Here is a 441,837-nt window from a genome sequence, read left to right as displayed (position 1 = left end):
TTTTAAAACTTTTCTCCTCTTTTAATCTTGTCGCTTTGAATGAACTTATCAAAAACTATTACCGTTTTTGCGGCTGCAAACATACAACCTCTTTTTTAATTCTAAACAACTTTTTGAAACTTTTTTTTCAGATTTTTAAAAACCTCTGAATTCTTTAGGCTTGTAATAAATTTTCAGAGGTCTAAATAGCCCATTCTGAGAAGATAATGTAGATTCTAATTCTTTATTAGCTATATATCACAATACAAATTAAATGATAAGGCTTTTTAAATCATTAGTTCTCTCCTTAGTTATTAAGTTTAGATAATATAAACAAACACATCTTTTTCTTTAGTAACAATATAAAACAGCCACAAACAAAAAAGCATCCCAATTTTCTATAAAGAAAAAAGGAAAGCTTTCCATTGGTTTAACTACTTAAACCTACAGTAAACACTACGCTTACTGAACAACACAACTTCTTTTTATTGCCAAAAAAAGCCTTAACTTGAATTAAGGCTTTTCGCAATTTTTGCGGTCTGGACGGGACTCGAACCCGCGACCTTCGCCGTGACAGGGCGACATTCTAACCAACTGAACTACCAGACCGTTGCGCTATTGCGGATGCAAATATACAAGCCTTTTTCTATTTGCCAAATATTTTTTTAATTTTTTTTGAAAAAATATTCATTTGAACTTTTGACGCTCTATCATATAAGTACCCAGAATAGCATTAAAACCTTTATTTATATTGGCTTCAACGTATTTTATTTTGTATTGTGAACATTTTAGCTTTAAAGCTTTAAAATATTTATTTACTGCTTCATGGTAACTTTTACGAACATTATCTGCATATAAATTTACATGATCGCCTGTTTCTATATCTATAAATTGTTTAGGCTTATTATCAAAATTAAACTGCAATTCCTTTTCTGCATCAAAAACATGAAACAATACTACCTCGTGCTTATTATATTTTAAATGTTGTAAAGCTTCAAATAATCTATTTTCATTTGTTTGAAACATATCGGTAAACAAAAAAATAAGTGACCGCCTGTGTATTTTCTCTGCTATTTCATGAAGATACTTATATGTTTCGGTTATTTTATGTTTTTCTTTTGTTAAAATAGCTTCATTTAAATGATTTAATAGCATTTGATGATGACGTTCGCTACCCTTTTCGGGCGCATAATAATCATACCTATCACTATATATACTGAGACCAACTGCATCTCGTTGCTTTTTTAAAATTTGCATTAAAGCTGCAGATGCTAATACAGAAAAGCCTAGTTTATTAAAATTATCTATCTTTTGAATATCGACTTTTGGATAATGCATTGAGCTACTATTATCTATAATGATATGACAACGTAAGTTAGTTTCATCGTCGTAACGTTTGGTATACAGTTTATCGGTTTTTGCATAAAGTTTCCAATCGATATGGCGTGTACTTTCGCCCTGATTATAAATTTTATGTTCTGCAAATTCTGCTGAAAACCCATGAAACGGACTTTTATGCATACCGGAAATAAACCCCTCTACCACTTGTTTTGCAAGTAACTCAAGATTTGTAAAACCTTCGGATTTATTAAGTTCGTTTTGTAGGTTCAAGTAATAAAATTTATATTATACCATCAACAATTCCGTAAGCCAAAGATTCTTCGGCACCCATCCAATGGTCTCTATTAAAATCTTTCATTACTTTATCGTAATCTTGCCCACAATTTTCGGCTAAAATTTTTGCGCTAAGTTCTTTAGTTTTAATAATTTCTTGTGCCGTAATTTCAATATCGCTTGCTTGCCCGCGAGCACCACCACTTGGTTGGTGAATCATAACACGTGCATGTGGTTGTATAAAACGTTTACCTTTAGTGCCTACAGACAATAAAATAGATCCCATTGAAGCTGCCAAGCCTGTACATACTGTGGATACATCGCTGTTTAAGGATTTTATACAGTCGTACATAGCAAAACCTGATGTTACATAACCTCCAGGGCTATTTATGTATAATGTAATATCTTTTGTTTCGAGAGCATCTAAATACAGTAACCTATCTATTACATGTTTTGCTGATTTATCGTCTACTTGCCCCCACAAAAACACTTTGCGGTCTTCTAACAACTTGCTATCTATAGCATCTTGTACTTTTATTGGTTTACTCATTTTATTTTTTAATTTTTACTAAAATAAAAAAGGTTTACCATAATAGTAAACCTTTTTTATTTTCTTTTTTGATGTTTTATTATAATAACGAATCAATAGCTTCGGTGTAAGCATTTTTTGGAGCAACACCAACTTGTCTACCAACAACTTCACCGTTTTGAAAAACCAAAACTGTAGGTATGTTACGTACACCATATTTTGCAGCAAATTCTTGGTTTGCATCTACGTCTACTTTACCAACAACGGCTTTACCTTCATATTCTCCACTAATTTCTTCAATAATTGGTCCTACCATTCTACATGGTCCGCACCAAGCAGCCCAAAAGTCAACTAACACAGGTTTATCACTTTTTAAAACTGTATCTTCAAAGGTTGCATCTGTAATTTCTAATGCCATAATATATTTTTTTAATGTTTTTAATCTTTTTATTAATACAAAATTAGTCATTTTTTTTTCTAAAGCTTACAAACTAACTATTTGTTTTGTTTATAACTTAATTGTTTCGAGCTATTTTATGTAAAATTTGTAAGTATGAACTACGATTTTCTTTATATTCCTTATAATATTTTCTTAGGTAAATCATAAAATAATTAAACTAGATAAATCAAATTTCTGGCAATTAACCTATTAACAATATTTAGTCTTAGAAATGTTATCTCTAAGCTTGTAAAATTAATTGTTTTTAAGGGATAGAAAAACAAACGCAATACAGGCACTTTTTTTATAAGCTCGTAAATTAAACAACAAATAACAATATTTGAAAAGAATAGTAAAGCATGAAACCAAGGGTTATAAACTTCTAGATTAAAATAAAAACGAAATAAATCAATAAAAAACATATGAAATGCTAATATAAAAAAGCTCGCTTTAGAGCAATACATTAACAAAGAACTTATAAATTTTATCTTTTCAATATATGTACAGATATGAATAATTCCTAAAACCCCTATTAAAGAAACAACTAACATGTAATGATAGTTGTATTTAAAGTTTAGCAGGTTTATTTTAAAATGGAGAATATTAAAATAATTAGTGTATGTAACAATAATTATAAAAATCACAAATAACAATAAAAACTCTTTTCTGTAAAAAAATTTATCACTATTAAAATTCGATTCACTTATTTTTTTTAATGCATAGCCAATAAATAAGTAAGTTATAAATATGGGGACATGACTAATAAATTTAATCTTTAAATAGTTTAATAAAAACAAGGTAATTAAAATACAAAATAAAGAAATATGTTTAAACCTATTTTTTTTTGTAATTATAGTAATTACTCCTCTTAAAACTAATAAACTTAAAAATAAAGGAATTATAAACCATAATGAATAATTTACAACACCCAAATACCCAAAAGTTATGAAGCGCTCATTGAAATATTTAAACAAATCATAGATGGAAACAATACTAGCCGATGACCAATAATGAATAGTATGCATAATAAGTAAAACTGACGCGAAACCAAATAAAGGTTTTATTAGACTATCTGTTTTTGAATAAAAGAAATTTTTAAGACTTTTTTGCTCTGAAAACAAATAACCTGAAACAAAAATGAATAAAGGCATTTTAAATAGCATCACTGAACTATTAAAACTGTTTAAGCTAGGATAAATCTCTTTATTAGAAAAAAAAGGATAATGACTAATAGTCATAAAAATTATACTAACACCTTTTGCTATATCAAAAATTTTTATGCGATTTCTCTGATCTTTCATAAATGGTGTAATATTCATTATATACGAATAAAAACATCAGTTTAGATTAAACAGAATTTCACACAATAAGTTAACTCTTATAATACAGTTAAAAATTTTATTTTAATTAATTTAAATTTACTAATGGGATATCAAGAATATCAAAAACACTAATTCAACTTAAACTTAACATCCAAGGTTTGTAATTCATTTAATAACTCTTGGCTTACTTTTACTTTTTGCCTTCTACTAGGCATAGAGAGTTTAATTTTTTCTTTAGCATCGTAAACCAAAAATGTTAGCGCCTGATTTCCTGGGTGTAAATGAAACAATTCTTTCAAAGCTGTTATTTTTTGTTCTTTTAGGTCATTAATATCTAATTGTAATGATAGTTTTTTAGCATACTGCTCCATAACATCTTGTAGCAACTGAAAACTATTAAATTGAATACGTGGATCGCTCTTTTTACCAGTATCCTTGTTTGTCCAACCTTCACGAACAAATGCTTTTACAAACACAAAATTATTGATCATTAAAAAATGCCTGAATTTTAAATAATCTTCCCCAAAAATTCTGAATTCAAAACTATCGGTATAATCTTCAATAGTAAACATACCCCAGCCTTTACCTTGTTTACTAACCCGGTGTTGCACATCGGTAACCACACCACCAAAAACGAGTTCGCGGTTTACGTATGGCTCTAGATTATTAAACAGGCCTACTGTGGCATTGCAAAAGGTTTTCATTTCGGTTTTAAAATCATCCAATGGATGACCAGAAATATAAATACCTACCACTTCGCGCTCTTTCGATAGCTTTTCCATAGTTCCCCAATCTTCGCACGGTGGAATGGTTGGTTCGGCAATTTGTACTTCACTAGCTTCCCCAAACAAGCTTACTTGGGCAGAGTTTTCGTTTTCCTTATGTTTTTGAGCGTACTTAATAACCATTTCTAAAAAGGTTAAATCGCCTTCTTTATGAAAATATTGAGCTCTATGAGTATCGGTAAAACAATCGAAACCACCCGCATAGGCTAAATTTTCAAAAGCTTTTTTATTTGCAGCTCGTAAATCTATACGTTTTGCTAAATCGAATATGGATTTATATGGTCCATCTTCTTTTCGGTTATCAACAATTGTCATTACCGCACCATGGCCAACTCCTTTTATGGCTCCCATACCAAAACGAACCGCTCCATCGTTATTTACCGAGAATTTGTAATAACTTTCATTAACACTTGGCCCAAGTACTTCCAACTTCATACGCTTACATTCCTCCATAAAGAAGGTGATGGTTTTGATATCGTTCATGTTGTTAGATAGCACTGCTGCCATATATTCTGCAGGGTAATGTGCTTTTAAATACGCTGTTTGATAAGCTATCCATGCATAACATGTGGAGTGCGATTTATTGAAGGCATAACTAGCAAAGGCTTCCCAGTCCTTCCAGACTTTTTCAAGAATTTTTGCATCATGACCATTAGCTTTTGCTTGCTCAATAAACTTAGGTTTCATTTTATCGAGTACCGCAATTTGTTTTTTACCCATGGCTTTACGCAAAATATCTGCTTCACCTTTGGTAAAATCGGCTAATTTTTGCGAGAGTAACATTACCTGCTCTTGGTAAACTGTAATACCATAAGTCTCCTTTAAGTATTCTTCCATTGCTGGTAAATCGTACTCAATTTCTTCATCACCATGCTTACGCCTAACAAAACTTGGAATATATTCCATTGGACCTGGACGATACAATGCGTTCATGGCAATTAAATCTTCAAACACCGTCGGTTTTAAATCTCTAAGGTGTTTTTGCATGCCAGGAGATTCGTACTGGAACACACCAACGGTTTCTCCTCGCTGGAACAACTCGTATGTTTTTTCATCATCCAGAGGAAAACTTTCTGGATCAAGATCTACGTTGTGTTTTGCCTTTACTATTTTAACTGTATCTTTTATTAAGGTTAATGTTTTTAACCCTAAAAAGTCCATTTTAAGTAAGCCTGCCGATTCTACTACGGAGTTGTCAAACTGAGTTACATATAAATCAGAATCTTTTGCCACCGAAACCGGAACGAATTTAGTAATATCATCTGGGGTAATAATTACACCACAAGCATGTATACCAGTATTTCGCACAGAACCTTCAAGCATTCTGGCCGTATTAACTGTTTCTGCTTCAAGATCGCTACCTTCTGAGATGTTTAAAAGTTCGTTTACTTTTTCAAGTTCTTCAGCTCTAAATTTACCTGCTAATGCTTTTTCATCTAAACCAAAAATTTTATTTAGTTTAGACATATTGGGTATTAACTTAGCTATCCTATCTGCATCAAACAATGGTAAATCGAGCACGCGAGCAGTATCTCGAATACTAGACTTTGCTGCCATAGTACCATAAGTAATAATTTGCGCTACTTGGTTTGCGCCGTATTTTTCGATTACATAATCCATAACACGACTTCGGCCTTCATCGTCAAAATCAATATCGATATCGGGCATACTAATACGATCTGGATTTAAAAAACGCTCAAAAAGTAAATCGTATTTCATGGGGTCTATGTTAGTAATCCATAAACAGTAGGCTGCTACCGAACCTGCTGCCGAACCACGCCCAGGACCTACAGACACATCCATTTTTCGAGCTTCGCGAATAAAATCTTCAACAATTAAGAAATATCCTGGATAACCCGTATTTTCAATTACACTTAACTCGAAATCTAGTCGTTCGGTTACCTCTGCCGTAAGTGGTTCTCCATAGCGTTTTTTAGCTCCTTCGTAAACTAAGTGACGTAAATAGGCATTTTCACCACGTTTTCCTCCATCAATTAAATCTTCTTCATGTTTAAACTGATCGGGAATATCGAAAGCAGGTAAAAGAACATCACGAGCTAACTGAAAGGCTTCAATTTTATTTGAAATTTCTTCGGTATTTGCAATAGCATCTGGTAAATCTTTAAAAAGTGCCTTCATCTCATCGGAAGACTTAAAATAATATTCCTGATTTGGCAATCCGTAACGATACCCTCGCCCGCGACCAATTGGTGTGGCTTGCTTTTCGCCATCTTTTACACACAACAAAATATCATGCGCATTCGCATCGGTTTGTTTTTGATAATAGGTATTATTTGTTGCAACTAGCTTTACATTGTGTTTTCTAGCCAGATTAACCAAAGTTGTGTTTACTCGATTTTCGTCTTCTTGATTATGGCGCATCAATTCAACATACAAATCATCACCAAATTCTTCTTTCCACCACAATAAAGCTTCTTCTGCTTGATTCTCACCAATATTCAATACTTTACTTGGCACTTCTCCGTAAAGGTTACCTGTTAGAACAATAATGTCTTCTTTATATTGCTGTATTAATTTTTTATCGATACGTGGCACATAATAAAACCCATTTACAAAGGCATGCGATGATAACTTTGCTAAATTGTGGTACCCATTTTTATTTTTTGCAATTAATACAATTTGGTAACCGTTGTCTTTACGCGACTTATCTAAATGGTTTTCGCATACAAAAAACTCGCAACCAATAATAGGCTTGATAAGTTTTTTATCTGTGGTTTCTCCATTTTCTTCAGCTGCTTCAATTGCGGCTTTAATACTGCTGTTTTGCTTATTAACAGCGTTTATAAAATGAAAAGCTCCCATCATGTTTCCATGATCTGTAAGAGCTACGGCTGGCATGTTGTGCGAAGCTGCAGCTGAAACTAAATCTGGAATACTAATAGTAGATTGAAGAACAGAAAATTGAGAATGGTTATGAAGATGGACAAAATCGACTTCCTTTAATTCGGAAATATTTTGTTTGATTTCTTCAGAAGAAATTTGAGACCCTTCACTTTTTTGAAGCTTAGCTCTTATTTTAGCACTTTCTTTTTTAAGATTAATGTGCTTTAAACCGATAAGTTGAATTTCTTGCGGATTGGCTTCCTTGAAATTTTTAAAATAATCGGGTTCTACATCCAGTTGTTCTTTAGTGTACTCTTCTAAACGTATAAGTTCTAAAAAACAGCGGGTTGTAGCCTCAACATCGGCGGTTGCATTATGAGCTTCTGCAAAAGGCTCGTTAAATAAAAACTCGTGTAACTCGGTTAATGTTGGTAATTTAAATTTTCCGCCACGGCCACCTGGTATTTTACAGAGTTGAGCAGTGTGCTCTGTACAAGTATCTAAAACCGGTAGTTCTTGTAATGGGTTTGTAACGTCTTCACGCACAAATTCTGCTCCCATTATGTTTAAATCGAACTTTACATTTTGCCCTACTACAAATTTTGTTTTGCTTAAGGCTATATTAAATTTTTCTAAAACCTCAGCAAGTGGCACACCTTGTTCTGCTGCTAATTCGGTAGAAATACCATGAATCTTTTCAGCATCATACGGAATATTAAAACCATCGGGTTGTACTAAATAATCTTGACTTTCGATACAATTACCCATAGCATCGTGCAATTGCCATGCGATTTGTATACATCTTGGCCAGTTGTCTACATCTGTTATTGGCGCATCCCAACGTTTTGGTAATCCGGTAGTTTCGGTATCGAAAATTAAGTACATTCCTTAAAATTTATAAATTGATTTGTAAAGCTGATGCTTGAAAAAACGAGTTTATAAAAATACGCAGAATTTCGGCTTTCTCAACAGTAACTTGTTATGAGTTTTAAACAATAAAAAAACGCAACTCAAAATGCATTGAGCTGCGCTTTTTCAAACTAACTAACCAACCAAATAGTTTTATGAAACTAATTCTTCGTGTACTTTTTCGCTATTTATAGCTGCCTGTATTGCGTTTTTTTGATTGAATAACATCGCATCAATACTAGGCGGTAAGGTTCTGTCTTTTAAAACCTCATTATATTCTTTTAAACTGGCTTCTTCGCCACGAATGGCTTCTTCTAAAATAGATTCTTCATCATTTGTAGAGAATAACGATTTTAAACTCATCCAGTTTCGATGCATAGTACCTTTAAAACTTCCCGAATCTTTTGGCTCTTCACCATAATTTAAAATTTCGGTTCGTATTTGTTTAGCAAATTCGCTACGTTCTGAAGCTCGTCTTCTAAAAAATATTTTTAAATTGGTACTATCTACATTGTTAGCAGCATTTAAATACCCTTTTTCGGCATCATAATTTTTAACTAACAATTCATTTAACTTATTAGAAATTTCTTCTGTGTACTTCATAATTCTTTTCATTCATTTAAATTTCTTGTGTTACATTTTAAATAAGAATATGAACTTCTTATTTACTTTACTTCTTAATTGAACACAATTAAATTGAGAAGTAAAAAATTTAATTTTTACAACCTTTAAACAAGGCCTTTATTATTAAACTCAATGTAAAGATACCCAACATAACCGCAGATGTCAAGCTATTTAACAGGGTTTATAATTACATTAAGAGCACCTTAACATGTTCATTATTAAATACATTAAAATCATAAAAACCTTAACAGTTATATTAAATTTAATAATGAGAGTTAATTGTTTTTATATAGCTAAACACTTGAATATTAAAATAATTGAAGTATATTTGCGCCCTCATTAATAACCCGAGGTCGAGAACCTCAATTAATTAATTATTATGCCTGTAAAAATTAGATTACAAAGACACGGTAAAAAAGGAAAACCTTATTACTGGATTGTTGCTGCAGATGCACGCGCAAAAAGAGATGGTAAATACCTTGAAAAATTAGGTGCTTACAACCCTAACACAAACCCTGCAACTGTAGAGTTAAATGTTGATGGTGCTGTAAAGTGGTTACAAAATGGTGCTCAACCAACAGATACTGCTAAAGCTATATTATCGTACAAAGGTGCGTTACTTAAAAAGCATTTAGCTGGTGGTGTTGCAAAAGGCGCTTTAACTGAAGAGCAAGCTGAAGAAAAATTTAACGCTTGGTTACAAGAAAAAGAAGCTAAAGTACAAGCTAAAACAGACGGCTTAAGTGAAGCTGAAGCTAAAGCTAAAGCTGAAGCTCTTGCAGCTGAAAAAGCTGTTAACGAAGCTAGAATTGCTGCTGCTGCTCCTGTTGTTGAAGAGGAAGCAACAGAAGAAGCTGCTGAAGCTGAAGCTACAAACGAAGAAGAATAAAAAACTATTTTTTTATACTTTAAACTCCGGTACAATGTATCGGAGTTTTTTTATTCCGACGAAAGTGGGATTATTAACCAAAAATAAGTTTCTCAAATAAAAGATTTCTGCTTGCGCGGAAATAGAAAAAGAATACCTTTTCTATGAAAAAAGAAGATTGCTTTTACTTAGGAAAAATTGTAAAAAAATACAGTTTTAAAGGTGAGGTTTTAGCCAAACTTGATACCGATGAACCTGAAATTTACGAAAACCTAGACGCTATTTTTTTAGAATTAAAAAATAATTTAATTCCTTTTTTTGTTGAACGTTCGCAATTACATAAATCTGAATTACTACGACTTAAGTTTGAAGATGTAGAATCTGAGGCTGATGCTGACTCTATTTTAAAATGTGACCTGTATTTACCGCTAGATTTATTACCTAAGCTGGACGATGATAAGTTTTACTTCCATGAAATTATTGGTTTTACTGTAATCGACTCTAATTTTGGTGATGTTGGTATAATTAAATCTATAAACGATACAACTGCCCAAGCACTTTTTGAAATAGACCGTGACGGTAAAGAAATTCTTATTCCAATGAACGATGAATTTATAGTAAAAGTTGATAAAAAACAAAAAACCATCGAGGTTAATACTCCTGATGGCTTAATAGATTTATATTTATAACAAATTACTTAATAAAACTAAACTGCTACTTTGTTTCTTAAACATGAGTCTTTATAAACATTAATAGCATAAAGCGTCATTACTAAGTTTTCTTTTTGAATTTTTAGGGTATGCTCTAATTCATCAGATAAATCTAACTTATTTATTACCGCTTGGTATCTCTCTATATCTATCATTTGAATTTTTCCAATTTCTGTAAATGTAAAAACATCGTCGTGTGATGATTTTATACTTTTAAGAATTTCATTTAATCCATATCCAACCATTAAAGGTGTAGATACCTGTGGGTATTCTGGTATTCCTCCTTCATTTCTAATAGCTGAATCTAATGCCTTAATAAATTGGGCTCTATCATTACTAATTAGTCTTAAAAACTTTGAAACAGATTCGCTTTCAATATTTTCAGATAAATTAATAAATGCTTTTTCCGTGTTAAAATTTAAAGTTAGCAATTTGTTTAAGTATGCTACATTTTCTGGAGAATTCTTCATAATAAAGCAGGTTTAAGATTGATTATAACATTTAGTTACCTAATTTGGCTTAAACGAATTTATACAAAACTTTAAAACCTGTACAGAATTTTTAGAAAAAACTGACAAAATTTAACTATAAAAGGTATAAAAAATCGATGAAATGCAATTTTTGTAGAAAAATACTACTAAATAAGCTGATTTCTGGCAAATAAATCTTTATGTACCTCAATACCGTATAAAGAATGTATTATGGCATCTTTTTGTTTTCTTAAAGAATTTTCAATTTGTTCTGGAAAATCAAAATTATTTAAAATTTTCTGATACTTTTCAATATCAGTGACCTGCATTTTACCTATTTCATTTAAAATTTTAAGTTTATTACTTTTTAAAACAGTTTTGTTAAATGAAGCTGTGATAATATTACTTTTAATAAGAGAAGTATCTGGATAAGTTGGTATCCCTCCAATTTGCCTAATGGCAGAATCTATTTTTTTTATAAATTGTTTACGCTCGTAACCCGAAACACGTAAAAAATTCTTGATAACTGTGTTTTCAACATTATCAATAACTTCTATAAAAGCTTGTTCAGCTTTATAATTAATGTTTAATAATCGGTTTAATTGCTTATTAATCTGCTCTTTACTCTTCATTGTTTAGTTATATTCGAAATGAAAAACATTTCTGGGTATTTAAAGGAGAACTCTAATTTAATAAAAAACTAATTACTGTATGCCCTTAATCACAAAAACATGAGGAAATACAATATACTAAACAATCCTAATCTACATAAACATAAAATATTTATTGAAGAGCGTAGGTGTTAAGCTACAAATGCAGCTTCTCGCTTTAAAACACGCATTGTAGACTGTACATTATCGCGTTGTTTTACTAATAATTTACAAAGTTTTAATGGTAAATGTGGTTGCATTAAAACATCGTTATAATTATCTATAGTTTCTTGTTTTAGGTTAAATACCTCATCTAATAAATCTAATTCATTGTCAGAAAAAACAAGATTTCTAACTTTCATTTTAGTTTTATAAAAACGTTTACTTTGAATTGATTTTGGCTCTGGAGTTTCGCCTAAATTTTCTATTTCTAATTTAATTAACTCACTAAATTCATGGCGTTCTAAAGCACGCTCTTTAAAAAAGTTTTTTAAAGAAACATCTGACACTTTTTCTTCAACTTCACTATAAATCTCCTCAACTTCATTATTTAATGATAATAAATTATTAAGTTTTTCCATTATTTTTTGCACGTATCTTTTCATAACCTATTTTATTAAATTTGTAATATTTCATATACGACTAGATAACTTGTTTTAGACTTTATAATTATATTTTTTAACACTTTTTAGCAGTTTTAACCTATTTTTACGAAAAAATGATGGCAAATACCCCATTTGTATTTAAACAGTTTACAGTAAATCAAAACCAATGTGCCATGAAAATTGGTACCGATGGTGTTTTACTTGGCGCATGGACTTCTATTGCAAAAAAACCTTTTTCAATTTTAGATATTGGTGCAGGAACAGGCATATTAGCCTTAATGCTTGCACAGCGCAGTAATGCCGAAGTTATTGATGCTCTTGAAATTGATGATGCTGCTTACGAACAATGTGTGGATAATTTTGAACAATCGCCTTGGGGAGATCGTTTGTTTTGTTACCATGCATCTATAGAAGAATTTGCTGATGAAATTGAAGATAAATATGATTTAATTGTTTGTAACCCTCCTTTTTATGCTGAAGATTATAAAACAGATAACAAGCAACGTGATTTAGCACGCTTTCAAGACGCTATGCCATTTCAACATTTATTAGAATGTGTAGCAATTTTACTTGATAAAAAAGGAAGCTTTACTGTTATAATTCCTTACAGTGAAGAAGACAAGTTTATTGAATTGGCTTTAAAGCACAAATTATTTGCGAATACTGTTTTACACGTAAAAGGGAATTTAAATACTCCTAAAAAACGAAGTTTAATTGAGTTTTCATTTGAAAACAAACAATTACAAACAGAAACGTTAGTAATAGAAAACGAAAGACACAACTACACCACCGAATACATAAACCTAACTAAAGATTTTTACTTAAAAATGTAATATTCTAAATATTATTGAAGCACAACCTAAATGATTCGGCGTTACTTTTTGTATATTTTAATTCAATTAATATAAAACCATACCATTGATATAACACATGAAACCCGATATTTTTGAAGCACCCGATTATTATAATTTAGATGAATTATTAAACGAAGAACATAAATTAGTTAGAAATTCAACCAGAAGTTGGGTAAAACGTGAAGTGTCTCCAATTATAAACGAGTATGCGCAAAAAGCAGAATTTCCTAAGCAAATAATTAAAGGTTTAGCCAATATAGGCGCTTTTGGAGCATATATTCCCCAAGAATATGGCGGAGCAGGTTTAGACCAAATTAGTTATGGCTTAATTATGCAAGAAATAGAGCGCGGCGATTCTGGTATACGATCAACTGCATCGGTACAATCATCTTTAGTTATGTACCCTATCTGGAAATATGGTAATGAAGCGCAACGTAAAAAATACTTACCTAAACTTGCTAGTGGCGAATGGATGGGCTGTTTTGGTTTAACCGAGCCCGATTATGGCAGTAACCCAAGCGGGATGGTTACTAATTTTAAAGATAAAGGCGACCATTACTTATTAAATGGCGCTAAAATGTGGATTAGCAATGCACCTTTTGCTCAAGTAGCTGTGGTTTGGGCTAAAAATGAAACGGGAAGAGTTCACGGACTAATTGTTGAACGCGGCATGGTAGGGTTTTCAACACCCGAAACACACAATAAATGGTCATTGCGTGCTAGTGCAACTGGAGAGCTTATTTTCGAAAACGTAAAAGTCCCTAAAGACAATTTGTTACCAAACAAATCGGGTTTAGGCGCACCACTAGGCTGCTTAGATTCTGCTAGGTATGGCATTGCTTGGGGTGCTATTGGTGCCGCTATGGATTGCTACGACACCGCACTTCGATACAGTAAAGAACGTATACAATTTGGTAAACCTATTGGCAAGTTTCAACTACAGCAAAAAAAGTTAGCAGAAATGATTACCGAAATTACCAAAGCACAACTTTTAACATGGCGTTTGGGTGTTTTACGGAACCAGGACAAAGCAACCTCTGCTCAAATATCTATGGCTAAACGCAATAATGTAGATATGGCGTTAAACATAGCCAGAGAAGCGCGCCAAATGTTAGGGGCCATGGGAATATCTGGAGAGTACAGTATTATGAGACATATGATGAATTTAGAAAGTGTAATTACCTACGAAGGCACACACGATATTCATTTGCTTATTACCGGTTTAGATATTACAGGTTATAATGCATTTAAATAATTGACTACTTAAAAAACATTATTATATATTTAATAAAACCTTTGTATGAAATTTGTTTACACCTTAATTTACTTGGTTTCACTTTATGGTTTTAGTCAAACGCCAGCAGAACAATTCCATAATAAATCGCAAGAAGACATCAGATTAACTAAAGTCTCAGCAAGTAAAAGCACAAATCAAAAATCATATAAAATATTAGCTTTAGGAGACAGTTACACCATAGGTGAAAGTGTTTGCAATACTTGTAGGTTCCCCGAACAGCTAAAGGATAGTTTAAACACTAGTTTTAGAGCCCAAAACCCTATAAAACTAAAAGTTATAGCTACAACTGGCTGGACAACAACTAATTTAATTAATGGAATTACTGAACAAAATTTAGAAAATAATTTTGATTTAGTAACATTACTTATTGGAGTAAATAATCAATACCAAAATCTAAATTTTTCAATTTATGAAAAAGAATTTCCAGAACTAGTAAAAACAGCTATTAAACATGGTAAGGGCAACAAGGCAAACCTTATTGTAATTTCTATTCCAGATTATGCACATACACCCTTTGGTAAAGGCAATAAAATTATTTCTGAAGCTATAGATAAATATAATGCCTTTGCAGAACAATATTGTATTTTAAACAATATTACTTTTATTAATATTACAGACATTACACGCAAAGGCTTAAACAACACAGAACTTGTAGCATCAGACAAACTTCATCCTTCAACTAAAGCATATACACAATTTGTAAAACGCCTTTTACCTTGGGCTAAAAAAAAGCTTGAAAACTAAACTTTTAACTCAAACGTTTTATTAAAAAAATACATGTTTAACTGATTTTCGTCAGCTTTTTTCAGCGATACTAAATATAAATTTGTTTCAAGGATTTCCAGAAAACGGAAATAATAACTACTAAAGAAACAAATTATGGAAGACACACGAAAAGACATTGTTCAATTTATAAATTTACAATTAGCAACTTTAGGTCAACCCATTTATAAAGACAAACCAGGTAGTAAAGAAGTGCTTTGCGATCCAGATTTTGAAAAAACAACAAGGCCGTTAATAATGAGCCTTAGAGAAAAATCAAGGTTATTAGCAGAACACCTTTCGCCTGCAGATTCGCGTATTCAAAGTTTTATAGACGATTATTTAAAAGATACTGGCTTTAAAAAGTCATATAAACTACCAAATAACACTCTAATTTTATCTAAAAAAGGACAGGCAAGAGAAGCCAGTTTACCTCCAGACGGAAACTCATTTGAGAGTAATTTAGTTACATCTAAACGTTTAAAGCAAGGCGTGTTAAATAATCCTTTACACGACAAACGTACTACTAAAGGCACATTTCATATAGTTGAAGGACCTCTTCCTGTACCTTTAGATAAAAAAGAAGTACCAAAAATTGTTTTTGCTCACTTTTTAAACGAAGCATTTAAACCATCAGACGAGTTAAACACTTTGCCGTTTACTTCCAACCAAGAAAACCAAGCTAAAACAATGGTTTCAATGTTACTTCGTCCTGTAGTTTGCCCAGAAGTAAAAGGTGTTATTGCAGAAAAATCTTTAGAAGTTCGTTTTTATGCGCCAGGTTCTTTAGTTAGTAATTTAGATTTTGTTGAAAATATTTTTGGCAACGCAGGCAATCCAAATTTAGCACATAATGATGCTGCTCTAGATCCGGAGCATTGGACAGGACACACCGGTTGTATAATTCTAGCTCCACAATTATTAAAACTTAAGAAAAAAGATGTTGGTTTACCACATTTTGATGATGCTACCGAGCGCCAGAAAAAAGATGGCATGTGCTGGAAAAACGAAAACGAACTTTACAACGATGGTGGTGCTTTTAAAATTACCTGTAGAGACGATCGCGGTGTTGTAGTTACCATTATTGCAGACAATTATTATGGATATTCTAAAAAAGAAATTAAAACACAAATTAGTTATTCTGCCAATCTATTTGGTTTAGCCGAAGAAGAACATGCAGGTGGAGCCATTGCTTATGCCAGACGTGTTATGGGAGATACAGTAAACTGTTCAGACTACCAAAAATATTATGGATTAGATCAAACTTTTGAGGATGTTAAAACCTTACTAGCAGATAGAATTGAAGTAAAACCAGAAAATTATGCTGTAGATAAAAATTACCCAAATATTATTTACATTCCTGAAGCTTCATATTTCGATACTAATAAAAATTGTATTACCTGGATGCATAATGGTAAAGAGCAAAAATTAACCTTGTCTCCTTTTAAAACCTATATTCATCCGTCAGGAAATAAATTACGATTAGAAGAGCACAAATCAATCAATTTGTGGCGCATGGTTGAAACTTATCCAGAGGGTGTATTTTGCCATAAACCGTGTACGGTGTCTGGTGGCGGTAAATCAGAAATTTCAAAATCTATGCAAAACGCTATTACTTATAGCCGTTTTAATATCCATGATATTGAAGAAGATTTTAAAAAAGCCGATGAAATTATTGAATTTGATTACTCAACACGCTGGAAAGTTAAAGACCCTAACAGACCTAAATCTAGATCTTTATTAAGCGAAGATAGAACTTTAGGCTCTGTTGTAAAACTGCTAACACCTTCAGAAGAAAACTCAGATGAGTTTAATGCATTCTTAAAAAGTATTCCTGTTCATGTACGCACATTAGTATTATTTGTAAAACGCCTTTTTAGACAAGCACATGGTGGCAACCTTAACTGGAAAGACATGATGTCTGTTGAAATAATTAACGGTGTAAAAGGCACATCATTACTTTACAACAACACACCTGTAGTTGGTAGTTATGTACGTATAGGTTTTAATCAAGAAGGTAGTTGGATGCTTAATAAATTACGCTCAGATTTTGCAGCGAGCGAAAAAATTCAAACAGAAGACGATATTACTGCATCTATAACATTTCCTAAAAATCAGTTTAAAAATTTAAATGAAGAATATGGCAACCAAAGTGTAAAAATAGCTACTAACTGTGAGGCTCATTTATTTCAACGCCCAGACGAAGCCATTGTACGTGGTTACGATAAAGGTGCAGAGTTAGACATTGTTACAAACGGAAGGTTTTTAACCAACTACGAAATGCTAACCAAAGCAGACGCTATTGAAATTTATGAAGACACCATAAACTACGACAAATACACGCAGCCAGTAAAAGATTTTATAAAAGAAATAATTGATTCTGAAGATGAGGACACCCAATTTGTACTACCATCACATCCAAGAATTGTAGATGGAGAGCCCACTAAAAACCCACGTTATTTAGAACCAAACAAATTTTATAATGAAACGGAAGCCTCTTACATTTCAGATGTTGGGGTTCGGTTAAAACGAAAAATAAAACCTGAAAACCCTGTAATTCATGCTGTAAATGCTGTATTACCCGGTAGAAGAAATAATCCAGCCGATAGAGATGCCGGAATAAGACCTTTGGCGGTATATAACCCAATACACTATCAAGAAACACCAGAATTATTCATGGATTTTGTTTGTAGTTTAACAGGTAAATCTCCATCTACAACTGGAGCTGGATCTGAAGGTGCTTTAACAAAAGCACCATTTAATATGCTAACACCAACAACCGATTTAAATAATGCTTTATTATCTCATATTTTAACCGAATCTAACGGATTTAGCACAGCCGCTGGTTATATTGGTGTAGAAAATAAAATAGATCATGATGTTAGTCTTCTAATTCCAGAAATTTGGGCTAGAATGGCTCCAGAAGATCGAGACCCTAAAAACCTAATTACCTATGGCGCTTTAGAAAAATTAGAAGATTTTGAACACAATGGAGAAAAGATTTTGGCAAGCCGTTTGGGGTATAGAATTACAAAAAAATTCGCTTTAAGATGTTTAAATAGAATTTTTGATGAACCCACTGCTGTTTTTAACGAAAAAATGCTTAAACCAGAATTACAAAATTTAGAAGATTACGTTGATGGTATAAATAACATTGTTGAAGCACAACAAAAAGTAGCATTAAATTACTTTGAAGACGGTAGTGTAAATGCCGCTATTCCTCCATTAAAAATCTTACTTAATATTATGGCATACGGTCATTATGAAGGCAAAGCAATAAGCGATACTGAATTACGTAAATTCTTCACAAGAGATTATGTAATTAATAGCAACTGGTATAAAGAACGTTTAGTATTAAAACAACAAAAAGACATAGCTTACTATAGTAAAGAAATAGAATATTTAGAAGCGTTTGTAAACAACCCTATTAACAGTCTTTTAGTTGAAGAAATGCAACTTACAGAACGTTTAAAAACTACTAAAAACTTGTACAATAAAGTAAAATCGCCTGAATATTTAGAAGAATTAGTAGGTACAATTGGAGCTGACCCTTTATATTATAATAATTAAGATTAATAGCTTTCTTAAAGGCCCACATAAAGTTACATTTGTTCTTATGTGGGCTTTTTTATGCTCTGCATTAACCATTTTTTATCCAAAAACATAAAAAAAGTATTAAGAAAAGAAACGCTTTTTTTACATTTACTACATGCTTTCATCCAAAAAAAGATTAGATAACGCTTATAAAAATGCTAAAGTTGTAGAGTTCGACGACACTAGTAAATTTATTCTTTTTAGTGATTGCCACCGTGGCGACAATAGTTTTGCAGACGATTTTGCTAACAACCGCAACATTTATTTTCATGCTCTAAAATATTATTACGCCGAAGGCTTTAATTATTGCGAACTTGGTGATGGGGACGAGCTATGGGAAAACCTCTCTTTCAGTTCCATTTTAAACGCTCATAAAAATGTGTATATGCTTATGAAACAATTTCATGAAGAGCAAAAATTACACATGATTTGGGGTAATCATGATATGGTGTACCGAAATGAAAACTATGTAAAAAAGAATTTATCTACTTTTTTCGATCCTAAAATTGGTGAAGATGTTCCTCTTTTTAAAGATTTAAAATATAACGAAGCTATTATTTTAAAACATTGCAGAACGGGACAAGAACTTTTTTTAACCCACGGTCATCAAGCCGATTGGTGGAATTTTTTATTCTGGAAATGGAGCCGATTTTTAGTACGTATTTTATGGAAGCCATTAAACGTTATGGGAATTGCAGACCCAACAAGTCCGGCAAAAAACTACACAGAGCTTATAAAGGTTGAAAAACGAACCAAAAAATGGATTGCAGCCAACAACAATTTACTCACTATTGTTGGCCATACACACAGACCACGATTTCCTGAACCTGGTGATATCGCTTTTTTTAATGATGGTAGCTGCGTACACCCTAGAAGCATTACAGGTATTGAAATTGAAAACGGCAAAATTTCACTTATAAAATGGCAAATTGCCACTAAAGACGATGGCACTTTACAAATAGTTCGTGTTTTATTAGAAGGACCAAGAAAGTTAGAAGATTATAAAACTGATTAACTTAAATGCTTCAAAAACATTATCAAGGTTTTTTAAATACGCCTACACTTTGGGAAGGCAACACTATTTTTAATTTAAAACAGTTTAATATTGCCCAAAACGCTTCAAAAATAAATACCTACATAAATAATAATCTCCGTTTAGGAAAATATGTTGAACGTCTTGTATCGTTTCAATTAAATCAGGAACAAAGCATATCGATTTTAGCTGAAAATATTCAAATTCAAAACGATAAACTTACTTTAGGCGAACTAGATTGCTTGTTACTAAAAAACAAAAAGCCAATTCATTTAGAAATTATCTATAAATTTTATTTGTATGATGCTTCTGTTGGTAACAGCGAAATTCATCATTTTATTGGGCCTAATAGAAAAGATTCTCTAATTGAAAAACTAGATAAACTAAAAAATAAACAGCTTCCTTTACTGTATTCATTACATTGTCAACCTTATTTAAATAGTTTGGGTTTAAATAGTAAAGACATAGAACAGCAAGTTTATTTTAAAGCACAATTATTTATACCGTTTAATAAAAACGTCAATTTAAAAACTTTAAATAACGCTTGTATTGTTGGGTATTATGTTTCAATATTAGATTTGAAAAACTTCACAGATTGTAAATTTTACATACCAAATAAAAAAGACTGGTTAGTTATACCTGAACCTCATGTATATTGGACCAATTTTGATGTATTTGAAGCTTTAACTGAAAATTATTTTATCGAAAAATTCTCCACTATGTTTTGGATGAAGCAGCTTAATGGCGAAATAAAAAAAATGTTCCTAGTTTGGTGGACAAGCTAGGAACATTTTTAAAAACTCCGAATTAAATTCGGAATTACAAATACTTTTACTCTGTAGGAATACGCTCGTCAATCATTTTTAACGGCATACCTTCCATTAAATCGAAAAGGTCTATAATTGCTCTAAAGCTATCTTCTTCTTCAGATTGCTCTGAAACAAACCATTGCATGAAAACTTCGGTTATAAAATCGTTTTTCTCTCTTGCTGTTTTAAATATTTTGAAGATAGATTCTGTAACACTAATTTCGTGCTCTAAACCTGTTTCGTAAATAGAACGCAAACTTTCAAATTCGTTATTAACTCCTGTTACGTTTGGTGAAATAGCCGCACCACCATTGTCGTTAACAAATTTAAAAATTTTCATAGCGTGCTCTCTTTCTTCTTCAGCTTGCTTGTAAAAAAAAGCTTTACTGTTTAAAAGTTCACGTTGGTCGCACCAAGAAGCCATTGCTAAATAAGCAGCCGATGCTTTCATTTCCATTCCTATTTGATTATTTAACATATCCATTACCTCTGGGTGAATAGACATTTGTTTTCTTACTGCTGTGTTCATACCTAATTATTTTAATACAAAGTTAAAATAAATTGAAGGACTTAGTAAGTATAAATAAAATTTATACAAAGTCTAAATAAATATAAATTTAAACTAATATAGAGGCCGGAGCGTGAAAAAACAATTCTAATTCTTCTTTTAAATGAAGTAATTCTGGAATTTCTAAATAAAGTAAGTGTTGTTTATCTGCAACAAACAACAACACAAAGTTTTCGTTGTTAACAATTCTTTCTAAGGATGAAAACTGAGTTAAATCATTAATGTTACGTCTTAATTCAAGAATTTGAGGAAAACTTAAATTAATATTATTAATTGGCGTTGTTAAAACGTACTTACAGAAGGTAAGCGCCTTAATTTCGTAACTATATTTTATATCAATTTCCATAAGATGACGGCAAATATAGTTATTTTATTTAGAATAAATAAAAACAATTTAACTTTCTGGTGCCAGTTCTACTTCTAAACCTTCCATTTCTGGTGTTATTTGTATTTGGCAACCTAAACGGCTGTTGTCTTGCACATCGAAAGCTTCAGAAAGCATAGCTTCTTCATCGTCTCCCATTTCAGGTAATTCTGTATCGCTAAGCACATAACATTGACAAGACGCACACATAGCCATACCGCCACAAACACCAATGGTTCCTTCTGGTGCCAACTCGTAAGATCGTACCACTTCCATTAAGTTCATTGCCATATCTGTTGGTGCTACAATATCGTGGGTAACGCCATCTCTATCTGTTATTTTAATATTTACGTCGCTCATTTTAAAATGTGTTGTTATGTTATGTAAACAGCATGTTGTGTGCCACAAATTTAAAGTTTGAAATTAAACTTATATCAGTTTTACCTATAATTTTACAGGTTTTTATAAAAAAAATAAAGAATCCTTAAAAAACTAAGTTTTAAGAATTCTCATTTTTATTCAATTAAGCGTTTTCCTTATAATTTATTAGCAAATACTGTGTTTTACTTTAAACCTCAATATTTATTACTTCTTCTATTTGTGGCGCATACTTTTTAATGGTCATTTCTACACCAGATTTTAGCGTCATTTGGTTAACACTACAACCTACACAAGCACCTTGTAATTGTACCTTAACTAACTTATCATCTTCTATAGATAATAATGAAATATCGCCACCATCGCTTTGTAAAAACGGACGAATTTCTTCCAAGGCCTTTTCAACGTTTATTTTTAATTCTTCTGTTGTCATATCTTATTTTTTTACAGCCGAACAACCTGCCATGGTTGTTATTTTAATAGCTTCAGTTGGTGGTAAATTATCGTTTCGTTTTACAACTTCTTGTACAACTTCTTTTGTTAAACTTTCAAAAGCATTTTCAAGAGGTGTTGCTGTTTGCAATGCTGCTGGACGACCAACATCTCCCGCCTCGCGTATGCTTTGTACCAAAGGTAATTGACCTAAAAATGGTACTTTTAAATCTTCGGCTAAATTTTTAGCGCCTTCTTTACCAAAAATATAATACTTGTTATCTGGTAACTCGGCAGGTGTAAAATACGCCATATTTTCAATAATTCCTAAAACAGGAACTTGTATACTTTCTTGTTGAAACATAGCTACTCCTTTTTTTGCATCGGCTAAAGCTATGTTTTGAGGTGTACTAACAACAACCGCGCCAGTAATTGGTAACGACTGCATAATACTTAAATGAATATCGCCTGTTCCTGGAGGTAAATCTATTAAAAGAAAATCTATTTCTCCCCAATGTGCATCAAAAATCATTTGGTTTAATGCTTTTGCTGCCATTGGTCCTCGCCAAACTACAGCTTGGTTGGGCTGCGTAAAAAACCCAATAGAAAGTACTTTTACACCGTAATTTTCAATAGGTTTCATTTTAGACTTGCCATCTACGTTTACTGCTAAAGGTTTTTCTTCTGCTACATCAAACATAATTGGAATTGATGGCCCATAAATATCGGCATCTAAAACCCCAACTTTAAAACCCATTTTTGCTAAACTAACCGCTAAATTTGCTGTTACTGTAGATTTACCTACACCACCTTTACCAGATGCCACGGCTACTATATTTTGAATACCAGGAATTGGATTTCCTTTTATAACATTTGCCTTAGGTTTTTCTGGGGCTTCAACCTTTATGTTTACTTTTATTTTGGCTTTTTCGTAAACTTGTTCGTGTATCGTTTTTAAAATATCTACTTCGGTGCGCTTTTTAGCTTGTAAACTTGGGTTTTTAATAGTAATATCTACTATAACCTCATCACCAAAAGTTACAATATTTTTAACAGCTCCGCTTTCTAGCATATTTTGTCCTTCACCTGGTACAGTAATGGTTTCTAAAGCTTTAAGTATATCGTTTTTATTAAGTTTCATTCGTTTTGTTAAGCATCAATTTAGTATGCAAATATACATATTTAAGATTGAAGGTTGAAGTTGATTTAACAAGTTTTATTGATGCTACTATTGGTCCGAATTATAAGACTTTAATTCGTTTGAAGGATCCCAAAAAACCTTTTTTAAATCTTGAATCTGGTTGTTTATAACCACAACTCCTTCGCTTTCTAGAAGTTGCTGCATAAGATTGGTGCCCTCAAAGTGTTGCTTTCCGGTTAGCAAACCATTTCTGTTTACTACGCGATGTGCAGGAACATCTTTACCTGTTGAGCCATTCATGGCATACCCAACCATTCTTGCGCTTCGGGCTGCCCCTAAATATTTCGCTATAGCACCATAACTGGTAACTCTGCCATGAGGTATTTGCTTTGAAACTTGGTAAACCTTTTCGAAAAAATTAAGGGTTTCTGGCTTCATTACTACATTTTTTTTATAATGTTAATTAGGGTGATAATGGCAATTATAGCTGTAACACCTCCTATTATGTAGTTCATGTTTTTTTGAGAAGTAAACTTTTTTTCACTTATTTTATCGAAAAAAGTCATGTACAAATAAAGCACAATAAACGACCCAGATGCGGTACCTAAAACATAAGCTATAATACTTGACGGATTAAAATCCAACCAACCAAATGAAGCTAAAGTTATAGTCATGTATGCTTGAAATGGTATAGGAAACACATTTAATGCCGACATTAATATGCCTTGAAAAAACCTACTCTGTTTACTTTTTGTTTTAGGTTTCTTTCCTGGTTTTTTAGGCTGAGACTTTGCTATTAGAAAGAAATATAGAGATATTAATATAAAAATACCGCAAGCTACTTTTTGTAGCACGCTAATAACCTCGGGGTGCATTTTTAAATAACGTGCAAAAATAGCTGCAATATAAGTTTGCAAAAGCACAACTATAATTGCACCTAAAGAAAACATCAGTCCTCTTGTTATGCCCTCTTTAAGCCTAATTTTAGCTGCTGTAATATTTAGCATTCCAGGAGGCAAAACTGCAATCATAGATGCTAATAAACCTAGTAAAAAAACAAGCGTAACATTCACAATTATTTTATTTTAAAAGCTATATAGGTTATAGGTTTTGCTAATTGCAAATATTGCGATTCGTAAAAGGTTTGAATTGCTGTTACATCTTCAGGGCTTCCTTCTTGTTTATAAACGTTGTGGTTAGCATAAAGCACTTCGTGTCCTGCTCCATGTAGTAAACCAAGCGTGTAACCATGCATAAATTCGCTATCGGTTTTTAAATTTACTACACCATCGGTTTTTAAAACCTTTTTGTATCGTTTTAAAAATTCAGCATTTGTCATCCTATGTTTGGTACGCTTATATTTTATTTGTGGATCTGGAAAAGTAATCCAAATTTCATCTACTTCGTTTTCCGCGAAAGCGTACTCTATTAATTCTATTTGTGTGCGTAAAAAAGCAACATTGTTTATACCTTCTTCTACTGCTGTTTTAGCTCCACGCCAAAAACGGGCGCCTTTAATATCTATACCAATAAAATTTTTATTTGGATATTTTTTTGCCAAAGCCACAGAGTATTCACCTTTACCACAACCTAACTCTAAAACTATAGGGTTGTTGTTATTAAATTGGTTTTTACTCCAATTACCTTTTAAACTAAATTCAGCTTTAACCAGATCGTCTCTAGTTGGTTGTATTACGTTATTAAAGGTTTCGTTTTCCCTAAATCGTTTAAGTTTATTTTTACTTCCCACTTAACTAATTTTTATAATCTGGTATTTAATATTCTGCAAAAGTACGGCAGAGTGCTTCTATTTTAAAATTTTGCTTAACAATTAATTAGTATTTAAACCTGTTTAATAAAATTAAGGAAATATTTAAACGATACAATAAGCTTAATTTTACTTTTTAAAGTTTACCCAAAGTAACTATTTTAGTACTTTAAGGTAAATTACAATGGTTATGAAGAAAAGAATTTTAGTAACCCCTTTAAATTGGGGTTTAGGTCATGCTACACGTTGTATACCTATTATTAATGCCTTAATTGCTGAAGGTTTTCAACCTATTATTGCAAGTGATGGTGTTGCGCTTGCTTTATTACAAAAGGAGTTTCCGGAGCTTGAAACTATAGAATTACCATCTTATAAAGTTACTTATGCTAAAAAAGGAAAATATTTTAAACTAAAAATTTTAAAAAACTCGCCAAAACTTTTAAAAGCTATAAAGGCAGAAAAAAAAGCTATAAAGAATATTATTGAAGATTATAAAATTGATGGTTTAATTTCTGATAACAGGCTAGGTGTAAGAAGCAAAAAAATACCGTCAATATTTATTACACACCAATTAAATGTTTTAAGTGGAAACACCACATGGATAAGCACTAAAATTCATCAAAAAATAATAAAAAAGTTTGATGTATGTTGGATTCCAGATACAGATGATTCTGAAATTAATTTAAGTGGAAAGTTAGGCCATGTAAAATCGTTTGAGGTAGACACAAAATATATTGGCCCGTTAAGTAGATTTACAAAATGTGAAACTACAATAAAAAACGATGTTATGGTTTTAATTTCAGGACCAGAGCCACAACGTACTTTACTTGAAGAAAAATTATTAGATACACTAAAAGGCTATAATGGTAAGGTTGTTTTTGTAAAAGGTAAAATGGAAAATAAACAAACGATTGAAACTTTAAATAACATTACGGTATATAATTTTATGACATCTAAACTGCTAGAACAAACCATTAATGAAAGTAAATTAATAATTTCACGATCTGGTTACACTACTGTTATGGATTTGGCAAAACTTAACAAAAAAGCCTTTTTTATACCTACTCCAGGACAATTTGAACAAGTTTACCTAGCTAATAGATTAACCGAATTAGGTTTAGTACCAAGTTGTGATCAAGACGACTTTACACTAAAACAATTAGAACAAATAAACGATTTTAAAGGCCTAAATGCTTTTGATTTTAACGTTGATTTTAAGGAGTTGTTTCAGCCTTTTCGAGGGTAAAAGAAAATTCGCTACCAACATTAAATTCGCTTTCTACGTAAATTTTTTCGTCGTGCGCCTCTATAATATGCTTAACAATAGATAAACCTAAACCAGAACCTCCTTCTTTTCGTGAGCCACTTTTATCTACTCTAAAAAATCGTTCAAAAAGTCTTGGTATATTTTCAGATGAAATACCTTCTCCATTATCTGTTACCCTAACAATTACTTTATTTTTAATAAGATTTTCTACACTAATTTCGGTAGTTCCTTTTTCTCTTCCGTATTTAATGGAATTTACTACTAAGTTTACCAATACTTGCTGAATACGTTCTTTGTCTGCTTTAACAATAATTGATGTTTTATATTCTAAATCGAAGGTTAATGTAATTTTTTTCTTGGCAGCCTTCATTTCAAGCATTTCAAAAACACTTTTGGCAAGCTCAATAATATCAAATGCTTCTGTTTGCAGGCTTAAATCACCAACTTCAAGTTTGGTAATCATATCTAAATCTTTTACAATATAACCCAAACGCTCAATACCTTTACTTGCTCGCTCTAAGTATTTTTTTCTTATTACTTTATCGTCCATGGCGCCATCTAGCAATGTTAAGATATAGCCTTGAACAGTAAATAATGGTGTTTTTAATTCGTGAGAAATATTACCTAAAAATTCTTTTCGGTATTCTTCTCGAACTTTTAAGGTTTCAATTTCAATTTTTTTATCTTTTGCAAACTTGTCAATTTCCTCGGTTAAAGTTCTCATGTCTGTAGTTATGGCCCCTTTTCTAAGCGTTGTAGACTCTAAAAGTGTAAGATCATCATATATTTTTTTTACTCGTTTATAAATAAATCGTTCTACCCTAAACTGAATTATTATAAAACAACTTATATATACTATTACTGCAAAAGCCAATGGTAAATACCATTTTAACTCGTAAAACAACAATAAAAAAACACTCGCTAAGAGTGTTGTTAATACAGTTACATATAACGAGGTATACAAAGCAAACCTGTATGATTTTTTAAATTTTGTTCGCATTAATCTACAAACTTATAGCCAACTCCTTTTATGGTTTTAAAACTTTTATCTCCTAATTTTTCTCTTAGTTTTCTAATATGCACATCTATGGTTCTACCTCCTACTACTACTTCGTTACCCCAAACAGTATCTAAAATTTCATCACGTTTAAACACTTTTCCTGGTTTAGATGCCAACAAAGATAACAATTCAAATTCCTTTCTTGGTAAAACAATTTCTTTACCTTTTGATGTAATTTTGTATTCATCTCGGTTTATAACCAAACTTCCTACTTTTACAGTATTTGATACCTCTTCATCTTTATAGCGACGCAATAAGGCTTTTACTTTACTAACTAAAACTTTGGGTTTAATTGGTTTTGTTATATAATCGTCTGCACCCGCTTCAAAACCAGCAACTTGCGAGTAATCTTCTCCTCTTGCGGTTAAAAAAGTAATAATTGAATTTTTTAAATCTGGTATTTTTCTAATCATCTCGCAGGCTTCAATACCATCCATTTCTGGCATCATAACATCGAGAATTATTAATTGAGGAAGTTCTTTTTTTGCTTTTTTTACGCCTTCGCTTCCGTTTTCGGCAGTGATAACTTGGTAACCTTCACTAGACAAATTATAACCTACAATTTCTAGAATGTCTGGCTCGTCATCTACAAGCAAAATTTTAATATCCTGTTTTTTCATTATTTAAGAGCAACTAATATTGTGTAAGCAAATATAAAACTAATAACATAATTTTATTAAAAGTACAGATTTAATAACATTAAGGTAACAATTTGCTTAAGGTAAATTAGCGTTTCGACGTATGAATCAAATCTTTAACAGTTTTTTGGCATCACTTTTGTAAGAAATTATTATTTTTACCAAATCTTAAATCGACCTATGCAAAAAAATTACTTCTACATTTTATTATTGGTTTTTACCTTTGGTGTAACTCAAATTTCTGTTGCTCAAGATGATAATAAATTAGCATCTGTAACAACTCAAAATATTGAGGATTTGTCTATTTACCCAAACCCCGTTAGAAGTAGCAATGCTTACATTACAATAAGCACTAAATATAATTTTAATAAAAGGGTAGAGTTTTACAATGTATTAGGCAAACGTGTTTTTGCTGTAGTATTAACAGGTAAAGAATTAAATATTTCCAATTTAAAAAAAGGTGTGTATATTGTTAAAATCACCGAAGGAAATGTTAGCGAAACTCGCAAATTAGTAATAAAGTAAACCCAATATTATAATATCGTTAAATAAACAGCCACATGGCTGTTTTTTTTGGTTTATAGTGAGCACAATTAGTAAATTTAGAACTTAAACTTTTATTAACTAATACTTTTTTTATGAAAAAATTTTACTCTCTATTCCTTATTTTTTTAATGGCTAATTTGTCTTTTGGGCAAGACTTAATTATTACAGGTGCTTTTGATGGCCCTCTTTCTGGAGGCGTTCCAAAAGCTGTAGAAATTTATGTAATAAATGATATTGCCGATTTGTCTGCTTACGGTTTTGGTTCTGCAAATAATGGAGGCGGAACAGATGGTGAAGAATTCACATTTTCTGGTAGTGCTACAGCTGGTGATTTTTTATATTTAGCTACTGAAGTCGATGGTTTTACTGCATATTTTGGATTTGCACCAGATTTTACAAGTGGTTCCGCTTCAATTAATGGTGATGATGCCTTAGAGCTATTTTACAACGGAACAGCTTATGACGTTTTTGGTGATATTAATACCGATGGAACTGGCGAAGCTTGGGACTACTTAGATGGATGGGCTTACAGAGTTTCTGACTCTAGCCCCTCAACAACCTTTACTTTAGCAGATTGGACGTTTAGCGGAGCAGATGCTGTTGATGGTTGTACAACTAACGCTTCATGTGGCTCACAATTTCCTTTAGGAACATTTACTTTTTCTACGTTATCAACAAAACAAAACCAAATTGAAGGATTTACAGCTTACCCTAACCCAACAAGCTTAGGTTATGTAAACATTACAAGTAAAAGTACTTCTGTAATGGATGTTGCTGTTTTTGATTTATTAGGAAAACAAGTTTTAAGCAATAAAGTAACCAGTAACAAACTAAACGTTTCTGGCTTAAATAGTGGTATTTATGTTATGAAAGTAACACAAAATGATGCTGTTTCAACCCAAAAACTAGTTATAAAATAATTTTTATTAATACATAACTTTTAAAGCGTTACCATTGGTAGCGCTTTTTTATTTTATATACTTTTGCAGTGTTGAAAAACAACTTATGATTAATCCAGAAGACATTTTTAAAATAAACTCTAAAGAAGCTTTTGAAAGCATGGCTTTGCAGGTTTTTAAATTTCAGTTTGAAAATAATAGAGTTTATCGCTCATTCTGCGATTTATTGTACAAACACCCAAGCAGCGTAAAAACCGTAACAGAAATACCATTTTTGCCAATTCAGTTTTTTAAAACTCACGAAATATTAAGTGAAAAAAAAAATATTGAAGCTACATTTACAAGCTCTGGCACTACAGGCAGTAATACAAGTAAACATTTAGTAACTAACTTAAACATTTACGAACAAAGTTTTATTAAAGGTTTCAAACACTTTTATGGTAATATCGAAGATTATGTTGTTTTAGGGTTATTACCATCATATTTAGAGCGCGAAGGCTCCTCGCTAATTTATATGGTAGACCATATGATTAAAACCTCTAAGCATAAAGAAAGCGGATTTTATTTAAATAACCTATCTGAACTTAAAAACACCTTAATTAAACTAAATTCTGAAAACAAAAAAGTCCTTCTTATAGGCGTGTCGTTTGCATTATTAGATCTAGTTGAAACTCATAAATTCAACCTAAAAAATACCATAATAATGGAAACTGGCGGCATGAAAGGTAGACGCAAAGAACTTATTCGTACTGAACTACATAATATATTAAAAAAAGGTTTTGGTGTAAACCATATACATAGCGAATATGGCATGACCGAACTATTGAGTCAAGCTTACTCGAAAGGAAACGGTGTTTTTAGCTGCCCACCTTGGATGCAAATAATAACTCGCGACCCAGAAGATGCATTAACCATTCAAACCGCGGGAAAAACAGGAGGTATAAATGTAATAGATTTAGCAAATATTAATTCTTGTGCCTTTATTGCAACCCAAGATTTAGGTCGTGTTAAACAAAATGGTGAAATTGATATTATAGGACGCTTTGACAACTCTGATATTCGTGGTTGTAATCTTATGGTTTTATAATAAATAGCGTAAGCTTTTACTACTAATTAAGACTTACTAAAAAAACAATTATTTATGAAATGGTTTTTAGTAATGTGCTTTTTAAGTTTATATTCGCTACAAGCACAACAAATAGATTACAATTTAAAAAAAGGATATATTGCCGAAGGGTACGATGTAGTTTCTTATTTTAAAAACAATCCTCAAGAAGGTAAAACAGAATACACAACAACTTTTAATGGAGTTAAATTTAAGTTTTCTAGCAAAGAAAATTTAAACACATTTAAAAATAACCCTGAAAGTTATGTGCCTAAATATGGTGGCTACTGTGCCTATGCTATTGCCGAAAAAGGAGATAAAGTAGGTATAGACCCTGAAACTTATCAAATTACAAACGGTAAACTGTATTTATTTTATAATTCCTGGGGAATAAATACTTTAAAATCTTGGAAAAAATTAAACATTGATAACCAAATAAAACAAGCCGATAAAAACTGGGAAAAAATAAAATTTAAAAAAAATTAATTTTTTTGTAAGTAATAAAACTTAACGCCGACTTAAGCCTTGTAAAGAAAAAGAAAGATTATTATAATTTGTTAATTAGTAAAGTAAAGCCCGATTTAAAATCGGGCTTTACTATTTAATACAATTTGGGTTTTATAACATTAGCAGTTCGCTACAAACAACCTCTGTAATGTAGCGTTTATTACCTTGTTTATCGTCGTAACTTCTAGATGTTAATTTACCCTCTATAGCTACTTCTTTACCTTTGGTTAAATATTTTTCAACAATTTGTGCAGTTTTGCCCCAAGCAACCACATTATGCCATTGCGTGTCGGTTATTTTTTCACCTTTATTATTGGTGTAACTATCGTTTGTGGCTATATTAAATTTAGCCAATGTTTTACCCGATTCAAGGTTAATAATTTCTGGATTGTTTCCTAAGTTACCAATCAACTGTACTTTGTTTCTAAGCGTGTTCATAATTTTAATTTTTAATCGTAAAACAGTTAATACTAAATCGAGAATAACAATACGTTAATGTTATAACTCGACACTGCAAAAGTGCAACACACTTAAAATTTTAAACGGTTTTTAAATAATTGTGTTCGTTTGTAATTGTTTGTAGTCGTTTACAAAACTTTACTTATCTGGTTTTAAAGCTATTTTAAAATATAATTTTACTGAATTTTCTTATATTTACTGATGTAATTAGTTGTATACCATACAAAAAAACATGTCAGAAACAAAACTATCAAGAGGCTCAATTTGGGCAAAATGGGATTTACAAGTACAACCAGTATCTAACAATTGGCTTGGTAAGAATGATGCTGCAACATTAGAAAAAATAAAGAAAAGTACCCAAGAATACTTAAAAACAGCAGAAGAAAAAAATATTGAGGTAATTGGAATTACTGACCATAATTGTGGTTTAGCAATTGATTACGCTATCAATAATAATAAAAATATTAAAGTATTACCTGGAGTAGAATTAGATACAAGAGAGGGTTGGCATTTGTTGGTTATCTTCAATGAAAACTATAAAGAAAAAATAGGCTTAGAGAAATGGAGTGAAGCAGTCGAATATTTCCTTGCCAAAAACTGTAAAATTGATAGACCTTTTTTCAATTCAGACAATACACATAAAAAAATTAATTGCACAACAAAAGAATTAATATCTGACATTTGGAACTGTGATATTGGAATAGTTGTTTTTGCTCACTGTATGTCAAATAGTGGTTTTTTCAAAAAATCTGATGTACAAGGGAGAAAAGAAATTATTGATTATTTAATAAATGGAAATATTTATTTTTCTTTCGAAATAAAAGAAAAATATGAGCAAATTGAAGAAATTCAAAATAAGATTAAAGGCTGGTATCCAAAAAATCATCCTGAAATACCTATTCTAAGTTCATCTGATGCACACAAAGCTAGTGATGTAGGTTCTACATATTCTTTCATAAAAGCAAATAAAAATTATGAAGGATTAAAACAAGTATTATTTGAACCTAAAGATAGATTATTCATTGGTGAAGAATTAAATGACAACAAAACCGATTATTCTGTTATCGATACAGTAAAATTCATCGATGATAATTTTTTACCTCACGAAATTAAACTTAATCAAAATCTTGTTACTATTATTGGTGGAAAATCAACTGGGAAATCGCTTTTACTTAGAAGTATTGCAGAAACAATTGACCCAAAAGAAGTCATTGATAGACATAAAGAAGTTAGTTTAGATGTTTATTCTAAAAAAATTAAAGGCTTTGAAGTAAAATGGCGTGACGGTCAAATAAGTAAATTAAACAATATAGACAATCCATCAAAAAAAATAATCTATATACCGCAATCTTATTTAAATAGACTAGTCGAAAAAAACGAAGAACAAACTTCAATTGACGATATAATTAAAAATGTATTAATTCAAGATGTCGATATTAAAAATGCATTTGAAAACTTACAATCAAAAAACAATTCCTTAAATTCTAAAGTTGCAAAAAACATTGAAGACTTAGAGCAGCTATATGCTAATTTTATAGAGTTAAATAAATCTATTAAGAATATAGGCGATAAAAAAGGGATTGAAAGTGAAATCAAAAAAATTGAAAATTCTATTGCTGACTTGAAAAATAAATCAGGTTTAGACTCTTCAGAAATAGCTAAATATAATGATTTAATAAAAATTAAAGATAAACTTGCAAAAAGACAAGAACAAATAAATACTGATTTAGAATCTTTAAATTTATTAAAATCCGAGAATACAGAAATTATAAACAAACCTTTATTTAGTAATGTTTCAGAAAAAACAAAAGAGGAGTTAAATATAGAATTTGAAAAAATTCAAAAAGTTTTTATTGATGATTGGTTATCATTTATTGACAATAAAATAACTGTATTAAATGAAGAAATAAACGAAATAGCTCTAGTCCTTTCTAAAACAGATAACGATTTAAAACCCTATTCTGGAAAACTAAATAACTCAAAGATTTTGACCAATTTAGAATTAAGTTTAGAAAAAGAGAAGAATAAACTAAATAAAATTTTAATTGAGCAACAGAAATTAGAGGATTTAAAAAAAGAAATTCTATTAATAATTGATAACCTTTCGGATTTTACGAAAAGTTTCTATAATAATTTATTCGATGCTAAATCAATAATTATGAAACAGAAATTAATTAAAGATGAAATGGATTTTGAAATAGATATACTTTTTAAAGAAAAAGCTTTTCATAATCAATTCGTTCTAGAAGTTTTTAATGGTGTTAAATTATCAACTTACGTAAAAAGTAATAGTCTAAATATTGATAACTATACAGTTAAAAATATTGAGCAGTTTAAAGCTGACATTAAAACACTAATACTAGACTTTTTGTATAAAAAAATAGAAACTGTCAAAAGATATGATAGTCTTTCATCAGCTTTAAAAGTATTATTAAAAAACTGGTTTGTTTTTGATTTCAAATTGACTAGCGAAGGTGATAGATTTAATGAAATGTCAGCTGGAAAAAAAGCTTTTATATTACTAAAATTATTAATTGACTTAGATAAATCAAGTAAATATCCAATATTACTAGACCAACCTGAAGACGATTGGGATAATCGTTCATTGTATAGTCAATTACGAAAGTTTATAAAAGAAAAAAAGAAAGAACGTCAAATTATTATTGTAACTCATAATCCAAATTTAGTTGTTGGTACAGACTCGGAACAAGTAATTATCGCCAATCAAAAAGGAAACTCTACACCAAACAACATATATCATTTTGAGTATACATCTGGAGCATTAGAAGATACCTCTATCAGACTTCAAGATAACGCAATCCCTATATTAAATAGACAGGGAATAAAAGAGCACGTTTGTGATATCTTGGAAGGTGGTGAAGTTGCTTTCAAGAAAAGAGAACAAAAATATGCAATAAGTACGGTACACGACAATGTATAAAAAATAGCAAACACATCAACCTGTATAAGTAATTACATCTTCTTGCTTACTACTAAAAATAAAAAAGCATTGTAACGAGTAAAAAACAAGAACAAAATATTTTATTATGCCTGTTTTTTTCTTCTCTTATTTTTAAAAAAACCCTCTTTTTTTAATTCTGCTATTTCCTGTTCGTTAAAATGTTCTAATATTAGGCTCATTTTTTTCTTATCTCTTTTTCTAACATACACCCAACCGTATAGTTTGTTTCCCATGTATTTTCTGTAGTGAAACCATTTTCCATCCGGATTATTTTCTTCATCATACCTAAATGCTTTCCACCTATTAATTTTGTCAAGAGCAGTTTCAGGAACATCCCATCTTCTTACAACACCAAATTTTTGTTGCCAAACATTGTTTAACTTCTCAATAGTTTCTTCTTTTAAAATATCTTTTTTTGGTAAAATATAGACATTAAACCTAGTCATATATCTTTGCTTAATTGGTTTTTTATCTTTTAATAATTGCAATGTGAATTTTTCTAGGTAATGCTCAGGGTCTTTACTATGCATTTTAAAATCTACCCCTAATCGTTTTATTTTTTTATGCAATTCTGGGTTATTTTTTCTTTTAGCATGGGTTAAAAAACCACCTAGATTTTTGTTTTTATACTTAAATCTATGGTTTACTTGAATTTTCACACCTTCATCAATAGCTTCTTTAAGTAATTTAAGCCATTCGTTCTCTTTTATTTTATTTTTAGATTCCATAATTGAAAGATATAGATAATTTTATAATGTTTCTAAAATTTTACCAAAAAAACACAACATTATATAAACCCAATTAAAAACTGTTTTTAATTATAATAACAATTTTAAACCGAAAATGATTAACTTTAATTCTATAGCCTTTGTTATGCTAGCTTTAAAACTTTTCGAAAAGAAAAATTTAGTGCCACACATTTTTCTTCTAAATTATCTGTTTATCAAAATGCTTAAAAATTATAGTCTTAACTTATTACAAGAATTTGAAAACCTCTCTAAATTTGAATTTTAAGTATAAAACTTTACATTGTAATTAAAACCCCATTACAGTAAACTGGTTTAAAGGTAATTTACTTTGCCATTTTGATAGACAAAAATTTAAATAAAATAATTGACAAAGGAGAACTGAATAAACTAACATTTAAAATAAAAAATATGGAATGGATTTACAGCATTAAGGACCCTATTTTAGAAACTATATTAGGAAGTCTTTTAATTTTTATTGTTATAATTTTAGTTACCAGAATTATTGGCCTAAGGTCATTTGCAAAATTTACTGCCTTCGATTTTGCTTTTACAGTAGCTATAGGTAGTATAATATCTTCTATTTTAACTTCAAGCACAAGCCTTGTACATGGTGCAGTAGCTATAGTGAGTTTACTTGTAATTACTTTTATATCTTCATATTTACAAAGAGCATTAAAATTTTATAGCAATTTAATCTCCAATGACCCTTTATTATTAATGGATAATGATAAAATTTTGCACGATAATTTAAAATATGCCCGCATTGAAAAAAAACAATTAATAGCTAAATTAAGAGAGGCTAATGTTCTTGATTACAACCAAGTTAGAGCTGTTGTTTTAGAGTCTACTGGGGATATCTCTGTATTGCATACATCCAATAAATCGGAAGCTTTAAATGATGTTATACTGGAAGGTGTTAGAAAAAAGCCTTAATTTTAAATACAATACTTTTTTACAAGAATTTATTGAACTTGTTTCAAATAATTATTAAGCACATTGTTATTGATAAAACATTCCTGTTATTTAGTAATTAGCAAACATTGAATCCAAGATCTAAGTAAATATGTCAAGAATATTAAGAGAAATTATAGTACAACCTTCATTAGAAAAAGTATGAAAAAATTAAAAATTTGGACAATGATTTTACATTCATTAATTGTCATCATTCATAAAAATACAATCTCTATAATGCTATTTATCGAATTTTTTACTCTAGATAGATGGTTAAACAGTAATGGTTTTTCAGATTCTTTTTCCAAACTTATATTAATTGCTTCAATAACCTCAGTTATTGGAAATTTACTAATTATTATAAGTTTACTAGTAAAAAAAGTGATTACTAAAAATCTTATCGGCATCTTAGGAATAATTTTACTGTATGTTTCATTCAGATATTTAACATATCCTAGTTTGAATTATACTGATTTTCACAAATGGGCATTTTGGTCAGGAATTCCATTCACTATTGCTTCCATATTTTTATTTCACGAACAATATATCGAACTGAAAACTAGATTTAAAAGTAAACCTGAAATTTAAATAATAAGAGAGAAAATAAACGATTTGCTAACACGGTGTATAAAACATAGCTAGTAAGTGTGCTAAACCTAAAGGTCTGGGCTTATTTAGAAATACTGCCAAATTTTTAATTTGGCTTTTAAAAAGAGAAAAAATAAAAACAAAATATAAAAATTCGGCTCTGTGTTAATCCGAAAAGTTAGTGTCTTTTTGCACGCTACGTTTCATACACAACCACGTTGTACACAATTATGAAAAAACAAATCCTTACATACTTTTTAGTTTCAATTTCTGTATTTAGTTGTAAAAAAGATATAGCCGAATTTGAACCTACGAATCCTTTTGAAAAGGTTGTTCTTATCGAAAATCAAACGTTTGATTTAGACACAATAAGCGTCAAAGAAATTATTGGAGAAAAAGGAACGAAAATCTACTTCAATCGGGAAGATTTTGATATTGAAGATAGTGATAAAGTGACTTTAGAACTGAAAGAATATTACAGTCGATTAGAATTAATTTCAGACAACTTAAACACAATAACTGATAAAAATGAACTTTTGGAATCTAACGGAGTTGTATCCATAAAATTTAAAATTGGAGATAAAGAAATAAAACTTAAAGACGGAAAAAAATTAAAGCTAAAGTTTGCACAACAGTTCAGAATAGGAGACAGAATATTTAATGGAGTTTTAGATTCAATAAATCAAATAAGTTGGATACAAAATTCCGAAACCAAAGTTTCACAAACTGCTCTTAATAGTGTCGCAACTCGTAGATTTGGAGTAATGATGTTTAAAGAAAAACTTGTTTCAATTGATTCTGTTGATTACTACAACAGGCAATTAGAACAAATTCAAAATGATTTAATTGAGGACATTGAAAAAATTGGATATTATCCTCTTGTGTTAGTGGACAATTACGATTGGATAAACGTTGACAAAATTTTAGAAGTTAATTCTCGAATCACTTTTGAGCTCAATCTTAACAAATCTGATTTGGAACAAATTTCAGTATTTTTTATTTATAGCAACCTGAATTCATTTATATCAGAATATCGTAAATATTGTGACTTAAAGTTTATAGATATTCCTATAAAAAACGAATCATCAATGATTATAGTAGGCAAAAAAGAGAAAGAGTTGTTTGCTGACAAAAGGATTTTAACTGAACAATCAACAGGTAGGATAAATATCAACCTTAAGAAAATTGATTCAACCGAATTAAAAGAATTATTAATAAAATAACTGTTTACAACAATGCCTATAAGCAATTGCGTGTTATCGCCTACTTCTGAAAATCCTCGCGGATTTTCAGTTTGGTGTGTACTTGCAAAGTTAAGTGCTAAACCACGCAACTACTCGTAGCCGAGACCGTTATCATATCAATTTTATTACATTCAATCTATATTTTTAATTATATTTAGGTTTCATAAAATTATAATAGCTACAGCCTAATTACAAACCAATAAAAATGACATTAACTAAAATTCCTAAAATCATTCTTTTATCTGTATTTATGATTCTCACTAATTGTAGTAGTGAAAAAGATTCTATAGATGATAATAACGAAGAGGATATTGAAGAAAATTTAATAACAGAAAATATTTATGATGGTTGGGTAGAGTTATCAACTCAAACAGAGGTAGATAATTTTGGAGCAAACAATTACACAAAAATAACAGGTTCATTAACCATAAACAGAAACATCACAACTAGCAACATAATTAACTTAAACGCATTAAATAGTTTAAAAGAGGTTGGAGGCAACCTGCATATTGCTTATAATCAAATAACTAGTTTAAAAGGATTAGACAACCTTGAATATGTTGGTGGATATTTAAATATTTCCTACAACAAAGTATTAACAAATCTTGAAGGATTAAATAAGTTAAAAATAATAGAAGATTATGTTTTAATTGCTGATAACGACAAATTAACTGAAATAAGTTCACTTGGTAATTTAACAAAATTAGGAGGTAACCTAAACCTCTTTAGAAATACCATATTAAATTCATTAAACGGACTTGATAAAATTCAGTCAATAAATGGTCACTTAATTATTACGGAAAACGGTATAACCGATTTAAACGCTCTAATAAATATTACATCAATAAACGGTAACTTGATTGTTGACGATAATAAAAACCTATACAATTTAGATGGGTTAAAAAATTTAACAACAGTTGGTGGCTATTTAGATATAGCTTCTAGTAATTTTAGCAACTTAACAGGTCTGGCTAATCTTAAATATTTAGGTGAACACCTATATTTAAGCAAAAATGATTTATTAACTAGTTTAGATGGTTTAACAGGACTTGACTCTATACATGGAAGTCTCACCTTATCTGGTAATAAATCTTTAACAGACATTGATGGTCTTTCCAACACTAAAGATATTGAAGGTAGCATTTCGATTAAATCGAATGAAAAACTAACTCAAATAGATGGTTTTACTGAACTAAAATCAATTGGAGGAAATATTCTTTTTGAATATAACAACTCATTATCAAATTTAAACGGTTTTAATAATTTAGAAACAATTGGCGGAAACGTAATTTTACATGATATTAATGCACTAACTAACCTTGACGGGCTAAATAAAGTTTCTGCAGTTGGGACAAATAGTTATATATCTATTTTTAACTGTGAAAACTCAATAAATTTTTGTGGATTGCAATCCATAATATTAAATAATTTAATTCCAGAAAACAAGTATACCGTTTACTCAAACGCATACAATCCTACCTATCAAGAAATACAAAATTATGGTAGTGGTGGTTGCGAACAATAATAGTTAATAAATGTTTGTGTTTAAATAAATGTTTGAAAACCAACTATTGCTTTAGTTTACAAGTTTATTTAAATTAGTAAATTATGGAAAAAACCTGTTTAGAATGCAACGATAAGCTTGTTGGCCGAAGCGATAAAAAGTTTTGTAGCGATTATTGTCGCAATGCCTATAACAATAACATTAATAAAGACAGTAAAAATTTAATACGCAATATTAATAACCGTTTACGTAAAAACTGGCGTATTCTAGAAACTTTAAATACCACCGGAAAAACAAAAACAAGCAGAAAAAAACTAACTCAAGAAGGTTTCGATTTTAACTATTTTACTAGTATTTACACCACCAAAGAAGGTAGCATTTATTACTTTGTTTACGATCAAGGTTATTTAGAGCTAGAAAATGAATATTTTTTATTAGTTAAACGAGAATAACTTAAAATTAAAGCATGATTGCCGCTGCAACTATTGTATTTTTCTTTATTGTAACCATAGCCACTATTATCACCTCAACATATTTTAGTAAAAAAAACACTGTTTTACGTAAATTAAAAGCTTGCCAAACAAAAAGCATATCAGGTTTTAATACAAGCCAACCTACAAAAGTAACAGGCAAAGTATTAAGCGTTACCAATCCTTTTATTGCTCCATACTCAAAACGAGCTTGTATAGCTTATAACTTTGAAGTAAAACAACGAGTTAGTAACGGTAAACATACACGATGGCGAATATTAATTAGAAAAGAAAAAATTCAAGATTTTTTTATTGAAAATAATGGAGAGCTAGTTATGATAAAACCAATGGAAAGCAATTATTTATTGTACATGGAGGAAGATAAACGTGTGGAATCAGGAATATTTAACAAACCCAATGAAAAATTTGTACAAGTTCTAAAAGATTTAGGAATTGAAAACGAAAACTGGCTTGGTTTTAACAAACGTTTAAAGTATACCGAACGCATTATTGAAGTTGGAGAAACTGTAACGGTTGGAGGCATTGCGAAATTAAAATCATTAAATAAACCTATTGAAGGCTACAACTATTCCAAAATTGCAGTATTAGAAAGTAATGAAACACAAAGGCTAATTATTACTGATACACCAGAGGCAAGAACATAAAAAAACCTGAATTACACATAAATAATTCAAGCCTTTAAATAATAAACTAGTAAGTATAACTAAAGTTTTACTTCCAATTTTGTCCTTTTAATTGCATAGCAGCTTTTAAAACATCTTTTTGGCTTATTTGCCCAACTAGTTTACCATTTTCCACAATAGGGAAACGGCGTCTTTTAGCTTCTAAAAACCGTTTTGCTGCATCAAAAATATTCATATTACCATCAATAGTTTCAACGTTTCTTGTCACATGTTTTTCAATGGTATTATCGTGCATTGGCATATTGTAATAACGGCTTTCGCTAATTTGTTTAATGCAATCGCCTTCAGAAATTACACCAATTAATTCATTCTTTTCATTTACAACAGGCCCGCCTGAAATTTTGTTTTTAATTAAAGCTTGCATAACACTTTCTATAGTTTGGTTAGGTGAAAATGTTATTAAATTTGTGCTCATGTAATCGCTTACAGTTAATGATGATTCGTTAATGGTTGCAGTTTGCATTCGCCTCGCTCCTCGAAAACTTTTAATTCCCATAATTAGTCTTTTTAAATAGTTAGTAAACATCAATATAGATATTTTTTTTTAAATTTCCTAAAAAACACCACCACAACTAATTATAAATGTGGCATTTACAAACTTCAAAACATTATTTAAACAATACATAATGTGTTTAAATTTATTTTTTCTGTTTTTGGTTTAGTTGGCTAATAAATAATTATTTAACCTACTTTTTTATTATTACCACCTCTTTTTATTAGATTTGGTTAACAGAAATCATAATAGAAAAATGAAAAAATTAATTGGAGTAATTGCATTAAGCATTACATGCAGCTTATACGCCCAAACATCTAACGACTTACTTAAACATTACGAAGCTTATTATAAACAAATGAAAGCTCAAGGCGATATACAAGGCATAATTAATGCCATGACGCATTTAAATGTTATAAAACCTGTACAAGCTAGAAAAGATACATTGGCTTACATTTATATGAGTGAAAACCAATACAGACAAGCGTTAAACACAATTGGTTTTGAAAAAAATGCATCAGACTCTGATATGGCTTTAGAAGTTAAAGCTATTTCTTTAAAAGCTTTAAAACAACCCGCTTTAGCCATAGGACATTACCAAGAAATTTTTAAACGCAACCCAAACCCATATGTAGCATACGAATTGGCCGAACTTAATATGCAAGCGCAAAACATAACTGAAGTTGAAAAACATATTAATTATGGTTTAGCAAATGCTAAAGATGATATGAAAAAAGCTTTTTTTGAAACACAACAACCTTACGAAGTACCTTTAAAAACGGCATTTATGTATTTAAACGCTTTAAACACATTTAATAAAGATAGAAAAGCGAATATTGATGCTGCTATCAATATTTTGGAAGAAGCGCTTAAAACAACTCCTAATTTTAATTTAGCCCAACTTACTAAAAACGAACTTTTACGCCAAAAACAAGAGTTACAAAACGCTACTACAGAACAAAAAAATTAAACTAGGGCTTAAAAAAAACAAAAATAGGTTATTAAAATAGTTTAAGCTTGTTATAATCTAAGTTCGACTCAGAATAACATTAACTATTTTAATAACCTATTTATATTTTAAAAACTTAATGCGTTATTACCAAATTTTAACGCGGTTTTCAGGCTTTAAGTACATACTGTCTCCTTCTTTTATATTAAAGGCTTCGTAAAAAGCATCAATATTTTTTAAAGGTTGTACTGCTCGCGTCATCCCTGGAGAATGCGGATCGGTTTTTATTCTATTTTTTAAAGCGTCATCTCTCATTTTTGTACGCCAAACGGTTGCCCAAGACATAAAGAAACGTTGTTCTGGTGTAAAACCGTCAATGTTTTCTGGTCTTCCGTTTTCTTTCATACTTAATTGTAAAGCTTCATAAGCTGCTGTAACACCTCCTAAGTCTCCAATATTTTCACCAAGGGTAAATGGCCCATTAATATGAGTTTCTGGTAATACCTCAATGGCACTATATTGATCGGCTAAAGCTTTTCCTAAGGCTTCAAATTGTTTTAAATCCTCATCGGTCCACCAGTTATTTAAATTTCCATTTTTATCGTAACGTGCACCAGAATCATCAAAACAATGTGAAATTTCATGACCAATAACAGCTCCAATACCACCATAATTTACAGCATCATCGGCTTGATAATTGTAAAATGGTGGCTGTAAAATAGCTGCAGGAAATACAATTTCGTTAAATGCTGGATTAAAATAAGCGTTTACAATTTGTGGTGCCATTCCCCATCTACTTTTATCAACAGGATTCCCTAAATCATCTAAATTTTGCTCATGGCTCCATGCACTTGCATTTAATCTGTTCTGGTAATAGCTTCCACCATTGTCTGTTCCTTTTATTTCTAAATTAGAATAATCTTTCCAATTATCTGGATAAGCAATTTTTACTTTTAAAGCTAAAAGTTTTTCAACTGCTTTAGCTTTAGTTTCACTTGTCATCCATGTTAAGTTATTAATTCTATTTTCAAAAGCTTTAATAACGTTTGCAATCATTTTTTCGGCTTTTACCTTGGCTTCTGGAGGAAATTTTTCATCTACATAAAGTTTCCCTAAAGCTTCACCAACCATTCCATTAATAGTTTGTAAAGCACGCTCATCTCTAGGGCGTTGTTTTTTTGCACCTTGTAATGTTTTACTGTAAAACTCCCAGTTTGCAGTTTCAATATCTGTACTTAATGCACCGGCGGCACCATTAAAAAGTGTCCAGCGTAAATAAGCTTTCCAGTCTTCTACTTCATTTTTAGATAAAATTTCTTGAAGTGCTTTAGTGTATTTTATATCGTTAACAATTATGGTATCTATTTTATTTACACCAATACCTTTAAAATACTCTTTCCAATTAATGGCAGGAACCATTTTTTGAAGGTCTGCAATTGAGCGCGGATTGTAACGCTTTCTTGCATCTCTACGATCCACTTTATCCATACTTGGTTCTGCTAAACGTGTCTCGAATGCTAATATATTTTTTGCTTCTTGCTTAGCATCAGTTTCATTTTCACCTAAAAACTGAAGCATTTTAGTTATGTGAGCTACATATTTATCGCGTTTTTCTTTAGAGTCTTCATCATCTTTTACATAATAGTCTCTATCTGGTAAACCTGTTCTGGCACCACCTAAATATGCAGCGTTAATATCGCTGTTTTTGGTATGGGCTCTCACATAAAAACTAAAAAAACCTCCGCCACCATTTGGTTCCATTTCAATTAAATAGTTTTGCAAATCGGTAAGGTTTTTTATTGCATTTATTTTCGATAAATAAGGCTGTATGGGTTTTATACCTTGCTCGTTTCGGCTTACCGTATCCATAATTGTTTGGTAAAGCTTTACCGCTTTATCTTGATCTGATCCTGGTATAACTTTTATCTTTTTTAGATCTTTATCGTCGCTCATTGCTGCTTTTAAAATAGCAAGTGCATCGTTATCTGTTTTTTTTCGAAGCTCGTTAAATGCGCCCCAAGTTGTACGATCGTCGGGTATTTTTGAATTTTTTAACCAAGTTCCGTTTACGTATTTAAAAAAATCGTCGCTTGGTTTTACTTCTTTGTCCATTAAAGCTAAATCAATGCCTGGCGTAGTAGGTGTTTCTACAGTTTCTTTTTTAGTTTCTGTTTTACACGAAACCAAATTTAAAACAGAACAAAACGAAGCTAAAACTAAAAGTTTTGTGTAATTTTTCATGTGTTTGTTAAAGTTAGTTTTTAATTTGACACACAATTTAAATGTTACACTTTATAACTGTTAGTTTAAATGTATTTTATTAACAAAAGTTTAAGAATTAAGGTCTGTTAATTTCTCGAGTATCGAACTCAATTTTTTTATTTAATTGAAAATTAACATTATTAAAAGCCATTAAAAATTCTTTTATAGCATCAAGAATTTCGGGTTTAGCAACCGTATCAAGATTTACTAAACTTTTTAATTTTAGCATCGTGGTTTTTAAAACCAAAATTCTGGCAGAAATACTAGGCGTATCAACGGCTTCCGGTATATTTTTTTCAAGATTTATTAAAAGTAAATTAACTTCATTTTCTTGAGTACGCAAAAAGCCTAAATCGCCTCGTTTAACCTCATTTATAATATTTTGTAACTCAAAATAAGCTTCCCAATCTTTTATTTGGTTTTCTGTTTTTGCATCCAAAGCATATTCAACAATTCTTAATTTACTTACCTCCTGCTCGCTTACAACATGTGTAAACGTGTGTTGGTGTTCTTCTAAAATAGCTTTATCAATTTTTTTTCTGCATGAATTAATCAAAAACACACATACTAAAAAAACTAGGAATTTAAATTTCATTTGATGACTTATAATTTTACTACAAATATAAAGTAATCACACTTTTAATTGTAGATTTTTAATTAACTATAACAGGTGTGTTTTTTTTGAATAAAAAATATATTATTTTGAATAAAATCTTGTTATTTTTGAGATGTTTTCATTTAAAAGATTAAAAATGAGTTCAAAAATATTAATAATTGGCGCATGTGGGCAAATTGGTTCAGAATTAACATTTAAGCTTAGAAGCATTTTTGGCGCAGAAAATGTTATTGCTAGTGATATAAATTATAAAAACGAAGCCATAGTAAATTCGGGAATTTTTGAAATTGTTGATGCCCAAGATTATGCCAGTATTAAAATTTGTATAGAAAAATATAACATTAATACTGTTTACCTAATGGCTGCTATGCTAAGTGCTACTGGAGAAAAATACCCAATGAAAGCCTGGGATTTAAACATGGCTTCACTATTTAATGTACTTAACCTAGCTAGAGCCAAATTTATAAACAAAGTATTTTGGCCTTCTAGTATTGCTGTTTTTGGGCCTACTACTCCAGTTAATTATACGCCACAATACGCGGTTATGGAGCCATCTACCGTTTATGGCATTACTAAACAAGTTGGCGAACGTTGGTGCGAATATTATTTTAATAAATATAATGTAGATGTTAGAAGTTTACGCTATCCTGGAATTATTAGCTGGAAAACTCCTCCTGGGGGAGGCACTACAGATTATGCAGTAGAAATTTACCATGAAGCTATAAAAAACAACCACTACGAATGTTTTTTAAAATCAGATACTGAATTACCTATGATGTTTATGGACGATGCCATAAAAGCAACTATTGATATTATGAAAGCGCCTTTTAATTCTATAAAAATTAGATCGTCTTACAATTTAGCCGCTATTAGTTTTACTCCAGACGATGTTAGCAATTCAATAAAAAAATATAAGCCAGATTTTACAATAACTTACAAACCCGATTTCCGACAAAATATTGCAAATAGCTGGCCTAAAAACATTAACGATTCTTATGCTAGGCAAGACTGGAAATGGAAACATACATACAACCTCGAACAAATTACCGAGGAAATGCTAACCGAACTAAATAAAACCTACAACAGCTAACTTTTTAACACAAAAGGCTTGCTTTAAATTGTATATTTGAAAAAACCCTAATTAACTTTAATATGCTTCAAAATTTTTGGTTTAATGTTGAGTATGGTATAAACCACGTACTTGATATTAACGCTTACGACCATGTTTTATTCCTTATTGTTTTAACGGTACCTTATTTGTTTAAAGACTGGAAACGTGTTTTTCTTTTAGTGTCTATGTTTACATTAGGCCACACGTTATCATTAGTTTTAGCAGCATACCAAGTAGTAAGTGTTAATGCACAAATTGTTGAGTTTTTAATTCCGGTTTCTATTTTTATTGTGGCTCTTTACAATGTGTTTACAGCTGGAAAAGGCGCACAAAAAGAAAAAGTTGGCGTTTTATTTTTATCAACCTTGTTTTTTGGCTTAGTTCATGGTTTAGGTTTTGCCCGAGAATTCCAAATGTTTCTAGGCGAATCGGATAACAAACTCGTATTACTTCTAGAGTTTGCTTTAGGTATTGAAATTGCTCAGGTTATTATTGTTTTTGTTGTCTTATTTTTAGGCTATCTAGTTCAAACCTTGTTCAGATTTTCTAAACGCGATTGGGTTATGGTATTATCTGCTATTGTTATTGGGTTGGTAATTCCTATGATTTTAAACAGCGATTATTTAGCATAAGCCTTATAAAAACTTTAACGGGTTAACATTGTATTTAAAATACTTACAACGTATATTCGTTATTGTGTTGCTGCGTTAAGGATTGAAGCGGCATCCTTTTTAAAACTTACATTATTAACACCTACAACTTTGGTTAATTTTAAAACTTTAAGTGTAAGCAAATGTTAATTTATACTGTTTTAAAAAGATATAGCGAAAAGCCTGACCGCGCCAAAAGCGTGGTAACGCCCTAATAATTAAAATAAATGCCAGAAAACAAACAGCTTAAATACGATAAAGCTTATTTAAGAATTGCTAAAGAATGGGGTAAATTATCTTACTGTAAACGTAAGCAAGTAGGCGCCATAATTGTTAAAGACCGTATGATAATATCTGATGGTTATAATGGCACACCAACCGGCTTTGAAAATTTTTGTGAAGACGACGAGGGGTACACAAAATGGTATGTTTTACATGCCGAAGCTAATGCTATTTTAAAAGTTGCTGGCTCTACGCAATCGGCTAAAGGCGCCACACTTTATATTACGTTATCGCCTTGTAGAGAGTGTAGTAAACTTATTCACCAAGCTGGTATTGTAAAAGTTGTTTATCAAAATGCTTACAAAGACGATTCTGGTTTAAAATTTTTAGAGCGTGCTGGCGTTATAATTGAACAAATTGAAGACATTACAGCTTAATGACTTACCAGAAAAAATATTTACCTTTAATTTTAGGCGCGGCTATTGCGGCAGGAATTTTTATTGGTGGAAAACTTAATTTTGCAGATTCCTCTGATAGACTTTTTACCAAAAACAGCAAAAAAGACAAACTAAATCGGCTTATAGATTACATTGAGTACGATTATGTTGATGATATTAATACTGATAGTATTGTTGATGTTACAGTAAATGGTATTTTGGAAAACCTTGATCCGCACTCGGTCTATATTCCAAAAGAAGATATGGAACGTGTTACCGAAGAAATGAAAGGCGATTTTGTTGGTATTGGTATTAGCTTTTATACATACCGCGATACTATAGCGGTTATACACGCCATAGAAAATGGCCCAAGTGCCAAAGCTGGCATAAAAGGTGGCGACCGCATTATTATGGCCAATGGAGACACTTTGTTTGGCAATAAACTTAAAGATATTGAAATTGTAAAAAAACTTAAGGGTGAAAAAAACTCGAAAGTCAACCTGAAAGTTTACCGACGTGGCGAGCCAGAATTGCTCGACTTTACAGTAAAAAGAAGTGTTATTCCTATTGCTAGTGTAGATGCAGCTTATATGCTTACAGATAAACTAGGATATATTAAAATAAACAGATTTGCCGAATCTACTTATAAAGAATTTAAAACCAGCCTAAACAAACTTAAAGCTTTAGGTGCCCAAGAAATAGCCTTAGATTTACGAGACAATCCTGGTGGTTTTTTAGGCATTGCCGAAAAAATTGTTGATGAATTTTTAGAAGATGATAAGCTTATTTTATTTACAAAAAACAAACGTGGCGATATTGAAAAAAGTTTTGCTACTAATAAAGGTGATTTTGAGGATGGAAAGGTTTACGTTTTAATTGACGAAAACAGTGCTTCGGCAAGCGAAATTGTAGCGGGCGCTTTACAGGATAACGATAAAGGAACTATTATTGGCCGTCGTTCGTATGGAAAAGGTTTAGTACAGCGTGAAATGGATTTAGGCGATGGTAGCGCCGTAAGACTAACCGTTTCTAGATACTACACCCCAACCGGACGCTCTATACAACGCCCATACGACCACGGTAACAAAGATTACTACGACGAATATTTTGATAGATTAGATAGCGGTGAGTTACTAGATCCTGAAAAAATTCATGTAGACGATTCTTTAAAATTTGTTACACCTGGTGGCAAAATTGTTTACGGTGGTGGTGGTATAATACCAGATGTTTTTGTGCCTTTAGATACTAGCATGCAAAATGAAACCTTATCATTTTTAAAACGACGTGGCTTTTTTGGTAATTTTGTTTTTGAAGAATTAGAACAAGATCGACATGCCTTTGATACTATTTCTAGACAGGAATTTATAGAAAACTACTCGGTTAACGACGATTTAGTTTTTGCTTTTCAAGACTATTTAAACCAAAGGTCTCAAGCTAAAGTAACATTTGTAGCTTATCACGACGAAGTAAAACAGCATATAAAAGCCACTATTGCAGACCAACTATATGGCAATGGCGCTTATAACGAGGTTTACAACCAAAGTGATATTATGATAGACGAGCTTATAAAACTAAGTGAAGGGCAATAAGCCATAATCTTTAACTTCCTATTTACTACTCTCTGGATATATTTTAAATGAATACACCTGTAAATTACTATAAGCAACAAATTAATGCTTATACAACCAAACTTAAACAACTTAACAATAAGCTACATGCGCTGAGTTTACTCCGCTTAATTGCTTTTATTTTTACAGCACTTGGTGTTTATTTTTATTTTGAACAATGGAAGATAGCGATTACAATTGCTGTAATTGGATTATCAGTCTTTGGCTTTTTACTCTCAAAATATACCAACTTAAAAACCGAAAGAGATTTACACAAAAATTTAGTTGATATTAATGAAGAAGAAATAAAAATTGCTTCAGGCGATTTTCACAACAGACCAAGCGGCTTAAAGTTTCAAGACCCTTCGCACTTTTATAGTTTAGATATTGATTTATTCGGAAAAGCATCTTTTTTTCAATTTATTAACCGAACTACCATAACCGAAGGTAGCGAACACCTTGCTAATACCTTAAAAGCAAATAACATTAATAATATAATTGTTAGGCAACAAGCCATACAAGAGCTTAGTAAACAACCTGAATGGCGTCAACTTTACAGTGCTACATCTAGCCTAATTAAAGCAGAAACTCCTGCTGTAAAAATAATTAATTGGTTAAAAGGCCATAAAACCTTTTTACCAAAACAAGTAAAATGGTTACCGCTAAGTTTTTCAATTTTATCCTTACTTCTATTTTTATTTACCGCAATCGGTTTAATTAATAATCCGGCATTTATTGGCTATTGGTTAATAATTGGTTTAGCTATATCTGGCATCTATTTAAAACAAATAAACAATTTAGCATCTAATACAGATAAAGTTCGAGACACCTTTAGGCAGTATGCAACTCTGCTTGATTTAATTGAAAACAAAAATTTTAAATCTGATTTATTAAAAGAAAAGCAAAAGGCCATAAAAACTAAAGAACTTAAGGCTTCAGAAATTTTTAAAAGTTTTGCAAAATCTTTAGATGCCCTAGATAATAGAAATAATTTAATTGGAGCCATTTTTGGTAATGGCTTTTTTTTAAATGATATAAAAAACGCCTATAAAATTGAACAATGGATACACACCCATGCCAATACTGTTGAAGATTGGTTTAAAGTAGTTTCATTTTTTGATGCTTACAACTCTTTAGGAAATTATGTATTTAATCATCCAGAATTTGTATTTCCAGATATTGTAAATACTAATACTACTATTAAAGCAAAAAACCTAGGACACCCACTACTCAATAAAAACAAACGTGTAAATAGCAACTTAACCTTAAATAATGATGAGTTTTTTATTGTAACAGGAGCAAACATGGCAGGTAAAAGCACTTTTTTACGTACAGTTTCACTTCATATTGTAATGGCTAATATAGGATTACCTGTTTGTGCAGAATCCAGTAAATATTCACCAATAAAGCTTATTACAAGTATGCGAACTACAGATTCGTTAACCGATGATAGTTCGTATTTTTTCTCAGAACTAACACGTCTTAAGTTTATTGTTGACACCATTAAAAACGAACGTTATTTTATTATTCTAGATGAAATTTTAAAAGGCACAAATAGTACAGATAAAGCTATTGGATCTAAAAAGTTTGTTGAAAAACTAGTGGCATCAAAAGCAACTGGAATAATTGCTACACACGATTTAAGTTTGTGCGAAATCAAGAACCAATTACCACAGGTAAAAAACTACTACTTTGATGCCGAAATAGTAAACAACGAACTCTACTTCGATTATAAATTAAAACAAGGCATCTGCCAAAACATGAATGCCTCATTTTTATTAAAGAAAATGGAAATTGTATAAAACAAGGTTATCTACAGATTAATAAAGCTTAATCGACACTTCTGTTCCATTAACCGAAAGTTATCAAAATAATTTAGACTTCTACATTAATTTTGCATTATCAACATCAAATTAATCCAAAGTTTATTGCCCCATGATGTCTTATTACGTTATTTCTGTTTTAATTTTTCTTTACACCATAATAGCATTAACACTTGCTATAAAGTTGTTTCTGTTGCAGAAAAAATCAAGTGATCTTGAAACTATAACCACATCAAACAATACACCTATAGACCTCAACTACAAAAAATTAACATTTAAATTACAAACTATAGATTTTATTGAAAACCTAGAAAGTTTAAACGATTGCTCATCTTGCCATTTGGCTTCTAAAAACCAATGCGACAATAGTTGTGTTTATAAATTAAACGACATTTTAGAGGTTAAATTAAAATTGAGAGCAGAAGTTAATTCTATGCTAAATTCTAAAATAGCAAGCTAAAAACCTACGAGTACACAAAACAACCTTTTTTGCCCCAAATAATAAATCGTTATTTTATTTTAGTTAAAATAACGATTTACTTTTTTTAATATCAAACACATAGCGAACCACAAACCTTTTAATTTTACTTAATTAAAAATATTTTTTGTTTATGGAGTAACTTTTTTAGTAGTATCGTGTCCTAACGGAAACAATAAAATTAATTAGTACTTATGAAATACCTAATGTTAGCCCTTTGTTTAAGCTTTAGTTTGGCTATAAACGCACAAAAAGTAAAAGTGAATAAGCAAAATTTTGAAGTAAAAGGTGATCGAATTTTTAATGAAGGAAAAGATGTTACTGAAACACTTTCCGTTGAAAACAAAAATGCTATTAAAAAAGCCATTGAAAACAAAAAAGAAGCTGAATTAGCAAAACAAAACGAAAAAGCTAAAAAGGAAGCTAAAAAAATTGAAAAACAAGAAAAAGCTGCCGAAAATAAACGTAAAAAGGCTGAAAAAACATTAGCAAAAAAAGAAAAAGCACAGGCTAACTTCGATAAAGCTAAAAACAACTTAGAAAAAGCACAAAAAAAACGAACAAAACTTAAAGAAAAAGGGAAACTATCTCCAGTTGATGAAGCTAAATGGGATAAAAAAATCGGCAGTTTAGAGGAAAAAGTAGAAAAAACTAAAAAGAAATTAAAATAATTAGTTATAAACACTTTTTTTAGCGCTATTTTGAGAAATTTGTAATATGCAAAAACACCTTGAAATAGCGCTAATTCAATTAGATTTAATTTGGGAAAACTCCGAAAAAAATCGGAACCAAATTACGAGCTACATTAAAAACCTTCCTGAAAATGTAGATTTGGTGGTATTACCCGAAATGTTTACCACGGGTTTTAGTATGAATGCCAAAAACATTGCTGAAACTATGCAAGGCAAAACCGTTTCATGGATGCAGCAACTGGCAATAAAACAAAATATTGCTATTACAGGAAGCATTGTTATTACCGAAAATACCAACTTTTATAATCGCTTAATTTTTGCAGAACCAAACGGTAATTTAAAACTTTACAATAAGCGACATACTTTTACCTTTGCTAACGAAGACAAAACTTATACAGCTGGACACGAAAAACTAATAATTAACTACAAAGGCTGGAAAATATGCCCTTTAATATGTTATGATTTGCGTTTCCCCGTTTGGGCAAGAAATATTGAAGACTATGATGTTTTAATATATGTTGCTAACTGGCCAAAACCCAGAATAAATGCATGGGATACGCTCTTAAAAGCACGAGCTATTGAAAACATGAGTTATTGCATTGGAGTAAATCGTGTAGGTAATGATGCGTTAAATAATGAATATTGCGGCCATTCGGCTGTTTATAATGTTTTAGGCAACTCAGTTGCCACATTTAACCCTAATGAAGCAGGTGCAAAGACAGTAACTTTAAGCAAAAGTCACCTAAAAAATTATCGCAATAAATTTAAATTTTTAAACGATAAAGATTTATTTACTATTCAGGAAAAGTGAGAGTTTCTTCTATTCCCCAATCTGCCCTAACTTCAATTTCTTTAAAATAATAAACCTCTTCTGGCTGTGTTTTTTTTAGAAATACTCCTGGATCGTACTTTCGGTTTCCATTAGCATCAAAAATAACACGTATAGAATATTTACTTGGAGTTAAGTTATAAATTTCAATAGGCTTATCTATATCTGCAAATCGCTCTATTTTTGTTTCACCTTTATTATCTGTAAGCTGCAAAATTATAGGAAACTTTGCGTTTACTAGGGTAAATCTTGCGTAACCATAATCCGATTCTTTTTTTGTATTAACTACATACTTTAAAGAATCGTTGGTATTATCAAAAAAATCGGTAAAAGCTTCAGGTAAAACTTCAATATTATATTTGTTTTCGTAGGTTTTATCGAACGCTATATTGTAAATATTAGTTAGTGTATCAAAACTGGTTTTAAAAGCTACACTTGCCGAATCTTTATCCATTATAGAAATTTTAGAATCGTCAAATTTATAAAAGGGTACACTTCCAAAAATTTTAAAGTCTTCATCTAAAGCTATTTCTCCTGAAGGGTATTTTTTTAATAACAATGAATCTCGTTTTTGCTCGCTTAACCTTGCCGTGAATTCTTTTTCGTAATCGTTATTTGTTACTTTAAATATAAGTGAATCTGCTTCTAACCTTGGTTTATACCAATAATATAACGTATCGGTTAATTCATCTTTAGTAATTCTATATTCAAAATCTTCTGGTGTTTCAGTAACCAAATCAATTTTCATGTTTTTAGAACTACCTTCATATCCAAAAGCTATTTTTTCTCCAGAAAACAAACGTGGTCTTGAGGGTTTAAAATTTACAGACTCTGCAAACATTTTAATAGTATAACTACTATCGTTAGGTACGGTTATAAACTCTTTATAAAAACCTATTTTATCTGTTTTCTGTTGAAATTTATTATCGCTATTATTATCCTTTAATGCTACAAGTAAGTATTTTCCAGCCTTTAAGTTTTCTATAGAAAATGTTGTTAAACTATCTAAAGTGTTTGTTATATACTTTGGCACTTCGTTATACACAATTGAATCTGTGTAGGTTGAGTCTACCTCGTATAAACCCACATTTACAAAAGTTTCTGGCTTTTTATTAAATGCATCAATTATTTTTCCTTTTACACTTAAAGAATCTATGTAATCTCCAGTAGAAAACACATAACGATAGTATGAAAACGGGTTACCTTCATTATAATCTTCAATACTATTTCCAAAATTAAAGGCGTAAGTGGTGTTAGGTTGTAAGGTGTCTTTTATTGTAATTAAAATTTTTTTACTCGCCGAACTTTGTGGTGATATGTCTGGCTTATGCTTCATTGGTGGAGAAATAATAAGCTGTTTATCAATATTATTAATTTTTATGTATTCGTTAAATACAATTTCTATTTGATTTCCTTTAAAGTTAGTTGTATAATTTTTCGGGGTAGATTTTATAATTTCTGGAGGTGCTTCATCTTTAGGCCCTCCGCTAGGTGTACCTCTATTTGCACAACTTACAAGAAAAGACCCAATAAAAAACGTTAAAAATAACTGGCGCAATGTATTATTCATCTAAACAATTAATTTTTTTTTACAAACCTACATAAATTTAAAATTAAAACGCTAAAATTGACTAAGCTATTGCCATAGTAACAACACTAATTTTTAAATTTTCAATTGTATTTAAAACATTAATACACGCCTCAAGTGTGGCACCTGTAGTAATAACATCGTCAACTAATAATACATGTTTATTTTTAAGCTTTTTGGTATGTTGTAAAGCAAATAACTGCTGCCCTTCTTGCCATCGTAAAATTCTATTTTTAGCTGTTTGAGATTTTGTATTTGTAATTTTTATTAAAACATCGCTATAATATTCTGCATCAATATTTTCTGCAATTTGTATTGCAAATTTTGCTACTTGATTGTAGCCCCTATTTTTAAGTTTTTTTCTGTGTAATGGCACAGGAACTACCGCATCTATATTTTGGTAACTATTTATTGTACTAAGCTCGTTTCCTAACCAGTTACCCAACACAACACCAATGGATTCGTAACCTTTATATTTTAATCCATACATAAGTTGTTGTACCAAGCCCCCTTTTTCATACCTAAAAAGGGCTGTTCCATTTTCAATTTTTGCACGACCATAAAATACCTTTTTTACAGCATCATTGTTATTAAAATGAAAATTGGTTACTGGCAAGTCGTGCCTACAAGAAGTACAAATAGTATGTTCATTATCGTTAAGTAAACTGTAACAAGCGTAACAAACTTCTGGAAAAAATAAGTTTACAAGACTTTTAATCATAATGTTTGGCATTAACCACAAGAAATTTAACTTTACTAAAACATTTCTTTTGTACTATCTTTTATTTATTGAAATGTTCAAAAAAAAAATATTTAAGCATCAAGTATTTAAATATAAATAATAATTCATGAATTTGTAGCAAATTTTAATAAAGAACCGTTATAGTTTATTCGGGTTTTATATTTTTGCAGAATGGCAAATCAAGACGATCAATTTAAAAAAGTTATATCGCATGCAAAGGAATACGGATATGTATTTCAAAGCAGCGAAATTTACGACGGTTTAAGCGCCGTTTACGACTATGCGCAAAATGGTGCTGAATTAAAGAAAAATATTCGCGACTACTGGTGGAAAGCCATGGTGCAAATGAACGAAAATATTGTAGGTATTGATGCTGCAATTTTTATGCATCCAACTACATGGAAAGCTTCTGGGCATGTTGATGCTTTTAACGATCCTTTAATTGATAATAAAGATTCTAAAAAACGCTATCGCGCCGATGTTTTAATTGAAGACTACTGTGCTAAAATTGAAACAAAAATTGAAAAAGAGGTTAAAAAAGCTGAAAAACGCTTTGGAGAAGCTTTTAATAAAGAAGAATTTTTAAGCACTAATGGGCGTGTTTTAGGCTATCAAGAAAAAATAAACACTATCCTTTCTAGGATGGCAAAGTCTTTAGAAAATGAAGATTTAGCCGATGTTAAAGCCTTAATAGAAGAATTAGAAATTGCCGACCCCTTAACAGGAAGCAAAAACTGGACAGACGTTAAGCAGTTTAACCTTATGTTTGGAACCAAACTTGGAGCTTCTGCCGAAAGTGCAATGGATTTATACTTGCGTCCAGAAACCGCTCAAGGTATTTTTGTTAACTTTTTAAATGTGCAAAAAACTGGCCGAATGAAAATTCCGTTTGGTATTGCACAAACGGGTAAAGCTTTTAGAAACGAAATTGTTGCCAGACAATTTATTTTTAGAATGCGTGAATTCGAACAAATGGAAATGCAATTTTTCATTAAACCAGGTACACAAAAAGAATGGTACGAACACTGGAAAGAAACGCGTTTAAAATGGCATTTAAGTTTAGGCATGGGTGCAGATAATTACCGTTTTCACGACCATGAAAAATTAGCACATTACGCTGATGCAGCAGCCGATATTGAGTTTAAATTTCCTTTTGGTTTTAAAGAACTAGAAGGTATACACTCTCGCACAGATTTTGATTTAAAAGCACACGAGGAATACTCTGGTAAAAAACTTCAGTATTTTGATCATGAAGAAAACGCTAGCTACACACCGTATGTTTTAGAAACCTCAATTGGTTTAGATAGAATGTTTTTAGCAGTATTTTCAAATTCCTTACAAGAAGAAGAACTTGAAAATGGTACTACTAGAACCGTTTTAAAATTACCTAGTGTTTTAGCACCTGTAAAAGCAGCCATTTTACCTTTGGTTAAAAAAGATGGATTACCAGAAATAGCTAGAAAAATAGTTGAAGATTTAAAATGGGATTTTAATGTAATTTATGATGAAAAAGATGCCGTTGGCCGTCGCTATAGAAGACAAGATGCTAATGGAACACCATTTTGCATAACTGTAGATCATGATACTTTAGAAGATAACACGGTTACTATTCGTCATAGAGATTCAATGGAGCAAGAACGCGTTAAAATTGAAGATTTACGTAATATAATCAAACAAGATGTTGATGTGCGTAACTGGCTCATGAAAATGAAATAACAAACGTTTATTACCTTATAAAAAAACCGAGTTGTATAACTCGGTTTTTTTATATCTAAATTTTTACTTGTCTGTCAATTTGTTGTTCCAGTGAAATTAACGATTCTGTTCTAGACACACCATTTATAGGCTGAATTTCTTTATTTAATAATTTCATTAAATGGTTATTATCTAAACTCAAAACTTTTATAAATAAGCTATAATTTCCAGTTGTGTAATGGCACTCTACAACTTCGGGTATGCTCTTTAGTGCGTTTATTACACTATCGCTATCTGCAGCCTTATCTAAATATATACCTACAAAAGCAAGAGTAGAAAACCCTAAAATTTTAGGGTCAATTACAAATTTTGATCCTGCCAATAGTTTTGATTGTTCTAACTTACGAAGCCTTTGATGAATTGCTGCTCCCGAAATTCCAACATTACGAGCAATTTCTAAAATAGGAGTTCTTGCATCTTGCATTAAAGCTCTAAGTATTTTTTTATCAATACCATCTATTGTAATAGTCTTGGTTTTTTTCTTCATTATAATTAAAACTTAAACATAAAGGTATATATTTTGTTTTAATTTGAAAGTAAAACACTATTTAACATGAACATAAAAACGAATATCATAAAAATTAACCTATTTTATTAATCTCTTTCTTTTAAAAAGAAGCTGTAATTTAAATTATGTTAAGTTATTTATTAATATAAATGGGCTTTTTTAATTTTATTAAACCTATATAAAACACTTCAATGTTACGTTCGAGTTATTTAATTTTGTAATAAACTAATAAATTTTTTAATAAAACAGTTTATTATAAACACTTCACAAAAAATGACTCGAAAAATTATAATAACAGGAGCTTTATTTGGTTTAATAAGTATTGTTTTAGGTGCTTTTGGGGCTCACGGACTTAAAAATTTAATATCGTCTGATTCTATACAAACCTTCGAAACTGGTGTAAAGTATCAAATGTATCATGCACTTCTATTGCTATTTATCGCCAACACTAATTATATCAGCCAAAAAACAAAAACCATTATATTTTACCTAATTTTAGTTGGTACAATATTTTTCTCAGGATCTATTTATGCACTCGCAACAAATACTCTTTCTAGTTTTAACTTTAAAACTATAGGATTTATTACTCCCATTGGTGGCATGTTTTTAATTTTAGCATGGGGCTTAATGCTTATAGCTTTTTTAAAAAATTCTCAAAATAAACAATCGTTTAAAGAGAATAATTAATTTATTGTTTTAATTTTGTTTATATAATTTAATTTACCAACAAACCATGGATAACAAAACCGAACTTACGAAAACGATTTCGCTAAAGAAATATGGTATAAATAACACTAAAATAAATTACCAATTAACACCAGAAGAATTACATAATATAACTGTAGAAAACAACTTAGGAACTACCACCAATACTGGAGCATTAGCTGTAAACACTGGAGAATTTACAGGACGATCTCCTAAAGATAGATTTATTGTTAAAGATATTATAACAGAAGATAAAATTTGGTGGGGAGATATAAATATTCCTTTTGATTCTAATCATTTTGATTCATTATACAAAAAAGTAACTACATACCTTTCTGGCAAAGAACAACTATATGTAAGAGATTGCTATGCTTGTGCCGATAAAAATTATAAATTAAATATTAGAGTAATTAACGAGTACCCATGGAGCAATCAATTTGCATACAATATGTTTTTGCGTTTAAATGACGATGAACTAGAAAACTTTACACCCGAATGGACTATTGTTAATGCGCCTAGTTTTATGGCAAACCCAAAAGAAGACCACACACGACAACATAACTTTGCCATTTTAAATTTCACAAAAAAAATAGCATTAATTGGCGGAACTGGTTATACCGGAGAAATTAAAAAAGGTATTTTTTCTGCTTTAAACTTTATTTTACCCGTTTACAAGCAGACTTTACCTATGCATTGTAGTGCCAATGTTGGTAAAAATGGAGATACAGCCATATTTTTTGGATTATCGGGTACTGGAAAAACAACCCTATCTACAGATCCGAATAGAAGTTTAATTGGTGATGATGAACATGGTTGGACTAAAGAAAATACAGTGTTTAATTTTGAAGGTGGTTGTTATGCCAAAGTAATTAACTTATCAAAAGAAAAAGAACCTGAAATTTTTAACGCCATTAAAAAAGGTGCTATTCTTGAAAATGTTATCCTTGATGATACTGGTGAGGTAGATTTCTCTAACACTTCAATAACACAAAATACAAGAGTAAGCTACCCTATTAATCATATAGAAAATATCCAAAGCCCTTCTATAGGTAATAATCCAAAAAATATTTTCTTTTTAACCGCAGATGCTTTTGGTGTAATTCCTCCAATATCTAAATTAACACCAAGTCAAGCCGCATATCATTTTATATCTGGCTATACTGCAAAAGTTGCAGGAACAGAAGCTGGTGTTGTAGAGCCAGTACCATCTTTTTCTGCATGCTTTGGTGCACCATTTATGCCTTTACATCCATCAAAATACGCTGAAATGTTAAGTAAAAAAATGGTTGAAGCCGGAGTAAATGTATGGTTAGTAAACACAGGATGGACTGGTGGACCTTATGGGGTTGGTAAACGCATGGAGTTAAAATATACACGAGCCATGATTAATGCCGTTTTAAATGGCGATTTAGGTTTATACAATTACGATAATTATCATATACATTCTGTTTTTGGAGTAGCACAACCTCGATCTTGTCCTGGAGTACCAACCAATGTACTTAGCCCAAGAAAAACTTGGAATAATGATGAGGCGTATTACACTACAGCATTTAAGTTAACTAATGCTTTTAGAGAAAATTTTAAAAAATATGAAGCTTTTTGTAGTGAAGAAATTCGCAGAGGCGGGCCGCAACGATACGCATTTTAAAAGCCCAATAAAAAAGGTGAAATTAAAATTTCACCTTTTTTATTTATCTATTTTAATTAAAGATTTAACATAATAAAATTCACTAAACTTTATCATGTACTTTAGTATGCTTTCCTCCATTCCAAAGCGTTAAAATATCTGTAGCTACATGTGCTCCACTACCACAAGCCATAGCAAATTGGCTTCGCCATCCGGCTAATGTTCCTGCTACATAAAGGTTTTTTTCTACTAAATGATCGGTATTTTTTAACCAGATTCTGTTTTTTTCTATCGTAGCTCTTGGATGAGCTTCAATATAATTATCAAAACCACCTATATTAAATAAATTGGTGTAACCTACCGCAACAACAACTATTTCACTCTTGTAAGTGTTTTTATTAGTTATAATGGCAAAGTAATTACTTGTTTTTTTAACTTCTAAAACCTTTTCATTATCAATTTGCTCAATAGCCGAATACAAATCTTTAAGCTGTTTTGTACCATTTGTTAAAATTGATTCTCCGGTAGTTCCTGGAGATAAACCCAAAACATTATTAAACAAAGCCGTTTGTAAATGTGATGTTTTTTGATGCATTATAATAGCAACCTTTTTATCTTTAGCAAAAGATTTATTTTTAGCTGAGCCTAAAACCAAAGCACAAGACAAACCTGCTGCACCACCTCCAATAATTAAAGCATCAAACATACTTAATTAGCTTTTTTGGTTTACCTTTTTTTCAATTTTTTTAGATATTCTTAAAATTGTCATTAAAAAAATAGCACATAAACCTGCAACTATAGTTATTAATGCAATAATGCTATCTCCTTTAAATGGTGAATTAAAATTAACTTGGGTTACATTAAAAACTATTAAACCCAAAGCAAGTATACTTATTATATATGTAAAAACTTTCATAATGTAAATTTAAGCAATATCAAGCAAGGCTTTAATATTATGTGTAAAAAGTTTTACGGCTATGGCTAATAAAACCACTCCAAATATTTTACGAATAATATTTATACCATTCGACCCTAAAATACGCTCTATTCTTGCCGATGTTTTTAGTACAGCAAATATTATAATTACGTTTAATACTACGGCTACAATAATATTTTCGGTTCTAAATTCGGCACGAAGTGATAGTAATGTTGTTAAACTCCCTGGCCCTGCTATTAATGGAAAAGCCAACGGAAAAACAGTTGCTGTAACAGCAGATTGTTCTTCCTGTTTATAAAGTGTAATACCTAAAATCATTTCTAAGGCAATAAAAAACAAAATAAATGCACCTGCTACAGCAAATGAGTTAACATCTATACCTATAAGATTTAAAATACTCTTTCCTAAAAATAAGAATACAATTAAAATAGCACCAGCAATAATTGAAGCCTTTTCACTTTGTATATGCCCTGCTTTTTTTCGTAAATCTATAACTATAGGTATATTTCCAATAATATCAATTACTGCAAACAAAACCATAAATGCCGTAAATATTTCTTTTAAATTAAGTTCCATTTTTAAGGGTTTAAATTTTCGGCAAAAGTAGTATATAAATATTAATTAATTTCATAGTAATATTAACTATTTTTGCTCAACATTAAATTTACAAAAATTATGTTTCAGTTAGGTAAAACTATTGTTTCTGAGGATGTTATTGATAAAGATTTTGTTTGCAATTTAAATGCATGCAAAGGTGCTTGCTGTATTGATGGTGATGCTGGTGCACCGCTTAACATTGAAGAAACAAAAATACTTGAAAATATATACCCAAAAGTAAAACCTTTTTTAAGGCCTGAAGGCATAAAAGCAATTGAACAGCAAGGTACTTTTATAACTACTGAAGATAACGAACTTGAAACACCTTTAATAAATGGTGCCGATTGTGCTTATGTAATTTTTGATGAAAACAAAACTGCTCTTTGCGCCATAGAAGAGGCTTACAATCAAGGTGAAGTTAATTGGAAAAAACCTGTTTCTTGCCATTTATACCCTATTAGGGTACAAAATTACACTGAATTTTCGGCTGTAAATTATCACAAATGGCAAATTTGTGATGATGCTTGCCAACTTGGAGAAGAATTAGGAGTTCCAGTATATAAATTTGTAAAAGAAGCATTAATTAGAAAATTTGGTGCAGACTGGTACAACGAATTAGATAAAATAGCACAAGAAAAAAACAAAAAATAACGAGTTAACTTCTCCTTTTATTTTTAATAAAAAAACATTAAAATTTTAATTAATTTCTTTCAAGTAAAAACCCTTTAAAATTCACTTTTAGCCCTGTATTTTTACACCTATAATTTTAACTTATTTTACAACTAAAAAACCAAATTTTTTAGCCTTAATTTCAACCCAAAGTCTAGTTGATATTTTTTAGAGATTTTTAAACACAACACATTTCTACCAAAAACAATACACGCTTACAATATTCTAAAAACCAACTAATTAAACACCTAAAAACCCTTGCACAGGCTAGTAAAACAAGGCGTTGTTAAAAACTTGTTAACAACGTTTATTAAAACCTCTTTCATTTTTAACTACAATTCTCAATCTTTGTTGTAGGCAAAAAAAAGGAAAATTTTGGTTGGTTATTTGGACGATATACAGACTTAAATTACTCTTTAAAAAAGCCCCCAATCGGTCCTCATTTAAGGAACAACAATAAAACATTTTTTTAACGTAAAATCTAAACTGAATAACTAAAAATAGGCAGTTATTCTAATGGCTTTTTAGTCTGTAAATTTAAGCATCATGGAAATTACAAAAATTATTAAAAGAGATTACGAAACCGCTCCGTTTGTTTTAAATAAAATTTCAAATGCCATAGAAAAGGCAATGTTATCTGTTGGCAACGGAACTAAAGACGATGCTAAAGCAATTTCCGAAAAAGTTCACAACGAACTAACATCAAGACTAAACAACGATATAAATTATGTTCCTACCGTAGAGGAAGTACAAGATATTGTAGAAGATAAATTAATGGGCAGTGAGTTTCATGATGTTGCGAAAGCATACATTCTTTATAGAAACGAACAAGCCAGAAATAGAAAAACCAACATTTTTGAAAAGCGTATAAACTTAAAACCTTACGAGTACCCAGCTCTTTACGAATATGTTGATGCTATACGCCACTCCTACTGGATTCATTCAGAATTTAACTTTACTAGTGATATTCAAGATTTTAAAACAAAACTTACTGTAGTAGAACAAAACGCCATAAAAAACACAATGCTCGCTATTTCTCAAATTGAAGTAGCTGTAAAAACATTTTGGGGCGACATATATCAAAAAATGCCTAAACCAGAAATAGGCTCGGTAGGTTCAACTTTTGCAGAAAGTGAAGTTCGCCATCACGATGCATATTCACATTTACTAGAAATTTTAGGTTTAAATAATGAGTTTAAAAACTTAAAAAAGAAACCAGTAGTTATGCAGCGCGTTCATTTTTTAGAAACCGCTCTTAAAAACGCAAAAAGTGATGACAACCAAGAGTATGCAGAATCTATATTACTGTTCTCTTTATTCATAGAACACGTTTCACTGTTTTCTCAATTCTTAATAATTATGGCATTCAATAAGCATAAAAACATGCTTAAAGGAATATCTAACGTTGTAGAAGCCACCTCAAAAGAAGAGCAAATTCATGGCGATTTTGGTATTGATATAATAAAAATTATAAGAGAAGAAAACCCAACCTGGTTTGGTGAAGAAAATAATACAAAAATTCAAGACCTATGTAAACAAGCTTTTGAATCTGAAAGCAAAATTGTGGATTGGATTTTTGAAGCTGGTGAACTAGATTTTTTACCAAAAGATGTAGTAAACGAATTTATAAAAAACAGATTTAATAACTCCCTACAAAGTATTGGAATAGATAAAATTTTCGATATAAACGAAACACTAATAGCTCAAACCGAATGGTTTGATGACGAGATAATAGGCACGAAACACGGAGATTTCTTTGTAAAGCGCTCTATAAACTATAGTAAAAGAACCAAAAGTATAACAAGCGACGACTTATTTTAATCCATGAACGAACACGCAAACCCAGACATTAAAAACTCTCAAGCAGAAGCCGAGGCCGCTTCTAAATACAATGAGTTACTTAAGGCTAGAAAAGAAGCCAGAAAAGAAACTGTTAACAAAAAACAACCAGAAATTAAATGGTTAACAGAACACAGTCGTAAATTTTTATCATCAGGATACCTTACCAAAGGAACCACACCAGAAGCTCGTATTTTAGAAATAGCACAACGTGCCGAAGATATTTTAAAAATAGACGGATTTGCAGATAAATTTTATGGCTACATGGCCGAAGGGTATTACTCGTTAGCATCTCCTGTATGGTCTAATTTTGGTAAAAAACGTGGTTTACCTATTAGCTGTTTTGGCTCTCATGTTTCAGATGATATGGGAGATATTTTATACACCCAATCCGAAGTTGGTATGATGTCTAAACTTGGAGGAGGAACATCTGGATACTTTGGTAAACTTCGCCATCGTGGAGCACCTGTAAAAAACAACGGCGAATCGTCTGGCGCTGTTCATATAATGCAATTATTTGAAAAAATGGTTGACGTTGTTAGCCAAGGTTCTGTAAGACGTGGTCGTTTTTCTCCTTACTTACCTATAGATCATAGCGATATAAATGAGTTTTTAGAAATTGGTACAGAAGGTAACCCAATTCAAGAACTAACTCATGGCGTAACTGTTGGTAACGAGTGGATGGAGCAAATGATTGATGGAGACGTAGAAAAAAGAACGCTTTGGGCTAAAGTTTTACAGCGCAGAGGAGAAATAGGTTATCCTTATATTTTCTTTAGAGATAATGCTAACAATAATGCAGCCGATGTTTATCGTGATAAAAACCACGAAATTTACGCGAGTAACCTTTGTAGCGAAATTATGCTGCCAACAAACGAAAGATGGTCGTTTGTATGCGTATTATCTTCCATAAACCTTTTACATTACGACAAATGGAAAGATACCGATGCGGTTGAAACCATGATATATTTCTTAGATGCTGTTTTAGAAGAATTTATTACAAAATTAGAAGAGTATAGAAACTCTCCTAATCGCGACGACCAACAAACTTTCCTGTTTATGGAAAAGGCTTATAATTTCGCAAAAGAAAACAGAGCTTTAGGAATGGGAGCTTTAGGATGGCACTCGTACTTACAAAGCAAAATGTTATCCTTTGATAGCCAAGAAGCATTTAATTTAAACAGTGAAATCTTTAAAACAATTAAAGAACGCTCAATTAAAGCTTCAGAAGAATTGGCTAAATTATTCGGCGAACCAGAAGTATTAAAAGGATACGGAAGACGTAACACCACTTTAAACGCTATTGCACCTACAACATCATCTGCGTTTATTTTAGGTCAAGTATCGCAAGGTATAGAGCCAATTTGGTCTAATAGCTACGTAAAAGATATTGCTAAAATAAAAACAACAATAAAAAATCCGTTTTTATTAGATTTATTAGAAGAAAAAGGCATGAATACTAACGAAGTTTGGAAGAGTATTCGCGATTACGATGGTTCTGTACAGCATCTCGATTTTTTAACAGATCATGAAAAAGATGTATTTAAAACCTATTCAGAAATAGATCAGTTAACCATTATTTACCAGGCAGCCAACCGCCAAAACCATATAGATCAAGGACAATCTATAAACATTATGGTGCACCCAGACATGCCTGTTAAAGAAATAAATAAAATATATGTAACTGCATGGAAACTTGGTATAAAGTCATTGTATTACCAACACAGTATGAATGCAGCACAAAAATTCAAACAGAAAAAAGAATGTACTAGCTGTGAAGGCTAATGCTAAAGTGTTATGGATTTTAAAAAAGCATCTCTACATAAGAGATGCTTTTTTTATATAGATCTAAAAAACTATCTTTAACATAAAAACCTAACCTTACGTATTTATGATGATTAAAATTACCCCAGATCTTTATGCTAGTAAACAACAACGATTTGCTAATTATCTTATTGATTTAATTATAAATTTGCTTCTCTTTTATGGCATTTTTTTTGGTATAATATACCTAAGTTACATATTTTTAGAAGACACCACTTCCATAGATTTATTTATATATGAATTAGATAACGTTAACCCTATACTCGATAGAATAATTACAGCTATAATTATGGCTCTGCTATATTTTACCTTTGAAACCCTACTTAAAGGAAGAACAATAGGTAAATATGCAACTAAAACAAAAGTAGTTCTAGAAGATGGCACATCGCCAAAACCAATAGATTATTTAAAACGTAGCTTTAGTAGAATGATTCCTTTTGAAGCCCTTTCTTTTTTAGGAAGCGAGGGACGTGGCTGGCACGACACAATATCAAACACTTATGTTGTAGATGTAAAGGCATTTGAATTAAGATTAAAATCAGAAAGCGAACTAGAACAACTTGGTAAACCCCAATTTTAAAAAATACGCAGAAGTACGTATTTTTTAATTGAACAACAACACATACCTTTACAGTGCTATTAATTAGTTCTTGGGGAGAATTAAATAAAAGGTTCTTAGTCTTTAATGATTAAGAACCTTTTTTAATAAAATAATAAAATTTAAAAAAATACGTATAAGTGCGTATTTTTTTTACAAATATATATAGCTAATTTTAACACCAGCAACTAACAACATTTAACACTATATTTTTAACCCTAAAAAACTCAATTTTAGAGATTTAAAAATGAAAAACAACGGTTTAATTATGGAACAACAAAATAAGCTATTTAATAAATGCTGTGTTGTGGGTTTAGCTATTCTAGTAATTATTACCATAACATTTAATATTATTACATTTTTTTATTAAACACGATAATACAAAAAAGGCGCTGTTTACACAGCGCCTTTTTACTTAGATTTAAAAATATTTTATAATTCTAAAGCCTTTTTTACATCGTTATTCATTAGTAAATCTATAGGGTTTTCTAAAGCCTCTTTAACAGCTACTAAAAATCCAACACTTTCTTTGCCATCAATAATTCTATGATCGTATGACAATGCAACATACATCATTGGGTGAATTTCAACATTACCATCTACAGCAATCGGACGTTGTATAATGTTATGCATTCCTAAAATACCGCTTTGAGGTGGATTAATAATAGGTGTAGATAACATACTACCAAATACACCGCCATTAGTAATGGTAAAAGTACCACCTGTCATTTCATCAACCGTAATTTGACCATCGCGAGCACGTAATGCTAAACGTTTTACTTCAGACTCTACACCTCTAAAGGTTAAATTTTCGGCGTTTCTAATTACAGGAACCATTAATCCTTTAGGTCCAGATACTGCAATACTAATATCACAGAAATCATAAGAAATCATTTCCTTACCGTCAATCATTGAGTTTACAGCAGGATACATTTTTAATGCACGAACAACAGCTAAAGTAAAGAAAGACATGAAACCTAAACCAACACCATGTTTTGCTTTAAAAGTTTCCTTGTATTCGTTACGTAGCTCAAAAATAGGTGTCATGTTAACTTCGTTAAACGTTGTTAACATAGCCGTGGTATTTTTAGCCTCAACTAAGCGTTCTGCTACTTTACGACGTAACATGGACATTTTACTACGACTTTCTCCTCTAGAACCTCCTGTAGGCGTTCCCATTGAAGGTACTGCTTTTACAGCATCGTCTTTTGTTACTCTACCATCTTTTCCTGTTCCAGAAACCGATGAAGCTTCAATACCTTTTTCTGCTAATATTTTTTTAGCAGCAGGACTTGCTGTTCCTGTTGCATATGTTTTTTCAGCAGTTGCTGGTTTTGTAACTTCAGCTTTTGGTGCTTCTTCTTTAGCTTCAGTCTTTGGCGCTTCACCTCCTTCAGGTTTTTCAGCATCTGTATCAATTAAGCAAACAACGGCTCCTACTGCAACAGCATCACCTTCTTCTGCTTTTAATGTAATGGTACCGCTAACCTCTGCAGGTAATTCTAGCGTTGCCTTGTCACTATCTACCTCTGCTATGGCTTGATCTTTTTCAACATAATCACCATCTTCTACTAGCCATGTTGCTATTTCTACCTCAGTAATAGATTCCCCTGGAGAAGGGACTTTCATTTCTAAAATCATTGGTCTTAATTTTTAAGTCGTATTTTTCGTTTATTTTATTTCTTCGTTATTAAAAACAGCGTCAATTACGCGGCGTTGTCTCCTTTTATCTCTTGTACTTGAACCAGGTGCAGGCACCGAGCTATATGGTCTTGAACAAACTTCTAGTTTTACTATATTTAAGCGTTCTGCCATAAAACTCCAAGCTCCCATATTTTTGGGCTCTTCTTGAGCCCAAACATAATTTTCTACATTTGGATATTTATTAATTACTTCTTGTATTTTATCTAAATGAAGCGGGAAAAGCTGTTCTATTCTCACTAATGCAACATCTTCTCTATTTAAAGTTTCGCGTTCTGCCAATAAATCATAATAAAATTTACCTGTACAGAATACTAATTTTTCAACTTTTGAAGCTTCAATAGTATCATCTATAACTTCTTGGAAGGTTCCTGATGCTAATTCGTTAATTGAAGATACTGCTTTTGGGTGGCGTAATAAGCTCTTTGGTGTTAAAACAACTAATGGCTTTCTAAAATCGCGTTTCATTTGGCGACGCAATAAGTGGAAAAAGTTGGCAGGTGTTGTACAGTCTGCTACAATCATGTTATCGTTGGCACAAAGTTGTAAGTAACGCTCCATTCTTGCTGAAGAGTGTTCTGAACCTTGACCTTCGTATCCGTGAGGTAACAATACTACAATACCGTTTTGAACTTTCCATTTATCTTCTGCTGCCGATAAATATTGGTCGAAAATTATTTGTGCACCATTACTAAAATCTCCAAACTGTGCTTCCCAAATGGTTAATGTATTTGGGTTTGCCATGGCGTAACCATAATCGAAACCAAGTACACCATATTCAGATAAAAAGGAATTAAAAATATACATTTCACCTTTATTATCTGGGTTTGTGTTTAGTAAGTTTATTCGTTCTTCAGATTTTTCATCTCGAAGTATAGCATGGCGATGACTAAATGTTCCGCGTTCTACATCTTGACCAGATATACGCACGTTAAAGCCTTCTTCCATTAAAGTTCCGTAGGCTAAAGTTTCTGCCATTCCCCAATCTAAAGTATCGGTTTCAAAAACCATTTTTTTACGCCCTTCAAGAATACGTTCTGCTTTTCTTAAAAACTTTACGCCTTCTGGAACTGTAGAAACTACTTTAGATATGTGTTCTAATTTATTTTTTGGATAGGTTGTTTCTACCTCCTTTAACATAGCATCAACACCTCTTCTGGTAAAATCTTCCCAACGCTCTTCCATGAATTCACGAACTTTTGAAGAGTCGGCCTCTTTAGATTTTTCGTATTCACTCTCAAGAGTTTCTTTAAATTCTGTAACAATACCATCTACATAACCTTTATCTATAGTTCCTTCAGCAATTAACTTATCAGAATATATTTTAAACGGGTTTGGGTGTTTTGATATAGATTTGTATAATGTTGGTTGTGTAAATCGGGGCTCATCACCTTCGTTATGGCCATATTTACGATATCCTAACAAATCTATATAAACATCTTTTTTATATCGCATTCTGTACTCTAAAGCCATTTCTACGGCATGAACTACAGCTTCAGCATCATCAGAATTTACATGTAAAACTGGAGATAAGGTTACTTTGGCAACATCTGTACAATATGTACTGGAGCGAGCATCTAAATAATTGGTAGTAAAACCTACTTGGTTGTTAACTACAATATGTATTGTACCACCGGTTTTGTAACCGTTTAATCGGCTCATTTGTGCAACTTCGTAAACGATACCTTGACCTGCTATAGCTGCATCTCCATGAACAACTATTGGTATTATTTTCGAGTCATCTCCGTTATAATCATTATCTATTTTTGCTCTTGTAATACCTTCGGCTACTGGAGCAACGGTTTCTAAATGTGATGGATTAGGCACTAAGTTCATTTTAATGCTTTTACCATTCTGGTAGGTTTTATTTAAAGTTAAACCTAAATGATACTTTACATCTCCATCAATGTTTTCGTCTTCAAAATCTTTACCATCAAATTCGTTAAACAACTCGCGTAATGGCTTTCTAAAAATGTTAACCAATGTACTTAGTCTGCCTCGGTGTGCCATACCTAAAACGCATTCTTTTACATCGTACTTTAAAGATGCATAAAATAGCACATTACTTATTGCTGGTATTAAAGACTCTCCACCCTCTAATGAAAAACGTTTTTGACCAACATATTTGGTTTGTAAAAAGTTTTCAAAAGTAACCGCTTGGTTTAGTTTAGATAAGATGTATTTTTTTGTTTCTGCAGAAAAACTTGGCTGATTATCATTTTTGTTAAGTTGCTCTTGCCACCAACCAATAACCTCGGGATTACGCAAATACATGTATTCTACACCTATAGAATCGCAGTAAATACTGTTTAAATGTTTTAAAATAACACTTAATGGTTGTGCACCAATACCTAATACTTCGCCAGCATTAAAAACGGTAGCTAAATCGTTTTCGCTAAGACCAAAATTTTGTAAATCTAAAGTTGGTGTATAAGTACGACGGTCGCGAACAGGATTTGTTTTTGTAAACAAATGCCCTCGCATTCTGTATCCATCAATTAATTTTACAACTTGAAATTCTTTCTGTAAATGTTCTGGTATTTGCGTGCTAACACCATCAACTATTTCTCCGCTTACACCATAATTCTCACTACCAAAATCGCACCCTTGAAAAAAGGCTCTCCAACTTGGCTCTATGGCATCGGGATTTTGTAAATATTGCTCATATAATTCTGCAAAATATGCTGTATGAGCTGCATTTAAAAAGGAATATTTATCCATTGTTTTATTTAATACCTTGTAGGTTTAGTAAAAATATTTTTCAAAAATACAATTTTTAGCATAATTAGAGGTTTGTTTAACTATTTTTATATCTTGATCTTCAATTTAATTCGTGATATTAAATTTTTGTTAATTTTTTATAGATTCTTTATTATGAAAACCACAAATTTTTACATTTTATGTTTCTGTTTTTTTAGCTTAACTGTTAATTTTAAAATGAAAGCACAATCTAGCTCTCTATTTTCTTGGGAAAAAGTAAAGTTTGGAGGGGGCTTAGGAGCTAATTTTAGCAATGATTTTTTTAGCGGAACAATTGCACCAAGTGCCATATATGAGTTTGACCAAATTTTTTCTGCTGGTTTGGGTTTAAACTTTACATATAACAGACAAAAGGATATATACAAGTCTACAATTTTAGGCGGAAGTTTAATTGGACTAGCTAACGTAATTCCAGAGATACAACTTTCGGCAGAATTTGAGCAATTAAATGTTAACACTAGTTTTGATAACAATACAATTGCTACAGATAAATATTGGTTACCTGCACTGTTTTTAGGTGCCGGATACAGAAGTAATAATTTTACTCTAGGTGTTAGGTATGATGTGCTTTACGATAATGATAAAAGTATCTATGCAAATGCGTGGATGCCGTTTATTCGGGTATATTTTTAAGCGTATTTATGCCTAAACCAAACTTTTTGCCATTCACGTTTTAAAATTAAAAACGATACTGCTTCTGAAAGCTTTAAAACGTCGTCACCATTTAATGCCTTTATAGCATCTTCAGATACATCTATAATGTAAAGTAAGTTTAAATATTCTGAGAATTTTTCTTGAATAAGCCTATAAACAGTTTCATGCAAAACTAGCTTTAAACTTGTTGGTGGTATATCTTGATGAAAATCAAAATCTATGTTAGCCAACAAAAAATCTTTATTAAGTTGTTTTACTAAACTTGTATATAAGTTTAATTGATTAGCTTCTTTAATTAATGCGTCAAAAGTTGTTGGGAGTTGCATTATTAAACTGTACGATTCATTAAACTACTACCAAAGGCTTTTAACAACTCTTTCTTCTCTTCAGAAATTTTTAAATCATCTAAATTTTTAAACGCCTTATTTGTATACAATTTTATAGCTTCTTTGGTTGCATCTGCCGAACCTGACGCTTTAAACAAACGTTTAGCTGTTTCCACTTTTTCTTCAACCTTATCGGGTTGCGACGAAAATAAGTTTACTAATTCTACTTTATCATTTTCACCTAAAAACTCGATCGCTTTTAGGTATAAATAAGTCTTTTTATTTTCAATAATATCGCCACCAACTTGTTTTCCAAAAGTCTTTGGGTCTCCAAAGGCATCTAAATAATCGTCTTGTAACTGGAAGGCTATTCCTAAATTTTTACCAAACTCATAGATATTATTTTGCTCTTCTGTAGAAGCTTTTGCTACAATAGCCCCCATTTTCATGGCAGCACCAACTAAAACAGCGGTTTTATATTCAATCATTTTTAAATACTCTGGAATGGTAACATCGTTTCTGGTTTCAAAATCAACGTCATATTGTTGACCTTCACAAACCTCTAAAGCTGTTTTACTAAACAATTTAGCCAAAGCTTGAAAAACATTTGCTTCATAATTTTCGAAAAGCTGATATGCCATAATTAGCATAGCATCACCGGAAAGAATACCTGTATTTATATCCCATTTTTCGTGTACAGTTTTTTTACCTCTACGCAATGGTGCATCGTCCATAATATCATCATGAACTAACGAAAAATTATGAAAAACCTCAATACTTAATGCTGCATTTAAAGCCTCTTTATAATTTCCATTAAAAATATCGGCGCTCATTAAAGTTAATACTGGTCTTAAACGTTTTCCTCCCAGATTTAAAATATAATTTATGGGATTATAAAGATTTTTTGGTTCTTTTTCTGTAACAAATGTTTCTAAGAATGAAACAAAATGAGTTCTGTAATCGTCTATTGAATGCATAGCACAAAAATAAATGAAAACTTCTACAAAAAAGCAGAAAACAAGTTTAATGTTAAAAAACGGTAAAACTTTGGAAACTATTTTTGTTTTTATAGTTTCCGGTTGTACATTTGCCCCAAATTATGAAAGAGAATATTTTAAACACTGCTGTAGATTTGTTTTTAAATTACGGATTTAAAAGCGTAACCATGGATGATATTGCCAATACGCAAGGCATATCAAAAAAAACCATTTATCAATATTTTAAGAATAAAACTGTATTAGTTGAAGCTTCAGTTAATCATTTATTTCAAACAATATCTGGTGGAATTAATGGTATTTGTAGTCTACAAAAAAATCCTATTGACGAAATTTACGAGATAAAGAATTTTTTAATGCGTAATTTAAAAGATGAAAAATCGTCGCCCCAATATCAACTCGAAAAATATTATCCTAAAATTTATAAAGAAGTTAAACACAAGCAAATGTGTGTAATGCAAGAGTGTATTCGCGAAAATTTAAAACGTGGACAACTAAGTGGTTTATTTCGTAATAATTTAAACCTAGAGTTTGTAACCAAAATATATTTTACGTGCATGATGGCTTTAAAAGATAAAGCACTTTTTCCTTTAGAGCATTTTTCTATGCAGGAACTTATGGATAATTATACGGAATACCATTTACAAGGAATTTGCACATCGAAAGGACTAGAGTATTTAAACAACTATTTAGAAATCAATCAACAAACAATTAATAAATGAAAAACAACCTAATTACCATTATAGGTTTTCTTTTTTGTGTATTATTAAACGCACAAGAAAATAGCTCCCATAGTTTTAGCTTACAAGAAGCTATAGATTATGCCAAAGAAAACAACAGAACCATTAAGAACGCAGACTTAAGTATTTTAGCTGCAAAACAGGACGTAAAAGCTACTACCGCATTAGGTTTACCACAAATAAATGGTGCAGTAGATTATAGTACTAACTTAAAAACACCTTTTGATGATTTAGAGGTAGACCCAGATGACCCAAGTAATATTATTCCGTTTTTATACCCTAAACACCAATTAACACCTGCAATTCAATTAAATCAATTACTTTTTGATGGTGGATATATTGTTGGCTTACAGTCGAATAAAGTGTTTTTAGAAATATCAAAAAATGCTAAAGATAAAACCGTAAATCAAATTGAAACTGCTGTTATTAGTGCTTACAATAATGCTTTATTAACTAAAGAAAGCATTGTAATTACCCAAAATAACATTACTGTTTTAAAAGACAATTTAAACGAAACAACCAAAATTTTTGAAAATGGGTTAACCGAAGAAGAAGATGTAGAACAATTACAAATTACACTTTCTAGCTTAGAAATCAACCTTAAAAACATTGAAACTTTACACGAAATATCAAAAGGTTATTTAAAAGTACTTTTAGGATTAAACCCTAACGACACTATTACATTAACCAGTGATTTAGAAACTTTAGTAACAGAAAATATTTCGCTAAACTTAATTAGCGATAATCATGATATTACCAATAACATAGATTACAAAATATCTACAAACGAAGTTACAAGCAAAGAGCTTGAATATAAATTGCAAAAAGCAGAACAATTACCAAAATTAAACGCATTTGTTAATGCTAGTTACCTTGGTAACAACGAAAATTTTGGAGATTTCTTTAAAAAAGAACAAGAATGGTATTTCTTTTCTGGCGCAGGCGTAAGTTTAACTGTACCTATTTTTAGTTCGTTTGGCAACAAAGCAAAACGCCAAAAAGCAAAAATTGAATGGGAAATTGCACAAAACAATCTTTTAGAACAGCAAAATCAATTAAATGTAGATGTGCAAAACGCTAAAAACGAATATAATTTAGCTATAGAAACCTACGCTAACAAACAAAAAAACTTGACTTTAGCCGAAAAAATTGAACGTAAAAACACCATTAAATACCGTGAAGGTATTGCTAGTAGTTTCGATTTAAGACAAGCACAAACCCAACTTTACACCATACAACAAGAATATTTACAATCTATTATAGATGTAATTAACAAAAAAGCAGAATTAAAAAACCTATTAAACCTAAAATAACAACCACAATGAAATATTTACAATTAATTTTAGTAACCCTACTTTTAGCATCTTGTGGTGGAAACAAGAACCAATCTGTAGATGATGTAATTGCTACAAACGATTTAACGGCAATACGTAAAAAGAAATCTGAACTAGATGCAAAAGCACTCGAAATATCAAATCAATTAAAACAAATTCAGCTTAAAATTAAAGAACTAGACCCTCAAGAAAAAGTACCTTTAATTACCACTTTTACTGCTAAACAAGAAGAATTTATTCACTACGTGGAGTTACAAGGTAGCGTAGATACAAAACAAAACTTAATTATTTTCCCAGAATACTCTGGTGTACTATCGCAAGTTTATGTAAAAGAAGGACAAAAAGTAAGTAAAGGGCAAGTTTTAGCTAGAATAGATGATGGTGGCTTAAGCCAACAACTAGCACAACTAAAAATACAAACTGCCTTATCTAAAACTACTTTCGAGCGTCAAGAACGATTATGGAATCAAAAAATAGGAAGCGAAATTCAATATTTACAAGCAAAATCTAATTACGAAGCACAACAAGAAGCTGTTAATCAATTAGAAAAACAAGTAGCCAAAACTACAGTTAGAGCGCCATTTTCAGGAACTATTGATGATGTAATTACCGAACAAGGATCTGTTGTTGCTCCAGGACAATCACAATTATTCAGAATTGTAAACCTAAACAACATGTACATTGAAACCGATGTACCAGAACGTTACATTTCAGATATTGTAGTTGGTAAATCTGTAAAAGTAGATTTTCCTATTTTAAATAAAGTAGTTGATGCCAAAGTACGACAAGCTGGTAATTTTATTAATCCAGCAAACCGAACCTTTAAAGCAGAAATTGGCATTCCTAACAAAGACGCTTCAATAAAGCCTAACTTAACTGCAAAAGTTAAAATTAACGATTACACAAGCCAAAATGCTTATTTAATTCCACAAAGCATTATTTCTGAAAATGCTAGTGGAGAGCAATATATTTATGTTGTTGAAAACATAAACGATAAAAACGAAGGAACAGCCAAAAAAGTTATTATTAAAACTGGTAAAACTCAAGGCGATGTTATAGAAGTGCTTTCAGGAGTTGAAAAAGGCACAAAAATAATTGCCGAAGGTGCAAGAAGCGTTAAAGACGGCCAACTTGTAAAGGTAATAGATACTAAAAACGATTAATCAAATTAATTACCGATTAAAAAATTATGACTGATCAAAATAAAAAAGTCAATAAAGAGTTTGCGTTGTCCTCTTGGGCAATCAACAATAAAACCACAATGTATGTGCTTATTGCAGTTATATTTTACTTAGGTATTTCTGCGTTTTTCGATATGCCTCGTGAAAACTTTCCAGAAGTGAACGAAACCAAAATATACGTAAGCACCGTATTTCCTGGTAATACCGCCGAAGATATTGAAAAGCTAGTTACAGACCCTCTAGAAGATAAATTAAAAGGCGTTAGTAATGTGGTTGAGATCACCTCAACCTCATCCGAAGATTATTCAATGGTAATTGTTGAGTTTAACGAGAATATTACCGTCGAACAAGCCAAACAAAAAGTAAAAGACGAAATAGAATCTGAAACCTCTGGCGAGGATTGGCCAACATTTAACGGTGCAAAAGTTGAGCCTGATGTTTTTGAGCTCAGCCTTTCTGAAGAAATGCCTATTCTAAACATTAATATTTCTGGAGATTATACCATTGAAAAATTAAAAGAATACGGAGAATTTCTTCAAGATGAAATTGAAGATTTATTAGAAATCAAAGAAGTAGCCATTCGTGGTGCTCAAGAAAAAGAAGTTGAAGTAGCCGTAGATATTTACAAAATGACGGCTGCAAAAGTAACTTTTAGCGATATTATTAACGCTATAAATGGCGGCAACGTAACCATGTCTGCCGGAAACATAAAAACTAGTGGACAGCGAAGAACTATTCGTGTTCTTGGTGAAATTAACTCGCCATCTGAATTAGAAAACTTTGTAGTAAAAGCCGATAATAATTTTCCAATTTACTTAAAAGATGTTGCAACAGTTACTTTTCATGAAGAAGATAAAACAACATTTGCTAGAGAGTACGGCCACCCAGTGGTAATGCTTGATGTAAAAAAACGTGCAGGAACAAACATGGTTGATGCTGCCGAAAAAATTGAGGTTATTGTTGCTAATGCTATAGAAAACGAGTTTCCTCAAGATTTAGAAGTTACAATTACCAATGATCAATCTTCGGTTACTATTGGACAAGTAGATGACTTAGTAAACAACATTATTTTTGGAGTAATTTTAGTAGTAACCGTACTAATGTTTTTCTTAGGTTTTAAAAATGCCATTTTTGTAGGTTTTGCTATTCCAATGTCTATGCTTATGTCGCTTATGATATTAAATATGTTTGGCATAACCTTAAATACCATGGTGCTTTTTGGTCTAATTATGGGTCTTGGTATGTTAGTAGATAATGGTATTGTTGTGGTTGAAAACGTTTACCGCCTAATGGACGAAGAAGGTATGAGCCGCATTGAAGCCGCTAAAAAAGGGATTGGAGAAATTGCTTTTCCAATTATAATTTCAACAGCAACAACTGTTGCCGCTTTTATTCCGTTAGGTTTATGGCCAGGAATTATGGGTGAATTCATGAAAATACTACCTCAAACATTATCCATTGTATTAGGTTCATCTTTATTTGTTGCCATTTTCTTCAACTCGGTTTTAGTATCTAAATTCATGAGCACCGAGGATAAAGACATGCCTTTAAAAAACATAATTTACCTAACCTGTATTATGGGTGTTATTGGTATTCTTGTCATGATTGTTGGCGGTAGTTACAGAGCATTTGGTAGCGTAATGGTATTTACCGCTATTATGCTTTGGGTTTATCGTTTATTTTTACGCAAATGGTCTAATTATTTCCAAACAAAAACACTTGTTGTTCTAGAAAATTTTTACGAAAAACAACTTCGTAATGCGTTTAAAGGTAATAGACCTTATTATTATTCCATCGGTACATTTATCTTATTAATTATATCTTTTATAGCTTTTGGTGCTTCATTAGCATCGCAAAGAACTAGCGTAGAGTTTTTTCCAGACAACATACCTAATCAAATTATTGTTTACATTGAATACCCTGAAGGTACAGCTATCGAGAAAACAAATAGCATTACTAAAGAAATTGAAAACATAGTTTATAATGTTTTAGATGATAGTCAATATAAAGATGGCGACTACAATTTTATGGTAGAAAGTGCAGTATCGCAAGTTGGTGAAGGTGCAGGAAACCCACAAACCGATGGTGGTTCGGCTGCAGAAATGCCACATAAAGCTAAAATTACTGCATCAATGCGCGAATTTAAATATCGCGAAGGTGAAGACAGCGAATTATTACGCCAAAAAGTACAAAAAGCCCTAGTTGGTGTTTTTCCAGGTGTTTTAATTTCGGTTGAAAAAGATGCTGCCGGCCCTCCTGCGGGCGCTCCTATTAACATTGAAATTGAAGGTGAAGATTATAACGAGCTTATTAACGTAGCCGAAAATATGCGCGAGTTTATAAACAGTAAAAATATTGCTGGTATAGACGAGCTTAAAATTGATGTAAACAAAAATAAGCCTGTAATGCGTGTGGTTGTAGATCGTGAAAAGGCTGGTGAGTTAGGTGTTAGTGCATCACAAGTTGGGCAACAGTTGCGTAATTCTATATTTGGCTCTAAAGCTGGTATTTATAAAGAAGATGGCGAAGATTATGATATTTACATTAGGTTTAATGAAGAAAACCGCTATAATACAAGTGCACTTTTCAATCAAAAAATAACTTTCAGAGATATTTCAACAGGGCAAATTAAAGAAATTCCGGTTTCTGCTATTGCCCATGCCGAAAACACTGCTGGTTTTAGTGCTATTAAACACAAAGACACCAAACGTGTAGTAACCGTTTATTCTGCACTTGCTCCTGGTTTTACAGACGCAGCAGCAGTTGTAAGCAAAATACAAAACGAAATGCAGGGGTATAAAAATATGCCTGAAAACGTTAACGTAGATTATACCGGACAAATTGAAGAACAAAACAAACAAATGGCCTTTTTAATGGGAGCTTTCTTTACTGGTTTAGGCTTAATTTTCTTCATATTAATTTTCCAATTCAATTCTATTTCAAAACCAACTATTATCATGATTGCAATTTTCTTGAGTTTAATAGGTGTGTTTGGAGGTATAGTAGTTACTGGTAGCGCCTTTGTTATTATGATGACAATGGTTGGTATTATATCGCTTGCAGGTGTTGTAGTAAACAATGGTGTTGTTCTGCTTGATTATGCACAATTATTAATTGACAGAAAAAAAGTAGAACTTAATTTAGATGAAGAACAATACTTAAATGCACACGACTTATACGAGTGTATTGTAAAAGCAGGTAAAGCCCGTTTACGCCCAGTTTTACTTACAGCTATTACAACCATTTTAGGATTAGTACCGCTAGCCATTGGTTTAAACATTAACTTCTTTACACTATTCTCAGAATTTAATCCGCATATATATATTGGTGGAGACAATGTTGTTTTCTGGGGGCCACTTGCTTGGACTGTAATTTACGGTTTATTTATTGCAACATTTTTAACGCTAATTATTGTACCGTTACTATTTTTCTTAACCACTAAATTAAAAATGTGGTTATTTAAAGATAGAGTTGCGAATTACCCAACCGAGGAAGTTTTTAACATGGATAAACGTATTGAATCTGTAGACTAACATATTAAAACTCTATATTTTTAATCCCTATTAAAAATAGCGATTAATAGCAGGAAAGCCTCAAAATAAATTTTGAGGCTTTTACTTTTACCATAAAAAAAACCGAAGCTTAAAAAGCTTCGGTTTTTAAATATATTTCTGTATTTCTTTTTTTACTTACCCTTATTGGCTTTTTCAATGTATTTTTCTAAGGCCATAGTCATAGAAGGTGTTTCTGGTGTTGGCGCCGATATATCTACACGTAAACCTTTTTCTTCTACAGCTTTAATAGTTGTGTTTCCAAACACCGCAATTCGTGTATCGTTTTGTTTGAAATCTGGAAAATTTTTGAATAATGATTCAATTCCAGACGGACTAAAAAACACAAGCACGTCGTAAGTTACATTTTCTAAATCAGATAAATCACTTACCACAGTTTTGTAAAACGTAGCCTGCTTCCAATCTACACCTAAAGCATCAAGCGTTTTTGGTACTTCTGGTTTTACCTTATCTGTATTGGGTAATAAAAACTTTTCGTCTTTATATTTTTTTATAAGTGGTGTAAGCTCAGAAAAAGTACGTTTACCAACATAAATTTTACGCTTTCTGTAAACCACGTATTTTTGAAGATAATAAGCTACAGCTTCACTCTGGCAAAAATACTTTAAAGTATCTGGTACTTTATAACGCATTTCTTCAGCAACTCTAAAAAAATGATCAACAGCATTTCTACTGGTTAAAATAATAGCTGTATAATTACTTAAATCAATTTTTTGATGTCTAATCTCTTTTGCAGACACACCTTCTACATGTATAAAAGGCCTAAAATCAATTTTTACACGCTGTTTTTCTTGTAAATCAAAGTAAGGAGAGTTCTCTATTTTAGGTTCTGGTTGAGATACTAAAATGGTTTTCACTTTCATATTAAGCGCAATTAAATATTGTTATTAACTAAAATCACCTTATATAAAATTACATAGGGTGCAATTTCAAGTGCGCAAAGATACAAAATAAAATAGAATAAGTTATTTTTTATTACACTTTGATAGGTTTTAAATGAAGCAATTAGCCCTATCAAATTAATAATTAACAATAAAACTATTATTACATAAAATGTATTTAATGTTGGCTTAATTGTATAAAGCAAAAGTGCGTTTATTGGCAGTAGAATTAAACCGAAAAAATTTTTTATTGATATTTTTTGAAAAATGTAAAAATCTATAAGCTTATCTATTTCAAAAACACTTGCAAAAAGCCTCTCTAACAAAACTTTAATTAGTATGAAAGCCATAACTCCAATAGCTAGCTTTACCATTAAATTAATTGAAACAGTAGTACTATTGGTTTTAAATTGATAAAATATATTTAAAAATACGGCTAATGATATAACTAGGTTACTAAAAAGTAAGCTATCAAACTTATCTAGAAACTTTTGGTCTCGCGAATATATTTTTAGATATTTATTATTTAATAAAACTATTATAAAATCTTCAAACCGCTTTGGCGAAACCAATCTTGCTGCAGCAACAACTAAAAAACCTATAGTTAATAAAATAGTAAATAATTCGTTCGAAACAACTTCTCTAATCATGGTATAAAATTAGCACATTTTTTTTGATTGATTTTATTAAGGAAAATTTAAAAAAAATAAAATATGAATAGCTTACATTTGCTAAAATTTATTTGAAGTTAAGTAATACAATATGATTGGGGCTGTAGTAATTATTCCTACCTATAATGAAATTGAAAATATTGAAGCTATTATTAGAGCCGTTTTTAGTCAGTCGAACGATATTCATGTACTTGTAGTAGATGATAACTCACCCGATTTAACAGGACAAAAGGTTAAAAGTTTACAACAAGATTATCCTAATAAACTATTTTTAGAAACAAGAAATAAAAAATCAGGATTAGGCACCGCATACATTCATGGTTTTAAATGGTGTATTGCCAGAAATTACAATTACATTTTTGAAATGGATGCCGATTTTTCACACAACCCAAAAGATTTACAAAAACTTTACAATGCCTGCTACCAAGATGGTGCATACATGTCTATAGGTTCTCGTTACGTAACCGGTGTAAATGTGGTTAACTGGCCAATGGGCAGGGTTTTACTTTCGTATTTAGCATCAAAATATGTGCAATTTATTACAGGCATGAAAATTCATGATACAACTGCTGGTTTTGTTTGCTATAAACGTGAAGTTTTAGAAACTATAAACCTTGATAAAATTAAATTTATTGGATATGCTTTTCAAATAGAAATGAAATTTAAAACCTACTTAAAAAAGTTTAAAATTACCGAAGTTCCTGTTATATTTACTGACAGAACTAAAGGCGAAAGTAAATTAAGCGGAGGCATTATTTCTGAAGCTATTTTTGGAGTAATCTCAATGAAAATAAAAAGCCTGTTCACAAAATAAAACAACATGACAACCACGCAAACAACCCTCATAAAAAATGCTAAAATAGTAAACGAAGGTACTATTTTTAGTGGCGATGTACTTATCGAAGGCGAATTTATTACTAAAATTGACAGTTCAATTAGTGCAAAATCGGCCGATGTAAAAATTATTGATGCCGAAGGAAAACATTTAATTCCCGGAGCAATAGACGATCAAGTGCATTTTAGAGAACCCGGTTTAACACAAAAAGCAAACATAGAAACCGAAAGCAAAGCAGCTATCGCTGGTGGCATTACTTCATTTATAGAAATGCCAAATACCAAACCACAAACAACAACCCTAGAAAAACTTGAAGAAAAGTTTGCCATAGCTGCAAAATCATCTTATGCAAATTATTCATTCATGTTTGGAGGAACTAACGATAATCTAGATGAAATTTTAAAGTTAGATGAAAAAGCCGTTGCTGGTTTAAAATTATTTTTAGGTTCATCCACAGGAAATATGCTTGTAGATGACCCTGAAGTTCTAGAAAAAATATTTAAAAGTACCAATTTAGTAATTTCTGTGCACTGTGAAGATGAAGGCACCATAAAGCAAAATCTTGAAGCTCATATAAAAAAATTTGGAGACGATATCCCTATTAAATACCACCCAGTAATTCGAAGTGAAGAGGCTTGCTACATATCATCATCTAAAGCTATAGAACTTGCAAAAAAAACAGGAGCTCGATTACATGTTTTTCATCTATCAACAGGTAAGGAAACCAAATTGTTTTCAAACAAAATTCCTTTAAAAGATAAAAAAATTACAGCCGAAGTTTGTATTCATCACCTATGGTTTACAGATGAAGATTATGATAAAAAAGGGACTTTTATTAAATGGAACCCAGCTGTAAAAACCGCAAAAGATAGAGATAAACTATGGGAAGCTTTATTAGATGATCGTATTGATGTTATAGCAACAGACCATGCTCCACATACTTTAACCGAGAAACAAAACGTTTATACTAAAGCACCTTCTGGAGGCCCACTAGTACAACACGCCTTACCAGCTTTATTAGAAATGCACCATAAAGGTAAAATATCTATTGAAAAAATTGTAGAAAAAATGTGCCACAATCCGGCTATTTTATTTCAAGTGGAAAAACGTGGTTATATAAAAGAAGGCTTTTTTGCCGATTTAGTTTTAGTAGATTTAAATAACCCATGGACGGTAAATAAAGAAAATATTTTATATAAATGCGGTTGGTCGCCTTTTGAGGGCTCAACCTTTAAATCTAGAATTACCCATACCATTTTAAATGGAAATTTAGTATATCATAACGCCAAGTTTAGCGATATTAAACATGGTAAAAGATTAACGTTTAACCGATGAATTTAAAAGCTCTTTTATTATTTTTCTGTATAATTTGTTTTGCTATTTCTTGTAAAAAAGATCGTGGACCAGAAAAACCAGACAATCTACTTTCTAAACAACAAATGGTAGAAGTTCTAATTGATGCTAAAATACTTGGCTCTTCAAGTTCAGTAGACAAAAGATTAATGAGAGAACACGGAGTGGACATTAAAACCTACGTTTACGAAAAACATAATATTGATAGCTTACAATTTGCATTAAGCAACAACTACTATGCTTTTCATTTAGAAGATTATAAAACCATTTACGAGATGGTTAATGATAGCTTAGAAGCTTTAAAAACAAAATTTAAAGAACAAGAATCTAAGGAATGGAAAGAATCTACAAAACGAGAGGAAGATTCTCTTAAAAATTTAAACAAAACTAAAACGGAACAAAACAAAGATGTTAAGATAAACATTGCCAAAGACTCGCTATCAAAAACTAAAGATTCTTTGAGAGCTGTTCTTAAAAACAAGAAATTACCAAAAAAACAATAATAAAAACCTATTATATTAATCTTTAACATATGCATTACCAACACTGGTAATAGTTTCATTTATAGCTTTAAATTCATAGTTTAAAGCTTTTTTTATTTTGTTGCTACTATAAAAAGTTTCTGTGGTTAAAGACTGTACTAAGTGTTTTGTTAACTGCCTACGTTTTCCTGTAAATTTAGTTAAAAGCCAATCTAATCTCCATAACATATTTAGCAACCATGGTTTAGCAACTTTTTTAGGTGGTTTTGCTTGAACTGCTTTAGCTAGGGTTATTAAAAAATTTTTATAAGTCCAATTTTCTGCCACAAGTATGTATCGTTCTTTACTAATCTTGCTCTCCATAAGTTTAATCATAACACTAACAACATCGGTTACCGCAACAATACCAACAGTTCCAGAAGTGTAATATGAAATTCCTTTTTTAGCACGTTTAAAAAAACTACCTGTACCGTAATGCCAAATACCAGGTCCAATAACTAATCCAGAGTTTACAATTACAGCATTTAACCCTTCTTGTGTGGCTCGCCATACTTCCATTTCACCACCATATTTGGTTATGGCATAAACACTATTATCTGCTTCAGGATTGTAAATACTATCTTCAGTAATTTTCTTATTCTTCAACTCATCACCTAATGTAGCTATAGAACTTACGTAGCAAAATTTTTCAATATTATTAGCTAAGGCCAAATTAACCATATTAGAAGTACCTTCAATATTACTTTTTTTAAGCGCGTAATATTTGTTGGGTTCAAAACTTACAAAAGCTGCACAATGGTATACAAACTTAACGTTTTTATAAGCCTCTGTTAAAGCAGGAATATCTAAAATATTGGCTTCAACCCATTCAATTTTATTAAAAACTGCATCAACATTATCTGTATAACAGGAAAATACAGCTTTAGTGTTTTTAAACTTATTCTTGTTTCTATAAATGGCACGTACATTTTTATTCTCATTTACCAACTTAAAAAGTAAATGTGCACCAACTAAACCAGTTCCGCCTGTTACTAAAATCATATAACGAATGTAAAGAATTATTAAGATTTAAAGCGTATTTATAAGCGTATTTTTATATTTGCGATAGTTTTAAAAAATTGAAGAACATGGTAAAGAATTTTGTTGAGGAATTAACTTGGAGAGGCATGATACAAGACATTATGCCAAACACCGAAGAACATTTAATGGAAGCTATGCGTTTGGCCTATGTTGGTATAGATCCTACAGCAGATTCTTTACACATTGGCCATTTGGTTGGTGTTATGGGTTTAAAGCATTTTCAATTAGCTGGCCACAAACCTGTTGCACTTGTTGGTGGCGCCACTGGTATGATTGGCGATCCTTCAGGAAAATCGGCCGAACGTAATTTATTGGACGAAGCAACTTTAAGACATAACCAAAACGCTATTAAAGAACAATTATCTCGTTTTTTAGATTTTGATAGCGATGCTGAAAACGCCGCATTAATTGTGAATAATTACGATTGGATGAAAAACTTTTCGTTTTTAGAATTTATTCGCGATGTTGGTAAACACATTACTGTAAATTATATGATGGCTAAAGATTCGGTAAAAAAACGTTTATCGTCTGAAGCTTCTGTAGGTATGAGTTTTACCGAGTTTACTTACCAACTAGTTCAAGGGTTTGATTTTTTACAACTTTACCGCGAAAAACAATGTACTTTACAAATGGGTGGTAGCGACCAATGGGGAAACATTACTACCGGAACAGAATTAATTAGGCGTATAGATAGCGGCAAAGGTTACGCCCTAACTTGGCCACTTATTACAAAAGCCGATGGTACTAAATTTGGAAAAACCGAAGGCGGCAACATTTGGTTAGATGCTAACCGTACATCACCATACAAATTTTACCAATATTGGCTTAATACAAGTGATGTTGATGCCGAGAAATACATAAAAATATTTACCTTTTTGAGTAAAGACGATATTACTGCTTTAATAGAAGCGCACCAAGAAGCACCGCATTTACGTATTTTACAAAAACGTTTAGCCGAAGAAATTACTACAATGGTACACTCTAAAGAAGATTTAGATAATGCTGTAAAAGCGAGTAATATTTTATTTGGAAAATCGACATCTGAAGACTTAAAAGCCCTAAACGAGCAAACCTTTCTGGATGTTTTTGATGGCGTACCACTTACACAAATTAACAAGGAAGATATTGATAACGGACTAGACATGATAGCTGCTTTAGCAGAAAAAGGCAACTTTTTAAAATCAAATAGTGAGGCTCGTCGTGCTTTAAAGGAAAATTCAATTTCTGTAAATAAAGAAAAAGTAAAAGACGATTACACACTTACAAATACAGACTTAATAAACGATAAATTTGTATTGCTTCAACGTGGTAAAAAGAATTACTTTGTACTTCAGGTAATTTAAATCATTTACATATAAGGATTTTCCATTCGTTAAATATAAGTTTAAATCTACTCTACTACACCTATAAGTTAGCGTAGTTATAATAGTATAAAAATAATAATGTTTATTAACTGCTCTACCTTCAACAAAGGTTATTAATTAAGCCAAACTAAGGCCATTACTTTTAAAGGTGGCTATAAAATTTTCATAAGTTAAAAACAATAAAACATCCATCTATAATATTTAAACTTGACTTACCTACTAACGATGTTCATCAAATTAACACTCACCTATAAAGTGATGAAGAAACCATTAATTTACTGCTTAACCTGAACAGTAAAACGAAGCTTTTGTTTAAACATCCACATTACAATTGTAAAGCCAGAACCTTAAAATAGCGTAAATAAATTATAAATGGTTTAACGCTAAAACACTACTAAATTTTAACATTTTACATTACTAATTTCAAATTAGCACTAAAAATTATTAGGCAAACCACAAAATTGTTTGTTATATTTTTAACAGTTTGTGAAAATAATTTACCATTTGTGAAAAAATGAATAAAATACCGATAACCTTTTACGTTTCACCAAACCTTTAGTATTTTTATAGAGAAATTTAAATAGAAAAACTAATATATGTCCGTAGAACCAAAATTAACACGATTCAACCAGAACGTATTGTCTAAATACCAAATATACAACAGTATATTCATGACATTACCTTTTGATGCTGTTACCAAAACCGGTGTTTTACTGCCTCTATTTCATGAAACCTGTGAAAAAGGCTTTAAGCAAGGTGATGATCCCACAACTATAGTAGATACGTTTTTTAAAAAATATCAAGCGCGTCGTAGTGAGGAAAGCCAAATTAATCTGTTATTTAGGTTTATCCAATACATAGAACGTCAAGTTGTACTTTTTGATGCTATTGAAGACGCAGCCTTCCCCATAATAAATAATATGGAAGGTATTGGTACCATAAGAAACCTTAAAGAAAATGCAACCTCAGAAAACAAATTAGAAGAACTTAAAGAATATCTAGATGAATTTAAAGTGCGTATTGTTTTAACAGCGCACCCTACACAATTTTATCCAGGCTCTGTACTAGGTATTATTACAAGCTTAACAGAAGCTATAAAAGAAAACGATTTAAATAAAATAAATACATTATTTGGCCAATTAGGTAAAACACCATTTTTTAAACGATCTAAGCCTTCGCCATACGAAGAAGCCAAAAGCTTAATTTGGTATCTAGAAAATGTATTTTACAAATCGTTTGGAGATATTTACAACTACATACAACAAAATATTTACGACGATAGTAAAAGGCATAACGAAATTATAAATATTGGTTTTTGGCCAGGTGGTGACCGTGATGGAAACCCATTTGTAAAACCAGATACTACACTAAAAGTTGCTGCTAAACTAAAACAATCTATATTAAAAAAATACTATACAGATCTTAAAGATTTAAGGCGCAAATTAACGTTTAGAGGTGTAGAAGAACGCGTAATTAAATTAGAAACTATAATGTACAATTATAGTATAAATCAAATTACAAGCGAAACCCTAACTGCAAAAGAATTTATACGAGAATTATTAAGCATTAGAGATATTGTTGTAAACGAACACCAATCGTTATACGTTAACGAAATAAACGATTTAATTAACCGTGTACATTTATTTGGATACCATTTTGCAACGCTTGATATTCGTCAAGATAGCCGTATTCACCACTCGGTATTCACCACAGTAATCGATCATTTAATAGAAAAAGGAAACTCATCTTTCCCAGATAACTATCACGATTTAACCGAAGCAGAACAAATTGAAATCCTTTCAAAAGCAAACGACGATGTACACGACCTAGATGCTTTTGAAGATGAAATGGTACGCAATACATTAAAAACCATTTCAATCATTAAAAACATACAACAAACCAATGGCGAACGCGGTGCAAACCGTTACATAATTAGTAACAACCAAACTGCACTAAACGTTATGCAATTATTTGCAATGCTAAAAATGGTTGGCTTTAAAGATGAATTAACAGTAGATGTAGCTCCTCTTTTTGAAACTATTCCAGACCTTGAAAATGCACCAAGTGTTATGGAACAATTATACACTAACGAAGCCTATATGGCGCATTTAAGAGCGCGCGGTAGCAAACAAACCATAATGCTAGGTTTCTCAGACGGAACTAAAGATGGTGGTTACCTAATGGCAAACTGGGGTATATACAAAGCCAAACAACTATTAACAGAAATGTCCAGAAAATACGATATTACTGCAATTTTCTTTGATGGACGTGGCGGACCACCAGCACGTGGCGGCGGTAAAACACATAACTTCTACTCGTCTTTAGGCCCAACAATTGAAGACAAAGAAGTACAAATTACCATACAAGGGCAAACCATTAGCTCTAACTTTGGTACTCTAGATTCTTCACGATACAACCTAGAACAATTAATAAGTTCTGGTATTAAAAACAGAATTGGAGGTGGCAACAATTTATCTGAAGAAGACACTTTAGTTATGGACGATTTAGCTGAAACCAGTTATCAAACATATAAAAACTTTAAAAGCCACCCCATGTTTATTCCTTATTTAGAACGCATGAGTACTTTAAAGTATTATGCAAAAACAAATATTGGAAGTAGACCATCAAAACGTGGAAAATCTGACAAACTAATATTTTCAGATTTAAGAGCCATTCCTTTTGTAGGTTCATGGAGCCAGTTAAAGCAAAACGTTCCTGGTTTTTATGGTGTTGGTACAGCATTAAAGAAATATGAAGATAATGGAGAATTCCATAAAGTAGAACAGCTTTATAAAAACTCTAAATTCTTTAAAACATTGTTAGAAAACAGTATGATGTCTTTAACTAAATCATTCTTCGACTTAACCAAATACATGTCTAAAGACGAAGAATTTGGAGCTTTCTGGAATATAATTCACGAAGAATATTTAATTACTAAACGCCTATTGTTAAAACTAACAGGTTATAGCGAATTAATGGAGAACGAACCAGCTGGAAAAGCTTCAATTCAGGTAAGAGAATCTATTGTATTGCCACTATTAACCATTCAGCAATATGCGCTTAAAAAGATTCAAAATTTTGACAGACAAGGTGTTCCTGCCGATGATGAAGAACGTAAAGTATTCGAAAAAATAGTAACACGATCATTATTTGGAAACATAAATGCCAGCAGAAACTCTGCTTAAAATTTATAACAAATTAAAAAAGGGTGTAAGTTTAAAATTTACACCCTTTTTGTTTTTATTTAGTTAATCAAAAAAAATAAATAACACTTTTAATTAATGCTCATTCAATCTAAAATCTGAATAAGCATCCATACCGTGCTCATGGGCATCTAAACCTTCAACTTCTTCTCTTTCAGAAACTCTGATACCCATAGTTTTCTTTAATGCAAAAATTATTATAAAAGCACTCACAACACAAAATACAGCATAGGCCCCAACACCTACCAACTGAATTAAAAATTGATCTACACCTGCTTTAGCACCAAAAACACCTACGGCTAATGTTCCCCAGATTCCACAAGCTAAATGCACTGCAATAGCACCAACCGGATCATCTAATTTAATCTTATCAATTAAACTCACTGCAAAAACAATTAGAGCCCCTGCAATAGCACCAATTAATATAGCATCTGTAGGACTCATTTGGTCTGCTCCAGCTGTAATACCTACTAAACCTCCTAAAATACCATTTAAAAACATGGTTAAATCTAAGTTTTTAAACATAACTGTTGACACCAACATTGAAACAACCCCACCAGCAGCGGCAGCTAAACAGGTTGTTACTAACACTAAAGATGTTAGTTCTGGGTTTGCAGAAAGCACAGAACCCCCATTAAAACCAAACCAACCTAACCATAAAATTAAAACACCTCCAGTTGCTAAAGGAATATTATGACCAGGTATAGCTTCAGGCTTACCAAACTTATTAAATTTACCAATTCTGGCACCTAAAAGCCAAACAGCAATAACTGCTGCCCAACCACCAACAGAATGCACTAAGGTAGAACCTGCAAAATCGTAAAAACCTTCGGTTTCTCCAATTGTATAAGTAGATAAGAAACCGCCGCCCCATTGCCATGATCCAACAATTGGGTAAACTAAACCTACATATATTAAAGTAAATATCATAAATGGTACTATTTTCATACGTTCGGCAACTGCCCCAGAAACAATAGTTGCTGCTGTGGCTGCAAACATACCTTGAAATAAGAAATCTGTCCAATAAGTAAAGCCTTCGTTATATGTTAAATCTAAAGCACCTTCTGTTGTTAATGGGGCATCTAACCCAAAACCTGCAAAACCAATAAAGCCATTAAATTCTCCTGGATACATTAAATTAAAACCAACAAGGCAATACAATAGCAAACCTACAGTAATAATAAATATGTTTTTAAAAAGTATATTGATAGTGTTTTTTTGTCGGGTTAAACCAATTTCAAGTAACGCAAAACCCATATGCATGAAAAACACTAAAGCTGTACAGATCATCATCCATACGTTATTTGTTGTAAATATTTCCATTTTTAGTTAATTAGTTTTAGTTGTTTATTTTAATGTATCACCGCCTTTTTCTCCGGTTCTAATTCTATAACATTCATCTATTTGCGAAACAAAAATCTTTCCATCTCCTACTTCTCCTGTTGCTCCAGAATTTAAAATAGCTTGAATTGCTACTTCGGCAAAATCATCATTTACAACAATGGATAAATAACGTCTTTGTATGTCGCTAGTACTATAAGACACTCCACGATAAACATGGCCTTCTTTTTCGTTACCTAAACCTGTTACATCCCAGTAAGAAAAGAAATTTACACCAACATCATGCAAGGCTTCTTTAACCTCCCGATATTTAGATTTTCGAATAATTGCTTCAATTTTTTTCATAATAGTTTATTAAATATTTTATTTAGCCAATCAATTTATTTAATAAATATGATGTTTGAAAAAATCATAGAGCACAGATGCGGATTTCTGAAAAAATCATACAAAATAAAAAAGATGTCTTAAAATAAGACATCTTTTTGTATAAAATATTTAAAAGAAGTATTTCTACTATTCTTCGAATTCACGAACTCTTTTTCCTGGATAAGCTATAGAACCATGCTCGGAAATATCAAGACCTTTAATTTCTTCTTCTTCAGTAACACGTAAACCTAAAGTAGCTTTTAAGATACCTAGTACAATTGCAGATAAAAGAATTGCCCATACAGCATAAGCTAAAACTCCGATGGCTTGAGCGCCTAATTGAGCAGCACCACCACCATTGAATAAACCAATACCAGTATCGCCATCTACACCCCAAAGACCAATTACTAAAGTACCCCATGCACCACATACACCATGTACAGAAACCGCACCAATAGCATCGTCTATTTTAAGTTTTTTCTCGATAAATTCTATTGAGAATACAACAATAATACCTCCAATTAAACCAGCTAGTAAAGCACCTGTAGCAGTCATGTTACCACAACCAGCAGTAATACTAACTAAACCAGCTAAAGCACCATTTAAAGATTGTGCTAAGTTTGGTTTACCGTACCAAATCCATGTAGTAATTAAAGCACCTAAACCACCAGCAGCAGCAGCTAAATTTGTAATTAAAACAACAGTTGAAGCTCCTGTAGCATCATCGCCACCCCAAGCTAATTGAGAACCACCGTTAAAACCAAACCATCCTAACCAAAGAATAAAAACACCTAAAGTTGCTAATATTTGGTTGTGACCAGGAATAGGTAAAACTTTACCATCTACATATTTTCCAATACGAGGACCTACCATAAATGCTGCTACTAATGCAGCCCATCCACCAACAGAGTGTACAATAGAAGAACCTGCGAAGTCAATAAAACCTAAGTTAGTTAACCAACCGTCTCCTTGCCATTGCCATCCACCAGAGATTGGATAAATAACAGCCGTCATTAATAAAGAGAAAATAATATACGTAGTATATTTAGTTCTACCAGCTATAGCACCAGATACAATAGTTGCAGCTGTTGCAGCGAACATAGTTTGGAAGAATAAATCGGCACCTTCACCTTGCATGAACCCTCCCCAGAAGAACCAACCGTTTGAAGTTTCTCCGTACATTAAAGAGTAACCTACAAGCCAGAAAGTTATTGAACCTACACAAATATCTAGAAAGTTTTTCATAGCGATATTAACGGCGTTTTTAGAACGCGTCATACCAGATTCAACAAGTGTAAAACCAGCTTGCATAAAGAAAACAAGAATACCGGATAGTAACATCCAAAGCATACCCATATCGCCTTCTACAGCAGCGGTATCTTGAAAAAGTAAAAGAATGTTTAACATTGACATAATTTATTTATTTAATGGTTAGTAAAAATTTGTTAGTCTTTTAAACACCATAACCCGTCTGTAAAAACGGGCATGGATTTTAAATATGTTTGAGTTAGAAAGAATAAATTGCAGCTAAGACAAACGAACCTAAGCTCTTAGATCCAGCTAAGTCATTATCAATAAAAGCCTCCTCACTAGCAGAATCTAATCTAAGTTCTGGCTTGATTGTTAAATTATCAACTGAATAACTACCAGTTAATGTAAGTGCTATAACAGATGCATCACCATCAGCATCACTTGCTCCGATAGCTCCAAAATAATCAGTTTCTGCGAAGTACTCACCTCTTAAACCTAATGAAAAAGAATCAGACATAGCATATTGTGGATATAAAGCAGCTCCCATAAAAGTACCACCATCATCTTCAACAGATAAATAAGCAGCGTTAATACCTAAATAGAAATCATCAGATAAATCAAACCCACCTGTAAAATCTATTTCTGTAAAAGAAGGGTCTAACAAGAAGTTTAAATACTGACCTGAATATCCTAATTGTGCACCAAAAGCATAATCTCCGGTTGGGTTAAATTCAGTTAAATCTGTATCGTTAAACACACCTAACATTAAACTAAAATCTTCAGATAAAGCAAAATCTGCTTTTAAACCAGTATGACTAAAAGGTCCGTAAGAAAATAAATAAGAAGTACTGTAGTTAAAGTTAGCTGATGGAGAAATAACTTCGTAACCTAAAAAGGTATTAAAATTACCCATAGTTAAAGTTACAGATTCACTAACATTCCAATACGCATACAATTGATTTACAATATTACCAGTTGCAGAATACATTGGAGAAGCAAAAATAGCATCTGTACCTCTTGGGCCAAATACAAGATCTGCAACGAAACCTGCTTTCTCACCTTCGTAGCCAAATACAACATTAGCCATACCTAAAGCAAAACCCGGTAAATTAGCAAATGAAGAACCCGGTGCTATTGCGTTTTCATCATTTGGAGCAGTTATATTCGCTCTGTAATAAGCATCAACACTACCAGAAATTGTAAATGATGGGGTTTCCTCTTCCTGTGCAAATCCTAAAGCCGCTACAAAAAGCAACGAAAGTGTTAAAATTTTTTTCATAATTGTTTTCATTTTTAGTTTTAAATTTTTAGTTAATTTTTTCTTAAGAGTGAAGTAAATCTATGTTAAAAAGTTATAACCCCCATAAAAAATAGGGCTATTTCACCCACTTTTGTCAATATTCTAATTTTACCCCTATTTTTTTAGAGGTATTTTGGAAATTTTTTGATTTTTTGATTTTTTAACAAACGCCTAAATTGAGTTTTTGCTAATTTTTCGCAAAAAAATCTATCATAATAACTATTTAATTATTGGTTTTTTATCATAATAACACTTATACCTATTTATTTTTAATAAAATCGTGATTGAATATTTAGCAAAAAACACCTTATATATTAACATATAATTATTTTTAACTTCACTTCGCATTAAAAATCGAAATAATGAAACCCCTATTATTGTAATTTAAGTTCTTGTAACTATCTTAGCTATTCAACTCTATTTTTTAATCCAAAATTTGCTGACTATGCTGGAGAAACAAGGACTATATTCGCCCGAATTTGAACACGAAAATTGCGGCGCTGGTTTTATATGTAATTTAAAGGGAGAAAAAACAAATCAAATTATACATGATGCGTTAGAAATCCTAGTAAAACTGCAACACAGAGGAGGCGTAAGCTCCGATGGAAAAACCGGCGATGGTGCTGGTCTTTTAATTGATATTCCGCATGAATATTTTACACGTGTATGCGACTTTAGTTTACCTGATTTTAGAGAGTACGCCGTGGGTATGATATTCTTACCTCAAAACGACAATCAACATACCTTTTGTAAAAACATTTTAGAAGAAGAAATTAAACAACAAGGCCTTTCTATTTTAGGTTGGCGAAAAGTACCTGTAGACTCTTCTCAACTTGGTGAAATAGCAAGAGCTTCAGAGCCCATTATAGAACAACTTTTTATTGGGAAAAACGATGATATTGATGAGGCTACATTTAAAGCCAAACTATATGCTGCAAGAAAAATAGCAGAACACACCATTAGAAAGTCTAAAATATCGGAAAGTGCTTATTTCCACATTCCTAGTTTATCAACTACAACTTTAATTTACAAAGGTATAATTATGCCAAAAGATATTGGCCCTTATTATACAGACTTACAACAAATAGACCTTGTTACCAGATTAGCTTTAGTACACCAACGTTTCTCTACCAACACAATGCCTACATGGGAATTGGCTCAACCATTCCGTTTTATGTGTCAAAATGGTGAAATTAACACCTTACGTGGAAACGTAAGTAGAATGCGTGTACGTGAAGAAATAATGAAAAGTGATGTTTTTGGACCACAAATACACAAGCTTTTCCCTATAATTTTACCAGGAAAGTCAGATTCTGCTTCTATGGATATGGTTGTTGAATTATTAACCCATACCGGCCGTTCTTTACCAGAAATTATGATGATGATGATTCCTGAAGCATGGGAAAAACACAAAACCATGTCTGAAGACCGCAAAGCATTTTACGAGTACAATGGTTGTATCATGGAGCCTTGGGATGGTCCGGCTTCTGTACCGTTTACAGATGGCGATTATATTGGTGCTTTATTAGATAGAAATGGCTTACGTCCATCTAGATATACCGTTACAAAAAGCGGAAAACTAATCATGTCTTCGGAGGTTGGAGTTGTAGATGTTGAAGCATCAGATATTAAAGAACATGGTAGATTAGAACCAGGAAAAATGTTCTTGGTTGATATGAATGAAGGCCGCATAATTAGCGACGAAGAAATTAAAAGCAAAATAGTTTCAGAACGTCCGTACAAAGAATGGTTAGACAAAACACGTCTACATTTACGCGATGTACCGTACACTAACGAAACTTGCCCAATTGAAACTATTGATATAAAAACAAGACAACGTTTATTTAATTACACCTTCGAAGACATTCAAGAAGTAATTACACCTATGGCCGTTGTTGGCAAAGAAGCACTGGGTTCTATGGGTATAGATACACCTTTAGCGGTGCTTTCAGATAGACCTCAGCTTATATCAAACTACTTTAAACAATTATTCGCACAAGTAACCAACCCTCCTTTAGATGGTATTCGCGAAGAAATTGTAACCGATATTAGTTTAAACCTTGGTAAAGACCGTAATATTTTTAGCATTACAGAACGCCAATGTAGAAAACTACGCATACAAAATCCTGTAATTTCTAATGCCGACTTAGAAAAAATTAGAACTATTGACATTGAAAGCTTTAAAGCTGAAACCATCCACATGCTTTATCCAAAAGCACAAGGTTTAAACGGGCTTGAAGATGCTTTAGATGATATTATCGTTCAGGTTGAAAAAGCTTTAAATCGTGGTACAAATATCATCATTCTTTCAGATAGAGGTGTAAACCAAGATTACGCTCCAATTCCTGCACTTTTAGCGTGTAGCTATGTAAACCATCAAATGAACCGTTTACGCAAGCGTTCGTATTTCGATATTATTATCGAATCTGCCGAACCACGCGAACCACATCATTTTGCAACTTTATTTGGTTATGGCGCCAGTGCAATTAACCCTTACATGGTAAACGAAATTATTCGTATGCAGGTTAAAGAAGGGTTTATTAAAGGCATGGATGAAGATAAAGCCGTAGAAAACTTTAATAAGGCTATTGGTAAAGGGCTTCTTAAAATAATGAACAAAATAGGAATCTCTACACTACATTCATACAGAGGTTCTCAAATATTTGAAATTGTTGGTTTTAACTCTGCCTTTGTAGAAAAATATTTCCCTTATACCGCATCAAGAATTGAAGGTATTGGCTTATATGAAATTGAAAAAGAAATTAACGAACGCTATAAATTAGCGTATCCAGATAATAAAATAGACAAACGACTAAGTTTAAATATTGGTGGCGATTACAGATGGAGGCGAAATGGAGAGCGCCACTTATTTAACCCAACAACCGTATCTAAACTACAACAAGCCGTTAGGCTTAGCGACCAAGCTAGTTACGACGTTTACTCAAAAGCTATAAACGAACAAGCTGAAAATTTAATGACCATTCGTGGTTTATTTGAATTTGATAATTTAGATCCTATTCCGATTGAAGAAGTAGAGCCTTGGACCGATATTGTAAAGCGTTTTAAAACAGGTGCGATGTCGTATGGTTCTATTTCTCGTGAAGCTCATGAAAATTTAGCTATCGCCATGAACCGTATTGGAGGTAAATCTAATTCTGGAGAAGGTGGAGAAGACAGAAAACGTTTTCATCCAGATATGAATGGAGATAGTCGTAACTCAGCCATTAAACAAGTTGCTTCAGGTCGTTTTGGGGTAACATCACACTATTTAACCAATGCCAGAGAAATTCAAATAAAAATGGCACAAGGTGCTAAACCAGGTGAAGGTGGGCAACTTCCAGGTGAAAAAGTTTTACCATGGATTGCTTCTGCACGTAACTCTACACCTTTTGTTGGTTTAATTTCACCACCGCCACATCACGATATTTACTCTATTGAAGATTTAGCACAATTAATTTACGATCTTAAAAATGCTAACCGCGATGCTAGAATTAATGTTAAACTAGTTTCTGAAGTTGGTGTTGGTACCATTGCAGCTGGTGTATCAAAAGCAAAAGCAGATGTTGTACTTATTTCTGGTTATGATGGTGGTACAGGAGCATCCCCTTTAACATCATTAAAACATGCTGGTTTACCTTGGGAACTTGGTTTATCTGAAGCACAACAAACTTTGGTACTTAACGATTTACGTAGCCGAATTGTTGTAGAGTGCGACGGACAGTTAAAAACAGGGCGCGATGTTGCTATTGCTGCACTTTTAGGTGCTGAAGAATTTGGATTTGCAACCGCACCGTTAGTTGCTTCTGGTTGCATAATGATGCGTAAGTGCCACTTAAACACTTGTCCGGTTGGTATTGCAACTCAAGACAAAGAGTTACGTAAAAACTTTAAAGGAACACCAGAACACGTTATTAACTTCTTTTATTACATTGCTGAAGAATTACGTGGTATTATGGCGCAATTAGGGTTTAGAACCGTTGACGAAATGGTTGGTCAAACCCATAAAATTAATGCAAATAGAGCCATTAAACATTATAAAGCTAAAGGATTAGATTTATCAAGTATTTTATACAGACCTGCTGCTTACAAGCACATGACTATTAAAAATACTGAGAAACAAGATCACGAGTTAGAAAATGTTTTAGATTTTACAATTCTTAAAGATTCTCACAGAGCTTTATATCGAAAAGAAAAAATGACATTACAATACCCAATTCGCAACACAAACCGTACGGTTGGAGCTATTGTAAGTAACGAAATATCAAAAATATACGGTCATTTAGGTCTGCCAGAAGACACTTTAAACATTAACTTTAAAGGATCTGCGGGGCAAAGTTTTGGAGCCTTTGGAGCACACGGATTAACTTTTACTTTAGAAGGCGACACTAACGATTACCTTGGTAAAGGATTATCTGGCGCAAAACTTATTATTAAAAAACCAACAGAAGCCGATTTTATAGCTGCTGAAAATATTATAGTTGGAAACGTTTGCTTATTTGGTGCAGTACACGGGCAAGCCTACATAAATGGTATTGCTGGAGAACGTTTTGCTGTAAGAAATTCTGGTGCAACAGCTGTAGTTGAAGGTGTGGGAGACCACTGCTGTGAGTACATGACAGGTGGAAAAGTTATTGTTCTTGGAAAAACAGGACGAAACTTTGCTGCAGGTATGAGTGGTGGTATGGCATTTGTTTACGACCCAGACAATAAATTTGTAAATGGTTTATGCAATACAGAAACTATAGAATTTGAAGAGGTTTTAGGAGAAGATGCCAGAGAATTAAAATCACTTATAGAAAAACACGTACTTTATACAGATAGTAACCGCGGTAAAGAAATACTCGAAAATTGGAGTTCGACCCTAACCAATTTCGTGAAAATAATGCCTACCGAATACAAAAAGGCCTTAAAACGCTTAGAGACCGAAGAAGAAATGTTTGAAGAATTAGAAATAGCTTAATAACATGGGAAAAGTAACAGGATTTAAAGAATTTGAAAGACAAGATGAAGCTTACAAACCCGTTGAAGAACGCGTTAAGCACTATAAAGAATTTACAGTACCTTTAAACGAGGAAGAAATAACCAAACAAGGATCACGTTGTATGGATTGTGGTATTCCATTTTGCCATAGTGGTTGCCCACTAGGTAATTTAATACCAGATTTTAACCATATGGTACACCAAGGCGAATGGCAAAAAGCCTCTTGGATATTACACTCTACAAACAATTTCCCTGAATTTACAGGACGCTTATGCCCTGCCCCATGCGAAAAAGCTTGTGTGTTGGGTATTATTGAAGATCCGATTTCAATTGAAAACATTGAAAAAAACATTGTAGAACGTGCATTTCAAGAAGGCTGGATAAAACCTCAACCACCAAAAACAAGGACTGGAAAAACAGTTGCTGTTGTTGGTTCTGGACCTGCAGGTTTAGCTACCGCTCAACAATTAAACCGAGCAGGACACACAGTTACAGTTTTTGAACGTGATGATGAAGTTGGAGGTTTACTTCGCTATGGTATTCCTAACTTTAAAATGGAAAAAGGTATTATAGACCGCCGTGTTGCTATTCTTGAAGCAGAAGGTATTACGTTTAAAACAAATGTACACGTTGGTGTAAATTACGATACTGAAGAGTTAAAAGCTTTTGATGCTGTAGTATTATGTGGTGGAGCAACAAAACGTCGTAGTTTACCAACACCAGGTATTGATGCGGATGGTGTTGTACAAGCCATGGACTTTTTAACACAGCAAACCAAAGTTGTTTTTGGTAAAGAAGTTGAAAACCAAGTTTTAGCTACAGATAAAAATGTAATTGTAATAGGTGGTGGAGACACGGGATCGGATTGTATTGGAACCTCGAACCGTCAAGGTGCAAAATCTGTGGTGAATTTTGAAATTATGCCAAAACCACCAGGACACCGTTCGCCAACTACACCTTGGCCCTTTTGGCCTTTACAACTTAAAACATCGTCTTCACATCAAGAAGGTGTTGAGCGTAATTGGCTGATTAATACTAAGGAATTTGTTACTGACGAAAACGGTAAACTTACGGCTTTAAAAACAGTAAACGTTGAGTGGAAAATGGTACCTGGACAACGCCCACAATTAATAGAAATTGAAGGCACCGAAAAAACTTGGCCTTGCGACTTAGCTTTGTTAGCCTTAGGTTTTACAGGACCAGAAGCTACACTTGCCGAAAAATTAGGAATAAAAACCGATGCAAGATCTAATTATAAAGCAGATTATGGCAAGTACCAAACTAATGTACCGAACATTTTTACCGCAGGCGATATGCGTCGAGGACAATCGTTAATTGTTTGGGCTATTTCTGAAGGTAGGGAAGCTGCAAGACAAGTTGATATTTATCTTATGGGTAAATCTGATTTACCAACTAAAGATGCTAGTGGCGATTTAGTTGCACTTAGATAAAAAATATACTTATTTTTAAAATATAAAGGTTGTTTAAATTAATTTAAACAACCTTTTTTAGTACATACTATTAAGTTTTGCTAAAAAGCCTTCTTTATTACTTAAAGACACCTTTATTTTAAAACCATTATTGAGTATTACATACGCAGGTTTACCTTTTGTATACCTTTTTACAAACCTTATATTAACCAAATAGGATTGATCGACTCTATAAAAATCACAATCAATTAATAAATCGTTATAATATTTTAAGGTTTTACTACTTATTATTTTTGTGTTTTGTTTAGTATATATTTCTGTATAATTAATTGAAGCTTTACAATATAAAATATCGGAAATTGAGAGTACATGAAAATCGTTTTTTGTATTTACTGTAATACGCTTTTCGCTGCTATTAGCATTTAAGTTATAAAGCAATGCATCCATTTTTTGTGCTAAAATTGATGATTTATTACTTTGCTCAAACTTTAATAAAACCGTTTTAAACTCATCTTCATCAATTGGTTTTAACAAATAATCTAAAGCACTAAACTTTATTGCGGCAATAGCATATTTATCGTGAGCTGTTGTAAAAACAACTTGAAAATTAATATGATTAATTCCCGTTAAATAATCAAAGCCTGTTTTATTACCAATTTCAACATCTAGAAACACCAAATCTGGATTTAATTTTGGAGTTTCCAGTATAGCTTCTTCTACATTTGTAAATGTTCCAATTACATTAATATTATTGGAAACCGTTTTTATTAAATATAAAACAGCATCAATACAGTGTTGTTCATCATCTATAATTATTGTATTAACCATTTGAAAATAGTGTTTGAAATGGTAAGGTTATTTCAACTCTGGTGCCTTTATCTTTGTCTATAATTTTTAAATTACCATTAGCCTTTTTTTGCTTATTAAGTATATCTATTCTATTTTGAGTAATACTTATTCCCATTGATTTCGAATTATGTCTTTTACCATTAGGGTTTTTTCTTCCAACACCATTATCATCAACGGTATAACAAAGCATATCGTTCTGCACTTTTGCTTCAATTGTAACACAACCAGAACCATTCATTTTAGAAATACCATGCCAAATGCTATTTTCTACAAAAGGTTGTAGCAACATTGGCGGCACCAGAACATTTTCAGAATTTAATTCTTCATCTACTTCTATTTTATATTTAAAACCATTGACAAAGCGTTTACATTCTATTTCTAAATAGTTTTTTAATAGTTGCAAATCTTCTTTAACAGTAATATCTTTTTTCTCGGAGTTTTCGAGTGTTTGTCTCATTAAATTGGAAAACTTTATAAGAAAATTATTTGCTAAATTGGAATTGTTTGAAGTTATATACTTGCTTACAGAATTTAAAGCATTAAAAATAAAATGCGGATTCATTTGCGCTCGAAGTGCTTTTAATTCTGTTTCTGCAACTTTTAAATTAAATTGAGATTCTTGTTTTCGTTTGTATACATAAAAGCCTAAAAACAATAAAACTAAAATGGTAATCGCAGATATAACGATAATACGGTTTATAGCTTTTTGGTTGTTTATTTCTTGAAGGTTTAGAAGGTTTTCTTTGTCATGTTTAGCTGTTAAAAGTAACTTTTCTTTATCATGTTTATAATCGTCTTGAAGTTTTAAAATTTCGGCTTTGGTATTTATTAAATCAAGACTATCTTTTAGTTCGGAATAGTTTTGATAAGCCTGAAAAGCCAATTTATACTTATTTTTAGCACTATATACTTCAGAAAGAGTTGCCCAAGCACTAGACTGCCATTCTAAATCATTAAATTCTTTGGCTATATCTAAAGCTTTATTAGCATAAAACTCGGTAGCTTTATAATCTTTAATCTCAAAACTAGCAGTGCTTAAATTATTATATGCTAACAAATTATCATATGTTTTTTTAGTCTCTCCATTAAAATTTAAAACCTCTTTATAATAATTTATAGCCTTAATATACTCTTTCTTTTTTTTGAAGCTTAAACCTAAATTAAGATTAAAAAAAGTAATGTATTGTTCATGCTTTATTTTTTCAGCTAGGTTTAACGCTTGTTTTAAATTGAGTATTCCTAAGTCTATTAATGAATCTCGTTCTGATTGAAGCACACCTATGTTTGCTAAAGCGATAATCTGGTAAATTGTATCACTATTTGTTTTAGCAATTTCAAAAGATTTTTTGTAACTATTTAAAGCCTTATTAAACTCACCGAAGTCTGCATATATATTTGCTAAGTTAGAGTGCACTCTTGATTGAAATAATGTATTATTTAAATCTTCTGCAATATTTAAAGCTTTAAAATAGTTTGATATAGCTTTTTTATAGGAGTTATTCTGATAATAAGCCATTCCTATATGCGAATAGGAAAGGTATAAACCTTGTTTTAAATTTTGTTGTTTGGATATCTCAAGAGCTTGTTGAGATAAGAGTAACGTGCTATCTGGAGCAGTGTAAAGTAAACTAAAAGCTGTATTTATTAAATATTTTACCCTTATAGAGTCTTTTTGAGGGTGATTTTTTAAAAGTGTTAAAAGCGAGTCTGTTTTACTACTAGTTTGTGCATTAATAGTATTTGCGAAAAACGCGATACATATAACCAACCAAAATTTTAACATATCCCTCATAAAAACAATGGTTTACAAATAATAAATATACAAAGACGAATAATAATTCACCCTAGTTTAGCTACTTTTTTACCAATAAGTTTAATACATATTAATCATAAAACCCTCAACATTATGAAATTTGTATTAAACCTTATAGCATTAGTTTTTTGCTGTTCCATTTTACTTACTTCATGCACAGTGCAAGAACTAGATAATGAAGATATTATTGAAGTTGACACGCAAGATGCAGACCCAATTCCAGAACCAAACGATTAGTTAATTTTTAAAACGGTTTAAAATAATTCCTAGTAATATTTTAAACCGTTTTTTAATGTAAATTTTCACGGTTTCCATTTTTATAGCGTGTGTAAATAGAAACCAAATGTGTTGTGTTTTTGGCCTCCATTTTATTAGATAAGTTTTTTATGTGAGTTTCTACAGTACGGTTACTAATATTTAACTTGTTTGCAATTTCTTTTTGCGTTAAACCTATTGCTAATAAGTTAATAACATCTTTTTCGCGACGTGAGATATTAAGCCATCTACCTATTTCTAACATCGCTTTTATATTTTTATCTATATATTTTTTGTTATTTATTACAGCTGTTAATGCCCCTAAGGTTTCTTCTATTCCTAATTGCTTATCTAAATAACCATCAACATCTATTTGATTAAAAAGCACTTCGTAATTATCAATTTTAGCTTCTTGAGTAAGAATTATAATTTTAATTTCTGGATATAAGTTTTTTACCTTTTTAGCAATTATAAAACCATTGTAATCTTCAGATTCAAAATTCAAATCTAAAATTAAAACATTTATAGTAGCTAAAGCCAATGTTTTTAAAGCTGTTTCAAAATCATGAGCCACTTTTACGTTATTAACATAATCTGGATATTGCTCTAAAAGCGAAACAAGTCCCTGTGAGAAAATAACAGAATCATCTACAATTAAAATATCGGCTTTTGTAATCTTTAAAGTCATACTATTAGGTTAATTTTTTAATGGAAAATAAATATGAACTTGGGTTCCGGTTTCAATTTTTATTATTTCACAAAACCCTTCTAAAATTTCAACACGCTGTTTTATATTCATGAGTCCAATACCTTCTTTATGGTTTTGGGTAATACCTATACCATTATCTTGAAATGTAAAATGTAAATTATGGGTTTTTATATAATTGTTTATAGTAAGTTTTTTTGCAAAAGCGTGTTTATCAACATTGTTTAGAACTTCCAATATAATTCCGTAAAAATTATTTTGAACAGATAAACTCAAATGATTTAACAGTTCTGGCAATGGTTTTTGAAGCTCTACAAATACTTTTCCATACAACTGAAATTCACTTAGTCTAGATTTAATAACATCGGTAAATTTTTGTTTACCCATGTACATTTCTAAAGGATAAAGCCGGTGAGAAACCGTGCGAATTTGTTGATTCATTTTTTTTAAATCGGTTGATATACTATCTACCTTTTCACTAACATTATCGGCTCGTTTTAATGCTAAAACTCTTAAGCGAAGGCCATCGAAATTTGTAGTTATAATATCATGCAAATCTCTGGCTATACGTTTTTTTATACTTTCTTGCCCATTATAAATGGCCTCTAACTTTTCTATTTTAACATCTTGATCTTTAGTTTTTTGCCTTTGTAATAGCAGATAATAAACAACCGCTAATAAAGCCAATAAAATTGCGAGTATTAAAAGCGTTAAATTTTTATCTCTAATGTTTTTGTTTTTTTCCTCAAGCAAATTTTGATTTTCAGCATTAACTAATTTTAATTTTAATATTTCATTTTCTTTACGTTCGTAATTAAATTTTGCTTGTAAACTTTGTGATATTTTGGCATTTTCTGCGTTAAAAACAATCTCATAAAGTTCGATATATTTTTGATTAGCCTTTAAAGCCTTCTCATAATTATTTGTTTTTTTATGGTATTCTGATTCGTTTTTATAAAAATTCAATAGCACGTTATTATCAATAATTTCAGATAATAATTTTTGACTTTTTTTTAGATACATATTTGCTTTTTCTAGCTTATTTGTTTTTATGAACAAATCAATAATACCATTGTAATTATACATTAAAGCTGAAGAATTATTTAGCTTTTTATTTAAACCTATAGCTTGTTCAAAATAAGTTTGAGCACCTTTATAATCTTTTAATTCGAAGTGAGATCGTCCCAAATTATTTAAAAGTACCGCATAATTTGAAGAGTGTTGATTAAAATAAGTCAGCGCCCTTTTATAATTTACTATTGTAGAATCTGGAACTTTAATGTTACTATAAACATTACCAATATTTGTGTAACTTCTTCCTTTGCCACTATTATTTCTGGTTTTAACATGAAGTTTTAAAGCTTCTTGATGGTATTGAAGTGCTTGATGATAATTTTTTAATTGATTTTCAATATTACCAAGATTGGTGCATACATCTGCTAGTTTTTCTTCATTTTCAATTTCTAAAAAACCATTGTATGCTTTTATAGAATAACTTAATGCTTTATCAAATAATTGATTGTCCTTATAAAGTATTCCTGCTCTTAAATAAGCTTTTAATGCGCGTTCTTGTGTTTTAAAATGCTCGTAATGCTCGATACTATTTTCTATGTAATATAACGCACTATCTTGTTGATTGGATGCACTTTTTAAAAGGGATATGTTGTATAACAAATCTGCCGTAACCGAAGAAACACTATCTACAAGAACACCTTTTTTATAATAACTTTCAGCAATTTCATATTCTCTTTTAACATGATGTAGCACACCTATTTTTTTATATAAAATACTAGCCTCTTTATTTAATTTATTATCTAAAGCAATGGCTAATCCTTTTTTAAAGTTGTTAAGCGCTTCTGTTTTATTCGTTTTTTTTAAGCTATCTCCAATAAAAATTAGTCGTTGCACATTATCAATATTGGTATTCTCACTTAAAGATTGAGCACATATGGTTTTAGCTAATAAGATGAAAGAAAATAAAACTATGTGTTTCATAAGGTTTTAAATTTCATCACCAAATTACAGAATATTAGATTAAAAACATCTGATAATCTGAAAAATACGGAAATTTACGTATTGACTTTTAATGCTTTATAAAACTACTTTAGTAACGTAAAAATTATAATGGTTTTTACGTAATGTATATCCAAATCTGCTCTAACTCTTCATTCTTATTGTTGTGTTTTTAGCTAGCTATTTATCAATAATAAAATCATGAAAATAAAATTTCATAAAAAAATATACCATTTAAGTTTTTTAGTGCTTTTATTTAATTGTTCTACAAACGACATTATTAATGATACGCTAAATGAAGAACTTGAAACAATAGAAACCTTTTACGCAAAAGTTAACGGTGTTGATTTTGTTTCTGGAGAGCCTTATGTTGAAGCCCGTTTTTCTTCTTCACAGAACCTAAGCTCTTTTGTAATAACAGCTGTTGATGCTAACGACCTTACAAACGGCAAAGCTATAGGCTTAACCTTCACCACTACAGAAACAGATTTTGAACTAAAAAACGGAATTAGTTTTAGTGTTGCTAACCAAGATTATGTTGCTGCAAATTATGCTGAAAACAACGATTACGATTATGAATACTCTGAAAACACCACCGCAACTATTGAAATTACCAATGTAAATACTACAAACAAAGAAATATCTGGAATCTTTAGTTTTTCAGTAACTAACGTAAATACTTCAGGAAATACCATAACACACAATGTTACAAATGGAGTTTTTACTGATGTAATTTACTTAGAAGAATAACACGTCAAAACAGCTATTAACCAATAATTAAATTAACAACTATGAAAAAATTAGTTTTATTTCTGATTCTAGTAACCACAATTTTAAGGTGTTCAAAAACCGAAACTAGAGACCCGAACGCTCCCTTTGAAGATGCGAATGATATCACTACAACTACACTAGAAACCACAATACCCAGATTAGAAGTGTCGCAATCTGAAGGAATCATAACCGTTATGCTTTCTGTAACCGATCAAAATGGAAAACCACTTGAAAAATTCACATTAGGAAATTACTTGGTAAAAATGTCAGTTAATGGAAATGAATTTGAAGTTGTTAGTAATAACAAAATTGCCTTATCAATTTTTGACGAATTAAACAACAAACCACTTGCCATTGCAACAACAATGGATTATTCATCAAGTATGGCCGAGTCAGACATTCTTGAAATGGAACAAGCCATGAGGGAGTTTATTAATTTAAAAAGTGACATTGATCTTATGTCTATTATTAAATTCGCTTCATATATTGACGAAGTACAACCATTCACAAGCGATACTTCTATTCTAATAGACGCTGTAGATAGCGAACCAACTTACATTGGCACTAGTACAGCTTTTTATAGCGCCTGTGATTTAGGGTTAGAAAAAGCCACCGAATTAAATAATGCTTTGCCTATTGTAATTGGATTTACTGATGGTTTAGATAACCGTTCAAGTATAAACGAATCTCAATTAATTTCAAATTCAACAGCACTTAATACTCCCATTTATACCGTTGGCTTTGGTGATGCAAACCAAACAATACTGCAGTATCTAGCCTCCCAAACTGGAGGACGATTTTTTTATACACCTACCAGCGATGAAATAAACAATTTATACCAATTAATAAGCGAGCAGCTTAGAAAACTATATGTCTTAGAATGGGTTACTAATTTCCCTACTAGCACCGAAGTTACTATTGAAATTACTACTGAATATTCGGCGGCAAACGGAAATTTTACCGACGTTTCTACCAAAACTATTACTATAGAATAGTAATATACTTCGTTATTAATTAAAAAGATTCATTAAATCATCGAATTCAAAATTCTAAAACAATAATTTTAGTAAACTATTATTTAGTGTTAGTTAATTTTAGTTAAGGAAAAAGCGGGTTAAAACCCGCTTTTACTAATTATTTTAATTATAATTTCAGGTTAGGCATTACGCATAAACTCTTCAGCCTTTTCAACCATGTTTTTGCTTCCACAAATTAATGGTGCACGTTCATGCAGTTCAGTAGGCTCAATATCCATTATTCTAGTATGGCCATCGCTAGCTTTTCCTTTGGCTTGTTCAGCTAAAAACGCCATTGGATTACATTCGTAAAGTAAACGTAATTTACCTTTTGGGTTTTTTGAGGTTTCAGGATACATATAAATTCCTCCTTTAATCATATTTCTGTGGAAATCTGAAACTAAAGATCCTATATAACGTGAAGTATAAGGTCGGTCTCCAGCTTCTTCCTGGCAATATTTAATATAATTTTTAACACCCTGCGGAAAATGCACATAATTACCTTCGTTTACAGAATAAATCTGACCATCTTCTGGAAATTCCATATCTGGATGAGACAAATAAAACGAACCAATGGCAGGATTTAATGTAAAGCCATTAACACCATCTCCAGTAGTATAAACCAACATTGTAGATGTACCATAAACTACATAACCTGCGGCAACTTGCTGGCTTCCTTTTTGTAAAAAATCTTCAAGTTGTACCGGTGTACCTATTGGCGTAATTCTTCTATATATTGAAAAAATGGTTCCTACAGAAACATTAACATCAATGTTTGATGAACCATCTAAAGGATCAATTAAAACAACATATTTATTTTGATGTTTTTCGTCTTGACTATTTATAGTTATGAAATCGTCTTCTTCCTCGCTAGCAATACCACAAACTATATTTCTTTTGGTTAAAGTTTGAATAAATTTTTCGTTAGCATAAACATCAAGCTTTTGTTGGTCTTCTCCTTGAATATTGGTGTCTCCAGCGGCTCCAATAATATCAACCAATCCGGCTTTATTTACTTCGTGGTTTACTACCTTTGCCGCTAAACGAATAGAGTTTAATAAACTGGACAATTCTCCAGAAGAATATTTAAAAGATGATTGATTTTCAATTATAAATTCTCCTAAAGTTTGTTTTTTTCGAGCCATAATATTTTTAGTTTATGCTTACAAATTAAAACCTTTTTTTAACAAACTACAACGTTTTCGTGTAAGATTGAGTATTTTTTTAACTTTAAACTATATTTGAAATAATTTTTAAGAAATATGAACTACACAATAAGAAAATCTGTTAAATCTGATATGCCGCAAGTGCTTAAATTAATAAACGAGCTTGCCGAATTTGAAAAAGAACCTGATGCTGTTGAGGTTACACTTGAAGATTTAGAAAATGATGGCTTTGGCAAAAATCCTGCCTTTAAATGTTTTGTTGCAGAAATAGACAATAAAGTTGAAGGTATTGCTTTAATTTACAACAGATATTCCACATGGAAAGGCAAAATTATTCATCTAGAAGATTTAATTGTAAGCAAAGCTAAACGCGGTCTTGGTATAGGTACGGCTTTGCTAGACGAGGTTGTAAAATATGGACATAACCAAGGCGTAAAACGTATTAATTGGGAAGTTATAGATTGGAACGAACCTGCCATAAAATTTTACGAAAGCAAAGGCGCCAATGTAATGCGCGATTGGGACGTTGTGCAACTTAGCGAAACTGCAATACAAAACTATATATCTAAACTCGCCTAATGCAAATTTTTAAATTTGGAGGTGCATCTGTTAAAGATGCAAACGGAGTTAAAAATTTAGTTTCTGTTTTAAACCAAGTTGGGTACAAAAACACACTAATTGTTGTATCTGCTATGGGAAAAACAACAAACGCACTAGAGCTTGTTATCAATAATTATTTTAATAATGAAAACGAGCTTGATAATGCTTTAATGGAAGTTAAAAATTATCATAACCAAATTATAAAACAATTATTTACAGATAAAACTCATTCTGTTTTTAATAATATAGCGGCACTTTTTAAAGCTTTAAACTTATTTTTAACAACAAATACATCAAATAATTATAGCTTTGTTTACGATCAAGTTATTGGTTATGGCGAGCTAGTTTCTACAACAATAATTAGCCATTACTTAAATTATATTGGTATTAAAAATAATTGGATAGATGCTAGAAATTATATAAAAACCGATAATTATTACAGACAAGCAAAAGTTAATTGGCAAACAACAGAGCAACAAATTAATACTAACTTAAATAAGTCTGACCTAAATATTACACAAGGGTTTTTAGGAAGCGATTCAAAAAATTTCACAACCTCGCTAGGGCGTGAAGGCAGCGATTATACTGCCGCTATTTTTGCCTATTGTTTAAATGCGAAAAGTGTTACTATCTGGAAAGATGTTCCTGGTATTTTAAATGCTGATCCCAGATATTTTGAAAACACTTCATTACTTAACCAAATATCATATAACGAAGCTATAGAACTTGCTTTTTATGGCGCTTCAGTTATTCACCCAAAAACATTGCAACCTTTACAGCGTAAAGAAATTCCGCTTTATGTAAAATCGTTTTTAAATCCGCAAGAAAACGGCACTAAAATAGGCAAACATAAAATGTTACAACCTTTTCTTCCTTGCTTTATAGTAAAACACAACCAAATTTTAATATCTATATCTTCTCTTGATTTCTCTTATATAGTTGAAGAAAATATTAGTGCAATATTTAGTATCTTACATCAGTTCAAAATAAAAGTGAATCTTACTCAAAATTCAGCTATAAGCTTCTCTATTTGCATTGAAGATTTATATGATAATTTTGATGAATTATTACACCAATTAAAAGCAAAATTTAAGATAAAGTTTAATAAAAATGTATCGCTTTACACCATTAGGCATTACAATAATGATGCTATAAAACAAATAGAAAAGGGTAAAACAGTGTTATTAAAACAGTTAACTCAACAAACATTTCAAGTGGTAACTAAATAAACATTTTAGTACATTTACAGCCATGACCAAACAGCAAAATAAAGGATTAGTAACTGCTAAAGAAGTTGCTCAAGCTATTAATATAGATAAGCTTGGGTTTATAGGCACTTTTATTGGGTGGCTTTTAATGAAAGTACTTAAAATATCTACTTTAAATAGAATATATAACAAAAATAAACACCTAAGCGAGCTCGATTTTTTAAATGGTATTTTATCTGATTTTAAAATAAAATTTGAAATCCCTGAAGAAGACTTAAAAAGATTACCAAAAGATGGGGCTTATATAACAGTTTCTAACCACCCTCTTGGTGGTATAGATGGTATTCTGCTATTAAAATTAATGCTAGAACAAAGAAAAGACTTTAAAATTATAGCCAACTTTTTATTGCATCGTATTTTACCTTTAAAACCTTTTATAATGCCAGTTAATCCTTTCGAGAATAGAAAGGATGCTGCCTCGAGTATTGCTGGGTTTAAAAATGCCATTTTACATTTAAAACAAGGGCATCCTTTAGGTATTTTTCCTGCCGGCGAAGTATCTACATACAGAGACGGTAAATTAATGGTAGACAAACCTTGGGAAGAAGCAGCCATAAAACTTATACAAAAAGCCGAAGTACCCGTAGTTCCCATTTATTTTCATGCTAAAAATAGTCAACTTTTCTATAAACTATCAAAAATTAGCGATACGTTTCGCACCGCGAAATTACCATCTGAACTACTAACACAAAAACGCAGAACAATAAAGGTAAGAATAGGTAAACCTATTTCTGTAAAAGACCAAAAAGATCATGAATCTTTAAAAGATTTTTCAGAATTCATTCGAAAAAAAACCTATATGCTTTCTAACTCCTTTGAAAAGAAAAAGATGTTAGAAAAAATACCCACAACTTTAAAAGCCACAAAGCCACCTAAGCGAATTGTAACACCCATTGAAACAAGTGTTATGGAGGCTGAGGTTGAAACTTTGAAAAAAGCAGAACTTAGGCTTTTAGAAAGCAAAAATTACGAAGTTTATTTAGCACCTGCGCAATTAATACCAAATATACTAAGAGAAATTGGCCGTTTACGTGAAATAACATTTCGCGAAGTTGGGGAAGGAACAAACGAAGCTATAGATTTAGATACTTTTGACACCTATTATCACCACATGTTTCTTTGGGATAACGAAAAAAAATTAATCGCTGGTGCTTATCGCATGGGCTTAGGTAGAGAAATATATAAACATTACGGAATTAACGGGTTTTATCTTCAAGATTTATTTAGGTTTGAACCTGAACTTCATAAAATGATGAGTGAAAGTATAGAAATGGGTCGTGCTTTTATTATTAAAGACTATCAACAAAAACCCATGCCTTTATTTTTACTCTGGAAAGGCATTGTACACACTACATTACGCTACCCAGAACATAATTATTTAATTGGTGGTGTTAGTATTAGTAATCAGTTTTCAAACTTCTCTAAATCTTTAATGATTGAGTTTATGAAATCGCATTACTACGACCCTTACATTGCACAATACGTTCACCCTAAAAAAGAATTTAAAGTAAAACTAAAAGATGCTGATAAAGATTTTGTTTTTGATGAAACAGAAGCCGATTTAAATAAATTCGATAAAATTATAGATGAAATAGAGCCAGGTGCATTACGCCTACCTGTTTTACTAAAAAAATATATTAAACAGAATGCTAAACTAGTAGCGTTTAATGTAGACCCTCTGTTTAACAACGCAGTTGATGGTTTAATGTATATAAAAATTGCTGACTTACCAGAAAGTACTGTGCGCCCTGTAATGGAAGAATTTCAAGCTGAATTAGAACAAAAATTTACAGAAAAAAACACACCTTAAACTTAACCAAGGCGTTTTTCCTTAATTCCTATTAAAATAAAAAACATTCTTTTTTATATAATACCTCGTACAAACTCACCAAAATTAATATAAAAGGTATTTTTCCTGAAAAAAATACGGGAATTTACGTATTGCTATAACCTGTTCTTTATTAGTAAATTCGACCATGTAAAATTACTTACTAAAAAGCATCGTTCTTATCCCTTTTTTTATTAAAAATCAGCCTACCTTAAATTATGGTAATTAGCTATTAACCAATAATTTATTACTTATGAAAAAATTACTTTTATCAGCATTTGCATTGTTTTCATTTACATTTATCTCAACCTCATTCTCTCAAGGTATGTTTGAAGCCAAAGCATTAGGCGCAGGCATACAAATTAACACCCATGTTTATGGCGTAAGTGCTAAATACAACTTTACTGAAAAACATAATGCCGAATTAATAATAGGAAGCTCTTTTAAAGATCATTATGACAGCCCGGTTACTATTACTGGAAAATATCTTTATAATTTTTTATTTCAGGATAGCTTTAAAGTATACGGGTTTGCACAAATTGGAGCTTGGATAGGCACTAAAGATTACTATTACGATGATTATTACGACGACTATTATTATGATTATTATTACGATTACGATCGTAATACCGCAGTTGCTTTTGGCCTTGGTGGCGGCATAGAATATGCCTTACCTGGATTTGAACAATTAGGATTGTGTGCAGAGGTTGGCTATGCAAGTATATCTAGGTCTGGTATAGATAATGATTCTGATCCTTTTATTGGAATTGGAGCTCACTACTATTTCTCATTTTAAGCATACCAAAAAGGCGTTAAATAATTTAACGCCTTTTTGCTTATAAACTATAGATTAGCAATTATTCCTTGGAAAAAAAACTTTTTAAAGCTTCAAAATTTTCTGGTTTTGATTCAATTTTTTTGTCTTGATCTAAAACAAAATATGTTGGTGTAGCTGTTACACCATAATCATCTCCAATTGGGTTATCCCATTTACCTTCACCATAAACATGAATAAACTCGGGGTATTCGTAGGTTAATGTTTTCCAACCATAAATTTGATCTTCTAAGCCTACGGCTATTACTTTTACTTTGCCTTTTTCAAGGGTTTTTACAAATTTATGAAGCTGTGGTACCTCATCTAAACAATGCGAGCAAGTGCTACTCCAAAATACAATAACATAATGTTCTGCTAATTTTAATTCACTTAACTTCTGCTTAGTTGTTTTTGTTTCTGTTTTTAACTCAATAGTAAAATCTGGCGCAATGCTTCCGTTAGATAAATTTTTATAAAGTATTAAAGATTGCAACAGTTCTTGGTCGTTTAATTTTACTGCAATATCCATTAAATAATCTTCAGATATAAAATTAGCCACTGGCTCTAAACCTAAATCTACCATTTGTTGCCATAAATCGAATAATAAAATGCGTTTAGTTTTTAGCGGCACTTTATTCATGGCTTTACAAAACTCTCGAATATTTTGTTTATAATTTTCAACTTCGCTTTTGGTATTATCGCTCATACCAAACACGTAGTTAAGCATTTTTTCATCTAAAAAATTAGAACTTTGTAATATTGTATTACTAAAATCTATATAATCAAAATAATGTTTTCTTAAATTGCTTATATAAGTTTTTACATTTTCTGCGTGCTTTGGTATATAAGGTTTATTAGCTTTTATGAAATGTTGAGCTATTGTGTTTTCGGCTGCTTTTTCAAAATTAACTTGGGTTTCTCTTTGCGTTTTAAAAATGGCTTTTAATGCTGTTGTATCCTTACTTTGAGAGCTAAAATAATTGCTTAAGCTTTGTGTTATTAAAGACATACTATTGGTATACGATGCTAGCAACTTATTTTCGGTAGATTTTATAAACGAAACGCCTGTTTCTGGGTTAAATGTTAACTCAATATCTTCTTTACCATTGTAAATTATATCGAAATTATAATCTTCTTGAGGAAGTGCATAAACTAAACGATACATACCTTTTGTTGCTGTAGAATCTAATTTAAGCACAAACGAACCATCTTCTTCCAACTCGTAACTTGCTACGTATTTTGATATGGTTGGCGTTACTTTATATAAAATAGTGGCTTTAAACTCTTCGGCAGGACTAAACACCCCTTTAATAGTATGTTGTGCCAACAATAAACTTGGTAAAAAAAGAAGGATTAAAAGTGTACGTTTCATTTAAGTTAATCTGTTTTTAAAATTTATTTCAATTATTAAGCCACAATGGGTTGTAAAGCATTTAATGCTTGTTTTACCGTTTTTATGTTATTAAAAGTAAGCAATAATCGTAAACCGTTTCGGGTTTGCTTTTCTTTCATTTTACATGCTTCAGGATGTTTTTGTACAAACTGTAAAACTTTAGTAAAATTAGTACTTTGGTAAAAACTACTTTGTTGATCGTTTACAAAATAACCTATAAGCTTGCCTTGTTTCATTATTATTTTTTCGAAACCAATTTTGGTTGCTAACCACTTTATTTGGACACTGTTTAACAAATCGGTCACTTGTTCTGGTAATTCACCAAATCTATCTATTAAGTTAGCTTCAAATTTTAGCAGTTCGTCTTCAGTATTTAATTCATTAAGCTGTGTATATAAGCTTAAACGTTCTGCTATATTATTTACGTAACTATCTGGAAAAAGGAGCTCGAAATCGGTATCGATGGTTACATCTTTTACATAAACCTTATTTTCTTCGGGTTCATCATACAAATCTTTAAACTCGTTTTCTTTAAGCTCATCAATAGCTTCGCTTAATATTTTTTGGTAGGTATCGAAACCAATTTCGTTTATAAATCCGCTTTGTTCTCCACCAAGTAAATCGCCTGCGCCACGAATTTCAAGATCTTTCATTGCGATATTAAAACCGCTACCCAGTTCTGTAAATTGCGCTAAGGCGGTAATTCGTTTTCTGGCATCTTCCGTCATTGCCGAATATTCTGGTGTAATAAAATAACAAAATGCTTTTTTATTGCTTCGCCCCACTCTACCGCGCATTTGGTGCAAATCGCTTAACCCAAAATTATTGGCATTGTTTATAAAAATGGTATTGGCGTTTGGCACATCTAGTCCGCTTTCAATAATAGTTGTACTAACCAACACATCAAAAGCGCCATCCATAAATTGAAGCATAAGCTCTTCCAGCTTTTTACCATCCATTTGCCCATGTCCAACAGCCACTTTTGCATCGGGAACTAAACGCTGAATCATGCCAGCAACTTCTTTAATATTTTCTATACGATTGTGAATGAAGAAAATTTGTCCACCACGTTCTATCTCGTAACTTACTGCATCGCGAACGGTTTCTTCGTTAAAGCGAATAACATGACTTTCAATTGGATAACGATTTGGCGGTGGCGTTGTAATTACCGATAAATCGCGCGCCGCCATTAAACTAAACTGAAGCGTTCGTGGTATTGGTGTTGCGGTAAGCGTTAATACATCTACGTTTTCTTTTATGGTTTTTAGTTTTTCTTTTACTGCTACTCCAAATTTTTGTTCTTCGTCTACAATTAAAAGTCCTAAATCTTTAAACTTTACGTTTTTATTTACCAATTGGTGTGTACCAATAATAATGTCGACAGCGCCTTTCTCAAGCTGTTCTAAAGTTTCACGTTTCTGTTTGGCGGTTCTAAAACGGTTTACGTAATCTACGGTTACAGGGAAATCTTCTAAACGTTTTCTAAACGTTCGCGCATGTTGATAAGCCAAAATTGTTGTTGGCACCAAAACAGCCACTTGCTTACCGTTATCTACAGCTTTAAAAGCAGCACGAATAGCTACTTCGGTTTTACCAAAACCAACATCTCCACAAACAAGTCTGTCCATTGGGCGCTCGCTTTCCATATCTGCTTTAATATCGGCAGTTGCACTACTTTGGTCTGGTGTATCTTCGTAAATAAACGAGGCTTCCAGTTCGTGTTGTAAATAACTATCGGGTTGGTATTGAAATCCTTTTTCGGTTTTACGTTTTGCGTAAAGTTTTATTAAGTTAAACGCCACATGTTTAACTCGTGCTTTAGTTTTTTGTTTAAGCTTTTTCCAGGCGGTACTACCTAATTTGTAAATTTTAGGCGGTTTGCCATCTTTACCATTAAACTTGGTTATTTTATGTAAAGAGTGAATGCTTAAATACAACACATCGCGCTCGCCATACACCAGTTTTATGGCTTCTTGCTTATTGCCTTCTACATCAATTTTTTGTAAGCCGCCAAAACGTCCAACACCATGATCGATGTGTGTTACGTAATCGCCAATTTCTAAATTAGTAAGCTCTTTTAAACTTATGGCTTGTTTTTTTGCGTAGCCATTTTTAATGTGAAATTTATGATAGCGTTCAAAAATTTCATGATCGGTGTAGCAAACTATTTTATTTTGATGATCGACAAACCCTTGATGAAGCGATAAAATTATGGTGTTATACGGACTTACTTCAAGGTTTGAATCGTCGAAAATATCGTGAAAACGTTTGGCTTGTTGCTCGCTTACACAAGCTATGTAGTTGGTATACCCTTTATTGTGATTGCTGTTTAAATCTTCAATTAATAAATTGAATTGTTTATTAAACGATGGTTGCGGTGTGGTGTTAAACTCTAAAAGTGTGTTTTTTGAAGTTTCAATTTGGCTTAACATAACCGATACGTTACCAAACTCGACAATTGAAAAATCGAGCAATTGCTTTTTTAGTAATGTAGAATCGCAAAACAACTCGTTGGGTTTAGCGTGTTTTATATCGGATGAAAGTCCAGCAAATGCTTCTTGGGCCTTGGAGTAAAAATCGTCTATTCTTGAAAATAGTAAATCGGCATTTTTTATACCAATTACTGTTTTTTGGGCAATATATTTTAAGAAACTTTGGCGTTTTTCCTCAATCATTTTATTCGCCACATTGGGAATAATATTGATTTTTTTTAGCTGATTTATGGATAACTGCGTTTCTACATCGAAGGTACGAATGGTATCGACTTCATCGCCGAAAAACTCGATACGGTAAGGCTCGTCGTTACTAAACGAAAACACATCTACTATACCACCGCGTACTGAAAATTCGCCAGGTTCGGTTACAAAATCTACACGTTTAAATTTGTACTCGAAAAGAACTTCGTTTACAAAATCTAAAGAAATATTATCGCTTACAGCTATTTTTAAGGTGTTACGCTCTAACTCTTTTCGGGTTACTACTTGCTCGAAAAGTGCATCGGGATAAGTAACTATTAACGCTGGTTTTTTTTGCGAGTTTATACGATTTAAAACCTCGGCACGTAGTAATACATTAGCATTATCGGTTTCTTCTATTTCGTAGGGTCTGCGGTAACTACCTGGATAAAAAAGCACATTGGTTTTATCGCAAAGTTGCTCGAAATCGTTAAGGTAATGTGCGGCTTCCTCTTTATCTTCAAACACCAATAAAAATGGCTTGTTTGATTGTTTAAATGCGTTGGCTAAAACAAAGGATAACGATGAACCTACTAGACCCTTTAAATGTGTTTTTATTTGATTTTGGGATAGGGCGTCTTGCAGATTATGCATTTGCAAATCCTGCAAATAGGTTTGAGAGATATGGGTTTTACTCACCTAATTTTGTTTTTAAAGTTGCAAAGATAAGGTATGCACTTTATTTTTAGTAATATACTGCATTAAATTGCAAAGTTTATTGGGCTAAACCTGCGTTAGGGATTGAGCGGCTTGTTTAAGCTCGCCGACGCAGGAGGCAGCGAGTAGTGAAAGCCCGCCCGTTAGGAACGCCCAAATTTTTAAATTTTTAAGTTAATTTATTAAAAAAATATGTAGGTTTGCAACACTTAAAAAATTGATAATTATGTCGTTTTCAGATTTATTTGATAGTGGTTTTAAAAAGCGTAATGAAGACCATTTCGCTGCTATTGTTCGTGTTGCTATGGATGATGGTATTATTACCCAAGAAGAAAAAGCGTTTTTAGATAGGCTAGCTCGTAACTTAGATATTAGTGAGGTAGATTATGAAACTATTTTAAAAAACTACAAAAAACACCCAATTAATGCACCACATTCTTACGATTTACGCCTTGAGCGCTTGTATGACTTGTCTAGAATGGTGCATGTTGATACCATTAAGGATGAGGATGAACAAAATTTACTTAAAAAAATTGGTGTTGGTTTAGGGTTTCACCCAGAAAACGTTAAATATATTGTTGATAAAGCTTTAACCCTGGTTACTGCTGGTGTTGATTTAGATACTTTTATTGACGAAATGAAAAATATGAATAAATAGCTTTAAAGTTATTTGTTAAAACAGAAAAGCGAGTTCTTAATATTAAGAACTCGCTTTTTTTATAAGAATTAATCCCTTTATTCTTATTGCACTGTTAATGTATATTGTGGTGTTGGGTTTAATGGACAGAAATATAAATATTCGCCTTTTGCTAATGTAGTCGGTTTTGAGTTTTCAACCTTACCAGTGGCAACTGCTTTTGTTACATATGCCGTTTGAATGTGGTTTTCTGGTTTGCTTGCATCGGCTCCTTTTTTAACTAAAACTAAACCTACATCTTTACCTACATTATTGTTTGCTACTGCAAATACATAAGTACCTTCGCTTACTGTTATAGATTTTTGTGTAAACTCACCTTTTGTTTGCTCTAAAGCAATGGTTTTTACTTCTTGTGCTTGGGCATTAAATGTAAATGCTAAAACAAATACTAAAATTGCTAATACTTTTTTCATAATTTTTATAATTTAAATGGTTGTTTTTTACTGTTGCAAATTTGAGACTTTAACTAAAGGCTTACCATGTAAAAAAAGCCTTTATTATTGTCAATTTTTCCTTTTATGAATTTTATCTAAAAGATTCAGGGCTTATATACGGCTTTTCGGCATCGCAATAAAAATCGTGAATATGCTTTTGCTCGCAGTGTGTTTTTGGAGTTATGGTATTTAAGGCTACTTGCTTTTTTCCTCTAAAAATTTCAATTAAATTGAAAAGTGATATGTGTTTTAAATTCATGACTTTGTTGTTTTATAATTACAGTACAAAGATGATTTAAAAGCACGCACATTACCATAGACGAAACACCTTAACGCGTGTCAATTTTTCCCTAATTGGTAATTTCCAACTGTTTTTTAAATTCTGAAGGCGATAAATTGGTGTGTTTTTTAAATAAACGGCTTAAATGTGAAGCATCGTCGAAGCCTAACTCGAAGGCAATTTCTTTTGCCGTTTTGTTAGTGTACATTAACAAACGTTTGGCTTCTAAAATAATACGTTCGTGAATTATTTTTAACGGACTTGTATTAAATTTTGAAAAGGAATTCGATAAGGTTTTTGCAGATTTAAACAAGGTATCGGCATAAAACTGTACACTGTGCTGCTCTCTAAAATGCATCTCGACAAGTACATTAAACTGCCTTAACAATTCGTTTTTTGTATTTTGTTGTTGCGCGCTTGCGTTATTTTTATCTTTTAACAAACGTGTTGTTTTTATAATAAATCTGGCCATGAGCATACGCAACATTTCGGCTTGAATATTATCTTTAGTTTCAAGCTCGTCTATAAAAATATCGTGCAGCACATTAAACTTAGTTTGTTCGGTTTTGCTTAAGGTTATTAATGGATTTTGCTCGTTGCCATAAAATAAAACACCGGCGCAACCCACCTCTTTATCGTGGTCTTTTATGCAATAAAATTCTCTGTTAAAAAAGTACACTCTTAAATTTTGACCAGATACAAATTGAAAATATTGCACATTTGTAAGCGCTAAAATACTATGTGGATTTATGGTTACTGGAATATTATCGATAACAACTTGGGCCGCTGTAGTATTTGTACAAATAAAGGCAAAAACATCTAAGGGTTTTGCCGAAACATAGTTTTGTAATATAGACTCGTTACTTATTTTAAGTACGGCATTTGTGGTAAACTCTGTAAAAGCGTGCATCATGTGTTTTAAGTCTAAAAACTTAACAAAACATTACATTTATTTACTTCTTGACACAATTTTTTTGCTGAATTTTGCTGGAAGCGACAATGTATACCACACTTATACAACTCCTATTTATGTAATTTTAATTGAATACGCTTTCGCGGAAGATCTACTTCTAAAACCTTAACAATAACTTGCTGATGCAAACTAACGTGCTCGTTTACATCGCTTACAAAACCATCGGATAAATTTGAAATATGAATTAAGCCGCTTTCCTTAATACCAATATCTACAAAAGCACCAAAATTGGTAACATTATTTACAATTCCCGGTAATAGTTGCCCTTCTTGCACATCGGTTATGGTTTTTATGTTTTGATTGAAAGTAAAAACCTTAGCTTGCTCGCGAATATCTAATCCAGGTTTTTCTAATTCTTTTACAATATCTTGAAGCGTTGGCAATCCCACTTTATCTGAAACATACTGTTTTAAATTTATACTTTTTAAAACCGAAGCATTACCAATAAGTTCGCTCACGGTTTTGCCTTCGTTTTTAGCAATGGTTTTTACAATATGATAACTTTCTGGGTGTACTGCAGAATCGTCTAACGGATTTTTAGCGTCTTTAATTCTAAGAAAGGCCGAACCTTGCTCGAAAGCCTTTCCGCCAAGGCGTGGTACACTTTTTAAATCGGTACGCGACTTAAATGCTCCGTTCTCGTCGCGATAACTCACAATATTTTCGGCAAGTTTTGGTCCAATGCCCGACACATAACTTAACAAACTTTTACTAGCTGTATTTAAGTTTACGCCAACAGCATTAACACAATGCTCTACAACGGTATCAAGTTCGCTTTTTAATTTAGTTTGATCTACATCGTGTTGATATTGTCCAACACCAATACTTTTAGCATCAATTTTAACCAATTCTGCCAACGGATCTTGTAAGCGCCGTCCAATAGAAACGCTTCCGCGCACGGTAACATCGTAATTCGGGAATTCGTCGCGCGCAATTTTTGATGCCGAATAAATACTTGCTCCTGCTTCGCTAACCACAAATACTTGCATTTCGTTTTTAAACCTAATTTTACGCACTAGAGCTTCGGTTTCGCGTGAGGCTGTTCCGTTTCCAACAGCTATAGCTTCAATTTTATAAGCTTCAGCTAACGTGCTAATTTTTTTAATAGCACCTGTGCTATCATTTTTTGGCGGATGCGGATAAATGGTTTCGTTGTGTTTTAATTGCCCTTGCGCATCTAAACACACAATTTTACAACCTGTACGAAATCCTGGATCGATTGCTAAAACACGCTTTTCTCCTAACGGCGAACCTAATAATAATTGCTTTAAGTTTTTGGCAAATACTGTAATCGCTGCTTCATCCGCCTTTTGTTTAGCTTGTTGCAACGCTTCGTTACTTAACGATGGTAACAACAAACGTTTATAAGCATCTTTTATGGCTATTTCTATTTGTTCGGCGCAGTCGTTATTCGATTTTATAATACGTTGTTCAATTTTATTTAACGCTCTGTCATCATCAATTTCAATTTTTACACGAATAAAACCTTCCTTTTCTGCTCTAAGAATGGCGAGTAAACGGTGCGACGGAATTCTGCTTAGCGATTCTTCCCAATTAAAATAATCTTTAAATTTTTGGGCATCTTCTTCGTTTTCTTTTGTTTTTACAACCTTTGTTGAAATAATAGCAAAACGCTCTAATTGATATCGGATGTTATTACGAATATCGCTGCGCTCGTTTATCCATTCAGCAATTATGTGGCGCGCACCTTCTAAAGCATCTTCAACCGAATTAACGTCTCCTTTTACATAACGAAATGCCACCGATTCTACATCTCTTGCATTCTGGCTCATTATTATTTTGGCTAAAGGCTCTAAACCTAACTGTCGTGCTTTTTCTGCTTTTGTTTTTCTGCTTTTTTTATAAGGCAAGTATAAATCTTCAAGCGTCGTTAAATCTAATGTTAACGTTATTTTCTGTTCTAAATCTGAAGTTAAAACACCTTGTTCTTCTAAGGCTTTTAAAATGGCAGATTTTCGTTTTTCTAGAGCTTCAAATTGTTCTTTATATTTTACAATATCACCAATTTGTACCTCATCTAAATTTCCGGTAACTTCTTTACGATATCGCGAAATAAAAGGAATAGTGCAGGCATTGTTTAATAAATTTATAGTGTTTTGTACCGACTGCTCTGGTAATTGTATATTTGAGGTAATATATTTTAATAATGATGGCATTACATTTATTTTTTTGCTAAAATAAGATATAGATTTGAGTTGAATCTGTAAAAAAACAAACAACCATGAAAAATTTTATAATAGCCTTTATTGGCAGTATTTTACTTTTTAACTGTAATAAAGTAACTGAAAATCCTGTTGATGATTCAGTAGATTTTAAAGCTGTAGAACAAATTGTTCAAGGTGTTTTTGATGATATTTGGAGTAATAAAAATGAAGATTTACTGAGTAAATATCATACCAATGATTTTATTCTTCTAGAACATGGAGAAGTTTGGACAAACGATACTATTGCCAATTGGTGTAAACGTGCCAAAATTAGAGATAATGGTGTAACACGAATTAATAGTTTTGATTTTTTTAAAGCTAAAAAGGAAGACAACCGTATTTGGATGGCTTATCACAATTATGCTACTTTTAAAAAAGATACTTTAACAAGAAAAATGCAATGGTTAGAAAGCGTTGTAGCTGTAAAACAAGATAGCGTTTGGAAATTAGAATTGATGCACTCAACGCGAGTAAATAAAAGATAGTTTAGGCTACTTTTTTAAGCAAATCGAAACATGGGCATTTACCACAGCGCTTTTTTTCACCTTTTTTATATTTTTCACAACATTTGCTCTTTACTTTTTTGGCATTAATTATGCCTGCTTCATGTAAAGTTTTAAGCGCTTTTTTTTGCTGTTTTTTTTCTTTCTTCTTCTTTCCCATAGTTTTACAGAGAAATAATTTTAGCAAAAATACTTGTTTTTAATTAATCTAAATAAAATACATTGTTAAAATTTAATAACCATAAATAATTTCTATTATAAAAATATTATAAATAGGTAAAACTAAAAAGCCACACGAATTGTGTGGCTTTTTAAAAGTTAAATTAAATAGTAATCCCTTATAAATAAATTAACTTCCTGCTTGTTGTTTAGCGTCTTCAATCATTTTTTCGTTTGGAAGAATAGCTATGTTTACACGACGATTTTTTGCTCTACCATCGGCAGTAGCATTATCGTACATAGGCTGAGTTTCACCAAACCAATTAGTTGTTAATCTGCTACTACTAATGCCATGACTTGATAAATAATTTGTAACAGCATACGCTCGGTTTTTCGATAATGTCATGTTATACTCTTCTGCTCCTTGGCTATCGGTATGTCCTACTACCAAAATATTAGTATCTGGATATTCTTTAAAAACACCTATTAGCTTGTTTAAGTTATCTTCTGAGGCTGCATTAATATTGTATTTATTAGTTGCAAAGTAAACACCGCTATTTTCATCAAAGGTTACTACAATACCATCGTCTACACGTTCTACTTCAGCTCCTGGAACTTCTTCTTCTATTTGTTGGGCTTGCTTATCCATTTTATTACCAATAAGCACACCTGCACCACCGCCAACTACGCCGCCTATAACAGCTCCTAACTCACCATTACCACCTTTACCAACATTATTACCAATTATGGCTCCTAAAATAGCTCCTCCTGTAGCTCCTATTACAGCTCCTTTTTGTTTATTATTAGCATTTTGCACAGATTTACAGTTGGTAAACGCTATTACTGTTACTATTGCAAGTATTGTTATTCCGGTTATATTTATTATTCTTTTCATATTAATTGTTTTTTTGATAGCTTGTTATTTTGAAAAATTCATGGTTATTGTAAATGGTTTTCCATCTACATTTAAAGTTTGCTGCCACTGCATTGTAGTTTCAGATAGATTTGTTAAACTAAACCTGAAACCTACATTGGTTTCCGATTTATACTTCTCGCTTGTTGGCTTTAACAAAAAGTCGTAAAGTCCTGTGGTTTCATCAATTTCTTGAATTGTAAATACAAAATGGCGTTCTCCTGCAGTACAATCAGTATTATTTATACTATAAATTCCTGTATTGTTATTTGGCACAAATTGCCATGTACTGCCTTCGAAGCAATATTTTGAAACATCGTTTAATAAAGTAACATTGTAAGTTCCTGGTTGGTTGTAGGTAATTGAATTTAACGACCAACTTCCTTTGATTACCTTATTTGATTGCCGCACGACTTTTGATGATCCGCAAGACATTAATCCAATAAGTGTAAATAATAAAAGTATTCTTTTCATAAAGTTGTTTTTGATTCATAACTACTTTATTTACGATACTAAATAACCAATTGGTTTTGCTTTTACTTTATTTTAAGAGTTTGTGAGGTTTAAAGATTACTCACTAAAATCACTATAAAACAGAGTGTTGCACCTTTTTTTGTTTAAATATTTTTAACTGTAGTTTAACAAAAAAGCACCTTTAATAGGTGCTTTTTTGATATATTTAGAATTATGAGAATTACTTCTACTCAGTAAACTTGGTTAAAAAATAAGTTTTAGAGGCACCTTTAGTAAAATTTCCTAAAATGATGTAATCCTTATATCTGAAAATAGTTTCAGTTTCCTTTTTATCACTAATTTCAGATTCTTTTTGGATACTTTGATACCCACCTTTTGAAGAACCAGAAGCTACCGAAGATAATGTAGTATTAGACTTTCCCGTATCATCAATATAATCATCAATTCTATCGAAAATGTTAGGTTTTATATCACCATCTAAATGATTAAAATCAGCATCAAACAAACATTCAATTCTTGTTGATTTCGACGATGTATATGCGTTATAAGCAAAATAAGTAGGGTTGAAAAAAATGTTACTATTACCCATGGTTGCAATTGGAATTCCGCCAAAACCACCCATAGGCATCATCATTCCGCCTCCTCGAGCAACTTCTTTTTCACTTCCTATGGTAATAATATGTTCTGAATCTTGCTCATAAGCACTTATACCCAAATCTCCAGAAGAAATTTTTCGTAGAAACTTTTTTGTGCTTTCTAACTCTCTATAATTATCGTAAATACCCCCTTCTTGAATTATTGGAGTATTTTTAAAGGTAATACTGTCCTCAACTTTCAAGTTGATTTCTTTAATTATTTCGCCAGTACGATAGTTCTTTATATCTACTTGCATCTCTTTGTTATTTGACGCTATGGTATAAATAAGGTTATTATTTATATAAGTATTGGCACTTTTTTGATTTAGCTTTATCGATTCTAGCGGTTTAGTTACAGTTTTTATGTCGTAACTGTAATCCTTAATATTTATAGTAAGAATCTGGGTTTTATGTTTATAATTATCGAATGTAAAAACAACATGATCGTCAATTACATAAAGTTTTTTTTCTTTTGATGTAACTTCGATAGGATTCGGTAATTTATTGTCAATCTTATTGGTTTCAATATTTACATAATTGCCTCTACTGTTTATTTTAAAAACATTGTATAACGTTTGACTTTTACCGTCTCGACCTAAAAATTCTCCCATTTGAAAATTCAAACGATGTGGTTTTGGCAAATTAACACCATCAAACTCATAAATATTTAATATTGAAGTTTCTGAATTGATGGTAAACATGTAGAACTTGTTATCGATTGTTACCGTTTGTATAAACTTTTCTTTATAACTACTTAAAGTAAACTCCTGTAAAGAAGATACTTGACCATCAAAAGAAAAACCTATGCCCGCAAATTTATTAAGTTTCTCGTTGGTTAAAAACAAATTATAATTCAACTCGTTCTCTAAACCATATCCTATTATCGTATTATATTTTCGCCTTTTGTCTTCTAAACTCAGCTTGTTCTTTATCTCAAAATCTTCGTTAAACATATAACTATGTACTTGTTTTGCGTTGATAAAAAACATGACAAAATCTTTGTTTTCTTGATTTACAACTTGAAATACTTCTTTTGTTGCGTACCTGGAAGAATTTAAATTGTTTTCGAATTCAACTAATCTTTCTTGAGAAAAACCAACAACATGTAATCCAACAATAAAACTGAGGAGTAATTTCTTTCGCTTCACCTATAAATTTTCTTAAAATTAAAGCATGAAAATAAACAAAGTAATTTTAGAAAACTAACTTATCTGCAAACCGTTACTTGCTTTTTCGTTATCTGGATTTACAAAAACCAATTTACCTTCTGGAGTCTCGGTCATTAAAATCATACCTTGACTCTCTACACCGCGTAGTTTTCTTGGCGCTAAGTTTACTAATACTGTTACTTTTTTACCAACCACTTCTTCTGGTGAAAAACTTTCGGCAATACCTGAAACTATGGTTCTGGTGTCAATACCTGTATCAACTTTTAAAACCAATAATTTTTTAGTTTTTGGCATTTTTTCGGCTTCTAGAATAGTACCTACACGAATATCAAGTTTCGTAAAATCTTCAAAAGTAATAACGTCTTTTTGAGGTTCTATCGCTTTATTAGCCGCTTCGTTTGCTTTTTTACTTGCTTCTAACTTATCTAATTGCTCTTGAATGGTTTTGTCTTCAATTTTACTGAATAAAAGTTCGGCTTTACCAATTTGATGGTTTGCAGGAAGAAGCACTTCTTTTTCACTTATATCATTCCATGAGTTCTCGACTGCGCTCGAACTGACATTGAGTATGCCTTTTAATTTGGTTGAAGTAAATGGTAAAAAAGGCTCACTTAATGTTGCTAAAGCACTTGCAATTTGCAATGCCACATACATTATGGTTTTAGTTCTTGCTTCGTCTTCTTTAATTACTTTCCAAGGTTCGGCATCGGCTAAATATTTATTTCCTAAACGTGCTAAATTCATAAGTTCTTGACCTGCTTCTCTAAAACGGTAACGCTCTATAGAACTTGCTATTACGTTTGGATATGCTTTTACTGCTGCCAGAGTTTCTAAATCTACATCTGTAAAATCACTTGGCTCCGGAACAACACCGTCGTAATACTTGTTAGTTAATACTACCACGCGGTTTATAAAGTTTCCAAAAATGGCTACTAACTCGTTGTTATTTCTGGCTTGAAAATCCTTCCAAGTAAAATCGTTATCCTTTGTCTCTGGTGCATTAGCCGTTAACACATAACGCAACACATCTTGTTGGTCTGGAAATTCTTCTAAATATTCTGGCAACCACACCGCCCAATTTTTAGAGGTTGATAGTTTATTTCCTTCTAAATTTAAAAACTCGTTTGCTGGCACATTTTCTGGTAATATATAACTACCTTCAGCTTTTAACATACTTGGGAAAATAATACAGTGAAACACAATATTATCTTTACCTATAAAATGAATAAGCTTAGTGTCCTCATCTTTCCAATACGGTTCCCAGTCTTTACCTTCGCGTTCTGCCCATTCTATGGTTGAAGAAATATAACCAATTGGCGCATCGAACCACACATAAAGCACTTTACCTTCTCCTCCTTCGGCAGGCACAGGAATTCCCCAATCTAAATCACGAGTTACCGCTCTTGGGCGTAAACCATCGTCTATCCACGATTTTACCTGTCCGTAAACATTAGGTTTCCAATCTTTTTTATGACCTTCAAGAATCCATTTTTTTAAGAAATCTTCATGTTTATTTAAAGGTAAAAACCAGTGTTTGGTTTCTTTTAAAGTTGGCGTATTTCCGGTTAAGGTTGATTTCGGATTTATTAAATCTGTTGCATTTAAACTAGTGCCGCATTTTTCACATTGATCGCCATAAGCTTCTTCATTACCACATTTAGGGCATGTACCTGTAACAAATCTATCAGCTAAAAACTGATTAGCTTCAGCGTCGTACAACTGCTCTGTGGTTTCTTCAATAAATTCACCTTTCTCATTTAAAGTTTTAAAAAACGCTGATGCTGTTTTATGATGAATTGGCGCCGATGTACGCGAATAATTATCAAAAGAAATTCCAAAATCTTCAAAAGACTTTTTTATAATAGCATGATATTTATCTACTATATCTTGCGGTGTTACACCTTCATTTTTTGCTTTTATTGTAATTGGTACACCGTGCTCATCACTACCACCAATTAACACCACATCGTTTCCTGTTAATCGTAAATAGCGTGCATAAATATCGGCTGGTACGTAAACCCCTGCTAAATGCCCAATATGTATAGGACCGTTAGTATAAGGTAACGCAGTTGTAATGGTATATCTTTTTGACATTATATTTTGTTTTGAAGCCGTAAAAGTACGCATTTTGACTACTATTTAGAAAAAAAATGTACATTTACGTTATGCATAAATATCTATTAACACTAAGCTTGTTTTGTAGCGTTTTTTTCTTTGGAAAAAATTTAGCACTAGCACAAAACAAAACTACAAACTTAAATATGAGTCTAAAACAACCTACATACCTAAAACCAGGTGATACAGTAGCTATTGTAGCTCCTTCTGGAGTTTTAAAAAATCGTACAGAAGAAGTTAATAAAGCCAAAACTTTACTTAAAAGTTGGGGGCTACATGCCGTGGTTGGTAAACATGTTTTTAGTCAAGACAATCATTTTGCTGGAACAGACGACGAACGTTGCGAAGACTTACAAAAAGCTATGGACGACCCTACAATTAGTGCTATTTGGTGTGCTCGTGGCGGTTATGGTACAGTTAGGGTTTTAGATAAATTGAATTGGGAAAAATTTTATAAAAACCCAAAATGGCTTATTGGTTATTCTGACATTACTGCTTTACACAGCCAAATTCATAACGAGGGCATTGAAACTATACACGCCATGATGTGCACAAGTTTAAACAAAGATTACACCACTATAGCCGAAACTATTTCAACTTTTAAAGATGCTCTTTTTGGTAAACCTATAAGCTATACATTAAAAGGTTCTAACTACAACAAGCCTGGTTCTGCAACAGGACAAATTGTTGGTGGCAATTTAACTTTATTACACACCATGTTAGGCTCTAACACCAGTATTGATACTTCCGGAAAAATTTTATTTATTGAAGAAATTGGCGAATACAAATATCATATCGATAGAATGTTACAAAGTTTAAAGCGCGCTGGATATTTTAAAAATTGTAAAGGTGTAATTGTTGGAGATATGAGTAAAATGCGAAAAAACACAACACTTTGGGGTTCCAGCATTGAGCAACTTATTTTAGATGCATTAGCAGAATACAATTTTCCTATTGCATTTAACATGCCTGCTGGTCATGAAAAAGATAATAGAGCTTTAATTTTGGGAAGAAGCGTTGATTTAAATGTTGATACCTCTAATTCTTCAATTATTTTTTCAACTAATTAAAATCCACGTTCTTTTTGTAATTGTTCGTAAGCTGCTTGTACTTGCCTAAACTTTTCTTCGGCTCCTTCTTGGTGTTCTTTTCCTAAATGAATTACTCGATCTGGATGATATTTTTTAGCCATTTTGCGATATGCTTTCTTTATATCATCAACAGAAGCAGATTTTTCAATTTCTAAAATTTTATAAGCATTGTCGCTACTATTATAAAACATAGCTTTAATGCTCTGGTAATCTACAGAACTTATTCCTAAATAACCTGCCATGGTATAAATTTGACGTTCTTCGTCTTGAGTTACCATGCCATCTGCTTTTGCTATACCAAATAAAAAGTGAATTAATTGTAGTCGAGATGCATGATCCATCATCTGCCTAATTTGTAAACAAACTGGCCTAACCGAAACTTGTTGTTTGCTTATATTTTTAAATAATTTAAAAGCATGGTTTGCCCGATCTTTACCATACATATTTACAAATTGCTGGCGAACATAATCTAGCTCTCTTTGGTCTTGCTTACCATCAGCTTTAATAATTACAGAAGCTAACACCAGTAAACTTACTTCAAAATCTCCAGATTGAGTTTGCGGTCTTTGATTTGATCTTGTTTGGTATGTGGCTTGTTTTCTCTGTTTTTGTGTGTTTCCTTCTCCTAAAAATGGGCTTCCATTTTCGGTTACAAAACTATCTAACAAACTACCTAAGGCTAAACCAACTATAGCACCTAAAGGTCCGCCAACCGACCAACCTAATGCGCCTCCTATCCATTTTGAAAAACTCATGTAATTTTTTGTGTTTATTTTCGTCTACTAAACAAATAATTTTAAAGTTTACTTTTAAACTCAAAATACTTGCCTACAGGCTTACTTTATTTAACATAAATAATGTGAGCGTAAATATAATATTTGTTAGTTGATTGCTAAGCGTTTTTGTTACACAATTGATATCTTTGCAATCTAAAAAATTGTTAATTTTAAAAAATTAAAAATATGTATCCAGCAGAATTAGTAAAACCAATGCGTGAAGATTTAGTTAACGCTGGTTTTGAAGAATTACAAACTCCAGAAGCCGTAAATAGTGCCTTAGCAAAAGAAGGAACTACATTGGTAGTAGTAAACTCGGTTTGTGGTTGTGCTGCAGCAAATGCTCGCCCTGGAGCTAAATTAAGCTTGCAAAACATTAAAAAACCAGATCATGCAGTAACCGTGTTTGCTGGTGTAGATAAAGAGGCCGTTGATACTGCTCGCGGACATATGATTCCTTTTCCTCCAAGTTCACCAAGTATTGCTTTGTTTAAAGATGGTGAATTAGTACATATGCTAGAGCGTCATCATATTGAAGGGAGACCTGCAGAATTAATAGCAGAAAACCTTATGGATGCTTACAACACACACTGCTAAACAATAATTTTAGCATAAACAAAATCACTAAGCCATGGAATTTCCATGGCTTTTTTTTATTCCTTTAGCGCAACCTTTTTTTAATAGTTTCATCTATTATAAAAATTCATCATTTATGAAAAAGCTATTGTTTGCAACCGTTTTAATTTCAGCATTTTTTTGTTTTACTGCCTTTCAATGTAATGAAAATGAAGATGAAGATGATTTTGAAAACGAAAAATCAGAAATATCTACCATGCAATCGCAAATAATTAATTTAGCTAACTCATCAATATGCAACGATACAACTATCTGTAAATATATTGGTTTTGGCAGTAAGGCATGCGGTGGACCTAAATCCTATTTAATTTACTCCACGTCAATTAAAACAGATAGTTTAGAGCTACTTGTTAAAACTTATAATGAACAAGAAGCTGCATTTAATAAAAAATGGGGAATAATTTCAGATTGTAGCATTGTAAATCCACCAACAGACTTAATCTGTGAAAATAACACCTGCAAAGCCGTATATTAAAATTTGGTTTTCGTTATTTTTGCTTCATGCAAAAAATTTTAGCTTACCCTTTAACAGTTATTTATTTTATTCTTTTTGGATTAACTTTAATTATTTTTCATCCAATACAATGGTTTTGTTTTAACGTTTTTGGCTATAAAGGGCATAAAATAAGTGTAGATTGGCTACAGTTTTTTATTATGCGTAGCTTAAATGCATTAGGCACAAGGTTTTCCTTTAGCAACCCATACAACATACCTGTAAATAAGCCACTAATAATTGTAGCCAACCACCAAAGCATGTACGATATTCCTCCATTAATTTGGTATTTACGTAAACATCATGTTAAATTTATAAGTAAAAAAGAATTAGGAAAAGGTATACCTAGCGTTTCATATAACTTACGCCATGGAGGTTCGGTTTTAATAGAACGCAAAAACCCAAGACAATCTATTCCTGCCATAATTAAATTTGGCGAATACATTGAAAAAACCAAGCGAGCAGCAGTAATTTTTCCCGAAGGCACAAGAAGCAGAACAGGTAAACCAAAACCCTTTCAAACTAAAGGCTTAGAAATATTATTTAAAAAAATCCCATCGGCAATAATTGTACCGGTTACCATTAATAATTCTTGGAAACTTTTAAAATATGGTAAATTTCCAATGGGTATTGGCGCACACTTAAAAATTAATGTACATAAACCTTTAGAGCTATCAAAATTTGAAGATAAAACGGCATTAATAAAAGCAATAGAATCAACAATAAAAGAAGCTATTAACTAAAAAAACAAGAAAATGTCATTAAAAAATGTAAGATTAGAGGTTATGAAATTCCTTGAAAAGGATGTAGAGGCATTAATTCAAAAATACTTAATACCAATAGATACTATTTGGCAACCTGCAGACTTTTTACCAAACTCTGAAGGGCTAACCTTTTTTGAAGAAATACAAGAAATCAGAGAGTTATCAAAAGAATTACCTTATGACTTTTGGGTAGTTTTAGTTGGCGATATGATTACAGAAGAAGCCTTACCTACTTACGAATCGTGGTTAATGGACGTTGAAGGCGTAGACCAAGTTGGCAATCCTAACGGGTGGTCTAAATGGGTAAAACATTGGACTGCCGAAGAAAATAGACATGGCGATGTACTTAACAAATACCTATATTTATCAGGTAGAGTAAATATGCGTGAAATTGAAAAAACCACACAATATTTAATTTCCGATGGCTTTGATATTGGAACCGACAGAGACCCATACAAAAACTTTGTTTACACCAGTTTTCAAGAATTAGCAACCTACATATCTCACAATCGAGTTGCAAAAATTGCAAAAAAAGCAGGAAATAAACGTTTAGGTAAAATGTGCCAGATAATCTCAGGAGACGAAATGCGTCATCATAACGCTTACGCAGAATTTGTAGATCGTATATTTAAAGTAGACCCGAGCCAAATGATGATGGCATTTTACTACATGATGAAACAAAAAATAACCATGCCTGCACATTTTTTAAGAGAATCTGGCGACAAAATAAGTACTGCTTTCGAAGAGTTTTCAAACACCGCACAGCGTATTGGAGTTTACACCTCGACAGATTATGTTGATATTCTTCAAAAATTAATAACACGTTGGGAAATTGATAAGCTTTCTAATCTTACAGATGAGGCAGAAAAAGCTCGCGATTACTTAATGAAGCTTCCTAAACGCATGTATCGTTTGGCAGAACGTATTAAAATTCCTGAAAACTCGTATCAATTTAAGTGGGTTGAACCTGCAACACTTAAATAATGTTTTAACAATATGACGGAAGAAAATATTATAAATAAAACTAAAGCCTTTGTAAAAAACACATTAAGTGATGCTGAAGGAGGCCACGACTGGTTTCATACATTACGTGTGTATAATAACGCGCTACTTATTGCAAAAACCGAACAAGTAAACCACTATATAGTAGCTTTAGGTGCATTATTACACGATATTGCCGATAGTAAGTTTTATAATGGAGATGAAACTGTAGGCCCTAAAATAGCCGGAGAATTTTTATTTAAATTAAATGTAGACTCTAAAGTAATTGAACATGTAGTTAATATTATTAAACACATTTCGTTTAAAAACTCACTATCAGGTGAAACTAATTTTTCATCAATAGAATTAAAGGTGGTGCAAGATGCCGATAGGCTTGATGCCATAGGCGCCATTGGTGTTGCAAGATGTTTTAATTATGGAGGCTTTAAAAACCGGGCATTATTTAACCCAGAAATTAAACCAAATGTAAACATGAGTAAGGAGGAATATAAAAACTCAACTGCACCTACAATAAATCATTTTTACGAAAAATTACTGCTTTTAAAAGATAAAATGAATACCGAAAGCGCAAAAAAAATAGCTTATAAACGCCATGAGTTTATGCTTAATTTTCTAGACCAGTTTTACAACGAATGGGATGGAAATTGTTAAATAATTTCAGAATCTTGAATAATTAGTTTTATTTCTTTTCTGTAATTTGATGCTGTTTTTCCTGTAATCTCGGTAAACTGTTTATTAAAATGCGAAAAATTATTAAATCCGCATTCGTAACAAATATCGGCAATACTCATTTGGCTTTCGTTTAATAGCTTAGTTGCATGTACAACACGATATTCGTTAACCAATTGGGTAAATGTTTTCCCTGTAGATTTTTTAAAGTATCTACAAAATGCAGGTACCGTCATACTTACTTTATCTGCTATTTCATCTAAAGTAATATGACTTTGAAAATTTTTGTTTACGTATTTAAAAACAATATCAATTTTAGAACTATCTTGAGCATCGGTTTCAAAGGCAAACCCATCGGCATTTAATAGTTCGTAATCGTCTGTTTTTGCTAAAAAATCTAAAATTTCTAAAAATTTTATAACTTTTTGTAAACCTTCAAAACCATTAAGCGCTTCAATTTTTGGTCCTAGCGTTTTTTTTGTTTCAACCTTAAAACGAATACCTTTTTTAGCTCTATCAAAAAGAGCAGAAAGATTTGCTGTTTCTGGTACGTTTAAAAAATCATCACCTAAAAAATCGGCTTTAAACTGTATTGTAGTTTCTGTTCCTGTTGCGGTTAGCCTATCGGTAAAACCATTATGTGGTAAATTAGCCCCCATTAATATTAACTGACTATTATTAAAGTAAGACAAATGGTTACCTATGTGTGTTTTACCTTGCCCCTTGTTTACATAAATAAGTTCTAATTCTGGATGAAAATGCCAATAGGCGGCATTTTTATCAAGTGAATCTGAGTGTTGCTTAATTAGTATAGAGCTACCAAAACTAGGTGTAAGCTTTCTGAATGTAGGTTTCTTATTAATCATAATAAATAGTTTTACGGACAACAATACTATTTTAATGCAAAATTAATATATATTATGAAGACACTATACATTTATTTCTCTTAAATATATGTTATTTTAACTTTACACCACATTAACAATTTATTAATGGTTAATTTAGCACACATATAAGATAAAATAGTTGTTTAATAAATTGTAATTACAAACTATTTTTGAAGTGTTAAACATTATGATGCACATATAACGTTTATCTAAACAAAAAAACCTTAATTAAACTTTGTGGTAACTGTTTAATTAAGGAAATTAAGGTAATCGTAAAAAAATAAACTCTTTATAGAGTAACAAAATTCATTAATAATTAGTTTAATGTCTTATTTAGTTTAGTTGGTAAAAGTGAGCTGTGGTGGCTCACTTTTTTTTATGCCTTAGTTTAGTTTGTTAATTTTTTGTGAAATTAATATAAAAAATAGAATCACCAAAACTTTTTTAACCTTTTTTAACCCTAAACTATGCTATTTTAACCTAAACATGTATTTAAGGATAAAATAGTATATATTTTAGTCAATATCATTGTTTTCTAGAGCATATCGCTAACTTATATTTGTAGTGTTAAACATTATTAAATTTATTATCAAATAGATTTTAATAATATAAAGTTTTAAAAAAGTTGGTGGTAGATTTTTTTAAACCTTTTTAAAATTAATTTGATAAAACATATACTCTACAGAGTGACAAAATTCATTAATAATTAGTTTAATGTCTTATTTAGTTTAGTTGGTAAAAGTGAGCTGTGGTGGCTCACTTTTTTTTATGCCTTAGTTTTCTTTCTATTTAAAAACCCTATGTAATTTACTTTTTTTCACAAATAGTTAATACATATTCATAACAATATATATTGTATTTGTATTCTGTCGCTTTCCTATAATCTAAAAAAGATATTTATTTAAGTAGTTACAACAACATATAAGATCCAACGACCTGACATAATAAATAATTTAAAAAACACCATTGTACTTGTTTAAAAAATTACAAAGAATAATGTTTATAGTTAATTAACCTTATAATATTCTAAATTAACCAGCACTAAAAAAAATGGATAATTTAGCACATATATAAATCAATATCAATGATTTACACCTTAAAACAACTACCTAAATTTGTAGTGTTGAACGTTAATAACACCAAATCATGAAAAACGTAATTAAAAACACAAAAAAAGGAATCTTAATGGTAACAATGTTTGCTACCTTGTTAAGTTTCGCAACAGAGCCTGCTACTTTAACTACTGTTAAAGATGCTAAAAAAACTATCTTATCTTTAGATAGTGTGAAGGTAGGAAACCTGCTAACTATTGTTGATACTAATGGTGTGGTTTTATATAAAGAAGTAATAGAACAAGCTGGTAATTACAAAAAAGCTTTTGATTTAACTGCTCTTCCGGATGGTGAATATGTTTTTGAACTTGAAAAAGATTTAGAAATAGACATTATGCCTTTTACTGTAAAAAACAATACTGTTCATTTTAATAAAGCAAGCGAAAAAATTACATATAAGCCTTATGCCCGCATTGAAAATGGGGTCGCTTTTGTATCGAAACTTGCCTTAAACAAACAACCATTAAAAATAGATATTTACTTTATTAATGATGGTGAGACTGAACTTGTTTTTTCTGAAAACGTAGAGAACACTAAAAACATCCAAAAAGCCTACAAAATTTCTAGCTTAGGAGAAGGTAAATTTAAATTTGTTTTTCAAACAGATGGTAAAATATTTACTCAGCATATTTAATTGCTTAAAAGTTTAATTTTATAAAAAAGGACTGGTATATACCAGTCCTTTTTTATTTTATTATTTATTACCACAATTATTAACTTAAACAAATTTAACACATTAACTAAATTCTTTATAAAACAAACCTCATAATAAAATGCATTTAACTAATAAATGTCATATTTTAAGCAAACAGTTTAACTTAAAAGTTTAGAATTTATATACATAATTATATATTCATTCAAATATAAGTAGCTAAACTTTAAAATTTTTAGTTTGCAGATTAGTGAATGAATCTTGTTTATAATTACACAATATTTAAATTTCTTTTTACGTGTATTTTATCGGTTTTATACTCATTTAATCCTAATCTATAGCATATTAACAACCAGTTGATTTTCTTGTTAATATAGCATAATTATACATTAATATCATTGTTTTACAGCTGTTAAGCGTGGCCTATCTTTGAAGTGTTGAATGTTAATAACAACATATTATGAAAAACGTAATTAAAAACGCTAGAAAAGGATTCTTAATGGTAACAATGTTTGCTACCTTGTTAAATTTCGCAAATGAATCTACTTTAATAACTTTTACTAAAGATGCTAAAAAAACCATCTTAAACTTACAAAGTGTTAAAGAAGGAAATGAATTATCTATTATTGACGCTAACGGTGTTGTTTTATATAAAGAAGTAATTTCTGAAAACGGTAACTATAAAAAAGCTTTCGATTTTTCAACTTTACCGGATGGTGAATACACTTTCGAACTTGAAAAAGATTTAGAAATTGATGTTATTCCTTTTACTGTAACTAACAAAGAAGTTGTTTTTAATAACAATGATAAAAGCGTTACTTACAAGCCTTATGCTAGATTAGAAAATGGTATTGTTTATGTATCTAAATTATCTTTAACTGAAGCGCCTTTAGAAGTTAAAATTTACGATAGCAATTCAGATTTAGTTTATACAGATAATATTGACCATAAGAAAAACATTCAAAAAGCATACAAGCTTGAAGGTTTAGGTTCTCAACACTACAAATTAGTATTTAAATCTGAAGGTAAAATATTTACTCAAAATATTTAATCTAACATTAAAAACATACATTAAAAAGGTTGCCAAATAGGCAACCTTTTTTTATTTAAAATAATTTTAATTGCTGAACTTTATAAAATTATAAATACTTAAAGTAATCTGGTTAATTTAAAATCTCCCTCTTCAATGTAAATTTATCAACCACTATTAAATTAATCGCTTAAACAAATTATCATCTACTTAATAGAACTTAAAAAAATTGAAGAACATAAAGATCTCTTAAAACATTAATAAATCATTAAAGGATATATTAACTCAGCTACTAAAGTTGATATACCAAATTTTTGGTTACAATAAACAAAAACAATGTTTATGTATTTAATATTATGTAATACACCTTAATATATAATTACCCAATATTTAAATTTCTTTTTACGTGTATTTCGTCGGTTTTATACTCATTTAATCCTAATCTATAGCATATTAACAACCAGTTGATTTTCTTGTTAATATAGCATAACTATACATTAATATCATTGTTTTACAGCTGTTAAGCGTGGCCTATCTTTGAAGTGTTGAATGTTAATAACAACATATTATGAAAAACGTAATTAAAAACGCTAGAAAAGGATTCTTAATGGTAACAATGTTTGCTACCTTGTTAAGTTTCGCAAATGAATCTACTTTAATAACTTTTACTAAAGATGCTAAAAAAACCATCTTAAACTTACAAAGTGTTAAAGAAGGAAATGAATTATCTATTATTGACGCTAACGGTGTTGTTTTATATAAAGAAGTAATTTCTGAAAACGGTAACTATAAAAAAGCTTTCGATTTTTCAACTTTACCGGATGGTGAATACACTTTTGAACTTGAAAAAGATTTAGAAATTGATGTTATTCCTTTTACTGTAACTAACAAAGAAGTTGTTTTTAATAACAATGATAAAAGCGTTACTTACAAGCCTTATGCTAGATTAGAAAATGGTATTGTTTATGTATCTAAATTATCTTTAACTGAAGCACCTTTAGAAGTTAAAATTTACGATAGCAATTCAGATCTAGTTTATACAGATAATATTGACCATAAGAAAAACATTCAAAAAGCTTACAAGCTTGAAGGTTTAGGTTCTCAACACTACAAATTAGTATTTAAATCTGAAGGTAAAATATTTACTCAAAATATTTAATCTAACATTAAAAACATACACTAAAAAGGTTGCCAAATAGGCAACCTTTTTTATTTAAAATAACTTTAATTGACCATTTTGGTAAGGTTTAAAAAGATCATTATTAAGTTTAGGCATATGTTTATTCTTAAAATACTTTCGTCTAGCTAATACCATTAATTTGTTAATTTGCTTTGCAATTTCACCATCGCCATGCATTCTGTTTATGTAACTAGAATTATTTAAACTTCCTCCATGGCAACTTGCTATTTGGTTTAAAACTTTATCAGCTTTATTTGGCATTGTTTTTTTTATCCAATCGGTAAAAATTTCTCCAATGACCCCATTTAATCTAACAATTGTATGAGTTACAGATAAAGCTCCTAGCTCAGAAACTTTTTTTGCCAATGGCAGTATTTCATGGCTGTTAATTCCGGGTATTATTGGTGCTAGCATAACATTTACAGGTATGCCATTTTCACTTAACTCTTTAACAGTTTCTAATCGCTTTTTTATGGTGGTTGTTCGTGGTTCTAAAATACGTCTAGTGTCTTCAGACAATGAAGTAATAGAAATATTTACAGTAATTAAATTGTCTTTTGCTAACTCTATTAACACATCTAAATCTCGTAATATTAAGGCATTTTTAGTAATTATACCAACAGGATGTTTATATTTTAAAAACACTTGTAAACACCTTCTTGTTATCTCAAATTCCTTTTCAGCTGGTTGATAGCAGTCTGTATTACCAGACATAACAATGGTTCTAGCTTGCCAACCTTTCTTTTTTAAATGCGCCTCCAGTAATTTTGGAGCGTCTTGTTTTACTAAAATACGACGTTCAAAATCTAGCCCAGGACTATAACCCCAAAATTCATGGGTATTTCGTGCATAGCAATATATACAACCATGTTCGCAACCCTGATACATATTCATGGAATAAGCCATACCAATATCTGGACTTTGAACTTTATTTACTATGGTTTTAGGAAAAACAGGAAGATAAAGCGTTTTGTTTTTGTCTGCATTTTCTCCCTCTTTATGGCAATATTCTAAAAAATCGCTGCGCGTTTCGTGACTAAACTCAAAAAACCGATTAGGGGTATTGAGCTGTGCGCCTCGACCTTTTATAACAGATTTTTTATTCAAAGTAAATAAGTATTTAAAACAGGTAAAATTTAAAAACAAAATATCTTGAGTAAATTTCCTCAAGATATTTTATTAATATAAAAAAACCTAGCTATGAAAACTAGGTTAATTTACAAATTCAAACGAATTTTATTTTTTATGCATTAGTTGCACATATTTTAATTGAACTTTAACGCCGTCATCAATACTTTTGCTATAGTTAAAGCAGTTTCCTATTCTAAATAAGTTATGAGAATACTCTGTGTTTACATAATTAGCTACTAGCATATTTTTAATATCTAAGCCTGCTTTTTTACATTTTATTGATAAACTTAAGTCTCCACTTATCATTTTAACAGTCAATGTAAACATGTTTTCGTCAACTTTTCCAATTTGTTTTTTTGAATAACGTCTATCAGCAGGAGCACCATCAATATATTCCACCGATAAAATTCCATTATCCCAAATTAACCTCATTTTATCAAATGTACCACTTTTGTCTGCACTTAAAATTCTTGCTAAATAAGTTTCAGGAGAACCCTCTGCTTTATATGCTTTTAATCTTGCTGATAAAACATGAGTGCCACTGTTAGTCCAGTAAGAGCTATAATCGTTAGATTTACTATGATAAATTTCTACCAATTCACTTGATGAAAAACCTCGAGATTCAGCATCTCCAGTATTGCTTCTCAACTTTTGCCCAGATATTAATTCGATTGTTTTGTTTGAGTTTTGTTTAAAATAATCATTGTAGGCCCCACTAGAAAGTGCTTTTTTTATAGCTTTCCCTTCAATTATTTTTGATTTGCCATTTACAGGAATATCTATCTGCCATTTTTTCCAATTAATATCTCCTGCTTCTGTTTGGGCTTGTGCCCAACAAGTAATAAGCATTAATAATAAAATTAGTTTGCTTGTTTTAATCTTAAAATTTGAGGTGGTAATTTCCATAATTTGTTTAATGTATTTTAGATTTAGTTTATGTTTAAAATCAGACTTTTGGTTAGAAGTCTTTAATTTGAGTACTCAAGATAAAAAAAGAATTATTAAGTTTTTTAATTTCTTAATATAAAGATGTATTTTTATGTAATTCTTAAAAATTTTATCGATAAAAACAAAAAACACAACGATAATTCAATAATTATAAAATAGATTTAAATTAATGTGTTAAAAAGGTGGCTTGTAACTTTTTAAGCAATAGAACATTATCTGTTTTATCTTTTTAATATCAAGGTAATAGAAAAAACATTTTATAATTTTATGCTCCAGGAAAATTTGCCTTTCGTTTTTCCAAAAATGCTGTTGTTCCTTCTTTAAAATCTTCTGTATCAAAACAAGCTCCAAACGATTTAATTTCAATATCAAAACCATCAACTCCTGTTTTATAACTAGCATTAACAGCTTCAATGGCTTTACCTATGGCTACAGGAGAGTTTTTCATTATTTTATTTGCAATATCTTGGCACATATTAAGTAACTCTGCTTGTGTGGTAATGTGGTTTACTAACCCGTAATTAAGGGCATTATTTGCGTCTATCATTCCAGCAGTCATAATCATTTCCATAGCGCGCCCTTTACCTATTAACTGAGGTAAGCGTTGGGTACCACCATAACCGGGAATTACACCTAAACTTACTTCTGGAAGTCCCATTTTGGCATTATTACTAGCAACTCTAAAATGGCAAGCCATGGCAAGCTCTAAACCTCCACCAAGTGCAAACCCATTAACAGCAGCTATTACTGGTGTGTTTAAACTTTCTATAAAGCTAAATAATACATCTTGCCCTTTTTGAGCTAATTCAGCCCCCTCTTTTCCTGAAAAACTTGCAAACTCGCTAATATCTGCTCCAGCTACAAAGGCTTTTTCACCACTTCCTGTTATAATTATAACTTTTGTGTTTTTATCTGCATTAGCTAATTTAAACGCTTCGTGCAATTCGCTAATAGTTTCTTTATTTAATGCGTTTAATTTTTTTGGACGATTAATGGTAATGGTTGTAATACCATTTTTAAAGCTGGATAATACGTTATTATAATTCATTATTTATTCTTTTGGAAAAATTACTGTAAATGTAGTTCCTTTATTCTTTTTTGTTGTAAAGGTTATGCTTCCTTTATGATTTTCTACTATATTTTTTACCATTGCTAAACCTAAGCCCATACCGCTAGATTTGGTTGTAAATTTGGGTTCGAATACTTTAGCTATGTTTTCTTCTGAAATTCCTGTACCATTATCGGCTACTGTAATTAACACCTTATTATCGCTTTTACTAACACGCACTTCAATTTTGCCTTCAACCTCAACTGGAATAGCTTGAATTGCATTTTTAACCAAATTAGTGACTACCCGAATAAGTTGTGTACGATCTACTTTTGCTATAATTTCTTCTTCTTGAGCAGAAAAAACAATATATGTTTCGTTAAAAATATCGAGCGCAAGCTTTACAATTTTAACCACATTAAGAGTTTCGTTTTGTTGTGCTGGCATTTTAGCGAAGTTTGAAAATGCTGAAGCAATTGAACTCATGGTATCTATCTGCTGAATAAGTGTTTTACTGTATTCGTTTACTTTATCATCAATCTCTGGATCTCTAGGATTAAATTTTCGCTGAAAATTTTGTACAGTTAATCGCATTGGGGTTAATGGGTTTTTTATTTCATGCGCCACTTGTTTTGCCATTTCTCTCCAAGCTTGTTCTCGCTCACTTTTTGCGAGCTGTATAGCACTTTCTTCAAGCTCGTCTATCATACTATTATAAGAACTTACTAGGGTTGAAATTTCTTCGCTTGTATCGCTAGTTTCAATTTTTTGGTTTCGTTTTTCTAGTCGTGTAGCATTAATTTTATCACTTATAGACTTTAAAGATTTTGTGATGTATTTAGATAATAAAAAAGCTATACCAATAGCCATTAGTAGTATAAGTAAAAAAGCGTAACGTAGTCGCTCTAGAAATTCGTTGAGCTCCATGTTTAAAAAATCGTCATTTTCTAAATATGGTAAATTTAATATCGCTAATGGTTTTGATTTTTGATCTTTAATGAAGGTATACGAAGATAGAAATGTTTCGCCATTAACCATATTATTATCTACATACCTGTGGTCTGCAGAATGTGAAATATCATTTAAAATTTCGGCATCTATACAACGATCTTCTACGTTTACTTTTAAATTTGTTTTTGATGAAATTAAAAGTGTTCCATCTAAATCGTAAAGGTTAATTTGTAGTTTATGTATATGGGCAATGTTGTAAACTTCTTCTTTAAAAATTAAAGGGATATTTTCGGTTTTTACTTCCCAGGTGTTTTGCCTACCATTTAATACATTTGTAATGTGAGTTCTTATGCTCTCCTCTTTACGATCTAATCGTCCTGAATGGTAGTCTTTACTTTGCTCTTTATATTGATAAACAACCACCAACGAAATGAGTACTGAGGCAAATAACACCAACAGTATCATGGCTATAAAAATACGAATTCTTAAGGATAGTTTTTTGAGTTTCAAAAAAAGCAATTTTATATTTTTTAAAGATAGCAATAATTACACCAAAATTAGTTAAAGCTTATATAAACAGGATTGTTTAACATAAATATATTGCTGTAAATTTGTAGTGTTGCTGCTCGCGTTAGGGATTGAAATGGCATCCTTTTTTGAGGTACGAGAAAAAGATATAATGTAAAGCCCGACCGCGCCTAAAGCGTGGTAACGCCATAAAATATTTTTTTACTATTTATAATTAGGCTTCTGGATTTTTATCACGGATTTTTTTGTACAACTTAAAGCCTAACATAATTAGTATGCCCAAAACTAAAATACCTACAACGCCCCATACCCAATTTAAAGCACTTTTTAAAATTACTAAAAACACCACGGCAAACAGTATAAAGGTGGCTCCTTCATTCCAGATTCTCATGAAACTTGAGGTTTTTGTACAGGTATTATTTTGCAGTTGTTTATAATATTGATGTGTTTTAATATGATATATGTATAGCAGTATTACAAATGCTAGTTTTACATGCATCCAGGGTTGTTGCAACCAATGTGGCATTATAATAAGCAACCAAACTGCAAATAGTGTTGCTAAAACTGCAGATGGCCATGTAATTATAAACCAAAGCCGTTTTGCCATAATTTTTAGTTGCTTACCTAAAATTTCTTTATCTGGCGAAGGTTTTTGGTTGGCTTCTATTTGATAAACGAATAAACGCGGAATGTAAAACAAACCTGCAAACCATGTAATTACAAAAATTAAGTGAAATGATTTTATGTAGTTATAATATTCCATAATCATTCTGTTTTGGCTATTAAATCTCTTCGAATTTCTTGGTTTAAAAAATATGCCGTTACTAATGTTGAAAGCACATCTGCTATTGGAAACGATACCCAAACACCAAACTCGCCGTAAAACTTTGGCAAGATAAAAATTAAAGGAATAAAGAAAAAACCTTGCCGTGTTAGCGTTAATAAAAGTGCTGGTTTTGCTTTACCTATAGCTTGAAAATAAGCCGCACCTATTAGTTGAACTGCTATTATTGGTGTTGCCGCAAACACCCATCGCATAGCATTTGGTGTTTGTTTAATAACCTCTATATCTGTTGTAAACATCTTGGTTATATATTCAGGGAAAGCCATTAATACTATAAAAATTATGGTTGCTAAAACAGATGCATATTTTATTGCTATGTTTATACTATGCTTTACTCGTATATAATTTTTCGCCCCATAATTAAACCCTGCTATAGGCAAAAAACCTTGAGTTACCCCCAAAACAGGAAACATTGCAAACATAAGCATACGCCCAACAATAGCATAAGCCGTTACAGAGTTTGTACCACCAAGGTTAAACAAAATATTATTCATAAGCAAGTAGGTTATACTCACTACAGCTTGCCTTGATAAAGTTACAAAACCTAGAGAGGCAATTTCTTTTACTATACCAAAATTTAAAGTAAAATGCGTGAAATTTATTTTTAACTCGGAGTGCTTAGACAAGAAAAACCATAATAAAAATGAAAATGAAAAACCATAGGACAATGTTGTTGCCCATGCCGCGCCTTGCATTCCCCAACCTAATAAATTTATAAAAACATAATCTAGAACTAAATTACTTACCGATGGCAACATCATGGCATACATAGCAAACTTAGGTTTCCCTTCTGCACGACTTACGTTGTTACCCATCATGCTTAAAGCCAATATGGGCACTCCATAAAGTACTATTCTGTAATAAACTTTAGCTGGAGCAAAAATATCACCTTTACCTCCAAATGCCGGAATAATATTGTCAATAAAAACTAAACCTAAGGTTACTAAGGTTATTGTTAAAATTAAGGTTAGTGTTATTTGATTACCAAAGGTTAATAGTGCTTTTTCTTTATTGTTGGCTCCTAAAGCTCTTGATATTATAGATGAGCCGCCAATGCCAATACTCATACCTAAAGCCGCAATAAAAAAAGATACTGGTAATACTACGTTTATAGCTGCTATGGCTATAGAACCTATCCAATGTCCTACAAAAATAGTATCTACTAGAATATTTAGCGACATTACCAATATGCCTATTGAGGCGGGAACTGCTTGCCTTACTAAAAGTTTATTTATTGGTAATGTTGCTAAATCTTCAGATTGTATTTTTGGCATTTATGTTTTTTCGGGTTAGGCCTTTGCCCAATTATTTATCCATTTTGCGAGTAAATCTACCCATTCTTGATCGTCATTTAAACACGGAATGGTGGTAAAATTTTCCCCGCCCATTTCATGAAATATTTCTTCGCCTTCCATGGCTATTTCTTCAAGAGTTTCAAGACAATCACTAACAAATGCTGGAGTTGCTATTGCCATATTTTTTAGTCCTTCTTTACCAAAACGCTCTATGGTTCTATCTGTATAAGGTTGTAACCAAGGATCGAAACCTAATCTGGATTGAAACGATGTTGAAAACGTACCCTCCGCTAGTCCTAACTTTTCGCCCACCAATCGTGTTACTTCAAAACATTGATGCCTGTAACAGAACTCGTGTGCTTTACTTGCAGTTTTACAACAACTACCATCTATTTTACAATGCGATTTGGTTATATCACTTTTTCGGATGTGTCGTTCCGGAACTCCATGATAAGAAAACAAAAGATGATCAAATTTTTTCCCTTCTAAATGCTTTTTCATAGAATTAGCTAATACTTCTATATAATCTTCTCTGTTATAAAATGCAGGAAACGATTCAATTTTTAAATTAGGAAAAAACTCCTTTCTAATATCTTCAGCTAAAACCGTAATAGTTTCGGTAGTTGCCATAGCAAATTGCGGATATAACGGAAATAAAAGAACTTCGCTTACACCTTTATCTACTAATTCTTGCAACCCTTTTTTAATGGTCATGCTACCATAACGCATAGCCAAAGCTACTGGAAATTCTACCTGGTTTTGAACCTTATTTTGTACGCGTTCGGATATTACAATTAGTGGAGAACCTTCGTCCCACCATATTTTTTTGTAAGCCGCAGCCGATTGCTTTGGTCGCGTTTTTAAAATAATTCCTTTTACTAATGCTGCTCTGGCAATAGTAGGAATATCTATAACTCGCTCATCCATTAAAAACTCACCTAAATATTTTTTTACATCTTTAGGTGTTGGGCTATCTGGTGAGCCTAAATTAACAAGTAAAATTCCTTTTTTCATTTTCAATAACTCTTTTTACAAAAATACACATAGATTAATTAAAGTAAAGATTGATATAGCCACTCTTTACTTATATTATGATTATTTATATTTATTATAAACACTTTAAATAAAGGTATTTTTTATTAGCTAACTTTATTTAAATAAAAAAGCTTTACCAAATAGTAAAGCTTTTAATTAACACCCCGTTTATTTTGTATAATTATTTATTCTTCATCTAAAGCAGATTTGTTATACACCCATTTTGGTAAATCTGAATTATTGAAGTTTGGTTTTTTTAATGTGTTGATATTCTGGAAACAAGTTGAGTTTATTAAATTATCAACATTTAAAATAGCAAACACCTTTTCGTCCTGCGCTTTAGTAAATGTTCCATTAACCAACTGTAAATCTACTGCTTTATATACACCATCTTCTAATGCAAAAGCTAACATATTTTCTACGTTTCTTTCGTAGAAATCAGTGTTTTTATCAATATCTTCCTCTTTTTCTATATAATTTTTACCGGCAACCAACAAGTATTCATTTCCTGACCGTGAATTTTTAACACTTACTGTCCCTCTAAACAATAAATGAAAATCTTTATGATTATAGCCTTCTACACCAACAGGGTTGTCTTTATAGTGATCGTACATTTTTTCATAATATTCTTTACCATGTAATTCTATATTTGATGAGTGAATATATTTCATAAAGTCTTCTTTAGACTTGAAATGCGATGGCTTATTTAAGGCACAGTAACCTGAATACCATGCAGGAACATACTCGTCATGTAATAAATCGTGAGTGCCTTTACTAAATAATATTGGATGTTCGTATACACTTGGACTATAAAAACTAAAATTTCCTATTTCAAATAAGTTGCATAATTCAACATCTCTATTTTCCACGCCGGTTTTGCATGAGGTTATTAAAGTGAAGGTGAAAACTGATAAAAGGATTGTTTTTTTCATAAGTAAAAAAAATTGACTAGACTGATAGTCTATTGGTTAAGTTAAAAACTAGATTAGGTTTGGGGCGTATTTTATAAATACAGGATATAGTTACGCTTTATTTGTTAATAAAAAACAAAAATATCGATAAAAATCATATTTTATCGTTAAAGTGCGTAATTTTTATCTAGAAACGTTGTTCGTCTTGTTAAAAATACCGTACGTCGTATAAATATGTTTTTTTACAAAAAAGATAAATAACTCATTATTAATAATTAAAATTACAACAAATTATTGTAGGTGCAAATAACTTTAAAATAAAATTTACTTATTGCTTTTGGCTTATTAATATAGTTAAATTTATGTGTCATAGCTTCTTCTAAAACTGCTTGAATTTCTGATGCACTTAAAAACACTTGTTCTTTTGGAAAATACACAGCACAGGCAAGAACTTTTTCTCCAGTTTCATTTATAATATAATCTAGTTTAAAATGAATTTCATTTTCTACTTTATTGATATTTTCTTTTTTTTCTGATTTAACAAGGTTAAAAAAGCTTTGACTAAATCCGCTACCTGTTTTGTATACTGCTTTAAGTTTAGACTCTTTTAGTTTATTTTGAAAACTTATTGATTGTTTATTAACCTTATTTAAATATTCTTGATAAGCCTCTGTTTCAAATACGGTTACATCGTAATCTGAATATGCTAAAACGTGAATGTCTTGTGCCTGAAGAATGCTTAAACTAAAAAAAATAATTAATTTTAATGAAAATAATCCTTTCAATGTTATACTATTTTCGGTTTAAACAATAAAAAAAACCACCCAGTAAATGCTTAAGAAAATCTGGATTTGTGTACGATTCCTTTGTATGGCCTAATGCAGTATAAAACATACGACCACCATCAAATTCTTGGTACCAAGCTACTGGATGAAACTTACCGTTCTCTCCGCCTTTGTATGTAGCTTCATCAACTGTTAAAACAACATTTATTTTTTCACTTATATTTTTAAAATTATACCACTCGTCGTGCTTTATCCATGTTTTATTTAAGTGTCTAGTTGAAGCATGCTTATTATCTTGAATATGCATTGTAGCTTCGCATTGATTTGGGTGACTTAAAAAATAAGCTCCAACTAATTTATTGTACCACGGCCAATTATACTCAGTATCTGTAGCAGCATGCACGCCCAAAAAGCTTCCTCCTTTGTTAATATATTTTTTAAAGGCTGCTTCTTGCTTTTCATTTAAAACATTTTTTGTTGTATTTAAAAACACCACTACTTTGTATTGCTTTAGGTTGTTATAGGTAAACAAATTAGCATTTTCAGTATGAAATACTTCAAAGTTATTTTCGTTACCAAGTTTTTTTATAGCTTCGGCTCCTACTTCAATAGATTTATGCCTAAAACCGTCGGTTTTGCTAAATACTAAAACTTTATCTGTGGCATGTGATAAAAAAACAAAACCAAGTAGTATTACCGATAATAATTGTTTCATGTTTTACTTATTTTGTTGCTCTATTTTTTTCTCGTAGTAATATTTTGGGCGTTCTTTTTTACTTCCAATATCTTGAAAAATTCCACAAGACACACCTGGCTTTACTAAAGATTTCTTACTAGTTTCGTTGGCTAAGGCTTCAATTTCTGGGGTTAAAAACTTCATAACTAAATCAATTTAAAGATGTTACATATTTTTTAGGCGTAGTGCCATACTTTTTTTTAAATGCCGCTATAAAGTGGCTTGAAGTACTATAACCAACTTTTAGGCCAACTTCGTTTACATTATCATTTCCGGCTTCCAATAATTTTCTAGCTACTTCCATTTTGTAGTCGAATAAGAAACTAAAAACTGAATCGCCATAAATTTGCTTAAAGCCTTCTTTTAACTTTTTTAGGGTTAAACCAATTTCGTCTGCAAGCTCCTGTAAACTTGGTGGTTCTGCCATTCTTGAAATAATAATATCTTTTGCTTTTCTAATTTTAATAACATTAGTTTCATCAACTAAAAAAGGACATTGCTCAACATCTGCATCTTCACTTCTGTTAAAATACAGACTTAATAATTCGTATGCTTTAGCTTTAAAGTACAAATTTTTTACGCTTTGGTTTAAATTGTAATTGATTAACTGATTCAAAACAATTGCCATTGATGGTGAAATTACTCCATCTTTATAATACTTTTTATCTTTATTTTCTTCACTTAAAAAAGTAATGTATCCAGCCTCTTGAGAAAATAAACTGTGAAATTTTTTTATTGATATTAATACAGAAACAATCCAAGAATTAGGGTCAGCCTCTAAATTAATTGGTAAATCTCGCTGCGGGTTATAAAGTAGCAATGCATTTTCTGCCAAAATATTTAACGCATAGCGTCCTTGGTTAAAAACAAACTTACTACTTCCTTTTAAACAAAAATGAAATTGAATAAAATCACTATCTATATCTTTTACAACATTTTGTGTTTGGTTTTGATCGTTTTTGTAAGTTAATATAAAAAAACCATCATCTATTTTTGTTTCATCAAATGCACTTACAGCGACATTTTGATTATGATTTTGAGCGTTATTCATGTCTGTTTTATTTAGATTTGTTCTAAATAGATTTTTAAAAAACCGTTGTGTTTACTACAAAAATATGATATTTATCACACTTTCGGGTAAATTCACCTTAAAAAACCCTTAACGATATTAAAAGTTCTTTAAGCGTTATTTTTTATTAATGCAAGACTATATTTTTGCTTCCAGAATTTAGGTTTGAGTATGCAGCAGTATAACATTTCGAAAAGTAGTTCCTTTTATGCTATTGGTTTAAGTTACAAAAAAGCAGATGCCGAAGTAAGAGGACATTTTAGCTTAGACGATGAGGCTAAACTAAAATTATTAAACCAAGCTAAAGCCAATGCTGTTGATAGCCTTATTGTTATTTCTACCTGTAACCGTACCGAAATTTATGGTTTTGCACAACACCCTTACCAACTTATTGAATTACTTTGCGATAATACTCGCGGCACAGTTGAAGAGTTTAGAGAAGTGGCATACATTTACAAAAACCAAGAAGCCATTTCGCATATGTTTCGTGTAGGGTCTGGTTTAGACAGCCAAATTCTAGGAGATTTCGAAATTATTAGTCAATTAAAAATTTCAGCACGATTATCCAGAAAGCACGACTTACTTAACCCGTTTTCAGAGCGCTTAGTTAATGCTATAATTCAAGCAAGTAAACGTATTAAAACAGAAACAGGAATTTCATCTGGCGCAACATCGGTTTCATTTGCTTCGGTTCAATATATCTTTAATACTGTTAAAGATATTCCCAGCAAAAACATTTTACTTTTTGGAACCGGAAAAATAGGAAGAAACACCTGTGAAAATCTTGTAAAACATACAAAAAACGAGCATATTACATTAATTAACCGTACCAAAACTAAAGCCGAAGCAATTGCTGGTAAATTTAATTTAGTGGTTAAAGATTATGCCAATTTACAAGAAGAATTAAGTAAATCGGACATTTTAATTGTCGCTACTGGTGCACAACGCCCAACTATCGATAAATATTTAATTCAGAGTAAAAAACCATTATTAATTCTCGATTTATCTATACCTAAAAATGTAGATGAAAACGTAAAAGAACTGGATAATGTGACGTTAATTCATTTAGATCATTTATCGAAAATTACCAATCAAACTTTAGAAGCAAGAAAAAAACATATTCCTTTAGCCGAAACTATTATTGAAGATGTTAAAGCAGATTTTAACTCCTGGTTAGAAACCCGAAAATTTGCACCAACAATAAAAGCTTTAAAACACAAGTTAAACGATTTTGCCGTTGCCGAACTCGATGTGCAACGTAAAAAACTATCAGATTTTAACGAAGCCCAAGCGGAATTAATTAGTAATAACATTATACAAAAAATAACAAATCACTTTGCGCATCATTTAAAAGATGATAATATTTCTACCGACGATAGTTTAGAACTAATTAAAAAAGTGTTTCAATTAGAGCCTTCTACAAAAAATGTCTAAAATTATAAAAATAGGTACCCGCGATAGCGAATTAGCGTTATGGCAGGCCAAAACCGTACAACAACAACTCGAACATTTAGGGTATGAAAGCGAGCTAGTTCCTGTAAAATCTACAGGCGACATTGTACTCGACAAGCCGCTTTACGAGCTTGGAATTACTGGTATTTTCACCAAAACTCTAGATATTGCTTTATTAAATAAAGATATAGATATTGCTGTGCATTCGTTAAAAGATGTGCCAACAATTTTACCAAAAGGCGTAAAACAAGTCGCTGTTTTAAAACGTGGCAATGTTAACGATACTTTAGTTTTTAAAGACAACGAAGAGTTTTTAGGAGCTAAAAATGCAACTATCGCTACTGGAAGTTTACGTAGGCGCGCACAATGGCTAAACCGTTACCCAACACACAGCGTTGTAGATTTACGAGGAAACGTAAACTCAAGACTCGAAAAACTACAAAACAACGATTGGAATGGCGCTATTTTTGCCGCTGCAGGTATTGGTAGAATTGGAATAAGACCAACCGAGTCCATAAATTTAGATTGGATGATTCCTGCTCCTGCACAAGGCGCCATAATGATTGCTGCTCTGGCCGAAAACGACTTTGCAGTTGAAGCTTGCGAACACCTTAACCACGAAGAAACCGAAATTTGCACAACCATAGAACGTGAATTTTTAAACAAACTTGAAGGCGGTTGTACTGCACCAATAGGCGCTTTAGCTAAAATTAAAGATGAAGAAGTTTCGTTTAAAGGCATTCTTTTAAGTAAAGACGGAAGCAAAAAAATAGAAGTAACACGCGTTGAAAAACTAGGTAAACACCACGATATTGCAACCTACGCTTCAAATTATATTATAGAACGTGGTGGTAAACGTTTAATGGACGATATTAAAAACGAAGGCAAGCAAACCAATGTTTATTCAACAAAATCCTTAACCGAAGACCAACGTTTACTTTTTAGTGATGCTATAAAAGCAGAAAGTTCAGATTTTATAAAAACTAACCCCAACCGCATTTTAAAACATATAATAAAAAACGAAATTGAAAACGTTATTATTACAAGTAAAAACGCTGTTGATGCTTTGCTAACCAACTTTTCGGCACCCGAGTTACAATTTAAAAATATTTACTGTGTTGGCCGTCGTACAAAACGTTTAATTGAAAACAAAATAGGCAAAGTAAAGCACTCCGAAAAAAACGCAAAGGCTTTAGCCGAACATTTAGTTGAATATATTGAAGGTACCGAAGTCACCTACTTTTGTAGTAATTTAAGGCTAGACGATTTACCAAATATTTTAGAAAACAATAATATTAAAGTAAACGAAGTTGAAGCTTACCAAACCAAATTCGATGCTGTAGAGCTTCCAAAATCTGTAAACAGTGTTCTATTTTTTAGTCCAAGTACCGTACAAAGTTACAAGCAAAAAAACGACAACGATATTACAGCATTTTGTATAGGTGAAACTACTGCCAAAGAAGCTCGAAAACATTTTAAAGAAGTAAAAATAGCCAAAGTACCAACCGTAGAAAGTGTTATTGAGTTGGTGAACAACCACTTTGTGTTGTAGCTCTTAGCTATTAGTTTTTGGCTTTTGGCACAACTACGCACTATAGCCAACAGCTAAAGGTAAATAGTTAATAAAATGAGAGATTTTAAAAAACTAGACATATGGAAGAACGGAATCGAACTTGTAAAACAAGTCTATCAATTATCTAACAAATTACCTTCCGAAGAAAAGTTTGCTTTAAAAAGTCAACTTACAAGAGCCGCAGTTTCTGTTCCATCGAATATAGCTGAAGGTTGTAGTAGAAATAGTGAGATTGAATTTAAACGATTTTTAGAAATTGCTATCGGTTCTTTATTTGAAGTAGAAACACAATTAATTATTACTAAAGAATTAAAATTCCTGAAAGAAAATGAACTTGAAAATAGTTTTACTTTAATTCAAAAAGAAGCAAGAATGATAAATAGCTTAATAAGCAAAATAAAAAATAGTTAATGCTTTTTAGCCAACCGCTAAGAGCCAAAAGCCAAAAGCTAACATGATAAAAAACGATTTATTTTTACGAGCATTAAAAGGAGAAACCGTAGAACGTCCACCCGTATGGATGATGCGTCAAGCAGGTCGCTATCTGCCAGAATTCATGGAAATTAAAGAAAAATACGATTTCTTTACACGTTGCCAAACACCTGAACTTGCCAGCGAAATTACGGTTCAACCAATTCGTCGTTACGGTATGGATGCCGCTATTTTATTTAGCGATATTTTGGTAATTCCGCAAGCCATGAATATTGAGGTGCAAATGAAACCCAATTTTGGCCCGTATTTACCAAACCCAATTCGTACTCAAAAAGATGTAGACAACGTGGTTGTACCAGATGTTACAGTAGAGTTAGACTACGTTTACAAAGCAATAAAAGCCACCAAAGAAAAGCTAAACAACGAAATACCATTAATAGGTTTCGCAGGTTCACCTTGGACAATACTTTGCTATTGCGTACAAGGTCAAGGCAGCAAAACTTACGATAAAGCCAAAAAATTCTGCTTTACAAACCCTGTTGCGGCACACCAAATGCTGCAAAAAATTACCGACACAACCATTGCCTATTTAAAACAAAAAGTAAAAGCTGGTTGTAACGCCGTACAAGTATTCGATTCTTGGGGCGGTATGCTGTCACCAACCGATTATCAAGAGTTCTCTTGGCAATACATACAGCAAATAATCGATGCTTTAAAAAATGAAACACCAGTAATTGCCTTTGGTAAAGGCTGTTGGTTTGCCCTAGATGTTATGGCAAAATCTGGAGCTTCTGCACTTGGTGTAGACTGGACATGCTCTCCAAAAAACGCACGCTATTTAACTGGAGGTAATATTACGCTTCAAGGTAATTTCGATCCAACACGATTGTATTCATCACCAGAAAAAATAAAAGAAATGGTTACAGAAATGATTAACCAATTTGGTAAAGACAAATACATTGTAAATCTAGGGCACGGTATTTTACCAGATATTCCTCTAGAAAATGCTAAAGCTTTTATAGATGCCGTAAAAAACTATAAAGCCTAAAATAAATTGGGCGTTACCTACTTTTTTTAGTAACAATTAGTCATAAATTTCAACTAATAGAAATAAAAAAGTAGGTCGCGCTTTCACTACTCGCTCTCTGCGAGGAGCTCAAACAGACCGTTCAATCGCTAACGCAAAACGAAGAACGCATGCTAAAAAACATCATTTCAGGAATTAAAGCATACTTTGGTGCTTTTAGTTTAATAACAAAACTAAAACTCTGGAAATACTTTGCTATCCCTATGTTAATAAGCTTCATAACCTTTATTCTTATTTTTGGTACTGCTTATACACTTTCAGATAACATCGGGCATTTTATAGCAAAACTCTGGATCTGGGATTGGGGTCATGAAACCTTTATAACCATAAGCGCGTTTATTGGCGGATTAATTATTTTAGTAATTGGTTTAATTCTGTTTAAACACATCATTATGGCGCTTTCTGCACCATTTATGAGTCCCGTTTCCGAAAAAATTGAAGCGCATATAACAGGTAAAACAGTTCATTATCATCGCAACACTAGTTTTAAAGAACAACTGTGGCGCGGTATTAAAATTAATCTTCGTAATTTATCTAGAGAACTCGTTTTTACCATACCCTTATTATTGCTAAAATTCATTCCAATAATAAACATATTTTCATCCGTTTTACTGTTTTTAATGCAAGCCTACTATGCCGGTTTTGGTAATATGGATTATACTTTAGAGCGCCATTTTAAATACCAAGAAAGCATTCAGTTTGTTAAAAAAAATCGCGGGATAGCCATCGGCAACGGTATTGTATTCCTACTCATTTTACTAATTCCTATAATTGGTTTTATACTAGTATTACCGCTTTCTGTAACTGCAGCATCGGTTACAACTATAAATGCTTTAAAATCGAAAAACAAACCGCAACATGCTGTATAATTCTAAGCTATTTGAAATACATACCATTTCAGAAAAAGATGCTTGGAGCATTTGCGATTTTGTAGCAGCCAACGAAGATAGGTTAAAACGCTATTTTCCATTAACATTAGAGCAAAATTTAACACCAGATTTAGCGCAACTTTTTGTAACAAAAAAAGCAAAAGAGTACAATGCAAAAAAAAAATTCCTATTCATATTAAAACCCGATAATTCTAAAAAAATAATAGGTCTCATCTATTTAAAAGCCCTAAACTGGAATACAAAACAAGCTGAATTTGCTTATGCTATTGATTATAATTTTGAAGGCAAAGGCATCATTTCAAAATCCATAAAATTCTTGTCTCAATATGCTTTTCAAGAACTTAAGTTAGAAACCCTTCAAATTATTGTACACCACACCAATATTGCAAGCATTAAAGTTGCAGAAAATTGTAAATTTACTTGGATAAAAACACTTGAAAAAGAACACACGCCTCCCGGTGAAAACCCATTAGACATGGAGCTTTACGAATTTTATAAGCCATAATGAATTAATGAATATTATTGAAAAATACGACAAGCCCTTCCAATACGGTGCCTTGATGCTAAACGTTGTAATGGCATATAAATTTTTCATGCTTTGGTATGCACCATCATTTCAAGATAACGAAAAAATCACCTCATTTATAAGCTTAATGGTTTTTGAGTTTGTTATGGTACATTCTGGAATTTTTATGGCGGTAATGCCTAAGAGAATATCGTTATTTATTATGGTTCCATTTTATGCTGTTTTTGCATTTGCTTTCAATACGATGACCAACGATAATAGCATTTTAGTTTTATATTGCATAGTTGTTTTTAACCGTATGCGTTTCGCGTTTTCAGACACATCCTCAGATTTAAAAGCAAGAGTAATTCTTAATTCATTTTCATCAATGGGGGTTTACTTTGTTTTAATATTTGTTGTTTTAATATTTCAATCGCTAATTCCATTTTTAGGCTTAACTCCTACTTTTTTAAAAGAAACTAATTTTTATGAAAGCATAACAGCTACCGGAGAATTTATAGAAAAACCACACATTACAATGTGTTTTGGGGTTCTCTACTATATAGGATTATCTATTGTGGAAGCTTATTTTTTAAGTTGGAATCCCTTACCTGAAAAAAGCAATTCAACCAAACCTAATAAAAATTATAAAAAATTATTTGAAAATAAAGACCGCATTAGAAATGAAAGATAAATTTTTTAAATACATACACGAATTACAAGATAAAATTACCTCAACCTTAGAAGCTTTAGATAGTAAAGCTAAATTTCAAGAAGATATTTGGAAACGACCAGAAGGTGGCGGCGGTCGCACCCGAGTTATAGAAAACGGAAACGTTTTTGAAAAAGGCGGTGTAAACATTTCTGGGGTACATGGTAAACTTCCTGACTCTATGCAAAAATACTTTGGTGTAGAAGATGCCGATTTTTTTGCCTGCGGATTAAGTTTAGTTCTGCACCCCAAAAACCCAATGGTACCAACAGTACACGCAAATTGGCGTTACTTTGAAATGTATGATAAAGACGGAAACATTGTAGACCAATGGTTTGGTGGCGGACAAGATTTAACGCCCTATTATTTATTTGAAGAAGACGCGAAACACTTTCACCAAACTTGTAAAACGGCTTGCGACAAGCACAATCCTGAGTTTTACCCTAAATACAAAGCCCGTTGCGACGAATATTTTTATAACACACACCGTAACGAAGGCCGCGGTATTGGCGGCTTGTTTTTCGATTATTGTAAAGCAACCGAAACTATGAATATGCAAGATTGGTATAATTTTGTGACCGAAGTAGGCAATAGTTTCTTAGAGGCTTACGTGCCTATTGTTGAAAAACGTAAAGATTTACCATATACCGAAGCCAATAGAAATTGGCAAGAAATTCGTCGTGGTCGTTATGTAGAATTTAATTTAGTGCACGATAAAGGCACCCTTTTTGGGCTAAAAACAAACGGACGAATAGAAAGTATTTTAATGAGTTTACCTCCTCATGTACAATGGGTTTACAATCATCAACCAGAAGCAGGCAGCGAAGAAGAAAAATTAATTAAAGTATTACAAAATCCTGTAAACTGGGTTTAATTATTAAATATGAATTGCTACTGCGGACAACCAAAAACTTACGCCAACTGCTGCGAACAAGCACACAAAAACATAGAGAAAGCAGAAACTGCCGAACAGCTTATGCGTTCTAGATATTCAGCTTTTGTTACTGCTAATGGCGATTATTTAATGCAGAGTCATCACGCCTCAACCAGACCAATTAAAGAGAAGAAAGCCATTGTAAAATGGGCAAAATCTGTAGAATGGATTAAACTAGATGTTCTAGAAACAACAAAAGGAACAGAAAACGACACCGAGGGCACCGTAACTTTTAAAGCTTATTTTTACGAAAATGGCAAAGTAGCGGTTATTCACGAAAAATCGGCTTTTGTAAAAGAAAGTAACAAATGGTATTATTTAGGCTTGAGTAAATAATGAACCCAAATAATCTAGATAAATAAAACTAAGTTTTAATAGTTAACTTTGTATTTAATAGAAAACTTTAAAAACAACTTCACAGATAAAACTATGTACCCATTACGAAGAAATAGAAGATTAAGAACAAACGAGGCTATTCGGAGTTTAGTTCGAGAAACTGTTATAACGCCTAACGATTTTTTAGTACCACTTTTTGTAGTTGAAGGTAAAGGTGTAAAAGACGAAATTGCATCAATGCCCAATTACTTTCGTTATAGTTTAGATTTATTAGAAAAAGAAGTTAAAGAATTATGGAGTTTAGGCCTAAAAGCCGTATTACTTTTTGCAAAAGTTCCAGACCATTTAAAAGACAATAAAGGCACCGAAGCCTTAAACCCAAATGGTTTAATGCAACGCGCGGTTAAAGCCGTAAAAAATGCCTGTCCAGATATGTTGGTAATGACCGATATTGCTCTAGACCCTTACTCTTCAGTTGGTCACGATGGCATTGTACAAAACGGTATGATAATTAACGACGAATCGGCAGAAGTTTTAGCAAAAATGGCCTTAACACACGCTCAAGCTGGAGCCGATTTTGTGGCACCAAGCGATATGAACGATGGGCGAACTTTAAAAATTCGCGAGTTATTAGAGCAAGAAGGCTTTATAAACACAGGCATTATGGCTTACACCGCTAAATATGCGTCATCTTTTTACGGTCCGTTTCGTGATGCTCTAGATTCTGCTCCTGTTGATTTAGTTGATGTACCAAAAGACAAAAAAACGTATCAAATGGATTTTGGCAACAGAATAGAAGCGATTCGTGAAACTTTAATTGATATTGAAGAAGGAGCCGATATTGTAATGGTAAAACCTGGTATTTCATATTTAGATATTCTTCGAGATATTAAAAACGAAGTAGATGTTCCTGTTGCTGTATACCAAGTTTCTGGCGAATATGCCATGATTAAAGCTGCGGCCGAAAAAGGCTGGTTAAACCACGACCAAATTATGTTAGAAACTACAATGGCGTTTAAACGTGCTGGAGCCGATATTATAACAAGTTATTTTGCTAAGGATGTTGTTAAGCTTTTAGGCTAAAATCCATAAAAACACAATTTCTTAAAATTCATTTTGTAACTTAGTCCTTATTAAATAAAAAAAACATGGCTCTACTACTCTTTTATGCTTTCATATCAATATTTTTTTCATTTTTATGTTCCATACTCGAAGCTGTTTTATTAAGTGTTACACCTACTTTTATTAACGTAAAAAAGCAAGAAGGCAAATCGTTCGCTAACGATTTAGAGCAACTAAAAACAGATGTAGACCGCCCATTAATAGCTATTTTAACCTTAAACACTATTGCACATACCGTTGGTGCCATATTAGTGGGGGTACAAGCCAAAGTAGCTTACATAGAGCTTTACGGAAGTCAAACTTCTGCAGTTTTTGGCGTTACGTTTACCGAAGATTTAATGGTTGGTGTCGTGTCATCTATAATGACCATTTTAATTCTAGTTGCTTCAGAAATTATACCTAAAACTATTGGTGCAACATATTGGAAAGGTTTAGCCAATTTTACCACAAAAGCACTTCATGTTTTAATTTTTCCATTAAAATGGACTGGTATTTTATGGTTATTGCAGCTAACCACTAAGCTTATTGGCGGCAAAGGACATGGTAGTGTTTTAAACCGTGAAAGCTTTATGGTAATGACAGATATGGCACATAAAGAGGGGGTTTTTAAAGAAAATGAAAGTAAAATAATTAAAAACCTACTTACGTTTAAAGAAGTTTTTGCAAAAGATATAATGACTCCAAGAACGGTTATGCAAACCGAAAATCAAAATACAACAGTTGAAGATTTTTTTAATAGAAACCTCAATTTGCGTTTTTCTAGAATTCCTATTTACTTAGAAAACCCAGATAATATAAAAGGGCTTGTTTTAAAAGATGAAATTTTTAAAGAAATGGCTCTTGGAAATGGAGCTAAAAAATTATCTGAATTACAGCGTAATATAATTATTGTTAATAGAAGTTTGCCTATACCAACACTTTTTGAAGAACTTGTTGAGAGCAGAAACCATATGGCATTAGTGGTTGATGAATATGGGTCTGTAAGCGGACTAGTTACCATGGAAGATGTTATTGAAACCCTTTTAGGTTTAGAAATTATGGATGAAAGCGATAACGTATCCGATTTACAATTACAAGCAAGAAAAAGCTGGGAAGCTCGTGCTAAAAAATTAGGCATCCTAGAAAATGAAACGCCTAATGACTAATGGAAACTTGTATAATAACATCTCCTTTAGGTTTTACAAGAATTGAAGGTGATGTTAATGGTATAAGCAAAATTACTGTTTTAAATTCTGAAGAAAAACCAAGCGACATTATTCCTGAAGTTTTAGAAGACTGTACTTTTCAATTGAAAGAATATTTTGAAGGGTCTCGTAAAACATTCAATCTTAAACTAAATCCCCAAGGCACCAGTTTTCAAAAGCAAGTCTGGAAACTTTTAGAGCAAATTCCCTACGGAAAAACATTATCCTATTTAGAACTTTCCAAACAACTAGGCGATGTAAAAGCAATTCGTGCCGTTGCTAATGCCAATGGCAAAAACCCTTTATGGATTGTTATTCCTTGCCACCGTATAATAGGCAGCGATGGAAGCTTAACAGGCTACGCAGGAGGTTTACATCGCAAACAATGGCTTTTAGAACATGAAAGCCCATATAAGCAACAAACTTTATTTTAATATGTACCAAACCATAACAAAAATAGCACGAACGTTTTTTAGCAATGCGCAAATATATAAATATGGCTTTAATTGGTCGCCAATGTACAGGCGCACAACAGCTAAAGTAACAGAAGTATCAAACGATTTGTTGTACGTTAAAATAAAAATTCCGTTAAGCTATAAAAATAAAAATTTTGTGGGAACTATTTTTGGAGGCAGTTTGTTTTCTGCCACAGACCCACTTTACATGATTCAGCTTATAAATATTTTAGGAAAAGATTATGTCGTTTGGGATAAAGCAGCAACTATAAAATATAAAAAACCAGCAAGAAGCACTGTTTATTGCGAGTTTATATTTAAAAATGATGAAATTAAAAACATAAAATCTGTAGTTGCAGAACACGGAGAATTTAATCTTATAAAAAACACAAACATTACAGATAAAAACGGGGTTGTAATATCAGAATTAAGCAAAACCATTTATGTTGCAAATAAATCTTTTTACAAAGAAAAGCTAAAGCTTCGCAGAAATAAATAAACTTCATTTAAAATACTTATATTTAATTCAACTAAACCCTACACTCTATGAAATTTATAAAAAAGCTTCTTAAATGGCTTGTTGCAATACTTGCTCTCATAATAATTTTATTATATGTTTTTGATTATGATTATATTATTAAAGGCGCAAAAGTTGTTTATTTTACTGGTCATAAAACAGCTTTTATAGACGATTATCCATACTTTGAAAACGATACCATAAAAAAAGGAACAAAGGTTGATGAATGGCCAATTCATAAAAATTACAACAGCGTAAAACCAACAGAAAAACTAAGCAAAGTAAACCAAGATTGGGGAACCATTGCCTATGTAATTATAAAAAACGATAGTATTTGGTTTGAAAAATATTACGATGGGTACAATAAAGACTCTAAAACCAACTCCTTCTCAATGGCAAAAAGTATAACCTCAGCGCTATTAGGAAAAGCCATTATGGATGGTTATATAAAAAATCTAGACCAACCATTAAGCGATTTTTACCCTCAATATAACTATGCGAAAACAACGGTTGGCGATTTATCATCAATGGCATCAGGCTTAGATTGGGTTGAGCATTACACAAGTCCGTTTTCAGTAACAGCACGAGCCAATTACGACGACGATTTAGCCGAAACCATACTAAACCAAAAAGTAGTAAAAACACCAGGAGTAGAATTCGAATATTTAAGCGGAAGCACAGCTCTATTAGGCATGGTAATACAAAAGGCTACAGGAAAAACCTTAGCCAATTACTTATCAGAAAGCTTTTGGCAACCTATGGGAGCTGCCAACGATGCTCTATGGCAACTAGACGATAACGAAAACCGATTAGCCAAAACATTTTGTTGTATTTCAAGCAGTGCTAGAGATTTTGCACGCTTTGGCAAACTATACAAAGACAACGGTAAATGGAACAGCAAACAACTTTTAGACTCTGCATTCGTAAAAAAAAGCATTACCCCTCGCTTTAAAGAAAGTCCAGAATACGGCTATGGCTGGTGGCTTAAAGATGTTGGCAACAAACACTTTTTTATGATGCGTGGCCACTTAGGTCAATACGTTTTAGTAGAACCCAACGATAACCTAATTATTGTTCGTTTAGGCCACAAAAAATCGCCCGACCAAGGCGTTGGTAAATTCACAAACGATATAACCGTTTATATAGAAGAAGCCTACAAGATGATGAATAAATAAAATATCGCTTTCGCGGAAAACAGGCATGATACAGAAGCTAAATCTTGAACATATATTATTTTTAGATATTGAAACCGTTCCAGAAACAGAACATTTTTCTGATTTAGATGAAACCAAACAAGCACTATGGGAACATAAATCGAAATACCAACGTAAAGACGATTACACGCCTGAAGAGTTTTACGAACGTGCAGGCATTTGGGCCGAATTTGGTAAAATAGTATGTATATCTGTAGGTTACTTTAATTTTCAAGGCGATTTACGCAAATTTAGGGTCACTTCTTTTTACGGCGATGAGTCTAAAATACTTCGTGATTTTAAAAACTTAATTATCTCACATTTTAGTCAAAACCATCACCTACTCTGCGCTCATAATGGTAAAGAATTCGACTTTCCATACATTGCACGCCGGATGATAATAAACAACATTGAATTACCATATAAACTTAATTTATTTGGTAAAAAACCTTGGGAAGTTCCACACCTGGACACTTTAGAACTCTGGAAGTTTGGTGACTACAAAACCTACACTTCTTTAAAACTACTTACTAATGTATTAGGAATTCCGTCTCCAAAAGACGACATTGATGGTAGCGAAGTTTGCCGCGTATATTACCAAGAGCAAGACATAGACCGCATTATCACCTATTGTGAAAAAGATACTATTGCAGTTGCTCAAATATTATTAAGACTTAGAAATGATGAACTACTTCATGAAAACGAAATAATCTTTATTTAAAAAAAGCCCGAAAACATCGGGCTTTTTTGTTAAACTAACTCAAAAAATTATTGTTTAATAAATTTTTTCGAAATAATATTTTCTCCATTTTTTATTTCAATAAAATAAACTCCGCTATCAAGTCTGCTAACATCAACTTCCTTAGAGTTTTTTCCTTGTTTTACTATTTGACCTACCATATTAACAATACGATAAGTAACTTTAACATCTATTTCACTTCCAGTATTAATAAATAATAAATCAGTTACAGGGTTAGGGTATATGCTTAAAGTTGCTTTTGTATTTTCAAAAGCATCATCTAAATTAGATGTAATTACTGTGCTAGATATACTTCCTGCTTCAGTAAACGTAATTGACTCCCAAGTAAGTGCACTAGCTTCAGATACCATTCTTACAATACCATTACTATTAACTTGAAGCCTTTTGTAATTTGTTGGTCCATCTGGCAACGTTACAAAATAACTACCCTCAATATAGCCTTCTGTTAACTCATAATAAGTATAGGTGCCACTCCAAGCTGTTCCTTGCATATCTGCAAACTCAGAATTATCTGTACGCAATCTTGGTAAGCTTCCCCCTGCTGCCCTTTGAATATGCCAATAACCATTTCCTTTGTCAATAAATACCCACTCAACATCTGCCCCAGTAGTTGAAGTTGAAGTAGTATATGGGTCTTCACTTTCTCCTGTTGCTGCAATTCTATAATCAAAATATGCGGAATCTATATAGTATTTCTTGGTTGGATCAGGGAAAACCACAGGTGTTGTACCTACTGTTGTTATCTCTAAATCGTCAATAGCAATATCACTTGACCAACTAGATCCAGTTGTACCAACAAATCTCAAACTAACAGTTTGTCCTAAATATAGGTTTAAATCTATTGATACTATATTCCATTGATCTCCTTGATTACCTGAAAGAAACCAAAGAGATGTCCAATTTGTTCCATCAGTAGAAGCTTCTAGTTCTAAAGAACCAACACTTGATCCATACATATGATTTTGAAACGTAAATGCAGCACTAGATTCACCTGATAAATCAAAACAAGGACTCTCTAAAATAGCAATAGCATTTGTACCTATTTGACCTGAACTACCATTTGTTGATGCCTCTAAAAACATATAATAACTACCATCTGCTCCAGAACTTGGCCCTGTATTCGATGAAGGTGTCCCATTAGAATCATTAACCCAATCTCCATCATCTCCAGTAGCTTGTGTCCATCCGTCACCAGATTCAAAACTTTCACTATAAGGGAATGAAGAAATTCCTCCAGTACAACCTCCTGTTGATGGTTGTGTAATTATAACAGACCTTGTTACTTCTGTAGCTGCATTACCAGCAGCATCACTTACATTGTAATATCTTGTATACGTTCCTGCAACGCTTGTATTTACTGTTCCTGTAATTACTATACTGCTAGAAATATCTCCATCTGTTTCATCTGTCGCTGTGGCTCCTAATTCATTATATGTGGCTCCAACTTCTAAATTAATTGTACCGTCTCCTATTAATGCTATAACTGGAGCTGTAATATCTGCAGTACCTGTAATTAAATTAACTGTATAATCTTCTGTTTCTCCATAATCATAAGAACCACAAGAAGAAGGAATGGTATTATACTGCATTACCACGCGCATTGTTGTTGATCCTGTTATTGCACTTGCAGGAACCGTAAAAGAGCCACTAACAGAAGCTGCTTGCGTAGCAGATTGCGTCCAAACAGTTTCTCCACTATCTTCAAAATCACCATCTTTATTATAATCTATAAACACCGCATAACCCTCACTATAAACTGTACCTGTCCAAGTTGGGGTAACTGTTATTGTAGTAGTACTTCCTTTTGTTAAACCTGTTGAAATAGTGGTAAAATCTGCATAACCACTAGACGATGCTCCTGAAGAATTATCAATATTTCCTATTTCAACCCGCCCTATATATTCATCTGAAACACTACTTCCATTAGACGTACAATAATTTAACTGCATTTCTGTTGTAGAAAAACTAACCGAAGAACTATATGCCGAACTTCCTGATGTACAATTACTTCTTACCTGAACTTCATAATCTGTTAATGCTGTCAATCCTGTTAATGTAGTTGACGCACCATTTACAGCAATAGTTGTCCATGAAGTTGTTCCAACAATTCTATAACGCACATCGTAAGTTGCTCCAGGAACTGGATCCCAAGAAATAAATGCTTCAGTGTCTATAACGTTTGTAGTATTAATAGCTGTTGGAACAGTTGCATTACAAACTACTGGGGTACTTGACAATCCAGAAATTATTAATGAATAGTTTTGACTACCGCCCGTTAAAGATCCTTTATGGGTAACTGTAATTGTATAAGTTCCTGTAGCACCTACTACATCAACTCGTTCGTAAGGATCTACTGTGTTATCTTGTTGATTATTAGATGTAGGGCCTGTTAACATATAAGGTAAATATGTATTACTTCCTTGAGTTACTCTAATATCTAAATCATTAACTAAAACTGGTGTTGTAGAATTAACCGAAGTAACGGCTGTACCTGCTCTATCTGTCCAAGAAATTGAAGCTAACAAAGGGCTAACACCATCTGAGTCTACTGTAATGGAGTATGTTTGACCTGAAGTTAATGTTAACTCTTGAATTTTACTTCCTGTATCTTTAGCCGAAATAACTTCTGCTGCTGTTTTAGCATTTAATAAACCCCAACCATAAACAGCATCAGGCCCTGAAGCACCTGCATCATCTGCTGTATGAAGCGCTAAACCTTTAAGTGTTGCTGCTTTCATAAAAGACCCATTTAAATTATTATAATGCTGCTGTAGTAGCAATAAAGATCCTGTAACATTAGGTGATGCCATCGATGTTCCTGTTATGCTTGCATAATCATCCGTTATATTCCCATCTGCATAATTTGTACCGTATGTAGAATCGTAACTTGCAAAATTAAATGTAGAATACAAGCCTGTTCCATTTCCTGTAATGTCTGGTTTTATACGCATATCATCTGTTGGTCCTTCACTACTGGAACTATTAATGGTGACTGAAATTAAATTGCCATTACTATCTATATTCGCATCTTGAGCATTAGCCACCACTAGGTTGTTTTTTGATGTTGAATGCCCTGTAAGTTTATCCCATCCAGAACCACCTGTTGGATTATTAACAGCAGTATCATCCTCTCCATCGTTTCCTGCTGCTACAACCATCAAATAATTAGGCGCATTAAACATAATTTCATCCCAATCTCGAGATTCATCTATATATCCACCAAAAAAATATTGTGGTAATTGTACTTGACCAAACTGATTTCTAAATGCATACCCGTAAGAATGGTTTGAAAGCAACATACCATTTGAAGTTGCAGAAGTTGCCTCTGCTTTATCATCATTCCAATCACTACCTATAGCACTTGCCTGTGGCGCCATACCTTCAGCATTAGCAACATATCCTGATGCTATGATTGTACCTGTAACATGTTCTGCATGAAAATTAAGAGACGAAGTTCCATCTCCAATTGAAAACCTATTATTACCACCACTTCCATCATATTCTTGATGAGCTATATTTGCAACACCTCCATCCCAAACATAAGCTATCATATTCTGCCCCATAAGGTTTAAACCTAAAGAACCGCCAGTTTGTAAATGATTGGTTCTAGTTGAAACTGCTGCAGTAACGTTAAACGTAGAATAATAAATAGGTTTGCCATCAACTATTCTTTGTAATTCTAATAATCTACCATCTTTAGTCGTTGTTTTTATTTGTAAATTATTTCTTCTAGCAAATTCAACTGCATTAGTTTTATCTGTAATCGCTTTTTCTTTAAAGTTTTCTTTTAATTGATTTAATTTATTAATATCGTATTTCTCCTTAATTTTATTAACTTGGAGTTTAGTTTGAGCAAAAAATATTCCTGTGTAAAAAAAGCACAGCATTGTTAAAGTAATTGTTTTTTTCATCTCTTAATATGATTTTGATTAATACCAACACTTGTTTTGTTTTATTTTTACTACAAAAAAAGATGGTTAAACCTACAAAATAAAAATGAAAAAAATACACACTAAAGAGGTTTCTTTAATAAAAAATTCATTTTTTTAACATAAAAAATAAAAATAACTCTATTTTTTACGGCTTTACCGTAACTTAAATTAAAAATATCAAATTTAATATCTGAATTTATGCTAAAAATATTAGAAGTAAAAAATTTATCTATTTCTATAGTTAGTAGAACAATAATTAAAAATATTTCATACAATCTTTATGAAAACGAAATATTAGGTATTGTTGGCGAATCGGGTTCAGGTAAATCAGTTTCATCTTTGGCGATATTAGGATTATTACCAAAGAAAATATCAAAAATTAACTCTGGATCAATAATTTTCAATAACCAAGATTTAACCCAATTACAATCAAAAGAATTTCAAAAAATAAGAGGTAACAAAATAGCCATGATTTTTCAAGAACCCATGAGTTCTTTGAATCCATCATTAACTTGTGGAGAACAAGTACAAGAAATAATTTCACAACATTTAATAATAGAAAAATCTAAGGCTAAACAAGAAATTATATCACTATTCGAAAAAGTTAAACTTCCCAATCCCGAACGTGTTTATAATGCCTATCCACACGAAATTTCAGGCGGCCAAAAGCAACGTGTAATGATTGCAATGGCAATAGCCTGTAAACCCGACATTTTAATTGCAGACGAGCCCACAACTGCTCTAGATGTTACAGTACAACAAGACATAATAAAACTATTAAAATCCATTCAGTCTGATACTAAAATGAGTGTTATTTTCATTACACACGATTTATCACTTATCTCAGAAATAGCTAATAGAATATTAGTAATGTATAAAGGTGAAATTGTAGAACAAGGTCGGGCGCAAACTATTTTTAGAGAACCTAAACACCTATACACGAAGGCTTTAATAAATTCTAGACCATCACTCGATTCCCGTTTAAAAGTGTTACCAACAATTCAAGATTTTTTAAACAATACACCTAAAACAGAAATAATAACAAAAGAACAACGCAAAAAAAATCACAAAAAAATATATAGCAAACCTCCTATTTTAGAAATTGTTAATATTGAAAAAGAATATTTTAATAAAGGTGGCTGGTTTAGTAAACCAGAAACTTTTAAAGCAGTCAACAACGTTAGTTTTAAATTATATGAAGGCGAAACACTTGGCTTAGTTGGAGAGTCCGGCTGCGGAAAAAGCACCTTAGGTAATGCTATTTTACAGTTAGATAAAGCCACTGCTGGAAAAATTTTATACAAAGGGGAAGATATTACAAAACTTAAGACTTATGAAATAAAGAGATTAAGAAAAGAAATTCAAATTATATTTCAAGACCCTTATTCGTCGTTAAACCCAAGAATTCCAGTAGGAGAAGCTATTATGGAACCTATGAGAGTTCATAAATTATATAATTCTGAAGATGAACGAAAAGAAAAAACTATCGATATTTTAAACCGTGTAGGCCTAAGTGAAGATTATTTTAATAGATATCCGCATGAGTTTTCTGGAGGCCAACGCCAACGCATAGGCATTGCCAGAACTATTGCGTTACAACCAAAACTTATAGTTTGCGACGAATCTGTATCGGCATTAGATATTTCGGTTCAAGCCCAAGTGTTAAACTTGTTAAATGAATTAAAAGAAGCTTTTGGCTTTACCTATATTTTTATATCCCACGATTTAGCCGTAGTAAAATATATGAGTGACCAGTTATTGGTAATGAATAAAGGTAAAATTGAAGAATTAGATGATGCTGATGCTATTTATAGCAATCCAAAAAAAGAATATACTAAAAAGCTTATTCATGCTATACCCAAAGGATTATAGCATGAATATCTTCTTGGTTAGATAAAGCAAACTTTTTAAAAACTGAATGTTTTTTCTAACAGTTTCCTTGAATTTGCTTTCAATTAAAGTAGGTTGTTCAGGTAGATTTGATGCAACATTCATAGGTTAAAAATTTTGGTAGATTTCACTCTACATTTTTGGTTAAGTTTTTGGTAGATTTGGGACAATCTATTTAAAACGATTTGGTTAATTTGGACAATTCAAATATATAAGAGTTTTTAAAATAAATCGCTTAAAAACATATTATTTCGATGAAATGCATTATTTTTTAACATTTCATATATTTAAAGGGCTCTAAAATAAGTAATAAAAACCACTAAACTATGCCTTTAAATCCGTTATGGTCGCCATCCAAAATTGAAAAAAACAACAGTATTTTAAACAACTATAAAAACTGGTTGTTAGCACGTTACAATATAAAATTCAATTCTTATCAAAGTTTATGGCAATGGTCTACAACCCACATAGAAGACTTTTGGGAAAGCCTAATTCAATATTTTAATATAACATTTCATTCACCATATAAAAACATAATATCTGGCTCTGAAATGCCAGGAGTTAAATGGTTTGAAGGTGCAACTTTAAATTATACTGAGCATATATTCAAAAACTATAAAGCAAATAAAACTGCTATAATTTTTGGTAATGAATCTGGTGAAATAAAGAAATTAAATTGGTTAGAATTAAAACAAAAAGTATCGGCCATGGCACATTACCTAAAAACTATTGGTGTTAAAAAAGGTGATTGTGTAGTTGCATTTTTACCCAATACACCCGAGGCCACTATTAGTTTTCTGGCTGTAAATTCATTAGGAGCAATTTGGTCTAGCACTTCGCCTGATTTTGGAGTAGACAGTGTTATAGATCGCTTTTCGCAAATTAAACCAAAAGTTATAATTGCAGTAAACGGTTATTATTATAACGGTAAACCTTTTAACAAAACAAGCGTAGTAAACAAAATAGTTACATCATTACCTTCCATTGAAAAAGTCTTAATACATAATTACATAAATGAAACGGAAGCTTTTCCAGAGCATTATATAGATATTAATACATTATGGAGCAACAAACAAGAACCTCTAGAGTTTGTTCCAGTAGAATTTAACGATCCTATTTGGGTTTTATACTCATCTGGTACCACCGGCCTACCAAAACCAATTGTACATAGCACTGGAGGCATTTTACTAGAACATTACAAGTATATGGCTTTTCACAACGATGTAAAACCAAACGAGAATTACTTTTGGTTTTCTACAACCGGCTGGATGATGTGGAATTTCTTGCAAGCATCATTACTCATGGGAGCAACAATGGTTTTATATGACGGCTCACCAACCTACCCTAATTTAAATGCACTTTGGAATTTTTCCGATAAGGTTAACATAAATCACTTTGGTACAAGTGCCCCCTTTTTAATAGCGAGCATGAAACATAACATATCGCCAAAAAACACTAATAGTCTATCCTCTATTCGTTCAATAAGCTCTACAGGAGCACCTTTACCACCTGATGCTTTTAAATATGTATATAAACACATTAAAAACGATGTTTGGCTATGCTCTATGGCTGGTGGAACCGATGTTTGTACCGCTTTTGTTGGTGGCTGTTTAGATTATCCTGTTCACACAGGCGAAATACAATGTAGGGCTTTAGGCGTTTCACTTTTTGCATATAATAGTCTAGCTGAAACAGTTGAAGATGAATTAGGAGAAATGGTGATTGATAAACCTATGCCCTCAATGCCTATCTATTTTTGGAATGATGCCGAAAACAAACGTTACAAAGCAAGCTATTTTGAAAATTACCCTGGAAAATGGAGACACGGCGATTTTATAAAAATTAATTCTGAAACCGAAGGGTTAGTTATTTATGGAAGATCTGATGCTACATTAAACAGACATGGTATTAGAATTGGTACTGCCGAAATTTACCGAGCCATTGACAAGATAACCGAAATTGAAGATGCTTTAATTGTTAATTTAGAGCTTGAAGGCGGCAACCACTACATGCCACTTTTTGTAAAAATGAAAACCAATGAAGCTTTAAATGATAATTTAAAAGCACAAATAAATCATGTACTTAAAACCGAATATTCACCCCGACATGTTCCAGACGATATTGTTGAAGTTCCAGATATTCCTTATACCATTAGTGGTAAGAAAATGGAAGCTCCAATAAAAAAAGTTCTGTTTAAAATACCTTTAGAAAAAAGCATAAATATGGATGCTATGAAAAACCCTGAATCGGTTAATTTTTTTATTGATTTTGCAAAAACTATTAATTAAAAATCTAAATCATCTAGCCCTTCATCTGTACTTGGTATATCGTCAGATTCATGGTCATCGTTTACAGAACAATCAATGTTTATAGTTAACTCTTTTGGAGCAACAAAATCAGCTTTACTAACATTCAAGTTTTCATCGGCGTAACAATTTTTCATATAAAGCCCCCAAATAGGTAAGGCCATAGTAGCTCCTTGGCCATAAGTAATACTTTTAAAATGAGCTGATCTATCTTCGGCTCCAACCCAAACACCTGTTACTAAATTTGGTACCATACCCATAAACCATCCATCACTTTGGTTTTGAGTAGTACCTGTTTTACCTGCTATTGGATTTTCTAAACCATAGGGATAACCTGTAATAACCTCTTTATAAACAGCACTGTTGGCCCATTTGTGTCTTAAACGTGTACCCGATCCTCCTTGAGTTACACCTTCCATTAATTTAACAGTTACGTAAGCGGTTTCCTCACTTAAAACATCTCGTGTTTCTGGTTTAAACTGATATAATATGGTTCCATTTTTATCTTCAATAGTTGTTACCATAACTGGTTTTGTATAAACTCCCTGATTTGCAAAGGTTGAATATGCTCCTACCATTTCGTAAACACTAATATCCGGTGTTCCTAGAGCAATTGAAGGAACAGCTGGTATATCGGACTGTATTCCTAATTTCTGCGCTAAATCTACAACTGTTTGTGGGCCAACCTTATCTATAAGTCGAGCCGTAATTGTATTAACCGAATTTGCTAAAGCATTTTTTAAAGATCTTGTGCCTCCATAATCTGGCGTAGAGTTTTTTGGACACCATTCTTCTGGATTACCATATTTATTAGCTTCAATACAATACGGTACATCTGGGAACTCATCGCAAGGCGAATAATGTAATTGATCTATAGCTGCAGTATAAACAAAAGGCTTAAAGGTTGAGCCTATTTGACGTTTACCTTGCTTTACCATATCATACTGAAAGTGTTTATAATTCATACCTCCAACCCATGCTTTTACATGGCCCGTATGCGGATCCATAGACATCATTCCTGTGCGTAAAAATGATTTGTAGTAACGCATAGAATCAATTGGCTTCATAATGGTATCTATTTCGCTAGGTTTTCCATCTACCCAAGCAAAAACTTCCATTTGAGTTGGTTTATAAAAAGAATCCTCTATCTCTTTATTCGATTTTTTTAAATCGTATTTCATATGCCTCCACCGCTCTGAACGCCTCATTGATCCTTTTAATAATTTTGTAATTTCATCATTATCTAAATCTAAAAAAGGTGCTGTTGGGTTTCTATCGGGTGTATTTTGATTAAAAAATTCTGCTTGTAACCTTGGCATGTGTTGTGCTACAGCATTTTCGGCATGCTTTTGCATTCTAGAATCTATGGTGGTATAAATTTTTAGTCCATCGTTGTACAAACTCCATTTTTCACCATCTGGCTTTGGATTATCTTTAATCCATTGCTTCATGAAATCTCTTAAATACTCTCTAAAATAAGTTGCAATGCCTTGGCTATGTGTTTCTGGAGTATAATCTAAATCTAATTCGGTTTGCTGTAGAGAATCTTTTACGGTTTCTGTAATAAAATCGTATTTGTGCATTTGTGCTAACACAACGTTACGACGATTTTTTACACCTACTGGATTTCGACGCGGATTGTATAGTGAGGAATTTTTAAACATGCCTACCAACATAGCCGATTCTTTTAAATCTAGCTCGTTTGGTTCTTTATTAAAATAAATTCTAGATGCACTACGTATACCATCGGCATTATTACCAAAATCGTAAATATTAAAATATTGAGCTATAATTTCTTCTTTTGTGTATTGTCGTTCTAAACGAATAGCAATAATCCATTCTTTAGCCTTTTGCAATACACGCTCAATTATATTTTTAGAGCCTTCGCCGTGAAATAATTGCTTTGCTAATTGTTGTGAAATAGTACTTGCGCCTCCTCCTGCACCTAATTTTACTACGGCTCGCAAGGTACCACGTCCATCTATACCAGAATGGTCGTAAAAACGAGCATCTTCTGTGGCTACTAAAGCATCAACTAATTGTTGTGGTAATTCGTTATAACCTACAGGAGTACGGTTATCATCAAAATAAAACTTACCAAGGGTTTTTCCGTCGGAAGAAATAATTTCTGTTGCTAAATTTGTTTTAGGGTTTTCTAGAACGGTATGGTCTGGCATTTCGCCAAAAGCACCCCAAGATGCTAATAAAAACACTAACACAACTGCTAAAATACCACTTAAAAACATCCACCAAAACCAACGGATGTATTTTGCTAAGCTTTGTGTTTCTTTTTCTTGTTTTTTAACTTTAGCCATAACTTTACTAAAACCTGTCCTTTATTGAACGCTATTAATTATTATTTGTTTTATTCTCTATCCTAAAACCTACATCGGTAACTCCAGTAAGTTCTACCACACCATTGGCTTTTCCATTTTCGCGCATAGCGTGTTGAATATTTACGGTATAGGTACCTGATTCGTTAAAAATAACACCCTCTTTATACCACAATTTATTTTCTTTTACATCGGTGTAACCAGTACCTAAAAGTTTTCCGGTTGGGTCTGCCATTCTATACTCTAAAGTATCTTTTATGGTTTTTCCATGAGGAAATTGCATTTCTACTATTAAAAATAAATTATTGAATCTATAATCGTTTGTGTTACGCAAATTAACAAACAAATTATAAGCGTTTGTAGAATCTGGTGGTGAAATATTAAAACTAACTACAGAATCTTTATGCCATTTATTTGGTATAGACTTATATGTGTCGTAAACACGATTAGAGTCGCAAGACACTGCACTTAAAAACCCAGCTAATAACAATAATAAAACAACTTTACTTTGGGCCATTATTAGATTTTTGTCTTTGAGGTTTTCTTCGTTTATTATTATTCTTGTTGGTATTACGGTTACGATTATTACCGTTATTTTTGCTTTGAGTATTTTGTTGCTTGCTTCTGTTATTTTTACGTTTTCTAGGACGTTTTGGATTATCGAAACGTGTTAAGCTATCTTGCCCAACAACATTCTCGAAGTTGGTTTTAGTTTCTTCTAACACATCATTAGCATACTCTTCAAGACTAGCAATTTTTTTGTTTTTTTTATTTAGCTCTATAATTTCGTTGGCTTGTTCTGTGGTTATTTTATGCCAATTCATCCATTCGCCTTCATAGGCATACCACATATGCCCTTTAAAAATATCTGTTTTTTGGCAAACGGCTGTACCTTTTTCGGTTTGAATTTTAGTTTCAACCTTAGGAAAATCTTTTAAAGCATCTAAATAGGTATCTAACTCATAATTCAAACAACATTTAAGCTTACCACACTGTCCTGCAAGCTTCTGCGGGTTTAAGGATAATTGCTGATAACGTGCCGCTGATGTGCTTACAGAACGAAAATCGGTTAGCCATGTAGAGCAACATAATTCGCGACCACATGAGCCTATACCTCCAAGTCTGGCTGCTTCTTGGCGAAATCCTACTTGTTTCATTTCTATTCTTGTACGGAACTCTCTAGCAAATACTTTAATGAGCTCTCTAAAATCTACACGCTCTTCTGCGGTATAATAAAATGTGGCTTTACTAGCATCACCTTGAAATTCGATATCAGAAATTTTCATTTGCAATCTTAAGTCTATTGCAAATTGGCGAGCTTTTACCTTCATTGACTCTTCTCTATCTCTTGCCTTTTGCCAAATATCAATATCTTTTTGATTAGCTTTTCTATAAATTTTTAAGGCTTCTTTAGTGTCTGTTGGTATTTTTTTGCGTTTCATTTGAATGCGCACTAGTTCCCCCGTAAGGGTAACCATACCTATATCGTGACCAGCTTTTGCTTGTGTTGCCACAATATCGCCTATGCTTAGTGTTAGGTTTTCGGTATTTAAATAATACTCTTTTCTTCCGTTTTTATAACGAACCTCAACCCAATTAAATGGTTCTTCCCCGTTGGGAAGCGACATATTCGATAACCAGTCGAAAACCGTTAGTTTGTTACAACTATCGGTACCGCAAGTACCATTATTTTTGCAGCCTTTAGGTTGGCCGTCTTTTGTTGAGCAGCTTGTACAAGCCATAAATTGATTTTATATATATTGAATTCGTTAATAATAAAAAATTATTACGAATAACGGTTTGTAATTAATTTTAATGTGTAAAGATAACAATTATTTATTGAGATAAATTACTAATGTAAAAGCACAAAAAAACTCTTTGTTATTTAAGTAGTTTAATAATTGATGTTTTTTAACTTAATAATGATAATTTAACGAATTGTAGCATAAATTCTACATGACGGAAAGGGGAAAATGAAAAATTTGTAGACCAAATTCTACACAGATACACAGTTAGTTATGTGTTATATTAGTAAATTTGCACCTCAATAACCCCAAAATAAATTATATAATGTCAGATTTCTTAAAACAATTTGGAGAAGATTTAAAAAACAATGTACCAGGATTTATAGCTGTAGCTGTAACCGAAATTAAAAGTGGTATTTCTTATTTTTCATTATCAGTAGATAAAAAATTCGATCCTGAATTAGCATCAGCATTTAACTTAGAAGTAGTTAAGGCAAAATTAAATGCAATTAGCGCATTAGGATTAGATGATTCTATTGATGATATCTTAATTTCTCTAAACAACCAGATACACCTTATTGATGTATCTGAGAACAATGAGTATTTTATTTATTTAGCTGTAGATAAAAAGCATGCAAACTTAGGAATGAGTAAAGCGCTATTAAATAAATACAAACAAGATATAAAATCTAAAATTTAAATATTTTAATTATATCAATAAAAAAGGTCGAGATGCTCTAAAACATCTCGACCTTTTTTATTCTACTTAATTGTAAAAGAGATAAACTAAGAGCTTATTCAATCAAAAAAAATATATTAAATATCAGTAGCTTGAATTAAATCAATCGCTCAAACTAATAGTATAACAGTTATAATTACCTAAATATTTACTCTCAACAAATCCAAATTTTAGGTATAATGCAATTGCAGGGTAATTATCTACATTTGTGTATAAGGATAAAACTCCTGCCTTTGTTTTAACTAAAAAGTTAAAAACATGGGTTAGCATTTTATAGCCAATACCTTGCCTCCTAAAGGATTTATTAGTATAGAAATAAGCTATATGCCAATCGTATTTAGTTTTTACATGTAAGTTACTTTTAACAATAATAACGCAAAAAGAAACTATTACATTATTTTGGTAACAAACAAATACTTTTAACCTATTTCGGTTAAAAAGGTTTCTTAATTTTGAAATAGTTTTAGATTCTACTGCAACAAATTCTTCTCCTATTAATCCTGAGTTTATTAGCAACTCTTCAATAATTTGAAACTCTCCTTTCTTTAACTCAGTAAAATAGTTTGCTGTATTCAAAATTTTAAAAAATTAAATTTACAATATACTTTTTGTGAAATAATTAGCTAATTCAATATTATTATTGATATTTAATTTAACAAAAACACGTTTTCTGTATGTTGAAATTGTTTCTTTTTTAAGATTTAGTTTCCATACTATTTCTTTATTACCAAACCCTTTAGATAACAATATAGCAACCTCTAGCTCTCTAGGCGTAAGCTTTTTAATATCTATTACAGAGTTTGTCTGATTAACACTGGAAAAATAATCTCGATATCCTTTTGATACAAACTCTATAGCCCCAAATATTTTTTTTTCTATTTGATGCTTAGATAAAGTAGCATGAATATGATCTTTTAATTTAAAAAACTGAAAATAATTAATTTTAGAAGCAATAAGAATTATTTTTATTTCAGGAAATTTATCTTTTAATTTCTCAACATTCTCGAAAAAACTATCACAAGCCATGTTTGCGTCTAACAATAATATGTTATTAGAAGATTTTTCCAAATCATTGAATAATAATAGTTCTTCTAATAACTCAAACTCTAAAATTCTTGCAGAATAAAAGTTAGACTTAACTAAAGTTATTAGACCTTTACGAGAAGGCCAATACGAATCGACAATTAAAAAATCCATGAAACTTACCCAAAGATTGACTTTACAATATCATCATGCTTTTTTATTTTTTCTTTTTTAAGATAAATATAAAGCAAGTAAGCTAAACACATAGCTATAATAGAAATTCCAAAATTTACAAACCAATTAGCTTGATAACCAAATTTTGAAATAACTTCCATACCTGTTTTAGCGCTAAAAACATGTGCAAAACCATAACTCATTTGAAAAATAGACATAAAAACACCTTCTTGTCTTTTATAACTTCTTTTCATTACAATATCGCTTGCAAATGGGAAAGTTAACATAACACCAAATGAGATGAAAACCATCATTATAACCAATACAATTGGATGGCTAATGATACAAAGCAAAAGATATGCAATACTCATAGAAGCTAAGCCTAAGGTTAATGCAAAAGAACTTCGTATTTTTTTTCTTTGTATGTAATTAACTAAGGGAATTTCAAAAAGCAAAATAAGCAAACCATTAAACGCTAATAATAAACCACTATAAAATTCTGATAAGCCAAAAAACTCTTCATGGTATAAAGGTAAAGTAGTAAATATTTGAAAGAAAACAACACCAGTTAACAAAGCAATAATCCAATTTAACAAGAAAAGATTATCTTGAAAAGGAATTATTTTACCAAATTTAAGATGTTTAAAATCAAGCTTGTATGGAGATTTAACCTCTTTAATTAAAAAGGCGAAAATTAATATAGCTGTAATACACGAAATACCATCAATATAAAATAGTATACTGTAACCTAATTTAAATATAATTAACCCTCCTAAGGCTGGTCCAATTAAAAAACCAAGATTTACAGCGGCTCTAATCAATGCCAAAGCCTTTAACCTATGGTCTACACCTACATACGAATTTAAAGTAACCATCATAGCAGGGCGGAACATATCTGCAATAAAAGTAAGCAGCATTACACCTGCGCACATTAATTCAAAAGACCTAATAAATTGAAGCATTATAAAAATTAAACCACTAGTAAAAAGACTAAAAATCATAACCTTATACGCCCCAAGCTTATCGGCAATTTTTCCACTTAAATAAGTTCCCAACAGGGAGCCTATACCAAAAGAAAACATAATCCAACCAATTTGGCTATAACTAAAGCCCAAATCTTCTTTTAAATATTTTGATAAAAAAGGAATTACCATTGTCCCCGCTCTATTAATAAAGGTTATTATAGCAATAATCCAGATTTCACGAGGTAGGTTTTTAAAATTTTGTAGGTATTTTTTAAGCATTATATCTAAATTTCGGCTAAAATAATTAATATTTAGCATTTGCAAGTATTTAAATATAATTATCTTTGCCCTAAATTTAGTTTGTAATTATTTAAAACATAGATAGATGCGCAATAAAATATTTTTAAAAAAAATATTACTTACAGTTTTACTTATAAACTGTTTTAGTATAGCAGCTCAAAACAAAAATCTTTACGCAGGAATTGAAGTTGGAAGTAAAGGTGTTAAAATGACTGTATTAGATGTTGATAACATTAAGAGAGGTAAATATGAAATAAAAGATTTTTGGACAGAAAACATTGGCATTTCAAAAGGTATTTCAGTTGATGGTAAACTTGCTAAAAACGATATTACAGCAGCAGTAAACTCTGTAAAAGCTAATTATTTAAAGATAAAGAATGAGTACGGTGTTCTTGACGAAAATATATTTCTTGTTGGCTCTTCTGGAGTTGCAATGGCTAGCAATACCGATGAATTAGTAACTGAAATAAAACTAAAAATTAATAAAACTTTAAATTTTATAGATGCTAATCAAGAAGCAAAAATGCTTTTAAAAGGTAGTATTCCTCCTGTAGATTACAGAGAGTCTATGGTGTTAGATATTGGAGGAGGAAATACAAAAGGAGGCTTTGTTGAATTTGTAGATTCGGAAGACGGTAAACTTGTTTTTTTTCCAGTTAATTTTAATTACGGAACAGTTACTTTAACAGAAGAAATATTAGAATACCAAAAATCATCTCTTACAACTTTAGATTATCATGAACTACAATTTAGCTATTTACCAAAACTAAGAAAGCAAGTTAAAGAAATGTATAATTCTGAGCCAAGAGCTTTAACTAAAGAAAACATATACATGTCTGGTGGTGCTGTTTGGGCTTTTTATACCTTATACATGGATTCTAACCCCAAAAAAAACTTCAATTCGTTTAGCATAAAAGATGTTCTTATGTATGATGCACTTATAAAAAACAATTTTGATCGTTTTGAAGCATTAGCAAAAAAAGATAAAAAGGTAGCAACTGTTTTAAAAGTATATTCGCAAGAGTACTTGATTTCTGCTAGTAATTTGTTTTTAGTTTGTTTAGAAGATATTCCTAACATTAAAGATAAAAACCTGTACTTTTCAAAACAAGGGCAAATAGCTTGGTTGGTTTCTTATGTTGTTGAAAAATCGAATAGAATAAAAGATAAATGGAAATTTTAACTAAATATTTCACATTTTAAAATTATGGCTAAGCCAATAAATTAAGAGTTAGAAGAGCTCTTAAACTACCCAAATAAACAAAAAGTACTATATTTTAAAAACCTTTGTTTGCCAATGTTATTATTAAAATAATATTGGCAAACAAAAATAGTTAATATCCTTCTTAAGAAATTAGTAAAAACTTCACTACAACTACTTTAACATTAACAACTATAAATCAGAAGTTTATATATCTCTATATTTTTACAAAATTTTAAATTACTTTGTAAAAAAATCATTAATATTTCTAAGATCTTTTTTATGTGGCAAATGGTCTGCTCGCCCTTTTTTAAAGATATCGTTGCTATTACCTTGTCCTTTTCGTAATACTTTTTGCTCTTCGTAAGGCAGTCTATTTATTTCCATACATGCTGTTGAGCAACAATTTTCCATTTCTTCTTTACATTTTGGGCACTGAATAAATAGTAAATGGCAAGCTTCGTTAGCACAGTTTGTATGCACATCGAAAGGTTCGCCACATTGATGGCAGTTGGCTATTACATCTTCACTAATGCGTTCAGCCCTCCTATCGTCGAACACAAAATTTTGCCCTAAAAACTTATTTTCTAAGTTTTCTTCTTTTACTTGTCTGGTGTATTCTATAATTCCACCTTCAAGCTGGTATACGTTTTTAAATCCTTTATGCTTAAAATATGCACTGGCTTTTTCGCAACGAATACCTCCAGTACAGTACATAACTAAGTTTTTATCTTCTTTATGTTCTTTTAAATCGTCTTCAATAATATCAAGAGATTCTCTAAACGTATCAACATCTGGTGTTACTGCATTTTTAAAATGGCCTATTTCACTTTCGTAATGGTTACGCATGTCTACCAAAACAGTATTTTCGTCTTCAATTAGCTGATTAAATTTATCGGCACCAACATGTATTCCTTTATTTGTTACATCAAAAGTATGATCGTTTAAACCATCGGCTACAATTTTTTTACGCACTTTTACCTTTAGTTTTAAAAACGACATATTATCTTGCTCTACGGCAATATTTAGTCTAATATCTTTTAAAAAATCTATGGTATCTAAATGTGTTTTAAAAGCTTCAAAGTTTTCTGCTGGTAATGATAATTGCCCATTAATTCCCTCGCTTGCTACATAAATTCGACCTAAAACATCGAGTTTGTCCCAAACTAAAAAAAGTTGATCTCTAAATTCTTGAGGGTTTTCAATTTTGGCGTACTGATAAAAAGAAAGTGTTAATCGATCTTTTCCTGCTTTTTCGATTAACTCTGCTCTTTCCTTTGCGCTTAATTTGTTGTACAGTTGCATGCTATACTTGTTTTTAAGGTTAAAAAAGAAATATTTTAAATCGCAAAATTACAATTTTACTCATGCCAAGCAATTAAATATCATAAAAAAAGCACTTTAAATAAAATTTAAAGTGCTTTTTAATTGACTAATTCCGTTATTAATACTTTTAATTTATTCTTAAAAAGTATAACGGATTTAGCCACCATCTGCCTTACAACTGCTATTAATTACAATAGTAATTGAAATATCAGATGTTTGAGTTAGTATAGTTTTACTGAAAAATTTCATAGTCTTTTTCATAGCAAATTTTTCTACTACACTTTAAAGATGTAAAATATTTAAAAGGTTGCGTAGTAAAACTAATTAGTTGCTAATGATACATTATAAACATCAAAATATTCTGGATATATTTTATCTGTAGTACAGTAAATTAAGTTTTCTGAGTCTTTATACAATTGAAATTTTATGTATAAACCTTTAAGCTGATATTCGCTTGATAAAGTTGCTGTTATAATAGAATCTGTTTCATTCAATTTTATTACATAAACAGGCTCTTGCCCTCCAGAGCAGCTGGTTACACCTGCCACTACTCCATATAACAAATTTTCATCTTCATTATCACTATTACTACAGGCTGCAAGAATTATAATGGCTGTTATAAAAATTAATCTATTAATCATAAAAATTAACCGTTTATATAACATAGATGAGCTAATAAAAAAAAGGTTGCGTTATAAAATTGTAAGATGCCAAAAGTTGTAGTATTTTAGCATACAATTTTTTCAGAAAAAACAAAAGAGATGAGTAGCGAAAAAGAAGCAAAATTAAAAGCACTAAAACTTACTTTAGATAAATTAGATAAAGCCTACGGAAAAGGAACTGTAATGAAAATGAGTGACTCTGCCATTGTAGATGTAGAGGCCATTTCATCAGGTTCTTTAGGCCTAGATATTGCCTTAGGCGTTGGGGGTTACCCACGAGGACGTATTATAGAAATTTATGGCCCAGAATCGTCTGGTAAAACCACTTTAACACTACATGCTATTGCCGAAGCGCAAAAAGCTGGTGGTATTGCTGCTTTTATTGATGCTGAACATGCTTTTGATAGATTTTACGCTGAAAAACTAAACGTAGATATTGATAATTTAATTATTTCTCAACCAGATAATGGTGAGCAAGCTTTAGAAATTGCCGATAACCTAATTCGTTCTGGCGCTATCGATATTGTTGTAATAGATTCTGTTGCAGCGTTAACTCCAAAAAGTGAAATAGAAGGCGAAATGGGAGACTCTAAAATGGGTTTACACGCTCGTTTAATGTCTCAAGCTTTACGTAAATTAACAGCTTCAATTAGCAAAACAAATTGTACCGTTATTTTTATTAACCAATTACGCGAAAAAATTGGAGTTATGTTTGGTAACCCAGAAACAACAACTGGTGGTAACGCATTAAAATTTTATGCTTCAGTTAGGTTAGATATTCGTCGTTCTACACAAATAAAACAAACTAACGGCGACGTTGCTGGTAACAAAACACGTGTTAAAGTAGTTAAAAATAAAGTAGCTCCTCCTTTTAAAATGGCAGAGTTCGATATTATGTACGGCGAAGGTGTTAGCAAAGTTGGTGAAATTTTAGATTTAGCCGTAGATTACGAAATTGTAAAGAAAAGCGGTTCGTGGTTTAGTTATGATGATACTAAACTTGGCCAAGGTAGAGACTCAGTTAAAGCTTTAATTAAAGACAACCCAGAGCTCATGGACGAGCTAGAAGCCAAAGTACGACAAGCTGTTGCAGACGCACAAGAATGAAAAAACGAATAACCTTTTTAAAAATCCCGATAAAATCGGGATTTTTTTATTTTAATACGCAACCTTTTAAAACACCTTGCATCTAAAAGGCAAAACATGTATTTACACACCCAAATTTAATGTTATGAAATATGTTACTCTCTTATTATTATTAATTAGCATATCCTCTTGTAGCCTTGATAATGACGATGATCTGGCATCATACTCTTTTGAAGTATTACCCGTTGAAAGCGTAGATATTCCAGAAGAGTTTACTATGGGAGAAACTTACCCAATTACCGTTTATTATTATAAACCAACAACATGCCACACATTTAGCGAATTTTATTATTATAAAGAAAACAACGAACGCACTGTTGCACCAATTACCTATGTTTATGAAAGTAGCACCTGTGAAGATTTAGAAGAAGAGTTAACAGAAGCTTCATTTAACTTTGTGGTTACAAGCAACGGCTCGTATATTTTTAAATTTTGGCAAGGTGAAAACGATGAAGGTGAAGATGTATATTTAACCATAGAAGTACCCGTTACAGAATAAGCTATAAACTAATACATGTTTTAATTTGAGTTTAAACCAACTCATACAAAATTGCAAAAACAATAATACTAAAGCACAAAGCGAAATTTACAAGCTGTTTTCCAGCAAGTTGTTTGCATTGTGCTTAAAGTATTCTCGTAATTATGCCGAAGCAGAAGATAATTTGCAAGACGCATTTTTAACTATATTTAAAAAAATAGATCAGTATAAAAACAAAGGCTCTTTTGAGGGGTGGTTAAAACGAATAACCATTAACACCGCTTTACAACGCTACCGCAATGAAAAAGTTTTTGATATAATTAACGAAAACAATATAGAAGATGAAACTATAGAAATTGATGAAGATAGTGTTTCTCTCGATTATCTATTAAAAATAATACAAGAATTACCCGACAGATACCGACTGGTATTTAACCTTTACGTATTAGACGGGTATTCGCATAAAGAAATTGCAAAATTATTAAACATAAACATAGGTACTTCAAAATCTAATTTAGCGCGCGCCAGACAAATTTTGAAAAATACTATTGAAGATTTTAAAATGGGACAACAGTCTCAATCATTATAATGAGTGATAAAAAACATATAGACCGATTATTTCAGGAAGGCTTTAAAGATTTTGAAGCTACACCTAAAGATGCCGTTTGGAAAAACATTGAAGCTCAATTAAACCAAGATAATAAAAAACGTCGTGTAATTCCTATTTGGTGGCGCTACGCAGGTGTAGCAGCTATACTTGCTTTACTTTTAACCTTAGGCTTTAATTATTTTGGTAGCGAAAAACCCAGCAACAACAAAGTTGTAAATACAGACACAAATAACGAAAACACAAATTCTTCTAAAAACAACAAAAACAAAATCGAAAATAATGTAAGCACAATTATTGCAAATAGCAACGCCAATATTGAAGTTGAAAATACTGCAAAAACTAAACCTGAAACTACAGCTTCAAAAAAAACGGTAATTACTAATGCTGCTAAAAATGCTTCAAACTCATCTGTTACAACAAAAAGCCACATCACCTCAACTCAAAATTTAGTTTCAAATAAAAATAAAACAGCAAACGGTTTATCTTACACTACAAAAAGTACGAACAATAAAAACGGGGGTAGTTATGTAAATAAAAGCAAATTAAATTCAGTTTTAAAAAATAATAATAATATTGCTGAAGAAAAGGGCGTTAATCCGTTATTTTTAGACAAAGAAAAAGCAAAAACCACACTTGAAGCTTCTAATAAAAGCAACCAAACTATTGCAAAAACTAATAATATTGAAGCAACGGAAAACCAAGAAAAAAATGGTTTAACCATTGAAGAAGCTCTTGAAAATAATATAGATTTAAATGAAGAAGAAGAAAACTCCCAAAACAGGTGGAGTGTTACACCAAATGCGGCACCTGTTTATTTTAACACTATGGGAAGTGGCTCTTCTATAGATCCTCAATTTAATGGTAATTCTAAAACTGGAAACATTAACATGAGTTATGGTGTTTCGGCAAGTTATGCGCTAAACAAAAAACTTACAATACGTTCTGGTGTAAATCGTGTTAACTTAGGCTACAACACCAATGATGTTGTTGTTTTTCAATCTGTAAGCTCGGTTAACAATGGCTCTTTAGAAAATGTTAGTGCCATAACTAACAATTCTAATTCAGATTTTTCCAGCGATGCTATTTCTACTTCCAGTGTTACTGTAGAAAGTGCAAAAGCAGCTGCCTTAATTCCAAATTCTTTTGAAACTTCAAATGCATCTATAAACCAATCGTTAGGTTTTATTGAAGTGCCTTTAGAACTTCAATACGCCTTACTAAATAGAAAATTTGGCATCAATCTAATTGGTGGATTTAGTTCATTTTTTTTAAATAATAATGAAATTTTTTCTGAAGCAGAAAACGGAGACCAAACACTTTTAGGTGAAGCTAACAACGTTAACGACTTTAGTTATAGTGCCAATTTAGGACTTGGCTTAAATTATAAAATGACAAACTCTATTAATTTTAATTTAGAACCCATGTTTAAATATCAAATTAATACATTTAAAAATACTTCTGGTAATTTTACACCATTTTTTATTGGTGTTTATACCGGATTCGCTATTAAATTTTAGGTTTTTGGTTAGATCTAGATATATGCATTTTGCTATATATCAACAAAAACTGCTCGTTTCTCCGAGCAGTTTTTTTATTTATTATAAGCTTTCAATTTATTTAAAATAACTGTTCTCGCTTTTATATTAAGTGTTTTGGTATCTTGTATTGTTAAGCCTTCTGTTTTAATAAATTTATGAATGTAAGCTCGCATTTTACCAGGGCTACCACTAAAAAAAGTAAACGAAAATCGTTTTTTATTATCCGCAAATGTAAGCGGCACAATAGGTATTTGGTGGTTTATTGCTAACCTAAACGCACCATCTTTAAAAGCATCTAAAAATACATCCTCTTCTGGCACGCCTCCTTCAGGAAAAATACAAATACTTAAACCTGATTTTAAACGACGCTGTGCCCTTAAAAATACTGCTTTTCTGCTTTTTTCTGAACTTCTATCAACTAATATACAAGTACGCTTGTAAAAAAACCCAAATAATGGAATTTTAGCTAATTCTGCCTTTCCAACAAAAACAAAAGGGTTTTTAACCGAAACAAGCATAAGCATTATATCGGTCATGGAAGTATGGTTAGCTATAAACATATAACTTTTACCTTTTATTGGTTTTTGCTCTCGTTTTATACTGTAGGTAAAACCCATACCAATTAAAATAAACTTTGCCCAACATCTGGCAAGTTTAAAAAAATAAGGATACCAAGATTCTTTAGAAATTGAAATTAATAAAAACGGAAATAGAAGCAGTATTGGTAATGCTACTAAAACATAAAACCAAATACGATATAAAGTCCAAAAAATGTATTTAATAACTTTCATTGTTTTCAAAAATACACAATTGTATTGAGCAATTCTATTAAAACATTTACCTTTGCTAAAAGAAATTTAAAGATTAACTTTAATATAATTTTCACTTTCGTGGAAATAAAATTATGGCAAGAATTTTAACCGGAATACAAAGTACTGGAACACCGCATTTAGGAAATATTTTAGGCGCAATTTTACCAGCAATAAAAATGGCAGAACAGCCAGAAAACGATTCATTTTTATTTATTGCTAATTTGCATACCTTAACTCAAATTAAAGATGCCGAAACACTTCGCAACAATACCTACTCTGTTGCTGCAACATGGCTTGCTTTTGGTCTAGACATTGAAAAAACAGTATTTTACAAACAAAGTGATGTCCCTCAAGTTACCGAGCTATCGTGGTATTTAAGTTGTTTTTTTCCGTACCAACGTTTAACCCTTGCACATGGTTTTAAAGATAAAGCCGATAGATTAGAAGATGTAAATACAGGATTATTTACCTACCCAATGCTTATGGCTGCCGATATTTTAGCTTATGATGCAGAAATAATTCCTGTTGGTAAAGACCAATTACAACATATTGAAATGACGCGTGATGTGGCTTCACGTTTTCATAATAAAATGGGAGAAACTTTTGTTTTACCTCAAAGTAAAATACAAGAAAACATTATGCTAATTCCTGGCACCGATGGTGAAAAAATGAGCAAAAGCAGAAATAACACCATTAACATTTTTTTAAACGATAAAAAGTTACGCAAACAAATAATGGGTATTCAAACCGATAGTACACCTCTTGAAGAACCTAAAGACTGGAGTACTTGTAATTGTTTTGCTATTTATAAGTTATTAGCTAACGAAAGCCAAATTGCAAGCATGAAAGCTAATTATGAGAACGGTAATTATGGTTACGGTCATGCAAAACAAGCTTTATTTGAACTTATTATTGAAAAATTTGCAACTCAACGTGAAAAATACCATTACTACATGACTAATCTTGATGAGTTAGATAAAGCTTTAAATATTGGTGCCGAAAAAGCTTCTAAAGTTGCAAATACTGTTATTGCTCGTGTTCGTGAGAAGGTTGGATATTAAAAACAGAAAAATTGCTAGAGGAATTTGAAAAAGAAATAAATGCTTCAAAAGATAATTTCTATCTTTTAAACACTATAGGTACTGGCCTTTTTTTAATTTATTCTCTCTTCGAATTTTGTAGTTTTTTAAAATTTGTTTTTCAACATTTTTTAATTGTAATAAAAATTGATGCCAAAACAATTTTATGGTCATCAGAGCTAGTTGGGTTTGTTTTGTTTTTTATACTTTTTAGTTATTTATTTAATTACTTTTATGACTTTAAAAATAAGGTTTCAAAAAAATTACTTATTAGTTCTGTTACAACTTTTCTTGTAATTATAATGCTTCAATTTTTGTTCAGTTATTTTGGTGTTAGCTATCTTTATGAAAACTACTCTTCTGCTTATGATTTTTATTATGATAATGTTGATGGCCACTATCAACTTAATATAGTTATCACATTAATTCCTATATTAGAGTATATAATTATTGCTTATTTTTTTATTACGAAAAGAAAACCTAAAATAAATTAAAGAAATTCATTTTTCTTTACAAAGTTTAAACAATCTCAAACAATTTTCCAGGTAAGGGGCGTACAACTCCTTTCAATTCCATATTTAATAACAAACTGCTTACCTTAAACACTGGTAAATTGCAATTTATAGCAATATTATCGAGTTGTTCCTTATTGTTTTCTTGTAAATAATTAAAAATGGTTTCTTCATCGGCTTCAAGTTCTACAAATAGTTGTTTTTGTATACTGGGTTTTTCTTTTTCTTCTAATTGCCAATTTAAAATATAAGGCACATCTAAAGGCGTACTTAATAAATGTGCCTTTTGCTGTTTTATTAAGTTATTACATCCCACACTTTGGCTATCTGTAGTTCTACCTGGAACTGCAAACACATCACGATTATACGAGTTAGCAATATCGGCAGTAACTAAGCTCCCTCCTTTTTCGGCAGACTCTATAATTATTGTTGCCTCGCTTAACCCAGCAATTACTCTGTTTCGTTTTAAAAAGTTATTTCTATCAAACTTGGCTGAGCTCCAAAAATCGGTTAAAAATCCACCATTATTTTCTACATCAGCTATGTGTTTTTTATGAACTTTCGGGTAAATGGTATTTAAACCATGTGCCAAACATCCTATAGTTTGTAAATTATTTTTAATAGCAGCTTTATGTGCTGTAATGTCTGTGCCATAAGCAAACCCAGAAATAATTACAGGATTGTACACTGCTAAAGTTTCAACTAAATTTTCGCAAAAAGCAATTCCGTTTGTTGTTATTTTTCTTGTGCCAACAATACTAATTAAAGGCCTATTATCTAAATTTACATTTCCAGATTGAAATAATAAAATAGGACCATCAATACAATGTTTTAATTTGTTTGGGTAATTGTCAGCTTCAAAATAAAGTGGCTTAATATTGTTATCTTTAATAAAAAGAAGTTCTTTTTCGGCTTCAATTAAATGGACAGGTTCCTGTAAATGTTTAATAGTAACATTACCAATACCATCAATTTTTAATAAATTTAAAGGGTTTTCTTTTAGTACCGCTTCGGCAGAACCACAATGGTTTATTAATCGTTTAGCTATTATATCACCTATATTTGGTACATGTTGCAAGGCTAAAGTGTAAATTAAATCCTGTTCATTCATTTATAAATACTTGATATTTAAACTAAAATAAAGTAATTTTTATGTGCCATGAAAAATAGTCCTTTAAAATTTTAATGAAAACCAAAAAATTATAACTTTGTATTTATGCAATTAGAAACCTACATAAGCGATTTATTATACCGATACGAGTGCGTAACTGTTCCAGATTTTGGCTCATTTTTAACCCAAAATGCATCGGCAAGCATTGATGATTCATCTAACACCTTTTTTGCTCCTAAAAAAATAATGTCTTTTAATGAGCAAATACAAAATAATGATGGTTTATTAGCAAATTATATTGCCACGGCAGAAGAAATACCATTTGAAACTGCAAATAAAATAATTGCACAACGTGTTAAAATTTTTAAAGCCTTTTTAAAGCAAGGCGACACTATAAATTTTAACAATATAGGAGATATTACTTTAAATAGCGAAGGAAAATTACAATTCGAGCCCTCATATAAAATAAATTACTTAACAGAATCCTTTGGTTTATCGCAATTTGTTTCATCTAAAATAGATCGCGAAATTTACAAAGAAGAGGTTGAAGAAATAGAAAAAGTAATTCCTATTGCAGTAACAAACGAAAAACGTAAAGCATTACCATTTTTAAAATACGCATCTATTGCATTAATTGCATTAACATTTGGTAGTTACATAGCATCAAACCATTATTCTGCAAAAGTAGAAGCTCATAACCAAATTGCGCAAGAAGAAGCTACCAAACAGTTAGACACCAAAATACAACAAGCCACATTTAACTTAAATTCTTTACCAGCAATAACTTTAAATGTAGACAAAACCGAAAACGAAACAGGTAATTTTCACATTGTTGCCGGTGCATTTAGAGTAGAAGCTAATGGAATTACTAAGGTAAAAGAGTTAAAAGCTTTAGGTTACACTAATGCTAAAACTATTGGTTTAAACGAATACGGCTTACACCAAGTGGTTTATGGCACTTATAAAACTGGAAAAGAGGCTTTAACTGCTGTAAAAAGCATAAGAGAAAACCACAATAAGGAAGCCTGGATTTTAGTAAAAGAGCTAAAATAAGCTCAAAATTAAAACCAATAAAAATCTTACCTTTGCCAAATTATTAACACTAACTATGGAGGCAAAAACACCAGAAGCATCTAAAACCGTTTTAACAGACGTTGTTTTACCAGGTGAAACCAATGCATTAAATAACCTTTTTGGAGGCGAATTACTAGCCAGAATGGATCGTGCTGCAAGTATTGCAGCTGGAAGACACAGCCGCCAAATAACCGTAACGGCATCTGTAAACCACGTAGCTTTTTCAAAAGTAGTTCCTTTAGGTAGTGTTGTAACCGTAGAAGCCAAGGTTTCTAGAGCATTTAAAACCTCTATGGAGGTTTGTATTGATGTTTGGATAGAAGATCGCGTATCTGGAGAGAAAACCAAAGTAAACAACGCCATTTACACCTTTGTTGCTGTAGACGAAAGCGGAAAACCTGTAGAAGTTCCAGAACTAATTCCAGAAACAGACTTAGAAAAAGAACGTTATAGCGCTGCACTGAGACGCAAACAACTCAGTTTACTTTTAGCTGGTAAAATAACACCTAACGAAGCCACAGAATTAAAAGCTCTTTTTGATTGATTTTCTTGGGCGTTACCCCGCTTAGGCGTGGTCGGGCTTTACACTACAATCTTTTTAAAACCAAATTTTAGTTTAATAGCCAACTATAGTTTGTAAAAAACTTATAGAATTATACTTATACAAAGTAGTTATTTTAAAAAGGATTTCCACTGCAATCCCTAACGCAATTAGCAGCATTAAACACACACAAGCTACATTTTATAAATCCAGCTCGCAGGGTTTTGAGTATTTACACCTTTAGATATAATAAAACTTAAAATAGTTTCTCCCGAATACACATCAACAGCAACTTCGCCAATAAACTGTTTAGTTTTTACAATGTCGCCTTCCTTAACATAAACTTTTGAAAGGTTTTTATAAACAGTAATATAATTACCATGCTGAATCATTACTAACGGATTAGCGTTTTTAATTCTTCTAACACTCATTACCTTACCATTAAAAACTGCCCTAACTTTGGCTCCTCGTTCTGTTGTAATACGTACACCGTTACTTTGTATGGTTAACGATTTATTAATTGGATGACGCTGAGATCCATAACCCAAACTAACATAACCATTATCTACAGGCCAAGGAAGTTTGCCTTTATTTGATGTAAAGTTAGACGCTAAAACCTTTTCCTCTGGTGTTAAAGCAAAACCTGTAGATGTTGATTTTTTACCTGCCTTTGTATTCGATTTTGCTATAGCAGCACGTATTATATTTTTAATCTCTGCGTCAATTCTATTTACCTCCCGTTCTTTTTGGCGTATTTGTGCGGTATAGGCAGACAAATTCTTTTGTATAGATTTCATTAAAGCCTCATGCTCTTTTCTATCTTCTTGTAACGTTTTTTGAACCTGCCTATTTTCTGTAATTAAGCTATTTTTTTCTTTTTGTTGATCTAGTAATTTTTTGTTGGTTGCTTGTAATTCTAAAGTTTTAGCTTTAATGTTTTCTCCTTGCTTTTTTTGATGATCGGCATATTGCTGAATATATTGTAAGCGTTTGTAAGCTTGTTTAAAATTGTTTGAAGAGAGTAAAAACATGATTTTACTTTGTTTGTTTTTACTTTTATAAGCCTTTACCACCATTGCTGCGTAATCATCCTTTAAATCGGTTAATTCCTTGCGCAAATCGGTTATTTTTTTTTGGTTACTATTTATTTCACGGGTTAATAAATTAGCCTGTTGGTTTGTAACTTTAATTAAATTTGAAAGCACACTAATTTTGTGGTTTACACCTTCTACTAAACTTAACTGCGATTTTTGTTTGTTTTTATTATCGGCACGTAATTTATTAAGCTGCTCTATTTCGTTTCTTAATTCTTGCCTACGGGTTTCAAGTTCTTTTTGTTTATTATTTTGAGAAAACGAAATAGTACTTGCTAAAACAATAGCAATTAATAAAATATATTTATGTGCTTTTACAGTAAAATGCATTAAAGTTCTATAGCTTTAAATCCAGAGGGTATTTTAAACGGAAATCTTAAATCTTCGTTTAAAACCATGTTTTTAAACTCCAAATTTACTATTAACTCTTCAGTTTCTTCAACAGCAACTACTTTTATTTTTTCAGGTAAATTCTGGTTGTTTACTGTTTGGTATGTGGTGTAATCTATTTGTAAATGTCTACGTTCTTTAGGTTGGGTAATTTGTTGCGATTCCACCTTTAAATTACTCGGATTTATTAAAAAGAAAAGTTCAAATAATTCTCGCTGCTGTTTGGGTTGTACAACATAAGTTTCGTTAGCCACTTCAGACTCGTAAGTGTTTGTATTTAACTTAAAAATAGTTTCTCCAATGAGTAAATTCTGTACTTTATTAAAGTCAAGCTCGGTACCCAATAATTCACTTAAATATTTATAGTCTCCATCAAAATACGTGTTATCTAATTTATTATAAAAACTTACTTTATCCGGTGTAATTTTTGCTCGTATTACAGAAAAAGGTGCGTTAATCCAGATAATTTCATCTTTTTTACTTCGGTAAGTTACTGTATACGATTGTGTTTTTCCGTTTTGGTTAAGTGTTAATTTTAGCTTAGACTGTAGTGTTTTATACTCGGGCTCCTGTTTGGCATTTTCTTTAAATAATTGTTTTGTGCTTAATTTATAATTAGCTTCGCCATTAGCCAAGGTTTTAGCAGATTTACAACTAAATAAAATTATTGTAAAACTACAAATTAGTATATATTTTAAATATGTTTTCATTAATTAGAAGATTGTATGTTTTTTACCTTGTCACTAAATGTCTTTGCTTTTTCTGTATTGTTTAGCAACGTATATGCTTTGCTTATTTGTTTATAAAAATCGCTTTCCATTTTAGTATCGTCGATAATAAAATCTACTCCCATTTCTAAAGATTCTAAAGCTTTTTTCGGTGTGTTTAACTCGTTAAAGGCAACACCGTTAATAAGATAAAACAATGGTTGAGCTGGATATTCCTCTAGAGCTGCACTACTTTTTTCTTGAGCTTGTTTATATTGTTTTAAATCTATGTACAGAAGCATAACCGTTCGCAATGCATTAAAATTACTAGGCTCAAGTTGCAAAGCGGTTTCAAAATACTCTAGGGCTTTTGCTTTATCGTTTTTAGATAAATGATATTGCCCTAACTCCATTAAAGTCTTGCTGTTGTTTGTACTACTTACTAAAGTAGTAGCTTCAACCAAATCGGCTTCGTATTTTGGGTTTTCGCTAACAAATTGAACAAAATCGGTTAAAACTTTTAATTTTGCTTCAGGTTTAATCTCACTACTTTTTACCACAATTTTCATAGATTCAATGGCTTTTTCAGCCTCATTATCATCTAGGTAAAATTTATAAAGTGCCAAATGTGCGAGTTGCGATTCTGGATTCATTTTTAAAAGCTCTTTAGCGGTTTCAAAAGCTTTTTCTTTTTCGTTATTTTCGCTGTAGCGGAAAATGAGTGCTAAATAATTCGACTCTTTTTCTGGGTTACTTTCTACCCGATCTTCAAGATTTTTTATTTGATCTTTTTTTCTCCCAGTAACTTCATAAATGCGATTTCGCATTATATCTCGTGAAATGGAAACACCGTGTTTTTCGTCTATTTCATCTAAAACCTCTAAGGCATCATCGTATTTTTCTGTTTTCACGTAAAGTGATGCTAAGTCTTCCTCGTAATCTGGATGAAACTTTACTAGTTGTTTTACTGTTTTTATAGCATTTTTATGATCTTTTTGAGACACATAATATCCATACAACTCATCTAAAAACCATTCGTTATTTGGGTCTTTGTTAACGGCTTCTTTTAATGCATCTTCTGCGGCTCCAAAGTTTTTTAGCTGAATATAATTTTTACCTAGTTCGAAATACAAAACTGGAACAGATTTATCGAGCTCTATACATTTTAAAAGTGCTTCAGCAGAACGGTCGTAATTCTCAATTCCTTTTTGTTTTAAAGCTTCGTAAAAAAGTTCTTGAAAAGTATCTTTACTATCTCCTAAATCATCATTTTGTGCAATTACTAGCCTAGGAATTAAAATAATTCCGAAAATGATAATTAATTTATAGATGTTTTGTTTCATAGATTTTTGGTTCTTACAAAGCTGTTAATACTTCATAAAAATCTTTATTTATTCTAACACCGAATAATCTCCAATACTTATGTTGGTAAAATTCCCGTTGTATTTTACATGATTACCAATCATGGCGTTATCTAAATTTGCATTTTTAATAACGGTGTTTGTTTGAATTAAACTGTTTTTTATAGTTGAATTTTCGATAACAGAACCTTCGCCAATTGACACATTCGGACCTATGGTTGTATTTTTTAAAACTACATTTTTACCCAAAAAACAAGGTTCTATAACTTTAGAATTTTCAAGATTTACGGAAGCATCAATAAGTGTTTCTTCACCATCCTTTTTTAAAAAACCTAGCATTTTACCGTTGGTTTGTACCGTTATTTCTTTATTTCCACAGTCCATCCACTCATCTACCGTTCCTGTTTTAAACACTTTCCCGTCTGCCATCATACGTTTTATACCATCGTTAATTTGGTATTCGCCTCCATTCATAACGTTTTCATCTAAAACTTCTTGTAATTTATTTTTTAAAATTTCAACATCTTTAAAATAATAAATGCCTATTACTGCTTGGTTACTAACAAATTCCTTAGGTTTTTCTACCAATTCAACAATTTCTTCACTTTTATTAAGCTTAACAACACCATATGCTTCTGGGTTTTCAACTTCTTTAGTCCAGATTACGCTGTCAGCTTCTGGGTCTAAATCAAATTCTGCACGAATTAAAGTATCCGCGTAAGCGATTACTGCAGAGCCAGAAAGTGATGGTTTTGCACACATTATAGCATGACCTGTACCAAGTGGCTTATCTTGCCTATAAATAGATGCTTTTGCACCTAAACTGTTAGCTAACTCTGTTAAACTTTGCACAACATCGTCGCCAAACCAAGCTGCATCGCCTAAAACAAAGGCCACTTCTTCTATAGGCTGTTTTAATACTTTTGCTATATCGCTTACTAAGCGGTGCACTATTGGTTTTCCTGCAACAGGGATTAATGGTTTTGGTACGGTTAAACTGTGTGGACGTAATCGAGAACCTCGACCTGCCATTGGGACTATAATTTTCATATATCTTGAACGCTAAAAGCGACTATATTTTTAATTAAACTTTTTTCTTAGTAGGTTTCTTGTTTGGATTTATTTTACTCCAGTGCTTCCAAAACCGCCTTCTCCTCTGTCGGTTTCTGATAGTTCTTCAACTACTTCCCAAATAGCACGCTCATGTTTAGCTATTACTAACTGCGCGATACGTTCGCCATTGTTAATTTCGAAATCTTCTTTAGATAAATTTACTAAAATAACGCCTATTTCACCTCTATAATCGGCATCTATGGTTCCAGGTGCATTTAATACAGTAATTCCTTTTTTAGCCGCTAAACCACTTCTAGGACGTACTTGAGCCTCGTAACCAACAGGAAGCTCTATAAATAGACCTGTGCCGACAATTGTACGCTCTAAAGGCTTTAAAATACGTGATTCGGATAAATTTGCTCGTAAATCCATTCCTGCCGATGCTAACGTTTCGTAATGGGGCAATTCGTGATTGGATTTGTTTACTATTTTTATTTGCATGTTATTTTTTTAATAGTTGTTTTATGGTGTTTTTTTCAAAGAAATAAACGATTCCCAAAAATACAATTAACATTGAAATTCCTATATAATAATTCCCTCTAAATTGATAAAACGATAGCCCAGAAAATAGTATAGAACCCGTTAAATACAAAACTATTTTTTTTAAGTTGTACGGAATTGGGTAATACTTTCTTCCTAAGCAATATGAAATAATCATCATAAAAGCATAAGCAGATAAGGTCGCTATTGCAGAACCTTTATAGCTCATAATCGGGATAAGCCAAAAATTTAATAACAAAGTTAATAGCGCACCGAAAACGGATATATAAGCTCCAAACTTTGTTTTGTCTGTAATTTTATACCAGACAGAAAGGTTATGATAAATACCTAAACAAAAATTAGCCAATAAAACAATTGGAACTACCCACATTGCTTCCCAATAAGCTTTGTTTCCAATAAAAATAATCTTTAAAACATCTGCAAATACAACTACAACAATTAGAATTACCGAGCCAAAAATGACAAAATATTCTAATATACGTGCATAGTTTTTTTGTGGATTTTTTGCCTTAGCGTGACTGAAAAAGAAAGGCTCTATGCCTAAACGATAAGCTGTAGCAAAAAGCGTCATGAATAAAGCTAATTTATAACACGCAGAATACATTCCAATTTCAGTTTTTGCAAGTTTGTCTGGGAGAAGTTTATCTAATAAAATCCTGTCAAAGGTCTCGTTTATTGAAAATGCTACACCTGCTATTAAAACTGGATATGCATAGCGCATCATTTGTTTCCAAAGCGATTTATTAAATTGATATTTTATTTTAAAATAAAATGTCAACATTAATAATAAGGTTACAGCACTAGCTACCAAGTTTGCAATAAAAATATAGTTGATCTCGAAATTTGATTTATAAATACTATTAAATACAATGTTAACTTCGGCTAAATCTTTTAACCACAGTAATAAAAATAAGTTTAGACCAAGATTAATTATTACGTTTAAAATTTTAATAAGTGCATATTTTATAGGTCTAGAATTGGCTCTTAACCATGCGAAAGGGATAATTACTAGTGCATCAAGAAGTAAAATCCAAATTACAAGATTAATATATTCTACTTTTAAATCTGTTAAATCAGCTATTTGCTCTTTAAAAATTAATGCCAGCGCAAAAAATATAAAAGATGATAAAATTAAAGAGACTGCAGATGTACCAACTACTTCTTCTTTATTGTCTTCTTTGTTATAAAACCTAAAAAAAGCAGTTTCCATGCCATAAGCAAGTATAACATTAAACAACACAAAGTACGAGAAGATTAAGGAGACATCCCCATAATCTGCTACCGTTTTTAAAACACTTTCATCTGTATGTAAACGAACTAAAAAGAAACTTAACATTCTAGGTAATACCGTAGCTAAACCATAAATGAATGTTTGTTTAAATAATGTCTTTAATCCGCTCAACTATTTACTGTTTCTATTATAATTAAAAATAAAATTAAAAAACAAAGCTATACAAAATATAAATACCTGCCTATTGTCTTTTAACGGAAGGGAATGGTCTTGATTCTTTTTTTATTATACCTTCAATTTTAAAATATTTTATAACTCCGTTTTGAGTGTAACTTAAAATACATTCATCATCTTTTAATTCAAACGGAATTTTAATTTTATTCACCGGTAATTTATTTCCATATTCTGCGTAAGGTTCATTACTCATAATAATATCATTTTTATTATTAGCATCAGACTTAAATCGCCCAATAATGAGCGCATTTTTACTTTCTTCAACCTTTACCTGTTTATTTTTAAAGTATAAACTATCAAAAACCACTGAATTGGTTTTTGATAAAATAGGTACAAACAAATTTACACCAGAACCACCACCTTTTACTCCTGCTACCCAAGTTTTATAGTAAACTTCACCTACATTAAAATCTGGTTGGTTTTCTAGTTTAGCTGAACTAGCACACTGTGAAAAACTCATTGTAACAAGGGTTATTGTAATTACTGCAAAGAAAAGCTTAGCCATTTTCATTTATAAAATCGTTTTTATAAAGATAGTATACACAAAATAAATGCCATAAAAAAACCTCACTAAAAAAGTGAGGTTAGTATATTTTAAGACACTGAAACTAGTTCAGTATAACAAAAATTAGTTATTAAGCGCTTCGGCACCACCAACAATTTCAAGAATTTCGTTAGTAATAGCAGCTTGACGTGCTTTATTATAAGTTAATTTAAGTTGATCTCTAAGTTCTGTTGCATTATCTGTTGCTTTATGCATTGCCGTCATACGAGCACCGTGTTCTGATGCAAATGAATCGCGAATACCTTTATACAACTGAATTTTTAATGACTTAGGAATTAGCTCTTCTATGATTTCAGTTTTCGATGGTTCAAAAATATAATCTGCATTCGCATTACCCTCACCTTCAACTGGTATCAATGGTAAAAACTGCTCGGTCATTACTATTTGAGTAGCTGCATTCTTAAACTTATTGTATACAATTTCAATTTTATCGAAATCTCCAGCAACAAATTTATCCATTAAATCTTGTGCTATTGCTGCAACATTATTAAAAGTTAAATCGTCGAAAACAGTACTGTTGTCGGCAATAACTTTGTTTGTTTTTTTAAACGCATCGTTGGCTTTTTTACCTATTGCTACGTAAGACACATCTTGATTAACATACGTTTCTTCGGTAAGTCTGTTAACTTCTTTTATAATGTTTGAGTTAAAAGCACCAGCTAAACCTCTATTAGAAGTAATAGCAACTATTAAAACCTTTTTTACTTCGCGCTGAGTCGCATAAATACTTCCTGAATCGTCGTTTAACGTCGCACTTAGCGTTTGTAACAATTCAGTTAATTTATCTGCATATGGACGCATTGCAGTAATAGCATCTTGGGCTTTCTTTAACTTAGCAGCCGATACCATTTTCATGGCACTGGTAATCTGCATGGTTGAAGATACCGATGATATTCTATTACGTATTTCTTTTAAGTTTGCCATTTTTTCCTATTTGTCATTCTGAGTTCATTTCAGAATCTTTTTAAAAAAATTATGACATCCCGAAACAAGTTCAGGATGACATTATAATGGTTTAAGCTATGTATTTAGCCGATAGTTCTTTTGCTACAGCTACTAAAGTATCTGTTACTTCATCTGTTAATTTACCAGATTTTAACGTATCTAAAACATCTCTGTGTTTAGCATTTAAGAACTCAATATAATTTGCTTCAAATTCTTTTACTTTATTTACAGGAACATCTTTTAATAAGTTTTTAGATCCTGCATAAATAATTGCAACTTGATCTTCAACTGTAAACGGATCGTTTTGTGCTTGCTTTAAGATTTCAACGTTACGTTTACCTTTTTCAATTACATTTAAAGTAGCGGCATCTAAATCTGAACCAAATTTAGCGAAAGCTTCTAACTCACGAAACTGTGCTTGGTCTAATTTTAACGTACCAGATACTTTTTTCATTGATTTTATTTGTGCATTACCACCAACACGAGATACCGAAATACCTACGTTAATTGCAGGACGAACACCAGAGTTAAATAAATCTGACTCTAAGAATATTTGTCCATCAGTAATAGAAATTACGTTTGTTGGAATATATGCCGAAACATCTCCTGCTTGTGTTTCAATAATTGGTAAAGCTGTTAACGAACCACCACCTTTTACTATTGGTTTAAGGCTTTCTGGTAAATCGTTCATTTCTTTAGCGATATTGTCATCGTTAATTACTTTCGCCGAACGCTCTAATAAACGCGAGTGTAAGTAAAAAACGTCACCTGGATACGCCTCACGTCCTGGTGGACGACGTAATAATAAAGATACCTCACGGTACGCTACTGCTTGCTTCGATAAATCATCGTAAATAATTAAAGCAGGACGACCAGTATCTCTAAAATACTCACCAATTGCAGCACCCGCCATTGGCGCGTAAACTTGCATTGGAGCAGGATCTGATGCGTTTGCAGCAACAATAGTAGTATAGGCTAAAGCACCTTTATCTTCTAAAGTTTTAGCAATGTTTGCTACTGTTGAAGCTTTTTGCCCAACAGCAACATATATACAATATACTGGCTCACCAGCATCGTAAAATTCTTTTTGATTTAAGATGGTATCGATACAAACAGTAGTTTTACCAGTTTGACGATCACCAATAACAAGCTCACGTTGTCCACGACCTACAGGAATCATGGCATCGATAGACTTAATACCAGTTTGTAATGGCTCTGTTACAGGCTCACGATAAATAACACCAGGCGCTTTACGCTCTAATGGCATTTGGTAAGTTTCGCCAGCAATAGGACCTTTACCATCGATTGGATTACCTAAAGTATCAACCACACGGCCAACAACACCTTCACCAACATTAATAGAAGCAATTACACCTTTTCTTTTTACTGTAGAACCTTCTTTAACTGCCTTTGAAGCCCCTAAAAGTACAATACCAACATTGTCTTCTTCAAGGTTAAGTACGATACCTTCAAGCCCGCCTTCAAATTCTACTAACTCACCATATTGTGCATTCGATAATCCGTAAGCACGAACAATACCATCACCTACAGTTAATACAGTTCCTACCTCATCTAATGAAGCACCTGCTTCAAAACCTGATAGTTGTTGTTTTAAGATTGCTGATATTTCAGCTGGTTTTACTTCTGCCATCTTATTGTTATTTATTTACAAGAATTTTTATATGTATTAGTCAAATCTAATACGCTTTTAGAATCTTCAAAATCAAATCTTGACATTTCGTCATTGATTGCTTCACATTTTAAGTATTCTTTTACTTTTTCGATTGTTTTTGGCTTATTATTATATATGGCCAAAGGCTTTTTATTTCCTGGTGTACTAATGTAAAAATTATTAGTATCTATTGATTTGTATGTTGAAATCTCTGAAGATTCGTCTAATATTTCAACATATATATATGCCACAAAACTTTTTATTCCTCTGTAACATTTATTGGTTTCGGCAACACAAAACTTAGCTTCTGAACTAGATTTATAACTTCTATATACTGTTTTACCACTACTATTAGTTGTTTGAAGTTTAACTAGCTTTTTTAGTTGAGTATCATCTATATTAGACCCTGCAATGCTTTCAAAATAAGCTGTGATTTTACCTTCCGTTTTATTTCCTTCTTTATCTATAACAAATCCATCTTGTTCAAAAACATTAATAGATTCTGCTTGATCTTTTTCAAACTGTTCTTTTCTAATTGTTTCTTCAACAATTTTATTTTTTTGTTTTTCTTGATTTATTTGATGTCCTAAATAAACCTTATTTAAATATAATTGTCCTACAACTTCCTTAATAAACTCACCAACCTCATAATTAGATTTATTTTGACCTAATGATTCTTTTGTAGTATACTCAAACTTTTCTTTTCTAAACGGTATGGTTACTTCTATTTTTTTAAATGATCCTAGAGTTGCTACAGCAGTAATATTTCCATCTAGATCATATATAGTATAAACATCACTATTTATTCCTGGGTTTACTTTTACACGATAAGTACCCAACATGTTAGGATAAGTGCCTTTTTCTCTTTCTCTATTATCTACAGAGCTAGAAGTATAAGGTATTGTGCCTTCGAAAATTCGATTTAAATCGTAATCAACATTAATATTTAAACCTTTAATTTCTTTTTGAATCGCAACTTCTCCTTTAATTAATTCATTGTATTCTTGTGTTAAATTTGGTCTTTCAACTTCAAAAAAAGCATCTATGTTTTCAACACCATTAGTTGTAATTAAATTGTATTTTTTTGCTAACAATTCTGCAACAGCTTTTTTATTACTCATTGTTACAGAAAAATATTCCATCTCTATTTCAGAAGTACGCTCTTTATCTTTATCACTAACAATAACCCATTTTTTTGTTAGTTCTTCAGTAATTTTTAGCATTTTAAATTTAGCAGTAATTGTATTTTCGTTGTTTAAAGATGAAAACACAAAACCTGAATCTGAATCTTCGCAATTAGCAACTTCAACTTTATCAAAAAGCACTTTGTCTTTTTTTATTTTTACTTTTTGAGCAAAAGCTTGAAAAGTAAGAAGTAATAATAAAAATGATATATGAGTTTTAGTTAACTTCATAATTTAATTTATTGTAAATTCTTGCTTTAATTTGTTTAGTTGATTTGCTACACTAGCGTTATACTGTATATCGCCGATACGTAAAATGAAACCTCCTAAAATAGTTTCGTCAATAACGTTTTTAATTTCAACTATTTTCCCTGTAAGTTCTTTAGCTTTAGCCAAAACTTTAACTTTAACAGCAGGAGTAATTGGTACAGCTGTGGTAACTGTTGCCAACTCAATACCTTTTGAAGCATCGAAAAGTTGATTAAATTTTACCGCTACATCATTTAAAATAGCGATACGGTTATTGCTTATTAATATATTTATTAAACTTAAGGTTGATTTGTCTGCCCCTTTAAAAACTTCATTTAATACCGACTGTTTTACGGTTGAAGTAATTACTGGACTTTGAAGCATATCACTTAAGTCTTTGTTTTCAGCTATAGTATTTGTAATTAACTTCATATCATTATTTACAACCTCGGTTGTGTTTTGATCTGATGCTAAACTAAACACGGCTTTAGCGTAACGTATGGCTGCTCTTGCTCCAGACATGATTTATTAGTTTAATGATTTTTCATCTAACATTGTTTCAACCAATTGCAATTGCTTGTCTTTGTTAGATAATTCTGTACGTACTACTTTTTCTGCGATTTCTAAAGAAATACCAGCTACATGGTTTTTAAGTTCTGCCATAGCTGCTTTCTTTTCACTCTCTATAGAAGCTTGTGCTTGAGCAATCATTTTATCAGCTTGCTCTTGCGCTTCTGTTTTAGCATCTTCAATCATCTTATCTTTAAGCTCACGTGCTTCTTTAAGCATAGTTTCGCGTTCTGCTCTTGCTTCTTTTAATAATCTGTCATTATCTGCTCGAAGATTTTGCATTTCTAGTTTTGCGTTTTCTGCAGACTCTAATGCATTTTTTATACCATCTTCACGATCTTGTAATGAGTTTAAAATAGGTTTCCATGCAAATTTACGCATCAATACTATTAAGATTAATAATATTATGGCTTGCATAAAAAACAAACCAGGAGAAAAATCGTTTAATAACTGATCCATGTCTTAATTATAAATGGGTTATTTATTGTTTGTTTAATTTTTAAAACTAGAACCTGCAACCAACCGTTACAGGTATTCTAGCTTTTTGTGTTTAATACGGAAATATTATTTTCCTAAGATTAATGCACCGAATGCTAAACCTTCTAATAAGGCTCCAATGATGATCATTGCAGTTTGGATTTTACCAGCTGCTTCAGGTTGACGCGCAATACTTTCCATTGCCTTACCTCCAATTTGACCTAAACCGATACCACCACCGATTACGATTAATCCTGCTCCAATTAAATTGTACATACTAATTGATTTTAAAATATTAATTAAACAAATTTATGTTTAGTGATGGTCGTGTTCTTCAACAGCCATACCTATAAATAACGATGATAACATCGTGAAAATAAACGCTTGTAAAAAGGCCACCAATATTTCGATAACCGATATAAATAGTGCTAACACTAAAGACATCCCTGTTGATGTTACCGGACCAAAGGCTTCTTTCATAGTAATCATTAATGCAATTAAACTCATTACCACGAAGTGTCCGGCCGTCATGTTTGCAAATAGACGTACTAATAAAGAAAATGGTTTGATTAACACAAAACCTACTAGTTCTATTATTGCAAGTGGAATTCGCAATAAGTAAGGCACACCTGGCATCCATAATGTATGCGCCCAAAAATCTTTACTTCCGCTAAACATATAAATTAACATTGTAAAAATAGCTAAACATGCAGTTACTGCTATTTGACCCGTTACATTAAACCCAAGCGGTGTTAAACCTAATAAATTCAATATCCATATAAAGAAAAACACAGTTAACAAAAAGCCCATGAATTTTCTGTATTTTTTCTCACCAATATTTGGCTTTGCAATTTCGTCTCGCACATAAATCACCAAAGGCTCCAAGAAACGACCAATACCTGTTGGCACATGCCCTTTTTTATAGCTTCTTGCCAAAGCACCGAAACCTAAAAGCATTAAAAGTCCAGCCAACAACATACCAAATACACTTTTAGTTATAGAGAAATCTAAAACCCTATGCGCATTGACAGCATGGTGGTACTCATCAAATTTTACTTGGTGCGCACCTGCTTCTAATTCGTGAATTTTACTATGAATTTTAGTTAACTTAACCCCATCTTTTTCAACAATTACATGACCAGCATCATCATGATGAAACTCTGAGGACATAAAAGTTCTTAAACCTTCGCTAGTCCAAACAATTACAGGTAACGGAAAACTAAAATGTCTACCTGTAGCATTATCTGAATAAAAATGAAAATCGTGAGAATCTTTTAAGTGATGAGAGATATATTCTCTAATTTCATCAGGAGAATCAACTTGGTTTCCTTTAGTGTGTTGGTTTTCATGGTCGCCTCCATTAGCAAAAGCTGTTAATGTAGTTGTTAATGTAAACAATACGACTAAAAACTTGATAGATTGTTTTGCTATCATAATTTCTTTTCTAAATAATAACATTTAGGCTTAGTAAAATTTTGTGCAAATGTACACAATAATTTAAAAACCCAAGCGGTTTTTTTATTTAGTTTTATTTAACAATTGAATTCTTGTTTTGTTTTATTTAAAAGCCTTGCTTACTTACTGTTAAGCAATTTTGCAACCGCTATAGCTTCTAGCATTAAAAACAAAAATAGTGGAACCACCAAAGCAACAGACTCTACTTGTAATAAGCTGTCTTTAGCAAATACCGATTCTTGAAAAATTAAAACAAATGCGCCTATTTTAAAAAACATTAACATTAAATAGGCGTAACCTGCTTGATTTGGTAAATTCTCAGCAACTACCTCAACGCATATATATACTAAAAAAGCAGCAATAACATGAAAAAAATAAACCTGCCATAACTTAAATGATAATGTTTCAGAAATTAAAAAATTGTGCAAAAAATAAGTCGAAAAAAAAACGCTAATTAAAATTAGCGCGTAAATAAGTATGCGTTTTATCACATTAATTGTTTTTATTAGTAATATTTAAAACCTGCTTAATAACCGCGTACATAGCTATGAAAACAGATAACAATGTAACTATTTTATAATATAGCTGATTGGTGTTATTGAATTTTACATCTAGCCATTCGCCTAATAAACTACCTAAATATATAGTAGCCCCCATTTGTATAGCCATGGTTGTAAACCTAATGTATTTACTATACTGTTTTTCCGGTTTTTGAGTCACTTTTTATTCCTGGTTTTGCCGATCCTTGCATACTACAAGTTACATTAAAGTTAGCTCCTGGTTCTACTGCTAATTTACCCGCTATAACTTCGCCATCAACTTGAGCTGTAGATTTTAATGTAAGTGTACCTTTTAACTCTAATTTCCCTGAAAATTTACCTTCAAAATATGCATCTGTACCATTTAGCGTTCCTAAAATTGTTCCGGTTTTTCCTAAAACTATTTTACCCAATGTTTTTATATTACCTTCAATAGTGCCATCAATTCTAAAATCACCTTCACTAGTAATATCGCCAACTAATTTTGTTCCTTTTGCTATAATGTTTTGGCTTGAGCTTGCTTCTGCCATTTGTCTATCTTTTTTATTTTCTGAAAACATAACTTGTTACGTTTTAATTATTATTTCGATTTAAATACTCATTTAAGTTTTTGTGAACTTGAATTACCTGATAGTTCGTAGAAGACACCGTAAAAAATGGTTCTTTTATTTTTTCTTGATCTTTATCTAGCAACAATTGCAAAAATGTTTTTGCTACAGTTTCAGATTTTATGCCATGAACTACTACAAAAACTGTTTCTGTATCGTACACATCTATAGAAGATGTTAAATCGTAATATCTAACATGTTCTAATGCCTCATCTAATTTGGTTTTAAAATTAGTTAAAGTTTCTGGAGTATCTTTACTAAATTTAAAAATAACTTTATAATTTTCTCTACTTACATCAACCTCGGTATTAAAATCGGCCTTTGCCATTTTCGGTAAAACGCTATTTTCAATACTTTGCGCTTGTTTACCTTCTGGCGTATTTGCATAAGTAGTTGCCACATTATTTATAGCTTTTTTATAGGCCTCAAAACCATATAAGCGGCCAGTTGCCATAGCTTTTAGCAACTCAAATTTTGGCACTAAAACATCGCCGTCGTAATCATTAATAAAATTATCTGCCTTTTTTATAACTTCTTCGTAATCTTGGTTTGTGTGTTTAGCATAAAGTGTAGCATAAATATTATCCGGACTATTTTCATCATTATCTGCAACTTCATCTGGATTGGTTAATATTTTAGCATAACGCGACTCTGGAAAATTCGCTATAATATTTTGCTTTAATTTAAGAGCTTCATTATTTTCTCCTAGCAATTCATACAACTTATACAAGTTATATTTAGTTGGCAGCACAAACCGCTCTTCTGGATTGCTATCTAGTAAATTTAAAAACTTACTTTTAGAAAGCTCGTACTCTTTAAAACGTTCTTTATAAATTAAACCTAATTGATAGTATGCAAAGTTTCTTTCTTTTGAAATACTATCTATTTCTTTTTTTGATGTGGGAATTTTTGACATATAAAACTTAGGGTCGTAACGCTCTTCTAGCGTAGCCACATCTTCAATTTTATTTTCCGAATTATTTGATATTCCCGCAACAGCTGTAGCATTTGTAGACCAACGCCAATTATCTTTTAAAGGGCGATTACACCAAATTTTTGTAAACTCATTTTTACCATAAGCCAAAGTAGTAGGGTTGTAAAAATAAAATAATGATGCCTGACTTTGTTGCGCACCTGGAGGACCAAAACCAATACGCTGTTGAGATGTATTTGCTAAACCTGCGTTATTATTTATAACATTTTTAGCTGCTTCTGCTTTTTCTTTTTCGGCTTCATCTTTAAGTTTTAAAGTTTCTGTATATTCTAAAAAATAAGCTATTCGTTGGGCTTCTGGCATTTTAGTTAAACTTAAAATACTATCGTTACTCTTTGCTATGGCTTCATAATAAATAACATCTCCTAAATTATCGCGTTTTCGTTTTATAACCCGATAAGGTTTAGAGTTTAAAGTTAAATTTAACATGGTACTATCGTAATACTTACCAGCTTCAGCATAAATGCTTTTGTCAAAATTCATATCACCTAAAATCTCGTAGGTTTTTGCCTTTAATAACTTATCTATTGTCGTAGCTCGCAAAGACTTGTTATAATACGATACAGCCAATGAATCTTGATTACTTCTTAAATGAAAAGTACCTATTTGATGATAAATTTTATCTAAAAATGGGCGGTTTTCTCTATTTTCTTCGAGTTTAGTTAAAAATTCTTTTGTTTCAATTTTGTTTCCTTTGTCGTAATCAAAATTTTTAATTTTTTCTAGATGTGCTGAAATTAAATAGATTCTAGGAATACGACGATTAAGTTCTATAACCCTATCAAAGGCATAATTTGCGCTGTCTTTATAACCTAAAGTATTGTATAATTGACCTTGTATAAAACGATACCTTCCGCGCTCGTCGCTGCTTTTTGTAGAATTTGAAGCAACTTCTAATAAAGTAATGGCAGTATCAACTACTTTAATATTTAAATATGCTTGAGCTAAAATTGATGTTGCATCGGCTAAATCTTGCCCTTCTAACTCTTCTTGCCTTAAAAGGCGTTTTAAGTTTTTAATAGCCAGCTCATTATTATCTAAACGAATATTAGCTTTTTCGCGCCAAACTTTAGCTTGATTAATTTTATCGCTGGCTGGGTATTTATATAATATATAGTTGAAAGCTTCAAGAGATGGTATAAAACGTTGATCGAAATAACGTGCTTTCCCGAGAAGTAAATAAGCTTCGTCTATTTGTGGGTTTTTTTCTTTGCCGTTAATATTCATACTGTGTTTTTGTATGGCTTTAGCAGCTTTTTCTTCGGCTCGAGAAAATTGTTCGTTTTTAGATTGCCCTGGCAAAACAATTTCATCAAAAACTTGCATGCGTTCTATGGGTAAAACATCCCAATAGTTGTCAAAATACGCATCATTTAAAGCTTGCCTACCAGCATCGAAAGCTAATTGACCATTATAAAGTATATTGAACTCGGCGGTTACCGCATGAAAATTACGGCTAATAAACTTATCTTTTTTTCTGGAACAACTTGCTAGAAAAAAAACAAAACCAAAAACAACAATATATTTTAAATACTTAATAAACAACGCTAATATTTTACCATAATAATAACTTTAATGGGTTGCTATTATTATATTTAATGGTAAAAATAAGCATCTTTTTGAATTATGCGATGCGATGCGCAGACTTTTGCAAGAAAAACTAGTTTGAAAAATGTGCTTCTAACTCTTTTAGGGTTGCCTCACTTGTTTGCAAATCTTTTACAATTTCGCCTTTTTCTAAGACTACTATACGCTCGCAAACATCGGTAACATGCAATAAATCGTGACTTGAAACCAAAACTGTTACGCCTTGTTTTTCTGCTAAGTTTTTAATTATGCTTTTTAAACGAATTTGAGTCGTTGGGTCTAAATTTGCAAATGGTTCATCTAAAATTACAACTTCTGGGTTACCTATTAAAGCTGCTACAATTCCTACTTTTTTTTGGTTTCCTTTGCTTAAATCGCGTAAATATTTTTTTTGACCAAGAATTTCACCATGAAAAAAATCTGAAAACTGCTCTACTAAAGTATCAACGTCTGCTTTGTTCTGCCCACGAAGTTCACCAATAAAGTAAAAATACTCTTCTGGTGTTAGGTAGCCAATAAGGAAACTTTCGTCTATAAATGCCGATGTAAAGGGCTTCCAATCTTCGCTTTCACCAACAGTAATTTCATTAGTTTTAATATATCCTGTGGTTGGCTTTATTAAATCTAGAAGCAAACTAAAATATGTTGTTTTTCCTGCACCATTGTTTCCCACTAAACCGAAACTTTGCCCCTTAGGAATATCTAAAACGTCGATATTTAAAACTTGATTTCCAGCGTATTTTTTTGATAAATTAGAAGTTGATATCATAATTATAAAGGCTTAATTATCTTGATTAAAAGCATCAATCATTTTATACTTTGATTGTAGGTATTTGTTGGTTATAATTTTCATTAATTTTTGGTGTAGCACAATACCAATTATGCCTAATACAGCTAATATTACGCAAGCTATTTCAAAACCCGTTAAATAATAAAACAAGCCAAAAAGCCCTAATGGAAATATAAGTAACGGAATTCCAATTAACCATTGTACAGCACCAGTACCTTGGTAATTAAATGCGGCTTTTTGTGATAAATTAATCTTTTTTCGATTAAATGAACCGCCATACATAATAACATGTGTATTTACACCAACATTGTAGATAGCAGCGGCAAAATGTGCAAATAAAATTTTCCAACCAAAAAATAAATACGGAATTCCTAAAACAAATAAAATACACACGCTAATAGCCATTAATGTGAATTTTGATTTTAAGTACTCTTCGTATTTTATATTTTGAGTCATTAAAAGTTTATAATAACCACTATCCCAAGCTGGGATAAACTGCCCAAAATTAATTAGAAAAATACCTGTTGAAAAAACACCAATGAAAACAAAAAACCATTCCATTTCTTGGTATTTCGGGTTAGGATAAAAAACTAAACCATAAAGTAAACCCATAACAAGCATCCAAACTGAAGATTTTGTGCGTTTGTTACGCCAAATAAGTTTTAAGTCGAGTTTTAAAAACGGTGCAATATCTCCAAAGTTTTTAGTCCACTCTAAGTTTGAAGCATTTACTTCTTTAACTTTTTCCTTCAATCCACTATCTAAAAACAGTTTTTTCTTTAACAATTTAGCATTATAAAAATATAAACCCATTAAAATTAGTAATGGAACAATAACATAAATAGGATTGTTGTAAATAGCATTAAAACCACTACCAATTATGGTATTAAATGACACTATGTTAAAATGATTTAAGGCATACAAACCACCTGTTATAAGTATAACTGGCAAAAAGGAAAAGTCCGTTTCTGCCGAAAAACTTTCAATAATAAAATTTAAAAAATTAATTATTAATACAACCAAAACAATGGCTAGCACCCAACTTATAACTGAGACTACAGCATAACCTTTAACTAAAAGCGTAACGCTAAAAGGAACTATAGCAAATAATGGTAAAAAATTAAAAAATGATAACGCAGATTTCCCTAAAACATAATTAACTATTTTATTACGTTTAACGGGTAAAGTTAGCAATGGTTTTACAACCATAACCGGAAGCTTTTGAAAGAAAAACCGAAAAACTAAATCGATTAAAATCCAATAAAAAAGTACACTATTTAAAATATAAACAGGCTCTTGATTTGGAAACTCCTTTTTTAAACCTGGGTAAAGTACTAAACCAGCACCCAAAAACATAACTATAAAATATAGAGCAAATAAGCCCATAAATATTTTAATACCAATGCTTTTACCAAAACTTGCAGACCTTATAAAGGATTTCCATTCTAGTTTTAAAAACTGCGTTATCATTTAATGCGTTTAGTATTTTTGAGCAATTCCAGAAACTTCCATACCCCAAGTTTGCCCTAAAGACATTGCCTTTTGTGTAAGCATAACTTGTTTTTCGGCTAATTTTGTACCTAAATCTGATTTGTAAAATGCGGTAAGCTCTTTAACTTCGTCATGAGTAAACTCAGCCATATATAAATCGGCCATTTTTTCATACAAACCATCTAACGTTCCTGTAGCTTCTTTACGGTAAGCTTCTTTGTTTTCTAAAGAAACCATTGCTCCTATTTGTTCTATAGCTTTCTCAAAAGCAGCACCAGCACCTGTTAATTTTAAAAACTCTACAGTATCTGTTTTAAAAGCGGCATTGTCTTGTGCTTGAACTTGAGTTGTTAAGGCTAAAACGAACAAACAAAGGAGTACTAATTTTTTCATGAAATGTGATTTTATGTTTATTTAAATTATATGTACGAAATTTAGTTAAAATGTTACAACTAAATAAATTTATGCTCTGGAAATTGTTTTTCTACCGTTTTATTTAATTGCGGAGATACAATATTTACTGCAACGTAAAAAACTATAAAATACAACACTGCTCCAGCAGAAAACACTAGGTATTTTGTTAAAGACCAAGATTGATTAGCACCAAAAAAATGAGGAATATAAATACCTAAATTAAAAATATGAATGATGCCTCCCATCTGAGACGTAACATGTAAAAACAACCAGTTTTTACCAGTTTTCTTTTTCATTAACTTAGTTTCTCTTTTAGCTTTAAAAAGATAATAAAAATTAAAAACCAACAAAAAAATCACAACGGGAACAACTATGTAGTTTTTATTTTCAATTAGGGTTAAACTTTTAAATAATAACCAAATTGAAAACAACGTTGCTATAATTTTAGGGAATTTAAAATACGTTTTTGTAAACTTCCAAACGAGTTTACGGTAATGCTTTGATAGCGCTGCTCTTTTCTGCTCTACAACATCAGAAAAACCATAAACACCAAATTTTTTAAATTCAATTCTAAGAGCATCTTCAAATTTTAATTTTGGGTTTTCTTTCCATTGAGCTTCTATACCATTTGCTAAATGATCTACAAGTTCGGTTTGCACATCGTAAAACTCAACATAATGTAATGCTGTAAACGTATATAATTGCTGTATTTGTTGTTCGGTTATTTTCATTTAATAAAATTAATTTAAGCCAGTTTACCCATTAAAGTTTGCATGGTTTTAATATAAGTCTGTAACTCTTCAAGTTTGTTTACCGTTTCTTTTGTACCGTTTTCGGTTAATTTATAATACTTGCGTAATCGGTTTTCAACCTTAACCACTTCAACTTCCAACAACCCATCTGCTTCCATTTTATGCAAAGATGGGTAAAGCGCTCCTTCAGTAATTTTTAATTCTCCTTGGGTTAGCTGTTTTACCTTTTGGGTAATTTCATAACCATACATTTTACCCTCTTCATTTAAAAGTTTTAAAATTATAGTGGTTAAGCTACCTTTATATAATTTTGAGTTGCTCATAAGTCAAATGTAAACAAAAACACAACACCTAAGAAACTTAGGTATTATTTTTTTTATAAAATTCCTTTTAACTCTTTAGGCTTCCTTATTTTTGTAAAAAACTATTCAGTATGTCATCATTTCATAACCTTTCAATACAAACTATATATAGATTAACCGATAAATCTGTAAGCATCACTTTTAATTTACCAGATAATTTAAAAGATACTTTTAGCTACAAAGCCGGACAATACATTACTTTAAAAACCAACATAAATGGTGAAGAAGTTAGAAGAGATTATTCGCTTTGTGATGCACCAACTAGCGGAAATCTTACCGTGGCTGTAAAAGAAGTTGAAAACGGTACATTTTCGGTTTTTGCAAACAATACACTTCAGGCTGGAGATACTTTAGAGGTTGGCACGCCAAACGGCCGCTTTACTTTCGAGCCCAAAGACAATAAAACCAAAAACATGGCTTTATTTGCTGCAGGTAGTGGTATTACTCCTATTCTAGGAATTATAAAATGTGCTTTAACCGAAGAAGATAACAGTAAAATTGTTTTGGTTTACGGTAATAAAACTACTAGCGACACTATGTTTTTAAATGAACTATTAGAGTTGCAAAACCAATATAGCGAACGCTTTTCTATTCAATTTGTGTTTAGCCAGCAAGACGAAACCGATGCTGTTTTTGGTCGTATTGAAAAAAGTACCATAAACTACGTTGTTAAAAACAAATACAAGCATATTGAACCTAATGCCTATTACATTTGTGGGCCAGAAGGTATGATACACACGGTAAAAGATGTTTTAACCGAACATGGTGTTTCTGAAGATTTAATACATTTTGAATTATTTAAAGCATCAAAAATTGAAACTGAAGCTGCTGCGCCAGTTACCCAAGGAAAATCTAAAATTACTGTAACTGTTGATGACGAATCTACTACTTTTGAAATGGATGCGAAACAAACCATTCTTGAAGCAGCTCTTGACGAAGATTTAGATGCTCCTTACTCCTGCCAAGGTGGTATTTGTAGCAGTTGTTTAGCTCGTGTTACCGAAGGTGAAGCTACCATGAGACAAAATAATATTTTAACCGAAAACGAAGTTGCTGAAGGTTTAATTTTAACTTGTCAAGCTCATCCAACTAGTGCAACTATTACGGTTGATTTTGATGATGTTTAATTATTAAACACTTATTTGTTTCCGCGGAAGCGAAAAACTTAAAAAATAAAATATGGACACTTTTGAAAAACGTCCGCTTTAATCTGAATTAAAGAACGGACTCTAGTTTTTCAACGATTGTCTTTGGAGAAACACTTCCTGCTGCATTTTTATAATCTTCAGGATGTTTATTGCCGTAAATTGAAGTTGGTATTAACGGGTATTTAGCTCTGTCTGCTACCAAAGCATAATCTTCTGGCTGATTAAATGGTGCAAACCCAGCAAACGGATGTGTTACTCCCCAAATAGTTATCACTTTTACGCCTAACATGGCTGCAATGTGTGCATTTCCAGAATCCATAGAAAGCATAACGTCCAGATTCGAAATTACATCAAGCTCTTCGTTTAAGCTTAGTTTGCCCGCAAGGTTTTGTACATTTTCATGAGCTTCAGAAATGTTATTTAGCACCTCTATTTCTTGCTTGCCGCCACCAAATAAATAGATTTTATGCTGTTTAGCTAAAGTTTCAATAACTTCCTTCATTAATCTAAAAGGATACATTTTGCCTTCATGTGCAGCAAAAGGTGCAATACCAATACGTTTACTTTTTAAATCACCTAAAAGCGCTTCACATTTATTATTTAAAATGGCATTTTTAGGAAAAGATGGATTGCTTAAATCTATAGGAAACCCTAAACTTTTAAAAACATCGGCATAACGCCGGTGTGTGGTTTTTAATGGCTTAAAAAAAACACCCGATATCAAAGCTTTTTTTTCGTTTCTCCCTTTATCTATTTGGTAAAAAGGTTTTCCAGATAAAAAAAACTTTAAAATTTTGCTCCGTAATACATTATGTAAATCGGCCACAGCATCAACACCTAAAGTTTTTATTTCTTGAGAGAGTTTATAAAGCCCTAAAACACCTTTGTGCTTTCCTTTTACGTCGGCTGCAAGTACCTCAACATTTTGTAAATCTCTAAAGAAAGGCGCAAAAAAAGCCCGAGTTAAAACGGTAATTTTAAGCTCGGGATATTGTTTTGTTAATGCTCGCAACACAGGCACCGTCATAGCTACATCTCCCATTGCAGATAAGCGAATAACGAGTATGTGTTTTGAGTTAGACATTAAGATTTAAATTGAGATCTTGAATCGACGCTTCGACCGCGCTTGTCTTGAGCGCAGTCGAAAGGCTCAGTATAACATTTTAGGAAACCGAATATTTTACTTCTGAGAGCGTAACACTGGGTTTAACTCATCGTCGTTGTACATTTTCATTTGTTTGTAAACTTTCATGTACTTATCTCCGTTTTCAATATCGGTTAAAAGCGTATCGATTGCTGTAGATAAATCTACACGCTGCTCTAATAAAATATCAAGTTTCTTTTGGCATGCTTCGCGATGTGCATCTGTGGCATCTTCGCGCGTAGCCTCCTCGTTCATATGATATATTTTTAAGGCCAAAATAGATAACCTATCAACACCCCACGCCGGACTTTCGGTATTTATTGTAGCGTTTTCTTTAGGAGAAACATTTTTATATTTCTCAAGAAAATAGCTATCAATATACTCAACCATATCGGTTCTATCTTGATTCGATGCATCAATTTGGCGCTTCAATGTTAAGGCAGCAACAGGATCTATTTGCGGATCGCGAATAATATCTTCGTAATGCCACTGCACGGTATCAATCCAACATTTTCTGTATAATAAATGCTCGATTAAATTGCTTTTATCGTAAGGGTTTTCAAAAGGTTGATCTACGGTATTAACAATATGGTATTTTTCAATTACGTCTTGAAATATTTTGTTGGCTTTATCTGTAAACATGTTCAAAAAATTTAATGTGCAAAACTACGTAATTTAAATAATATGGCACTATTTATACAATTACAAGTTTCAAATCAGTTATTTTTATTTTAAATTATACTTAACTTTACCTTTAAAACAACTTACTTAAAATGCATATTCATAACATTTCAACAGAAAACTCTATTTTAAATCAATTTATTGCAGAAATTCGTGATAAAAACATTCAAAAAGACAGCATGCGGTTTAGACGAAATATAGAGCGTATTGGTGAAATTTTATGTTATGAAATGAGCAAAACCCTAAGTTTTAAACCCATTTCGGTTGAAACCCCATTAGGAATAAACAACACTTTTTTACCAGAAACCGATGTTGTTTTGTGTTCTATTTTACGCGCTGGTGTACCTCTACATAATGGTTTGTTAAATTATTTTGATAATGCTGAAAACGCTTTTATTTCTGCTTATCGTCATCATAAACAAAACCCTGAAACTTTTGAAATTGTTGTAGAATACTTAGCTTGCCCAAGCTTAGAAGGAAAAACTCTTATTCTAGCCGATCCTATGCTTGCCACCGGACAATCAATGCTAGCTACTTTTGAGGCATTAAAACCATTTGGAACACCTAAAGAGGTACATTTAATAAGTGTTATTGGCGCACAAGAAGGTGTTGATTTTGTAAACAAAAATTTTGATGACAATACACATTTATGGATTGCAGCCGTAGACAAAAACCTTAATGATAAGGGCTATATTATACCAGGGTTAGGTGATGCTGGCGATTTAGCTTTTGGCGAAAAACTACAGCATTAATACTACAAAAGGCACAACAATTAAAATACCCAAAAACAGCTCTTTAAACCATTTTTCCTTTATAATCTCTAAATAGTTTGTTATAACAATAGCTAATGGCGCAAATAGAAACAAAAATTCACTTCCGTTTTTATTTGGTACAATCAAGATTATTAAAAATGCTATTATTACTGCAAAAATAATTGTGGTGAATGACGCTCGAAAGGCTTTTTTCTTCTTCTTTATATTATTTAAATAAAAAAAGGAAGACCAAGCACCAAATGAAAACAGTAGTGTTATAGCTATTAAATAACTAACAGAATTATAAACACTAAAATCTAAACTTATATTGTAAGTTTCTGTTATAAAACCAAAGTAAGTGTTATAAATAATTATTGATGTAGCTGTAGATAAAACAAAAACAGCTAAAACACCTAAAAAAGGAACAATCCAATGCCTTAAGTTTCCATCTGAAAATAAAACAAGAGATAAAATTACAAGAGCAAAAAATAAAATTGACCAGAAATAAAACAAAGAAGCCACTGCAATCCAAAAGGCAGCATCAAAAAGTTTTTCTTTAATATTCTTTCTAGTTCTGAGGCTCATTAATCTTCTTAAAGCCAACAAAACAAAAAAGTTTGAAATTAATATATTAAAATATATTGTACTTTGTGTAAACAACAGCAAAAACAAGCTAAACAAGAATATTGACAAGCTATCATTTTGAGATAAATTATTCTTATTTACAATAAAATTAAGCAATAATATTGAAGCAAAAACTATTAATACGGTTCCCAACAATTTTCCTAATAAACCGAAACTAAAGCCCTCTTCTACTCTTAACAATTTTCCTATTACAATTGCCAAAAGAGAAATTAAAAAAACAATAATAAAATTTATTGATTTAGATTTTTTAAAAAAACTTGTAATCATTAACTGTTTTTGTATTTTTGCTTTGTAAATATACTAACAATTACGAGTTAGAAAACACAAATTACACTATGAAAGATTTTTTCTACGCTATACAAGATTTATTTGTAAATGTTCTTTTATCACCAATGGATGCTCTTAAAGAATTAGAATTAGAAAACTGGTGGGCAGCCAATACTATTTCTTGGATTTTTATTTTAATTTGTATGGCAGCGGTAGTTTACTGGTTAAAACAATTACAGATATTTAACAACAATAACGAAGAAGACAAAAGCGTTTCTTCGCACTCGTTTTTATAAATCGAATCCAATATCTTTACGATAATTCATCTTATCAAAATGTAGTTTTTCTATACTTTGGTAAGATTTTTTTATGGCCTCTTGGTACGTTTCTCCGTACGACGTTATAGAAATTACACGTCCGCCAGAGGTTACAATTTTACCATCTTTTAACTGCGCACCTGCATGAAACGGAATAGATTCTGTTATGTTTTCTATACCTGTAATTTCTTTTCCTTTTTCGTAAGCTTCAGGGTAACCACCCGAAACAACCATAATAGTTGTAGCAGCACGCTCATCAATTTCAATATTAATTTTGTCTAATGTTTGGTTTGCCATAGCATCTAACACTTCAACTAAATCGTTTTTAAGTCTTGGGAACACCACCTCGGTTTCTGGGTCGCCCATGCGCACGTTATATTCAATAACCTTAGGGTCGTCGTTTTCAACTTTAATTAAGCCAATAAACACAAAGCCAACATAAGGCAATTTATCTTTTGCAAAACCATTAATGGTTGGTTTAACAACACGTTCTTCAATTTTATTTAAAAATTCCGGAGTAGCAAACGGCACTGGAGAAACAGCTCCCATACCACCCGTATTTAAACCTGTATCGCCTTCGCCAATACGTTTATAATCTTTGGCTGTTGGTAAAATTTTGTAGTTTTTACCGTCGGTGAGCACAAAACAACTAAGCTCAATACCATCTAAAAACTCTTCAATAACCACTTTTGTACTCGCATCGCCAAATTTAGCATCAACTAACATGCTTTTTAATTCAGCTTTAGCTTCATCTAAATCATTTAAAATCACCACACCTTTACCAGCAGCCAATCCATCGGCTTTTAAAACGTAAGGTGGTTTTAAACTTTCTAAAAACGTATAACCAGCTTCAACATTATCTTTTGTAAAACTTTGGTAAGCAGCCGTTGGTATATTGTGTCTGTCCATAAACTCTTTGGCAAACTCTTTACTACCTTCAAGTTCGGCAGCAACTTTTTGTGGCCCAATTACCGATACATTTTTTAACGCATCATCGTTTAAAAAATAATCGTGAACACCTTTTACAAGCGGCGCTTCCGGACCAACAACAACCAAACTAATGGCTTCTTTTAACACTAATTCTTTAATCGCATCGAAGTCGGTTTCGCTAATATTTACATTGGTTGCAACTTCGGCAGTTCCCGAGTTTCCTGGTGCTACAAATAAATTATTGCATTTATCGCTTTGCGCTATTTTCCAAGCAAATGTGTGCTCTCTTCCTCCAGAGCCAAGAATTAAAATGTTCATGAGTTTTGTTGTTTGCACAAAAATAAACTAATGCTTTAAATACACGAATTATTTTTAGTTACTTTACCTAATAATTTTGCTTACGTTGAATGTATTCGATTTTTCTTTAAAACTAAATGGCTTTCCTATTGCGAAAGCTAAACGTGTTTTAAAAGACATTCAAAATAAAAATGAAGTAGATTTTATCGCTTTCGCGGAAGAGAAAAAACGTGACATTATAACGTATCACTTAAATCATAATCCGTTTTACAAATCCTTCGGAAAAAACATCGATTTAAACAATTGGAACAGCGTTCCTGTAATGACGAAAGCCGATTTACAACAACCGCTAGAACAACGTTTAAGCAAAGGGTTTACAACCAAAAATGTTTACGTTAACAAAACGTCAGGTTCTTCTGGACATCCATTTATTTTTGCTAAAGATAAATTTTGTCATGCCTTAACTTGGGCTGTTATTCAAAACCGATTTGGCTGGTATAACATTAATTTTAATAGCTCTAAACAAGCGCGTTTTTACGGTATTCCGTTAAATAAAATAGGTTATTACAAAGAGCGTTTTAAAGATTTTTTGAGTCATCGTTATCGGTTTTCTGTTTTTAATTTAAGCGATGAAGCTTTTGCTGCTACTTTACAAAAATTCAAAACCACAACATTCCATTACATTAATGGTTACACCAGTGTCATTGTGCAGTTTGCTAAATATTTAGAGAAAAAAAACATTGTTTTAAAATCGGTTTGCCCGAGTTTGAATGTATGTGTAGTGACGTCTGAAATGCTTTTTGAAACCGACAAAAAACTACTAGAAACCCAATTAGGAATTCCTGTGGTGAACGAATATGGTGCTTCCGAACTCGATTTAATGGCTTTTCAAAACCCAAACGGCAACTGGCAACTTAATAGCGAAACTTTATTTATTGAAATTCTTGATGAACAAAACAATGTATTGCCAAATGGCAAAGAAGGTCGTGTTGTAATTACCTCGCTTTACAACAAAGCGCAGCCATTTATTCGCTACGACCTTGGTGATATTGGTATATTAAGTAAAAAAAGCACCATAAAAACACCTATTTTAGAAAAACTTACCGGAAGAACAAACGATATTGTAATTTTGCCTAGCGGAAAAAGAGCAGCTGGATTAACCTTTTATTACATTACCAAAAGCATTATTGAAAACGATGGAAAGGTTAAAGAATTTGTAATTGAACAGTTAAAACCCGATACTTTTAAAATTATTTATGTGGGTGCTGAATACCTTTCCGAAAACCAAAAACAAACCATAAACCGTGAAATTGAGCATTACCTTGAAAGCGGATTGCACATTATTTACGAAAAACAAAATAATTTAAACCGACAGAAAAGTGGTAAATTGAAGCAGTTTTCGTCGTATTTAAACAAAACAAAATGAATATTACCATAGTTGCAGGTGCACGACCAAATTTCATGAAAATAGCTCCTATTATTGAAGCTATAAAACAAAAAAAAAGTGCAGGTTTTAATATAAACTTCAGGTTAGTACACACCGGGCAACATTACGATAAAAACTTAAGCGGTACTTTTTTCGAAGAGCTAAATATTCCGTTACCAGATATTAATCTTGAAGTAAAAAGCGGCACCCAAGCCGAACAAACGGCAGGTATTATGGTTGGTTTTGAGGAAGAACTTGCCCAAAATCCATGCGATTTAGTGTTGGTGGTTGGCGATGTAACCTCAACAATGGCTTGTACTATAGTTTCAAAAAAAGCTGGAATTGATGTAGCACATGTCGAGGCTGGAATTCGCTCGGGAGATATGCGAATGCCCGAAGAAATTAATCGTATTGTAACCGATAGTTTAACCGACTACTTTTTTACAACCTCAACCAGAGCCAACGAAAACTTATTAAACTTAGGCGTAAAACCAGAGCAAATATTTTTTGTTGGTAACGTCATGATTGACACCCTAAGAAAAAACGAACATCGCCTAAAGCAACCCGAAGTGTGGCAAACTTTAAACCTAAAACCTAAAAACTATTTAGTAATTACATTACATCGCCCAAGTAATGTAGATGAAGAAAATCAGCTAAAATCATTAATCACACAAATAGTAACTTTAGGTAAAGATTTACCTATTATTTTTCCAGTGCATCCGCGTACTAAAAAATTATTAGAAGGCTTAAGTTTAAACTTTAAAAACCTACATTATACCAACCCATTAGGGTATTTAGAATTTAATTATTTAGTAAAATATGCCCTTGGTGTTTTAACCGATTCTGGCGGTATAACCGAAGAAACCACAGTTATGAATGTACCGTGTATTACACTTCGTGAAAATACCGAACGCCCAGAAACCTGCGAAATTGGCACCAATATTTTAGTAGGAAGCGACAGTAAAAAAATTGAAGCCGCTTTTAAAAACTTATTAGCAAATAATTGGAAAGCAGGTAAAATTCCTGAACTTTGGGACGGACAAGCGGCTACAAGAATTACAGACCATCTTACAGAAATTTACGAATTATAGTGAAGGAGATTTTAATAATAACCAACTATTTTCCGCCTGAAACAGGAGCGGCATCGAACCGTATTTTTCATTTAGCCGAAGGTTTACAAGAGCAAAACTACAAGGTTTCGGTAATTACACCTTTACCCAATTACCCCAAAGGCAAAATTTTTGAAGGTTATAAAGGTGTTTTTAAAAAAACGACTACAGAACACCATATTACCATACACCGATTATGGATTTACGCTAGCAATTCTAAAAACAAACTAAAACGCTTAATTGCCATGCTTTCGTATAGTTTTAGCTTGATTTGGTTTTTTATGTGGAACAAACTTCCGGAGAAAGTTATTGTGCAGTCACCGCCACTTTTAGTCGCTTTTACTTGTATGTTTTTTATAAGAAATAAGAAACGTAAACTTATTTTAAATGTAAGCGACTTATGGCCTATTGCGGGTTTAGAACTTGGTGCATTTAAAAAGAATTTTAGCTACAAACTTTTAGAACGCATAGAACGATTTAATTACAAAAAAGCCGATTTAGTTTTAGGGCAAAGTGAAGAAATTTTAACACACATTAAATCACTTTTCTCTAAAAAAGACACTTTTTTATATCGCAATTTTCCTGATTTTAATCCGCCAATTCTAGAAGAACAAGCTACCGAAAACAGAAAAATAAAAATGGTTTACGCTGGCTTACTTGGTATAGCACAAGGCATTTATAAACTTTGTACTGAGCTTGATTATAAGAATGTACAGTTTCATATCTATGGTGCCGGCGCCGAAAAAGAAAAAATTGAAGACTTAGTTACTAAAAACCCAGAACTAGATATTGTATATCACGGTGAAATTGCCCGCACAGAACTTCATGAGGCGCTCTTAAAATACGATTTAACCGTTATTCCGCTTTTAAATAGAATTTATGGCTCTGTACCCTCAAAAATATTTGAATACGGAAAATTAGGACTTCCTATGCTTTATTTTGGTGGTGGTGAAGGCGAAAATATAATTGAAACTTATAATTTAGGTTGGGTAGTTCCTCCTACAAATTATAAAGCATTAAACCTTCAGCTTTCAAAAATTGAAATCAATAAATTAAACCATCAATTTAGGTCTCAAATACAAAAAACTGCTTTACAAAACTTTAATTTTGAAAAGCAGCTGATTGCTTTAGTTAAGATGCTTTAATAAGCTTTTTCTTCTCCTTTTATAATATTGAAAAGTGTTTGAAAAATAATATTTATATCTAATACCAACGACCAGTTTTCAATATAAAAATTATCATATTTAATTCGGTTTATAATATCTGAATCAAGTTCTATTTCTCCTCTATAGCCGCTCACTTGTGCTAAACCTGTTATACCTGGTTTAATATGATGTCTATAAATAAAATTATATTTATCTACTTTTTTAGAGTATTCATCTGTGTAAGTTAACATATGTGGCCTTGGACCAACAACACTCATATCTCCCAAAAATACATTTATAAACTGCGGCAATTCGTCAAGATTTGTTCTCCTTAAAAACTTTCCAGCTTTGGTTAGTCTTTCATCATTCTTCTTTACGTATGTTCCTCTAATTTCTTGAGTTGTTTTTAATGATCTATATTTATAACAATAGAATTCTTTATAATTAATTCCATTACGCTTGTGCCTGTAAAATAGCGGTCCTTTTGAGTCTAACTTAATAATTACAAATAAAATGATAGATACCCAAGAAAATAAAAATATAAGTACAAACAATGAGAACACGACATCAAATACTCGCTTTAACATTTTATTTAAAACATTATTTAATGGGCCTTCCTGAATAGAAAACACAGGTAAAAAGGCATAATAATCGGCACGTAAGCGTTTTTTAAATAATTCAGAAGTTTTAGGTATAAACTTTATATTACTTTTATTAATATTTGCAAGTTTAACCAGCTCGTTAACATCCTTTTCTGTTAACTCATCAATGGCACAAAAAATTTCATCAACAACTACATTGTTAACTAAGTATTTTAGTCCATCTTTTACGGTGCCTGTTCTATTTAAATAATTTCTATCACTAAAAAACGCATTTAAATTATATCCTAATTCCTTTTGGTTTGTGAATATTGAAATTAATTCTTCGATATTTTTTCCTTCACCAAAAACGACAATATTTCTAATATTACCTTGAAAATAAGCTCTAAAAGCTTTTAAAAATAAATACGTCAATATTTTTAAAACACCAACAGCTAAAAAAACAAAGGAAATATACTTAATAACAACAAGGGCGTGAATATCAACACTTCTAAAAAAACCAATAAAAGCGTAAACACCAATTAAAAAAACAACATGTTGCTTAAATAAAAGTGACGTTATTTTTAAGAAAGACGAATACCTATAAACCTCATAAAACTTAATTAATGAAGCAGAAAACAACCAAAACAATAAAGAATATATAGCAAATAATAACTGCTGATTATTTATTCTATCGAGCTTATAAAAATATAAATCTTGCTCATTAAACTGCAAAATATAATGAGCAAGAATATTTATAATTAATAGATCACAAATAATTAGTATAGGTCTTAATAACCACGAAAATCTTCCGCGTTTATATTCCATACACTAGTTTTATTTTATAAATCCTGTAAAATCTTTATGTTCGCTTTTATAAAGCTCGTCTTCGGTTAAACTTTTAAAATAATCAAACGTTATTTTCATTCCTTCAGCACGATCTACTTTTGGCTCCCAACCTAAAATTTTCTTAGCTAAGGTTATGTCTGGTTGCCTTTGCATTGGGTCGTTTACCGGTAAATCTTTATAAATTACTTTTTGAGTTGTACCTGTAAGTTTTATAATTTCTTCGGCAAAATCTCTTATCGAGATTTCGTGAGGGTTTCCAATGTTTACTGGATGTGAATAATCGCTTAATAATAAACGGTAAATACCTTCAACTTGATCGTCTACATAACAAAACGAACGGGTTTGAGATCCATCACCAAAAACAGTTAAATCTTCACCGCGTAAAGCTTGTCCCATAAACGCTGGAATTACACGACCATCATTCAGTCTCATTCTTGGGCCGTAAGTATTAAAAATTCGCACAATGCGCGTCTCTACACCATGAAAAGTATGATAAGCCATAGTTATAGATTCTTGGAAACGCTTAGCTTCATCGTATACACCACGAGGACCAATGGTGTTTACGTTACCGTAATAGTCTTCGGTTTGTGGATGAACCAATGGATCTCCATAAATTTCGGATGTAGATGCAATTAAAATTCTTGCATCTTTAGCTTTTGCTAAACCTAATAAATTATGAGTTCCTAACGATCCTACTTTAAGGGTTTGAATAGGAATTTTTAAATAATCTATTGGACTTGCAGGAGATGCAAAATGAAGAATATAATCTAAATCTCCTTCAAAATCAATATGCTTGGTAACATCATGATCTATAAACTCAAAATCGGGATTATTAGATAAATGAGCAATATTTTTGGCATCACCAGTAATAAAATTATCCATACCAAAAACCTTGTACCCTTCTTTAATGAAGCGATCGCATAAATGAGAGCCTAAAAAACCAGCCGCTCCTGTAATTAATATTTTTTTCATGATTGTTTTATGTAACGTATTATAAATTATCGTTTTACCGTGCTTAAATCTAAAACTTATATGTAAAAAAAGAAAGAATTAGCCTCATTAATTGATTTTATTAGATATAAAGCGCATTATTACTGTTTTAATGTTATTCTTATCTTGATTTGTTAAGTTTGAACCTGAAGGCAAACATAGACCCCTATTAAATAATTGTTCGCTAATATACTTTCCATAATACGGAAAATCACTAAATATGGGCTGTAAATGTAAAGGTTTCCATAAAAACCGAGTTTCTATATTATGTTCTTCTAATTCCTTTTTTAAATCTTCGTTAGAAAAACCTGCCTCTTCAAAATTAATCAAAATACAGGTTAACCAATGGTTAGAATAATAATATTGACTAGGCTCAGTTAATAAAGTAATGCCATTAATACCTTCAAAAATGTCTTTATAAAACACATTAACTTCTCGCCTTTTTAGAACTCGCTCTTTTAAAACCTCCATTTGGGCTCTACCTATACCTGCAACAATATTGCTCATACTATAATTATACCCAATTTCTTCGTGGTGGTAAAACGGTTTACTTGCTTTTGCCTGTGTTGCTAAAAAATTAGCTTTTATTTTTTGATTTTCTGTAGTACAAATTAAAGCACCACCGCTTGATGTTGTAATTATTTTATTTCCATTGAAAGATATGATACCAAATTCACCAAAATTACCACACTTTACACCTTTGTAGGTACTGCCAAGTGCGCCGGCTGCATCTTCGATTATTGGTATGCTAAATTTTTCTGAAATTTTTACAATATCATCCATTTTCGCTGGCATTCCATAACTATGAACAACAATGATTGCTTTTGGCTTAATGCCCAGAGACAGCCTGTCTTTTATTGCTATTTCTAGTTGAACGGGGCACATATTCCATGTTTCTGCTTCGCTATCTATAAAAACAGGAATAGCCTTTTGGTAAACTATAGGATTGGCTGAAGCAGAAAAGGTAAAACTTTGGCAAATAACTTCATCATTAACTTTTATTCCTAATTGAATTAAGGCTAAATGTATAGCAGACGTACCTGAATTTAAAAGAGCTATTCTGTTAGGTTTAGCAAAGTATGCTTCTAATTGTTGGCTAAACAAATTAAGATTTTTACCGAAATTTGAAATCTCATTATATAAAACAGCTTGTTCAACGTATTTTATTTCGTTATTTCCACTGTACGCAGATGATAGTTTAATAACTTTCAATTATAAAGTTTTTTAATAAGCTTTTTCCTCTCCTTTAAAAACGTTAACAACCGTTTGAATTATAATATTAATATCTAAAAGAATAGACCAGTTTTCTATATAGAATATATCATATTTTGTTCGGTTAATTATATCTTCTTTTGTTTCTATTTCACCTCGATACCCTCTAACTTGTGCTAATCCTGTTACTCCAGGTTTTACATAATGTCTCACCATATATTTTGGCACTTTGGTTCCATACATTTCATTTTGTCTCCATAAATGTGGTCTGGGACCAACAACTGACATAGAACCAAATAATACATTAAAAAATTGAGGTAACTCGTCAATACTTGTTCTTCTAATGAATTTACCAACCCTTGTTACCCTAGCATCGTTTCTAGTTGCAGATTTTTCAGAACTTGTATTTACTGCCATAGACCTAAACTTATAACAACCAAAACCCTCTTCTTTTATTCCAGGGCGATCTTGCCTAAAAAATATTGGCCCCTTGCTTTCTAAAACTATTATTAACCCTAAAATTGGTATTAACCAAGACAGTACAAAAACTATAATTAAAGTTGAAAAAACGATATCAAATAAGCGTTTAACTACACTGTTTATTGAATCTTCTAAGGGTATTTTTCTTAAAGATAATATAGGTGTAATGTCAAGATAATTGAGATATAAGTTTTTAGTAAATAGTTCCTTATTATCTGGTATAAACTTCAAAGATTTCATATTAATATCACAAAAGTTTATAAAATCTTTAATTTGTTTATTTGTTAACTCTTTTACAGAGCAATATACTTCATCTATTTCATTTTTTATTATGAAGTCATAGCTCTCCAAAACTGCTCCTTTACGTTCAATGGCATTGTCATCAGTAAAAAAGCCCATAAATTTATAGCCAAAACCGGGATGATTATTAAAAAACTTCTCTAACTTTTTTGTTGAATTGTTAACGCCAATTATTACGACTTGCTTGTAGTTACTGCCTGTAATTATTCTATATCTTCTAAATAAAAAATACAGTAATACGCGCCATAATATTAGCGAAAAATAGAGCCAAAAGAAAAAACTAAGAACATTTTTGGGGTCTACGTTAGATTTATTTATGAATAAATAAGTAAACACTAAAAGAATGAATAAAAAGTTTTGTTTGGTGAGACGTGTTAAAACTTCAACTATTTTGGTAAATCGATAAACATTATAAAAAGAAACAAAAACAGATGTTATTATCCAAAAAAAGTTAAAAAAAAGAATTGATTTTATATTATCTGTTAACAATAACAAGGATAAAAATGATATAAAAGTCAAATCTATTATATACAATAAAGGCTTAATAATTATAGAATACCCCCCTTTTCTCATTTATTAAAAATTAGTTAGTTATTTATTAATCTTCCAATTAGAATAAAGCGTTTCTACAGTTTCCTTAAATTCTTTTTCAAATCTTTTTACACTAAACTTCTCAACACTTTCTTTAATTTTTACTCTATTAAAAATAACTTCATTTTTTTCAAAAAAATCAACAGCCTCCAGTATAGACCCTTCGCTCTGTTCTTTAAAATACACACCTGTACTATTGTTTTCAATATTATCATTAACAAAAACCCCATTTACGGTTTCTGTTGCACCTCCTTTAGCAAAAGCTATTACCGGAACTCCTGAAGCTTGAGCTTCTACGGGAGAAATTCCAAAATCTTCCTCTGCTGCAAATATAAATGCTTTAGCATGTTTTAAAAAAGTGTTCTTTTCTTGGTTTGATAAATGTCCTAGCATTAAAATATTAGGTGTTTTTAATTTTTTTATTTTGTTAAAATCCGGACCACCTCCTATTACTATCAATTTTTTGTCTGTTTTAGCAAATGTTTTTACAATTAAATCGATTTTTTTGTAAGGCACCATTCTTGAATAGGTAATATAATAATCTTTTACTTCATTGGATATTGAATAAGCTTCAACATCAACAGGAGGATAAATAACTAGTGAGTCTTTATCATATATTTTTTTTATTCTAGCAGCTACATACTTTGAATTTGCAATATAAAAATCGGGTCTATTGAGTGTTGATAAATCCCAAATTCTTATTTTGTATAAAAAATATCTGGCTAAAAAACCTTTTATTCCTTTGTTTAAACCACTTTCTTTTAAATATTCAAAATATAAATCCCAAGCATATCGAATGGGAGAGTGCACATAAGAAATGTGAAGCTGGCTAGGTTTGGTTAAAACACCTTTAGCAATTGAGGATGAAGACGAAATTATTAATTCGTATTCACTTAAATCAAATTGTTCTATAGCCAAAGGAAAAAGAGGTAATAAAGAGCGGTATTTTTTTTTGCCAAAAGGAAGTTTTTCAATAAAAGATGTTTTCGTCTTTTTTCCTTTTAAAACCACCTTTCTTTGTTCGTCTGTAAGCGTATCTACAAGTGTAAAATGATCAAAATCACTCCATATGTTGGTAAAGCTTTCTATGCATCTTTCGGCACCACCATATTGTGTGTACCAATCATGTATTAAGGCTTTTTTCATTAAATTCTTCGTTTAAGCGATAACCAAAAAAAAGCAAGCTATTAAAAAAAGAATAAAAAACTACTCCTGCCTGCCTCGATAATATATTCTCAGCAAAGGAAACTATTATTATCGTAATTAAAAAATATGAATATACATGTTTTTTGCACTTAATTGAATAATATAGCATATAAAAATACAGGCTTAAAATAGTTAAAAGCCCTAATATACCATTCTTAATTCCTTCGTCAAGATATTGGTTATGGGTATTCAATTTGTACCTATAGCCTCTAAATTTATTTTCTCTATAACACATGTTTAGGTATTCTTGAACGTCTCCTGTGCCTACTCCAAATAAGAAATTTTCTTTGAAAATTTTTAAACCACATTCCCATTGTACCATCCTTTTAAGCAATGGACTGTTTTTTCGGCTTTCATTAAAAAGTCTTGATAGCCTATCTGTAATTTCTTCATTTGTAAAAACAACAACCATCACAATTGCAAATAAAAATAATAAAAACAATAAAATTTGTCTGTTTTGTTTCAGTTTATTACTTTTTAGTAGAATGACTGTAGAAATAATTACACCTGTAATTAAAGCAATGAAAGCTGTTCTAGATCCTACAGCCAACAAGATTAAAATTGAAAATAACAATGGTAAAAAGTAATATAAAGCCTTAAATACAATTTTAACTTTGGCCTTAAATAAATAATACCAAAATACTATTGCGGCAAAAGATAAATACATTCCAAAATAAATATGATGGTTTGGCACATTTTTAGCCAAAAACGATTGATCATAACCGCCATTTTTGAGTACTAAATACCCAATAATAATAGAGGATATTATAAAAACACCATAGGCGTACATTTTTACAAATCGCTCTACATCTATTCTATATTTATTAAAAAAAATATAAATTAAAATTGGAAAAATAATTATTGAAACCTTAGTTTCAAAGTAGTGTAATGTATAATTTATGTTTGATGAATGGAGTAAACCTACCAGCTGAATCATAAATAGAGAAATAAAAAAAAGCACCCATTTATTTGAAAAGGAATTTTTAAATGCGATAAAAAAATTACGGTAATCTAAAAAAAGAAACAAGGCAAATAAAACGATTACTTTAACATTAAAATCTATACCAAACAATAATGATATTGGCAGAAGTAATAATATCCAAAAACTTATTTTATTCAGGTAGGCTTGCATATTTGTTTTTGTAATTATTATATATTATATAAAGACTCAAACTTATAACAAAAGGCAAAGCGTTGGATGGTGTTGTTATTCGATGCTCTGTAAACGACATTATTGTTAAATTGAAATAGCTCATAATTAAAATGAGTTGAACAATTTTGTTTTGATCATTTCTCTCTAAATATTTATAAACATTCCACCAAAAAGCAACAAATATTAAAAATCCAATAATTCCAAATTCTCCTAAAAAATGAAAATAAGAATGATGCGCATGTGATGGATCATAAAAATAATCATCTGGATTATTAAACGCAATAATATGGTTAACTCCCTTAAAATTTAAAGGCCAATCGTTCATAGATCCAAATCCTGTTCCAAAAAAAGGTGATACAATTAAACAGTTTGTGGCTCTACCCCAAGTCCAATGAATTCTAGTATAAATGTTCATTGTTTTTGCTCCAACATTACCTTCAGTACTCCTAATATGGGTTTTCATATACTTTTCTCCATTCTTTGATAAATTAAGTTTGGTATACAATCCATAATTATACAATAATAATGCAGCTATAAAATTAATAATAAAAAATATTGTAAGTAAAACAAAATTTAATTTTCTATAGTATTTGTTTAAGTAAATAAAATAGAATATTATAGAAAAAACAACTCCTAAAATCGAGCCCCTTGAACCACTTAACCATAAAAACAAAAAAGCCAAAAAAGCTAAGATTTTATAAAATCGACTCCTCTTTTGGTGAGCAAACACAAACGCAATAATTGTTATAAAAGCCATAAAACCACCTATAGCATTATGTGCCTTAAAAAACCCGTGGTAATTGTGATCTATAGGATTAATCCCCAAAACAACTAACCCAATAAGATTAATAATTATAGTAAATAATAAAAATTGCTTAAACCTTTTTTCTATATCATAATCGTAGGCTAAAAATGAAAAAGCTAATATTGGTAAATAAGAAATGTATAAATTTCCATCATACCTATAAAAATCAAAGTCTATAAGTGATTTAGGGTGGTAAATTAGAACACTTATTGTTGCATATAATAAAAATATTGTTAGCCAAAAAGTTACTTTTTTTGGTTTTTTTATCATTAATAACCCTACAAAAATGAAAATGGGAGATACAAGAGTAGGTAAAGGGCTTATGAAAATAAGGTTACTTACAGTGCCTAACAACCCTATAACCAAAACCCAATAACCTATTTTTTTTAACATATATTATTTAGTATATACAATTAATTAAATCTACTAGTTTTTGGCTACTATTTTTCCAAGAAAAAAAATCTAAATCAAAAGGTTTAGGTGATGTTGAAGCATTCCAGTTTTCCTTCACCTTGTCTTTTAAATCTTCCTTAATTTTTGGATTAAAAAACACAACGCTTCCTTTAAAAAGTTCTTTAAAAACATCTATTTCTGATGCAATAACTTTTTTATTAAATTGTAATGCTTCTAAAATAGGTAATCCGAAACCTTCGTATAAAGAGGCGCATATTACTAAATTGGCGTGATAATATAAGTTATATAATTCAGTATTATCTATTCCAGATTTGATTTTTACGTTTTCTGGTAGCATGTCAATTTTATGATTAAATGACTTGGAAATGTTACCTACCAAAATAAGTTTAAATTCTTTACCAAGCTCCTTAAAAGTCTTAATTATTAACTCATGGTTCTTTCGTTTATTAATTGAGCCAACAACCAAAGCATAGCGGCCTTCCTTATTTTCTTGAGGGTTTCCATTAAAGTATGTAACCCCATTATAAATAACCTTAACCTTGTTTTGATCTATAGAAGAATAATGGTGTATAATTCTTTTTTTAGAAAACTCACTAACTGTTATTATCTTCTTGCTCTTCTTTAAAATTTTGGGCATTAAAAATTTATAAACTGCTACAAATTTTTTGTTAAACCATTCTGGATTGTCTAAAAAAGCAACATCATGCAACAAAACAACATTATTTTTATAAAACAATGGTGCCATATTACAAAAATTTATAAGAGTATTATCTTTATTTTTTAAATAAATAGGAAGTTCTATTTGCTCCCATAAATAACCTGCTTTTTTTCCTATTTCAACAATTTTAAAACTTACATTTAATTTTTTGGACTTATAAAATTTTATTTTTGGACTTAAAATTACCCATTCAATATCTTTAAAGTACTTCTCTAAATTATACAGATATTCAAAAGCGACCCTTTGAACGCCAGTAAAATCTTGAGTTAAAAACCTACCATTTATAAAAACTGTTTTATACAACTTTATTTTTGTTTAAACCTATTTTTCTTCTGCCTAGAGCCACGAACGGTTCTTCAATATAATGATAGCTTAAAGCTGAAAAAACAATACATATAGCCGTTACTAAAATAATTTCTAATCCAGAAACTTTACCAAAATAGTATTTGTATAACAAATATACAGGTGTGTGTAGCAAGTAAACAGAATAGCTTATTTTCCCTAAATACTCCATTGTTTTATTTCTTAAGTAATCAAAATAAAAGTAAAACAAAAAGAAGAATATGTAAGCTAAATTCCATGATAATAACTCACAAAAATAACTTATTGTTTTATGTTGAAAATAATAAAACCCAATAAATAACGCAAAGTTAAAAACCAATACTTGAATAAGAATTGTTCTTTTAAAGTTTTGCTTTTTCTTTAAATAATTCTCAAAACAATAGTAACCAATTACAGCAAAATGAATGAGCAAAAACCTCCCAAGCGGCAACCTCTTTTCTACAAGAAATGAAAGTAATGCAATTAGAATAATAAAAACCGAGCTTCCTTTGATTAACTTATTTGCATTGTTGCCATATTTAAAAAAAAACAAGGAAAACATAAAATACCAGAAAAACTCTAAACTCAATGTCCAAGACACTCCTAAAACACTTGGTATTTTAACATATTCCTGAATTAAGAGTAAGTTGAAAATAATGGTGTTTGATGTGTCTGATTGAAGCAAATTTCGATAATATGGTATTTTTATAAAAAACCCTAAGAAAAGGCACAATAAAAAAACAAACAAATAAGCTGGGTAAATACGTAAAATTCTTTTTTTTACGAACGTTTTTAAATCAAACCTTTTTTGAACTGAAAAAGGAATTACAAACCCACTGATTATAAAGAAAACTATAACACCAAATAAACCGAAATTTATATATTCTTCACCTGTATGAATAAAAAAATCGTACGAGTTCTCCATGTAATGTTGAAATAGAACCAACATAGCAGCAATCCCCCTTACAATGTCTATGTAATTAATTCTAGCTCTCATTAATCTTTGTTAAAGCTGCTTTAATGAAGTTTTTGCCCTGGAGAGAAAAGTCGTTTATTCTTTTGTTAAGATTGTCATAGTCTATACTTGTTCCAATAGCGTTTGGGTTGTTGTGATAAATTCTATTATCTAGCCCCAAAAAGTCTATTAAATAGCTAAACTTATTTAGCCTATATGGATCCATGAAAACCGTAAAGTTTTTATTTAGTATGATTGAAAAAATAGTACCATGAAACATACTTGTGAAAATATATTCTGCATTTTTCATCCAACCTAACCATTCAAATGGACTAATTCCTATAACGCTTTTATCTGCCCAAGAATATTTTATCCCTAAAGAAATTAGCATTAAACCTTTTTCCTTACAATATGCTTTTACTATTTCTATATCCTCATCTTTAATAACCGACGCATATATTATTACATATTTCTCATCTATTGTAGGATATTTTATCCTTTCATACTGATCTATTAAGAATGTTGGATCTGGCACCAAAGTTGGTTCTTCTCCTGTAAGATTTGTAACGATTTTTTGTGAATTATAATCTCTAACCGAAATTGAAGAATATCGGTCTAGCAAAGGTTTTATCTCTTCTAATTTTTTATCCCCTTGTTTTGTTGAACCAAAACTAGGTCCATAAGAAACAAACTTAGCTTTACCAGGTATTCCATTTCCAAAGTAAGCAGTATCCATAGAAGTAGCCGTACTGTTTATATTCCATATTTCATCACTTCCAAAAAAGACTACATCAAAATCTTCTTTTATTTTCTTAACATCATTATAGTGCTTCGTTAAATTTAAATGTTTAAAAACTTTATGAAACTTATTTATTTTTGTAATGTTTTGACCGTAAGAATGTTTTCTTTTTATAAAATGAATATACTCTTTAATCAAAAAACCATACTTTTTATAGTGTATAACTTTTACATCGTGTCCAAGCTCTGTTAAGCATTGTTTTAGTGAAAAAACCTGTAAATAAGCACCAAAGTTAATGCCATCATGAAATGTAAGGATTCCTATTCGCATACTATATGTTAAAATTTCTTTTTATTAATTGATAAACAAGTGTTAAATCGTTATCATCTTTTACTAAATCTTCTGCTTTTTTGTGCAATTTTTTAGATACTGCCAATAACGTTTCAGAATCTTTAACCCCAGTCCAATTGTCATCTTTTACATCTTTTAAATTATATGGCTTATTAACAAACTCATTTTTTAAAAAAACTTTATTCCCTACCTCTGTAAAACGTAAACCTTTAATGTTTGTCAAAACAATATCTGGTAAGTAATTATAATATTTTTTTGATGAGTCGTGCTCTTTTCTAAATCTCTTAGCTGTTATTTGCCTTTTCTTAAACTCATAGTTATTATTTATAGATGATATTATTTCATCTATAATTTGATCAGCTTCTTCAGCTTTTACAGATCCATTAAACCTAGACTCATCATTTATATAGATACCGTTAACAGCTCCTCTGGAAAAAGCCTTTGTATTCTTGGTTTCAAATGAAATCATACTCATGTAATACTCTTTAAAAGAAGCTGATCTCTTTATTTTTCTTCTTAATTTATAAGGTATTAAATGTTTCATTTTATTAATAATTTTTTTAGAAGAATTCTTTGAAACAATTGGTTTCTGAAAACCGTTTGAGGATAAAAACTTGTTTATGTTTATACTTTCATTTAAAGTTGAAATACCATGGTCTGCAAAAATTATATAATTCTCTGGGTTTAAACTAAGAAATAATTTTTCGATAGACCCATCCAGTTTCTTATAAAAAATTTTTAGATTATCAAGCAATTCATTATTTATTGGTATATTTAAATTGCAAAAATTATCTATTTCAGACATAGCCAAATAATGCACAACAGCTACAGATCTAATTACTAAAAAACCAAAATCAACGGGTTCTTTCTTGTAAAGCTCTATATAAGTTAATATTCTCTTCTCTGTCATTTCAATTAACTTTTCAAAGAAAACATTGTACTTCTCTAAACCTTTTTCCCAGACCAATGAAGGTACTCTTTCATCTAAAATATAATCATTTGAATTTAGCACTTCAGTATAACTCTCAGGAAAACATATCGAGGCATCAAAACCGTTCTTCAATTCTTTACCTCCACCGCCTCCAGATATAAAAAAACCTTTAATTTCTGGGGCAGGAGAAGTGGTTGGTATATTCATAAACCCAGAAGAAATATCATTTTCTTTTAAAGATTCCCATAATGGCTTAACCCCTGTTTTTTTTAAGTGATTTTGATTAAACGATTTTGACCATTGGTATCCTTCTTTATCTATAATAGGGTATTCATAAAAACCTAGGTTTGCTTCGGCCGATTTTCCTGTGTAGCTTTTCACCCAGCCCCTAGTTACAATATCTTCCGTAGTCTTTATAATTACTCCTTTACTAAGTTTACTTTGTAAAAAAGGCATTTCAAAGGTTTCAAAAACCTTTTTAACTCCTGCATCAATTCCTAAAACAAGTAATTTCATTTATATAATTTATTTTATAAAAAATACACTGCTAATTCCGTGATTTTTTTTTAAATAATAGACTGATGATAGCATTAAATATGATATTGCTAAAATTTGTCCTACAGCAGCGCCATTTATTCCTGTCAAATATAAAAGAATTAAACTTAAAAGAATATTTAATACAAAAGATTCAATACTTTTTCTTCTCCAATAACTCTCTTCGTTTGTCATTTGCAAAATTGTCCCAACAGAACCTGTAATTGCATTTATAAATTGTGCGCCAAGCAATATTAACAGAACTAAATTTCCAGATTTAAAACTTTCGTCAAAAAAACCAAGAATTTCTGAAGAAAACAATATTAAAACTATACCTGTAGGTACAACAAGTGCAGTACAAAGTAAACTAGCTCTTTTGGCTAACTTTTTGATTTTGCTTTTCTGATTATTTTTGTGGTATAAAGCAAATCTAGAGGCGGTAATTTGATTTATTGTTTGCAAAATCAAATTCATTGAAAATGAAATCTTTACAGCGGAGTTATACAAAGCTACATCTTCTTTGTTCAAAAAAAACCCAATTAATAGAATTCCAACCCAATTAGCTGATATTGTTGTAGCCGTAATTAAAAAAAAATCTACATTAAAATATTTTTTGAAATTAAAAGCTTCATGTAAATCTAACTTAAATCCCTTTAATGAAAACAAACAAATTAAAAACGACAGAAAAAATACGGTATAGTTAGCAATAGTGTACAGAAAAAAAACATTTTCTGAAAACCCGAGCTTATAAGAAACAAAAACAAATAGCTGTAAAATAAAGTTACTTAATATAATGGCTAATGCCACCTTTCTAATTCCTAAGAAAAAATTTACATTCAAAAAAATAAAAGAATAAGGTATAAGATTATAAATTAAATACTTATAAACTTTTAGTTCTATAACACCTAAAAAAAAGTGTTCTATAATTAAATACAATAATGCAATAAAGAGAAAAAAGGCAACAATAACAGCTAAAACCTGCGTATATGTAATATAAAGTAATTTAGAGTTTTCTAAGTTCCTGTAATTAATACCATAATACCTAATTAATTGCTTATCAAAACCTAATCTAACAAAACTGCTTACAATAATTAAAATTGAAAGAAACCAAAAAAACTCGCCACTATCTGTTGTACCAAGATCTTGTATTAAAAAATAAGAAAAGTAAACACCAAAAAGAGCTGTTAAGCCTCTCAAAAAGATTTTTGATAATACATTTACTAACAACTTACTCATCCTACCACAGTTCTTCAGGATAAAACTCTTTTAACAATTCAAAAGAAAAGTGCTTAACAAAATCAATCTCTTCTTTAGAAACTTTCCCAACCCATGGATTTTTCATAGAATTAAGATCTCTTTTTGTGTTAGAAATTCTATTTTCGTTTTTTGTATTATGAGTGGTATATGACTTTAAAAACTTTTCTGTTTTTTCATTAAAAGCCAAACCTAGTTTTGAGTAAAGATTTTCTATTGTTTGTTTTGGGGCTTCTAAAAAGTCTTCTTGTTTAATAAATATGTAATCTGGATTATTTTTATATTTCAATAATTCAGAATACACCATTAAATATTCTAAAACCGCCAATTGCTTTTTTCTATCAATATTATTATAGTCTGTTTCCATTTGCTTTTTTATACTAAAAACATCTTCAGAAGGTTTATTGGAAAATAGATCAAACTTTAGAAACCAACCTTGTTTAACCATACTATGATAATATGATACAGGGTGGCGTAAAGTAACAACTATCTTGGCCTTATAGTTATTTGTAAAATAAGGAGTGCTTAAAGCTAAAAAAGGGTCCTTAATAACCAAAAGTCTTTTACTTCTTAAATATTTCGATTTATAATACTCGTAAACACATCTATTAAAAAAAATTTTAGAAAGCTTAAACTTTAATGTTTGCTTCGACCTATTTGAAAAAACATTTTTTATTCTCTCTGTAAATGACGCATCATAAATAAAGTAGTCTGTTTTAGCATCGCCTATACTCTTTTTAAAAGATAGTTGTTTTAAACCCACTAACTTGTTAAATATGTTTTTATCTGTTTTAGAAACAGACACTGTGTTATATTTTGGATACCAGACATTATAAGATAGCCCTTTTGCACCTAACTCCCTATTTAAAGGCTCGAATATATATGCGTTATTATCTGGGAATGCTATAACTTGCCCAAAAAAAGTTGTTGCGGTTCTTCTAGCCCCAGTAACAATTATTTTCTTCATAATAATGAAAAAGGGGTTAAACCACCATTCCTGCAGCTACAGTTTCATTTGTAGCATCATCAACAAGAATTATGCTTCCTGTGGTTCGATTTTCACGATAAGAATCAATCATTAATGGTTTTGTTGTTCTAATTTTAACCTTTGCAATTTCGTTCATTTTTAACTCAGCTTCATCTTCTTTACGCTGTAAAGTATTAATATCTATTTTATAAACCAACTCTTTAATCATGGCTTTCTGTTGATTAGAGGTATGGAAAATACTGTACTTTGCTCTTGGTTTAGATGGTGCATTATTTAACCAACATAACATTACCTCTATGTTTTGAGATGGTTCTGGTTTATTATTAGAACGCACAATCATATCTCCACGGCTAATATCAATATCGTCTTCTAAAGTAATAGAAACAGACATAGGTGCAAAGGCCTCATCTAATTCTTTATCAAAAGAATCAATTGTTTTGATTTTACTTGTAAACCCAGAAGGCATTATAGTAACCTCATCGCCTTTTCTCAACACTCCACTTGAAATTCTACCGGCATAACCTCTATAATCGATAAAACCTTCTCTTTGTGGCCTTAAAACGGTTTGCACAGGGAAACGTGCATCTACTTTATTTACATCGCTACTAATATGCATGGTTTCAAGGGTGTGTAATAATGGTGCACCTTGATACCAGCTCATGTTTTCACTACGGTTTACTACGTTATCGCCTAATAAAGCACTCATTGGTATAAAACGAACGTCTTTTACCAATAATTTAGATGAAAACTCCTCAAACTGACCTAAAACCTTGTTATAAGCCTCTTCACTAAAATCAACCAAATCCATTTTGTTAACACAAACAATTATGTGTGGAATTTGTAATAATGAAGCAATAAAAGCATGACGTCTGGTTTGCTCGATAACACCATGGCGTGCATCAACTAAAATTAAGGCTGCATTTGCTGTTGAAGCTCCTGTAACCATGTTTCTAGTATATTGAATATGACCTGGTGTATCGGCTATAATAAATTTACGTTTTGGTGTTGTAAAATAACGGTATGCCACATCGATAGTGATACCTTGTTCGCGTTCGTCACGTAAACCGTCAGTAAACAAAGCCAAATCTACACCTTCGTGTCCTTTTTGTTTACTTGTTTTTTCAATAGATTCTATTTGATCTTCGAAAATAGATTTAGAATCGTATAACAGTCGACCTATTAAGGTACTTTTTCCATCATCTACACTTCCTGCTGTTGTAAAACGTAATAATTGATTATTATCTAACATATTTATTCGTTTAATTTTTGAAAAGACCTTTCGACTCCGCTCAAGGTGACAATTTCAATTTTATTTATAATTTTTTTAAAAATACCCTTGACGCTTACGGTCTTCCATTGCTGATTCTGAACGTTTATCGTCACTACGATTACCGCGTTCAGTTTGACGCATGGTTGAAACTTCTTCTGCAATCTTTTCTAAAGTATCGGCATCAGATTCAATTCCACCGGTAATTGTAATATCTCCTAAAGTTCTAAATCTTATTTTTTTAGTTACCACTTCTTCATGATCTTCTAAAACTAAAAACTCAGAGTTTGGTATCCATGAGTTTTGTCTCCAAACCACTTCTCGCTCATGTGCAAAGTATAACGATGGAATAGCAAGATTTTCTCGCTTTATATAATTCCAAACATCCATTTCGGTCCAGTTACTAATTGGAAAAGCTCTAAAGTGCTCACCTTCGAAATATTTACCATTAAAAATATTCCATAATTCCGGACGTTGGTTTTTCGGATCCCATTGCCCAAAATCGTCACGGTGCGAGAAGAAACGTTCTTTAGCTCTTGCCTTTTCTTCATCACGACGCCCACCACCAATAGCACAATCTACTTTATTCGCTTCAATGGCATCTAAAAGTGTAGTAATTTGTAAGGCATTACGAGTTGCGTTTTTTCCTTTTTCTTCAGCAACACGTCCTTCATCAATAGATTCTTGTACAGAACCTACAATTAAATTGGCTCCTAATTCTTTTATTAAATCGTCTCTAAACTGAATAGTTTCTGGAAAGTTATGTCCTGTATCGACATGCATTAAAGAAAATGGTATTTTAGAAGGATAAAATGCTTTTCTAGCTAAATGTGTTACTACAATTGAATCTTTTCCTCCTGAAAATAATATTACTGGGTTTTGAAACTGTGCCCAAACTTCTCTTAAAACGAAAATCGCTTCAGATTCTAATTCGTCTAAATAGTTTAAATAATATTTACTCATTGTTCTTTAATTTCTAATTTATTTTTAATGGCTTGAAAAATAATTTCAACCGATTCTTCAACTGTATTTAAATGAGATACCTCAACTGTTGGGTTTTGCGGTGCTTCGTACGGTGCCGAAATACCTGTCATGTTCTTTATTTCTCCCGCTCTTGCCTTTTTATACAAGCCTTTTACGTCTCTGCGTTCGCATTCTTCTAAACTCGTGTTTACAAAAACTTCGACAAAGTTATCAGATTTTACGGTATCTTCTATGTTTTTTCTGTCTTTTTCGTACGGCGCTACAAATGCTGCCAAAACTACAATACCAGCATCAATAAACAATTTAGCTGTTTCTCCAATACGTCTAATATTTTCTGTACGATCTTCTGGAGCAAAACTTAAATCTTTATTTAAACCATGACGTACATTATCACCATCTAAAGCGAAAGTATGTATTTTTTGGTTATTTAGTTTTTGCTCTAAAGCATTTGCTATTGTAGACTTACCCGAACCTGAAAGTCCTGTGAAAAATATTAAAAAGGAATTGTGCCCATTTAGTTTTTGACGCTCTAATTTTCCGATTTGATATTCGTGTTTTTTGATATTTTTTTCCATCGTTTTAATCGCCTTCTTTTTTCTAATCCATAATCTATTTTATACCAAACTCTTTCATGAATGTAGTATAATATCATTTTAGTTAAAACCTCAGCAAATCCAATACTTAAACCTGTTAATGGATTTCCTGAAATTATCCAAGCTAATGTCATGGTATCGATGGTACCTACAAAGCGCCAAGTAAATGTTTTAAGTAAGTGTCTTTTTTTGCTTTCTTCAATTTTTACTTTAAACCAAATACGCTCGTGACAGTAATATAATATCATTTTAGTCACTACCTCGAAAGCCCCTATTTTAAGCCCTGTTAAGGGGTCTCCAGATATAACCCACGACAAAATGATGGTATCTAGTGTTCCCACTAAACGCCATGTAATAGCTTTTGCTATATGTCTTTTATAAAGGTTTTTTGGCATTTTTATTTTGTTACTAAAAAGTAACTATTTAATAAATTTTGTCTGTTGTAAAGCATTGGTTTTTTTGTGCTTTGATCTATAACCGTTAAACCTACCGCTTCACAAATGGCTTGTCCTGCAGCTGTATCCCATTCCATAGTAGGAGCAAATCTTGGATAAACATCAGCTTTACCTTCTGCCACTAAACAAAATTTTAAAGAACTTCCTTTTGAAACAATTTCTACATTGTTTCCTTCTGTTTTTAAACTTTCAACAAATTGTAGAGTATCTTCATTCATATGTGAACGACTACCTACAACTTTTATTTCTGAAGTATTTGATTCTGCTTTATTAATTTCATCTTCAGATTTAAAAAGCAAAGAATCAACTTTTAAATCTAGTGATGTAATTATAGTTTTATAGGCTTTTGTTTTACTTTCGTTTGTGTAATAAAGTTCTTTTGATACGGGTACATAAATAACACCTAATTTTGTTTTACCGTTTTCTACTAAGGCTATATTTACAGTAAATTCTCCATTTTTTTTAATGAATTCTTTAGTGCCATCAATTGGGTCGACTATCCAACATTGTGACCAATTTTTTCTAGTTTCATAATCAACGGTTTTATTCTCTTCGCTAATTATTGGAATATTAGTTTCCTGAAGTTTTTTAACGATTATTTCGTTTGAAGCTATATCAGCTTCAGTAAGTGGCGATTTATCATCTTTATATTCAATATTAAAATCTTTATTGTATATTTTTAATATCTTTTCTCCGGCTAATAATGTTGCTTCAATAGCCAAAAACAAATTACTTAACATAAATATATTTTTTATCCCTACTGATTTAATAGGAATTAATTTAATGCAAAAGTAACATATTTAAAAACTTATGCAATATTTTATTTTATTTATTATCTAGATACCATGAAAGACTCTTATTAAGTCCTTGTTTTAAATTAAATTCAGGTTTATAATTTAAGCATAATCTAGCTTTTTTAATACTAGCCAATGAATTTTTAACATCACCTAAGCGTTCTGAACCGTAAATTGGATTAATTAAAGAATTGGTTAATCCTTTTATAATTTCCCATAACTTATTTATACTTATTGTTTCTCCATAAGCTACGTTGTATACCTCATGCTTATCTTCTTCTATAAATATAGCTTTTATGTTAGCTTGAACTACATTTTCTATATACGTAAAATCACGTGTTTGCTCTCCATCTCCATTAATTTTTACCTCTGTATTATTTATTGCTCCTTTAAAAAATAACGGAATTACAGCTGCGTATGCCCCATTGGGTTGTTGTTTAGGCCCAAAAACATTAAAATAACGCAAACCTACAATTTGTAAATCGTAGGTTTTATTGAACACATCGGCATAAAGCTCATTTACATATTTTGTAACAGCATACGGTGAAAGCGGATTACCTATAACGTCTTCCACTTTAGGTAATTCAGGATGATCTCCGTAAGTACTTGAAGAAGCTGCATAAATCATTTTTATTAATGACGGTGATGAAATTGCAGCCATTAACATATTTAAAAAACCTGTTACGTTAACCTCGTTAGTTTTGATGGGGTTTTTAATAGAGCGTGGAACAGAACCTAATGCTGCTTGATGTAGAATGAAATCAACATTTTTAACTGCTTTCTGACAGGTTTCTAAATTTCTTATATCTCCTTCTAAAAAAACACAGTTTTTGTTTTTTAAAAAACCTTCTATATTTGAAAGTAATCCGGTTTCAAGGTTATCAAGAACAATTACTTTTTTTGCATTATATTTTAACAAATACTCTACGAGGTTCGATCCAATAAAACCAGCACCACCGGTTACTAAAAATGTATATTGGCTTAAATCTTCTTCGTGATACTTGTTTTCATACATACTTTACAATCGTTTATCGACAAGGCTAATATTTAAAGTGCCTTTTACATCGTAGATTACAGAATTTTTGGTTGTAAATTTAGTAAAATCGATACTTTTAAAATCATTATGAGAAACGCAATGTACAATAATATCATATTCTTCATCAATGTCTTTTAATAATTCAATACCATATTCGTGTTGTACTTCTTCTTGTGACGCTCGCGGATCAAATATGTCAACATTTAAATTAAAGTCGTTTAAAGCTCTGTAAACATCTATAGCTCGTGTATTACGGATATCTGGACAGTTCTCTTTAAAAGTTATACCTAACATTAAAACTTTAGCCGAATTAATTTCAATATTATTTTTAACTGCTAGTTTTAGCACCTCGGTAGCTACAAACTCTCCCATGCTATCGTTTAAACGGCGTCCAGCCAAAATAATTTCTGGGTGATAGCCTACCTCTAAGGCTTTTTGAGCTAGATAATAAGGATCTACACCAATGCAATGTCCTCCAACCAAACCAGGTTTATAATTAAGAAAATTCCATTTTGTGCCAGCAGCCTCTAAAACATCGTGTGTATCAATATTTAAAAGATTAAAAATTTTTGCTAGCTCGTTTACAAAAGCAATGTTTATATCTCGTTGAGCGTTTTCAATAACTTTTGCTGCTTCGGCTACTTTTATGCTTGGTGCTAAATGTGTACCCGCTTCAATTATAGATTTATAAAGATCATCAACCTTTTTTCCAATTTCGGGCGTAGACCCAGAAGTTACTTTAGTTATTTTAGTTACGGTTCGTAATTTATCTCCAGGGTTTATTCGTTCTGGAGAATATCCACAATAAAAATCATTGTTAAATTTTAACTTACTACATTTTTCTAAAACAGGAACGCAAACTTCTTCGGTTGCTCCAGGATAAACTGTAGATTCGTAAATTACTATATCATTTTTCTTTAAAACACCACCTACAAGCTCTGAAGATTTTAATAATGGTGTAAAATCAGGTTTATTATTTTTATCTACAGGTGTTGGTACAGTAACAATATAAATATTACAATCTTTTATATCTAAAGGATTTGTAGTTAGTTTTAATCCATTTTCTTTTAGGTTTAAAACGTTTTTTAAACTTGCTTCCTCTACCTCTAAGGTACTATCATTTGCATTATTAAGTTCTTTTATTCTGTTTTCATTAATGTCAAAACCAATAACTGTAAATTTTTTTGCAAACTCAACAGCGAGTGGCAAACCAACATAACCTAAACCAATAATAGCAATTTTGTAATTCATAATTTAAACGTTTTGTAAGCACGCTTCAAGACTAGTTCTCCAGTGTGGTAAAGTAACATTGAAAACATCTTTTATTTTTTGCTTATCAAAAACGCTGTAACTTGGTCGTGTTGCTGGCGTGGGGTATTGTTCAGAGCGTATAGGTAATACTTTAGTATTAATATTTTTTAAACTGAAAATAGCTATTGCAAAATCGTACCAACTCGCAACGCCTTCGTTACTGTAATGATAAATTCCAAAGGCATCATTATCTTCTTTAATAATTGTAAGTATTATTGATGCTAAATCTTTAGCGTAAGTTGGTGTACCTACTTGATCGAAAACCACACCAAGTTCGGGTCTTGTTTCTGATAACCGTAACATTGTTTTTAAAAAATTATTACCAAACTCTGAATACAACCATGATGTTCGCAAAATATAAAAAGCATCGCATGTATTTTGAACAGCCTCTTCCCCTAATAATTTTGTTGTTCCATACACTCCTAACGGATTAGTTTTATCAGTTTCTTTATAAGGAATAGATTGATTCCCATCAAAAACAAAATCTGTAGAAACATGAACTAATTTTACATTATTTTCTTTGCAGGCTGTTGCCAAATACTTTACCCCTTTGTTATTTACTAAGTCTGGTGCTTCATTATTTAACTCGCAATTATCTACGTTTGTAAATGCTGCACAGTTTATGCAAAACGAGAAATTTTTAGATTTTAATACTCTTTTAACTTCTTCCTCGTTTACAATATTAAAATCTTCACGTGAAAAAAACGTAAATTGATAGTTTTTATAGTTTTCAGACAAACTTTTTAAACACTGGGCTAATTGCCCATTACCTCCGGTTACCAGAATTTGTATCATGAATTTATACTTTGAAGTGTTGGAAGTAATAAATCTTTTTCTGAAATAATGAAGTCTTTTTCTTCAAGTTTCCAATCTATATTTAGGCTTTTATCATTATATATAATACCTCCTTCGGAAGCTTTATTATAATAATTATCGCATTTATATGAAAAAATTGCGGTATTGCTTAATACAACAAAACCATGTGCAAAACCACGTGGCACGAATAGTTGCTTTTTATTATCTTCTGAAAGTTCCTCTGCAACATATTCTCCATAGGTAATTGAATCTTTCCTGAGGTCTACGGCAACATCAAGTACTTTACCCTTTATCACTCTTACTAATTTAGCTTGAGCAAACTCTCCAGTTTGAAAATGTAAGCCTCGTAATACTCCTTTTGATGACATAGATTCATTATCTTGAACAAAATTAACAGATAAACCTGTAACTTTTTGAAAAGTGTTTTGATTAAAACTTTCAAGAAAATACCCTCTACTATCATTAAAAACCTTAGGTTCTAAAACAAAGCAATTAGCTAGTTTTGTTTCTTTAACTATCATTTCTTGCTATTTAGTAAACCTAATAAATTTTTTCCGTATCCGCTTTTTAACAGTGGTTCTGCTAAAGCTTTAAATTCTGTTTCGTTTATAAAGCCCATATCAAATGCCGCAGCTTCTGGGGAACCAATTTTTAAACCTTGTCGCTCCTCGATTACTTCTACAAATTGAGAAGCTTGCATAAGGGATTGAAATGTTCCTGTATCTAACCAAGCTGTTCCTCTATCAAGCACACTAACACTTAGTTTCCCTTGTTGCAAATACGTTTTATTTACATCTGTTATCTCTAGTTCCCCTCTTTTACTAGGCTTTATATTTTTAGCTATTTCTAGAACAGAGTTGTCATAAAAATAAATTCCTGGAACTGCATAATTAGATTTAGGGTTGTTAGGTTTTTCTTCAATAGAAATAGCTTGTCCTTCATCATTAAATTCAACTACACCATAACGCTCTGGGTCGTGGACGCGATAGGCGTAAATAATACCACCATCAGGATCGTTATTAGCTTGTAATAAATCACTCAAACCTGTTCCATAAAAAATATTGTCGCCAAGAATAAGTGCTACTTTATCATTTCCTATAAAATCAGCCCCAATTACAAAAGCCTCTGCTAACCCTTTTGGTTCTTCTTGAACCGTATATTCAAAACGACAACCGTATTTATTACCATCTCCTAATAAATCTTTAAAAAGTGGTAAATCTTTTGGAGTAGATATTATTAAAATTTCATTTATACCCGAATAAATTAAAGTTGAAAGTGGGTAATAAATCATAGGTTTATCGTAAACTGGCATAAGTTGTTTACTAACACTTAACGTTAATGGGTGCAACCTAGTACCAGATCCGCCAGCTAAAATAATACCTTTCATAAAATTTAACTATACTGTTTATTGTAATAATTTTGATATGCTCCAGAGGTTACGTTTTCTAACCAATCGGTATTAGACAAATACCACTCTATGGTTATTTTTAAACCCTCCTGAAAAGTTACAGAAGGACTCCAACCTAATTCTTTATTAATTTTTGAGGCATCAATAGCGTAACGTAAATCGTGTCCTGGACGATCTTTTACAAAACTAATTAATTGTTCCGATGTTCCTTCGGGTTGCCCTAGTTTGGTATCCATTTGTTTGCACAATTCTTTAACCAAATCGATATTTTTCCATTCGTTAAACCCTCCAATATTATACGTTTCAGCATTTTTTCCTTTATGAAAAACCAAATCGATTGCTATGGCATGATCTACAACATACAACCAATCTCTAGTATAATTACCATCACCATAAACTGGTAGTGGCTTTTTATTGATTATATTGTTAATAAACAACGGTATTAACTTCTCTGGAAACTGATTTTGTCCATAATTATTTGAACAATTAGAAATAACGTAAGGTAATCCATAAGTTTCCCCATAAGCTCTTACAAAATGATCGGAACTCGCTTTGGATGCTGAATATGGTGAGTTTGGACTGTAAGCTGTTGTTTCAGTAAACAAACCTGATTCCCCTAGAGTACCATAAACCTCATCTGTACTTATATGATAAAATCGTTTTCCGTTAAAATTATCTTTCCAAAGTTCTTTAAATGCATTTAATAAGTTTAAGGTACCAATAATGTTTGTTTTAACGAATGCTAAAGGGTCTGTTATTGATCGATCTACATGTGATTCTGCAGCAAGATGAATAACATTATCAAATTTATAATCTTCAAACAGCTTATTTATAACTACGTCGTCGTTAATATCTGCTTTTAAAAATGTATAGTTTGATTTATTTTCAATGTCTTTTAAGTTTTCTAAATTACCAGCATAGGTTAAGATATCAAGATTGTAAATTTGATAGTTAGGATATTTTTCCACAAATCTTTTTGTAACATGTGAACCTATAAAACCAGCACCACCAGTAATTAGAATTTTCATATTGGTTAAAGCTAAATTTTTAATTTTTTACTTTCGGAATCTAGATGTTTTTTTAAACCTAATAACAAGAAAAATATAAAGGTTAACCCAAAGAGAACTAGAGGTAATAAAAATTTTGATTTATCGTACCATTCTTCAATATAATAACCTGTTTTGGGAAAACCTGCTAAAACATTTATAACACTTTGCTTCTCAATTTTATTTAAATTTACCTCACGTCTATTCTTTTCTAATTTCAAGCGTTTGTCAAGAATTTCCGACTCGTCTACTAATAAATTTGATGATTCTTGACTACCCATGTATAAATTAGTTCCAGATCCTGGAATTGGCTCTTTTTGCGATTCATTAATTCGTATCTCTAAGTATTTATCAACTAAAGAGTCCGTTTTAGATATTTGTTCAGATAAAGTTTTATCTTCTTTATCTAAATTCTCCTGATTAATGCTTAATAAAGATTGTAAATATTGATTACCTGATAACTCTTTAACAAAATTATTTTCAATTTTCTTATATAAATACTTGTCTAAAGAAGCAACTCCTATTAAGTGTACTGAAAAATTATAGGGTGTTAACGATTCTTTGTATGTTTTAAAATTCATTTCTGATCTTGAAGTAGAATCTAGCTTAGTATAAAATTGAGAATACATCTCAGCCATAACATTTTCGTCAATATCTGGCTGAATATAAAATCCTTTAAGTTTAGAAGCTTCTTTAACAGATATATTTAAAATTTTAGCTAATTCCAGAGAGTCTTTATCAATTTTAGCTAATTGGTTAAATTGCTTTATGTTTTCATAAACTTGACGAGCAGATTTAAAATTGGTTTCTATAAACATATTAGCTCCATATAGTTTATCCGATTTAGAATCGATTATAAAGCCAACTATGAAACCGATAATAATTGCTCCAGCATACCACAAAAAACGCTTGTAAATATTTATAAGTAATAAAAGAATTACTTTATAAATCCCCTTAAAGATACTTGCAATAAAATTTATAAAACGATTAAAGACATTGCCTATCATTTTAAATAACTGCCCTAAATCAACTTCTTCTGAAGATTGTTTTGATGGTTGTAAATCGTTACTCATCTTAATTTTAATTAATTTAAAATTTGTTTTAAAATTGTTCTTGTTATTAAATATGTTGGCCTAACGCCAGATGTTCCTAATCCTCCTGATGCTAATGTTGCTCCTGTTTCTAAAGGATTATCACTTGCGTAATAAGCGTACCTAACTTTTACATCTGAACTTATGCTTCCTCTTACTTTAGATGCTGCTTGAATAGCTTTTTGGTAATGTGCACCTTCCATTTCTAAACCAATTACCTGCCAAGTTGAGTTGTAAAAGAACTTTAGTATATTTTTATTTTGTAAAGAGGTTCCTAATACAGTAATCATTGAACCTTCATAAACATCTACGCCTTGGCCTTCTAAATCTTCTTTTTTAAGTTCGTTTTCAAATGGATAATTATCTGCTGTTCCTTCAAAAATATGTGCAAAAGGAATCATTATATCTCCTTTTCCGCCTTCTAAAATTCCTGCTTTTCCCATAATGGAAACCGATTCTACGTTTAGAAATATTTCTGTATCTTTAGTTTTATATGGTTTTAACAACTCATCTATAGTTTCATAAGCTTGTTCACCAAAAGCATAATCCATTACAAATATAACTGGCTTTTGCTCTTTTATTAATTCTTCAGATATATCTAAATCAATTTTCGAAACATCTAGCTTAGTGGTATCAAAAATTTGAACATCTATATTTGCGCCAGATTTGTCTTCAATATAAATCATACCCTTTTGTAAGGCTTCTTTATTTATTTTGTTACGTAAAGTGGCATTATCTTTATGACTTAATTTTTCGTAAACCTGAAAAGCATCTTTTTTGGTAAATTCATTTTTTAAGGCTCCAAATGCAAATAGTGTATTCATTACACTATGCATATTAGCGCTTATAATGTGTATTGGCCTTTCTAATAAATTATTTTTGTGTAATGTTTCTTTTATTTTATCGGCCCAAATTTCGCCATGGATATGATGACCTAAGCGCTCTCTTAAAACAGGACTAAAAGTAACCGTTCTTTTATTATTGTTTACCTGTTCTTCAATAGCTAATTTACCCAACCAATATACAATATGCAGTAATCTTTCTGGTTTATTTGGAGTAGAAAAATTATTATATATTTTGGTTAACTCATTAAATGTTCTTCCTAAAATATTTGCTGTATGCGTAATTGCTATTTCACGCTCCTCTAAGGTTAATTTTTTTTTGCTTAAAACTGCTTTTTCAAGCTTTTCCCAGTCTCTAGTAGTTTGCCCTTCTTCGTTTATTAAAACGCGGTTACTTATTTTGTGAGACTCTATGAATAAAAACGTAAGGTGAGTTAAAATATCATAGATTTCAGATCGGCCACGAGTAATTTCAATGTTCATTTGCTCGTCGTCTATTCTATAACAATTTCTTCTTCTTTTCTCTGGAATTATTGGTTTAAAGTGAGATTCTGAATATCCTTCGTCGCTTGTTAAATTTATAAACGTACATTCTTCAATACCAATAGGTAATCTATCTATAACATACAACAATCCGTCTAACTCGGCTTTTTCTTCACCTACAGAACCATAAATTTCTGGTCGTAACTGCAAAAGAGCTTGTCTTAAAGTTTCACCAGAGATTCCCATTGGTTTGTAAAACCCTCTATTAAACAGATGACGCATTGTTATATACATGCGCTCTATGGCGTTAGAACTTTCCTGAGCCCTTGTTCTTCCTTGATTTTTTTTGTTAATCATACTCAAATTTATTCGAAACAAATATAGTATTATTTAGTTTAAATACTTTGCGGAATTTGTTCAACGATTTTACGGTCGTTTGAAAGCCTTGGTAATTTGTTTTGACCACCTAATTTACCAATAGATTTCATATATTCCTGAAAACCTCCTTTTTTAACCTTAGTGATTTTTAATGTTTGCAACACGTTGCCTTGAATTAAATCGAAATAATACGTGTTTTGCTTTTGAAGTGATTGATCTATTTTTTCTGCTAATTCTATAAGATTATCTGGTTCATTCTCAAATTCAACAAACCATTCATGATATGGCAAACCTTGAGTTGGATTAATTTGGGGTGCCACTGTAAATTCTGAAACCTGAATATTTGTTCCTAATATAGCTTCTTCTATTGCTTGCTCTACTTCTTTACCTATAACATGTTCACCAAAGGCAGATATGAAATGTTTTATTCTTCCAGATACAATAACTCGATACGGTTTTACTGAAGTAAACATTACTGTATCTCCAATGTTGTAAGCCCATAAACCAGCGTTAGTTGATATTATCATTACATAATTTACACCAACCTCAACATCTTTTATTGTAATTCGCTTTGGGTTTTCTGTAAAAAAGTCATCTGCTTTTATAAACTCGTAAAATATTCCTGAATTTAATTGAAGTAGCATGCCTTTTTCATTTTGTTTATCTTGAAACGCAAAAAACCCTTCGCTAGCAGGATATAACTCAATACTATCTACTTTTCTCCCTATAAGTTTTTCAAATTTAGCACGATAAGGCTCGTAGTTTACACCTCCAAAAATAAATAAGTTGAAATTTTTAAAAATATCTCCAACAGGTTTTCCTGTTTTTTCGATTAACTTTTCAAAATACATTTGTACCCACGATGGAATTCCAGATATAACAGTCATGTTTTCGGGTAGAGTTTCTTTTACAATAGCATCAACTTTTGTCTCCCAATCGTCAATACAATTTGTTTCCCAAGACGGCAATCTGTTTTTTTGAAGGTATTTAGGTACATAATGCGCTACGATTCCAGATAAACGCCCAAGTTGTATACCGTTTTGTTCTTTCAAAATGGGGCTTCCTTGTAAAAATATCATTTTACCATTAACAAACTTAGCTTTCCCTGTTTCTTTAATATACATGAGAATAGCGTTTCTAGCTGCCTCTACATGCGTAGGCATACTTTCTTTGGTAATTGGAATATATTTAGAACCTGATGTGGTTCCAGAAGTTTTAGCAAAATAAATAGGTTTTTCTTGCCACAAAATATCTGGTTCTCCGGCAACCATTCTCTCTACATAAGGTTTTAATCCTTCATAATCTCTGATGGGCACACGTTTTACAAAATCGTTATGATTGTTTATACTAACAAAATCGTGATCTTGCCCAAAAACAGTTTTTGTTGCTGAAGCTATAAGATCTTGAAAAACTTTTTCTTGTGTTTCAATTGGGTTATTAGCCCATTTTTGTATGCTTTTGTGTATACGTTTGGCAAAAAGTTTTGCTAACGCCGATTTTAATGAAATCATTTATTTAAAATCTATAAAGTTTGTTGGGTTAATTGGATATCCATCGTTCCATAGTTCGAAATGCAAATGTGGTCCAGTGCTTAATTCACCTGTATTTCCTGCGGTTGCAATAACCTCTCCTGCTTTCACTAAATCGCCTTGAGACTTTGTTAAAGAACCATTGTGTTTATATATTGAAATTAAACCATCGCCGTGTTCTAAAATAATAACATGACCTGTATTGGCTGTCCACTCAGAAAAAATTACAATTCCATCTGCGGTAGCTTTTACCGGCGTATCTTTTGCCACTACAATATCTACAGCATAATGCTTATCTTTAGTGCTGTAAGGGGAGCTAATAGTTCCGTTTACCGGCGGAAATAACACGAAATTTGTTTCAGATATTGCCGACTCGAATAAATTATATTTATCCTCTTTATCCACTTTTTCTCTTAACAAGGAATCTTCTGCACTCGGATTTAAGTCAACTTCGCTAGCTTCAATTTTTATAGCTTCTATAATAGAATCTTTATTAAAATCTTCTGCACTTAAATCTCCCGTTAAAACCTTTTTTATAGATTTATAATAGGTTTCATTCATGGCAATAACTTGCTGCAACGAATCGGTTTTATAATTTAGTTCTGTAGCTTTCTTTTTTAATGCTGTTGAAGAGTACCCTGGAATATATTCGCGTAATGGTGTAAAAGCTATAATAAGGTATGTTAAAGCAATTAAAAAAATGGAAACCAAAGAACCTAAAACAAACACATTTAATCGTGTAAGTTTAAAGGATAATCGTTCTTCAAAAGTAACTTCGTTAAGTATTAATAATCTATACTTATCTAATAATTTCTTTTTAATTTTTTTAGGTTTCTTTTTTTTAGTGGCCATAGTTGAACAAAAATAAATAGAATTTATTTAATGTGTTATTCTTTTTAATAAACTATAACGTTATAAAATAGTTTTAAATATAACCTTATGCTAAAATTGTGTTTAATGGAACTTTATTTAAATTTAATTAGTAATTTTGTGCTATAAAATTTGATATTATGAGCTTATATATATTACCGTTAGTTATTGGTTGGCCTCAAATAGTTTTGATAGCCGTTGTAGTTTTGTTACTTTTTGGAGGTAAAAAAATCCCAGAACTTATGAAGGGACTTGGTAGTGGTATTAAAGAATTTAAAGATGCAAGTAAAGAGGAAAGTACTGATGCTTCAAAAAAAGAATGATTTTAGGATTATAAAATAAAAAAGCCTGCAAGTTGCAGGCTTTTTTATTTTATTTATACTTTAACTACTTAATTCTAATAGATTTTATAATAGATTCAAGCTCCAGAACATAGTTTCGTTTTTCTACTGATGGGGCAAATGCAAAGCCTTCAACAACTACCCAACGTTTATTTACTTTATCTTCGATAGCGTAATTTATAAAAGGACCTCCCATAAAAGCATTTTTAACATCCCAAATACCTTTAGTTTCTAGTGCAGGTTTGTTATCTAAAATGGTTTCTCCATGAAATGGAGTATAGGCATTTTCTGTTGCTAAATACGAACCTTCAACAGGGCCTTCTATATATTGTTTTCCTATTGAATCTCTTATAGCTATTATTTGATTTACAACACTATCATTGCGTTTAATTGCATCATATGGCAATTCGTATAATAATAAATTTGTTGTTCCTGTTGTAATATCTTTTCTAATCCAGAAAAAATTATCGGTTTCTTTAGCTATTCTATAAATTGACGAAAACTTTAATGTTAAGCCTAATTTTTCTTCTATAGATTCGAAAGAATGTGGCGATTTTGCCATTTGTCTGGAACGTTCTTTAAGTTCCATATTATGAAAAACATCTATAATTTTTGTTTCGTTTTGGTTAATCAAATCAATTATTTCTTGTTTAGTTATTCCAGAAACCACAATAACCTTTTGGGGTTTTGCATATACATTATCTAAAATATTAATACTGGCCTCTTTACCTGTTTCAATTTTTAAAACCGTTCTGTTTTTTGTTACAAACCCAGTAAAAACCGATGGCGGTATTTGATTAATTGTAAAAGTAGGCTCGTCTTGAGGCAAACCGTATATTGGCTTTGTTAGAACGCTTCTAACAGCATCACCAACACTACCATCCCACAAATCGTTTTCTATTACTACAGACACATTGTTTATTGCTCCTGAGGCATCTGCAATGTAAATATCATCGTTTGATTTTTTTTTGTTTCCGCAGGATACTAAAAATACTAACGTAAAAACTGAAAAAATAAATTGTCGTATCATTGTTTTGGCTTTTATTGGTTTAGGTTTTAGCTATTTTAAGCTTCATTCCTGGTTTTAATTTACTACCGCTAATACCGTTCCAATCTTTAATATTTTGAATGGAAACTCCAGAAAATTTTTGTGAAATACTCCAAAGTGAATCGCCTTGTTGTACTGTATATATAACAGACTCTCCAGAAATAGGTTTAGTTTGTATATTTTTTGTAGCTACAGTTGTTGTATTTTTAGTTGGTGCAATGTATGGTTTTTTAGGATAAATTGTAAGCCTTTGCCCAATACTTAAATTATTGCTTCTTAATCCATTCCATCGTTTTATATCACTTACTCTTACACCATACATTCTAGAAATTTTACCTAAATAATCTCCTGATTTTACCCGATATCTTATTCTATCATTTGAATTAAAAAATTGAGGTAACGGTTTCTCTCTTTTATCAAATTCGGCTTTTGCGAATGCATAAATAGAGTCTTCGTTATTTACAAAAGTACCTATTACTTCGCGAGGTAATCGTAATGTATAGTTTTCTTTTTTAATAAACGGAATAATGTCTAGTTTATAAGATGGATTTAAAAACTGAAGTTGCTCGATTGGTGTTCCTGTTACTTCTGAAACCTGATCAAGTGTTATCATGTGTTTAACTCTTAATGTATCTGTTTCAAAATAAGCTAATTCTGGTTTAATTTTTTTAAAACCGTGTTCTTCGGCATATTCAAAAATATACATATTGGCTAAAAAAGCAGGTAAATAACCGGCCGTTTCTCGTGGTAAATTATGCCTAATATTCCAATAGTTTTTATAACCACCTGAACGGCGAATGGCTTTTGTTACGTTTCCTGGTCCAGAATTATATGCTGCTAATGCTAAATCCCAATCTCCAAAAATACCATAAAGTTCGGCTAAATATTTTGCAGCAGCTTCGGTAGATTTTATAGGGTCGCTACGTTCATCTACATAACTACTTACATCTAAACCATACATTTTACCGGTTGCAAACATAAATTGCCATAAACCCGTTGCCCCTACTCTGGATTTTGCTCTTGGTTTTAATGCAGACTCTACAATGGCAAGATATTTTACTTCTAATGGAATATTATATAAATCTAGTTCGCGCTCGAACATAGGGAAATAAAACGCACTTAAACTAATTAGCTTTTGTATAGAATTTCTACGGTACTTTAAATAAGATTTTATTACGTTTTCTAAAGATGGATTGTACTCTACATTAAAAGGTGTTTTAGCATCTAATTTTTTTAATCTTGCCTTTAACGTATCTGTTGATAATTCTGGAAAATCTATAGACTTAAAATCGAGTTCGGTTACTGATTTGTATATAGTATCGAAAAGGGCATTACTGTATAATTCCTCTAACCATTTCTCATCAAATTTCGCAGCTAATTCATTATCTTTTAACTGTTTAACTTGTATTGAATCGGTGTTAATTGGAATAGTTTTAATGGTTTGTGGTGCACCATCCATAATAGAATCTTGAGTTTGAGAATACCCAAGCCCACAAATAAAGAACGCAATATAAAAACGAAAAGCCATAAAATCTGTTAACATGTTAATCAACGACATTATGGCTAAATTCGTATTTTTTAGCTTAATTTAAAAGCTATTTCTTTATTATTCTAAAATTGCAGCAATTCCTGGTAAAGTTTTTCCTTCTAAACTTTCTAGCATAGCTCCACCACCTGTACTTACATAACTTACTTTGTCTTGAAAACCAAACTGTTTCACGGCTGCAACAGAATCTCCACCACCAACTAACGAAAATGCTCCGTTTTTAGTTGCTTCGGCAATAGAGTTTCCTAACTCAATAGTTCCGTTTGCAAAACTTTCCATTTCAAAAACACCAAGAGGACCATTCCATAGAATAGTTTTACATTCCATAACTACATCGTGAAATTTAGCTATAGATTTAGGGCCTGCATCTACACCTTCCCAACCATCTGGAATATTATTTATATCTACAGTTTGCTTGTTTGCATCGTTACTAAAAGCATCGGCAGCAATAGTATCTATAGGAATATGAACTTTTACATTCTTTTCCTCAGCTTGCTTTAAAATGCTTAAGGCTAAATCCATTTTATCATCTTCACAAATAGAATTACCTATTTTTCCGCCTTGAGCTTTAACAAAGGTAAAAGCCATACCACCACCAATAATTAAGTGATCTACGGCATCTAAAATATTTTCGATAATAGTAATTTTAGACGATACTTTTGCCCCACCTAAAATTCCTAAAACAGGTTTTTCACCAGTTTCTAATACTTTTTGAATACTTTCTATTTCTTGTGCTAATAAACTTCCAAAACATTTATTGTTCTCAAAAAATTGAGCAACAATGGTTGTAGATGCATGTGCACGGTGTGCAGTACCAAAAGCATCATTTACGTAAATGTCTCCTAATTTAGATAGTTGTTCTGCAAATGCTTTATCTCCAGCGGTTTCTTCAGCATGAAAACGTAAATTTTCTAACAATAAAATTTGTCCTGGTTCTAATTTAGCAGCCGCAGCTTCAGCAGTTTCGCCAACACAAGCATTAACAAAAGTAACCTCTACACCTAAAATATCTTTAACCGTTTCAACTATATGACCTAACGAAAACTCATCTTGCACGCCTTTTGGTCTTCCTAAATGCGACATTAAAATACAACTACCACCATCTTCTAAAATTTTAATAATTGTTGGCTTTGCCGAAACAATTCTTGTAGTGTCTGTTACCTCAAATTTATCGTTTAGTGGCACATTGAAATCTACACGAATAAGTGCTTTTTTATTTTCGAAGTTAAAATCGTTAATCGTTTTCATTATAATAGTTTTACGTTTAAGTCTTACAAATGTAACTAATAAATAATCTAATTAAAACGTGTTTTTAAACGAAAACGATGTAGCCACTTAATATTTTTTAAGTTTTATTTTATAAGCGAAAAAAATACTGAAAAAATATGTAGGTTTGCTTATGCTTTTTAACCAAATTATAGGACAAGAACATATAAAAAAGCACTTAACACAAAGTGCAGATAATGGCCGCATACCGCATGCACAACTTTTTGTTGGTAACGAGGGTTCTGGTACTTTACCAATGGCTTTGGCTTATGCACAGTATATACTTTGTAAAAATACTCAAGGCGAAAATGACGGTGGAAACGCCTCTTGCAACCTAAAATTTAAAAACTTTTCGCACCCAGATTTGCATTTTGCTTTTCCAGTAACCACCACAGACAAAGTAAAAAAGCATCCTGTTTCTAGCCATTATTTAGAAGAATGGCGGAAATTATTAAACGAGCAACCCTACGGAAACTTGTTTGATTGGTACAAACTGCTTGGAGTTGATAATAAACAAGGGCAAATTGGGGTTGATGAAGCTCAAGATATTGTAAAATCTTTATCGCTAAAATCGTACGAAGGTGGTTATAAAATTCTTTTGGTTTGGATGGCCGAAAAAATGAATACGGCAGCTGCCAATAAGCTTTTAAAACTTGTTGAAGAACCACCCGAAAAAACCATTTTTTTGCTTATTGCAGAAGATGAAGAGCAAATAATTAATACCATAAGATCGCGTTGCCAGGTTTTACATTTTCCTCCTCTTGCAGAAAACGATGTAAAAAATGCCTTAATTAATCAGTTTAATATTCCTGAAACTGATGCTACAAAAATTGCGCATCAAGCTAACGGAAACTATAATAAAGCTTGCGATTTAGTATACAGCGACACCGAAGATATTCAATTTGAAAAATGGTTTGTATTTTGGGTACGAACAGCCTTTAAAGCCAAAGGAAACAAAGCTGCCATACATGATTTAATTTCTTGGAGTGAAGAGGTTGCAAAAACTGGTAGAGAAACACAAAAACAATTTTTAAACTTTTGTATTGATTTTTTTAGACAAGCCTTATTACTAAATTACAATGCCAACGATTTAGTGTTTTTTGAGCCAAAAAGTGAAGCCTTTGATATAAATAAGTTTGCGCCTTTTATTCATGGAAATAATATTATGGATATTAGTAACGAACTTCAGGATGCTATTTACCATATAGAACGTAACGGAAATTCCAAAATTATATTAACAGATTTAAGCATAAAATTAACCCGTTTACTTCATAAAAAAGATAATTAAACACTGGTTTAAATTATTGATAATCAATAATTTATGTGTTTTTTTATTGAAATGTATACGTTTCTGCATTTAACTCGGTAACTCTAAAATAACCATAAGCATAATTATCTGGATTGTCCTGATTTATACAGTTTCCTTTTATTAAAGCGGCATTTGATGCAAACGGATTTCCTGAATTATAATACTGCTCAATTAAAATTTCCATGAAATTATAATACTGTTCTGAAATGGCATAAACCTTAATATTTACAGTATCTCCAGCCTCAAATGGTGTTTCGTTAGAGTCTTCATCATCTTCTTTTTCAAAAAAACTATAAACTTCATTACCATTTACAAACTCATCTGAAAGAGTGTTTAAAAACGGAAATAAATCTCCAGGTTCATAATATTTCACTAGATAGTAGTTTTCTTCAGCTTCAGGATCATCAAAATATATATTTACTTCGAGTAATTCATCATCAAAACCGGCTTCTGTACTTTGTGTAATTCGGTTAATTTCAGACACCGAATAAAGTGTTTCTATTGCTTCATAGGTTTCTCCGTTATAATTTACTTGTAAATAATAGGTATCGCCTAAAATTGGCTCAAAACTAGCTGTTGTATACGCACCGTTATTTTCATCTGTAAAATTAAAAATAGTGCCTGTATTTAAATTAGTAACAACAACAGTTGCGCCTGTTACAGCGGAATTAGTTTCGGTATCAAAATAAGCTGTAGACGTACTTAAATATATGGTTTGCTCGTTTCCAGATGTGCCTTTTTCCCAATCTAAAGAAGCTTCAATAACCAACCTTGGTTCTTCTGTTTGTAAATCTACGTCAATCACATCTTCACAACTCACAAAAAATAATGCAAAAAGTGATAAAATTATATAGTTATTAATGTTTTTCATGACTTTAAAATTTGAAATTGTAGGTTACCGAAGGAATTGCGCCAAATATTGAAATTCTAGTAGCTTCATTTAGTGCTGTTTGATTGTTTTGATTAAAACTTATTGATGCTGCATTTCGCCTATTATAAACATTATAAATACCGAATACCCACTCGCCTTTCCAACGTTTGTTTAAACTTTTTTTAGGGGTTAAGGTTGCAGAAATATCTAATCGGTGATAGGTTGGTAAACGATTTTCATTTCGGTTAGAATAAGTAGCTATAGAGAGACCTTCGTAGTTATATTGTCCGTTTGGATAGGTTACAGGTCGCCCTGTTTGGAACACGAAATTACTACTAAATCGCCATTTATCGTTTAATTTATACGATCCTGTTAAGGAAATATCGTGGGTTCTATCATAATAAGTATTATACCAATTTCCGTTATTAATTCCTGGTCCTCCCGCATTACCGCCTAAAGTACGTTGTTCGGATTTAGACAAAGTATAGGCCAACCAACCGGTAAAATCGCCTTTATTTTTACGAAAAAGTAGTTCTAAACCATACGATCTGGCTTCTCCACTTAATATTTCGGTTTCAATGTTATTATTTCCTATTAAATCCGATCCATCAATGTAATCAATTCTATTATCAACCTCTTTAAAGTAGGTTTCTAATTCTAGAGTAAAGGTATTTTCATTAAAGTTTTTGTAATAACCTAAGGCATATTGATTAGATAATTGTGGCTTTATGTACTGCCCGCTTGGAGTCCAAACATCTAAAGGTGTAACAGAAGATGTGTTAGAAAGTAGATGTAAATACTGTGCAGATCTGGTATAACTACCCTTTAAAGAAGATAATTTATTTAGTTGATACGATATACCAAAACGAGGCTCTAAGTTAGCAAAAGATTTTATGGTTTCGCCCTTACTGTAGGTTGTTTCGCTTTCTTCTTCACCACGCTCATAAATACCTAATTCGCTATTATAAACAACTGGAAGATTATTTACGTAATTAGCCATAGTTTGCCCACCTAATCTGGAAAATGTACTGAATCTTAAACCATAATTAAGGGCAAGTTTTTCTGTAATTTTATGTTCAGCATTAATATAAGCAGCACCTTCAAAAGCTCTCTTTTTATCAAGAGTTATGGCGTTTATTGATGATGTTTCGGTTGATGGTTGAATATCTCCTGGGTTTACGTTGTAAGTTAAAGCACTTACACCAAAATCGAGGGTTAAATTATTATTAACATAATAACCTAAATCGTATTTTATATTATAGTTTTTTATGTTGGCTTCCCAATCTAACTCTATAAAATCTAATACAATATTGTAATCATATTTACTATAAATTAAAGATAAATTAGAAAATAACTTATCGTTAAATACATGATTCCATCTTAAATTTCCTGTAGCGTTTCCGTAATTATTTTCAATTAAACTTGATAAATTAAAGACATCGCGCCCAAAATAGCCAGATAAATACAGTTTATTGTTTTTATTTATTTCGTAATTTGTTTTTAAATTTAAATCGTAAAACGAAATTTTGTCGTCTTTAACTTCTTCAATATATGGCATAAATAAATGCGCATAAGAAGCTCTGCCAGCTATTAAGAAGGAACCTTTTTTATTAAAAATAGGAGATTCTGCCGTAAGGCGACTTGAAATTAAACCAATACCTCCATTTAAAGCAAATTGTTTGCTATTTCCATCTTTTTGTCGCACATCTAGAACAGAAGACACACGACCACCAAATTTAGCAGGAATATCGCCTTTATAAAGTTTGATGTTTTTAATAGCATCCGTATTAAATACCGAGAAAAAGCCAAAAAAATGTGATGTATTATAAATTATAGCTTCATCTAAAAGTACTAAATTTTGGTCTGCCGCTCCACCTCGAACATGAAACCCTGCAGAACCTTCGCCGTTACTTGTAACTCCTGGCAGTAATTGAATGGATTTTATAACATCAACCTCCCCTAAAACTGCTGGCATTTCCTTAATAGTTTGGGCATTTAACTTTGAAACACTCATTTGAGGCTTTTTAATGCTAACTATTTCAGATTCTTCAGCAACTATTATAACTTCATCTAAAGAGGTTGCAGATTCTTGCAATTCGAAACTTAAATTTAAGTCATTATTTAAACTAATATCTTGTGAATAGGTTGTATACCCAACGTAAGAGATTATTAATTTATAATTGCCTTTTGGAGCTGTTAATGAGAAAAAACCGTATTCGTTTGTTGTTGCGCCAAAATTAGTGTCTTGAAGATAAACCGTAGCTCCCAAAAGTGTTTCTCCGTTGTTAGCATCGGTAATATTTCCACTAATACTATATTTTTCTTGACAAAAACCAAAATAACTAGTTATAACAAACAGTGTTAAACATAAATATTTCATTTATAACAATTCTTTTTAATGATAAAATTAAGCTTTGTGTAGCGTATTACAACACAACATCCATATTATTTTGCCTTAAATTATAACATAACAATATTTTATACCGACGATTAATATTAACTATTTGTTACATAATTTTTAAAACAAAAAAAGCCAGAAGTTACACTTCTGGCTAAACATTTTGTTATACTAATTCTCTACTCCTTTTTATAATCTTCATTAAGAGCATTTAAAATAGTTTCTGTTAAGTCGTTTTCTTCTGCACCGTACATAACTGTTGCTGCAGCTTCGCTAGTACCTAAAATGTATGTATAACCGTTTGCTTTTCCATAATCTTTTACAAAAGTTTTAACTCTACCTATTACAGAATCAATTTCCACTTGAAATTCTTGTGTTAACTGTTGCTGCTCTATTTGCATTTGTTGCTGTAAAACTTGTTGCTTTTGTTGCAAACCTGCCATTAACTCTTGTGCCTTACGTTGTGAAGATTTTTGAGCTGTTGCTTGTGTAGATTGTACTTCGGCTTGAAATGCTTGCCCAATACTATCTGCTTTTCTTCTAAAAGCCTCTTCCTTTAGTTGGAATTTTGCTTCAACATCTTTTTTCTCTTGATATTCGTTAATAACTTCTCCGTTATCAACAAAAGCGATTTTCTTTTCCTCCTGGCAAGACGTTAAAGCCAAAACTGTAAAAGCAGTAAAAATTAATTTTTTCATGGTTTTATGAAAATTAGTTAGATCTATTTTTTAATTGAAACAAATGTAATAAAGTAAGTTTTAGAATAACCGAAATTTATTCTGTTTTTAACAAATAAAGAAAACTTATAACGAAATTCACTAAAAATAAGATTCCTTTATAAAAAACGACTCGTTTTAAAGCGTTTTAAGCAACTTTTACAAAAAAGACATACAACCAACTGCCGACCCTAAAATTGATTTAAAATTTATTCTTAAAATAAATATTTTAGTTTTTTTCACTCAAAAACCACTTAAAAATTCCTAAAAAAAGGATTATTGAAAAAATAAATAAAAAATTGCGTGTTTTTAAATATTGTAAAATTTCAAAAACCCAATTATCGCTATTTATTTTTTTACGACATAAATTAAAGAAGATGTTTCTTTTGAAGCTAATGCTTTTACATTTGAAACTAAGCCAATAAAAAATCCTTTTATAAAATTGATTTTACCTGTTTTATATTTTTCTGAAAGCAGACTTACATAAAACGCATCGAACCACATGGGTTTAATTTGGTTTAAATTGAAACCATAAGATTCCATTAAATTTTTAATTGAAGATTTATTAAAATGCCAAAGATGTCTTGGTACATCGTAAGCCGCCCAAAAACTTTTATAATGTTTAGCATCGTAACTTTTATAATTTGGCACTGCAATTATTAAAACGCCATTGGGTTTTAATAATTTTTTAAACAATTCTATATGTTCTTCGATATTTGGTAAATGTTCCAAAACATGCCAAAGCGTAATTACATTAAACGAAGCTTCTTGAAATTCTTTTAGTTTTTCAACATTAAAAACAGCGTTATTTGTTTTTTTATTAGCAATATCTCTTGCCTGTTGGTTAGGTTCTACTCCACTTACCTGCCAACCGTTTTTTATTGCTACACTTAAAAAATCTCCTGTGCCACAACCAACATCTAATAAATTTTTATCTGTAGACACGTAGTTGTTTATTAAACTCAACTTTTTATTTAAAGCATAAACACGAACTAAATGATATACTTTTTCAAAAAAATTTCGTTTCGCATCAGTATGCGAAATATAATCTTCGCTTTTATAATACTCCGGAAGTTTTTCTTTTGAAGGTTGAGGATGTGTTTCTAAAAAACCATAAGTTTCATTTTGCAACAATGTGAAATCTTCACCAGAAACTGAATAATCTTTTACTTTTAAAATGATGTTTTTCGATTGTTTTAGCACCACGAATTAAGAATGTTATTAAAAATTTATTGTTTTTAGATGTTTTCTACCCTGTTCCACGTGGAACACTTTTACTAATTTTTAAATTATCTACCCATATAAACCAATAAAACAGAAATATCATTAGGTGAAACACCACTAATTCTTGATGCCTGAGAAACCGTTGTTGGCTGAATTTTTTTCAACTTTTCACGCGCCTCAAAACTCATCGATTTAATTTTAGAATAATCGAAATCGGCTGGGATTTTTACATATTCTAATCGACTTAATTTATCGGCATTATTTTTTTCTTTAGCGATATAACCAGAATACTTTACTTGAATTTCAGTTTGCTCTATCACTTCACGATCCAGATTATTTTCTTGAATATAATCTTCAACACTTTTTACCTTTCTGACATCATCCATATCAATATTAGGACGAGCAAATATTTTAAACAATTTACCAGATTGATTTACCGGAGAAGAATTTTTAGACTCTAAAATCGGATTAATTTCTTCAGGTTTTACACTTTTGCTTTCGAAAAAAGAAACAAATTCTTTAGCAGACTCATGTTTTTGCTCCATGCGTTTTAATCGCTTTTCAGAAGCCAAACCTAACTCATACCCTTTAGGTGTTAAACGTAAATCTGCATTATCTTGACGCAACAATGTTCTATATTCAGCACGCGACGTAAACATTCTATAGGGCTCTTCTGTACCTTTTGTAATTAAATCATCAATTAAAACTCCAATATATGCTTCATCCCTTTTCAAGATAAAAGGATCTTTTTCTTGAACTTTTAAGCTCGCATTTATTCCAGCCATCAAACCTTGAGAAGCCGCTTCTTCATAACCCGTTGTTCCATTTATTTGACCAGCGAAATACAATCCGCTAACCAATTTAGTTTCTAGAGTATGCTTTAATTGTGTTGGTGGAAAATAATCGTATTCAATTGCATAACCAGGACGGAAAAACTTAACATTTTCGAAACCAACAACAGAACGTAAAGCTTTAAACTGAACATCTTCTGGCAACGACGTAGAGAAACCATTTATATAATATTCTACCGTATTCCAACCTTCTGGCTCAACAAAAAGCTGATGACGATCTTTATCTGCAAACCGATTAATTTTATCTTCAATAGACGGGCAATAACGCGGCCCTAAGCTCTTAATTCTACCATTAAACATTGGCGATCTATCAAAACCCTCACGAAGCAAATCGTGTACCAAAGCACTTGTATACGACATGTGACAAGAACGTTGTTCTTTCAATGGTTTTGTAGTATCTAAATATGAAAATTTTTCAGGGTTTTCATCACCTGGTTGCTCAATCATTTTAGAGAAATCTAAACTTCTACCATCAACCCTTGGCGGTGTTCCTGTTTTCATTCTACCGGAATCAAAACCTAAATCAACCAGTTGCTCTGTAATTCCTGTAGCAGCTTTTTCACCAGCTCTACCTCCACCAAAATTTTTGTCTCCAATATGAATTAGGCCATTTAAAAAAGTGCCGTTTGTTAATACTACAGATTTACCACGAACCTCAACACCTAAAGATGTTTTTACTCCAACTACTTTGTCGCCTTCAATAAGTAAACCAGAAACCATTTCCTGATAGAAATCTAAGTTCTTTGTTTGCTCTAAAAGCATTCGCCAATCTTCAGCAAAACGCATTCTATCACTCTGCACTCTCGGACTCCACATTGCTGGCCCTTTAGACTTATTAAGCATTTTAAATTGGATTGCAGACGTATCTGAAACAATACCACTATAACCTCCAAGCGCATCAATTTCACGCACAATTTGCCCTTTAGCAATACCACCCATAGCAGGATTACAAGACATTTGGGCAATGTTTTGAAGATTCATAGTAACCAACAACGTTTTACTTCCCATGTTAGCAGCAGCAGCAGCAGCTTCGCTACCAGCATGTCCTGCACCTACAACAATAACATCATATACTTCGTTAAACATATCGTGGAAATTTGAAGTGTTCCACGTGGAACACTTGTTTGAATTTAATATTTTTTTTAATTAAACTTCTGATTATAAAGAGCTAAGTACTTATCTTCTTTATCTCTCATTAAAATAGCGTCATCATTCGTCTTATCTTTGTATCCGCAATAATGCAGGATACCATGAATAATTACACGCTTTAATTCAACATCAAAAGAAACATTAAAATCCTTAGCATTATCTACAACTCTTTCAATGGATATAAAGATATCTCCAGAGACTTGTTTACCTACAGAATAATCAAAACTAATAACATCCGTTAAGGTGTCATGATTAAGAAACTCAACATTTAATTTGTGTAAATATTCGTCATCACAAAACACATAATTCACCTCTTCTAAACTGTGGTTTTCTAATGTTATGGTTTCTAAAATCCACTTAGAAATATCTTCTTCAGAAGATAATTTAAAATCGGTTTCGTAATTAAAATTAATCATTAGTTTTATTGAAATATTCTTGTACTTTAACTTTATAAACAGGCTGCAAAGGTAATGCTTGTTTGTTTAATATTTCAGTAGTATTAAAATATTGTTTTGCGGTAGGAATTTGATTTGAAGTTGTGTTTTTAAACTGATTAGAATTAGCTTTAGATTGCCTTTTGTTGTCTTCTTCTTGCTGATGTGTAGCGTTATCTAATTTTAGTAATTGATGCTTTAATTGCATCATTTTTTGAAGCGTTTGTTGCGTGAATCCTTTATTCAATAATTCCATTTCAACGTTTTCCATCTGGCGCACTAAATTCTTTGCGTTTCCTTTTAAACCTTCTTTAGCAATACGCTCTTCAAGTTCATTTCTAAGCTTTTGTTGTTCTTGGTAAATTTGATAAAGCAGTCCGTTTAAATCTTCATTTGTACCATCACCTTCACCTGATTGTTTCTGACCATTCTTTCCGTTTTTACCTTCTCCGTTCTTTTCGCCACCATCATTTTCTCCACTAGAACCCTGAGAACCTTCTCCAGTTTTTTGTTCTTGTCCTGGCTTTTTCCCCTCACCTTCTTTAGGTTTTCCTTCTCCTTTTTTCATGCCTTCTTCCATCATTTTATTGAGCTGCTCTTGGCTCATAATAATATCGGGCAATTGCATATCGCCACTTCCACCTTGACCAGCAGACATACTTAAACTTTCTTGCATATTATCTAGAACATCACTTAAAAAATCTGCTAAATTATTTGTTGCTGTAATAGCAAACTGCTGATTGGAAATACCTTGATATACCCGATTATCAGCAAAGTTTTCTAAACTCTTTTCCATGTTATAATACACTTCTGAAATTTCTTTATTAACCTGTTCGGATAACTTAGGATTACGAAGTGAGAGCGCAAACAAACTATCATCTACATGCTCGAAATGTTCTAATAAATTATTCTGCTTTTTTAAGTTTGAAGCAAACCCATTGTCGTTAGTTTCTGAAGATTTAAACTGATTCATTAAGTCTTCTTGATCGAAAGAAAACAAAACTAAATTATCTAAAATTTGACGGAGTGCATCAACATCTTCTTGCAATTGTTCGCCACCAGATGCTTGCATTGCTTGTTGCATACTTTGGCTCATTTGCATCATTTTTTTAGCAGCCTTCTTTTGGCTTTCTTGTGCTTTTTTTAAATTTTCATCTGTATTATTATCTTGCTTTACTTTTTCATCAGAAGTTACTTCTTCTTTCTTTTCTAATTCTTCAGATGCATTTTTTTGTTCTTCATCTACCTCCTTCTCCTCAAGTTTATCTCTTGGGATATCAATAGGCTTTTTTAACGATTTACTTTCTTCTTCTAAATCTGAAATTTGTTTTTTATAATCTTCAAATTTTTCATTTAAAGCATTCTGTTTTTTAGCTGTGTTTTCTTCTTTATTTTTGGTAGAAAGCTTTTCTTGATCGATAGCAAGCTTCATTAAATCTTCTTTTAATTGATCTAATTTCTTTTCAACATAATATCTTTTTGTTAACTCTAACAATTGCTCTAAACTTCGTTTTTTGTTTTTGTTTTGTTTGGCTAATTCTTCTAGTTTTTCTGTTAGTTGTTCCTTGTTAATTTTCTCTTGTAAACGTTCTAACTCTTTTAGCAATTGCTCGTCCTTTTTTAACCTTTCTTCATTTTCATCAAGACGCTTTTTTAATGCTTCTTTAAACGGATCATCTTTATCTTCTTTTTGAAACTCATCAATATTATTTTTTAATTTATTATTGAAATGTTTCATCATTTGGTCCTGCTCCTTTTGACGTTCTATAAAGGATTCTAATTTCTTTTTATCATTAAAATTAAGATCATTTTTTTCCTTTTGAAGACGTGTGATTTCTTGTAGACTTTTCTCCTGTGAATTAAACTTATCGAAAGATTTTTGTAAATCATTTATGGTCTTACCTTGTTCCTCCAAATTACGTTGTTCCTCTTCTTCTTGTGTTCTTTTTCTAAATGTAAAAACTCTACTTTTAGAACTCTTGTAGTTGTGAACAGCATCATTATCTAAGACCTCAAAATAAATACTATAAGCTACGCCTTCTTCAATATTTAAATTATTTGGAAACGCTGTAACAAACTCTGCAAAATTGGTGTTAGAAATCCCTAAATCCAACTCTTGCTTATCTGTGATTTTATTAGTTGGATAATAAATCATTTTTACATTACGTAAGCCATAATCATCATTAATTTTTCCATGAAAATATAAGGACTGATTATCTAAACTATCTTGTTTTACTTCTACTTTAATTTCTGGATATTGATCTTTGATTACATTAATATTAAAGTTTAAGTTTTCGTAATGTTTTAAATTACTATTACTGGTACTTAATGTGTAATTTAAATTACTAAACAACCTTTTTGAAGCTTGAAATGCATTAGCATCTTCACTTTTAAATTGTATTGTATCTTTTGAAAAAAGAGAAATAGAATGCGTTGATTCTGCAGTTATTCTCCATGTTACTTTTGTTCCTTCTGGAACCAATGCATTACCCGAACTTTTTAAAATTTCGTTTGTCTTCTTTAAATAACTCGGATAATTTAGATGCATTTGAAAATCGACAATGCTTGGTGTTTTTACTACTTCAATTTTATATGGCTTTGATGTTACATTATTAGCTTGCAACTCAAATTCAAATGAGGATTTAGGCTTATTAAAAACATACTCGAACTCACCGTTACCCTTTTGTTTTAAAAAATATGTTTCGTTATTATAATAAACTTCTACTGTTTCTGGAATTACATCTCCAGCTGTACGAACTTGTAGAGTAAAATCTTTGTTTTCAACAGCTGTTAAATCTTCATTAATAACAAAAAACTCAAAAGGCGCTGGTGGTGTATAAGCGGTTTTATAATTTACAACACGCTTATAACTTTCGTTAAACCAATTGCCTTTTCCAAATAATAAAGAAAGTAAAATGATAACCACAGGTATAGCAGCATATTTTAAATACCTAAAATTAGCTTTTAAATTTACCGCTACTTTAAACGGAATAGGTTTTAGCTCAATAGATTTTTGTTCTATACTTGCTAGTAATAATTCAGAATTACTTTCTGTATTTTTAAGTTGAAATACATTTAACAACTTATCGTTAACCTCAGGAAAATGTTTGCCTATAATTTTTGATGCATCAACATAATTAATACCTTTTTGCAGCTTAAATAATTTAGCCAAAGGCAACACAATAAATTTTGTTAGTAGCGCTAATTCTACCAAAATAAAGGTCCAAAATAAAATACTTCTAGCAGTTGTATTTAACCATAAAACGTACTCAATAAACATTATAACTAAAAAGTAAAGCAGCCCAATAGCAAAAAATAAAATGGCACCTTTTAGTAATTCGTTTACATAATACTTCTTAATAAAAGCTTCTACCTTTGCTTCTATATAATTGAAATTGTTCATAATAAATTAATCCTTAATACTAAACTACAATTTTATTTATAACAACTACCTTAATTAGCTGTTAATTGTATCTTTGCAAAAAATACTGAAGTTTAAAAATCGTAATAAAACATGACAAAAAATGTTCGTGTGCGTTTTGCACCAAGCCCAACCGGACCACTTCACATTGGTGGCGTTCGTACAGCATTATTCAATTATTTATTTGCTAAAAGACATAACGGAACTTTTGTTTTACGTATTGAAGATACCGACCAAAACCGTTACGTAGAAGGTGCCGAACAATACATTATTGATGCTTTAAACTGGTGCGGATTTCCTTTTGATGAAGGCCCAAACATAAACGAAAAATTTGGACCTTACAGACAAAGCGAACGCAAACATTTGTATAAGCAATATGCCGATGAATTAATTGCATCGGGTAATGCATACTATGCTTTTGATACTGCCGAAGAATTAGACAAACACCGAAAAGAGCACGAAGCTAACGGTAAAACTTTTATTTACAATTGGCATAACCGTTTAAAACTAAATAATTCATTATCGCTTAGCGCGGAAGAAGTGCAAAGCAAAATTGCAGCTGGCGAAGATTATGTTATTCGATTTAAAAGTCCGCAAGATGAAACTTTACACTTAAAAGATATTATTCGTGGCGATATAAAAATTGACACTAATATTTTAGATGATAAAGTATTGTTTAAAAGCGATGGTATGCCAACCTACCATTTAGCAAATATTGTTGACGACCATTTAATGGAAATCTCGCACGTAATTCGTGGTGAAGAATGGCTACCAAGTTTAGCATTACACATTTTACTTTATCGTGCTTTCAAATGGGAAGCTCCAGAATTTGCACATTTACCATTAATTTTAAAACCAACCGGAAAAGGAAAATTAAGTAAACGTGATGGCGATAAATTAGGCTTTCCTGTTTTTCCTTTACAATGGAAATCTCAAGAAGGCGACATTTCTAGAGGTTATAAAGAAGATGGTTATTTCCCTGAAGCCGTTGTAAACTTTTTAGCCTTCTTAGGATGGAATCCAGGAACCGAACAAGAACTTTTTAGTTTAGAAGAATTGGTTGAAGCTTTTAACTTAAACAAAGTAAATAAAGCTGGTGCTCGTTTTGATCCAGATAAAACTAAATGGTTTAACCACCATTACATGCAAGAGCAAGACAATTTAAAACTTGCAGAAGCGTTTAAAAACAATCAAGAAGAATTAACAACTATTGATATAAACTATATTGAAATGGTTGTAAGTTTAATAAAAGAGCGAGCAACGTTTATAAACGATTTCTGGGGCTTATCGCACTTTTTCTTTACATCGCCTTCAAACTACGATGAAAAGGCTTTTAAAAAGGCTATAAAAGACGATACTGCCGAAATATTAACTAAAGTAAAAAGTATTATAACCCATATAGACGATTTTACCGTTAATGCTTTACAAACCGATATTAAAGGTTGGATTACAGACAACAATATTGGTTTCGGAAAAATTATGATGCCTTTACGTTTAGCTTTAGTTGGCGCCTTACAAGGTCCAGATGTTTTTGAAATTATGTTTTTAATAGGCAAAAACGAAACTGTAAAACGTATTGACAACCTCATTGAAAAAATATAATATAAAACAAAAGCCTTGAAAAATCTCAGGGCTTTTTTTAAACCCTCATACTTTATGAAAACATTATTTTTAAACCTATGCCTAGTTATTTTAACCATTACTAACATTAACGCACAAACCAATCAATTAGACTGGTTAGATATTGAATTATCAAATTACGAATATCCTTATACTGTTAAAATATTAAAATTAAACATCCAAAATCAAAACTTAAAAATGGCTTATATGGATATTAAGCCTGTAGAATACAATGGCAAAAATATTGTGCTTTTTCACGGTAAAAACTTTAATGGAGCATACTGGAAAACTACCATTAATAGTTTAGCATCGGAAGGTTATCGTGTTATTGTACCAGACCAAATAGGTTTTGGTAAATCATCAAAACCAAATCATTTTCATTATACATTTCAGCAATTAGCTAAAAACACAAAAACATTATTAGATAGTTTAAATGTGAAAAAAACAGCCATATTAGGGCACTCAATGGGCGGTATGCTGGCTACTAGATTTGCTTTAATGTATCCAGAAACTACAGAGAAATTTATTTTAGAAAACCCTATTGGATTAGAAGATTGGAAACTAAAAGTACCTTACAAACCTGTTGAGTGGTGGTATAACAACGAGTTAAAAAAGAGTTACGAAGGCATCAAAAAATATCAGTTAGTTAATTATTACGATAACAAATGGAAACCAGAATACGACCAATGGGTAAACTTATTAGCTGGTTGGACATTAAACTCTAGTTACCAAACTATTGCGTGGAACAATGCGCTTACCTACGATATGATTTTTACACAACCTGTAGTGTATGAATTTAAAAACATTACCGCTCCTACTCTATTAATAATTGGAACTAGAGACAGAACCGCATTAGGGAAACCATTAGTTACAGAAGCTGTTAGAAAAACCATGGGACTTTATGCAGAATTAGGCAAAAAAACGCAAAAAGCAATTCCAAATGCCAAATTAGTTGAAATTGAAAACGTGGGACATTTACCACATATTGAAAAGTTTGATAGTTTTATAAAGCCATTAAAAACTTTCTTAGCAGAATAATATTAAAAAGAAAATTCCTTTAAAGCTTAATGCTTTAAAGGAATTACCATATTCCAAGTATTTTCAAAACTCCAAGCTTTTGGCCCGCTACCAACAGCAGCAAATAAATGTGTTGGTTTTCCATCTTCAACTAAAACAAACGGACGCTCAAAGTGATTTTGATGCGTAGTTGTACCATCTTCCCAAAGTATATTTCTACTATAAGCTTTTACTTTATCGAATAAATTCCAGGTTACACCATCTTTAGACCAAATGTGAACACCGCCACCTTCTTCTCCACAAATTAATCCGGAACGGTCTTTTATAACGCCTTCATATTTATCGCCTGCCCACCAAATAAATGGGTCTTCAACATCAATATGATTGTTATCTGGCGTTTCAAATCTAAATACAGGTTCTTCGCTTAAACGCTTGTATTCGCCTGTAGGGCTATCTGCCATAGCTACACCCAATAATAAAGGTGGTTTTGGTGTAGCCGAGGACTTATACATTAATAAAATTTTTCCAGTTTCAGGATCTACTGCTGGAGATGGATTGGATGTTATTGTAGCATCCCAATGGCCTTCTCTAGGCTCAATAACTGGTTTATCAACACGTTCCCATGGCCCAAAAACCGAATCGCTAACTGCCAAACCTACGCGCTTATTTAACCATGCTTGGTTCCAGTTATAGCCTTCTGGTTTGCGGTTTTCTTTGGTAGGCATATCAAAATCGTAAGTTGTACCAAAGTGATATAATAAATATTTGTCTTTATATTTTACTATTCTTGGGTTATGCGTACACATACCATCGAAAAACTCTTTACCTCTTGGAGGTAAAACTACTTCTTGAAATTTATAAGGGCCAACAGGTGTATCAGCAACAGCGCGAACAATTTCTGAGTTTGTAACCCAATTACCAAAACCAACATCTTTAGACCATCTTGAGGCAAACATATGGTATTTTCCATCTTCACCTTTTATAACAGACGATCCCCAAATCCAGTAATTATCATCACGAAAACCGCCGTTTTTTGGAGCTGGTAAAATTTTATCAATAAATGCTTCTTCTTGTTTTGGTGCATCAACACAGTTTAATAAAGGAAGTGATGCTAATGCTGCTGTGGCTTTTAAACCTGTTTCTAAAAACGTTCTTCTTTTCATAAGTAAATTTTAAAACATAATGGCGGCACCTAAAAATATTTGGCTTTGGTTTCCTTTAAAACGGGAATCGCCTCCAGAAGTTTCTAAATTTTGTTTTTCTAATTTGTTAAAAATATTTGTAAACCCATACACATATTGGGCTCTTAACTTAAAGTTTTTTATACCTAACGTAATACCAATTAAGCCGTTTAAATTAATTTGAGAAATATTGTAAATATCGGCTGCAGTTATGTTACTATAATTGTTAATGTAAAAATCTTCATAAGATTTATCATTAATCTCTAACTTACTATTATATTGAAACATTGGGCCTGCATCAACTGTAATATAATGTTCAATTATTTTAGTATGAATAATTAAAGGTAGTTGTACTGTAAATAGCTTATAATCTATAAATTCGTTAATTGCACTAGATTGTGTAGGTCTGCCTGATATACTTATATTATTTTCGGCTATTTTCATACCAAAACTTATATCGTACCATTTTAAAGGAATATTAACTGTTGCTGCTGTTCCACCATAAAAACCATCACCTTCTTTTGTAATAAAGTTATCTGTTAAAATATCAAGTTTTGTTATTCCGCCTTCTAATAACAAACCGTTTTGAATACGATAATTACCCTTTTGAGAAAAACTTTTTGTAACAAAACATATACAAATAGCTACTAATATTAAAAATTGGTTATGTTTCATGGATTGAGAGAAAATCATCCCAAATATAACATTTATTTTGTACCTTAATTTTTTAACCATGTTTAAACCTTAATTATTATGAACTTCGTATTTATTCCCATTCTTTTTATTGGAATCGTAATTTTAATCTCCTCTATTTTTACTGTAAAACAACAAACCGCTGCTATTATTGAACGTTTTGGTAAGTTTCATAGTATTCGCCAATCGGGACTAAAATTTAAAATTCCTTTAGTCGATAAAATAGCAGGTAAACTAAGTTTAAAAATTCAGCAATTAGATGTTATTGTTGAAACTAAAACTTTAGATGATGTATTTGTTCGCTTAAAAGTATCTGTACAATATCGCGTGCTTAGTCAAAAAGTATACGATGCGTTTTATAAACTTGATTATCCGCACGAGCAAATTACAAGTTATGTGTTTGATGTCGTTCGTGCTGAAGTACCTAAAATGAAACTTGATGACGTTTTTGTTAAAAAGGATGATATTGCTTTAGCTGTTAAAGCAGAATTAAACGATGCCATGTTAGAATACGGTTTCGATATTATTAAAACCCTTGTTACAGATATTGACCCAGATGCACAAGTAAAAGCTGCAATGAACCGAATTAACGCTTCAGAACGTGAAAAAACGGCTGCTCAATATGAAGGTGATGCTCAACGTATTTTAATTGTTGAAAAAGCTAAAGCTGAAGCTGAAAGCAAGCGTTTACAAGGACAAGGTATTGCAGACCAACGCCGTGAGATTGCTCGTGGTTTAGAAGAGTCGGTTGAAGTTTTAAACCGTGTGGGTATAAATAGCCAAGAAGCTTCTGCTTTAATTGTTGTTACGCAACATTACGACACCTTACAATCGCTAGGTGAAGAAACTAATAGTAATCTTATTTTATTACCTAATTCACCTCAAACAGGTAGTAACATGCTTAACGAAATGGTCGCTAGTTTTACAGCTAGTAACCAAATTGGTGAAGCTATGAAAAATGCCAAAAAGAAAAATAACAGTGAAAACGAAGACTAAATTTTAATATAAGTCTTATAAATTTAAAACAAGGTTGTTTGAAACATTTCAAACAGCCTTTGTTATTTTATTGCAACTATGATTTTTTAAATTTAATAGTTGTTTTTTCTGGTACCACTTCCCTACTTTCCTTATTACTTATACTTCCAGGAAATGTTAAAGATGTACTATTAAAAGTAGTTCCAAAATTTACATTTGCGCTATAAACTTGCCTTACTGCATCTTCAACTTGTTCTTTTGTTAATTCTTTTAAAGGATGAATAAAAACAGACCACAATATACCATCTGACACCGCATATTTAACATCTAAAGCAGTGTGAAAATTAGCAACTAAAGCAGCTTTTATAAGTTCGTCGTTTAAATTATTTGCATCTGTTATTGGAGAAATTATACGCATTCTATTATGGTTTTCATCTGTAACAGAAAGCATTGGTATTTGGTTTACGAAAAATTCCCAACGTCCAGGTTTTCCATTGATAGAATCGCTTACCGAAGTATATAATTCATGCAATGTTGCATTTGTCATACTTTGCGAAAACGATAAAAAAGGCAGTATTAAAAGAAGGAAAGCTAATTTTCTCATTTTGTAAATTGTTTTAAACTTAGTCGAAAACGATTTACATTCCTTAAAAAAAAGAGCCTTAATTAAACTGGTAAATGTACCAGCTTAATAAGGCTTCTTTTAACTCTAAATTTTAATTGTTGTATTTGCTAATTAAATTCTTTAAACTATTTCGGTAATTTTCTAATTCTTCCGTATCAAGTTCTCCTTTATTAAAGTTTCCTTTTGGTAAAGTGCTTCTACTCTCATCTAAATACTTTTGAAGTTCTGGATAATCGTCTTCAATAGTTCTTGTTAAAGTAGCTATTTCTGTAAGTATGTTACTATTTGCAGTTTTCATAAATTATATTTTTTGTTTTTATATAACTTATAAAAAATATAACACACTTTGTCTTAAAGAGTTGCTAAAGTTTTAAGAATCTTGGTCCTCTTCATTTTTATGCAACCAAGGTTTGTAATTTTTATAAGCAGGCCCTTTTAATTTAGACCGTTTTGTACCAATAGAAATTACTTTATAATCTTCTATATTCTTATTTTCCCAAACCTTTTGGTTTTTATATTCTGGCCCAGTTAAACTTTCTTTTTCAATAATGGTATAAACAACTGTGGGCACAACATCGTGTTGCCAAGGTTTGTAATTTTTGTAGGCAGGTCCTTTAAATTCGTTTCGTTTTTGTGCGTAAGCTCCAAACGAAATTATAATTGCTAATGCGGTAAATGCTATTTTTTTCATAACTAATTCTGTTTTAAATTCTTTTATAAAATTAATAACAGATTAGCCTATTTACAGGTCTATGAAACTACCGAAATAGCATCCGTATTTATACTGATTTTTGAAATATCATAGTGGAACGTGATGTCAGGTTTAGCGCAGTCGAAACTAAATTAATTAGCTTTTTATGGATTTTAAAATCTATTAAAACAATACTCAAAAACCTTTCTACTACGCTCAAGGTGACTTATAAATATTATTCAATTCGTAAGAAATCACTAGAAGTTTAACTACATTTTCTTTTAAAAATATAATCAACAGTTATATCAAATTAATTTCTGTAGCCTTTTTAATAAGTTCTGCTGTGTTTTTTACCTCCAGTTTTTTAATAATATTAGCCCGATGGGTTTCAATAGTTCGGCTACTAACAAACAACTGTTTTGCTATTTCTTTGGTTGTTAATCCTTTTGAAATTAAACCTAAAACCTCCTTTTCTTTGTTTGATAATATATTTTCACTTACCGATTGTTCTGACATATAATTAATCATTTTCTCTGCAATTTGCGGTTGGAAATACTTTTTTCCGTCATTTACAATTCTAATAGTTTTTATAAGCTCATCTTGGTCGGTATTTTTTAACAAATAACTATATGCTCCGTTTTTGGCACAACTTGCAATATAATTACCTTCGTCGTGCATAGAAATAACAACTGGTTTTATGTTGTTATCACTGTTTTTCAACTTATTTAAAACCTGAAATCCATCCATATTTGGCATGGTTATATCTAGTAAAACAATAGCAATATCTTTATGTTTTTCTAATTCTTGAAACAACTGGTTTCCATCTTCAACAAGAGCAACCACATGTACATCGTCGTACTTTTTTAAAAGCTCGTTTAAGCCGTTTCTAAAAAGTTCGTGGTCGTCTGCTATAATTAGTTTAATTGGTTTCATAATCAATGGGTAATTCAATTTCAAAAGTGGTATTTCCAGCTTTAGAATTTATGTTTACATGGCCGTTACAAATATCTACACGTTCTTTAATGTTTGTTATGCCAGAACCTAACGTTACATGGTTTAAATTAAAACCTATACCGTCATCAAAATAAAATAGCGATATAAAATCGTCAAATTCCGATAAGGTAATTCTAATATGACTTGCTTGAGCGTGTTTTATGGTATTATTAATAAGTTCTTGAGTGATTCTAAAAATATTAATTTGCTGGTTTTTAGTTATTTTACTATCATTTTGTTTGGTTAAATCTTCAAAAATTATTTGAGTTTTAGTGGAGTTTTTTATGCTTTCAATAAAGTTTAAAATAGCTGTTGATACTCCAAAATCGTCAATACTAGAAGGCATAAGCGCATTAGACATAACACGGATTTCTGTAATAGTTTCATCTAAAATCGTTTTCATTTCAAGACGCTGTGCATCATTCTTTATTTTATTATCGATATAGAATTTTAAAGACGTTAGCAACGGGCCTAAACCATCGTGTAACTCTCTTGCTAAACGGCGACGTTCTTTTTCTAAACCATCAACCAATTGACGTTTGGTGTTTAATCTGTTTTTGTTTTCATTATTTCGAAATTCAACCAATTTATCACGCATTTTTACCAGGCTTTTACCTAAAACATCGTTCGTGCTTTTTGGTGTGTATTGCGCATTTAAATTCATTTTTCCAATATTTTCTGAAAAACTAACAGCACCTTGCAACGATTTTTTTAACTGCCCAAGCGCGTTAAACATTTCAGCAATTTCGGTAAAGTTTTTATTAAATTGATGACTCTCGGAATAATCGCCATTTGCCATAATTTTTAAACTCTTTTTCATATTCTCGACCGGATTGGTAATAATCCTAGTTAAAAACAACGACAGAATAATGGCCAAAACCGTTATTAAAACAATTAAACCAAATAGGCGTAAACGTAAATCTTTTAAAGGCGCATTAACCTCATTTTCGTCAATCTCTGAAACTATAGCGAGTTTTAAATTTTTAATTTTTATTACATCGTAAACGCCATAAACTTTAATACCGCGATAATCTGGATAAATTCCCCTACCCGATTGTCCCAAAAATGCTTGAGTAACTCCAACTGTTTTTGCTAAAATAGTGGCAGGTGTTTTTTGAGTTAAAAAACGCGATTGCGAACGCAAATAAAAATCTTGACCAACCAAATACGATTCTCCAGATTCGCCCATTCCAGTACGCTCTAAAAGAATATTTTTAATCTTGTTATAATCGATTACTTTAATTTTAGTTTGATTACTATCGCGTAAAACCAAAGCAATTGATGTTTTTTTATTAAGATGAAACTCGGTTAAATCGTAAACTCCAGATGATGAAAATAACTGTTCAGAATTTAAAATTTTTAAGCTGTCGCTGAAGGATGCCATTTGCGGATTATATCGAAATGCTTCCCATTCTGAAGTAATTAATCGCTCAATTTGAATTTGTTTTAAGGTTTTAATCGAGTTAAGTTGAAGCAGAATTCTATCATCTAAAACCTTAGAAAACTGATTGTAAAACGTTACCGAAAGCAACACAATAACTAAAAACACAAGACTGTTTATAATAATTAATATTAAAGATCGCAAGCTCATGGTTTAGTTGTTGGTTGTAATTGTAAATATCGTGATTTTTTGATTCTTGATTAAAATCTATTATCGTTTTTAAGTTATTCTCGATACAATTTCTCGTCCCTCGAAATCACTCGAATTGACGTTAAAAACTAAAAAATTATGTTTTAAACGGATGTCGTTCTTCCCAATCTTGCTTAGGATTCATAAGTTTGAAAATTTGCTTTAACAATCCGTTAATTAAAACATTTGTATGCTTCATATAAACGAACATATTTTTTGCTTCTGCCCCAACCGAACTTTTAATAGCCATAGCTGTTCGCGCGTAAACTATAGTTTTAAACTTATTTTCAATACCAAACTTTAGCATATCGTAAAGCATATTTAAATACAATTGGTTTTTGTATTGATGCGTTTGGTGATAGCCTAAAAAATAGGTTTCTAAATTATCCTCATTTAAAATTAAGGTGTAAAAACCAACTAACTCTTCATTTAAAAAATAACCGAATACTTTAAAATTGTCTTGAAGATTTTCTTTTAAACTATAAAAATGATTTTTGGGTAAAATAAAGGTATTAAACTTTGCATTGTTTGAAACATTTAAGTAAAATTCATGCATTATGTTTTGGAGCTTTTCAATTTCTACAAGCGATAAGTCCTTTACTTGAATGTCGTTTAGTTTCTTTTTAGCGCGTTTATATCGGTCACGGTACTTCTTTGTTAAACTGGCTGTATAATCATCAAATTTAAGCCAATTTGCAGTCACCGGAAGCAACATATTGGGCTGCACTTTTACTTGATATAGTTTTTGCTGATTAAACAGAACTGTTTCTTTGTGAATAGCATTGGTTTCAAAAAAATCTTTGAGCATTATAACTCTAATTTTCTTGTTTTGGGTACGTTTAACTAGTGTTTTTATTTCATCAATGGCTTTAAAAATACCTTGCAAAAATTCAGGATACGATATTAAAGCTTCATTAAAATAAAATGCATGTTGCCCTGTGTGCATTAAATTACCAACAACTAAAATATTTCCTTTTAGAATTTTTGCTACAGTGTCTTGCAAAAATGTTCTGATACATTTTTCTCTTTCGTCTCTAAAAATATCTTTTAAATACAAAGCTACACGCTGAATAACAGCAACACCAACTAAGTTTTCATTTTTAAAAACGCCAACAAAAAACCAGCTAATATTGTCTGGTGATGATTGCTTTATAGCTTTAAAATATGGAGTTTGTAAAAATACATCGTGACTAACAAAACCATCCCAGTTTTCTGGAAGCTCGTTCACCGATGTATAAATTTTAAATTGCATAGCTTGAAATAAAAAAGACTGAAAATACAATTCTCAGTCTTTATTTATATGAAATAATTACATGTCTTTATTTAAGAAAGTACTTGAGCTTCGGCAACCAATAATTCATTTTTATCATCTAAAGCTTTTTCAATAAAACTATTAATTGCTTCGTTTTTTTCTTGGCCTTCATTTAATTTTACTTGCAAAACTAACATCGCTGCAATACGCGTTCCTACTTTTTTAACTGCGGTGTTAAATAGCGGTTCTAACTCGTCGTAGCTAACGTCTTTTGCTAATTCTAAAATTTCAGCTTTAACTTTTTCTTGTTTTTCTGGCGGATAATTGGTGTATTTTTTACCCAATTGTTGTACCACATTTATCGCCTTACGTTGCTGTTGTGGCTTATTTTGTTGTGGTTTTTGCTCGGTGTTTTGTTTTGGTGTTTGTTTTGCCCAACTATCGCGCAAACCAACAGTTTTATTAAAAACTAAAGCGTTTGGTTTAGAATCGTCGTCTACATTAAAATAACCTAAACGTTGAAACTGAAACTGCTCGCCTACTTTGGCATCGGCTAAACTTGGCTCTACAAATGCTTCAATTACTTTTAAAGAATTCGGATTTAAAAACTCCATAAAATCTTTTCCGTCGTGGCTATCTGGAGCTTCATCCATAAACAAACGATCGTATTCTCTAACTTCTGCTTTTATTGCGTGTTTTATAGATACCCAATGCAACGTTCCTTTTACTTTTTTAGAAGTATCGGTATCATAAGTACAATGCACTTCGGTAATGTTACCGTTTGCATCTTTTACAACGTTTTCTGCTTTTATAATATAGGCATTCTTCAATCTAACTTCGCCACCTAATTTTAATCTGAAATATTTACTACTTGCTTCTTCTTTAAAATCGGTTTGCTCTATATAAATTTCTTTTGAAAAAGGTACTTTTCTAGAACCTGCACTTTCGTCTTCCGGATTATTTTCAGCATCTAACCATTCTTCTTTTCCATCGGGATAATTCGTAATAACTACTTTTAACGGATTTAAAACCGACATAACTCGTGGTGCAATTTTGTTTAAATCTTCACGAATACAAAACTCTAAAAGTGCTACATCAATTACATTTTCGCGTTTAGCTACACCAACCGTATCTACAAATTTTCGTAACGATGATGGTGTATAACCACGACGACGCAACCCAGAAATGGTTGGCATTCGTGGGTCGTCCCAACCAGAAACCACTTTATCTTCTACCAACTTAAGCAACTTACGTTTACTCATTATGGTGTAACTTAAGTTTAAACGTGCAAATTCGCGTTGCTTAGGCAACATGGGGTATTCTGCTTTCGAGTATGGATAAACTTGGTCTTTAAACCAATCGTAAAGTTCTCGGTGTGGTTTAAATTCTAGCGAACATAAACTGTGCGAAATTTGCTCGATATAATCACTTTCGCCATGCGTCCAATCGTACATTGGGTAAATACACCAATCGCTTCCTGTTCTATGATGATCTTTTTTAATTACACGATACATAATAGGGTCGCGCATTAACATATTGGTATGTTGCATGTTAATTTTAGCACGTAAAATATGTTCGCCTTCTTCAAACTCGCCATTTTTCATGCGTGTAAAAAGGTCTAAATTTTCTTCAACAGTTCTATTTCTGTAAGGACCATCTACTCCTGGTTGGGTAGGTGTGCCTTTTTGTTCTGCCATAGCTTCACTAGATTGCGAATCAACATAAGCTTTACCATCTTTTATTAATAGAACTGCCCAATCGTACAACTGCTGGAAATAATCTGAAGAGTATAATTCGTTTTCCCATTGGTAACCCAACCAAGCTACATCTTTTTTAATAGCATCAACATATTCCTGTTCTTCTTTTGCTGGGTTTGTATCGTCGAACCTTAAATTTACAGGGGCATTATACTTTAATCCTAAACCAAAACTAATACCAATAGCTTTAGTGTGCCCAATGTGTAAATAGCCATTTGGCTCTGGCGGAAAACGAAAACGTAGTTTATCTTTAGCTAATCCGTTTGCTAAATCTTCTTCAATAATATGCTCTATAAAGTTGAGCGATTTTGTTTCTTCAGACATATATAAACTGTACTTAATATAAAGCGTAAAATTAATGAAATTCGTAACAAAACAGAGAAAGATTATACTAATACTATGTAAATATTAATTAAAACTTTTTTAAAATGAATTATAGTTGTCCTAAATGTGGAAATACCTCTTATGAAATTGACGAAATGCGTACTACTGGTGGGGCATTTGCTAAAATTTTTGATGTACAAAACAAAAAATTCTCATCGGTTACTTGTAAAAAATGCACGTATACGGAGTTTTATAAATCGAAAACCAGTGCACTAGGTAATATTTTCGACTTTTTTACAAACTAGAGATTCCTGCCTTCGCAGGAATGAAAAAGTATTATTTTTGCAATATGGGAATTATAAAAGTTGAAAACATTCGTGTGTTTGCCTATCATGGGTGTTTAAAAGAAGAAACTAAAATTGGCAGCGATTACCGCGTAGATTTAGAGGTTGAAGCTAATTTACAACCTTCGGCAAAAACCGACCAATTAAGCGATACGGTAGATTATGTTTTTTTAAACCGTATTATAAAAGAAGAAATGGCAAAACCTTCACATTTACTTGAAACGGTGGCAAGACGCATTTTAGATCGTATTTTTAACGAAGACAAATTAGTTAAAAAAGCAACTGTTTGGGTAAGCAAAATTAATCCACCAATTGGTGGCGATGTGGCTAAAGTGACCATAAAAATGACAGATAAAAGGAAAAAATAAAACTTACGTATAAATTAGTCTTATTTTTTTTTACATTTGCACTCCAATTACGGCGTCTTGACCGAGTGGCTAGGTAGAGGTCTGCAAAACCTTGTACAGCGGTTCGAATCCGCTAGACGCCTCAAAACAAAAAGCTTTCAGTATTTCTGGAGGCTTTTTTTGTATAAAAACTTTTTAAACACTGTAGAATTTAAAAATCTAACTTTTGTCATTTTAACTTCCGTAGAAATAAATTATCTTGCACAAGGAATAACTAAAAATATAATAACATGCAAAGATTTAGCGACAAGTACATCATTACTAAAGATATGGATTGGGAAGACCTTGGTGGAGGTGTATCTAGAAAATTCTTAGGTTACGATAACCAAATAATGATGGTACAAGTAAAATTTGAAAAAGGAGCTTTAGGTTCTCCTCATAAACATTTTCATACACAAGCTACATATTGTGCTGCCGGAAAATTTGAGTTTGAAATTGATGGCGTAAAACAAATTGTTGAAGCTGGTGATGGTGTTTACATCGAGCCAAACTTATTACACAGCGCTGTTTGTTTAGAAGCTGGAATTTTAATTGATACTTTTAGCCCAGTTAGAGAAGATTTCTTAACTGGTGATGGTGTGTCTTATTTCGGAGACAAAAAATAATTACTAAAATACTGGTTTACAAGAGAAAATTCGAAAGGGTTTTCTCTTTGTAAAACCAACTTTACGCTATCAGCTAATAGGGTTAATTTGTTCAAACTTTTCTTTTATTAATTCCTTTTCCTTAGGAAAAAACCCTTGAACCAATAATAAAATACCAAAACCTAAAATAACTAAAGCAATAATTTTTTTGGTTTTAAAAATAGCGCGCGGCGTTAACTTATTCTTCAATTTTTTTGCAATAATTATTTTAATAATATCTACCAATAAATACACTATTAAAATAGTTGATAAAAAAACAATTACTCCATTTTTAGAGCTTGTTAAGCTGTTTGCTAATACAATAAAAGCAACCCAACCTAATAACACCCCAATATTTATAAAATTGAGTAGGAAACCTTTTAAAAATAGCTTTCCGTAGCCCTTTTTAATCTCTACTTTATGATATTCTCTAACAATTTCCCTAAACGATTTTGAAGTTTTTATAAATGTAATAACACCATAAGCTGTAAGTAAAACACCTCCAAAAATTAAAAAATTAGGATCGTCTTTAATTTTATCTAAAAGTTTATTGGTACTAAAAAAAGCAACTATAATAAAAAGTATATCGGCAAGAATAACTCCAGAATCAAATATTAATGCACTTTTTATGCCTTTAGTTGCACTAGTTTCAAGTAAAACAAAAAATACAGGCCCTATTGTAAAGGATAAAATAATACCAAAAGGAATTGCCGCTAAAATATCATCAAACATAAATGCTGTGGTGGTTTAAATACAAAATAAAGCAATTTTTTAAACTATAAAACTATTTAAGATACACGATTTTGTACAAAAATAAAAACGAGGGTAATTAACCCTCGTTTTACAAACTACAAACAAACTAAAAACTAAACGTTTTAAGTGCTATTAATCAGATACTATTTAATTTTTATGCTTGTAAACTTTAATATAATCTATTACAAATTCTTGCGGAAAAATAGAATCATCAACCTCTGGACCACCAAAATTACCGCCAATTGCCAAGTTTAGAATAACGTAAAACGATTGATTAAAAGGCCAAATATTATCATTCTCTAATTCATCTGTTGCAAAGGTGTATAACAACTCATTGTCTACAAAAAACTCAATTTTAGTTTCGGTCCAATTGGCTGTGTAAATGTGGAAACCTTCCTCTATTTTATCAATTTTTGTCTTTTTTGTATTGATGGTATTACCATGGCTATTTTGCGTGTGCAACGAATTAAAAATTTTATGCGGTTCCTTACCCACATATTCCAAAATGTCTATTTCACCACATTTTGGCCAGCCTACCTTATCAATATTACTACCTAACATCCAAAAAGCTGGCCACAAGCCTTTACCAACAGGTAATTTAGCTCTAGCTTCAATTTTTCCATATTTAAATTGAAATTTATTTTTGGTTGTTATTCTTGTTGAAGAATACACCGAATCTTCATGTTTTGCAGTAATAGTAAGTAAACCATTTGCGACCTTATGATTGGTTTTTGTATACTCTTGAAGCTCGTTGTTTCCCCAACCACATAAGTTTGGACACCCATAACCTAGCTCGAAATTCCAAACGGATTCATTTAAAGTGTTTCCATCAAAATTTTCTTCCCATAGTAATTCTGTATCCTGACCTTTACAAGAAAAAATACTTAGGAAAAGAACAATAACTAAACTTGGTTTCATCTTTTATAATGTAAAATTGCTTTCTAAAGCCGTGTTAGAACTACCACCAACAAACACTGTAAAATCTCCAGGTTCTACAACATAATCACCAGAATTATTATAAAAACCTAGTTCTTTTTCGGTTAATGTTACAGTAATTTGCTTCGTTTCACCAGGCTCTAGTTCAACTAACTCAAAACCTTTTAATTCTTTTACAGGACGAGTTACACTTGCAAATAAATCGCGAATGTAAACCTGAGCTACTTCCTTACCTTTTATACTTCCTGTGTTTTTTAAATTGAAAGATACCTCAACTTCATTTCCACTTTTAACAGTTACATTTAAGTTAGCATATTGAAACGTTGTATAACTTAAACCATGACCAAACGGATACAGCGGTGTATTACTCACGTCGGTGTAATGCGACCAAAACACACTATTTGGTTCGTTTGCTGTTGGCCTTCCAGTATTTTTATAGTTGTAATATATAGGCACTTGCCCTACGCTTCTTGGAAACGTCATTGGTAATTTACCGCTTGGGTTATAATCGCCATACAAAACTTGAGCAACAGCATTTCCACTTTGCGTTCCTAAATGCCATGCTTCAACAATAGCTGGAATGTGAGCATCTGCCCACGGAATAGTTAGCGGACGACCATTGTTTAACACCAAAACGATGTTTTTATTTACTGCATAAACAGCTTCTAACAATTCTTGTTGAACACCTGGTAAACCTAATTCTGATCTGCTTCGAGCCTCACCACTTTGAAAAGCGTGTTCTCCCAAAACCATAACAACCACATCTGCATTTTTAGCCGTTGAAACTGCTTTACCAAACTCACTTTTATCGGTTGTATTAATGTTTAATTCAAAAGGAAAAGAAGCGTCTCCTGTAATTATATTAGCACCTTTTGCGTAACTAATTTTATTATTTGGATAGTGTTTCATGCCTTCTAAAAAAGATACCGCTGTACCATCCTCTGCTCCTATTCTCCAGCTTCCTAACGGACTTGTTTTATCGTTAGCTAAAGCCCCTATTATAGCTATATTTTGACCTTCTTTTTTTAATGGAAGTATATTATTTTCATTTTTTAAAAGCACTACAGATTTTTTAGCGATATCTAGAACAGCATCGTGTATTTTTTGGCTTCCAGTTACTTCTTTTTCACGCTCTAAATTGCAGTATTTATAAGGATCGTCAAATAAACCTAACTCGAATTTTACACGTAAAATGCGTTTAACCGCATCATTTATTAAATCTTCTGAAACTTTACCCTCGTTAACCAAATTTGCTAATTCTGAAACATAAGCATACGATTCCATATCCATATCTGATCCTGCAATAGCAGATAATTCAGCAGCCTGTTTTTTATCTTTTGCAAAACCATGATTTACCATTTCTATCATAGAGCCCCAATCGGAAATAACAAAACCATCAAAATTCCATTTTCCTTTTAAAATATCACGTTGTAAATAACTATTTCCTGTTGCCGGAATGCCATTAAGCTCGTTAAAAGAATTCATAAAGGTTCTTACATTCGCATTTACAGCAGCTTCAAATGGTGGAAAAATTATATTGTTTAAAGTAGATGTACCAACATCAACTGTATTGTAATCTCTACCAGCCTCGGCAAAACCATAACCTGCCCAATGTTTTGCACAGGCGGCTATGGTATGCTCTAAACCTAAATCTACACCTTGAAACCCTTCAATTCTGGCTACTCCAATTTTAGAACCTAAAAACGGATCTTCACCAGCGCCTTCCATAACACGACCCCAACGCGCATCGCGAGAAATATCGACCATTGGAGCAAAAGTCCAGTTTATACCTGCCGCAGAAGCTTCAAGTGCTGCAACTTCAGCCGATTTTTTGATGGCCTCCAAATCCCAACTAGCAGATTCTGCCAACGGAATTGGACTTAAAGTTTTAAACCCATGAATAACATCGAAACCAATGATAAGCGGAATGCCTAATCGGGTTTCTTCTACGGCTATTTTTTGTACAGCACGAACATTTTCAACTCCTGTTACATTAAGCATAGAACCTACATAACCTTTGCGTAAATGCTCGTATTTTTTAGCCGCGTCTCCATTCTCTGGTGTTGGTCCAGTAACATCCCAAAACCCATTGTACTGGTTCATTTGCCCAATTTTTTCCTCTAAAGTCATTTTAGAAAGTAACGAGTCAACTTTACTATCTAAACTTGAAGAAACCGAACTATTTTCAACCTTTTTATCATCATTATTTTTACCACAACTTAAAGTTGTAAATAAAACAACTAGAGCGTATATTTTTAACTGCTTCATATCTTATTGGTAAACTCTTACATAATCAATTTCCATAGTATCTTCAGTAAAACCAGAATCAATAGTTCCTCCTAAAGTACCTCCCATTGCTATATTTAATATGATGAAAAATGGATCGTTAAAAGGTAAACTTGAGTTATTGGTAAGCTCGTAATACTGTACATCATCGAGATAAATTTTAATTGCACTTTCCGTATACTCAATGGTATACAAATGAAATTCTGAAGATGCATTAGTTATATCAGTTGATTCTCCATAACTCGCATTAGCATTTGTTCCATCATCAAACCAATGCACAGTACCTAAAACACGATCTTTATCGGCTCCTGTTTGCTCCATAATGTCCATTTCTCCACAATGTGGCCAACCTACTGTAGAAAAACTATCGCCTAACATCCAAATAGCTGGCCAAGTACCTTGAGCACTAGGTAATTTTGCACTTACCTCTACACGAGCATACCCAAACGACTGTAACCCTTGAGATTTTAATCTGGCAGAAGTATAACCACCATTTCCATCTGATTTGGCTGTAATTTTAAGGTATCCACCATCTACAATTACATTATCTGCATCTGAAGTATACGTTTGGGATTCGCCATTACCCCAACCACCATCACCTAGATCGTAAGTCCAGTTATCAGGATTAGGAGCCCCATCGGTATCAAATTCGTCAGACCATACCAAAGTTTCAAACTCATAATCGGCATCAATAACACCTTCAACGGGTTTTGTAGATGTAAATACCTGATACCAAGTATAATCGTTGCCATTTTCAATAATTCTTACAATTAATTCTTCATCTGTAACTGAAATAATATCATAAGAACTAGCTCCTACATACCATCCCATGAATCCATCATCGGCAATTGTAAATTCTGTTCCTCGATAAGGTTCGTCATTATAAGAACCTTCAAGAGCAGCTTTAGACGAAGAAGGTGCAAAACTCACATTTTTAACTCCAAACATGGATGTAACAACAGTTTCATCATGACAAACATCGCCATCAATTCCTATTTTAGCTGCGTAAGTACCGGGTACAAATGCAGGACCTACAGATTGTTCAAAAGTCATAGTTCCATCTTCATCAAGCCTAGTAAATACAAACTCATTTGTATACATACAATATTTTTCTTCATCCCAAGGACCAATAGCATTCCACCAAGCAGGCCAAGCAAATTCACCATTTCCATAATCATCTTCAACTGGACCTAGGCCAATATGAGCAGCTTGATTAGCTGCCCAATACCACGTTTTTGAATCGCCTGCATTATCTCCTGCTAAAAACTCCACAACCTCAACATCTGAGAATGAACTATATACAGTAATATCTAAGCTCATTGTAGAGGATGTACCTGTAACACCTATAGCGGTAACAATTACGGTATATGTATTAGCATCTGGTAAACTATAGCGCTTGGTAACTTCTCCTGTTGGAACAACCTCCGACGTACCATCTCCATAATTAATTTTATAACTTATAGCATTATCTGCAGTAACAACAAAATCTACATAACCTGTGCCATCGCCATATTCTAATTCTGGATCGCTAGTATCTTGACCTTGTATGGTATAACTGACTTCAATATTTGATGGAGCAACAATGTCGCCCAATTCGTAATTTTCTTCCTCACAGCTAAAAGAAATTAATGCTAGAAGCAAAATTCCTATTATATATTTTAAATTTTTCATACTCTATATTTTTAAATTTTTACAAGCTTATATTGCCAAAATACTCCTGAACCAGACTCGATATATACGTTTATTGTACTAGAATCTATGAAAGAAATATTATAAATAACTGAAGATGGTGTATCTGCAGGGTTAGCTATTTCTCCTGAATTATAAGCTTTAGCTAAACCAATATAAGCTCCTAATCCATCTAGAGTAAGTGTACCATTTACTGAATCATATGTGTAAGTTGCTGCATTTGTACCATCATGAGGATAAACAGGCGTTCCGCAAGCATCACTTCCGCCTTGCCAAGCTTCAACCCAAGTTTCTGAACCTAATACATTTTGGAAAGATCCATCTGTACCAAACACATAGGTATCATCATAATAACATGATCTGCTTGTTACACAAGCATCATCACAATTCCACCATGTTATATCTCCAACTGCAGGTCCTACACCTAAAGCTCCTGCTTCATTTGCTATTTGCCATGTTCCAGCTAAAGGCGAAACTGTAGCGCTATCTTTTACAAATTTATATTGCCAAAAAACACCAGATCCTGATTCAATTTCTACATACATTTCAGTATCATTATTAGCTAAAGTAACATTGTAAGTTACTGTTGAAGGTGCATCGGCAGGGTTTGAAATTTCTCCAGAATTATATGCTTTTGGTAACCCTAAAAAAGCACCTAGTCCGTTTAAAGTTACTGTTCCGCTTGCTGAATCGTAAGTATAAGTGGCAGCATTAGAGCCATCGTGAGGGTAAACAGGTGTTCCGCAAGCATCACTTCCACCTTGCCAAGCTTCAACCCAAGTTTCTGAACCTAATATATTTTGAAAAGAACCATCTGCATTAAAAATATATTCATCATCGTAATAGCATGCTCTACTAGTTACACAAGCATCATCACAATTCCACCATGAAATATCACCAGAACTAGGACCAACACCTAAAGCTCCTGCTTCACTTGCTAGTCTCCATGTACCAATAATTCCTGTTGATGCTATTGATGGTGATTTATAAAAGTATATATTATCTATGAACACTGTACCTGCTGCCCAATCTATACCCACAAACTTTAGTTGTAAAATTTCACTTACTGTTAAACCTTGATCTGTATAATCTGAAATTGGAATATCTATACTCACCCATTCGTTTGCTACTAAATCGCTTATAATAGGTGCTTCAGTAGAACCAGAACCATCGGCAGGAATATTTATTAATGATGTTTCTAATTGGTTTACATCTGTAGTCCATACATCTAAATGTAAATATTCCATGTTTGAAACATTTTGTGAAGAACCAAACTGAATACCTTGATAACTTAAATTAATGTATTGAAGCATATTGTCTCCATTTAAATCAAAGCTTGACCAAGAACTACCTTGTCCTGCTTGTCCCCAATCTGGAAAATAATCTGTATCAGCTACATTTGTGTAAGCATCGCTAAAAATTGATATAACATCTTCTGTATTTCTACTTGGAGGTGTTGGGGCACTAGCTAAAGGTTGTAAAATAGCTGTAACTACAAACTCTTCTGTATATGTTGTTGTTTCAATAGCAGCACCCATTGCAACAACTGTAATAGTATAAGTTCCTGCATCTTGATATTGATAAGAAGTAGATTCGCCAATGTTTACGGTTATAGGAGTTTCATCATCTACTTCACCGAAGTAAACATCATAACTTACAGCATAGTCGGCTGTAGCTGTTACATTTACTAATTTTGAAGTTGCTGCATCGTTTTCAATTATAACTTCTAAGTTTTCTGGTGCGTTAAATGATACCTCTAATTGATGTGTTGAAGTTGTTTTTAACCCTGTTGTATTATATGCTGTTAGTGAAACTGTGTAAGTTCCTTCGGCATAAGTGTGTGTTGTGTTTTCTCCATTATTTACAGATTCGGTACCTGAATTATCTCCAAAATCTACATCAAACCATGATGCACCAATAGCTGTTGGTGTTATGGTTACCAAACCTGTGTTGTCTTGAGTAACTGTAAATTGTGCAGCTACATTTTCTGGTGCTTTAGCAGAATTTGCAAAATCTGTACTACCAAACTCTTCGTTAGTACATGCAAATATCAGAGCAAAAAGCAAACCGATATTTAATATATATTTAAATGTTTTCATAGTATATTGTTTAATTAATAACCTGGATTTTGTTCGATTCCAGAAATATCTATTTCGTCTTGAGGTATTGGAAATACTTCGTGTTTTCCTGTAACGAAATTATCTATAACACCAGCTGCTTGACCGGTTCTAACCAAATCGAAAAAACGATCGCCTTCCATTGCAAGTTCTAATCGTCTTTCGTTCCAGATGACATCTACAGTTGCAGTAACTCGATGGTTAGTATCACCAAAAGCTCTATCTCTAACCATGTCTAAATAAGTTTGAGCATCTGTAGCGCTACCCGAACCTCTTAAATTAGCTTCGGCAGCTAAAAGTAAAACTTCGGCATAACGAATAATTCTGTGGTTATTTTCGTAGTTTAATTCTACTTGTCCGCTAGTTTGTCCTGCTCTAGGTAAATATTTTTTGTTGTATAAACCTGTATTATTATATGGCGCTTCTTGATAAGTAATGCCCCAAGTTGGATTAGCTGCTATATAAGCTTCAATGTCAAAACAAGTTGCATCTTTTCTTTGGTCTCCATCTTCATAAGCTAAAGCTAAATCTTGGGTTGGTAAATTTGTACTCCAACCAGAATTATAAGGCATTTCGCTACTTTCTGCACTTAAACTTCTAATACCACATTGTTGCACTGCATAATTTCCTTGTCCACGAGTTTGACCTCCCCAGTTGTAGTAAGGTTGACCGTTAGAATATTGTACTTCTAAAACTGATTCTAAGCCATTTTCTCCTTCTAACAAAAAGATATCATCGAAAGTGTCAACTAAAGTAAACGGACCGTTAACAACTTCGTTTAAAACAGGAATAGCCTCATCAAATTTTTCTTGATATATATAGACTTTTCCCAACAATGCTTGAGCAGCATATTTGGTTATTCTACCTTCTTGATCTTGAGTTGTTGGTAATGCACTTATAGCGTCTAACAAATCCGTTTCAATTTGTGTATAAACTTCTTCTTTTGGCGAACGCTGTAAGGTTCCAAAATCTGAAACTCCTAGTTTCTTATCGGTAAATAAAACAGTGTTGCCAAACATTTTTACTAAAGCAAAATAGTAGTATGCTCGTAAAAAGTAAACTTCGCCATACATAGCTTCTTTTGAACTCCAAGTAATGGTTTCTCCTTGTAAATTTTGGTCTTTATAGCTTAGCAAATAATTGGTACGGTTAATGCCTTCGTAAGCCGAAAGGTATAAATCGCTTAACGTACTATTGTTTGGTACTAATTGAGACAAATCATCTAAATGTTGTAATGAAATAACATCTGAAGCATTTTCTCCTCCAGCTACAGCATTGTCTGAAGCTATATCGGCAATTACATATAATTGATTTAGCCATTGCATTGGCGTGTAACAACTTACCGCCATAGTTTCATAATCTTCTTGTGTTTGCAAGTAATCTGCTTCGGTAACAGCATACTCATCATGTGGATCGAATTCTATTACTTCTGAACAACCAACAAAGCTTGTTAGTATGAGAATTAATCCTATGTATTTAATATTTTTCATGCTAATAATTTTTTTTGGTGTTAAAATTTAAGGTCTAAGCCAATTAAAAAAGTTCTTGCTTGTGGGTAAGCACCACGATCTACTCCAGTATCTAAAATTCCACCTGATATTTCAGGGTCTAAACCAGAATACTCTGTGAATGTGAAAAGGTTTTTAGCCTGTGTATAAATGCGAACTTTACTAAAAAAGTTATTAGAATCTTGTGGTAATGTATAACCTAAAATGACACTTTTAATTTTTACAAAAGAGCCATCTTCAACATATCTATCTGAAGCACGAATATTACTGTTAGAATCTTCGAATGTATAACGTGGTGTGTTAGGATTGTTTGTAGAGCCTTCTCCTGTCCATCGATTTAAAATGGTTCTAAATTTATTCGTGTATTGTGCGTTACGCTCGTAAGCCCTAAAAATGTCGTTGCCTACAGAGGCGTATGTAAATGCTGTAAAGTCGAAATTTTTATAGTTCATTCCTAAATTCCAACCTAATGTAAAATCTGGAAATGGATCTCCAATTTTAGTTCTATCTAAATCAGTAATAGTTCCATCGCCATTAACATCAACAAAACGAATATCGCCTGGGTTTGCTCCTGTTTGAGTAGCATGAACATCTATTTCAGCTTGATTTTGAAATAAACCATCGGTTACATAACCATAAAAATATCCTGGTGAAAACCCTTGCTCGAAACGCGTTACATCTTGACTTTGCCCATTAAAATAAGAACCACCAGTTACAAAAGCTGTTCCATCGCTATTTGTAGAAGTTACAAGGTTTTTTGATGTTGTAAAGGTAAAACTGGTATTAAAGCTAAAGTTATCTGAAAAATTGTTATTGTAGCCCAAAGTAATATCGAAACCTTTACTTTCTGTACTACCAATGTTAGAATCTACTGGTAAAGAAGTTCCGGCATAAAGCGGTGTTGCATCTGTAAATAATAAACCATCAACAGATTTGTTAAAATAATCAGCATTAATTGAAACGGTATTATTAAATAATTTAGCATCAAACCCAAAGTTGTATTGAGTTTGTACTTCCCATGCTAAAGTTGGGTTGCTAAACGAATCTACGGTTGCTCCAGAGACAAAAGTACTACCAAAAGTATAACCATTACTATTTGCTGTTGCATTATAACTTGGCCCACCAATAGTAATACTTACGTATTGAGGATCTACATTTTCGTTACCAGAAGTACCGTAACTTCCTCGTATTTTTAAATAATCGATAATTTCTGAATTAAAAAAATCTTCGTTTGAAACTACCCAACCTAAAGAGCCTGCGTAAAAATTAGCCCATTTATTATCGTCTCCAAAAGCAATTGAACCATCGCGACGTGCAGAGAATGAGGCTAAGTATTTATCTTGATAATCGTAGTTTAATCTTCCAAAGAAAGACATATTTCTACGTTCTAAATTTTGGTAACTATAACCTGTGTAAGCATCTGTATTCTCGTCTGTATTAACTCCTGTAGCAGCAGAAATATCTGCCCATTCCCAGGCATTATCTCTTACATCTTGTCGTGTTGCACCAAAACCATATCCTGTAGATTTACTTCTTGCTGTACCTAATACAACATCGAAATTATGAATTTCATTAATATTTAGATTATAAGATGCAAAGGCTTCAAACGTATAACTAAAAGTTGAATTTGTGTATTCTGTTACACTGTTGTGTTCACCATCTTTAACTTCTCCGTCAGATGTATATTGACTTGATACATTATTTGGACCGTAGTACATTAACGGGTTAAAACTTTTGCCTACCTCATCCCATTTTGTGTAACCAAAACGCGACGTAAGTTTTAAATTATCTAATACATCATATTGTATTTCAAACTTACCGTAAAGTTTATCGCCATTACTTTCGTTGTAGGTATTATCTAATTGTTGTACAGGATTAAATATTTCTGATAACAATAAATTACTATAGCCATAGGTTGCAAAATCATTAGGATCATTATTATAGACTGAAACCGTTGGATCGAAATTTATTGCACTTCCTAATATAGAATTAAACGAGTTTTCAGCCACAGTTTGGCTTTTTATATTGGCATAACTACTGTTTAAAATAAACTTTATTTTATCGGTTAATTGTAGGTTTAAATTTGCAGTAAAATTAAATCGATTAAAATTAGATTTATCCGATCCGCCTACAATACCTCCTTGACTTAAATAACCTGATGATAAGAAATACCCTAGTTTTTCTGAACCACCTCTAGCAGAAATAGTATGCGATGTTACTAAAGCATCTTTAAAAATTTCATCTTGCCAATTAGTACCTTCACCTAAACTAGAAATATCGTTAAAAATTAAATCGCCACCAGAGACCAAACTACCTTCATTAATAATGGCAGCATATTCTGTAGCATTTAATACACCTAATTTTTTAAATACAGATTGTACGCCTGTATAAGTGTTTAAACTAATTTCAACTTTTTCGCTATTTCGTCCAGATTTTGTGGTTACTACAATAACACCATTACCACCTTTTACACCATAAATGGCTGTAGAGGCAGCATCTTTTAACACGTTAAGTGATAAAATATCTGTTGAGTTAATAGAGTTTAAATCGGCAAGTGTTTGTGGAACACCATCTATAATAACAACAGGATCTGTACCAGAAAACGAAGGGATACCACGAACTAATACTGTTGGTGAACTTCCAGGAGAACCTCCTTGAATAACCGAAACACCAGAAGCGGTACCTTGTAAAGCCTCTTCTACACGAACCGGTTTTAATTGATCTATAGATTCTGATTTAACTGTAGAAATTGCACCAGAAACTTTTGTAACTTTTTGTGTACCATAACCAACAACAACAACTTCATCAAGTTGCGATACATCTTCTTCTAATGTAATGGTTAGGTTTTTACTTTCTGTAATAACTATTTGTTTAGTTACATAACCTATGTAACTTATAGAAATAGTTGCTCCAATTTCAGCCTTAAGTGTAAAATTACCATCAAAATCTGTGGTAGTTCCATTATTAGTTCCTTTAATAATGATATTGGCACCTGGAATGGGTAAACCAGTTTCATCTTGAACTATACCACTCAAATTGGTAGTTTGAGCATAGGATAGTACACATAAGAATAAGGCTAAACATTTAATTAGCGTGTGTCTCATAAAATTTAGTTTTAGTTTAGGTTAAAATTATGAAAACAAATTATTGAATTCATAATTTTAACCTAAACAAAAAACATACATCATAAAATAAAACATATATTTTTTATAAAAACGTAAAAATAACTTGTGAATAAAGGAATTTAGGCAGTTTACTTAAGAGAATAAAAATTGTAATTTTACTTAATGTTGTGGTATTGTATAGGTAAAAAATAGCATTGTATAGCTTTTATATTTGTAAAATATAATCTGTTAAGCTAGCTTCATGCTTTAAATTCATTTTTTTTCTAAGTCTGTAACGTTTTACCTCAACACTTCTTGATGAAATATTTAAAAGCGGTGCTATTTCTTTTGAAGATAAATTTAAACGTAAATAGGTGCACAAACGTAAGTCGTTTGATGTAAGTTCTGGATGTAATTGTTTTACTTTTTTAAGAAAGTCTTTATCAGCATTATTAAATGCTTCTTCGAACACATGCCAATCGTCTGAGTTATTAATATTTTTGTCTATAATATTTATAACTTTTTTTATCGATTTTATATCGTTTAAGTTTTGAAGTTCTTTTTTAAGATTATTTAAAAACTGATTTTTCTTAATTAGGCTCATTGTAGAAATACCTAATTCTCGGTTTTTATTCTCAATATCTAAACGTAGTTTTTCGTTATTTAGTCTGGTTAGTTCTTCTTTATTTTCTAATTCTTTAAGTTCTAATTGACGCTGTTTTTTTAGTATTAATTTTTTTTGTTGCTTTTTAAAACTTCGTTGGTATTGCTTGTGCATAAACCAAGAAAACAACACAATAACAGCAACATAACAAGCCAACATGGTGTTGGAAATATACCAGGGTCTTTTAATAGTAAACGCATATGTTTCTGTATTTTCGGATATTGTATTACCTATTTTAGCACGTACTTTAAATGTATAGTTACCAAAGGGTAAATTCTCAAAAAATTCATTTGGTTTGTTTTGCCATTGGCTCCAATTATTATAAATACCTTCAAGTTTATATTGATATTCTGGAACTACATATTTTTGGTATTGTGGTACGCTAAAATTAAACTCTATATTATTATTAGTATATTTAAATAATCCTTTTTCTGTTTTATTTACTACTAACAAGGAATCGTTTGGCTTTTTAAAATCGCTATTTATTACTTTGTTTAAATAAATTTTAAACGGCTTTGGATTTACTTTATTTAAATTAAAAACTATATAACCTGTAGAATTTCCATATAAGTAAGTTTCATCTTTTAAATAGCTTATATTTTCATATCCAGAAACATCACTTCTAACATAACTAGGTATAGATAATACTTTAAATTTTGGTGTATTGGTTAGTTTTTGTGTTTCTATATAATTAAGACCATTTTTTGATACCGCCCAAAGCTTATTATTTACTTCATCTGAAATAAGTTTTCCAGATGTAAAATTATTAGCGTCTATTAACTTACTATAAATACTGTCTTTTTCAAATAATTTGTTGGTATTATTGTATTTAAAAACTCCGTTTATATGCCCATAAAACAATTGATTTTTATATTTTACTAAACTAGTTTTTAAACCTTTGGTAACAGATTTTTCTTTTAAAATTTTAATAGCTTCAGTAAAATTTTCATTTAAAATTATTTTGAAAACTCCTTTATATTCGTGACTTACATAAACTTCATTTTTATTTAATATTTCGAAGTAACGGCTTGAAATATCGAAATTTTTTATTTTGTTTTTTATTTTCCAAATATTATTAACCTTATGTAAAACATATAAACCCGTATAATTGCCTTGAAGCAAAAGTTCATTATTAATTGGTTTTATACTCCAGGTTCCTTGAATATTTGCTATTAAACTGGCCTTGTCTTTATTTATTAAAAAAGTACCTGAGTTATGGCCACAAAACAATTCATTATTTATAATACTTAAACTCCAAACAGCTCCTTGGGTTCCTTTTATAAATTGAAAATCTTGCTGCGAATTGTAGGGTTTAAAAAATAAACCCTGATTTGTACCAATATATAAGTTGTTATTATATAAAATTGATGTATTTATAGCTCCTATTTTACCTTTTAAATCATTATATATACTAAATGGTGAGGTTACATTTATACAGTTAATACCGTTTTCAAGTCCTAACCAAATATTATGATTTACATCTTCAAAAACCGATAGAATTGTATTGTTACTTATACCTGTATTTTGATTTATTTCGTGAAGAATGTTACCATTTGCAGATAGTATAAATATACCGTTTGATATGCTTCCTAAAACAAAACTACCATCGTGTAATTGTTTGGCACTATAAATTCTAATATCTTTTAATTTATCAAGTATTGGTATATTCCATGCAATGTATTTATTATCTTTTTTGAAGTAAAAACCATTATCTTCGGTTAAATACACTAATTTTTTATTTACCTTAAAAATATTAACAAGTGTATTATTTTTAAAGATTTTATTATTTGAAACTAAATTAGCCTTACCATTTAAAATCTCGAATAACCCACTATTAATTTCTTGAAAATAAATACTGTTATCAATTTTAAATATTTTGGTAATTGCATTTGTAGTGCTAATAAATCGTACAGATTTGTTTAACGCATTATAAATGTATATTCTGTTAAGTGATTGAAATAAAATAGAATCGCCTATACCTATAATATTCCATAATTCTTCATCTTCAAAAAAAGGAATTTGTAATTGCTCTGATAGAGATGTGTAATTTAATTTACCATAAGCATCTTTTTCCCAATACCCAAATTCCCTAAAGCTACCTGTATAAATTCTATTGCTAATTACAGCAACAGAACGAATTATGGTTTTGTTAGGTGATGGATATACCGTCCATTTAGCACCGTTAAATTCTAATAAACCAGTATTATTAGCTACATATATGGTTTTATTTGCAGCTTGATCTATAGACCAGTTTTGATTTTCTGCACCATAATCTGTAGGAGAAAATATTTGAATTGGCGGTCGTTCTTGAGCATGAAATTTTAAAGTAATTACTATAAGAGTAAATACTGTTATGCTTTTTATTAGCTTCACAATGTATGTTTAGTTTGTTGTATAGCTAAATATAGTAAAAATAACAACTAACAATTACTTTGTATAGTGCTTGCTAAGTAAAAAAATTTAATTTATTCGTTTAATACTTCCACCAAAAGTTGTACTCTCTACAACTTCTTTTGGGTTACCATAAACATGAACGGTACCTCCTGCTCTTACTTTAGCATCAACTAAATTCGATGCTTTTACATAAGCATCTCCAGCCGCTTTTATTGATACATCTGTTCTTTCAGTTTCTAAATCCTTTCCTTGATATTCGCCACCTGTATATAAAGATATATTTTGAGTTTTAGATGTACCAGAAGCTTGAACAATTCCTCCCGTTACAGCTTTTACATTGGTAAAAGATACATCTACAGGAACATTTATAATACCACCTTCTTGAGCTTTTAAATCTATTTCAAATTGTTTAATAGGGTCTTTAGCTGTTACTTTAGCACCTTCGTTAACATCAATAATATCAATTTTAGTGTAAAATAGTTTCACTTTTGTCTTGTTACCATCAAAAGATTCTCCTAGACTCATTTTTATTTTTAAAGTGCCATTTTTATTCACAATTATAACATCATCTTTATTATCTCCAGAAATTTCAACTTTATCTTCTTTAGCAGGAATTAACTCGACATTTATTAAATCGTATACTTTTAATTCTTTAAATTCACCAACAGTTTTTTCAATACTGTTTTGAGAAAATAAACTAGCTGTTATAAATAATACTAAGGTTTTTACTAAGGTTTTCATTTTAAATTTTAAAAATTTTAAATTCTACTTTTAATAATTTACGTAAAACTATCAAGAATTGTTCCATGCTATTAAAACTTTAGCAAAACATTAATAATTTAAGCAACTTTTACGGCTGTACCTGTTACAGACACAAAAAAATATGCGCCACTTTCATTTTCAAAATCAATACTAATGCCTACTACAGCATTAGCTTTTAATTGGCTAGCATTTGTTTTAAGTTTTTGAAAAGCTTCTTCTTTAGCCTTATCTATAAGCTCTGAAAATGAATTTAGATTTTTTTGCGTACTAAACGAAAAATTTGTTTTTAAAAGTGTAGAAACACCTGTTACAATACCTAAATAATCTGAAATTTTATAGCCTTCAATAGTATTTGTAGTAGTTAAAATCATATTTATTAAAATTTTTAACGTGTTAGTATTTAAAAGATTGTTAAAGTTACACCTTAATTGTATCTAACCGTTTATTTAGTTATAAATTTATCGAAAATATAATTATATAAGATAATGAAAAATTACTTTTACACACTTATTCTATCTTCTGTATTGATTGTATCGTGCAACAATACACCAAAAAAAGACGTTCAAATTAATAAAGAACAACCTACTGAAAAAACTGCTACTCCTACTTTTAAAAATAAAGGTCATGAATTAGTTTATAACATGGTACAAGTGGTGGGTAACTACAACCAATTACGTAAAAAACATGATGTAATTTATACTTACACTTACCAAACTCCTGACGGAAAATCTGATATTTCTACCGAAAAGTATTTATTTGATGGTGAATTATCTTATGGAAAATATACGAAACATGAACGCACCTTACCAGACTTAAACGGACCTTTTGAGCAAAGTTATAACGGAGAACAATATTTACTTAAACATGATGGTAAGTACATAGAAAATGAAACAGCAATTAAACGTGTTGCTTTTAACAGACCAACTAACTTTTACTGGTTTGCTATGTATCAAAAATTATTAGATCCGGGATTAATTTATGAATACATAGGTGAAAAGGATGTTAATGGTAAAAACTATGACATTGTAAAAGTTTCATTTGAATCTATAAACGATAAACCTACAGATATTTATCAATTATACATTAATAAAGAAACTAAACTAGCGGATCAATTTTTATTTACAGTAGCAGATTTTGGAGTTATGGAAACTCCATTTTTAATGACCATGGAATATGAAAAAATTGAAGACTTGTTAATACCAACTAAAAGGCATTATAAAAAATCTGACTGGAACGCTACAGTAACTCAAGATCCTTGGATTAACGTAACCTGGAGCAACATTAAATTTAATAACGGTTTAACGCCTGAAGATTTTAAAATATAAACCTAAATTAATATTAAAAAAAGAGCCTTTTAAACAATTTAAAAGGCTCTTTTTTTGTTTATTTGGATAAAATCTTACAAATTATGAATGACAAAAAAATGGGTTGGGTTCGTGCGTTATTAATTATAATTCCGTTCCTAGTTGTCTCTACAATATTTCAATTTATTGGCATTATAGTATCTGGAGTGAGTTTATCAGATTTACTGAATAACGTGAATAACAGATCTGAATATCAAGAAACAGTTATTCAAATATTTAGCCTAATAGCAACCATTGTAATTACATGGTTATTTGTTAAATACTTAGATAAAGAAAAATATATTGATATAGGCTTAAGCTTAAATAAAAAAATATTACACATAGTTTCAGGCCTAATTTTAGGCACAGTAATTATGATACTTGCCTATTATACACTTATTGGTTTAAATGAAATTGAATTAACCTTTATAAATGTAAATACAAAAAAAATTATTTACTCTGTAATTTTATTTACAGCTGTAGCTTTTTCTGAAGAAATATTAGTTAGAGGCTATGTTTTAAAAAATTTTATGTACTCAGTTAATAAATATTTAGCTTTATTATTATCATCAATTCTATTTTCATTAATGCATGCAGCCAATCCAAACATAAATTTGATTTCATTTATAAACATATTCTTAGCAGGATTATTATTAGGCATTGTTTACATACACACCAAAAACTTATGGTTTGCTATTGCATTACATTTAAGTTGGAATTTATGTCAATCATTAATTGGATTTAATGTTAGCGGACAAGATTTTTACTCCATAATTAACTTTAAAATTATAAAAAGCAATACATTTAACGGTGGAAATTTTGGGTTTGAGGGATCATATTTTGCTTCTATAATTATGATTATTTTAATTGTTGCTATAGATGTATTTTACCGATCAAAACAACGAAAATGCAATGTAAACCCTTAATTTTAAGAAAAATCAAATAAAACCAGTACTTTATTTCTTTCAAAACAATTTAAAACATTAGTTTTTAACAAAAAGCCTTTATCCTTATCATATTTTTGAGTAACTTTTGCTATTGCTATAAAAATAAAAAATTATGATAAGGGATTATTGGAAAGAAGAATGGAAAGAAATTAAATTTGATGAAGGTATTGCCGAGAACGAAAAATTTAAAATTTCGAACTACGGAAGAGTTATTAATTGTAAAGGTGAAAAAGAATTTTTAGTAAAAGAATCGTATATAAACGGTTACCGAAATTTACCAGTAAAACAAAAGGTAAATGGAAAATCTACTAGCCGATACATTCACAAACTTGTTGCACAACACTTTTTAGAACAAAATGATGGCGTTTATGTAATTCATTTGAATTACGATAAAAATGATAACCGGGTTGAAAACTTAAAATGGGCTACTAAACGCGAAAAAGAAATTCATCAATTTAGTAATCCAGAATATAAAAATAAACCTAGAAAACGTACTTATGCGAAGCTTACCGAAAGTAAAGTTAGGTTAATAAAACGAAAAATAAACGATCCTAACCGCAGAACACGTTTAAAAATGATTGCTAAACAATTTGGAATTTCTGAAATGCAATTATACCGTATAAAATCTGGTGAAAACTGGAGCTCGGTTACAGACTATTAAAAAATTCATAATATTAAAATAATAATAGCTTGTTTAAAATATTTTAAACAAGCTATTTCTTTATTATACTCTATATTTTAAGCTTATTCCTCAGCTTTACCTATTAAAGTAAAATCTAAGTGTTTTTTAACTAAATCGGTATTTTTTACTTTTACAACAACTTCATCACCAAGTTGATAAACAATTTTATTACTTTTGCCAACCATAGCGTAAAGTTCTTGATCGAAAGCATAATGATCATCTGTCATATCACGAACACTTACCATACCTTCACATTTATTCGAAATAATTTCAACATAAATACCCCAATCTGTTACTCCAGAAATAACACCTATAAATTCTTCATCTTTATGATCTTCCATAAATCGAATTTGCATGTATTTAATAGAATCGCGTTCGGCTTTTGTGGCTAAATTTTCCATATCGCTGGAGTGTTTACATTTTTCTTCGTAAACATCTTCATTAGCGCTTTTTCCGCCCTCTAAATAGTGTTGTATTAATCGGTGTGCCATAACGTCCGGATAACGGCGTATAGGCGATGTAAAGTGGCTGTAATAATCGAATGCTAAACCATAATGCCCAATATTGTGTGTAGAATATTCGGCTTTACTCATACTTCGTATGGCTAAAGTATCGACTAAATTTTGCTCTTTTTTACCATTAACTTCTTTAAGTAAATTATTTAATGAAGTTGAAGTAGATTTTCTATCTTTAAAATCGAGTTTATAACCAAAACGTTTTACAACACCTTGTAAACTAGCTAATTTACTTTCGTCTGGCTCGTCATGAACTCTGTAAACAAAGGTTTTTTTAGGCGATTGTTTACCAATAAATTCCGATACTTTTCGGTTAGCAAGAAGCATAAATTCTTCAATTAATTTATTAGCATCTTTACTGGTTTTAAAGAAAACACCAACCGGATCATTATTTTCATCTAAATTGAATTTTACTTCAACTTTATCGAAAGAAATAGCTCCAGAACGCATACGCTCACCGCGCATTTTTTTAGCGAGTTTATCTAATACTAAAACAGCTTCGGCAATTTCGGGTTTTGTTTTATATGCTTTTCCTGTTAATGATACTTCTTCTGGAATTTCGGTATTGATTTTTGACGTTTCGATCGCACCCAGCGTGACACCGGAATTATTTTCAATTATTGCCTGAGCTTCTTCGTAAGCAAAACGAGCATCACTATAAGTTACTGTTCTACCAAACCATTGGTCTTTTATTTCAGCTTTATCGTTTAAAGTAAATACTGCCGAAAATGTATATTTTTCTTCATGCGGACGCAATGAACAGGCATTGTTAGATAGTACTTCGGGTAGCATTGGCACTACTCTATCTACTAAATAAACCGATGTGGCTCGCTCGTAAGCTTCATCATCTAGAACGGTGCCTTCTTGTAAATAATGTGATACATCTGCTATATGAATACCAACTTCGAATAAACCATTTTCTAATTTTTTAAATGATAATGCATCATCAAAATCTTTTGCGTCTTTAGGATCGATGGTAAAGGTTAAATCTTTACGCATATCACGTCGTTTAGCTATTTCGTTTTCGGTTATAGATGTATCTAACTCATTTGCATAAGCTTCAACGGCTTCTGGAAATTCGCTTGGTAAACCATAATCGGCTAAAATAGCATGAATTTCTGTATTGTGTTCTCCTGGTTTACCTAGAACTTTTATTACTTTTCCGTAAGGAGAATCGGCTTTTTCTGGCCAATCTTCAAGTTTTACTAATACTTTATCTCCATCTTCGGCTTTAAAAGTTTTATTTATGGGTACAAAAATATCTTTATACATTTTTGTACTATCTGGCACTACAAATGCATAATTACTATGTAATTGAATTACACCTACATACTCACTTTTATCTCGTTTTAAAACTTGCGTAATTTCACCTTCCATTTTGCCACGTTTACGGCGTTTGTATAAGTAAAATTCTACTTCGTCTCCGTTTAACGCACGATTAATATTGTTTGAAGCTATGTATATATCTTCTTCAAACTCGTCGCAAATAATATATCCAGAACCTCTTGCAGATAAATCTAAAATACCGGTGTAATATTCGGTATTAACAACGGCTTTAAATTTACCACGATCTACTTCTTCAATTTCTTGTTTTCCAGCAAGTTTGGCTAAAGTTTTTATAATTTGGTTACGGCTACTAGCATCGTTAACACCTAGTTTTGCAGCTATTTGTTTATAATTAAACGCTTGATTTCGATCTTTTTTTAATATGCTTAAAATTGTATTTGTAAGGTTGGAAATCCCCTTTTTTTTGGATTTTCCTTTTCTTTTTCTGCTCATGTAATATTTGTAATCTTATTTATTTCCTAAGATAAAGGAAATTGAGTTATTAAATAGCTTTTTATTGTGAAGTAATTGCTATTTCTAGATTACAAAGCTACAACAATTAAATTAAACATAGTTTTAATAGTAATTAAAACAAAAAAAGCCCAAGAATTAATACTTGAGCTTTAATGATTTATAAATTATTAAAATTTACAATACCATAATTTTTTTTAATAATTTACCCGAATTAGTGCTAACTTCAACCAAATACATTCCACTTTTTAAATTATTTGTATTAAGTATTGCTTTTTCGGTACTTTTTATTATTTGTCCTTGTAAATTAAATAGTTTTAATTGATTAAGCTGTAAGTTATTAGATAATTTAATGTATAAAACATTATTAGAAACCGGATTTGGATATAAAGTAACATTTTGGTCTAGTTTGATTATCTCAGTATTTGATAAAGTTTGACCTTGAATATTAAAATCTTGCCAAACATCAGCCATTTCATAATCGGTAATATAATCTGGAATTACGTATAAATTTACATCCGGTAAGTTTACACCATTAAACATGTTACTATTACCATAAACATCATTTATAACTAGAGGTGTAGACCAATTTACTGTTACGTTTTTTAAACCTGTACAAGAACCAAAAGCATAATCTTGTATAGTGTTAACAGAAACAGGAATAGTTAAATTTTCTAGACTTGAACAGAAATTAAACGCAGCAGTACCAATAAAAGTTAAATTATTAGGTAATTCTATTGAAACTAATGAACTACAAAATGAAAAGGTATAATATTCTATTCTGTTTATATTTTCTGGTATAGTTAAACTTCTTAAACTTTCACATTTAAAAAAAGCATAATTTTCAATGGTTGTGAGTGCATCTGGTAAATTAATATTTACCAAACCTTCGCAGTACGAAAAAGCATTTGTTTTTATTGTATTTATTGTACTAGGTAAATTTATAGTGTCCAAATTGGTACAATAAAAAAAAGTATATTTACCAATAGTTGTAACACCTTCGGGTATAGTAATATTTGTTAAAGCTTGACAATAATAAAATACTTCGTCCCCAATTTCATTTACGCTTTCAGGAATATTAATACTTTCTAATCTGGGGCAATTATAAAAAGCATTATTGTTAATAACTGTAATAGTTTCAGGCAAAGTTACATTAAGTAAGCGGTCGCAACTAGAAAAAGCATCTTCAGATATACTAGTAACAGTATAGTTTACATCTAAATAAGTTGCCGTTTCAGGAATAGTTAAATTGCCAACAGGACAATCGCTTAGTTTTTCAACAGAAACATATTTGTTTTCTGTATTTATAACTGTGTAAAATAAAACACCGTCGTTAAAGGTTTGCGAGTTTACTCTTTGTATTATTAAAACAAGAAGTAATAAAAGTAATTTTCTAAACATTGTAGGTTAAGTTTTAGATTGTTTGGTAAATATTTAAAGTAAAATTATTTAATTTTTAAGTTATCCACATTATATATTATAATATCTTTTTCTTTTAAAAATTTTAAAAAATAAATGATGGTTATTATAGCTTGTTAATAGCGGTATAACTTTTTTAATATTTATTTTGATTTATGGGTTATTAAAAATAATTAATATCTAATTAACAGTATTTAGTATACGTAAAATCTTTGTTTTTAGATGTTTTCTATATTACTATTAACAATTGTTAATAACATAATTAACTGTTAATTTTTAATAAATATGGTTTGTTAATAGTGCTTATAACTGCACATTTTAGTGCTAATAAGTTAACCAAAAATTTACATTAACTAATTTGTATGTTACGATAACGTTACGGATTGTAATTTTTTAGATAAAAACCTAATAAATGTTTTAAAAACATATTAACAGTTATTAACATGTAATGAAAAACTAATGCACAGCTTTTGTAAAAAATATGAGGTTATTAACATGTTAAAATAAATGATAAGTTTTTTTATCAGATAGCTATCTAAATACTAATTCGTTACCTTTGTATACATATATTAAAGTATAAAAAAATGACAATTTCTATAGGAAACGACCACGCTGGTACCGATTATAAATTCGCAATTGTAAAATATCTTGAAGAAAGAGGATATACCGTTTTAAATCACGGTACAGATAGTAAAGATAGTGTAGATTATCCAGATTTTGTTCATCCAGTTGCCACAGATGTTACCAACAAAAAAGCTACTTTTGGTATTTTAATTTGTGGTAGTGCCAATGGTGTTGCTATAACAGCTAATAAACATCAAGGTATTCGTGCTGGTTTATGTTGGACTAAAGAAATAGTTGAACTTATTCGTGGGCATAATAATGCTAATATATTATGCATTCCTTCACGATTTACAGCTATAGAACAAGCTGTTGAAATGGTTGAAACTTTTTTAAATACAGAATTTGAAGGCGGTCGTCATCAACGACGTGTAGATAAAATTCCGTTATCTTGTTAATATGAATGGAACACAACTATTCGCATAACCATGTTCATCATCATCCAGATTTAAAAGGGAGAAACCTGTTAATTTCTATATTTTTAAATGTACTTATTACAGCATCTCAAGTTATTGGAGGTTTAATTTCTGGTAGTTTATCTTTATTAAGCGATGCATTGCATAATTTTAGCGATGTTATATCTTTAATAGTAAGCTATATAGCTAGGAAATTAACTAATAAACGCGCTTCAGAACAACGAACTTTTGGTTATAAACGTGCCGAAATTTTAGCAGCTTTCATAAATGCTTCTACTTTAATAATTGTTGCTATTGTTTTAATTAAAGAAGCTGTGCAGCGTTTTAAAAATCCGCAAATCATTGAATCTAATTTAGTTATAATACTTGCGCTTGTGGCTATTTTAGGAAACGGATTTAGTGTGTATTTGCTAAAAAAAGAATCTAGTAATAATATTAATATAAAATCTGCTTATATACACTTATTAACAGATATGTTAGCAAGTATTGCTGTTTTAGTTGGTGGCTTGTTAATGAAGTACTTTAATATGTTTTGGGTAGATAGTTTACTCACTTTTTTAATTGCTTTGTATTTAATTTGGGTAGGTTATTTTTTATTAAAATCTTCTACCAAAATGTTAATGTTATTTACACCCGAAAATATTGATATTAAAGAAGTTGTAAACGAAGTTAACAAGTTACCAAAAGTAAAAAAATTACATCATGTACACATCTGGAATTTAAGTGATGATGAATTGCATTTAGAAGCACATTTAGATTTAATTGAAGATGTTACCATCACAGAATTTGATGCTATTTTATTAACAATTGAAACTGTATTACAAGAAAAGTTTAATATTAACCACGTTACTATTCAACCTGAGTTTAATAAAGATGATATAAAAGATATTATTGTTCAGGATTAATTTTTTAATATGATAGAATATTACTTTTAATGTCTGGTTGAGCGTAGTCGAAACCTTATTCTTATTTTTTAAAAACTTTCGACTACGCTTAAGGTGACAACCATTAATTAGTAAAACTTATATATGCTAACCATACAAACTAAAACATTTAACGAACTTACTACCAACGAGCTGTATAATATATTACAATTAAGAAGCGAGGTATTTGTAGTAGAACAAGATTGTGTTTATCAAGATATAGATTATAAAGACCAAAAAGCGATTCATGTTTTAGGTTTTAAAAATGAAAAAATAGTGGCTTATACACGTATTTTTAAACCTGGTTATTATTTTGAAAAATCAAGCATTGGTAGAGTAGTAGTAGCGAAAAACGAACGAAAACATAAATACGGTTACGATATAATGAAAGCTTCAATAACCGCGGTTAGTAATTATTTTAACGAAACAGAAATAAAAATTTCTGCACAATGTTATTTAAAAAAGTTTTATAACAGCTTAGGATTTAACGAAATAGGAGAGGAGTATCTTGAAGACGGTATACCGCATATAGCAATGCTTAAAAATTAGCGTTTTAATGTAAAATGGCCACGTAAAACTTCACCAGTATTAAAATTTATAACATACCAATAATCATCGGTTGGTAAATGGTTACCTTTAAAAGTGCCATCCCATTCTAAAATACCTTGTGCTAAAAATTTTATAAGTTTTCCGTATTTATTGTAAATACTAATTGTGTTAATAGAATTAGTATTATCTATAATCTGCCATAAGTCGTGGCTACCATCGTTATTAGGTGTAAAATATTTTGGAATATAATAATCTGAATCTGTTATAAAAACATAAAAACTAGACTCATTACTATCGCATACGGTTGCATTATAAATGTAAATTAATTGCGATTGGTTAATAACATTTCCAGCGCTTAAAGGTGTTCCGTTGGCTTCAGATTCGGTGAAATAGTTACCGTTTGTTAAAGTTGGTAAGGTGTATGTTGTTCCTATAAAATCATCAAGTTCATCTACCGGAACAAAAACATTACAAGTTTCAACAGTATTTGTATAATTGTTAAAATTAGTCGGTTGCCAAGTACTAAAATCGGCATTTTCATTATCTACAACTACACAATTTAAAAAATTGTTATTGCTAAAATCTATAAAATTTATAGCAGAATTATTACCGTTTTTAACGTTTAAGGTACATAATTCGTTTGTATTACAATCTAAATAAGATAGGTTTAAATTCTTAGAAAAATCAAGCGTTTTAAAATTATTATTACTACAAATTACTGTTTTTAGCGCTTTATTTTCACTAATATCGAGTGTTGTTAGTTGGTTATTTTCACAAGCCAAATAGGTTAAATTTGTATTTTCTTTTAGGTTTAAATTATTTAATGTGTTGTTACCACACTGTAATCTATTTAAAGCTGTATTTTGAGTTATATCTAGGTTTGATATATTATTTTCTTCGCAAACTAATACGGTTAATGCTGTATTATTAGTTACGTTTAAAATGGATAGATTATTGTTCCAGCAAACTAATGAAATTAAACTTGTATTGTTAATAACATTTAAAGTGTTTAAATTGTTTGAGTAACACCATAAAATTTTTAGAGCTGTAAGGTTTGAAACATCAATATTTGTTAGCAAGTTATCGTGAATAAATAACTCTGTTAATAAGCTATTTTGAGATACATTTAAGGTAGTTAATATATTTTGTGAGCAGTCTAAACTTATTAGGCTTGTAAAATCTTCTATTCCTGTTAAATCGCTTATATTTTGTTCAGAAACATCTAAGTTTGTAATGGTGTTTATATTAGCTGTGGGAACAAAATTATCGAGTGGAGCTGTATCGTAACCTAAATTAATTAATGCTTGTTCAAAATTATTATCTGGAACATAAGTTTGCGCTATTAATTTTAACTGAAAAACAATTAAAATAATGCATACATATAAGGTTTTGAAGCGCATAACATTTAGTTGGCATTATCAACGTAGTTGATTACAATTTCTACACGACGATCGTATTTAGGATCGCCACCTAAAGGGAATTTACGCCGCATTCCTAAATGTCTCATTCGTTTTTTTTCAACTCCTTTTTTCGCAAAATAATCGTAAACATATTTTGCCCGTGCTTCAGATAGATTGCGTTTTTTGGTTTTTCTGTCAATAGCATCACGTGTATATTGTGTGCAACAAACGTGACCTTGTATTGTAAAGTAAATATCTGGTCTGGCTACTAAAGCTTCGGCTATTTCGGTAAGTATTTTTTTTGAATCTGGTGTAACAGTAGCATAACCTGTTTTAAATAATATGTTATCTAAAACAATTTTATTGCCTTTTTCACTTTCGTTGATTTTATCAATTATCGATTTTTCTTTTTTTGCTTCAATTGATTTTTTAGTATTATCGGCAATTTCAACAACGGGTTCTTTTGGTTTTGGCTTTACTATAATTTCAACTTTACGGTTTAAACCACGAATTTTTAGTAAGTTTTCTTCTTTAACTACTTTTAATAAAATTTCACCTTTACCATCAACATTTGTTATTAAAGATTCGCTTATTTCGTTTTCAGAAAAAATGGTTTTTATAGCGTTTGCGCGCTGTTGAGATAATTTTAAGTTGTAAGTGTCTGCACCTCTATCATCACAGAAACCAAAAATTGAAACCGATTCTATATTTACATCTGTTAAGTTTGATATAAATAAAAGCAACCTGTTTTTTTCGGTATTTGGTACGTTATATTCATCAGTTTCAAAATAGACTTCGTGTTTTAAATTTTCTTGCGAAAAACTTAAAATTGAAATAAAATTGAGAAGTATAATTATTAAAACTTTGTTCATAGCAACCTATGTGATAAATATAATATTTTTAATTGAAATCGAAGCTATATCCTGTTATACAGCATATTTCAACGGTATTTTAATTTAAATATCCAGAATAGGTACTTAGGTTGCCAAGTATTTCTGTTGCTTTTTTAATTTCGTTATCGTGAATTTTATAATATTCGTATAAGCCTTCGCGATAAGCATATTGTTTTACAATTTCTTCGGTAATTTTATTTAATAAATAGTTTTTGTTTTCATCGATTACCGTAGATTTAGATTTGTTTAAATTTGAGATTAAGGTATTATAATCGGTTTGTATATTATCGTTTAATTCTTCTTTTTTTGCGACTTCAAATGCTTTTTTAAGCGCTTTTTCGGTATCGGTTTCAAAAGTAAAATTGTTAGTTTTTAAATAATTTTTAAAGTCTTTAAAATCGTTATCGTTTAATTTTAAATTGTTAATGTCTTTAATTTTATGTTTGTAATGGTAATTTGTAGCGTAATTAAAAACTAAATCGTTATTAACAATTGCAGATGTTATGGGTGAGGTTTTATAACTTCCTATTAAAACATCTGGGAAAACACCACCACCATCAAAAACTTTACGTCCGTTTTTAGTTTTAAATTCGTTGTAATTTTCTTGTTTTACACGAACAGCCTCTCCGTTTTCATTACGGTGCCAATAATCTAAAGCTTGAATACATCGACCAGATGGTGTGTAATAACGCGAAATGGTAATTTTTACTTGTGTACCATAAGTGAGTTCTTTTGGGCGCTGCACTAAGCCTTTACCAAAGCTTCTTGAGCCTACTATTACTGCACGATCTAAATCTTGAAGTGCACCAGAAACAATTTCGCTAGCTGAGGCACTTTTACCATCAATTAAAATTACTAATGGAATTTCGGTATCTATAGGATCGTTTTGTGTGTAGTATGTTTTATTGTATTTTTCTACTTTAGATTTTGTAGTTACTACTAATTGACCTTTGGGTACAAAAAGATTTACAATGTTAATAGCTTCGTTAACCAATCCACCAGGATTACCGCGTAAATCCAAAATAATACGCTTTGCGCCTTGCGCTTTTAAATCGCGTAATGCATAATTAGTTTCTGCATGTGCTTTACGACTAAATGCACTTAAAACTATGTAACCGGTTTTGTCGTTAACCATGGAAAAATGCGGGACAGCTTTAATTTCTACCTCCGCGCGTTTAATGGTTGTAGTTTGTGTTTTGCCTTGTCTATTAAAAGTTACTTCAACTTGCGATCCGGCAGTACCTTTTAATAAGTTACCCGCATCGTCTTTATAATCTAAAATAGAAGTGTTGCCAACTTTAATAATTTCGTCACCTGCTTTAAGTCCAGCTTTATCGGCAGGATAATCTTTGTAAGGCTCAATTATAACAAGTTTGTCTTTTAAGGTTTTAACTTTGGCACCAATACCTGTATAATCGCCGGTATTGTTTATTCTTGCGGCTTCAACATCTTGTTCGTTCATGAAATTGGTGTATGGGTCTAAATCGGCAAGCATGCTTTTTATAGCAGTATCCATGAGTTCACCAGGATTAGTATCATCAACATAATTCATGTTAATTTCTTTAAACAAGGTGGTAAATATTTCAATTTGCTTTGCAATTTCAAAAAAATCGTTTTTAAATGCCGATGTTGTTAAAAACACAGCACAAAGTAAAACGGGGATAATTACTTTTCTTTTTAATAATTTTTTCATGAACGAATTTTTATTAGGCTTGGCTTTTATTCGAAAATTTCTCGAAAAGTTGCTTCATTTTAGTATTTACAAGGTTAAAGTTTGGTATTTCTTTACCAATGTACAAAATCATAAACGCATGTGGCGTTGATAAATTGTTAAATATATCGGGTTTATTTAACCTATAAGCTTCACGCATTAAACGTTTTATACGATTTCTAGCTACCGCAGTTTTAAAATTACGCTTACTTACCGAAACACCTGTTTTAGCTTGTATATTTTCTTTAAATGTTGTTGGTAAATATACTAAACGCAAGGGGTAGGACGAAACCGATTTACCACTGTTAAATAGTTCGTCTATAAGCGTTTTGCTTTTTAATTTTTCGTTTTTAGGGTAGGTAAGACGCAATTATTGTGCTTTTATTTGCCAAAGGTATGTAAAATATAAAAATTAAAAACCTTCTGTTTTAACAGAAGGTTTTTAAAATTAATATAAAAATTAAATCTATTTTTTATTATTATCTGGGTTAATATCTGCCATTAAACCACTTGGGTCTATTTGTACACTTTTTACAGATTTTTCTGCGTTAAATGTATAGGTAGGATATGCCCATGCCCAATCTTTTATAAGGGTTGCAGTGGTTGGTTTTTCACCACGCATCATTTGTAATGGTATATAATAATTTTGTGTTGTACCATCGGTGTACGTTACTGTTAAATCTATAGGCATTGGCATTAAACCAATGCGCTCTAAAGTTATGGTTTTATCTTCAACAGATGTAATACCATAATCTATAGTGTTTGTTGTTTGGCCAAAATCTATTAAATACCAATCGAGTTCTAAACCAGAAACTCTTTCGGCAGTTCTAACAATATCTAATGGTTTTGGGTGTTTAAAAGAAAAATCGGTAAAATATTTTTTTATGGTTTTCTTTAAGTTTTCTTCTCCAATTACATAACCTAATTGAGCTAAAAACACTTCACCTTTACTGTAAGCCGAAATGCTATAAGCTTGATTGTAAGCATATCTATCGGCATGTGTAGTTAACGGTTGCTCTTTACCAGATTTAGCTAAATACAGGTAGTTTCTGTAAGCTCCAGCAGTAGGGTTTTCTTTATTAGTTTCCATAACTTCGTTCATTGCTAAATCGCTAATGTAACTTGTAAATCCTTCGTCCATCCACTCATGTTTTGCCTCGTTGCTTGCTAGTAAAAATTGAAACCAAGTATGTGCCATTTCGTGAGCTGTAACACCAACTAAACTGCCAAAACTTCGTTTACCAGTAATTAAAGTACACATAGCATATTCCATACCGCCATCGCCACCTTGAATTACAGAGTATTGTTCGTAAGGATATTTACCAACATGCTCTGAATAATACTGAATTAACGCCGCTGCTTTAGGTTGAAATTCTTTCCAGAATTTTATATTTTCTTTTGGTAGTGTTTTTTTATAGTAAAAATTAAGTAATGGGCCATTTTCTATTTGTAGTGTATCGTGAATATATTCCGGATCGGCAGCCCAAGTAAAATCGTGTACGTTTGGAGCTTTAAAATGCATGGTTTTTTTATTGCCTTTTACAGTTGGCTCTCCTTGTAAATAACCTGTACCACCAACAACATAATTTTTATTTATTGTTAGTTTTACATCAAAATTACCCCAAACACCATGAAACTCACGACCAATATATGGGTCTGCATGCCAACCTTCAAAATCGTATTCTGCTAATTTTGGGTACCACTGCGTCATTGAAAGTGCAACACCTTCTTTGTTATTTCTACCAGAACGACGAATTTGTACGGGCACTTGCGCATCAAAAACCATATCGAAGGTTACTTTTTCACCTGGTTGAATAGGTTTTGCTAATTCAACTTCTAAAACAGTACCCACAGTTTCGTATTTTAAAATGGTTCCGTTTTGTTTTAAAGAATTAACGTTTATATAACCAATTTCGTTAGGTTTAAGTTTGCTAATTCTATCTTCAACACGACGATCTGGATCTGCAATTGTACGCGAGCGTACATCCATTTCGCTACCAGGTTGAAAAGCATTAAAGTATAAATGATAGAATACTTTATTTAAAACATCGGGTGAATTATTGGTGTAAACTAATTGTTGTTTTCCTTGGTATTGATAGGAGTTTACATCCATATCAATCTCCATTTTATAATCTACATGCTGTTGCCAATATCCAGTAGTTTCACTTGAAGTATTGGTAGCCAAAGCTGTATTTGGAGGTGATGAAACCGTTGGAGCCGCACCTTTTGTTGTACTGCACGATAATAAAAAAGAAAGACTTAATAAAAAAACAAAAGATCGTTTCATATATAATTGATTAATTTGATTGAGTGGCTATTTTTGAAGCCATAATTAAGGCATTGTAAGCATTTACAATTTTTCCTGATTTTGATAATTCTGAAAACGAACGGATATCGCTAGTATCGCCACCAACAATAACTTTAGTTTTTAATGCTAAGCCAGAATCCATTATAATTTGTTTTACTTGTGAAGCTTTTAGAGCGGGATAATACGAGCGAATTAAAGCAGCAACACCAGCAACAGCAGGAGCAGCCATAGATGTACCGCCTTTAGTATCGTATTCGTTTTCTGGCGTTGTAGAATAAACGCTTGCTCCTGGAGCAAAAACATCAACATTTTGTTTCCCATAGTTAGAAAAACCAGCCACCATGCCAGAACCATATTTTGGGGCTAATGCACCAACACGTATGTAGGTATTTGATATTTCTTTTCCATCTATATTATCGTCTGGAAAATTAGGTTCTGTGTCTACATCTTTACTATCGTTACCTGCTGCATGAACAAAAACTACATCTTTTTCACTTGCGTAAGCAATGGCATCGCGAACCCAATCGCTATGCGTTGAAAAACTTTTACCAAAACTTCCATTAATTACAGAAGCACCATTATCTACAGCATAACGAATTGCAAGTGCTACATCTTTGTCGTATTCGTCTCCGTTAGGCACGGTTCTAATACTCATAATTTCTACATTGTTAGCTACACCATTTGCACCTAAGCCATTATTGCGTTCTGCAGCAATAATTCCGGCTACGTGTGTACCATGACTTTCTGTTTTTACAGTTGGTTTTACATTTCCATCACCGTAGAATTTGGTAGATAAATCGTCTGGGTTATCTCCAGTTACACGACCTTCAAACGTTTTATTAAGGTTATAGTTTAAACGCTCGTTAATTTGTTCTAAACCAGAATTAATTTCTTCTTTGGCTTCATCCATAGATTCCATACCATTACTAAACATGTATTGCGCCATTTGTTTTGCTTGAAGTACGCTTTCGTCTTCACTTTCAATAGCATTAACATCTTCTTTAGTGTATTTTTCTTTACCTGTAGCTTTTGCTAAAATTTGGTCTGCAGCCAATATTTGTTGGTAAATTTGGTCGTATTGTGTTTTTCTACCCAACCAAGTTTGGTATTGCGAATCGTATTCGGCTTGGGCAGCAGCATAATCTGGGTTACTGGTATCTCCTTTTGCTAAAATTCGAACAAATTCTAGTTGTTCGTTATAGCCTTCACCTAAAAAATTCCAGCCATGAATATCATCAACATAACCGTTATTATCGTCATCTTTTCCGTTGTTTGGTATTTCATCTTCATTGGTCCATATAACATCATTTAAATCTTCATGGTCAATATCGATTCCAGAATCAATAACAGCTACAATAATTTTTTTTCCTTTTTTGTTTTTGATAATTTCAGCGTAAGCTTTATCAACACTCATACCAGGAATAGTATCGGCAATCATGTCTAAATGGCCCCAATTATGCTTTTCGGCTTCTGTTAGTTCTGAAACTTTTAAAGGTGAAGTATCAATATTTTCTGGTGGTGTAGAAATTATGTTAGCTCCGGTACCGCAGCCAAATAATACTGCCGAAAATATGGCAGAAGTGAATAAGGGTTTAATAATTTTCATTTGTTTATTTTGAGTTTATTTTGAAATTTAATTAAAATATATCTGTAGTTACAAACGTTTCGTTAAGCCTAACTCCTTTTTCGGTGTGTTTTACTGTAATTATTTCGTTATGCGCGTCGTGTTCTAAAAATAGATAATAATTATTATCTGCGGCTATATTTAAAAATTTTTCTTTTTCTGTGAGCGTTAAAAGTGGTCTGGTATCGTAACCCATAACGTAGGGTAATGGTAAATGCCCAACAGTTGGCAATAAATCGGCCATAAAAGCTATGGTTTTGCCTTTATAATTTATTAGCGGAATCATTTGTTTATCGGTATGGCCATTGGCAAAAAAAATATTGAAACCTAGCTGCGATTTTTTAAGTAAGTCGCTTTCTGGAATGTTTGTAAATTTTAATTGACCACTTTCTTCTATAGGTAAAATATTTTCTTTTAAAAATGATGCTTTTTCGCGTGCATTTGGTTGTGTTGCCCATTGCCAATGGTTTTGGTTGCTCCAAAAATGGGCATTTTTAAAAGCCGTTTCGTATCCGGTTTTATTTTTGTTCCATTTTATGCTACCTCCACAATGGTCGAAATGTAAATGTGTTAAAAAAACATCAGTAATGTCATCACGATGAAAACCATATTTTTTTAAAGAACTATCTAAATTAAAGTCGCCCCATTGGTAGTAGTAACTAAAAAATTTTTCGGATTGCTTATCACCCATACCATTATCAATTAAAATTAATCGATTTTCATCTTCAATTAATAAACAGCGAGCTGTTAAATCAATCATATTGTTAGCATCTGCAGGATTGGTACGCTGCCATAAAGATTTTGGCACAACGCCAAACATAGCGCCACCATCTAACTTAAAATTACCAGCGTTTATTGGGTATAATTTCATAAGAACGTAAAATTAAGAAATCTATAACGATTGTTTAAAAATGTTAAGATTTTATTATGAAATAAGAATTTATTTGGGAATAAAAAATTAAAAAACACGAACAAAACAGATTATAAAACCTAATCTTGTAAGATTTTTTTAATTTAGTGATTTTATAACAACATTATATGGTAGCATTAGGAGGAATAATTATTTTAGGAATATTGGCGCAGTGGGTAGCTTGGAAATTAAAAATTCCTGCTATTTTACCGTTAATTTTAATAGGCCTTCTTGTTGGACCAATTGCTGCAGAATATTTATCATCAGACGGAACAAAATGGATAGAGCCTATTTGGAATGGTGAAGAAGGCTTATTTCCAGGAGAAAGTTTATTTTATTTTGTGTCTTTAGCCATTAGTATAATTCTTTTTGAAGGCGGTTTAACCCTAAAAATTAATGAAATAAAAAATGTAGGCCCAGTTATTACAAAACTTATAACGTTAGGTTCTATTGTAACTTTTTTTGGTGGAGCTTTTGCTGCACATCATGTGTTTTATTTAACATGGGAAATTTCATTTTTATTTTCTGCCTTAATTATAGTTACAGGACCAACTGTAATTACACCAATTTTAAGAAATATACCTTTAAAAAAGGATGTATCTGCCATATTAAAATGGGAAGGCATTTTAATAGATCCTATTGGAGCGCTGGTAGCAGTTTTAGTATTCGAGTTTATTAGTGTTGGTGCAGGTGGCGAGTTTACAAAAACAGCTTTAATTGAGTTTGGTAAAATTGTATTATTTGGTTTTACCTTTGGTTTTACCTTTGCTCACGCGTTAAATTTTATAATTAATAAAAAACTTGTACCTCATTATTTATTAAATGTTTTTGCTTTAGCAGCAGTTTTAGGTGTTTTTATTTTATCTGATGTTTTTGCTCACGAATCGGGACTATTAGCTGTTGTGGTTATGGGAATGGTTTTAGGCAATTCTAAATCGCCTTACTTAAAAGAGCTATTGTATTTTAAAGAATCGCTAAGTGTTTTATTAATTTCTATTCTGTTTATTTTATTAGCTGCCAATATAAATTTTGAAGACTTACTGCTTATTTATAATTGGAATGCAGCCATATTATTTGCCTTGGTTGTATTTATAATTCGTCCAATAGGAGTGTTTTTAAGCACCCAAGGATCTAAATTAAAATTAAAAGAAAAATTATTTATAAGTTGGGTAGGCCCTCGTGGAATTGTAGCTGCTGGTATTGCCTCGTTATTTGGTTTAACACTAGCAGATAAGGGTGTTGAAGATGCTAAATACATTACACCTTTAGTTTTTATGATAGTTTTAGGTACCGTACTTTTAAATGCAACAACAGCGAGATTGTTTGCTAAACTAGTTGGTGTTTTTTTAAAGAAATCTGGAGGTATTTTAATTATAGGAGCCTCAAAAGTGTCTAGATTATTAGGACATTATTTAGAAAATAACGGTCGCCATGTAGTGCTTATAGACAGTAACGAACGTAATATTGAAAAAGCTCGCGAATTGGGTCTTGAAGCTATTACAACTAATATTTATTCTGATACGCTCATGGATAATATTGAACTTAATGATGTGGGATATTTAATGGCTTTAACCGGAAATTCTGATATTAATAAGTATGCTATTGAGAAGTTTGGAAGCCAATTTGGTGAAAACGGATCGTTTAGGTTAATTACCACACAAGAAATGCTTGATGTTGATGTTAATAACCATCCAAAGGAAGGGTTATTTTCTCATAGAGATGATTTTAACTCATTATTAGCCTTATCGAGAAGACACCCAAGTATTCAGGAAATAGATTTAACCGATAAAGAACATTACCAAAGTTTAATTAAAATAACAAACGAAGATGATGATATAATACCTTTATTTATAAAAGATTTAAAGGGCGAATTGCATATTATTTCATCATTTGGTTTAGAAATTGAAGACGAAATAAAAGGAGGTTGTCAATTAGTGTATTTAGGAAAGCCTTTTGATGTAGATGAGGTTCCAACCGTTGAAAGTAATTCTGGAATTAAAGAGCAAGAATAAAAATTAGAAATAAATTTAAGGTATGTATAAATAAAAACCCCTTTTTTAATCTTAAAAAAGGGTTTTTTTGTTTCTTTAATTTTATTTTTTATCTATAAGCTTCATAAAGAGTTGATATAAAAGGATCAAATTCATCAACTTGTAATTCATAAAAACGATCTGTATAGTCAAAAACAGGAGACCAATTCCAGTCGTCTTCTATATCCATAAGTCTTGCGGCTAAAATATGAGAAGTTTGAGCATAACCACAAATTTTGCGGTAAGTTGCTCCCCAATTAGCGTTATCTTCTTCAGGCTCATCAGCATGATGTATTCCCCATTCTGCTAAACCTATATCGTCTGTAGTGTAAGGAGTAAGTGTTGCTCTGTCATCGGGTCTCCAAGCATCACTATTAGTAATATCTACTTCCGTTTGGCTAACATAAAAATGTTGTTGATCGTCTTGAAAAATAAAGTGTTGTTCTTTGTCTCCATAAGCTAAAATATCATCATTTTCTAACACTTTTCCGGCTAATAAAAGAGGCATTTTTCTACCTAAATTATGTCCACCACTATTGTTCCATTGTGCTCCGTTTTTAGCTAAACCATAAATATCAATTCCATATTGGACTAAGTTTATTAAAAGTTGTGTTTTTTCTTCATTAGTATAATCTAATTGTAAAAGAATTAAACCGATGGCAGATTTATTAGCTAAATCTCTTCCATATGGAGGCATATGGTTGGCAGGATGAATATCTCTGGATGTCCATGCTGTATTGTGCTCTAACCAAACTCTATCATAGTAATGAGTAACTTCTCCAATATCGTATGTATCTGTTAATCTTGGATGAGTTCCTAAAACATCAAAATTTAAATCTGTAGTTGTTGCTATCGCTGTTTTGTTTGAACCTGTATATGGAGGTCTAAAAGAGTTTTCTAAAGGAATTTCGGCAACTACAGTAAGTATAGCAGCATCACTAATAATAGGTCTTCCATCTGCAGATTCTGTAGAGATTGATTTGATGATAGATGTTCCTGCAGGTACTGTTAAGTTTGAGTTTGTGTTACCAGGGTCAACATTTAGAAAGTCTTCATAACCCATATCTCTAGCGTTACTATCATAACCTTGATTTTCACTGTTTTCAGGGTTAATCATTGTACCATTAATTATGCGCCCGCTTACATTTTGAGATACAGGCGTTATTTGTGTAATTGTAACATCATATCCTTCATTGTAAACCCAATAATCTCCGTTTGCATATTGTCCTACAGTATAAGAATCTAAAAAATAAAAAGTTATTAGATCATCATAATAAGAAATACTACTTTGGCTAGTGCCCTCAGATGATTCAGGATCTTCCTCTGTATTTTCTTCTTCTTCAGAAATTTCTTCTTCTGTCTCCTCAGGATCTGTGTTATTTTCAGGGGTACAGTTGTAAATAGTTATAGTTAAAAAAGCAAAAATTATGAGAGAATAATTTTTAAATAGGTTAAATTTGTTAATCATGATTTAGGGATTAAATACTTTTAAATGGATTTTAATTTTTAATTATTTTTTTTGTAGTTACACCTTCTTTTGTAAAAATTTTCAAAACATAAATTCCAGAAGTAAGATTATTGGTTTTTACGTTAAAGTTATTACTTGTAATAGTGTTTTTCATTATTAATTTTCCTGTATTGCTATACAATTCATAATTAGCGCCTTGATTTTCTAAAACGTAAAGTTCGTTTGTAATCGGGTTAGGGTAACTTATAATATTATTAGAGAGTTCTATGTTGTTGGTACTTAATGTTTCATCGCAAGTTGTACCTTCTACTAATTCGTTAGTATCTTCATATCTATTACAGTTAAAAACGTTATTGGTAACTGAGTTATCTCCATCTATAATATGAGTACCAAATTGAGCATCTCTACCAAACAAATTGTTTGTAATAGAAATATTGGTTGGTGGGCCGTAATTACGTTCTCTTATTTGAACGCTATAGCCACCACCATTAATCCAGTTTCCATCAATTACAATATCATCAACAGCTGCATCGTTAGATTGAATAATAATGCATTGGCTGTTTTTATAACCGCTAGCAGGTCCCATGTCAAAGTTATTTCCAGTGATAATACCACCACCTTCTCTAACTAATTGTATACCATCGGCATGAGCATCTTCTACATATCCTAAATGGTGAAAATAACAGGATTCAATAAGAAAGTTACTATATGGTTTAATACCGTCTGCACCGCTATTCCAAATATTGCATCGTCTGGCAGTAAAGTTTCTACCAAGTATTGCGGCACTTTGCATACCTTCAATTTCACAATCTTCTATAAGAATGTTTTCACCTTCTTTAATGTCTATACCATAAAAGCCACCTGTAGTAATTTTACAATTTCTAATAGTAACATTATTTGCATAAATGCGAATAGTTCCGGATATTAATTTGTTTTCAATAACAGTATTATCTGTTTGAATTGTTGTTGAACCAGTATAATTTGTTAGAGTACCAGTGTAACCTGTGTTTTCGGCTGTTGGTTTTTCTTGTGCATAAAAAATAGTTGTAAATAATAGTACTAGTGAGGTAGTAATAATTTTGTACATAACTTTAAGGGGTTTATATTATTAAAAAGGTTAATTTCTGAATGGATTTGGTTGAGAGATTATTTAATTTATTTTACTAATTAAAAAACCAGAACCAGCTGGAAAATTTCCATAATCTAGATACGTGTATAAGGGGTATGTTATATTTAATTGAGATAAATTAAATTTAGAAACACATTCTTTTATCAAGTATTTAACTTGAGTCATTTTTTTATGTTTAATTAAAATGAAAATATCTTCTAAATCATCTTCATAATTTTCAGAAAAACTATTATAATAGCATTCATTGTATATTTTAGTTAAATCATCTAGGTAATAATTGCCTAAATCTCCATATCCTATAGCGTTTAAACCTTGTTCGTGATTGTTTTCATTAACATTTTTATAAGCACGTATACGAATAGAATAATCACCTGAAGCAATAAAACAAAAACTAATTAATTGAAAGTCATTGTTAGAATTCTTGTGAGGAAGATTTTCAAGCATGTTATTAATACCAGATATGAGTTCTTTATTGCGATCATTAAAAGAAGCATCTACTTTATTTATTAAGTTTATGTAATAATCTTTAGCGTCACCTTCAAAATTGCATTGAATTAATTTTAAAATTGAAATTTTTAGGTCATAGTAATTTTCAAAATCTTCGTTATTAAAAAAAATCATTGCTTTTTTAAGTTGTTCTTTATTAGCGATATTCATAAATTTTTAAGAATTTATTTTGAGTAAAACGTCGCTAAACTATAAAGACTAAATAAATTATACTACCCTGTTTTCAGTGAAAAAAAAATGTAAGAAAAATAAGGTTTTTTTCAATTAAAAAAAGTGTTTTCAAATTGTTGAAAAGGTATTCAATATTAAAAGTTAAATAATAAAAAAATCAGAAATGAAGATTCATTTCTGATTTTTTTATTATTCTTGTTATGAGGTAGTTTAATTAGGCCATAATATGCAATTCTGTAAATTCTTTATCGAGAATTAAAATATTATTACCGTTTGAAATAAGTTTTTGTAGAGGTATTTCTACATTATCTACTTCAATTTTCTTTATATCAAAAGGTAAGCCATGTAAACTAATTTTAAATGTTTTGTAGGTGGTTATGTATTTACCTGTTTTAAACTGTTGTATTATAAGTTCGTCTTCTTTTCCGGTAAGTTTAAAATCTCTTAAACTGTAACGACCTTTTATATAATCGTAACCATCGTTTGCATCTTCGTAAACTTGAGAGGTTTCTTTACCAAGCTTGTAATATACATCTAGGGTAAGTTCTTCTATAGTTTTTTCACCAACATATTGTTGTACAGGGTATTTAGGAATTATAGCTCCTTCACTTACAAAAATAGGCATACTATCTAGGTCTGCATCAACCCAGGTTTCTTGGCCACCTTCAACAATTTCATCGGTCCAGAAGTTATACCATCTACCAATAGGGAAATACATTCGTCTGCCTTTTTGATTTGGTCCGTTTACTGGGCAAACTAATATTTTTTCACCAAAAATAAATTCGTCGTTTCTGTAATGTGTTTGTGGGTCTTCTTGATCATAAAGCACTAAAGACTTTAAAATAGGAATACCATCGCTTACATTACGCCAAAATGCAGTATATAGGTATGGTAATAATTGATAGCGCAATTCAATAAATTTTCTAACAACATTGGTAATAGTATCCCCAAAAGCCCAAGGTTCTTGGTCGCCATGATCTCCAGAAGAGTGTGTACGACAAAATGGATGGAAAATACCTAGTTGAATCCAGCGTGCATAAAGTTCGCCATTAGGCTGTTCTGCAAAACCACCAATATCTGACCCTATAAACGAAAATCCAGACATGCTCATGCGTTGTGCTTGTAGGTTTGCTATGTTTAAATGATCCCAGGTTGCTACATTATCACCTGTCCAACTAGACGTGTAACGTTGTGTACCAGAATAGGCAGCTCTAGTGATTACAAACGGGCGTTTAGGATACGAGAATTTTTTTAAACCCTGATATGTTGCGCGTGCCATTTGCATACCATATACATTATGTGCTTTACGATGGCTACAGTGGTTACCATCGTAATTGTGCCTTACATCGTCTGGAAAAGATTTTCCTGGAACATCCATTACGGCTGGTTCGTTCATATCGTTCCAAACGCCTTTTACACCTATATCTTCAATAAGTTCTTTAAATAAATCAGACCACCAATCGCGTACTTCTGGGTTTGTAAAATCTGGGAAATAACATTCTCCAGGCCAAACTTTACCTTTCATATAAGGGCCATCGGCACGTTTACAGAAATAATCTTTTTCTAAACCTTCTTTAAATACAGAATAATCCATGTCTATTTTAATGCCTGGATCTATAATTACAATGGTTTTAAAACCATCGTCGGCCAATTCTTTAACCATACGTTTAGGGTCTGGAAAGTGCTTTTTACTCCAGGTAAAACAACGGAAACCTTCCATATAATCAATATCTAAATAAATAGCATCACAAGGTATTTGTAATTCTCTAAATTTAGAGGTGATTTCTTTTACTTTAGATTCTGGATAATAACTCCATTTACACTGGTGGTAACCTAATGCCCAAAGTGCTGGCATTTCGTGTGGTTTTCCTGTTAAATCGGTGTAATTTGCAACAACTTCAGACATTTGTGGCCCGTAAATAAAATAGTAGTTCATTTCGCCACCATGAGCCCAAAAACTTGTAATATTTCTGCGTTCATGACAAAAATCGAAATAGGAACGAAACGAGTTATCGAAAAATATACCATACGATTTTTTATTATGAAGTGCAGTATAAAATGGAATAGCTTTGTAAATAGGATCGGTTTCTCTGCCATAGGCATAAGAGTCTGTAACCCAGTTTTCAAAACGTTTACCTTTTAAATTATTATCTACAGGTTTATCGCCTAAACCATAGTAACTTTCGCCTGGTTGTGCTGTTTTAGACATTTTAACAACATTACCACCAAATTGATAGCTTTCTTCCCAATGGAAACCAAGCTCATCTTCACAAATTAGTGTATTATCTACAGCATCGTAAAGTGAAATACGCATATCTGCTTTCGCGACTTTACAAATTAATTTTGAAGTTGTTATAACGTAAGTATCTGCTTCTTCTTTTACTTCTAAATGGTTGTAACCTCTGCTTGCATATTTTGTTATAGCATACGAAAAATCGTTTTCAAAAATACCTGTTGTTGTATATCTAAACCTAAGTATACTGTCGCGACGTACTGTTATTTCTAATACAACACCATTATCGGCAGTGAATGAAAGAACATTTAGGTTTTTTTCGTAGTTTGTTATTTTAGAAGGAAATAGGTTTCCTTTATATTCTAATTCTGTATTTAATATCATAGCTTATAGGTTCATATGATTAAGTTTCTAATTTAATAAAATAAAAAATCCTCTCGTGTTTCTTTTCTGTAAAAAATCTTACAATTAATTATTAAAGATTTAATTTTATGGTAATTAGTTTATTAAAAATGTAAGATGTTAAACATAGACAGCATTTTAATATCATACCTTTTAATTGTTTTAATTGAATTCGAAAATAATTGTGGCTAGTGGAGGCAAGGTAACTTTAGCCGAAAAAGATTTACCATTCCATGGTTTGTTATCAATTTTTATAGGTTTAGTGTTTGAAACGCCACTGCCTCCAAATGCATATAAATCACTATTAAAAATTTCATTTATTTTTCCATTAATAGGCAAACCAATACAATAGTTTTCTCGTAAACTTGGGGTTAAATTACACACTACAATTATGTTTTCTTTGGGGTTATCGCCTTTTCGAATATAGGATATAACACTATTTTCATGGTCGTCGTAACTTATCCATTCAAAGCCTTCACCATCAAATGGTTTTTGGTATAATGCTGGCGTATTTTTATAAAATGTGTTTAGAGCTTTGTAATATTTTTTTAGATTTTGATGCGGAATAAATTCGAGCAAATTCCAGTCTAAACTTCCTTGAAAATCCCATTCGTTGTATTGCCCAAATTCACCTCCCATAAACAGTAATTTAGTTCCTGGGTGTGTAAACATGTAGCCATATAACAAACGTAGGTTAGCAAAACGTTGCCACTCGTCTCCTGGCATACGCCCTAAAATAGAATTTTTACCATAAACAACTTCATCATGCGATAAAGGCAGCATAAAGTTTTCGGTAAATGCATAGGCTAAACTAAAAGTGATTTCGTTGTGATGAAATTTACGATATACAGGGTCTTTTTTAAAGTATTCTAAGGTATCATGCATCCAGCCCATCATCCATTTCATTCCAAAGCCTAAACCACCAATATCAACTGGTTTAGAAACCATAGGGAAAGCTGTAGATTCTTCTGCAATGGTTTGTACATCAGGAAATGATGCGTAAATTTCTGTATTGAGTTCTTTTAAAAAACTAACCACGGCTAAGTTTTCGCGGCCTCCATAAATATTTGGTTCCCATTCTCCGTCTTCTCTAGAATAATCTAAAAAAAGCATAGATGCTACAGCATCTACACGTAAACCATCGGCGTGGTATTGGTCTAGCCAAAAAATAGCGTTACTTATTAAAAAGGAACGTACCTCGTTGCGTTCGTAATTAAAAATTAAGCTTTTCCAGTCTTGATGATAACCTTTGCGTTTGTCTGGATGCTCGTATAAATGTGAGCCATCAAAAAAGCCTAAACCATGAGCATCTTCTGGAAAATGAGATGGTACCCAATCGAGTATTATACCAATATCGTTTTGATGTAATTTATCTACTAAATATTTAAATTCTTCAGGATAACCGTAACGCGAGGTTGGAGCGAAATAGCCCGTAATTTGGTAACCCCATGACGGATCGAAAGGATATTCCATAATAGGCATGAGTTCAACATGCGTAAAATTCATGTCTTTTACATAGTCTACAAGCTCGTCAGCGAGTTCGAAATACGACATAAAACGGTTCTCTTCAACCTTTTTTTTCCAAGAGCCTAAATGTACTTCGTAAACGGAATAAGGTGCGTTTAAAGCATTATGTTTTTTACGTTTTTTCATCCAGTAGGTATCTTTCCAGCTGTAGTTGTCTTCCCAAACTATAGAAGCTGTACTTGGTGGATGTTCGCATCGTCGTGCATAAGGGTCGGCCTTTTCTGTTATTACATTATTATGATGGCTTACAATTTTGTATTTGTAAAGACTACCTTTGCCAACGTAAGGTATAAAACCTTCCCAAATACCGCTTGAGTCCCAACGTACATTTAGTTGGTGTTCGCCAGCTGTCCAGTAATTAAAATCGCCAATTACAGATACCTCTTTTGCGCTTGGTGCCCAAACAGCAAAGTAAGTACCATCAATTCCATTTAAAGTAATAATATGCGATCCGAATTTTTCAAAAAGTCTGAAATGTTTTCCGGCTTTAAATAAATTTATATCAAATTCTGTAAATAAACTGTGTGCTTTTACTTGTGCCATAAATTACAATTTGAAACCGCTTGGTATAACGGCTCCTTTTTTAATTACTACAATGCCGTCTTTTATGGCATAAGTTTCGGTTTCTGAATTTTCTAAATGTGGCCCGCCTTCAATAGTTACATCGTCGCCAATGCGGCAATTTTTATCGAGAATGGCATTTTTTATAAAACAGCGTTCTCCAATACCTTTTAAAATTTCAATTTTTTTCTCTTCGATTTCTAAAAGAGTTTCATAAGAGTCGCTACCCATCATGTAAGTACTAATTACCACAGAATCTTTACCAATTCTAGAGCGAATACCTATTACAGATTTTTCAATACGTTGGGCGCCAATAATACAACCTTCGGCTACTACGGCTTTTTCTAAAATAGTACCAGCCATTTTTGTAGTTGGTAGCATTCTGGCTCTTGTGTAAATGCGTTTTTTCTTATCGTATAAATCAAATTTTGGAATATCATCTGTTAAGCCAATGTTGGCTTCAAAAAAGGAGTCAATATTCCCAATATCTGTCCAGTAACCTTCGTATTGAAAGCTTAAAGTTTTATGTTTATTTATGGATTGCGGAATAATTTCTTTACCAAAGTCTATAGTAGATTCATCTTTCATTAAATCGATTAATAAATCTCTATTAAAAATATAAATACCCATTGATGCTAGGTAGTTTCTTCCTTCAGCTTTCATATCATCACTTACTTCTGATGTCCATTCAGGTAATAAGCTTGCATCTGGTTTTTCTATAAAAGATGTTACAACATTTTCCTCATTAGCTTTCATAATACCAAAAGAGGTAGCGTCTTTAGCATTAACAGGAATTGTTGCTATAGAAATTTTGGCGTTGCTAGCTTCGTGAGCGGCTATCATTTTATCGTAATCCATTTGATATAATTGATCGCCTGATAGAATTAAAGCATACTCAAAATCATGACGAACAAAGTGGTGCATACTTTGGCGAACAGCATCTGCAGTTCCTTGAAACCAGCCTTTATTATGTGGTGTTTGCTCAGCGGCTAAAACATCTACAAAAGCACTACTAAAAAAACTAAAATGGTAGGTGTTTTTTATGTGGCGATTTAACGAGGCTGAATTGAATTGAGTTAAAACAAATATGCGTTTAATATCGGAGTTTATACAGTTTGAAATTGGGATATCTACCAAGCGATATTTACCGGCAATAGGAACTGCTGGCTTGGAGCGCTCTTGTGTGAGAGGGTATAATCTTGAGCCTTGGCCACCACCAAGAATAATTGATAGAACTTTATTGTTTATCATGACTTTTTAGTTTATAGTATTGTATAGTTTTATGTATTGTTTGGCTGAAGCATGCCACGAATGGTCAATTTTCATTATTTGTGTTCTTAGTTTTTTGTACTTAGTTTGGTTAGTGTAAAGTTCTATTGCGCGGTTTATAGCTTCATTAATTTCGGGTATAGTTGTGGAATTGTGACAAATGCCAAAACCATTAGGTTCTTTAATATCTGTAACGGTATCTTTTAAACCTCCAATTTTAGTAACAATAGGTATTGTACCGTAGCGTAAAGAATACATTTGGTTTAAGCCACAAGGTTCTACTCGCGATGGCATAAGTAAAAAATCTGCACCTGCGTAGATTATATGAGAAAGTTTTTCGTCGTAGCCTATGTATGCATTGTAATTACCATTAAACTCCGTTTTTAATTCATAAAGATTTTGTTCTACAAGAGTATCACCGGAGCCTAAAAGTAAAATATTTAAATTGTTATTAGTTAGTGCTTTTTTAAAGATCTCTGGAAAAAGGTCTGTTCCTTTTTGGTGCACTAAACGACCAATAAAAGCTATTAAAGGTTTGCTTATGTCTAAATTAAAAGTTTCGCAGAGATATTTTTTATTGGCTTTGGCTCCTTTATTTACAGTTTTTATAGTATAATTTTCAACAAGGTAATTGTCTGTTTCTGGGTTCCATACTTCGGTATCAATACCGTTTAAAATACCAATACATTTATTACTTTCTGCGCTTAATAAGGGCTCTAATCCGTTGGCATTTTGTTTAAGCTCTTCCATGTAAGTTGGCGAAACTGTAGTAACCCGCCACGCGCATTTTATTCCAGCAGCTAAAGGGTTTATTTGTCCGCCCCAATCCAAAAGACCAACATTATTAAAATTAAAAGGCGGAATTAAATCAACTTTATCGTGCGAAAACCAACCTTGGTATTGCGCATTATGTATGGTTAAAATATTAGGTGTTTTTCTAAATGCTTCGTATTTAAAACTTTCTTGAAGCATAAATGGGATTAACCCTGTGTGATGATCATGACAATGTATAATGTCTGGATAGGTGTCCCAGGTTAATAACCAATCTAGCGAAGCGATTTGAAAGGCCAAAAAGCGTTCAGTATCATCAAAAGAATATACGTAATCTTTAAACAGTAAATCTGGTATATCTATAAAAAATACATCAAAATCTAAAATTGTATTTTCAAGAACTAAAATATTAACATTATAAGATGTTTTACCTAAAAAAACCTCTGAAGTAAATAGTGTTTTAAACTTATTATTTTGAGTGAATTTATTGTTGTAAAAAGGCATTAAAACTTGAGCCTGTTCACCAGAGTTATTTAAGTATTTTGGTAATGCACCAACAACATCGGCAAGCCCGCCAACTTTAGCGACAGGATAACACTCGGCGCTTATGTGGATAATTTTCATAGTTTAGTTTTGCTTACTGTATAAACTTACAAAAATAAACTATGAAAAATTACAGGTTTGTAGATTTTTTAAGAAAATAATTCTTTATTAACAATAAAGAAAGCTAAAAATAATAAATGACTAAAAAAAGGTTTAATAAATAGAATTTTTTTAATCGTTAAGCTTTAAAACAGCCATAAACGCTTGTTGAGGTATTTCAACGTTTCCTACTTGGCGCATACGTTTCTTCCCTTTCTTTTGCTTTTCTAGTAATTTACGCTTACGCGAGATGTCTCCACCATAACATTTTGCAGTAACGTCTTTACGTAAAGCCTTAACAGTTTCTCTGGCTACAATTTTGGCTCCGATAGCTGCTTGAATAGGAATATCGAATTGCTGACGTGGGATTAATTCTTTTAATTTCTCGCACATTTTTTTACCAATGTTATGTGCGTTATCGGCGTGAATTAATGCAGAAAGTGCATCAACCGATTGAGCGTTTAATAACACATCTAAACGTACTAATTTAGATTGTTTCATGCCAATTGGATGATAATCGAAAGAAGCGTAACCTTTTGATACGGTTTTAAGGCGATCGTAAAAATCGAAAACTATTTCTGCCAAAGGCATATCGAAATTAAGTTCAACACGCTCTGTAGTTAAATAAGTTTGGTTGGTTATTTGTCCGCGTTTTTCAATACACAAACTCATTACGTTACCAACAAAATCGGCTTTTGTAATAATAGTTGCTTTTATAAAAGGCTCTTCAACACGATTTAAGGTTGAAGGTTCTGGTAAATCGCTTGGGTTATTAACAACAATAACTTCGTCTGGATTTTTATTTGTAAAGGCGTGGTAACTTACGTTTGGTACGGTTGTAATTACCGTCATGTTAAATTCACGCTCTAACCGTTCCTGAATAATTTCCATGTGAAGCATACCTAAAAACCCACAACGGAACCCAAAACCAAGAGCTGCAGAACTTTCTGGAGCAAATACTAACGAGGCGTCGTTAAGTTGAAGCTTTTCCATAGAGGCGCGAAGTTCTTCGTAATCTTCGGTATCAACAGGATAAATACCTGCAAAAACCATAGGTTTTACATCTTCGAAACCACCAATTGCATTTTTAGTTGGGTTGGCCGAATCTGTAATAGTATCACCAACTTTTACTTCTTTGGCTTCTTTTATACCGGTAATAACGTAACCTACATCCCCAGCTTTAATTTCTTGTTTTGGCTGTTGCTTTAATTTAAGTGTACCAACTTCGTCGGCACCATAGGTTTTACCGGTTGCAATAAATTTAATTTGCTGGTTTTTTTTAATAGAACCATTTATAACTCTAAAATAAGTTTCTACACCACGAAATGGGTTGTAAACCGAGTCGAAAATTAAGGCTTGTAAAGGTTCGTTTGGCTCTCCAACAGGAGCAGGAATGCGTTCAATAATAGCTTTTAAAATATTATCGACACCAAAACCAGTTTTTCCACTGGCGTGAATAACATCTTCTGGATCGCAACCTAAAAGGTCTACAATATCGTCAGTAACTTCTTCTGGATTTGCACTTGGTAAATCTACTTTATTAAGTACCGGAATAATTTCTAAATCGTTTTCTAAAGCTAAATATAAATTTGAAATGGTTTGTGCTTGAATACTTTGGGCTGCATCAACAATTAGTAATGCACCTTCACAAGCAGCAATAGATCGAGAAACTTCGTAACTAAAATCTACGTGTCCAGGTGTGTCTATTAGGTTAAGCACATAGGTTTCGCCTTCAAAAATATAATCCATTTGAATGGCATGACTTTTTATGGTAATTCCTCGTTCGCGTTCCAAATCCATATTATCTAAAAGTTGGTCTTGCTTTTCGCGTTCTGTTACAGAACCAGTATAGTCTAGTAAACGATCGGCAAGGGTACTTTTTCCGTGATCAATATGTGCAATAATGCAAAAGTTTCTAATATTCTTCATATGGTTAACCTAAACAATAGATTTAGTTTGCAAATATATGTGTTTTTAAACGAGCGTAAAACATTGCTTGTTGGTAAATTATGAGTTTAAGTATAATTATGGGTAATAGTTTATGGAAATTAAATATAAATTAAACAATTACAGGTATTTATAGTTGTAGGTTTATATTTTAATATACTAAACTTATGATACCGTTAATTAAAATCTCGAAAGGGTTATTTCTATTATATTTTATTGTTTTAAATCTGTTTATTTTAAATGCTCAAAACAATAAAAAAGTTCCAGAAATTGAAGGTGTATACTTGCACACCGATCGTACAAAGTATATGTTTGGCGAGTCACTTTGGTATAAGGCTTATTCTGTTTATCCTTATAGTAATCTTCTTTTTAGTAAAAGCCAACTATTGTACGTTGAGTTAGTTTCTCCTGATGCCGAAGTTGTGGCTCAAAATAAAACCATTTTAGAAAATGGATTAGGTCATGGAGATTTTATTTTAAACGATTCTTTAGGGTTTAAAAAACCAGGGATTTATCAATTAAGAGCTTACACGAATTGGAATAGAAATTTCGATGATCATTTTGTTTTTAAAAAAGACATTGAGATTTTAAATGTTTTCCAACAGGCAAATTCTGAAGTATTAAACGTTTCTAAAGCTTCAAACGAAGAAAATTTAAAATACAATACTTTAAAAAAAGTAAATATTCAGTTTTTTCCAGAAGGTGGTTCGTTAATTACAAATGTAAATAATGTAGTTGCCTTTAAAGCTACAAATAGCAAAGGTTTTCCAATACAATTAAAAGGTGAAATTTATAAAGCTTCAAACGATTCGCTTGTTACTTTTTTTGGTACACTTCATGATGGTATGGGAAAGTTTATGTTAAACCCACAGCCAGGTGAAACATATTATGCTAAAATTTTAAATACAGATATTAAACAACAACTTACTGGTAGTTTAAAACAAGGTTATGCTTTAAGTTTTAGAAAAGTACGTGGTAAAAACATGCTCATTATTAAAACCAATGCAAATACTTTAGCCAGTCAAAATAAAGCACCATTTCAAATTATATTTAAATTTAAAGGGGTTACTTACTTTAATATTTCACAAGTTATTGTAAATCCTACAACTTATTTAGAAATACCTAATAACACGCTTCCTGAAGGCATAAACCAAGTAACTTTAATTGATGCCAACAACCGCCCACAAAGCGAACGATTAATTTATTTAGAAAAAAGTAAAGATTTAAATGTTGTTATTTCAACTAATAAAAGTAGTTATCAACCTAACGAAAAGGTAACTTTAAAAGTATCGTCAAAAAACAAGGCAGGAGAAGTAGCTTTAGCAAGTTATTCTGTAAGTTGTATTGATAAAAACGGCGAAGATGCTAAAAACTATCAATCCAATATTGCTTCGTTTTTTTTAATAGAGTTCGATATTAAAGGAAAAGTGCATAATCCTGGGTATTATTTCGATGAAAAAAATCTGCGACGATTTCAAGATTTAGATTTATTACTATTAACACAAGGTTGGAGAAACTATTTATGGAAAAACTTACCAGAACCTAAGCCTATAAAAGCCCCTTTTTTAACCGAAAAAGGCATTACATTTAGCGGTCGTGTTAAGCAAATACTTGGTACAAAAGTAAAAGCAAATAATATAGTAACCTTAGCTTTATTTAACAATGGTAAACTTGAGATGTTAAGCACAGAAACAGATGCTTTAGGAATGTTTAGGTTTAAAGACCTCATGTTTTATGGTAAAACAAAGTTTGTATTAAGTTCTAAAAACGAAAAGGGCAAAGGGAAAGGCCAATTACTATTAGATAAATTTAATAGAGTTCCACTTGAGGTTAACTTAAATCCACAAGTTTTTACAGTCGATACCATTAAGAATACAACACTAAAAAATAATATTTTAAAAAAACACATGGCGTTTGGTGTAATGCCAGAAAATGTTTTAGATGAGGTTGAAATTATAGCAAAGAAAAAAGCAGAACTTTCACAAAGTATTTACGGAACCCCAGATAGAACTTTTACTTTTGAAGATGAAAAACGCTCGTTTTCAACCATACACCAACTTATTCAAGTTACTATTCCTGGCGTGCAAGTTTCGGGTTCAACTATAAAATTTACCAGATATAATGGGCCAGCACAAATAATAGTAGATGGTATACCTTGGCAACAGGAAGAGGTTGCCTTTATACAACCAAATGATGTAGAAAAAATAGAAATTTTAAACGGCGCAAGTGCATCAATTTTAGGAGCAAATGGAGGTAATGGTGTGCTTTTAATTTATACAAAAGAAGGTGCTTTAAATCGAGAAAAAACGATTTATCATACAGTAAAGGATGAAGTAAATGGTTTTTATAAAGCCAGAGAATTTTACACGTCTAATCCTTTGGAAAATAATCAACAAAATAGCACAGAAGCTGTTAGGAACACTTTGTATTGGAACCCTTATGTTCATCCTGAAAATAATGGCGAGGTAAAATTAAATTATTTTAATAGCGCAGTAGAAACAGAAGTGCAGATAACTTTAGAAGGTATTACAAAAACCGGTATTCCTGTGGTTAGAAACTGTTATTACAGCATCGAAAAATAGCTTTATTATAAACTAAAAAATAAAATACTGTATTTTTGCCTCAAAAACTGTGTTGTGGTAAAAATAGGTAATATAGAACTTCCAGATTTTCCATTGCTTTTAGCACCAATGGAAGATGTTAGCGATCCGCCGTTTCGAAAGCTGTGTAAAGAGCAAGGCGCCGATGTGGTGTATACCGAGTTTGTGTCTAGTGAAGGCTTAATTCGTAATGCCGCAAAAAGCGTAATGAAGCTTGATATTTACGAAAAAGAGCGTCCCGTGGGAATCCAAATATTTGGAGCAAACCTAGACAGTATGCTTCAAACTATTGATATTGTATCAGAATCTAAACCAGATATAATCGATATAAATTTTGGTTGTCCGGTAAAAAAAGTAGTAAGTAAAGGCGCTGGCGCAGGTATTTTAAAAGATGTGTGCCTTATGGAAAAACTTACTGCCGAAATGGTAAAACGAAGCTCTATTCCTATTACTGTAAAAACCCGTTTAGGTTGGGATCACGATTCTATAAAAATTGTTGAAGTTGCCGAACGCCTACAAGATGTTGGTTGTAAGGCTATTGCTATTCATGGACGCACGCGCGCACAAATGTATAAAGGAAATGCCGATTGGAAACCTATTGCCCAAGTAAAAAACAACCCAAGAATGCATATTCCGGTGTTTGGTAACGGTGATGTAAATACACCAGAACGTGCTATGGAAATGCGAGACGAATACGGGTTAGATGGCTGTATGATAGGACGTGCAAGTATTGGTAATCCTTGGTTTTTTAAGCAAGTAAAACACTTTTTTAATACAGGAGAACATTTAGCTCCAATTAGTATGAAAGAACGTGTTGAAGCTGCACGCCAACATTTGCAAATGAGTATCGATTGGAAAGGTGAAATTCTTGGTGTGTTAGAAACTAGAAGACATTATACAAACTACTTTAAAGGTATTCCGCATTTTAAAGAATACAGAACAAAAATGGTAACAAGCGACGATGCTAAAGATGTTTTTGCTGCTTTTGATGAGGTTGAAGAAAAATTTAGCGATTACCAGTTTACTTTATAACAATACGTTTTTATAAACATTTAAATTTATGAAAAATAGCGTTAAAATTATTTATTGTACACAATGTAAATGGTTACTACGAGCGACTTGGATGTCTCAAGAAATACTATCTACTTTTAATGAAGAAGTAAACGAATTGATTTTAGTACCGGGAACAGGCGGTATTTTTGAAATTTACGCTAACGATGAAAAAATTTGGTCAAGAAAAGAAATGAATGGTTTTCCTGAAATTACTACGTTAAAAATAAAAGTTAGAGACGTTATTGCACCAAACAAAAACTTAGGACATATTGATAGGAAAGCAAACTAAATGTTATGAACTAAAGGTTCTGTAATTCTAGTTGATGCTATTTTCGAGGCAATAATTCCTAAAATAGAAATTGTAATAAAAACAATAATAAAGTTTTCTAACTTAATGCTAACAGGGTAAGGTAACGTAGGAGTAATCATTACCAAATTAAATTGTTGCTGTAATAATGTTAGAATAAAAGCCAAAAATAGCCCTATAATACCTCCAATAACGCTCATTAAACTTCCTTGTAAAAAAAATATTTTTCTAATATCTTTTAATGTTGCTCCTATATTAAATAAAGTATTTAAGCTTTTCTTTTTATCTAAAATCATCATTATTAAAGAGCCTATAATATTAAAAAAAGCAATTATTAACACTAAAGTAAAAATTAAATACACGGCTAAATTTTCGGTGTTTAGCATTTTGTAGAGGGCATCGTTTAATTGTGCTCTATTTTTTAAAATCACTCTATTTCCTAAAATGGTTTTAATTTTTGATTTTACTAAAGCTTCATCGGTGTTTTCATTCAATATAAACTCTATAGATGAAATTTGATTTTCCTTGTAATTTAAAAGGTTTTTAACCAAATCTATTGGAGCAAAAACAAATTCATCGTTTAATGTTTCGTTTATGTAAAATACACCAACATTTATTGCTTTTACAGAATTAAATGCGTTTTTAGTAGAGGTAATTTGTCCTGTACCAGCTTTAGGCACATAAATGGATATAGGTTTAGTAAAATCTAAAACACCTAAAGATAACGTGTTAGATATACCCCAGCCCATAACAACTTGATTCGATTTTTGATCGAGCCAATTACCATAATCTAAAATAGAATCTATTTTGGCAACTTGTTCGTAATTGGCATCAACCCCTTTAAGTGTAGCGAGTGTATTTTTATCTTCAACACTAATTGCAACGCGGTCTTCTATAACTCTGGCAAAGTGTTTAATTTCTTTTATGTTTTTAAGTTTGGTAAGGTCTTGTTCTGTTAGCATAAAAGATTTCCCAGTGGTACTTTCAGCCTTTAAATCAGGGTCTATTATACTTGTAAACTTAAGTGTAAAATCTTTTAAACCAGCAAACCCAGAAAGCACAACAAATAATGAAGCAGCACCTAAAATAACGCCTATAAGTGCTATATATGTAATAATATTTATAGCATTATTGCTACTTTTAGAGTATAAATAGCGTTTTGCAATGTACAGCGAAAAATTCATGCTTTAAAGATAAGAAAGCAACAGAGATAATATAAAAAGCGTAGTATTATTTCTTTTTTCTTTTTTCTAAAATTGAAGGATCTTTAATTGGGTTATCTTCGCCTTTAAGCGATTTATTAATATTATCTATATATTCCAAAGAATCATCAATAAAAAACTCTAAATTAGGCATACGGCGTAATTGGTTTTTAGTCCGTTGTGCTAATTCGTGTCGAATTAAAGGAGTGTTCGAGCGAATACCTTCTAAAAGTTCTTTGCTTTTATCGTTTGGAAAAATGCTTAAATACACTTTTGCAATACTTAAATCTACAGTAACACGAACTTTACTTACAGAAATTATAACACCACGCATACCGCCATCTGTAGCTGCACGTTGTAAAACATCAACTAAATCGTGTTGTAAAACCGATGCTATTTTTTTTTGTCTTTGACTTTCTTCCAAAATATAAATTGCTATTAAAATGCAAAAATAAGATTATTTTTATTACCATATATTGTATCTTATACAAATACAAGCTTTAAAATGAATAAAATTGAACATATAGGCATTGCAGTAAAGAATTTAAAGGAGTCTAATATTTTATTTGAAAAGCTTTTTGGAACACCAAGTTATAAAATTGAAGAAGTGATATCTGAAGGTGTTAATACCTCGTTTTTTAAAGTTGGAAATAATAAAATTGAATTACTAGAAGCTACAAACTCAAATAGTGTAATAGCAAAGTTTATTGATAAACATGGTGAAGGCGTACACCATATTGCGTTCGCAGTAAATAATATAGAAGCAGAAATTAATAGGTTAAAAAACGAAGGTTTTACTGTATTAAGCAATGTGCCAAAAATAGGAACAGATAATAAAAAGGTTGTTTTTTTGCATCCTAAAACCACTAATAATGTATTAATTGAGCTTTGTGAAGATATAAAGAAATAATTTTTCTTGTAGAGTTATAAAATAAGTAGTAATATTGCACTCTCTTTTAAAAAAGAGTGATTAGTTATATGCTAATGGGTCCTATAACTCAGTTGGTTAGAGTATCTGACTCATAATCAGAAAGTCCCTGGTTCGAGCCCAGGTGGGACCACAAAACTAAACCGTTTCAAATTAATGAAACGGTTTTTTTGTTTTTATAATATTAGGTGTCGAAAAATAAAGATAACATGAGCATAATTTATACTTCACTAAAACGTTTATATTTGCAATTAGCTTACAAGTTATATATTTGTTAATCAAATAATATTCAATTTTTTACAAAATTTTACTGTAGCTAGTTTAAAAATTAAAACAAATTGTATTTCATCGAATATTTTTGTTGTTTAAACCAGATTTTAAGTTATAAACCATGTTTTACGCATGCTTTTTTTTATACATTTGTAACTCTATGAAAATGCAAAATAAAAGAATATTTGCCTCAATCTTATTTGTGTTAATAAGTTTGGTATGTCTTGGTCAAAAGACACCACCACCTCCTAGTACTCCAGCACCAGGGCCAGGTTTTATTTTGCCAATAGATGGAGGTGTTTTGTTAGGTGCTTTTTTTGCTATAATTTATGGCGTTAAAAAAATGGTTTTCAATAAAAAATAGTCTTTTTATTGTTTCAATTCCACTAATCTTGCTACATATTTTCCTAAAACATCAAATTCTAAATTAACTGTAGTTCCTTTTTTAAAAGTATTAAAATTAGTATGCTCATAGGTAAAAGGTATTATGGCAACGCTAAATTTATCTTTTTTAGAGTTTACAACAGTTAAACTAGTACCGTTTACAGTTATTGACCCTTTTTCAATTGTTATATTGTTTAATGATGAATCATAACTAAAAGTAAAAATCCAGCTTCCGTTTTCTTCTTTTACATTTTCACAAATAGCTGTTTGGTCTACATGTCCTTGTACAATGTGTCCGTCTAGTCTATCGCCAAGTTTCATAGCGCGTTCTAAATTAACTTTATCGTTTATTTTTAAACTTCCTAAGTTTGTTTTTAATAAAGTTTCGTTAATTGCTGTAACTGTGTAATTATCATCTTGTATTTTAACAACTGTAAGACAAACACCATTATGGGCTACACTTTGGTCTATTTTTAATTCTGAAGTAATATTACTTTTTATTGATATATGCAGATTATCTTGTTCTTTTTCAAGATGTGTTACCGTTCCAATTGTTTCAATAATACCTGTAAACATTTTATTGTGGGTTTATTTAATTAAATTTGCAAAATCAAAATTACGAACAAAACTTATCATTTTTAAATGAAGGAAGCTGAAAATATAATAGTAGGAATTTCAATAGGCGATTTAAATGGCATTGGAGGCGAAATAATTTTTAAAACTTTTGAAGATGTACGTATGATGGAGTTTTGTACACCAGTTATATTTGCATCGGCAAAAACCCTAACCTTTTTAAAAAAGCATTTCAATTCAGAAATTAAATTTCATTCTATAAATCAAATAGAACAAATTGTAATTGGAAAATTTAATGTACTAAATTGCTGGAACGAACATGTAAAAATAGAGTTTGGTAAAGAAGATTCTAAAATTGGTGATTATGCTTTAAAATCATTACAAAAAGCAACCTTAGCATTGAAAAACAATGATATTGATGTATTAGTAACGGCGCCAATTAATAAACATAATATACAATCTAACGACTTTAAATTTCCTGGCCATACCGATTATCTAGCAAAAGAATTAGGAGGTAATAGTTTAATGTTTATGATTACTAATAGCTTACGTGTAGGGCTTTTAACAGATCATGTTCCGGTAAAAGATGTATCAAAACATATTACCCCAAAATTAATTGAAAATAAAGTTAATACCTTATATAATTCTTTAAAACAAGATTTTAGAATACAAAAACCAAAAATAGCCGTTTTGGGAATAAACCCCCACACAGGTGATAATGGTGTAATTGGTTCTGAAGACGATGAGGTTTTACGGCCAACAATTTCTAAACTTAAAGAACAAGGTAAATTAATATATGGCCCATATGCTGCCGATAGTTTTTTTGGATCTAATACCTACAAAAATTTCGATGCAGTAATAGCATCATACCACGACCAAGGTTTAGTCCCTTTCAAAACATTGTCATTTGGGCAAGGAGTTAATTACACAGCAGGTTTAAACAAAGTACGAACTTCACCAGATCATGGTACGGCATATGAAATTGCAGGAAAAGGAATTGCTAACGAAAATTCGTTTAAAGAAGCGGTTTTTGCAGCCATTAAAATTTATAAAAATCGAAGCGATTACGAACAATTAACAATAAACCCATTAAAAAAGAGTACAAAAAAGTAATTATTCTTAACTTTATAAAAGTAATTAACAATGTTAAACGTTTAATAATTAAACGGATAAACAAAAAAATGTTTATAAATATAGCTACGTAAATAAAAATTTATATATTTGCAGGCTCAAAATAGATACGATTAAAATGAAACCATTAAAAGAGTTTACAATTCCTTTTGTGGGATTAAAGATTGGGAAGCATCATTTTGATTATCAAGTTGAGAAAGCGTTCTTTGAATACTTTGAGTATGAAGATTTTAAAAATGCCAATGTAAAGGTTGATGTTGAGCTAGAAAAGAAAACCACTTTACTAGAATTGCATTTTAAAATCTCAGGATGGGTAAATGTAAATTGTGATTTAACTAACGAACCCTACAACCAAGCTATTGAAAATAGTTTTAATTTAGTGGTTAAGTTTGGAGAAGAATATAACGACGACTATATAGATATATTAATAGTACCACATGGTACTTTCGAAATTAACATTCAGCAATATATCTACGAATTAATTGTATTATCAGTTCCGGCAAAATGCATACATCCAGGAGTTGAAGATGGAAGTCTAGACTCGGAAATACTTAAAAGATTAGAAGAGCTAAGCCCTAACGAGCAAAAAGAAAATAAAGACCAAAACGAGGACATCGATCCTCGATGGAATACATTAAAGAAACTATTAACGGATAAATAACATATAAAAATGGCACATCCTAAACGTAAAATCTCGAAAACAAGAAGAGATAAAAGAAGAACACATTACAAAGCTACTGCGCCACAAATAGCAACTTGTCCTACAACAGGCGAGCCACATTTATACCACAGAGCGCACTGGCACGAAGGTAAACTTTATTACAGAGGTCAAGTATTAATTGATAATTCTGAAGTAGAAAACGTAGCATAAATTTATTATGCAAGCATATAGAAAAACGCTCTTTTTGGGCGTTTTTTTTTGTGAAACATTTTTTATACACCACAAAAACTAGTAATTTGCATAATATTACGTCATATTTGGGAATTATTAGCCAAATTTGAATGTTTTTGTACAATTTGTAATAATTTTTAGTACTAATTAACTTGATAGTTATGAGTGAAATTTCTGCAGCAATTACAGCTGTAGGCGCTTATGTGCCAGATTACGTATTAACCAACCAAATTTTGGAAACTATGGTTGATACTAATGACGAATGGATTACCACCAGAACGGGTATTAAAGAAAGAAGAATTTTAAAAGATGAAGATAAAGGAACTTCATTTTTAGCCATAAAAGCCGCGCAAGACTTAATAAATAAAAAAGGTATCGATCCTAAAGATATCGAACTAGTTATAGTAGCCACTGCTACACCAGATTTAAAAGCAGCATCAACAGCATCTTATACCGCAACTCAAATTGGAGCAACCAACGCTTTTTCATTTGATATGGATGCAGCCTGCTCAAGCTTTTTGTTCGGTATGTCAGTTGCTTCAAGCTATATAGAATCAGGGCGCTATAAAAAAGTCTTACTTATTGGTGCCGATAAAATGTCGTCAATAATTAATTATAAAGACCGAGCTACATGTATTATTTTTGGAGATGGTGCAGGAGCCGTACTTTTTGAACCAAATGAAGAAGGCTTAGGCTACCAAAACGAATATTTAAGAAGCGATGGTTCTGGAAGAGAGTTTTTACAAGCTCCAGTTGGAGGTTCTTTAAATGCAATTACCCATGAAGCTATAGATGAGGGCAAGCAATTTGCTTATCAAGAAGGCAGAACTGTATTTAAAAACGCTGTATTTAATATGGCAGATGCTACTGTTAAAATACTAGAGCGTAATAACCTTACTAAAGATAATGTAAACTGGTTAGCAGCACACCAAGCTAATAAACGTATTATTGATGCTACTGCCGAACGAATAAACTTAGAGCCAGAAAAGGTAATGATGAATATTCACAAATACGGTAATACAACATCAGCAACCTTACCATTATTGTTAAACGATTACGAGTCTCAACTTAAAAAAGGAGATAATATTATATTTGCTGCCTTTGGCGGCGGATTTAATTGGGGGTCAATATATTTAAAATGGGCCTACAATTCATAAAATATAACCAAAACACTAATTAATAAAACTATGGATTTAAAAGAGATTCAAAACTTAATCAAGTTTGTTGCAAAATCAGGAGCAAGCGAGGTTAAATTAGAAATGGATGATGTAAAAATCACCATTAAAACAGGATCAGATTCAGATACTACAATTGTGCATCAAGTGCCAGCACCTCAAATCGCACAAGCACCAATTGTTCAAGCAGCACCAGTTGCAGAAGCACCAGCAGCGCAACCTGCAGCACCAGCCGAAACAAAATCAGAAGACTCTAAATATATCACTATAAAGTCTCCAATTATTGGAACATTCTACAGAAAACCATCTCCAGACAAACCTTTATTTGTAGAGGTAGGTCAAACTATTGCAGAAGGCGATGTGCTTTGTATTATTGAAGCTATGAAACTTTTCAACGAAATAGAGTCTGAAGTTTCAGGGAAAGTAGTTAAAATTTTAGTGGATGATTCTTCGCCAGTAGAGTTCGATCAGCCATTATTTTTAGTAGACCCATCATAACCCATTTTAAAATTCCAAAAAGCAAATCCCAATTTGTTGGAATTTGGAATTTGAGATTTTAATAATATAAAGTTATGTTTAAAAAAATATTAATAGCAAACAGAGGTGAAATAGCACTACGTGTTATACGTACTTGTAAGGAAATGGGAATAAAAACCGTTGCGGTTTATTCTAAAGTAGATGAAGAAAGCTTACATGTAAAATTTGCCGACGAAGCCGTATGTATAGGGCCAGCACCAAGTAGCGAGTCTTACTTAAAAATGTCTAACATTATTGCTGCAGCCGAAATTACAAACGCCGATGCCATTCATCCAGGATATGGATTCTTATCAGAAAACGCAAAATTTTCAAAAATTTGTGAAGAACACGGTATAAAATTTATTGGTGCATCTCCAGAGATGATCGATAAAATGGGAGATAAAGCTAACGCTAAAGCTACCATGAAAGCTGCAGGAGTACCATGTGTACCAGGTAGCGACGGTGTTATAACATCTTTTGAAGAGTGTGAAAAAATAGCAGTTGAAACAGGTTACCCAGTTATGTTAAAAGCTTCTGCCGGTGGTGGAGGTAAAGGTATGCGAGCTGTATGGAAACCAGAAGATTTAAAAGCTGCTTGGGATTCTGCACGACAGGAAAGTAAAGCTGCCTTTGGTAACGACGATATGTATATGGAAAAGCTTATTGAAGAGCCTCGCCATATCGAAATACAAGTTGTTGGAGATTCTCGTGGTAAAGCATGCCATTTATCAGAAAGAGATTGTTCGGTACAACGTCGTCATCAAAAATTAACAGAAGAAGTACCGTCGCCTTTCATGACCGATGAGTTGCGCAAAAAAATGGGAGAAGCAGGTGTACGTGCCGCAGAATATATTAATTACGAAGGAGCCGGAACAGTTGAGTTCTTGGTAGATAAACACCGTAATTTTTATTTCATGGAAATGAATACACGTATTCAAGTAGAGCATCCAATTACAGAACAAGTTATAGATTTCGATTTAATTCGTGAACAAATACTTGTAGCTGCAGGTGTGCCAATTTCAGGAAAAAACTATACGCCAAAATTACACTCTATAGAATGTCGTATTAATGCAGAAGATCCTTATAATGATTTTAGACCATCACCAGGAGTTATAACAACATTACACGCTCCAGGAGGTCATGGTGTACGTTTAGATACGCACGTTTATGCGGGTTACGCCATTCCACCAAATTACGACTCTATGATTGCAAAGCTAATTACTACAGCGCAAACAAGAGAAGAAGCAATAAACAAAATGAAACGCGCCTTAGACGAGTTTGTAATAGAAGGCATAAAAACAACTATACCATTCCACAGGCAATTAATGGATCATCCAGATTATGTTGCTGGTAATTATACCACAAAATTCATGGAAGACTTTGTAATGGAAAAAAAAGTTGAAGAATAAATAAACAGAAACTCCGGAATTAATTTTCGGAGTTTTTTTTTTATGGTGTTTCTTTTGCCTTTTATGGGCAAAAGTCAGGCTATCCACTATATCTTTTTTATTCGTGCCTCAAAAAAAGGATGCCGTTTCTATCCTTAACACAAAGCAACGTCCTGTTAAAATAAGTATCTTTACAACCTATTAAATAGTATACAAATGTCCTTAATTTTTTAAATGAAAAAACTATTTCGTTTTATACTAAAAAGTTGTTTTTGGTTTGTTATTATATCAATTTTATGGGTTGTAATGTGTCGTTATATTCCTGTGTATTATACGCCATTAATGGCAATTCGCTATTTTGGAAAAACACAATCAACTTCACAGTTTCAGCATAAATGGGTAAATATTAATGATATTTCTATTCACTTGCAAAAAGCTGTAATTTGTAGCGAAGACCAAAAGTTTTTAAGCCATAATGGCTTTGATTTAGATGCTATCGAAAAAGCGTACCAAAACAATAAAACAGCAAAACGCATAAAAGGCGCAAGCACCATTAGCCAACAAACAGCAAAAAATGTGTTTTTATGGCCAAACAGAAGTTGGTTGCGTAAAGGTTTAGAAATGTATTTTACCTTTTTAATCGAAAGATTTTGGAGCAAACAACGCATTTTAGAAGTATATTTAAATAGCATTGAAATGGGAAATGGGGTTTACGGAGCAGAAGCAGCATCAAAATATTGGTTTGGTACATCGGCAAAACGTTTAACTATAAGTCAGGCAGCCGCAATTGCAGCTATATTACCAAACCCAAGGCAGTACAAAGCGCAACCAGCAACAAATTATATATCGGCCAGAAAAAAGTGGATTATTAAGCAAATGGGATTTTACGGACCGTTAAATTTCCCAAAAAAAGAGCATGGAAAACTTAAAAATTAAAGCAAAATTGCTACAGCTTTGCAAAGCTAGTTTAGAAATACGATTACAAAGTGTTTTAGCAGTTATAAACGACTTAAAACAAAGTTTACAAAGTGAAACCAAAAGTAGTGCCGGCGATAAGCATGAAACGGGACGAGCAATGTTACAACTTGAGCGTGAAAAAGCAGGGCATCAATTAGCAGAAATTGAAAAGACTAAACAAGTTCTTTCTAAAATTAATCCAGAATCTTTTTCTAAAAATGTTGGTTTAGGTAGTGTGGTATTTACAACAAAATCTAACTATTTTATTAGTATTAGTGCAGGTGAGCTTAAAGTTGAAAGTGAAATATTTTATGCTATTTCTGCTAGTACACCAATTGGTCAATTACTGTTAGGAAAATCGGTTGGAGATAAAGTGGCTTTTAGAAATATAACTTTTGAAATTACAGCGCTCTTATAAACAAAAAAGCAGACCAACATACGTCACAGTCCACTTTTTTCGTTTCTAGGATTTATTTCTTCTTCTTTTCTCTCTTTTTACGCGCCAAGGTGCATTTTTTTGCCAATCGCCTGCCATAATACAACCGTAAGGTAAAACCTCATCAATTACATTTCCTAAACCGTATTCTTCCATTTGGTTTCTTACGGTTTGAGCATTTTTATAAGCGCTTGGTAACTCGGTAATATCAATTTCTTTAGAGAAAAACCGAACATCTAATCCGCGTGTTTCTTCCTTAAAAATTTGCATAATGCTTCCCGTTTTGCTCTTTCTGTGTTGTGTGCGACTTACGTTTCTACCGGCACCATGTGGCGCAAAACCTAAATTGGTTTTGGTAGTTGCACCATCAACAATTAACACAGGTTCAGACATGTTTAAAGGTATTAATCTTGGACCAGTAATGTCTGGCATAAACTTAGCATCTAAAGGTGTTGCACCTTTAGCGTGATAAAATAAATCACCTTCTTTAAATACAAAGTTATGCTCGTTCCAGTAACGGTTTTCAATAGCAATTTCTAAACTTTCAGAAACCGAATTATGAATTACCTCATGATTGGTTTTGGTCCATTGTCTTATGGTTTGCAAAGCTTGCCAATAGTCTTGACCTTCTACAGTATCAAAAGGAATCCATGCGTTTTGTTTTAACGTTTCTGGTGATAATATTTCTCTAAAACGTTCGGCAATTTTCATCCCTTTTGTATACAATCTAGCACCAGGACCACGAGATCCGTGATGAGTTACCATCATGGTATTTCCTGTTTTTTTTGATGTTCCAACAAACAAGAAATGGTTACCATCGCCTTGCGTTCCTAAATGTGCTCTTGCTGCTAGAATCATTTGTTGGTCTTTTAAGAAATAATTGTTTTCAAAAGCTTCTAATAATTCCTTCGGAAATCTAAATTGTGTATTTCTATCGCGTCCACCAGGACCAAAATGTGTGTTGGCATGCGCTGCATCTAACACGTCTTTTGGGTTTACTTTTCCAAGGTCTGTTAACATGACCGAGCAACAAATATCTGCACTATGCATACCAGGATGAATGGCATTTTTTGCTACTGCAACACCGCCAACAGGAATGGTTCCGTTTGGTCCAGTTGGGCAAGCATCTGGCATAATGGCACCATTGACTAATGTTGGTGTTTTCATTAAGGTTTGCATCGAGTTAATGACTTTAGAAACGTTATCTTCTTCTAACTCGTTTTCTGCTTTTATGTTAATTGAAAAGTCTACTGGTGTTTTATGCAATGGTAATGGATCTGGTAACTTGTATTGCTCTAAATAACTTTGTAAAGCATCGCCTTGTAATTGGTTTTCGTTAATGTAAACCAATGCTTCTTGCATCCATTTGCCTTGTCTGTAACCTAAATTGATTAAGTCTTTTCCGGTTATTTTTGTGTTTGTTTTCATTGTTTTATTTTAATTACACTACAAATATTATAGTGTGTTGCGCAATGTTTTTGCGTCTTTGTATTTTTTTATCTAACAAAATACCCTTTGGTTTAGCCCGCGTAAGCGATTGAAGTGGCATCATTTTGTTCGCAAAAGATATAACGTAAAGCGCTACCACGCCACTAAAAGGGTGGTTACTCCCAAAAAATTACTTGTTTACTGAAAAAAGATCTTTTAATTGTTCGATCACGTTTCCGTTTCCGGCTACGGTGATTTCGCCAATTTTATCGGCTATTTTTTCTACGTATTCCATTTCTTTTAATTTGAACAACATGCTGTTGTCTTCCATTAATTTTGCGGTATTTAACAAGCTACGTGTTGATGCGGTTTCTTCGCGTCTTGTAATTACGTTGGCTTGCGCTTTTTTCTGTGCAATTAACACTTGGTTCATGATGTCTTTCATGTCGCCTGGTAAAATTACATCGCGCATACCGGCATGTAATACGTTTACGCCTAACTTACTGGCTTGCGCTTTTACGTCTTCTAGAACTGCTTTTGCTATTTGGTCTTTTTGCTCTAACAATTCGTCTAAGGTGTAAGCGCCAACGTATGCTCTTAAGGCTAATTGCAAGCTTGTGTACAATTGTTTTTCGTAATCTTTATTTTGCATTAATGCCGTTTCGATATCGACTACTTTGTACTGTGCGTAAAAGTTAATACGCACAGCTGCTTTGTCTTTGGTTAACAACTCCTGACCTGATACTTCTAATTGTAACTGACGTAAATCTGCTTTTACGATTTTTATAGTTTGATTGTTTCTCCAGAAGTGGTATGTACCGTGATCTAAAATTTTATCAAACTTATCGTCTACAATCATAATGGCTTTTTCGTAAGCTGCAACTTCGAAAGCGCGTATGTATTGTCTTAATTGCATATTGGTATATAAAGACTTGCTGATATTTTCTGTGATTTCGATTTTGCTTAAATCTACAGTGACAAATTTATAGTCTACCAACGTGTTCCAAAAGGTGTATTGACCAGCGGTTAGCACTTGCTTAAAGTTGTTGTATGTGTAAACTAAAACAATTTGGTTGTCTTCTACATTTATAACGTGTAACATGTTGGCTAAAGCTTGTTCTTCTAGTAAGATTTCCAATGCTTTAGGCGCATTAAAAGCTGTAGTTAAGCTGTATTTTGCAACGGTTTCGTTAAAGCCTAACCAATGTGTACCACTGGTAATTACGCGTTTGTAATCACCGCTTTTAAATACTAAACCTACGTTTCCTGCATGAATTCTTACTCTCTTCATGATTTCTAATTATTATGTTCTGATTGCATTATTTTTTAAATATCAGAACGGTTATACATTTATAATAGAATTTTTGAGCTTATGCTGAAAATGATCTATTCGTAGTTAAAGCAAAATAAAAATTAACCATCTTTATAACTACGGAAATACTATGGTTTATAGCGCTTTACATAATGTTTAGTAGATGATTTTTAAATGTTTACACCGAAATAATTTCAATGATTTAATTTAAAAATGAATCTTTAAAAGATTACCCAAAGTGACTTTAAATACATTAGTATTTCAAGGTGTTGTCTAGACTGCTTTTGTAAAAATTACATAAGCTAGCCAACTTATACTTTGCCTTTATTTTTAGAGCCATTTTTTACGTGATGGCAACACTGGTGGTCGATTTTTACAAGTGACCTTCTTAATCAAAAAAAGATGGATTAAAGTCCATTTTCAAAACTGTAACCTAAATACAGCGCGTTTGCCAATTTCGCCACAAGACCGTTAGATCTTGGTAGGATTCGAACCTACAATTTGAATCTATTGCTATACCTGACTTAGCTACTTCCCGTGAGAGAAGACAGGATTCGAACCTGTGTACATAGATGGGATTATTTATTTGGTCAAATAATCTAAAAACCTTCAAGTCAAGTTGAACATAAAAACCTAATGCGAAACCGCAAGGATTTATACAATAGTGCTATACAGAAACACTTAACAAGACTTGCTTGATGTTTTAATTGTCTGAGAGATAGGATTCGAACCTACAACCTCTCGCTTCCAAAGCGAGTAAACAAACCATCGTTATCCTTTCAGTTTTTTATTAAGCTTCACCAGTTCCTGCGACTGGTGAAGCGCTACTGTTAAATTAAGCTTGATTCCACAAAGCTTATTGTTAATGACTCTGCAAATATTTTACACTATTGCGCAATGTTTTTGCGTAGTTTTAAAAATTACTTTTTATTCTTCTTTTTCTTGTCTTTTTTACTCTTTTTCTTTTTAGAAGCTATTTTCTTTTTAGGTTTTATCTTGTCTTTTATTCTGGATATTTCATTATCAATATGACTGATAAAACCATTGTTGTAACCAAATGCTTTTGCTGTTTTTAATGCTTTAATGGCTTTTTCATAGTCGCCCAATTGCTCTGCTTGCAAACGTCCCATTAAATACAAAGCGTAAGCGTTGTTACTTTCGTAAGACAAAGCGTAGTTTAGGTTTTCTACGGTTTCTTCTAAATCATATGGATAGGCATCTATAGCTTTAAGCACGTAGTTGTTTAACAAATTCGTGTCCATTGTTTTGTGTTTTTAATTCTGAATTTTGTCCAGAATTTGATTTAATATTTTCGTTCTTGAAACACTTCGACTGCGCTCAGTGTGACATCACGATTTTAAAATTCTTAGTTTCGGGAAATGTTTTAGCAGACTCGCTAATGACTGAAAAACAAAAAATCCGAAACAGTTTAAAATTTGCTTCGGATTTTTCATTTTGTATGAGTTTACAAAAGTTTATTTACAATAATCACGAAGCGTCACAAAAGGTAAAAGTCCTTTTGGCTTTGGTTGATATGTTATAAATAAACGCATTGTTCTTGTTTTTTTAATGTTAATTGTTTTGGCTGTTATCATTTAGCCAATTGCACTGCAAAGATTTAGATTTATTTTTCAATTTTCAAAATTTATTTTTTCAATTTCAGGAAATTACAACCCTTAATACGTAGTATTAACTTTTTTTTAAAAAAGCAAAAATTTTTGTTTTTAACTCATTTTTTTATTGAATAAAATAAACTACGCAAAATGATTGCGTAGAAATTAATTACCTTTATTTCAGTTAAAAATTAGAGTAATATGGCTGTAAACAAAAACGCATTAATTCGCTATAAAACCATTGATAAATGTCTGCAAAATAACTACCGACAATGGACGCTTGACGACTTAATTACCGCTTGTTCTGATGCGCTTTACGAGTATGAAGGTAAAGATGTAGATGTAAGTAAACGTACTGTGCAGTTAGATATACAAATGATGCGTAGTGATAAGCTTGGATATAATGCGCCAATAGTGGTTTACAATCGAAAATTTTATAAATACGACGATTCAGAATACAGCATTGTAAACATACCTGTAACCGACAAAGATATTAAGGTAATGAACGAAGCTATACAAGTTCTCAGGCAATTTAAAGATTTCTCGTTGTTTAAAGAAATGGATGGGGTTTTGCAACGTTTGGAAGACTCGGTTTATGCTTCTCAAAAAAATAATCGCGCCATTATTCATTTAGATAAAAATGAACAATTAAAAGGTTTAGAGTTTATTGATGTTATTTATAACGCCATACAAAGCAAAAAAGTGATTAGTGTTTTGTACAAATCCTTTTCAGCAAGAAGTTCGAGCGAATTAAAAGTACATCCGCAGTTATTAAAAGAGTATAATAATCGGTGGTTTTTATTAGCATCTTATAACCAAAAAATGATGACACTAGCTTTAGATAGAATATTAAATATTGAAGTAGAAAATGATTTGGAATATATTGATTTAAAAATTGATGGCGATGTGTTTTATAAAGAAGTTGTTGGTGTTACAGTATTAAATTCTAGAGCGCAACGCGTGCAATTTTGGGTCGACAAAAAAAACGCGCCTTACGTAATTACAAAACCGTTTCACCCTACGCAACGTACTATCGAAACCAGAGAAGATGGCACCGTTTTTAATATTTTAGTGCAGCATAATTTTGAATTAGAACGCCTTATTTTAGGGTTTGGAGAAAGCATTGAAGTGTTAAAACCAAAAAAATTAAGAGATCGTATTTTAAAAAAACTGAAACAATCGGTTAAAAATTATTCTGAAATGGATAAGTAAATTTCTGAGTCTTTTTCTAACGCAGTTCTATGCTCGAAAAACACTTTTTCACCATTTAATTCAGCTTCAATTAAATAATAACTTCCCTTAAAATAGCTGGTAATTACTTTTGCTTTTAAATTAGAGTGCTCAACAACTTTTAATTGATTGGCGTAAATAATTTCATTATTTATAACATTAAACTCGCCAAAAAAAGAAGCGATTAATGGTGTTTTTGGGTGTTTGTATAAAGTTTCAGGCTTTCCGGTATCTAAAATTTCATTGTTGTTTAAAACCATCATAGTATCGGCAAAACCTAAAACGTCGTCTTTATCGTGTGTAGCAACAATACAAGAGATGTTTTTATCCTTTAAATATTTATAAACGCTACGACGTAAACTTTGTTTTTTAAAATTATCAATGTGACTAAAAGGCTCGTCTAATAAAATAATTTCGGGTTGTTTTGCTAAGGCTCTAGCTAATGCTACACGTTGTTTTTGCCCACCAGAAAGTGTTTTAACTTTTACGTTGGCAAAATCTTCAAGCTCTACAACTTTTATAAGTTCTTGGGTGCGTTGTTCTTTTTCTTCTGGAAAAAAGCGCGATAAATGTTTTCCAATATTTTCGGCAACAGTTATGTAAGGCATTAAATCGAATTCTTGATGCACGTATTTCATAAATTCGTATCCAATAACTAAGTTGTATTTTGGTCCTAAAATTTCGGTGTCTTTCCAGAAAATTTTTCCTTCATTTAAATCAAATTCACCATAAATTAGGTTAAGTAAAGTACTTTTTCCGGAACCACTTTCACCAATAATAGCTAGGTTTTCACCCATTTTAACATTAAAAGAAATGTTTTTTAAAATAGGAGATTTATTATAGGAAAAAGTAAGATTTTTAACGTTTAGCATAGTTGCAAAAATAACATAAAAAAACCGCTCAAAATATTTCGAGCGGTTTGAAAAATAGAATTAATTGAGAGAAATTAATTCCATCCTCCACCCAAAGATTGATATAATTGGATATTTGCTATTAATTGGTCTTTTTTTGTTTCTATAATTTCCATTTTAGAATCTAGTGCTTCACGTTGTGTTAGCAATACCTCTGTATATTCTGCTCTTGCCGATTTAAACAAGCGGATAGAAAGATCGATGGCTTCGGTTAAACTATTTACCTGGTTTTCTTTTAATCGATAACTTTCCTTTAGATTTTCAACTTTAGATAAGTGATTAGACACTTCTATAAACGCATTTAAAATGGTTTTTTCATAATCAAAAATGGTTTCTAATTGCTTATTATTAGCTGTGCTATATGCTGCTTTTATAGCATTTCGGTTTATTAACGGAGCAACCATATCGCCTACCAACGAATAGGCTAAAGATTCTGGTGTGTGTGTTAAAAACTTAGGTTTGAATGCTTCAAAGCCCACACCAGCGCTTATACCAACCGACGGATAAAAATTAGCTCGAGCAATTTTTACATTAAGTTTAGAAGCTTCTAACTCTAACTCAGCTTGTTTTATATCTGGACGTTGCGTTAGCAGTTGCGAAGGAATACCAGTTAAAACAGGGTTTATTTGTTGTTCTAAAAATGTATCTGAACCTCGTGTTACGGGTTGCGGATAACGACCGACTAGGTAATTAATTAAGTTTTCGGTTTCTATTATTTCCTGCTGAATATTATACTTATTACTTTGGTTTTTATAAACATCGGCTTCAAAACGACTTACGGCAAGCTGTGTTGTTCGTGCAGCTTGTTTTTGTAGCTTAACCATTTTTAAAGCATTTTGCTGAATATTTAAATTTTGCTCGATAATGGTAAGTTGATTATCAAGCGCCATGAGTTCATAATATGCACTGGCAATTTCTGAAATTAGTTGGGTAACCATAAAATTTTTACCTTCAACTGAAGCTAAATATTCTAGAACAGCAGCTTTTTTTTCGTTTCTAAGTTTTTTCCAAATGTCTAACTCCCAAGAGGCCGATAAGCCTATTGTGTAATTGGTTAAAGGTTCTGGAAATGCTTCATCTTCACGAATGTTTAAGTTTTGCTCAACAGCACCATCTCTGGTGTATTCCCCAACTTTGTCTAAATCTGCAGCGGCAAAAAAGTTTACAAAAGGTAAATATTCACCTTTTTTAGCTTTAATGTTGTTTTGTGCTATTCCAATTTTTTGAAGCATAATATTTAGCTCTTGGTTATTGGTTAAGGCAGTATCTATTAAAGCAATTAAATACGGATCTTTAAAAAAATGTTTCCAAGGTATTTTAGCTGTATTTGTAGTATCGTTTGCGGCATTTTTATACTGTTTTGGAGTGCTTTTATTTACCTCTCTAATATTTTTAGTTGGCACACACGAAAACATGCCAATTGCAATAAAGCAACTTAGACAAAAGCCTTTATATGTTTTTAAATTAATCATTAGTCTTGTTTTTTCTAAGTTTTTTAATTAATTGTTTTAGCTTATTTATTTGTGTTGTGTTTGCTTGCGTTTGGTTCTCGGTTTCTCGAATTCTAATAAATTCCTCAGAAAGCGGTTCGTTTACTTCGTCTTTAATTAAACTTTTACCCTCGGCCATTTTAGCAAAAATGTAGTATAAACCAGGAATAACGAGTACCCCAAAAAAGGTTCCTATAAGCATACCTCCTAAAGATGAGCCTCCAATGGTTCGGTTACCAATAGCACCTGCTCCTGTTGCTATTATTAGCGGAATTAATCCTGCAATAAAGGCAAAAGAAGTCATTAAAATAGGGCGGAAACGAGCTTTGGCACCTTCAATTGCGGCTTCTAAAACCGTTGCGCCTTGCCTTTGTTTTTGTACTGCGTACTCTACAATTAATACCGCATTTTTACTAAGTAAACCAACTAGCATTATTACCCCAATTTGAGCATAAACATCGTTAGCTAACCCCATTATTTTTAGTAAAAAGAAAGAACCAAAAACACCTACCGGTAAAGAGAAAATTACAGCTAAAGGCAGCATAAAGCTTTCGTATTGTGCGGCCAAAACAAAGTACACGAATACTAGTACAACTATAAAAATGTAAATAGACTCGTTACCTCTTTTTGCTTCGTCGAATGATAAGCCTTCCCAAGCAATATCGTAACCTCTAGGTAGTTCTTGAGCAGCCACTTCTTTAATGGCATTTATAGCATCTCCACTTGTAAAACCTGATGCTGGTAAACCTCTAATTGAAGCAGAATTGTATAAGTTGTAGCGAGTAATTTCGTTTGGACCAAGCTTTTTTTCAACACTCATGAATGCCGAATAGGGCACCATTTCACCTTCTTCATTTTTAACAAAAAGCTTTTCTAAATCTGAGGGTAAACGTCTGTATTCTGGTCCGGCTTGAGTATATACTTTAAAAAAACGTCCAAAACGAATAAAACCTTGCTCGTAAGTACTACCAATTAAAATATTAAGGTTTTCCATAGCTTTACTTATAGTAACACCTTTTTGCATAGCAATTTTATTATTTATTTTTAATTCGTATTGCGGATAATTTGCCGAATAAAACGTGAATAATCCAGTTATTTCTTTACGTTTAGATAGAGCATCCATAAACTTACTGTTTATGTCTTCGAACTTATGATAATCGGTAGAGTTGGTTTTATCGAGCAAACGCATTGCAAAACCACCCGACGAACCAAAACCTGGAACTGCTGGTGGCTCGAAATATTCAATTACGGCACCTAAATCTTTGGTTTCTTCTTCTAATTCTTCCATAATCTCATGAACAGAATGATGACGTTCGGACCATGGTTTTAGGTTAATTAAACATGTACCTGCGTTCGATCCGCGACCTTCCGTCATAATTTCGTAACCTGCTAAAGATGATACCGATTCAACACCTTCAGTTTCTTCACAAATTTTTTGAAGTTTACGTGCAACTTCATTCGTACGCTCTAAAGTTGCTCCTGGTGGTGTTTGGATTATAGCATAAATCATCCCTTGATCTTCGTTTGGAATAAATCCGGCAGGTAATACTTGATTTGTAAAAAATATACCAGCACAAAATGCGGCTAAAATTGCGAAGGTTACTATACGTCTTGCAACAATTTTGTTAAGAATTTTTACGTATTTACCTGTTAATTTTTCAAAACCACGGTTAAACCAGTCTATAAATCTATCGGCTAACGATTTTTTCTTTTTACCATGATTATTTTTAAGTAACATGGCACATAACACAGGTGTTAGTGTTAGTGCTACAAGAGCGGAAATTAAAATAGCACCTGCCATTGTTATAGAGAATTGACGGTAAAATACACCTACAGGCCCTGTCATGAATGAAATTGGAATAAAAACAGAAACCATTACTAATGTTATGGCTATAATGGCGCCACCTATTTCACCTAGTACTTCTTTAGATGCTTGATACGGACTTAAATGTTTTTCGTGCATTTTTACGTGTACGGCTTCTACAACTACAATGGCATCATCTACCACAATACCAATAGCTAATACCAAGGCAAATAGTGTAATTAGGTTTATAGATAACCCAAAAATTTGCATAACAAAAAATGCGCCTACTAAAGACACCGGAACAGCAATAATTGGAATTAAAGTTGATCGCCAATCTCCTAAAAAGATAAATACCACAAATGCTACTAAAATAAAAGCATCACGAAGTGTATGTATTACTTGTTCTATGGAAGCATCTAAAAAGTTTGATACGTCGTAGCTTATATTAAAATCTACATTTGGTGGTAATTCTTCTTTTAATTCATCTAATTTTTCTTTTACTGCATCAATAACGTCGCTACCGTTACTTCCAAAAGTTTGTTTTAGTACTATAGATGCTGAAGGTTTACCATCTAAATTCGAATAAATATCGAAAAACTCAGAGCCTAATTTTACATCGGCTATATCTTTTAAGTTTACAATCTCGCCTTCTTTGTTTGCACGAATAATGATGTCTTCGTATTGTTCGGGCTCGTTGTAGCGGTTTTGGTATGTTAAAACATATTCTAAAGATTGAGAGGTAATTCCCGAGCTTCTACCTAAACGGCCAGGTCTTGCCAAAATGCTTTGCTCTTCCATGGCTTCAAGCACTTCTTCGGCCGAAATGTTATAGGCTCGCATTCTATCTGGTTTTAACCAAACACGCATAGCGTATTTTCTACTACCTAAAATTTTGGCACTTGCAATACCATTAATTCGTTGTATTTCTGGAATAATTTTAGTGTATGCATAGTTGTATAAGAACTTTTCATCGTTGTTTTTATCTGAGCTAGACAGGTTAACGTACATTAACATACTAGGTTGTATAGGTGTAATTATAACACCTTCGCGTTGAACAAGTTCCGGCAATAATGGCATAACTTGGTCTACACGAGTTTTTACACGAACCACAGCTTGATTGGGGTCCGTGCCGGGTTCGAAAATAACTCTAATGGTAGCTTCGCCAGCACTTGTGGCATCAGATGCAATATAGCGCATACCTTGTACGCCATTAATAGCCGTTTCTAATGGAATTAGTGTAGAATTTACTAAAACCTCGGAACTTGAACCAGGGTAAGCAATAAAAATGTTTACCGTAGTTGGTGCAATTTGAGGGAATTGCGATATGGGTAATTGTTTAATGGAAAGCCCACCAACAAATAATATAATTACCGAAATGACAATAGCCAAAACGGGACGTTTTATAAATTTTTTAAACATGTTTTTGTAGATTAAATTCTAATTATTCAGCATATAAATCCAATTCGGCAAGCACTTGGTTTGGCTCTAAGAATTTGGTGTGAATTTTTTCGTTGTTTTTAACCATACGAATACCTTCAAGTAAAATGGTATCGGTTTCGGTTAAGCCATCGTTAACTACAAAAAGGTGCGGTAATTCGGCACCAATTGTAATTTCGCGTTGCTTTACAACATGATCTTTATCTATTACAAAAACATAGGTTTTATCTAAAATTTCGAAGGTGGCTTTTTGTGGAATAATGACAACATTTTTAAAAGGCACAGTCATTAAAACACTGCCTGTTTCGCCATGTCTTAAAATACCGTCTGGGTTAGGAAAAGTTGCTCTAAATGCAATATTTCCAGTTTCGCTATTAAATTCACCCTCAATAGTTTCAACAATTCCTTTTTGGTTAAAGCGTTTGTTGTTGGCCATTAAAAGCTCTACTTCTTTTTTCGAGTCTTTATCAGCACTAGTTATATAATCCAAATATTCGGCTTCAGGCACGTTAAAATACACCCACATTTTACTGTTATCAGATAATGTTGTTAGCAGTTCGCCTTCATCAAGCAAGCTGCCTTCACGTACATGTAGGTGGTCCATAATACCATTAAAAGGAGCTTTAATTGTAGTAAACCCAAGATGAGTTTGTGCAAGAACAACTTCAGCTTTAGCTTTTAAAAAATTTGCTTCAGCTAACGATAATTCATTTTCTGAAACAACATTACCATCAGCTAAAAGTTGTGTGTTTTGTAGTTCTATTTCGGCTGCTTTGGCTTCGGCTTTGGCCATTTCTAATTCGGCTTGATAAACATTTGGCATAATTTGGAACATAACCTGCCCCTTTTTTACATGTTGTCCCTCGTCTACCTCAATGTTTTTTAAATATCCTTTTTCTAAGGCTCGAAGTTCAATGTTTCGAATTGAGTGAATTTGACTTACATAATCTTTGGTTATAGAGGTGTCTTTTTTTATGGGGTTTGTTACTAAGAACGCAGTATGTTCTTCTTTTTTTTCTTTTTTATCATGGCAACTTGTGAAAATTATAAGCACAAGAAGGCTCATGAAAAGGAATCCTTTTTTCATAATTTTTTGTTTGAAATAAATGGAGGTTAATGTGATTTTTCAGCTAACGATACGCAAAAGTGCTGATAACTAAATAGTTTGATTATAAAGTTTTTACGTGTAATAAATGTTGTGTAAATCGAAGTTGTATTGATTTACAGAAGAAAAAAATCAAATTATGAAAACCTGAAGCCTCACATGAAGTTTGGTTGAAGCTTTGTCTTGATACTTTTTATTATAATAAGATGCTTTTTGAGATTGTTTTACCTCGTTAAAAGCAATAAATTTATAAACTTCATTTAAGAAATTATGAAATGACGTTTGATAATGTTTTGAAGGAGATTCTTCGTTTTCAATTTCATCAACTTCTACAGTTTCAAAAACTAAATTACTAGTATTTCTATGATGTCGCGAACTTAATTCAACGTGCTTATTTGCCGATATTTTTGAGGACTGGTTATAAATATAGGCCTGTGAATGAGATGTGTTATTAGCATGTAAATTGCTAATTCCTGTGAAGAATAGCAATGCTAAAACCGAAACATATTTAAAAATGTTTTTACTCATAATTGAATACAAAGCTATAGTAATGCTATTTTACCAACAAAAAAATTAGCTAAAAATTAACATTGCGAGTTTATTAAAAACTTATTCTGATACAGAAAGTCCCATGTTATAGAGGGTAAAGCCAAAAATATCGGCATATTGTTCAATAGTTTTACTTACAGGTGTACCAGCACCATGGCCCGCATTGGTTTCAATACGAATTAATATAGGGTTTTCGCCTTGTTGCTTATTTTGTAATTCTGCTGCAAATTTAAAACTGTGCGCAGGTACAACTCTATCATCATGATCGGCAGTTGTTATTAAAGTTGCAGGATATGTAGTTTGTTTTACGTTGTGTACAGGAGAATATGCTTTTAAATATTTATACATTTTTTCGCTATCTTCTGCTGTACCATAATCGTAAGCCCAACCTGCACCAGCAGTAAAGGTGTGGTAGCGTAGCATATCTAAAACTCCAACAGCGGGTAATGCTACTTTTGCTAAATCTGGGCGTTGTGTTATTACTGCACCAACAAGCAAACCGCCGTTAGAACCACCGCGTAAGGCTAAATATTCTGAGGAAGTATATTGGTTAGCTATTAAGTATTCCGCGGCAGCGATAAAATCATCAAACACATTTTGTTTTTGCATTTTTGTGCCTGCATCGTGCCAAGCTTTACCATATTCGCCACCTCCACGTAAATTAGGTACAGCATAAATGCCGCCTTGCTCCATCCATACTGCCATTGCGATACTAAATGCAGGGTTTAAACTAACATTAAAACCACCATAACCATATAAAATGGTTGGGTTTTTACCGTTTAGTTCAATACCTTTTTTGTGAGTAATTATCATGGGTACTTTAGTACCGTCTTTTGATGTGTAAAATACTTGTTTGCTCTCGTAAGCATTGCTGTTAAATTCTATAGATGGTTTCCAATAAAGTTCTGTTGCACCAGTTTCTAAATTAAGCTTGTAAATATTTGAAGGCGTATTGTAATTGGTAAATACAAAGTAATCTATAATTTCATCTTTTTTGCAGCCAAAACCAGCGGCACTACCAACCCCAGGAAGCGTAATTTCTCTAATTAATTCGCCGTTGTAATTGTATTGTTTTACGCTTGAAATGGCATCAACCATATATTCTGCGATAAAATATTTACCAGCGGTTGCTACCGACAAAACATTTTTGGTTTCTGGAATAACATCTTCCCAAAATTCAGGAGTTGGGTTGGAAGTATTAACTTTTACTAATCGCTTATTGGGTGCGTTTAAGTTTGTAACTAAATAAAGTGTATTATCCTTGTTGTCTATAATATTCGTGTTACTATCTGTATGGTTTAGAATAGTAATAAAATCGCTGTTAGGTTTGGTTAAATCTTTAATAAACAATTTGTTTCCCGTGGTGGAAATTTTTGGTGCAATTATTAGGTACTTGTCATCTTGGGTTACACCGGCGTAAATGTAACGGTGTTTTTGGTTAGGTGAACCACCATAAATAAGTTGATCTTGTTGCTGGGGTGTACCTAGTTTATGGTAATATACTTTATGCTGATCTGTTTTAGCAGAAAGCTCGCTACCATTTGGTTTATCGTAGCTTGAGTAAAAGAAGCCTTCGTTTTTATACCAAGATATTTGAGAAAATTTAACATCAATAATAGTGTCTTCTACAACGGTTTTAGTTTCGGTATTTAGAATGACAATTTTTCGCCAATCACTACCACCTTCTGAAATAGAATAAGCTAAAATACTACCGTCTTTAGAAAAACTTAAATCGCCAAGGGAAACAGTACCATCTTTTGAAAATGTGTTTGGATCTAGAAATAATTCTTCGTTACCATTACTATCTGTTCTATAAATAACGCTTTGGTTTTGTAACCCGTTGTTTTTGTAAAAATAAGTGTAATTACCTTCTTTAAAAGGAGCGCTTATTTTTTCGTAATTCCAGAGCTTTTCAAGGCGATTTTTTATGTTTTTTCTAAACGGAATTTTATTAAGATAGCTAAACATTACAGTGTTTTGCGCCTCAACCCAAGCAGCTGTTTCGGTACTCATATCATCTTCTAACCAACGATATGGATCTTTTACGGTTTCACCAAAATAGGTATCTATAGTATCAACGGTTTTGGTTTCAGGGTAATTCACAGCTGTTGTTTTTTTAGTTTTATTTTGTTGCTTACAAGCCACTAACAATAATAGACTTAATATGGAAATTGAAAATCTTTTCACGATCAGATAGTTTTACCAAAAATAAAAAAGCTCCTACATATTGTAGGAGCCTTTAACAAACTTTTATTGAAATTGTATTATACTAATTTATTTTCAACAAGGTATTCTGCTATTTGAACAGTGTTGGTTGCGGCACCTTTACGAAGGTTATCAGCAACAATCCACATGTTTAAAGAGTTTGGTTGTGTTTCGTCTCTACGAATACGTCCAACAAAAACCTCATCTTTTTCGTGTGCAAAAATTGGCATTGGGTAGCTGTTTGTAGCGGTATTGTCTTGTACAACAACTCCTGGAGTTTCGCTTAATAATTGACGAACTTCGGCTAAATCGAAATCGTTTTCAAATTCTACATTAACAGATTCGCTATGTCCACCAGCAGTAGGAATTCTAACAGCTGTTGCAGAAACAGAAAATGTTTTATCGTCCATTATTTTTTGTGGCTCTCTGGCCAATTTCATTTCTTCTTTTGTGTATCCGTTATCTAAAAACACATCGCAATGTGGTAAAGCATTTCTACCAATAGGGTAAGGGTATGCCATTTCGCCTTCAACACCAGCAATTTCGTTTTCTAATTGGCGTACGGCTTTTACACCTGTACCAGAAACCGATTGGTAAGTTGAAACTACAACACGTTTCATTTTATATTTTTTATGTAACGGATTTAAAGCCATAACTAACTGAATTGTAGAACAGTTTGGGTTGGCAATAATTTTGTCTTCTTTTGTTAATACAGAAGCGTTAATTTCTGGAACTACTAATTTTTTAGTAGGATCCATTCTCCAAGCCGAAGAGTTATCTACAACAGTTGTACCTGCTTCAGCAAATTTTGGAGCCCATTCTAAAGAAGTATCTCCACCGGCAGAAAATAATGCAATATCTGGTTTCATAGAAACAGCGGTTTCTAAACCAACAACGGTATAATCTTCACCTTTATAATTTAGTTTTTTACCAACAGAACGTTCTGAAGCTACAGGAATTAATTCTGTAACAGGAAAATTACGTTCAGCAAGAACTTTTAGCATCACTTCGCCTACCATACCAGTGGCACCAACAACAGCTACTTTCATTTTTTTAATGTTTAGTTTAAAATGTGGAGGCAAAAATACATAAAAAAAGACCTTATTTAATTAAAAATAAGGTCTTTTAACAACAAATAACAGGTTGTTATTTATTAAACTTTATGTTATTTTTTTAACAAGTCTCTAATTTCAGCAAGTAAATCTTCTTGACTAGGTCCTGCAGGAGCTTCTGGAGCTGGCTCTTCTTTCTTCTTTAATTTGTTAACACCTTTTACAACCAAGAACATTACAAATGCAACAATTATAAAATCTAAAACATTAGTAATAAATTGTCCGTGCTCTAAATAAACTTCGCCTACCATTTCTCCAGCTTCGTTTAATTCTCCATCTTGTAATTTCAATCTTAAATCTTTAAAGTCTGTATCGAATAATAAACCAATTAGTGGAGATACAATTCCTCCAGTAAAAGATGTAACTACTTCTTTAAAAGCAGCACCCATAACAAAACCAACTGCAATGTCTATAAGGTTACCCTTCATTGCAAATTCTTTAAACTCTTTTAACATGATAAAAATTTTATTAATAGTTAGTGAGCGACTAAATTAAATAAAATATTTAAAAAAATGTTAAAATTTAATATAAATACACGCGTTTAATGCGTTGTGAGAGGGATGTTAAAATTTCGTAAGATATAGTATTTGCGGTTTGTGCAAATTTTTCAGCAGTATTATTTGGGCCAAAAATTATAACCTCATCGCCTTCATTACAATCTATTTCGGTTACATTTACCATAATCATATCCATACAAACATTGCCTATTATTGGTGCTTTTTGGTTATTAATTATTACGTACCCTTTTTCGTTACCATATTGCCTACCAATACCGTCGGCATGCCCAATAGGTAAAGTAGCTGTTTTTAAAATGCTATTACTAATATAGCCACGATTATAGCCAACAGAATCTCCTTTTTTTAAAGTGTGAATTTGCGAAATAATAGTTTTTAAAGTGCCTATTGGTTTTAAATTTTGATTTTCTTTTACGGAGTTACCATAACCATAAAGGCCAATGCCGCTGCGCACCATATTAAAGTGTGCTTCTGGGTAGTTTAAAATACCAGAAGTGTTACATAAGTGTAAAATTGGTTTGTAACCAATTAAATTAGACAGCTTATCTGTAATAGTTTTAAAACTATTTATTTGGGTTAGTGTAAAAGGTTTTTCATTTAAATCTTCGCTCGCTGCCAAATGTGAAAATATCGATTTTACTTTTATAGCATCTGTTTTTTTTAAGGTTTCAGCTAAGTAAGATGTATCATTTACAGAAAACCCCAATCTATTTAATCCAGTATTAAATTTAAGGTGTACTGGGTAATTAATTAATTTTTCATTTTGTGTTAATTCAATAAACTGGTTTAAAATTTTACGACTGTATAAATTAGGTTCTAGTTTGTATTCTATAAGTGAATTAAAGTTTGTTGCTTGCGGGTGTAACACTAAAATAGGTGTTTTTACACCAGCGTTTCTAAGTGTAACACCTTCGTTAGTGTAAGCAACTGCAAAATAATCTATACCTAAATTTTCAAGATATTTAGCAAGTTCTTCAGCATTATTACCATAGGCGTAGGCTTTAACAACTGCTAAAAATTTAGTGTTTTTTTGTAGTTTAGATTTTAGGTAATTAAAATTATGTTGTAGTGCTTTTAAGTCAATTTCAAGCACTGTTTCATTTGCTGTCGGCATTAGTGTCTTTAGAATTAGAAGTCGGTATTTCCTCTGGGTTGTTTACCTTTATATTACGAATTTTATCACGCGACATGGCTTTGTAATAAGCGGCTCTACTAAGTGGTTCGTATTCTTCAACTTCACCTAAAAGCACTAAATTATCGCTTTTGGCTTTTCGGTAGCTGTATTGGGCTAAATTACCAGTTCTAGTGCAAACAGCATGAACTTTGGTAACATATTCTGCAGTAGCCATTAAATTAGGCATTGGCCCAAAAGGATTGCCTTTAAAATCCATATCTAATCCAGCTACAATAACGCGAATGCCTTTGTTAGCTAAATCGTTGCAAATACGCACAATTTCGTCGTCAAAAAATTGGGCTTCATCAATACCTACAACATCGCAGCCATCGGCCAGAATAGGAATGTTGGCCGCGGCAGGTACAGGCGTAGATCGAATTTCGTTAGAATCATGAGAAACCACCATTTCTTCATCGTAACGCACATCAATAGCAGGTTTAAAAATTTCAACCTTTTGTTTTGCAAATTGTGCACGTTTTAATCGGCGAATAAGCTCTTCGGTTTTACCAGAAAACATGGAACCGCAAATAACTTCAATCCAACCAAATTGTTCTTTATGATTTACTGTATTTTCAAGAAACATTTTGTAAATTTAACACTAAAACAAATCGAATTTTCGTTTGTATAAAGGTGGCGCAAATTTATTAAAAAACAAAAACCTGTTAATAACAATTAAAAAATAAAATAATGAAGAAGAAGTTAGAAGCTGAACTCATTAGCATTGCACATAAAATATTAAAACTTAAAGGCAGAGAGGATGTAAAAAAAATGCACGAACAGGTCGCTGTGTTGTATGAAAAACTTTCGGTTTTAAAGTTTGCCGAAGAAAATGCCGAAGCAGGCATGCCAAGTATAGGTAGCAATTCATCGTTTTTTGGAATGTTAGATAGTGCTTTTAATAACAAAATAAGCGATAGTATTGAGGTTGAAGATAAGGTTTACATAAAACTGGAAGACGAAGAAGATAACAAAGACGATATTATGGAGCACGCCATACACAAAATAAAAGATATGGCAACGCTAATGCCAGATAAAATAGATGAACCTGTTGCAAAACCAGATTTCGACGAAATTACAGCAGGTTTTAAAGAAACCCCAGTTTTCGAACCAGTAACAAAAGCAACAAGTAGTGTTTCGTTTGAAAAAAAATCGTTAAACGATAAATTAAACATTAATAAATTAAACATAGGTTTAAACGATAAAATAGCCTTTATAAACAAACTATTTAACGGTAAAAGTGAAGATTACGATCGGGTAATTTCGCAATTAAATACCACCGAAACCTTTACAGAAGCCCAACAGTTTATTACAACAATGATAAAGCCAGATTATAATAATTGGCAGGGAAAAGAAGAGTTTGAAGATCGTTTTTTAGAAATAATAGAAGCTAAATTTAATTAATTTTTGGGTGTTACCACGCTTTAAACGCTATCGCGAGCGCGGTCGTGCTTTACGTTATATCTTTTTTTATTATTTGTAATACATTTGTGCTTATAAGCATTATCCTATGTTTTAGGTTTTTTATATAATTAAAGCTTATTTAATAAAAAAAGGATGCCACTACAATCACTAACAAATGAGTAAACTCTACATTGTGCCTACACCCATAGGTAATTTAAAAGATATTACCTTTAGAGCCATAGAGGTTTTAAAAGAAGCCGATTTAATTCTGGCAGAAGACACTAGAACTTCAGGTAAACTCCTAAAGCATTTCGAAATTTCAACTCATATGCAATCACATCACATGCATAATGAGCATAAAACGGTTGAAAATATTATTCAAAAACTAAAAACAGGAACAACCATTGCTATAATTAGCGATGCCGGAACACCGTGTATTTCCGATCCTGGTTTTTTACTTTCAAGAGCATGTATAGAAAATAATATAGATATTGAGTGCTTACCCGGAGCAACAGCATTTGTGCCAGCTCTTGTAAATAGTGGTTTACCAAACGATAAATTTATTTTTGAAGGCTTTTTACCAGTAAAAAAAGGAAGGCAAACGCGTTTAAATTTACTAGCCGAAGAAACACGAACCATGATATTTTACGAAAGCCCACATAAATTAATAAAAACGCTTGGGCATTTTTGCGAATATTTTGGCGAAGATAGGCAAGTTTCTGTATCTCGCGAGCTTACAAAAATGTTTGAAGAAACCATACGTGGCACAGCAAAAGAAGTTTTAGAGTTTTATACTAACAAGCCGCCTAAAGGAGAAATTGTTATTATTGCAGCTGGAAAAAAATAATTAAATATTCAAATTGTAATGAAAATAGAGACTTTTAAAACGAAACTAAAAAACAATCCAGAAGCTATCGATTTTTCTGAAACCATGGAAACTATTGAGGCTAACTATAATTTTACACCAACAGCTTTTATAAATGGAGATTTACAAAACGAAGCAGGTCAAAACTCTGGGTCTTGTAAATTATTTGCTTTTGCAAAAGCACAAGAGTTAACTAAAGAAGAAACTTTAGCCTGTTTTGGTAAATATTATTTCGATGAGGTTTTAAATGACCCAACAGGAACTGGGCACCAAAATATTAGAAATTTTATGAAAACCGGATTTGAAGGTTTAGTTTTTAAAGGAGAAGCTTTAGTAGAAAAATAATTTAAAAATACCCAAAGTACTTTCTGTACGTTTCAATTTCTTCAGGGTTAGTTTTTAAATTAACCCTTTTTATTTCGTTTTTATTTTCATCTAATTCAATAATTTCAGGATTTTCGTTATTGGTAATTATTCGTAAAAATTTTTCAAGAGAGCCATCCTCATTATAAAATTTAACAGCTTCAAAATTATCGTAAGTTGATGAAATTTTTTCAACAACAATTTTACCAGCATTAATAGTTTGTGTTATTTTTAAGCCATCATTAATAAACATCTGAGATTCAATTTCTCCAATTAAATTATAAGATACAGACTCTATAACTTCTTCTTTCTTTATTTTAGATTTAGTATGTATTTGTCCATTATTAAAGTATAAATATGATGTGCCATAAAGTTTATCATTTTTATAATTATTAAGTTTACTTAAAGTTCCGTCTGGTAAAAAAAAGCGTTCTTCACCATGCTTTTTACCATTGGAATATGTGGTTTTTGAGTAGGCTTTTCCGTTAGGGTGATAAATAATATATTCACCTTTTAATAAGCCATTATCAACTTCAAACTCTTCCCATTTATTTAGTTTATTTCCAACTATATAATAGCCATTTAAAGGTTGTCCAGTATCGCTATTGTAGTAAGCGTTTAAGCCATTTACAGAATTAACAACGTAGAAATTTCGTTTAACTAGTTTAAAACCAGTTTGGTTTTCTTTTTTAGTATTTTTACAATAGATAAACGCAATAAATAAAATATAAAGAAGTGGTTTTATAAATTTCATGCAACAATTTAAAAAAATTATTTATTGTTGAAACCTTTTTCTAATAGACATATAAAAAAACAGAATCTATTTAAATTGAAAGTAATTTCATTTATAATTTCACTACCTTAACTACAAATTAAACTAATTAATTTATGCAGGTTATTTTAAAGCCTTACAAGTTAAAATTAAAACATACGTTTACAATTTCTAGAGAATCTCACGATGTGCAACCATCATTAATTGTGCAATTAAATAGTGGTAGATTTACTGCGCTAGGTGAAGCCACTTCAAACCCGTATTATAACATTACTGTAAAAAAAATGCAAGACGATATTATGGTGTTAATACCAGAAATAATATCTAATAAAAACAAAACACCAGAGGAATTTTGGGAAATTTTTTATCCACATTTAAAAAACAACATGTTCGCACTTTGTGCTCTAGATTTAGCATTCAACGATTTGTACGCCCAAAAACAAGGCAAAAAACTTTACGAGCTTTGGGGTTATAATACAGAAAATAATCCGTTAACCGATTATACTATTGGTATTGACACCGTAGATAAAATGGTTGCTAAAATGAAGGAACTGCCTTGGCCCATTTATAAAATAAAACTTGGTACTAAAGAAGATATTAAAATTGTAACCGAACTACGCAAGCATACAAATGCCGTTTTTAGAATTGATGCCAATTGCGGTTGGACGGTAGATGAAACCATAAAAAACGCTATAGAGCTTAAAAAACTTAGGGTTGAATTTTTAGAACAACCTTTAAAAGCAGACGATTGGGAAGGGCATAAAAAAGTTTTTAAAACATCGGTTTTACCTGTAATTGCAGACGAAAGCTGCCAAATAGAAGCCGATATAGAAAAATGCCAAAACCATTTCCATGGCGTAAATGTAAAATTAGTAAAATGTGGCGGTTTAACACCTGCACGACGCATGTTGCAAAAAGCAAAAAACCTAGGTATGAAAACCATGGTGGGTTGCATGACAGAATCTTCGGTTGGCATTTCTGCCATAGCACATTTATTGCCTCTGCTAGATTATGTTGATATGGATGGTGCGTTATTACTTTCTGAAGATATTGCAAAAGGCGTTACTATTACAGATGGTGTTGTAAATTACAGCGATAAAAACGGAGTTGGTGTTACATTAATTTAAGTTAAAATGAAGGTAAACCAGTTTCCTGATAGGCTTATAAATATTAAAGGAAAAGACTATTTGTATTTTGGTGGTACCGCATATTTAGGATTACCAACACATACAGAGTTTCAAAAGCATATAATTAATGGTTTGCAAAAATGGGGATCATTTTATGGAAGCTCAAGAAGCTCAAACATAAAACTTTCTATTTTTGATGAGGTAGAGGTTTTTTTTGCCGAACAAATAGGTGCAGAAGCTTCGGTTACAACATCGTCTGGAACTTTAGCAGGCAAATTAGTTTTAGAGCATTTTTCTAAATTAAATTATTCGTTTTATCATTACCCAAAAACGCATCCAGCGATTTTACATCATAAAAGTTTGCCTTTATTTCAAGAGGAAAAGTTACACCCTAATTTGCTAAATAATACACCTGAAAATATTGTAATAACTGCCGATGCTATTTTGGGATTAGAGGTTGAAGCTACACTTTTTAATCTTCTAAATAAAATTTCTAAAACAAAAAAAGTAACACTTATTGTTGATGAATCTCACAGTTTAGGAATTGTAGGCGATTTAGGAAAAGGTATATTTGGTGGTATAAATAATAAAGTGTTATCTCGTAAAATTATGGTGTCTTCTTTAGGAAAAGCCTTAGGGTTGTCGGGAGGAATTATTGCCTCAGATCAAGGTTTTATTAAACATATTAAAGAAGAAGCGCTTTTTGTGTCGTCGTCGTGTGCTAACCCAGCGTATTTTGATGCGTATTTAAAATCTCAAGACATTATAAAATTTCAACAAGATAAATTAAAAGCAAATTTGAATGTTTTATTTAAAGGCTTCAGTCCTTCAGTAAAACTTAAATTCAATAAAAACTACCCGGTAATTTATTCTGAAGAGGAAACCTTATACAACTACTTATTTGAGGAAAATATAGTAATAACAAATTTTAAATACCCAACTTATAAAAATTTAATGAGCCGTATTGTTATTACAGCAAACCATACAGAGCAAGATTTATTAAAATTGAAACATGTTTTAAGTAGAAAATAAAAACCTCAGAAAATTGCTGAGGTTTTTATTATTTTGGGTTTAATTAATTATTCAAAAAGCCAAATATCAACAATTGATGAGCTCTCGTCGTAAGTTATATTTTCGTTAGAATCGGTTTCAGATAATGGATAAATTGAGCGTCTAAACCATTGCCCGCCGTATTCGCTAGCATCAGCATCTTCTTCTAAACGTAAATCTAAATCTTTAAAAACATCTGCAGAGAAATTATAACGACGCATATCGTTGTAAGTTTCAACATTATGAATATTTGCAATGTATTTTTCTTTCATGATATGATTTAACATTAAGCCATCAACACCAACAGCAACGGCAGTATCTGCCATATAATTTGTGCCATCAACACCAATTTCATCCATATTTGCACTAATTCCGGCTAAATATGCGTTGTAAGCATCGATTGAACTTCCCACACTTGTAGTTGTTCCGCCGTTTGCTAAAAATTCAGCTTCAGCTTTAATAAACATAGCTTCAGCATAAGTTAAAAGTATTAAAGATGAAGTTGCACTAGTATGGTAGCCACCATCTTTATAGTAAGTATTTGCCGGTTCACCATCTGATGATTCACCTGTGCCACCATTCATAAAACCTCTCCAAGGGTCGCCATCTTCTCCTTCGTTTTCAAAAATTTCGGGTAATCTTGGGTCAATTTCAACAACACCGCTTTCAAATGGATATGTTGTTCCGTTCATTATACTAATTAATTGATCGTTAGGTGCGCGGTAAAAATTTGATGTTGCTCTTGCTAATACATTTGTAGAATAGTAAGGGTTTAATTCGCCTTCAGGAAATTCTAATACTACATTATCGTCGTTTGAAGCTAAACCATTATCTATTGAAGCAATAACATCTGCAGCTGTTGCGCCACCAGTGTTAATTAATTTAAGTTGCATACGCGCTTTAAAAGTGTAAGCTGCACGAAGCCATTTATCGAAATCGCCATCGTAAAACAAATCTTCTGTTCCCATGGTAATTTGCGAGTTGTCTGTGCCTTGAAGGGCTGCAATAGCCTCGTTTAATAAATCGAGAGCTTGGTAGTAAACGGTTTCGCCATCATCTAAACTTGGATAAGGGTATATAAAAGGATCTCCAGTTTCAGAATATGGTACATCGCCCCAATTTTCTACCGCTAAGCTTAAATTTACAGCTTCAAGAATTTTAATAACTGCCATATAATAAACAGCTTCTTGCTCTTCGGCTTTGCTTTTTAAAACTTCAATATTTGGTAAAGCTTCTGTATAAATATTAGACCACGTTGCTGAATTACTTGTTAACCCTACAGATCCATAACCATACGAGCCAAAGTATTGTGTGTAATTACCATAGGTTAGCTCTGAGTAATAGAATGCATATACGGTATTAAACATTACAGGGCCTATAATGTCCTTCATGTCTAGGGCATCTTCGGTTTGTGCACTCGAAGGTTTATTTACATCTAAATAGTCGTCGCAACTATAAATTCCTGTAGTTATTAAAACTAAAAGGAGTATGTTTTTTATTGTGTTTTTCATAATGCTTTCTTTTTTTAAAATCCTACAGTTAACCCAAATGAATAATTCTCGGTTAAAGGAATTCCTCTACCAGTAAAACCGTAAATGTTGCTTCCTGCAGAGTAGTCACTTCCTTCAGGATCGAAACCATCAAAAGGTGTCCAAACTAAAATGTTATTTACGTTTGCACTTAATTCGAAACGACTTAAGTGTAGTCTTTCTAAAATTGAATTATCAATGCTGTAGGTAAAGCCAAGGCTTCTAATTTTTACCCACGATGCATCTTGTAATAAGTTATCTGCAGTTCTACGTCCGTAGTTTGTCCAGTTAAACATTCTATATCCAGTTACAGATTCTGGAGAAAAGTCTGCTACCACTGTGTTAGGAATGTAAGAACCTGCATTGTCTGGGTCTTCAATTACACCATCAAATAAATATTGACCATCACCTTCTCTGTATTGCATAGTAAATTCAGATTGTCCCATGCGGTTTAAAATGTAACGTTGCCAAGAGTATTTATCGCCACCTTTTTTCCATTCGAACATAAAGTTAAATCGAAAGTTTTTCCATCTTATATTACTACCTAAACTCATTATAAAATCTGGAGTAGCATCTCCTACAATAACACGATTTTCATCAGTTATGGTTGTGGTTGGCAAGCCAATTGTGGAATCTATAATAAGTTCTCCATCGTCGGTTCTATCATAATTATACCCGTAAATAGCACCAATATTATCACCTTCTTTAGGTTGTAAATATAAATAGGCACCTGTAAGATCGCCAGAAAAGTTAATGTAAGGTACATCATCGGGCAAATCAACAACTGTTCCTTGTGTTTTAGAGAAGTTGTACGTTAAACTTATATCTAAATCTGTAGTTTTAATTAAATCGCCACTTATTAAAAGTTCATGTCCTTCGGTTTGGTATAAGCCAGAGTTTCTACGAATTGATGTTACTGATGTTGAAGGCGCTGTGTTTGAAGCGAAAATAGCATCGTGAATATTGTTTTTGTAATAAGCATAATCTAACCTTAAGCGGTTTTGAAAGAATCTTAAATCGGCACCATATTCCCAACCTTTTGTCATTTCTGCTTTAAGGTCTGGATCGGCAATGGTTTTATCGGCTATATATCCACCTGTTCCCGCCCATGGGAAATTAGCATCTGGGTAAAAATAGTATCCGGTTTGTCCAAATGAGGTATCGTTACCAACTTGAGCGTAAGATACTCTAAGTTTACCAAAACTAAATACATCGTTAGCACCAAATAAACTTTGAATATTATAAGCTAAACTTACTGAAGGGTAGAAATAGGAACTGTTTTCTACAGGTAATGTTGAAGACCAATCGTTTCTTCCAGTAACAGAAAGGAATATTTTATCGTCGTAATCTAATTTAAGTTCACCAAATAAACCAACTGTTCTTGTTTGAGCAACATAATTTGAAATAGAAAAGTTTTCTTGAGCGTTACTCATATGATTAAAATGCGGAATATTTAGGTTTTGACCATACATTCTATAAGATGTTCTTTTAAAATCTCTAACCGAGTTACCAACGAGTAAAGAACTTGATAGTTTTTCGGTGATGTCTTTAGTAAATGTAGCCAATAAGTTAGACTCTAATCCCATAAAATCATAAACCTGATCTACTATAAAACCATTTACTTGAGATCCTGAATCTAATTCTGGTGGCACAAAACGATTAAGAAAAGTTGTGTAATTATCAATTTGAGCTGTGTAGTTTAAATTGAACCACTCTTTTGGTGTCCAGTTTAAATTTATATTACCTAACCATCGGTTTGTGTCTTCGGTTAAACCGCTAATGTAAGCGTTATATTTTGGGTTATCAATCCAACCAGGATAAGGGTTTCTTGCAGAACCATCGGCATTTAAAAAATCGTTTATTGGAAAAGTTGGGGACCAATACCCTAAAGCACTAATTATAGATTTATCGCCACCTGTAGGTTTCCTAGCATCCGATTTGGTGTACATAACCGATGTGTTAATTTTAAATTTATCTGTAACTTGATAACCAGCCTTAAATCTTAATGCTGTTTTTCCAAAATCGGTAAATGGAATAATACCTTCAGATCTTGTATTTGCAGCAGAAAAATAATAGTCAATTTTTTCAGAGGCTCCAGAAATATCAAAATTTATATTTTTGTTTGTTCCGGTTTCAAACAATTCATAAGGGTCGTAAAATTTATCGTTAGATAAGTCATATGTTTCACCGTCTTGTAAAATGGAATCATCGGTATATCTTACACCCCAGTTATATGGTCCAGAACTAGATGTTCCAGAAATGTATTGGTAACCAGATTGTGTGTCTGGTAAATAAAGGGTGTTGGTTTCGCCGTAAATGCCTTGCCTAAAAACTTTTTGTAATTCTGGAGCTTTTGTTACTTTACTTACGCTTGTTGAAACACTTAAATTAATTTTTGGTTTACCTTGTTTTCCTTTTTTGGTGGAGATAACAATAACACCATTTGCACCAGCGCTACCGTATAATGCTGTTGCAGCGGCACCTTTTAATACGTTAAAGCTTTCAATATCATCGGCGTTTAAGTCACCAATTCTACTAGCAAATGAAAACTGTTCATTGCTTCCCGAAGCGTTAGATCCGGCTGCTGGTAAAATGTCTCCCGAAAAAGTATCGTTGTTTAGGGTAACGCCATCCAAAATTATAAGTGGTTGATTATTTTGGGTAGGGTCCATGGAAGACATGCCACGAATAAGTATATCTACACCACCACCTGCAGTTCCTGAAGGGTTGCTAATTTGTAAACCTGCAACTTGACCTTGTAAAGCTAAAATTGGGTTCGTGTTTCCGGTTAAATTTAAGTCGTCTGTTTTTACTTGTGTTACAGAGTAACCTAAAGATTTTTCTTTCTTTTTAATGCCAAAAGCAGTTACTACAACTTCGTCGAGGGCATCGGTTCCTTCAGTTAAACTTATGTTTAATGTAGTTCCTTCTACGGTTGCTTCTTTAGTTTCAAATCCTAAAAAAGAAAAAACAAGAACATCGCCTTGTTTTGCCGAAATACTGTAAAGACCATCAAAATTGGTTGATGCCCCTAAGTTTGAGTCTTTAATTTGAATATTCACACCAGGTAACGGCACGCCAGAGGCGTCTGTAACCTTACCGCTAACAGTAATGCTTTGAGCATATAAAAAACTAAAAGTGGTTGTGAAGAAAACAAGAAAAGTGAGGGTCGTTTTTTTCTTCATATAAGTTGATTTATGAGTTAATTGTCTCTCAAATATAAAAAATTAATGCATTTTTTTGCGTGTTTATGCGTTTTTATTGCAAAATTTATTTGAAAATCGGATATTTATAAAAAAATTCTTAATAGTTATGTTAAAGCAGGAACGCCATAAATTAATTCTGGATAAGTTAAAAATGAGTAAAAAAGTATTATCCAAGGATTTAAGCGGTTTACTTTTTGTTTCTGAAGATACTATTAGACGAGATTTAAAAGAACTTGAGGTTAAGGATTTAATTTATAAAGTTCATGGGGGTGCATTATTAAAAGAAAGTCGTGTTCGGTCTTATGATGAGCGTAGTACCTCAGATATAGAACAAAAGAAAAAAATAGCCATAAAAGCCGTACAGCTTATAAAAAACGGGCAGGTAATTATAATGAGTGGTAGTTCTACTAACTTAGAGTTGGCTAAAATAATTCCGCCAAAAATAAACGCAACCATTTATACATATAGTTTACCAATTGCTGTCGAGTTATCTCACCATCCATCGGTTGAGGTAATTTTTATAGGAGGTAAATTAAATAAAGAGGCTCAAGTTACCGTTGGTATAGATGTAGTAAAACCCATTTATAATATTAGTGCAGATATTTGTTTTATGGGAACAGATGGTATAGACCTTTCTCGAGGTTTAACCGAACCAAATTGGGAGGTTTCTAGAATAAAAAACAGTATGATTGAAACTTCAAATTATGTAGTTGTAATGTGCGTAAGTACAAGAATTAATTCTGTTAAAAGGCATTCGGTAGTGCCAATAAATAAGGTAGACACCATTATTTCAGATATTAATCCAGATAATGAAATTTTTGATGCTTTTAAAGCAGAAAAAATAAATATTTTATAATGATTTGGTATCGTTTACAAAGTGTAATTATTTTAAGTCTTGTTTTTTTAAGTTTAACAAATTGCAAATCGCAGCGTATTAAAAATAACATAACGAATAAGCTTGAAACGCCTTTCTATAACAATCAATTTACGGGCTTACTTGTTGTAAATGCTAAAAATAGCGACACCGTTTTTAGTTATAACGCCAGCAAATATTTTACACCAGCAAGCAATACCAAAATTTTTACATTGTATTCGGCATTACAGCTTTTGCCAACCTATATTCCTGCATTTAAATATAAAACAGAAGGCGATACTATTACTATTCTAGGTACTGGAAATCCAACGTTTTTGCATCCTTTTTTTAATGATAGCACCGCTTTAAAAATGGCTAAAAATTATAAACATGTAAAATTGATTTATAATAATTTAGATGATGAAAAATTTGGTCCTGGTTGGGCTTGGGAAGATTACGACACTTATTTTAGTCCAGAGCGAAGCAGTTTTCCTATGTACGCCAATGTTGCAACAATTAGTAAAACCGATAGTTTGCGGGTTATTCCCCAAGTTTTAAGCCAAAATGTAACAGAAGTGTTTACTCCCAAACGCCGAAATTATAACGATAACATCTTCTATTACAACAAAAAAAATCAAGATACTATTGAAGTTCCTTTGGTCATCGATTCTACTTTAATAAAACAACTTTGGCAAACCATTTATCCTAATAAAATAACCTTTGTAAAAGCATCAAATAAACCATTCGATCAGGTAGCTTACAGCAACATTGCATCAGATTCATTATATAAGCGCATGATGGAAGTAAGCGATAATTTTCTGGCCGAACAAATGCTTATCATGGCATCATCTACATTGTCCGATACCTTAAGTTCTCAAAAAGCGCGAACGCATATTTTAAAATATCAGTTAAATGATTTAAAACAAGAACCACGTTGGGTAGATGGCTCTGGATTAAGCCGATATAATTTGTTTACACCAACATCTTTTGTTCAAGTTTTAACTAAATTATATAACGATATTCCTCAAGAACGACTGTTTAATTTATTTCCTGTAGGCGGAAAAACTGGCACTTTAAAACGGTATTATAAAGGCGGTAATGAGCCTTATATTTATGCTAAATCGGGAACGGTTGGTAATAATTATTCTTTAAGCGGTTATTTAATTACCAATTCTGGAGAAACACTTATTTTTAGTTTTATGAATAACCATTACAGGAAATCGACGGTTGAGGTAAAGCATCACATGGAATCGGTATTCGAATGGCTTCGCGATAATTATTAAATTAACTTTATAAGTAGTATTTTTGATGTTTATTGAAATACTACAAAAAATGGCAAATCATATTACAACAACCTGGTTGGGCGACATGAAGTTTGAAAGTACAAACCCATCGGGACATAATTTATTTATTGATGCAGGCGAAGAAAACGGAGGCAAAGGCGAAGGTTACCGTCCAAAAGCACTTATGCTATCTGGTTTAGCGGGTTGTTCTGGTTTAGATGTGGCCTCGTTAATAAAAAAAATGAAGCTTGAAGTAGACGATTTTAAAATTGAAATCGAGGCTAATTTAACCGAAGAACACCCAAAATATTACGACAAAGTTGCCATGCATTTTCACTTTACAGGCAGTAACTTAAACGAAAAAAAGCTTCAAAAAGCAGTCGATTTATCTATTGAAAAATACTGTGGTGTAATGGAAATGTTTCGTCAATTCGCCGAGTTAGATATTCAAACTCATTTTCATAATAAATAGTTTAATTGTGGTTTCTTTTAGTCAATTTCTGAAAAGAAACCAAGCAAATTAATATCGATAAGTAACCCCTGAAACTTAAAATGAACAATGCGTTGGACGCTAAAACCAAAACCAGAATCGCATAAGGTTGAAGCTTTACAAAAAGCCTTAAATGTCGACGAAACTACAGCAACCTTATTGGTGCAACGTGGCATAACAACATACAATGATGCAAAACGGTTTTTTCGCCCAAGTTTAAACGATTTACACGATCCGTATTTAATGAAAGATATGGATAAAGCCGTAAAACGCATTGAGCAAGCCTTTGCAAATGGTGAGAATATTTTAGTTTATGGCGATTACGATGTAGATGGAACAACGGCAGTAGCCTTAATGTCATCCTATTTAAAAACACGCACGCCTAATGTAGCGACTTATATTCCAGATAGGTATAACGAAGGTTACGGTGTGTCAACACAAGGTATCGATTTTGCGCACGATAACGATTTTACGCTTATAGTTGCTTTAGATTGCGGCATAAAAGCCATCGATAAAATAAGTTACGCTAAACAAAAAGGAATCGATTTTATAATCTGTGATCATCACCGCCCAGGAAACGAAATTCCAGAAGCTGTGGCGGTTTTAGATGCCAAACAACCCGATTGCAATTATCCATACAAAGAGCTTTGTGGTTGCGGCGTAGGTTTTAAACTTATTCAGGCGTTAGCTTCAAAAACTGGAGAAACCATCAACGATCTTTTACCTTATTTAGATTTGGTTGCAACAGCTATTGGTGCAGATATCGTGCCTATAGATGGGGAAAACAGAGCATTAGCTTATCATGGTTTACAAGTTATAAACACTAACCCAAGACCAGGCTTTAAAGCGATTATAGCTCAAACCAATAAAGATGAATTAACCATAACCGATGTGGTTTTTATTGTGGCTCCAAGAATTAATGCTGCGGGCCGAATGAAACATGGCGATTACGCCGTTTCACTTTTAACAGAAATGAATTTGGCTGAAGCCGAAAGATGCGCAGCAGAAATTGAAGCCTTTAATTCCGAGAGAAAGGAAACCGATAAACTAATTACTCAAGAAGCTTTACAGCAAATTGAAATACAGCAAGAACAAGAGCGTTTTACAACCGTTGTATACAGTGAAAACTGGCATAAAGGCGTTATAGGTATTGTGGCTTCACGATTAACCGAAACCTATTATCGTCCCACTTTGGTGTTTACTAAAAGTGGCGATAAATTAGCAGCTTCGGCACGTTCTGTAACAGGTTTCGATGTTTACAATGCCTTGGAAGGCTGCAAAGCACATATAGAACAATTTGGAGGTCATAAATATGCCGCAGGTTTAACATTAAAAGCAGAAAACTACGAAGCTTTTAAACAAGCTTTTGAGGATGAAGTTTCTAAAACTATCGATACCAATTTACTTACACCGGAAATTAAAGTAGATGGTAAAATAGAGTTAGATAATATTACACCTAAATTTTATCGCATTTTAAAACAATTTGCTCCTTTTGGACCAGGTAATATGACGCCTGTTTTTATGACTGAAGATTTAATAGATACCGGTTATGCCAAATGCGTCGGAGAAGATAAAACCCATTTAAGGCTTACGGTCACTCAAAAAAAAGCCCATAATAAAATGGTAGCTATTGGTTTTGGTTTAGGCGATAAATTAAATTTGGTAAGTAATAATAAGCCATTTAGCGCTGTATATTCTATTGATGAAAACCATTGGCAAGGAGAAGTAAGTTTGCAATTAAAGCTTCGAGATGTTAAATAAATTCAGTTATTTAGAATAAGTCTAAATAATTCTTATATTTGTTGTAAATCAAGTGTTATGCAACAAGATATTTATAAATTATACAACAACAGCTTTGGTATAGCCTTTAAGTGGAAAGATCCAATTACAGATCAGGTTCAAAATAAAGTTCAAATTATATTTAGAGATATGGGCTTTTATTTTTCTCACCAAGAAATAATAGAATTTTATAATTGTGTAAGTGCTGCCAAATGGAATTTACCTTGCAATCAATGCGATTTAAATTGCGATACCAGAAATATTTTACTTAAAACACCTTGTAAACAAATTGATGTTGCAATAAATAACAAAGAATTAGCCTTGGTTGATGATTTAATTAAAGGCACGCTTTTTCAGTTAGAACTCGACGATTATGTTGGAGATTTATGTAAAAATTAGATAAATTTACTAGCTGCAAGATGTAATTTTAATACTTTCGTTATTTAAAATTATGGCAAAAAACGATCCTTACGCGGCTTTAAAATTTAAGGAGTTTAATATCTTCCTTTTTATGCGATTTCTACTTGTATTTGGCTGGTCCATGCAATTTATTGTTATCGAGTGGGAAGTATATAGTTTAACTAAAGATCCGTTAGCTCTGGGAATTATTGGCTTAATGGAAATTATTCCAGCGTTTACCATGGCACTTTTTGCAGGCCATATTGTAGACCGAAGCGAAAAACGGAATTTACTTGCAATTTGTATTGCCTTATTTTCATTTATTAGTTTAGGTTTATTTTGTTTAACTTGGGATGTTGTTGTAGCAAATTGGTCTACAAAAACTATTTTATATGGTATTTACACATTAGTGTTTTTTGGTGGTTTTTTACGTTCGTTTTTTGGGCCAACCATATTTTCACTTATCGCTTTAATTGTTCCTAAAAAAGTATACCCAAATGCCGCAACTTGGAGCACAAGTACTTGGAAAGCAGCCACCGTTTTAGGTGCGCTTTGTGGTGGATTTTTTATTCATTGGATAGGTGTCGATAAAACACTGTGCATCATTTTTGTTTTGGTAGTTTTAGCCTTAATTTTCACTTTCAGAATTAAAAAGAAACCAATTTTAAACACTAACAAAGAAGAGTCTGTTAAAGATAGTTTGGCTGTTGGCGTTAAGTTTGTGTTTTCAAATAAGGCGATTTTAGGTGCTTTAACTTTAGATATGATTGCGGTTCTTTTTGGCGGAACTGTAGCTTTATTATCGGTTTTTGCTCAAGATATTTTAAAGGTTGGTTCGCAAGGTTTTGGTGTTTTAAATGCTTCAATTTCTTTAGGAAGTATTGTTAGTATGTTTTTAACCACCTATATTCCAGTTGCAAAAAATGCAGGTAAAAAGTTATTAGCTTCTATATTTATTTTTGGAATTTGTATTATAGTTTTTGGCCTATCGTCTAGCTTTTGGCTTAGTGTGGTAGCTTTATTTTTAAGTGGTGCTGCCGATGGTATTTCTATGGTTATTAGGCAAACTATTTTGCAGTTAAAAACACCTGACGAAATGCGCGGACGTGTATCGTCTGTAAATTCAATGTTTGTTGGTTCGTCTAATGAGTTGGGTGCTTTCGAGAGCGGTTTAGCCGCGAAATTATTAGGACCTGTAAGAGCTGTTATTTTTGGTGGAACTATGACGCTTTTAACGGTTACCGCTATTGGCTTTAAAAATAAAATTTTAAGAAATTTAGATTTAACAAAGGATTACGAAGGGCATGAAGAAACCAATTAATATTTTTTAAGCTCTAGTGTTTCTCCATCAAAAACGCCGTAGGTGTAATAAATAATCCAATCGCCTAGGTTTATGTATTTTGCCTTGTCTTCAATAGAAATTTCTAGCGGTAAATGCCTGTGTCCAAACACGTAGTAATCGCGATGTTTTTGACTTTCTTTGCGCTTGCAATATTGCACAAGCCATTCGTTATCTTCGCCTAAAAATTTAGCATCCTCGTCGCCTGAAATCATTTTATTCTCTACCGATAAATATTGAGCTAGTTTTACGCCAATATCGGGGTGCAACCAACTAAATAACCACTTGCAAAACGGATTGGTAAATACTTTTTTCATGCGTTTGTAACCTTTATCGCCAGGGCCTAAACCATCGCCATGTCCTATAAAAAAAGTGGTGTTGTTAAAAGTGAATTCTTTAGGTTTGTGGTAAACAGGAATGTTTAATTCTTCTTCGAAATAGCCATTCATCCATAAATCGTGGTTACCAACAAAGTAATAAATTGGAATTCCAGAATCGGAAATTTCGGCAAGTTTGCCTAAAGTTCTGGTAAAGCCTTTAGGTACAACGGTTTTATAATCGAACCAAAAATCGAATAAATCGCCTAAAAGGAAAATAGCTGCCGCATCTTGTTTTATTTCGTCTAACCAGGCTACAAACTTTTTTTCGCGTGGTCGAGAGGCTTCTTTTGTTGGTGCGCCTAAATGATTGTCGGAAGCGAAATATAATTTTTTTCCTTCGGGAATTTGCATGTTATAAATATAACTTTTTTTGAGTTCTGGCCTTTTAACGGCCTATTAGTTTTGCGTTAGGGATTGAGCAATTGTTGGAGCTTCTTGAAAAGAGCGACTTGCGAAAGCCCGATCCTTGTGGTAACGCCCTAAATATTATCGTAAGCAAACCACTCGGCATACGAGGTGTCTGTTTCTTTTAACTTTAGTGAGTGTAATTCTATATGGTTTGGAAGGCGCTTTTTTATTTTTTTTGCAAAATCGATAATCATCATTTCGCTGGTAGGTTGGTAATCTACGAGTATAACCTTGTGGTCGCGTTTTTGTAGCTCTTTTGCTAACTCTAAGTGAGGTGTGTTTTGATTGAAAACAGTAGCGTGGTCGAAAACATCAACGATTTCTTCTTTTACTATTTTTTTTAGGTCGCCAAAATCGATTACCATACCGTATTTTACGTTGTTTTTGTCTGTTATTGGCGAGCCAATTACTGTTACGTAAAGTTTATAACTGTGGCCATGTACGTTTTTGCATTTACCATCGTAACCGTAAAGGGCGTGTCCTGATTCGAAAAAAAACTGTTTTGTAATGCGAATGTGATTACTCATAATATTGCTGCGAATATAAAATTTGCTACAAAGATATTCAATTTGTTTTACGAATCGATTTTTAGATTACATTTGCGCACTTTTATCCGCGGTGGATAGATTTATATTTCTATTTGCTTATGAGCCATTTGTTTGAGGCTATTGATTTTGTTGAAAATTCGCTTTATGAAAAAATAATTGAGGATTTAGCGAAGCAACAATTTTGTATTGTTGAGGATTTTTTCTCGAACAATGAAGTTGAATTACTTAGAGATTCTCTTTTAAAACGAAAAACGGAAGACGATTTTAAAAAAGCTGCTATTGGTAACAAAACCAACGAAAGTATTATAAAATCGATTCGTGGTGATTTAATTTTTTGGATTGATGAGCTTATGGCTAACACTGCCGAAGACTTGTTTTTTGCTAAAATTAATGATTTAATTGGGTATTTAAATCGCACTTGCTTTTTAGGCGTGTTGTTTAAAGAATTTCATTACGCTATTTACCCTAAAGGCACGTTTTACAAACGCCATATTGATACTTTCCAGAATGATGATAGGCGTAAACTTTCGTTTGTGTGTTATTTAAACGAAGATGGTTGGTTGCCCGAAAATAGTGGCGAATTGGTGCTCTATTTAAAAAATGAAGAAAAAATTATTTATCCGTTTCCTGGGCGCGTAGTTATTTTTGAAAGCCAAGTTATTGAACATGAGGTTAAGCCTGTAAATACACAACGTTTTAGTATTACGGGTTGGCTAAAAACGCGATAATTTAGCGTTTTCTTATGCGGTTTACTATATAAACTATTATTAAAATTAATGCTAAAAGTAGAAATAAGCCATTACCACTTATAAAAGACATGAAATCCATAGGTTTGTTTTTTGAGTAAATTTAATTGTTTTTAGCAAGTGGCAAAAATAGTTTTCTAAATTTAATTATTAAGGGGAGTCCACGAGCTATAATCCAAATGGTTAGCGCTATAAAAATGGCATAAAGTTTAAAATTGAAATAATCTAGTAGAAATAGTATAGGTAAAAACACTAAAAAGGTTGCGCATAAAAGCACATTACGAAGGTATTTCATTTTACCAAGGCCTTTAAACATGCCATCAAAAATAAAAGCTAATGCGCATAAAGGCTGCATAATTAGTATTACAAAGAAAATAGAGTAAAATGCTTGTAAAACTTCGGTTTCGTTTGTAAAAATTCTTCCGACAGGGTAATATAAAATGACACCAATAATAGCGGTTGAAATTCCTAATAAAACACCGTATTTTATGAGTTTATTACTTAACTGAATAAGTAAATTATATTGTTTGGCGCCATACAATTTACCTGATAATATGTTTCCAGCACTTGCATAACCATCTATAATAAAAGCGCCTAAAAACCATAAGTTTATTGCTATAGTATAAGCTGCAATATAATTAGCGCCATAACTTGTTGCATAGGCGCTTGCAAAATATAATGTAACGTTTAAAGCAACGGTTCTAATAAATAAATTTAAAACCATTAATAAAAAATGGTTTATTTCTTTGTTAAAAGGAAAGCTTATTTTTAAGGTAATTGGTGTTTTTGTTAGTAAAAAGTAAGCCGATAATAATGCCATAATTATTTGAGCAATAATGCTGGCATATGCCGCACCATTTACATACATTGGGCTAATGTAATTGGGTATTCCGTAAACTAAAATAAAGTCTAAAACTATATTTAAGGCAGCACCAATTAGGGCTATTATCATAGGATAAAACGTATTTTGTAAACCACGAAAAGCCCCAAAAACAGCCATTGTAAAAAGTGTAAATGGAAAACCGAAAACGCGTATGCGATAATAGTCTATACAATATTCTAAAATTAAATTACTGGCATTATAAAGTTTAAATATACTCCTAGCAAATGGGTATGTACCAATAATAATTAAAATACTTAAAGAAGTAACTATAAAAATGGCTTGTGCTGGTAAGCTGGTAATTTCGTTTAATTTATTTGCACCAACATATTGAGATACAATAGAGGAAATAGCACTACGCGTTTGCCCTAAAACCCAAATAAGCATAGATAAAAATGTTGTTACTATACCGACAGCTGCTAACGATTCGGTTGCGTTTTCTGAAATATTCCCAACTACAGCAGCATCGGTTAACGACAAAATAGGCTCTGAAACGCCCGCAATTAATGCAGGAATAGCTAGTTTGTTTATATGTTTAAAACTTATATCTGCGCTCACAATACTAGTTCGTAACAGTGAAACGGAAATTCACTTTGTTTAGGGAAAAATACATCGCCTAAGCGTTTGTACCCTCTAGTTTCATAGAATTTTACATTTCTTGGGTTTTGCGAAAAAGTATCTAATCTTACAGAAGTAAAATGATTTGTTTTTGCATAATTTTCGGCAAAACTCATAAGTTTTTGAGCATAACCTTTTCCTTGAACCTCCGGATGAACAGCTAACCGGTGAATATAAATGTTGTTTTCGTTTTTGGTAAGCCATTTAATAGGAATGTATTCTTCATCCATAAGTGTTGAAATGGTTATACATCCCATAACTTTATTGTCTATATCTAAAACATAAAGTTCGTCGCGATTAAAATCGTTTAAAAATGGTTTTTTATTAGGATAAAACTCGTTCCATTGAAAAATATTTTGTGCAATCATGCTAGCTGCACAGGATTTTGTAATTTCTAATAACCTATCAATATCTGTAACTTTTGCTTTTCTAATCATGAAAAATGTTTACATTTACGGCAAATTTATTTTAATTTTTTTGTTTGTTAACAGAAGTTAAAACAAATATATGTTAAAATGGGGATGTAGCTCAGTTGGCTAGAGTGCTTGACTGGCAGTCAAGAGGTCACGGGTTCGAATCCCGTCTTCTCCACAATAAAAAGCCCTTAAAACACAATTGTTTTAAGGGCTTTTACACTCTAAGAAAAAAATTATTCCGATAAGGCTTTTAGTGATAGTGCTAAGGTTTGCACACCTTTATGTATTTGTTCTGGAGAACTGTATTCGTCTGGATGATGACTTAACCCATCGCGACAAGGAATAAAAATCATAGTTGTTGGACATATTTGAGCCATAAATAACGAATCATGATATGCATGACTTATCATTTTCTTATAAGAATAGCCTAAGTTTTTAGTTACGTTTTCTACAGTATTTACTAAGTTTTCTGCACATATTGCTGGTGGGTCGCAGTTTAATAATTTAACATTACTGGTTACACCACGACGATTAGAGATTTCTTTTATTTTATCCTGTACATCGTTTAAGGCTTTATCTCTAGTTTCAATAAAGGTATCTCTTAAATCTATTTCTAGGTAAGCTTCTTTAGGAATACTGTTTACAGCACCAGGTTTAATATTAAAAATACCGGTGGTTGCTACTGTATTATCGCTAGCGCTATTTTGGGCAATACTTTCAACAGCTAGAGCAATTTCTGCAGCAGCACAACCTGCATCTTTACGTTTTGGCATAAGTACACAACCTGCATGACCACCTTGACCAACTATTTGAACACCTAGAGAGCTAGGTGCGGCAATCATGGTAACAATACCTATATCTAAATTTTCTGCTTCTAAAATAGGGCCTTGTTCTATATGTAATTCAACAAAAGCATTATAGTAATTTTTAGGAAGTTTTACCGAGCTTAAATCAGTATTAAAATTAACACGCTCTAAATTTTGTTTTAATGAATTATTTTCGGTATCAATTAACTTTTCAGCATTTTCAGGAGTTAATTGTCCGCTTAACATTCGGCTTCCTAAACAGCCAATACCAAAACGTGTTGGTTCTTCTGAGGTGAATAATAGAATTTCAATAGATCGTTTTGGACTATATCCCGATTCTTTTAACACCCTAATAGCTTCAAGACCACCAAAAACACCAACTGTACCGTCGTATTGTCCAGATTCTGGAATAGCATCAATATGCGAACCCGTTCCTACTGGAGCTAAATCTGGTTGTGAACCTTCCCATCTTGCAAAAGTATTTCCTATAACATCAACACGCACTTTAAGTCCTATATTTTCGCATAGCGTAATAAAATAAGCTCTAGCTTCCATATCTTCTTCAGAATATACTATTCTGGTTACCGAGGGGTTAGGCGTTGCAGAAAATGAGGCTAGTTTTTGTAATTCTTTATCAATTCTATTCATAATTTGCGTTTAAGGTTTTATAGGAAATCGGTTTACGTTTTTATAGTAAATATATACGGCTGGCTCTTTGCCCAAAGCACCAAACCATTGCGGGCAATAAGGTGCCATCCAGATACTATCGCCTTTTTTTATAGGATACCATTTGTCTGCTAAACGATAAATGCCCTGGCCTTGTAAATAAATTAAGCCGTGTTCCATGATGTGAGTTTCTACAAAAGGCAAATTTGCACCTGGGTTGTAGGTAAAAATGTTTACTGCCATATCAAAAGAAAAATTATCTTGATCTGGAAGTAAATTTTGCATTAATAAATCTGGATCGTCACAGTAAATATTTTGATTTACAGTAGATTGATTTGCGACTATTACATCAGGGATTTTATAACCTTCTAAAAACTCGTATGTTTTATGAAAAGTTAAAAACTTGGTGTTTTCTGAAGCATTTTTAAATTCATAGTTTTTATTAACCGGAATGTAAACGTAAGAACCTTGTGTTAGTTGGTGGGTTTTGCCATCAACAATAACTTCGCTCGATCCATCAATAACATAGAAAAATATTTGTGTAGCTTCAGTAGTACCTTTTAAAACGGTTGCTTTATTTAAAGTAACTAATAATTGGCAAAACTTAGCGCCCATAGCCTCGTTTATAACAACATTAACTTCGCAGTTTGTCCAACCAGGAATGGCGCTATTTACAAAGCCATCGCCTGTAATTACAGCATGATCGCGTTCTACAACTGTTGTAGAAATGGCTGTTAATTTTATTTTATTCATATTCATTTTTTTTTGCTAATTCATTTATAAAATCGAAAGAGACTTTAAATGATGTTTCGATATCTTCAGGAGAAACATATTCTTCGGGGTTGTGGCTAATGCCCTCTTTACAACGTATAAAAAGCATTGAAACAGGCGCCACGTTTGAAAGCATTACAGCATCGTGACCTGCACCGCTAGGAATTTCAATAAGTTTTTTATTGTATTTTTTTATAGAGGTTGCTAAAGCTTCTTTTAGCTGATTATTACAGGTTACAGAGGGGTTAGATTGCATGATTTCCCATTGTAGCTCAATATGTCTTTCTTCTGCAATTTTTAAAGCCTTATAATACAGTGTTTTTGTGATGTTTTCTAAAAATTTATTGTTGGGCGACCTAAGATCTAAACTGTGAGAGACTAAACCAGGAATTACGTTTGAAACATTAGGTTCTGATTTAATTTTTCCTACTGTAGTAACTAATTTTTCCTTGTTTTGTTTTCCTAGGTTTTCTACGCCCAATATAAATTCTGAAGCAGCGCAAAGTGCGTCGTTTCGTAAATCCATTGGGTAAGTTCCAGCATGACCACTTATGCCTTTCCAAGTTATATTTACTCTGTTTTGTGCAGCAATGCCGCTAACTAAACAAACGGCTGTATTTTCGTCGCATAAAACAGGACCTTGCTCTATATGTGGCTCAAAATAGCCTAACCAACTTTCTGGTGGAATTATATTTTTATTTATGTCTTTAAAATCGCCTTTGTTTTTCTTCATTAAACGCGATAATGAGTAGCCATAATCATCTTCTTTTTTTAACCAATTTTTGTTGAAATTTCCTGCAATTAAAGAGCTTCCTAAATATGCTATATTAAATCGGCAACCCTCTTCATCAGCAAAAGCGCAAACATGTAAATGAAATGGGAGCTCTGTATTTTGTTTTGAAAATGCATGAGCGATTTCAATACCTAAAATTATGCCTAATGGCCCATCGTATTTTCCGGCATTGAATACCGAATCGTAATGAGAGCCAATCATAAAATGTTTAGCATTTGGGTTGCTACTTTTTAAAACACCTTTAACATTGCCTACAATATCGGTGGATGTTTGCATGCCCGCTTTAGCCATCCATTTTAATAGTTTTTTACGGGCTTTTTTATGCGATTTTGTTCCATAGAAACGGGATAAACACTGTTTATCATCGCTTATTTCACCTAAGGCATCAATACGTTTTAATATTCTAGAAGTTTCTTTATTCACAGCTACTATAACAATTCTTTTAAAGCACCAATAAGCATGTTTACGTGGTTTTTTGTGCAGCTTTCGCCCATAATACCAATACGCCAAATTTTGCCAGCAAAGTCACCTAATCCGCCACCAACTTCAATATTATAATCGTTTAATAATGTAGATCTTAAAGCAGCTTCATTTTTTACTGTTTCTGGTAGATAGACGGCATTTAAATTAGGTAATCTGTTTTCCTCATCAACCAGATATGTAAATCCTAATTTTTCTAATTCACTTTTTAAATAATTATGTACATTTTGGTGACGTTCCCAACGTTTTTCTAAACCTTCTTCAAGAACAATGCTTAAAGCTTCATGTAAGGCATAAACAGAGGATACTGGGGCAGTATGATGATAAGCTCTTTTTGCACCGGCCCAATAGTTTTTTACTAAATTTAAATCTAAAAACCAGCTTTGTACTTTGGTTTTTCTGTTTTCTAAAACCTTTACAGCTCTAGGTGAAAAGCTTACAGGAGAAAGTCCTGGAGGCGCACTTAAGTTTTTTTGTGTTCCTGAGTAAATGGCATCAATTCCCCATTCATCAACTTTTAAAGGAACACCACACCATGATGTAACAGCATCGACAACCAATAACCCACCAGCATCATGAATTAAATCGCTTATTTCCTTTAATGGTTGCAATGCACCGGTTGAAGTTTCGGCATGAACAGTAGCCAATAATTTTGGATTTGGGCAGGCTTTTAAAGCCTCTTTTACTTGTTCTGTAGAGGTAACTTGTCCCCAAGACGTTGTAATTTTATGCACTTTTGCTCCGCAGCGTTCTGCAATGTCGGCCATTCGTCCACCAAAAACTCCATTTATACAAATAATACATTCATCACCTGGTTCTAGTAAGTTTACAAGGCATGTTTCCATACCAGCACTACCTGGAGCAGAAACCACAAATGTTAATTCGTTTTTAGTTAACAATGTTTGTTGAACCATGTCTTTAACCTCATCCATCATTTGAACAAATTGCGGATCTAAATGGCCAATTAGTGGTGTAGCCATGGCTTTTAAAACTCTTGGGTGGGCATCTGAAGGTCCTGGACCCATTAATACTCTTTTTTGGGGATTAAATGTATATTTCATAATTGTTTAATTGTATTTAATTTTTGTTTTTATAATGTGTTTGTAAAAGTTGCGAAACAACATCTATGGCTATTTCTTTAGGGGTGTTACCGCCAATTCCTAACCCAATTGGGCAAATAACATTCTGCATGCCGCTAGCTATATTTAAATCTTGAGTAAGCATTTTGTTAAACCGAGCTTTTTTGGTTTTACTACCAATTAATCCTAAGAATTTAGTTTCATGTTTTAAAGACATAGCAATAATATCTAAGTCTATACCATGATCGTGAGTCATTACTAAAACATAGCAGTTTTCACCCCAATTAACGGCATCTTTAAAAGTTTTGAAATCGGTTATTTTAACTGAAGTTGTTTTAATATCTCTATCAACATCAATGTTATTAAACCAACCTTCACGAGAATCAATTAAATTTACCTGAAACGGTGTGCCAACTAGTAATTTTGAAATTTCTACGCCTATATGTCCGGCTCCAAAAAGGAATAATTCTGGTAGTTGATTCATGGGTTCTATAATTAATTCTACTTTACCACCGCAGCATTGTTCAAACTTTGGACCTAGTGTATAAGAAACTTCTAATATTTTATTTTTACTCATAGCATCTAAAGCTTTTTCTATAATTTCAAATTCTAGTTTTCCGCCGCCAATCGTGCCATAAATGTTTTTGTTTTCTGTAACAATCATTCTTGAGGTAAGCTCACAAGGTGCAGAACCTATTACTTTAGTAACTGTTACTAAAGCTACAGGTTCGTTTTTAAGCTGAAATTCACTTAGTTTTTTTACCCAATTAATCATTGTACGTTTTATACTTTATTTTGTTTAGCTACCTCTATAAGTTGAATAACCAAATGGGTTAACCAATAATGGTATATGATAATGACTTTTATCTGTAACCTTAAATTGAATAACAACTTCGGGGTAAAATCCGTTTTGATTAGTTAATTTGTAATAAGCTTCGGTTTTAAATACCATAGCATAAATACCAGGTTTTAAAAATCGACCTGGAGGTAAAATATCTGCAATTCGCCCATCGGTATTTGTAACTCCAACGCTTATTGGTTTTGTATTGTTATTTTGAATTTGATTTAAAGTAATTACCATTTGTTTTGCCGGAACGCCTAAAGCAGTATCTAGAGCGTGTGTTGTAATATGACTTTTTAAACTGTCGTGATTTTTTAAGCTTTTAAGAAGTTTTACTAACCGAATAACAGTTATTTTATGTTGCTCGTTCATGGCTACATAAATTTCATCTTCAATAGTATTATGTAATCTTGTGTTAATAATAGTTAGCATTTCTTCGGCAGATTTTCCGCTTGCGCTAACTATAAAAATATAGCCGAATTTTTGTTCGTAATCTTCATTGGCTTTAGCTAAGGCTTCAATTGTATTTATATTAGCTTCCTCAACTTTAGCTTGTTCGTTTTCTGCCCATTTTGAGGTGTGTGCAAATTTTTCTTTTAAGCTGTTTACATCTCCAATTTTTGGGTGGCCAGTAAAAGCTTCTAAATAATCATTTTTATTACATTGGTTAAACCAAATATTGCTTGCTGTGTTTATTAGAGCTTCTTCGTTAAAAAACGGTCTGTTTTCAATAACTTTATTAATCCAGTTTTTGGCGACACAACATCGCTCTAGAGCTTCAAAAGCATCTTTTTTTGGTAAATTATTTAGTTCGTTTAATGTTATCATAATTATTCGTTTGGTGCGCCTTGGGTTATCCAACAATTAATAATATCGCGTTCTTCTTCGGTCATTCCTGTTTGGTTGTTGTTAAACGGCATGTTTTTGCTAACCACGGCACGTTGAAATATTTTATCTTTAAAACTATATATCTGTTCTGGAGTATCGTATTTTACACCGTTAGGTGCAACTTTCCAAATTTCATCGGTTGGGTTTTCAGAATGACAAACAATACATCTGTTTTGTACAATAGCCTTTACTTCTGCAAATGAAACAATGGTTTCGCAATTTTTGTATTTGGGTTGTTCTGGAGCGGTAATAAAAGCCATTCCTAATAAAATTATTACTGAAGCTGGCATAATCCAAACTGAAATTTCACCTTTTTCTCTAAGGTTTAAATAGTGTTTAACACCTGCAGTTCCTACTGTGATACCTAATAAAATTAACCATTGGTAGGTATTGCCAAAAGTGCTTGGAAAATGGTTGCTTATCATTACAAAAAGCACAGGAAGGGTAAAGTAATTGTTTGTGTAAGATCTTAATTGAGCTGCTTTACCATCTTCTGGGTTGGGTTTTAATCCTTTTTTAGCGGCATTAACCATGCGTTTTTGACCAGGAATAATTACGAAAAACACATTTCCGGCCATTAAGGTTCCTAAGAAGGCTCCAAAATGTATATATGCCCCGCGACCACTAAATACTTGAGAATAAAACCATGCAAAAACAATAACCATAAGTGTAATAGCTACAGTAAACAGGATTTTGTTTTTGTTTATTTTTTTACAAATGATGTCGTAACAAATCCAGCCAACAATAAAAGAACTCACGCCAATAGCAACGGCTTGCCAAGGTAAAATGTCTAAAACATCGGGATCTATTAAATATGAATTTGCATTAAAATAATATACAATACTAAGTAAACAAAAGCCAGATAACCATGTAAAATAAGCTTCATATTTAAACCAATGTAAATGTTTGGGTATTTGTTTTGGGGCAACTTTGTATTTTTCTAGATAATAAAATCCGCCACCGTGAACTGCCCATAAATCTCCAGCTAATTCGTCTCTTACATTTTTTCTGTTTAAGGCATTTTCTAAAAAAACAAAGTAAAAGGAAGCGCCAATCCAGGCGATACCAAAGGTTATATGAATTAGCCTAACGGTAAGGTTTAGCCATTCGAAAAAATGACTTTCGTAAACGGTATCTTTTAAAAACAAGTACAATACACCAACACCAGCTAATGATGCGATTACCACTAAAGCATAAAATGTGTTTTGTGTGTTTTGTAAAGCTTCAGCTTTTTCTGGTTTGCCTTCTTTTTTAAAAGTATCAGTGTAATGCCTTATTTTATATGTAGCACCAACAATAACAGTAAAAATGATTAACCAAGCTATAAGCACCATTATTTCTAAATTTTCAATCATATTTTTAAAACGGGTTGTTTAAAGTGTTAAACAATAGTTTCCCTTGTTGTTCTTTGTGCATTTTAGAATTGTTAACAACCTGAATTCCGTTTACAAAAACATGTTTTACAAGTCCATTAAGGTTTTCGTTTAAATAAGGTGTGGCTTTGTGTTTGTGTTCTATAATAGTTTCAGTTAATTTAAATTTTTCATTTTTGTCTAAAACGGTAATATCAGCATCGAATCCTTTTTTTAGTAATCCTTTTTGGTTTTCTAAGCCTAAAAATTTGGCAGGATTTTCGGTTAATAACGGAATTAATTTTTCAAGTTTTACTCCTCTTTTTTTACATTCGGTATACAAAACAGGTAGTGTAAATTGTAGGCCCGATATACCACCCCAAGCTTTAAAAAAATCTCCAGATTCTAATTGTTTTCGTGCGGGTGGAGCAGGCGAGTGGTCTGATGCTAGAAAATTGAAGCCATCGCTTTGCAGAAAGCTCCAAAGTTTATCATTATTTGCTTTTTCACGAATAGGTGGAGCGCATTTAAAAATAGGTGAAGCATCAGGAATAGCTTCAGCATTAAAAAATAAATACTGCGGACAAGTTTCTACCGTAAGTTTATCGGTTTCTTTTTTTGCCTTATTGATTAGTTCAATGCCTTTTGAAGCCGAAAGATGAACAATGTGTACTTTAATATCAAACTTTTTTTGAATAGCGATGGCCAATTCAATGGCATTTGTTTCCCAATGTTGAGGTCTTGAGTGTAAATATTCAATATAGCTTTTAGGGTTTTCAACCTCAGGAACATCTTCATCACTTAATTCGCAATGCAGTAATAAAGGCACGTCGTATTTTTTTAAAATAGGAGCTATAGCTTCTAAATCTTTTTGGGTAATATTTGGAAATTCGTCTATTCCACTATGTGTTAAAAAGCCTTTAATGCCAAAAACGCCCTCTTTAATTAAGCCTTCAATATCATTTGTGTTTGAAGGAATTGTACCACCGTAAAAGCCACAGTTTACATGTAATTTATTGGTGGCCGCATTTTGTTTTAGTTTGAAAGCCTCAACAGTTGTAGTTACTGGACTTGCATTTAAGGGCATTTCTATAAGTGTGGTTACGCCGCCCATTGCAGCGGCTTTTGTTGCTGTGTAAAAACCTTCCCAATCTTCTCTTCCAGGTTCGTTAATATGCACGTGAGCATCAATAATACCTGGTATAACTACAAGGTTTCCATAATCAAAAAAAGGTAAATTACTTAGTTTTTGATAACCGTTATTAACGTTTTGAATTTTTCCATCTTTTATATGAAGTGTTGCTTCCACAAAGGCATTTTCTATAAAAGTTTGTTTGCTATAAATTAAAAATTCTGTCATGTAATTAGTTAGCGTATAGGCTCGTTAACACTTTTTCAGGTGTCATTGGAGCGTGAAACTTTAATTTATAATTTGGGTTGAATGCTTTTATGGCATTTTGAATGGCGAAATAAGCGCCAATACCATACATTAATGGCGGTTCACCAACAGCTTTAGATTTTAGAATGGCCATTTCATTACCTTCTGTTTCCAAAGGAAGAATATCTATGTTTTTAGGAATTGAAAAAATGTCGGGTACTTTATAAGTAGATAATGAATTTGAAAGTAGTTTTCCTTTTTTGTTAAAAGCAATTTCTTCCATAGTCATCCATCCAATACCTTGAATTAATGCACCTTCAACTTGGCCCAAATCAATACCTTGGCTCATGCTTTTTCCATAATCATGAACAATTTTTACATCGTCAAATTCGTAAGTTCCACGCACACAATCAACAGTAGCAGTAAAAACAGCAGTACCGTAAACATGATATGCAAAAGGATGACCTTTTTCTTTTGTTTTATCAAAATGAATTACTGGCGTAGCGTAATGAGCATTTTCGGTTAAAGCCACACGCTTCATCATAGCTTTGTTGATTAACTCATTCCATGTTAAAGCTGTTTTTTCATTGTTTATATAAACAAATTCATCTTTTAATTGAATGGTTTCTTTTGAAGCATTGAACTCTTCGGTAACAATATTTTTTAATCTGCTTAATAATGCTTCACAAGCTTTAGCCAGTGCTTTTCCATTTAGATCGGCAGTAGAACTTGCGGCCGAAGGTGATGTATTGGCCACACGGGTTGTGTTGGTGCTTTCTATTTTTATTTTTTCAGGATGAATAGAAAAAAACTGTGCTGCAATTTGAAGGAGTTTGGTGTTTACGCCTTGTCCCATTTCTACAGCAGCAGTACTTATACCAACGCTTCCATCTTGATAAATATGTACCAATGCTCTGGCGTGGTTCATCATGGTATTGGTAAACGAAATTCCAAAAGTAATTGGCATTAAAGCCAGTCCTTTTTTTAAATTGGAGCTCGATGCATTGAATTCTTTTATGTTTTGCTCTAAAGCTTCAACATTAAAAATATTTTTAGCGGCATTCCATGTATTTTTTGCTTCTACTTGTTTGGCTATTTGTCCATAAGAAAACACATCATTTTCTTGAAACAAATTAGCTTCTTGAATTTTTCTTGGAGCTATACCGAGTTCTGAGGCAGCTTTTGCAATGGCCGATTCGATAACGAACATGCCTTGTGGTCCTCCAAAACCACGAAAGGCGGTATTAGGTGGTAAATTTGTTTTGCAACTGTATACCGTTGTAGCTACATTAGGTATAAAATAACTGTTTGTAGCATGAAACAACGTACGTTCTGCAATGGCAGGCGATAAGTCTGCCGCAGCTCCAGAGTTTTGTAAAAACTCAACCTTATAGGCTTGTATTTTTAAATTTTTAGTTAAGCCAATTTTAAATGTGCTTTCGTAAGGATGGCGTTTTCCGGTCATCCTTAAATCGTCGTGCCTATTTAAAATTAATTTTACAGATTGATTTAGTAAATATGCCGCTAAAGCTGTCATTGCCGCCCAAGGATTAGCCTGATCTTCTTTACCACCAAAACCACCTCCTAATCGTGTAACATCAATTTCAATTTTGTGCATGGGTAAACCCAAAACTTTTGAAATGGCTTTTTGCACAGCTGTTGGTCCTTGTGTGGAAGAAATAACTTTGAGGTTGCCATTCTCTAAAGGTTCTACATACGATCCTTGAGTTTCAATATATAAATGTTCTTGTCCGTTGGAAAATGTTTCTCCTTCAAAAACATAGTCACAATCTTTAAAAGCTTTATCTGCATTTCCTAAACCAAAAGATCTTGGAGCATTAATAAAACTGTTTTTTTCTTTAGCTTCTTTAGCAGTGGTAATAACTGGAAGCTCTTCAATATCAATAGTTATTAAAGCCCGCGCTTTTCGGGCAATAAATTCAGATTCGGCAACAATAAGTGCTATTGGCATTCCCCAAAAGTGAATCTCTTCTTTTGCAAATAAAGGTTCGTCGGGTAAAATACCACCAATTTGGTTTTCTCCAGGAATATCTTTGTAAGTAAAAATGCGTTCAACACCTGCTACAGCTTCAGCTTTTGAATAATCTATACTTTTAATTTTTCCGTGCGCTACAGGAGCATCAAAAACTACGGCAAAAAAAGTGCCTTGCCTAATATTAATATCATCTACATAAATAGACTCGCCTCTAAGATGTGTGTTCGAGTCAATATTTTTTACACTTTTCTTTAATGCGTCAAAAACCTCAATTTTCTTAGCATTTAGCTCGTTATTTGTTTTGACTTTATGCATGTTGAACAAAATTATTTAGTGAAAAGGTATCTGGAAATAATTCGATAAAATGTGAATAGAATAATTGTCTTGCTAATAATCTTTTGTAATCACTGGTGCCTCGAACATCACTTATTGGTGAAATTTCTTTTTGAAGTATGGTGTTTGCTTCAATAATTAAAGTTTCAGTTAATTCCTTTCCTTTTAAAAAAGCACTTGTTTCTTCTAAGTATTTAGGAAAAGCAAATACACCACCAATGGAAACTTGTGCATTGGTTATGAAATTGTCTTTTACTTCAATTTGAATGGCAGCATTGACACTTGCAATATCTAAATGCTGGCGTTTGCAAACTTTTTCAAAATTGAATAGCGATTTTTTAGAAGGAAGTTTAAAATGAATACTTTTAATAAGTTCTCCTTCTTTTAAATCGTAAGTTTTGTAGCCTTTATAAAAATCTTTTAAGGCTATGGTTCTTTCGGTATTTTCTTTATTGATTAAAGTGATATTGCTATTTAATGCTAAAAAGAATATGCTCATGTCTCCAATTGGAGAAGCATTTACAATGTTACCACCAAAAGAGGCCATGTTACGGATTTGTTCCGATGAAACTAATTTTAAATGTTGCCTTAGATTGGGAAAATATTGGTTTAATTCAGTGTGGTTCCAAAGATCTGTAACTGTTGAATTTGATCCAATTGTACAAATGCCTTGATTAATTTTTATGCCTTTTAAATGTTCATTATTTGAAATAAGGTTAACCGAATTATCCATTAAATTGTCGGCCTGTTGTACATATAAATCGGTTCCGCCAGAAACTACTTTTCCGTTGTTTTGATTTACCGTTTTTGTGTTTAAAGCTGAAAGTTTTTCATGAATATTTTTAAAATATTCAGGTATAAATTCGTTTTCAATAAGCCAATCTAAAGGCATTCCATCTTTATCATAATCCAATTTTTGGCAAACACTTTCTGCAGCATTTTTGATAGATTTATAACCTGTACATCTGCAAATATTTCCGCTAATGGCATTTAAAGCATTGGTGCTATTTTTTTCGACATTAGACATTGAAAAACCAGTTAAGGCCATTACAAATCCAGGAGTACAAAAGCCACATTGGGTAGCATAGTTGTCTTTCATGGCTTGTTGAACTACGGTAAGTTTTTCCTTTAAATTGGTGCCTTCAACCGTTACAACGTGTTTTCCATGTGCATTCCCCAACGGAGAAATACAAGAGGTAATGCTTTTATATTCTACATTTCCAGCATTTGTAGTGCTCCCAACCAATACGGTGCACGCACCACAATCGCCTTCACGACACCCTATTTTGGTGCCGCTGAGGTTTTTTTCATACCGCACATAATCAAGTAAGGTCATGCCTGTGTTTTGCGATGTCCTAATTATTTTATTATTAAGTATGAACTCTATCATGATGATTGGTATTAATATTCTGTTTTATCTTCTTTTTTAGCCCACTCATTAAATGGTTTTAAGGCAACATCGCGGCCTACTTGAATAAATTGTATGCTACGTTCTTCGTATGGTAAAGGAATTTCTTTGTAAATAAATTCATCATCAAAGCCAATAGCAGCGGCATCACTTTGGCTACTGCCGTAATACACTTTATCGGGTCTTGCCCAGTAAATTGCACCTAAACACATAGGGCAAGGTTCGCAAGAGGTGTAAATTTCACAACCGTCGAGCTGAAAAGAATTTAAATTTTTACAAGCATCTCTAATAGCAGTTACTTCGGCATGGGCTGTGGGGTCGTTTGTAGAAGTTACTTTATTGTTACCACGGCCAACAATTTTTCCATCTTTTACTACAATACAACCAAAAGGTCCTCCTTCATTATTATTCATTCCTTTTAAAGCTGCATTTACAGCTTCTTCCATAAATTCTAATTTTTTAGTTGTACACATTGAGTTTATCTGTTTTTAATTTTATGCTATTTTTTAGGTGAATATTTAGTGGTTGGTATGCTAATAAATTTACAAAACATTTTAATGAAAAGTATGTGTTGTCTTGAATTATAAAAAGCACAATACTTTATGTGGTGAATTTAATTTGTAAATTAGCTGCTAAATGTAAATAAAAATTTTTAAAATTAATTTGAAGTGAAAAGTATTCGAAATAATAGTAATTTATCCGAATTAGATGAGGTTGATGAGAAAATAATTAACCTTTTACAGAAGAATGCAAGACTAACGAATAAAGAAATTGCCTTAGAAGTTGGCATTGCAGAGTCTACCTGTTCTGAAAGAATGCGAAAATTGAATAAAAAGAAAATATTTTTAGGTTTTCATTCTTTTGTTAATTCGTCGTACTTAGGTGTAAATATTCAAGCTATTATAGCTGTTAAGCTTAAACGCCACTCTAAAGAAGTTGTTGAAAATTTTAAATTGGCTCTTAAGGATAATAAGGAGATTGTAAATACATATCATATGGCTAGTAATAGCGATTTTTTATTACATGTTGCTGTTACAGATAAAGATCATTTGAGAAATTTCGTGATGGATAAACTTACAGCTTTAAAAAGTGTAAAAAATGTTGAAACATCTTTAATTTATGATTTTGTACACAACCCTTTATTTCCCATATATCACTAGTGTTCTAGTTTTTTATGAAGTTTAAAACGGCTTTTATAACTTGGTTTAAATGGTTAGAGAGTTCCTTGTTTGTCCAAGGGTGGCTCGCGCCAAAAACATGATTTGCGTTGTTTATAACTTTAAGTTCGCTGTTAGGCTGCCATTTTTTTAGGTTATATGCTTCATTTATAGAAACGCTAGTATCGTTATCACCATGAATAATTAAATAAGGAATTTTTAATTGACTCACAGCTCGTTTTATAGTTAGGCGTTCTTCATTTTGAATAAAATCTTCATAAAACTGTATGTAATGTGGCATTTTTTGTTTTGTACGGCCGTTTATAATGTATTTTACACCATCCTTTTGCCACTCTTCTAAATCGCCTGTTGTAGAGCTGCGTTTGCCATAATCTGCAACTCCTGCTAAGGAGATTACCTTTGTTATCCTGGTATCTTCTTCTGCTTTAATGGTTACAATACCTCCAGCTCGACTGTGACCGAGTAAGGTAATTTGGCTTAAGTCGGCTTCATTTTTAAAATCTTCGTTGTTAAATAGCCAATCGATAACCGATTTTAAGTCGTCTAATTCTTTGGTGTAGTTATTATTTCCAAAGGCTTCTAAATCTGGGAAATCTATAGGTTGCTCCAAAGTACCGCCATTATGCGAAAAATTAAATTTTATAAAAAACACATTAGCTGTAGCTATGTTATCCGCCATTAAATTCCATGCACCCCAATCTTTAAAACCTTTATAACCGTGGCAAAATATAATAACAGGTTTTTTGGTAGTATTTTTATTGAAAAACACATCGGTTACAATAGGTTTTCCATGAATGCCTTCAACAGCAATATTTTTAATAATTTCCATAATTAAACTTCTTTTTCGGTAAAATCTACCTCTGGATTACAAATTTCTAAAACAAGTTGTTTTAGTTGTTTTGAAAATTCTAAAAGTGTATCTTCTGTAATTAAACTGTCTTTTTTTCTAGAATGGGTTGATGGTTTTGTAGAAAATTTTAATAAACCAGCGCTTAAATTTTTAAATGAAACTATACCAGCTTCAATTGGGAATTTTAATGGTTGTGATTTAGCCATCATATAAGCATAACAAAGTATCTGGAAACTTTTACTGTATTTTTTATAATCGGTATTTAAATCATCCCAATTAATAATTTCAACTTGACCTTGATCTACTTTACCTGTTTTGTAGTCTATAATTCTTGTAACGCAATTGCACTCATCAACTCTATCAACCTTTCCTCTAAGGTTAACAGGTTGGTTTAGTTCTGGAATATCTATTTTAACGTTATTATCGGCTTCAATAGCTATAATTTTTATTTTTTTTCCAGACTTTAGTTCTTTTATTTCTAAATCTAGAAAGTTTAAAACATAGCGTTTAGCAATCTCAAAAATAATTAGGTTTTTGCCCTTAGTAATGTCACCTTCTTTATATTCATTTTTAAAGTGAAATGTAACGCGTTTGTCAATGTTTTTCTTTAGATTTTGAATGATTTCAACCGATAAAAACTGATTAATTAGAGGTTTATAAAAATCTTCTAAAGTATTATGTACAACTGTACCTAACGTATTTGCTGCAACGGTTTCCTCAACATCGTTGTGCTCTTTAATTTTTAATATTTTTTGATAATAAAAATCAATTGGATTACGAATATAATTAGTTAAAGATGAGGGTGAAAAACCATCTTCAGCTACTTTTAAAATAGATTTTGTAAGCGCTTCTGTTTTTTTTACAACTGTTAGTTTTTCTGGAATTACAGGAACATTTGGCGCAACTACATGTTTTTTAAGCTCATGAATATTTTCAAGTTCAAGTTGTGTTATTAAGCGGCTTTTTTCACCTCCAGTTAAAACGTCTTGTTCTGTATTATAAAGAATATACACGTTTTTTGCGCGATGTAATAAATGATAAAAGTGATAGGTGTAAACGGCGTCTTTTTCTTTGTACGTAGGTAATTTATTTTCAACTCTAACATCAAACGGAATAAAAGAATTATTGCTTTTTCCTGAAGGAAGTACGCCTTCGTTAACCGAGGTTATTATTACAGTTTCAAAATCTAAAACACGAGACTCTAACATACCCATAAGCTGTAAGCCTTGTAATGGTTCTCCTTGAAAATCGAGTGTATTGCTGCTTAAAAGTTCTTTATAAATGCTGTAAAGCGCCGATATGTCTTTTATGTGGCTGTAATCGTTATTTAATCTTGTTAGTTCGTTAAATAGTTCGTTAAATCGAAATAAATATTCTAAGCTTAACGTATTCTGTGTTTTATCTAAATTAAGATGATTTTTTATAATATGAATTAACTCTGAACAATTGTTTAGTGCAGTTGTTGGGTTATTCATCCAGTTGGAGAATAGCATATTAATTACAGCATCGAATTTTGATTCGCTTATTGTTAATAATCTATCTTTATTGATAAATATAATATTGTTACTGTCTATAGTTTCAATAATTTTTGCAGCATAGTCAACATCATTAAAATAAAATAGTGGTTTTATAAATTGATGAGATAGTATTTTAATAACGTCTTTATAATAAAAATCATTACTAGCTTTTTTATGAAGATGAAATAAATTCTCGAATATTGAAGCTAAAGGAATTGATTTTAATGGAAAACCCATTGTAATGTTTAATTCATTTAAACTCTCAGGTAATGAATTTAAAACAGGAATCAATAAATTTTCGTCACCTAAAACCACAGCGGTATTCTCAAGATTATTGTTTGTTTCTTTCAGTTTTTCTAAAATAGATCCTACATATTTTGCTTGGCCAATATTTTTTGGAACTGCAAAAAGCGAGATGTTTTTTTGCTGAGTATAATTATCTTTTATCCATTTAAAAGGGTTGTTTTTAAAGTGTTTCCAGTTTTTTTTATGTTGATTTATAAATAAACTAGCATCATGGTTCTTAGTATTGATAAAAGCAGCATCTGTGTCCCAATAAATTTTGGCTTGGTTTAGTTCTAATAATTTTTGTATTAAGGTTTCTTCAGCAGTATTCAAAGCATTGAATCCTAAAAACACATGTTGTTTATTTGAATTTTGTTGTAAATAGGTTTCAAAATTATTAACAGCCTCTCTGTAAACTAAACCTTGATAACCTATGTTTTTACTAATTAATAATTCTGTGTAGCTTTTGTAGTAAGTGTATAACTTGTTCCAAAAATTTATATAGTTTTTTATAAAATCACTTTTGTTTTCACTTACAGACCAATGATCGCTTTCAATTTCCTTAATTGCGCTTAAATAATTAAAAATCCTTTCTTGAGGAATTAAGTAACGATCAATTTCATTAAAATCTTGCAATAAAATTTGTGCCCATTTAGCAAAAGTTTCAAACGAATCCCGTTGTTTATCGGGTGTTAATTCGCAATAGGTTGTATAAAAATTAAAAAGTAGTTCTGTATTGGTTATGGTTTTTAAACCTGATAGTTCGCCAACGAATTCCTCGATACTTAAAATTTCAGGAGCGAATATAGTTTTACCTACAACTTTCGGTATTTGGTGTTTTAAAAATAAACCAGCACGTTTACTTGGTAAGATAAAGGTTGTGTTTGCAATGTCAATTTTACTTGTTTGCAGGTCGATTAAAACATCAAATATAAAAGTCGTCATAGTATAAAAATAAAAAACGCATCGGAAACCCGATGCGTTTTTATAAAACTTATTTCAAGAATTAAATCAGTAAAATTATTTTACTAAGTTAATTTCTACACGTCTGTTGTTAGCTCTACCAGCTCTAGTTTTGTTAGTATCAATTGGTTTAGACTCACCGTAACCAAGAGCGGATAATCTGAATGCATCAATACCATGGCTTACTAAGTATTCTTTTACAGAGTTTGCACGAGAATCAGATAATCTTTGGTTTAATTTTTCGCTACCTACGCTATCAGTATGACCTTCAACTGTAAATTTAGCAGTTGGGTATTCTTTTAATATACCGATAATATCACCTAATACAGCCTCAGATTGAGATTTTATAGTTGCTTTACCTGTATCGAATAAGATAGTTTTAGCGTATTCGTTTAAAGTTTTTTGAACTTCTTCAGTTACTTCAGGACAACCAGCGTTAGCAACAGTACCTTTAACTTCAGGACATTTGTCATCTTTATCTAATACACCGTCACCATCAGTATCTGGCCATGGACAACCTTTGTTAGCAGCAGGACCAGCAACATCTGGACAAGCATCGTCAGCGTCAGTTACACCGTCACCGTCAGCATCTGGACAACCAGCTAAAGCAGCTAAACCAGCAACAGTAGGACAGTTATCATCTTTATCAGCAACACCGTCACCGTCAGAATCAGGACAACCGTTTAACTCAGCTAAACCAGCTTCATTAGGACAATCATCTTTAGAGTCTTCAATACCATCACCATCAGTATCAGGACAACCATTGAAAGCTTCTAAACCAGCAACTTCTGGACAAGCATCATCTTTATCATAAATACCATCACCATCAGTATCAGTACCACCAAACCTAATTGAGATACCAGCTGTATGTTGAAAATGAGTTTGTAAGTAATCTTCGAAAGCATGCTTGTAAGAAGACTGTAATGTTAAACCAATGTTTTCAGTAAACCATACGTTTAAACCAACAGTTCCGTTTAAAGTACCAGCACCGATATCGTCAATCCAAGTGTATCCACCACCAACTCCTAAGTAAGGATCAATAGTAGTACCTTCTAAAAAGTTGTATTTAATTGTACCGTCTAAGGCATAGTATGATAAATCTGAAACAGAATTAACCTCTTCAGGATCAGAACCTACAACGTCACCCCAGTTTTCAATTTTATTTAATGATCCAGTAACACCTAATGAGAAACCATTGTTAATGTATCTAGATACAGAAATAGTTGATAAAGAAGGTAAAATATTCCAGTGATCTGCTGCATTGAAGTATTCATCAAAAATAGTTTCACCAAATTGAGCATTACCTACAACACCATCTCCAGAAGGATAAGCATCTACAGCGTTTGCTCCAATAGTAATTTGCCAAGGATTGTTTTGGTCTTGCGCATTAGCATTGCTATAACCAAGAACTAGCAACATAGCTAATAATAATCTGCTAAGATTTTTCATATTCAAAAGTTTAATTTTTAAGTGTTAATTGTGAACAAAAGTAAGTTGTTAAAAGTAATTAACAAAACAAATATAAAAAAAATACCTAAAAACAGGCAATTATACGTTTTTATTAATGGTTATTCAATTATATTTAGAGCTTTACCAACGTTTATAAAGGCTTTAATTGCTTTATCTACGTGTTTTTTTGTATGGGCGGCTGATAATTGTACGCGAATTCTTGCTTTTTCTTTAGGCACTACAGGAAAAAAGAAACCTATTACGTAAATACCCTCTTTTAAAAGCATATTAGCCATTTTTTGAGATAATTGTGCGTCGTAAAGCATTACTGGAACTATTGCAGAATCTCCATCAATTATATTGAAACCAGCTGTTTTCATACTTTTTTTAAAGTAATTGGCGTTCCATTCTAAAGTGTCACGAAGTTCAGTGTTGTTTTCAAGCATATCGAATACTTTAATTGATGCGCCAACAATAGCCGGAGCTAATGAATTTGAAAACAAATAAGGCCTGGAGCGTTGGCGTAACATTTCGATAATTTCTTTTTTGCCGGTTGTATAGCCGCCCATTGCACCTCCTAATGCTTTACCTAGTGTTCCGGTAATAATATCTATTCGGTTTAATACGTTTTTTTCTTCAAGTGTTCCGCGTCCGGTTTTGCCAATAAATCCAGCGGCGTGACATTCATCAATCATTACTAGAGCGTCATATTTATCGGCTAAATCACAAATTTTATCTAATGGAGCAACTAATCCATCCATAGAAAATACACCATCGGTTACAATTATTTTAAAACGAGCTCCGTTTTTATTGGCTTCAAGAAGTTGTTTTTCTAAATCTGCCATATCATTATTTTGGTAGCGGTAACGTGCCGCTTTACAAAGGCGAACACCATCAATAATAGAGGCATGGTTAAGTGAATCTGAAATTATGGCGTCTTCTTTAGATAAAAGGGGCTCAAAAACACCACCATTAGCATCGAAAGCTGCAGCATACAATATAGTATCTTCGGTTTGATAAAAATGAGCTATTTTTTCTTCTAATTCTTTGTGAATATCTTGTGTTCCACAAATAAATCTTACCGAACTCATCCCGAATCCGTGTGTGTCCATAGCATCTTTTGCAGCTTGAATTACTTCTGGGTGCGACGATAAGCCTAAATAATTATTGGCGCAAAAGTTTAAAACAGTTTCGCCTGTGTTTAATGTTATTTCGGCACCTTGAGCTGATGTTATTATACGTTCTTCTTTAAAAAGTCCGTTGTTTTTTATGTCTTTAAGTTCTCCTTTTAAATATTCTTTAATTTCTCCGTACATAGTTTTGGGTTTTAAATAACGGTTACGTTTATATCTTGGTTTATGTAGACTAGAATTTTTTCATTTACTTTAAAATTCATATCCTCTAAAACATCTTGATAAAGTTGTAATTGTTGTTGATGTTTTTTGTTTTCGCCACCCGTTTTGTAATCTATAATAGTAGCTTCGTTTTGCGAATTTATAACTATCCTATCTGGTCGTAAAATAGTTCCGTATTTATCAATAATATCACGTTCGTTAAAAATAGTTGAATTGGAGTTAAAATATTGTGCTAGCTGCGGATGATTGATAATTTTTAAAATATCAGACTTTAAATATTCTGCTTGGTTTTTAGTTATGGTTGAAGCTTTTATAAACTCGTTTAAAACAGAATCAACATCATCAATAATTTTTATTTTAGCCATAATATCGTGCACTAAATTCCCTTTTTCTATAGCTTCTTGTTGGGTGGTATCCCAAAGTAAGCCCGATTTGGTAACCACTTTAATATTATGGTCTTCTTTTGCGGTTGAAATAAAACGTTGCTCGATAGTTGAGTCTAGCTCTTCCTTGTGTATAGATGTTTTAGATTTGTCTCCGAATGAATATAATAATTGCGAATCGTTCCATAAATCTAGATGTTGCAAATAGCTTATAAATAAACCTGAATGATTTTTAATATTAACTTCCCCCTTTGCATTAATATCTTTTTTAGAAATTATATAAAGTTGCTCAACAGGTCGTGTTAATGTTACGTATAATAGGTTAATGCTGTCTAACTCCAATTCCGCTTGATGGCGGTTATAAATATTATAGCCTTCTTCTCCAAAATATTCAAAATCTTTATTGTAATTTAGTAAGGTGTGTGTAAATCCGTTATATTTTTCTGCATCAAGTTTATACCATTCTTTAGGCTCTATATCTTCATAGATGTTTAAATCTGCGTAAGGGAAAATAACTACCGGAAATTCTAATCCTTTAGATTTATGAATGGTCATGATTTGAATAGCGTTTTGCCCCTTGGGCGATACTACGCTTAAATTGTCTTTTTTCTTATCGAAATACTCTAAAAAAGCTGAAATATCTGATCCTTTTTTCTGAGAGAAATCTAAAACAACATCTAAGTAAAATTGAATGTAAGCGTTAGAGTTTTCAACTAAATTAAAACTTCTTACAATAGTTTCTGCTAAATCGTAAAGTGGTAATTCAATAAGCTGTTTGCTGTTTATATAAATGTTAAATTTTTCGAAACCTTCAAAGAATTCTGTGCTTTCTAGGTTAATATGGTTTGTATAAAATTCGTGTTTGTTTTCAATATTAAAATGATCTGATAAAAAGTTTAAAATGGCAATTTTTATTTCTTTATTTTTTGGTTGAAGTAATAACCAGAACATGTTATTTATAAAAACAACTTCGGGTGAATTATGAATTAATAAACCGTCTGCTGAAATAATTTTAAGGTGTTTTTCTTTGGCCAAAAACTTTGCTAATGCTCTTTCTTCTTTTCCTTTTCTAACTAAAACACAAATATCACTTTGGCTGTAACCGTTTTTTAAACAATTGTTTATGGTATTTAAAACTTCATTACCGAAAACTTCGTCTCTGTCATCATCTTTCAATATATCTAGAAAATTCAGTTCTACATAACCTGAGTTATCTATTCTAATATCTTGATGTGCGTTACTAAAAAGTTCGCTATAAACGGGGTTGCTAAAGGTTTGTGTAGCTAAGTAATTAAAAAAACCGTTATTAAAACTTACTATTTCTTTGTAGCTTCTAAAATTATTCGGGAGTTTCTCAACGTTTTGATTTATAAACGGGAATGGCTTATTAGTTTTATTAAATAAATCGATAAATTGTTCAGCTTTACCACCGCGCCAACGGTATATGGCTTGTTTAGCATCGCCAACTAGCATGCTACTGCCAACTTGGGTAGCTAACGAGTTGCCAATTAATGGTAATAAATTTTCCCATTGCATGGTAGAGGTGTCTTGAAACTCGTCTATAAAAAAATGGTTGAATTTATCTCCCAAACGCTCGTAAATAAAAGGTGTAGGTTGTTTTTTTATTTCTTTGCTAATTAAGGTGTTAAATTCTGAAATTAGCATTTTGTTTTGCTCTTCCTTAAGTTCTGTTAACTCTTTGTTTATAGCACTTAAAACCGATAGCGGTGTTATGTTTTTGTAGAAGTTTTTTAAGAATTTTATTTTATAAATAGCCTGCTTAGTTTTATTAAATACCGAGGCTATTTCGGGTTGCAAACTATCTATTGAAGCAGCAATGTCGTCACTAACACGTTTTGGATAAAGTCTTTCGGTTTCAATGTTTTGTTGCCATTTAGCTTCAAAGCCTACATTAAAATTTTTGTTTGCTAATTTTTCAAGATGATTGGGTAAATATTTACCATTAAAATCGGTAATCTGTAGTCCCATTTCATCAAAAATAAATAATAGGTTTTTTGCAGCTTCAACTATTAGTTCTTCGGTAGATTTTATATCTTTTATTAATTGATTTTTTAAAGTTTTAAAATCATCAAAAGTTTTATTGTTAAGCTGTGTTACATATTCTGCATCATTTTCATTTACAAGTAGTTTTGCAATTTTATTAAAATCGAAGCTAACATCGCCACTTTTATCATCGTCTACTTTTTCAATGGCAAAATCAACTAAAATTTGGGTTAACGCTTTATTTGTTCCAGCTTTAGCAATAAGACTGTCTACAGCTTCATTTAAAAGGCTGTTTTGGTCTAATTCAACTTCAAAATTTAAGGGTAATTTTAAATCGTAAGCAAAGGTTCTAATTATGTGATGTGTAAACCCATCGATAGTTGAAATATCGAAAGCAGCATAATTGTGCATAATGTGGTTTAATATTTTCTTTGCTTTTTCGTGTAAAGTATTTTGGTCTATGTTTAATTCATTTTGAATAGCCAGAAACATATCGTTTGGCTGGGTTAAAATGGTATTATCTGCAAACTGTTTAAGCGTATTTATAATACGCTCTTTCATTTCGGCCACAGCTTTGTTAGTAAAAGTTATGGCCAAAATATTTTTAAACAAAAATAAATTGTTTGATGCCAGCAATATTTTTAAATACGCTTTTACTAGAGTGAAGGTTTTACCGCTTCCTGCCGAGGCATTATATATTGTAAAAGTTGGTTTATTTTGCATAAAGGTAATTTGCATACAAGATAAAAACTATCAATGATTTCATAACAATATATTATTTTTTATTACCCGCTTTTATGTGTAAATTTGAATGAAATTAAATATTAATAATTTAAAACTAAAAATTATGGCTTTCGAATTACCGAAACTAGGATATGCGTACGATGCTTTAGAACCAAATATTGATGCACGTACCATGGAAATACATCATACAAAACACCATAACGGGTATACTACTAAATTAAATGCTGCTATTGAAGGTACAGATTTAGAAGGAAAATCTATTGAAGATATTTTAACAGGATTAGACTTAAGTAACGGAGCTGTAAGAAATAACGGTGGTGGTTACTACAACCACTGTTTATTTTGGGAAGTAATGAACCCAGAAGGAAAAGGTGTTTTATCTGGAGAATTAAAAGATGCTATTGAAGCAGAATTTGGCTCTAAAGAAGCCTTTATTGAAGCTTTTAGTAAAGCTGCTGCAACACAATTTGGTTCTGGATGGGCTTGGTTATGTGTGCACAAAGGTGGTAAAGTAGAAGTTTGTTCTACACCAAACCAAGACAATCCATTAATGCCAGGAGTTGGTTGTGGAGGTACACCAATTTTAGGTTTAGATGTATGGGAGCATGCTTACTATTTAAATTATCAAAACCGTCGTCCAGATTATATCGATGCTTTCTTTAAAGTAATTAACTGGAACGAAGTAGAAAAGCGTTACGCTGAGGCTAAATAAGCTTAAAAACATAACAATTTTAAAACGCCTAAATTAAAGTTTAGGCGTTTTTTTTTGCCCAATAGTGACTTTTAATTTTAGCTGTGTCTAAAAGTTGTAAATACAAAAGTTTTAGGTTTGTAAAATATAAACACACACACTCAAATAAAAAGTAAGACTGTTAATAGCAAGATTACTAATTAATTCGAGCGGTTATAATTCTTTTATATAACCGCTCTATTTAAAAATCCATTAAAATCGCAACAATGAAAAAATACTTACTTTTTATTACAATGTTATTTGTAGGTTTAGCATTTGGTCAAAAAAAAGAAAAGATAAAAGGAAATAAAGAGGTTATTGAGGTTTACGAAAGCTTGCCTCGATTTTCAAAATTAGAGATTGCCGATGAGTTAAAAGTATCTTTAATGCAAACAGGGAGTGCTGGTTTTAGATTAAAAACAGATTCGAACTTAGTTGATGTTATAAAAATTGAAGTTGTAGATAGTCTTTTAAAATTATATACTACACATAATATTACATCATCAAAAAAAATAGAAATTAGTTTAACATCTGCACAAATAAATCAAATTAATCTATCTGAAGGTTCGAAATTAGAAAGTCAAAATTTAATAGAGTCCGATTCGTTAACAATATCAACATCTAGCAATTCTAAATTTAATTTAGATTTATCTTCTAAATATCTAGCAATAAATATGCAAGGAAACTCGGATGGTAAAATTATTTATAGAGGTGAAGATGTTTTAATGAGTTTAAATGAGAGGGCTTTAATTAAAGGAAGTATTTCAACAACAAATTTCGATTTAACGATAAACGATCATGCAGACATGAATATTGAAGGTAATTGTGAAAATTTAAACTTAATAGCAACAGGTTCTACAGATATTAAAGCAAAAGATTTAAATGTTACACATGCTAAAATAAATGGTTCGAATAATTCTGATATATACATTTACTCAAATAAAGACTTAACTCTTTATGCTAAAGGTAGAAGTAATGTGTACGTTTATGGTAACCCTAAAATTAATGTAGAAGGTTTAAGTGATAAATCGCAGATAATAAAAAAATAAAAATAGAGGTTAGTTTAGAATTAGTTAGTTTTTTAAAATGAAAAAGGTGAACAAGAATGTTCACCTTTTTGCCCCAAATCTACCATAAACTTAACCTACTTATGTTATGGTTTTTTAAAAATATAATTGTAAAATCTTCCTGTAAAATATATTAGTTAAAGCGCATATAAATTAGCTTAAACGAGTTGAAGTTAAATGGCTGATCAATGGTTTTGAGACTAAAAAAAGTGATAAGATAAAATAAAAAAAGGCGAACAGAAGTTCACCTTTTTTTGCCCCAAATCTACCATGAACTTAACCTACTTATGTTATGGTGGTACTAATTTATTTCTAATTTAACTAAATCTAACTATTTTTAGATGAAATACAGATTTATCCGTTTATAGGCGTTTTTTTATAGATAAATTAATTAATAAGCTCGTTCTTTGTTGCCTTCGTAAAAGTTTATAAAAGCTCTGTTAACAACACGATTACCTCCAACAGTTGGATAATTTCCTGTAAAATACCAATCACCTAAATGTTCTGGACAGGCTTTATGTAAGTTTTCAACAGATTGAAAAATGATTTTAACCTCGGCATTTATACTTTCGTCACTTAGTAATTCAGAGATTTTATCAGAAATTTGCTCATCAGTAAAAGGGTCGTATAATTCTTTAACAAAATTTACAACCTCTTTATCTTCTAGATGTGTTTGGTCTAAGCATTTTTTATAAACCTCTTCTACAATACTGTATTTATTATTTTCTTTAAGTAAAGCTAATGCAGCTTGAAATGCAATTAAGCCTTCAAGGTTAGCCATATCTATACCGTAACAATCTGGATATCGTATTTGCGGAGCAGAAGACACTACAATTATTTTTTTAGGGTTAAGCCTGTCAAGCATTTTTAAAATACTTTTCTTTAAGGTTGTCCCTCTAACAATACTGTCATCTATTATAACAAGGTTGTCGTTTGGTTTTACAACACCGTAGGTTATATCGTAAACGTGTGCTACTAAATCATCTCTACTACTATCTTCTGTAATAAAGGTTCTAAGTTTTACGTCTTTATTTGCTATTTTTTCAATACGTGGGCGTTCCGATAAAATTTCTGTTACCTTTTCTGCAGAAATAGAACGTTGCCCATTTAATATGGCTTCTGTTTTTTTCTCATTAATATGTTTTTCAGCAGTTTCAATCATCCCTAAAAACGATGTTTCCGCTGTATTTGGAATATAAGAAAACACGGTGTTTTTAGTATCGTTATTTATAGCTTCAAGAACCTTAGGCATAACAAGTTTACCTAATGTTTTTCGTTCTTTATAAATTTCGGCATCACTTCCACGAGAAAAATAAATACGCTCAAAAGAACAAGCTTTTTTCTCTAGAGGTGGTAATATTTGTTTAAGTCTTACTTCTCCTGATTTTTTGGTAATAATGGCTTGTCCTGGTTGTAATTCTTTTACATCATCAAACTTTACATTAAACACGGTTTGAATAACTGGACGCTCTGAAGCTATAACCACTACTTCATCATCTTTGTAATAATAGGCAGGACGAATACCTGCGGGGTCGCGTAAAACAAAGGCGTCACCATGACCTATTAAACCTGCCATAGCGTAACCGCCATCCCAATTTTTTGCAGCACGCTTTAATATTTTACCAACTTTTAAACGTTTTGCAATTAATGGTGAGGCTTCTTGTTTGTTGTAACCTTCCTTTTTTAAATCTTTATAGATTTTACTTACAGCATCGTCTAAAAAATGACCGATTTTTTCCATTATAGTAATGGTATCTGTATAATCTTTAGGGTGTTGACCTAGTTGTATGAGGTTGTCAAAAAGTTCTTTAACATTTGTCATGTTAAAGTTACCTGCCATAATTAAGTTTCTGTGCATCCAGTTATTTTGGCGTAAGAACGGGTGTACGCTTTCTACGCTGTTTTTACCAAAAGTACCATAACGAACATGGCCTAATAAAACTTCACCAATGTATGGGATGTTCTTTTTTTGTGCCGCAACATCGTCTAAATATTCTGGATGTAATTTTAATTCGTTGTTTATTCTATCGTTAATTTGTCCAAAAATATCCTGAATGGGCTGTTGAGCTATGGAGCGCACTCTACTTATGTAACGTTGCCCTGGTTTTGTGTCTAGTTTTATACTTGCAAAACCTGCACCGTCTTGACCACGATTGTGTTGTTTTTCCATCATGAGGTACATTTTATTAACGCCATAAAATGCACTACCATATTTTTCTTTGTAATACTCTAACGGTTTTAATAGCCTTATCATGGCTATGCCACATTCGTGTTTTAAGAAATCACTCATACTTAAATTATGAATTTTTGTTTTTGTCGAAAAAACAATTTTTTATTACGTTATTGGGTTAAAATAAAAACGCACTCTTTTAGAGCGCGTTAAGTTATTATAATTCTATTTCAAATTGTGTTAGGTCTTTAAATTGCAGCAGACGCTTATGAATTTCATCGTTAGATAATTTAAGCATACGCTCTGTTCCAAATTTTTCTACACAAAAAGAGGCTAGTGTTGAACCATAAATTACTGCTTTTTTCATGTTCTCGAAAGAGGTGTCTCCGGTTTTAGCAATATAACCAGCAAAACCACCAGCAAATGTGTCTCCAGCTCCAGTTGGGTCGAAAACCTTTTCTAAAGGTAAAGCGGGAGCATAAAACACTTCGTTATTGTGAAATAATAAAGCGCCATGTTCACCTTTTTTAATTACAACGTATTTAGGTCCCATTTCATGAATTTTTCTTGCTGCAACTACTAATGAGTATTCACCAGTTAACTGTCGTGCTTCTTCATCGTTTATGGTTATAACATCAACACGTTTAATAGTATTGTGTAAATCCTCTAGAGCAGAATCCATCCAGAAATTCATGGTGTCTAAAATAACAAGTTTAGGTTTTGTTGTCATTTGGTCTAAAACACTTGCTTGCACTAAAGGATGTAAATTTCCAAGCATAACAACTTCGGCATCTTTATAGTTTTCTGGAACCACAGGGTTAAAGTCTGCTAAAGTGTTAAGTTCTGTAACTAAAGTGTCGCGAGAGTTCATATCGTTATGGTAGCGTCCGCTCCAGAAAAAGGTTTTACCGCCTTTTACAATTTCTACTCCAGCTAAATCTATGTTTTTATCTGAAAGTAATTTTAAATAATCTTCTGGAAAATCGTCTCCAACAATAGACACGGCTGTGGCATCTACGCCAAAAGTTGAAGCTGCAAGACCAATAAAAGTTGCTGCTCCACCAAGAATTTTATCGGTTTTACCGAAAGGTGTTTCAATAGCATCAAAAGCTATTGTACCTACTATTACTAATTTGCCCATGAATAGGTTTGCTAATTTTCTGCAAATATAATGCTTTAAAAATAAAATGAGGAACTATTGTTTTTGTTGAAAAAATAAAAGTGACCTCTTTAAATTTAATGTGTCATAATAATGCTATTATTCAAATTTTAAAATGGGGAGTTGAAACTTTTAGGTGGATTTTCCCCTTTTTATTTTCTGCCAAAATAATTCAGTAAACTTTAAAAAGTCCAACTAAGTCCTAAAATAAAATACCTTTGTAATAAGCCTACTGAGTATGAATTTGTTGAAGTGTCATTGTTTTGTATAGTGGTAAATGTCTTTACATTTGTGAGGTTGTTGGCAGTTAAGTTAATCTCCCAATTTTTTTTAATAATATATGAAATTCTTGAATCAATTAAAGCTATATTAGATACTTGTTCATTTAAATCTGGAATAAAATGATCTAGTGTTAGCGATGATATAAATTTATTTGAAGGTTGATAAATTAAGCGAAATTTGTTTTGTAAATAATAGTTACTGAATTTATACTCGCTTATAGTTTTATTACTTTTTAATATGGTTTCATTTTCAAAGTTAAAATTACTTTTAAAAGCTGTTTTTAAAAATATTTCATTAGTTAGTAAGTATGATTTGTTGCTTCTTAAATTAGAGTTGTTTATGATGTTTTTGTAATTGTTTATGGAATAAAATGAATTAGTTTTTATATTAAGCTTTAGAAAAGGAATATATTTTGCGAAATATATATTAAAATCAAATGTCTCGGTGTTTTCATTAAGAAAAAAATAGTTTGTTATTACAATGTTCTCGTTAATTAGGGAGTTTGCAAAGTAGTTACCTTTTTGTTTGTTGTAATGAATTCCAATACGCAATTGTAACTGGCTAAATAAGTTAGTGTTAGAGTATGATAGGTTGAAATTTTCATTTTTTTGTAAACGTAAGTTTGATTCGCTTTTTAATATACTTCTATTGTTTATAAGAATGTCATTATTAAAAAGCCAACTAATGTTATTTGTTTTTTTGTTTAAGGAATAATTAGTTTGAATATTAGAGTTTCTATTGATTTGATATGATAACCTTAAAGAAGGCTCAAATATAATATTATTAATCAATTCAGAATTTTTTGTAACTCTATCTAAAATTGTTTGGTTTAAATAGCGTAATTTAACATTGGGTTTTATAGTAAAATGCTTAATTTTTAAAGCGTCTTCTGCTAAAGCATAAATTTCTTTTGTTTTGTAATCAATTTGGTTTATCCCGTTTATAGTTGTGTCACTATTGTTTAAACTTATAAAATCAGTTTTTAATGGATTTTTACTAATATTACCGCCAACAGAAAACTTATATTTATGTGATGATTCAGATCCTAAAAGGGTTGATTTAAATTTGAAAAATTCCTTTTTTAAAGCAATTTTTTGTTCATCCGAGTTTCCATCATACAAAGAGGGAGTGAGTGTTAAATTTTGTTTAACTGAATTTGTAGAACTAACTAAATTTACTTGTAATACTTTCTTCCTTGATAGTTTTTTCGTATAAAGGGCGTTTTGTAGAATAAATACATTATCTGATTTTATATTAAAAGTAGTATTATCTCTTATATTTGAATTGATGGAGCTATTAGTTTTTATCTCTTCCTCTCTTAAGCTTAATTTATATTCTAATATAGAATTTTTTGATGGATAGTAATCTAGCTTTAAATCGCCTCTATAATATTCTGGAGTAGCAGAAAAGACTTTATTATCGTAAGTTTTAAATTGATTATCGCCTATAGAGTAAGAATTTAATGTGTTTTCAAAATTATTTATTGTATTTTTTGAGTAATAAAGGTTTGTTTTAGCTTTTAATGACTCATTAAAGTTAAAAATGGCATTATAATTACTAAAAAAGAGATTATTTATATTTGTGCGGTTTTCGTCTAAGGAGTTTGAAAATAGAGTCTCCGGAATAATTTTGTTAGCCTTATAATTTAATTCTTTGATGTATTCTAAATTGTCTGTTGGGTTTAAGAAATCAAAGGGAGAGGTGTTTATTCCAATATTATTGAATGACATTATTCCAAAAGACTTGAAAAACTTATTTATTGCTAACAAGTTTGTCGATGAATTTGATCTTAGTTTATCATTAGAGTGTCCTCCATTAATATCTAAGCCTCCAGAAAAATCTAATTTATCTGACTTTAATTTTAAATTTAAAGCTACTTTTTCACTATTTTCAATACCTTTTAGTAATTTATTCTCAGAATAGTTTTCTATAGCTTCAACAGATTGTACGATATCTATATTTATATTTTTTGTGCCTAAGGTGTAATTATATCCAAATAAATTATCACCTTCCAACATAACAGTTTCTATTGGTTTTCCATTGTATTTTATTTTTCCTGTTTTATTATCTACCTCAATACCAGGTAGGTTTTTTAGTAAATCCTCAACTTTTCTTTCAGTGCCACTTTTATAGGCTTCTACATCATATTCTATAGTGTCATTCTTTATTTTGTATGGGCGTTTTTTTCCTTTAACAACTACTTCCTCTAGTTCTGTAATTTCAGATTTAAGTAGTTGTGCATTTACATAAATAGTAGAAGAACTTTTTTTAATGTTAATTACCTCTGAGTATGATTGATATCCAATCGAGGTAATTTCTAAAATAAGGTTTTCTTGGTAATTGTTTTTCAGTCTATAAGAAAATTTGCCATTACGAATTAAATGATATTCTATAATGGTTTGTGGGGATTTTATTTTTTTAATTAACAAACTTCCGTTAATGGGTTGCCCATATCTATTGTAAAGTTTACCCTCAATAGTTTTATTTTGAGAAAAACTAAAAAAAGATAACAATAAAGCTATAAATATTAGGTTAAGCTTTAATAAATAATACAAAATTTGTGTAAAGTGTTTTATTTCTCAGATAGTTGCTTTTTAAATTCTTTGTCTGCAATATAATCCGTATCATCTTCTTCTATGTAACGCTCAATTCCTTTTCTTGGAAGGATTATAGCTCCAGATGTTTTTTCTGGATTAAAATTACTTAATTCAATAGCTTTCTTTTTGTAAATGCTTTTAAATTGAGACCAGGTTATTTTTTTATTTTTTTCCAATGGGTTATCTATTGGTCTAGCAGGTATTTTTTTAGAAATAATAGCATTGGCCTTAAATTCAATAAAAGGAGTATTGCTTTTAATCTCTAAAATCATTCCGGGCAAACCATCATATTTCCATGGACCACCGACAGGTAAATCTGGGCTAAACCACGCGGTGTAATCACGATCTCTAAATTTCATTTCTGCTAATTGGCATTTATGGCCTAAAATATCTTTTGTTTCAGTTTTTATTTTCCAGTTAAAAATATTTAAAGAATCTTTTATTGTAAAATATTTTTTTGCTATTTCTTGTTTGTTAAGTAGCTTGTTATTACTATAATCTTTGATTACACAACGTATGTTTTTTCCTTTTGGTGTGTAATAAAAATGAGAATCTTCATCTTTATCATTAATTATTTCTAGACCGTCAGAATTTGAAGGGTCACATGAATCAAAAACAGAAAAATTTAATTCGAGGTAATATTTAAGTTCTAAACAAGCATAGAAAGATTTAGTAAAATTTTCAGGAGTAATTTTACGTTCATATTCTACCTTGTAGACCATTATCGAATCGTTTTGAGCATTAGCATAAAAAATGCTTGATAATATTAAGGCTATAAAAAAAACAAGTTTCATTGTGTGATTTTTAAAATACTAAATCTTTGTTTTTAGAAGATTTAGTATTTGATTTATAGATTTTATTGATCAGCTATATATATTTATTAGCGTAACTCATAGCTCTAGATTGACACATTGAAATTGCAACATCACAAAAATCGGCAGAAGCACTAGCGTAAAATGTTACTGATTATCCAGTTTCGGTATTAGTTGCTGTAGCAGAACAACGTGCTCTACAGCCACATGATTCTGTTTTTTGTTTGAAATTAAATAGCAACTATAATGTATAATCAGCGCCGATTTGTTGCAAAATATGCCTTTTTTAAGGCAACAAAAATTACACTCAGATATAAATATATCAAAATTTTCGTCTTGTTATATAGGTTTTTACTCATAAATAAAATTTATTTTCTGCCAAAATCAGCAGGAATTTCACCCCAGGCTTTGGTTTCCCATTTTACAATAGTTGTATTATAAGTGTTGTTTTTTAACCAAGTAACGGCTCTGTCTACTAACTCGAAAAGAGGTTTGTTTTTATTGTTACGTTCTAATTTGGTATTGCAGTTTTTCTTTTTTACCCAACTTATCGCGGTTCGCGAATCGGTGTAAAGTATTTTATTGCTATTATTTTTTTTAAGAAGCGCTAGCCCATGAACAATAGCTAAAAATTCACCTATGTTGTTGGTGCCTTGTTCAAAAGGACCTTGTATAAATAGCTGCTTTTTAGTTTTAGTATCAACACCACGATATTCCATTTTTCCAGGGTTTCCGCTTGAAGCAGCGTCTACAGAAATGGAATTATAGTTAGGTTTACCAATTTTTTTTAATTCGATTTTAGAGAGCGCGCTTTTAAAACTTTTATTTTTTCCAACAAAATCGAAATAATTACCGTTTAAAGCTTTTTTTGCAGCATCAAATGTTAGGAACGATTTATATTGAGCACCTTCAAAATTTGTTATTTGCGCTTTGCAATCATTCCAAGATTCAAAAACACCAGTTTTATGGCCTTTCCAAACGGTATAATATTTCTTCTTTTTTTTACTCATTTTTAGCTTCCGCGAAAGCGAATTTTATAAATTCAAGTTCTTATTTATTCAAGAGTTTCTCCACTACTTTTGGGAAATGCTCCATTTCTAACTTATGAATTTTTGCAGCAACATCTTCAGCAGTATCTTCAGGGTAAATATCACATTTGGCTTGAAAAATAGTGGCACCTTCATCGTAATTTTCGTTTACAAAGTGTATGGTAATGCCTGTTTCGGTTTCTTTATTTTCAACCACAGCTTTATGTACATTCATGCCATACATACCTTTTCCTCCAAATTTTGGTAACAGAGCAGGGTGCACATTTATTACCTTATTTTCAAACTCATTTAAAATAAATTCGGGAAATTTCCATAAAAAACCTGCTAGTATAATAAGGTCTGGTTTATTGGCTTTTAAAATGTTAAGGACATCGTTGGTTTTGGTAAAAGCAATTCGATTAAACGATAGTGCGCTAACCTTAAGTTTTTTTGCACGCTCTAAAACTTTGGCATGCGGATTGTTAGTAAGTACCTGAATAACAGAAGCATTATTGCTGTTGTGAAAAAACTTAATTAAATTTTCAGCATTAGTACCACTTCCGGACGCAAAAATTACCACACGTTTCATAAACAGACTATAAATGTTAAAATTGTTACAGCAAAAAAAAGAATAATTATTAACATTTAGTAGGTAAAATAGAATTACTTAAAATGATTTTATTAAATTTAGATTCACATTTTTATACTAAACATGTGTTTTAAAAATAAAGTTTTTTATTTTTGCCAACTAATTAAAACCTTAAATTAAAAAATTATGTCAGACATTGCATCAAGAGTAAAAGCGATTATCGTAGACAAATTAGGAGTTGATGAAAACGAAGTAGTAACAGAAGCTAGCTTCACTAACGATTTAGGAGCAGACTCTTTAGACACTGTAGAATTAATAATGGAGTTTGAAAAAGAATTCGATATTCAAATCCCAGACGATCAAGCTGAGAACATTGCAACAGTTGGTCAGGCTATCTCTTACATAGAAGCAGCAAAATAAGTAAATTTACTTTATGGAATTAAAGCGAGTTGTAGTCACAGGATTAGGGGCTTTAACACCTATAGGCAATACCAAAGATGAATATTGGGAAGGCCTTATTAGTGGTAAAAGTGGTGCTGCGCCTATAACCTATTTTGATACCGAAAAGTTTAAGACAAAATTCGCTTGCGAATTAAAAAACTTTAACGCAACAGATTTTCTTGATAGAAAAGAAGCTCGAAAAATGGATAGGTTTACGCAATATGCCATGGTTGCTTCAGATGAAGCAATTGCAGATGCTAAGCTAAACCTTGACGAAGTTAACAAATTGCGAGTTGGTGTTATTTGGGGTGCAGGAATAGGTGGTTTAGAAACCTTTCAAAACGAAGTGTTAAATTTTGCCAGTGGCGATGGAACACCACGTTTTAACCCATTTTTTATACCAAAAATGATAGCTGATATAGCCCCAGGAAATATATCTATTAAAAATGGATTTATGGGTCCAAATTATACCACAGTATCGGCATGTGCATCATCGGCAAACGCCATGATTGATGCTTTAAACTATATACGTTTAGGGCACTGTGATGTAATTGTTACAGGAGGTAGTGAAGCCGCTGTTACCATTGCTGGAATGGGAGGTTTTAATGCTATGCATGCACTATCTACAAGAAACGATAGCCCAGAAACAGCTTCAAGACCTTTTGATGGAACCAGAGATGGTTTTGTTTTAGGTGAAGGAGCCGGTGCAATTATTCTTGAAGAATATGAACATGCTAAAGCTAGAGGTGCCAAAATTTACGCCGAAGTTGTAGGCGGAGGTATGTCATCAGACGCTCACCACATGACAGCGCCACATCCAGAAGGTATAGGTGTAATGGCTGTTATGAGAAATTGTTTAGAAAATGCTGGAATGAAACCAGAGGAAGTCGATCATATTAACACACACGGTACATCTACACCATTAGGAGATGTTGCCGAACTTAAAGCGATAACCGAAGTGTTTGGAGACCATGCAAAAAACATTAATATTAACTCTACAAAATCAATGACAGGCCATTTACTTGGTGCTGCAGGAGCTATAGAATCTATTGCATCTATATTAGCTATAGAGCATGGTGTAGTACCTCCAACAATTAATCATAAAGTTGTAGATGAAAATATTGATGCAAGTTTAAACTTAACTCTAAATAAACCAGAAAAAAGAGACGTTAAAGTTGCTATGAGTAATACCTTTGGATTTGGTGGACATAACGCCTGTGTATTATTCAAAAAAATAGATTAAATCCCGAATGAAAAACATTCGTAACATATTAAATTCCCGTTTTAAACGTAACGGGAATTTTTTTATGGAAATAAATAAAATATTAGGCTTTAAACCAAAAGAGCTGAAATTTTATAAAAAGGCCTTTACACATCGATCTATGAATATAAAAGATAGTAAAGGAAATGCCATAAATTACGAACGTTTAGAATTTTTAGGCGATGCTATGTTAAGTTCTGTAATTGCATCGCATTTATACCTTGAAGTTCCTAGCGGAGATGAAGGTTATCTTACCAAAATGAGATCTAAAGTTGTTAGTCGTGAGCATTTAAACGAATTAGGTAAAGAGCTTAGTCTAATAAGACTGGTTGAAAGTAAAATTCCTGCAGGCCAATTCGGTGATAATATTCATGGTAATTTATTTGAAGCCCTAATAGGTGCCATATTTTTAGATCGTGGTTATAAATACTGTGAAAAATTTATATACAAACGCGTTATTATACCTTATGTAGATATTGAAACTTTAGAAGGAAAAGTAATAAGTTATAAAAGTTTATTAATTGAGTGGTGCCAAAAAGAGAAAAAAACATTTAATTATACCGTTTATGATGATACCGGTAATGATGAGCTTAAACATTTTTCGGTAAAACTTACAATAAATAATAAGGTTATATCTAAAGCAAGAGCAACCTCAAAGAAAAAAGCAGAAGAAAAGGCATCTAAGCGAGCTTTTTTTGCACTCCAAAATCAAATTATTAAAAAGTAAAACAGTTAAAGGAATAAAACTATAACGTTATAGTGTAATTTGTTCTTAAGATTGATATAAACTTAACAAATTGCACAGTTAATAATGTTATATTTACGCTTAAATATAAGTTATGGCTGTTCACAAACTTATTCTTGATGATGCTTTTTCCGAAGCACAATTTACTTTAATAGCTATACATTGTAATTTAGAAGATTACCGATTAGCATATCTTTTAAATAAAAATTTAAGTATATCTTTAATCCGTAAACCATCAGATTTACAGTTTAATAAAGGAGCAGTTTCATACTCTATTTATAATTGGGATGATGAAAACCAGCAAGTCGCATGGCATTTAGTTTCAAATCTTTGTAAAACAGAAGTGTTGCAAGATTTGGATTTAAATTCATTATTTAAAAACCAACAGAAAGTAATAAAATCGTCTTATTTATTGCCAGAATTTAAAACGGTAAATTACTTTTTAAAAATAGATTTTGAGTTTAGTGCAGCTAAACTTAAACTATTAGTAAACAATATTTTAAAAATACCACACATAGCAACAGCTTATGGTATTAATATGAATGATATAAAATCTAAGGACAATTTAATTTTTAGCTAATGTCGATCAACAAAAAAACAAAAATAGTAGCCACATTAGGCCCAGCAACCAGTACCAAAGAGGTATTAAAAGGTATGCTAGAAGCTGGTGTAAATGTATTTAGAATAAATTTTTCTCATGCCGATTATAGCGATGTAACCGAGCGTATTAAAATGATACGAGAACTAAACGAAGAGCATGGTTATACTGCTGCAATTTTAGCAGATTTGCAAGGACCTAAACTTCGTGTTGGTGTCATGAAAGAAGAAGTTGTTGTTAACCCAGGAGACGAAATTGTTTTTGCAACTGGTGAGCGTTTTGAAGGCACAAAAGAACGTGTTTACATGACATATAAAAGCTTCCCACAAGATGCAAAACCAGGAGAGCGTATACTTTTAGATGATGGTAAACTAATTTTTGAAGTAGTATCAACTGACGATAAAAGCGAAGTAACAGCCAAAGTTATTCAAGGAGGCCCTTTAAAATCTAAAAAAGGGGTAAACTTGCCAAATACCAACATTTCGCAGCCGGCTTTAACAAAAAAAGATATTGATGATGCTATTTTTGCAATTTCACAAAATGTAGATTGGATTGCTTTATCATTTGTGCGTCATGCAGAGGATTTAAAACAACTAAGCGAGTTAATAGAAAAGCATAGCGATCATAAAATTCCTATAGTAGCTAAAATTGAAAAGCCAGAAGCTGTTGAAAATATAGACAAAATTGTTGCACATTGTGACGGTTTAATGGTGGCTCGTGGCGATTTAGGTGTAGAGGTACCTGCAGAAGAAGTTCCTTTAATTCAAAAAGAATTAGTGCTTCGAGCTAAAAAAGCAAGAATACCTGTAATTATTGCTACCCAAATGATGGAAACCATGATTACTAGTTTAACACCAACCCGAGCAGAGGTAAACGATGTTGCTAACTCGGTTATGGATGGTGCTGATGCGGTAATGCTTTCTGGAGAAACTTCGGTTGGTAAATATCCGGTGCAGGTTATTCAAAAAATGGCAAGTATTTTAAAGAATGTAGAAGATTCTGAATTAATTAAAGTACCACAATTACCACCACATATTCGTACAAATCGTTTTATTACAAAATCTATTTGTTATCACGCTGCTATTATGGCTAACGAAATTGATGCTACGGCTATTTCAACGTTAACGAATAGTGGTTACACAGCGTTTCAAATTTCGGCTTGGAGACCATCGTGTCATATTTTAGTGTTTACATCAAACAAGCGTATTTTAACTCGTTTAAGTTTACTTTGGGGTGTTAAAGCTTTTTATTATGATAGTTTTGTAAGTACAGACGAAACGGTAGGAGATATTAACCGTATTGCTAAAGAGCAAGGTTATGTTAAAAAAGGCGATATGGTAATAAGTTTAGCATCAATGCCTATTCAAGAAAAAGGTATGGTAAATACTTTAAGAGTGCGAGAAATTACAAAAGATTAATATTACAACTATTGTCTTTTTATTATTTATAAAAAAAGCTGTCTTAAAATTATTAAGACAGCTTTTTTATGCTATGAAAGTTGAGTTTTACCAAGCACCAATAAAGTGGCTACCTTCAGTATTTATTAACTCTGCACCTTTTGTAACAATACCAGTTTCTGTATCTACAACATAAATATTCCCGTTTTCTCCAACAGAAGCAGCAGTTAAATAAATATCAGTACCATCAACGGCGTAACCTTGATATTGGAATAATTCGAAATCTACATCATAAGGAATATCGGTTATTTTTGTTGCTGTTTTTGCATTCAAATCTATTAAAGCAAAATAACTTTCTCCTCTTCCAGAAATTCCTTCAACAGAATCGTCGTGACGGTATGCTAAAACACCTTTACCGTTTTCAGTAGGTCTCCAAGCTAAAACATAGGCCCCTGTAACACCTAATTCTTCATCTAAATTAAACACATAAGAATCATCATATTCGTTATTTGCATCAATTCTTAAAATATAAGATCCTTCTGGGTCGCTTTGGTTGGCTTGATAAACACTTCCGTTGTATTCAAAAGCATTAATACTACGGTATCCATTTGTGTTTCCATGGCTAATTCCAGAGGTAATTATAGTTGGGTTTAATAGCGATGGGTAATCTAGCACTATTGTTTTCGATCCTAAAATTTCGTAATCACTGTCGCTTTCTAAAGTACTAGGGTCTATTTTACTTATACGTGCTCCAATATATAATTTATTGCCAGCAGTGTTTAAAGTTGGCATATCTATACGAGAAATATAGTAGCCATTTGCAGCATCTTCATTATTTAATGTAATAGTGTGCTCTTGAAAATTTTTAATTGAAGAATTAACTAAATCGAGTGTTACAATACCAATTGTAGAATTTGTTTGTGTATAGTAGTCGTCGGTAACATCATCTGGAGTGTCATTATCATTAACTTGGTGTTCTGTAGATACATAAACAGCAGCTCCAGTTTGATCGCCATCAAATAATTTAATCCAACGTGGTGCAGTGCCAACGTATGGAGCTATACTAATTTCAGAACCAGTAAGCTCAAAGTTATTACCACCATTAACAATATATTTTGTGTAATTCCCGCCTGTATCTCCAGCATAACTAATGTTAAATATTGTACTACCATCTTCAGATGCTTGTAAACGCGCTGTACGATTTGATGGTGCTACAAAACCGTTGTTAAATGGGTCTATTTGTACGGTTTCGTCTTGTGCGTCTTCTTTACTAACTGAGTATATTAAAGTGCCACCATTACCATCACCTGGGTTTGTTCCCATTAAGGCCCCAGCTACAGTTATCCAACGGCTATCGTCTTCATTTTCTTCCTCAATAATGTTTGATGTTTCGTCGTCGCTACAACTAGTAAATAGTACTAAAGCACTTAAGACCAGTGCTAAGTTTTTAAGGTTTAAAATAGTTTGTTTCATTTTTTAGAGTTGTTTTAAAATTTATTGATTGTATAATTGAGTTTTAGATAAAAAGCACGCCCTGGTTTTTGTACAGATCTGTTGTCGTAGGCTGCTTTATCAAATATGTTTTTGGCATCAAAGCTTAGCACCAATTTTTTATCTGGAAAGATGTAGCTAAAGCCTAAATCTTGTATAAATTGTTTAGGAATTACAAATTCATCATAACCAGTGTTATTATCTCCTGGAGGGTTTAAATACAAAAATTCATCTGTAAAATAGTTGCTGTAATAAAGGTTTAATCTAGATTTATTTTGGATGATATTTTTGAAAGAATAGCGTAAACTACCATTTATTGTAAATAGTGGTGTATTAGGTATATCTACGGTGTTTCCAAATCTATTTGTGTATTCTAAGGTAAGACGAGAAAGGTTGAAATTTAAGCCAAAATTGTTTTTATAATTATAGCTAAGTTGAAGCTCTATACCTTTTGAAGTGGTTTTATCGTCAAAATTTGCGTATTGTACAAGTTCATCGTTTTCCCAACTATTTTCGCTACTTGCTGGTAACCCAATTAAATCTTGTATATTTCGGGCAAATAGATTGGTAGAAATTGTAAAATCGTGTGAATTTATTTTAAATTTCCCAAACCGAAATCCTAAATTAATATTTTTACTAATTTCTGGTTTTACACTTAGGTTAGCTACCACGTTATCTCCAGCATCGCCAAAAACTTCTATTTCACTAGGCAGTCTAATAGCTTTTTCGGCAGAAGCTAAAAGTGTTACAGTTGATTTAAAGGCATACGATCCTGCAAGGCCAAAGCCATTATAATTTTTATTACTGTTATAAACTGTTTTTAAAACTTCGGTTTCATCATCATTAAATTCTGGTGATGTGTTTAGTACTTTTTGTTGGTAGTGTTTACCAAAAATATTGAGTTTAAGTTTATTTTCGAATGTATTTAATTCGTAACTTAATGAGGTTATATTTTTGTACAAATCGCTTGTAGATTGAAACGTATTCTCTAGCAAAGACACCATTTCGTCTGAATCTTCTCTATCAAGTCCACTGTAAAAGTGATTAACTAAAACTTTATGGTTATTATTTATTTTATACGAAACTCCTGCTCTTACAGATGAAACTTGGCGTTTTATATTAAGTAATGTTGGACCTTGCTCGCTTTGTGAGCCCCAAGTATACTCATATTCTTCACCTCTAAAATTCGTTGCTCTATTTCCTGTCCAGCTATAAGCAACAGCTGTAGTATCGTTAACCACTCGGTGGCGTTCACCAAAAAGCCCTGTAATGTTTACATCTAACCCATTGGTTAAAAAATCTTTTTTAAGGTAAACAAGGTTAGCCAATAAGGCATCTGACTCTAGAAAACGACCTTTATAAGGTATTTTGTTTACAAAGGCACCGTGTTGTACTTGTTTGTAATCATCAGAACCTGTAACACCAATAAAAAATTGATCAGCCCATTTAACGTCTGTATACCCTAAATTTAAAACACTACCATAGGATTTATAAGCATCATAAAAGCGTCTTGCTGTTATAGGTGTTTCAACACCACCAATACCAATATCAACTATAGTTGGGCCAGATATTTTGTAATTGTTATCAGAATAATTATAAAATGCAGAGGCTTTTACTGTAAATCCAGATTTTTCGTCGCGATATAAACCATTAGCATTTACTTGTAAGGTATTAAAAGAGCCGTATGAAATAGAAGCATTAAAATTAGTTTTAGATCCTGTTTTCATTACTATGTTTATGGCGCCACCAAGGGCATCATCAGCTAAATGTCCTGGAACAACACCTTTGTAAATTTCAATGCGTTCTATTAATGCTGGAGGTATACTATTTAGGTTAAATGAAGAACCATACATAGATATTGGAATGCCATCAATAAAAATACTAACCGAGTTACCAGACAATCCGTTTAAACTGTATTCTACATTAGAGCCTAAACCGCCATTTTGTCTTAATTTTACCCCAACCGTAGTGTTTAAAAGTTCGTTAGTTTGTACATTTCGTAGGCTTGCTTCTTTTGTTTCTATTACATTAACAGAAAAACCTTTGTCTTCAATTTTCCTTTTTTCTGTTTTTGTTTGTACTACAACTTCTTTTAAATCTTGATAATCTGTTAACTCAAGAACGATATTAATAGTTTTGTTTTTAGAATTTAAGAGAATGTTTTTTGTTTGGCTTTTAGCATTTAATGAACTAAAATTTAGTGTGTAATTACCAAATGGTAAGTTGTTTATAGCAAACTCTCCATTTACGCCAACCGAAGCTAGTTTTTCAATAGCATTACCTTTAATAATTATAGATGTGCCTAGTGCTGTTTCATTATTGTCAAATATTACATAACCATTAATAGTTCCAGTTTGTGCAACCAGATTTATGTTATAAATAATAGCAAATAAAAAGAGTAATTTTTTAACCAAATCTTATAATTTTTAGACAAAATTAACTTTATTTAGACTAAATCCAAATTAAAATAAGAAAAATAAAAATTTGTAGATGCTAAATTTTTAAAGAAAATTTACAGGAGTTAAAACTCAAATTTAAGTTGTGCACTTACACTTTTTTGTTTAGGAAGTTCTTTTTTTTCGGTATTTAAATTAGATAAGGAAATACCTAATAATCTCACAGAGTTATTAAGCTTTTCTTGGTAAAGTAACTGTTTGGCAGTTTCTAGAATAAGGCTTTTGTCGCTTATAAAATAAGTTAAGGTTTTGCTTCGGGTTTGCAGCGTAAAATCGCTGTATTTTATTTTTAGTGTTATGGTTTTACCTGCTACTTTATTTTTTTTTAATCGCCTTGATACTTCGTTTGCAATATGCTCTAATTTTTCTAGCATAAATACTTCGCTAGATAAATTTTCACTGAATGTACGCTCTGCAGCCAGACTTTTTCTAATACGGTATGGTTTTACTTCACTATAATGTATGCCTCGAACAATGTTAAAATAATATCGCCCAGATTTTCCAAAATTTATCTCTAAATACTCTAATGTTTTTAGTTTTAAATCGGCTCCAGTAAAAATACCTTTCTGGTACATTTTTTCGGCAGTAACTTTACCAACGCCATAAAATTTTCGAATATCTAATTGTTCTAAAAATTGAATAACTTCTTCTGGGTTCACGGTTTTTTGTCCGTTAGGTTTGTTATAATCGCTCGCTACTTTCGCTATAAATTTATTTATAGAAATACCAGCTGAGGCTGTTAGGCCAATTTCGTTAAAAATACGCGCTCTAATTTCTTTTGCAATTAAAGATGCGCTAGGGTTTCCTTTTTTATTTTTAGTTACATCAAGGTATGCTTCATCTAAAGAAAGTGGTTCAACCAAATCGGTATAATCAAAAAAAATACGTCGTATTTGTTTCGAAATTTCAGAGTAACGCTCAAAATTAGGTCTAACAAAAATGAGTTCAGGGCAAAATTTTATGGCTAAACTGCCAGACATGGCACTCTTTACTCCAAATTTTCTAGCTTCATAGCTCGCAGCACTAACAACGCCTCGTTTACCTCCACCACCAACAGCTATTGGTTTTCCTTTTAATTCAGGCTTATCCATTTGTTCTACAGATGCATAAAACGCATCCATATCTACATGAATAATTTTTCGTAAAGGTAAATTAGTAACCATACAACAAAATTATATTAATTTTGAATAGCATATTATAACTAATAAGTAGAATTTATAAAATAACAGTGCGTTTTTTATGATTGAAATAGAGCGTAAATTTTTAGTAAAAACAGAAGCATTTAAAACAGAAGCTTATAAGCAAACGCGGTTGGTGCAGGGGTATTTAAATTCTCATAAAGATCGAGCGGTACGAGTACGCTTAAAAGATGATTCTGGTTTTTTAACAATAAAAGGAGCTTCATCTTATAGCGGAATGTCTAGGTTTGAGTGGGAAAAGGAAATTAGTAAGCATGAAGCCGAAGCTTTGCTAAATATTTGCGAACCAGGAATTATAGATAAAATTCGTTATGAAGTAAAGGTTAAAAACCATACTTTTGAAATAGATGAGTTTTTTGGTAATAATCAAGGTTTAGTTGTGGCTGAGGTTGAATTAAAGTCTGAAAGTGAAAGTTTTGAAAAGCCACTTTGGTTAGGTAAAGAAGTAACTGGAGACGCTAAATATTACAACTCTCAATTAATTAAAAACCCATTTAAAAATTGGTAAACATGAAATATATACTAGCGCTTTTAGTTATAATAATAGGCTTTACAGGTTGTAAAAATGATGTAAAAAGCGATAATTTAAATTTAGATGAATTAACCGAAACGGATTCTATTCAAGAGACTGTAAATGAAATTAAGGAGGAACCCATAGAATTATCTGTTTCCGACATAAAAAAAGAACTTACAACAAAAGGTTTTAAAACTTTTGATTATGTAGATGAAGAAACAAAAGACACTGTACTAATGCAGCAATATTTTATGGCATTTTTAAAAGAAGGGCCTATTCGCGGACAAAACGAAGAAGAAGTTGCCGATTTACAAGAAGCGCATTTAGCACACCTAAAAAAAATGTACGACTTAGGTTATGCTGATATTTCTGGACCTTTTGATGATGAAGGTGATATTCGTGGAGTTACTATTTATAATGTGCCAACAAAAAAAATGGCAGATAGTTTGGCAAGTGCAGACCCAATGGTTAAAGCAGGACGTTTAGAAATTGAAATACACCCATGGTGGGCAGCTAAAGGTTTTCCTTTACGATAATTTTATTATTTAATTTTTAAAAAATTCGTATTCCCGTTCTACTTTACAAATTCTAACCTTATACCAGCTGTACCAATTTACTTTGCCTAATTTTTGAGCCAAAACATGGTCTGTTTGTTGTTTCCAAGAATTAATATTTTCAAGAGTTTTCCAATAACTTATAGTAATACCTAATTCATTTCTTGCGCTTTCAACACCTAAAAAACCGGGTTGTTTTTGTGCTAAATCTTCCATAGTTTTTGCCATTATTTTATAATCGTTGTCATTATTAGCTCGTATTGAGGTAAAAATAACAGCGTAGTATGGTTTAAAATTTTTCATGCTTACCTTTTATTAAACTGTATAAAAAATAAAAAAACAGCCTTAATTTAAGGCTGTTTTTTTTATTTAATATAAAATATTCTTTAATTATTAATTACCATTTTTTTTGAGGTTTCATTGTTGCTAGTGAAAACTTTAGCAATATATAATCCTGTTGATACATTGGTAGGTACTATAATATTAGTTTCAAAAGATTCAATTTTACTTTCAAAAATAACTTGACCAAGCGTATTGTATAATTGTAAAGCTTTGATTTCCTCGTTATTTATATTATTAATAATAATACTTTTATTTTGAGTATTGTAATAAACACCCAAAGAAGGTGTTGTTAACCCTACTTTATCAGTAGATAAAACTTGTTCTTTACTAAATACAATTTCAAAACGGTTATTTACTTCTTCTTTTTCTATACTCGTAGAAAAACTTGCTTCGTTTAGGTTGTAGTAAGTATTTGTAGTATTATCTTTTATGTAAATATCCATGTTTTCTGGAGCATATTCTACAGATTCTATAGCGATTTCAAAAGATGTATTAGAGTTTGATTTAACACCTAAAGGTAATTTAGTTGTTGTTGTGTTTATGGTATCTATTCCTTGTATTAAATACTTTTCATCTTCAATAACCCAATACGAGTCGAAGGCATTAGTATCTATTAAAGCACCATCATAACCCCAATCGGCGTCTATAGTTGCATTTTCATCAACTGTAACTAATAGTTGTCTGGTATAACCAGTTTCAGAACTAATGTTTAATCTAATTTTGGTACGCGTATCTGTTATAGAATCGTTGGAATTTTTTCCGTCATTGGTTTTTAAAAAGGTTGAATTTAAACTAGACTCTGTAACAAAAATGCGTTGGTTGTTTTTAAAAGTAGTATCACCATCAGATATAGCAGTTATAAAAAATCCTTGGCCTACAGGAATATATCGTTCAGGAGTTTTTGTGTAGGTGCCAGATTGAGAAACATCAGAATGTGAAACAGCAGGAACCCCGCCAGATAAATTATATTGCCCATAACCCCCTTCGTATTCTTTTAAAACGTGTGAACCACCGCCAAAATGTTCCCAAAAATATAAAGTTCCATTGGTATGGGTGTTTTCTAGAATAAAAGTATTTCCATCTATTGCAGATGGATATGGGTTACCTACTAAATAATCGTTTCCAGCATTAGTAGTCAACGTTATGGTTCCGTTGTTTGGTGTACCATTAAAAACATAATTATTTTCAGAAGATACTGCTCCTGAACCATAGCCTTTCATAGTGTAACCTTCGCCAATATTTAACTGACCAGTACTTTTTACTTGCTGCCAAGCATAATAATTACCGCTGGTTTTGTTCGCGAATTTCCACATCCAGTATTCGGCAATTTCTACAGGAGTTGTAGTTTCATTTCCATTGTATCCACCAACAAAATTAAAGCTTTTGGGGTTGCTTGCATCAGTTCCATCTAAAAGTATACTTGATATAGAGAAACTTTCATCCCCATCAATATCTGTGTTTGGATTTATGGTGTGTACCGGAGACGACCAATAATTGTAAGTGTATAAATTTACAGTACCTTGTTGGTCTCTCTCTAAGGCTCCAGTTCCTACTAATGTGCTATTTTCTGTTTGTACTAATTGAGATTCTCCTTGTAAATCAATAATTCCTTCTAGGTTTAAATACCAACTATTTTGTAATTCTACATCATTATTTATTTCAAGTTTAACCCCATTGTCTATAATTAAACCAAGAGTTCCATGTCTTTCAGAAGTTGTTAAATTATGCTTAGCATGCACGATAGACCAGTCTTTGTTATTAGTCTCGTCGGTAATATCCCAAACATCTCCATGTAACCATGTTGCTTCTGTACTCCAATCACCATCAGCTACAGTTTCGTATGGTAGTGGGGCTGTTTGATAGTAAATGTTTTTTATGTTGTATAATTTAGCTCCTGTGCTAACATCAATAGTTGTGGTGGTTTTATTATCGGTTATATCATTTTTAAAAGTATCCATTTTATAATACTTTATTAATGATGTGTTAAACGTAGTTGCTATGTTGTAAGGAATTATGTTACCGCTATCAAAGGTGTTTGTATCATCTAATTCCTGATACACCATTTTTTGGATTTCATCTGTAGTTAACGCAGCATTAAAAACCCTAACTTCATCTATTTCACCTTCAAAATAATTTGAATCTGTGTTTGGGTTTCTTCCAATAGTAAAGTTTGATGTGTCTGTTGGTAAATTGCCTGAGACTCCCAGACTGTTAATAAGCTCCCCGTTTATGTATTGGTTCAAAGTTCCGTTAATGCCATCATAACTAGCGGCTACGTGTATCCAGACACCTTCTGTAAGGTTAGATGTTGTTGTAGTAAGACCGTTTACAAACGCAGTAAAACCATTTCCGTTTTCTAACCTTAAAATAAAACTATCTTGACCTAATATAACACGCTGTCCGTTAGCTCCTGGTTCTATTTTAATCCAGGCCATTAGTGTTGCACTTGGCCACGCATTAATAATGTTGTCATCTTCTATATAGTCGTTTCTACCATCAAAAAATATAGTATAACTTCCATCTAAATCTCTTGGAGAGCCAAATATGGTATTATCTGTATCGAAAGCATCTAAAATACCATCGCCATCAGAGTCGGTATTACCATCAATTACACCATCGTTATTAGCATCCAGATGTGCATAAATTTCTGTAGTATCGATGTCACTTCCATTTAAAAAATTGTTAGGATTATCTTCACTATCAATATCTAGATAATTTGGAATACCATCGCCATCATCGTCTAATGGTGTAGGGTATGCATTTGCAGTTCCGTGGTCAGAATCATCGCCATCATCATCATTATTGTCAGCAAGATTCAAAATACCATCACCATCGTAAATATCATTATCTATAGGGTCGCCGTTGGAATCCAGAACTTCCTTATCAGAGCCATCCCCATTTCCATCGCCATCGCCATCAATATCTCCTCTATTATCGTATTCTACCGTATCGAAAACCCCATCATTGTCTGAGTCTAAATCTAAATAATTTACAACGCCATCCCCATCGGTATCGTAAATGGGGTCTGTTAAATCAATGGGAGTTCCTAATGAACCAGAAAAACCAGAATCGCCAGGGTTTAAGCCGTTGGCATCTTGATGATCATAGATATCTATTAGCCCGTTACTATTGGCATCAACCCAGGCATAGGCACCAGTGTCGTTGTTAACAGTTCCGTCTTTATCATTATCTGTAAGAAATAATTCTACAACGTTGGGAATACCATCATCGTCGTTGTCTAAATCTATAGAATCCTCAACGCCATCACCATCTAAATCGCATAATTCTTGATATACAAAAATATCATCGATAGCTAAATCGTTTCCTAACCCTCCAGGAGCTTCATTAGAGAGTCTTACTTTAAAGCTGGTATATGTTGTGCTAAATGTAGCACTTACACTTACCCAGTCTCCTGTTACATAATTAGAGGTTGGTTGGATGTCACCAGATGATTGTGAAGTGATAATATTATCTGTAGGATCTAAAATTTCAATTAACACAGATGGTCTTTCCCTAGAGCTTATTCCTGGTGAATCGGCACGATCTAAGTTTATTGCAGAGAACCCATAAGTTATATCTACTCCAGAGTTAACCCCTGTTATGGTAGTTTCATAAAAAACACCAGGATCAGCTTCTGCGTTAAACATAGCCATCCTACCATTAGTGTCTCCAGTTGTATGGTCTAAACCTGGATACCAATATTCATCTGCCCAACTTGCTACCTCTCCGTTAGGTGTATTATTTATTCCATCACCGTTTGCGGCTTTGTAATAAACTACATATTCTCCATCGTTTAAACTGGAGTTACTGTTACATGAGCCCGTGCCGTCTTCATAGCAATAGGTTGCCCCATCGATTGTTTTTCTATCCGTTCCAGCACCAAAATCTTCATTTAAATAAGTGGTTATAGTTGTTGTTCCTGAAGGGTTTAAAATACATGAACTTTGTTCGTATTCATCAGTTAAACCGTCGTTATCATCATCTATATCAATATTATCGGGAACACCATCGTCATCAGTATCAGGAAATGTTTGATCTCCATAGCCTTGAATTACAAAATTATATGGGTTTTCGTCGGCATCATTATTATCAATAGAAATTATTGCTGATACTGGAGTATTTGGGTCTGCAACTGATGGATTGAAAGTTACAGTAAATGTTGTAGATGCGCCACTTGATAATGTTGTAATTGAGGGTTGAGCACTTATTGTAAAATCGGTACTTCCTGAAATAGATACAATTGGTGAGCCAGTTAGGTTTAAATCTGTAGAACCGTTATTTGTTATTGTATAAGTTCTAGAGGTTGTTACATAAATATCGTTTGTGCCAAAATTGGTAAAATTATCACTACTGGTAGTGGTTGAGCCATCTGTAATAATATTTCCGTTTCCTGTAATATCAATTTCTGTAGGGCTTGTAGGGTTTAGTTGTATGTCTACTAAATAATCTTCAAATTCTTCAGGTTGCCCATCTGTATTACCACAGGGGTCTGTTGAATGCCAGTAACGCCTGGATCCGACACGCATTACCGTATTGCCTGTAGTGGCAGCACTTGAAATTGTAAAGTTTAGATTTCCTGTGCCTTCGCCACCAGTATTTGCAGCAAGTTCTCCTGTATCATTAAAGTCGCCGTCTTGATTGTAATCTATATAAATAGCCCACCCCATGTTGTTTCCATTTACAGTGATTGAACTAGTATAGGTATTATTTTTATAAACTTCTAAAGCTGGAAGTGTTGCTGTAAAATCGGCGTAACCTCCATTATCGCCAGTTGTATTATTGATAAAAGAACCCGATTCTCCTGTTGCGCTTACGTTTGTAATGTAATTAGAGCCGTTAGTGGTTGATGTTGGAGTACAATGGTTGAAGCTATAATTAACAGTTACATTTACAGTTGCTGAATCACAAACACCACCTGCATCACATAACTGGTAAGTAAAGCTGTCTGTTCCTACAAATCCAGCATCTGGAATATATTCGAAGATACCATCAGTTATTTCTGTTACATTTCCGTTTGTTCCATTTGTGTTTAAAGAATAATCATTACCGTCTGTTCCATTGGAAGTGCCAATATTATCATTAGTAGATACATCTATTTGATTAGTTGTTCCTGAATTACTATTTGAATAAACACTCAAATTGTCATTGGTAGCTACAGGATTTGAATTGCTAATACCTATTATATTGATGTTGTAATCTTCAAACTCTCCAGCTTGGTAATCATTTGTACATGATGATGTTGCAACACTATTGTGCTTTAAAGACAGTCGCAATCTTGTAATACCTATGCTTGCTGTATTCGGGATTGTTACAGAAAAAGAGTGTGTTCCTGATGTTGTTGTAGGTGTCGCTGTTGCTGAATAGACTTGTTCTCCTGTATCATCAAAATCTCCATCGTTATTATAATCTATCCAAAGAACTAAGCCTGTTGTATTATATGAATTTGTAGCAAAATCGACATCTACAGAATAGGATTGATTAACATTTAAGTCTGTAGTTGCTGAGTAAAATTCATAATTTGAGGCAGTTCCATTCGAAGCATTGTCTATACTTCCAATAGTTATATTTGTAATATGGAAAGAACTGTTATCGCCCAAGTTATTAGGGGTGCAATACTGAGCATGAGTATTATTGATACTATAAACAACAAAGAAAAAACTTAAAAAAGTTTTAAATAGAAAAGATCTGGTTTTTAATATTTCTTTTTTAAAAATAAAAAAAGAATAAGATACACGATAATAATCGTGTTTGGTTAAGTAGGATTGTTTCATAATATTTTTTTTGGGGACTAAAAAATAAATCAATCAAAACTAATTATTCTTTATGGCGGGAAGTAAAATTTAAGATAAAATGCAGATTTTTGGGGTTGATTGAACAGGGTTTTACTTGTCTGATTAATAATTGCTTATGTGTACTGTTTTTTTTGTGTACAATGCTATGTTTATTTCTAGTATTAATCGTTTTTAAAAATACCAACATAAAGTTTGCCTTCACTGTTAATAGAGGCTCTGTACATGCCTGCTGTGTTAAACTGAAAAGAAATGTTTCCTAACTTATCAACAGCAATTATACCTCCACTGCCTTTTTTGTTACCAATATTTGGTAGTTTTTCTTGAATTACGATTTTACTTGCCTCTTCTAAACTTAAGTTTTTATAGTCCATAAGTGCAGAAATGTCGTGTGCAACCATTCCTCTTATAAAATATTCGCCCCACCCGGTACAAGATACAGCGCAAGTGTTATTGTTGGCGTAAGTTCCAGCTCCAATAATTGGAGAATCTCCAATTCGTCCCCAGCGTTTGTTGGTCATTCCTCCGGATGAAGTTCCTGCGGCTAGATTACCGTGTTTATCTAGGGCTACACAGCCAACTGTTCCAAATTTGGAATTTTTTATGTCTTCGTTATAAAAAGTAGATACTTCATTGTTCTTTATCCTTTTTAAGGATTCTAATCTGCTTTTAGTTGCAAAATAACTTGGTTCAACAATATTAAGTCCGTGTTCTGTAGCAAATATTTCTGCACCTTTGCCCGAAAGCATTACATGAGGCGATTTATCCATGACTATACGCGCTAAATTTATAGGATTTTTAACTGTTCTGGTTCCTGTACTAGCACCAGCATTTAAGGTTTTGCCATCCATAATAGAAGCGTCGTGTTCGTTATATTCATCATGAGTATAAACGGCACCTTTACCTGCATTAAAAAGCGGTGAGTCTTCCAGTACATTAATGGTGTTTTGAACAGCATCTAAGCTTGTTCCTCCTTTTTTTAAAATGTTATAACCTACTAAAATAGCTTCTTCTAATTTTTGTTCGTAAGCAACACGTTTTTCTTCAGATAGGTTTTCAGGTTTTATAGTTCCTGCCCCACCATGTATTGCTATTGAAAATTCAACTTTAGGCTCAGGAATATTAACATCTTTGTTAAGGTGTTTTGTGTCCGTTTTACAGCTAAATATAAATAATACAATTATTAGAAAAGGTTTTATTAGCTTCATTTTAATTATCAGGTTTTTACAGTTTAAAGTTAATAATTTATTTTATCTAGTTTATGCATAACAATTATTAAAGAGAATGAAATAGAGTTGAACTTAAATTAAGTGACTTTTTAAAGTTGAATGTTTCTAAATAATGTTAAAAAATGTTAATTTTTTTTAATATATTGAATGCGAATAATTTAAAACACAACTACATGAGTAAAAAAACAACTTACCTTTTGGGTATTTTGCTCACAATTATTATTGGTACTTTATTGTATTGCTATTTATGCGATAGTTGCTATTGTTGTCCGAAAGAAGAAACAGAGCCCACTAAAGTTATAACCAATGCAGAAGCAAATCCCAATGTTATTACTGTAACCCGCAATGCATTTGCTATTACAGAACCAAACGGAGATTTTAAACTTAATGTTAACGATAATTTTAATTTTAAAACATCGTCTTTTTCAATTTTAGATTCTGTGTCGCCTAAAGTAATTTCTGGCGTTTCTAAACTGAAAGATTTTTTATTAAAAAATCCTTTAAAAACAGTAAACATTACTGGCTTTTACAAAAGCGATGAAACCAATAACTCTGCTTTTCCTAATTTAGGATTAGCTCGTGCTAATAGTGTTAAAAACTATTTTGTTACACATGGTATTCCATCAAAACAATTGGATACATATGGTAAGCTAAACGACGTTATTGTACCAGATGGTGCTAATACTTTATTTGGTCCTATGTCATTTAATATATTAACGCATAGTCCAGATGAGGTTGATGAAAAGTTGCTAGCGTCTTGCGATTCTATTAGAAAAAATCCTATTGTGCTTTATTTTAAGACAGGGCAAGCTCAAATAAATTTAACACCTGAACAACGCCAAAAAATAGCAGATATTTCACATTGTGTTGATAAACTTGGAGTTAAAATATTAGTTGTTGGGCATACCGATAATACAGGAAATGCACAAACTAATTTAAATCTAGGACAAGGTCGTGCAGATTTTGCAAAGTCTTATTTGGTGAGCAATGGTATTTTAAGCGATAATATTGAAGCTTCTTCGAAAGGGCAAACAGATCCTATTGCAAGTAATAATACCGAAGAAGGTCGAGCAAAAAATAGAAGAACAGTAATTACAATTAACTAAAAAATTAAAATATAGAATTATGAATTGGTGTATATTAATCCCATTATTAGTAGGCCTTATTTGTGCTCTTTTAGGTTATTTATTGGGCAGGTTAACTGGCGCAGGAAAAATTAATGCAGCAGATATAGAGAAGCTTGAAGCAGACTTAAAAGCGTGTAAGGCATCTAAAATGAATTTAGAATCAGACTTAAGCTTATCTAAGAGTTCTGTTTTAGATCTAGAAGAAAACTTAAAAACAGTAAAAGCGGAAAACCTAAGTTTAGCAGCATCTTTAACAGCACCTGCGGTAGCTTTGATTCCTTTTGATGCGGATGCTGCCAAGGCCGTTTTTGGTAAAAAAATAAAACAAGATGATTTAACTGTGGTAGAAGGTATTGGTCCTAAAATTCAAGGTTTATTTCATAACCATGATGTTAAAACATGGAAAGCTTTATCAGAATGTAGCGTAGAAAAATGTCAAGAAGTTTTAACAAGTGGAGGTGATCGTTTTAAAATGCATAAACCAGGAACATGGCCAAAACAAGCAAAATTAGCTTACGAAGGTAAGTGGCAAGAATTGTTAGATTGGCAAGATCAATTAGATGGTGGAAAATAATTGCTAGTAAAGCTTTAGTTTAAAAATGGTTATTATTTATAGTAACCATTTTTTTATTAGTCTAAATAATGATAGGGTTATTTGAAATTTGCGATTTGAGAAATTTATTAATACTTTTTCTGAAGATCTTGAAATAAAACTTAGATATTAGATAAACTAATATTTAAGGCATAAAAAAAACCTTGACTCTTTTTCTAAAATCGATTTGGAGCACAAGGTTTGTTTAAGATTAATAGCATAACAAATTTGCAATTTTTTTTTAAGTACTAAAAGTGTTTTTGCATTAAATAAAGGTTAAAAGGTAAGTATTTCGGTTTTAATATTAAAAGCCTAGTATTTTTGTCGTATTTAAACTGTAGATGCATCAATATTAAAATTTCACAATTTATTCAAACGAAAAATCTTACTTAAAAACAAGATTAAGCAAGATTTTTCTAAGAACTGATTAATAGCAATTTTTACATATTTATGATGTCATGTTATCGTTTGGGTTATAAATTTAAATAATTTTATATCACAAAGTAATGTAATAAGTTATAATATATAAAGCGTAAAAACACTTAAAAAAATATGTGTTTTCCTTATTTTAAAAAGGGTTTTTTCCCCTGTTTAGCTATACTTAACTTTTCTTAAAATTCTAACTGATTCTTTGTAGTAATTGTAAATTTCGTTACTATGTTTTTTTAAGTAAGGTTTTGCTTCATGAAGTTTGTTAACGGCTTCATGAAATAGGTTTAAATAACAGATAAGGTATGCCGAAGGTAAGTTTTTTAAATCGGCTTCTTCTCGAGGCGTTAGCGATAAGCCTTTTTTTAATTTTTCTAATAAAGCATTGTTATTATTATAAATATGAAAAAGTATTTTTTTATCGAATTGCGGGGGTTGGAAGAGTAAAGTAGTTTCAATATTATAACTGGCATTGTCTTGAAAGTTTATTATAGTTTCTTCTAATTGATAATATTTATAAGAATCTTGAAGTCCTAAGCGCACATACTCTATTATCTTAAAACTGTTTTCATCATAAAAAATGGAAACCTCATCTAAAGCCGAAAAAAATAGTTTTACTTGTTCATTAATTAATTCTATATCTACTCTCGAGAAAAATACTTCATCGTTTACAACTTTTTTTTGTCCGGCCCAACACACAACAAAATACTCTTTAAATACTTTGTACTGTGGGGTATAATCTGTACGGGCGTTCATAAACTCCATAACACCATCAAGTGTGTGTTCTATATTATTTTGCGAGTTTTTTTCAATAGCAGCAACAAGCTCAGAATTCACGTCTTTAATTTCAATATCAAAAACTTTAGGCATGCTCATGCTACCGTCTCTAAAAAATACAGAGCCACCGTAATATTTCCAAATGTTTTTTCTGAGTGAAGTAATGGTTCCTGTTGGGCGAATGGTAACTAAACCTACTACTTTGTCGTGTGGTAAATGAGGAAACGGTATGTTTTCGTATTGTACAATTGGTGGGTGACTTAAATAGGCGTTTATTAAATTTTGAATTTTACTATCATCAAAAAAATCTACTCCAATAATGGCATTATTTTCATCTTTTACACCAATAACAATATAAGAGTTGTTTTTGGGGTTACTGTTTGATAGTGCACAAATGTGTTTTAAAAATTTGGCTTTACCTTCTTTTTCGCTAATGTCTATTTTTAGTTTTTTATCGTAAAAACTATTTTCGTCGTTGTGAGCTAGCAAATGTTTAATAAGAAGGCGTTTATTAATCATTTAAAACTCCTTTTTAACGGTTACACTGTTAGCTTGTGCTGTTGGAAATACTAAAAGATCTGCAATATTTACGTGGTTGGGTCTGGAAATTACAAAGTGTAATATTTCGGCAATATCTTTAGCTTGCAAGGCTTTAAAACCTTTGTAAACATGGTTGGCTTGGTCGCCGCCTTTAAAACGCACTTTAGAAAATTCGGTTTCTACAAGCCCCGGGTTTACAGCACTAACTTTTATGTTATGCGGGTTTAAATCAATACGCATACCTTCTGTAATGGCTAAAACGGCATGTTTGGTAGCGCAATACACATTGCCTTTAGGGTAAACCTCTTTTCCTGCCGAAGAGCCAATATTTATAATATGGCCAGATTTACGTTCAGTCATTTGAGGTATAATAGCTTTACTAACATAAAGCAAACCTTTAACGTTTATATCCATCATGGCATCCCAATCATCAGTATTACCTTCGTTAATAGGGTCTAAGCCATGGGCGTTACCAGCATTGTTTATTAAAATATCTATTTGTTTAAATTTATCAGGCAAATTGTTAATAGCATTGTAAGTGGCTTCTTTATCGCGTACATCAAAATTTAAAATATGTACATATGTTAGTTTAGATAGCGCTTTTTTCATGGTGTTTAAGCGTTCTAAACGTCGGCCACAAATAATAATATTTAAACCTTGTTTTGCAAATTCGTAGGCGGTTGCCTCTCCAATACCGCTAGTTGCGCCAGTAATTAGGGCTGTTTTTTTCATTTATATATTTATTTAATCATTTATAAAAATACTTAAAACAACTCGGATGTAAAAAGTTTGTTTGCATGTAATCCTTTCATTAAAAGAATTAAAAGCCGTTTATTTATGATTTACTTATCATAATTATTCGTTAAACCTTTACACAAGCGGTTTTAGCTATGTTTTTTAACCATTCTTTAACAGCTACCAAAGAAAAATTTTAACAATTTGCAATGCTCAAATTAGGGCATTATATTCGTGCTTTTAATAAAATTAAAAAATGATGGAAGAAACAGGTACTATTGATATTAAGACCATTAACGAGAAAATTGAAAAAGAAAGTGCTTTTGTAGACTTACTAATGTTAGAAATGAACAAAGTAATTGTTGGACAAAAACACATGGTAGAACGATTACTTATTGGTTTGTTAGGGCGTGGCCACATTTTACTTGAAGGTGTGCCGGGTTTAGCAAAAACTTTATCTATTAACACCTTGTCGCAAGCTGTAGATGGCACATTTAGCCGTATACAGTTTACACCAGATTTATTACCTGCCGATGTTACAGGAACCCTTATTTATAATATGAAGGATAATGATTTTTCTATTAAAAAAGGACCTATTTTTGCAAACTTCGTACTTGCCGACGAGATTAACCGTGCGCCAGCAAAAGTACAAGCAGCATTACTTGAAGCGATGCAAGAAAAACAAGTAACTATTGGCGATGAAACCTTCCCGTTAGATAAGCCGTTTTTAGTAATGGCAACACAAAACCCCGTAGAGCAAGAAGGAACTTACCCTTTGCCAGAAGCACAGGTAGACCGTTTTATGCTTAAAACTGTTATCGATTATCCCAAACTTGACGAGGAGCAGCTAATTATGCGTGCTAACTTAAAAGGTGCTTGGGAAAAAGTACAATCTGTAATTTCAACAGACACTATTTTAAGAGCTCAACAAGCTGTTCGTGAGGTTTATATGGACGAGAAAATTGAAAAATACATTCTAGATATCATCTTTGCAACACGTTATCCAGAAAAATATAGACTTGCCGATTTAAAACCATTAATTTCATTTGGTGCATCGCCTCGTGGTAGTATAAATTTAGCTACTGCTGCAAAATGTTACGCATTTATTAAACGTAGAGGTTATGTAATTCCAGAAGATGTTCGTGCGGTTGTTTACGATGTGTTACGTCACAGAATAGGTATTACTTACGAAGCCGAAGCCGAAAATGTAACTTCTGTAGACATTATAAACAAAATAGTAAACGAGATTGAAGTGCCATAAAAATAGTTTACAGTGTTCAGTAGCAGTTTGCAGTTGCTTACTATAATTCTGAATACTGTATAAATAGTTTGTGATAACTGAATACTGCGACTGAAAACTGTTTACTGAATAGATGGATACTAAAGAATTACTAAAAAAAGTACGAAAAATTGAGATTAAGACAC

Annotated in this window: 389 protein-coding genes and 5 tRNA genes (1 of these 394 running past the window's edge); 156 read left to right on the top strand and 238 right to left on the bottom strand. The window is 31.8% G+C overall.

Annotated features, from left to right (window positions below; translation table 11 throughout):
• Nucleotides 1-514: 514 nt before the first annotated feature.
• From LG649_RS06780 to LG649_RS06750, 7 genes are all read right to left on the bottom strand, one after another.
• A tRNA-Asp gene (locus LG649_RS06780) sits at nt 515-588 on the bottom strand.
• A gap of 78 nt (nt 589-666) precedes the next feature.
• Complete coding sequence (locus LG649_RS06775) at nt 667-1,590, bottom strand: DUF58 domain-containing protein (RefSeq protein ID WP_226542532.1); 924 nt, start codon at nt 1,588-1,590, stop codon at nt 667-669.
• A 10-nt stretch (nt 1,591-1,600) separates the two neighbouring features.
• Nucleotides 1,601-2,143 carry a ClpP family protease gene (locus LG649_RS06770; protein WP_226542530.1) on the bottom strand — a complete coding sequence of 181 codons (543 nt, stop codon included), beginning with the start codon at nt 2,141-2,143 and terminating at the stop codon, nt 1,601-1,603.
• Nucleotides 2,144-2,222: 79 nt separating this feature from the next.
• Nucleotides 2,223-2,591, bottom strand: coding sequence for a thioredoxin (gene trxA, locus LG649_RS06765; protein ID WP_394371901.1), 369 nt, complete (start codon nt 2,589-2,591; stop codon nt 2,223-2,225).
• A 143-nt stretch (nt 2,592-2,734) separates the two neighbouring features.
• Nucleotides 2,735-3,862 (bottom strand): acyltransferase family protein, encoded by a 1,128-nt coding sequence (locus LG649_RS16430; RefSeq protein ID WP_226542528.1) that lies wholly within the window; start codon nt 3,860-3,862, stop codon nt 2,735-2,737.
• A 149-nt stretch (nt 3,863-4,011) separates the two neighbouring features.
• Nucleotides 4,012-8,397, bottom strand: a complete 4,386-nt coding sequence (dnaE, locus tag LG649_RS06755; RefSeq protein ID WP_226542527.1) for a DNA polymerase III subunit alpha — start codon at nt 8,395-8,397, stop codon at nt 4,012-4,014.
• A gap of 177 nt (nt 8,398-8,574) precedes the next feature.
• Nucleotides 8,575-9,024, bottom strand: a complete 450-nt coding sequence (locus tag LG649_RS06750; RefSeq protein WP_226542519.1) for a ferritin-like domain-containing protein — start codon at nt 9,022-9,024, stop codon at nt 8,575-8,577.
• Nucleotides 9,025-9,424: 400 nt separating this feature from the next.
• On the opposite strand from LG649_RS06750, the gene LG649_RS06745 reads away from it, so the two are divergent.
• Together LG649_RS06745 and rimM are read left to right on the top strand one after the other, a co-directional pair.
• Entirely contained in the window at nt 9,425-9,934 is a 510-nt protein-coding gene (locus LG649_RS06745) for a 30S ribosomal protein S16 (RefSeq protein ID WP_226542517.1), read from the top strand.
• A 143-nt stretch (nt 9,935-10,077) separates the two neighbouring features.
• Nucleotides 10,078-10,602 carry a ribosome maturation factor RimM gene (gene rimM / locus LG649_RS06740; RefSeq protein ID WP_226542515.1) on the top strand — a complete coding sequence of 175 codons (525 nt, stop codon included), beginning with the start codon at nt 10,078-10,080 and terminating at the stop codon, nt 10,600-10,602.
• A 17-nt stretch (nt 10,603-10,619) separates the two neighbouring features.
• On the opposite strand, the gene LG649_RS06735 is transcribed toward rimM, so the two are convergent.
• The 3 genes from LG649_RS06735 to LG649_RS06725 all read right to left on the bottom strand — a co-directional run bounded on the left by LG649_RS06735 (nt 10,620) and on the right by LG649_RS06725 (nt 12,348).
• On the bottom strand, nt 10,620-11,093 hold the full coding sequence (locus LG649_RS06735; protein ID WP_226542514.1) for a DUF2383 domain-containing protein: 474 nt from the start codon (nt 11,091-11,093) through the stop codon (nt 10,620-10,622).
• Between the two features lie 167 nt (nt 11,094-11,260).
• Nucleotides 11,261-11,725 (bottom strand): DUF2383 domain-containing protein, encoded by a 465-nt coding sequence (locus tag LG649_RS06730; protein ID WP_226542512.1) that lies wholly within the window; start codon nt 11,723-11,725, stop codon nt 11,261-11,263.
• A 170-nt stretch (nt 11,726-11,895) separates the two neighbouring features.
• A complete protein-coding gene (locus tag LG649_RS06725; protein ID WP_226542510.1) occupies nt 11,896-12,348 on the bottom strand; it encodes a DUF2383 domain-containing protein in 453 nt (150 codons plus the stop codon).
• A 116-nt stretch (nt 12,349-12,464) separates the two neighbouring features.
• Between LG649_RS06725 and LG649_RS06720 the strand changes: the two genes are divergently transcribed.
• From LG649_RS06720 to LG649_RS06695, 6 genes are all read left to right on the top strand, one after another.
• Nucleotides 12,465-13,181, top strand: coding sequence for a tRNA1(Val) (adenine(37)-N6)-methyltransferase (locus LG649_RS06720; RefSeq protein WP_226542559.1), 717 nt, complete (start codon nt 12,465-12,467; stop codon nt 13,179-13,181).
• Nucleotides 13,182-13,278: 97 nt separating this feature from the next.
• Nucleotides 13,279-14,457 carry an acyl-CoA dehydrogenase family protein gene (locus LG649_RS06715; protein WP_226542508.1) on the top strand — a complete coding sequence of 393 codons (1,179 nt, stop codon included), beginning with the start codon at nt 13,279-13,281 and terminating at the stop codon, nt 14,455-14,457.
• 45 nt (nt 14,458-14,502) lie between these two features.
• Nucleotides 14,503-15,243 (top strand): SGNH/GDSL hydrolase family protein, encoded by a 741-nt coding sequence (locus tag LG649_RS06710; RefSeq protein ID WP_226542507.1) that lies wholly within the window; start codon nt 14,503-14,505, stop codon nt 15,241-15,243.
• Nucleotides 15,244-15,378: 135 nt separating this feature from the next.
• Nucleotides 15,379-18,831, top strand: a complete 3,453-nt coding sequence (locus LG649_RS06705; RefSeq protein ID WP_226542505.1) for a hypothetical protein — start codon at nt 15,379-15,381, stop codon at nt 18,829-18,831.
• Nucleotides 18,832-18,970: 139 nt separating this feature from the next.
• Entirely contained in the window at nt 18,971-19,870 is a 900-nt protein-coding gene (locus tag LG649_RS06700) for a metallophosphoesterase (protein WP_226542503.1), read from the top strand.
• 5 nt (nt 19,871-19,875) lie between these two features.
• The gene (locus LG649_RS06695) at nt 19,876-20,673 is read left to right on the top strand and encodes a DUF1853 family protein (protein WP_226542501.1); all 798 of its coding nucleotides are present in this window, start codon (nt 19,876-19,878) and stop codon (nt 20,671-20,673) included.
• 46 nt (nt 20,674-20,719) lie between these two features.
• On the opposite strand, the gene LG649_RS06690 is transcribed toward LG649_RS06695, so the two are convergent.
• The 8 genes from LG649_RS06690 to trmB form a co-directional block, all read right to left on the bottom strand.
• Nucleotides 20,720-21,226, bottom strand: a complete 507-nt coding sequence (locus LG649_RS06690; RefSeq protein ID WP_226542499.1) for a ferritin — start codon at nt 21,224-21,226, stop codon at nt 20,720-20,722.
• An 88-nt stretch (nt 21,227-21,314) separates the two neighbouring features.
• Entirely contained in the window at nt 21,315-21,611 is a 297-nt protein-coding gene (locus LG649_RS06685) for a hypothetical protein (RefSeq protein WP_226542497.1), read from the bottom strand.
• 48 nt (nt 21,612-21,659) lie between these two features.
• On the bottom strand, nt 21,660-21,989 hold the full coding sequence (locus LG649_RS06680; protein WP_226542495.1) for a 2Fe-2S iron-sulfur cluster-binding family protein: 330 nt from the start codon (nt 21,987-21,989) through the stop codon (nt 21,660-21,662).
• Nucleotides 21,990-22,197: 208 nt separating this feature from the next.
• Nucleotides 22,198-22,440 carry a NifU family protein gene (locus tag LG649_RS06675; protein ID WP_226542493.1) on the bottom strand — a complete coding sequence of 81 codons (243 nt, stop codon included), beginning with the start codon at nt 22,438-22,440 and terminating at the stop codon, nt 22,198-22,200.
• 3 nt (nt 22,441-22,443) lie between these two features.
• Nucleotides 22,444-23,580 carry an Mrp/NBP35 family ATP-binding protein gene (locus tag LG649_RS06670; RefSeq protein ID WP_226542491.1) on the bottom strand — a complete coding sequence of 379 codons (1,137 nt, stop codon included), beginning with the start codon at nt 23,578-23,580 and terminating at the stop codon, nt 22,444-22,446.
• A gap of 87 nt (nt 23,581-23,667) precedes the next feature.
• Nucleotides 23,668-24,018 (bottom strand): MGMT family protein, encoded by a 351-nt coding sequence (locus tag LG649_RS06665; RefSeq protein ID WP_226542489.1) that lies wholly within the window; start codon nt 24,016-24,018, stop codon nt 23,668-23,670.
• 2 nt (nt 24,019-24,020) lie between these two features.
• Complete coding sequence (locus tag LG649_RS06660) at nt 24,021-24,653, bottom strand: LysE family transporter (RefSeq protein ID WP_226542488.1); 633 nt, start codon at nt 24,651-24,653, stop codon at nt 24,021-24,023.
• Nucleotides 24,654-24,655: 2 nt separating this feature from the next.
• Nucleotides 24,656-25,330 carry a tRNA (guanosine(46)-N7)-methyltransferase TrmB gene (gene trmB / locus LG649_RS06655; RefSeq protein ID WP_226542486.1) on the bottom strand — a complete coding sequence of 225 codons (675 nt, stop codon included), beginning with the start codon at nt 25,328-25,330 and terminating at the stop codon, nt 24,656-24,658.
• 208 nt (nt 25,331-25,538) lie between these two features.
• Here trmB and LG649_RS06650 point away from each other — a divergent pair, with 208 nt between their 5' ends.
• On the top strand, nt 25,539-26,594 hold the full coding sequence (locus tag LG649_RS06650; RefSeq protein WP_317197653.1) for a glycosyltransferase family protein: 1,056 nt from the start codon (nt 25,539-25,541) through the stop codon (nt 26,592-26,594).
• On the opposite strand, the gene LG649_RS06645 is transcribed toward LG649_RS06650, so the two are convergent.
• Together LG649_RS06645 and LG649_RS06640 are read right to left on the bottom strand one after the other, a co-directional pair.
• Entirely contained in the window at nt 26,563-27,615 is a 1,053-nt protein-coding gene (locus LG649_RS06645; protein WP_226542482.1) for a sensor histidine kinase, read from the bottom strand. The genes LG649_RS06650 and LG649_RS06645 overlap by 32 nt on opposite strands.
• The gene (locus tag LG649_RS06640; protein WP_226542481.1) at nt 27,615-28,295 is read right to left on the bottom strand and encodes a response regulator transcription factor; all 681 of its coding nucleotides are present in this window, start codon (nt 28,293-28,295) and stop codon (nt 27,615-27,617) included. The genes LG649_RS06645 and LG649_RS06640 overlap by 1 nt, the downstream gene beginning before the upstream one ends.
• 198 nt (nt 28,296-28,493) lie before the next feature.
• On the opposite strand from LG649_RS06640, the gene LG649_RS06635 reads away from it, so the two are divergent.
• The 4 genes from LG649_RS06635 to LG649_RS06620 all read left to right on the top strand — a co-directional run bounded on the left by LG649_RS06635 (nt 28,494) and on the right by LG649_RS06620 (nt 31,349).
• Nucleotides 28,494-28,838 (top strand): T9SS type A sorting domain-containing protein, encoded by a 345-nt coding sequence (locus LG649_RS06635; protein ID WP_226542479.1) that lies wholly within the window; start codon nt 28,494-28,496, stop codon nt 28,836-28,838.
• Nucleotides 28,839-28,951: 113 nt separating this feature from the next.
• Complete coding sequence (locus LG649_RS06630) at nt 28,952-29,779, top strand: T9SS type A sorting domain-containing protein (protein WP_226542477.1); 828 nt, start codon at nt 28,952-28,954, stop codon at nt 29,777-29,779.
• An 85-nt stretch (nt 29,780-29,864) separates the two neighbouring features.
• Nucleotides 29,865-30,845 carry a LuxE/PaaK family acyltransferase gene (locus LG649_RS06625; RefSeq protein WP_226542475.1) on the top strand — a complete coding sequence of 327 codons (981 nt, stop codon included), beginning with the start codon at nt 29,865-29,867 and terminating at the stop codon, nt 30,843-30,845.
• A 54-nt stretch (nt 30,846-30,899) separates the two neighbouring features.
• Nucleotides 30,900-31,349 carry a YHS domain-containing (seleno)protein gene (locus LG649_RS06620; protein WP_226542473.1) on the top strand — a complete coding sequence of 150 codons (450 nt, stop codon included), beginning with the start codon at nt 30,900-30,902 and terminating at the stop codon, nt 31,347-31,349.
• A gap of 132 nt (nt 31,350-31,481) precedes the next feature.
• Here the strand turns inward: LG649_RS06620 and LG649_RS06615 are convergent, their stop codons facing one another.
• The gene (locus LG649_RS06615) at nt 31,482-31,808 is read right to left on the bottom strand and encodes a single-stranded DNA-binding protein (RefSeq protein ID WP_226542471.1); all 327 of its coding nucleotides are present in this window, start codon (nt 31,806-31,808) and stop codon (nt 31,482-31,484) included.
• Nucleotides 31,809-32,061: 253 nt separating this feature from the next.
• Between LG649_RS06615 and LG649_RS06610 the strand changes: the two genes are divergently transcribed.
• Nucleotides 32,062-34,770, top strand: coding sequence for a TrlF family AAA-like ATPase (locus tag LG649_RS06610; RefSeq protein WP_226542469.1), 2,709 nt, complete (start codon nt 32,062-32,064; stop codon nt 34,768-34,770).
• Between the two features lie 104 nt (nt 34,771-34,874).
• Here LG649_RS06610 and LG649_RS06605 read toward each other — a convergent pair whose 3' ends face one another.
• Nucleotides 34,875-35,519, bottom strand: coding sequence for a hypothetical protein (locus LG649_RS06605; protein WP_226542467.1), 645 nt, complete (start codon nt 35,517-35,519; stop codon nt 34,875-34,877).
• 357 nt (nt 35,520-35,876) lie between these two features.
• Here LG649_RS06605 and LG649_RS06600 point away from each other — a divergent pair, with 357 nt between their 5' ends.
• From LG649_RS06600 to LG649_RS06575, 6 genes are all read left to right on the top strand, one after another.
• A complete protein-coding gene (locus LG649_RS06600; protein WP_317197652.1) occupies nt 35,877-36,473 on the top strand; it encodes a DUF421 domain-containing protein in 597 nt (198 codons plus the stop codon).
• A 180-nt stretch (nt 36,474-36,653) separates the two neighbouring features.
• Nucleotides 36,654-37,079 carry a hypothetical protein gene (locus tag LG649_RS06595; protein ID WP_226542465.1) on the top strand — a complete coding sequence of 142 codons (426 nt, stop codon included), beginning with the start codon at nt 36,654-36,656 and terminating at the stop codon, nt 37,077-37,079.
• A 230-nt stretch (nt 37,080-37,309) separates the two neighbouring features.
• Nucleotides 37,310-38,302, top strand: coding sequence for a hypothetical protein (locus LG649_RS06590; protein WP_226542463.1), 993 nt, complete (start codon nt 37,310-37,312; stop codon nt 38,300-38,302).
• A 226-nt stretch (nt 38,303-38,528) separates the two neighbouring features.
• Nucleotides 38,529-39,848 carry a receptor L domain-containing protein gene (locus LG649_RS06585; protein ID WP_226542462.1) on the top strand — a complete coding sequence of 440 codons (1,320 nt, stop codon included), beginning with the start codon at nt 38,529-38,531 and terminating at the stop codon, nt 39,846-39,848.
• An 83-nt stretch (nt 39,849-39,931) separates the two neighbouring features.
• Complete coding sequence (locus LG649_RS06580) at nt 39,932-40,279, top strand: hypothetical protein (protein WP_226542460.1); 348 nt, start codon at nt 39,932-39,934, stop codon at nt 40,277-40,279.
• A gap of 14 nt (nt 40,280-40,293) precedes the next feature.
• Nucleotides 40,294-40,962 carry a hypothetical protein gene (locus LG649_RS06575; RefSeq protein ID WP_226542458.1) on the top strand — a complete coding sequence of 223 codons (669 nt, stop codon included), beginning with the start codon at nt 40,294-40,296 and terminating at the stop codon, nt 40,960-40,962.
• Nucleotides 40,963-41,029: 67 nt separating this feature from the next.
• On the opposite strand, the gene LG649_RS06570 is transcribed toward LG649_RS06575, so the two are convergent.
• Nucleotides 41,030-41,497 (bottom strand): CBS domain-containing protein, encoded by a 468-nt coding sequence (locus tag LG649_RS06570; RefSeq protein ID WP_226542456.1) that lies wholly within the window; start codon nt 41,495-41,497, stop codon nt 41,030-41,032.
• Nucleotides 41,498-41,750: 253 nt separating this feature from the next.
• On the opposite strand from LG649_RS06570, the gene LG649_RS06565 reads away from it, so the two are divergent.
• The gene (locus tag LG649_RS06565; protein ID WP_226542455.1) at nt 41,751-42,464 is read left to right on the top strand and encodes a hypothetical protein; all 714 of its coding nucleotides are present in this window, start codon (nt 41,751-41,753) and stop codon (nt 42,462-42,464) included.
• A gap of 126 nt (nt 42,465-42,590) precedes the next feature.
• On the opposite strand, the gene LG649_RS06560 is transcribed toward LG649_RS06565, so the two are convergent.
• Together LG649_RS06560 and LG649_RS06555 are read right to left on the bottom strand one after the other, a co-directional pair.
• Nucleotides 42,591-44,684 carry a M13 family metallopeptidase gene (locus LG649_RS06560; protein WP_226542453.1) on the bottom strand — a complete coding sequence of 698 codons (2,094 nt, stop codon included), beginning with the start codon at nt 44,682-44,684 and terminating at the stop codon, nt 42,591-42,593.
• 97 nt (nt 44,685-44,781) lie between these two features.
• Nucleotides 44,782-45,300 carry a hypothetical protein gene (locus LG649_RS06555; protein ID WP_226542451.1) on the bottom strand — a complete coding sequence of 173 codons (519 nt, stop codon included), beginning with the start codon at nt 45,298-45,300 and terminating at the stop codon, nt 44,782-44,784.
• A 157-nt stretch (nt 45,301-45,457) separates the two neighbouring features.
• On the opposite strand from LG649_RS06555, the gene LG649_RS06550 reads away from it, so the two are divergent.
• The 8 genes from LG649_RS06550 (at nt 45,458) to LG649_RS06515 (ending at nt 53,152) form a co-directional block, all read left to right on the top strand.
• Nucleotides 45,458-46,411, top strand: coding sequence for an NAD-dependent epimerase/dehydratase family protein (locus LG649_RS06550; protein WP_226542449.1), 954 nt, complete (start codon nt 45,458-45,460; stop codon nt 46,409-46,411).
• Between the two features lie 62 nt (nt 46,412-46,473).
• Complete coding sequence (locus tag LG649_RS06545; RefSeq protein ID WP_226542447.1) at nt 46,474-47,064, top strand: HupE/UreJ family protein; 591 nt, start codon at nt 46,474-46,476, stop codon at nt 47,062-47,064.
• 245 nt (nt 47,065-47,309) lie between these two features.
• Nucleotides 47,310-47,741 (top strand): deoxycytidylate deaminase, encoded by a 432-nt coding sequence (locus LG649_RS06540; protein WP_226542445.1) that lies wholly within the window; start codon nt 47,310-47,312, stop codon nt 47,739-47,741.
• Nucleotides 47,741-49,330 (top strand): S41 family peptidase, encoded by a 1,590-nt coding sequence (locus LG649_RS06535; protein ID WP_226542443.1) that lies wholly within the window; start codon nt 47,741-47,743, stop codon nt 49,328-49,330. Before LG649_RS06540 ends, LG649_RS06535 begins: the two co-directional genes overlap by 1 nt.
• Before the next feature lie 47 nt (nt 49,331-49,377).
• Nucleotides 49,378-51,150, top strand: a complete 1,773-nt coding sequence (locus LG649_RS06530) for a MutS-related protein (protein ID WP_226542441.1) — start codon at nt 49,378-49,380, stop codon at nt 51,148-51,150.
• 133 nt (nt 51,151-51,283) lie between these two features.
• Complete coding sequence (locus LG649_RS06525) at nt 51,284-51,631, top strand: hypothetical protein (RefSeq protein ID WP_226542439.1); 348 nt, start codon at nt 51,284-51,286, stop codon at nt 51,629-51,631.
• 212 nt (nt 51,632-51,843) lie between these two features.
• Nucleotides 51,844-52,320 (top strand): hypothetical protein, encoded by a 477-nt coding sequence (locus tag LG649_RS06520; RefSeq protein WP_226542437.1) that lies wholly within the window; start codon nt 51,844-51,846, stop codon nt 52,318-52,320.
• 46 nt (nt 52,321-52,366) lie between these two features.
• Nucleotides 52,367-53,152, top strand: a complete 786-nt coding sequence (locus LG649_RS06515) for an amidohydrolase (RefSeq protein WP_226542435.1) — start codon at nt 52,367-52,369, stop codon at nt 53,150-53,152.
• On the opposite strand, the gene LG649_RS06510 is transcribed toward LG649_RS06515, so the two are convergent.
• Both LG649_RS06510 and LG649_RS06505 read right to left on the bottom strand, forming a co-directional pair.
• Nucleotides 53,136-54,740, bottom strand: a complete 1,605-nt coding sequence (locus LG649_RS06510; RefSeq protein WP_226542433.1) for an Ig-like domain-containing protein — start codon at nt 54,738-54,740, stop codon at nt 53,136-53,138. The genes LG649_RS06515 and LG649_RS06510 overlap by 17 nt on opposite strands.
• 61 nt (nt 54,741-54,801) lie before the next feature.
• Nucleotides 54,802-55,479 carry a ComF family protein gene (locus LG649_RS06505; RefSeq protein WP_226542431.1) on the bottom strand — a complete coding sequence of 226 codons (678 nt, stop codon included), beginning with the start codon at nt 55,477-55,479 and terminating at the stop codon, nt 54,802-54,804.
• A gap of 192 nt (nt 55,480-55,671) precedes the next feature.
• Between LG649_RS06505 and LG649_RS06500 the strand changes: the two genes are divergently transcribed.
• On the top strand, nt 55,672-57,216 hold the full coding sequence (locus tag LG649_RS06500; protein ID WP_226542429.1) for a glycine--tRNA ligase: 1,545 nt from the start codon (nt 55,672-55,674) through the stop codon (nt 57,214-57,216).
• 55 nt (nt 57,217-57,271) lie between these two features.
• Here LG649_RS06500 and LG649_RS06495 read toward each other — a convergent pair whose 3' ends face one another.
• Nucleotides 57,272-57,742 (bottom strand): Lrp/AsnC ligand binding domain-containing protein, encoded by a 471-nt coding sequence (locus tag LG649_RS06495; RefSeq protein WP_226542428.1) that lies wholly within the window; start codon nt 57,740-57,742, stop codon nt 57,272-57,274.
• A gap of 294 nt (nt 57,743-58,036) precedes the next feature.
• On the opposite strand from LG649_RS06495, the gene LG649_RS06490 reads away from it, so the two are divergent.
• Together LG649_RS06490 and pckA are read left to right on the top strand one after the other, a co-directional pair.
• Nucleotides 58,037-58,450, top strand: coding sequence for a DUF423 domain-containing protein (locus LG649_RS06490; RefSeq protein WP_226542426.1), 414 nt, complete (start codon nt 58,037-58,039; stop codon nt 58,448-58,450).
• 46 nt (nt 58,451-58,496) lie between these two features.
• Nucleotides 58,497-60,116 (top strand): phosphoenolpyruvate carboxykinase (ATP), encoded by a 1,620-nt coding sequence (gene pckA / locus LG649_RS06485; protein ID WP_226542424.1) that lies wholly within the window; start codon nt 58,497-58,499, stop codon nt 60,114-60,116.
• A gap of 82 nt (nt 60,117-60,198) precedes the next feature.
• Here pckA and LG649_RS06480 read toward each other — a convergent pair whose 3' ends face one another.
• From LG649_RS06480 to LG649_RS06470, 3 genes are read right to left on the bottom strand one after another with little or no spacing between them, the layout of a single operon-like run.
• Nucleotides 60,199-60,801 carry an FAD-dependent oxidoreductase gene (locus LG649_RS06480; RefSeq protein WP_226542422.1) on the bottom strand — a complete coding sequence of 201 codons (603 nt, stop codon included), beginning with the start codon at nt 60,799-60,801 and terminating at the stop codon, nt 60,199-60,201.
• Nucleotides 60,802-60,807: 6 nt separating this feature from the next.
• Nucleotides 60,808-61,011 carry a hypothetical protein gene (locus LG649_RS06475; protein ID WP_226542420.1) on the bottom strand — a complete coding sequence of 68 codons (204 nt, stop codon included), beginning with the start codon at nt 61,009-61,011 and terminating at the stop codon, nt 60,808-60,810.
• Between the two features lie 9 nt (nt 61,012-61,020).
• A complete protein-coding gene (locus LG649_RS06470) occupies nt 61,021-61,608 on the bottom strand; it encodes a MarC family protein (protein WP_226542418.1) in 588 nt (195 codons plus the stop codon).
• Between the two features lie 99 nt (nt 61,609-61,707).
• On the opposite strand from LG649_RS06470, the gene LG649_RS06465 reads away from it, so the two are divergent.
• The 4 genes from LG649_RS06465 (at nt 61,708) to LG649_RS06450 (ending at nt 66,541) form a co-directional block, all read left to right on the top strand.
• On the top strand, nt 61,708-62,280 hold the full coding sequence (locus LG649_RS06465) for a DUF3109 family protein (RefSeq protein WP_226542416.1): 573 nt from the start codon (nt 61,708-61,710) through the stop codon (nt 62,278-62,280).
• Between the two features lie 564 nt (nt 62,281-62,844).
• Nucleotides 62,845-64,119 carry a ribonucleotide-diphosphate reductase subunit beta gene (locus LG649_RS06460; RefSeq protein WP_226542414.1) on the top strand — a complete coding sequence of 425 codons (1,275 nt, stop codon included), beginning with the start codon at nt 62,845-62,847 and terminating at the stop codon, nt 64,117-64,119.
• A gap of 3 nt (nt 64,120-64,122) precedes the next feature.
• Nucleotides 64,123-65,922: a ribonucleoside-diphosphate reductase subunit alpha gene (locus tag LG649_RS06455; RefSeq protein ID WP_226542412.1), complete on the top strand. Its 1,800-nt coding sequence runs from the start codon at nt 64,123-64,125 to the stop codon at nt 65,920-65,922.
• A gap of 106 nt (nt 65,923-66,028) precedes the next feature.
• Entirely contained in the window at nt 66,029-66,541 is a 513-nt protein-coding gene (locus tag LG649_RS06450; protein WP_226542410.1) for an RDD family protein, read from the top strand.
• 450 nt (nt 66,542-66,991) lie between these two features.
• On the opposite strand, the gene odhB is transcribed toward LG649_RS06450, so the two are convergent.
• Both odhB and LG649_RS06440 read right to left on the bottom strand, forming a co-directional pair.
• Entirely contained in the window at nt 66,992-68,200 is a 1,209-nt protein-coding gene (gene odhB / locus LG649_RS06445) for a 2-oxoglutarate dehydrogenase complex dihydrolipoyllysine-residue succinyltransferase (RefSeq protein WP_226542409.1), read from the bottom strand.
• 30 nt (nt 68,201-68,230) lie between these two features.
• Nucleotides 68,231-70,981, bottom strand: a complete 2,751-nt coding sequence (locus LG649_RS06440; RefSeq protein WP_226542407.1) for a 2-oxoglutarate dehydrogenase E1 component — start codon at nt 70,979-70,981, stop codon at nt 68,231-68,233.
• A gap of 216 nt (nt 70,982-71,197) precedes the next feature.
• Between LG649_RS06440 and LG649_RS06435 the strand changes: the two genes are divergently transcribed.
• Entirely contained in the window at nt 71,198-71,653 is a 456-nt protein-coding gene (locus tag LG649_RS06435; RefSeq protein ID WP_226542405.1) for an alpha-ketoglutarate decarboxylase, read from the top strand.
• On the opposite strand, the gene LG649_RS06430 is transcribed toward LG649_RS06435, so the two are convergent.
• Nucleotides 71,650-72,000 carry a hypothetical protein gene (locus LG649_RS06430; protein WP_226542403.1) on the bottom strand — a complete coding sequence of 117 codons (351 nt, stop codon included), beginning with the start codon at nt 71,998-72,000 and terminating at the stop codon, nt 71,650-71,652. The two genes, LG649_RS06435 and LG649_RS06430, sit on opposite strands and share 4 nt — an antisense overlap.
• Nucleotides 72,001-72,002: 2 nt before the next feature.
• Entirely contained in the window at nt 72,003-72,977 is a 975-nt protein-coding gene (locus LG649_RS06425; RefSeq protein ID WP_226542401.1) for a polyprenyl synthetase family protein, read from the bottom strand.
• A 122-nt stretch (nt 72,978-73,099) separates the two neighbouring features.
• Here LG649_RS06425 and LG649_RS06420 point away from each other — a divergent pair, with 122 nt between their 5' ends.
• From LG649_RS06420 to LG649_RS06405, 4 genes are read left to right on the top strand one after another with little or no spacing between them, the layout of a single operon-like run.
• On the top strand, nt 73,100-73,717 hold the full coding sequence (locus LG649_RS06420; RefSeq protein ID WP_226542399.1) for a TetR/AcrR family transcriptional regulator: 618 nt from the start codon (nt 73,100-73,102) through the stop codon (nt 73,715-73,717).
• On the top strand, nt 73,714-75,048 hold the full coding sequence (locus tag LG649_RS06415; RefSeq protein WP_226542397.1) for a TolC family protein: 1,335 nt from the start codon (nt 73,714-73,716) through the stop codon (nt 75,046-75,048). The genes LG649_RS06420 and LG649_RS06415 overlap by 4 nt, the downstream gene beginning before the upstream one ends.
• A gap of 8 nt (nt 75,049-75,056) precedes the next feature.
• Nucleotides 75,057-76,232 carry an efflux RND transporter periplasmic adaptor subunit gene (locus tag LG649_RS06410; protein WP_226542395.1) on the top strand — a complete coding sequence of 392 codons (1,176 nt, stop codon included), beginning with the start codon at nt 75,057-75,059 and terminating at the stop codon, nt 76,230-76,232.
• Nucleotides 76,233-76,258: 26 nt separating this feature from the next.
• On the top strand, nt 76,259-79,783 hold the full coding sequence (locus LG649_RS06405; protein ID WP_226542394.1) for an efflux RND transporter permease subunit: 3,525 nt from the start codon (nt 76,259-76,261) through the stop codon (nt 79,781-79,783).
• 152 nt (nt 79,784-79,935) lie between these two features.
• Here the strand turns inward: LG649_RS06405 and LG649_RS06400 are convergent, their stop codons facing one another.
• Nucleotides 79,936-80,685, bottom strand: a complete 750-nt coding sequence (locus LG649_RS06400) for a uroporphyrinogen-III synthase (protein WP_226542392.1) — start codon at nt 80,683-80,685, stop codon at nt 79,936-79,938.
• A gap of 11 nt (nt 80,686-80,696) precedes the next feature.
• Nucleotides 80,697-81,353 (bottom strand): DUF4271 domain-containing protein, encoded by a 657-nt coding sequence (locus LG649_RS06395; protein ID WP_226542390.1) that lies wholly within the window; start codon nt 81,351-81,353, stop codon nt 80,697-80,699.
• 112 nt (nt 81,354-81,465) lie between these two features.
• Here LG649_RS06395 and LG649_RS06390 point away from each other — a divergent pair, with 112 nt between their 5' ends.
• Genes LG649_RS06390 through LG649_RS06380 form a run of 3 tightly spaced genes read left to right on the top strand, consistent with a single transcriptional unit; the run spans nt 81,466 to nt 84,065 of the window.
• Nucleotides 81,466-82,188, top strand: coding sequence for a polyprenol monophosphomannose synthase (locus LG649_RS06390; protein ID WP_226542388.1), 723 nt, complete (start codon nt 81,466-81,468; stop codon nt 82,186-82,188).
• Nucleotides 82,189-82,194: 6 nt separating this feature from the next.
• On the top strand, nt 82,195-83,544 hold the full coding sequence (locus LG649_RS06385; RefSeq protein WP_226542386.1) for a dihydroorotase: 1,350 nt from the start codon (nt 82,195-82,197) through the stop codon (nt 83,542-83,544).
• Nucleotides 83,541-84,065: a DUF4296 domain-containing protein gene (locus tag LG649_RS06380; RefSeq protein ID WP_226542384.1), complete on the top strand. Its 525-nt coding sequence runs from the start codon at nt 83,541-83,543 to the stop codon at nt 84,063-84,065. Before LG649_RS06385 ends, LG649_RS06380 begins: the two co-directional genes overlap by 4 nt.
• 15 nt (nt 84,066-84,080) lie before the next feature.
• On the opposite strand, the gene LG649_RS06375 is transcribed toward LG649_RS06380, so the two are convergent.
• Nucleotides 84,081-85,085: an NAD-dependent epimerase/dehydratase family protein gene (locus LG649_RS06375; protein ID WP_226542383.1), complete on the bottom strand. Its 1,005-nt coding sequence runs from the start codon at nt 85,083-85,085 to the stop codon at nt 84,081-84,083.
• An 86-nt stretch (nt 85,086-85,171) separates the two neighbouring features.
• Here LG649_RS06375 and tyrS point away from each other — a divergent pair, with 86 nt between their 5' ends.
• Together tyrS and LG649_RS06365 are read left to right on the top strand one after the other, a co-directional pair.
• Nucleotides 85,172-86,467: a tyrosine--tRNA ligase gene (gene tyrS, locus LG649_RS06370; protein WP_226542381.1), complete on the top strand. Its 1,296-nt coding sequence runs from the start codon at nt 85,172-85,174 to the stop codon at nt 86,465-86,467.
• 617 nt (nt 86,468-87,084) lie between these two features.
• The gene (locus LG649_RS06365) at nt 87,085-89,673 is read left to right on the top strand and encodes a phosphoenolpyruvate carboxylase (protein ID WP_226542379.1); all 2,589 of its coding nucleotides are present in this window, start codon (nt 87,085-87,087) and stop codon (nt 89,671-89,673) included.
• Nucleotides 89,674-89,766: 93 nt separating this feature from the next.
• Here the strand turns inward: LG649_RS06365 and LG649_RS06360 are convergent, their stop codons facing one another.
• The 4 genes from LG649_RS06360 to LG649_RS06345 form a co-directional block, all read right to left on the bottom strand.
• Nucleotides 89,767-91,014: an ammonium transporter gene (locus LG649_RS06360; RefSeq protein WP_226542377.1), complete on the bottom strand. Its 1,248-nt coding sequence runs from the start codon at nt 91,012-91,014 to the stop codon at nt 89,767-89,769.
• Nucleotides 91,015-91,038: 24 nt separating this feature from the next.
• On the bottom strand, nt 91,039-91,377 hold the full coding sequence (locus LG649_RS06355; protein WP_226542375.1) for a P-II family nitrogen regulator: 339 nt from the start codon (nt 91,375-91,377) through the stop codon (nt 91,039-91,041).
• A gap of 168 nt (nt 91,378-91,545) precedes the next feature.
• Nucleotides 91,546-92,811 carry an ammonium transporter gene (locus tag LG649_RS06350; protein WP_226542373.1) on the bottom strand — a complete coding sequence of 422 codons (1,266 nt, stop codon included), beginning with the start codon at nt 92,809-92,811 and terminating at the stop codon, nt 91,546-91,548.
• A gap of 94 nt (nt 92,812-92,905) precedes the next feature.
• Nucleotides 92,906-93,928, bottom strand: a complete 1,023-nt coding sequence (locus LG649_RS06345; RefSeq protein WP_226542371.1) for a porin — start codon at nt 93,926-93,928, stop codon at nt 92,906-92,908.
• Nucleotides 93,929-94,394: 466 nt separating this feature from the next.
• On the opposite strand from LG649_RS06345, the gene gltB reads away from it, so the two are divergent.
• Together gltB and LG649_RS06335 are read left to right on the top strand one after the other, a co-directional pair.
• Nucleotides 94,395-98,909 (top strand): glutamate synthase large subunit, encoded by a 4,515-nt coding sequence (gene gltB / locus LG649_RS06340; protein WP_394371900.1) that lies wholly within the window; start codon nt 94,395-94,397, stop codon nt 98,907-98,909.
• 4 nt (nt 98,910-98,913) lie between these two features.
• Nucleotides 98,914-100,380, top strand: coding sequence for a glutamate synthase subunit beta (locus LG649_RS06335; RefSeq protein ID WP_226542369.1), 1,467 nt, complete (start codon nt 98,914-98,916; stop codon nt 100,378-100,380).
• A gap of 57 nt (nt 100,381-100,437) precedes the next feature.
• On the opposite strand, the gene LG649_RS06330 is transcribed toward LG649_RS06335, so the two are convergent.
• Nucleotides 100,438-101,187 carry a LytR/AlgR family response regulator transcription factor gene (locus LG649_RS06330; RefSeq protein WP_226542367.1) on the bottom strand — a complete coding sequence of 250 codons (750 nt, stop codon included), beginning with the start codon at nt 101,185-101,187 and terminating at the stop codon, nt 100,438-100,440.
• Nucleotides 101,180-103,000, bottom strand: a complete 1,821-nt coding sequence (locus LG649_RS06325) for a tetratricopeptide repeat-containing sensor histidine kinase (protein ID WP_226542365.1) — start codon at nt 102,998-103,000, stop codon at nt 101,180-101,182. The genes LG649_RS06330 and LG649_RS06325 overlap by 8 nt, the downstream gene beginning before the upstream one ends.
• A 114-nt stretch (nt 103,001-103,114) precedes the next feature.
• Here LG649_RS06325 and LG649_RS06320 point away from each other — a divergent pair, with 114 nt between their 5' ends.
• The gene (locus tag LG649_RS06320) at nt 103,115-103,258 is read left to right on the top strand and encodes a hypothetical protein (protein ID WP_226542363.1); all 144 of its coding nucleotides are present in this window, start codon (nt 103,115-103,117) and stop codon (nt 103,256-103,258) included.
• A gap of 52 nt (nt 103,259-103,310) precedes the next feature.
• Here LG649_RS06320 and LG649_RS06315 read toward each other — a convergent pair whose 3' ends face one another.
• Together LG649_RS06315 and LG649_RS06310 are read right to left on the bottom strand one after the other, a co-directional pair.
• Nucleotides 103,311-103,964, bottom strand: a complete 654-nt coding sequence (locus tag LG649_RS06315; protein WP_226542361.1) for a response regulator transcription factor — start codon at nt 103,962-103,964, stop codon at nt 103,311-103,313.
• Between the two features lie 9 nt (nt 103,965-103,973).
• Nucleotides 103,974-105,977 (bottom strand): tetratricopeptide repeat-containing sensor histidine kinase, encoded by a 2,004-nt coding sequence (locus LG649_RS06310; RefSeq protein ID WP_226542359.1) that lies wholly within the window; start codon nt 105,975-105,977, stop codon nt 103,974-103,976.
• 219 nt (nt 105,978-106,196) lie between these two features.
• Between LG649_RS06310 and LG649_RS06305 the strand changes: the two genes are divergently transcribed.
• Complete coding sequence (locus LG649_RS06305) at nt 106,197-106,745, top strand: hypothetical protein (RefSeq protein ID WP_226542357.1); 549 nt, start codon at nt 106,197-106,199, stop codon at nt 106,743-106,745.
• A gap of 41 nt (nt 106,746-106,786) precedes the next feature.
• Complete coding sequence (locus tag LG649_RS06300; protein ID WP_226542356.1) at nt 106,787-107,761, top strand: VWA domain-containing protein; 975 nt, start codon at nt 106,787-106,789, stop codon at nt 107,759-107,761.
• 161 nt (nt 107,762-107,922) lie between these two features.
• Here the strand turns inward: LG649_RS06300 and fbp are convergent, their stop codons facing one another.
• Nucleotides 107,923-108,927 (bottom strand): class 1 fructose-bisphosphatase, encoded by a 1,005-nt coding sequence (gene fbp / locus LG649_RS06295; protein ID WP_226542354.1) that lies wholly within the window; start codon nt 108,925-108,927, stop codon nt 107,923-107,925.
• Nucleotides 108,928-109,044: 117 nt separating this feature from the next.
• Here fbp and LG649_RS06290 point away from each other — a divergent pair, with 117 nt between their 5' ends.
• The 4 genes from LG649_RS06290 to LG649_RS06275 all read left to right on the top strand — a co-directional run bounded on the left by LG649_RS06290 (nt 109,045) and on the right by LG649_RS06275 (nt 113,440).
• Nucleotides 109,045-109,527: a GNAT family N-acetyltransferase gene (locus LG649_RS06290; protein WP_226542352.1), complete on the top strand. Its 483-nt coding sequence runs from the start codon at nt 109,045-109,047 to the stop codon at nt 109,525-109,527.
• Nucleotides 109,527-110,777: an aspartate kinase gene (locus LG649_RS06285; RefSeq protein WP_226542350.1), complete on the top strand. Its 1,251-nt coding sequence runs from the start codon at nt 109,527-109,529 to the stop codon at nt 110,775-110,777. Before LG649_RS06290 ends, LG649_RS06285 begins: the two co-directional genes overlap by 1 nt.
• A 22-nt stretch (nt 110,778-110,799) precedes the next feature.
• On the top strand, nt 110,800-112,626 hold the full coding sequence (locus tag LG649_RS06280) for a GNAT family N-acyltransferase (RefSeq protein ID WP_226542348.1): 1,827 nt from the start codon (nt 110,800-110,802) through the stop codon (nt 112,624-112,626).
• Nucleotides 112,627-112,897: 271 nt separating this feature from the next.
• Nucleotides 112,898-113,440 carry an outer membrane beta-barrel protein gene (locus tag LG649_RS06275; protein ID WP_226542347.1) on the top strand — a complete coding sequence of 181 codons (543 nt, stop codon included), beginning with the start codon at nt 112,898-112,900 and terminating at the stop codon, nt 113,438-113,440.
• A gap of 61 nt (nt 113,441-113,501) precedes the next feature.
• Here the strand turns inward: LG649_RS06275 and LG649_RS06270 are convergent, their stop codons facing one another.
• On the bottom strand, nt 113,502-114,830 hold the full coding sequence (locus tag LG649_RS06270) for a TlpA family protein disulfide reductase (protein ID WP_226542345.1): 1,329 nt from the start codon (nt 114,828-114,830) through the stop codon (nt 113,502-113,504).
• A 35-nt stretch (nt 114,831-114,865) separates the two neighbouring features.
• Nucleotides 114,866-118,180, bottom strand: coding sequence for a transcription-repair coupling factor (gene mfd, locus LG649_RS06265; protein WP_262904480.1), 3,315 nt, complete (start codon nt 118,178-118,180; stop codon nt 114,866-114,868).
• 289 nt (nt 118,181-118,469) lie between these two features.
• Here mfd and LG649_RS06260 point away from each other — a divergent pair, with 289 nt between their 5' ends.
• On the top strand, nt 118,470-118,901 hold the full coding sequence (locus tag LG649_RS06260) for a tellurite resistance TerB family protein (protein WP_226542335.1): 432 nt from the start codon (nt 118,470-118,472) through the stop codon (nt 118,899-118,901).
• An 83-nt stretch (nt 118,902-118,984) separates the two neighbouring features.
• Here LG649_RS06260 and LG649_RS06255 read toward each other — a convergent pair whose 3' ends face one another.
• From LG649_RS06255 to LG649_RS06240, 4 genes are all read right to left on the bottom strand, one after another.
• Nucleotides 118,985-119,353: a cupredoxin domain-containing protein gene (locus LG649_RS06255; RefSeq protein WP_226542333.1), complete on the bottom strand. Its 369-nt coding sequence runs from the start codon at nt 119,351-119,353 to the stop codon at nt 118,985-118,987.
• A gap of 112 nt (nt 119,354-119,465) precedes the next feature.
• A complete protein-coding gene (locus tag LG649_RS06250; RefSeq protein ID WP_226542331.1) occupies nt 119,466-119,633 on the bottom strand; it encodes a hypothetical protein in 168 nt (55 codons plus the stop codon).
• A gap of 91 nt (nt 119,634-119,724) precedes the next feature.
• The gene (locus tag LG649_RS06245) at nt 119,725-120,567 is read right to left on the bottom strand and encodes a helix-turn-helix domain-containing protein (RefSeq protein WP_226542329.1); all 843 of its coding nucleotides are present in this window, start codon (nt 120,565-120,567) and stop codon (nt 119,725-119,727) included.
• Between the two features lie 110 nt (nt 120,568-120,677).
• On the bottom strand, nt 120,678-122,804 hold the full coding sequence (locus LG649_RS06240) for a Tex family protein (protein ID WP_226542327.1): 2,127 nt from the start codon (nt 122,802-122,804) through the stop codon (nt 120,678-120,680).
• A 65-nt stretch (nt 122,805-122,869) separates the two neighbouring features.
• Here LG649_RS06240 and LG649_RS06235 point away from each other — a divergent pair, with 65 nt between their 5' ends.
• Nucleotides 122,870-123,337: a nuclear transport factor 2 family protein gene (locus LG649_RS06235; RefSeq protein WP_226542325.1), complete on the top strand. Its 468-nt coding sequence runs from the start codon at nt 122,870-122,872 to the stop codon at nt 123,335-123,337.
• A 1-nt stretch (nt 123,338) separates the two neighbouring features.
• Here LG649_RS06235 and LG649_RS06230 read toward each other — a convergent pair whose 3' ends face one another.
• The 5 genes from LG649_RS06230 to metG form a co-directional block, all read right to left on the bottom strand.
• A complete protein-coding gene (locus tag LG649_RS06230; RefSeq protein ID WP_226542323.1) occupies nt 123,339-123,515 on the bottom strand; it encodes a hypothetical protein in 177 nt (58 codons plus the stop codon).
• A gap of 189 nt (nt 123,516-123,704) precedes the next feature.
• Nucleotides 123,705-124,409 carry an OmpA family protein gene (locus tag LG649_RS06225; RefSeq protein ID WP_226542321.1) on the bottom strand — a complete coding sequence of 235 codons (705 nt, stop codon included), beginning with the start codon at nt 124,407-124,409 and terminating at the stop codon, nt 123,705-123,707.
• Between the two features lie 24 nt (nt 124,410-124,433).
• A complete protein-coding gene (locus tag LG649_RS06220; protein ID WP_226542319.1) occupies nt 124,434-124,901 on the bottom strand; it encodes a lipocalin family protein in 468 nt (155 codons plus the stop codon).
• 226 nt (nt 124,902-125,127) lie between these two features.
• Complete coding sequence (locus LG649_RS06215) at nt 125,128-126,684, bottom strand: hypothetical protein (RefSeq protein WP_226542317.1); 1,557 nt, start codon at nt 126,682-126,684, stop codon at nt 125,128-125,130.
• Between the two features lie 54 nt (nt 126,685-126,738).
• Nucleotides 126,739-128,832, bottom strand: coding sequence for a methionine--tRNA ligase (gene metG, locus LG649_RS06210; protein WP_226542315.1), 2,094 nt, complete (start codon nt 128,830-128,832; stop codon nt 126,739-126,741).
• A gap of 38 nt (nt 128,833-128,870) precedes the next feature.
• Between metG and LG649_RS06205 the strand changes: the two genes are divergently transcribed.
• Nucleotides 128,871-129,890, top strand: coding sequence for a S66 peptidase family protein (locus tag LG649_RS06205; RefSeq protein WP_394371899.1), 1,020 nt, complete (start codon nt 128,871-128,873; stop codon nt 129,888-129,890).
• Here the strand turns inward: LG649_RS06205 and LG649_RS06200 are convergent.
• Nucleotides 129,887-130,666, bottom strand: coding sequence for a TerB family tellurite resistance protein (locus LG649_RS06200; protein ID WP_226542299.1), 780 nt, complete (start codon nt 130,664-130,666; stop codon nt 129,887-129,889). The two genes, LG649_RS06205 and LG649_RS06200, sit on opposite strands and share 4 nt — an antisense overlap.
• Nucleotides 130,667-130,873: 207 nt before the next feature.
• On the opposite strand from LG649_RS06200, the gene LG649_RS06195 reads away from it, so the two are divergent.
• The 5 genes from LG649_RS06195 to LG649_RS06175 all read left to right on the top strand — a co-directional run bounded on the left by LG649_RS06195 (nt 130,874) and on the right by LG649_RS06175 (nt 134,233).
• Nucleotides 130,874-131,284, top strand: coding sequence for a BrxA/BrxB family bacilliredoxin (locus LG649_RS06195; protein ID WP_226542297.1), 411 nt, complete (start codon nt 130,874-130,876; stop codon nt 131,282-131,284).
• Between the two features lie 115 nt (nt 131,285-131,399).
• Entirely contained in the window at nt 131,400-131,798 is a 399-nt protein-coding gene (locus LG649_RS06190) for a hypothetical protein (RefSeq protein WP_226542295.1), read from the top strand.
• Nucleotides 131,799-131,824: 26 nt separating this feature from the next.
• A complete protein-coding gene (locus LG649_RS06185) occupies nt 131,825-132,559 on the top strand; it encodes a lysophospholipid acyltransferase family protein (RefSeq protein ID WP_226542293.1) in 735 nt (244 codons plus the stop codon).
• 12 nt (nt 132,560-132,571) lie between these two features.
• Nucleotides 132,572-133,564 (top strand): acyl-ACP desaturase, encoded by a 993-nt coding sequence (locus tag LG649_RS06180; RefSeq protein WP_226542291.1) that lies wholly within the window; start codon nt 132,572-132,574, stop codon nt 133,562-133,564.
• 12 nt (nt 133,565-133,576) lie between these two features.
• Nucleotides 133,577-134,233, top strand: a complete 657-nt coding sequence (locus LG649_RS06175; RefSeq protein WP_226542289.1) for an HD domain-containing protein — start codon at nt 133,577-133,579, stop codon at nt 134,231-134,233.
• Here the strand turns inward: LG649_RS06175 and LG649_RS06170 are convergent.
• Nucleotides 134,230-135,117, bottom strand: a complete 888-nt coding sequence (locus LG649_RS06170; protein ID WP_226542287.1) for an AraC family transcriptional regulator — start codon at nt 135,115-135,117, stop codon at nt 134,230-134,232. The two genes, LG649_RS06175 and LG649_RS06170, sit on opposite strands and share 4 nt — an antisense overlap.
• Before the next feature lie 1,167 nt (nt 135,118-136,284).
• Between LG649_RS06170 and LG649_RS06165 the strand changes: the two genes are divergently transcribed.
• From LG649_RS06165 to LG649_RS06155, 3 genes are all read left to right on the top strand, one after another.
• Nucleotides 136,285-136,884, top strand: coding sequence for a hypothetical protein (locus LG649_RS06165; RefSeq protein WP_226542285.1), 600 nt, complete (start codon nt 136,285-136,287; stop codon nt 136,882-136,884).
• 478 nt (nt 136,885-137,362) lie between these two features.
• On the top strand, nt 137,363-137,953 hold the full coding sequence (locus LG649_RS06160) for a hypothetical protein (protein WP_226542284.1): 591 nt from the start codon (nt 137,363-137,365) through the stop codon (nt 137,951-137,953).
• A 547-nt stretch (nt 137,954-138,500) separates the two neighbouring features.
• Nucleotides 138,501-139,091 (top strand): hypothetical protein, encoded by a 591-nt coding sequence (locus LG649_RS06155; RefSeq protein WP_226542282.1) that lies wholly within the window; start codon nt 138,501-138,503, stop codon nt 139,089-139,091.
• 54 nt (nt 139,092-139,145) lie between these two features.
• Here the strand turns inward: LG649_RS06155 and LG649_RS06150 are convergent, their stop codons facing one another.
• The 12 genes from LG649_RS06150 to LG649_RS06095 all read right to left on the bottom strand — a co-directional run bounded on the left by LG649_RS06150 (nt 139,146) and on the right by LG649_RS06095 (nt 150,375).
• A complete protein-coding gene (locus LG649_RS06150) occupies nt 139,146-140,219 on the bottom strand; it encodes a PA0069 family radical SAM protein (RefSeq protein ID WP_226542280.1) in 1,074 nt (357 codons plus the stop codon).
• A 129-nt stretch (nt 140,220-140,348) separates the two neighbouring features.
• Complete coding sequence (locus tag LG649_RS06145; RefSeq protein WP_226542278.1) at nt 140,349-141,149, bottom strand: polysaccharide lyase family 7 protein; 801 nt, start codon at nt 141,147-141,149, stop codon at nt 140,349-140,351.
• A 307-nt stretch (nt 141,150-141,456) separates the two neighbouring features.
• Nucleotides 141,457-142,239, bottom strand: a complete 783-nt coding sequence (locus LG649_RS06140; protein ID WP_226542276.1) for an enoyl-CoA hydratase/isomerase family protein — start codon at nt 142,237-142,239, stop codon at nt 141,457-141,459.
• Nucleotides 142,240-142,242: 3 nt separating this feature from the next.
• Complete coding sequence (locus LG649_RS06135; protein ID WP_226542274.1) at nt 142,243-143,700, bottom strand: sensor histidine kinase; 1,458 nt, start codon at nt 143,698-143,700, stop codon at nt 142,243-142,245.
• 232 nt (nt 143,701-143,932) lie between these two features.
• Nucleotides 143,933-144,481 carry a CopD family protein gene (locus LG649_RS06130; RefSeq protein WP_226542272.1) on the bottom strand — a complete coding sequence of 183 codons (549 nt, stop codon included), beginning with the start codon at nt 144,479-144,481 and terminating at the stop codon, nt 143,933-143,935.
• Between the two features lie 2 nt (nt 144,482-144,483).
• A complete protein-coding gene (locus tag LG649_RS06125; RefSeq protein WP_226542270.1) occupies nt 144,484-145,836 on the bottom strand; it encodes an MATE family efflux transporter in 1,353 nt (450 codons plus the stop codon).
• Nucleotides 145,837-145,851: 15 nt separating this feature from the next.
• A complete protein-coding gene (hemH, locus tag LG649_RS06120; protein ID WP_226542268.1) occupies nt 145,852-146,871 on the bottom strand; it encodes a ferrochelatase in 1,020 nt (339 codons plus the stop codon).
• Nucleotides 146,872-147,077: 206 nt separating this feature from the next.
• Complete coding sequence (locus LG649_RS06115) at nt 147,078-147,824, bottom strand: hypothetical protein (RefSeq protein ID WP_226542267.1); 747 nt, start codon at nt 147,822-147,824, stop codon at nt 147,078-147,080.
• 260 nt (nt 147,825-148,084) lie between these two features.
• Entirely contained in the window at nt 148,085-148,588 is a 504-nt protein-coding gene (locus LG649_RS06110; RefSeq protein ID WP_226542265.1) for a hypothetical protein, read from the bottom strand.
• 7 nt (nt 148,589-148,595) lie between these two features.
• Nucleotides 148,596-149,303, bottom strand: coding sequence for a ThuA domain-containing protein (locus LG649_RS06105; RefSeq protein ID WP_226542263.1), 708 nt, complete (start codon nt 149,301-149,303; stop codon nt 148,596-148,598).
• A gap of 3 nt (nt 149,304-149,306) precedes the next feature.
• Nucleotides 149,307-149,468 carry a hypothetical protein gene (locus tag LG649_RS06100; RefSeq protein WP_226542261.1) on the bottom strand — a complete coding sequence of 54 codons (162 nt, stop codon included), beginning with the start codon at nt 149,466-149,468 and terminating at the stop codon, nt 149,307-149,309.
• Nucleotides 149,469-149,475: 7 nt separating this feature from the next.
• A complete protein-coding gene (locus LG649_RS06095; protein WP_226542259.1) occupies nt 149,476-150,375 on the bottom strand; it encodes a helix-turn-helix transcriptional regulator in 900 nt (299 codons plus the stop codon).
• A gap of 189 nt (nt 150,376-150,564) precedes the next feature.
• On the opposite strand from LG649_RS06095, the gene hemA reads away from it, so the two are divergent.
• The 15 genes from hemA (at nt 150,565) to LG649_RS06020 (ending at nt 163,506) form a co-directional block, all read left to right on the top strand.
• On the top strand, nt 150,565-151,827 hold the full coding sequence (gene hemA / locus LG649_RS06090) for a glutamyl-tRNA reductase (protein ID WP_226542257.1): 1,263 nt from the start codon (nt 150,565-150,567) through the stop codon (nt 151,825-151,827).
• Entirely contained in the window at nt 151,820-153,397 is a 1,578-nt protein-coding gene (gene hemC, locus LG649_RS06085) for a hydroxymethylbilane synthase (protein WP_226542255.1), read from the top strand. The genes hemA and hemC overlap by 8 nt, the downstream gene beginning before the upstream one ends.
• 75 nt (nt 153,398-153,472) lie before the next feature.
• Nucleotides 153,473-153,829: a four helix bundle protein gene (locus tag LG649_RS06080; protein WP_226542253.1), complete on the top strand. Its 357-nt coding sequence runs from the start codon at nt 153,473-153,475 to the stop codon at nt 153,827-153,829.
• Nucleotides 153,830-153,872: 43 nt separating this feature from the next.
• Nucleotides 153,873-154,898, top strand: coding sequence for a uroporphyrinogen decarboxylase (hemE, locus tag LG649_RS06075; RefSeq protein ID WP_226542252.1), 1,026 nt, complete (start codon nt 153,873-153,875; stop codon nt 154,896-154,898).
• Between the two features lie 149 nt (nt 154,899-155,047).
• On the top strand, nt 155,048-155,806 hold the full coding sequence (locus tag LG649_RS06070; RefSeq protein ID WP_226542249.1) for an EI24 domain-containing protein: 759 nt from the start codon (nt 155,048-155,050) through the stop codon (nt 155,804-155,806).
• On the top strand, nt 155,796-156,332 hold the full coding sequence (locus tag LG649_RS06065) for a GNAT family N-acetyltransferase (RefSeq protein ID WP_226542248.1): 537 nt from the start codon (nt 155,796-155,798) through the stop codon (nt 156,330-156,332). The genes LG649_RS06070 and LG649_RS06065 overlap by 11 nt, the downstream gene beginning before the upstream one ends.
• A 7-nt stretch (nt 156,333-156,339) precedes the next feature.
• Nucleotides 156,340-157,026, top strand: a complete 687-nt coding sequence (locus LG649_RS06060; protein ID WP_226542246.1) for a hypothetical protein — start codon at nt 156,340-156,342, stop codon at nt 157,024-157,026.
• Nucleotides 157,016-157,918 (top strand): oxygen-dependent coproporphyrinogen oxidase, encoded by a 903-nt coding sequence (hemF, locus tag LG649_RS06055; RefSeq protein ID WP_226542244.1) that lies wholly within the window; start codon nt 157,016-157,018, stop codon nt 157,916-157,918. Before LG649_RS06060 ends, hemF begins: the two co-directional genes overlap by 11 nt.
• A gap of 9 nt (nt 157,919-157,927) precedes the next feature.
• On the top strand, nt 157,928-158,314 hold the full coding sequence (locus LG649_RS06050) for a YchJ family protein (protein ID WP_226542242.1): 387 nt from the start codon (nt 157,928-157,930) through the stop codon (nt 158,312-158,314).
• A 93-nt stretch (nt 158,315-158,407) separates the two neighbouring features.
• The gene (gene hemB, locus LG649_RS06045) at nt 158,408-159,397 is read left to right on the top strand and encodes a porphobilinogen synthase (RefSeq protein ID WP_226542241.1); all 990 of its coding nucleotides are present in this window, start codon (nt 158,408-158,410) and stop codon (nt 159,395-159,397) included.
• 65 nt (nt 159,398-159,462) lie between these two features.
• Entirely contained in the window at nt 159,463-160,581 is a 1,119-nt protein-coding gene (locus LG649_RS06040; RefSeq protein WP_226542239.1) for a CNNM domain-containing protein, read from the top strand.
• Nucleotides 160,581-161,054 carry a methylated-DNA--[protein]-cysteine S-methyltransferase gene (locus LG649_RS06035; protein ID WP_226542237.1) on the top strand — a complete coding sequence of 158 codons (474 nt, stop codon included), beginning with the start codon at nt 160,581-160,583 and terminating at the stop codon, nt 161,052-161,054. The genes LG649_RS06040 and LG649_RS06035 overlap by 1 nt, the downstream gene beginning before the upstream one ends.
• Nucleotides 161,020-161,574 carry a DUF4442 domain-containing protein gene (locus tag LG649_RS06030; protein WP_317197649.1) on the top strand — a complete coding sequence of 185 codons (555 nt, stop codon included), beginning with the start codon at nt 161,020-161,022 and terminating at the stop codon, nt 161,572-161,574. The genes LG649_RS06035 and LG649_RS06030 overlap by 35 nt, the downstream gene beginning before the upstream one ends.
• Before the next feature lie 47 nt (nt 161,575-161,621).
• On the top strand, nt 161,622-162,767 hold the full coding sequence (locus LG649_RS06025; RefSeq protein WP_226542234.1) for a serine hydrolase domain-containing protein: 1,146 nt from the start codon (nt 161,622-161,624) through the stop codon (nt 162,765-162,767).
• A 25-nt stretch (nt 162,768-162,792) separates the two neighbouring features.
• Nucleotides 162,793-163,506, top strand: coding sequence for a 3'-5' exonuclease (locus LG649_RS06020; RefSeq protein WP_226542232.1), 714 nt, complete (start codon nt 162,793-162,795; stop codon nt 163,504-163,506).
• A 47-nt stretch (nt 163,507-163,553) separates the two neighbouring features.
• Here LG649_RS06020 and LG649_RS06015 read toward each other — a convergent pair whose 3' ends face one another.
• Nucleotides 163,554-167,456: a S8 family serine peptidase gene (locus LG649_RS06015; RefSeq protein WP_226542224.1), complete on the bottom strand. Its 3,903-nt coding sequence runs from the start codon at nt 167,454-167,456 to the stop codon at nt 163,554-163,556.
• Between the two features lie 219 nt (nt 167,457-167,675).
• Between LG649_RS06015 and LG649_RS06010 the strand changes: the two genes are divergently transcribed.
• Together LG649_RS06010 and LG649_RS06005 are read left to right on the top strand one after the other, a co-directional pair.
• Nucleotides 167,676-169,349, top strand: a complete 1,674-nt coding sequence (locus LG649_RS06010) for an ABC transporter ATP-binding protein (RefSeq protein ID WP_226542223.1) — start codon at nt 167,676-167,678, stop codon at nt 169,347-169,349.
• 344 nt (nt 169,350-169,693) lie between these two features.
• Nucleotides 169,694-171,655 carry an acetoacetate--CoA ligase gene (locus tag LG649_RS06005; RefSeq protein WP_226542221.1) on the top strand — a complete coding sequence of 654 codons (1,962 nt, stop codon included), beginning with the start codon at nt 169,694-169,696 and terminating at the stop codon, nt 171,653-171,655.
• Here LG649_RS06005 and LG649_RS06000 read toward each other — a convergent pair.
• Genes LG649_RS06000 through LG649_RS05990 form a run of 3 tightly spaced genes read right to left on the bottom strand, consistent with a single transcriptional unit; the run spans nt 171,652 to nt 175,748 of the window.
• Entirely contained in the window at nt 171,652-173,988 is a 2,337-nt protein-coding gene (locus tag LG649_RS06000) for a penicillin-binding protein 1A (protein WP_226542219.1), read from the bottom strand. The two genes, LG649_RS06005 and LG649_RS06000, sit on opposite strands and share 4 nt — an antisense overlap.
• Before the next feature lie 34 nt (nt 173,989-174,022).
• The gene (locus LG649_RS05995; RefSeq protein WP_226542217.1) at nt 174,023-174,523 is read right to left on the bottom strand and encodes a gliding motility lipoprotein GldH; all 501 of its coding nucleotides are present in this window, start codon (nt 174,521-174,523) and stop codon (nt 174,023-174,025) included.
• Nucleotides 174,510-175,748: a PSP1 domain-containing protein gene (locus tag LG649_RS05990; protein WP_226542215.1), complete on the bottom strand. Its 1,239-nt coding sequence runs from the start codon at nt 175,746-175,748 to the stop codon at nt 174,510-174,512. Before LG649_RS05990 ends, LG649_RS05995 begins: the two co-directional genes overlap by 14 nt.
• 328 nt (nt 175,749-176,076) lie before the next feature.
• Between LG649_RS05990 and LG649_RS05985 the strand changes: the two genes are divergently transcribed.
• Nucleotides 176,077-176,451 (top strand): hypothetical protein, encoded by a 375-nt coding sequence (locus tag LG649_RS05985; protein WP_226542213.1) that lies wholly within the window; start codon nt 176,077-176,079, stop codon nt 176,449-176,451.
• Nucleotides 176,452-176,592: 141 nt separating this feature from the next.
• Here LG649_RS05985 and LG649_RS05980 read toward each other — a convergent pair whose 3' ends face one another.
• The 3 genes from LG649_RS05980 to LG649_RS05970 are packed head-to-tail and all read right to left on the bottom strand — an operon-like array spanning nt 176,593 to nt 178,970.
• Nucleotides 176,593-177,066, bottom strand: a complete 474-nt coding sequence (locus LG649_RS05980) for a GNAT family N-acetyltransferase (protein ID WP_226542212.1) — start codon at nt 177,064-177,066, stop codon at nt 176,593-176,595.
• Between the two features lie 18 nt (nt 177,067-177,084).
• Nucleotides 177,085-177,687 carry a response regulator transcription factor gene (locus tag LG649_RS05975; RefSeq protein ID WP_226542210.1) on the bottom strand — a complete coding sequence of 201 codons (603 nt, stop codon included), beginning with the start codon at nt 177,685-177,687 and terminating at the stop codon, nt 177,085-177,087.
• Nucleotides 177,688-177,692: 5 nt separating this feature from the next.
• On the bottom strand, nt 177,693-178,970 hold the full coding sequence (locus LG649_RS05970) for an MFS transporter (protein WP_226542208.1): 1,278 nt from the start codon (nt 178,968-178,970) through the stop codon (nt 177,693-177,695).
• Nucleotides 178,971-179,037: 67 nt separating this feature from the next.
• On the opposite strand from LG649_RS05970, the gene LG649_RS05965 reads away from it, so the two are divergent.
• Nucleotides 179,038-180,135, top strand: a complete 1,098-nt coding sequence (locus LG649_RS05965) for a Ppx/GppA phosphatase family protein (RefSeq protein WP_226542206.1) — start codon at nt 179,038-179,040, stop codon at nt 180,133-180,135.
• Nucleotides 180,136-180,393: 258 nt separating this feature from the next.
• Here the strand turns inward: LG649_RS05965 and trhO are convergent, their stop codons facing one another.
• Nucleotides 180,394-181,458: an oxygen-dependent tRNA uridine(34) hydroxylase TrhO gene (gene trhO / locus LG649_RS05960; protein WP_226542204.1), complete on the bottom strand. Its 1,065-nt coding sequence runs from the start codon at nt 181,456-181,458 to the stop codon at nt 180,394-180,396.
• Nucleotides 181,459-181,799: 341 nt separating this feature from the next.
• Nucleotides 181,800-182,120 (bottom strand): hypothetical protein, encoded by a 321-nt coding sequence (locus LG649_RS05955; protein ID WP_226542202.1) that lies wholly within the window; start codon nt 182,118-182,120, stop codon nt 181,800-181,802.
• A 120-nt stretch (nt 182,121-182,240) separates the two neighbouring features.
• Between LG649_RS05955 and recA the strand changes: the two genes are divergently transcribed.
• The 4 genes from recA (at nt 182,241) to LG649_RS16320 (ending at nt 185,892) form a co-directional block, all read left to right on the top strand.
• Entirely contained in the window at nt 182,241-183,248 is a 1,008-nt protein-coding gene (gene recA / locus LG649_RS05950; protein ID WP_226542200.1) for a recombinase RecA, read from the top strand.
• Between the two features lie 124 nt (nt 183,249-183,372).
• On the top strand, nt 183,373-183,786 hold the full coding sequence (locus LG649_RS05945; RefSeq protein ID WP_226542198.1) for a hypothetical protein: 414 nt from the start codon (nt 183,373-183,375) through the stop codon (nt 183,784-183,786).
• A gap of 25 nt (nt 183,787-183,811) precedes the next feature.
• On the top strand, nt 183,812-184,354 hold the full coding sequence (locus LG649_RS05940; RefSeq protein ID WP_226542196.1) for an RNA polymerase sigma factor: 543 nt from the start codon (nt 183,812-183,814) through the stop codon (nt 184,352-184,354).
• Nucleotides 184,354-185,892, top strand: a complete 1,539-nt coding sequence (locus tag LG649_RS16320) for a hypothetical protein (protein ID WP_262904473.1) — start codon at nt 184,354-184,356, stop codon at nt 185,890-185,892. Before LG649_RS05940 ends, LG649_RS16320 begins: the two co-directional genes overlap by 1 nt.
• A gap of 74 nt (nt 185,893-185,966) precedes the next feature.
• Here the strand turns inward: LG649_RS16320 and LG649_RS05930 are convergent, their stop codons facing one another.
• A complete protein-coding gene (locus LG649_RS05930; RefSeq protein WP_226542194.1) occupies nt 185,967-186,704 on the bottom strand; it encodes a lysophospholipid acyltransferase family protein in 738 nt (245 codons plus the stop codon).
• Between the two features lie 113 nt (nt 186,705-186,817).
• Between LG649_RS05930 and trpS the strand changes: the two genes are divergently transcribed.
• Nucleotides 186,818-187,786, top strand: a complete 969-nt coding sequence (trpS, locus tag LG649_RS05925) for a tryptophan--tRNA ligase (protein WP_226542192.1) — start codon at nt 186,818-186,820, stop codon at nt 187,784-187,786.
• Nucleotides 187,787-188,323: 537 nt separating this feature from the next.
• Here the strand turns inward: trpS and dprA are convergent.
• Nucleotides 188,324-189,427 carry a DNA-processing protein DprA gene (gene dprA, locus LG649_RS05920; protein WP_226542190.1) on the bottom strand — a complete coding sequence of 368 codons (1,104 nt, stop codon included), beginning with the start codon at nt 189,425-189,427 and terminating at the stop codon, nt 188,324-188,326.
• 105 nt (nt 189,428-189,532) lie between these two features.
• Between dprA and LG649_RS05915 the strand changes: the two genes are divergently transcribed.
• Both LG649_RS05915 and LG649_RS05910 read left to right on the top strand, forming a co-directional pair.
• On the top strand, nt 189,533-190,480 hold the full coding sequence (locus LG649_RS05915) for an HU domain-containing protein (protein ID WP_226542188.1): 948 nt from the start codon (nt 189,533-189,535) through the stop codon (nt 190,478-190,480).
• 55 nt (nt 190,481-190,535) lie between these two features.
• Complete coding sequence (locus LG649_RS05910) at nt 190,536-191,045, top strand: acyl-CoA thioesterase (RefSeq protein ID WP_226542186.1); 510 nt, start codon at nt 190,536-190,538, stop codon at nt 191,043-191,045.
• 191 nt (nt 191,046-191,236) lie between these two features.
• Here the strand turns inward: LG649_RS05910 and LG649_RS05905 are convergent, their stop codons facing one another.
• From LG649_RS05905 to LG649_RS05795, 23 genes are all read right to left on the bottom strand, one after another.
• A complete protein-coding gene (locus LG649_RS05905; protein WP_226542184.1) occupies nt 191,237-192,466 on the bottom strand; it encodes a murein hydrolase activator EnvC family protein in 1,230 nt (409 codons plus the stop codon).
• The gene (locus LG649_RS05900; RefSeq protein WP_226542183.1) at nt 192,466-193,236 is read right to left on the bottom strand and encodes a DUF4292 domain-containing protein; all 771 of its coding nucleotides are present in this window, start codon (nt 193,234-193,236) and stop codon (nt 192,466-192,468) included. The genes LG649_RS05905 and LG649_RS05900 overlap by 1 nt, the downstream gene beginning before the upstream one ends.
• Nucleotides 193,236-194,576 carry a tetratricopeptide repeat protein gene (locus tag LG649_RS05895; protein WP_226542181.1) on the bottom strand — a complete coding sequence of 447 codons (1,341 nt, stop codon included), beginning with the start codon at nt 194,574-194,576 and terminating at the stop codon, nt 193,236-193,238. The genes LG649_RS05900 and LG649_RS05895 overlap by 1 nt, the downstream gene beginning before the upstream one ends.
• A 48-nt stretch (nt 194,577-194,624) precedes the next feature.
• The gene (locus LG649_RS05890; protein WP_226542179.1) at nt 194,625-195,644 is read right to left on the bottom strand and encodes a sugar nucleotidyltransferase; all 1,020 of its coding nucleotides are present in this window, start codon (nt 195,642-195,644) and stop codon (nt 194,625-194,627) included.
• 69 nt (nt 195,645-195,713) lie between these two features.
• Nucleotides 195,714-196,148: a dUTP diphosphatase gene (dut, locus tag LG649_RS05885; RefSeq protein ID WP_226542177.1), complete on the bottom strand. Its 435-nt coding sequence runs from the start codon at nt 196,146-196,148 to the stop codon at nt 195,714-195,716.
• 1 nt (nt 196,149) lies between these two features.
• Nucleotides 196,150-197,610, bottom strand: coding sequence for an oligosaccharide flippase family protein (locus LG649_RS05880; protein ID WP_226542175.1), 1,461 nt, complete (start codon nt 197,608-197,610; stop codon nt 196,150-196,152).
• Nucleotides 197,611-197,680: 70 nt separating this feature from the next.
• Complete coding sequence (locus tag LG649_RS05875; protein ID WP_226542173.1) at nt 197,681-198,178, bottom strand: hypothetical protein; 498 nt, start codon at nt 198,176-198,178, stop codon at nt 197,681-197,683.
• 123 nt (nt 198,179-198,301) lie between these two features.
• The gene (gene atpG, locus LG649_RS05870; RefSeq protein ID WP_226542171.1) at nt 198,302-199,162 is read right to left on the bottom strand and encodes an ATP synthase F1 subunit gamma; all 861 of its coding nucleotides are present in this window, start codon (nt 199,160-199,162) and stop codon (nt 198,302-198,304) included.
• Between the two features lie 91 nt (nt 199,163-199,253).
• A complete protein-coding gene (gene atpA / locus LG649_RS05865; protein ID WP_226542169.1) occupies nt 199,254-200,834 on the bottom strand; it encodes a F0F1 ATP synthase subunit alpha in 1,581 nt (526 codons plus the stop codon).
• A gap of 11 nt (nt 200,835-200,845) precedes the next feature.
• Nucleotides 200,846-202,270: a hypothetical protein gene (locus tag LG649_RS05860; protein WP_226542167.1), complete on the bottom strand. Its 1,425-nt coding sequence runs from the start codon at nt 202,268-202,270 to the stop codon at nt 200,846-200,848.
• Nucleotides 202,271-202,273: 3 nt separating this feature from the next.
• On the bottom strand, nt 202,274-202,810 hold the full coding sequence (gene atpH / locus LG649_RS05855; protein ID WP_226542165.1) for an ATP synthase F1 subunit delta: 537 nt from the start codon (nt 202,808-202,810) through the stop codon (nt 202,274-202,276).
• 6 nt (nt 202,811-202,816) lie between these two features.
• Nucleotides 202,817-203,317, bottom strand: a complete 501-nt coding sequence (locus LG649_RS05850; protein WP_226542164.1) for a F0F1 ATP synthase subunit B — start codon at nt 203,315-203,317, stop codon at nt 202,817-202,819.
• A gap of 105 nt (nt 203,318-203,422) precedes the next feature.
• Nucleotides 203,423-203,611, bottom strand: a complete 189-nt coding sequence (gene atpE, locus LG649_RS05845) for an ATP synthase F0 subunit C (protein ID WP_054727931.1) — start codon at nt 203,609-203,611, stop codon at nt 203,423-203,425.
• Between the two features lie 39 nt (nt 203,612-203,650).
• Nucleotides 203,651-204,769, bottom strand: a complete 1,119-nt coding sequence (gene atpB / locus LG649_RS05840) for a F0F1 ATP synthase subunit A (protein WP_226542162.1) — start codon at nt 204,767-204,769, stop codon at nt 203,651-203,653.
• 140 nt (nt 204,770-204,909) lie between these two features.
• On the bottom strand, nt 204,910-205,281 hold the full coding sequence (locus LG649_RS05835; protein WP_226542160.1) for a DUF6168 family protein: 372 nt from the start codon (nt 205,279-205,281) through the stop codon (nt 204,910-204,912).
• A gap of 1 nt (nt 205,282) precedes the next feature.
• Complete coding sequence (locus LG649_RS05830) at nt 205,283-205,510, bottom strand: AtpZ/AtpI family protein (RefSeq protein WP_226542158.1); 228 nt, start codon at nt 205,508-205,510, stop codon at nt 205,283-205,285.
• A complete protein-coding gene (locus LG649_RS05825) occupies nt 205,482-205,889 on the bottom strand; it encodes a bactofilin family protein (RefSeq protein WP_226542156.1) in 408 nt (135 codons plus the stop codon). Before LG649_RS05825 ends, LG649_RS05830 begins: the two co-directional genes overlap by 29 nt.
• 13 nt (nt 205,890-205,902) lie before the next feature.
• Nucleotides 205,903-208,476 carry a type IX secretion system periplasmic lipoprotein PorW/SprE gene (gene porW, locus LG649_RS05820; RefSeq protein ID WP_226542154.1) on the bottom strand — a complete coding sequence of 858 codons (2,574 nt, stop codon included), beginning with the start codon at nt 208,474-208,476 and terminating at the stop codon, nt 205,903-205,905.
• Between the two features lie 115 nt (nt 208,477-208,591).
• Nucleotides 208,592-209,287, bottom strand: a complete 696-nt coding sequence (locus LG649_RS05815; RefSeq protein ID WP_226542153.1) for an ABC transporter ATP-binding protein — start codon at nt 209,285-209,287, stop codon at nt 208,592-208,594.
• A 12-nt stretch (nt 209,288-209,299) separates the two neighbouring features.
• The gene (locus LG649_RS05810) at nt 209,300-210,778 is read right to left on the bottom strand and encodes a DUF5687 family protein (protein ID WP_226542151.1); all 1,479 of its coding nucleotides are present in this window, start codon (nt 210,776-210,778) and stop codon (nt 209,300-209,302) included.
• A gap of 9 nt (nt 210,779-210,787) precedes the next feature.
• Nucleotides 210,788-211,192: a DUF2059 domain-containing protein gene (locus LG649_RS05805; RefSeq protein ID WP_226542149.1), complete on the bottom strand. Its 405-nt coding sequence runs from the start codon at nt 211,190-211,192 to the stop codon at nt 210,788-210,790.
• 59 nt (nt 211,193-211,251) lie between these two features.
• A complete protein-coding gene (locus tag LG649_RS05800) occupies nt 211,252-211,944 on the bottom strand; it encodes a hypothetical protein (RefSeq protein ID WP_226542147.1) in 693 nt (230 codons plus the stop codon).
• Between the two features lie 14 nt (nt 211,945-211,958).
• Complete coding sequence (locus LG649_RS05795; protein WP_226542145.1) at nt 211,959-212,288, bottom strand: PadR family transcriptional regulator; 330 nt, start codon at nt 212,286-212,288, stop codon at nt 211,959-211,961.
• 110 nt (nt 212,289-212,398) lie between these two features.
• Between LG649_RS05795 and LG649_RS05790 the strand changes: the two genes are divergently transcribed.
• Nucleotides 212,399-213,454, top strand: coding sequence for a ferredoxin--NADP reductase (locus LG649_RS05790; protein ID WP_226542143.1), 1,056 nt, complete (start codon nt 212,399-212,401; stop codon nt 213,452-213,454).
• Between the two features lie 88 nt (nt 213,455-213,542).
• Here LG649_RS05790 and LG649_RS05785 read toward each other — a convergent pair whose 3' ends face one another.
• Together LG649_RS05785 and LG649_RS05780 are read right to left on the bottom strand one after the other, a co-directional pair.
• Nucleotides 213,543-214,559 (bottom strand): glycosyltransferase family 9 protein, encoded by a 1,017-nt coding sequence (locus LG649_RS05785; RefSeq protein WP_226542135.1) that lies wholly within the window; start codon nt 214,557-214,559, stop codon nt 213,543-213,545.
• A gap of 96 nt (nt 214,560-214,655) precedes the next feature.
• Nucleotides 214,656-215,261, bottom strand: coding sequence for a DUF4254 domain-containing protein (locus tag LG649_RS05780; RefSeq protein WP_226542133.1), 606 nt, complete (start codon nt 215,259-215,261; stop codon nt 214,656-214,658).
• A 131-nt stretch (nt 215,262-215,392) separates the two neighbouring features.
• On the opposite strand from LG649_RS05780, the gene upp reads away from it, so the two are divergent.
• Nucleotides 215,393-216,052, top strand: a complete 660-nt coding sequence (gene upp, locus LG649_RS05775; RefSeq protein WP_226542131.1) for a uracil phosphoribosyltransferase — start codon at nt 215,393-215,395, stop codon at nt 216,050-216,052.
• Here upp and LG649_RS05770 read toward each other — a convergent pair.
• A complete protein-coding gene (locus tag LG649_RS05770) occupies nt 216,041-216,964 on the bottom strand; it encodes a DUF6427 family protein (RefSeq protein ID WP_226542129.1) in 924 nt (307 codons plus the stop codon). The two genes, upp and LG649_RS05770, sit on opposite strands and share 12 nt — an antisense overlap.
• Nucleotides 216,965-217,032: 68 nt before the next feature.
• Here LG649_RS05770 and LG649_RS05765 point away from each other — a divergent pair, with 68 nt between their 5' ends.
• Nucleotides 217,033-217,260, top strand: coding sequence for a DUF6341 family protein (locus LG649_RS05765; protein ID WP_226542120.1), 228 nt, complete (start codon nt 217,033-217,035; stop codon nt 217,258-217,260).
• Here the strand turns inward: LG649_RS05765 and purD are convergent.
• The gene (gene purD, locus LG649_RS05760; protein WP_226542118.1) at nt 217,255-218,529 is read right to left on the bottom strand and encodes a phosphoribosylamine--glycine ligase; all 1,275 of its coding nucleotides are present in this window, start codon (nt 218,527-218,529) and stop codon (nt 217,255-217,257) included. The two genes, LG649_RS05765 and purD, sit on opposite strands and share 6 nt — an antisense overlap.
• 85 nt (nt 218,530-218,614) lie before the next feature.
• Between purD and LG649_RS05755 the strand changes: the two genes are divergently transcribed.
• From LG649_RS05755 to LG649_RS05745, 3 genes are read left to right on the top strand one after another with little or no spacing between them, the layout of a single operon-like run.
• Nucleotides 218,615-219,934 (top strand): phenylacetate--CoA ligase family protein, encoded by a 1,320-nt coding sequence (locus LG649_RS05755; RefSeq protein ID WP_226542551.1) that lies wholly within the window; start codon nt 218,615-218,617, stop codon nt 219,932-219,934.
• A complete protein-coding gene (gene wecB, locus LG649_RS05750; protein WP_226542116.1) occupies nt 219,931-221,025 on the top strand; it encodes a non-hydrolyzing UDP-N-acetylglucosamine 2-epimerase in 1,095 nt (364 codons plus the stop codon). The genes LG649_RS05755 and wecB overlap by 4 nt, the downstream gene beginning before the upstream one ends.
• Nucleotides 220,965-222,188, top strand: coding sequence for a glycosyltransferase family 4 protein (locus LG649_RS05745; protein WP_226542114.1), 1,224 nt, complete (start codon nt 220,965-220,967; stop codon nt 222,186-222,188). The genes wecB and LG649_RS05745 overlap by 61 nt, the downstream gene beginning before the upstream one ends.
• Here the strand turns inward: LG649_RS05745 and LG649_RS05740 are convergent.
• The 28 genes from LG649_RS05740 to LG649_RS05605 form a co-directional block, all read right to left on the bottom strand.
• On the bottom strand, nt 222,185-223,594 hold the full coding sequence (locus LG649_RS05740; RefSeq protein ID WP_226542112.1) for an exopolysaccharide biosynthesis polyprenyl glycosylphosphotransferase: 1,410 nt from the start codon (nt 223,592-223,594) through the stop codon (nt 222,185-222,187). The genes LG649_RS05745 and LG649_RS05740 overlap by 4 nt on opposite strands.
• A 9-nt stretch (nt 223,595-223,603) precedes the next feature.
• On the bottom strand, nt 223,604-224,587 hold the full coding sequence (locus tag LG649_RS05735) for a UDP-glucuronic acid decarboxylase family protein (protein ID WP_226542103.1): 984 nt from the start codon (nt 224,585-224,587) through the stop codon (nt 223,604-223,606).
• Nucleotides 224,588-224,674: 87 nt separating this feature from the next.
• A complete protein-coding gene (locus LG649_RS05730; protein WP_226542101.1) occupies nt 224,675-225,817 on the bottom strand; it encodes a DegT/DnrJ/EryC1/StrS family aminotransferase in 1,143 nt (380 codons plus the stop codon).
• A 12-nt stretch (nt 225,818-225,829) separates the two neighbouring features.
• A complete protein-coding gene (locus tag LG649_RS05725; protein ID WP_226542099.1) occupies nt 225,830-227,170 on the bottom strand; it encodes an undecaprenyl-phosphate glucose phosphotransferase in 1,341 nt (446 codons plus the stop codon).
• A gap of 18 nt (nt 227,171-227,188) precedes the next feature.
• Entirely contained in the window at nt 227,189-228,334 is a 1,146-nt protein-coding gene (locus LG649_RS05720) for a glycosyltransferase (protein ID WP_226542097.1), read from the bottom strand.
• Nucleotides 228,312-229,466 carry an O-antigen ligase family protein gene (locus LG649_RS05715; protein WP_226542095.1) on the bottom strand — a complete coding sequence of 385 codons (1,155 nt, stop codon included), beginning with the start codon at nt 229,464-229,466 and terminating at the stop codon, nt 228,312-228,314. The genes LG649_RS05720 and LG649_RS05715 overlap by 23 nt, the downstream gene beginning before the upstream one ends.
• 40 nt (nt 229,467-229,506) lie before the next feature.
• Nucleotides 229,507-230,745: an O-antigen ligase family protein gene (locus LG649_RS05710; protein WP_226542094.1), complete on the bottom strand. Its 1,239-nt coding sequence runs from the start codon at nt 230,743-230,745 to the stop codon at nt 229,507-229,509.
• A gap of 7 nt (nt 230,746-230,752) precedes the next feature.
• Nucleotides 230,753-231,787 (bottom strand): glycosyltransferase family 4 protein, encoded by a 1,035-nt coding sequence (locus LG649_RS05705; protein WP_226542086.1) that lies wholly within the window; start codon nt 231,785-231,787, stop codon nt 230,753-230,755.
• Nucleotides 231,780-232,802 carry an acyltransferase family protein gene (locus LG649_RS05700; protein ID WP_226542084.1) on the bottom strand — a complete coding sequence of 341 codons (1,023 nt, stop codon included), beginning with the start codon at nt 232,800-232,802 and terminating at the stop codon, nt 231,780-231,782. Before LG649_RS05700 ends, LG649_RS05705 begins: the two co-directional genes overlap by 8 nt.
• Nucleotides 232,792-233,829 (bottom strand): polysaccharide pyruvyl transferase family protein, encoded by a 1,038-nt coding sequence (locus tag LG649_RS05695; protein WP_226542082.1) that lies wholly within the window; start codon nt 233,827-233,829, stop codon nt 232,792-232,794. Before LG649_RS05695 ends, LG649_RS05700 begins: the two co-directional genes overlap by 11 nt.
• Before the next feature lies 1 nt (nt 233,830).
• Nucleotides 233,831-235,297 carry an alkaline phosphatase family protein gene (locus LG649_RS05690; RefSeq protein ID WP_226542080.1) on the bottom strand — a complete coding sequence of 489 codons (1,467 nt, stop codon included), beginning with the start codon at nt 235,295-235,297 and terminating at the stop codon, nt 233,831-233,833.
• A 9-nt stretch (nt 235,298-235,306) separates the two neighbouring features.
• The gene (locus tag LG649_RS05685; RefSeq protein WP_226542079.1) at nt 235,307-235,981 is read right to left on the bottom strand and encodes a lipopolysaccharide biosynthesis protein; all 675 of its coding nucleotides are present in this window, start codon (nt 235,979-235,981) and stop codon (nt 235,307-235,309) included.
• Between the two features lie 571 nt (nt 235,982-236,552).
• Nucleotides 236,553-237,536 carry a sulfotransferase family protein gene (locus LG649_RS05680; RefSeq protein WP_226542077.1) on the bottom strand — a complete coding sequence of 328 codons (984 nt, stop codon included), beginning with the start codon at nt 237,534-237,536 and terminating at the stop codon, nt 236,553-236,555.
• A gap of 16 nt (nt 237,537-237,552) precedes the next feature.
• On the bottom strand, nt 237,553-238,806 hold the full coding sequence (cysN, locus tag LG649_RS05675) for a sulfate adenylyltransferase subunit CysN (protein ID WP_226542076.1): 1,254 nt from the start codon (nt 238,804-238,806) through the stop codon (nt 237,553-237,555).
• Between the two features lie 75 nt (nt 238,807-238,881).
• Complete coding sequence (gene cysD / locus LG649_RS05670; RefSeq protein ID WP_226542074.1) at nt 238,882-239,787, bottom strand: sulfate adenylyltransferase subunit CysD; 906 nt, start codon at nt 239,785-239,787, stop codon at nt 238,882-238,884.
• Entirely contained in the window at nt 239,784-240,383 is a 600-nt protein-coding gene (cysC, locus tag LG649_RS05665; RefSeq protein WP_226542072.1) for an adenylyl-sulfate kinase, read from the bottom strand. The genes cysD and cysC overlap by 4 nt, the downstream gene beginning before the upstream one ends.
• Nucleotides 240,338-240,796 (bottom strand): DUF2061 domain-containing protein, encoded by a 459-nt coding sequence (locus LG649_RS05660; RefSeq protein WP_226542070.1) that lies wholly within the window; start codon nt 240,794-240,796, stop codon nt 240,338-240,340. The genes cysC and LG649_RS05660 overlap by 46 nt, the downstream gene beginning before the upstream one ends.
• A gap of 2 nt (nt 240,797-240,798) precedes the next feature.
• Nucleotides 240,799-241,596, bottom strand: a complete 798-nt coding sequence (gene cysQ / locus LG649_RS05655) for a 3'(2'),5'-bisphosphate nucleotidase CysQ (protein ID WP_226542068.1) — start codon at nt 241,594-241,596, stop codon at nt 240,799-240,801.
• An 85-nt stretch (nt 241,597-241,681) separates the two neighbouring features.
• Nucleotides 241,682-242,665: an SDR family oxidoreductase gene (locus LG649_RS05650; RefSeq protein ID WP_226542066.1), complete on the bottom strand. Its 984-nt coding sequence runs from the start codon at nt 242,663-242,665 to the stop codon at nt 241,682-241,684.
• 3 nt (nt 242,666-242,668) lie between these two features.
• A complete protein-coding gene (locus tag LG649_RS05645; protein ID WP_226542065.1) occupies nt 242,669-243,937 on the bottom strand; it encodes a nucleotide sugar dehydrogenase in 1,269 nt (422 codons plus the stop codon).
• Between the two features lie 3 nt (nt 243,938-243,940).
• Nucleotides 243,941-244,792, bottom strand: a complete 852-nt coding sequence (rfbD, locus tag LG649_RS05640; protein WP_226542063.1) for a dTDP-4-dehydrorhamnose reductase — start codon at nt 244,790-244,792, stop codon at nt 243,941-243,943.
• Nucleotides 244,789-245,334: a dTDP-4-dehydrorhamnose 3,5-epimerase gene (gene rfbC, locus LG649_RS05635; protein WP_226542061.1), complete on the bottom strand. Its 546-nt coding sequence runs from the start codon at nt 245,332-245,334 to the stop codon at nt 244,789-244,791. The genes rfbD and rfbC overlap by 4 nt, the downstream gene beginning before the upstream one ends.
• On the bottom strand, nt 245,331-246,200 hold the full coding sequence (gene rfbA / locus LG649_RS05630) for a glucose-1-phosphate thymidylyltransferase RfbA (protein WP_226542059.1): 870 nt from the start codon (nt 246,198-246,200) through the stop codon (nt 245,331-245,333). Before rfbA ends, rfbC begins: the two co-directional genes overlap by 4 nt.
• 5 nt (nt 246,201-246,205) lie before the next feature.
• The gene (gene rfbB, locus LG649_RS05625) at nt 246,206-247,249 is read right to left on the bottom strand and encodes a dTDP-glucose 4,6-dehydratase (RefSeq protein WP_226542057.1); all 1,044 of its coding nucleotides are present in this window, start codon (nt 247,247-247,249) and stop codon (nt 246,206-246,208) included.
• Between the two features lie 11 nt (nt 247,250-247,260).
• Nucleotides 247,261-248,340: a hypothetical protein gene (locus LG649_RS05620; protein ID WP_226542055.1), complete on the bottom strand. Its 1,080-nt coding sequence runs from the start codon at nt 248,338-248,340 to the stop codon at nt 247,261-247,263.
• 11 nt (nt 248,341-248,351) lie between these two features.
• Nucleotides 248,352-250,040 (bottom strand): DUF6909 family protein, encoded by a 1,689-nt coding sequence (locus LG649_RS05615; RefSeq protein ID WP_226542054.1) that lies wholly within the window; start codon nt 250,038-250,040, stop codon nt 248,352-248,354.
• A gap of 38 nt (nt 250,041-250,078) precedes the next feature.
• The gene (locus LG649_RS05610; protein ID WP_226542053.1) at nt 250,079-251,572 is read right to left on the bottom strand and encodes a GH3 auxin-responsive promoter family protein; all 1,494 of its coding nucleotides are present in this window, start codon (nt 251,570-251,572) and stop codon (nt 250,079-250,081) included.
• Nucleotides 251,573-252,442 (bottom strand): M23 family metallopeptidase, encoded by an 870-nt coding sequence (locus LG649_RS05605; protein WP_226542052.1) that lies wholly within the window; start codon nt 252,440-252,442, stop codon nt 251,573-251,575. It abuts the gene before it with no gap.
• A gap of 158 nt (nt 252,443-252,600) precedes the next feature.
• Between LG649_RS05605 and tatA the strand changes: the two genes are divergently transcribed.
• A complete protein-coding gene (gene tatA, locus LG649_RS05600) occupies nt 252,601-252,783 on the top strand; it encodes a twin-arginine translocase TatA/TatE family subunit (RefSeq protein ID WP_226542051.1) in 183 nt (60 codons plus the stop codon).
• Between the two features lie 64 nt (nt 252,784-252,847).
• Here tatA and LG649_RS05595 read toward each other — a convergent pair whose 3' ends face one another.
• The 3 genes from LG649_RS05595 to LG649_RS05585 form a co-directional block, all read right to left on the bottom strand.
• Complete coding sequence (locus tag LG649_RS05595) at nt 252,848-253,831, bottom strand: DUF4837 family protein (protein ID WP_226542050.1); 984 nt, start codon at nt 253,829-253,831, stop codon at nt 252,848-252,850.
• A gap of 19 nt (nt 253,832-253,850) precedes the next feature.
• The gene (locus tag LG649_RS05590) at nt 253,851-255,377 is read right to left on the bottom strand and encodes a lytic transglycosylase domain-containing protein (RefSeq protein ID WP_226542549.1); all 1,527 of its coding nucleotides are present in this window, start codon (nt 255,375-255,377) and stop codon (nt 253,851-253,853) included.
• Between the two features lie 78 nt (nt 255,378-255,455).
• Nucleotides 255,456-256,643: a phosphoglycerate kinase gene (locus LG649_RS05585; protein WP_226542049.1), complete on the bottom strand. Its 1,188-nt coding sequence runs from the start codon at nt 256,641-256,643 to the stop codon at nt 255,456-255,458.
• 151 nt (nt 256,644-256,794) lie between these two features.
• Here LG649_RS05585 and LG649_RS05580 point away from each other — a divergent pair, with 151 nt between their 5' ends.
• Nucleotides 256,795-257,949 (top strand): DNA polymerase III subunit, encoded by a 1,155-nt coding sequence (locus LG649_RS05580; RefSeq protein ID WP_226542047.1) that lies wholly within the window; start codon nt 256,795-256,797, stop codon nt 257,947-257,949.
• Between the two features lie 43 nt (nt 257,950-257,992).
• On the opposite strand, the gene LG649_RS05575 is transcribed toward LG649_RS05580, so the two are convergent.
• The 7 genes from LG649_RS05575 to LG649_RS05545 all read right to left on the bottom strand — a co-directional run bounded on the left by LG649_RS05575 (nt 257,993) and on the right by LG649_RS05545 (nt 269,016).
• Entirely contained in the window at nt 257,993-258,841 is an 849-nt protein-coding gene (locus LG649_RS05575) for a DUF4249 domain-containing protein (protein ID WP_226542038.1), read from the bottom strand.
• Between the two features lie 4 nt (nt 258,842-258,845).
• Entirely contained in the window at nt 258,846-261,221 is a 2,376-nt protein-coding gene (locus tag LG649_RS05570; RefSeq protein ID WP_226542036.1) for a TonB-dependent receptor, read from the bottom strand.
• Between the two features lie 197 nt (nt 261,222-261,418).
• Nucleotides 261,419-261,937, bottom strand: coding sequence for an OmpH family outer membrane protein (locus tag LG649_RS05565; RefSeq protein WP_226542034.1), 519 nt, complete (start codon nt 261,935-261,937; stop codon nt 261,419-261,421).
• A gap of 366 nt (nt 261,938-262,303) precedes the next feature.
• Nucleotides 262,304-263,158, bottom strand: coding sequence for a class I SAM-dependent methyltransferase (locus LG649_RS05560; RefSeq protein WP_226542547.1), 855 nt, complete (start codon nt 263,156-263,158; stop codon nt 262,304-262,306).
• Nucleotides 263,159-263,244: 86 nt separating this feature from the next.
• Nucleotides 263,245-265,116 (bottom strand): tRNA uridine-5-carboxymethylaminomethyl(34) synthesis enzyme MnmG, encoded by a 1,872-nt coding sequence (mnmG, locus tag LG649_RS05555; protein WP_226542032.1) that lies wholly within the window; start codon nt 265,114-265,116, stop codon nt 263,245-263,247.
• Nucleotides 265,117-265,172: 56 nt separating this feature from the next.
• A complete protein-coding gene (ybeY, locus tag LG649_RS05550; protein ID WP_226542030.1) occupies nt 265,173-265,595 on the bottom strand; it encodes an rRNA maturation RNase YbeY in 423 nt (140 codons plus the stop codon).
• Complete coding sequence (locus LG649_RS05545) at nt 265,588-269,016, bottom strand: DUF4175 family protein (RefSeq protein ID WP_226542023.1); 3,429 nt, start codon at nt 269,014-269,016, stop codon at nt 265,588-265,590. The genes ybeY and LG649_RS05545 overlap by 8 nt, the downstream gene beginning before the upstream one ends.
• Before the next feature lie 111 nt (nt 269,017-269,127).
• On the opposite strand from LG649_RS05545, the gene gltX reads away from it, so the two are divergent.
• Nucleotides 269,128-270,636, top strand: a complete 1,509-nt coding sequence (gene gltX / locus LG649_RS05540; RefSeq protein ID WP_226542021.1) for a glutamate--tRNA ligase — start codon at nt 269,128-269,130, stop codon at nt 270,634-270,636.
• 54 nt (nt 270,637-270,690) lie between these two features.
• A complete protein-coding gene (locus LG649_RS05535; protein WP_226542020.1) occupies nt 270,691-271,692 on the top strand; it encodes an alpha/beta fold hydrolase in 1,002 nt (333 codons plus the stop codon).
• Between the two features lie 26 nt (nt 271,693-271,718).
• Here LG649_RS05535 and LG649_RS05530 read toward each other — a convergent pair whose 3' ends face one another.
• Together LG649_RS05530 and LG649_RS05525 are read right to left on the bottom strand one after the other, a co-directional pair.
• Nucleotides 271,719-272,834: a glycoside hydrolase family protein gene (locus LG649_RS05530; RefSeq protein WP_226542018.1), complete on the bottom strand. Its 1,116-nt coding sequence runs from the start codon at nt 272,832-272,834 to the stop codon at nt 271,719-271,721.
• 9 nt (nt 272,835-272,843) lie between these two features.
• Nucleotides 272,844-273,527 (bottom strand): hypothetical protein, encoded by a 684-nt coding sequence (locus LG649_RS05525; protein WP_226542016.1) that lies wholly within the window; start codon nt 273,525-273,527, stop codon nt 272,844-272,846.
• Between the two features lie 78 nt (nt 273,528-273,605).
• On the opposite strand from LG649_RS05525, the gene LG649_RS05520 reads away from it, so the two are divergent.
• A complete protein-coding gene (locus tag LG649_RS05520) occupies nt 273,606-274,541 on the top strand; it encodes an SPFH domain-containing protein (RefSeq protein ID WP_044631545.1) in 936 nt (311 codons plus the stop codon).
• A gap of 76 nt (nt 274,542-274,617) precedes the next feature.
• On the opposite strand, the gene LG649_RS05515 is transcribed toward LG649_RS05520, so the two are convergent.
• The 7 genes from LG649_RS05515 to LG649_RS05485 all read right to left on the bottom strand — a co-directional run bounded on the left by LG649_RS05515 (nt 274,618) and on the right by LG649_RS05485 (nt 281,792).
• Nucleotides 274,618-275,124: a hypothetical protein gene (locus LG649_RS05515; protein WP_226542014.1), complete on the bottom strand. Its 507-nt coding sequence runs from the start codon at nt 275,122-275,124 to the stop codon at nt 274,618-274,620.
• A gap of 112 nt (nt 275,125-275,236) precedes the next feature.
• The gene (locus tag LG649_RS05510) at nt 275,237-275,443 is read right to left on the bottom strand and encodes a hypothetical protein (protein ID WP_226542012.1); all 207 of its coding nucleotides are present in this window, start codon (nt 275,441-275,443) and stop codon (nt 275,237-275,239) included.
• 72 nt (nt 275,444-275,515) lie between these two features.
• Nucleotides 275,516-275,836, bottom strand: coding sequence for a hypothetical protein (locus tag LG649_RS05505; protein WP_226542010.1), 321 nt, complete (start codon nt 275,834-275,836; stop codon nt 275,516-275,518).
• A gap of 300 nt (nt 275,837-276,136) precedes the next feature.
• Nucleotides 276,137-276,769 carry a response regulator gene (locus LG649_RS05500; RefSeq protein WP_226542008.1) on the bottom strand — a complete coding sequence of 211 codons (633 nt, stop codon included), beginning with the start codon at nt 276,767-276,769 and terminating at the stop codon, nt 276,137-276,139.
• Complete coding sequence (locus LG649_RS05495; RefSeq protein WP_226541983.1) at nt 276,756-278,414, bottom strand: sensor histidine kinase; 1,659 nt, start codon at nt 278,412-278,414, stop codon at nt 276,756-276,758. Before LG649_RS05495 ends, LG649_RS05500 begins: the two co-directional genes overlap by 14 nt.
• 142 nt (nt 278,415-278,556) lie before the next feature.
• Nucleotides 278,557-279,711, bottom strand: a complete 1,155-nt coding sequence (locus LG649_RS05490) for a GNAT family N-acetyltransferase (RefSeq protein WP_226541981.1) — start codon at nt 279,709-279,711, stop codon at nt 278,557-278,559.
• A gap of 71 nt (nt 279,712-279,782) precedes the next feature.
• Entirely contained in the window at nt 279,783-281,792 is a 2,010-nt protein-coding gene (locus LG649_RS05485) for a glutamine--tRNA ligase/YqeY domain fusion protein (protein WP_226541979.1), read from the bottom strand.
• Nucleotides 281,793-281,896: 104 nt separating this feature from the next.
• Here LG649_RS05485 and LG649_RS05480 point away from each other — a divergent pair, with 104 nt between their 5' ends.
• From LG649_RS05480 to LG649_RS05465, 4 genes are all read left to right on the top strand, one after another.
• Nucleotides 281,897-282,097 (top strand): zinc ribbon domain-containing protein, encoded by a 201-nt coding sequence (locus LG649_RS05480; protein ID WP_226541977.1) that lies wholly within the window; start codon nt 281,897-281,899, stop codon nt 282,095-282,097.
• A gap of 44 nt (nt 282,098-282,141) precedes the next feature.
• Nucleotides 282,142-282,504: a dihydroneopterin aldolase gene (folB, locus tag LG649_RS05475; RefSeq protein WP_226541975.1), complete on the top strand. Its 363-nt coding sequence runs from the start codon at nt 282,142-282,144 to the stop codon at nt 282,502-282,504.
• Nucleotides 282,505-282,555: 51 nt separating this feature from the next.
• Nucleotides 282,556-282,626: transfer RNA gene (locus tag LG649_RS05470), tRNA-Cys, on the top strand.
• A gap of 147 nt (nt 282,627-282,773) precedes the next feature.
• The gene (locus tag LG649_RS05465) at nt 282,774-283,148 is read left to right on the top strand and encodes a cupin domain-containing protein (RefSeq protein WP_226541974.1); all 375 of its coding nucleotides are present in this window, start codon (nt 282,774-282,776) and stop codon (nt 283,146-283,148) included.
• 69 nt (nt 283,149-283,217) lie between these two features.
• Here the strand turns inward: LG649_RS05465 and LG649_RS05460 are convergent, their stop codons facing one another.
• The 10 genes from LG649_RS05460 to LG649_RS05415 form a co-directional block, all read right to left on the bottom strand.
• Complete coding sequence (locus tag LG649_RS05460) at nt 283,218-283,898, bottom strand: LysE family translocator (protein ID WP_226541972.1); 681 nt, start codon at nt 283,896-283,898, stop codon at nt 283,218-283,220.
• A gap of 168 nt (nt 283,899-284,066) precedes the next feature.
• Nucleotides 284,067-284,837 carry a glycoside hydrolase family 16 protein gene (locus LG649_RS05455; RefSeq protein ID WP_226541970.1) on the bottom strand — a complete coding sequence of 257 codons (771 nt, stop codon included), beginning with the start codon at nt 284,835-284,837 and terminating at the stop codon, nt 284,067-284,069.
• Between the two features lie 3 nt (nt 284,838-284,840).
• Nucleotides 284,841-287,123: a beta-glucosidase BglX gene (gene bglX, locus LG649_RS05450; protein ID WP_226541961.1), complete on the bottom strand. Its 2,283-nt coding sequence runs from the start codon at nt 287,121-287,123 to the stop codon at nt 284,841-284,843.
• A gap of 3 nt (nt 287,124-287,126) precedes the next feature.
• A complete protein-coding gene (locus LG649_RS05445) occupies nt 287,127-288,812 on the bottom strand; it encodes a family 16 glycosylhydrolase (RefSeq protein ID WP_226541959.1) in 1,686 nt (561 codons plus the stop codon).
• Between the two features lie 11 nt (nt 288,813-288,823).
• Nucleotides 288,824-290,929, bottom strand: coding sequence for a PKD domain-containing protein (locus LG649_RS05440; protein WP_226541957.1), 2,106 nt, complete (start codon nt 290,927-290,929; stop codon nt 288,824-288,826).
• Between the two features lie 14 nt (nt 290,930-290,943).
• Nucleotides 290,944-292,437, bottom strand: coding sequence for a RagB/SusD family nutrient uptake outer membrane protein (locus LG649_RS05435; RefSeq protein WP_226541956.1), 1,494 nt, complete (start codon nt 292,435-292,437; stop codon nt 290,944-290,946).
• A gap of 20 nt (nt 292,438-292,457) precedes the next feature.
• Nucleotides 292,458-295,559 carry a SusC/RagA family TonB-linked outer membrane protein gene (locus LG649_RS05430; protein WP_226541954.1) on the bottom strand — a complete coding sequence of 1,034 codons (3,102 nt, stop codon included), beginning with the start codon at nt 295,557-295,559 and terminating at the stop codon, nt 292,458-292,460.
• Between the two features lie 226 nt (nt 295,560-295,785).
• Nucleotides 295,786-298,596 carry a helix-turn-helix and ligand-binding sensor domain-containing protein gene (locus tag LG649_RS16385; protein ID WP_226541952.1) on the bottom strand — a complete coding sequence of 937 codons (2,811 nt, stop codon included), beginning with the start codon at nt 298,594-298,596 and terminating at the stop codon, nt 295,786-295,788.
• Nucleotides 298,597-298,683: 87 nt separating this feature from the next.
• A complete protein-coding gene (locus LG649_RS05420) occupies nt 298,684-299,358 on the bottom strand; it encodes a head GIN domain-containing protein (RefSeq protein WP_226541951.1) in 675 nt (224 codons plus the stop codon).
• A 98-nt stretch (nt 299,359-299,456) separates the two neighbouring features.
• Complete coding sequence (locus tag LG649_RS05415) at nt 299,457-299,750, bottom strand: YbjQ family protein (RefSeq protein ID WP_226541949.1); 294 nt, start codon at nt 299,748-299,750, stop codon at nt 299,457-299,459.
• 114 nt (nt 299,751-299,864) lie between these two features.
• Here LG649_RS05415 and LG649_RS05410 point away from each other — a divergent pair, with 114 nt between their 5' ends.
• The 3 genes from LG649_RS05410 to LG649_RS05400 all read left to right on the top strand — a co-directional run bounded on the left by LG649_RS05410 (nt 299,865) and on the right by LG649_RS05400 (nt 302,330).
• The gene (locus LG649_RS05410) at nt 299,865-300,704 is read left to right on the top strand and encodes a DUF6503 family protein (RefSeq protein WP_226541947.1); all 840 of its coding nucleotides are present in this window, start codon (nt 299,865-299,867) and stop codon (nt 300,702-300,704) included.
• An 83-nt stretch (nt 300,705-300,787) separates the two neighbouring features.
• Entirely contained in the window at nt 300,788-301,648 is an 861-nt protein-coding gene (locus LG649_RS05405) for a CPBP family intramembrane glutamic endopeptidase (RefSeq protein ID WP_226541945.1), read from the top strand.
• A 133-nt stretch (nt 301,649-301,781) separates the two neighbouring features.
• Complete coding sequence (locus LG649_RS05400; protein WP_226541943.1) at nt 301,782-302,330, top strand: NUMOD4 domain-containing protein; 549 nt, start codon at nt 301,782-301,784, stop codon at nt 302,328-302,330.
• Nucleotides 302,331-302,413: 83 nt separating this feature from the next.
• Here the strand turns inward: LG649_RS05400 and LG649_RS05395 are convergent, their stop codons facing one another.
• Both LG649_RS05395 and LG649_RS05390 read right to left on the bottom strand, forming a co-directional pair.
• Entirely contained in the window at nt 302,414-304,645 is a 2,232-nt protein-coding gene (locus LG649_RS05395) for a ribonuclease R family protein (RefSeq protein WP_226541941.1), read from the bottom strand.
• A 195-nt stretch (nt 304,646-304,840) separates the two neighbouring features.
• Nucleotides 304,841-306,064, bottom strand: a complete 1,224-nt coding sequence (locus LG649_RS05390) for a leucine-rich repeat protein (RefSeq protein WP_226541939.1) — start codon at nt 306,062-306,064, stop codon at nt 304,841-304,843.
• A gap of 602 nt (nt 306,065-306,666) precedes the next feature.
• On the opposite strand from LG649_RS05390, the gene rpiB reads away from it, so the two are divergent.
• The 3 genes from rpiB (at nt 306,667) to LG649_RS05375 (ending at nt 308,591) form a co-directional block, all read left to right on the top strand.
• Entirely contained in the window at nt 306,667-307,101 is a 435-nt protein-coding gene (rpiB, locus tag LG649_RS05385) for a ribose 5-phosphate isomerase B (protein WP_226541937.1), read from the top strand.
• A 5-nt stretch (nt 307,102-307,106) separates the two neighbouring features.
• Nucleotides 307,107-308,024, top strand: a complete 918-nt coding sequence (locus LG649_RS05380; RefSeq protein ID WP_226541935.1) for a cation diffusion facilitator family transporter — start codon at nt 307,107-307,109, stop codon at nt 308,022-308,024.
• Nucleotides 308,025-308,147: 123 nt separating this feature from the next.
• Nucleotides 308,148-308,591: a GNAT family N-acetyltransferase gene (locus LG649_RS05375; RefSeq protein WP_226541927.1), complete on the top strand. Its 444-nt coding sequence runs from the start codon at nt 308,148-308,150 to the stop codon at nt 308,589-308,591.
• Here LG649_RS05375 and LG649_RS05370 read toward each other — a convergent pair.
• From LG649_RS05370 to LG649_RS05340, 7 genes are all read right to left on the bottom strand, one after another.
• A complete protein-coding gene (locus LG649_RS05370) occupies nt 308,588-309,991 on the bottom strand; it encodes a T9SS type B sorting domain-containing protein (protein WP_226541925.1) in 1,404 nt (467 codons plus the stop codon). The two genes, LG649_RS05375 and LG649_RS05370, sit on opposite strands and share 4 nt — an antisense overlap.
• 5 nt (nt 309,992-309,996) lie before the next feature.
• Nucleotides 309,997-310,863, bottom strand: coding sequence for an OmpA family protein (locus LG649_RS05365; RefSeq protein ID WP_226541923.1), 867 nt, complete (start codon nt 310,861-310,863; stop codon nt 309,997-309,999).
• 79 nt (nt 310,864-310,942) lie between these two features.
• Nucleotides 310,943-312,577 carry a S41 family peptidase gene (locus tag LG649_RS05360; RefSeq protein ID WP_226541921.1) on the bottom strand — a complete coding sequence of 545 codons (1,635 nt, stop codon included), beginning with the start codon at nt 312,575-312,577 and terminating at the stop codon, nt 310,943-310,945.
• Between the two features lie 13 nt (nt 312,578-312,590).
• The gene (gene rnpA / locus LG649_RS05355; protein ID WP_226541919.1) at nt 312,591-312,965 is read right to left on the bottom strand and encodes a ribonuclease P protein component; all 375 of its coding nucleotides are present in this window, start codon (nt 312,963-312,965) and stop codon (nt 312,591-312,593) included.
• Between the two features lie 96 nt (nt 312,966-313,061).
• The gene (locus LG649_RS05350; protein WP_226541917.1) at nt 313,062-314,882 is read right to left on the bottom strand and encodes a M1 family metallopeptidase; all 1,821 of its coding nucleotides are present in this window, start codon (nt 314,880-314,882) and stop codon (nt 313,062-313,064) included.
• A 10-nt stretch (nt 314,883-314,892) separates the two neighbouring features.
• The gene (locus LG649_RS05345; RefSeq protein WP_226541915.1) at nt 314,893-316,509 is read right to left on the bottom strand and encodes a S8 family peptidase; all 1,617 of its coding nucleotides are present in this window, start codon (nt 316,507-316,509) and stop codon (nt 314,893-314,895) included.
• A gap of 31 nt (nt 316,510-316,540) precedes the next feature.
• Nucleotides 316,541-317,398, bottom strand: a complete 858-nt coding sequence (locus LG649_RS05340) for an MBL fold metallo-hydrolase (protein WP_226541913.1) — start codon at nt 317,396-317,398, stop codon at nt 316,541-316,543.
• Between the two features lie 167 nt (nt 317,399-317,565).
• Between LG649_RS05340 and LG649_RS05335 the strand changes: the two genes are divergently transcribed.
• Nucleotides 317,566-319,449, top strand: coding sequence for a cation:proton antiporter (locus tag LG649_RS05335; protein ID WP_226541911.1), 1,884 nt, complete (start codon nt 317,566-317,568; stop codon nt 319,447-319,449).
• A gap of 88 nt (nt 319,450-319,537) precedes the next feature.
• Here LG649_RS05335 and LG649_RS05330 read toward each other — a convergent pair whose 3' ends face one another.
• From LG649_RS05330 to lepA, 8 genes are all read right to left on the bottom strand, one after another.
• Complete coding sequence (locus tag LG649_RS05330; protein WP_226541910.1) at nt 319,538-320,935, bottom strand: hypothetical protein; 1,398 nt, start codon at nt 320,933-320,935, stop codon at nt 319,538-319,540.
• Between the two features lie 31 nt (nt 320,936-320,966).
• Entirely contained in the window at nt 320,967-322,022 is a 1,056-nt protein-coding gene (locus LG649_RS05325) for a right-handed parallel beta-helix repeat-containing protein (RefSeq protein ID WP_226541908.1), read from the bottom strand.
• Between the two features lie 63 nt (nt 322,023-322,085).
• Nucleotides 322,086-322,721, bottom strand: coding sequence for a hypothetical protein (locus LG649_RS05320; protein ID WP_226541906.1), 636 nt, complete (start codon nt 322,719-322,721; stop codon nt 322,086-322,088).
• Nucleotides 322,722-322,956: 235 nt separating this feature from the next.
• A complete protein-coding gene (locus LG649_RS05315) occupies nt 322,957-325,359 on the bottom strand; it encodes a glycoside hydrolase family 31 protein (protein WP_226541904.1) in 2,403 nt (800 codons plus the stop codon).
• 180 nt (nt 325,360-325,539) lie between these two features.
• Nucleotides 325,540-327,447, bottom strand: a complete 1,908-nt coding sequence (gene glgB, locus LG649_RS05310; protein ID WP_226541902.1) for a 1,4-alpha-glucan branching protein GlgB — start codon at nt 327,445-327,447, stop codon at nt 325,540-325,542.
• 3 nt (nt 327,448-327,450) lie between these two features.
• On the bottom strand, nt 327,451-328,716 hold the full coding sequence (locus LG649_RS05305; protein ID WP_226541899.1) for a glucose-1-phosphate adenylyltransferase: 1,266 nt from the start codon (nt 328,714-328,716) through the stop codon (nt 327,451-327,453).
• A 6-nt stretch (nt 328,717-328,722) separates the two neighbouring features.
• Nucleotides 328,723-330,129, bottom strand: coding sequence for a glycogen synthase (locus tag LG649_RS05300; protein ID WP_226541898.1), 1,407 nt, complete (start codon nt 330,127-330,129; stop codon nt 328,723-328,725).
• Between the two features lie 150 nt (nt 330,130-330,279).
• The gene (lepA, locus tag LG649_RS05295) at nt 330,280-332,076 is read right to left on the bottom strand and encodes a translation elongation factor 4 (protein WP_226541895.1); all 1,797 of its coding nucleotides are present in this window, start codon (nt 332,074-332,076) and stop codon (nt 330,280-330,282) included.
• A 185-nt stretch (nt 332,077-332,261) separates the two neighbouring features.
• Here lepA and LG649_RS05290 point away from each other — a divergent pair, with 185 nt between their 5' ends.
• From LG649_RS05290 to LG649_RS05280, 3 genes are read left to right on the top strand one after another with little or no spacing between them, the layout of a single operon-like run.
• Nucleotides 332,262-334,676 (top strand): TonB-dependent receptor, encoded by a 2,415-nt coding sequence (locus LG649_RS05290; protein ID WP_226541881.1) that lies wholly within the window; start codon nt 332,262-332,264, stop codon nt 334,674-334,676.
• Nucleotides 334,677-334,730: 54 nt separating this feature from the next.
• Complete coding sequence (gene dusB, locus LG649_RS05285) at nt 334,731-335,726, top strand: tRNA dihydrouridine synthase DusB (protein WP_226541879.1); 996 nt, start codon at nt 334,731-334,733, stop codon at nt 335,724-335,726.
• Nucleotides 335,727-335,754: 28 nt separating this feature from the next.
• Nucleotides 335,755-336,036 carry a SelT/SelW/SelH family protein gene (locus LG649_RS05280; RefSeq protein WP_226541870.1) on the top strand — a complete coding sequence of 94 codons (282 nt, stop codon included), beginning with the start codon at nt 335,755-335,757 and terminating at the stop codon, nt 336,034-336,036.
• Here LG649_RS05280 and LG649_RS05275 read toward each other — a convergent pair.
• Nucleotides 336,033-337,238: an ABC transporter permease gene (locus tag LG649_RS05275; protein ID WP_226541869.1), complete on the bottom strand. Its 1,206-nt coding sequence runs from the start codon at nt 337,236-337,238 to the stop codon at nt 336,033-336,035. The genes LG649_RS05280 and LG649_RS05275 overlap by 4 nt on opposite strands.
• 46 nt (nt 337,239-337,284) lie before the next feature.
• A complete protein-coding gene (gene rbfA / locus LG649_RS05270; protein WP_226541867.1) occupies nt 337,285-337,680 on the bottom strand; it encodes a 30S ribosome-binding factor RbfA in 396 nt (131 codons plus the stop codon).
• Nucleotides 337,681-337,761: 81 nt separating this feature from the next.
• Between rbfA and mce the strand changes: the two genes are divergently transcribed.
• The 3 genes from mce (at nt 337,762) to LG649_RS05255 (ending at nt 338,818) form a co-directional block, all read left to right on the top strand.
• Nucleotides 337,762-338,166, top strand: a complete 405-nt coding sequence (mce, locus tag LG649_RS05265) for a methylmalonyl-CoA epimerase (protein WP_226541865.1) — start codon at nt 337,762-337,764, stop codon at nt 338,164-338,166.
• A gap of 77 nt (nt 338,167-338,243) precedes the next feature.
• A tRNA-Ile gene (locus tag LG649_RS05260) sits at nt 338,244-338,317 on the top strand.
• 303 nt (nt 338,318-338,620) lie between these two features.
• Nucleotides 338,621-338,818: a PID-CTERM protein-sorting domain-containing protein gene (locus LG649_RS05255; RefSeq protein WP_226541857.1), complete on the top strand. Its 198-nt coding sequence runs from the start codon at nt 338,621-338,623 to the stop codon at nt 338,816-338,818.
• 5 nt (nt 338,819-338,823) lie between these two features.
• Here the strand turns inward: LG649_RS05255 and LG649_RS05250 are convergent, their stop codons facing one another.
• Nucleotides 338,824-339,414, bottom strand: a complete 591-nt coding sequence (locus LG649_RS05250) for a riboflavin synthase (RefSeq protein ID WP_226541855.1) — start codon at nt 339,412-339,414, stop codon at nt 338,824-338,826.
• 66 nt (nt 339,415-339,480) lie between these two features.
• On the opposite strand from LG649_RS05250, the gene pdxA reads away from it, so the two are divergent.
• From pdxA to LG649_RS05210, 8 genes are all read left to right on the top strand, one after another.
• Nucleotides 339,481-340,524, top strand: a complete 1,044-nt coding sequence (gene pdxA, locus LG649_RS05245) for a 4-hydroxythreonine-4-phosphate dehydrogenase PdxA (RefSeq protein ID WP_226541853.1) — start codon at nt 339,481-339,483, stop codon at nt 340,522-340,524.
• A gap of 136 nt (nt 340,525-340,660) precedes the next feature.
• Nucleotides 340,661-341,203 carry a YceD family protein gene (locus LG649_RS05240; protein ID WP_226541851.1) on the top strand — a complete coding sequence of 181 codons (543 nt, stop codon included), beginning with the start codon at nt 340,661-340,663 and terminating at the stop codon, nt 341,201-341,203.
• Nucleotides 341,204-341,212: 9 nt separating this feature from the next.
• Nucleotides 341,213-341,413, top strand: a complete 201-nt coding sequence (gene rpmF / locus LG649_RS05235) for a 50S ribosomal protein L32 (protein ID WP_042496062.1) — start codon at nt 341,213-341,215, stop codon at nt 341,411-341,413.
• 182 nt (nt 341,414-341,595) lie between these two features.
• On the top strand, nt 341,596-342,591 hold the full coding sequence (locus tag LG649_RS05230) for a beta-ketoacyl-ACP synthase III (protein ID WP_226541849.1): 996 nt from the start codon (nt 341,596-341,598) through the stop codon (nt 342,589-342,591).
• A gap of 30 nt (nt 342,592-342,621) precedes the next feature.
• Complete coding sequence (gene accB, locus LG649_RS05225) at nt 342,622-343,107, top strand: acetyl-CoA carboxylase biotin carboxyl carrier protein (RefSeq protein WP_226541847.1); 486 nt, start codon at nt 342,622-342,624, stop codon at nt 343,105-343,107.
• A 74-nt stretch (nt 343,108-343,181) separates the two neighbouring features.
• On the top strand, nt 343,182-344,534 hold the full coding sequence (accC, locus tag LG649_RS05220; protein WP_226541845.1) for an acetyl-CoA carboxylase biotin carboxylase subunit: 1,353 nt from the start codon (nt 343,182-343,184) through the stop codon (nt 344,532-344,534).
• A 213-nt stretch (nt 344,535-344,747) separates the two neighbouring features.
• Nucleotides 344,748-345,449: a monofunctional biosynthetic peptidoglycan transglycosylase gene (mtgA, locus tag LG649_RS05215; RefSeq protein ID WP_226541843.1), complete on the top strand. Its 702-nt coding sequence runs from the start codon at nt 344,748-344,750 to the stop codon at nt 345,447-345,449.
• A complete protein-coding gene (locus LG649_RS05210; protein ID WP_226541841.1) occupies nt 345,430-345,888 on the top strand; it encodes a GreA/GreB family elongation factor in 459 nt (152 codons plus the stop codon). The genes mtgA and LG649_RS05210 overlap by 20 nt, the downstream gene beginning before the upstream one ends.
• A 45-nt stretch (nt 345,889-345,933) precedes the next feature.
• On the opposite strand, the gene LG649_RS05205 is transcribed toward LG649_RS05210, so the two are convergent.
• The 4 genes from LG649_RS05205 to LG649_RS05190 all read right to left on the bottom strand — a co-directional run bounded on the left by LG649_RS05205 (nt 345,934) and on the right by LG649_RS05190 (nt 349,908).
• Nucleotides 345,934-347,334 (bottom strand): RtcB family protein, encoded by a 1,401-nt coding sequence (locus tag LG649_RS05205; RefSeq protein ID WP_226541840.1) that lies wholly within the window; start codon nt 347,332-347,334, stop codon nt 345,934-345,936.
• Nucleotides 347,335-347,524: 190 nt separating this feature from the next.
• Entirely contained in the window at nt 347,525-348,625 is a 1,101-nt protein-coding gene (locus LG649_RS05200) for a slipin family protein (protein ID WP_226541838.1), read from the bottom strand.
• A 731-nt stretch (nt 348,626-349,356) separates the two neighbouring features.
• Nucleotides 349,357-349,429, bottom strand: a tRNA-Pro gene (locus LG649_RS05195).
• 137 nt (nt 349,430-349,566) lie between these two features.
• Nucleotides 349,567-349,908 carry a tetratricopeptide repeat protein gene (locus LG649_RS05190; protein WP_226541836.1) on the bottom strand — a complete coding sequence of 114 codons (342 nt, stop codon included), beginning with the start codon at nt 349,906-349,908 and terminating at the stop codon, nt 349,567-349,569.
• 552 nt (nt 349,909-350,460) lie between these two features.
• Between LG649_RS05190 and LG649_RS05185 the strand changes: the two genes are divergently transcribed.
• On the top strand, nt 350,461-351,471 hold the full coding sequence (locus LG649_RS05185) for a helix-turn-helix transcriptional regulator (RefSeq protein WP_226541834.1): 1,011 nt from the start codon (nt 350,461-350,463) through the stop codon (nt 351,469-351,471).
• On the opposite strand, the gene LG649_RS05180 is transcribed toward LG649_RS05185, so the two are convergent.
• The 10 genes from LG649_RS05180 to LG649_RS05135 form a co-directional block, all read right to left on the bottom strand.
• Nucleotides 351,450-352,361, bottom strand: a complete 912-nt coding sequence (locus tag LG649_RS05180; protein ID WP_226541832.1) for an ABC transporter ATP-binding protein — start codon at nt 352,359-352,361, stop codon at nt 351,450-351,452. The two genes, LG649_RS05185 and LG649_RS05180, sit on opposite strands and share 22 nt — an antisense overlap.
• A 74-nt stretch (nt 352,362-352,435) precedes the next feature.
• Entirely contained in the window at nt 352,436-353,872 is a 1,437-nt protein-coding gene (locus tag LG649_RS05175) for a TolC family protein (RefSeq protein ID WP_226541830.1), read from the bottom strand.
• Nucleotides 353,865-357,113 carry an efflux RND transporter permease subunit gene (locus LG649_RS05170; protein ID WP_226541828.1) on the bottom strand — a complete coding sequence of 1,083 codons (3,249 nt, stop codon included), beginning with the start codon at nt 357,111-357,113 and terminating at the stop codon, nt 353,865-353,867. The genes LG649_RS05175 and LG649_RS05170 overlap by 8 nt, the downstream gene beginning before the upstream one ends.
• A gap of 22 nt (nt 357,114-357,135) precedes the next feature.
• Nucleotides 357,136-358,218 carry an efflux RND transporter periplasmic adaptor subunit gene (locus LG649_RS05165; protein ID WP_226541826.1) on the bottom strand — a complete coding sequence of 361 codons (1,083 nt, stop codon included), beginning with the start codon at nt 358,216-358,218 and terminating at the stop codon, nt 357,136-357,138.
• A gap of 150 nt (nt 358,219-358,368) precedes the next feature.
• Entirely contained in the window at nt 358,369-358,764 is a 396-nt protein-coding gene (locus LG649_RS05160; RefSeq protein WP_044631475.1) for a hypothetical protein, read from the bottom strand.
• Nucleotides 358,765-358,845: 81 nt separating this feature from the next.
• The gene (locus tag LG649_RS05155) at nt 358,846-360,972 is read right to left on the bottom strand and encodes a prolyl oligopeptidase family serine peptidase (RefSeq protein ID WP_226541824.1); all 2,127 of its coding nucleotides are present in this window, start codon (nt 360,970-360,972) and stop codon (nt 358,846-358,848) included.
• Between the two features lie 77 nt (nt 360,973-361,049).
• Complete coding sequence (locus LG649_RS05150) at nt 361,050-362,039, bottom strand: aspartate-semialdehyde dehydrogenase (protein ID WP_226541822.1); 990 nt, start codon at nt 362,037-362,039, stop codon at nt 361,050-361,052.
• A gap of 116 nt (nt 362,040-362,155) precedes the next feature.
• Nucleotides 362,156-362,557: a large-conductance mechanosensitive channel protein MscL gene (mscL, locus tag LG649_RS05145; RefSeq protein WP_226541806.1), complete on the bottom strand. Its 402-nt coding sequence runs from the start codon at nt 362,555-362,557 to the stop codon at nt 362,156-362,158.
• A gap of 67 nt (nt 362,558-362,624) precedes the next feature.
• Nucleotides 362,625-363,731 carry an alanine racemase gene (gene alr, locus LG649_RS05140; RefSeq protein ID WP_226541804.1) on the bottom strand — a complete coding sequence of 369 codons (1,107 nt, stop codon included), beginning with the start codon at nt 363,729-363,731 and terminating at the stop codon, nt 362,625-362,627.
• Entirely contained in the window at nt 363,715-364,374 is a 660-nt protein-coding gene (locus tag LG649_RS05135; protein WP_226541802.1) for a thymidine kinase, read from the bottom strand. Before LG649_RS05135 ends, alr begins: the two co-directional genes overlap by 17 nt.
• A gap of 104 nt (nt 364,375-364,478) precedes the next feature.
• On the opposite strand from LG649_RS05135, the gene LG649_RS05130 reads away from it, so the two are divergent.
• From LG649_RS05130 to LG649_RS05120, 3 genes are all read left to right on the top strand, one after another.
• Nucleotides 364,479-365,192 (top strand): hypothetical protein, encoded by a 714-nt coding sequence (locus LG649_RS05130; protein ID WP_226541800.1) that lies wholly within the window; start codon nt 364,479-364,481, stop codon nt 365,190-365,192.
• Nucleotides 365,193-365,367: 175 nt separating this feature from the next.
• Nucleotides 365,368-366,039, top strand: a complete 672-nt coding sequence (gene rsmI / locus LG649_RS05125; RefSeq protein ID WP_226541798.1) for a 16S rRNA (cytidine(1402)-2'-O)-methyltransferase — start codon at nt 365,368-365,370, stop codon at nt 366,037-366,039.
• A gap of 18 nt (nt 366,040-366,057) precedes the next feature.
• On the top strand, nt 366,058-366,402 hold the full coding sequence (locus LG649_RS05120) for a HopJ type III effector protein (protein WP_226541796.1): 345 nt from the start codon (nt 366,058-366,060) through the stop codon (nt 366,400-366,402).
• A 1-nt stretch (nt 366,403) separates the two neighbouring features.
• Here the strand turns inward: LG649_RS05120 and LG649_RS05115 are convergent, their stop codons facing one another.
• The gene (locus tag LG649_RS05115; protein ID WP_226541794.1) at nt 366,404-367,174 is read right to left on the bottom strand and encodes a toxin-antitoxin system YwqK family antitoxin; all 771 of its coding nucleotides are present in this window, start codon (nt 367,172-367,174) and stop codon (nt 366,404-366,406) included.
• Between the two features lie 134 nt (nt 367,175-367,308).
• On the opposite strand from LG649_RS05115, the gene LG649_RS05110 reads away from it, so the two are divergent.
• Together LG649_RS05110 and LG649_RS05105 are read left to right on the top strand one after the other, a co-directional pair.
• Nucleotides 367,309-368,319: a dipeptide epimerase gene (locus LG649_RS05110; RefSeq protein WP_226541792.1), complete on the top strand. Its 1,011-nt coding sequence runs from the start codon at nt 367,309-367,311 to the stop codon at nt 368,317-368,319.
• Between the two features lie 6 nt (nt 368,320-368,325).
• Nucleotides 368,326-369,351 (top strand): aminotransferase class I/II-fold pyridoxal phosphate-dependent enzyme, encoded by a 1,026-nt coding sequence (locus LG649_RS05105; RefSeq protein WP_226541789.1) that lies wholly within the window; start codon nt 368,326-368,328, stop codon nt 369,349-369,351.
• Between the two features lie 47 nt (nt 369,352-369,398).
• Here the strand turns inward: LG649_RS05105 and LG649_RS05100 are convergent, their stop codons facing one another.
• The gene (locus tag LG649_RS05100) at nt 369,399-370,880 is read right to left on the bottom strand and encodes a SusD/RagB family nutrient-binding outer membrane lipoprotein (protein ID WP_226541786.1); all 1,482 of its coding nucleotides are present in this window, start codon (nt 370,878-370,880) and stop codon (nt 369,399-369,401) included.
• A 14-nt stretch (nt 370,881-370,894) separates the two neighbouring features.
• On the bottom strand, nt 370,895-374,083 hold the full coding sequence (locus LG649_RS05095; RefSeq protein ID WP_226541784.1) for a SusC/RagA family TonB-linked outer membrane protein: 3,189 nt from the start codon (nt 374,081-374,083) through the stop codon (nt 370,895-370,897).
• A 127-nt stretch (nt 374,084-374,210) separates the two neighbouring features.
• Here LG649_RS05095 and LG649_RS05090 point away from each other — a divergent pair, with 127 nt between their 5' ends.
• The 6 genes from LG649_RS05090 to LG649_RS05065 all read left to right on the top strand — a co-directional run bounded on the left by LG649_RS05090 (nt 374,211) and on the right by LG649_RS05065 (nt 380,229).
• Nucleotides 374,211-374,960 carry a DeoR/GlpR family DNA-binding transcription regulator gene (locus LG649_RS05090; RefSeq protein ID WP_226541782.1) on the top strand — a complete coding sequence of 250 codons (750 nt, stop codon included), beginning with the start codon at nt 374,211-374,213 and terminating at the stop codon, nt 374,958-374,960.
• Nucleotides 374,960-376,240, top strand: coding sequence for a D-alanyl-D-alanine carboxypeptidase/D-alanyl-D-alanine-endopeptidase (locus LG649_RS05085; RefSeq protein ID WP_226541780.1), 1,281 nt, complete (start codon nt 374,960-374,962; stop codon nt 376,238-376,240). Before LG649_RS05090 ends, LG649_RS05085 begins: the two co-directional genes overlap by 1 nt.
• A gap of 49 nt (nt 376,241-376,289) precedes the next feature.
• Nucleotides 376,290-376,712: an OsmC family protein gene (locus LG649_RS05080; RefSeq protein WP_226541778.1), complete on the top strand. Its 423-nt coding sequence runs from the start codon at nt 376,290-376,292 to the stop codon at nt 376,710-376,712.
• 87 nt (nt 376,713-376,799) lie between these two features.
• The gene (gene recJ, locus LG649_RS05075) at nt 376,800-378,491 is read left to right on the top strand and encodes a single-stranded-DNA-specific exonuclease RecJ (protein ID WP_226541776.1); all 1,692 of its coding nucleotides are present in this window, start codon (nt 376,800-376,802) and stop codon (nt 378,489-378,491) included.
• A 57-nt stretch (nt 378,492-378,548) separates the two neighbouring features.
• On the top strand, nt 378,549-378,908 hold the full coding sequence (locus tag LG649_RS05070; protein WP_044631496.1) for a hypothetical protein: 360 nt from the start codon (nt 378,549-378,551) through the stop codon (nt 378,906-378,908).
• Between the two features lie 52 nt (nt 378,909-378,960).
• Nucleotides 378,961-380,229, top strand: a complete 1,269-nt coding sequence (locus LG649_RS05065; protein WP_226541774.1) for an MFS transporter — start codon at nt 378,961-378,963, stop codon at nt 380,227-380,229.
• Here the strand turns inward: LG649_RS05065 and LG649_RS05060 are convergent.
• Nucleotides 380,226-380,978: a UDP-2,3-diacylglucosamine diphosphatase gene (locus LG649_RS05060; protein WP_226541772.1), complete on the bottom strand. Its 753-nt coding sequence runs from the start codon at nt 380,976-380,978 to the stop codon at nt 380,226-380,228. The two genes, LG649_RS05065 and LG649_RS05060, sit on opposite strands and share 4 nt — an antisense overlap.
• 128 nt (nt 380,979-381,106) lie before the next feature.
• A complete protein-coding gene (locus LG649_RS05055) occupies nt 381,107-381,562 on the bottom strand; it encodes a 6-pyruvoyl trahydropterin synthase family protein (RefSeq protein ID WP_226541770.1) in 456 nt (151 codons plus the stop codon).
• A gap of 119 nt (nt 381,563-381,681) precedes the next feature.
• On the opposite strand from LG649_RS05055, the gene LG649_RS05050 reads away from it, so the two are divergent.
• Nucleotides 381,682-382,311 carry a 2OG-Fe(II) oxygenase gene (locus LG649_RS05050; RefSeq protein ID WP_226541768.1) on the top strand — a complete coding sequence of 210 codons (630 nt, stop codon included), beginning with the start codon at nt 381,682-381,684 and terminating at the stop codon, nt 382,309-382,311.
• Between the two features lie 121 nt (nt 382,312-382,432).
• Here LG649_RS05050 and LG649_RS05045 read toward each other — a convergent pair whose 3' ends face one another.
• Together LG649_RS05045 and LG649_RS05040 are read right to left on the bottom strand one after the other, a co-directional pair.
• A complete protein-coding gene (locus LG649_RS05045) occupies nt 382,433-383,767 on the bottom strand; it encodes an MATE family efflux transporter (protein ID WP_226541766.1) in 1,335 nt (444 codons plus the stop codon).
• The gene (locus LG649_RS05040; protein WP_226541764.1) at nt 383,764-384,264 is read right to left on the bottom strand and encodes a GNAT family N-acetyltransferase; all 501 of its coding nucleotides are present in this window, start codon (nt 384,262-384,264) and stop codon (nt 383,764-383,766) included. Before LG649_RS05040 ends, LG649_RS05045 begins: the two co-directional genes overlap by 4 nt.
• 80 nt (nt 384,265-384,344) lie before the next feature.
• On the opposite strand from LG649_RS05040, the gene LG649_RS05035 reads away from it, so the two are divergent.
• Nucleotides 384,345-384,418: transfer RNA gene (locus LG649_RS05035), tRNA-Ala, on the top strand.
• Between the two features lie 58 nt (nt 384,419-384,476).
• Here LG649_RS05035 and LG649_RS05030 read toward each other — a convergent pair.
• From LG649_RS05030 to LG649_RS04980, 11 genes are read right to left on the bottom strand one after another with little or no spacing between them, the layout of a single operon-like run.
• Nucleotides 384,477-385,697: a M20 family metallo-hydrolase gene (locus tag LG649_RS05030; RefSeq protein ID WP_226541756.1), complete on the bottom strand. Its 1,221-nt coding sequence runs from the start codon at nt 385,695-385,697 to the stop codon at nt 384,477-384,479.
• 9 nt (nt 385,698-385,706) lie between these two features.
• Nucleotides 385,707-386,468 carry a (S)-ureidoglycine aminohydrolase gene (allE, locus tag LG649_RS05025; RefSeq protein WP_226541754.1) on the bottom strand — a complete coding sequence of 254 codons (762 nt, stop codon included), beginning with the start codon at nt 386,466-386,468 and terminating at the stop codon, nt 385,707-385,709.
• Entirely contained in the window at nt 386,461-387,702 is a 1,242-nt protein-coding gene (locus LG649_RS05020; RefSeq protein ID WP_226541752.1) for a M20 family metallo-hydrolase, read from the bottom strand. The genes allE and LG649_RS05020 overlap by 8 nt, the downstream gene beginning before the upstream one ends.
• Before the next feature lie 5 nt (nt 387,703-387,707).
• A complete protein-coding gene (locus LG649_RS05015; RefSeq protein ID WP_226541749.1) occupies nt 387,708-388,820 on the bottom strand; it encodes a pyridoxal-phosphate-dependent aminotransferase family protein in 1,113 nt (370 codons plus the stop codon).
• Nucleotides 388,821-388,836: 16 nt separating this feature from the next.
• Nucleotides 388,837-389,613, bottom strand: a complete 777-nt coding sequence (xdhC, locus tag LG649_RS05010; RefSeq protein ID WP_226541747.1) for a xanthine dehydrogenase accessory protein XdhC — start codon at nt 389,611-389,613, stop codon at nt 388,837-388,839.
• Between the two features lie 24 nt (nt 389,614-389,637).
• Entirely contained in the window at nt 389,638-390,507 is an 870-nt protein-coding gene (gene uraD, locus LG649_RS05005) for a 2-oxo-4-hydroxy-4-carboxy-5-ureidoimidazoline decarboxylase (protein ID WP_226541745.1), read from the bottom strand.
• 2 nt (nt 390,508-390,509) lie between these two features.
• On the bottom strand, nt 390,510-391,922 hold the full coding sequence (locus LG649_RS05000) for a urate hydroxylase PuuD (protein ID WP_226541743.1): 1,413 nt from the start codon (nt 391,920-391,922) through the stop codon (nt 390,510-390,512).
• A 4-nt stretch (nt 391,923-391,926) separates the two neighbouring features.
• On the bottom strand, nt 391,927-393,279 hold the full coding sequence (allB, locus tag LG649_RS04995; protein ID WP_226541741.1) for an allantoinase AllB: 1,353 nt from the start codon (nt 393,277-393,279) through the stop codon (nt 391,927-391,929).
• A 4-nt stretch (nt 393,280-393,283) separates the two neighbouring features.
• Nucleotides 393,284-395,608 carry a xanthine dehydrogenase molybdopterin binding subunit gene (locus LG649_RS04990; RefSeq protein WP_226541739.1) on the bottom strand — a complete coding sequence of 775 codons (2,325 nt, stop codon included), beginning with the start codon at nt 395,606-395,608 and terminating at the stop codon, nt 393,284-393,286.
• Nucleotides 395,601-397,016: an FAD binding domain-containing protein gene (locus LG649_RS04985; RefSeq protein WP_226541737.1), complete on the bottom strand. Its 1,416-nt coding sequence runs from the start codon at nt 397,014-397,016 to the stop codon at nt 395,601-395,603. The genes LG649_RS04990 and LG649_RS04985 overlap by 8 nt, the downstream gene beginning before the upstream one ends.
• An 11-nt stretch (nt 397,017-397,027) precedes the next feature.
• Nucleotides 397,028-397,507: a nucleoside deaminase gene (locus tag LG649_RS04980; RefSeq protein ID WP_226541735.1), complete on the bottom strand. Its 480-nt coding sequence runs from the start codon at nt 397,505-397,507 to the stop codon at nt 397,028-397,030.
• Between the two features lie 195 nt (nt 397,508-397,702).
• On the opposite strand from LG649_RS04980, the gene LG649_RS04975 reads away from it, so the two are divergent.
• Nucleotides 397,703-398,194, top strand: a complete 492-nt coding sequence (locus tag LG649_RS04975) for an Lrp/AsnC family transcriptional regulator (protein WP_226541734.1) — start codon at nt 397,703-397,705, stop codon at nt 398,192-398,194.
• A gap of 4 nt (nt 398,195-398,198) precedes the next feature.
• On the opposite strand, the gene LG649_RS04970 is transcribed toward LG649_RS04975, so the two are convergent.
• The 5 genes from LG649_RS04970 to LG649_RS04950 form a co-directional block, all read right to left on the bottom strand.
• On the bottom strand, nt 398,199-399,041 hold the full coding sequence (locus tag LG649_RS04970) for an alpha/beta hydrolase family protein (protein ID WP_226541732.1): 843 nt from the start codon (nt 399,039-399,041) through the stop codon (nt 398,199-398,201).
• Between the two features lie 2 nt (nt 399,042-399,043).
• Nucleotides 399,044-401,809, bottom strand: a complete 2,766-nt coding sequence (locus LG649_RS04965) for a PD-(D/E)XK nuclease family protein (protein WP_226541730.1) — start codon at nt 401,807-401,809, stop codon at nt 399,044-399,046.
• Between the two features lie 75 nt (nt 401,810-401,884).
• Nucleotides 401,885-403,276: an OmpA family protein gene (locus LG649_RS04960; RefSeq protein ID WP_226541728.1), complete on the bottom strand. Its 1,392-nt coding sequence runs from the start codon at nt 403,274-403,276 to the stop codon at nt 401,885-401,887.
• Nucleotides 403,277-403,395: 119 nt separating this feature from the next.
• Entirely contained in the window at nt 403,396-404,592 is a 1,197-nt protein-coding gene (gene kbl, locus LG649_RS04955; RefSeq protein ID WP_226541726.1) for a glycine C-acetyltransferase, read from the bottom strand.
• 11 nt (nt 404,593-404,603) lie between these two features.
• Nucleotides 404,604-407,741 carry a UvrD-helicase domain-containing protein gene (locus LG649_RS04950; protein ID WP_226541724.1) on the bottom strand — a complete coding sequence of 1,046 codons (3,138 nt, stop codon included), beginning with the start codon at nt 407,739-407,741 and terminating at the stop codon, nt 404,604-404,606.
• A 124-nt stretch (nt 407,742-407,865) separates the two neighbouring features.
• Between LG649_RS04950 and LG649_RS04945 the strand changes: the two genes are divergently transcribed.
• Nucleotides 407,866-408,474, top strand: coding sequence for a superoxide dismutase (locus LG649_RS04945; RefSeq protein ID WP_226541723.1), 609 nt, complete (start codon nt 407,866-407,868; stop codon nt 408,472-408,474).
• Nucleotides 408,475-408,719: 245 nt separating this feature from the next.
• Entirely contained in the window at nt 408,720-409,541 is an 822-nt protein-coding gene (locus LG649_RS04940; RefSeq protein ID WP_226541721.1) for a GIN domain-containing protein, read from the top strand.
• 409 nt (nt 409,542-409,950) lie between these two features.
• On the opposite strand, the gene LG649_RS04935 is transcribed toward LG649_RS04940, so the two are convergent.
• The 6 genes from LG649_RS04935 to purN form a co-directional block, all read right to left on the bottom strand.
• A complete protein-coding gene (locus tag LG649_RS04935) occupies nt 409,951-411,849 on the bottom strand; it encodes an amidophosphoribosyltransferase (protein ID WP_226541719.1) in 1,899 nt (632 codons plus the stop codon).
• A 97-nt stretch (nt 411,850-411,946) separates the two neighbouring features.
• Nucleotides 411,947-412,870, bottom strand: a complete 924-nt coding sequence (locus LG649_RS04930; RefSeq protein ID WP_226541717.1) for a PfkB family carbohydrate kinase — start codon at nt 412,868-412,870, stop codon at nt 411,947-411,949.
• Nucleotides 412,871-413,070: 200 nt separating this feature from the next.
• Nucleotides 413,071-415,725 (bottom strand): hypothetical protein, encoded by a 2,655-nt coding sequence (locus tag LG649_RS04925; protein ID WP_226541707.1) that lies wholly within the window; start codon nt 415,723-415,725, stop codon nt 413,071-413,073.
• Between the two features lie 17 nt (nt 415,726-415,742).
• On the bottom strand, nt 415,743-416,561 hold the full coding sequence (locus tag LG649_RS04920; RefSeq protein ID WP_226541705.1) for a GLPGLI family protein: 819 nt from the start codon (nt 416,559-416,561) through the stop codon (nt 415,743-415,745).
• 386 nt (nt 416,562-416,947) lie between these two features.
• Entirely contained in the window at nt 416,948-417,589 is a 642-nt protein-coding gene (locus LG649_RS04915; protein WP_226541702.1) for a ribonuclease H1 domain-containing protein, read from the bottom strand.
• 40 nt (nt 417,590-417,629) lie between these two features.
• Nucleotides 417,630-418,196, bottom strand: coding sequence for a phosphoribosylglycinamide formyltransferase (gene purN / locus LG649_RS04910; protein ID WP_226541699.1), 567 nt, complete (start codon nt 418,194-418,196; stop codon nt 417,630-417,632).
• Between the two features lie 186 nt (nt 418,197-418,382).
• Here purN and LG649_RS04905 point away from each other — a divergent pair, with 186 nt between their 5' ends.
• From LG649_RS04905 to pyk, 5 genes are all read left to right on the top strand, one after another.
• Nucleotides 418,383-418,616, top strand: a complete 234-nt coding sequence (locus LG649_RS04905) for an acyl carrier protein (protein WP_007647141.1) — start codon at nt 418,383-418,385, stop codon at nt 418,614-418,616.
• Nucleotides 418,617-418,629: 13 nt separating this feature from the next.
• Nucleotides 418,630-419,880: a beta-ketoacyl-ACP synthase II gene (fabF, locus tag LG649_RS04900; protein WP_226541697.1), complete on the top strand. Its 1,251-nt coding sequence runs from the start codon at nt 418,630-418,632 to the stop codon at nt 419,878-419,880.
• Nucleotides 419,881-419,887: 7 nt separating this feature from the next.
• Nucleotides 419,888-420,625: a ribonuclease III gene (rnc, locus tag LG649_RS04895; protein WP_226541695.1), complete on the top strand. Its 738-nt coding sequence runs from the start codon at nt 419,888-419,890 to the stop codon at nt 420,623-420,625.
• Between the two features lie 112 nt (nt 420,626-420,737).
• Complete coding sequence (locus tag LG649_RS04890) at nt 420,738-421,223, top strand: IPExxxVDY family protein (protein ID WP_226541693.1); 486 nt, start codon at nt 420,738-420,740, stop codon at nt 421,221-421,223.
• Nucleotides 421,223-422,659 (top strand): pyruvate kinase, encoded by a 1,437-nt coding sequence (gene pyk / locus LG649_RS04885; RefSeq protein ID WP_226541691.1) that lies wholly within the window; start codon nt 421,223-421,225, stop codon nt 422,657-422,659. The genes LG649_RS04890 and pyk overlap by 1 nt, the downstream gene beginning before the upstream one ends.
• A gap of 87 nt (nt 422,660-422,746) precedes the next feature.
• Here pyk and LG649_RS04880 read toward each other — a convergent pair whose 3' ends face one another.
• The 3 genes from LG649_RS04880 to dinB form a co-directional block, all read right to left on the bottom strand.
• Nucleotides 422,747-424,111 carry a hypothetical protein gene (locus LG649_RS04880; protein WP_226541689.1) on the bottom strand — a complete coding sequence of 455 codons (1,365 nt, stop codon included), beginning with the start codon at nt 424,109-424,111 and terminating at the stop codon, nt 422,747-422,749.
• Between the two features lie 14 nt (nt 424,112-424,125).
• Complete coding sequence (locus LG649_RS04875) at nt 424,126-426,543, bottom strand: TonB-dependent receptor (protein WP_226541687.1); 2,418 nt, start codon at nt 426,541-426,543, stop codon at nt 424,126-424,128.
• Nucleotides 426,544-426,650: 107 nt separating this feature from the next.
• Nucleotides 426,651-427,748, bottom strand: a complete 1,098-nt coding sequence (gene dinB, locus LG649_RS04870) for a DNA polymerase IV (protein WP_226541685.1) — start codon at nt 427,746-427,748, stop codon at nt 426,651-426,653.
• Between the two features lie 76 nt (nt 427,749-427,824).
• Between dinB and LG649_RS04865 the strand changes: the two genes are divergently transcribed.
• Together LG649_RS04865 and LG649_RS04860 are read left to right on the top strand one after the other, a co-directional pair.
• Nucleotides 427,825-428,292, top strand: coding sequence for a CYTH domain-containing protein (locus LG649_RS04865; RefSeq protein WP_226541674.1), 468 nt, complete (start codon nt 427,825-427,827; stop codon nt 428,290-428,292).
• 2 nt (nt 428,293-428,294) lie between these two features.
• Complete coding sequence (locus tag LG649_RS04860; RefSeq protein WP_226541671.1) at nt 428,295-428,834, top strand: YciI family protein; 540 nt, start codon at nt 428,295-428,297, stop codon at nt 428,832-428,834.
• A 9-nt stretch (nt 428,835-428,843) separates the two neighbouring features.
• Here LG649_RS04860 and LG649_RS04855 read toward each other — a convergent pair whose 3' ends face one another.
• From LG649_RS04855 to LG649_RS04845, 3 genes are all read right to left on the bottom strand, one after another.
• Entirely contained in the window at nt 428,844-429,155 is a 312-nt protein-coding gene (locus LG649_RS04855) for an antibiotic biosynthesis monooxygenase family protein (RefSeq protein ID WP_226541668.1), read from the bottom strand.
• Between the two features lie 83 nt (nt 429,156-429,238).
• Nucleotides 429,239-434,965, bottom strand: a complete 5,727-nt coding sequence (locus tag LG649_RS04850) for a GEVED domain-containing protein (protein ID WP_226541665.1) — start codon at nt 434,963-434,965, stop codon at nt 429,239-429,241.
• 182 nt (nt 434,966-435,147) lie between these two features.
• Nucleotides 435,148-436,191, bottom strand: a complete 1,044-nt coding sequence (locus LG649_RS04845) for an isoaspartyl peptidase/L-asparaginase family protein (RefSeq protein WP_226541651.1) — start codon at nt 436,189-436,191, stop codon at nt 435,148-435,150.
• A 194-nt stretch (nt 436,192-436,385) separates the two neighbouring features.
• Between LG649_RS04845 and LG649_RS04840 the strand changes: the two genes are divergently transcribed.
• Nucleotides 436,386-437,318 carry an OmpA family protein gene (locus LG649_RS04840; RefSeq protein WP_226541648.1) on the top strand — a complete coding sequence of 311 codons (933 nt, stop codon included), beginning with the start codon at nt 436,386-436,388 and terminating at the stop codon, nt 437,316-437,318.
• A 19-nt stretch (nt 437,319-437,337) separates the two neighbouring features.
• Complete coding sequence (locus tag LG649_RS04835) at nt 437,338-437,913, top strand: hypothetical protein (RefSeq protein ID WP_226541646.1); 576 nt, start codon at nt 437,338-437,340, stop codon at nt 437,911-437,913.
• Between the two features lie 609 nt (nt 437,914-438,522).
• Here LG649_RS04835 and LG649_RS04830 read toward each other — a convergent pair.
• Both LG649_RS04830 and LG649_RS04825 read right to left on the bottom strand, forming a co-directional pair.
• Nucleotides 438,523-439,656 carry an ATP-binding protein gene (locus LG649_RS04830; protein ID WP_226541643.1) on the bottom strand — a complete coding sequence of 378 codons (1,134 nt, stop codon included), beginning with the start codon at nt 439,654-439,656 and terminating at the stop codon, nt 438,523-438,525.
• A complete protein-coding gene (locus tag LG649_RS04825) occupies nt 439,657-440,409 on the bottom strand; it encodes an SDR family NAD(P)-dependent oxidoreductase (protein WP_226541640.1) in 753 nt (250 codons plus the stop codon).
• A 262-nt stretch (nt 440,410-440,671) separates the two neighbouring features.
• Here LG649_RS04825 and LG649_RS04820 point away from each other — a divergent pair, with 262 nt between their 5' ends.
• Nucleotides 440,672-441,673: an AAA family ATPase gene (locus tag LG649_RS04820; RefSeq protein WP_044631449.1), complete on the top strand. Its 1,002-nt coding sequence runs from the start codon at nt 440,672-440,674 to the stop codon at nt 441,671-441,673.
• A gap of 112 nt (nt 441,674-441,785) precedes the next feature.
• Nucleotides 441,786-441,837, top strand: the start of a protein-coding gene (locus LG649_RS04815) for a DUF58 domain-containing protein (RefSeq protein WP_226541628.1). Its footprint extends 815 nt past the window's final position; only the first 52 of its 867 coding nucleotides appear in the window; the start codon lies at nt 441,786-441,788; its stop codon lies off the right edge, out of view.

This window comes from Neotamlana laminarinivorans (assembly GCF_020523925.1).
Lineage (GTDB): Bacteria > Bacteroidota > Bacteroidia > Flavobacteriales > Flavobacteriaceae > Neotamlana > Neotamlana laminarinivorans.
Note: the sequence above shows the minus strand (reverse complement) of the source record. Positions and strands in the feature narration are given on the sequence as shown.

Excerpts from the sequence above, each read along its gene's own strand:
- LG649_RS06770 (WP_226542530.1), bottom strand. The coding sequence starts at position 2,143 with ATGAGTAAACCAATAAAAGTACAAGATGCTATAGATAGCAAGTTGTTA.
- trxA (WP_394371901.1), bottom strand. The coding sequence starts at position 2,591 with ATGACTAATTTTGTATTAATAAAAAGATTAAAAACATTAAAAAAATAT.
- LG649_RS16430 (WP_226542528.1), bottom strand. The coding sequence starts at position 3,862 with ATGAAAGATCAGAGAAATCGCATAAAAATTTTTGATATAGCAAAAGGT.
- dnaE (WP_226542527.1), bottom strand. The coding sequence starts at position 8,397 with ATGTACTTAATTTTCGATACCGAAACTACCGGATTACCAAAACGTTGG.
- LG649_RS06750 (WP_226542519.1), bottom strand. The coding sequence starts at position 9,024 with ATGAAGTACACAGAAGAAATTTCTAATAAGTTAAATGAATTGTTAGTT.
- LG649_RS06745 (WP_226542517.1), top strand. The coding sequence starts at position 9,425 with ATGCCTGTAAAAATTAGATTACAAAGACACGGTAAAAAAGGAAAACCT.
- rimM (WP_226542515.1), top strand. The coding sequence starts at position 10,078 with ATGAAAAAAGAAGATTGCTTTTACTTAGGAAAAATTGTAAAAAAATAC.
- LG649_RS06735 (WP_226542514.1), bottom strand. The coding sequence starts at position 11,093 with ATGAAGAATTCTCCAGAAAATGTAGCATACTTAAACAAATTGCTAACT.
- LG649_RS06730 (WP_226542512.1), bottom strand. The coding sequence starts at position 11,725 with ATGAAGAGTAAAGAGCAGATTAATAAGCAATTAAACCGATTATTAAAC.
- LG649_RS06725 (WP_226542510.1), bottom strand. The coding sequence starts at position 12,348 with ATGAAAAGATACGTGCAAAAAATAATGGAAAAACTTAATAATTTATTA.
- LG649_RS06720 (WP_226542559.1), top strand. The coding sequence starts at position 12,465 with ATGGCAAATACCCCATTTGTATTTAAACAGTTTACAGTAAATCAAAAC.
- LG649_RS06715 (WP_226542508.1), top strand. The coding sequence starts at position 13,279 with ATGAAACCCGATATTTTTGAAGCACCCGATTATTATAATTTAGATGAA.
- LG649_RS06710 (WP_226542507.1), top strand. The coding sequence starts at position 14,503 with ATGAAATTTGTTTACACCTTAATTTACTTGGTTTCACTTTATGGTTTT.
- LG649_RS06705 (WP_226542505.1), top strand. The coding sequence starts at position 15,379 with ATGGAAGACACACGAAAAGACATTGTTCAATTTATAAATTTACAATTA.
- LG649_RS06700 (WP_226542503.1), top strand. The coding sequence starts at position 18,971 with ATGCTTTCATCCAAAAAAAGATTAGATAACGCTTATAAAAATGCTAAA.
- LG649_RS06695 (WP_226542501.1), top strand. The coding sequence starts at position 19,876 with ATGCTTCAAAAACATTATCAAGGTTTTTTAAATACGCCTACACTTTGG.
- LG649_RS06690 (WP_226542499.1), bottom strand. The coding sequence starts at position 21,226 with ATGAACACAGCAGTAAGAAAACAAATGTCTATTCACCCAGAGGTAATG.
- LG649_RS06685 (WP_226542497.1), bottom strand. The coding sequence starts at position 21,611 with ATGGAAATTGATATAAAATATAGTTACGAAATTAAGGCGCTTACCTTC.
- LG649_RS06680 (WP_226542495.1), bottom strand. The coding sequence starts at position 21,989 with ATGAGCGACGTAAATATTAAAATAACAGATAGAGATGGCGTTACCCAC.
- LG649_RS06675 (WP_226542493.1), bottom strand. The coding sequence starts at position 22,440 with ATGACAACAGAAGAATTAAAAATAAACGTTGAAAAGGCCTTGGAAGAA.
- LG649_RS06670 (WP_226542491.1), bottom strand. The coding sequence starts at position 23,580 with ATGAAACTTAATAAAAACGATATACTTAAAGCTTTAGAAACCATTACT.
- LG649_RS06665 (WP_226542489.1), bottom strand. The coding sequence starts at position 24,018 with ATGAAGCCAGAAACCCTTAATTTTTTCGAAAAGGTTTACCAAGTTTCA.
- LG649_RS06650 (WP_317197653.1), top strand. The coding sequence starts at position 25,539 with ATGAAGAAAAGAATTTTAGTAACCCCTTTAAATTGGGGTTTAGGTCAT.
- LG649_RS06645 (WP_226542482.1), bottom strand. The coding sequence starts at position 27,615 with ATGCGAACAAAATTTAAAAAATCATACAGGTTTGCTTTGTATACCTCG.
- LG649_RS06640 (WP_226542481.1), bottom strand. The coding sequence starts at position 28,295 with ATGAAAAAACAGGATATTAAAATTTTGCTTGTAGATGACGAGCCAGAC.
- LG649_RS06635 (WP_226542479.1), top strand. The coding sequence starts at position 28,494 with ATGCAAAAAAATTACTTCTACATTTTATTATTGGTTTTTACCTTTGGT.
- LG649_RS06630 (WP_226542477.1), top strand. The coding sequence starts at position 28,952 with ATGAAAAAATTTTACTCTCTATTCCTTATTTTTTTAATGGCTAATTTG.
- LG649_RS06625 (WP_226542475.1), top strand. The coding sequence starts at position 29,865 with ATGATTAATCCAGAAGACATTTTTAAAATAAACTCTAAAGAAGCTTTT.
- LG649_RS06620 (WP_226542473.1), top strand. The coding sequence starts at position 30,900 with ATGAAATGGTTTTTAGTAATGTGCTTTTTAAGTTTATATTCGCTACAA.
- LG649_RS06615 (WP_226542471.1), bottom strand. The coding sequence starts at position 31,808 with ATGAACACGCTTAGAAACAAAGTACAGTTGATTGGTAACTTAGGAAAC.
- LG649_RS06610 (WP_226542469.1), top strand. The coding sequence starts at position 32,062 with ATGTCAGAAACAAAACTATCAAGAGGCTCAATTTGGGCAAAATGGGAT.
- LG649_RS06605 (WP_226542467.1), bottom strand. The coding sequence starts at position 35,519 with ATGGAATCTAAAAATAAAATAAAAGAGAACGAATGGCTTAAATTACTT.
- LG649_RS06595 (WP_226542465.1), top strand. The coding sequence starts at position 36,654 with ATGAAAAAATTAAAAATTTGGACAATGATTTTACATTCATTAATTGTC.
- LG649_RS06590 (WP_226542463.1), top strand. The coding sequence starts at position 37,310 with ATGAAAAAACAAATCCTTACATACTTTTTAGTTTCAATTTCTGTATTT.
- LG649_RS06585 (WP_226542462.1), top strand. The coding sequence starts at position 38,529 with ATGACATTAACTAAAATTCCTAAAATCATTCTTTTATCTGTATTTATG.
- LG649_RS06580 (WP_226542460.1), top strand. The coding sequence starts at position 39,932 with ATGGAAAAAACCTGTTTAGAATGCAACGATAAGCTTGTTGGCCGAAGC.
- LG649_RS06575 (WP_226542458.1), top strand. The coding sequence starts at position 40,294 with ATGATTGCCGCTGCAACTATTGTATTTTTCTTTATTGTAACCATAGCC.
- LG649_RS06570 (WP_226542456.1), bottom strand. The coding sequence starts at position 41,497 with ATGGGAATTAAAAGTTTTCGAGGAGCGAGGCGAATGCAAACTGCAACC.
- LG649_RS06565 (WP_226542455.1), top strand. The coding sequence starts at position 41,751 with ATGAAAAAATTAATTGGAGTAATTGCATTAAGCATTACATGCAGCTTA.
- LG649_RS06560 (WP_226542453.1), bottom strand. The coding sequence starts at position 44,684 with ATGAAAAATTACACAAAACTTTTAGTTTTAGCTTCGTTTTGTTCTGTT.
- LG649_RS06555 (WP_226542451.1), bottom strand. The coding sequence starts at position 45,300 with ATGAAATTTAAATTCCTAGTTTTTTTAGTATGTGTGTTTTTGATTAAT.
- LG649_RS06550 (WP_226542449.1), top strand. The coding sequence starts at position 45,458 with ATGAGTTCAAAAATATTAATAATTGGCGCATGTGGGCAAATTGGTTCA.
- LG649_RS06545 (WP_226542447.1), top strand. The coding sequence starts at position 46,474 with ATGCTTCAAAATTTTTGGTTTAATGTTGAGTATGGTATAAACCACGTA.
- LG649_RS06540 (WP_226542445.1), top strand. The coding sequence starts at position 47,310 with ATGCCAGAAAACAAACAGCTTAAATACGATAAAGCTTATTTAAGAATT.
- LG649_RS06535 (WP_226542443.1), top strand. The coding sequence starts at position 47,741 with ATGACTTACCAGAAAAAATATTTACCTTTAATTTTAGGCGCGGCTATT.
- LG649_RS06530 (WP_226542441.1), top strand. The coding sequence starts at position 49,378 with ATGAATACACCTGTAAATTACTATAAGCAACAAATTAATGCTTATACA.
- LG649_RS06525 (WP_226542439.1), top strand. The coding sequence starts at position 51,284 with ATGATGTCTTATTACGTTATTTCTGTTTTAATTTTTCTTTACACCATA.
- LG649_RS06520 (WP_226542437.1), top strand. The coding sequence starts at position 51,844 with ATGAAATACCTAATGTTAGCCCTTTGTTTAAGCTTTAGTTTGGCTATA.
- LG649_RS06515 (WP_226542435.1), top strand. The coding sequence starts at position 52,367 with ATGCAAAAACACCTTGAAATAGCGCTAATTCAATTAGATTTAATTTGG.
- LG649_RS06510 (WP_226542433.1), bottom strand. The coding sequence starts at position 54,740 with ATGAATAATACATTGCGCCAGTTATTTTTAACGTTTTTTATTGGGTCT.
- LG649_RS06505 (WP_226542431.1), bottom strand. The coding sequence starts at position 55,479 with ATGATTAAAAGTCTTGTAAACTTATTTTTTCCAGAAGTTTGTTACGCT.
- LG649_RS06500 (WP_226542429.1), top strand. The coding sequence starts at position 55,672 with ATGGCAAATCAAGACGATCAATTTAAAAAAGTTATATCGCATGCAAAG.
- LG649_RS06495 (WP_226542428.1), bottom strand. The coding sequence starts at position 57,742 with ATGAAGAAAAAAACCAAGACTATTACAATAGATGGTATTGATAAAAAA.
- LG649_RS06490 (WP_226542426.1), top strand. The coding sequence starts at position 58,037 with ATGACTCGAAAAATTATAATAACAGGAGCTTTATTTGGTTTAATAAGT.
- pckA (WP_226542424.1), top strand. The coding sequence starts at position 58,497 with ATGGATAACAAAACCGAACTTACGAAAACGATTTCGCTAAAGAAATAT.
- LG649_RS06480 (WP_226542422.1), bottom strand. The coding sequence starts at position 60,801 with ATGTTTGATGCTTTAATTATTGGAGGTGGTGCAGCAGGTTTGTCTTGT.
- LG649_RS06475 (WP_226542420.1), bottom strand. The coding sequence starts at position 61,011 with ATGAAAGTTTTTACATATATAATAAGTATACTTGCTTTGGGTTTAATA.
- LG649_RS06470 (WP_226542418.1), bottom strand. The coding sequence starts at position 61,608 with ATGGAACTTAATTTAAAAGAAATATTTACGGCATTTATGGTTTTGTTT.
- LG649_RS06465 (WP_226542416.1), top strand. The coding sequence starts at position 61,708 with ATGTTTCAGTTAGGTAAAACTATTGTTTCTGAGGATGTTATTGATAAA.
- LG649_RS06460 (WP_226542414.1), top strand. The coding sequence starts at position 62,845 with ATGGAAATTACAAAAATTATTAAAAGAGATTACGAAACCGCTCCGTTT.
- LG649_RS06455 (WP_226542412.1), top strand. The coding sequence starts at position 64,123 with ATGAACGAACACGCAAACCCAGACATTAAAAACTCTCAAGCAGAAGCC.
- LG649_RS06450 (WP_226542410.1), top strand. The coding sequence starts at position 66,029 with ATGATGATTAAAATTACCCCAGATCTTTATGCTAGTAAACAACAACGA.
- odhB (WP_226542409.1), bottom strand. The coding sequence starts at position 68,200 with ATGATTTTAGAAATGAAAGTCCCTTCTCCAGGGGAATCTATTACTGAG.
- LG649_RS06440 (WP_226542407.1), bottom strand. The coding sequence starts at position 70,981 with ATGGATAAATATTCCTTTTTAAATGCAGCTCATACAGCATATTTTGCA.
- LG649_RS06435 (WP_226542405.1), top strand. The coding sequence starts at position 71,198 with ATGAAAGCACAATCTAGCTCTCTATTTTCTTGGGAAAAAGTAAAGTTT.
- LG649_RS06430 (WP_226542403.1), bottom strand. The coding sequence starts at position 72,000 with ATGCAACTCCCAACAACTTTTGACGCATTAATTAAAGAAGCTAATCAA.
- LG649_RS06425 (WP_226542401.1), bottom strand. The coding sequence starts at position 72,977 with ATGCATTCAATAGACGATTACAGAACTCATTTTGTTTCATTCTTAGAA.
- LG649_RS06420 (WP_226542399.1), top strand. The coding sequence starts at position 73,100 with ATGAAAGAGAATATTTTAAACACTGCTGTAGATTTGTTTTTAAATTAC.
- LG649_RS06415 (WP_226542397.1), top strand. The coding sequence starts at position 73,714 with ATGAAAAACAACCTAATTACCATTATAGGTTTTCTTTTTTGTGTATTA.
- LG649_RS06410 (WP_226542395.1), top strand. The coding sequence starts at position 75,057 with ATGAAATATTTACAATTAATTTTAGTAACCCTACTTTTAGCATCTTGT.
- LG649_RS06405 (WP_226542394.1), top strand. The coding sequence starts at position 76,259 with ATGACTGATCAAAATAAAAAAGTCAATAAAGAGTTTGCGTTGTCCTCT.
- LG649_RS06400 (WP_226542392.1), bottom strand. The coding sequence starts at position 80,685 with ATGAAAGTGAAAACCATTTTAGTATCTCAACCAGAACCTAAAATAGAG.
- LG649_RS06395 (WP_226542390.1), bottom strand. The coding sequence starts at position 81,353 with ATGATTAGAGAAGTTGTTTCGAACGAATTATTTACTATTTTATTAACT.
- LG649_RS06390 (WP_226542388.1), top strand. The coding sequence starts at position 81,466 with ATGATTGGGGCTGTAGTAATTATTCCTACCTATAATGAAATTGAAAAT.
- LG649_RS06385 (WP_226542386.1), top strand. The coding sequence starts at position 82,195 with ATGACAACCACGCAAACAACCCTCATAAAAAATGCTAAAATAGTAAAC.
- LG649_RS06380 (WP_226542384.1), top strand. The coding sequence starts at position 83,541 with ATGAATTTAAAAGCTCTTTTATTATTTTTCTGTATAATTTGTTTTGCT.
- LG649_RS06375 (WP_226542383.1), bottom strand. The coding sequence starts at position 85,085 with ATGATTTTAGTAACAGGCGGAACTGGTTTAGTTGGTGCACATTTACTT.
- tyrS (WP_226542381.1), top strand. The coding sequence starts at position 85,172 with ATGGTAAAGAATTTTGTTGAGGAATTAACTTGGAGAGGCATGATACAA.
- LG649_RS06365 (WP_226542379.1), top strand. The coding sequence starts at position 87,085 with ATGTCCGTAGAACCAAAATTAACACGATTCAACCAGAACGTATTGTCT.
- LG649_RS06360 (WP_226542377.1), bottom strand. The coding sequence starts at position 91,014 with ATGGAAATATTTACAACAAATAACGTATGGATGATGATCTGTACAGCT.
- LG649_RS06355 (WP_226542375.1), bottom strand. The coding sequence starts at position 91,377 with ATGAAAAAAATTGAAGCAATTATTCGAAAATCTAAATATCGGGAGGTT.
- LG649_RS06350 (WP_226542373.1), bottom strand. The coding sequence starts at position 92,811 with ATGTCAATGTTAAACATTCTTTTACTTTTTCAAGATACCGCTGCTGTA.
- LG649_RS06345 (WP_226542371.1), bottom strand. The coding sequence starts at position 93,928 with ATGAAAAAAATTTTAACACTTTCGTTGCTTTTTGTAGCGGCTTTAGGA.
- gltB (WP_394371900.1), top strand. The coding sequence starts at position 94,395 with ATGCTGGAGAAACAAGGACTATATTCGCCCGAATTTGAACACGAAAAT.
- LG649_RS06335 (WP_226542369.1), top strand. The coding sequence starts at position 98,914 with ATGGGAAAAGTAACAGGATTTAAAGAATTTGAAAGACAAGATGAAGCT.
- LG649_RS06330 (WP_226542367.1), bottom strand. The coding sequence starts at position 101,187 with ATGGTTAATACAATAATTATAGATGATGAACAACACTGTATTGATGCT.
- LG649_RS06325 (WP_226542365.1), bottom strand. The coding sequence starts at position 103,000 with ATGAGGGATATGTTAAAATTTTGGTTGGTTATATGTATCGCGTTTTTC.
- LG649_RS06320 (WP_226542363.1), top strand. The coding sequence starts at position 103,115 with ATGAAATTTGTATTAAACCTTATAGCATTAGTTTTTTGCTGTTCCATT.
- LG649_RS06315 (WP_226542361.1), bottom strand. The coding sequence starts at position 103,964 with ATGACTTTAAAGATTACAAAAGCCGATATTTTAATTGTAGATGATTCT.
- LG649_RS06310 (WP_226542359.1), bottom strand. The coding sequence starts at position 105,977 with ATGAAACACATAGTTTTATTTTCTTTCATCTTATTAGCTAAAACCATA.
- LG649_RS06305 (WP_226542357.1), top strand. The coding sequence starts at position 106,197 with ATGAAAATAAAATTTCATAAAAAAATATACCATTTAAGTTTTTTAGTG.
- LG649_RS06300 (WP_226542356.1), top strand. The coding sequence starts at position 106,787 with ATGAAAAAATTAGTTTTATTTCTGATTCTAGTAACCACAATTTTAAGG.
- fbp (WP_226542354.1), bottom strand. The coding sequence starts at position 108,927 with ATGGCTCGAAAAAAACAAACTTTAGGAGAATTTATAATTGAAAATCAA.
- LG649_RS06290 (WP_226542352.1), top strand. The coding sequence starts at position 109,045 with ATGAACTACACAATAAGAAAATCTGTTAAATCTGATATGCCGCAAGTG.
- LG649_RS06285 (WP_226542350.1), top strand. The coding sequence starts at position 109,527 with ATGCAAATTTTTAAATTTGGAGGTGCATCTGTTAAAGATGCAAACGGA.
- LG649_RS06280 (WP_226542348.1), top strand. The coding sequence starts at position 110,800 with ATGACCAAACAGCAAAATAAAGGATTAGTAACTGCTAAAGAAGTTGCT.
- LG649_RS06275 (WP_226542347.1), top strand. The coding sequence starts at position 112,898 with ATGAAAAAATTACTTTTATCAGCATTTGCATTGTTTTCATTTACATTT.
- LG649_RS06270 (WP_226542345.1), bottom strand. The coding sequence starts at position 114,830 with ATGAAACGTACACTTTTAATCCTTCTTTTTTTACCAAGTTTATTGTTG.
- mfd (WP_262904480.1), bottom strand. The coding sequence starts at position 118,180 with ATGCATAATCTGCAAGACGCCCTATCCCAAAATCAAATAAAAACACAT.
- LG649_RS06260 (WP_226542335.1), top strand. The coding sequence starts at position 118,470 with ATGTCGTTTTCAGATTTATTTGATAGTGGTTTTAAAAAGCGTAATGAA.
- LG649_RS06255 (WP_226542333.1), bottom strand. The coding sequence starts at position 119,353 with ATGAAAAAAGTATTAGCAATTTTAGTATTTGTTTTAGCATTTACATTT.
- LG649_RS06250 (WP_226542331.1), bottom strand. The coding sequence starts at position 119,633 with ATGAATTTAAAACACATATCACTTTTCAATTTAATTGAAATTTTTAGA.
- LG649_RS06245 (WP_226542329.1), bottom strand. The coding sequence starts at position 120,567 with ATGATGCACGCTTTTACAGAGTTTACCACAAATGCCGTACTTAAAATA.
- LG649_RS06240 (WP_226542327.1), bottom strand. The coding sequence starts at position 122,804 with ATGCCATCATTATTAAAATATATTACCTCAAATATACAATTACCAGAG.
- LG649_RS06235 (WP_226542325.1), top strand. The coding sequence starts at position 122,870 with ATGAAAAATTTTATAATAGCCTTTATTGGCAGTATTTTACTTTTTAAC.
- LG649_RS06230 (WP_226542323.1), bottom strand. The coding sequence starts at position 123,515 with ATGGGAAAGAAGAAGAAAGAAAAAAAACAGCAAAAAAAAGCGCTTAAA.
- LG649_RS06225 (WP_226542321.1), bottom strand. The coding sequence starts at position 124,409 with ATGAAAAGAATAATAAATATAACCGGAATAACAATACTTGCAATAGTA.
- LG649_RS06220 (WP_226542319.1), bottom strand. The coding sequence starts at position 124,901 with ATGAAAAGAATACTTTTATTATTTACACTTATTGGATTAATGTCTTGC.
- metG (WP_226542315.1), bottom strand. The coding sequence starts at position 128,832 with ATGCGTACTTTTACGGCTTCAAAACAAAATATAATGTCAAAAAGATAT.
- LG649_RS06205 (WP_394371899.1), top strand. The coding sequence starts at position 128,871 with ATGCATAAATATCTATTAACACTAAGCTTGTTTTGTAGCGTTTTTTTC.
- LG649_RS06200 (WP_226542299.1), bottom strand. The coding sequence starts at position 130,666 with ATGAGTTTTTCAAAATGGATAGGAGGCGCATTAGGTTGGTCGGTTGGC.
- LG649_RS06195 (WP_226542297.1), top strand. The coding sequence starts at position 130,874 with ATGTATCCAGCAGAATTAGTAAAACCAATGCGTGAAGATTTAGTTAAC.
- LG649_RS06190 (WP_226542295.1), top strand. The coding sequence starts at position 131,400 with ATGAAAAAGCTATTGTTTGCAACCGTTTTAATTTCAGCATTTTTTTGT.
- LG649_RS06185 (WP_226542293.1), top strand. The coding sequence starts at position 131,825 with ATGCAAAAAATTTTAGCTTACCCTTTAACAGTTATTTATTTTATTCTT.
- LG649_RS06180 (WP_226542291.1), top strand. The coding sequence starts at position 132,572 with ATGTCATTAAAAAATGTAAGATTAGAGGTTATGAAATTCCTTGAAAAG.
- LG649_RS06175 (WP_226542289.1), top strand. The coding sequence starts at position 133,577 with ATGACGGAAGAAAATATTATAAATAAAACTAAAGCCTTTGTAAAAAAC.
- LG649_RS06170 (WP_226542287.1), bottom strand. The coding sequence starts at position 135,117 with ATGATTAATAAGAAACCTACATTCAGAAAGCTTACACCTAGTTTTGGT.
- LG649_RS06165 (WP_226542285.1), top strand. The coding sequence starts at position 136,285 with ATGAAAAACGTAATTAAAAACACAAAAAAAGGAATCTTAATGGTAACA.
- LG649_RS06160 (WP_226542284.1), top strand. The coding sequence starts at position 137,363 with ATGAAAAACGTAATTAAAAACGCTAGAAAAGGATTCTTAATGGTAACA.
- LG649_RS06155 (WP_226542282.1), top strand. The coding sequence starts at position 138,501 with ATGAAAAACGTAATTAAAAACGCTAGAAAAGGATTCTTAATGGTAACA.
- LG649_RS06145 (WP_226542278.1), bottom strand. The coding sequence starts at position 141,149 with ATGGAAATTACCACCTCAAATTTTAAGATTAAAACAAGCAAACTAATT.
- LG649_RS06140 (WP_226542276.1), bottom strand. The coding sequence starts at position 142,239 with ATGAATTATAATAACGTATTATCCAGCTTTAAAAATGGTATTACAACC.
- LG649_RS06130 (WP_226542272.1), bottom strand. The coding sequence starts at position 144,481 with ATGGAATATTATAACTACATAAAATCATTTCACTTAATTTTTGTAATT.
- LG649_RS06125 (WP_226542270.1), bottom strand. The coding sequence starts at position 145,836 with ATGCCAAAAATACAATCTGAAGATTTAGCAACATTACCAATAAATAAA.
- hemH (WP_226542268.1), bottom strand. The coding sequence starts at position 146,871 with ATGAAAAAAGGAATTTTACTTGTTAATTTAGGCTCACCAGATAGCCCA.
- LG649_RS06115 (WP_226542267.1), bottom strand. The coding sequence starts at position 147,824 with ATGAAAAAAACAATCCTTTTATCAGTTTTCACCTTCACTTTAATAACC.
- LG649_RS06105 (WP_226542263.1), bottom strand. The coding sequence starts at position 149,303 with ATGAAACAATTATTATCGGTAATACTACTTGGTTTTGTTTTTTTATCA.
- LG649_RS06100 (WP_226542261.1), bottom strand. The coding sequence starts at position 149,468 with ATGAAGTTTTTAACCCCAGAAATTGAAGCCTTAGCCAACGAAACTAGT.
- LG649_RS06095 (WP_226542259.1), bottom strand. The coding sequence starts at position 150,375 with ATGAATAACGCTCAAAATCATAATCAAAATGTCGCTGTAAGTGCATTT.
- hemA (WP_226542257.1), top strand. The coding sequence starts at position 150,565 with ATGCAGCAGTATAACATTTCGAAAAGTAGTTCCTTTTATGCTATTGGT.
- hemC (WP_226542255.1), top strand. The coding sequence starts at position 151,820 with ATGTCTAAAATTATAAAAATAGGTACCCGCGATAGCGAATTAGCGTTA.
- LG649_RS06080 (WP_226542253.1), top strand. The coding sequence starts at position 153,473 with ATGAGAGATTTTAAAAAACTAGACATATGGAAGAACGGAATCGAACTT.
- hemE (WP_226542252.1), top strand. The coding sequence starts at position 153,873 with ATGATAAAAAACGATTTATTTTTACGAGCATTAAAAGGAGAAACCGTA.
- LG649_RS06070 (WP_226542249.1), top strand. The coding sequence starts at position 155,048 with ATGCTAAAAAACATCATTTCAGGAATTAAAGCATACTTTGGTGCTTTT.
- LG649_RS06065 (WP_226542248.1), top strand. The coding sequence starts at position 155,796 with ATGCTGTATAATTCTAAGCTATTTGAAATACATACCATTTCAGAAAAA.
- LG649_RS06060 (WP_226542246.1), top strand. The coding sequence starts at position 156,340 with ATGAATATTATTGAAAAATACGACAAGCCCTTCCAATACGGTGCCTTG.
- hemF (WP_226542244.1), top strand. The coding sequence starts at position 157,016 with ATGAAAGATAAATTTTTTAAATACATACACGAATTACAAGATAAAATT.
- LG649_RS06050 (WP_226542242.1), top strand. The coding sequence starts at position 157,928 with ATGAATTGCTACTGCGGACAACCAAAAACTTACGCCAACTGCTGCGAA.
- hemB (WP_226542241.1), top strand. The coding sequence starts at position 158,408 with ATGTACCCATTACGAAGAAATAGAAGATTAAGAACAAACGAGGCTATT.
- LG649_RS06040 (WP_226542239.1), top strand. The coding sequence starts at position 159,463 with ATGGCTCTACTACTCTTTTATGCTTTCATATCAATATTTTTTTCATTT.
- LG649_RS06035 (WP_226542237.1), top strand. The coding sequence starts at position 160,581 with ATGGAAACTTGTATAATAACATCTCCTTTAGGTTTTACAAGAATTGAA.
- LG649_RS06030 (WP_317197649.1), top strand. The coding sequence starts at position 161,020 with ATGAAAGCCCATATAAGCAACAAACTTTATTTTAATATGTACCAAACC.
- LG649_RS06025 (WP_226542234.1), top strand. The coding sequence starts at position 161,622 with ATGAAATTTATAAAAAAGCTTCTTAAATGGCTTGTTGCAATACTTGCT.
- LG649_RS06020 (WP_226542232.1), top strand. The coding sequence starts at position 162,793 with ATGATACAGAAGCTAAATCTTGAACATATATTATTTTTAGATATTGAA.
- LG649_RS06015 (WP_226542224.1), bottom strand. The coding sequence starts at position 167,456 with ATGAAAAAAACAATTACTTTAACAATGCTGTGCTTTTTTTACACAGGA.
- LG649_RS06010 (WP_226542223.1), top strand. The coding sequence starts at position 167,676 with ATGCTAAAAATATTAGAAGTAAAAAATTTATCTATTTCTATAGTTAGT.
- LG649_RS06005 (WP_226542221.1), top strand. The coding sequence starts at position 169,694 with ATGCCTTTAAATCCGTTATGGTCGCCATCCAAAATTGAAAAAAACAAC.
- LG649_RS06000 (WP_226542219.1), bottom strand. The coding sequence starts at position 173,988 with ATGGCTAAAGTTAAAAAACAAGAAAAAGAAACACAAAGCTTAGCAAAA.
- LG649_RS05995 (WP_226542217.1), bottom strand. The coding sequence starts at position 174,523 with ATGGCCCAAAGTAAAGTTGTTTTATTATTGTTATTAGCTGGGTTTTTA.
- LG649_RS05990 (WP_226542215.1), bottom strand. The coding sequence starts at position 175,748 with ATGGCTTGTACAAGCTGCTCAACAAAAGACGGCCAACCTAAAGGCTGC.
- LG649_RS05985 (WP_226542213.1), top strand. The coding sequence starts at position 176,077 with ATGTCAGATTTCTTAAAACAATTTGGAGAAGATTTAAAAAACAATGTA.
- LG649_RS05975 (WP_226542210.1), bottom strand. The coding sequence starts at position 177,687 with ATGGATTTTTTAATTGTCGATTCGTATTGGCCTTCTCGTAAAGGTCTA.
- LG649_RS05970 (WP_226542208.1), bottom strand. The coding sequence starts at position 178,970 with ATGCTAAATATTAATTATTTTAGCCGAAATTTAGATATAATGCTTAAA.
- LG649_RS05965 (WP_226542206.1), top strand. The coding sequence starts at position 179,038 with ATGCGCAATAAAATATTTTTAAAAAAAATATTACTTACAGTTTTACTT.
- trhO (WP_226542204.1), bottom strand. The coding sequence starts at position 181,458 with ATGCAACTGTACAACAAATTAAGCGCAAAGGAAAGAGCAGAGTTAATC.
- LG649_RS05955 (WP_226542202.1), bottom strand. The coding sequence starts at position 182,120 with ATGATTAATAGATTAATTTTTATAACAGCCATTATAATTCTTGCAGCC.
- recA (WP_226542200.1), top strand. The coding sequence starts at position 182,241 with ATGAGTAGCGAAAAAGAAGCAAAATTAAAAGCACTAAAACTTACTTTA.
- LG649_RS05945 (WP_226542198.1), top strand. The coding sequence starts at position 183,373 with ATGAAATATGTTACTCTCTTATTATTATTAATTAGCATATCCTCTTGT.
- LG649_RS16320 (WP_262904473.1), top strand. The coding sequence starts at position 184,354 with ATGAGTGATAAAAAACATATAGACCGATTATTTCAGGAAGGCTTTAAA.
- LG649_RS05930 (WP_226542194.1), bottom strand. The coding sequence starts at position 186,704 with ATGAAAGTTATTAAATACATTTTTTGGACTTTATATCGTATTTGGTTT.
- trpS (WP_226542192.1), top strand. The coding sequence starts at position 186,818 with ATGGCAAGAATTTTAACCGGAATACAAAGTACTGGAACACCGCATTTA.
- dprA (WP_226542190.1), bottom strand. The coding sequence starts at position 189,427 with ATGAATGAACAGGATTTAATTTACACTTTAGCCTTGCAACATGTACCA.
- LG649_RS05915 (WP_226542188.1), top strand. The coding sequence starts at position 189,533 with ATGCAATTAGAAACCTACATAAGCGATTTATTATACCGATACGAGTGC.
- LG649_RS05910 (WP_226542186.1), top strand. The coding sequence starts at position 190,536 with ATGGAGGCAAAAACACCAGAAGCATCTAAAACCGTTTTAACAGACGTT.
- LG649_RS05905 (WP_226542184.1), bottom strand. The coding sequence starts at position 192,466 with ATGCATTTTACTGTAAAAGCACATAAATATATTTTATTAATTGCTATT.
- LG649_RS05900 (WP_226542183.1), bottom strand. The coding sequence starts at position 193,236 with ATGAAAACATATTTAAAATATATACTAATTTGTAGTTTTACAATAATT.
- LG649_RS05895 (WP_226542181.1), bottom strand. The coding sequence starts at position 194,576 with ATGAAACAAAACATCTATAAATTAATTATCATTTTCGGAATTATTTTA.
- LG649_RS05890 (WP_226542179.1), bottom strand. The coding sequence starts at position 195,644 with ATGAAAATTATAGTCCCAATGGCAGGTCGAGGTTCTCGATTACGTCCA.
- dut (WP_226542177.1), bottom strand. The coding sequence starts at position 196,148 with ATGCAAATAAAAATAGTAAACAAATCCAATCACGAATTGCCCCATTAC.
- LG649_RS05875 (WP_226542173.1), bottom strand. The coding sequence starts at position 198,178 with ATGGCTAAGCTTTTCTTTGCAGTAATTACAATAACCCTTGTTACAATG.
- atpG (WP_226542171.1), bottom strand. The coding sequence starts at position 199,162 with ATGGCAAACTTAAAAGAAATACGTAATAGAATATCATCGGTATCTTCA.
- atpA (WP_226542169.1), bottom strand. The coding sequence starts at position 200,834 with ATGGCAGAAGTAAAACCAGCTGAAATATCAGCAATCTTAAAACAACAA.
- LG649_RS05860 (WP_226542167.1), bottom strand. The coding sequence starts at position 202,270 with ATGAAGTTAACTAAAACTCATATATCATTTTTATTATTACTTCTTACT.
- atpH (WP_226542165.1), bottom strand. The coding sequence starts at position 202,810 with ATGTCTGGAGCAAGAGCAGCCATACGTTACGCTAAAGCCGTGTTTAGT.
- LG649_RS05850 (WP_226542164.1), bottom strand. The coding sequence starts at position 203,317 with ATGGATCAGTTATTAAACGATTTTTCTCCTGGTTTGTTTTTTATGCAA.
- atpE (WP_054727931.1), bottom strand. The coding sequence starts at position 203,611 with ATGTACAATTTAATTGGAGCAGGATTAATCGTAATCGGTGGTGGTATC.
- atpB (WP_226542162.1), bottom strand. The coding sequence starts at position 204,769 with ATGATAGCAAAACAATCTATCAAGTTTTTAGTCGTATTGTTTACATTA.
- LG649_RS05825 (WP_226542156.1), bottom strand. The coding sequence starts at position 205,889 with ATGTTTTCAGAAAATAAAAAAGATAGACAAATGGCAGAAGCAAGCTCA.
- LG649_RS05815 (WP_226542153.1), bottom strand. The coding sequence starts at position 209,287 with ATGATATCAACTTCTAATTTATCAAAAAAATACGCTGGAAATCAAGTT.
- LG649_RS05810 (WP_226542151.1), bottom strand. The coding sequence starts at position 210,778 with ATGATAACGCAGTTTTTAAAACTAGAATGGAAATCCTTTATAAGGTCT.
- LG649_RS05805 (WP_226542149.1), bottom strand. The coding sequence starts at position 211,192 with ATGAAAAAATTAGTACTCCTTTGTTTGTTCGTTTTAGCCTTAACAACT.
- LG649_RS05800 (WP_226542147.1), bottom strand. The coding sequence starts at position 211,944 with ATGAAAATAACCGAACAACAAATACAGCAATTATATACGTTTACAGCA.
- LG649_RS05795 (WP_226542145.1), bottom strand. The coding sequence starts at position 212,288 with ATGAGCAACTCAAAATTATATAAAGGTAGCTTAACCACTATAATTTTA.
- LG649_RS05790 (WP_226542143.1), top strand. The coding sequence starts at position 212,399 with ATGTCATCATTTCATAACCTTTCAATACAAACTATATATAGATTAACC.
- LG649_RS05785 (WP_226542135.1), bottom strand. The coding sequence starts at position 214,559 with ATGTCTAACTCAAAACACATACTCGTTATTCGCTTATCTGCAATGGGA.
- LG649_RS05780 (WP_226542133.1), bottom strand. The coding sequence starts at position 215,261 with ATGTTTACAGATAAAGCCAACAAAATATTTCAAGACGTAATTGAAAAA.
- upp (WP_226542131.1), top strand. The coding sequence starts at position 215,393 with ATGCATATTCATAACATTTCAACAGAAAACTCTATTTTAAATCAATTT.
- LG649_RS05770 (WP_226542129.1), bottom strand. The coding sequence starts at position 216,964 with ATGATTACAAGTTTTTTTAAAAAATCTAAATCAATAAATTTTATTATT.
- LG649_RS05765 (WP_226542120.1), top strand. The coding sequence starts at position 217,033 with ATGAAAGATTTTTTCTACGCTATACAAGATTTATTTGTAAATGTTCTT.
- purD (WP_226542118.1), bottom strand. The coding sequence starts at position 218,529 with ATGAACATTTTAATTCTTGGCTCTGGAGGAAGAGAGCACACATTTGCT.
- wecB (WP_226542116.1), top strand. The coding sequence starts at position 219,931 with ATGAATATTACCATAGTTGCAGGTGCACGACCAAATTTCATGAAAATA.
- LG649_RS05740 (WP_226542112.1), bottom strand. The coding sequence starts at position 223,594 with ATGGAATATAAACGCGGAAGATTTTCGTGGTTATTAAGACCTATACTA.
- LG649_RS05735 (WP_226542103.1), bottom strand. The coding sequence starts at position 224,587 with ATGAAAAAAATATTAATTACAGGAGCGGCTGGTTTTTTAGGCTCTCAT.
- LG649_RS05725 (WP_226542099.1), bottom strand. The coding sequence starts at position 227,170 with ATGAGAAAAGGGGGGTATTCTATAATTATTAAGCCTTTATTGTATATA.
- LG649_RS05720 (WP_226542097.1), bottom strand. The coding sequence starts at position 228,334 with ATGAAAAAAGCCTTAATACATGATTGGTACACACAATATGGTGGTGCC.
- LG649_RS05710 (WP_226542094.1), bottom strand. The coding sequence starts at position 230,745 with ATGTTAAAAAAAATAGGTTATTGGGTTTTGGTTATAGGGTTGTTAGGC.
- LG649_RS05700 (WP_226542084.1), bottom strand. The coding sequence starts at position 232,802 with ATGAGAGCTAGAATTAATTACATAGACATTGTAAGGGGGATTGCTGCT.
- LG649_RS05695 (WP_226542082.1), bottom strand. The coding sequence starts at position 233,829 with ATGCGAATAGGAATCCTTACATTTCATGATGGCATTAACTTTGGTGCT.
- LG649_RS05690 (WP_226542080.1), bottom strand. The coding sequence starts at position 235,297 with ATGAAATTACTTGTTTTAGGAATTGATGCAGGAGTTAAAAAGGTTTTT.
- LG649_RS05680 (WP_226542077.1), bottom strand. The coding sequence starts at position 237,536 with ATGAAGAAAATAATTGTTACTGGGGCTAGAAGAACCGCAACAACTTTT.
- cysN (WP_226542076.1), bottom strand. The coding sequence starts at position 238,806 with ATGTTAGATAATAATCAATTATTACGTTTTACAACAGCAGGAAGTGTA.
- cysD (WP_226542074.1), bottom strand. The coding sequence starts at position 239,787 with ATGAGTAAATATTATTTAAACTATTTAGACGAATTAGAATCTGAAGCG.
- cysC (WP_226542072.1), bottom strand. The coding sequence starts at position 240,383 with ATGGAAAAAAATATCAAAAAACACGAATATCAAATCGGAAAATTAGAG.
- LG649_RS05660 (WP_226542070.1), bottom strand. The coding sequence starts at position 240,796 with ATGCCAAAAAACCTTTATAAAAGACATATAGCAAAAGCTATTACATGG.
- cysQ (WP_226542068.1), bottom strand. The coding sequence starts at position 241,596 with ATGTTAAGTAATTTGTTTTTGGCTATTGAAGCAACATTATTAGCCGGA.
- LG649_RS05650 (WP_226542066.1), bottom strand. The coding sequence starts at position 242,665 with ATGTATGAAAACAAGTATCACGAAGAAGATTTAAGCCAATATACATTT.
- LG649_RS05645 (WP_226542065.1), bottom strand. The coding sequence starts at position 243,937 with ATGAATTACAAAATTGCTATTATTGGTTTAGGTTATGTTGGTTTGCCA.
- rfbD (WP_226542063.1), bottom strand. The coding sequence starts at position 244,792 with ATGATACAAATTCTGGTAACCGGAGGTAATGGGCAATTAGCCCAGTGT.
- rfbC (WP_226542061.1), bottom strand. The coding sequence starts at position 245,334 with ATGATAGTTAAAGAAACAAAACTAGCTAATTGCTTTGTTTTAGAACCT.
- rfbA (WP_226542059.1), bottom strand. The coding sequence starts at position 246,200 with ATGAAAGGTATTATTTTAGCTGGCGGATCTGGTACTAGGTTGCACCCA.
- rfbB (WP_226542057.1), bottom strand. The coding sequence starts at position 247,249 with ATGAAAATTCTAATTACTGGTGGTGCTGGTTTTATAGGTTCACATGTT.
- LG649_RS05620 (WP_226542055.1), bottom strand. The coding sequence starts at position 248,340 with ATGAGTAACGATTTACAACCATCAAAACAATCTTCAGAAGAAGTTGAT.
- LG649_RS05615 (WP_226542054.1), bottom strand. The coding sequence starts at position 250,040 with ATGATTAACAAAAAAAATCAAGGAAGAACAAGGGCTCAGGAAAGTTCT.
- LG649_RS05610 (WP_226542053.1), bottom strand. The coding sequence starts at position 251,572 with ATGATTTCATTAAAATCGGCGTTAGCAAAACTTTTTGCCAAACGTATA.
- LG649_RS05605 (WP_226542052.1), bottom strand. The coding sequence starts at position 252,442 with ATGGCCACTAAAAAAAAGAAACCTAAAAAAATTAAAAAGAAATTATTA.
- tatA (WP_226542051.1), top strand. The coding sequence starts at position 252,601 with ATGAGCTTATATATATTACCGTTAGTTATTGGTTGGCCTCAAATAGTT.
- LG649_RS05595 (WP_226542050.1), bottom strand. The coding sequence starts at position 253,831 with ATGATACGACAATTTATTTTTTCAGTTTTTACGTTAGTATTTTTAGTA.
- LG649_RS05590 (WP_226542549.1), bottom strand. The coding sequence starts at position 255,377 with ATGGCTTTTCGTTTTTATATTGCGTTCTTTATTTGTGGGCTTGGGTAT.
- LG649_RS05585 (WP_226542049.1), bottom strand. The coding sequence starts at position 256,643 with ATGAAAACGATTAACGATTTTAACTTCGAAAATAAAAAAGCACTTATT.
- LG649_RS05580 (WP_226542047.1), top strand. The coding sequence starts at position 256,795 with ATGCTTTTTAACCAAATTATAGGACAAGAACATATAAAAAAGCACTTA.
- LG649_RS05575 (WP_226542038.1), bottom strand. The coding sequence starts at position 258,841 with ATGAAAAACATTAATAACTATATAATTTTATCACTTTTTGCATTATTT.
- LG649_RS05570 (WP_226542036.1), bottom strand. The coding sequence starts at position 261,221 with ATGAAATATTTATGTTTAACACTGTTTGTTATAACTAGTTATTTTGGT.
- LG649_RS05565 (WP_226542034.1), bottom strand. The coding sequence starts at position 261,937 with ATGAAAAAATTAATTTTTACTGCTTTTACAGTTTTGGCTTTAACGTCT.
- mnmG (WP_226542032.1), bottom strand. The coding sequence starts at position 265,116 with ATGTTTAACGAAGTATATGATGTTATTGTTGTAGGTGCAGGACATGCT.
- ybeY (WP_226542030.1), bottom strand. The coding sequence starts at position 265,595 with ATGATTAATTTTAATTACGAAACCGATTTTAAATTATCTTCTGAAGAA.
- LG649_RS05545 (WP_226542023.1), bottom strand. The coding sequence starts at position 269,016 with ATGAACAATTTCAATTATATAGAAGCAAAGGTAGAAGCTTTTATTAAG.
- gltX (WP_226542021.1), top strand. The coding sequence starts at position 269,128 with ATGACAAAAAATGTTCGTGTGCGTTTTGCACCAAGCCCAACCGGACCA.
- LG649_RS05535 (WP_226542020.1), top strand. The coding sequence starts at position 270,691 with ATGAAAACATTATTTTTAAACCTATGCCTAGTTATTTTAACCATTACT.
- LG649_RS05530 (WP_226542018.1), bottom strand. The coding sequence starts at position 272,834 with ATGAAAAGAAGAACGTTTTTAGAAACAGGTTTAAAAGCCACAGCAGCA.
- LG649_RS05525 (WP_226542016.1), bottom strand. The coding sequence starts at position 273,527 with ATGAAACATAACCAATTTTTAATATTAGTAGCTATTTGTATATGTTTT.
- LG649_RS05520 (WP_044631545.1), top strand. The coding sequence starts at position 273,606 with ATGAACTTCGTATTTATTCCCATTCTTTTTATTGGAATCGTAATTTTA.
- LG649_RS05515 (WP_226542014.1), bottom strand. The coding sequence starts at position 275,124 with ATGAGAAAATTAGCTTTCCTTCTTTTAATACTGCCTTTTTTATCGTTT.
- LG649_RS05510 (WP_226542012.1), bottom strand. The coding sequence starts at position 275,443 with ATGAAAACTGCAAATAGTAACATACTTACAGAAATAGCTACTTTAACA.
- LG649_RS05505 (WP_226542010.1), bottom strand. The coding sequence starts at position 275,836 with ATGAAAAAAATAGCATTTACCGCATTAGCAATTATAATTTCGTTTGGA.
- LG649_RS05500 (WP_226542008.1), bottom strand. The coding sequence starts at position 276,769 with ATGAAACCAATTAAACTAATTATAGCAGACGACCACGAACTTTTTAGA.
- LG649_RS05490 (WP_226541981.1), bottom strand. The coding sequence starts at position 279,711 with ATGCAATTTAAAATTTATACATCGGTGAACGAGCTTCCAGAAAACTGG.
- LG649_RS05485 (WP_226541979.1), bottom strand. The coding sequence starts at position 281,792 with ATGTCTGAAGAAACAAAATCGCTCAACTTTATAGAGCATATTATTGAA.
- LG649_RS05480 (WP_226541977.1), top strand. The coding sequence starts at position 281,897 with ATGAATTATAGTTGTCCTAAATGTGGAAATACCTCTTATGAAATTGAC.
- folB (WP_226541975.1), top strand. The coding sequence starts at position 282,142 with ATGGGAATTATAAAAGTTGAAAACATTCGTGTGTTTGCCTATCATGGG.
- LG649_RS05465 (WP_226541974.1), top strand. The coding sequence starts at position 282,774 with ATGCAAAGATTTAGCGACAAGTACATCATTACTAAAGATATGGATTGG.
- LG649_RS05460 (WP_226541972.1), bottom strand. The coding sequence starts at position 283,898 with ATGTTTGATGATATTTTAGCGGCAATTCCTTTTGGTATTATTTTATCC.
- LG649_RS05455 (WP_226541970.1), bottom strand. The coding sequence starts at position 284,837 with ATGAAACCAAGTTTAGTTATTGTTCTTTTCCTAAGTATTTTTTCTTGT.
- bglX (WP_226541961.1), bottom strand. The coding sequence starts at position 287,123 with ATGAAGCAGTTAAAAATATACGCTCTAGTTGTTTTATTTACAACTTTA.
- LG649_RS05445 (WP_226541959.1), bottom strand. The coding sequence starts at position 288,812 with ATGAAAAATTTAAAATATATAATAGGAATTTTGCTTCTAGCATTAATT.
- LG649_RS05440 (WP_226541957.1), bottom strand. The coding sequence starts at position 290,929 with ATGAAAACATTTAAATATATATTAAATATCGGTTTGCTTTTTGCTCTG.
- LG649_RS05435 (WP_226541956.1), bottom strand. The coding sequence starts at position 292,437 with ATGAAAAATATTAAATACATAGGATTAATTCTCATACTAACAAGCTTT.
- LG649_RS05430 (WP_226541954.1), bottom strand. The coding sequence starts at position 295,559 with ATGAGACACACGCTAATTAAATGTTTAGCCTTATTCTTATGTGTACTA.
- LG649_RS05420 (WP_226541951.1), bottom strand. The coding sequence starts at position 299,358 with ATGAAAACCTTAGTAAAAACCTTAGTATTATTTATAACAGCTAGTTTA.
- LG649_RS05415 (WP_226541949.1), bottom strand. The coding sequence starts at position 299,750 with ATGATTTTAACTACTACAAATACTATTGAAGGCTATAAAATTTCAGAT.
- LG649_RS05410 (WP_226541947.1), top strand. The coding sequence starts at position 299,865 with ATGAAAAATTACTTTTACACACTTATTCTATCTTCTGTATTGATTGTA.
- LG649_RS05405 (WP_226541945.1), top strand. The coding sequence starts at position 300,788 with ATGAATGACAAAAAAATGGGTTGGGTTCGTGCGTTATTAATTATAATT.
- LG649_RS05400 (WP_226541943.1), top strand. The coding sequence starts at position 301,782 with ATGATAAGGGATTATTGGAAAGAAGAATGGAAAGAAATTAAATTTGAT.
- LG649_RS05395 (WP_226541941.1), bottom strand. The coding sequence starts at position 304,645 with ATGAGCAGAAAAAGAAAAGGAAAATCCAAAAAAAAGGGGATTTCCAAC.
- LG649_RS05390 (WP_226541939.1), bottom strand. The coding sequence starts at position 306,064 with ATGTTTAGAAAATTACTTTTATTACTTCTTGTTTTAATAATACAAAGA.
- rpiB (WP_226541937.1), top strand. The coding sequence starts at position 306,667 with ATGACAATTTCTATAGGAAACGACCACGCTGGTACCGATTATAAATTC.
- LG649_RS05380 (WP_226541935.1), top strand. The coding sequence starts at position 307,107 with ATGGAACACAACTATTCGCATAACCATGTTCATCATCATCCAGATTTA.
- LG649_RS05375 (WP_226541927.1), top strand. The coding sequence starts at position 308,148 with ATGCTAACCATACAAACTAAAACATTTAACGAACTTACTACCAACGAG.
- LG649_RS05370 (WP_226541925.1), bottom strand. The coding sequence starts at position 309,991 with ATGCGCTTCAAAACCTTATATGTATGCATTATTTTAATTGTTTTTCAG.
- LG649_RS05365 (WP_226541923.1), bottom strand. The coding sequence starts at position 310,863 with ATGAACAAAGTTTTAATAATTATACTTCTCAATTTTATTTCAATTTTA.
- LG649_RS05360 (WP_226541921.1), bottom strand. The coding sequence starts at position 312,577 with ATGAAAAAATTATTAAAAAGAAAAGTAATTATCCCCGTTTTACTTTGT.
- LG649_RS05350 (WP_226541917.1), bottom strand. The coding sequence starts at position 314,882 with ATGAAACGATCTTTTGTTTTTTTATTAAGTCTTTCTTTTTTATTATCG.
- LG649_RS05345 (WP_226541915.1), bottom strand. The coding sequence starts at position 316,509 with ATGAAAATTATTAAACCCTTATTCACTTCTGCCATATTTTCGGCAGTA.
- LG649_RS05340 (WP_226541913.1), bottom strand. The coding sequence starts at position 317,398 with ATGAAATTATACCCAATAAACGCTGGTAATTTTAAGTTAGATGGTGGC.
- LG649_RS05335 (WP_226541911.1), top strand. The coding sequence starts at position 317,566 with ATGGTAGCATTAGGAGGAATAATTATTTTAGGAATATTGGCGCAGTGG.
- LG649_RS05330 (WP_226541910.1), bottom strand. The coding sequence starts at position 320,935 with ATGATTAACAAATTTAACCTATTTAAAAATTATTCTCTCATAATTTTT.
- LG649_RS05325 (WP_226541908.1), bottom strand. The coding sequence starts at position 322,022 with ATGTACAAAATTATTACTACCTCACTAGTACTATTATTTACAACTATT.
- LG649_RS05320 (WP_226541906.1), bottom strand. The coding sequence starts at position 322,721 with ATGAATATCGCTAATAAAGAACAACTTAAAAAAGCAATGATTTTTTTT.
- LG649_RS05315 (WP_226541904.1), bottom strand. The coding sequence starts at position 325,359 with ATGATATTAAATACAGAATTAGAATATAAAGGAAACCTATTTCCTTCT.
- glgB (WP_226541902.1), bottom strand. The coding sequence starts at position 327,447 with ATGGCACAAGTAAAAGCACACAGTTTATTTACAGAATTTGATATAAAT.
- LG649_RS05305 (WP_226541899.1), bottom strand. The coding sequence starts at position 328,716 with ATGATAAACAATAAAGTTCTATCAATTATTCTTGGTGGTGGCCAAGGC.
- LG649_RS05300 (WP_226541898.1), bottom strand. The coding sequence starts at position 330,129 with ATGAAAATTATCCACATAAGCGCCGAGTGTTATCCTGTCGCTAAAGTT.
- lepA (WP_226541895.1), bottom strand. The coding sequence starts at position 332,076 with ATGAAGAATATTAGAAACTTTTGCATTATTGCACATATTGATCACGGA.
- LG649_RS05290 (WP_226541881.1), top strand. The coding sequence starts at position 332,262 with ATGATACCGTTAATTAAAATCTCGAAAGGGTTATTTCTATTATATTTT.
- LG649_RS05280 (WP_226541870.1), top strand. The coding sequence starts at position 335,755 with ATGAAAAATAGCGTTAAAATTATTTATTGTACACAATGTAAATGGTTA.
- LG649_RS05275 (WP_226541869.1), bottom strand. The coding sequence starts at position 337,238 with ATGAATTTTTCGCTGTACATTGCAAAACGCTATTTATACTCTAAAAGT.
- mce (WP_226541865.1), top strand. The coding sequence starts at position 337,762 with ATGAATAAAATTGAACATATAGGCATTGCAGTAAAGAATTTAAAGGAG.
- LG649_RS05255 (WP_226541857.1), top strand. The coding sequence starts at position 338,621 with ATGCAAAATAAAAGAATATTTGCCTCAATCTTATTTGTGTTAATAAGT.
- LG649_RS05250 (WP_226541855.1), bottom strand. The coding sequence starts at position 339,414 with ATGTTTACAGGTATTATTGAAACAATTGGAACGGTAACACATCTTGAA.
- pdxA (WP_226541853.1), top strand. The coding sequence starts at position 339,481 with ATGAAGGAAGCTGAAAATATAATAGTAGGAATTTCAATAGGCGATTTA.
- LG649_RS05240 (WP_226541851.1), top strand. The coding sequence starts at position 340,661 with ATGAAACCATTAAAAGAGTTTACAATTCCTTTTGTGGGATTAAAGATT.
- rpmF (WP_042496062.1), top strand. The coding sequence starts at position 341,213 with ATGGCACATCCTAAACGTAAAATCTCGAAAACAAGAAGAGATAAAAGA.
- LG649_RS05230 (WP_226541849.1), top strand. The coding sequence starts at position 341,596 with ATGAGTGAAATTTCTGCAGCAATTACAGCTGTAGGCGCTTATGTGCCA.
- accB (WP_226541847.1), top strand. The coding sequence starts at position 342,622 with ATGGATTTAAAAGAGATTCAAAACTTAATCAAGTTTGTTGCAAAATCA.
- accC (WP_226541845.1), top strand. The coding sequence starts at position 343,182 with ATGTTTAAAAAAATATTAATAGCAAACAGAGGTGAAATAGCACTACGT.
- mtgA (WP_226541843.1), top strand. The coding sequence starts at position 344,748 with ATGAAAAAACTATTTCGTTTTATACTAAAAAGTTGTTTTTGGTTTGTT.
- LG649_RS05210 (WP_226541841.1), top strand. The coding sequence starts at position 345,430 with ATGGAAAACTTAAAAATTAAAGCAAAATTGCTACAGCTTTGCAAAGCT.
- LG649_RS05205 (WP_226541840.1), bottom strand. The coding sequence starts at position 347,334 with ATGAAAACAAACACAAAAATAACCGGAAAAGACTTAATCAATTTAGGT.
- LG649_RS05200 (WP_226541838.1), bottom strand. The coding sequence starts at position 348,625 with ATGAAGAGAGTAAGAATTCATGCAGGAAACGTAGGTTTAGTATTTAAA.
- LG649_RS05190 (WP_226541836.1), bottom strand. The coding sequence starts at position 349,908 with ATGGACACGAATTTGTTAAACAACTACGTGCTTAAAGCTATAGATGCC.
- LG649_RS05185 (WP_226541834.1), top strand. The coding sequence starts at position 350,461 with ATGGCTGTAAACAAAAACGCATTAATTCGCTATAAAACCATTGATAAA.
- LG649_RS05180 (WP_226541832.1), bottom strand. The coding sequence starts at position 352,361 with ATGCTAAACGTTAAAAATCTTACTTTTTCCTATAATAAATCTCCTATT.
- LG649_RS05175 (WP_226541830.1), bottom strand. The coding sequence starts at position 353,872 with ATGATTAATTTAAAAACATATAAAGGCTTTTGTCTAAGTTGCTTTATT.
- LG649_RS05170 (WP_226541828.1), bottom strand. The coding sequence starts at position 357,113 with ATGTTTAAAAAATTTATAAAACGTCCCGTTTTGGCTATTGTCATTTCG.
- LG649_RS05165 (WP_226541826.1), bottom strand. The coding sequence starts at position 358,218 with ATGAAAAAAGGATTCCTTTTCATGAGCCTTCTTGTGCTTATAATTTTC.
- LG649_RS05160 (WP_044631475.1), bottom strand. The coding sequence starts at position 358,764 with ATGAGTAAAAACATTTTTAAATATGTTTCGGTTTTAGCATTGCTATTC.
- LG649_RS05150 (WP_226541822.1), bottom strand. The coding sequence starts at position 362,039 with ATGAAAGTAGCTGTTGTTGGTGCCACTGGTATGGTAGGCGAAGTGATG.
- mscL (WP_226541806.1), bottom strand. The coding sequence starts at position 362,557 with ATGTTAAAAGAGTTTAAAGAATTTGCAATGAAGGGTAACCTTATAGAC.
- alr (WP_226541804.1), bottom strand. The coding sequence starts at position 363,731 with ATGCCGACAGCAAATGAAACAGTGCTTGAAATTGACTTAAAAGCACTA.
- LG649_RS05135 (WP_226541802.1), bottom strand. The coding sequence starts at position 364,374 with ATGTTTCTTGAAAATACAGTAAATCATAAAGAACAATTTGGTTGGATT.
- LG649_RS05130 (WP_226541800.1), top strand. The coding sequence starts at position 364,479 with ATGAAGAAGAAGTTAGAAGCTGAACTCATTAGCATTGCACATAAAATA.
- rsmI (WP_226541798.1), top strand. The coding sequence starts at position 365,368 with ATGAGTAAACTCTACATTGTGCCTACACCCATAGGTAATTTAAAAGAT.
- LG649_RS05120 (WP_226541796.1), top strand. The coding sequence starts at position 366,058 with ATGAAAATAGAGACTTTTAAAACGAAACTAAAAAACAATCCAGAAGCT.
- LG649_RS05115 (WP_226541794.1), bottom strand. The coding sequence starts at position 367,174 with ATGAAATTTATAAAACCACTTCTTTATATTTTATTTATTGCGTTTATC.
- LG649_RS05110 (WP_226541792.1), top strand. The coding sequence starts at position 367,309 with ATGCAGGTTATTTTAAAGCCTTACAAGTTAAAATTAAAACATACGTTT.
- LG649_RS05105 (WP_226541789.1), top strand. The coding sequence starts at position 368,326 with ATGAAGGTAAACCAGTTTCCTGATAGGCTTATAAATATTAAAGGAAAA.
- LG649_RS05100 (WP_226541786.1), bottom strand. The coding sequence starts at position 370,880 with ATGAAAAACACAATAAAAAACATACTCCTTTTAGTTTTAATAACTACA.
- LG649_RS05095 (WP_226541784.1), bottom strand. The coding sequence starts at position 374,083 with ATGAAGAAAAAAACGACCCTCACTTTTCTTGTTTTCTTCACAACCACT.
- LG649_RS05090 (WP_226541782.1), top strand. The coding sequence starts at position 374,211 with ATGTTAAAGCAGGAACGCCATAAATTAATTCTGGATAAGTTAAAAATG.
- LG649_RS05085 (WP_226541780.1), top strand. The coding sequence starts at position 374,960 with ATGATTTGGTATCGTTTACAAAGTGTAATTATTTTAAGTCTTGTTTTT.
- LG649_RS05080 (WP_226541778.1), top strand. The coding sequence starts at position 376,290 with ATGGCAAATCATATTACAACAACCTGGTTGGGCGACATGAAGTTTGAA.
- recJ (WP_226541776.1), top strand. The coding sequence starts at position 376,800 with ATGCGTTGGACGCTAAAACCAAAACCAGAATCGCATAAGGTTGAAGCT.
- LG649_RS05070 (WP_044631496.1), top strand. The coding sequence starts at position 378,549 with ATGCAACAAGATATTTATAAATTATACAACAACAGCTTTGGTATAGCC.
- LG649_RS05065 (WP_226541774.1), top strand. The coding sequence starts at position 378,961 with ATGGCAAAAAACGATCCTTACGCGGCTTTAAAATTTAAGGAGTTTAAT.
- LG649_RS05060 (WP_226541772.1), bottom strand. The coding sequence starts at position 380,978 with ATGCAAATTCCCGAAGGAAAAAAATTATATTTCGCTTCCGACAATCAT.
- LG649_RS05055 (WP_226541770.1), bottom strand. The coding sequence starts at position 381,562 with ATGAGTAATCACATTCGCATTACAAAACAGTTTTTTTTCGAATCAGGA.
- LG649_RS05050 (WP_226541768.1), top strand. The coding sequence starts at position 381,682 with ATGAGCCATTTGTTTGAGGCTATTGATTTTGTTGAAAATTCGCTTTAT.
- LG649_RS05040 (WP_226541764.1), bottom strand. The coding sequence starts at position 384,264 with ATGATTAGAAAAGCAAAAGTTACAGATATTGATAGGTTATTAGAAATT.
- LG649_RS05030 (WP_226541756.1), bottom strand. The coding sequence starts at position 385,697 with ATGAATAGAATTGATAAAGAATTACAAAAACTAGCCTCATTTTCTGCA.
- allE (WP_226541754.1), bottom strand. The coding sequence starts at position 386,468 with ATGAATAAAATAAAATTAACAGCCATTTCTACAACAGTTGTAGAACGC.
- LG649_RS05015 (WP_226541749.1), bottom strand. The coding sequence starts at position 388,820 with ATGAAATATACATTTAATCCCCAAAAAAGAGTATTAATGGGTCCAGGA.
- xdhC (WP_226541747.1), bottom strand. The coding sequence starts at position 389,613 with ATGATTAATTGGGTAAAAAAACTAAGTGAATTTCAGCTTAAAAACGAA.
- uraD (WP_226541745.1), bottom strand. The coding sequence starts at position 390,507 with ATGATAACATTAAACGAACTAAATAATTTACCAAAAAAAGATGCTTTT.
- LG649_RS05000 (WP_226541743.1), bottom strand. The coding sequence starts at position 391,922 with ATGATTGAAAATTTAGAAATAATGGTGCTTATAGCTTGGTTAATCATT.
- allB (WP_226541741.1), bottom strand. The coding sequence starts at position 393,279 with ATGACAGAATTTTTAATTTATAGCAAACAAACTTTTATAGAAAATGCC.
- LG649_RS04990 (WP_226541739.1), bottom strand. The coding sequence starts at position 395,608 with ATGCATAAAGTCAAAACAAATAACGAGCTAAATGCTAAGAAAATTGAG.
- LG649_RS04985 (WP_226541737.1), bottom strand. The coding sequence starts at position 397,016 with ATGATAGAGTTCATACTTAATAATAAAATAATTAGGACATCGCAAAAC.
- LG649_RS04980 (WP_226541735.1), bottom strand. The coding sequence starts at position 397,507 with ATGTGTACAACTAAAAAATTAGAATTTATGGAAGAAGCTGTAAATGCA.
- LG649_RS04970 (WP_226541732.1), bottom strand. The coding sequence starts at position 399,041 with ATGGAAATTATTAAAAATATTGCTGTTGAAGGCATTCATGGAAAACCT.
- LG649_RS04965 (WP_226541730.1), bottom strand. The coding sequence starts at position 401,809 with ATGACGACTTTTATATTTGATGTTTTAATCGACCTGCAAACAAGTAAA.
- LG649_RS04960 (WP_226541728.1), bottom strand. The coding sequence starts at position 403,276 with ATGAAAAATCTTAGCAGATTATTATTAGCTATGTTGCTAGTTCTTGGT.
- kbl (WP_226541726.1), bottom strand. The coding sequence starts at position 404,592 with ATGTACGGAGAAATTAAAGAATATTTAAAAGGAGAACTTAAAGACATA.
- LG649_RS04950 (WP_226541724.1), bottom strand. The coding sequence starts at position 407,741 with ATGCAAAATAAACCAACTTTTACAATATATAATGCCTCGGCAGGAAGC.
- LG649_RS04945 (WP_226541723.1), top strand. The coding sequence starts at position 407,866 with ATGGCTTTCGAATTACCGAAACTAGGATATGCGTACGATGCTTTAGAA.
- LG649_RS04940 (WP_226541721.1), top strand. The coding sequence starts at position 408,720 with ATGAAAAAATACTTACTTTTTATTACAATGTTATTTGTAGGTTTAGCA.
- LG649_RS04935 (WP_226541719.1), bottom strand. The coding sequence starts at position 411,849 with ATGAGTGATTTCTTAAAACACGAATGTGGCATAGCCATGATAAGGCTA.
- LG649_RS04930 (WP_226541717.1), bottom strand. The coding sequence starts at position 412,870 with ATGGGCAAATTAGTAATAGTAGGTACAATAGCTTTTGATGCTATTGAA.
- LG649_RS04920 (WP_226541705.1), bottom strand. The coding sequence starts at position 416,561 with ATGAAACTTGTTTTTTTTATAGCCTTAATATTATCAAGCATTTTTTAT.
- LG649_RS04915 (WP_226541702.1), bottom strand. The coding sequence starts at position 417,589 with ATGAGTAAAAAAAAGAAGAAATATTATACCGTTTGGAAAGGCCATAAA.
- purN (WP_226541699.1), bottom strand. The coding sequence starts at position 418,196 with ATGAAACGTGTGGTAATTTTTGCGTCCGGAAGTGGTACTAATGCTGAA.
- LG649_RS04905 (WP_007647141.1), top strand. The coding sequence starts at position 418,383 with ATGTCAGACATTGCATCAAGAGTAAAAGCGATTATCGTAGACAAATTA.
- fabF (WP_226541697.1), top strand. The coding sequence starts at position 418,630 with ATGGAATTAAAGCGAGTTGTAGTCACAGGATTAGGGGCTTTAACACCT.
- rnc (WP_226541695.1), top strand. The coding sequence starts at position 419,888 with ATGAAAAACATTCGTAACATATTAAATTCCCGTTTTAAACGTAACGGG.
- LG649_RS04890 (WP_226541693.1), top strand. The coding sequence starts at position 420,738 with ATGGCTGTTCACAAACTTATTCTTGATGATGCTTTTTCCGAAGCACAA.
- pyk (WP_226541691.1), top strand. The coding sequence starts at position 421,223 with ATGTCGATCAACAAAAAAACAAAAATAGTAGCCACATTAGGCCCAGCA.
- LG649_RS04880 (WP_226541689.1), bottom strand. The coding sequence starts at position 424,111 with ATGAAACAAACTATTTTAAACCTTAAAAACTTAGCACTGGTCTTAAGT.
- dinB (WP_226541685.1), bottom strand. The coding sequence starts at position 427,748 with ATGGTTACTAATTTACCTTTACGAAAAATTATTCATGTAGATATGGAT.
- LG649_RS04865 (WP_226541674.1), top strand. The coding sequence starts at position 427,825 with ATGATTGAAATAGAGCGTAAATTTTTAGTAAAAACAGAAGCATTTAAA.
- LG649_RS04860 (WP_226541671.1), top strand. The coding sequence starts at position 428,295 with ATGAAATATATACTAGCGCTTTTAGTTATAATAATAGGCTTTACAGGT.
- LG649_RS04855 (WP_226541668.1), bottom strand. The coding sequence starts at position 429,155 with ATGAAAAATTTTAAACCATACTACGCTGTTATTTTTACCTCAATACGA.
- LG649_RS04850 (WP_226541665.1), bottom strand. The coding sequence starts at position 434,965 with ATGAAACAATCCTACTTAACCAAACACGATTATTATCGTGTATCTTAT.
- LG649_RS04845 (WP_226541651.1), bottom strand. The coding sequence starts at position 436,191 with ATGAAGCTAATAAAACCTTTTCTAATAATTGTATTATTTATATTTAGC.
- LG649_RS04840 (WP_226541648.1), top strand. The coding sequence starts at position 436,386 with ATGAGTAAAAAAACAACTTACCTTTTGGGTATTTTGCTCACAATTATT.
- LG649_RS04835 (WP_226541646.1), top strand. The coding sequence starts at position 437,338 with ATGAATTGGTGTATATTAATCCCATTATTAGTAGGCCTTATTTGTGCT.
- LG649_RS04830 (WP_226541643.1), bottom strand. The coding sequence starts at position 439,656 with ATGATTAATAAACGCCTTCTTATTAAACATTTGCTAGCTCACAACGAC.
- LG649_RS04825 (WP_226541640.1), bottom strand. The coding sequence starts at position 440,409 with ATGAAAAAAACAGCCCTAATTACTGGCGCAACTAGCGGTATTGGAGAG.
- LG649_RS04820 (WP_044631449.1), top strand. The coding sequence starts at position 440,672 with ATGGAAGAAACAGGTACTATTGATATTAAGACCATTAACGAGAAAATT.